Here is a 461,373-nt window from a genome sequence, read left to right on the forward strand (position 1 = left end):
CTTTCCAGCTAAGGGTTAAAAACAAATTACTTACACCTGCAGCCCTTGTGACAGTCCAATACTCCTTATTATCAATCAAATTAATATCAGCAGCTTTATTCTTTAAAGGATATAACACATCAGGATCTGTCATAAAATATTTACCAATAAAAGCATCTGTAGCTGCACCAGGATTAGAAATTCCCGCAGGGCGAAAATTACCCTTGTCACCTATCGGAAACAAAAAGGAATCTTTACCATTTTTATTCACAAACCCCTGAACATAACTTATATCACTAACATTTATATGAGAAGCGTTATCCTCAAACACTACCAAACCTCCGTAGGTATCATCATCTATGATACCATTGGTGAAATCAGATTTCCCGAACATACTTATTTCATTCGACAAATGAAAAGCAGGCTGTGTCGCAGAATTATTCCATTGCGTATTATACCACTTTACCGGCACCGATCCTGAAATATCCTGAAACCCTGCAATCCCGGCCACTCGTGTCATACCTGTTGTTGAACCCGGAGTAAAACCCACTAAGCCATCGTTATTAAAATGACTGTAAACATATAACTCACCATCATTTACAAGATTTGCTGTATCTCTATTATCAAATGCACCAACTGTATTCATTACAGTACCAGGACTGATATATAGATCTCCACTATTTACTGTTTGCGCTGTACAAATGGCCGAAACCATTACCAGCATTCCTAGCAGCAATTTGTCTGCTTTTATTACCTTCATAACTTTCATATTTTAATTAATTACTTCTAGAAAATTCTTTAAGAATTAAATCCCTCCGCTATAGACCATAAACCCCTTTGAGTTGTTTCTAAGATTAAAACAGGTTTTAAACCTAAAGACAAAGATAATTGCTCAACTAAAGATTAATCGGAGGTAATAAGTCATTAAATTATAATAATAGGTTCTAATTTCAGCGCAAAAAAAACCAAGACTACACGAATTACTACAATCTAATATTCAACATATTAAATAAAAAAAACTACGTGAAAAATCTCATCACAAGACCCCAAAGACGAAATAAAAAAAATCATCAATAAATGCCACGAAACAAAAAAATCGGAAAACTTTCTAAAAAAAAAAAAACACTACTAGAGTAGTAGTGGTCGGAAGAAATTCCGGCCACTTATGTTTTAAAGACTTTTGAGGGATCTCCTCCCGAAAGAGTTATCATTATTGCTGTAATAAGCTCTCTTAGCTCCATGATAAACCTTTTTTTAGCTGTTTTGTACCCAATATTATTTGCTTTTTTATAAATTAATATAAGCATTGCTACAATTAGAGTCATGTAAATCATAACTTCTATTCCATTTTTACTCAGTGATACAAGATGGCTAACATTGAGTTCTTGTTTTATAAACCGGAAGAAGACTTCAATATCCCATCTTCTTCTGTAATAATCTGCAACTTCTTTGGCCGTAAGTTCAAAATCATTAGTTATAAACCAAAATTCTTTTTCTGGATTTTGTTTGTTTTTTACAATGACCAATCTGAATTTAGTTTCAACTTTTTCTTCTCTATAATGTGTGTTTCCTCGTTTGTTTTTAATTGGAGTTCCTGTATAGAGATTGATAATACTGTCTTTTATTAAGAGGTTCTCTCCGATATCTAAATCTTGATTTTCCTTGATTAGGGATTCTAGCTCTTCATGTTTACGGTTTTCTCTGGCTCTGATTACAAATTTGACATTCTTTTGGTCAAAATCCTTCATAGTACGGGTGGATTGAATACCTCTGTCAATAATATAAATATTACGATGTTGAGCATCTTTTTCGACCTGCTTTAAAATAGCCTCGGGAAGCGCAATATCCTCAGATGAATAGCTCTGAGTATTAAACACTTCTGCACCTGCCGGAAGAATCCCATCAAAGAAAACACTATATTTTACAAGCTTTTTACCGGTCTTTTGGTCAATACCTTCTTTAAATTTTCCCACAGCTTCTGAAACAATTGTACTGTCAACGCGTATTAAATTGTACTTATCTCTTTCTGCTTGATTATAATTCTCTGAGAAACGATCATACATGTATTCAAAAATTTCTTTGAAATAACCGGCATCAATCTTCGATAATCTCTCAGAAATAGAACTTCTGCTCACTGTTTCAGATTCCTCAAGATTGAAAATAGTTTTAAAACCGGAATAATTAAAAGTGTCTTCTAATGTGCGCTGACCGAGTTTTTCATTGTCAAGGATAGCATACAGAAGTAGGTAAAATACTTTTTTACCATGAAGTACTTTTGAATAATGATCCACTTTTGTACTAGTAGAGAGATGTGATAAGAGCGCTTCAGGAATAAAACCTAATAACTCATTTACCGACACTTTGTGATCTTTAAAATTTGCCATAAATTACTGATTTATGGCAATAAATATACAAACAAGATTAATCCTGTTAAGGATAATTTGTTAAGAACAAGACAAAAAAAAGTCGGAAGAAAAATCTTCCGACCATAACTACTACTAGAGTGGTTTTTTCTAAAAATATGTTTTTATATAAAAAAAACATTACTTAACAGCTCATTTTACATTCTATAATTTCTATATTTCCCTATTTACTGTCTTGTGAATTAGCCCTTGGCCAGACATACATCAATTTGTCCCAAACTTAAAAGGCTTTAAAATTATTCTATCATCAAAATCAACCAAGTACATTGTTGAACTGGCCAATACACAGTAATAAACAACACTTTTAGATTTCCAGCCTTTAAAACCACAACTAAAATCCACACATGTATTATCCTTCCAACAACATTTTAAATTCTATTTTAGATAAAACTATAATTATAAAAAAAACCTATATTTTATTTTCTGGCACATTCTCCAGCCATACATCAATTTGATTTGGGCTAAATGGCTTTAAAAGTATTTTACCCTTAGAATCCAATAAGTACATCGTTGGACTTGCAAAAACGCAGTAATCAACAGCGCTTTTAGATTTCCAGCCTTTAAAATCACAACTCGAAATCCACGGAAAAGAGCTTACAAAAGCATCATACTTGTCTTTTTCCGTATCCAACGAAACAAACACAATCTCAAGCTCATACTTACTCTTCCAATCTGAATAATATTCTTTTAACTTAGGCAATTCCTCCTGACATTTTGGACACCAGCTACTGCCAAAAACAACCAGTTTGTACGCAGCAGCAACCTCAAAAAGTGTCTTATATGATTTTGCTGCGGGAAACAAAATAAGATCCGGCGCATTTTTACCAACAACCATTTTCCGATATTGTTCATATGGCGCAGCCTCACTTATACCTAAAGAACAAGAATTATCATTTAGCATTTTTAAGGCTAAATATTCAGCATATTCAGTCTGATTAAATCTTTCAAATTGTTTAAACATATATTCAGCAACTACTTTTTTCAATGCAATGTTTTTATCCAGACTCTTCAACACAGCATCCGTAGCAGCATTAGCATCATTTACAGCTTTGCCATGATCGCTATAATTTCCAATAACCACATAATAGTTACTTAGCATACGCGGAAGCAAACCCGAGCTTGAAAGTTTTGGATCTGAAAAATCAATAGCCCGAAACTGCCTGCCAACCTCCGGCAGCTGATCTTTATACCTATCGATAGTCAACATCATGTCACCCATAAATTTGCGCATGGACAGGTAATATCCCGAATAAGAATCAACAGGTAGTTTTTTTCTAAAATCTGGCAAAACCCTTTCCTGTTTCTCAATTTCATTCTCCAACCAAACCTGTTGCTCCAGGCACTGGGCATATAAAGGTTTTAGATATTTGAGTCCTGACAACAATGCTTCAGCATTTTGGGTCATCATTACTCCCTTACTGAATACCTCATTTTCTACTGAATTGTTAAATTTTAAAGAAGTATAATCATTAGGATCGTTCCACGATAAAGAAAAGTTTTCATGATTAAGCATCACCACCAGACCTGTAATTTCATTTTTATCCCCACCATCAATATTAATAATGGCTGCTCCTACATAATCTTTAGGATACTTCAAACTAAAACAACCTTCTGAGTCACTGTAAGCTTCACTCAGAATCGTATCTTTTAACACATTAAAACCAACTAGTTTAACTTTTTTATTTACTTCTCTTAAATAATGACCGTTAAGAGTAAAATTATTCTGACCATACCCCTCCACTACAAACAAAGTTATCAAACATATTAAACACCTTCTTAGATTCATGATATTTTCATATAATTATTTTTTTTAACTAAAAATTATCGTTCAAGACGAAATATTTGATTTTATTGAAAGACTAACACTAAAAAAAATGTCAATTAACCTCAAACCTAAAAATCTTTTAAACACAATTCTATTCCGCAATACAGTATACCGGCAAACCACTAGTTAAATTAATAAAACCTACAGTCACCACACCCAAACCCACTTTTATATAATATCCATAAACAGTCTCTCCTTCAACATTTGCACTCCACGCATATCTCCCTTGAGTATCTGACAACACACCTGGATTATTAATATCCCTATACCCACCAACTAGAATATCAAGAGGAGAATTAGTGAATACACCAGGACTCGATGCTTTAACCTCCGCAGCAAGTTCATCAATTTGAGGCACACGAAAACCGGAAGGACACGGATTGTTATCTTGAGGAAACTGGTTCCAACGTCCCGCCCCAGCTGCAGTAGTAAATTTAAACCAATCATCATGATAACCACCTGTTCCCGGAGTAGGTATAATAAAATTTCCATGCCCAGGAACAATAGTCTGACTTACAGTAGTAGTAACAGGAGACAAATAAGTAGGTGTATCCCATCTCGATTTATATACTACCTGATGACCATCGGAGTTGCGCCCCCATTGATATAACCCACCAAATCCCTGAAGATCATCCCAATACTGTGACCGTCTTTGCGCACCCACAGGTCTGTCCAGCCATACTTTTCCAGCATTTCCTAAAACAGTTCCACTTGCTAACGAAGGTTGAACAATTATACTAAAAGCAACACCGGGATTGGTATTAAGGGTAAAATTATATGTGCCAATACTAACCGGTACACCACTAGCTTTCAAGCTTATCTTTTGATTTCCTAACGCAGTAAACGTACCCGATGCTTTATAAGTTATCCCATTTACAGTTGCCGTAAAAAGATCATACGTTCCTAAAGTTTGTACTACTGCATAAATATCTAACCCAACACCCGCAATCGAAGTCTCCTGTCCAACCATTGCCCTTCCTAAAATCCCATCAGCTGAATAATAGTACGACGTAATTACAGCTGTACCACCAGAAGATGTTGGTGAAGTATCAGACCCGCACTGGTTATACCATACTAAACCCGTATAAAATTCATAACAAGATGTCGTTGTATTGTAGATCATTAATCCTATAGCCGGTGTAGCAATTGCATTACGTTCTACAGTTGTCATACGTGGGGCTAAAAGCCCACCTGTGGTAGATTTTACTTCAAAAGCCGAAGAAGGATCCGGTGTCGCCGCCCCTATAACCGTAGGGCTATACGTAAGCTTTTCTCCATTAACAGTCGTTATAACCTTAGATTGTGCTATAGCAAAACTGCCTGAACCAAACAAGAGCAAACAAATTATTTTTTTCATTTTGTTTTTTTTTTAATTTTTAATAACAGCATTAAAAATACAGGTATTCTTAATCCCATTTTTTTATACACTATGCAAAGATAAATACAAGCAAAACCATGAAGCATAGCCAATAAGTCGCTTTATTATAAGATTAGGTTCTTTTTACACTACTTTTCTGCCACTTAAATATGCTTTGATATTTATTTTTTTTACAGGTTCTAAAAGTTTAGCCTTTTTTATTTAAAATAAAACCAATAAACCTTTATTTCCCTGAAGTACCTTATAACGATTCGTATCCCGAGGCTGTAACCATGACCTATAATTGAAATCCGGTAAAAATTCAAGAGGATAAAGAATATAGACTTTTTTCTTTTATGTCTAACGAATATTCAGTATTTATTTTTACTACCTCAGAAGTTTTCCCCTTGATACTCACTGGGAGTAATTTTTCCGTTTATTTTTATTTTCTATAATACATTCTCCCATTGAGATCAAACATATATTATATATAAAGAAAAGCCTCAAAATGCTTTACATTGCATTTCAAGGCTTCTCAAAAAAAAAGTATTATCACAAAAGTTACATCCTAAAAATATTCAGGAAAACTTTATTGAAATAAATTATTTAACGTAGTCAATTACAATTAAATCACCTGCCGCTAAATCATACGAACCATTCTTAGTTTTATCATATGTTAGTGTAGTTCCAGAAACAGCTAGAGCAGAATTAGAGATGCGCACACCATTAATAAAAAGTCGCTCACTTCCCAAAACCGGTATATCTGTCAAGGTAAAAGTAGCTTGCGCAACTGAAGCATCAAATTCTTCCACTTTATAAACAGTTTCTCCTTTTACTGCAATCCATTTGGTTGCATCCTTTGGATCTCTTACATACATAATACCAGTAAGGCTATCAATATAAAACTGTACTATACCATCTACAGCTGGTGTTCCGGAAGCTCCCGGTATTCCATCTCCCGCTGAAATTCCGTCTTTACCATTATTACCATTAATAGGAATCCACTTAGTTGCATCTTTTGGATCTCTTATATAAACAATACCAGTAGCATCATCAACATACATTTGAACTGAGTCATCAATAGCAGGCGTTCCAGCTGCTCCCGGTACCCCCGTTCCTCCATTAGCACCATTTTTACCTCCGACAGTAATCCATTTATTTGGGTCCTGAGGATCTCTTACATAAACAACCCCTGTATTAGTATCTATATAGAATTGAGTAGTACCATCTATACCAGGCGTTCCTACTGCTCCCGGAACTCCGGCACCTCCTGAAATCCCATCTTTTCCATCAACTCCATTCTTTCCTCCAATAGGAATCCACTTTGTAGCATCTTGAGGGTCCCTTACATAAACAACACCCGTAGCAGTATCAATATAAAATTGAGTAGTACTATCAATAGCCGGCGTTCCTGACGCTCCTGGTACTCCTACACCTCCTGAAATTCCATCTTTTCCATCAACCCCATTCTTTCCTCCAATGGGAATCCATTTTGTTGCATCTTTTGGATCTCTTATATAAACAATACCTGTAGCATCATCAACATACATCTGAACTGACCCGTCAATAGCTGGTGTTCCAGCCGCTCCTGGTGCTCCAGTTCCGCCATCTGCTCCATTTTTACCACCAACTGCTATCCATTTACTTGGGTCCTGAGGATCCCTTACATAAACAACCCCTGTATTAGTATCTATATAGAATTGAGTAGTACCATCTACACCAGGCGTTCCTACTGCTCCCGGAACTCCGGCACCTCCTGAAATCCCATCTTTTCCATCAACTCCATTCTTTCCTCCAATTGGAATCCACTTTGTAGCATCTTGAGGGTCCCTTACATAAACAACACCCGTAGCAGTATCAATATAAAATTGAGTAGTACTATCAATAGCCGGCGTTCCTGACGCTCCTGGTACTCCTACACCTCCTAAAATTCCATCTTTTCCATCAACCCCATTCTTTCCTCCAATGGGAATCCACTTTGTTGCATCTTGAGGGTCCCTTACATAGACAACACCCGTGGCAGTATCTACATAAAACTTAATAGTACCATCGATACCAGGCGTTCCTGCTGCTCCCGGAACTCCGGCACCTCCAGAAATTCCATCTTTTCCATCAACCCCGTTCTTTCCTCCAATGGGAATCCATTTTGTTGGATCCTGAGGATCTCTTACATAAACGACTCCTGTATTAGTATCTATATAGAATTGAGTAGTACCATCGATACCAGGAGTTCCTGCCGCTCCCGGAACTCCGGCACCTCCTGAAATTCCATCTTTTCCATCAACTCCATTCTTTCCTCCAATGGGAATCCACTTTGTAGCATCTTGTGGATCTCTTACATAGACAACACCCGTAGCAGTATCTACATAAAACTGAGTAGTACCATCGATACCAGGCGTTCCTGCTGCTCCAGGCGCTCCGGCACCTCCTGAAATTCCATCTTTTCCATCAATCCCGTTCTTTCCTCCAATGGGAATCCACTTTGTAGCATCTTGAGGGTCCCTTACATAGACAACACCCGTTGCAGTATCTACATAAAACTGAGTAGTACCATCGATACCAGGCGTTCCTGCTGCTCCAGGCGCTCCGGCACCTCCTGAAATTCCATCTTTTCCATCAACTCCATTCTTTCCTCCAATGGGAATCCATTTTGTAGCATCTTGTGGATCCCTTACATAGACAACACCCGTAGCAGTATCTACGTAAAACTGAGTAGTACCATCGATACCAGGCGTTCCTGTTGCTCCCGGAACGCCGGCACCTCCTGAAATTCCATCTTTTCCATCAACTCCATTCTTTCCTCCAATCGGAATCCATTTAGTTTTATCTTTTGGATCTCTTACATAGACAACACCCGTTGCATCATCAACATACATCTGAACTGAGCCATCAATAGCCGGTGTTCCAGCCGCTCCTGGCGCTCCAGTTCCCCCATCTGCTCCATTTTTACCACCAACTGTAATCCATTTACTTGGGTCCTGAGGATCTCTTACATAAACAACCCCTGTATTAGTATCTATATAGAATTGAGTAGTACCATCGATACCAGGCGTTCCTGTTGCTCCCGGAACGCCGGCACCTCCTGAAATTCCATCTTTTCCATCAACTCCATTCTTTCCTCCAATCGGAATCCATTTAGTTTTATCTTTTGGATCTCTTATATAAACAACCCCTGTAGCATCATCAACATACATCTGAACTGAGCCATCAATAGCCGGGGTTCCGGCCGCTCCTGGCGCTCCAGTTCCGCCATCTGCTCCATTTTTACCACCAACTGCAATCCATTTACTTGGATCCTGAGGATCTCTTACATAAACGACTCCTGTATTAGTATCTATATAGAATTGAGTAGTACCATCGATACCAGGAGTTCCTGCCGCTCCCGGAACTCCGGCACCTCCTAAAATCCCATCTTTTCCATCAACTCCGTTCTTTCCTCCAATGGGAATCCACTTTGTAGCATCTTGAGGGTCCCTTACATAGACAACACCCGTTGCAGTATCTACATAAAACTGAGTAGTACCATCAATACCAGGCGTTCCTGCTGCTCCAGGCGCTCCGGCACCTCCTGAAATCCCATCTTTTCCATCAACTCCATTTTTTCCTCCAATAGGAATCCACTTTGTAGCATCTTGAGGATCTCTTACATAGATAACACCTGTGGCAGTATCTACATAAAACTGAGTAGTACCATCGATACCAGGCGATCCTACAGCCCCAGGCGCTCCGGTACCCCCAGAAATCCCATCCTTACCGTTATTTCCATTTTTTCCGTTAATCGGAATCCATTTAGTTGGATCTTTTGGATCTCTTATATAAACAATTCCGGTAGCGTCATCAACATACATCTGAACTGATCCATCGATACCTGGTGTACCTGCAGCGCCCGGTACTCCAGTTCCCCCATCTGCTCCATTTTTGCCACCAGCAGGAATCCAATTATTTGAATCTTTAGGATCTCTTACATATATCAATCCTGTTAAAGAATCAACATAAAACTTGACAGAACCATCAATACCAGGTGTTCCAGCCGCTCCCGGAGCCCCAGATCCTACATTTACCCCACCCAATGCACTTAAACTAATTAAATCAACAGAAGTAATTAATCTAACCCATTCGTTTTGACCAGCTAACCAATAGTAATACCCCGGCTCTATCGCTTCAGCACCAGTAACGGTAGCAGTATTATAAACAAAAAGGCTATTTACATTACCAGCAACAATAGTAGTATTATCAAGTTTTCCTTTTAATGCCAATCTTGGAAACAATACACCTTTATCAGTAGCCGTTATTTCTAATTGAGATGAGGCATTCGGAGTTGTATTCCCTATACCAACTTGCGCATTTGCACCAAGCCCCACACCTAATACGGAAGCAAAAAAAAGTAATTTTTTATTCTTATTTTTCATAATTTTAAATTTAATTTCAACACTCAGTATTTTTTCTAAAAACAAAATCATTTTTTTTTAAGCTCCAGGTATAAATAACTTATCGCTTAAAAAACAAAATCTTCACATCAGAAAGCATACTATTAATATTCAGTCAAAAGATCCTCTTATCAAAAAGACAATCTCAATTAATAGATTCATCACATTTTTTTCACATTTTTATTTTTTGCTTTAACACTTATATATATAATCACCAGCAATACCATAAAATTTATTCACAATCTTTTACAACAGAATCCAAACAAACGATTATAAATTGCAAGGATCTTTCTTTTTTAAAACTTTATGGCAAAGATAAACACACAGGTTACTAACACACGGTTGTAATAAGTCGTAAAACTATGAGAATAAGGTCTATTTTATATTTAAGCATTTTTTTTTACAAAAGATATCAACAAAAATCTTACAAATCAAAACCCCTCCAAAATATGCTTTACAAAAAAAAACACATGTACTAAATACAGAATTTCAAAACCAATCCTCGAAATTTATCACCTATAACTTTGGTCTACTATAAATCAAAACCTTATTAATAATAAAAAAACCTATAGCAATATTTTTACGACCTATTAACACCCCTAAAGAATCAAATCTGTATTTAATTTTGCCTATGATTTTAATAAAAAATAAAAACTGTTAATTATTAATTCGAAATTATCTAAAACTTATAATCACTAAATAACAGCAAATCTCCCGAGATAAAAGTTTTAAGATCTCTCAAAATTCATAATTAAAGCATAATCCAACTTAATTTTAAATATCTAAAAGTGTTTTTACTATATTTTTTGAATGCTTTTAAATATCTACTTAATCATTATGAGAAATTATAAAATTATAACTTCGCTCTTATTAATTACAATTCTTTTTAGCTGCAACAAGCAGCCATTATACGATAAGAGCTCAAGAGCAACAGGTTGGCAGATGAGTGGCACAACCAAAGGAGTTATTGGAGCCCAAGAGCTTAAAGGTCAAGATACCGCACCGGGATTAATTTTTGTCGAAGGAGGATCTTTTGTAATGGGAAAAGTTGAAGATGACATAATGCATGATTGGAATAATCAAGCAACACAACAGCATGTACAATCCTTTTATATAGATGAAACAGAAGTCACTAATGCTATGTATTTTGAATACATAAGATGGATAAAAAAAGTTTTTCCACCAACTATTGAACTTTATAAAAACATATACAGTGGCGTTATTCCAGATAGTTTAGTTTGGAGGAACAGACTAGGCAGCAATGAAGCAATGGTTAAAAATTATCTTAGACATCCTGCTTATTCTGACTATCCAGTTGTTGGCGTTAGTTGGATTCAGGCAACGCAATTCTGCAAATGGAGAACAGAACGGGTCAATGAAGCATCACTAGAAAAAAACGGGTATTTAAAACAGGGAGCCAAAATTAATGATGTTACTGCAGAGAGTTCTTTTAACACCGAAACCTATTTAGTGGCGCCTACAAGAACTTACGGAGGCAATTCAGACATTGTTTTAAAAGGAGCCAGTGGCGTGAGAATCATGCAAAAACAACCAGCAAAAAATGCAAATCAAACAAGAGAAGAAATAAATTTGTATGCAGAACGTTCCACAGGAATAATCTTTCCAGAATACCGACTTCCTACTGAAGCAGAATGGGAATATGCAGCCGCTGCCAATGTGGGTCAAAGGGTATATAACAATTACAAAGGAAAACGCAGATATCCCTGGTCGGGAGGAATTACATATTCCAAAGGAGAACAGTTAGCGAATTTCAAACAAGCTACAGGAGACTATAACGGTATAACAGGCTGGCCAACTGACCATGGTGAAATAACCAACGAAGTCAGATCATATCCTCCGAACGATTTTGGATTATACGATATGGGAGGAAATGTAGCCGAATGGGTAGCAGATGTCTACAGACCCACGATAGACGATCAAAATAATGATTTTAATTATTTTAGAGGCAGTGTTTTTACCAAAAACAAAAAAGGAAAGGACGGGAAAATTGAACTAGTTACTAAAGAAACAATAAAATACGATACTTTAAGTAATGGCAAAATAGTAGCCTTGGATTTTCCCGGAGAAATTAAAAAAATCCCCGTCGATGATGATGAAACATTCTTACGTCAAAATTTTGATCGATCCTACGAAATTAACTTTAGTGATGGCGACTCACGATCTACAAATTTCCTAAAATCAAACACTTCAAATTCGAACGTTTCAGATAAAGACAATACATACAAAATGTATAATTCGCCAAAAAATACAATTACATTAGATTCATTAGGAAATATGATTAGGAAATATGACAAGTCAAACAAAAGGACCACTTTAATAGGTGACAACACCAGAGTTTACAAAGGTGGTTCATGGAGAGATCGGGCATACTGGCTTAACCCTACACAAAGAAGGTACATGTCGCAGGATTTTTCTACTGATTTTATTGGATTCAGATGTGCAATGTCAAGAGTTGGAGCAAAAGCAAAAAGAAACAAAACACGTAAAAATTAATTTTCAAAAATATTAATGCAGAATTCTTACCGCATATAATTTTCCCCTAGTGGAGCACACATACTTTAATAAAATAAAAAAAACAGTAGAAAGCATAGCTTTCTACTGTTTTTTTTTTAATCTATCTCTCCCTATCCTCCACACGAACTAAAAAATCAACCATATTCTGTTTGGTAATTACACTCGAAAAACCAAACTATACAAGACAATACCTACATATCTAACTGGTACTGAAAAAACATAAACCAAATTTCAACTAATCAAAAATTCTTCTATAAATAAATTTGCTCCAAAAAATAAAGAAAGACCTTATTGCCATGATTTTAAGTCTTAATACACTCCAAAAAAACCATATGACACTATAATTTTGTCTTTTAAAAACCACTTACCTCCTATATTAATAACAAGCTAACAAACAGCTCATTAATAAATACTTTTAAAACTTCCAAAAGTAAATCTTCAAATAGAACAGTTTTATAATTAAATCAATATCTATGAAAAAAATACAGCTTCATTATGGCGCTGATCTAGACTGGGTCGAACCATTTGTTAAAAAATTTAAAGGAAAAGTAGATGGAAATTTCATAATACTTCCAGAAGAAATTCATACTGGCAGCAGATATTTTTTAGATTGTGGACAAGGTGTCATTGCCTTATATATAGATGTGAAATACAATTGTGATTTACAAATAATTCAAAAAAATTTAAAACATGATTTTGTCGGATTGTACTACCACTTATCTGTAGATCCTACCAGACTTTCTTTCGGCGATATCTCAACTTCAATGGGATCTTGGACATACAATTTATCATTAATTGACAGCTCTTTAGACCATACATTTGAAGTTAAAAAAGATGACGAAATTTTTATCTTTTGCATATTTGTTAAAAAAGAAATTATAAAATCATATGCCCAAAATAATAATTTCTCAAGCAAAACTATTGAAGCAATAATGAATCCATCTAAAAACACCTTTATTAGATGGGATAGAATGTGTCATGAAAGCATACACATATTAGACGACCTGCGCAAATTACAAGTTGGAGAAGTATTGTTTGACCTTAATATGATTGGCAGTGCACATATGCTTATTTCTAATTATCTAACTAAAATATCAGAAAACAATATCATCATACAACAAGTTAATCAAGATGACTTATCAAATATTATATCCGCTCAACAGTTTTTACTGAAAAACTTGAACAATCATTTTCCTGGTATAAAATTAATAGCAGCAAAATTTAATATGTCAGAATCTAAATTTAAAATTTTATTTAAAAAAATTACCGGTAACACTGCAAATGCCTTTTTTCTAGATAACAAACTCATCAAAGCCAAAGAACTTCTGGAAGAAAACCAACTTTCCGTTACTGAAATTTCCAAAACATTCAGTTTTGGAGACACAGCTTACTTTTCTTCAAAATTCAGAAAAAAATTCGGAATACTACCTAAAACATATACTCAACAATTATGATTGAAATAAATCATTTTTATTCACTAGCACCACAATGGCTACATTGGCCAGCTCAACAATTGGGTGCAAAACTAATTAATGAAAAAATAACCATATTCCCAGATGATATAGGATTGGGAGTACATTATTTTACACCTGTAATACCGGGAATATCGGTAATATTTTTGGATGCTACCTTTAGAACTGAAATCGTAATAAAGAGACTTAAATCAGACGACAATCTCTATATTTTACATTTTGACATGAGTAATGAAATTAATGAAATCACAATAAACAATGAAAATTACCCTATAAATGAGCATCAATTCGATTCGGGGCTCTTTGTATTACACACAAGTGTTGAAAATTCATTTAAACCAAAAGTAGGACAAAGAATATTTGCCCTACGTTTACTTATTGATGCAAAATTACTAGAAGATTACATTTCCCGTAAAGATAACAAATTAAAAAATATAAAGAAAAATATCCTATTCTATAAATATATCAATAGCAATATTAAAATACTCATTAATAGCCTAAAAGAAAAACCCATATTTGATCTTGAATTTGATTCTTATTTAAAAGGTATATCTTTAAAAATATTAGCCAATTTTATAACAACCTATACCAATCCCACAAAAAATGATATCACAAAAATTGAAATTGAGGCCATTAGCAAAACAAGAGACTATTTATTAAATAATCTATACGACCAATTCCCTTCAATAGTTTTTCTCTCAAAAACAGCAACAATGTCTATCACCAAATATAAAGTATTATTTAAAAAACATTATAATATTTCTCCGAATCAATTTTTTATACGAGAAAAATTAATACTTGCAAAACAATTACTAATTAGTGGCGAGTTTTCATCACAAATACAAATAATGAGATTACTAAATTATTCAAATAAAAAATATTTCAACAAAATATATCAGAATCATTTCGGAACCAAACCTTCAGCAGATTTTATTAAAAACACAAACAATTTAAATCTTTAGATTCTTTAAAAAATTGATTATTATATTAAGATATTAGCCAAATAACATGAAAAATAAATTTTAAAAAAACTCATATATAATTCTGTATTCTCATAAAAAATTTACAGCAATAAAGCTTACATGACTTAAAATCACAATATATCATCTGTTCACAACTAAAAGATTAAGTAAAAAAATCCATTTCTAAAAATGGATTTTTTGTATTGGAAATAATGACTCTATTAAAAGCTTACACTTTACACCTGCTAAAGAAATATGAATTTGAGAAAAACAAAATACAATACAACCCCACGCATCTTATTTTTTTGATTTATTAAAGACCTGAAAAATTCAAATGTCTTAACTAGAATTTTCACCATATACAACACCTACACCTATCACACGCTAAAAACCAAAATAACTTCTAAAGTAATACTAAATCACATTACTCTTTCTATAATACTTTTTTTAAAACAAAAAACACCAAAATAAAAAATACCTTAACACCTTAAACTCATAATAAATTTTAGAAGAAAATAAAACAATTTTCTTTAAAATACCCGAAGAAATTAAACAAAAACATACTTCTTAGTATGACATTGTCTTTAAATTACATTACAAACCATATTAATTTTCAATTTAGAGCTGAACTCGGAGTTTAATAATAAATTTTTTTTACTCGATCAAATTTTCCATCTTCCATAATTTTTATTTCTACCGGATAGCCATTTCCATTATAAGAATAAATATTTTTACACACACTTGTACCCTTTTCAGAAACACGGCTTACACTCACTATGTTATTCCCCATAGCTTCATAATCCAATAACAGATCAAAACCTAAAACATTTTTAAAAATTGCATACTTATCATCAAATTTAATAATGGAGAACTTTTTGTCTCCCATGAAAGTTTTTTCCTTTTTTATTAAATTTCCGGTTTTAAATGTAAATTTCCCTCTTGAACCTTCATCAAATATTGTACCTGTAAAAACATTAATTCGACATTCTGTATATGATACAGTTCCATCAATATTATATATATATTCCCTCTTATAATGGTATTCATTTCCCAAAATTTTAATCAATGATGAAATTAACATTTTACCACTATAAGTAAATTCCATTGTCAAATCTATTACCCCTCCCGCAACAATTTCTTCTATTTTTGAAATGACATTTCCAGAATAAGTATATTTTGTCATAAAACCATTTTCCTCACATACTTTTCTAATTATTCTATTTCCACTATAAGTAATATTAAAATTTTTTAAATCTTCATCATTGTACTTATCAACAATTTTCTTTGGTAAATTTGACTGCAAAACTTTTCTCGAATTAGAATTAAACACCAATAAACAAACAAAACTATTAAATAGATTAATTAAATTTCTCACGATTTTTATTTTAAATTAATTGATAAATTTAAATTCATATAGCTTTAAAATCAAAAAAACAAGCCATAAAAACATAATCTTACGTTTTTTTTATCGGCTTTAATTACCAGTGTCAGAATAGAGTATCTGCCAATATAGATCTTTTAAAGCCGTGCAATCGATATTTTGTTCACTATCCATTGCTTCCACACCCTCACATATACCCTGGAGGTTATTCAATTTTTCACTTCCTAATACTTCCTTACCTCCTAAAATCCTCCTCTTATAATAAATCTCCAATTTAGTTATTATGTTTCTAAACAATAAATAATTCGACTCCATAAGCAATTTTTATTTGTATAATGAATACGCATTTATATCTAATTAATGACTATCCCAAATCAACACATTGAAAGAACGATCAACATCTTAACTTGCCATTTTAGCTAAATATAAATTTACACTTTAAGTAAATTTATATTTTTTGCAGTACACCAATTAAAATTTAAAATTAAATCAAAAACAATAAAATTTAATATTCAATAAGACATATAAACACTGTAATAGATTTGACCTGCAGTTAAACTTATCTCATAAAAACAAAGAAAAATCTTTCATTTTATTTTTTTAGTAAAAAAATACCCGTATAATAACGGATATTCTTTTTCCAAAAACAAAAATCTAAACAACAGATAATCAACCTACTCTCTTATTTAAATAACTACACAAATTTAAAGCAACTATACTCCATAAAAGGAACCCAAAAGCCTTAAAATTAAAACAATAATACATATTACACAGATAACAAAACTTACTTTGACAAAACACGCCTCTTTGACATAAAATAATTTTTTATTCCAAACCTAAATTTAGTTTTCAATTACTCACAAATTCTAATTCAAAAAAAAATATTAAAATTGAAACAGTTTTATTGTGGAATAAGCATATATTAGAAAATTGCCCTCTTCAAGCATCCATAATCTCTATAATAACTTCATCCGACGCAGTCAAAATTTCAAAAACCCACTTTTAAAAATGTAAATTTCATTTAATTTCCCTTCTTCTTTTTTCCCTTGTGCATTTTACAACATAACTTTTGATATCAAAAAAAACCGCTTGCTTATATTGAAACCTCGAAAATATAAGTGCAGTTTTCTAATTTTAAAAAACTTATTACTAGTAGCAACTTTCATAATCTTGCAGTGTAATATATTTAGTAATTCTAACAAAACATTTTCTGCTATTATTAATTTATTAATAGTACTAACTAACACTAATTCTTTTATCAACAGAATATTAAACATTAAAAAGCAAAACCAGCATTTTAATTCACAAAAGTATTTTCAATTTGAAAATTATCCTCGATTCAATTGTATATTTAATTAGATATCTCACAAATAGCAATTTAATTTCTCCTGATAATATCATACCTAATATTATTTAATAAGAATTGCGAATAAACACTCAAATAAACCAGTAAGACATAAAATCAAGAAAACAGTTACAGGAAAAAATCCCGTAACTGCTTTTAAAAAAATAAATTTAATTTTATTTCTCTCTCTTATCTCAAAAAAAAAAAAAAAAAAAAAAATTACTTCACTCTAAAAGTGACTCTCCTAGCCAATCTTCTTGCTTCTTGTGAATTTTTCTCTATAGATAAATCTGCCCCTTCTGGAACCACATTTAATTGTGAAGATGGAATACCTGCCTTTTCTAAAATGACTTTAACATTTTTAGCCCTTTGATTTGATAATTTATTATTATACACTGAATTACCAATCTGATCAGCAAAACCAATAATATCAAGGGAAGCTGATGGATTTTTTCTTAAATAGTTCAAAACAACATCAATTGCAGCAGTAGAATTTTTGATTGGAGTAGATTTATTAAAATCAAAGTAAACACTATAATATTTTTCATTAATCAATTCTTTGATAATATCTTTATCATTTACAATCGTAGTTGTAGTTGGTTTTTCTACAATTATTTGTTTTTCAGGAATCTTTGATACCAAGGCCTCAAGCTCAGCAATTTTACTCTCTAATGGAGAAAGATCTACCTCTTGTGAGATTACTACCCAATCAGCATGTTTTTTATTTTTACCTAAATAAACATTTAATCCTAAAGTTCCGTTAAACAATACTCCTGAAAAACCTCTACTTTCCGTAAGACCTGCTCCGTCAAAATTGCGATCTTGAAAAGCATTAACAATAGTAGACAAATCACCGGTTATCGCAACACGATCAGATAATCTAACCTGACCTGTAAAACCTGCTATTAAGTTACCCATTCTATCCTTAACATGTAGCTCTTTATTTTCCAACTGCGCAACACCAAAGCCCGCATGACCCAATATCCCAAGAGTCTTAGTCCAGGTTTCGAAATTCATAATTCTTCCTAAATTGGCCACCCCTTGTAAGTCCGCTCTGTAGTATTTAGAATCAAAGTCAATTGATGTATCTCTGCCAGTAAAGCTATTATAACCAAAATCAGCCTTTAAACCAAATTTGTTATTCATCATATATCTAACACCTAAATCAACGGTATATGGACTGATTCTTTCCATAGAATATTTAGCAGTAATTGTTTGCTGTGGCTTATTAAAACCACCAGCTGCCTCTACAGACCACTTATTATAATTATTAATATTATTTTTTTCTTTTTCTATTTGTGCCTGCATTTTAAGTAGTCCCAGAGAAAACATAAGGATTAGTACAATTTTTTTCATAGCAATTTATTAAGATTAAATTTTCTACAAAAAAACAATTTAACAACACAAACTACCGGCTCTTTAAGGTCATAAATACCTAACATTAGGATTTAATTAAAGCCTTTTAAAAATTCAAAAATCCCTTTCCTTATCCGTTTTATTTTTTTACTAAAAATATCATTAATATTAAAGAGTAGATAAATCAAATTTAGAATACTAATTGCAATATTTTACAAAAAAATCTTACAATATTTTTTATTGCTTATTTTAAGAACCAATGAAAGCGCTTATTTAATTTTCGTCAAAACTCTCTTTTTTAATATAAATTGGGTATTCCAGAGCAAACTTTCACCGGAATAATCAATAAATCTCAAAACATAAATTTTACACTTATATACATCAGGGTCTAAAAAAGGAACTTTAATTAAATCTTAACTACATATAAATTTAATTGAAAATAGTTTTCACAATCAGATATACGTACGCTATAAGCCCTTTCTTAATTTTTCAAGGGAAGCGGAAAACCTTATAGAATACGATTGTTACTAAGAGATACAATGGAAATTATTTAAAAAAAAACAGCAACAAAAAAGTTTTTGCCACTGTTTAATATTTAATTTTATGTAATAATCCGTATCGCTTTTTCAGGACCAGACAAAATAGAGAATCAAATTAAAAACCAATCTTTTTTATTTCCACTATTTACATTTTAAGTCTTTTTTTGTTTGATTCATTTTTAGCATACTCCATTATTCTTTTTGTTAATAGCACTTGACAACATTATTTTATAACAATTACTTGTGGTGGTAAATTTTGTCTATCTTTTTTATACGAGTAAATCATTCCATCTTTATTTAAATAAACATATATATAGTCCCAGTAACATGGTCCGGCTATGCTAGACGCCCCCCCCTGTGCGCATTAATGAAAACTTGTTCTCCATAAATAAGTATTTCCCCTTGCTCGCCATGAACAACTGTACGTATTGGTGATCCCCAACACTTAATAATATTACTTTTAGTCTTTCCGATCAATTTATCTCCAATTTTTGCTGAACTTAAGCATGCAGAGCAAAGTAAAATACAAGCTAGTAAAATAATTTTTTTTATTTCTAGTACGTTTCTGAGTAATCTCTTCAATTCCATTTATTAGAGAATGTTTAATATTTTGTTGATAGGACTTGCTTTTATTTCTTTTTCTAATTCAATAATTTCCGCAGTAGTTTTATTTTTTGCAATTAAATCTTTAATTTTATCTGCAATGGATAAATAATCTGAATGAGCACACATACGATATTTAAAATGGGCAGATCTAAAAAAAGCAACCATTGCATAATAATGTGTCTTAGCATTTATCACTTCGTAGTTTTTATACTGATTGTAGAGTTCAATATAACCTAGCTGAGATAGGTGATGACAAAAAGCATTGTTTAAAAAAAGAGTAATTTTAGGATTAATTTTCCTCCATGGATGTTTTTCCTCGTTAGATAATAAATTGTAATCCGGAATATAAAAGTTTTGCAAAACTCTGTACAAAGTATCCCTTATAGGGCTAGGGTAAGAAGCGGCGGTAATAGGAGATGATTCTGTTATGACAGTATTTAACATATCAAGCAGAGGTTCATCAATTATTGGATATTGGCTTGCGTATGTATAGTAATACTCTTTAATTAATATAAATTGTGGATGGATAAAAAGGCTTTTTAAATGAATATCATCCCAAATTAAATCAATTCCTTCATATCCGCAATAAATTGCTGCTGTTATCGATTCTATTGCTTTGTCTAAAAAATTAAGAGCAGTATAAATACAAGCTATATTATGAAAAATAAATGGTTCTACGAAACAAGTTTTTTCTATTTTATCAAATAAGACAATTGCTTTTTCAAAATGAATTGTGTCGTTAGATTTTAAATACAGTTGAAAACAGCAATAGAAATAATCATTAAATCCTCTATGTAAATAAGCAGAATAAATATTTTTTTGATATTCTTTTTCAAAATATTTTTTTAGCCATTGATTCATTCCGGTATAATATTTTTCCACACCATATTCATAAAACTTACCGGGAATATATGTGAGAGAATTTTCTTTGTTTTTTTTTTCAAGATTATTCAAATAATTACTAAGCGAACTTATTCGTTCTACCACTACATTTGGTTTATGTAAATTACGCTCACGAATAATGAGTTCTCCATTTTTATCCTTACAATGCAAAATAAAATGTGAAAGGTCTGATCTGCTATTTGAGACCAGCATCCCTGCTATTTCAGAAATAATACTAAAAGAAGCTTCGTCAATACCGTTTATTACAATTCTTCCTACTCTAATTTGTTTAGCACTATAGAGAACAATGTTTTGATAATAATAGCCACAAGAATTTATTTTATAATCACCAACATCTGTTTTTAAAAATTGTTGTCCTACAAAGTAAATATGCAAGTGATCTTCTGCTACATATTCGCTGTACATTTTAAAACTCGCTCCGTCTGAATTTGGATACGCTTCAAGTGAACTACTATAAACAGTTTCAAGTGAAGCATAATAGCGCATGCTTGCTCTTTGATGTTTTTTGAATTTGGCACCATCTCGGATCATTATGCGCAAATTCCCAATTATAATACTACTGTCATCACGTAAACCATAGTCAGTCTTTCTTAATTCTTGCAAATTTACGTTGACAAATGAAGTTATTTCATTGAGTTCTACTGTATAAAAAGTTATTCCGTTATAAAAATAGTTCGCAAATATTTCGATAGGTTGCTCTAAAGTAGCAGTATGCAAACTGTTTTTTAATGTTTGCGTACGATGTTCTTCTTGTAATTTTTCAACTTTTTTCACAATACTTTTATCAATAATTTGCTTAAAAAGAAAAGCAGTGTAAAAATCAGTTTCCGTTTCCTCAAAAAAATATTTTGCCGCGTCATTCCAAAATTCATTAGTTTCTTTACTTGAAAAACGAGCTGCGCTAATTTTCTTATTTTTTATTTTAGCGGCAAATATTAAGTCTGCCTTTGCACAGTTATAGGCATTTACATTAGCAATAATATAGCCAATGCTTTCCTGATCAAGATATGCCTCAATTTGTTTTAAGTTATGAAGTAAAGAATGGTGCAATAAAAAGTCGGAATTACCATAGTTGAAAAAAAAGAAAGCATAAAACGCATTTTCTTTTTTTACATATTTAAAAACAAAATAATTACTGTCTTCGTTTTTAATACAATCAAATACTGAACTGGCAATATCTTGAGAAACTTTTCGAAGATACTTTTTGTAATTTTCTTCTGATATTTTAATTTTTGCACTAATACTTACAGGTTCAGCCATAATGTTTTTAATAAAAGTTCGATGTTTAGTTTAATGATATCAAAAATTAACAACTTAAGACCTATTGTATAAAAACAAATATTAAATGTTTATTAAGATAAAACTGATCACAAATATAATTAAAGGCAATATGCTTTATACACCTACTTAAGGCTTAAAAACACATAAATAAGTCCATTTACAATAAAAAAAAAGCGTTGAATATCTTTCTTTTATTTGTTTTCACACTGAGTTCTTAAGTACAATAGGGATAAAATACAATTTATTTTAAATAGTTCATTTTCTTATGAGAACAGCGCTACAAACTTTAGATTTTGTAAATTTTTGAAGATTTATAAATGAGATATTTTAATAAATACCATTCATTAAAAAAAGTATTAATTATTTATCCAAAATAAGGGAGCAGATATCTTTTTTCTCACAAATAGTTAAGACGGTATACAATGATTGTAAAAAAATAAAATCTTTTTAATTAAATTTTAATTGAATAATTAACCCATTTTTTTAATACTACAACTTTTCATGTAATGGATTTTGGTTAAAATTACTCTCACTGCTCTGGCAGATTCAGTTTGGCTGGTTAGTTTCCAGTTTTCGAATTTGCAGAAAAAAATTATGTGAAACGATAATGCCACTAAATTACACAATAGGCACATACATGCGTTGAACTAAACTATAGTAACTAAGACTAAAAGGGTAGTTTAACAGCCAGAGGTTTTAATGCATCTTTCAATTATTTTTTTTGTTTTTCCATGAACACTTTTAAAATTAGATGACCAGATGAGATCTTTAGGTACGTCTAGCCATAGTTCCAATTTCTTAACATCATAGAAGGCAGCATTTAAAGTAATAGTTCGATATAGAAAGGGACGCGAATTTTTATAAGCATCCAAATTTTTATCAAATGGGATACAAATGTTTTCTTTCATTTTTTTTAAAACTGGAATCAATTCGGGCTCTGCAACTAAAAAGTCAAGTAAACCTCCTCCCTTAGCTCTGTTAAATTTTTTAAACTCTTGGAAAAACCAATTTATACCCGGCTGATAATTACTGTAAAGATGGTATTCATATATATTTAACGATACTGCTAATTTTTTTCTAAAATCCGGATTATTTTTTCCAAATTCGATTATTTGTTTAACTTCTTCATTTTTCTTTGAAAAGTTAAAAGCCATCGAATATAAGTTAGATAATTCTGGCAAACCAATATAAGAAGACACTTTTTCTCGTATTGATTCCATTTCAAAACACATTAATGTGACTTGGAAATGCTCAGGAAGTTCGGGTAACATGGAACAAATATCGTTTAAAAAGCCACATTTTACTAGTACATAGAGCAAATTAAGAAACTCCCCTCCGGTTCCAGAATTGATTCCTACACCTTTTGAAATCTCTTGAAGTTTTCCATCAAAATAGTAAGTCCTAAAAGCTGATGGATTTACTGGGGGATTAGCTATCAAATGCAGTGTTTCTTGTAAATTAAAATCGTCAAGCCTATTCCAAAAAGCATTTATTAATGGGTGCTTGTAACTTACTTTAAATGCAAAATCAGATAACTGATAATTATTATCTTTGTATTTTCTTAAGTTTTCCATTGCTTCTTTGCAAGAATGAAAACTGCCAATATCAGCAAAAAAAAAATCAGTAGGGATGTCATATGCGCCATTAAAAAATCGGAATTGATACACTTCAATACCCTTTTCCAGCTTTTTTCTTGATATTAAACACTTCTCATTTTTTCTATTAAGAATAGATTTTTCGAACCAGCACAAAGGCGTTTTCTTTATATCAAAACCCCAATACTCAATTATAGGTTTATAAACAGATTTTATATATTCTTGAATGAGCGTATTCTCATGCAACGGTTTTAGTAAAATATAATCTCTATCTTGTTCCTTAGTCCCCCAACTATTACCATTAAACTTCCAAAAATTGCGAAAACCATAGACAAATGCATCTTTTACTAAATTTAAGGCTTCTTGTGGATCATTATTCAAAATGCGAGTTAAAGAAGCATAGATTATGTAGTTACTTGATGTGTAAGAAAGTTCTGTGTGTTTTTTTTAAATTATCAAGTAAGTAACTCGCATCAGTTAATAAATGCCTTTCTAAGAAGTCAGAATACATCTGCCAAGTTGATTCCAAGTTTTGGTCTAAATTCAATATGTTGTCAGGTTCCATATAATAGAGCTGTAAAGTTATTTGCTTATTTTAATATTTTGTGAACTAATCGGCGGCATTGGAGCCGCATAACACTTACTTTTGGGTATGGCGAAGTTTCCAGAATCGCTCACCGGATCACTTCCAGTCCTCTTGGTTAGCGCTTACTGAATTTTACCAAGAAGACGTCCTTACCGCCCCTTCAAATGTTCGGCGAACATCTTTTCAAAGCGGTCGAAGCAGGTAAGAATGCTTTGCCAAATACCGGCCTTGGAGCCACGCTCGAAGAATAATGCGCCAATCACTCCCGGCAGCCCATCGTCCTTATGCAAATACAGCTCGGCGCAATAGCGCTCAAAGTATCTGACCCGGTGTCAGTAATAATTTGTTGTCAGAAGCGGTCAAAATTAGTTTCGTTTTTAAATATTTCTAACGGCATGTATCTAATTTTTTCTCGTGGAGTATTTCATCTTTTGTATTATCTGATTTTAGTTGTTTGTTATACTCCATTTTACAACAGTTTAAAATAAATAAGAGCATTAAAATAAATATTTTGTTCATTGATATATTATTAGACCCATTTTTGCAAAGGCTTTTTTACAAACTTCTTTTAGTTTAAATCTTTCTATCTATAAAATGCCCCTGAGCTAATAAGCGTATCACTGAACCAATCATGGCTAATTTCATGTTGGTTTCTTTTTATTTTCTTCTTCTTACGTATGCGGTCTTTGTCCCATAATTCAAACTCTTTTTTGTTTTTCATTATCATTAAAAACTTTGAAGTTTTCTAATAGTATTGAACCCGAAAAAAACGTCTCCCCAGTAGCGTTCAAAACTAAAAGTCACCTTTTATTAAGTAAAAATTGTCGGGATTTCCGCAAAAACTGATTTTCTAAATTCTTCTTATGTAATTATTTCTTTCCTTATTGCCTTTTCGTTTGGCCGCTCACAATTATATATGCCGGATAAAAACATATCTTTTTATAACTGAATGCAATATTAGACAAAATTCACATTAACAAACCGTCTTAAAAAGCCATAAAAACAGAACTAAAAGTCTAATCATCCATCACTTAAAACAAATCTAAGCTTACAATATCCTATCCATGATATAATGAACTTCGCAAACAATGCAGACATTTTTTTTTACCAATGTTATGCTTGAAACTTTTAGTATTCTCACAATACCTCTTATCCCTAATCCTATAAGCCGCACTAGTGGAGCACTCTACTTTTGTTTTTGTTATAATTTAAACATTTAAATCTCGTCTTCCTGAAGTAAAGCCAAGTTTTATGAGTTTTCCTCCACATACATTACTTACCTTTCTGCCAAACCAAACTTTTGACACTAGCTTCCATTTTATTCATTTTTAAACCCTAAAAATAAAAGGGATAAATATCATGCATCATCCCTTTAAAGTTAACTTTAATTGACAAGTACTAACCATCTATCAATACTACTTAAGTTCGAAAAACAAAAAACACACAATTTACACAATTCCCAAACCACTAATAAAAATACGCTATCCCTCACTTATTATACATATTCAATACTTATATTTAAGAATCTACTAGATAGTTTGCATTCTAAAGAAAAGAGGACTGGATTTACAATTTTCGCGTCTCAGTTAGATTTATCTATGATGACTTGTTTAGAATTTAATTGAATGTAAATTAAACCAGTTTAGGATTATTATAGTGTTTTCTAAATTCAGTATATAACATGTTAAAAGTATAAATGTCGAGTTTTAGAAATATTTTGTTCAAAAAAGATTTTAAGCGATTTTTTTTCTAAACACTAAAAACTAATCAGATATCTTTTTAAATAATAGATTTCTATAATAAAAAAAACTTTTTTTTTCAAAATCTCCTCAAAAAAAAATATATGCGAGAATATTGTTTTTTGTACATACACAAGTTCACGGCAATTTTATAGATGGACTTAATAAAAGGAAACAAAAAATAAATTAATTCACATCAAAACTAAGCACACTTTTCACAAAAATTCATATTACAAAAGACAATTTTGATCACTTTCTGGAATCGAAACCAAAAAAACCTAAATTGAACAATAATTAGACAGAATGATAAACTTCAAAAGTGTTAGACAGAGCCGGTTTACATGAAAAGGATTTATATTATGATCAAAATCAATACAACAAGTCAATAAAAGGACTAGAAAGACAACGAACATAGTTCGACATATTGAAATTATAATATAGAAAAGGAAATAAGGTATTTTGAAATTATTCCACTTTACGAAAATTGCAACGAAATGATACCTGTCTAGCATTTATATACATCTTTAAAAGAGAATGACAACATGCATTTTTACCCCTTTATGAAAAAGACCTGAACTACAACAACGATCGCAAACCAAGTAAGCCCTTGCTAATGCTTACTCTGAAACTAACATGCACGCTGTATTTCAGAGAGAGATTGACACGACCATTGCGGCATACAAATGGAGATTGTTTCGAGAAATTTCACGAACTATTCGAAGAGCAGTGGTGTGGTTTATGACGGCGGAGGATATTAATCCCCAATGACAAGCAATGCAGTTGAAGAAAAAATCTCTCTTCGTTTTCATACGTAAATACATCAACAGCCTGCTTCCCCGTGATTATTTGGAGTGGTGTTTCTATGGAGGAAAAATCGCAAGACATAGCCAGCGATTATTACATAAGCACTTGATCTTTTGGGCTATTTATCGTCCTCTTTGCCTAATGTATTTTTGAAAGCCATGTAGCTGTTAGACACTAATTTTTAATTATGTATATGATCTTACTTGAGAAATGAAAAAATTAGACACCAAAAATTATTAATATCTTCACCAATTAAAAACAAAACTTTAGAGAATCTATTTTATGCCCTTTTAGTTTTCATATTCTGCACGTTAGTATGATTTAGGCAGATCTTACAATAGCTTTAATTCAATATTTTTTTGTCTTTTTTTTACTTAAAATTGTATTTGTTTTTTAGTTATTTGTTTTTAAAATAAAAAGGATATTAAATAAAATAATTAAACATGGAAGAAACTTATGTACATGAATTTGAGTTTGAATTAAACCAAACTGCAACAACAATTTTGAAAGAAACCGCAAAGTGGGCTTATCTTTTATCGATTGCAGGCTATGTCGCGGTTAGTCTTATACTTTTATCTACTGCTTCTCAAGCAGATATCTTTTCCTCGAGAGAGATCACTGATTCTGAAATGAGTTCAACACCAAGTTTTTTGGAAGCAATAGAAGCCTTTATACAAATTTGTGTAACAGCACTTAATTTTTTTCCTGTGTATTATTTAAATAAATTTGCAGTAAATGCTAAAAGAGCTTTTAGAAATAATGATTCACAAGCATTAACCAATTCCTTTGAATATCTAAAATCACATTATAAATCTATTGTTATTATAATGTTGATTACCTTGGTAATATTTGTATCTATAGTATTTGTATCTCTAATTGCTACGTACAGAGATTTTAGATAAAATATAGCTTTAAAAGCCAAAGCTTTATATAACAAAAAGAGGTTGTTTTATGGATAATTTCTTTTTGTATAAATACAATTATTTATGTAAAATGGAAAATTTATTATTGATATTGTATTGCTATTGATTTTCTTTTTTGTGATTACTTGGTGTGATTAGTTTAGATTGAGATATAATTCCCGAACCGAGATTCGTTGAAAACCATGTATGATCCTTGAGAATAGAATAGAAATCAAGACACACAAACTTACACTCCAAGATATCGATCAGCTTCAAATGTATGTAAACTATCGGACAAAGTAAATTAGCCTAACAGGTTTTTAAAACCTGTTAGGCCTCCTGACAAACAACAAAATGCAAATCTAACTCTTGGTTACATTATCTATGAAATGAGCATAACTCTAAATTGGTCGCAACGACTAATGATGATATGCGAATTATATATCCAACAAAAAAAATATTATCTACATATGAAAAAAGCACTTTTATTATTTTTCGCCCTCTATACTATAATCGGGTTTTGTCAAAAAAAAGAATTTTATTTGGAAGGAACTTTGGCAAAAAATAAAATCTATATGAAAATAACAACATTCGATAGCTCGGAACCTGAAGCTACCTATTTCTATCAAAGTTCATTAAAAGACATTCCTTTAGAAGGAACAAGAGAAAATGATGATTTTACTTTTATCCTTAAAAGTGGAGATTCACAAATGGAGAAATTCGTTTTAAAAAAAATAGGAAAAGCTACTTTTAAAGGAACATGGAGTAATACTCAAGGAAAGACATTTGCCGTAAAACTCTCACCTATTGATTTTTCTAATTACAAATCGACTTTGTCAGAAAATTATTTGGATGAAAAATTAAATTTGATAAGATTCAAATTATTTGAATTCAAAAAACAAAAAACGACAGTTTACAAAAACAAAAAAATTGTTTGGTACACCGAAAAACACTGTAATGTTCGCTTTTTTAGATTAGGAGATAATTTTTCAGAGAAAAGCAAAAACGTAGTCAATCCCCTTTTAGAAAAAATGCAAATTGAAAACATCTTAGATCAGTTTAATTGTTCTTTTAATCTGCACAATACTTTACCAGGATACATAGAATATGACACATCTATAACCTTTTTAAGCAACAATTTACTTGGTTTTAAAATATCTTCCGAATGGCATTGCGGAGGACCTTATCCTGACCATGGAACGGAAGGCTATTTAATTGATTTGAATACTGGAAAAAATTATGGTATAGACAATATAATTGCTTTTGACAAAAGTGTTACAACTGAAAAAGAAAGCAATTTTGACCATTTTGTCAAGTACAAGCAGACCTATTTTGCGCCTAAACTATATGCAATTATAAATAGCGAACAGCATTTTAAAAAACCAACTCCTGAATGGTCTTGTGATATGACAAATTTAGATTGGTGGTGGAGTTCTGGAAATTGGGTTTACACCGAAAAAGGCATAGAATTCACCCCCAGTTTCCCACACGCAATGAAAGCTTGTGCGAAGCCTTTTTTAGTTCCCTTTCAAAAATTAAAAAAGTATAAAAACTCTAAATTCCCATATCAATTTTAATTAAACTTTTTTTGCTGATTTATCTCAAAATAAGTCGAAAGTTTAAAAGTCTCAAATATAAAATTCAACGGCAGTAATTCAATTGAAAATTAATACTAAATTTAGTTTTTCTGTTTTGATTGCTTGCAAACCTCAAAGCAATCAAAACAGTAGTGATAAACAAACGAACAACTGGCAACAATGAATAAAACCAAGTTTATAAAACTGATATTTCTTTTTACCGTAACACCTAGTTTATAAACTTCTATATGGTGAAAGAGACGAATTAGTCGTTACCGGTGGCGGTAATTCCGTTTCTTCCTTTAATTCATTATAGAACTGGCGATTTTTGCAGTTTAAAAATAGAAATTGGTGTTCCGTTTTTAGTTGATTTAGAAGCACGAAATCCAGTAGTTTTTGTAACTAAATCAGATGTAAAAATCAATAATATTGATATTTCTAACCATATATCTGAGCTTCCTTTGGCACCTGGACTAAAAAAATATAATGGTAATTGAAAGTATTCCGGCATATAGTGGAAAGAATGAATGCCTTCGAGAAATCACGCTCTTTCCCTAATCGGTCATGCAACTTTCCCTGGTCCATTATTTGCAGGAATACATCATATACAGAAGTATATGCCTGTTCAATTTCGTCAAACAGAACAATAGAATAAGGTTTTTGTCTGATCTTATTTACAAGCAACCCGCCCTCTTCATATCTGACATAGTCTAGGGGCGCACCATAGAAAGGGAGTGCCTTTGTGAGAGCTTTATGAAACATTTAAAAAAATAGATCATCAAATGTATCCCCTTATAAATTGTTTACAGAGAATTAGTTTTAACATTAAAGGGAAACCTTAGTCTTTTGTGGTATTGAGATTAAGTTTTTAGTTGGCCTCGATATATTGCAATAATTTAAACAAAAAGTAGTTTTATTTGGCAAACTAAACTGTTAGTTTTGCTTTATAATTTAATATATAAAATATCATGAAAGATTTATTAGTAAAAATCAACGCTGAAATTGAAACATTTAAAACAGAATCTGAAACTCTTACTCAAAAAAGTGTTAAAGCTGCTGGACCAAGAGCCCGTAAATCAAGTTTAGAACTTGAAAAGCTATTCAAAGAATTTAGAAAAGTCTCTGTAGAGTCAGCAAAAAAATAATTTATGTTGAAAATGATCCTCCTTTAAAATGCTTGAGCGAAGTAGCTGTTTTGATTTTAAAAATCTTATTATGGTATTTTTATAACCTCAAGAACCCATTTTTTCTTTCAATTACTTTTATTTTTACATTTCAATTAAAAAGGATAATTCTAATATTTTAAAGACTGTAAGTTTCTTAATTTAGGTAGTCAAGAAACAATAAATTACATGAAGTAGTCTTAAAAATATTATATATTAAAGATGCTCAGAGATGAGCATCTTTTTTTATATAGAGATATTAAATATCCTAGAGAACCGATGTTATTTGAGTTTATAGAAACTCCTATATAGTTCATTGCATTCGAGTCAATCAGATTTTCTAATTAAAAAGTACAATACTGGGTACTTATTTAGCACCTTTACATTGTAACAACTTAATATACAGTAAGTTAAAATGCCCTCTGAAAAATTAATTAAATAAGAAATAGTATGAAGCTAAATTCAGATTCTTGAGCAAGTTCCGGAAAAGAAAAATTAGATTTTACAAACAGTTTTTTAGAAGGATACTCTGTACTTTTGAAAAATAAGATTGCTTTTGTATTGATGTTAACTGTTCAAAGTTCATATATTTTTTATCTAGCATTTGGGAATATACAATCAGCTTACCGATATAGTATTACAAGTTACTTGAATAAATATTCTGATAAATCTCTCCAATGCAATCATTATATGACTGGTAGTAAGTAACCTAAAATCAGCTTTACATTAAATGACAATAATAACTGCATTGATAACTCAGTCAAGTTAGAAAATACGTTCTAAATCCAATGCTATAACTCAGCAATCAGCTCGATCATATCGAGTTTGATAAGTTCCCAGTGTCTGCCTCTGAGACATAGCGGTTCGAAATCTTCATCAGCATCCGAAAAATCAGTAAACTGATCAATTAGAAGCTTGCGGTCATGCGTGTAGGGATATCTTTGCTCGTGCAGGGCAAACATTTGAGTTATGCTGAAATCTTTCCTGAGCATATCAATATCCCAGAAATCTTTCTTCCTTCCCCCTCTCTGAACAACGTCGAGTTTCATTGCCGCAATCTCTGATCTGCTGGCAAGCCTTATGCTTCCATACTCTTGCACAGTATCAATAAACTCATCGGTATAATACAAATCAAGCTTTACACTTTCCTCAGCACTACGTCCCACATAATAAGACTTCCCCATACCAACAGGCCGTATATCCATACTGTCCACATAAAAATAATGAGCCCGCAGATAATCATCAATAGCCTTAAAATCAAGGCTTCCGTAATCTGCATCACTAAATAGGTCAATATCCGCAGACATCCTGTGCCCATAATACAAACTCAGTGCTGTGCCTCCCACCAGTCTGAAAGAATCAAATTCCTCGGCCTGCATCAAATCCTCAAGGATCGTTCTAAGTAGCGGGGTAACGGTATTAAAATGTAATGGCATTATTTAGATGTTTTTACTTTGTTTATAACATCGCTGCGATAAAATCGGATGATTTCCTGCTTCTCACTCTCATTACCTCTTTCAAAAATCCTTTTTATAACTGCTTTTTTTTGTTTCTGCCAGTCGATTTTCTTAATGTCAGTATCCCAGAAAATAATCTTTCTGATTTTATCAAGATCAGGCTTTAAATTTATTTTATTTCTGCTTAATTTTTTTTTCTGCTCTTCAATATCATAATAAACCTGAAGGGTCATAAAAAACCCTTCCTCCATGCAGAGTGACTTCTCAATTTTCATGGCAAGAGGGATGTTCATTCTTCGCTTTCCTTTGGTTATAGCCGTTAAGGTCTGGGGGAATTCCCCAAGCTCGATGGCAAACTGTCCCTTAGCAAGCATGCGTTTTTTCAGCTCCCGCTCCAGTACAAAGCCCGGATGAATTCCCTTAATGATATCTATAGTCGTTTTCATAATACAAAAATAAACAATTTTGTTTACACAATAATATTAAAGACGCATTTTAACAAACTCTTAGCTAATGAGTCGCAACAAATATTTCCATTCGAAATGGCAGAAAAGGGAGTGGATAACTTTTTTGCACAAAAAAATTAAGGCGATTTTTATAGATATTTTACCAATTAAAGTTTTGTGGCAGATTCACGGTATATGCTATTATAGAAAAGCAGAAATTCAGCAAAAGTAAGCATTAGAGAATTTAGGTTCGAATGTGCAACTGCCATCTAAAAGGGCAATTTTGTGCAAAAATTTAGCAGTAGTCTTTTTTAATTTTAAAGGTCATTTAAAAATTTATTGTCCTTTAATTTCAATCGTATCCCCAGTAATTCATAATTGGATTTAAAATGTATTCCGAAAGGTATTTTTTTTTCTATTTTTCTTCAAACTGCTCTTTAGGCGGTAAATCGGTCCAGTATTCAGCAACTATTATCCCATCTTTGTGCATTTCAAGTAATTCACTAGTTACGACTGCTTTCTGCGCAGAGTATTAATCCAATTGGTGTTTTTTTACCTTCTTTCTTTTCCTACTTGTCCAACCATCACAAACACAATTCCATTTGTCTTTTATGTTTAGCTTGGAATTTCCATAATTTTAATTCAATTGCTACTAGTCTTTTTAATTTACGATGATAAAATAGTAAATCTAAATTAAAATCTTCACCATCTATAATCATTCTTTTTTGGCGTTCCACAAATGTAAATCCCTTCCCTTGCCCAAGAATGAATTTTTCTAACCCATACAATATTGCCTGCTCTAAATCCTTTTCAAAATAGACATTTCCAAAATTTAGAAAATCTAATAAATAAGGATTTTTAAATGAGTATTGTAAATTATATGGAGATGATGTATAGCGATATCACCTTTACTTAAAAAATGTTTTCGAAAAGGCAATTACATTTTAAATAATTTGTTTTATTAGAAAATGTTTTAAGGTTTTATGAGATCGCTTTTACAAATAAAAAACAATCGTTTTCTCTGGGCAATTTTAAGACTAACCTAATAAATATTGATCAAATTAATTCACAAAAAAGACAATTCAACCTATTTTTGAAAAAGCAAAAAATCCAAAGCTAAAGATATACCAACTAATTGATAAAAAAGAACTACTATCGAAAATTAATAATGGAATTATACTAAAAGTGCAACTAGACATACTAAATCTAAGCCTATTTTGATTTCGGACAAAAAAATAAAACTAAGATTTTTTTAAAATATAAATGACAATTTCTTCTTCTAGCTCCTTTGATAAATTTTCTTCTTTTAATATGTGATAGAAAAATTTTTCAATTTTTCTATCACATATATCTGCATTTTGTTTACTTCTACAATACTCATCACAAATCAATTTAAAATGATTATCAATGAAATATAATACCTCCAGAGACTCAAGATATTCGATAAACTTTAGATGATATAATTCTTTAGGGATAGAAATCATTTATTAGCTTTTACTTTAAACTAAGTTATTGATAATTTTCATTTCAAAATTTAAACTATTGTTTCAAATTATAAAATGGAACTGATTTAGTAATATTCGCAAGACCTTTCTTATCGCACAGGATAATTACAAATCAATCCTCAATTATTTTGAGATAGAATATTACTAAAAAAAAGATTAGTTATAAAATTGTTTAATTTTGAATTACAAAAAATAAATTATAAGAATCATTTTAAATAAGTTAAATTTTATAATCTATTTAAAAAAATGATTATTAAAATTTCGTGGTAAAATCGTGGCACACTAGATATGGAAGGGATACCTTTTTTAGCACAGAAAGCTGAGGCAGTTAATCTAAAAAGTATTAAAAACTAAAAATATAAGTAGATGGAGTAGACAAAGACTAACTTCAAAATCCTAGAACTACTTGAACTAAAAAAAACTAATAATTATCAAAAAAGCAGTTATTTTTATCAAAAAAAGAATAACTTTGGTTCGGTGATCAAAATGAACTATAAATTCAACAAAACAAAAATTTAAATAAATGACAATCAATTATTTAAACCGTTACTAAATTCAAAAAATTGACGCTTTTATTTTCGTGGCAACATCGTGGCACAATAGGTTTTAAAAAATAAAAAACGCAGGAAATAAGCGGGTTCACATCTTATGGTTCGAATCCTGCTCTCCCCACGGAAAGGCCGAAAAGTCGAAAAAATGTAAGTTTTCAATCTTTTCAAAAAGCCTTAAAAAATGTCTTAAAGCCAGTAAATCCGATGATTGGACTTGCAACAAAAAGTCGGACAAATTTTCTAAGACCTATGCTACACTTTCTATTTTATAAAATTCTAGTTCCATTTCTTTAGGTGTTTTATATCCCAAAGAAGAATGCAGACGTTTTCTATTATACCATACTTCTATATATTCAAAGACTGCTAATTTAGCTTCTTCAATGGTTGTGAATTTATGCTGATAGATAAGTTCTGCTTTAAGGGTCTTGAAAAAACTTTCAGCTACAGCATTATCCCAACAATTAGCTTTTCTACTCATACTTTGAGTGATTAAAGTATTTTTATTAATCAATTTTCTGAATTCTATCGAAGCATATTGTATTCCTCTATCTGAATGAAAAAGTAAAGATTCTGTTATTTCTCTTTTTGATACTGCCATTTTCCAAGCTGGAATAATCGTTTGATCGGTATACATTCGTGTGCTTAATGACCATCCTATAACCTGCCTGTCATATAAATCAATAATAGTAGTAAGATATAACCAGCCGGCAGCTGTTCTTATATAGGTTATATCAGACACCCAAACCTCATTAAGTGATTTTGGTGTAAAATTTCTATTGAGATGATTACTGCACACTGGATATCGATGATTAGAATCTGTGGTTACTTTAAAGCGTCTTTTAAGTTTACTTCTCCAGCCATTAAGAAGCATCAATTTAGCAACTTTCCTTTTGGATATTTTATATCCTTTTCTTTTTAGCTGTTCCGCTATTCTGGGACTTCCGTAAGTTTGACTGCTTAGATCAAAAACTTCTTTTATTAAATCTGTAAATAGACTATTTTCTATAAATCTATTAGAAGGACCGCCACTGAACCATCTATAATAACTACTTCGGCTTACTTTTAAAACGCTGCACATCTTTTCAATAGGATATAAATGTTTATAGCTGACTATAAATTGGTAGATTTCCCATCGCTCTTGGAAAAGATGTGAACGGCCTTTTTTAATATCTCAAGCTCTAATTCTTTTTCTTTAAGGGCTTTTCGTAATTGTTTTACTTCTAAAGAATCTATCTCTGTCTTTTTAGAAATAATTGGTTGTAGATTAGTAAATGTTTTTTGAGAAGACCTCCATTTATAAATACGCTCTACCTGGACGCCTAGTTCATCTGCTAATTCTTTGATGTTTTCTCGCTCGTAACTTAATCGTACTGCTGATGATTTAAACTCAGCACTGTAAACTCGTTTTTTCATAATTCTAAGATATTTATTTTTATTTAAACAGTCTTAAAATTTATGTCCCAGTAAATGTAGCAACTCCATCCTAATTTTTTTTTTTAATAGGCACACACTTCAGTACTAAACTTTTAAGATTCAATTTTTACCAAAACTATCTCGCCGTCGCTGGTTAGGTTTTTTTATGATGTTACAATTCTTCTCAAACCCGTCTTAAGTCCCTAACTTTTAATTTTTAATTAGTTATGAATCTCAAATATAGCTATTTTATTAAAAAAGAAAATACAAATTTATTAATTGTCTTTAATGAAAACTATACCTGCCACTGATCTTTGTTTATCCCTGCTCAAGCATCACAAAACTTATTAGCCACAGGTTCCTGAAGCTTTTCTAAAATCAGTTTCTTTTAAATAAATGCCCATTCCAAATATCTCACAGGCGCCAAATAGGAAGGGATTACCACGCAGCTTCCCCCGCCGGAACAGTGCGCGGATCTGCTGCAGTTGGAGCACGCGCTGCAGTAGGCGCTTCCGGTGCATCTTCCAGCCTCTTCCTTTTTTGCCTCGCAGCTACTTGCCATCAGTCTGCTGTTCTGGGCATCGGCTGCCAATGCTGTTAAAAGGAAAAAGGTGCAAAAAGCTATTGTCTTAATCATGGATATAAACTTTGGACTTGCCTCCAAAGTGCCACAAAAAGCTAAGGCTATTTTTATAAATTTTTCCCTTTTAATCTTTGTGGTAGAATCATGGCACAATATATTTCGAACAATCAAAAATCTAGTAAAATCAAAACCTAATTAGTCAGGGTTCGAGTATATTAAAGAAGGGTTTAGATAGCTGGAAAAATTTAAATAGCATTATTATAAATATGGGTGCAGAATCGGTGCATCATTTTCAGGAACCAAATTAAAACTCTGTGAAACAAATATTTAAAATCTTAAGTTCGAAACATTACTACACCAGCAACTATGATTTGTCTAAGTTTGACACCAGTTTCTTTGGAATGGGAATGAAATTTACTCCCCTTAATGGATTTTTTGGTCTTAAACACTGGAATACCTTCGAGATACGTTATGGTCATTATACCAGAACTGCCAATATGACTTCGGATATTATTAGCATAAATATTAAATATAAATAGTTCTGAAAATAAAAAATAAACGTGCATAAATCATTCAATTTATGCACGTTTATTTTTTTATAGTCGTTACGAAACTTTTTAAGAACCATTCTTGCCTGATTTGAATAAAAATGCTCTATCTAATTATAAGTTTTTAACTACTGTAATCTGCTGAGAAACTTACAACTTCTGTTCAGCAGTTTATATGTATTGTTTTTGCCGCTAAAATGTCATTGCCATTGCTAAACCATATTGCTTTCCATTGTAAGTGGGCATAATTACTCCGTTTAGGTTTTCTTTTTTTCTGAATACTGATTTCATAATAAGAGGATGAATCCAATATGCTATTTTAGTACTTAAAATTCCAATACCAGCTCCGGCGGCAACATCACTAAACCAATGTCTGTCATTGTACATTCTAAAAAATCCGGTTCCAGCTGCAACCAAATAACCAGAGATCCCACACCAGACAGATACATCTTTATATTCCTGGTACAAAAACTCAGCACCCATGAAAGCCGTTGCCGTATGTCCGGAAGGAAATGAGTTGTTTGAAGTCCTGTCTGGGCGCATCTCGTTTCCTGTGTGTTTTATTATATTGACTGTTGTGCCCATAATCAGATAGGCAGTAGTTAAAATAACTGTGCGGTCCCTAAAATTATTTTTCCCTTTTACCCCAGCTGCATTAAGTGCATATACAGATAGAAAAGTACTGTACTGCGAAAAATCATCAATAGTGAACTTCTCGTCAATGTGCTCATTGAGTTCTGCTTTGGTATCGGTATTGATATCTTTAAGGGTGTGGCTTTCCAGCCCAATAACTCCATAGCTGATTAAAGCGACGGGGATAATCAATGCTTCGTATTTAAATTTGATATTCTTGTTTGCAGTTATACTGTCGTGGTTTTTGTCCTGCCCAAAAATATTCAAGGCCAAGAGACTAAATAAAATCAGCAATTTATTTTTCATTTATTTTTTTATTAAGGTGAACTTATTGATATATAAATATTTTATGATTTATTATATTCAAATTTATTAGAATTTTGTCAAAAAGAACCAGGAGAGGTTTTTATTAAAAATAAATTCCAACAGGAATTTTGAAGGACATGATATTGTTAGTTATTTCGCTTATTTTCTAATTTTTTCAGTATAAATCTCCACCGATGAAGATTGTTTATCATGACCAATATTCTCACTATAATAGAAAATATAATAATGCTGGTTGCAATTATCAAGGTTAAAGACAGAAAAGATTGCATTGATGTTTCTATTAGAAGTACAAATGCAAAATGGAGTTGCTACATTTACTGGGACATAAATTTTAAGACTGTTTAAATAAAAATAAATATCTTAGAATTATGAAAAAACGAGTTTACAGTGCTGAGTTTAAATCATCAGCAGTACGATTAAGTTACGAGCGAGAAAACATCAAAGAATTAGCAGATGAACTAGGCGTCCAGGTAGAGCGTATTTATAAATGGAGGTCTTCTCAAAAAACATTTACTAATCTACAACCAATTATTTCTAAAAAGACAGAGATAGATTCTTTAGAAGTAAAACAATTACGAAAAGCCCTTAAAGAAAAAGAATTAGAGCTTGAGATATTAAAAAAGGCCGTTCACATCTTTTCCAAGAGCGATGGGAAATCTACCAATTTATAGTCAGCTATAAACATTTATATCCTATTGAAAAGATGTGCAGCGTTTTAAAAGTAAGCCGAAGTAGTTATTATAGATGGTTCAGTGGCGGTCCTTCTAATAGATTTATAGAAAATAGTCTATTTACAGATTTAATAAAAGAAGTTTTTGATCTAAGCAGTCAAACTTACGGAAGTCCCAGAATAGCGGAACAGCTAAAAAGAAAAGGATATAAAATATCCAAAAGGAAAGTTGCTAAATTGATGCTTCTTAATGGCTGGAGAAGTAAACTTAAAAGACGCTTTAAAGTAACCACAGATTCTAATCATCGATATCCAGTGTGCAGTAATCATCTCAATAGAAATTTTACACCAAAATCACTTAATGAGGTTTGGGTGTCTGATATAACCTATATAAGAACAGCTGCCGGCTGGTTATATCTTACTACTATTATTGATTTATATGACAGGCAGGTTATAGGATGGTCATTAAGCACACGAATGTATACCGATCAAACGATTATTCCAGCTTGGAAAATGGCAGTATCAAAAAGAGAAATAACAGAATCTTTACTTTTTCATTCAGATAGAGGAATACAATATGCTTCGATAGAATTCAGAAAATTGATTAATAAAAATACTTTAATCACTCAAAGTATGAGTAGAAAAGCTAATTGTTGGGATAATGCTGTAGCTGAAAGTTTTTTCAAGACCCTTAAAGCAGAACTTATCTATCAGCATAAATTCACAACCATTGAAGAAGCTAAATTAGCAGTCTTTGAATATATAGAAGTATGGTATAATAGAAAACGTCTGCATTCTTCTTTGGGATATAAAACACCTAAAGAAATGGAACTAGAATTTTATAAAATAGAAAGTGTAGCATAGGTCTTAGAAAATTTGTCCGACTTTTTGTTGCAAGTCCATTCCAGGTCCATACCGCTGTGGGGACAGGTTCCCTCATAGAGGTGCAGTTTTCCGCTTTTATCCCGGTAGGCCGCAATTTTATCATCTCCCGCAGTAATAATCCTGCCCTCTTCATCTGGCAGGTCCGAAGCTGTTGAAATATCCCAGGCAAGCCATTTTCGGGCCTTATCCAGTGAAGCCCTGCGAATTTCACTAGTATCCTCTTCGGCTTTCCTCAGCGGAGTCCGCGACGGATCATATAATTTTTCACAGCTGTTTCTTTTTCCATTAATAAGATCCTTAATAATAAGGGCACCTAATGCCCCGTCCGAAATTTCGTTTACTGCAGACCCTTTCACAATAAAAATATTCCCGCCGGCTGAACTTCTGCCTATCAAAGGCAGCAGATCGCAAGGCCGCATTATTTCTCCCGACCATTTACAGTCAGCAGCGGTGAAAGAAGGAAAATGCATTTTAGTCCATAAAGCAAGCTTTTCCATTCTCTGCTCCCTTTTTTCTGTTTCAGGCGCATATCTTGCTGATGTATCATATAAAGCTTCTGCAGTTAAAAGATCGTACTGGGAATCCAGTGCTTCCACTACAGCATTATGATTGGGTCCGGAAACCAGCTGGGAATATAAAGGCCGGGTTTCACTCCAGAATCCAAAGGATATTGTACCCTTTGGAATTTTTACTCCGATGCGGTACGTTTTCTGCATATTGAGTCTGGCCGAGAACTGAGGCAGCTTGTTGATCAGCATATCGCAAGCAAGTACAATATGGTCCGATTGTATGAAATAACCGTTAATATCTGCCCCTTGGTCAGAGATTTTTTCAACATTTGAGTGGTCAAAAAATACCCCGCCCTGCTCTATAAATGCCTTAAGAAGCCCATTAAGAAATGAGGCAGCATCAAATTGGGACTGTCTGGAAAGCTGCAGACATTTTTTGTTTTCCGCCGTCTTGCAAGACGGTATAGAATGAAGCATCTTTACCGGCAGCCGCAGGGACCGGGCAGTGGCATATTCTTTGTCCATCCTGCTGTCATCTTCATCCGCACAAGGAAATAAATAACTCTTCACTTCCTTATATCCGCATTGTATTGCTTCCTGCCTTATTACAGAGGCAGTCCATTCTAATGCATTTTTGTAACTCTTGAGAACTTTGGCCGCTTTTTTCACCCCTATCCTGTCTGACATGTCATAATAACTACACGTTATGGGGTTTGCTATATTGGCTGTAATCCTCCCGGACCCGCTCTGGTGAGGCATTGCCGTGCCTGCCAGTATCACCTTCCTGCCGGATTTTCTTAACCAGTAGGCAGCGCTGATACCTGCAGCGCTTGTACCGATAACTAAAATCTCTGTGCTGTGATTGCATTTGATTTCGCTTCGAATATCCTTGGTAGATGAAATACATTTTGTAGACCCGTCCAGTTCTAAACATTTATCTGTATTCATAACTTATCTTATTATAAATTGAAGTCGTTATCAGAATAAAAATATAACTTCTAAAAGTTTTAAATTTAATAAAATTCTTACAACAAAAAAAATAAAATGTCTATAAATTTTAAAGTTCAGGAAATGATAATTTATATGATTATCCAGCAAATCTTCCGCTGGGGTCAGGATGTAGAAGCTTAAAGTCAAAACGGCATTTTTAATCCCCTGTTTCATTATAACACCAATCATTACAACATACATTAAAACGCTGGCAATTTAGCTCTAAAAACTACAAATGAGTTTTTAATAAGCAATTGGTACACAAATAACTGCATTTTTATGGTACGAATTTTTGGTGACTGGTTCCAGTGGAGTTGATATTTTTTTTGCGACTTTCACAGAACTTTAATTTCATATTGCGAAATATTCTGTATTTTTAATATATTTGTGATACAAAAAAAGAATAATACTGTTGTCTGTTAATTAGTTAGTATTTAAATTTTGTGCATGATTTAATATTGAAATAGTAATAATTTGAATTTGGTGCAGAATCGGTGCACAGAGGTTCAAGACATAGATAAAAGTGAGATATACAGTGGTTTCAAGCTAAAAGTTCGAATCCTGCTCTCCCCACAAAAAGGGTAAAAGAAGCGAAAACGAAAGTTTTTCAATCTTTTCAAAAACCCATAAAAAACGTGGTAAAACCTGCAAATCCAAGGATTTGCAGGTTTTTTTGCTTTTAGGACACTTTTCAATTTTTGCAAAAACTTTAAACATCACTGTTTAAAGGCTTTTTCTTTTTTGGCATGCCTTTCAAAATATCCATACTCGTTCGAAAAACAATTATAATTCATGAATCATAATTCTGTCAGGACCAACAATCATCACATCTATCTTATCTTTAAAAGCCAAATGACACTTGTATTTTTCATCGAGAAAAATTTCTTTAACAAAAAAATCATCATTCTCTATTTTAGCATAATTATTCGTTACTTCAAAAGATTTTAAAGGAATTGAAAGTCCTTTTCCATTTGCTTTGATAACTGCTTCTTTTTGTGTCCAGTAATCAAAAAAAGCAATTTTGGAATCTTCATTTAGTGAGAGATTGTCCCATTCTCTGTTGGTCATTTGTGATTCAAATCCTTCGATATTTATATCTTGGATTATTTCAATATCTATTCCAACATCATTTCTATCGGATAGAACACAAACTACAATTTCGCCTGAGTGTGATATATTAAATTTAGTAGTCGTATTATTTAAAAACGGTTTACTGTAAAGCGTATAGCTAAGATCTTCTTCTACGAAATTCTTACTCGTTTGATGAAGACCATGGCGCAAAAGCAATCTTCCTAATAAGGATAACTGACTGTCTTGCCAACGCCTGTAAGCCAATATCTTTTTTTGAAAATCATCTGAAAACCCATCCAGATAATTCGTTAAAAGATAATTATGATTCCTTTCACAGATATAAGAGTATAAAATTTGAGTCATTTTTGTATCCGTATTTTGTCTATAACATTAGTTAGCAATCTCAAACACTATTGCTTCAACGGCTCCAGTCGCGGAATTAATCACACCAACATCCGTTTTCACTTCTGACATTCTTACCCAAACACCTCCATAACTATCACCAAAACCAAATGACCCCCAGATAAGTTTATGCAATGTCCATTCATTTTTAGCACTAGGTGCCAAAAAATCTAATGAATCGCTAAATTCCTGTGCAATAAACGCACTGTTTTTCATTGCCAATTCCAGTGCTTCTTCCCATTCTTTATCAGTTGAAAATTTACCTATAAAAACATCTTTTCCTTGAAATCCTCTTGCAACCTTTATCACAAATTTATCTTTATCCGTTTTTAATAACTCCTGAAGAATATATTCTGAGTCTTTGAAAATGACTTTTTTATTTTCGATAAACGAAGTCCACGGGATATTTTTTAGTATTAATGCATTTTCGTCCGGTGAAAATTTTCCGTTCTGAGCCAATTCCAATAAAATAGATAAGTTTCTTTTATCACCAAGCATTCTGAGTCCAAGATGATCCGGAAGATAAATTCTGTCCATCATAAAAGCTCTAAATACGGCAGGCGTAACATTCATACCCATTGCTAAAACTATCAAACTGTGAATCACTTTATCCTCTAAATATAAATTTCCATCTGTGAGAACCAATGAGTTTATATCTCCTGTATATGCTCCGCCTTTTAACCCAAAATTGGCAAGTTCTTCCTTAAACAGGCTATCAAAAAAATTAAGGCTTTCCTGTTTTTCAGATTCATCTTCGATATCTCCCATTTCCATAAATATGTTAATGGTACTCTGTTTTCCAAGCTGCTTAATTATTTGTTCGATAAGGAATTCCATATAGATCTGTAATGTATTCCTTCCTTTATAATCCAGAATTTTATCTTTATTTACCAATTGGGGATGATTATTCCTTATCAGGGATTCAAAACTTTGTATTTGCCACCCTCCTATCGAAGATCCTATATTGGCTTCTAAAACTTTAAATCCATCCTCGGTAAAAGTCAGATCTAATCTACAGCCTATTTCAAGATCTTTTTTATGACATAACATTGCAAATTCTGTCATCATTTCGTCTCCTTCGAAATAAAACTCCGCTAGTTTTTTAATATCGTCTTTAAAATACAAAGTGGGTATTTGTTTTAATAAACCAGGAATTTTTATAGAAAGTTCTTTTAGCTCTTCCGTCATTTGTTTATTGATAAGCACCGGCCATCCGCTTACAGGATATTTATAACTTTTAAAGACATCAGGAACGGAGTCATGATTAGTATTTATTCTTGCAGGGATATCTTTATTGCCTTCAAATTCTAAAAATTTTTCAGAAAGGATTGTATATTCTGTAGTTGTATTTTTTATCATAAAAAAGTTTTTTTTGTTTAAATATATATTCTTCTAATTGATACAAAACAGGCTATTAGTCCTGCTCATATATTTTATATTATTCCCCAATAAAACAGATAAGTTGCTAACAATATGTTTGAAAAAATCACGGAGAAAACGACACTTCTGGCATCGGTTTTTTTTATGGTTAAGATGTAATACACCAAGGTCAAAATCAGGCACACAAAAAATACCAGCACCAACAGAAATATATAGTTGAAGGTTTCCGGCAAGCCAAATGCTAAAATGAAATAATTTTGCTCTGAGACTTTTATAATTGCCATAACCAAACACCCAAAAAGCACTAATCCAATAATAGAAGTAATCGTTACACCAATCCTTACAATTTTATCCTGAATCGTGGTATATCTCTTTTTTATTAACTTTATAAGGTATGCAAAAACAAATCCCAGCATTAATAATAAGGCAGTTACTAAAGGAAACAGAAAAATAGGATCTTGATCGCCAATACTTTTACCGGTTTTAGAAACTCCTTTGTTAATCGTAATTCCGGTAACAAGCTTAACTTTATCGGCTTTATTAAATATATCAAGATCTAATTTCTGTTTCGGATTATTGATGAAATTTTCTACAACCTGATATCCAATTTTTGTAAAACTAGGAACGTGACCATATGTTTTAGCTTCAATATAATTGGCTTTACCGAATCTTTGCGCCACTTTTTTTCCGTTATCTAATGGCGTAATTGGGTCAAATTCACCTGAAAAAACCAACACGGGATATGTAGCAGCTGAAAGATTAGAAAGGTTAGAATCTTTTTTTGTTACTGTACGATTACTATTCCATGCATCACATACTTTAAAATCAGATTTGTAGAATGAAATTCCTCCATTTAATCCCTTGAATTGTGCTGCATTTTGTTCATATTTTGAAAAATCATTGTTTGGAAGTGTCTCATTACAACTCACACAATAATAAACGCCGTAATCCATCGACAGTAAAGCAGAGAAAGCACTGACCAAGTTTCCTAAAGATTCTCCTTTTCTTTCGTGAAACTGATAAATTAACAACGGAATAACTTCTACCAATTTTTTATTGTATAAGGCTTGTTGAACGGCCACTTTAAAATCTTCTGCATTATAAGTAAATGTACCTGAAGGTATTAATGTTTTATCTACAGCCACTGTAAGCGGATTTTTCTCTAAATCGGCAATTACCTCATAGTATATTTTTTCTAAATTAGGATATTGCTTATCATATATCTTGTCGCTTTTACAGATTTTAAATACTTTCTGTAAGCTATTCATATAATTAGAAGTATTTTCTACATAATAGGTCGAAATATCATAAACTGGCGAATCTAATAGTAATGATTTTACATCGCCCGCAAAATTATTTGCATATACTTGCGCCATATATGTTCCGTATGAAACCCCGTATACATTCCAGTTTTTGTATTTTAAAACTGCCTTTAATGCATGAAGATCATTGGCAACAGCTTCACTATTATAAGCATCAATATTAATTCCTCTATTGATAAGATCTTGCTTGCAGGACATTGCAGCATTTGTTTTTTGCTTTTCATCTTCTTCTTCCGATTGATTCTTTGCCAGAATTTCTAAAAATTTCTTTCCTAGTCCCTGATCTAACCTTGGTTGAGAATATCCTGTTCCGCGAACATCAAACAATACAATATCATTATTTTCGCGAAGAGGATGGTTTGACCACAACCATATATTATCAATACCACTTGCACCCGGGCCACCTTGTATAAAAACTATTGCGTTCGAATCTTTTGAAGCCGAATTCTTTTTTAATACGGTTACTGCAATTTTTATTGTTTTACCATCATTTGCTCCCCATGTTTCAGGAACGGTAAGATATCCCCAAGTAATTTTTTTCGGATCAGCTTTTTCGAATTGAGATATAAAAGCTTTACTTTTTTCAAAAGTCACATTTTGTGCTTGTAAATTCCCGATGAGGATTGCAAATAAAAAAGAAATAGTAGTTATTGTTCTTATTAATTTCATAATGTTTTTGTTATATTTTTTTCTATTTATTCAAGTTAAAAGTTGAAACCTATATCTATTGTTGTCTCTTTTTCAATAGCTAATTTTATGTCTATTGATTCTAAAGATTTGTCTGCATTTTCTACAATTTCCCGAAGTAATTTTTCATATTTCAGTTTAATTATCTCAATTGTGGCTGTTTCATATTTTGTGGCATTATAACTTATTGTACCAGATACATTTCCTTCGTTTACCACAAAGTTGATTAACAGCGGAAGTCTGCTATAAGACGCACTCATAGGCATTATTTGCAATTGTAGATTTTCATTGACAGAAATGTTTGTATAGCTAAAAGAAGGATTTTGCAATACCAACAATACATCTAATCGTAATTTGTTCTGTACGCTTTCAGGAATATCTTGGTGTTCATCTATCACTAATAGATTTTGGTGCGTTTCTTTTAGTATTTCACTAAGACTATTTTCTGATTTTATACGATTCCTTAAAGGCAAAGTTTTCGCAAACATTCCAAGCTGATTGTGCAATTCAGAATGGGTTCTTCCGGAATTTATGGTACCGATACAAAAATCTTCTTCTCCATACATTTTGTGCACGAGCATACTAAATGTACCCACCAAAAGTGTGTGAAGTGAAATGTTTTGCTGTTGTGCAAATTCATTTAATTCCGAAAATTTAATGGAATCAAACACAAAATCATGATCAGCTCCTATATGTTTCTCTTCATAGTCTTCCCTGTCAAAAGGAATATTGTTTTTCCAGGAATATCCATCCAGATATTTGTTCCAGAATTTTAAATTCGCCTCATTAGTGTTTTTCAGCTGCTCTTGATACCACGCGACATAATCCTTGAATTGAAACATCAATTTGTGATCCTGTAAACTTTCCTCGTTCTCGATTTGCTTGTATTTGTTTACAAACTCATTTACTAAAATTTCTAATGACCAGCCATCCATAATGATATGATGCGTGCAAAATACCAAATAAGAATCTCCGTTTTTCTGATGAAATAACGCCACTCTCAGAAGCGTTTCATTTTCTAAATCAAATGCTCTGTTTACATAATCATGTATCGACTTTATCCTTTCTTTTTCTTCATATAAGAATTCATCAATTGATATCTGTACGATCTCAGAAGAAATTTTTTGATGAGGAATACCTTCTATTTCAACAAAATTTGTCCTTAATATTTCATGCTTTTTTTGCAATTCCAAAAACACCTGATCTAAAACCTTTTTTTGAATTTGACCTCGTATTTTGAATACTGCCGACATATTATAGGATATCGATTTTTCTTCTAATTGCGATGCAAGCCAGATGTTATATTGAGAAGAGGTAATTTCATAATACAAACGCTCAGCTACTGGTATAATAGCACTAGATTGTACGGTTTGTTTTTTCTCAAGATACTTCGCTAATTTTTGTACGGTAGGATAGTCAAAAATATCTTTTAAGGTTATTCTGTAATGCAATTTTTCATCTATACTGTTTATTAATTTCACCGCATTTAGAGAGTGACCGCCAAGCTGAAAAAAATTATCCGTAATGCCAATTTCTGTCTTTATTCCTAATACTTCCTGATAAAAGTTACAGATCTTAATTTCGATTTCTGTAGTCGGCTTTTCATAAGAAAGCATTACTTTCTCTGTCGCTATTTTAGTTTGTGAGAGAGCCTTTCTATCTACTTTTTTATTGGGTGTTAACGGAAATTCATCTAAAGAAAATAGTGCATGAGGAATCATATATTCCGGTAATTCTTCTCTCAATGTATTGATAATCGCGAGAGTATTAAACGTACCAGTTTGTACAATTACATAGGCAATTAACACCGCTTCCTGTCCTGCACTTTGTTGAGCAATTACTATAGCTTCTTTAATATTTTCGATTTGGTTTAACTTCGTTTCGATTTCTCCAAGTTCAATGCGATATCCTCTTATTTTCACCTGATTATCGTTGCGTCCCAGAAATTCTATTTCGCCCTTTTCATTCCATTTTCCTAAATCACCTGTATTATACATTCTCTCTTTTTTATTGAATGCATTTTGAATGAATTTTTCGTTGGTTAACGCTTCGTTTTTAAAATATCCCTGCGCTAATCCGTCGCCACCAATATAAATAGTTCCAACACTACCAACAGGCAGCAATTGCATACAATCATCGAGAATATACAATTGAGTGTTGTGAATAGGTTTACCAATATTTGAAGCTTCTTTTGCCTGAGTTATTTTTTTACAGCTGGACCAAATTGTAGTTTCTGTTGGCCCATACATATTCCATAATTCGGCATTGGTTTCTAGTAACATTTCGGCTAATGCTTCACTTAGTAAATCGCCTCCGCATAAAATTTTGAGTGTTTTATTTCCTTTCCATCCTGCATTATAAAGCATTTGGTAAAAACTTGGTGTTGCCTGAATTATACTCGGTTCAAGCTCTTTTAACTTTGTAACAATAGCCAAAGGATCTGATAAAAGTTCCTGACTTGCTATATATAATTTAGCTCCCGAAATTAACGGCGCAAAAAATTCAAGTATAGAAATATCGAAGGATTGTGTTGTTACCGAAAATAAATAATCGCCTGCTTCTATTTTAGGCTGATGCTGTATACTGATTAAAAAATTCAGTAATGATTGATGACTTATTGCGACTCCTTTAGGGTTTCCTGTAGATCCCGATGTATAGATAATATAGGCAGTGGCTAAAGCCGATATTTTTGCCGATTCTGTTTGTTCTAAATTAATTTCTTCCTTTACAATAACTTCAATATCTATAATTCTGTCCTCTAGATTCAGATTGTGTTTTAGACTTTGAGTTGCTATAATTTGTTGTACGCCACTATGTTCAATAATATACTCTAAGCGATCTTTTGGAAAAGAAGGATCTAACGGAATATAAGCGTTGCCTGACTTTAATATCCCTAGTAAGGTAACTACAAGATTAGCCGAACGATTCATTAAAACCGCAATTGGAGCAGAATCTTTCTCTCTATTTCTTTTCTGTAAATAAGCTGCTATTTTATTTGACAGTAAATCTAACTCGCTATAAGTATACGCTCTGTGCTCGTCTACTAATGCAATTCTTTGCGGATTTTTGTTTACATGCTCATTAAAAAGCGTTATAAAAGTAGCCTCACAAGGATAACTGAATTGTGTTTTATTGAAGTTCTCTACTATTTCCTGTCTTTCTGATTCTGTAATATATTGATATTTTGAAAGTAACTCGACTGGGTTACTAATTACAGCAGAAAGTAAGTTTTCAAAATGAGTTACCATTTTGAGACTATCAGATTCACTAAAATAATTTATATTATAATCAAAGTCAATTTTAACATCTTCCGACTCATCAAATTCCCGAATGTAAATGGCTAAAGCAACACGTTCAGATTGATGTGATAATGGTACTACTCTTGTCTCTGAATTGACAAAATGATCCGCATAATTTTGTTTTTCATAAGATAAAGTGATATTAAAAAGCCTGTCTTTTTCCTGAAATAATTCCAGTTCTTTAATCAACTTTCCTAATGGAAATCGCTGATGGCGATAATCTTGTCGCAATTGTTGCTTGATATTTTTTACCAGATCGCCGAAATTATCCTCAAAATCAAATTGAATTCGCAATGGTGAAACGCCCATGAATAATCCCACCGTTTTTTTGAATATCGATTTGCCTCTGTTTAATACCGGAAGCCCTATTGCAAAATCTTTATTTTGATGTTTTCTGCCAAAATAAAGATACAAGGCTCCTAAAATTACATGAAATGTTGTCGCTCCTAAATCTTTACCAACTTGTTCTAATTGATTATAAACAGCGCGCTTGATTATTATTTCTCTTCTTTTACTTTGATTTGGTTTGCTGTTTTGGTCAATTTTTTCAAATAATCTTTCAGGAAGACTTTCAAATTTTTCTTTCCAATATAACTTATCATCTTCATAATCCTCTGAGACGGCATACGCGCTATCGTCTTCAATAAAATCCTTATACGTAAAAGGATATTCCGTTTCTACTTTCCCGAAACTTGAGAGTTCATTATAGTTTTTTACCAATCTTTGAAACATCAATGAAGTTCCCCATCCATCCGTTATAATATGATGATATACAGAGAATAAATAATGAAGTTCCTCATCTACTTTTACAAGAATAAATTTATGCAGTGCTTTTTTTTCATTTAATTGAAAAGGGATTTCAAACGTGTTTTGCATGAATTCATTTGCCTCCGCATCTGCATTTTCTTTTGATGAAAAATCAACAAATTCCAATGCCATAACGTGCTCTTCAATAGTTTGAATTCTTACCTCTTCATCCAGTTGATTGAGAATACTTCTATAAGTATCATGCTGATTTATGAGGGCTATGTAAGCCTTATTTAATACTTCGTAAACTATAGATCCTTCGATGATTATTTTTGCTCCTATATTATAAATAGGATCTTCAGGATACATCAATTGCTCAAAATAAACATCTTGCTGTGGAAGTGTGAGTTTCATTTTTTTATTATTAAAACAATTATTAAGACTAAGATTCTCTATCTTCTTCATTGATTTGAAAACTATAAAAATGCCTTATCCGCTCAGGCATTTAGACAAAAGTGTTAAACCCAAAGATTTTCACTTAGTTCTTCTTTTGTAGTTGTTTTTAAATCTCTGACGATATTTCCGTAATCAAATTTTACAATTCTATCTGCAAGATGAAAATAAGCATCATCGTGTGTCACCGCTATAATTGTTTTTCCTTCGCCTTTAAGTTTTGGCAATAATTGTTCGTAGAAGTATTTTCTAAAATGAGGATCCTGATCTGCAGCCCATTCGTCAAGTACCAAAACCGGTTTATTTTCCAGCAAGGCAAAAATTAGCGACATACGTTTACTTTGACCTTTGGAGAATCTTCTTCTGGCAGATTCTTCTTTGTCATTTTCAACAATGCCATTTAGTTGCATTGTTTTTAACAACTCAACATATTCCGCGTTATTTTCAAGTTTGTACTCATCATAATTATGAGAGAACAGGTGATTGTCTGTAAATACTGCCGAAATTAAACTTTGTGTTATTTCAGTAACATCTACTTTCTCCACTCCATTCATGACCATAGAACCGCCAGTAGGTTTGTATAAACCTGTCAATAAATTTATAAAGGTACTTTTACCGGATCCGTTACCTCCTACTATAAAGATGATTTCTCCTTGTTTTATCTCAAAATTTATTGGACCTGAAGTAAACGAAGCCGTTTCTTCACTTTCATTATGATACGAAAATGTAATGTCCTTAAAAGTTAACGATTGAAAGTCATGATTTTCCCCGGACTTCGAATTATAGGTATCATCGACAATTTCAAAATCTTTAATAAACTTTTTTATTCTTGCATTTGCCACCATAAATCTGGTATACATTTGTTGCAAGTTGATTATGTTATTGATTGGTCCCGATATGAACAATATAATGACTACATAAGAGATAACGTCTGCTCTTGACAATAATCCCATTTCTGGAAGAATAAAAAGAATTACAGCTACAACAAAGTACAATCCATATTGACTTATTAGATTGATGGACAAAAAGATGTAATTAATTTTAAAATCCAAATCCATAGATTGATTTCTATTTGGAATCAGAAAATTATTCATAAGGCTTTCTCTTCGAAAAAAACTTAGTTTTAATTCCTTAAATCCTTTCATTACATCGTCTACATATTTGTAATAATTCTCATTATATCCTCTTAATTGAGCTACTTGTTTTGACATGGAATTCATGACTAAAAAATAACATCCTGCAACCAGAACAATAAGTGCAATCACAATTAAGGCAGAAAGCGTTGAAAGCGTGAACATATAAACCAAACACAACACCAGCATTAATAAGGAATTTACGGTGTGCGTTACGGTATAGGGTAAAAAAGAAAAAGTACGCAAATCTTCTACCGCGGTGAAAAAACGCTGAGAACCCAGTTTTTCAAGTCTTTGTAAGGGTGCTTTTAAAATCTGCGAAAAAATATGTTTTTCATTGTCATAAAGCAGTTTAAAAGAAAATTTGTTCAGTCTTTTTTGAAAAATAACATTCAATAAATAGCTGTACACTATTATGGAAACAAAAACTATTCCCATATAATCTTTCAGGAAACTCTCTTTTCCAGCCAATATATTATTAATAATATAGACTATACCAAAGCTTAAAACTGTATTTGGAATCGCATACAGTAGCAGATAAAATATTTCTTTAGGTTTTAATTTTAACATCTTTAAATTTGTTTTAATCTTAATTATTAAATTGTTAACTGCTCGCTATTCGCACATTTTACTAGTATGCTGGCTATTTCTTCGGGATACTCGTGTATAAAAAAATGATTTCCCGGTAACGTTAAGCTTTTAAAATTGGCTGTAGTATAATTTTTCCAATTATCAATGAGATGAGCTCTTTTTTCGCTCTCGCCCATTATGGCATGTATTGGACAATCTATTTTAATATTTTGCTCTATAAATCCGCCTGTTTCCAGAACTTGAAAATCTGCTCTGATAATTGGGCCAAAGAAATCATACAATTCTTTGTGCTCCAGTACTTCTTCAGGAATACCGCCCAACTCTCTAAGCACATCTTTAAATTCCGAATCCGGTAATGCGTACCTATATTTTTTTATTTCAGAATCATTTTTATCAAATACTTTTAGTCCCGGTCCGGCGTTTCCTGAGACCACTAATTGTAATGGAGCATCATTTTGCTGTTCCATTTCTTTGACAACTGAAAACCCTAATGTGGCTCCCATACTATGCCCGTAAATAATGTAAGGTTCCTTATTTCTTAAATTTTTTATTTGCGCCACGTAATCCTGTATCGCTTCTTTTTTATTTAATACAAGATTTTCATTATGTCTTTTTCCCCTGCCCGGAAGTTCTAAAGCATATATGCTGACCTTTTTATCCTTTATCTTTCTTTTCAAAAAATCATAGGAATAACAATTTCCTCCGGCAAAATGAAGTAAGAATAATTGCATGTGATTGTTTTTTTTAAGCGTTAAATAACTTTTTTTACATTCTTATTACAAGATTTTTTTAGAATGAGAATCTTATGCATTGGCGATTATCATTTAAATCCTGCTCTTTCAATTACCGTATGTATTTCGATAATTATTTAAAGCAAATAACTTTTTTATCTCCCTCTATCATTTTCAGATTCTCCTGTTGATGTATTTTTGTACGTTATTTTTTTAAGTTTTCCAAAGTTGTAAGACAAGGCAACTCTAACATAACTGGTATTGTACTCTCGATTATAATATATCTGAGTTTCACCTACATTATAGTCACCGGAAGCTATGATAGAATGAAATATATCATTGGCAATTAATCGACATCTTAATGACTTATCAAAAAAGCTTTTTTCTAAACCAATAGTTACATTGTATCTGCTTTTATCATAATATAGTCCATAATATTTTTCGCCCAGATACCAGGCCAAAACCTCAATATTAAATAAATTCTTAACATTAATTGTGTTATTGCTATACAAGTAGATTTGTGGTCTTGGAGACATTACTTGAAAATTATACTGATCGTCGATTAAATTAGTATAACGAACACTTACATTGTTTGTAGACGTTAACCATTTGTTGGAAATACTTTTTGAAATGTTTAAAAAGTAATTATGTCTTTCTTTTAAATTAATTCCTTTTAAAACATAGCTGTTAGGATCGCTGCCTCTTAATGCAGCTGCATCGATTGGATTGGTAGTATAGTCGTAACCTATTTTGAAACTATAACTATTATAATTCGTACTCATTTCTAAAGACTGAGATTTTTCAGGAACCAGATCCGGATTACCCTGTATAGAAGTAAATTGATCCTGGTATATGACATTAGGATTAAGTAATCTGTAGGATACTCTATTTATTCTTGACGAGTACGAAGTATTTAAACTGATTTTATCTGATAATTTTATATTTAACGAAGCATTTGGGAACACATCCAAATAGTTGTCTTTTATTACCTGTTGTCCTTGATCAGACGCTACTGTTAATGAAAAATCCGTTAATTCTGCCCTTGCTCCTATTGAATAAGAAAATCTGTCATTAAACTTACCCCTGTAATTCAAATAAGCTGCCGAAATATTTTCTACATATTTGAAGTCACTTGAAAGAGAATCTTCCTTGGTAAATTGCTGCCCATCAGGAGAACTATAAAAATCTAAAACAGATTTGTTATCCACATAACTAATTTTAGCACCTGTTTCCCATATACTTCCGCTACTTAATACTTTTGTATAATCTATTTGAGTACTGGAAATGAATATTTTATGATCTATTAAATTTTTAAGGACCTCTGAAGAAGCATTGTTTCCTTCACTTTTTGCAAATATCAGATCGTTAATATCATATTTATAACCAGAAGATTGCGTACCAATAAAAAGTGAGGATCCTATTGTGTCCAGAACTGAATTATAATTTACTGATAACGAATTGTAATAAGTTGAATTATCCTTTTTAATATCACTCGTATATAACCCTGTACCTGAATCATTTGTAATCTTGTTGACACTTTCCTGGTTCCCTCCTAATTTTTCAAGATAGCCGCTATATTCTGCTGAAATGTAGTTTTTGTCATTGATGTCATATTGCATTCCTACTCCATAATTAGAATAGTTGTCTAAGTTCCTCTTCCAATCTGTTTTTAAATCAGAGTTTAAAAAGTCTGCCTGAGCATCTCTATTTCTGGTCGTCTTTAATATTTCCCGATCCTTGCCCAACTGAAGAGAATAGTTCCCTAAAAGAGAAAGTTTACCTGTTTTATAATTTAAGTTAGAGCTCGTAAAAGTGTTGAATCCGGCAAAGTCTGAATAACTAACATTTTGATTTACAAAGCCTTTATAACCTGCTTCTACATTTCTTTTCGTCCTAATATTTACAACAGCATTTCCCTCCGCATCGTATTTGGCAGATGGGTTGGATATAATTTCTATTTTATCTATTTGAGAAACTGGTATAGCAGCAAACTGCTCACTGGTAATTTTTACGCCATTTAAATAAAGTACGGCCTGTCCTCTGCCAAAAACAGAAATCCCATTTGCATCTACAACCAGACTTGGCGATTTGCTTAATATTTCACTCAGAGAGTTACTGGCAGCAAGCATCGTATTGGCCACTTTAACTTCAAGCGTCCCATCTGCTTTTTGTCGAACTAAAGAAACTTTTGAACTTACCTTGACCTCATTAAGCTCAAGATGATTTTCTTTTACCTTGATGTTTCCCAATTCAACATTTGCTTTATCCTTATATTTCACATTTATAAAAGTATCGGCAAACTCTATTGAAGTTAGTTTAATAATTACATCTTCCCTGTTTATGTCCGTTAGTACTAATTTTCCATCTAAGAAACTACTCCCTTTAATAACAGTAGAATCAGTTACAGAAAGTGCTACTACATTTCCAAAAGCCGGTTCATTTTTTGAATTAACAACTCTACCTGATATAGATCTGATTGATTGCGAATTTGCATTTAGTGATAAGAAAAAAAGTATTGTAATTATTGTTCCTTTAAATAAATTCATTCTAAATTTTATTTTTTATTATTAATGCTATTGAAATGTTTATTTTTTCTACAGAAATTTTATAAAGTTTTGATTTCTGATATCTGATTTTTGTTTTCATTTTTAACGTCACCATTTAGATAGAATTTAACAATATTACCTAGGTAATGAAAACGGTTATAACTATTTACAAAAGAGACATTTAACTTCTTGATAATTTTCATCGTAGCTTCATTTTGAAAACTAAAATTATTCTCCTCTTCCGCATCGTTTTGTCCTATCTTATATAAATTTAAGCCCACGTTCATAGATTTTTTTTTCATTTGCTCTAGCTTTTGAAGAAATTCATGGTGCTCAATTTTCTTCACATCTAAATCATTTTTTAGAAAAGATGATACAATCTCGCCAAAAGAAAAACCTTTCTCTATATTAAGATGATATGTTTTAAGAGAATTGATGTCAGTCAATGCAATCTCTACAATTAAACCTGCTAAATGGTCTACAGGAGTAAAAATAATTCCTGCATACCAGTTCATAATTTCATCTGAATAATAGCCAACTTCATGAAAATATTTTAACTTAAGACTCATTAAATTTTTACTTAAATCAGAAGGGATAAATCCGTCCTCATATCTTCCGCCAACGTTTGGAATACGGAACACCTTTGCATTATTTTTAAAATGATTTTTAAGATACTCTTCTGCCAATAGTTTTGAAGAAGCGTGAATTAAGTTACCTGCCTCCTGACCGACATTTAAATCAGTTTCATAAAAATTTTTAATTTCTTTTGGCATTGTTTGACCTACTATTCCTATCGTTGAGATCAAATTGAAGTTTTGAACACCATTTGAGTTTGCCCAATCGATACAATTTTTGGTTCCTATGTAATTGATATGATCTTTTGGTTTGTATTGACTAACAAAAGATGGTGAACCTGCCACGTGAAAAACAGTATCAACATTTGCGAGTACATCATTTTGTTCAGCCCCAAAATTGACTAAAGACAGATCTCCTTTCACAATTTGAATTCTTGAACTATGTTGAATCTTAAAGTTCTGATTAAATATTGTCCAAAATTTATCATGCTCTGAATTATAATCGTCTCCTCTCACTAAACATACAATTTGAGCGTCTGTATTTTTAAGTAAATACTCTACCAAAAATGAGCCTACTAAACCTGTAGCGCCTGTGACTACTATTTTTTTCGCTATGATTTTGCTGTATTGTTCACTTTCAATATTTTGAATCAGCAGTTCGTAATCATTCTTTCTGATTTCATCATCAGTTACATTAACAACCTCTTTCTTTTCAGTTTCAATCAAATCCTTAGTCTTTAATTGATTAAAAAGAAATTGAGACAATTCTGTGATAGTGGTGTGGCTGTACATTTCTTCATAAGAAATAGTACTTCCCTTAATTTTACTTTCCACTTCACTCATCATATCTAATGCTGTAAGAGAGGTTCCTCCTAAATCAAAAAAATTATCCTCAACTTCTATTTCTGTGATCTCTAAGATTTCACACCAGACTTCTTTGACAATCTTCGTAATTTGCAATAGCTCATATTTTGTTCTATCCGGAATTATACTGGAAATAGCTTTTTCCTGAACAATTTGTTTTGTCTCCGGCCAAAATCTCTTTAAATCATAATAAGGGAGTTCTGAATCATGAAACATCGGATTAATTTTACTTTTCAGAGCGTTAGCTCCAGCTATTATTATTTCGCTGTACAGTTTAAAACGCTGTAAATCTGTTAGTGTTCCATTTATATTTACTAAATCTAACTTTAAATCATTGAATCGGTCAGGATTTTTATTTGAAAAATCCACAAGTATTACTTTATCTGAGGCATTGTTTATTTCTAAATACTTTTTGAATGCTTCTTCATCAAAAAAAATGTCATTAGCAACGCATAGTTCAGGATTATTAATAAGTTGGAGAGGAGTTATTACTTTATTTACTAACTGTTCGATAATACCTTCTCCTTTTTTGGTAATGAATTTTACCTTTTTATTCAGATTAGCAATCAGATATTTATATAAAACAAATTGAAAAAGTACATTAAGAACTTTATCATTATCTATCGAATCTATGGATTGAGGTATGTTTTTATCCCATTGCAGGCTAATCAATTCATTTTCCTCGAGTATCGAAGTAATTATATCCCTGTTATATTCCAATATATCCAAATCAAGAATGTAAAAAACTGCATTTTCAGGAATACTCTTTTCAGCTGCTTTTAAGTCGTTCCTGAGTATATCCAATGAGGAGAAAACATATCCCTGATTCTCATTTTTTAACTGAAACAAACGATTTGTTTTATGGCAAAATTGACTTATTTGTTCTAAGTTTAAATTTTCAACCTTTTTTAAAATTTGTTTTTTTAAATTATCGAATCTTTCTTTAGTGTCCTCACTGATTTGCAGGTAGAAAAATTCTTTAGTATCAAGCTGTTTTATTTCTTCTTTTTGGAAAACAACCAGGTGTACATTGGTCCCAGTCAATCCAAAGCTGCTAACACCACCTATTCGTTCTCCATTTGTGCCTTCCCAAATAGCATTACTATCCTGAATTTTTACGGGACTATTTTCGGTATTCAGATGCTTATTTAATTTTTTGAAGTTTGCCTGTATTGGTAAAACCTTGTTATTTAATGCGGCTATTAAACGAATTAAGCCCGCTAACCCGCTTAAATAATCCAAATGCCCTATCTGTCCTTTAAATGAACTTATGGAGCAAAGTGCGTTGGATTGATTATCTTCTAAAAAAGCAGCTTTAAGTCCCTCAAATTCGATAGGATCCCCCAGAATTGTTCCCGTTCCATGCGCTTCAATAAATTTAATTTGATTGGAAGAAACCTCAGCATTCCCCCATGCTTTTACAATCACATCTTTCTGTGCATCTGAACTTGGGGCTGTTAAACTTGAAATTCTGGCTCCTCCATGATTTATCCCACTTCCTTTAATAATACCATAAATTGGATCTTTATCTCTTTCTGCGTCCTTTAGACGTTTCAGTACAATACAAACTGCTCCCTCTCCATTCATTAATCCATCTGCATCATCATCAAAGGGTTTACAATGTTGTTTTTTGGAAACCACAGTTGATTCATCAGCAGCTGCTTTAGTAATTGCACTAAATTTTACACCTCCAACTAAAGCCTTGTCACATTCCTTAAAATTTAAACTATGGATAGCATTGTTTACAGCAACCAAAGAAGAAGAACAAGTGGTGTCAATAGCTATAACCGGTCCTCGCAGATCCAGAAAGTTCGCCAATCGAGTTCCTTCAATTCCAAATAATGCATCAAATTCATTAAAAGATAATTCTGAAAAATTAGCATAAGCTGATTTAGATGCTGTGTAAAAAATTCCTGTATTGGAGCCTTTTAAATCTTCTTCTACATATCCGGCATCATAAAATGCTCTTACAGCATGCAATAAAAATAATCGGTGCTCTGGAAATATTTTTGTGGCTTCTCGTTCAGTGGTTCCAAAATATTTATTATCAAACTGATCTATATTAGGCAGATACCCTCCTTGGGACATTTCTACATTCCCAAATCTATTGTAAATATCTTCTAAACGAGTAGATGACAAATGATCTATATATGTTTTACTATCTGTAAGAGACGCTGTTAAGTTTTTCCAGGTTTTAATCCCGGGAAATTCAAAAGACACTCCAATTATTGCTACTGATTCTTGCATAATTATTGAATTATAATTTAATACTAGGCGATAAAATCTAAAAACTCATTGTTTTTATAACTTCCTCTTCCTGATCTGTTTTTAGTTCTTTTTGGAGTATGAATGCTTGTTTTTTAATAGTCACATTGTTAAATAATTCAACTATATTAATTAAAGTTTGAAATTCTTTTTGCAAATGATTTTGAAGTTTAACGACCATAATAGAGTTACCACCTATTTCAAAAAAACTATCATTAATTCCTATTTTGTTAACCTGCAGTAAATTTTTCCATATATCAACCAACTTCTTCTCAACATCATTGCCGGGAGCCTCATAATTATCGGCAAACAAATTATCCATATCCGGCAATTTCAATGCGTCCTTATCCAACTTCCCATTAATGGTTAATGGCAAAGTTTCCTTACTGACTATCAAACTTGGCAACATATATTCCGGAAGATGAGCAGATAAATAATCCATTGTACTTTCCTTACTATATCCCTCTAATGGAACAACAAAGGCTACAATTCGTTTATTTTCTTCATCTCCAATTGTTAGTGCAGCTGCATCTTTAACATAGCCTGAATTAAGGATTGCCAGTTCAATCTCTTCCAGTTCTATTCTGAATCCCCTTATTTTGACCTGTGAGTCACCTCTTCCTAAAAATTCGATGCTACCATCTGGTAACCAACGTCCCAAGTCACCGGTTCGATATAATTTGATTTCAGCATTATAGGGATTATCAATGAATTTTCTTGAAGTTAAATCTGCTTCATTTAAATAACCTGACGACACTCCTTCTCCCCCAATACAAATTTCTCCCAGTAAACCAATAGGGGTCAAATTGTCCGATTTTGGAGAAAAAATATAAATCTGACGATTATTGATTGGTTTCCCTATAGAAATAAAAGTATTTAAGTCTTTTATTTCATGGTAGGTAGCGCAAACCGTAGTTTCAGTAGGGCCATACGTATTGTATATTTTAATTTTGTCCCATATCCTGTCAATATATTTTGGTTTTAAAACATCACCACCACTAATCAAAGCCCTGAATTTAAAATTATGATGATCATATACTTCATTGATATACTGGATAATAAAAGGGTTTACACTTAATACGGTGACGTTATGTTTCTCGCATAAATCCAATAGATGATTAAGATCTTTCTTTGATTCATTCATTACCAATAAACCTCCACTTATAAGTATTGGGAAAATCTCCTCAATTGAAGTATCAAATGATGTACTTGACTGCTGAACAATACAATCATCAGCATTAATTTTGAAATAATTTTTAAATGTTAGTACATAATCAACTAATGATCGGTGTAAAATAGGCACTCCCTTAGGTTTTCCTGTTGAACCAGATGTGTAGATAATGTAAGCAGTATCATTTGGATCGACATTCGCCTCAAATTCGTCTTTATAGTTCGCTTTAGAATCTCTAAAATTTTGAAGAATTTGATCCTGAATAACTACTTTACAATTACTATCAGCATAAATCAACTCTTTTCTCGAAGCGGAATAATCAAGATCTATTGGCAAATAAACAGCTCCTGTTTTCAGAATTGCCAGAAAAGATACAATCATTGCCGAATCATTATTTAACTCAACGCCAACTATATCTCCAGTAGAGATTTCAAATTTATCTTTTAAGAAATTTGCAAATTGATTTATCTCTTTATCCAGTTGCCCATAGGTAAAGGTGGTCCTGCTATCTGTAATAGCTTTATTTGATTGATTATTACGAACACTTTCACTGAACAATTCCAATATGGTGCGCTGCGGATATTTTGTAGACGGTTGATTAAAAACAGCTAAAATTTCATGTTCTTCTTCACTGGAAATGAGAGCGGTTTTGCCTACTATATTTTCAGAAGCATCGATATAATTTAGTATAATTCTATCTATAAATTTATGGATTCTTTCTAAGGATAGCTCATTCTTAAATTCTCTTTGCAAGGTATAATTAAACGCAAACCTGGATCCTGAAGTATTTACATCTATGTCAAAATAGGTGTTGGTTGATTCGTGTGATTTAATATTCAAATAATTTTGAACCACCTTTTGCTCTTTTTTATCCACACCATTAGTTTCCAATTCCTCGTAAATGTGAAAATCAACGTAATTAAAAAGTACATTAATTAATTGTGATTGACTTCCAGATTCCGCATTAGCCAGCTTATTAATCTCTAAAAAAGTCAGATCTTCATAACTTTTTAAGCTAAGTAATTTGTCATCAATACCTCTAAAATATTCTTTCCAACTAAGGTTTTCAATATCATTTAGTCTGTTTCTAACCGGAATCGTGTTCAAAAAGCACCCTAATAATTTATCCCCATCTTCAAGAGAGGGACGATTATTACCAACTAAACCAATCATAAAATCGTTTTCTGCTGACAGCAATTTTATAGTGTAAACCAATGCGCCATAAACTAGCGTTTTTAACGTAATCTGATCTTCCTTACATTTTTTCTGCAATTTTTCTTTAATAGCTCTATCGTAACTTATTGAAAATTGCTGGTAAGTACCTTTAGTATTAAAAATGTTAAGATTTTGAACACTTTTAATTTCATTTCCCCAAAAATCGATATTTTTTTGACATTGCTTTTTAAACAACTCTTCAATAACAGCCTCTTTATTAGATGTTTTCAGATAAGTTATTTCATAGGTAAGGTCGTTTGATACTTGTTTATAAATCTGAAACAACTCCGTATAAAGAGAAGCAATACTCCATCCGTCTAAAATAGAATGATGAAATTGAAATAATAGCACTTCATTGAAGGGTGAAATAGTAAATAAATGAATTCGCCAAAGTGGAGCAGTCCTAACATCAAAAGGTACTTTACGTTCTGAAACCATAAAATCATTAATAAATTCTTCCTGCTCTTTTGAACTTACAGTTTGAATATCTGATTGAGTGATTTTAAAATCAATTTCTTTTAGGACAATTTGAATTTCTTCACTATAATTTACCAAATCAAAACAGATTCTCAAAATGGCATGTTTAGCTACTAATTTTGATAGGGCTTGCTCCAATAACTGCAAATCAACTTTTGGAATCTGGAATACAAACTGATCATGATAAATTCCACTCGCTGGATTAATTGACGACAACAAGACCATCCCTTTTTGAATATCATGCATCGGATAGACGTCTTCAATTAAATCACTATCCTCCCTTACATTTAATACCTCGTATTTTAATTTCTCAACTTTCTCAATGATTTGCGCACTTAAAAGATCATCCTGATTCGAAATTCCTTCCGTTTTAGCGATTAAGTTACTTAAAGCTGCTATCGTATTATTTTCATACAAATTTCCGATTGTAATTTTAGTTTTAATCGCTTTATTAATCTTGCTAATCAGTCGTATAGATACAATAGAATCTCCTCCTATACGAAAAAAGTTATCATGAATACTTACTTTATCTAATTTTAAAACTTCTTCCCAAATAGCTGCCAATTCTGATTCCATTTCGTTTCTTGGAGCTTCATAGCTTGAAACATTTATCTCTTCTTTGAGCTCTAATAAGACTTTTTTATTTAGTTTTCCACTGCTCGTCAAAGGAAGATTCTCCATCTCTATCAACAATCCCGGAAGCATATATTCAGGTAATCGGTTTTTTAAATACCCATACAAATCCTCTTGTTTGTAACTTTCTCTTGGTACCAGATAAGCAACCAGATATTTTCTTGAAGATTGGTCTTCTTTTACCAAAACAGCCACATTTTCAACAAAACCTGATTCTAATATTCTGGTTTCTATCTCGCCTAATTCTATTCTGTTTCCACGGATTTTTACCTGATTGTCGATTCTGCCTATATAAGCTATTTCGCCATTTGGTAACCATTTTGCTAAATCTCCTGTGCGATAAATTCTCTGTCCTTCATTAAACGGACTTGCGATAAATTTCTCTGCAGTAAGTTCAGGTCTGTTCAGATATCCTCTGGCAACCTGAACGCCTTCGATTAACAATTCTCCTGGAACACCTACAGGTAGTAAAGACAGGTTTTTATCAACTATATAAATTTTAGTATTCGCTACAGGTTTACCAATTGTAACTCCAGATTCTTCTGTATTTACATCGGTTAAATCAATAGACGTAACATCAATCGCAGCTTCAGTTGGTCCATATAAATTATGAAGACGAACCCCTGGCAATTTGCGCTTAAATTCTTCAACCATAACGGCTGGTAAAGCTTCTCCACTACAAACCACATGTTTTAAACTTGCGCATTTTTCAGGATCTAATTCTTCAAGGAAAATACCCAACATCGAAGGAACAAAGTGCAGAATACTTACTTGTGAATCTGCGATTAAATCCAAAAGATAAGCAGGATCTTTATGTCCGTCTGGTTGTGCAAATACCAATTTACATCCTGTTATAGATGGCATTAAAAGTTCCCAAACGGAAACGTCAAAAGTATAAGGTGTCTTTTGCAAAATGACATCGGCTGAAGTGATTTTAAGATCATCACGCATCCAAAGCAATCTGTTGTAAAGTCCGTTATGATCGTTCAAAACTCCTTTTGGATTTCCAGTTGAACCTGACGTATAAATGGCATAAGCCAAATTGTTTCCTAAAACTTTTGCGCCAATAACTTCTCTGCTGTAATTGTCTTTTTCAACTTCGAAAGCTTTAATAAAAGCCTCATCAATGCAAACTTTATATCCACTATCTGATTTGATATATTCTAATCGCTCCTCAGGATAATTTGTATCTACAGGAACATAAGCTCCGCCTGATTTTAAAATACCCAATATTGCAACTAGCATATTCGCGCTGCGCTCCAATTTTATTCCAACCAAATCATTGTGTTTCACGCCAAAACGATCTACCAGATAATTTGCCAATTGTCCGGTACGAATATCAAGATCTTTGTAACTCAATGTTGTATCCTGATAACTTACAGCAACCTCAGCCGAATGATTTTGAACACTTGAAGCGAATAAATCTAAAATCGTTTTATCTGATTCATAACTAATATCAGTCGCATTAAAATCTTTCAACAAAGCCAATTCTGCTTCTGATACGAAAGTTGTATTGCTTAATTTTGTGTCCGGAGCATCCAGATAAATCGCCAAAATCTGAGTGATATAATTGTGAATTTGAACTAACGAATATCCTTGTTCTAATTCTCTGGTCAGTTTAAAATGAAATTCTAAAGAGCCTTCAAAAGTGTCAATGATATTAGCATCCAGAAAAGTATTCGTTACCTCAAAAGACCTTAGTTTTATATTCTTTTGTTTCATAAGGTACTTCGTTTTCGAAGTCGCCACATTAAGATCCTTATAGACATTATAAAAATCTATATGATTAAATAATATATCAAAAAAAGGATTTCCGTCACCAATTCTTTCTCCTGCAATTTTTGAGATTTCAAACAAAGTTGATCTGTCTTTTGTCTTAAGAATTCTCATTTCTTCCTCGATACTTTTGAAATACTCTAACCATGTTGAATTCTCATATTCGCCTAAGGAAAGTTTCATTGGCAAAGAGTTCAAAAAGCATCCTAAAACCTTATCTCCATCTTCTATTATTGGTCGCGTATTAGAAACAATTCCTACTACAAAATCTTCTTCAAGCGAAAGTGTTTTCAGAACATAAACGAAAGCTCCGTAAACTATATTTTTATAAGATAGTCCATCTTCTGCTGCTTTCTTTTTTAGTTTTTTTGTCACTTCCTGATCAAGGAATTTTCTAAACTCTTCAAAAGTAACTTTAGAAGTAAAAATACGAGGCTTGTTATAATTGCTTAATTTATCTTTCCAAAATTGGATTGTATCCGGATTATTTTTTTCGGCAATTTCCTCAACAACCGCATCTTTTACCGAAGCTTTAAGTGGCTCAGGTTTATAATCTTTATTGTTTTCTAATTCCGAATAAACATTAAAAAGTTGTGTATTAAATGTTGCCATACTCCATCCATCCAATACAGCGTGGTGAAACTGAATCAAATAAACACTATTGTTTTCATCCAAATTAAACATGGCAATTCGCCACAAAGGAGCAATTTTAAAATCATAAGGTCTGTAACGTTCCTCCTGCATGTATCTTTTAATATACTCTTCCTGTTTGTCCTCACTAAGTTCTGTTAAGTCAACGAAATTAAATATTGGATCTACCTTGTCGTAAACGATTTGTAACTGTTCTGTGTAGTTTTCTAAATCAAAGCCTGTTCTCAGAATTGGATGTACTTCCATCATTAATCTTATAGCATGTTCAAAACGCTCGACATTTGTGATTCTTGGAACATAGTACACAAACTGATCGTGATAAATAACATCTCCAGTATTTTTTAAGGTGGTGAATACCATTCCTTTCTGTACATCGTTCATAGGATAAACATCCACTATATTTTCTGTTTTCATTGCTTACTTTTTAATGTTTTTAAACTTGTATTTTTTAGAATCTCTATTTTTAAAACTATTTATTTCCCAGAACTTCGTCCATGTAGCTATTGAATGTCACCCTTATATCGTCTCTGACTTTTTTCGTTTCCTCAAAAGAAATGGTGTTGTTTTTAATCTGGTCACCCAATTCTGCAATCGTGTTGAATTCATATAATTGCGCAATTGTGATCGTTACATTAAACTTTTTATTGATTTTACTAATCAATCGTATAGACATAATGGAATCTCCTCCAATGCGGAAAAAATTATCCTGAATCCCCACTTTATCAAGCCTCAGAACTTCTCCCCATATAAGCGCCAATTCTGTTTCTATTTCATCTCTTGGAGCTTCATATGATTCTGAAAGTAAATTCGTTTCGCTTGGTTCCGGTAACAATTTTCTGTTCAGTTTACCGCTTGACGTTAAAGGGAAACTCTCCATTTTTATCAACAATCCGGGAATCATATATTCCGGTAATCGGTTTTTTAAATAACCAAACAGATCGTCCTGATTGTATCTTTCTCTTGGAATTAAATACGCAACCAGGTATTTTCTTGAAGATTCGTCTTCTTTTACCAAAACAGCGACATTCTCAACATAACCTGATTCTAATATTCTGGTTTCTATCTCGCCCAACTCAATTCTGTTTCCACGGATTTTTACCTGATTGTCGATTCTGCCCAAATAAGCTATTTCGCCATTTGGTAACCATTTTGCCAAATCTCCGGTACGGTAAATTCGTTCTCCTTCGTTAAACGGACTTGCGATAAATTTCTCTGCGGTAAGTTCAGGTCTGTTCAGATATCCTCTGGCAACCTGAATACCTTCGATTAACAATTCTCCGGAAACACCAACTGGTTGTAGAGACAGGTTTTTATCAACTATATAAATTTTAGTATTGGCTACAGGTTTACCAATTGTAACTCCTGATTCTTCTGTATTTACATCTGTTAAATCAATAGACGTAACATCAATCGCAGCTTCAGTTGGACCGTATAAATTATGAAGACGAACCCATGGAAGTTTTTGCTTAAATTCTTCAACCATAACGGCTGGCAAAGCTTCTCCACTACAAACCACATGTTTTAAACTTGTGCATTTTTCAGGATCTAATTCTTCAAGGAAAATCCCCAACATCGAAGGAACAAAGTGCAGAATACTTACTTGTGAATCCAGTATTAAATTCAAAAGATAAGCAGGATCTTTATGTCCGTCTGGTTGTGCAAATACCAATTTACATCCTGTTACAGAAGGCATTAAAAGTTCCCAGACAGAAACATCAAACGTATATGGTGTCTTTTGCAAAATGACATCGGCAGAAGTGATTTTAAGATCATCACGCATCCAAAGCAATCTGTTGTAAAGTCCGTTATGATCGTTCAAAACTCCTTTTGGATTACCCGTTGAACCTGACGTATAAATGGCATAAGCCAAATTGTTTTCTAAAACTTTTGCACCGATAACTTCTCTGCTGTAATTGTCTTTTTCGATTTCGAAAGCTTTTATAAAAGCTTCATCAATACAAACTTTATAACCACTATCTGATTTGATGTATTCTAATCGCTCTTCAGGATAATTTGTATCTACCGGAACATAAGCTCCGCCTGATTTTAAAATACCCAATATTGCAACAAGCATATTTGCGCTGCGTTCCAATTTTATTCCTACCAAATCATTATGTTTAACGCCATAACGATCTACTAAATAATTTGCCAATTGACCAGTACGAATGTCAAGATCTTTGTAACTCAATGTTGCATCCTGATAACTCACAGCAACCTCAGCGGAATGATTTTGAACACTTGAAACGAATAAATCTAAAATCGTTTTATCTGATTCATAACTAATATCGGTCGCATTAAAACCGTTCAACAAAGCCAATTCTGTTTCTGATAAGAAAGTCGTATCGCTTAATTTTGTGTCCGAAGCATCCAGATAAATCGCTAAAATCTGAGTGATATAATCGTGAATTTGAACTAATGAAACATCCGATTTTAAACTTCTCTTAAGCTTATATCCTAAAGTTAATGCGTTTCCTGAAAGGTTAACATTTAAATCAAAAGCTGTATTTGTAGTTTCAAAAGATTCAATATTTAAATCCTGCTGCTGAGCTTGACTATATGTTTCATCTTTTTCAAGTTGCAATTCATTGTAAATATGAAAATCAACATAATTATATAACACATCAAAAAATGGAGCTCCTTCGATTGTTTTCTCGTTAGTTATTTTTGAAATCTCATATAATGTTAATCGTTCTTTACTTTTTAAGCTGTTTAGTTGCTTTTCTGTGTTTTTAAAATAAGTACTCCACGTTAAATCATTTTGTTCTTCCAATCTGTTGCGAACAGGAATTGTATTTAAAAAACAGCCCAGAATTTTATCTCCATCTTCGACTACGGGACGGTTATTGGTAACCATTCCGATCACAAAATCTTCTTCGAAATTTATAATCTTCAAAGCATAAACAAAAGCCGCATACAATACTGTTTTTACCGAAATTCCATCTATTCTGCATTTTTCCTGCAGTTTATGTTTGAAATCGAAATTGTAAACTTTAGTAAGATTTATATTTTCTGCCTGATTTTTAAAGATGTCTAAGCGTTTGTAATCTTCTAATTCTTCTTTCCAGAAGTTAATCATATCAGCATTATTCTTCTCGTAAAGCTCTTCTATAACCGAATCTCTGTAATTTGATTTTAGTTTTTCAAGTTTTATTTCCGAAGTACTTTCCAATTCACGATACATTCTAAACAATTCTGTGTTTAAAGATGCAACGCTCCAACCATCAAGGATTGCATGATGAAACTGAAACAAAAAGATTGTTGAAGTCGAATTGATTTCAAACAAACTGATTCTCCAAAGCAAACCTGATTCCATATTAAACGGATTCTGGCGCTCAGAAATCATAATTTCATTTATCAAAGCATCTTGTTTATCAGCATCCAAATCCTGGATATTCTGATAATCAATGCTAAAATCTACTTCTTTTTCTACGATTTGTATTTCTTCATCATAACTAGTCAGATCAAATCTGGTTCTCAAAGACTGGTGTTTCTCTATTAATTTTGAAAATGTCTTCTTAAATAAAATTAAATCAACCGTTGGTATTTGAAATACAAATTGATCGTGATAAACTCCCGCTTCAGGATTTAAAGTGGAAAGAATAACCATCCCTTTTTGAATATCACTCATTGGGTAGATATCTTCAATCTTTTCAGGATTTGGAATTTCTTCCAATACTCTTTCCTTCAAAACATTGATTTTATCTTCTATTTCGTCCTTAATTTTTCTCTTAATTTCAGAACTATTGATGTTGTTTTTAATCTGGTCACCCAATTCTGCAATCGTATTGAATTCATACAATTGCGCAATTGTGATGGTTACATTAAACTTTTTATTGATTTTACTAATCAATCGTATAGACATAATGGAATCTCCTCCAATACGGAAAAAATTATCCTGAATCCCCACTTTATCAAGTCCCAGAACTTCTCCCCATATAAGAGCCAATTCTGTTTCTGTTTCATCTCTCGGCGCTTCATATGATTCTGAAAATAAATTTGCTTCGTTTGGCTCCGGTAACAATTTTCTGTTCAGTTTACCACTTGAAGTCAAAGGAAAACTATCCATTTCTATCAAAAGTCCGGGAATCATATATTCCGGTAATCGGTTTTTTAAATAACCAAAGAGATCGTCTTGTTTGTAGCTTTCTCTTGGAATTAAATAAGCAACAAGATATTTCCTTGAAGACTGATCTTCTTTTACCAAAACAGCTACATTCTCAACAAAACCTGATTCTGATATTCTGGTTTCTATCTCGCCTAATTCTATTCTGTTTCCACGGATTTTTACCTGATTGTCAATTCTGCCTAAATAAGCTATTTCGCCATTTGGTAACCATTTTGCTAAATCTCCTGTGCGATAAATTCTCTGTCCTTCATTAAACGGACTTGCGATAAATTTCTCTGCGGTAAGTTCAGGTCTGTTCAGATATCCTCTGGCAACCTGAATACCTTCGATTAGCAATTCTCCGGAAACACCAACTGGTTGTAAAGACAGGTTTTTGTCAACTATATAAATTTTAGTGTTTGCTACCGGTTTACCAATTGTAACTCCAGATTCTTCTGTATTTACATCTGTTAAATCAATAGACGTAACATCGATCGCAGCTTCAGTTGGACCGTATAAATTATGAAGACGAACCCATGGAAGTTTTTGCTTAAACTCTTCAACCATAACGGCTGGTAAAGCTTCTCCACTACAAACCACATGTTTTAAACTTGCGCATTTTTCAGGATCTAATTCTTCAAGGAAAATACCCAACATCGAAGGAACAAAGTGTAGAATACTTACTTGTGAATCTGCGATTAAATCCAAAAGATAAGCAGGATCTTTATGTCCGTCTGGTTGTGCAAATACCAATTTACATCCTGTAACAGATGGCATTAAAAGTTCCCAAACGGAAACGTCAAAAGTATAAGGTGTCTTTTGCAAAATGACATCGGCAGAAGTGATTTTAAGATCATCACGCATCCAAAGCAATCTGTTGTAAAGTCCGTTATGATCGTTCAAAACTCCTTTTGGATTCCCTGTTGAACCTGACGTATAAATGGCATAAGCCAAATTGCTTCCCAAAACTTTTGCACCGATAACTTCTCTGCTGTAATTGTCTTTTTCAACTTCAAAAGCTTTTATAAAAGCCTCATCAATACAAACTTTATAATCACTGTCTGATTTAATATATTCTAATCGTTCTTCAGGATAATTTGTATCTACAGGAACATAAGCTCCGCCTGATTTTAAAATTCCCAATATTGCAACGAGCATATTTGAGCTGCGCTCCAATTTTATTCCAACCAAATCATTATGTTTCACGCCAAAACGATCTACTAAATAATTTGCCAATTGACCAGTACGAATATCCAGATCTTTGTAACTTAATGTTGTATCCTGATAACTTACAGCAACCTCAGCCGAATGATTTTGAACACTTGAAGCGAATAAATCTAAAATCGTTTTATCTGATTCGTAACTAATTTCCGTAGCATTAAAATCTTTCAACAAAGCCAATTCTGCTTCTGATAAGAAATCAATTTCTTCCAGTGCTTTTTCTTTATATAGTATAAATTGTTCTGCTACAGTATAAAAATGCACTGCCAGTTTTTCAACCAATACTTCTTCATATATAGTATTGTTGAATTTAAAACAGATCTGCAAAGACTTTTCAGAAGGCGAAACCAGAATATTAAAATCATAATTGGTTTGTTCAAAAACATCCACAGCTTCTATGGCAAATTCCTGAGCATTGTTTACTTCATTTGGATTAGTTTCTTCACTTTCTATAGCATCTTTAACCAAATAATTTTCGAAAACCATAATATGATTGATCAAATCGGCCCCTAAATCACTTTGAGACTGAACTTTTGCCAGATTCACATAATGATGTTTATTACCTGCTATAGCATCTTCTTTGAGATCTTTAAATAAATCCAGAGGAGTTTGAGTTCCTTTATATTTAACTCTTACGGGAATTGTATTGATAAATAATCCCACGATATCCTCAACTCCTGCTAATTCTGCAGGTCTTCCTGATACAACTCCTCCAAAAATAACATCATCGGTATTGTTGTATTTTGATAAGACAAATCCCCAAACAGCCTGAATAAAAGTATTTTGTGTAATTCCTATTTCATTACACATCGCTTGCAGCTTACTCATTATTCCGCCTTCAATTTTAACTGTATTGACGGTTTCTCTGTATTCTTTTACAGTAGTATTGTTTTTAATAAATGGAACAGAAACAACACTATTATAGTTTTCCAACTGCTGTTTCCAATATTCAAGAGAAGTATTAACATTGATTTTATTCAACCAATTAATATAGTTGGAATACGGAATTGGTTTTGAAAAATTAACTTCCTCGTTTTTATTAAGTGCCTGCAAAATCAGGTTAAAATCCTGAATCAGAATACTCATACACCAACCGTCCATCAAAATATGATGATGGCTCCACACAAATTCAAAATACTCATTTCCTAAATCAAGTATTTTTAAACGCATAAGAGAATGATTTGAAAGATCAAAACCTTCCTTTATGTCCGCTTGTTTAAACTCGGTAACATAGTCCGATATGTTTTCTTCCTGAATAAAATCAGGACGTTTTTTATAGACGAAATTAGCTTTAACCTTTTTTCGCACAATTTGCAACGGAACATCGGCTAAGTCGTTTGTAAAACTGGTTCTCAATATGGCATGCCTGTCCACTAAGAGTTGATACGCTTGAGATATTGCTTTTATGTCAGCATTTTTAAGATGAACTCTATACGATATTTGTTCAAAATACAAGGAGCTCGACTGACTTGTTAACCAATGAAAATATATTCCTTGCTGTAAAGGCGAAAGTTCATAAATATCTTCAACGGTATTATCTGAATTTAAAACCTTTAAATCATTTACAGCCAATTTTTTATACGATAAATCCGAAGGTGTTTTGTGTGTACTTTCTTCTTTGGCTAATTCCTGAACGAGCTCAGTAAGGCAAGTCTTGAAAACCTGAGAAAATGCAGCTATTGTTTCTTCTGCATAAACGGCATCTGAATAAGCAACAGAAATCGTCAATATGTCTGAAGTTATAGATCCCGAAACATCTAATAATACTTCTTCTGTATTTTTTGCAGAGATATTTTCTCCTATTGCTTCAGAAGTATATTGAAATATTGATTCTTCTTTTTGGTTTGTTTCAAGACCAAATTCTCCTAAATAATTAAATAATATCGTTGGAGAAAATGACAAATTGCTGCCAGCTTCGTTTAGGTATTTAAGCATTCCAAAACCAATACCTTTGTTGGGTATCTTTCTTAAATTTTCTTTTACCTGAACTAAAGCTTCGGCATTACCATTTGTATTTGCAATGTCTAATACCATCGGATAAATAGACGTAAACCATCCAACGGTTCTGCTAATATCTATATCATCGATAATATCTTCTCTACCGTGACCTTCCATTTTTATCATGCTTTTTTCAATTCCAAAAGCTTTTTTTATTGACATGGCAAGTCCGGTAAGCAGAACATCATTTATTTCGGTATTGTACTTATCGTTAATCTTTGTTTTCAATAAATCGGTAACTTCTCTGTCAAGTGTGAAGTATTGCCTTTTATCTAATTGTTTTTTTTCTGCAAGACTGTAATCTGTTTTTAGAGCCGGGATTTCGGTCGTACAAATCTCTTCCCAATACGGTAACTCAGAAGTTATTTTTTCTTTTAGAGCGCTTTCTTTTTGTAAAGTTGCCCATTTCTGGAAAGAATCAGATTTAAGAGGCAATTTTAAAGTAATTCCCTGTTTTACCTGATTGTATACCGTAAATAAATCTTCTAAAAGAATTCGCCAGGAAACTCCATCGACCACCAAGTGATGGATAATTAAGGCTAAATAATCTCCGCTTGCCGTTTTAAAGTGAGCCACCTTAAATAATGGACCTTCAGAAAGATTAAATTGTGACTGTAATTCGTTCCCTAGCAAATTCATCCTCTCAAAAGGACTTATATCATTAGTTAAATCATACGATTTAAAATCATAACTTTTTGATGACATTGCGGCGTTAAATTGTTTCCAATCCTGCCCTTCTTTTTTGTATGTCATACGCAAAACATCGTGGTGTTTTACGAGAGTCGATAAACATTGCTCTATATGTGTTGTATCAATTAATTCGCTGCTCTTTAAAACCACTGATTGGTTGTAATGATGGTGTTCTAAAATTCCGTCATATTTAAAAAAGTAGTTTTGTACCGGCGTTAAAACAACTTCTCCAGATACGTCTGATTGATCGCTAATTTTATTAAGCTCAGTCATAAAAGAAACTAAGTCTTCTAAAACAGGAGATTCCAAAAGATCTGAAAGTTTTAAAGTATATCCTTCTTTTTTTAGCCTTGATACAACGAGAATTGATTTAATAGAATCTCCTCCAAGATGATAGAAATTAGATTTTACTCCAATACTTTCTCTTTTTAAAACGCCTTCCCATATTTTAACCAATATTTGTTCTTCTTTTGTTCGCGGTGCCACATATTCAATAGCATCAGAAATTCCGGCTCCTTCAAAATCAGGTAAATTTCTTTTGTCTAACTTACCATTAGGCGTCAAGGGTAATTTATCAAGCTGAATAAAATAAGCAGGAATCATATATTCAGGGATTCTTTCTGATAAATAATTTCTCAGACTGCTCACTTCTTCCTTTACATCCGAAATGATATATGCAACCAGTTCTTTTATTTCATCAGCAGTTTCATTTACCAAAACTACTGCCTGATTAATGTTCGCTTTTGTCTCTAATTGATATTCGATTTCTCCAAGCTCGATTCTGTGTCCTTTGATTTTTACCTGATCGTCGCTTCGGCCTATATATTCCATCACGCCGTCTGTTGACCACTTGCCCAAATCTCCTGTTTTGTACATTTTTCCTTTATCATTAAAAGGATTATCTACAAATTTTTGTTTGGTAAGTTCCGGCTGATTTAAATATCCTGAAGACAAACCAGCTCCAGCAATATAGATTTCACCAACTGCGCCAATTGGACAAAGCTGTTTGTATTCGTTTAGAATATATATTTCGGTGTTGGCAATAGGTTTTCCAATGGTAATTTTTTTGTCTTCTCTGGTTATTTCTTTAACAATACAACCAACAGTTGCTTCTGTAGGTCCGTATTCATTATAAATTTTAATACTCTCCTTAATATCCCAAATCGCATTCAATTGTGACAGTGTCAATTGCTCACCGCCACAGATAATCTGATCAATATTTGATTGGTCAACTCCCGAAGCTTTTATTAAAGTAAGATGGGTTGGCGTGAGTTTTAAAGTATCTATTTCAGGATGCGAAAAACTTTCCTGAAGCAGGTCGTTAATATCCTTTTTAGCATCTCCTATCCATAATTTTTTCCCTCTGGTTAAACTGGTAAAAATACTGGTGAAGGTCAAATCGAAAGAAAATGAAGTAATTAATGCCCAATTTCCAGATTCGGATTCGTTAAAATAATAATCATTAGACCATTGTATGTAATTGAACAAATTGCTGTGATTAATTTTACAGCCTTTTGGTTTTCCTGTAGAACCGGAAGTATAAATTACATAAGCAAGTTGCTCCGGTTTTATTCTGATAAGGTTTGAATTACTTGCTTTTTTTGCAAATAACGCTTCCATATCGTCTAATACGATAATTTTTATTTCCTCCTTATTTTCTACCTTAATCTGCTGCGATTTTTCGCTTAGAATAACTTTAGCACCACAATCTTTTAATATGTAATCAATGCGTTCCTGAGGATAAGTAGGATCAACAGGTACAAATGCTGCACCAGATTTCAATACACCCAAAATAGCCACAATCATCCATTGACTTCTTTCTAATTGTATGGCTATTAAATCCTCTGATTGAATTCCCATATCGTGTATTAGATAATGTGCCAATTGATTTGACACTTCGTCTAATTCACGATAAGAATAAATCACCTCTTTATAGGTTAATGCCTTAGCATCAGGATTTTTATAAGCTTGTTCGCCAAATAAATCAAGAATTGTTTTTTCTTTGGAATATTCAGTTACTGTATCATTAAATGTTGACAAAAGCATATTGTGCTCTTCCTGACTTAAATAGTCTATTGCGCCAACTGATTCTTTTGAATCCATGAGCTGATCGCTTAGATTTCTGAAATGCCCAATCAGGCTTTCAATCGTTTGACGATCATAAACATCTGTATTATAATATATATTGAATAGTAAGCTGTCGCCGTTTTCAAAAAAACCAATTTCCAAATCAAATTTTACATTGCTCTTTCCTTTGCTTTTAATGTAATTGACCTGTTCATTTCCTAAATTATTATCTTCTGCACGATCAGCCGCATTTTGACCTACTAATACAATATCAAATAAAATATTCCTGCTGTTATCTCTCTCTATTTGAAGATCTTCAACCAACAAATCAAAAGGATAATTTTGATGTGTAATCGCTTCTAAAGTATTGTTCTTGATTTTCTCATATACTTCTTTGAACGAATCATCCGGATCGATTTTATTTTTTAAAGCCAGTGTATTTACAAAAAAACCAATCTGATTTTCTAAAGCCGAATGATCACGTCCCGCAACCGAAGATCCTACAATAATCTCTTCTTGTTGGGTATATCTGTACAACAATACATTCCAAATACTAAGCAAAGTGATGAACAAACTTCCTTCTTGTTCCTGACTAAATCTTTTTATTTTGGTTGTTAATTCTTTAGATAAATGCGCTTCCAGAATTTCCCCGTTATGGCTTTTAACTCTTGGTCTTACTTTATTAGTTGGTAAATCAATTGTTGGAACAGCATCTTTTAACTGTGCAAACCAATAGTCTTTATCTGATTGATATTTATTATTCTTAAGCTGGTCAATTTGCCAGGCTGTGTAATCTTTATATTGTATTTCAAGTTTAGAAATAGCTGGTGTTTCTTTACGAAGAAAGGCTTCATAAAAACTTATTATATCTTCTGCCAATACGCCCATTGACCAGCCATCGCTGATGATATGGTGCATAACGTAATAAAAACAATATTTTTGATCCGAAATTTTAACCAAAGTAGCTCTGATTAAAGGGCCTTTGCTTAAGTCAAACAATTCGTAACTGTCTTTTTGAACAAATTCGTTAAAGAGTTCCTGACTGTTTTGTTCTTTGCTAAAATCAAAATTTAAAATTTTAAAGCCTAAATCCTCGCGCTCCAAAATCCATTGTCTTACTTCGCCGTTTTCTTCTTCTTTAAAGATTGTTCGTAAACTTTCATGTCGTTCGATAACAGCATTTACTGCTTTTTCGAATATTTCTAAATCTAAATCTCCAGATAAATCAATTATTTTAGGCATCATATACGCTAATGAAGCCTCAGCGTATTGACTTGAAATCCATAGCCTTTTTTGTGCAAATGAAATAGGATAATTTTTTTGTTGTTCAACAGGCTGAATTTCTTCAAAATTATCTTCTGAATTATATTTTTTAAGATATGAAACGATCTCTTTTTTGTTTTCCTTTATCTTATTAATAAGGGATTCCGATATTTCGTCACCTTCAAAATTTATCACTAAATCTTCTTTGTCTAATGACATAGAAATTCCATAATTATTTAATTCTATAAATAACTGATCCATAATCATTATATTTTTAAAGTCTTGGTTTCTTTTTTACTCGTTTGCATTTTGATTAATTTGGCAATTTTGATTTCCTGTGATAACAATGTAACCGTTGGTTTTGCAAAAAAATCTTTAAGTGATATTTGAACATTATGCTGTTTCTGAACTCTTTTTAGCAAAGTCATTGCTTTGAGCGAGTTTCCTCCTAATTCAAAAAAGTTATCTTCCATTCCCAGTTTATCAAAACCAAGAAAAGATTGCCATAATTCGCAAAGTTCTTTTTCTAAACTCGATTCCGGCGCTACATAATTATCACTAATCGCTTCTTGTTGAATACCTGAATCAACAAGATTACTGTCTTTTTCTTCTTTTGATTTTAAATTCTGGACAATTGTATTTACATCTTGAAAAGAGACAATTGCAGAAGCTAATTTTTGGTTTAGAGACAATTCAAATATTTTAGCAATCTCCTCATCATTAAGGACTTCTTTATGTAAATCATCCAGAAATAATGTCGCCCAGTTCAAGGTCTTATCTTGATTTTGCTCTTGCAATAATCTGGCATAAGTATCTGCGTATATATTTTCATTTATGCCGTTTAACAAAGACGACAATTGCAAAGGGAACCATACAAAATCAAGATCTTTGTCTTTAAAGTTTTCGTATAGATTTTGTATTGGCTGAAACTTCTTTGTTTGCAATTCAATTAGATTGTTCAAATCAGATAAGTCTGCCAATCCGTTTTCTTCATTAATAAAAATTACTCCGGAAATTTTGCGGTGTTCTCTTTCGACTTCCTGAATCAATCCTTGAATTTCTTCTGTTTTACTGTGATTAATCTGGTAATAATGTGTCTTTTCATTTGATTTTTTAAGTTGACTTAATTTTTCAAATGCATCATTATCTTTTTCTAAGGCCTGGCTTCCAGTAATCAATATCTTAGCATCATATTGTTTGCATAAATACTGCGAAATAATACTTCCTGTTTTGCCAAAACCATTCATGATTAAATAGTTTTTATCGCTTTTTATAACATCGGAATTTGAAGTTGTATCCACTTTAATTTTTTCGAAAAAAGCGACCCATCTTTGATTATTTCGATAAGCAATTTCAGAAACCGATAAATTATATTCAAGATCATTCAAAATACTGCTGTCGTATACTTCTGATGCTTCATAAGTATCAAAATCCATAAAACAGGAGAAAATATTTGAATTATTTTTTATAATCATTCCCGCTGTTTTTTTGGCTAAAGCCTGAGCATTATTTATGGACTCGTTTCCAAAAACAGTCGAAGCAAGAATTGAGATAAAAGTGATTTTCTTTAAATGTGCTGCTTGATTAATAATTAGATTTCGGCACAAATGCATCACCGGAATTGAATCTTTTAATAGATTTTCTTCTTTTTGAAAACTCCAATTGTAAATTACCTGATCTATTTCTACGCCTTTATCTTCAAGGCTTTTAAATAATTTTTCGTAATGTTCAGATTCAAAAGGATCGATCGTTATTAAAGAAGGTGTCTCACTATATTCGGCACCTTGCTTAACTTCGATTATATTATTTTCTTGCTTAAGTTTATTAGTGATTCGTTGTAACAAAGTGTTTTCGTCTGAAAAAATCAAATAGTTAGAAGAACTCTTATTGCCTGTTACTGCAATTGATTTTTTCCAACTGGTCTGATAAAATGAATCCTGCAAATTACTTTTGCCTGTATCAAATAATAATCCCATATCTACCATTTGCTGGAAAGGATTGACTTTAACTTTCAGACTGGTTTTATCAAAACAATAACCAGGCGCAGAAATCTTTTGCTGATTATCAGATACATTAAAAATATTCCAGTCTATTGCTGCACCATTTTGCCATAATTTACCAAGCGATTGCAGGTAATATTCGTGATCATTTGCTTCTTCTTTAGGATGTCTCAATAGATTGATTCCAAAGCTGTTTTTATTAAAAAGCTTATTTTGTTTTAGGAAAGAAGTTAGAATTCCTCCTGATCCAATTTCTATATAATTGGCATTTCTTTTCTCTAATAAATAGCTGATTCCGCCTAAAAAATTAACTGTATTTCTCAAATGCTTAACCCAGTATTCTGGTGATACAGCTTCTTGAGCGGTTATTTCTTTTCCGCTTAAATTAGAAACAAAAGGAATTTTTGGAGCATGAAACTGAATGTCTTTAATTGCTTTTCTGTAATCATCTAATATTTCGTCGAGCAAAATAGAATGCGCTGCTATTGAAATTTTTAATTCCGTATAGTCGATATCATTTTGTTCTAATACTTTGATAAAATCAATAATATCTTTTTTTGCACCGGAAATCACGCAGGAATTCTCCATGTTTATCGTTGCAATTGATAGTTTTTCAGTGAGATAGGTTTGTACTTTTTCTGCTGAAAGTTCTACTCCAACCATACCTCCTTCAGGTAATCTACTTGTTAGTTCTCCTCTTTTTAGAACCATATCCAAAGCGTCTTCAAAAGAAAATACTCCACTAATACAAGCTGCAACATATTCGCCTAAACTATGTCCAATCATGCAATTAGGCTGAATACCAATACTCATTAATAAACGGGCTAATGCATATTCGACCAAAAAAAGAATAGGTAACATATATTCGATTGAATTAATCAAATCGTTATCTGTATTGTCATCTTCCCAATAGCCAATTATTTTTTCAAACTCTTTTCCGGTTTTACTTTTTAATACCGCAAAACCCTGATCCATAACCTCTTTAAAATAAGGTTCATTAAGATACAATTCCCAAGCCATTTTGTAATATTGACTTCCACCACCGGAAAACATAAAGACCAAATCTTTTGTTCCACCGGAAGTTTTCTCTGAAGGTGTTTTTTGTGCAATATTCTCTAATGCCTCGATTGCTTCTGCGTTATTTTTACAAACCAAAAAATTTCTGTATTCAAAATGTTTCCTTCCTGTTTGTAATGTATAGGCAAGATTGTTCAGGTCAAGTGAGTCTTTTTCTTTAATGAAATCCTTTAGCTTATTCTGATAATTAAGTAATGCTGTTTTAGTTTTTGCAGAAAATACCAATAACTTATTTCCTTCTTTTTTTATACTTACCTCAGCTGCAGGTTCTTCTTCAAGAATAGCGTGTGCATTTGTACCGCCAATTCCAAAACTGCTTACACCGGCTCTTAATAATTCATTGTTTTTTCGATCCCAGTTTTGCAACTTGTCATTCACATAAAATGGACCTGACGAAAAATTTATTTCCGGATTTGGACTGCTGTAATTTATAGAAGGCAGAAGCGTTTTGTTTTTTAACGAAAGTGCCGTTTTAATCACACCAACAATTCCTGCTACGGTATCCAGATGACCAAGGTTTGATTTGATAGAACCAATAGCACAACGGTGATTAATATTGTAATTAAACGCTTTGTTCAGAGCCTCAATTTCTACAGGATCTCCTAATTTCGTTCCTGTTCCGTGTGCTTCTATATAACTGATACTTTCCGGTTCAACTCCGGCAATTCGGTGGGCTAATTTTATACATTCTGCCTGACCAATTATACTTGGAGCAGTATAACCTACTTTTCTTTTTCCGTCGTTATTAACGGCTGTTCCTTTTATAACAGCATAAATATGATCTTTGTCTTGTATTGCATCTTCCCATCTTTTTAGTGCTATTACACCCACTCCTTCTCCAAAAAAGGTACCCGAGGAATCTTTGTCAAAAGCTCTGCAACGACCATCTTCTGAAAAAACCATTCCTTCTTCATACAGATATCCGCTGTCACCATCTTCGGTTGACATTAAACATGCTGCGCCTGCAACTGCTATTGAACATTCTTTAAGCAATAAGTTTCTACAAGCAATATGTATGGAAGATAAAGAGCTCGAACATGCGGTATCAATATAATAACTTGGTCCTTTTAAGTCTAAATTATAGGAAATAAGAGTGCTTATAAATGATTTATTGGCCAATCTTGTCCCCATAAAATCACCAACCTGACTATTAGGATTGATTAAGGCGTGTGATCTCCAGTTCAAATCATCAGACGCAGCCAGGTACAACCCAATTTTTCCGCTGTATTCATGAGGATTACAGCCTGCATCTTCTAATGCTAACCATACTTGCTCATGCATCAGTCTGATTTGTGGATTCATTAACTCCGCTTCATCTTTTGAATAACCAAAGAAAGAATAATCAAAACTTTCCGAGTTTTCGATATGTGATTTCGAAAAAATATATCTCGGATTATCAATCAATGTTTCACTTACTCCCGCTTTTCTAAGTTCTTCAGGCGAAGGTGTATGATTTAATTCTTTTCCTTTAATTAGATTATCCCAAAGAGACTGGATATCATTTGACTGAGAAAATCTCCCGGATAAACCAATAATGGCAATATCCTTTTTTCGTTGGTCGCGCTTTACTTCGTTATTATTGACAAGACTCACTCTTAAAATGATTTAATTAATTATATTTTTTTGGATAATGGCGTGTTCTGTATTCTTTGATGGTTAGTACTTTCTTCCCATACCAACCAAAATTTTTCTTGGTCCTTCAAAAGGTTCTCTACCGTGGGTATAAAGCATATTATCTAAAATCAAAAGATCATTTTTCTCCCATTGAAAAGTAACTTTTGTATCTTCATATACATTTCTTATCAACGCAAGTGTTTCTAAATCAATAGGAGTTCCATCTCCATAATAAGCGTTCCTTGGTAAATTTTCTTCTCCCAAAAGTTCAATAAGACCTTCCTGGATTTCTTCTTCTAAACTGCTTACATGAAACAAATGAGCTTGGTTGAACCAAAGTTTATCATTAGTTACAGGATGGCTAATACTGGCTTGATTGGTTTGTTTTGTTCTCAATCCGTTCTCAGTCCATTCAAAATCGATATTGTTTTTTCTGCAAAAGTTCTCTACCTCTGATTTGTCATTTGTCTGAAAAACTTCTGTCCAGGGCAAATCTATATCCGAATAATTTCGCACATACATAATTCCTTTTCTTTCAAATTCATCACGTATTTCTTTTGGTATTTTTTGATACGCCAAACGACTGTCTGATATTGGTGTGTTTCCTAATTTTTGCGCTACAGTTACACATAAAAATCCTATTCTCATTGGCCACGCATTAGAATATGCATTTTCGTTATGCTGAGGAATAGTTTCAGAAGGATGATATTCAGTCGCCGTATATACCTTGTTTTTTAATTCGGTTCTTGGAGTTGATCTATAAGTATAATCCAATAGTTCTTCGCCAAACAGATTTCCTAAAATTTCACCAAACTCATTTTCATCTACATTTTTAAAACCTCTGATTAGCAATGCTCCTTCTGTAGACAGAAATGATTCAACAAAATCCTTATTGTTTTTTGCCCAATCAACTGGAGAAATATCTTCATCTATTTGAAGTAAAATTTTTAAACCGGCTATTTCTTCAACATTTTTAATTTCCATATTGTTATTATTTAATTAGTAAAATAAAATGAGTCATTATTTCTTTGGGATTTTAATCCTCCATGAGATCTATCAAACTGTCAATTTCATCTGAAAGAGCAAAATCGTCTTCGTCCTCTTCTTCTGAAATTTCAGTAAATGCATATTCTACTAATGCATTTATTGTGGCATATTGAAACAATAAGACAGGTTTTAAATCCATGTCGAATTCTTTGTTTATGGTGTTCAGAATTTTAATTAGTTTAATAGAATTGGCTCCTAAGTCAAAGAAGTTATCATGAATTCCGATCTCTTTATGATCTCTGCCAAGTTCATTTGCGAAAATTTGAATTAGCTTTTCTTCTTTTTCATTTCGTGGAGATTCATAGGCAATTCCGGTCGATAGTTTATGATGTTCCGGACTTGGCAATGATTTTGTATCTACTTTTCCGTTGGATGAAAGTGTTAATTTATCTACCTGAACAAAATAGGAAGGGATTTCATATTCCGGAATTCTGTCCGATAAAAACTTGCGCAAAGCCGATGCATTCTGAACTTCATCAGAAACTATATAAGCAACTAATTCATGTTCTAAATCTTCTTTTTTATAAACGGTTACAACAGCTTCCTTTAAATCCGGTTTTAATAACAATGAGGTTGTTATTGCGCCCAATTCGATTCTGTTACCTCTTATTTTAACCTGATTGTCTTTTCTGCCCAAATATTTTATTGTTCCGTCTTCATTCCATGATGCGATATCTCCCGTTCTGTAAACTCTTTCGCCGGAAATAAATGGATCGTTGATAAATCTTTCTTTTGTTAAATCAGGCAGATTAAGATATCCTTTGGCTACCTGTATTCCAGATATTAATAGTTCTCCCGCAATTCCTGCCGGCTGTAAATTAAGTTCGCTATCAACAATATAAATTCTTGTATTTGCAACAGGTTTTCCAATGGTTACGGTATTTGAAATTTCCAAATCTGTAACGTCTATCGCAGTTACATCTATGGCAGCTTCTGTTGGCCCGTAATAATTATGAATTCTGGTTTGAGGAAATTGTGTTTTGCTCTGACTTACTATTTTAGGAAGTAATTCTTCACCACTACAGATAATATGTTTAAGGGCTGAAACTTCTTTGTAAGTAGCAAATTGCAGAAAAACACTTAACATCGAAGGAACAAAATGAATGATACTTACTTGTTCTTTCTCTATTATTTCTTTTAGATATTCCGGATCTTTGTGTCCGTCCGGTTTTGCAATAATCAAGGTGCTGCCAATACTTACAGGAAGTAAAAATTCCCATACCGAAACATCAAATGTATAAGGCGTTTTCTGTAAAAAAACTTCCTTTTCTTTGACATTCAAATCATCTTTCATCCATACTAATCTGTTGAACAAACCGGCATGTTGATTTAAAACTCCTTTTGGCACTCCTGTTGAACCGGAAGTATAAATGCAATAGGCTAAATCACTTGGAACTGGCTTAAAAGAAAGGTTCTCTGTAGAATAATCATCTTTTACTGAGAAGAATTTTTCCAATTCCCTTTCATTAATCATAACCTTTATTTTGGCATCTTCGATAATGTAACTTACTCGATCCTCCGGATAATCAATTCCAATAGGCACATAAGCTCCGCCTGCTTTTAAGATGGAAATAATAGACAAAGGCATTTTTTCGCTTCTGTCTAATTGTATTCCAACTAAATCATTGGCTGTGATTCCGTAATTTTCTTTTAGATAATTGGCCAATTGATTCGCCAATTGATTTAATTGATGATACGAATATTCTTTTTCTTCAAATTTGACTGCTGTATAATCCGGAGTACTTTTTACCTGTTCTTCAAACAGATCAAGTACAGTTTTATCTGTTTCATATTTTACATCTGTCTGGTTCAAACCAATAATCAGCTCATTTCGTTCCTGATTGCTAATGATATTGGCTTTGCCCACATTTGCGTTCGGAAATTCTATTAATGATTTAAACAGGCGTTCAAAATGATTAGACATTCTTTCTATTGATTCTCTCTTAAAAATGTCTTTGTTGTATTCCCAACTTAAGGATAAACCATTCTCGTCTTCGTTAACTGTAAAAGACAAATCGTACATGGCAAATGGCTTTGATTGTTCGATTTGTTTTAAAGATAATTCCGGTAGTTTCGGTTCTGCTCTTTCATTGTTTTGCAAAACAAACATAATCTGAAAAAGAGAACTGTAATTTGGATTTCGCTTTGGTTGTAATTCTGAAACTAACATATCAAAAGGCATTTGCTGATGCGAAAAAGCATCATACATCATCTCTTTATTTCGATTAATTAGCGTTACAAAACTTTCATTCTGAGACAAATTACTGCGCAACACCAGCATATTAACAAAGAATCCTATCAGATTTTTAACTTCTGATTGTTCTCTGTTTGCAATAGGCGTACCCATTATTATGTCGGTTTCATTACTATATCTTGCCAATAAAATACCGAAAATGGTATGTAATCCGGTAAACAAAGTCGCTCCTTCTTTATCGCATATCTTCTTTAAACTGTTTAAAGTTGTGCTGTCAATTTGAGAGTAAATTGTATTGCCTTCAAAAGTTTGCACTTTAGGTCGTGCATAATCAAGTGGCAAATTATGTACCGGTGGCAAATCAGACAATTGATTTAACCAGTAGCTTTTTAATTCTTCTAATTTTTCGTCTTTTAATATTTCCTGTTGCCAATGTGCATAATCAGAATATTGAATCTCCAGCTCCGTCAAAGGGTTTGATTTACCTTGAGAATAGGCTGTATATAAAGTATTAAATTCATTAATTAAAATTCCTATTGACCAACCGTCTGTAGCAATATGATGCATATTTACTACTGCAATAAATTCATCCTCCTTAATCTGAAGTAATTTAACCCTAAGCATGATATCGCTTTTCAGGTTAAAAACTTTTTTAGATTCTTCTGTTTGAATTTTATTTATAATTGTATCCTGCTCTTCTTTATTGAAACTGCGTAAGTCCTCATTCCCTATTTGAATTGGAACAAACGGTTGAACAATCTGAATCGCATTGCCATTCTTATCCAAATCATATACGGTTCGCAATACTTCATGACGCTCCAGAATGGTATCGAATGCTTTTTGAAAAATAGCTTTATTTAAATTTCCTTTTAATAATAAAGCATTTGAAATATTATAATGTGTACTTCCTTCAATTTGATCTAAAACCCATAAACGCTGTTGCGCAAAAGAAAGCGGTTTATCTAATGCGTTTTTATCCTGTTTTAGGATTGGTGATTTTATAAGTTTATTCTTTTTTGTATTCTGAATAAATTGTTTAACCTCCTCTTTATGTTGTTGTAATTTAGAAAACAGAGCATCGTCAATTCCTTTTTCCGGCAATTGGCATAATAGCTTGTCTTCCTTTACAGAAAGCTTTACCTTATTTTCAATTAACTCTTTTAACAATAATTCTATATTCATAATTCAATATAATTGTCGTTGTTATTATCCATTTCGATAGTCTCTACTAACTCAAGAATTTCCTTTTTTGAGTCGATCAAAACAGCCAGTTCTTTTATCGTCTGACATTCCGACAATTCTCTAAAAGACAATGTGATTTCGAATTTATCAGACAATAGAGAAAGTAATTTTGTAGCCAGTAAAGAGTTTCCTCCTACTTCAAAATAATTGTCTTGTATTCCGGCAGGAGAATAGCCTAAAATTGTGCTCCAATATTCCTGGATGCTTTTTTCGGTTTCTGTTTCCGGTGCTACAAATACGCTGCTGACATTTCTTTTTTTATTGAATTGTATAGCATTTGGAGTTATTTCTTCACTGTCTGACACAACCTCATCATACAATACTTCAATTAGATTACTAATTTTTTCTGTTGTTGAAAAAAGCTTTTTAACTTCATTTAAATACTGAGCATTTAAATCATTTAAGCTGTTTAATATCTCCTCTGAAACTTCCTTATCATCAGCAAGTTCAATCTCTATTGAAGATCTCAGTCTGTCGCTTTTATATTGATTGTTGGTATTATAATAAGATTCCTGTACGTCGTAAAAGCTCTTGTAATTGATCTTGATTTTTGGTTTCCAAAACCTGTCTTTTGAAAAAACGTAACCTGGTATTGGAACTCTTTTTCCTTCGTGAACTTCAGGCAAATTAAAACGTACTCCTTTTGCAAGAAGAATCGCTTTTGCTTCATAAAAATTAGTTACAGCATTGCTTTTATTAGATGGTCTTGGCAATAAACTAACTGTGCTAACCTGATGATTAAAGATCGTATTGGCAAAATAAGACAATCCGTTTCCTGGTCCAATTTCAATAAAAACCGGATTTGAAAAATGAGAAGCTGCCTTTTTAATCGCTTGCGAAAACTTTACAGGATGAATTATTTGATTTAGCCAATACAGTTTAGAACAAAAAACTTCCGGTTCTGTAAGATCACCTGTATAGGTAGAAAATATCACAGATTCAAAACTTTTAAACTCTGCCTGAGACAATATTTCATCATATTCAGCTAAGACATCGTTCATCATTTGTGTATGATAAGCGTGGGATACTTTTAATTTTTTGTATTCGATACTATTTAATTCCAATATGCTGCATTGCTCACTAATATCTTCTATCGATCCTCCAATTACAACACTATTATCAGCATTGAAAGCACAAAAAGAAACTCCGTTTAGCAATAATGGTTTTAGGTCATTTTCTGTAGATTGCACCAGAAGCATGGCTCCTTTTGGCATCATTCCCATTAATCTTCCTCGATGGTAAACGAGTTTTAATGCATCTTCCAATGTAAGAGAACCTACAATACAAGCCGCTGTATATTCTCCCAGACTGTGTCCAATGATTGCATCCGGTTTGATTCCGGCTCTCATTAATTCTTTGGTAAGGCAATATTCAACTATGAATAGGCCTATTTGCGTATTTTCGGTTTTATCTAATAAAACACTGTCATCAGAGAAAATGGTTTCTTTAAAATCAACCTGAGATATTGTTTTCAGGTAATCAAAACAATAATTCATATCCTTTTTAAAGGCTTCATTATTCTCGTATAATGCTAAAGCCATATTCGCATACTGACTTCCTTGTCCCGGAAACATGAACACAGTTTCGGGTATATTTCCATATCCTTCAAAACAATTATCATTTTGAATTCCGTTTAATTGCGCTACCAATTCATCTTTATCATTACAAACCAGACTAAATCTGTACGGCATTACTTTTCTTCCGTAAAGGCTTGAAAATTCTAAATCAGCAAGTGTCAACGTTGGATTTGCCAAGACATATTCTGATAATTGCTTTTTCTGCAATTGCAAATTTTGTTGGTTCAAAGAAGATAATGTGACTACAAAAGGTCTTTTGCTTTCTTCTTCTTCTAAATCGATCATTGGCGGTTCTTCTACAAGCACGTGAACATTACTTCCGCCAACTCCTAACGAACTAACTCCTGCTCTTCTAAGTTCAAAATGTTGTGGCCATACCGATGTTTTTTGACTCACATAAAAAGGAGAAGTACTTAATTGTAAAGAAGGATTTGCTTCTGAAAAATTAATACTCGGTACCAAAATTCCTTTATTAACACATAATGCGGCTTTAATAATCGAAGCTATTCCTGCTGCTGCATCTAAATGTCCAATATTTCCTTTTACAGAACCAATAGCACAATATTGTACCTTATTTGTGTATTCACGAAATGCTTCCGTAAGTGCAGCCACTTCAATTGGATCTCCTATTAAAGTTCCTGTACCGTGCGCTTCGATCATTCCCACAGATTCCAGATCAATATCTGCAACTCCTGAAGCTTCAAGAACGACATCTCTTTGAAAACTTACACTTGGAGTTGTATATCCCTGTTTGTTGGCTCCGTCATTATTTGTTGCAGTTCCTTTAATTAATGCATAAACATAATCCTTGTCTCTAATCGCATCAGTTGCTCTTTTTAAAACAATTGTACCAACGCCGTCTCCGTTAACAGTTCCGCTGGCTGCGCTGTCAAAAGGACGACAAACTCCGTCTTTAGAATAGATGGATCCGGGTGTATGTATATAACCTATATTCTCATTTGAATCGAAAGATACTCCTCCGGCCAAAGCCATATCACATTCGCGATTCAATAAACTCTGACAAGCTAAATGAACGGCAAGTAATGAAGTCGAACACGCTGTTTGCACGCTCATTGCGGGTCCTGTTAGATTAAGCTTATAAGAAATCCACGTTGCCAAAAAATCTTTTTCATTTAAGATTCTGTACAACAAAGGATCTGCATGCTCACTATATGAATTTGTATCTAATACTTTTAATAAATAAGAGTTCGTAGACATTCCACAAAAGTTTCCTACAGCTACATCAAGACGGCTCATATCATAACCAGCATCTTCTATGGCATGCCAGCTCGTTTGCAATAACAATCTAATTTGAGGATCCATATGTGTAGCCTCTATATTTGATAGTCCAAAGAAATCTGCATCAAAGTATTTTGCATCTTCAAGTCTTGAACTTGCATTAACAAAACGCTTATGATTGAGCATACTTTCAGAAAAACCGGATGCAAGAAGTTGTTCCTCATCGACTTTAACGATACTATTGACACCACTAACAAGATTTTGCCAATATTCATCTATGTTTTTTGCGTTAGGGAACCGACCAGCCATCCCTATTATGGCAATATCATTTTCAGAAATTTGTTTCATTTTGTCCAACTTTTGTTAATTAATTTCGATTAGAACGGGCATTTCGTCGAGACGCTCCTTTGTCTACTGCTTTTTTGATTGCAACATCTTCCTGAGTGTCTTTGTTGGCATTTTCTATCAATTTTGCCTGTTGAGGAATTGTAGGGTTTCGGAAAAGTTCTATTAATGAAAACTCGACACCAAACTCTTTTTGAAGCTTTTCATGCAATACAACAATCTCAATTGAATTACCTCCCGCCTCAAAAATACTGACGTGATATGGGATGTTTTCTTTCTTAAGAACCTCACACCAAATGCGATAAATATCTAATTCTGTTTTATTATTAAGTGTAATGACATTATTCGAAATGGATTCCTGAGGTTTAATTTCTTTCAACTTCATCATGTCTACTTTTCCATTTTCCATTAAAGGAATTGACGGCACAAAAGTGATATCCTTAGGACTCATATAATCCGGAAGCATTTTCTTTACAAAATCTCTGATAGAAGTCTCGTTTGTTTGCGATTCGAATTGTTGCAGAATCTGATCTTTTTTCTTCTCGCCAATCTTGTGATTAGTTCCATAAACCATATAAGTATTTTCGTCTCTTGGCAATTCGGCATCACTCATTACCAATTCGTCAACGTTTACCTCATATCCTTTTATGTTAAGCAACTCTAAGATGGTATTCAAATTATTGTCTCCGTCTACTTCAATTGCAACCTGATGGATCATTGGCCAATGTTCTTCGCGAATTCCCTCTAATACAAGACATTCGCTCTTTTCTACGTCTATCTTTAGTAAATCTATTGCCTCTATTTTCAGATCATCAATTACATCAGATATTGTTGTAAGCTGACATTCGACTTCATTAGAATTATACAACGAGGTAAGGTATTCTCTGAATTCGTTCGAAAAATCATTTTCTCCATCTATAGTATCATAGAAAGATTTTACAATGCTGTTTTTTTCTCCGGATTGATACGTTTCATCTGCCATAAGGGCTTTGTCGTACTCAATATATTTTCCGACAGCATCAACTATTGTCTCTTTTTCTGTAAACCTGCCCGACATTCCTGACATCTCCGGATAATAGTGAAAAGTTGCGTTTTCTTTTTTATTGGAAACTCCAAAATTCAGAATACGTCCTTTTATTTGTCGGTGTTCAAAGTTTTTCTTAAGAGCAGAAAAAATTTGCGGAATAGGTTCAAAAGCAATAATTGTTGCGCTAGGCTGACTTTGGTTTACCTCCATACTAAAGGTTCCTATATTGGCTCCTACATCTAATACTAAACCGTTTTCAGGTACTTTTATATGGTGTCTGGAATATATTCCGTCCTGAAATATTTCTTTATACAACATTGCCAATTGGCGATCAGACTGATGATAAACCGTACTGCCATCAGGGAAATAAAAAGGTTTGGCTTGTTCTTCAACAGGAAGTTCTGTGTAGTTTCCATAAACAATATCATCCTTAATTACGTAGGCTGACAAGTAGGTTGTATTGTTTTCTGTAATTGGTAAAACTTTACAATTTTTAACTCCTGGAACTTTAGAAATTGTTTTTTCTATTTCTTCAAGTTCAATACGGTAACCGTTTACTTTAACCTGATTGTCTTTTCGGCCAACATACTCAAACGTTCCATCGCTTGTCAATTTCATTAAATCTCCCGTTTTATAAAATCGGCTGTTGCCAAAATGAGAATTAATGACTTGTTTGAAGCTTTTATTCGTGAGTTCAGCGTTATTATAATATCCTTTTGCAACTCCTGAACCTCCAATATAAAGTTCTCCAACAACTCCAAAAGGTACTTGTTGCTCAAACTCGTTCAGAAGCAATAAATTGGTGTTTATTATAGGTTTACCTATTCTAAAATCTTTGCTGTTAATCTCTCTCCATGTTGACCAAACAGTAGTTTCAGTAGGTCCGTACATATTGTACAACTTAGAATTAGTAATTAAACTAAGGCTGTTAATTAGATTTTGATTTAAAGGTTCTCCGCCAATAAACCAATGCTGAACTGAAGATAATTCTTTGGATTTATCCTGACTATTTAAATCTGCTATCAGTTTAGATTGTGATGGAGTCATTTGAACGTGAGTCACTTTATACGTGTCAATAAGCTCCAATTCGGTTCTTTGATTGTCTATATTTAATAGTTTTGTAAGCTCAGCCTGAGAGTGATATAAGGTTTTGGTTTCTACAATTTTTTCAAGTCTCGACAATACTTTTTCGCTTTCAACTCCAAAATCTACTAAACAAGCTACTTCAGTAACTCCGATATTCTGAATACTAAAAAGCATTTTCTGACACGATTCAGGAGTACCTATCAGTGTATTTTCTTTACTGAATTTTCTGTAAGCAATATCTATGATTTCATCACTTTGCGTATCAATATCTAACCCTAACTCTTTTGCCAGAGGTTCCATTAATTTCATAGAAGATCTCAGATAATCTTTAAACGGCTGCTCACTCGTAGCGGTCGCATCTTCATGTGAAGCATCAATATAAGTATGAAGCATCAAAGAAACTTGTTTGTCTTCTATGCTAAATCCGTTGTCTTTTAAGGCTTGGTGATAAACCGCAATATTTGCTTCCAGTTTTTCTAACGTTTGCCCAAGCATATGTGTTAGAATATTGGCGCCAATTTCTCCGGCATATTTAAAAGTTTCTGGACTTCCGGCAGCAGTTATCCAAAGTGGTAATTTTTGTTGTATTGGTGTTGGTCTTATTTGTATTGTAAAATCTTTATCAACACCATTCTTACGCACAATAGGATTTCCTTCCCAAAGGTTTTTAAGTTCAGTAATTTTTTCACGCATCTCATTATGGCGATCACTATAATTTGAATTTGAAAAAACAAAATCATTCGGATGCCATCCTGATGCAATACTTATTCCTACGCGACCATTGCTTAAATTATCAACTATCGACCATTCTTCTGCGACACGAATTGGATCATGCAAAGGAAGTACAACACTTCCTGATCTGATACTTATATTCTTTGTCATCGTCGATATAGCGCCACTTAAAACTGAAGGACTTGAAAATGCTCCTCCAAATTCACCAAAATGACGTTCCGGTGTCCAAATTGCAGTGAAATTGTTTTGATCTGCATATTTTACAGTATCTAACAATAAATCATACTTCTGATTATTGTTTTTATCAGCTCCAAAAAACATGATGCTGAAATCTATATTTTTTGATGGCGTTATTTTATCATGTGATACTAATTTAAAAGGATTTGATTGCTGTAATACAACCTTATGTCCTCTCGAAATAGTCCAGATAATTTCTAAAACCGAGATGTCGAAATTAACACTCGTTTGCGCAAGCCACGTTTGTTTGGTTTCGCTGCCAAAAGAAATATCTAAGCCTTTTAATAAATTACTTAAATTTTCATGGGTAACTTCAATCCCTTTAGGTTTTCCGGTTGTTCCCGAAGTAAAAATAATATAGGCTACGTTGTTACCGCTGCAATTTGTCGCGATTACCTGATTTTCTTTTTGAGCTTGAACCTTGTCCAAATAAACAAAATCCTCATTCGATGATCCGTTTAAAAAAAGTTCTTTTAATGCGCTTAATGTTACAATACACTTAGGTTGTGCATCATTTATAGTCTGATTTATTCGCTCTGAAGAGTAAACAGGATCAAGAGGAATATAAGCGGCTCCAAGTTTAAAACAAGCAAAAATTGTAGCGACCATTTCGAAATTACGCAATAAACAGATTCCTACTTTGTCTCCGTTTTGTACGCCCTGATCTATTAAAAAACCAGCAATTGCATCGACTTTTTCTCCTAATTGTGCATAGTTATACGAAACATCATTACTAATAATAGCCGTTTGGTTTGGATTGTTCTTCGTTTGATAGTCAAAAAAGTTTATGGCACTTTCGTTCGTACTCACTTCAACTACATCTCCACTTAAGTGTTCGTATATTTGATTTGCTTCTTTTTCACCGATAAGGTTTGCTTTAAAAACATTTTCATCAGGATTAACCAATAAAGAACTTAATAAAGTATTAAAATGTTCTGCCATACGAACAATAGTTGACTCCACGAAGAGATCTGTATTGTATTCCCAGGAAAGGATAAGTCCGTTTGGGGTTTCGGTTACATTTAAACTAAGATCATATTTTGCGCTATTTCCTTCTTTATAATTAAATGGTTCCAAAACAATATCACTCAAAGAAATCTCTTCTTGCGTATTATTCTGAAGGGATAATAAAACCTGAAATAATGGATTGTGTCCCAAATTTCTTGGAACTTTTAATTCTTCTACCAGTTTTTCAAAAGGCATTTGTTGATACTCATAAGAGTCTTCCAACATTTTTTTACTTTGTTTCAGCAATGCTCTGAAACTTGGTTCTTGAGACAAATCACTTCTTAAGACCAAAAGATTCATAAAAAACCCAACCAGATTAGCAATTTCAGCCTTTTCTCTATTAGCAATTGGAGTACCAACAACAATGTCTTTTTCATTGCTATATCGTGCTAACAAAGTACTAAATGCAGCATGAATAGCCATAAATAAAGTAGCGCCTTCTGCCTTAGATAAATTGTATAAAGCGGTTAATGTCTTTTTTTCAACAAATGAATTATAGGTATTTCCACTAAAAGTTTGTGTGAACGGTCTAGGGCTATCTAATGGTAAACTATGAATTACAGGTAAATCTGCCAATTGTTTTTTCCAATAATTTATCTGATTGTCCAAAACTTTTCCTTTCAGCCATTGTCTTTGCCAATAGGCATAATCAGCATATTGTATGTCTAATTCCGGCAGTGTATTAGATTCTCCTCTAAGATAACTGCTGTAAAGAATATTAAATTCGTTAACTAAAATTCCAATAGACCATCCATCTGAAGCAATATGATGCATGGTTACGATCAGAATATGCTCTTCATTATTTATTTTGAGCAATTTGACTCTTAACAACAAATCCTGGGTTAGATCAAATACGTTATTTGATTCTTGCTCAATTAATCCTAAAATATGAGATTCAAATTTTTGAATTGAAGGATCTATTTCTTCAACTGTAACATTAAAATTTGGTACATCCTGAATTTTTTGAACAGGTTCTCCATGACCATCGACAAAAAAGCTGCTGCGCAAACTGCTGTGTCTTTCAAGAATAGTCGCAAAAGTTTGATTTAAAGCTTCGTAATTTATTTTGCCTTTTAATTTAAAAGTAGAAGCAAGATTATAATGTGAACTACCATTATTGATTCGATCCAGAAGCCATAAACTTTGTTGGGAAAAAGAAAGCGGTTTTGGCAGCTCTTTGTCCGTTTTTTTGATCTCGGGAATTTCCTGAGTCTGACTTTCTATCAAAGAAATAATTTCTTCTTTATTGTCTTTTAAAAACTCTTTCTGTGCATTATCTAATGCGCTTAAATTACCTTTTACCAAAAGTTTACCTTGGGAAACTTCAAAACTTATACCTTCCTGAATTAACTGTGTTAACCTCTGCTTTATAATTAGATTTCCCATACTTCTGAATTTTGATTTGTTGTAGTTTCTTCTGTTATACTTACGTTTACGCCTCCTTTAAATAGTATTTCATCGTCAATTGCTTTTGCCAATTCACGTATGCTTTGCAGCGTAAATACATCTTTCATGTTTATTTTAATTTCAAAAATTTCGTTGATTTTATAGATCATACGAACGATGTAAAGTGAGTGTCCTCCTAATTCAAAAAAGTTGTCCTCAATACCTACTTTTTCTATGCCTAACAGCTCTTGCCAAATAGCCACTAACTTTGCTTCTGTTTCATTTGTTGGCGCTACATATTCTCTTGAAATACTGTTTTCCAGCGTAACATCCGGTAAGGCTTTTCTATTTACTTTTCCGTTTGGAGTTAATGGAATATTTTCAAGTTTTACATAAAAATTTGGCACCATATAATCCGGAAGCCTGCTGTTTAGAAAACGTACAATTTCTTTTTTATCCAATTCATTGTTAGACACATAATAAACGACAAGGGCATTTTCGCCGTTTATTTTTTTAGCTTCTACAACAGTGTGTTCAATGCTATTTGAAAACATCTGAATTTGAATTTCTATCTCCTCCGGTTCAATTCTAAAACCTCTTATTTTTACCTGAGTATCATTTCTTCCCAGATAAATGATATTACCGGAATAAGCCATATAAGCCAAATCTCCGGTCTTATACAATTTTTGATTGCTATCTAATGGATTTGAAATAAATCGGGTTTGTGTTAATTCCGGTAGTTTTACATATCCTTTGGCAATGTTTTCTCCGCCAATGTATATTTCGCCAATTACTTTTTCTGGTACTGGCTGAAGATTACTGTCTAATATATATATCGTTGTATTTGCCAACGGTTTACCAATTGGCATATAATGTATAATATCGCTGGTATTTGCTGAGATTGTAAAACTAGTCACCACATGGGTTTCTGAAGGTCCATAATGATTATGAAGCTTTACGTGAGGAAATTCCAGTAAAAATCTTTCTAAAGCTCCACTAATAATTAATTGTTCTCCTGACGATATAATATCTTTAAGCTGATTTTTTTTGAAAAATTCAGTATCTGTATGATCAAAAAAACTGGTCATAGCAGAAAATGGAAAGCATAAAACTTCGATTTTATTCTCTATAATATAATTAGATAAAGTACTAAAATCCAGCTTCATGGATTCTGGAGTTACATATAATACTCCGCCGCTACTAAGCACAAACCAAACATCCTGAAGAGAAACATCAAAACTAAAAGAAGTATATTGTAAATGTCTTAAACCTGACGAAATACCGGAATCATATATATTCCATTGTATTAAATTAGACAACATTCGATGTGTCTGAATAACTCCTTTTGGATTTCCTGTTGACCCTGAAGTGTAGATAATAAAAGAAGAATCATCTAATTCATTAACGATAACAGTGTTTTCTACTAATTCGTCTGAGTATTCAAACTCATCCAAAGAGATTAAATTGATATGTTCTGTTCTTCCACTATATTTTATATTAGAAGTAGTAAGTATGTTTGTTATCTCAGCATCTGCGATGATATATTCTCTTTGACTTTCCTGATATTTACTGTCTATTGGAACGTAACATCCGCCGGATTTAATAACACCCAACATCGCAATAACATTATACTGCGATCTATCTAACAGAACACCAATATTAGTATTTGGTAAAACATTATACTCGTCTCTTAGCATTTTTGCTATTTGATTCGAATAATTATTTAATTGAAGATAGCTTATTTTTACCTCTTCGAAGTGTAACGCAATAGCATCCGGAGTAGCGATTACTTGTTTTTCTAAGAATGCTATTACGGTATCTTTTTTATATTTATTTATATCTAAATCTAAATTTTGAATTCCAGAGTGTCCTTCTAAATAGTTAAATTCGCTTATACTTTCCTGAGGTTTCGTTAAGAGTAATTCTACTATTTTTTTGTAGTGTCCAATAAATTGTCTGATAAATTTTTCTTCGAACAAATCAGTATTGTATTCTACTTTAAGTGATAAAAGTTCATTTTCGGTTTCCTCTACATAGATTAACAAATCAAATTTACTTGTAGTAGATTTTTCAACAGTAATCGTTTCTAAAGACTCTTCACTATCAAATTGTTCTTCGTTTTTTGCTCCGTCTTTTGGTAAAACCACAAGCATGACATCAAAAAGAGGGTTTCTCGAAGGATCTTTTTTAAGTTTTAATTCTTTGACTAATTCTTCAAAAGGGAATTGCTGATTATTGTGCGCTTCTAATATGGATTGTTTTACGGCAGCAAAAAAAGTATCAAATGAATCTGATTTTTCTACTCGGTTTCTAATTGCCAAAGTATTGGTATAAAAACCTATCTGATTATTCAAATCCATATGCTCTCTGGCTGCAAAAGGACTTCCTATAATGCTATCATTATTTCCGGTATATTTTGCCAACATTACATGCAATGTGCTCAACATTACCATATATAAGGAACCTTCTTTACTTTTTTGATAAGCATTTACAGCACTCGAAATGTTCTTATTAAAATAGGTTTTCAGAGTTTGTCCATTATACGTTTTTACCGGCGGACGATTACTTTTAATTGGCAATTCTAAAACCGGTGTTTCACTTGAAAATTTATCTAACCAATAGTTTTTTTGCTTAAAAAAAGATTCTCCTTTCAGGTTATCCAAACTCCATAACGTATAATCTTTATACTGAATTCTTAATTCTGGCAGTTCTGGTAATTTGTTTGCTTTTAGTGCCGTATAAACCGTTAATATTTCGCTTTTTAAAATAGGAATTGACCACGCATCACAGATAATATGATGTAGATTACAATAGTAATAATAGCTATTATTTTCATATTTTAATAAAGCGGCTCTTAGCAAAGGTCCGTTCTCTAAATCAAAAGATATATTTAAATCTTCCTTGATGTATTCGTTTACTTTGCGCAAAGAATGTTCAACTTCTGTAAAATCTTTGTAATCCAGATTAAAGTTTAATTCTTTGGCAGATAGAATATGTTGCTGCAATTCTTTTTCTGAATTCAGGCGAAAAACTGTTCGCAATATTTCATGTCGGTTAATTGCATAACGTATGGCTTCTTCTAAAACATTTTTATCATAATCGCCTTCTAATTTAACTTCAAAAGGAATATGATAAGCAATAGAAGCGGTAGTTGACTGTGATTCAAACCAAATTCTAAATTGTGCATTCGATACAGGATAACTAGCTGATTCTTTAGCTTTTGGTACTTCTTTAAATTTATTAATTGAGATAGACTGCAGATAATTTATAATCTGTTCTTTATTATTTCTTACTATTTCCACAACCTCATCTTCAACATTCTCTTTTAACAGAGATACTTCTAACTGATCTTCGACTAGCTTTACCGCTACCCCTTTTTCTCTTAGTTCTTTAATTAAAAAGATTGTTTCCATGTGTAATTTTATATTAGTATTTTTTTTACAGACCGCTCGCTATCAATTTCTTCCAACCACTTAACATTTTCTATATTCAGGGCTAAATTCTGAATTGTAGGATGCATAAATAATTCCTTAATGTTTATCGATACATCAAATTGTTTCTGAATGACTGATAATAGTTCTGTCGCTTTTAAACTATGACCGCCCAATTCGAAGAAATCATCCGTTATTCCTATTTTTTCCAAGACAAGTATTTCTTGCCATATTTCTACAATTCTCTCTTCTGTTTCTGAGGTTGGAGCTATATAATTTGAAGTTTTAATTTTGAAAACTTCCAGTTTTAAAAGCTCTGTTTTATCTACTTTTCCATTAGATGTTAAGGGTATTTCGTCTAACAATAGATAGTATGTTGGCAACATATAACCCGGTAATTTTTGAGACAGCTTGTTGCGTGTTTTCTGGATATCAATCTTTTCTCCCTTTAAATAAGAAACGATTTGTTTTTCTCCGGCATGCTCTTTAGTAAGAACTACTGCATTTGTTATTGTATCATCTTCTTGTAAAGCATGCTCTATTTCGCCAAGTTCTATACGATATCCGCGAATTTTTATCTGATGATCTTTTCTACCTGCAAAACCTATGTTTTTGTCCGGCATCCAATACCCCAAATCTCCTGTGCGATACAGTTTTGTTTCGGAATCAAATGGATTGCTTACAAATTTCTCTTCGGTTAAATCTGGTTTATTCAAATAACCTGCTGATAATCCTCTTCCGGAAATACAGATCTCGCCAATTAATCCTTCTCCTTGCAATGCTAATTCTTCTGATAAGATGTAAAAATGGGTGTTCGAAATAGGTTTTCCAATTGGAAGCGAGTGTTCATGCTTTTTCTCAATTCTGTAGCAACTACTATACGTTGTATCTTCTGATGGACCGTATAAATTTCTAATCTCTATTGGATATTTAATCAAAGTATTGCTCAAGGCTATCGGAATAGGTTCTCCTGCCATGTTTAGTGCCGAAACATTTTTTAAAGAAACTTCTCTTTCCAGTAAATTATCGACTACGGAAGGAACTGTATTTATTAAGATCTTTTCGTCTTTGTCTATATAATCGGCAATGGATAATCCATTAGCAATAATTCTGATTTTTTTTCCTGTGCTTAGTGGATAAAACATTTCAAACACAGATAAATCAAAACAATGTGATGTTGCTGCATATAGAATATCAAAATCTGTTGCAGCAAATTCTTCTATACTCCAATCTAAAAATGCCACCGCATTATCATGGGTTAACATTACGCCTTTTGGTTTTCCTGTAGAACCGGAAGTGTATATAATATAAGCTAATGAATCCGAAGTTATTTTAATTTCAGGCAACTCTGCTTCTTTTATATTCGCTTGCTCAAAATCATGCAACAGTTTTTCTGTTATTGTAATTTTACAATTACTATCCTGCTCGATATAAGCGATTCGTTCTTCCGGATAATTTAGATCTATAGGAACGTAAGTCGCCCCGATTTTTAATACCGCCAAAATGGCTATAATTAATTTCTCGTCTCTTTTTACTTTTATACCTACAAAATCTCCTGAATTTACAGCGCAATGATCCAATAGATATTGTGCTAACTGATTCGATTTTACAGATAACTCTTTGTACGTAATCGTTTTATTTTCAAAAACAAGCGCAATGGCATCCGGTGTTTTTAGGGTTTGTGATGCTATTAAGTCTACTATTGTTCTGTTTTTTGGATAGTCAACATTTGTTGCATTATAATCGTACAGCAGGCGTTGTTTTTCTTCGTTAGGTACAAAGTCGATTTTAGCAATACTATAGTTTGGTTTTTCTATACCTTCAGAAATAAATCCTTCTAAATATTGTATTAGATTTTGAACAAAAGCCTTGCTATATATATCAGTATTATAGTTCAAGGTCAGATTTAAACTCTCTTTTCCTTCGGCAAAAGAAAAGCTTAAATCGAATTGGCTTGTATTCTTTTGTATTTTTTTATAAGGCGCTATTTCTATTTCTGAGAAAGTTTCTTCCTTAGAAAAAAGATCTTGCTGATTGTGTAAAACTACCATAACATCAAATAGTGCCGACCTTGAAAGATCTCGCTTCAACTGCAATTCTTCTATCAGAATATCAAATGGATAAGACTGATTATCATATCCGTCGAGTAGTATCTTTTTTTGTTTTTTTACTAAACTGCTGTAAGTATCGGTAACTTCAAAACGAGTTCGAATCGCCAATGTATTCAGGTATAATCCTATTTGATCTTCTAAATCAGGATAATCTCTTCCTGCTACCGGAGTTCCGATTATTATATCGGTTTGTCCGCTGTATCTATAAAACAATCCGTTCAATCCTGCCATTAATGCCATAAACAAAGTAGCTTCGTTTTGGTGGCAAAAACTTCTTAGTTTTGAGATGAAATCTACTGAAAAAGCATGCGAAACATTATCACCATTATATGTTTTTACTTTTGGTCGCGTTGCCATAGTCGACAATTCCAATACTGGAATATCACCGGCAAATTGCTCCCGCCAATAGTTTCCTGATTCGGCTAGTTTTTCCTGATTTGGCACACTATTATACCAATAAGCGTAATCTTTATACTGAATAGGCAAATCAGGTAATTCGATTCCTGTAACCTGTTTAAGATGGTTATATTGTGCTACTATTTCTCTGGATAAAATTTCCATAGACCAGCCATCTCCCACAATATGGTGAAGATTGAACAACAGCAAATGATGCGCATCGTTAAGACTTATAATTTCTACTTTTAGCAATGGCGCAACACTCAAATTAAACTCATGGTTTACGTGACTGTTTATTGTTGCAGATATTTCTTCGTCATCTAATCCCTGATACACTTCAATTGGACAAATAACCGATTGTGGAGACAGAACATATTGGTGCAATATTCCTGATTCATCTGCTTTAAAAACGGTACGAAGACTTTCGTGTCGTTCAATGAGTTTATCAACGGATTTTTGAAATAATGACAGGTCTAATTTGCCTTTCAATTCTAACACATTCGCAATGTTATAAGCCGCGCTTCCTCCTTCAAATTGGCTTAAAGTCCATAAACGTCTTTGCGAAGAAGTCACCGGATAATATTCCTGCTCCGGTATTTTGGTAAATTGTGCTCTTGAAGAAACTTGTAGTTTTTCTATGATCCCTATTATTGTCGGGGATTCAAAAACGTCTTTGACTTTTAATTTATAACCTAATTTTTCTAATTTGTTTATTAGTCTGATCACTTTCAGACTGTGTCCTCCCAAATCAAAAAAACTAGTGGTGATTCCGATTTTGGATATTCCTAAAATCTCTTCCCATAGCAAAACCATTTGTGATTCGAGATCGTTTCCAGGAGCAACATATTCGTTGTTTTTCACTCCAAGATCTTCTATCGCCAATAATGATTGTTTGTCTATTTTTCCATTAGATGTTAAAGGAATTGCATCCAGTTCTACATAAAATCCGGGAATCATATATTCCGGTAAACTAGTTCTTAAGGATTTTTTTAAAACTTCGATATCTACATTTTCACCAACTATATAGGCAACAAGAACTTGTTCTCCCGCGCGTTCTTTGGCTAATACTACTGCAGTTGCTACTGTTTTATCTTGTTGTAACGCATGTTCTATTTCACCAAGTTCTACACGATATCCGCGAATTTTTATCTGATGATCTTTTCTGCCTATAAAACCTATATTTCCATCTGGCATCCAATAGCCAAGATCTCCGGTGCGATACATTACAGTATTAGAAATAAAAGGATTGGCTATAAATTTTTCCTTGCTCAATTCAGGCTGATTCAAATAACCAACTGATATTCCTTGTCCGGAAATGCAGAGTTCTCCAACAATTCCAACAGGAGTTAATTGAGTAGAATCAGATTCAATAATATATACTTGTCTGTTTGCGATTGGTTTCCCAATAGGAATAACTGATTCTTTATTTGTTACTTGATAATAGGTTGCACAAACAGTACTTTCTGTTGGACCATAAGTATTAAATACAGAAAGCTTATTCCATAAATTACTAACATGGTCTGCTTGCAAAGTATCGCCGCCACTAATTAATGTTCTAATACTAAGATTATAGTTCTCGTATACATCATTCAGATATTGCAGCGCATACGGATTCGTACTTAAAACAGTAATTTTATGACGTTCACAAAGCCTGAATAATGCTTCAAAATCGCCTTTTTCGTCGTGAAAATATAATGTTCCTCCGCTAATAAGAATCGGAAAAATTTCTTCTATAGAAGTATCAAAAGAAATGCTGGCTTGCTGCACAACACTATCCTGAGCTCTTAATTGAAAATAATTTTTAAAAGTTAATACATAATCAACAAAAGATTCATGTGTAATCTGAACTCCTTTTGGATTTCCGGTCGATCCTGAAGTGTATATCAAATAAGCCAAATCTTTTTGAGATATCGTCTCAATATGCACCTCATCGTACGTCTGTAAATTACTTTTAAACGCTTCTAAGATTTCAGCATTGATAATAAGTTTACATCCACTGTCTTGTTGTATATAATTTTTTCGTGCTTCAGGATATGCTGGATCTATAGGTACGTAGACAGCTCCTGCTTTTAATGCGCCTATGATCGCAATAATCATCCACGAATTTCTTTCCAGCTCAATTCCAATAAAGTCACCTTTTTTTATTTTGAATTGTTGTTCAAGACAATTCGCCAATTTATTGCTGTATTCTTCTAATTGTCCATAGCTGATTTTCTCTCCCTGATGAACAAAGGCTGTTTGATTTTCGTTTTCCTTAGCCTTTGATTGTATAAGACTTACAACGGTCAAAGAAGAATCATAAGGTGTCAAAACCGAATTGAATTCGTTAAGAAGTTTATTTTTTTCTGCCGGAGATACAATTTCAATAGCATTAATTGCTTGTTCGGGCTTTCTCAAACCTGCGCTTACAAATGCTTCGAAGTGATTTAGCAAATTATCTATGAATTTTTCCTCATAGATATCTGTATTGTATTCCACATTTAATGTTAATCCTTGTTCACTTTCTACAAAGACAAAGCTAATATCTAACTGGCTTACGCCTCTTTCTATTTCGGAGTATTCCGTGGCAACAATCCCGTCTATTCCTTTCTGATCATTTAGTTCCAATCCCTGGTGATTTTGCAATAACACCATAATGTCAAACAACGGTGATCTGCTTTGATCTTTAGGAAGTGATAATTGATTTACAAGCGCTGTAAAAGGATACTCTTTGTTTTCATAAGCCTTTATAAGTGTCTGCTTTTGCTTTTGCATCAGGCTCAGGAAACTATCTTCTTTTTCAAATTGTGTCCTAATTGGCAAAGCATTGGAGTATAAACCTATTTGGTTCTCAATATCAGAATGGTCTCTTCCTGCAACTGTAGTTCCAAGCGTTATATCAGTCTGACCTGTATATCTGGAAAACAATCCATTAAGACCTCCAACTATAAGCATAAACAAAGTCATTTGCTGCTCTTTGCCAAAGGCGTTTAATTCTGCTAAAAATTGTTTTGAAAATTTATGATTTCGGATATTCCCATTATAAGTTTTGATAACAGGACGTTTTCTTGGAACTAAATTCAATACTGGAGAATTTGTTTCAAACTGCTGTTTCCAATATTGCAATTTGCCAATATATTCAGAGCTTACAAGCTTTTCATTAAGCCATTCGCTATAATCTTTGTATTGTATGGATAGTTCAGATAATTTTATTTCTTCGTAACTGGCTAAACTATTATAAGCCAACATTACTTCTCTGGTAAGTATTTGTAATGACCAGCCGTCTCCTATGATATGGTGCAGTACAAATAACAGAATGTGTTCTTCTTCATTTCTCTTTAATAAAGTAGCACTTAGCAAAAGATCTTTCTCTAAATCAAAAGCTTTTTGGTATTCTTGTTTTATTTGATTGTGAAGTTGCTCAACAGAAGAATTCTTCAGATCTACGGTTTGAAGCTTAAACTCCGTTTGCTCATTTGTTAGGATATACTGTTGTATTTCGTCACTTTGATTTTTTCTAAAACTGGTTCTGAGTGATTCATGCCGTTCTATAACATATTGAAATGCTTTTTCCAGAAGTGCACTATTAAGTTTTCCACTCAACTTCAATGTCGAAGTAATATTATATGCTTTGTTTCCTCCCAGATATTCGTGTGTAAACCACATAAAATATTGTGTTGGCGTCAGCGGATAACTTTCCATCACCTTAGCCTTAGGAATTGAAACATTAGAAGAAATCAAACTGATTAAGTATGCTTTATGCTCTTTAATTTCTTCTAATAACTCATTTGTCAATACTCCCTTTGGAGCATTTACCTTAAGATTACCGTCAATTATTTTCAACTGAACTCCTAAAGAAAGAAGTTTATTTATAATTTCATTTTTCATAAAAAAACAGTATAAATCTAGTATTGTCTTTTATTCTACTTTCCCGATCATCTTCCTTCCTTTTCATTCATGATAATCTTTAACAAATACTAAAAAATTACTTGATAAGTTTCTTTACGCTAAAATATTAGCAACCTTCCTTTAAAAATTACGGACTTTTGACTTATAATTTACGGACTTTTGAATTCGAAAACATAAATAATTGATAATCAAATACATAAATTTATAGGTTATATCTAAAAAAAATGATTCCCTTAAACCTTATAACAAACATTGAATCTTAGTTTTTGAAGAATCTTTACAAAATAATTTCGTCTTGATCTTGCTCTTCAAATATGGTATCTAATTCACTATTTTGACGTATGGAGAAGTTCAACAATGCCGATAAATCTCGAATGTTTAAAGTCTCGTATAGGTTTGCTATAGAAAATACAGTGTTATATGTTTTGTTTATTTTATTAATCAAAACAACTGCCTGCAGACTATTTCCTCCCAATTCAAAGAAATTATCTTCAGTCCCTACAATCTCAAGATCGAGTTTGAGAACTTCTGCCCAAATAGCAGCCAATTTAGTTTCGATCTCGTTTTGAGGAGCTACATAAGGCACCGTTTTCAAATCTGATATGGTAGGATTTGGCAATGCCTTTCTCTCAATTTTACCAGTTCTTGTCAACGGAAATTCTTCCAGAGTTATATAGATCGTCGGGATCATATATTTGGGTAATATTTTCCCCAAAAGCATTTTTATTTGAGATGCTTCTAAACTTTCATCTACTCTGACATAAGCTGTTATATAAGTATTTTGCTGCAGTTCTTTAAGCAAAACAACCGCCTCTTTTATGGACTCAATCTGCTCTAATTGATATTCTATTTCAGATAATTCAATTCGTAATCCATTGAGTTTTACTTGTGAGTCTTTACGCTGCAAAAATTCAATTTCACCAGTAGGAAGCATCTTCCCTATATCACCGGATTTATAAACTCTGCCTTCTCCTGTAATCGGGTCTGTTATAAAGACGTTCTCTGTTAATTCCTGCCTGTTGAGATAGCCTAATGAAAGGTATTCGCTTTTGAAAGTGATTTCTCCTGTTTGATAAACACCTCTTAGTTGATTATTTTCATCCAGTAAGAAGATGCCCGTTTCCTCTACTGCTTTACCTAATGGCATATTGTTTCTCGTTAATTGAGAGGTGTGTCTTAAGAATTTTTGAGCAACAATAGTAGATTCCGTTGGTCCATAATCGTTTACTAAAAATGCGCCTTCAAGAAAGTATTTTTTAAATAAATCCAAATCCGGCTTGTGACATGATTCTCCGCCTAAATCAATTAATCTTACTGTAGGTAATACTTCGCCTTCTTCGAGTCCTTTTAAAAAATTTCTGTAAATGGTTGGCACCATATGTATAATCGTAATATTTTGAGTGAGCAGCCAGGAAGAAAGTTGGTCGAGTCCGTTTTCAACAATATCATAGATACTCACTGTAGCACCATTTAAAATAGCACCATAAATATCTTTTACAGAAGCATCAAAGGTAAAAGTGGAGAAAACACTTAAATTATCATTGATTGCAATGTGAACATTATTAGTATATACTCGTATAAAATGAAGTACATTTCTTTGATTTTGCACAACACCTTTTGGCATGCCTGTAGAACCTGAAGTGTACAAAACATAAGCTTCCGATGAAGCACTTGCTTTATTTTCAGGATTTGGAATTTCTGAAAGAGTATAATTTTCAGATATCTTTACAATTGATAATTGCGGTAATTCTTGTTGTAATTGTTGGGCTTTTTCTATAGTAGCATCATTACAAACCAACTGGTTACACCCTGAATCTTCAATAATGTACTGAATCCTGCTCAAAGGACTGTTGGCATCTATAGGCACATAGGCATATCCGGCTTTAAGAACGCCCAGCATTCCTATTACACAGGTTTCATTGTGATTTAAAAGCAGCGCTATTCGTTTTGTATCAGGATTGGCTTTCTCATTGATTTGTCTCGCCAAATGATTAGCACAATTATTCAGCATCTTATAGCTAAGTGCGGTCTGATTGGCAAATACTGCTGTATGATTTGGAAATCGATCTACTTGTTTTTCAAATCGTTTTGCTATACTTTGTTGGATTTCGTCTGCCTCAAAAAATTCAAAATCATTAGCAGGTTTTAAATCTTCTTCTTCAGAAATATAATCTTCAAATACTTTTATCGTGTGTAATGTTATTTTGTCATTCTCTATTACCTGATCAATGATTGATAAATAGGCATTCATCCAATATTGAATAGTTTCTTTTTTAAAGAGCTCATGATCATACACACAGTTTATACCATATCCATTTGCATAACTTTTTATATAGCATTCCATATCAAATTTTGGAGTTGCTTCCAAAAGTTTGTGATTTGGACTAAAGTCAGTTATTGTTTCGAGCACTTTTGCATCAAAATCAACCATATTTAAAAATACGGGACTTAACGGAAAACGGTTGTCATTTTGAGGAGCATCAATCAGTTCCAGCAACTGTTCAAAAGGATAGTTTTGATGTACTAAAGCATTTACTAATGTGTCATTAATCTCTTGCAGCCATGTCTGAAAGGATATGTTTTCACTTATTTTATCTCGCAGCATCAACGTATTAATAAAACAACCTACCAAGTCTTTTAATTGATAATGGTTTCGGTTTGCCACGGGAATTCCTATAATAATATCTTCTTCTGACGTAAGTCTAAACAATAGCATTTTAAGCGTTGCAACAAATACTGCAAATACACTAATGCCATTTTTTTTGGATAATTCCTCTATTTTTTTCTTTCTTTCTTCTGTAATATATACTGTGTAGGAAGAAGAAGTATCTGCCTTTTTTAATTTTGCATTATAATCTAATGGTAACTGCAAATAGGATAAAGGTCCTGCAAGTTTTTCTTTCCAATAATTTTCCTGAACAGTAACTTCCGGCGATTGCAGCAGCTTATTTTGCCATTGTGCATAATCTTTATATTGTATTGACAATTCTGGAAGTTCTACAGTTTTGCCCGCTATTATGGCACTATAAATATCCATTAAATCTCTCGATATAATTCCCATAGACCAACCGTCGCCAATACTGTGGTGCATATTGAAATACAATGTATGCGTAGTGTCTTTTTTTAAAATGGCTACTTTAAATAAAGGAGACGATTCAAGATCAAACTCATGTTCAAAAACCTCTTTTTTAATAGCTGATTCCGATTCAAAGAAAGGAATGGACATCAACAAATTTGACAAGATTTTTTGTTTAGGAATACCGGCGTCTTCAACAAATACGCTCCTTAAAATCTCATGACGCTTCAAAAGGATATTAAACGCTTCTTCGAAAGCGACCGCATTTAAATCATCTGGCAATTCAAACGTACTGTAAATATTGAATTCTCTGGATTTCCCATGTATTTTATAAAGTAACCAATATCGAATTTGCGAAGGCGATAAATCATAGTATTCCTGATTGGCTAATTTTTCAATCTCCAGCACCTCTTCTGCTGAATCATTTAAAAGAACAGCATGATTTTTTAGAGTGGTATTTGCATAGAGTGTTTTAAGGTCAATTGATACTTTAAATATTTTCTGATATTCGCTTAGTAGTTTCGTTAGCAGTAAACTATGCCCGCCAAGTTCAAAGAAATCGTCAGTAATACCTATTTTTTGATGCCCTAAAAGTTCTTGCCAGATTACAGCAATCTTTGCTTCAGTATTGTTTCCTGGTGCAACATATTCTTTTTTCAGGATATCTGCTTCTGATATAGTTGGCAGTTTTGAAATGTCTACTTTCCCGTTTGCATTCAACGGTAACGTTTCCAGTGCGATATAATAGCTGGGTACCATATAATCGGCCAACTGTTCTTTTAAGTAATCTCGAAGTAATTTTTTATCTATAGCTGCTCTCGTAGTATAATAGGCAATTATAGCAGGTTCTTTATTTATCTCTTTTACCAATACCAAAGCATTTGTAATTGCAGAATCATATTCTCTAATAACATGTTCAATTTCACTCAATTCAACCCTATTGCCTCGTATTTTTACCTGATTATCTTTTCTGCCTACAAATTCAAGAGTTCCATCGGGCAGCCATCGGGCTAAATCTCCGGTTTTATATAGTTTTCCTTCCCCTTTAAATGGGTTTTGGATAAATTTCTCTGCCGTAAGTTCCGGTTGATGCAAATACCCTTTTGAAAGTCCAATTCCCGAAATACACAACTCTCCTATAACACCAATTGGTTGTAATTTTAAATTTTCAGACAGAATATAAACGCGGGTATTCGCTACAGGTTTACCTATGGATACCTTTTCTTTTACAGCTTTTTTACAATCATAATAAGTCGTTACTACTGTATTTTCAGTTGGGCCGTAGTTATTATATATTTGTAAAGAGGTATTTATAGAATAATTCAAGCTTTCTCCTCCTGTCAGAATGATTGTAGACAATTCTACCCCTTCTTCTGCCATGATATCCTGACATATTTTGGAAGGCAAATAGGCATGCGTTATTTCATTTTTTTGTAAAAAGCTTACTAACGTTGGTATCTGAAGACGTATTTCTTCTTTTTGAATCGGATAAAGTGTCGCTCCCGATATCAGATATGGATAAATTTCCCAAACAGATGCATCAAAGGCAACTCCCGAAAACAAAGTTCCTCTGCTGGTTTCATTAACGCTATAGGCTTCTTTATGCCAAAAACACAGATTCACCAAACTCTGATGCGTAATCATCACTCCTTTTGGTTTTCCTGTAGATCCGGAAGTATAAATTACATAAGCCAGATCTGTGCTTTTAGCTTGTATTTGCGGTTGTACAGCAGACAGTTCTTCCTGGCAATAAAAGTCATCCAGAAAAGTATCGTCTATTACCACCTTGGCGGCAACATCATTTAAGATATCCCTAATCCTGTTTTCAGGATAGTTTGTATCTACAGGCACATAGGCAGCACCTGTTTTTAAGATCCCCAGTAATGATATAAGCAGACGTTCCCCTCTCTCTAGTTTAACAGCTACCAAATCATACTGAGTGGCCTTATAATTTTGAATGAGATAATTCGCTAATCTATTGGATAATTCATCTAATTCCGCATAAGTTAGCGCCCCGCCATTTGCTATTACAGCCTTGTTTTGAGGTGTCTTTGCTACTTGCTCCAAAAACAAATCTATTATCGTTTTTTCAGTATCAAAATCTACATCGGTATTATTAAATGTGTGTAATAGGATTTCTTTTTCATTTTGGGAAACTAAATCTATTTCTTCCAGAAGTATTTCAGGTTTTTGAACTATCTGATAGAATAGATTCTCCAGATGCTTAATTATTCCCTGAATAAAATCGGAGGTATAAAGATCTGAATTATAAAGAATTTCTAAGTGAAGTGCTTCTTTTTCTGTAAAAGTAAATACAATATCAAAAGGAGCTACATTTCTGTCTATTTCAAATTCTTCTATGGCAATATCCGAAGAAAATTTATTTTTAAAGTTTGATACCTGGTTTTGATTCTGCAAAACCACCATGATGTCAAACAAAGGAGATCTTGATGTATCTCTGGAAATTTTTAACTGCTCAATCAAAACATCGAATGGGAAGCTTTGATGTTCATAGGCTTCCAAAAGTTGTTTTCCTTCTCTTTGAAGCAATGCCGAAAATCCTTCTTTCTGGTTTACCGACGTTCGTATTGCAAGTGTATTAATATACAAACCTATCTGGTGTTCTAAATCCGGATGTTCACGTCCGGCTATAGGAGTTCCAATAACAATATCATCCTGAATGCTGTATCTTGACAATAGTGTTTTTACTCCTGCCATCAACACTGCAAATAGTGTCACCTGAGAATCTTTAGAAAGGTTTTGTAGTTTGGTAAGTAATTCTGTAGAGAAAACATGACGCAACTGATTCCCACAATATGTTTTTACCACGGGGCGGTTTGTGTAACCCGGCAATTGAAGCGCTGGAATTGTTTCTTCAAATTGTTTGATCCAAAATTCTTTTGCAAGCTGATATCTTTCTTTTTTCTGCTCTTCGATTTGCCATATTGCATAATCTTTAAATTGAACAGAATGTTCAGACAAAGAGATTGTTTCTCCAATCTGTAAAGCATCATAACATTCTAAAACCTGATTAGTCAACACTTTAAGAGACCAACCGTCACTTATAAGATGGTGAATTGATAAATAAAAGACAAAATTATCATCACTTATTTTTAGTAATGAAGCTCTAAATAAAGGTGCTTCAGTAAGATTATAGGTTAGCTTGTCTTTTTCTGCAATATAATCCTGCACATTATGATATGGTGATTTCTCATGGGAGAAATCTTTGGTTTCTATCGCAAATTCAAATTCGTGATTTGGAACTATAAATTGCTTCACAACTCCTTCTTCATCTTTTTTAAAGAAAGTCCTCAGAATTTCGTGACGTTCAACAATCTGATTGAATGCTTTAGTAAAGTTAACGGCGTCAACATTTCCTTTTAGTATTACTGCGCCTGAGATCTGATAAGCTTCATTCCCACCTTCCAGTTGGCTTAATAACCATAATCGGTTTTGCGAATGTGTCAATGGATACGATTCTGAATAAGGAGCCAAAGGGATTGACAAATATTCCTGATTCTTCAATACTTTTCTTAAATCGCTTAGAGTAGGATTAGTATAAAACACTTTATACGGAACACTCTTATGAAGTTTTTTATAGACGGCATTAATAATTTGCGAAATCATTAGACTATGACCTCCCAATTCAAAGAAATGATCGTTCATACCTATGGGCGAAATTCCCAGAGTTTGTTCCCAAATTTGAACTAATTCTTTTTCTAAGCCATCAACAGGTGCTACATATTCTTTTTTAACAATGCTATTATCTTCTATTTCAGGAAGAGCATTCTTGTTTACTTTTCCGTTATGAGTTAGTGGAACAGTTTCTACTTTTATAAAGTATGAGGGAATCATATAAGCTGGGAGCTGTTTTTCTAAATAGGCTCTCAAATGTGTTTTATCTACAGCGGTGTTTTCTATATAATATCCCACTAAAGCATCTTCGCCTCTATTTTTTTTAACGGCAACAACCGCTTGCAGCATGTTTTGAGAAAACGAAAGCATAACATTTTCTATTTCTCCAAGTTCAATACGATAACCTCTGAGTTTTATTTGATGATCTTTTCTCCCCAGATAGGCAAGATTTCCATCAGGCATCCATTTTGCCAAATCGCCTGTGTCATACATCTTTTCCCCTTCTTCAAAAGGATTTTCTATAAATTTTGCTATCGTTAGTTCTGGCTGATTGAGATAACCTTTGGTAAGTCCATCTCCTGAAAGATATAATTTCCCCATAATACCAGCCGGCACTAATTGCAACTCTTCATCTAAAATATAAGCCTGTGTATTGGTAATAGGTTTACCAATTGGAATGTTCTGATATATTTTTTTTGAAGACAACTGGTAACAAGTACTATAAGTTGTATCTTCTGAAGGACCGTATAAATTTCTAATTTCGGCATTGGTTTGTAGAAGCTTTTTAGCAATATCTACGGGAAAGGGCTCCCCTGCAAGATTAATTACACTAACGTTATCAAGCGAAAAACCTTCTTCTAAAATATTACGGATACTCGAAGGAACTGTATTCAATAAAATCTTATGATCGTTGGCTAATTCTGCCCCAATCTCTAAAGCGTTATTTAATACTTTTATTTTTTTTCCAACAGAAAGCGGATAGAACATTTCATAAACTGAAAGGTCAAAACAATGTGATGTAGCAGCATAAACAATATCAAAACTTTCTACATTGAATTCCTCTTGTGCCCAATAAATCAAAGCTACGGCATTTTGATGCGTAATCATCACACCTTTAGGATTACCTGTAGTACCCGAAGTGTAGATAATATAGGCCAGATCATCTGATTTTCTATTAGATAATGGATTTTCAGTAGCATATTTAACTTGGTTTTTCTGAAAATCACTATATATCGCAACATCAATAACCTGCTTGCACTTACTATCTTTTTCTATATAGGCAATTCTTTCTTCCGGATAGTTAACATCTATTGGAACATAAGTGGCTCCCGCCTTTAAAACAGCCAATAGTGTTATAATAAGTTTTTCGCTTCTTTCTAATTTAACTCCAACAAAATCACCTTCTAAAATGCCATGCTCTTTAATAAGATAATGAGAAAGCTGGTTTGCCTGTTCATTAAGTGATTCATAAGTAAGTGAAGTTTCTCCACAGACAACAGCAATATTTTGAGGTGTTTTATTTGCTTGCCTTTCGACAATTCCAGCTAGTGTTATAGTGTAGTCGTAGTCGCATTTCTCCGTATTCAAAGTATGCAATAGGACTTTTTGCTCCTCTTTTGAAACTAAAGGTATCTTAGATGCCGATACATTAATATTTACTTCTAATTCTTCAAGCCAGCTTTTAAAATTCTTTAAAAAATGCGGGACAATATTATTTTCTATAAATTTCTCAGAATAATGTAATGAAACACGTAAATCTTTATTTTCAAGCTTTTCAATATGAAATGACAATCCTTGATAGGATTCAGAAGGCTCATTATCTACTCCATAATTAAACTGAAAAGGAATATAATCTACATACGAAGTTTGCTCGATAATAGCATCTGCATAATAAGGAGCATACTTATAAACCTCTTGAACTTCTTCTTTAGTTTCTTGTATAAACTCCTTTATCGTTTTTTGACCAATCGATTGAAATTCATAACACAAAAGTGATTTTTGAGACGATAAAAATGACTTCAAAGACAAAACATTAGAATCTTCAAAATATCGTTGAAGCAGCATATTATAAAGTGCAATTAACACCGTAAATTCTGCAACCGTATTTTCCGCTGTCAATTTGTAGAAATAAGAAAGTTCAGAGGCATCAACTATAATAAAATCCATAAAAGAACTTCCTGAAAAACCTTCCTTAGAATGAACAATCCTATTGTTTTTTTTATGCCAATAGTCTTTAGCTATTTTTTCGTTGATGTGATCCATTGTACCGTAATTCTTTTATACCATTAGTTTATTAAATAAGTAGCCAGACCTTACTATGCTTTTTCTATGACAAAATTTAACTATTGTAATGCAACTTGTGCATCGCTTTCACAAGTAATACAATACGTTTTTTAAATATAGTTTGCTGCCTCAATTACAAGAATCTACATCTAAATACTAATTTTCAACAGTAAAAACACAATAGGTTGTATGCTAAAATAGCAGTAACATTTATCTAAAAATTACGGACTTTTGATATAAAAATTACGGACTTTTCCCTACGAAAGCAAAGCAATAATTATTGACTCAAATTAATTTTATGGAAAGAAAGAAATACCGTTTTTTTGATTTTAAGAAGTTCTAAATACAATAGAACATCACATAATTATCTATGTAATTTTATCCCGTTTCCATGAAGAATTGGACCGGGATTTTATAATGAGAATTATTTGTTTTTATTGAAGCTCTGCCTCAAATCGAATGAGAAATTAATTAGAAATACCTATTTAAAGTTATATATATCGAAATAATAATAGAAGTCCAAAATCAGATAAACGCAACTTAACGCTACATTTTTTGAATAATATTGTTAAGTTGGTGTCTGAAAATTAAATGTGACTTCAATTTTTGTCCCTTTCCCTATTTTTGATTCAATTTTTAATTGACCATTTAAAGAATTAGCTCTTTCCTTCATATTATTCAATCCAATACCATTTTTTTTATTATTGATATCAAATCCATCTCCGTCATCAGTAATGCTAACTTTTAAAAGATTTCGTTCCTTCCTTTGAATTTTTATATCACAATTTTCTGCATTCGAATATTTATTAATATTTAAAATCGCCTCCTGAATTATACGATATACATTTATCTTATATATATTTTGAATAGTAGCCCATTCAAATTTTTCATCCTTCAAATACTTAAATTGAGTACTGCTTATATCTTTTTGATTTTCAATTAAACCTGATAACAATACATTAAAATCATTGTCGTCAAAAAAAGAACTTCGGCTTAAATCATGCGATATAGTTCTAATCTCATTCTCAATATTTTGTAATTCAAAAATATATTCTTTCCTTTTTTCAATTATAACTTCATCTACCTTAGAATTAAAAAAGCCTAAATTCATTCGGACACCATAAATTTTGTTCATTATGCCATCATGCAATTCCTTTGCTATTTTAGTTTTCTCATTTTCTTTTGCAATATTTATTTTTTTATGCTGCTCAGTTAACAACAAATATATCTCTTCGCTAGCTTCTTGCTGTTGCTGTAAAAACTGCAATTCTTTATTTTTGTATTTTAAATATCTGAAAACAAAAAACACGACCAATAATAAAATCAGTCCAAATGAAATAATTAAAATATAAAAATTACTCTTGGTCAAAACTTTATTTTCATCTTCAATTCTTGAAGTTTCATATTCAATTCTGGCATACTTATCATGTGTGTTTTTTTGAACTGCATTAATACTGTCACTTACCTTAATGTATTGATTTGTATAAAACAAACTATTCTTTTTGTCAATTGCAGAGAGTAATTTTAATGAAGTCAAAACTTCATTACTGCTTTTAGTTTTAATTGCGAGTTGATTCGCTTGATTTAAACTTTGAATTGATTTTACGGTATCTTTCTGAGTTAAAAAATATTCTCCTATACGAATCTTTTTGTACAAAATATCGGATTCTACTCCAATGCCCTCAACAATTTTTAAGGATTCGAAAAACATGGATTCAACATTTTCATAGTCACCATTTCTCATCTTTGAGTATGCCAAATTGCTTAAAACATTAGCATATAAACGAGGCATCTTTTTTTTCAAATCTTCTGAAAGCAAACTTTGTAACTTTTCTATCGACTTCGAAAATTCTCCTTTTAAATCATATAAATTACAGATATTAATAGTAGACGTTACATTATAGTTGTTTATTTCATCTTTATCATAATCAATTAGTTTCATTTTTTCTAATTCACCCAATGCTAATTTGTGATAAAGTAGTGCCTGATCGTAATTAAGTAATTTCTCTAAACAATTACCCATTAAATTATTACAAGTATAAATCAAACAATGATTTTTAGATCTTTTTAAATACTGTAATGCTTTTGAAACTTCAACCTCACATTCTATATAATTCCCGTCATAAAATAAAACATGGGCTTTATTGAATAACATTCTGCCAACATTATCATAGTCATTAATTTTCGTGTATACTTTTTGAGCTTGCAGATAATAAAAGTAAGCACTGTCTTTTCTTGAGTTTTCATAAGAATCGCCCACAAAATATAATGATTTCGCCATTCTAATGCTATCTTTTGATTGCTCAGATAACTCCAAAGATTTCAAACTAACCTTTAAAGATTTTTCAGAATTATTAATATAATAATATTCAGAAGCTACCTTTAAATATAGATCTCTGATAACGGAATCATTTTTTTTAGATTTCAACAAATCAACTATTGAATCTAAATATTTTTCTTTTTTATCTACAGATAAATTATCTATATGACTTTTGTCAAATAAAACAGTTGTGTGTTTTTTACATGAAAAAAGTAATAACATCAGAAACAAACAAACAATTTTACCAGGACTAATCAAAATGTAATTATTTTTTTATAATTTCAAATATAGTATTTTGAAACAAATGAAGACTAAGTAATTATAAATAATCATTGCCTTTCTTTAAATAATTACGGGAATAAGAAGTTAAGGTCTAGGTGGTTTTGGATTACTTGGGTCTCCCGGAACCATGTTTAACTCAATACCATTCTCTTCTGTAGCATTTCCTTCTCTAGCATTTCCTTCTCTAACGTTTGTTTCTATAGTATTTCTTTCTATAGCATCTCTTTTACTAAAAATTACTGTAGTTGAATCAATTCTTTTTGGTACTAATTCATTTTTTAAATTAACCTCTGGTTTAATTTTAGAATTATTATTTTTACTTTCCGGCATTCCAAACTCATCATCATTTGAACATGAGTACGTCAATAACGAAATAAAAACAAGCCCAGCAATAAATAATTTGTTTTTCATAAAATTTAATTTTAATATAGCAAACAAATAAAAAGCAATCATTTCCTACAATTTTACGGAATAACCGTAAAATTTAATTAATTTTGTGTGAAATTGAAAAAAACAAATATGTATCTTACTATTTTGATAGTCGATGATCACCCTATGACAGTCGATAGTTATATAAATCTTTTATCTTACGATGATTTTCAAAAAAACGAACCAAATTTTATTAAGAGCTACAATTGTGAAGATGCATACAACAAAATAAATTTTCAACAAAAAAAAGATACAAAAATTGATTTTGCTTTACTAGACATCAATCTTCCTCCTTATAAAGAGCACAATATTTTTAATGGTATTGATTTGGCTTTACTTATTAGAGAAAAGTTCCCAAATTGTAAAATAGTTCTTCTTACAATGCATAGTGAACCTCTGACCGTAGACAAAATCATTAAAGGAATAAACCCTGAAGGCTTTATATCAAAAAGCGACATTAACTTTGAATTGTTTCCAATAATTTGCAAAAAAATTCTTGAAGGCGATATATTCCGAAGTAATACTATAATAGAATCTCAAAGAGAATTATTTAAAAGAAATATAAATTGGGATACCCACGATAATCAAATTTTAACCCTAATTTCTCAAGGAGTTAAAACTGTTAATCTTCCTGAATATATTCCTCTCTCTATGAGCGCTATAGAAAAAAGAAAAGCAAACATCAAAGACCAGCTTTTATTGGGAAAAGGAAGCGATAAGGATCTAATTGAGAAAGCTAAAAAATTGGGGTTACTATAAAGACAGTAAATTAAATTATTTCTACAGGTAATTAATCATTTATAAAAGATATGATATAGTGTTTATTAAGTTGTTTTCTGTTTTGCTTAATTTTACTTTTCAAAAACAAACTTATAAGACTCATTTCAAACAAGTTAAGCAAGGTTTCAGACGATTAAGTTCGAATCCTGCTTTCACTACAAAAAGCCCTAATGAAAATTAGGGCTTTTTTTATGGCAAAATTTCATTGCTAAGAATTACAATTCTTTAATTCAAAAAAAAGGATAATCAATATAACCTCGTGCCCCGCCGCCGCCAAATAAAGTATGATTATCTGAAATTTTATTTAAGCTCAAATTTTCTTTCACTCTGGCAGGATAATCCGGATTAGTCAAAAAATTTCTTCCAAAACCAATTAAATCAACCAAATTTTCCTGAAGTAATTTTTCGGCTTCTTCAGGAGTTTTATTGCCGGTAGCGATAATGGTGTTTTTAAAAGTATCTCTAAGTTTAATTCTAAAATCAATTGGAATTTGAGGTGCCTCATCCCAATCAGCTTCGCAAAGATGAATATACGCAACATCAAGTTTGTTCAACTCTTCTGCTGAAAGCATTATCGTTTCCAAAATCTCCGGATCATCCATATCTTTAAAACTAATAAAGGGAGAAAGTCTGACTCCTGTTTTTCCTTTTCCAACTGCATTCGCTACCGCTTTTGAAATTTCAAGCAGTAAACGAATTCTGTTTTCCTTAGTGCCTCCATATTCATCAGTTCTTATATTGCTATTGCTTCTTAAAAACTGATCGATCAGATAACCGTTTGCCCCGTGAATTTCAACACCGTCAAAACCGGCTTCAATAGCATTTTTTGCACCTTCAACAAATTCTTTAATTGCAACCTCAATATCGGTTTTATTCATTTCTCTTGGTTCATCTACAGGTACAAAAGTGGCATCACCATTTGGAGCGCCGTCAAAAATATAAACACTTGTGTTTTGAGCCGTTAGTGACGAAGGTGCGATTGGCTGTAAACCGTTTACTTTAGAACTGCTTACTCTGCCTACATGCCATAACTGCAGAAATATTTTGCTCCCGTTTTGATGTACCGCGTCTGTTATTAATTTCCAGCCTTCTATTTGTTGTTTACTGTAAATTCCGGGTGTTTTGGCATATCCCTTTCCCTGGAGAGAAACCTGAACTGCTTCTGTAATTATAATACCCGCCGTACTGCGCTGGGCATAATATTCTGCCATTAAAGCATTTGGAATATCTCCAGGTTGAGAAGCTCTTGAACGCGTCATTGGAGCCATTAAAAAACGGTTTTCTAAATGATTATCGCTTAAATTATAGTGCTGAAATAGTTTTTGATACTTCATCTTATTATGATTTTTATAGTGATCGTTTTATTCTTTTATGATGCTCTTGTCCTGATAAGCCATTTGAGCAATCTCGTCTTTTCGTTTAAAACTAACTCCTTTATGTTTTTGAATATAACTAATGATTTCTGTCTTTCATGTATTTTGATTTTAAGATATAGCGTATTTCCTCTTCATTGAATACATTTTATTTCAGTACTTTTTCAATAATAAGCGTTTCTTCATAGAGTGAAAATTTGCTAATCAGATTATTTTCTACTGTTAGATGTATCGCAAGTGGCATTTTAAAATGCTTACCGTTTTTTTTCACCGTTCTTTCAACAAAACCAAAAACCGCTACTTCATTTCCTCTTACTAAAAAAGATTGTGCTTCGAGTTTTTCACTTCCATCAATAAAATAACTAAAGAGGGTTTTGAATAATTCTGAAATTTCTTCTCTCTTAGAACGATGTCCTGTCCATGGCATATATTTCGATTCGAAAATATACCAATCTACTTTTTCGGAAACCATAGAAGCTATTTTTTTCGGATCTTTTGCTCCAATATATCCAAAGAACTTCTCTGCAGTTTCTTTTGTTTTGATTTCTTCATCAGTATATACTTGTGCTTGTGCCGAAAAACCAATCAATAGCATTACTGTTATTAATTTTATAGTTTTCATTTTTGATTTAAAGACCGCTTTTTCCATAATGCTATTTTTTAAAATTATTTGATGCAGCTTTTAAGTTAAAAATGAAGCTGCATCGTAATTCCCGTAAAGAATATATTTTTACCTGTTCCGGATGCTTTGATATAATCTTTTGCCTGAAACCAAGTCGCTTCGAGCCTGAAATAAAGATATTGATTAGGCTCCCAAATCATTTCACTTTCCAGCTGGTTTCCTATTTTCTTTGCTGTAGTGGTATCTCCGGGATAAATCAAAGTCGTATTTGGTGCATAAATACCGTCGTTGCTGCTGTATCTCCAAAACATATCATAATCAATTACCCAATCAACGTTTTTGAGAATTTCAAAACTCAATGAAGGATGAAAATCAATCAAATTGGAAGGCCCAATTACGGAAGCTAATCCGAAATAAGCACCTCTTGGAAAAAGCGGATTAAAGGTTTGCAAACTTGTATCGCCTTCCGTTTTATCTCCGCTTATTACTTCGGTTTTAAAACCAATTTCAGGATGAAATTTTACGGCATTAAACCGATATCCTGCATTTATTGAAGCCGTCCAGGCACTAATGTTTTTATCAGCAACATTCCCAAATTGGTAAACAGCTTCTCCGTCATAACGCCAGTTTTCTGTTTTACCCCAAATTCTTGTTCCTACAGATTGTCGGTTTTCTTTACCCGTTGCATCATTAAACGCAGCATGAGCTCTTTCATAACCTAAATAATAAACATCAATATTTTTGATCACCGGTATTTTGTTGAACACCAAATAACTTCCCCATAATTGCCTGTCTTTATTCGACGCATCATCAAAAATACCATCGTGTGCTACAACGTAATGTGAATAAAACAAATCTGTTGTAAAATTTTGTCTGGATATAATTGCTTTAATTCCGTCAAAAGATTGTCTGTTATTAGGTCCGTCCCTAACGGCAACCAAACGCTGTGATCCATAAGTGAGTTCCTGCCTTCCTACTCTTAAAATAAGTCTTTTTGGTCCCTCATTTATAAAATTAAAATCTGCAAATGCCTGATGTACTTCAAGCGGATTTTGTTCTACGGGATTCGGATCAATTCTGCCGTCTGCCATACTGCTTTGTGTCTGAACAAAAGTTCTGAAAAATTTTCCGGCATGAAAATCGGCATGAAATAAATACCTTCCCAAAACATAACCATCATTATCCTGCGGACCATCTCCCCAATTTTCATTTTTAGCATAGAAGTACTGAAATCGTATATCGCCCCCAAAACTGATATACGTTTCTTTGGAAGCAGAAACTGGCAGGATTTTCATTGTTTTGTACCAATCATTGCTTACGGTATCATTTTTTAAAACACTATAATTTTCATCAAATCGCAGTGATTTAAAAGCTGGATATCGTTGTGCAAAACCAGAAAATGAAATCAATAAAATCACCAATAGGATTTTGTTTTTCATAATTCAATTTTAAATTATCAACTTGATGCTTAAAGTTTTTTAGTGTATCCTCCAAAATATTTCACTGGCGACCAATCCGGAATTACCGGAGCAATTTCAGGATCAAGTGCTTTAAATTCTCTCGCACCGTACACTATTTTTCCATTTACAATTGTCAAATCCGATTCAATATTTCGAACTTTATCGGCTGAAATTGTAAAATAATCTTCTGATAAAATCGACATATCGGCATACATTCCTTTTATCAATTTTCCTTTTTCTTTTTCTTCGCCCGAAAACCAGGCGCTTCCTGAAGAATACAATTGAAGCGCAGTAAATTTATCCAAAACCTGCTCTTTTGGCCAGAACTGCATTCCTCCTAACGTTTTTCCTGTAATTAGCCAATGCATCGCCATCCAGGGATTGTAGGTTGAAATACGTGTAGCATCAGTTCCCATTCCTACCGGAATTCCCATTTCGAGCATTTTTTTAATTGGAGGAAGCTGCGTTTTTGGAGCACCGTACATTTTCTCATACAATTCTCCCTGAAAATACATTCTGAACTGGACTGCAATTCCGCCATTAAGCGCTTTTACACGCTCTAATTCCTGAGGCGTAATAGTTTCGGCATGATCAAAAAACCATCGCAAGCCATTAAATGGAATTTCTTTATTTACTTTTTCAAAAACATTCAGCATTCTGTCAATTGATTCACCATAAGTAGCATGCAATCGAAACGGCCATCTGTTTTTAACAAGCAGGCGAATAATGGGTTCAAGATCTTTTTCCATTTCATCAGAAAGTACAATTCTTGGTTCCAGAAAGTTTTCAAAATCGGCGGCAGAAGCTACAATGTTTTCTCCGGCTCCTTCTTCGGTATAACCGTTGGCAACCAAAAGATTATCGTTTTTATTGATAACCGTTTCGGCAACCCATTTTTCATAATCTTGAAGTTCCTTCCCTTTTTGCTGTGCAAACAAATAATAAGAGATTCTAAGGTTTAGTTTTCCTTGTTTTGCCAATTCCATAGAAGTCGCATAATCTGATGGGAAATTTTGAGATCCTCCTGCTGCATCAATTACAGAGGTTAATCCAAAACGATTTAGTTCTCGATTAAACTGAAGAGAACTGTTGATTCTTTCTTCCGGAGTTAGTTTTGTGGTTAATCCCAAAGTAGTATAAATTGCTTTTGGAGTTTCTTTTGCAAACATTAATCCGGTTAGATTTCCGTTTTTATCCTGTTCCAAAACACTTCCTTCATAATGAGTATCTTTGGTATAACCCAAAACTTCAATTCCTTTTTTGTTTAAAAAAGCTTTGCCGTAGAGATACGTTATAAAAACAGGTTTGTCAGGAACTGCAGCATTTATTTCGTCGATTGTTGGCTGTCTTTTTTCTTCAAAACCATATTCATTCCAACCTCCAATAACTTTTATCCAAACGCCCGGCGGAGTTCTTGCAGCTTGTTCCTTAAGCATTTCCATGGCTCTTTTTAGCGTTTTCACACCATCCCAACGCAATTCTGAGTTATAATTTAAGCCTTCACGAATAACATGAATATGGCTGTCATTTAATCCCGGAACAATGGTTTTTCCTTTGGCATCCACAATTTTAGTGGCTGTAGTTTTATACGTTTCTAAAATACTTTTAGAAGTTCCTGTTGCCAGAATAATTCCGTCTTTTATTGCCAGCGCCTGAACAAATTCGCCAGCTTTTTGCATTGTAGCAATTTTTCCGTTGTAAAGAATCAGATCTGCTTTTTCCTGAGACTGAGCCAACAGTCCAAAGAAAAATAATAGTATTAATAATATTCGTTTCATTTTTTTAGATTTTAGTTTTAATTGATTAATAAGTAATTGGTTATTATAAATTTTTATGCTGACAATTTTGCGATCCATTCTTGTATAAAGACTGATTTAAAACAAAGTGATTGCTTTCCGGAAAAACCTTGCAATCTGTGATAAATACATTTTTTGATATTATGCCACGTTATAAACCAAAATGAAGCCAATTTTTCAACTAATTAAAAATCAATTACTTATAGGTGATTAAGATTTTAAAACCAACTATATTTCGCTATTTAACGAAAATGCAACAACTTAATATCGTTTTTTAATGAAATGTCAGAATGTAGCAGGAAGCTTTATTCCACCATATAACATGAGAAATAAATTCTTCCCAGACGCCGTGTTGTTTTATCAGAAGTATTCTTAAAATAATCTTTCAGGACTTAGTTTATTCAAATCCATAAAATAAAAAAATCGGAACAAGAAAATCTTGTTCCGATTTAGTTCATGCATTTATTGACACTTTTCAAAAAAATTCAATCAGTGCCGAATGAGATTTTTATGCTATCGTATATTTTTTTTCTGTAATAGTATTGGTACTTTCAGTTGTTACATTGTCTACAAATCGCCATTCAGCTTCAGAACCAGATGCTGTAAATTTAAGATATGTATATCCTCGTTTATACAAATTTGCATATTCTAAATCATCAATCAGTACTGTAAATGCCTGTGCTAATTCTATTGCTTTTGAAGGGTCTGAGGTAATTCCAAGATAAGCTTCTAATCCTGGTGATGAAACAGAACTGCACGCTATTTCAGTTGCTATATGATTTCCCTGCATATCTGTAAGTTTACCCATCCATGCATTATGAGTATCTCCGGCTAAAACCACAACATTTTTTCCGGAAAGTATCGCATACAATTGTTCTCTTTCTGCAAAATAACCATCCCAGGCATCCAGATTATATGGCAAAGTTGTGGTAACTCTCGCAATTTCCTGAGCAGTCAAAGAAGGATCGTTTTGTTTATATCTCATTTTAATAACAACAAGTTGAGAAATTGTATTAACAAGAGCCTGCATGGTCGCCGGCTGTGCACTTCCTAATTGATCAACTTCTGCTAAAATTTGGTTCAAAAGCATCAGCAATTCTGCAGGAATCAGCATTTTTGTCATCAGGATCTGCTGACCTAATACTTTCCATTTAGCAGTATCCGCATTGATCTGTGATCCCAACCATGTCATTTGTTCGCTTCCAATTAATTTTCTGCTTGGGCTTAAAAGATCTGTTCTAAATTTTGTCTGGTCAAAATTTCCACCATTATCAATATAATCCGAATAACTCATCTGCTTATCTCTTGCAATTACTCTGGTATCCATCATAAAAAGGGAAAGAATAGTACCGAAATTAAAACTTCTGTAAATTCTAAGATCTTTTCCTGTTTTAAGCGGAATATATTCGCTGTAGGCTTGAAAAGCGGCCATTTTTCTCATCTGAAAATCTCCTTCGGAAGGCTGATGATTTTCTGCACCGGATTTATAGGTGTCATTAGCAAACTCATGATCATCCCAGACACAGATAAAAGGTTTTTTCTGATGAAGAAGCTGAAGATTTTTATCTCCTCTATATTGTCTGTATCTTTCTCTGTAATCGCTAAGGCTTGTAATCTCCCTGGCTGGTTTATGTTCTCTGCCCAACGGGTTGGTAAAAGGATTTGTTCCGTACTGTCCCGGCGCATATTCGTAAATATAATCTCCAAGATGAACCACTACATCGGCATCTGAAGAAGCAATCGCTCCATATACATTGAAAAGTCCTGCCGGAAAATTAGAACAGGAAACAACAGCCATTTTTACATCATTTACAACATCTGTTTTAGACGGCAGTGTGCGTGTTTCTCCGGTAACAGTTACTTGTTTGGTTTTGGCATTATAAAATCTATAATAATATTTTGTATTGGATGAAATGTTCTGAACATCTACCGCTATTGTAAAATCATTTGTAGAAGATGCTGCGGCCTGACCTTTTCTTGTTACTTCAGAAAATGCGCTATCCTTACTTAACTCCCAGGTAATTTCAGCATCTGAACCTGGTGAATATCTTGTCCAAATAATCACTCCGGTTTCAGTAGGGTCAAAACTGGCTACTCCTGTCTCAAACCCTTCATTTTTCATTCCGTCCGGTGCACCGCTATTATCAGTTTTATCATCATTACTGCAGCTTTCAATAAGTGGGGCGATGAAAACTCCTCCAGCAACCAATAAAGAATTTCTAAGAAACCTTCTTCTGCCTAAATCATTGTTATTTTCCATAAAAAAATTTTTATATCAAAAAAACAATTTAATATTACAACTCAAGTTATGGCATTTTTAACATTACCTTTCATTAATATTAACAATCCATTTACTATAATAAATTATCATTTTTTTTAAAATATTTTAGAACCTATTTCTCCGTCAAAGGAAAATTAGGGCCTTTTTATGGCAAAATTTCATTACTAAGAATTCAGAAATAAACCTTCAGTAAATTCAAAAAATAGATAAAACTGCGAATCCCTGGATTTGCAGTTTTTTTGTTTTTGAGGCAATTTCAATCTTTATAAAATGCAAAAAGAAGCCCATACTCCTATTTCGGTCTCTTATGCATAAAAATTCGGCACTCATGCCTTTTTTTTAATTTAAACTTCTGCATCGTGGTAATTTTATGAATAAATAATTACTCCAAAAAGCAATCTAAACAAGAACCTACAACATGGAAAATTCAACTAACCTAGAACAACCAACTTGCCCTTATCTGGCGCAACAAGCTGCTACGGCACCAGCAGTAATACCAGACATTACAACTCCAATTGTAACGACGACCAATCAGCCAACAGTTATTGGTACATCCAATCTCGGACTTTTAAATAATTTTATTGGTACGTGGAATAGTCCGATGGGAGCCGAAGCTACGGGTTACAATGTTATGCCACTGCCTCAGGCAGATGTTCCAATTGGCTATATCACTAAAAACTTCCCTTATTTTGAAGAAATTACTTTTTCGGCTATAGCAGGCGGAGCACCAAATCGCGAAGGTCGATACACACAAACAAGTGGTGTACTCTTTTATGAACAAAGAGTTTACATTGCCAACAATGCCGATCCAAGCGGAGCACAACCAATAGAAAACACCTTAATTCATGCCGAAAACGGCACTTGGCTTTACCACGCTATACAACCTCAACTGGAAGGTCCTTATGGTCCAAATAACGTTCCTGACAATACTATAATTCCAACACAAGATCCAACTACTCAATACAACAAGCAAATTTCGGTACCACACGGCGTTTCCATTTTAATGGTGGGAGGACCAGTTGTTACCGGAACAGGCAATCCACTTTTTCCAACCGCCGACAGAACTCAGCCACCCTTTACAGACCAATCTATTATTGATCCGTCAACCTATCTGACACAGCAATTGGATGCCTTAAACGCCAATGGAATTACAGTTACAAACTATTCCAGCATTACGGTAAGTACCACTAATCATGGTGGCGGAGTAAACAATATCAATTTCGAAAATTCTTTTGGGAAAGTAATTTCAATGGAAACCACTTGGTATGTTGAAACTTTAAGTAACGGAACAGTTCAGTTGCAATACATTCAAAATATTGTTTTACAGTTTTTGATTAATGGTGTTCCTACTGAATTTCTACATATTGACGCCAATACTTTACAAAAGGTATAAACATTCGCACAAATCTGAATCTTGAATATAGTGTCAGATTAACCAATAACACTGGTAGTTTACAGGTGCGTATAAAAATTTAAAACAATAAAGATTACAAATAAACCTATTCCAAAAAAAATTAACTACATGGAAACCAAAAAACTTTTTACATTCTCGGATACGGTAACAAAAGAGAATATCAAGGAAGTAATGCAACAGGCAATTGCGCTTGAACTTGCTACTATCCCAACGTATTTATCTACCTATTATTCGATAAACAGAGCACAGGATCAGGACGCATTGTATGCTAAAATCCACGCTCAGCTTTCTCAATCAGGCAAACTTAGTCCTGCAAAAATTGATGAATTGGCACAAGAACTGAAAGTAGACGTATTGGTTTATTCCAATAAAGCCGCAGCTTTAATCATGAGCGTTGTTATCGAAGAAATGCTACACCTTGCTCTCGCATGCAATGTTAAACAAGCGGTTTGTCAAACCGCACCGGATCTTATGGGAATTGGAAAAATATTATCATTTCCAACACAATTAGACGGACATATTCCAGAGTTTCAAATTAATGCTGCAAAATTATCATTAAATCAATTGACTACTTTCTTGCAGATAGAAAGCCCTGAACCATTTGAAGATCCTTACAAAGACAAACAATTATTAAATACAATTGAATATAAGACTATTGGTAAATTGTATGAATTAATTATTGCATGTATAAAAGAAGATTTCCCCGGACCATATGATTACAGACCACAATTGCTTCCTCCGGATGATTCAGGAAATGCGAGACCATTCTATTCTCAAAATTCCATGAATACGGTACATTATGACCGAGACCACAATCCTCAGTTTGCAAATGCTGATGACAGTGGTGGACTTCTTGGAGTATATGATGCTAATTCAGCAATTGAAGCTATAGGACGCATTATTGAACAGGGAGAAGGACAAAGTAATGACAAACCACAACATATCTTAGAATGGGGTGAAAATAAAATGCCTGTTCCATTGGAAATTGTTGATGGAAAGGCAGTTTTTTTGCCAGGTGATTATGATGATTCCGGAAAAGAACTTGCTCATTTTGCCAAATTTCTGGAAGCCTACAGTTTTGGTGGTTACTATCAGGAAAAGTTTAGTAAAATTCACGGCTTAGACGATTTCTTTAGCTATTTTGTATATGATACTGATGCTAGTCCTAAAATAGCCGATTATACTGCTTCAAATAACAAAGCACTGGCATTATGTTCAGAATTGGGTAATGCCGTTTTTGCTTACATTCTTTTAATGATTGAAGCCTGCTATTACAAAGATGAAAGTACCCAATACGATTTATTCATGTACGGTATTCATAAATCGATGATCTGGCTTTTAAGCGGTGTTGGAAACCAAATCAACAAATACACTTATGCCAAAGACAATGCAGCTTACAGAGGGGCTTTGACATTTGAACCTTATTTGTTTGAGCAAAGTTCCCTAAGACCCAAAGCACAAATTATGAATTTAGTTGATCAATTGGCTACAGCAGATTCTAGCTGGAGTTGGGCAACAGATCCTAAATACAACAATTATTTTCCAGCTCTGCCAGATGTAGGACTAGATTATAGCATTGTAGCCGATGTTCCTAAAGTACCAAGTACACCTTATACTCACCATTCTTAAAAAAATATATTATGTCAGATTTAATAAATAGAGAGCTTCATGTATGTATGGGTCTTAATTCATGCAAAAATGAAGGATTTTCAAAAAATAATGATTGTGCAGGAACGGGAGATTGCTCAACAGCAGTTGGTCATCCTTGCCACACTTTAAATGAATGTAAAGGGCAAGGAGGCTGCGGTATTTTTGGAACTACCGAAGAATTTTGTCATCCGGGTCAAAACGAATGTCGCTATCAGGGAAGCTGTGGCGTGCCCATTTTATCTTCTCGTTTTATGGCTCAGGGTCCTAATAAAGGACTTAGCGTTTGGCAATTAGCCAGAATACGTTTCGAAGAACAAAGAAAAGAAAATGGTGAGTCATTTGGAGAAGCTCCTCAACCATTCGGACCAAGTAATGACTACGTAAACACCATTCGCGGTACAGTAAATAATGATTATTCTTCTTGCGGACAAAGTGGTTCAAGATCTTGCTCTTACATCAACAATCCTGCCGAAAGAAAGATTGCTGCCGAGAAAAGAGTTTTGAAGATGGAACAGGAAAGTGCCCAAAAACTACCGGAGAGTCTTTCAAATTGTAAACCAAAAAACAATGGCAACTAGACTCGGATTACCCAATTTAGGATTGGGTTTAGGACTTAGAAGCCAGCATTTTGAGCATATTCTCAAAAAAAATCCTGCCGTAGATTGGTTTGAGGTAATTTCTGAGAACTTTATGGACTCGCATGGACGTCCAAGATACATCTTACATCAAATAGCAGAACGATATCCCGTAGTCATGCACGGGGTATCGTTGTCTATTGGAAGTACCGATCCGCTAAATTTAGATTACCTCAGCAGTTTAAAACAATTGGCAACCGAAGTACAACCAGCCTGGATTAGCGACCATTTGTGCTGGACAGGAGTTTTAACGACCAATTCGCACGATTTACTTCCGCTTCCGCTAAATGACGAATCATTAAGGCACGTTTGTAACCGAATCAATCAGGCACAGGACTATTTAGAACGACCGCTTATTATCGAGAATCCAAGCACTTATGCCGCCTTTAATAATTCTACGCTTCCAGAATGGGAATTTTTACGAATAATGACCGAAGAAACTGGTTGCGGATTACTTCTGGATGTCAACAATGTTTATGTGTCTTCTTTCAATAATGATTTTGATCCTGTAGAATATATCAAAGGAATTCCGCATGATAAGATTGTACAAATGCACTTGGCCGGTCATCAAAATTGTGGCAATTATATTATTGACACACACGATCGAGAGGTAAATTCCCAAGTATGGAAATTGTTTCAACTGGCGTATCAACTGGCAAATGAAGCATCGGTTTTATTAGAATGGGATGGTAATATTCCGTCCTTCGATATCTATCATTCTGAATTACTAAAATCAAAACAATATATGGATGAAACATTTATTGGAGTTGAAAATGAAGCCCGGTTTATGGACAAAGAACAGGTTTCAAACCCATTAAATCTTTTTGAAATGAATAAATTTATATAAGCACAAAAAATGCAGAAAACGGTCAAAATACCATTAAAGAATTTCCAACATTGGATGCAGCAACTTTTACTGGATCCTTACCAGCAAACGGGCGTTAATCCCAGTGATTTAGTTTCGGATCAATTAAATGCTGCTTCAATTGAAGATGTGATTTGCCATTCTGAAAAACTTACTGCAAAGGAACATTTGGGTATTTACCAAAGAAGCTATATCGCCCGTTTACGAAATTGTATGTCTCAGCAATTTAGTGCTTTAGAATATGCCTTAGGCGAGGATCTTTTTTGCGCTTTCGCTGATGATTATCTCGCTTCAAAGCCTTCGCAGAACTATAACTTAGCCTATTTAGGAGCTCATTTTGCAGACTATCTTGAAACTAACAGACCCGATACTCACGAAAACATCAAGGAAGATTGGATTGATTTCATGATCGAACTCGCCCGATATGAATATGCCATTGGCGTTATTTTCGAAATGAAAGCCGAAGAAGATTACCAATTAGCCACGATAGATTCAGATGAAAACAAACTGAAACTTGTACCTATATGTGAATTGTTTAAATTTAAGTTTCCTGTTCGAAAATACTATTCTGATTTTAAAAATGAAAAACAACCCAATTTACCTTCTGAAAGCGAAAGTTATTGTGTAGTCCTTCGGCACAAATTTAAACTAGCTATTTATGATTTGCATAAAGAACAATTTGAGTTTTTGACTTATTTGAAAGAGCAAACCAATATTGCTGAAGCCAAAGAACTCTTTAAAAACCAATACAAAGAAAATACACCTTCATTTGATGAAGTCTGGAACAGTTGGAAAGAATCCTGGGTAGCTGCTAATTTTTTCCAATTTTAAGCTAAAACATTCAAAATCAAATATTCTACAATATAAAAGCAGGTAGAATTACGCTTAAAAATCAAGATCTAAGTGAGTTAATTTATAAATAATTTCATTTCCCAAAAACAATAACCCAATAACTAAACTACCTAATCATGGAAAACTATTTACACGGTTTACTCGACGAAGACAACGACGACATTATTAAAGACTACTTAAAATACATTGACGGGGGAATTCCATGTACGGATAAACCAAAAGACGTATTAATCATTGGTGCCGGAATGGCCGGAATGGTCGCCGCAGCTATGTTAAAAGAGGCCGGACATAATGTTACGATAGTCGAATCAAACACTCGTGTTGGCGGAAGGATTAAGACTTTCAGGAATTCTGAAAACAAAAAATATTTTGAAGACGACAGTGTTTATGGTGAAGCCGGTGCAATGCGTATCCCAACCATACACAAGATGGTGCTCAAATACATTGAAAAACTCGGACTCAAAACCGAGCCTTTTTATTATCTTTCTGTTGATAAGGAACAGGCAATCGCATATCAGGCAGGCTCAACTAAAAAGGAGCCGGATGTTACTAGAAATTCCCTTTTCTATGTTAACCGCAAACGTGTTGTACAGAATGAATATATCAAAAAAGATGTTAATGTAAACGAACTACTGGGCTTTGATCTTGGCGAAAGTGAAAACAAACGTGCCAGCGATTTAATGGACATTCTCATTAAACCGCTTAAGGAGTTTATAAAAGAAGATCCCGAGAAAAACTGGCCTATACTAATCGAGCGCTATGGAGAATATTCGATGCGTCGTTTCTTAAAGGAACATTCGATGTATTCAGAAAATGCTATCGAGATGATTGGAGTTATGCAAAATCTGGAGTCCAGAATGGCCTATGATTTTATCCAGAGTTTTATTGAGCAAAATATCATCAAGGATTCTACCTCTTTTATGGAAATTGTGGGCGGAAGCGACTTACTTCCAAATGCATTCTTTAAAGCTTATAATCTCGAAGAAAACACCTATTTTGATTGCAGAATGACGAAAATGAAGCTCGTTAACAACAAGGTAAAAATAGAAGTTGATATTGAAGTTCAACGTGACTTTCAGTTTTATGAAGACGCAGGATTCAAAGCTTTAAAAACCCCTGTTAGTGATCTGGAATTTGATGAAATAATTGTCACCATACCTTTTTCTGCATTAAGACATGTGTATGTATTACCTCAATTCAAACAGGAAAAACGAAAAGCAATCCGAGAACTGCACTATGATTCTGCTACTAAAATATTATTGGAATTTCGTGAAAAATGGTGGCAGGAAGCACCTTATAATATTGTTGGCGGAGGTACGATTACTGATTTTTCGAACCGTTTTACCTATTATCCAAGTAATGATTTGGGAGCTAAAGGACATGGTGTCGTACTGGCATCTTATTGCTGGTCTGACGAAGCAAGCCGTTGGGATTCTATGGATGACGATGACAGGTATTTTTATGCACTTAAAAATCTGGCGATCATGCACTCCGATGACCCGAAGGAACAGCAGCGTATTATTGACCTTGCCGTAATTACCTCAAGCATCAAAGACTATAAAAAGAAAGGCGGAAAATTAATTGGTGCAGCAACACAAAGCTGGATGCGTGATCCGTATGCTTATGGCGAAGCGGCAATATTTAATCCGGGACAGTTACAATTATTGCAGCAACATATCATCTCAACTGAATGGGAAGGAAAAGCACATTTTGCCGGAGAACATACTTCGCTAAAACATGCGTGGATTGAAGGTGCAATTGAATCCGGAATTCGTACTGCACTCGAAGTCAACGAAAATACTGGTAACCTGAATAACCCAATTTAAGATGTCACAGCAAAAAATCACCGTTGCAAAATACCTGCAAATACGTCTGGAACAATTAGGACTTACCCATTTATTTGGAATTGCAGGCAATTATACCGCGCCGTTTTTGAATACGATTCAAGAAGACAAAAATGCAAAAATTAAAATCGTTAACGACACGAATGAAATAAACGCCGGACATTGCACTGATGCTTACGCGCGTCAAAATGGTTTCGCTGCAGTAGCGGTAACTTATGGCGTGGGAGCATTTACGCTGCTTAATTCGGTTGCGGGTTCTTATGTAGAGCATTGTCCAGTTCTTGTCATTAATGGGGCACCGACCAATAAAGATCAGCAACGAAGCCTAGTTCAGGGAATGCTGGCATCACATATGACTGGTGATATGTACAGTAATATCAATGTTTACCGAAACGTTACTGTTGCGGCAGAACAAGTTACAGGTTCATCAGATGCTCCTTATAAAATTGATTCAGTTTTAAATGCCTGTATTTTATATGGAAGACCGGTTTATCTTGAAGTTTTCGAAGATGTATGGCGAATGGAATGCAATCCGCCTGACGCTCCATTGGTAGAAAGAGAATCCTCTAAATGTCAAACAAGTGCACGCAAAGCTGCTCAAAGAGTAGCTGCATTGGCAAAAGGAAAAGAAATTATTTTCTGGGGCGGCATTGAAATCCAGCGCTACGGTATTCAAAAGGAATTTCTGGATCTTATCGAAACTACCGATACTGAGTTTGTGACTTCTATACTTGGGAAATCAATCGTGTCTGAAAACCATCCTAAATTCAAAGGAGTTTTTAATGGCAAGGCATCGCCAAAAGATGTCGATAAAAAATTCAGAAAAGCCGGGCTGAAAATTGGTCTTGGCGTATGGACCACCGGCAAAAATTTGGGAGGTTTTGATGTCTGGCAAGAAGATACTGTACTTGCCAATCACAGCGGTGTAAGGATTGGCGCTTCTTATGTGGCTAATGTTTCGCTAAGGGATTTTATTATATTTCTGAAAGAAGAACTTACCCAAGTTCCCTTTAGTGCTTACGAAATGTATGATGCAGAAAAGCTGCCTGAATCATTTTTCTTAGCTGATAACAGAATGCTAAAAAAAGCGAAACCGCAGCTTACTTATGATACATTTTTCAAACGAATCAATGATTTTATAGATGAGAGACATATAGTCGTTGCCGATGCAGGTTTTCCTTTATTGGGCGCCCAAGGCATTCGTATTACAGAACCTAACGGATTCGTAGCACAGGCATCATGGCTTTCGATAGGTTATTCTGTTCCTGCGGCAACCGGAATAAAATGTGCCAGACCTGATAAAAGGCCGGTAGTATTTGTTGGAGACGGTGCTTTTCAGGAAACTTGTCAGGCCATATCTACACAGAATAAACTGAAACACGACACGATTGTTTTTGTTTTGGATAATGGTATTTATGGAATTGAACAAATGCTTGTTAATCCAAATCCGTTTCGTGGTGAAAAAAAGGTAGAATATAGCGTTCCCGATTTAAACAGCGTTTATGATTACAACGAAATGCACCGTTGGAAATATGCGAAACTCGTTGATGTATTTGGAGGCAAAGGTTTTGAAGTCAGCACTCTCGACGAACTCGAGGAAGTTCTGACACAACTTGACAACATTAAGGAAAATACCATTATACATGTAAACATACCTAAGACCTCTATTCCTGAAGCAATTGCTTATAAAACAGAAGAGGCTGGAGAAGATGAATTTCTGGATAAAGACTGGAGTTTATGTTAGGTTTAAAATTGGCTAAGTTTTAAACCTAACTCAAAATAAAAAAGCACTGAAAACCAATCATTTTCAGTGCTTTTTTTATTATTTATAATTTACTTATCTTATTTTAAGTGAGTAGTATCTACTCTTGTTGGTGTATCTTTTCCACTAATAATCGAAGAAGAACTTAATGCAATTGATTTGATTATTTGAGTCATATTATCAATATCCAGCGTTTCAAATTCATCATCGACTGTGTGATACGTTGGCTCATTATCCATTTTTGAAGTAGAAATAGTATGAGCAGGAACTCCAAGCTTGGCTAACGTAGCGTTGTCTGAGCGGTAAAATAACTGTTGGTCTGGATAAGGATCTGAATAAAATGTAAAATTTGATCCTGTTAAATTAGTTTGTAAAATCTGTCCCATATTCGACTTTTCGAAGCCTGTAATGTAAGCAGAGTTTTTACCCCATTTAGATTCTGTTCCTATCATTTCAATATTGAACATCGCAATCACTTTTTCCGGATCAAGCTGTTTAGAAAAATATTTGGCTCCATAACCACCTATTTCTTCCGCTACGAATGTGGTAAAAATGATAGTACGCTCGTTGTTATTTTGTTTTTTAAAATATTTCGCAAGCATAATTACTGCTGTTGTTCCCGCGGCATCATCATTAGCACCATTATAAATAGAATCTGTTGCAGTATGAGGAGCACCTTCTTCTGGAGAACCAACTCCTAAATGATCATAATGCCCTGAAAAAATCAAATACTCATTTGGTTTAGTTTTTCCGGGTAATATTCCAACAACATTATTCAATGTTTTTTTGGAGATTGTATTCGTTAATTCAACAGAAAAAGTAGTCGCTTCTGTGGTACCAAAAACAAACATAATCGTATTATTTCCAGGATTAGCACTTATTCGATCAATATGTTGAATATTCTGCAAAACCTTATCAAATGAGGGATCAACTAGTACCAAAAGATTTTTCGAGCTTTTATAATATTCATTAAATTTCTCGCCAATGTTATCCCCTTTACTGATTTTTACAATAGAAATATCACTTTTTTCAGTTAAAGAAACTTGAGGAAGGTATGAGAATGTTACAACTTGATTATTATTTATTTCTTTGCCATCAATACTAATTTTTGAATAAACTGCTTTAGAAGTAGTCATCGAAAATTCTTGTCTGTAATTCTTTGCTTCATTGAAAGTTTTCAAACCAATTTCTTTAAATTCTGATTCTATAAAAGCCGATGCTTTGTCAATACCGGGAGTAAAAGTTCTCCTGCCCTGCATATCATCAGCCGAAAGTATTTTCTCTATACGAGTTACTTCCTTATTCGTAATAATTTTATCAATCGATTGTCCATGAACATTAAAACATTGACTTAGAACAAAGATACTTACAATAATTTTTTTCATATTTTACTTTTATAAATAACATTTTAGCTAAACCAAAAGTACATTAATTATTTGCAAAAAATAGCATATGTAGGTTTCAAACTTAAGGTTCGAATCCTGCTCTCCCAAAGAAAAAGTCCTAATGAAAATTAGGACTTTTTCTTTATGTTCAAAATTCAAACTATACTCCTTATTCTTTTATTCCTCTTCCTTTATGGCTTGAATTTGTGATGTTGATAAAATCTGATTGAATACTTTCAAATCTTTGATTTTTCCGATAAAAGAATTTTCGCCGCCTCCAATTTTATCAAGAGGAAAAAACAGGGTTTTCATTACCCAAATCGAGTCTTTTTGATACCCGGTTGGGATTTTTTCTCTTGTGAGTTTCTTAACCAATTCTCCGTTTAGATATAAAGTTGTTGAATTATTATCCCCAGTAATAGCAATACTTGTCCATTTATTTTGCGGGATAACAAAACCAAAATCATAATCCTTTCCTTCATGAGAAAAACCAAGATTTGACGTATTACCTTGTTTTAACTTTACAGTTGCATGATTCGATTGAAAAAGAACAGCATTCGCAACATTATTTTGAGAAGGATTTATTTTGAAACTAACGGTATAATTATATCCAATTTCGTTGTACGGAAGTTTCGCAGAACTTTTACTATTTTTAAAATTTAATACTTTTCTGTTCCCATCAAGCACATAATTTGCATGTTGTAATTTCTTTATTTCTTTATCATTGCCTTTCATTTTATAATTTAAAACTAAAGAATCCTTAGCGGAAATTTTTCCTCTCAAATTAAGTCCCGGACCTTCGTTTATATCTTTGGCTTTGCCTGAAAACTCATTAAAATCTACTGCAACCTCAGCGCCACTCCACATTTTCTCACTCAATACCTGAATTGCCGGAAATACTCTGTCTGTAACATCCTGAGCGGTGATTCCGTTTTTCGGAACATCATTCCATACGGCAAACATTCCTCCTCTTATAAAAGGATCTCCCATCTTGAAAACGGCATCGCCAATAACAACTGGTTCCCATTTATCATATAAATATTTCAGGTCTAAATAATCATAATAATAACCTGCAGCAGGCACAATATATAGGAAACCATCTGGCGTACTAATTAAAGGATAACCCAATTCTTTCATTTTAAAAGGATCGGCGTAACCGTTGTACCACGCGTTCATAGTTACTCCTTTTGAGGTAACCGGAGTAATTCCTTGTGCGTGAGTCAAAGCGCCCCAAACCCTAACTTCTTTGCCAAAAGTTTGCACGTATTTTATAAAATGATCTGTGAACTTTCTAAAAGGTTCTGCTTCTTTTTTATCATATTCATCAGTTCCGATATGTACTTCTTTAAAACGAAAAACCGGATTTTCTCCCTCTAAATATTCTTTAAATATGTTTTCTACGATTGTATAAGTTTCCGGATTTTTTATGTCTAAATGGTCTTTGCCAAATTCTTTACTTGCAATTTGCGGAAATGCTTTTGAAATCGCCAAAGAATGCGCAGGCACGTCAATCTCAGGAATAATATTTACTGCGTAATTCTCGGCAAGTATTTGCAAATCAACAAACTCTTTCTTGGTATAAAACTCTCCTTTGGTTGGCAATTGCGGATATCTTTCATTTTCTAATCTAAAGCCACTATAAGTATTATCCCAATTATTATCAAACTGTTTTACAAAACCATTATCACTGAGATGCAACTGAAAATCACTCATCTTATAATAAGACATCATCTTTACATAATCCCTCAAAAATTCGATTTTGAAATATTTTCTTCCAACATCCAATAAAAATCCTCTTACTTCATATTTAGGATAATCTCTTGAAATCCCCTTTGGCAAAGAACAATGTTTTATATCTCTTTCTAATAGTTGCAAAATAGTACGTGTTGCCCAAAAAGCTCCTTTATATTGTGCCGCATTAATCGAAACAAAATCTTTTATCGAAAGAGAATATCCTTCCGAACCTAATTCTTCTTTATTGCCATTTAAAGAGATAAAAATATCACCGGCTTTTGGAATACCCGAAACAATAGCTGGCTTTATTTTGTATTGTTCAACCAAATCATTTTGAAAAATTATTGCCGCCTGTTTAAGGACATCTGCATATTTTTCATCCAGCACAATTCTTGATTTAGTGTTCAATACAAAATTACCTTCGTCTCCATGCCATTCTCGTAATGAAGGAATTACAAAGGGTTTCACATTCTTTCCCTGATCTTTGTAAGTTCCTTCTACTTTTAATGAATAAGGAATCTCAATAGAAGAACCATCCTTTATTTTACTTGCTTTAAACAACAAATTAACTGTGGTATTTTGCAACGGAGTAAAAATTGTTCCCGACTTATTTATTACCGAAAGATTATCTGATCCTATTAGTTTCAATTCAAATCCTTCAGGATTTACCGGCATTTTATAAGTTGAAGTCTCTTTCGAAATAAAAGGTTCCACCACTATTTTTTCTGCCAGATAAATCGAATCTGATTTAATCATTTTGGATTGTGCTAATGCCTGCATTGACATTAACAAAGAACATACAACTCCAGTATAAAATTTGTAACTCATATTATTATTGTTATTAATGCGAATCAAAGGTTAAAGTGCCGTTAGGCACTAAATATTGGTAAAAAACAGTAATCGTTATAGATTTAGCGTGCCGTAGGTATGCAATAGTTATCGTTTTGTTGCGTACCTACGGCACGCCAATGAATTTTCGACGTATAATAACTACCAATATTTAGTGCCTAACGACACAAATTAGAGACTTTCAATTCTTGATTGGCATTATTATTTTATCTCTTTATTTTTTAAAACAATCCAACCTTCTTTATCAAATTCCAGTTCTATAAATTCCTCTGAAATCTGTTTTGTTTTTGCAAGATGACTTGATTCAACTTTCCAGTTTTTAAAAGGCAATTTTAATTTGGTCATTCCTCCTTGTTCTGCTACGATTTTAACTTCTGTTATAATTCCATCTTTCTTTGAAGCACTTATTAAAAATGCGCCTTCTGCTCTCAATGTATTAAAAGAAACATCTTTCCACGAAACCGGAACGGCGGGCATGATTTCTATAAAACCGGCATAACTTTGTAATAACATTTCTTGTAAACCCGCTGCAAACGCAAAGTTTCCTTCCAATGTAAATGGACGATACTGAAATTTTGAATAACCTGATTTTGTCTGATCTCCATTTGCATGAAAACTATTTTTAAGACAAAATGCTTTAGCAAAAATTTCTAAATCTTTGGCGGCACCTTCTCCATCTTTTGCTCTTGCTTTAAGATTTGCCATCCACGAATAAGAATATCCACACCAGTAATCTGGTCCAATTTTATCTACCAGACTAATCGTATTTTTAATTGTTGCTTGTGATTTTTCACCATCTTCCCATTTAATCAAACCAAGCGGATGAATTGCCATCAAATGCGAAAAATGCCTGTGAGATTCCGTATAGGACATTGTTGGCGTAACCATCATTTCATTATTTGCTGTACGTGCATAATCAGGAAATTCATTTAATATTTGTTTCCAATGATTTGCTTCTTCTTTCAATCCTAGTTCATTTGCTAATTCTGCAGCAGTTTTAAAAGTGAAAGTCATTAATGCCAAATCATAATTCGAACTTTGACTAAACCAGGCACTAATATCATTATCATTCATTTCAGGGCTGGAACTAATGGGTAATTTTCTAAAGCCTTTTTCGTCTTTTATTGTAATTTGTTCCAAATGTTTGGCAACATCTTTAATCCACGGATATGCTTTCTGTTTCAAAAATTTACGATCCATGCTATAGCGCCACTGCAAATAATAATGCTGACTCAACCAAGCCGATACTGTAGGAGAAAAAGAATACTGAATCCAACCTCCCATTTCAGTACCATCAAGTGTTGTAACTCCCGGAACGGCTAGTCCATCATTGGTGAAATACATTTTGGTATAGCGCTTATAATTTTCTTTATTTTCCTCGAGATGATCGATATATCCCATGGCTTCTTCCATGTGATTGCCACTATAGGAAGGCCAATAACTTAATTGTGTATTTAAATCATGATGATAATCCCCTTTCCACGGCGGCAGACGGCCATTATCTGCGGTCCAAACAGCCTGCAAAGAAATGGGCGGAGCTCCTCTTCTGGCTGCGGAACCAAATTTATATTGCTCTAAATACCATTGTTTTTCTAATAAAGCATCCGGTACCTGAATACTGGATTCATTCCAGAATTTTTTCCACCATAAAATATGACTTGCAAAATCTTTATTATATCCTTCTTCTAATATTTTTTTGACAATATTCTCGGCAACAGGATTTATTTTTTTGTCTGGATATTGAGAAGTAATACTCCAAACGCCTTCAATAGTTGTGTCATTTATTTTTTTCCAGCTCACACTAATTTGATACTTAAATCCTCCCCATCCTTCTTGTTCATATGATATGGTATTGCCTTTTTCAGTTACTTTGCCTTGTTTATATCCCAGACGGGCCAAATCATCGCCACCTACCGGATCACCTGATACTTTTACTTCTCCCTGATATTTAGGAGGCACCAAATGAGGAATAAATCCTTTTTTTAAATTCTCAAAACGAAACCATCCAACGGGTTTTATAGCGTGTACGAATGTTTTTAAAACAGTTCCGTTTTCCCATTTAACTTCGCATACAGCAGTTGCAATAGAAAGATTTACTGCGGAAACTGCTCCCCAATTTTGAATTTCAAATTCTAATGCTCCTCCGGGTATTTTGCTTGGAGCAGGTTCATTATCGTATGGTTCATCAAAATATTTTTGTACAATGCCATAATCATTCTTCTGCACTTGTCCTTGCACCCATTTGTAACTAAACTCTTTACGATGCAAATCTTTCATTGGTCGCATATCCCATAAATCAGCGCGATCTAAGGACATGTGTAGATTATTTCCTTTTTGCCATACTAAGGCACCGATTATTCCATTTCCAAGCGGAATACCTTCATCCCAAGTTGTAGAAAGTTCCTTGAAATTTAGTTCGTGTTTTGCAACAATCTCGTTCTTGTCTGTAATTTTCTGGGCGTTTATATTAGCACAAACTATTGTAAATAAGCTTAATGCCAGATAAGATATTTTCATTTTAATTAATCATAATAGTTAATTTCCCTTCAGATGAAAAAAATAAGATTGTTATTCTTTCCTGTCAATGTTATGTCGTTTTCATATATTTTTTCTCTCGCAGAAATATCAAACACGTTAACAGCTTAATCACTTCTTGATTCACTAAATATTAGCAGATTAACTACTAATATTTAGTGGAAAAACTTTTCAATACTATATGTCTTTTTAATACATTCCTATTTCTCCAAGGGCAGCAAATGGTTCGCCATCCCAAGATGTGCTCGCAACTATTTTGAAGTATCTGAAGGTTTTTGGCGCAGCAAAATCAAAATACTGTGCACCATTTGTGTTGGCAAACACATAAGTTCCGGCAGAAGTGAAATTGACTCCGTCAAGACTGGTAAAGAGTTCCGCATTTTTTATGGCACGTTGTAAGCCTGATCTTTGGGTAATTGTTAAACCATTGGCTATTTTATTGCCGCCCATATCAATTACAAATTGATGAGGATAATTCGCCGCAGTGCCGGACCAATTAGAATGCCAATAGGTAGCAGCATTGCCGTCGATCAAATTTGTAGCCAGTCCGTTTGGAGCAGGTTCACCACTAGTTTCCTCTGAGCTGAAAGAAGTAACACTCCATCCTTGCTTACTGATTTCGTTTCTGGTACTAAAATTCAAAACTGGTTTGCCGTTCAAAAAAGTATAGGAATAAATAGTTTCTATTACATTACCGTTCTCTTGCACAAGCTTCACTTTTAATTCATAAGGTATATTATCCGTTTTAAATTCCAAATCCGAAATCGGCATTTCAATGTAAAAGCTATTGGAATTGACAGGTTTTGATGTCCAGGCAATAGCATTATAATCCCTGTTCACACCTGTTCCTTCATTATTTACATTAGGATCATTAAAAAACAAAACATCTTTAACTGCTAAAGAACTGCTGTATTTTCCTGAAACAATAATTGCTCCTTTACCAGTATCATAGTTGGCATGTATTTCTGAAATAGAAGCAGTACTTGTTCCATAATAGGCATTGTTATCATTATTAAAAATCTGGTTTACATTCAGAACGGCACAATCTGCGGCAGTTAGAAATGTCTTGGAAATACCCCAAGTGCTATTACCTGCCCACATTAATGCCATACCCAATGTTGTTTCAGATGAAAATTTTTGACGATTATGAGGTAAATTTAATCCGTGGCCGAGTTCATGTACCATACCGCCAATCCATTTGGTGGCTATTTCGCCTGATTTTCCGCCAACTCCTAAATATTTTATATCCTGATTGGCATAGTCAAGTGCAAAACAAAACTTACCCAGCCCGTAAAAAGGAACACCTTCGCCCTCAGCATTGCCATTTTGATCCATTGTAACTGGTGTTATCACCAAATAATGATCTGAAGTAAACTCAGTTGCATGTGTTGCTTTATAATTATTGATGTCGGTTATCATAGCATCGGCTCCGCCATTATAAGGATATGCTGATTTTCCCTGACTTCCTCTTACTACAATCAGTTTAATTCTTTTTTTGGCATCATCTTTTAACAGTCCAAAAGTTTTATTTCCATAACCGTTGCGCTGCATTTCTATACTATAAAAAACTTGCAGATTTAAAAGTATTTCACTTATTCGACGATGATAATCAGCAGGCTCGGTTACATCATTTGGAATAAAATAAACAACATTAAGATTGTGTGCCTTTTCACTGGTGTAATTAAAATTTGATTCCTGAGAATTTGGTTTGGAACCAGCCACATCGTCCTTAGAACAAGACTGAAAACCGGTCATAAGAATTAAGGACAATAAACAAATAAAATTTAGTTTCATAATTTGGTTTATTAATAGTTAATCATAATATCATTCGTGTTTAAAAAAACATCTCATTGCTAATCTTTCAAAAACTTGTGAGCATTTACAATTTGATTCGCTTAACAATTTTCCTGGTATTGCCTTTTTAACATTCATACTCTATGAAGCAAGCTGTACATTTTTTCAAATACAAAAGAGATGGTTTGAATCCATCTCTTTTGCTTTTGTTACTTTATTGTGCTTCCAATATCCATTGTTGATTTGGACTTCCTGTCGCGCCATTAATACTATATTGAACAATCTTGGTTCCGCTTGTAGTGCTGCTTCCCGGATTATCCAATACATAATGATTCGACAAATTACTTTGAATTACATATTTACCAGAACCAGCCGAAATCAGATTCCATTGCTGATTTGCACCATTAGAAATTGTATATTGAATAATGTTTCCTCCTAATGTTTGTGTTCCTCCTGATATATCAAGTGCTTTATTACTATTGGCATTAACAATTACATAAGCAGTTCCTTGTGCATTAAATTTCCACTTTTGCCCGTTTCCGGTTGCACTTGTGCTTTCTACAAGAAAAGCGCTGTTGGCAGTACTGTTACTCGCAATAGCCAGATAAAGACCACTCGCTACATTTTTAATTTTATACCAGGTACCTGCTGTTGGACCAGAATTAACTGTAACCGGTACTACTAATGGAGTAGAATTTTGGTTAAAAATATCTGTAACAGTAATTCTTACTGAATAACTTCCGGTACCTAATGTGCTTGTAATCGTTGCTGCTCTTTTTTGAGGCAACACTTCATTTACGGTACTTACTACTGTTCCCGAAGGATCAAGCAATTCTACTTTAGAAGAAAATTGCGGGCTTTTAGTTTGATTGTTTGTCCAATTTACAGTTACTGTATTTCCGCTGCTAATGGCTGTCGCCGATTGAACCTGAGCAATTGTTAAAACTGGAGCAGTTCCTTGATTGGTTTGTGCCGGAAGAGCTAATGTACGCCCCGTACCAAATCCTGCACTAGGCTGAACAGTACCTCCATGTTCCATAAAATAAGCGTCTTCTGTAGCATCATAGCCAGAATTGAAAGCTCTGTCATAAATTCCGTTTCTGCCTTGATCACCGTCATTAGCACTAAAACTTCTGCTGGTGTGTTTTTCCCAAGTATTTGTAGTACTTAAATTCCAACAATCTTTAAAGAAAGCTTTTCTAATAAATCTACCATCATAAGCAGGATCAGATCCTGTCCAGTTTTCTAAAAAAGCATCATTTCCTGAACCTAAGAAAGTAGTTCTGTCAGGAACAGCTAATGTCGAAGTATGAAACCAAATTCCGGTAGTTTGATTTTGGATAAAAGTCCCGATGTATAATTTTCCGTTTAATTTCCACGCTCTCAAAGCTATATTGTACCAAGTATTAAGCGTCCATTGGTACGGATTAATTGTTTTGTATCCATCACCTTCGCCTCCAAATCTGCTAGTTATAGTTGCGGGATCGGCGTAAGCAACTTCAGAAAAAATTCCTCCGGCAGTATTTGGATCCCATAATGACGAAATCAGAATATTAGGTGTTCCAAAAGAATTATCAGGCGTTTGTTGTAAACCTGCATAACCTCCCGAATAATTGTGAACCGAGAAATATTCTGCATTCGCCGATTGGGTGATTTTTATTTTGTGCAATTTAAGAATCGCATCGGATGGAAAAGAAAAATAAAGATGTTCAGATGGTGCTGCATTTTCTCCAGTTGCCGCAGCGGCTTTTGCAGAACTTTTGCCCGAATTTGATGCTTGCGGACTTTCTTTAACGGTATCTTCCTGACAAGACATTACAACAGATAAAAGGAAAAACATAGCCACTAATGGCATAGAAAAAAGGGTATTTGATCTCATAGTTTTAAAGTTGATTAATTGTTAATATTATTTTTATTTGGTACTTACAAAAAATTTAATTCTTTATTCCTCAATAAATTAACTGCTTAAAAATTATTACAACAGGCTGATATCTAATATGTTTTTTTTAATACTTATGCTTTTTAATGTCCCAGCAATAAAATTTTTTCAAAGCTTTACTTTCACACTGGGACATTGTTAAATAAGATTTTATACAATCAAGTCTGCAGATGCCTACTTATCGTACAAATCTATTTCTTGGTTGTAAATGGAATTTTCATTCGAATTTCCCAAGTACCTGAATCATTAATTTTCATTCCCCATCTTATGTAGGCTCTGTTTCGGATTTGACCAGTAGCAGGATCGATATATTTACTCCAGTCCTTTACCCCATTTGCTGCTTCAAAAGCTGCTTTGTCAACTGTAAAAGCATCCGCTGTTGTCAAATAATACATTAAGTAAGCATCATTACCTGTATAATTTCTTGCGTATTGTGGGAATGGCGGCGCCGGTAATCCAAAAGTGGTACTTTCTGAATCTAATACCGTTCCTATAGTATTATCATGATAATTTTGCAAAGGCGCAGATCCGCTATAATTAAAAACTACTTTATTAGGATCAAGAGCTGCTCCGTGACTATCTGCAATAATCATTTTTACTTTTATGGCTAATTTTGGTTCTTCACTTATTTTTACAACTGTGATATAAGGATCGGTTCCGTCTAATACGCCCGGTACTTTTGGATCGCTATCGTTCAATACAGAATACGTAAAACCGGTATCATAAACGCCTGCGCCTTTACCCAATTGTAGTCTTGATCTCATTTCTGTTTTGAATTCTACAGGAACAAAAGGACCCAATTTTATACGTGTGAAATTATCTAACTGACGTTCTCCACGAACATTTTTTGCCTTGACATTTACTATAAAATCATTCTCAACAACCGATTTCGAAGCTTGTGTGAAAACAAATTCTCCACTTACGGGATTCATTATAATTGAAGGTTGCGGGCTAAGTTTTAATTTTTTCATAGCCAATTCCAATGTAGTATCCGTAGTAGGATCAAATGGCGCTGTCCAGGTCAAAATCTCATGTTTATCCTGCAATTCAGTGGTTACTTTACCATTTTTATCCGTAATACTGGTAATTGCCCATTCCATTGGATAGGTTGATCCTTCTACTGCTGGCGGCACAGAAGAAAAAAACACGCCGCGAGGAACGCTGATTGTGTCTTGTAGTGAATGTATATTATCACTGATATAGCCTACTTCTGGTTGCTCACAGGATAATATCAATAGGCTAAAACCTAATAAACAAATTATCTTTTTCATATGTACATATATTATTTTTTTAAAATTTTCTTAGAAATAGCTTTCAAAAATTGATTCTGACTATTTCATTTTTATGCTAAATCTTAATCGACATAATTCGAAAAATGATGAGATCCTTGCAGCACATGAATTACTCCATTTGTAGAAATTAAATTCGAGGTTCTCACAACAGTATGAACATCGTCATTTACGCCTCCTTCGTCTGGATTAGGTCCCCAAAAATCATCTTCTCCTTTGAAAGTATAAAAGACATATTCCGGAAACTGATCTAATTGATCTTTATAATCTTCAACAGGTTCCAGCGAAAGCTTTCTTTCTTCTCCGTTATGAGCAGTATAAATTTTACCTTCTTTTACCAATTTGCTGCGATCCAGACTTTCATCGAAAATATATCCTCCCAATATTTCTTTCAAATCGTCTACAGGAATATCATTAATACCATAATTTGGATTCTCTTCTACATCTTTTTTATAAAAAATATAATTTTTTATAGACAGATTATTTGGAGCAAAAAGAGTTGTTGATTTAGCGTTAACCAAATCAATCATTCCTGCCTTCTGGATCAATAAAGCCAATGTATCCAGTTGTTTATGTGATTTTAGAAAATCATAAGTAGACATTCCAACATTTTGATTGGCAAGACCACCATCAATTAGATAGTCGTCGTTTGAACAGGAATACATACTGAAAAGCACTATTATTATTACTATATATTTCATGTTTATGTTCTTTAAAAATTATTAAATAAATTACAACTTACCTTTCCAAAAGTCGGTTTGAATAATGGCAGAATTAATTGAGATTACAGATGGATCAATTGGCCAAAAACAGCCTTTATGAGCAATTCTGCTTGGGTTCATCCAGCTTACTCCCGCAAAATAATTCATTCTGATTCTGTCAAATCCTGATTGTCCTTCGCCTACCAATTCAATGGCACGTTCGTCAAAAATGGCTTTGGTAAGTGATTCATTATCGGTTGGACCAGTATAATTAGGTACATTGGCTTTAGATCTGATTGTGTTAATATCCGCAACAGCAGCTGAAGTGTTTCCTAATTTCATATTTGCTTCTGCTCTAAGAAGATAGATATCTGCCAATCTGAAAATTAAGATGTTGGATTCTGAAAATCTCGCATAAGGATCAGATGCCTGACCGTCTCGGGTTGCTTGAGAATATTTCATTAAAGAAGATTGTTCATTTGAATCAAAATTGCTAAAAAACAATTCTTTACGTTTGTCATTGTCTCTGTCTGAATCTGAATTCATCATGTCCTTTCCATAAAAATCATCACTAATAATAGGCGCATTTGAATTAGGGCTTAGAAAAAACGGATTCGTTAATGTTAATCCTGTAGGAGTTGTATCTCCTCCATCCACACGATACGATTCGTTCATCGCAGCACTTATATTAATTTCAAAAAGACCCGTTTTAGATTGACCGATACACATATCATTAAATCCATCTACACCTTCGCTTACATAATCAATAAGTGAAGCATGACTGTTTTGAATCACTGAATTTGCAGCCGCCAGAGCCTGAGTAATCATAGCAGTATTACCATGATCTCTACTTGCATACCAAAGCGTGATATGCGCTTTTAGGGCTTCGGCACTTGCTTTATTGGCAGTAATTGCCCATTTAGGAGCGCCTGGAGTAGAATATTCTAATAATCCAATCGCTTTATTGGCTGCAGCCAAAGAAAAATCTAAAACTTTAAGTTCATTCTCTCTTGGTTTTGTAACGATGTTACCGTCCTTAATCAATTGATCTGAAGTCTCTATCACCTCATCTACAATTGGCGCATCTCCCCAGATACGTGCCAAATAGAAATAGGATAATGATCTTACAAAGGCTGCTTCGCCAATAAGTCTGTTTTTTTCGGTTTTTGATCTAAAAGCGCTATCCGGCATTTCGCTTACGTGTTTTTCTATAGAAAGAGCCCAGTTTGCTGCTCTGTAAAAAGCTTTCCAATTGCGTGAATCATCACGATACGCCAGAACATAATTTCCGTTTCCTTCGATATAATCTACAATCCAAAATTGACTATTCATAAAAGTCATTCCGGTAAATTCTCCCCATAACATGAAGTTTGAATCTTTGGTCAAAGCTTCTTTAAGCAAAGCATAATCTCCTGCTAATGCCGATTCAACATTGGCTTGAGAAACCCAAAAATTTTGCGGAGTTGCCAACCCCATTGGCTCTTGATCCAACATATCTGTACAGCCAAAAAGGCTAAACAAACAAAAAGTCAGAATCGTTATTTTATTGTATGTATATTTTTTCATTTTTAATTCATTTAAAATTTAACATCCAATCCAAGTGAAAATGTTTTCGATTGTGGATATCCGTTACCAAGTGTGTATCCCATTTCATCAACTTGAGAAGCATCTGCAACAACCTTAGAACGTTGCCATTGATATGGATTTATAACCGAACCATAAATACGTACGCGAGAAATATGTATTTGTTCTAAAACACGACTTTTTTCAATTGTATATCCAATAGAAGCGTTTGATATTTTCCAATAATCACCACTTTCTTTCCACAAAGACTGACCGCTTCTAAATCTATAATAAGGAGTTGTATTAGGACGAGCGGGATATAAAGCCGGATAATGTGCTCCAGCTGCACCATCGCCTGGGTTCTCCCAAAAATACAATCCGCTTAGATCTTGTAAACCTTTAACAGCCCAATCGTCTCCTCTGTCGTAATTATCTAAATATCTTTGTGTAGACGAATCTATAATATCAGAACCAAATGAGAATTGACTGTAAGCTTGTAAATACCAACCTTTGTATTTTAAATTGATATTCAATAATCCTGTAAAATCAGGTGTTGGTTTAAATGAAGTATCCAATTTATAATCGCCGGCTTCATCTAATAGATAATCACCATTATAATCTTTCCAGATTGGTGTACCTGGTGCAATAGTTCCCCAGGCAGATTTACCATGTAGTATTTCTCCAGTGTATGGATTTATTGGTAACTGATTTAGATTATCTACAATATATTCATACTTGAATTGTACAGGAAGAATCAACGGCATTCCTACCACATATCCATAACTTCTGTCTCTACCTGCATCATATCCATAATAATCCTTGTTTCCGTTAGGAAGTTTAGTTACAAAGTTTTTGTTTTGACTCATTCCCGTGCTTATTTCCAGTTTCCAAGGATTTCCAACTGAAAAGATTTGCCATTTAACCATTGCTTCCCAACCATAATTCATTACGCCCGCAACATTTGATTTTGCCTGATTGAATCCTGAATAAGCAGGAAAAAGCGTTTCGAATAATAGATTTTCTGTTTTCTTGTTATAAGCATCAAAAGTTATATTGATTCGGTTATTAAATAAATCCATATCAAAACCAATATCCCATTGTTTTGAATTTACCCAAGAAAGATTCGGATTCCCGATTGTATTGTAATCTGTTACAACTCCTGTTGTACCTCCGTAAGTAGAAACATTCATCAAATTAGACCATAATGGATTTCCGCCATATCCTAATCTGTAGGATCCGTATCTCAGGAAATTCTCGTCGATTTCATTTCCATTAACACCATAACTGGCTCTTAATTTTGCGTAACTCAAAACATTTCCGGTGATTTTTTTGATGAAAGGCTCATCAGAAATAATCCAACCCAACGCTATCGAAGAGAAATTAGCATATCGAACATCTTCACCAAAACGAGAAGAACCGTCTCTACTAAACGCAACATCAACCATATAACGGTCTTTAAAACGATATCCCAAACGTCCAAAATAAGACAGCAAAGCATTTGATTCTATACTTGTGTATCCATTAATTTGACCCTGAGTATAACGATCGTTGATAACCTTGATCGCATCTACACCAAAACCTTTGGCATACATAAACATATCTTCATATTTATTATAATCTGTTTTTTGTCCTAAGACTGCTGTAACAGTATTATTACCGAATTTCTTGTAGTAATTAATGTAAAGATCTGATGATAAATTTTTTCGATTATATAAGGCATAACTAGCAAAACCATCTCCTTCTTCACGCACTGATGATGGTTCATAATAATTTTTCTTTTCAGAACTATACACGTAATTAAACTGAGCATTAACAGAAAAAGCAGGCGTGAAATCATATTTCAAAAAATCAGAAAGTGTTACTTGTACCGTTTCATCTGTATTCAGTTTATCTGATAATTCTCCTTGTAATGCTTTAATTTTATCATCCGAAACATAAAACAAAGAAGAATTTAAGTTCGAAGGATCCGTAGGCAAAGTATTATTGAATTGAAATCTTCCTCCATCAGGATTTCCCTGACCTGTTTGATTGTCCGTTTGCAATAAATTAACTCGAAATTGGTTTTCAAAATTTTGCCCAACTTTTGAATTAATGTTTCCTGAAAAAGTATAGCGCTTAAAACCAGAGTTTTTAATAACTCCTTGTACATCATCATATCCTAATGATAATCTGTAGTTTGTGGTTTCGCTCCCGCCTCGCATACTTAAATTATACTTGTTAGAAATTCCCGTTCTATAAAATAATCCCTGATAATCTACTTTATTATTAAATGCAGGATTCAAACTATCTGATAAAACCATTGGTACATGCGATGTCTGCACATCATCAGACTTCCACCATTTATAAAGCATTCCCATTTTAGCATTTCTTTCGGCAGATCCGATATTCATTGTCACTAAATTTGGAATAGGAGATATTCCTGTATTTAATGAAAATGTAAATTCGGGTTTATCCAAAGCTCCACCCTTTTTGGTTGTAATAATAATAACTCCATTTGCACCACGTGATCCGTAAATCGCAGCCGCAGAAGCATCTTTTAAGAAATCTATTTTTTCAATATCATTTGGATTTAAAGAAGCCAGGAAATCTGTATTGGAAGTATTATATCCAGCCAAATCTTCTAAAGATGTTTGTACTCCGTCAATTACATAGAGCGGACTACTATATCCAGAACCTGACATACTTGTGTTTCCACGAATAACCAACGATCCTCTTCCTCCAGGCGCGCCCGTTTGAGTAGGCGTTTGTATTCCTGTTGCCAAACTACCAATGATAGAAGAAACACTAATTACCGGAATATCCTGCAAATCTTTACTGCTAATGGTTGATACCGCAGCGTTGACATTTTTTTTATGCACTTTTTGATAACCAATAATAACAACGTCACTTAAATCATTTTGGGCTGATTTAAGTCTAATATTTAATTGTTTCTGGCTTCCAACTGTTACTTCTTTCGTAATAAATCCAACATAAGAAACAATCAAAACATCACCTTCTTTTGCCGCAATAGAAAAGCTTCCATCAACATCTGTAGATTCTACTTTGTTTGTTCCCTTAACTTTAACAGAAGCTCCAAATAGGCTTTCACCCAATTCACCAGTTACTTTTCCGGTAATGGGATTATCATCGACAACTAAATTCAGATTTCTTTCTGCTTTTGTTTTCTCCGTATGTTCCATTATCTCCCCTTTTTCTAAATGAAGTGAAAATTTTACTGTATGACCAAAAGAGGAAATACTACATAAGGTGACAAAAAAGAATATCGAATTCTTCTTGGTCCAGAGAAATATCTTTTTTTGTTTGGTTAATAGCTCGGCATTTACCGGGTTAAATTGGTTTTTCATAAAATTGGTTGTTTATTGGTTAATAAGTATTTTTAATCAACTGGTTAATAACATAATAAAGAGTACAGTTGCCATATCTGGCACGTTGTTGGCGTTTTATATTTTATTTCAAAATCAAAAATCAGAATCAAAATGAAACAGTATTATTTTTAGATAATTTGCTTTTATTTACTTTAAAAAAAGGCATAGAAAGTGCCGTGGCTAAATCGAGTACGACTTAACCTTCTTAAAATCAGACATTAAAAAACAAGCTGTTTTTTTTTGATTTGCAGGAATCAGGGTTATCTAAAAAGTTCTCTGATTTTTTTTCCTTTTAATTTTAATAAACTATATTCATTGGTTATCGGTTTATTGGTTTCTACTTTGGTTAAAGGCAATATTATTTTCGAAAATTTTAAAATCTTATTTATAATCTGAAGCCGTTAGTTGTAATGCATAAAAAAAAATTAAACACATAGAAACATAGATTTTATGTTTATAAAAAAGTAAATCAAAAAGAAACTTGTTTCTCGCACATAGCTATGTTTGTTAATGCAAGTGAAACGCCTTTCTTTAGTTCATCCCCACGCTCCGGGACTATGTTTCTATGTGCTAAAATAATTACTCCCAAGGGTTTATAATATGACTTGTTTTTTTGTTTTTAAATATAGCTGTACATCATCCATAAGCTTTATCTGTGTTTTGGCTCTGACCAGATTTTGATCTTCGTATGTTGTAGTATAATAACTGTCATTATTTAAATAATCTCCCAAAAAACGACAGGCTTGTTCAAAAAGAATCAATGGTAAACTGAGATGAATGTTATCTGCTTCTTCATCAGACATAAAACAAGAAGCTTCAGCAACATAAGCTTTCATAAAAGCCTCATAGATTTCTATGTCAAAACATACTTTTGACAAATCTTTTTCTTCTTCTGTAGCTTTATTGGCTCCCGTTCTTAAGCTATCACCTACATCATGAAAAATACTTCCGGGCATTACCGTATCAAAATCAATAATGCATAAAATATTTTTATTTTCATCAAAAAGCATATTCCCTATTTTAGTGTCGTTATGCACAACTCTCACAGGGATTTTTTGCGTATTTATTGCATTGGCAACGCGCTGTATAGTTTTAATATTAGATTCTAAAAACGCAATTGATTCTTTTGCTTCTGATAACCTTTCCGGTGAAGCATTTTTTACACTTTCTTCAAAATCAGAAAATCTTTTTATGGTGTTATGAAAATCCGGAATTGTGTATTCTAATTCCGAAATTGGAAAACCGAGCAATGCTTTGTGAAACTTCGCCAAATAAGCGCCAACCTGACTTGCAACTGTATTTGAATCAATCCGATCTAAAACAACGGAAGGAATATAAGTTGAAAGCTGCCAAATCGCCTGGCCTTGTTGTGAATAAAAATGTCCTTCCCTATTTGCAATAAATTTTAAAGTAGGAAACCCGTTTGCGTTCAAATACCAAGTGGTTTTTATCTTATTATTCAGTAACGATTTTATATTTGGAAACACAACCTGATTCATTTTTTGCAAAATATAATCTCCATCAGCAGTCTCAATTTTATAAGTACTATTGATCAGACCAAAATGTATGGCAGAATACGTAAGGATTGTTTTATTGGGATAAAAATCTTTAAAGACAGTTTTAATTAATTCTTCCATGCTTGTTTTTTATAATTGCCTTGATGCTGTATTTTTTTAAGTTTTACTTCAACCACTACTAATGTCGACTTCATCTACTTTTGTTTTTTCTATTATTTTATGCTAAAAGCAAAACCTTAACTCGTTCTATTCTAAACTTTAAGGCTGTTGCTTTATGAATAAATATTATTTATTTTATCGTTCTGTTTTTACTTTTTTATCTCTTTAAAAAGCTTTGTTTTAACCCGAAAAAAGCTCTTTTTTATGCTTTTATTTTACAATTTTAAAAAATACTGGAAACCACTATTATTTGTCATTTTTTCAATTCTTAAAAAAAGCTTAAAGTAGGACAGAATAGTAAACAAATAATAGTTTTATGATTATTAACTTAAGAATTAAACACTATTTTTCATAATTACATGACTAAACTATATTTTTTTTTTTACATATAAAACAAAAATTAAAAAAAATGTGCTCGTGCACATTAAAATTATGTGTACGAGCACATTAAAATTGATGTGTCAAGCAGTTTCGGCCGTTTTTTAAAATTATTCTAAAATTTTAAATTGTAAGAAAAGTAATCTGTAATTTTTATCTTGTAAAAAATTTAAATCTGACTATTTGCTCCAACTTTTAACCCAAAAAAAACATCTTGCTTTATCATGATAAAAAGTTGTTACAAGCACTAAAAGTTTTTTGTTATTCAAATTAAAAACTATTTTAAACACGTTATAATTATGCTCTCTCCATAAAAAAAGCCCTAATTTTCATTAGGGCTTTTTTTATAAGTAAATTTCAAAATTGAAAATTCCAAAATCAGGCATTTACTGTATTTCCATTTCAATTATCGTATCTATTTCATCTATTTTATCACCATTCAAATACACAAAAGTACCTTCAGGTTGTTGTTTGAATTTAAGGTCCTTTTTACTGTCCATCAAATAACATTTTTTGATTTTTTGTTTCATCTCGGGAATGAAAATATACTCGGCCTGATTTGGTGTTTTTATGATGTGTGCAAACAAGGTTTTGTCTTTGGCCGTAAATACACCCCATTCTTGCGGTTTTATCACATTGCCCCTTGTTCCGTAAATACTTTTTCCGTTTTTATCCATCCAGATTCCTATTTCTTTCAGAGTTGCCACAAATTCCGGTTGGATTGATCCGTCAGGCATTGGTCCAACATTCAAAAGGAAATTAGCATTCAAACTGGCTGCATTTATCATATAATGCAGTAAATCTTTGGTTGATTTATATTTTCTGTCATTAATATCAAATCCCCAGGAATTGTTCATCGTTTCGCAAGTTTCCAAAGGCAATTGAGAAACAGATTGTCCTCCAAATCCAGAGGTATTTCCGCCAGGTAAATCTTTTTCAAATGCTTGAAAATCTTCTCCTTGAATAGGAGTTAAATGGTGATTGTTTGAAATCAAACAGTTGGGTTGAAGTGTATGAATCAATTTGTAAATTTCATCATAATGCCAGTTTACTTTTGATGCTAATGTTTTATCGGTATCATTATCCAATTGGTCCCAATGTCCGTCAAACCAAATACCACCTATTTCTCCGTAATTGGTCAGCAATTCTGTTAACTGTCCTTTCATAAAACGGATGTAGCTATCCCAATCACTTTTTGCAGTTCTTCCTGTTCCTTTCCCAGTCTTTCCCGTTTCATATTGGTAATCGGTTCTTGTCCAGTCTAAAAGTGAATAATAACAGAACAACTTAATACCTTCTTTATGACATTCTTCAGCCAACTCTTTTAATAAATCTCTTTTAAAATGCGTATTTGTAATTTTCCAATCTGATAATTTGGTGTCAAAATTGCTAAAACCATCGTGATGGCGCGTGGTAAAAGTGATGTATTTCATTCCCGCTGCTTTTGCAATACCAACCCATTTCTTAGCATCAAAATCCTGAGGATTAAAAACGTTAATTAATCTTCCGTATTCGGTTACTCTGATGTTTTCATTGTTCATAACCCATTCGCCATTTCCCAGAACGCTATAGGGACCAAAGTGAATGAACATTCCAAATTTATCGTCTTGAAATTCTTTCCTATTCTTAATATTTCCTTCTGAAGGAGTATAGGTTTGTGCCAGCATTCCCATCCAGCTCATCGAGAAGAACAGTATACAAAGTGTTATTTTTTTCATGGTTATTTATAGTTTTAAGTAGATAGTATTATATTTTATTAACCTGTTGGTGTAATGCGCAAAAAATAATATTTAAACACATAGAAACATAGATTTTATGTTTTTGAAAAAAGTAAATTAAAAAGAAACTCGTTTCTCAAACATAGTCCCAATAACTATTGGAATGTATTAACGCAAGTGAAATGCTTTTTTTAATAGGCTCCAGCTTTAGCTGGAGTTTATATAAAATCAATCCGAATGGCTTTAGCCAAAAATGCATGATTTGGCTAAAGCCTTCTTGTTGCTCCTATTAAGTAACTCCAGCTAAAGCTGGAGTCTATTCAATACATTTAATATTCAAAAATTGTATTAGATTTAATTCTCTCTAAAATAGTTAGCTCCCCAAATCGTATATCGCTTTTTCATCGTTTCAATTTTTGTTTGAAATTCAGTCCAGTTTTTACTTTCTTTTGAAGACCATAATACTTCGCTTAAAGCACTTAAACGGGGAAATATCATATATTCTACTTTGGCAGGATTTGCCATATATTCTGTCCAGACATTTGCTTGAGCACCCAAAACGTATTTTGCTTGTTGCTCATTCAGCTCTTTCGGAATTGGCTCATAACCATAAACGGTTTCCAAAGGTAAAAACCCTCCAATAGTAACTTGTTTTTCATTCTTGGTTTGAGAATGATCTAAATAAACATGGCTTCCCGGAGTCATAATTACCTGATGATTTTCTTTTGCAGCAGCAATTCCGCCTTCTTCTCCTCTCCAGCTCATTACGATAGCATTTGGCGCAAGACCGCCTTCTAAAATTTCATCCCAGCCAATTAAGGTTCTTCCTTTTTTATTAATGTATTTTTCCATGCGTTGGACGAAATAACTTTGAAGACCATGCTCATCCTTCAAGTTTTTGTCTTTTATCATTTGCTGACAAAACGCACTTCTTTTCCAGGCATCTTTAGGAGATTCATCTCCACCCACATGAATGTATTTTGATGGAAATAAAGCGATCACTTCATCAAGAACATTCTCCAGAAATTTAAACGTATTTTCTGTTGGAACAAACACATCTGAATGAACTCCCCAGGTTTCCTGAACAATTTTATTTCTTCCGTTTGCCATTTCCTGCTTGCTCTTATCAGAAATCATATTGTCTGGAAGATTAGTTTTCTCGTCTGGAAAACAACTCAACTCCGGATAAGCGGCAATAGCAGCGCTACTGTGTCCCGGCATTTCAATTTCCGGAATTACCGTTATAAAACGATCTGAAGCATATTTTACGATATCTTTTACCTGTTCCTGAGTATAAAAACCTCCTTCTTGTGTATTATCACTTCCTTTTCCCGGATAGCTTCCAATAATACTTCCATTTCTTTTAGAACCTATTTCAGTAAGTTTTGGGTATTTTTTTATTTCAATTCTCCAACCTTGATCTTCGGTTAAATGCCAATGAAAATAATTCATTTTATGTAAGGCTAAATAATCAATATATTTTTTTACAAATTCAACTGAAAAAAAATGACGTCCAACATCAAGCATAGCTCCTCTGTAAGCAAAACGTGGTTGATCTTTAACTTCTACTGCTGCAATTGCCAGAGTATTGCTTTTTTCTACAGGCAGTAATTGAATAAGGGTTTGCATTCCATAGAAAGTTCCCATTGGAGAATTACCGTTAATTTCGACACCATTTTGATCTGATTTTAACTTATAGCCTTCACTTTTAAGTCCCTCAATATTCTTTTGACTTATTAATTTAATGGAATTTTTATTTGACTTTTTTACAACAGGCAACTTAAAACCATAATAATTAAACAAATAATCATTCAAAAAAGCAGCCGTAGCATTATCCTCTTTATTGATAACAACCAAGCTGGTTTGCGAACTAATCACAAAATTTCCGCTATTTCTAACAACTTCCACTGGCTGAGGAATGATATTTACTTCTTGTGCAAACGACAATGTACTGCATAAAAGAAGTGAAAAGAAAAATGATTTCATCATGTTTACTATTTAATTAATTATTGTTAAAACTAAAAAAAATGCCTTGTGTACGATAACACTTTAATTATAAAAAAAAAACATACTCCATGTTCAAAATTGGTCAACCCATTTTTGTCATTTCGACGGAGGAGACCCGAGCGATAGCGAACAGACGAAGTAAATCTTCGTAAGTAACTCCGCAGCGCGAATCCAATCTTTGTCGAGCTTCTCGTGGAGATTTCTCCTTCGTCGAAATGACAATATTGTGTTTAATACTTTGTTCCCGTCCCGTCCCGAAATTTCGGGATCGGGATCAGGCTTCAGGACTATATTTTATAATTAACGAATTACGTTATTCTATTTTGTGTAAGCCACAGCATGTTGTTTACTGCTTCCTAAACCGTCCATTCCTAATTCGATTACATCTCCTGTTTTGATGTAAATAGGATCTGGTTTAATACCTAAACCAACACCCGGAGGAGTTCCTGTACTAATGATATCACCAGGAAGCAACGTCATAAACTGGCTTAAATAATGTACTAAAAATGGAATTTTAAATACCAGATTAGAGGTATTACTATTTTGGAATTTCTTTCCGTTAACTGTTAACCACATTGGTATATTATTCACGTCTGCGATTTCATCCTGAGTTGCCAAAAAGGGTCCAAGTGGTGCAAATGTATCGCAGCCTTTTCCTTTTGCCCATTGTCCTCCACGTTCAATTTGAAAAGCTCTTTCGCTATAATCATTAAGTAAAGCATAACCGGCAACATAATCTAAAGCATCGGCTTCTTCTACATAACTTGCTTTTTTACCCACAATAAAAGCCAACTCAATTTCCCAATCTGTTTTTTCACTGTTCTTTGGGATTATCAAATCATCATTTGGTCCGCATAAAGATGTAGTTGATTTAAAAAAGATAATTGGCTCTGCCGGAATTGGCGCATTGGTTTCTAAACAATGGTCTACATAATTTAAACCAATACATATTATTTTTGAAGGTCTCGCCACCGGAGAACCTAAACGTACATTTGCGTCAACTTCCGGTAATGCCGGATTATTTTCTAATGCTTTTTTTAATTTTTCTAATCCGTTTTCTTCAAAAAACGTTTCGTTATAATCCGTTACTATTGAAGAGACATCAAATCTTTTTTCTCCTATTAAAATACCTGGTTTTTCTTTACCGGCTTCTCCAAATCGTATTAGTTTCATTTTTATTACTTTTAAATATATTATACTTCTTTTATTTATTCAGACAACATTATCCTTGTCGTTATTCAATTACATAAATCACGGCACTTCTTGCACCATGTGCTCCTATTACCAATGATTGTTCTATATCGGCGGTTTTAGAAGGTCCGGCTATAAATGCACCAAATCCTTCTTTTGATACCTCTATTTTTTCGTATGCCTGATGTAAAGTGTTTACAATGTTTTTTTTCTCGATTACCAAAATCAAATGCTGACATATAAACGGAATAAGTCTGTTTATCATTTGACTTTCATAAACCCAGACAGCGCCATTTTCTGCCACTCCAATTGTACCTTTTATATATGCTTTTTCAACTTTTTCTAATTCAATTGCCGACAAAAAAGCTACTTGTTCGTCAACATCTCCAAGTGCTGTTATAGTATTTACAATAAAACTTCCACTTGTCTTATCTGCAATTAACTGATCTTTAAGCACTGCTATATCCGAAATCAATTCTACTTTACCACCAATGCTCTCCAATACAATTTTAAATTGTGCAAAGGCATCTTCATAATGAATAACAGAATTGATATCAATAACAGGAAGTTCAACCAATTCAGGCTGATTCATCGCTATGGCATTCAATATATTTTCTCTTGCACTCATATTCTCTTTCTCTGCTATTTTATTTTTGGCTTTTGCCGTTTTTCAAATACCAATCCCGGAATGATTCCTTTGGAGCTACTGGCATTTCTCGTTGTTTAGACCAAATATTTAATTTATTATTTACCATAAAAGGGAATAAATGCATTACGCCTCTTCCCATTTTTCCCATGAAACGATACACTTTAGGATTCGAGAATACAAAACTCATTCCTTTCATTCCCAGTTTTTTACTTGTGGCTACATATCCTTCGGTAACAATTACTTGTCTCCATTTCCATAACTGTTCATGTATATTGATTTTAACGGGACATACATTGGTACAACTACCACATAAAGTTGATGCAAAAGGCAAATCGGCATTGGCTTTCATATCCAAATTTGGATTTAATATAGAACCAATTGGACCCGCAACAGCTGTATGATAACTATGTCCGCCACTTCTTCGATATACCGGACAAGTGTTAAAACAGGCTGCGCAACGAATACATTTTAATGAATTTCTAAAATCTTCTCTTCCCAGTTGTTTACTGCGGCCATTATCTACAATCACAATATGCATTTCCTGATTTGGTCTTGGTTTATGAAAATGACTTGAATAAGTTGTAATAGGCTGACCTGTGGCGCTTCTGGCTAATAATCTCAAAAACACAGAAAGGTGTTCTGCTTTTGGAATTAATTTTTCAAAACCCATACACGCAATGTGTACAGGCGCTGTATGAGCTCCCATATCAGCATTTCCTTCATTGGTACAAACTACAAAACCTCCTGTTTCTGCAATGGCAAAATTGACTCCTGTAATCGCTAATTCCGATTCTACAAACTTATTACGCAAGTGCTGTCTCGCAGCTTCGGTTAAATATTGTGGATCGTTATTTCCTTTTTCAGTTTGCAAATGCTCATGAAAAGTAGCACTTACATCTTCTTTTTTTAAGTGAATTGCAGGCAAAACAATATGACTTGGAGGTTCTTTTCTAAATTGAACTATACGTTCTCCCAGATCAGTATCGACCACTTCAATTCCGTTATGCTGCAAATATTCATTCAAATGACATTCTTCGGTTAACATACTCTTGCTCTTGACAATTTTCTGAATACCGTGTTTTTTGATAATTTTATGAATTATCTCATTGTGTTCTTTGGCATCTGAAGCCCAGTGTACTTTTATGCCATTAGCCGTAGCTTTTTCTTCAAATTCTTTTAAATAATTGGAAAGGTTTGAAAGTGTGTTGTTCTTAATCTGCGAACCCCATTCTCTTAATTGCTCCCATTCCGGTAAACCATGAGCAGCCTTATCGCGCTTTTCACGAACGAACCACAAAGTTTCGTCGTGCCAGTCGGTTCTAGGCTCGTCAGCTATAAACTTTTCCGCTAATGCAGCGTGTTTTACCGTCATACTTTTATATTTATTCTGTCTATTACTTGTCGCTCAGGTGTTATTTGAATTGCCTCCAGTTTTAACTGAAGGCGAAAAATTGATAATCGATTCAGGCTTTAGCCAAACTTATGCATTTTGGCTAAAGCCGTCAATCTAACTTTTATCATTTACATCCAGCTAAAGCAGGACGCTATTCACTCTTTACTAATTCACAAAAACCATTCAATATTTCAGCAATATGAATCGTTTTTGTCTTACTTCCTTGTCGCTTTAATATTCCTTCCAGATGCATTAAACAACTAGTGTCTCCTCCGGTAATATAATCGACCTCATTATCTTCGTGTTCTTTTATTCTGTCCTTACCCATTTTTACGCTTACTGCTTCTTCAAACACGCAAAAAGTACCTCCAAAACCGCAACATTCATCATTTCGTTTTGGTTTACTCAGGGTAATGCCTTTGACCATATTTAATAATTGTTCCGGTTTTGAAAATTCCGGCAACATTCTTTCTGTCATTGATGAAAGGTTTAATCCTCTCTGTCCGTGGCAACTGTTGTGCATTCCAACTTTATAAGGAAAACTGGCACTAATACTTTCTACTTTTAAGATATTAGTTAAAAACTCGGTGAATTCATAAATAGTATTACGAATATGTAATGCTTCTTGCGGATGTTTGTCATCTTGCAAATGTTCTTTTACATGCAAAACGCAACTTCCCGAAGGAGCAACTATATAATCAAATCCTGTGAAATTTTCAACAAAATTGATATCGCAACCCTTACTCAAACTTGCAAAACCACTATTAGCCATAGGCTGACCACAGCAAGTTTGCTGTAACGGAAAAGTGACATCGCAACCTAGTTTTTCTAATACCTGCAAAGTAGCAATACCCACTTTAGGATAAAACTGGTCTATATAACAGGGTATGAATAAGGCAACCTTCATTATAAATTAGTTATTTAATTTAATAAAACCTCCATCAATAGGATAATCGCAACCCGTAACAAAACCGGATTCATCGCTGCATAAAAACAAAGCTAAAGCTGCAACTTCATCCGGTTTTGCCATGCGTCCGATAGGTTGAGATTTTGATAATTTTTCGAACATTTCAGCTTCCTGACCCGGATAATTCTTTGCAATAAATCCATCTACAAAAGGTGTATGCACGCGCGCCGGAGAAACAGAATTACAACGGATATTTTCACTCATATAATCTCTGGCTATCGACAAAGTCATTGCCATTACAGCTCCTTTGGCGGTAGAATAAGCAAATCGATCCGGAATACCCACCCAAGCAGCAATCGAAGCCATATTTAAAATAACGCCTCCGCCTGTATTTCGAAAATGTGGTATCGAAGCATGTAAACAATTGTAAACTCCTTTTACATTCACATTCATAATTCGGTCAAAATCTGCTTCAGGAGTTGTTTCTACTTTTCCAACATGAGCAATTCCTGCATTATTTACGAGAATATTAATGTTTCCAATTTTTTCGAATGTTGCTAATACTTCTTCCTGATTGGCTACATTACAAGCATGTGAAAATACTTTTCCTCCATTTGCTTTTATTTCTTCAACAGCTGTTTTAGCACTTTCTTCTGTTAATTCAATAATGTGTATCTCAGCTCCTTGCTTTGCAAATAAGACTGAAATAGCTTTCCCAATTCCGCTGCCACCACCAGTAACAACCGCTTTTTTGTTTTGTAATGAAAACATATATTTAGATTTTTAGATCTTTAGATTATTAGACTTTTAGGTCTTGAGAGTTTATAATTTACATCTCATAATTACTACAATGATACTCCACGTTTCCACGGAATAAAATCATCCTGGTTTAACAAAACCGCTTTTGGAATAATTTCTCCACTAGCCGCTTTTATGCAATATTCCAAAATATCTTCGCCCATTTCTTCAATGGTTTTTTCGCCACTAATTATCGGACCGCAATCAATATCAATAATATCGCTCATTCTTTGAGCCAAAATAGAATTTGTAGCCACCTTAATAACAGGACAAACCGGATTACCTGTTGGAGTTCCTAATCCTGTTGTAAACAATATTAATGTTGCTCCCGATGCTGCTTTTCCTGTTGTTGCTTCAACATCATTTCCTGGTGTACAAACCAAACTCAAACCTGCTTTTGTCGCTGGTTCCGTATAATCTAATACATCAACGACTGGCGCTGTCCCTCCTTTTTTAGCTGCTCCAGCACTTTTTATAGCATCTGTTATTAATCCGTCTTTGATGTTTCCCGGCGATGGATTCATGTGAAATCCTGAACCTACTTTATGTGCCAAAGCATCATAAGACTGCATTAAATCAATGAATTTTTTAGCTACTGGCTCTGAAATACAACGGTCAATCAGATTCTGTTCTACTCCACATAATTCGGGAAATTCTGCTAACAAAACTTTACCGCCCAAAGCCACCAGTAAATCTGAAGCATAACCCACAGCCGGATTAGCAGAAACTCCGCTAAAACCATCACTTCCACCACATTTAACTCCCAAACATAATTCGCTCAATGGCGCTGAAACTCTTTCGTGTTTGTTTATTTCGATTAAACCTTCGAATGTTTTTTTAATGGCATCGGCAACTAATTGTTCTTCACTTTTAGATTGTTGCTGCTCAAAAATAAATAATGGTTTATCAAAAGATGCATTTTGTTTTTTAACATCATTTGTAAAATCCTGTACTTGCAAATGCTGGCATCCCAAACTCAATACAGTTATACCTGCTACGTTTGGATGATTTGCATAAGAAGCCAGTAAGGCGCTCAAGGTAGCCGAATCCTGACGTGTACCTCCGCAACCTCCCTGATGGTTTAGAAATTTAATACCATCTACGTTTTTAAACACGCGGTTCGTATTTATATCCGGAGCCAATTGAACATTTATGGTGTCCAGACTTTCTCCTTTTTTAAATGCCTCCAATAAACTATGCGTATATTGTGTGTATTTATCGCTTACTGAATATCCTAACTCATTATGCAAAGCTTCACGGATTACGTCAAGATTTCTATTTTCGCAAAATACTGTTGGTACAAACAACCAATAATTGGCAGTTCCTACACGACCGTCATTTCTTTTATATCCTTTAAAAGTTCTGTCTTTATATTTTGAAACATCTGGTGCTTTCCATTCAAAATTAACATCACGATATTGATAAGGTTCTGCGGCATGTTTAAGATTATCTGTTGTCATTAGGCTTCCCTTAGCAACATCATTTTGCACTTTTCCAACCAAAACGCCATACATCGTTATTTCAGCTCCCGCTTTTAAATCTGCTGTATAAAATTTATGTTTTGCCTTAATAGTATCTTGAAGGATATAAGTCTGATTATCAAAAATCACATTTTCTCCTTTTACCAAATCTGTTAAAGCTACAAGCACATTATCTTCCGGGTGCATTTTCACCACCAATCTTTTAACTTCGTTTTCTAACATATTATATAAATAGAATTTATGCTTTATTTGTTTTATGTCCGTTAAATGCGAACAATAGTATTACTGAAAAACAGGTCAACGGAACAACATATCCATTTTGAATACTTCCTGTAACATCTGAAATAAATCCTAAAACCGGAGGAAGTAAAGCTCCTCCAACTATTGACATTACGATCAATGAAGATCCAATTTTTGTATTATGTCCGAGTCCGTCAATACCCATTGAAAAAATAGTAGGAAACATGATACTCATAAAAAATGCAATCGCTATTAAAGTATAGACTACTATCATTCCTGTTCCCACTATTGCCAATATTGATAAGAGAATATTAATGATTGCATAAATGATTAATAGTTTTCTTGGCTTTATATATTGCATGAAAAATGTTCCGGCAAAACGTCCTATCATAAATGCCAAACCATAAAATCCTAAATATTTGGCTGCAGTACCTTCTTCCAAACCTGCCGAAGTAGTTGCCATTTTAATAAAAAAACTTCCAACACAAACCTGCGCTCCTACATAAAAAAACTGAGCTAAAATTCCCCATCTTAAACGCATAGATTTCAAGGCTCCGGCAAAACTTGCTCCGTCTGCTCCTTCTTTATCTTCATCTTTTACATCAGGCATATTGGTGAAGTAAAATACTAACGCTACTGCCAAAATAATCAGTCCCAAAATTAGATAAGGCATTTTTACACTTGCTGCTTCTTCCAAAACATAAGCATGCAATTCTGCCGGTGCCATCGCATCCATTTGAGGCTGAGTTAAATTTTTTCCGGATAAAATCATTGGACCAATATATGCAGGCGCTATAAAAGCAGCCAGTCCGTTAAATGACTGTGAAAAATTTAGTCTTTTGGTCGCTGTTTCAGACGGACCTAATATTGTCACATAAGGGTTTGCAGCTGTTTCTAAGAAAGTTAATCCGCAAGCTATAACAAATAAAGCTCCTAAAAAGTAAATATATTGCAGTGAATTGGCAGCCGGTACGAACAAAATCGAACCAATACCAAACAAAACCAATCCTATCATAATACCGGATTTATAACCGTATTTTCTCATGATATAACCGGCTGGCAAAGCCATAACAAAATAGGCAATAAAGACAGAGGAATCAATCAAAGAAGATTCTAAATCTGTAAGATTAAATGCTTTTCTTAAATGAGGAATAAGTATTGGATCTAGATTATGTACAAATCCCCAGAAAAAAAACAAACTGGTTACCAGTATAAAAGGAAACAACCATTTTTTATTTTCTTTAGAACTAACATCTTTTTGAACATCTATTTGAGTTGTCAATGCCATATGTTTTTTATTAAATTTATTCTATTTTAGAACTATAAAATTATAATGATTGCAGTATACTTATTAATTCAATATTACCATTATTTAATTAGTAATTGTCTTTTTTTAAAATTATGAAGTTTTATTTTTTAAATACTCAAAAAGAATGGGGGAAATATTGATTTTTAACAGAACCGTCTTCAAATAAATCTATAATGGCATAACCCGGAGGCGTTTGCTTATAATAGCTTTTTCCAGCGGAGTCTTTATCTCCCGGTTCCCACCAAAAACCACTCAAAGCACCATTGCAGTAATAATGTACATTATTATAAACGGCCTCGTCCAGCAAATGAATATGTCCGCTAAGGCAAGTGATTTTTTTGTCTTTGTGTTTATAAAAAAGATCGCTGATGTATTTAGAATCGGTGTGGTTTCCTCCGTCAACATGAGTACAAACGGCAAGAATAGGATAATGACTCATGCAAACCACTGGCGTATTCGCAGGAATTGCCTGCAAATCTTTTTCTAACCACAAACGCTGTTCATCGTCTAATGAACCTTCGCCATTATTACTGTCTAAAATTATAAAATGCCATCCTTTTTTATCAAAACTATAATAACGATTTGGAATTCCTAATTGCTTTACTACATAGTCCTTTCCATACATCGAATCCTGTTTGTCCGGAGCAGCCCACCACATATCATGATTTCCAAGGCAACTATGCATTTCAAAATCACTTATTCCTTTGGTCGTTTCGTACCAAACTTTCCATAATTCATTTACTCTGTCTCGTGTAATATTGCCATAATCAGCAGCAAAAATGGTATCTCCTCCATTTAGGAAAAAATCTATTTTATGTTTCTTTATTTCTTCCAAACATTTTACAAAACGATCGGGCGCATTTTCTTCCGGTCGGATGTGCACATCAGTGATATGCGCAATACGCAATACTCTTTTAGATTTATAACTTTTTTCTGCAGCAGAAACAATAGATGCCGAACCAGTCAATGCAACTGTACCGGCAGTTAAACCAATATATTTTAGTAATTCTCTTCTTTTCATTTTCTAGTTTGATATATTTAGACCTAACAAGTTTTATCCCGAGGCTTCGGGACTGTTTGGTCTTTATTGAAATCAAAAAAAACTTTGTGCCGTTAGGTACTAAATATTGGTAATCGTAACGGTACAAAATTCGCTGGCGTGCCGTAGGTACGCAACAAAATGATAACTATTGCGTACCTACGGCACGCTAAACTTATTCTAATTCATATTTTCTACCAATCTTTAGTGCCTAACGGCACATTTCAATTCTTGATTAGGATTACTAGTTTAACTATTCAGCTTTCACAGAATAAGGTCTGTCTTTAGCAGAAACTCCCCAAGTTTTAGACGGTTTATCTCCCATTGTAAAAATCAATTCACCGCCTTTCATAATGTCCGAATGAAGGATATAACTTTTGGTATAAGCTTTTCCGTTTAAAGTTGCTTTTTGAATGTAGATATTCTTTGAATTGTTGTTTAATGCTTTCACAGTAAAGCTTTTTCCATCAACCAAATTCAATACTGATTCATCCATAGTTGGACTTCCAAAAACATAAACCCCGTTGAATGGATTTACAGAATACATTCCCATGGCGCTCCAAACGTACCAAGCCGACATTTGTCCTACGTCTTCGTTTCCACACAATCCGTCATGTTTATCACTATATAAATTGTCTATGATGTAACGTATTTTCTCTGCAGTTTTCCAAGGTTGTCCCACGAAATTATACAGATACGTAATGTGATGACTTGGCTCGTTTCCGTGAGCATATTGCCCAATCAAACCTGTAATATCACTTGAAGCCTCAGCTCCCATATCTCCTTTAATCGTAAATAAAGTATCCAGCTTTTTCGTAAATGTTTTTTCTCCTCCCAACATTGCAATCAACCCTTCTACATCATGAGGCACTAACCAAGTGTATTGCCATGCATTTCCTTCGGCAAAATCATCTTTCATGTGTGCCGATTTAAACGGATCAAAAGGTGTTCTCCATTCTGTATCGCTGACTTTTCCTCGTACAAAAGTGGTCGAAGCATCGTAATATTTCCTGTATGCTTTTGAGCGGTTATAGAAATAATTATAATCTTCTGTTTTGCCCATTTTTTTAGCCATCATAGCAATTGCTCCGTCCGAAATTGCATATTCCATCCCAATTGCTACCGATTCTCTCAAACTATCTGCCGGAATGTAGCCTATTTTTTTCACGAAATTTAATCCACGATCATCTTGCATTACCGTTGCTTTTACTGCTTCGAAAGCCAATTCTCCGTCAATTCCTTTGATTCCTTTTAAATACGCATCGGCAACAATCTGAATGGCACTGTTTCCAGGCATACAATAGGTTTCATTGCCCATTAAATGCCAAACCGGAAGATGTCCTGTTTCTTGATAAATCGCCAACATCGAATTGATTATATCCGAAACTTTTTCGGTTTGAGTTAAGGTAAACAAAGGATTCGCACCTCTATAAGTATCCCATAATGAGAAAGTTGTCAAATTTGTAAATCCGGCTGCTTTATGAACTTGTTTGTCTGAACCATAATAATCACCATTGCTGTCATTATAAGTTGAAGGTGCAATCATTGTGTGATATAAAGCAGTATAGAAAGTTTTCATTTTGGCGATATCATTCGATTTTACTGCAATTTTATTCAGCTCTTTATTCCATTTTTCATCAGCCTCAGTTGCTGTTTTTTCGAAGTTCCAACCTGAAATTTCTTTTTTGATATTCATTAAAGCATTCTCAGTGCTAACAGCTGAAATTCCAACTTTAATTTTAATTACCTCATCTTTTAAAGTCGAAAATTGAATCACCGCTTTTGCACTATCACCCAAAACCACTTTATTTATCATCTCTTTTGTATTGTTGTACAATTGGATTTTTTTAGCGGGTTTTGATAAAATTGCTGCGAAATAAATTCTTTGATCAGGAGCCCAGCCTTTTGAGAAACGATAACCTTCAATTAAAGTATCATTTTTAACTCTGATATAAGTATCTACCGCTTTATCCCAACCAATTCCTTCAACCAGATCTAAAATAATATGTGATTTATCTGAAGCCGGGAAAGTGTATTTTTGAAAACCAACTCTTTCAGAAGCAGTCATTTCGGCTTTGATTCCGTTTTTCTTCAAAATAACAGAATAATATCCTGGTTTTGCAACCTCATCTTTATGATCAAAACCTGAAATATATCCGTTTTCCATTTCTTTGGCAGTTCCTTTTTTCAAGTTAATTTTACCAACGGCTGGCATAAAAAGCAAATCTCCAAGATCACCAATTCCGGTTCCGCTTAAATGTGTGTGCGAAAATCCGATAATAGTAGGATCAGAATAATGATAACCCGAACACCAATCCCAACCTTGTGATATGTTTACAGGTCCCAACTGAACCGCTCCAAAAGGCACATTTGCTCCCATGAAAACGTGTCCGTGAAATCCTGTCCCAATAAAAGGATCTACATATTGTGTCAAATTTTGTTTAGTACTCTGACTTTGCATTTGCAGATAGCAAAGCGCTAAAATTGCAAAAAATGCCGATTTTAAATTTTTATTCATGTTTGTTTTTCATTTATATCAAGAACATTACTCCCTAAAGTCTTTATTCTATAATCTTGCTTCTATAATCTTTCCTCTATAATCTTGCTTCTTTATTCCTCTCTCTACTTCACAATTTCGAAACTCGCTTCTAACATTGCATCTCTAGAATTGGAACCAATTTTTACATTATATTTTCCTTCGTAGATTTTGAATTGTTTTTTAGCATCATCCCATTTTTGAAGTTCTTCCAACGGAATTTCTAACGCGATTGTTTTAGAATCTCCTTTAGAAATTGACACTCGTTTGAAAGCCTTCAATTCTTTCAAAGGCATTCTGTCTACATTTGGATATTCGATATATACCTGAGCTACTTCATCTGCATCATATTGCCCTGTGTTTTCAATTTTAATTTGCATCGAAATTTTATCAGAAGTAGTTTTGATATTCTCCGGTTTTTGAACCCAATTGTATCCAAAAGTCGTGTAGCTTAATCCAAATCCGAAAGGATATTGTACTTCTTTATCAAAATAACGATAGGTTCTGCCTTTCATCGCATAACTACTATAATCCGGTAAATCGCTGAAAGATTTATAAAAACTAATTGGTAAATGTCCTGACGGAGATACTTTTCCAAAAAGCAGATTAGCCAAAGCCGTTCCGCCTTGTTCACCCGGATACCACGCAAAAACAATTGCATCAACATAAGGTTCAATCGCCGAAATATCGACAGCGCTTCCACCTGTTACTACAGCCACAAGAGGCGTTTTAGTTCCTTTTCGAAGTGCTTTTATGTATGCAATATGCGAAGCCGGTAAATCCATATTTTTTCTGTCGCCTTTACCATCAGCCAAAAAAGCATCGCCTTCTTCGCCTTCATAAACTGGTGTAAAACCAATTACTGCAATCGTCAAATCGGCCATTGAAGCAGCCCAAACTCCGCCAAAATTAGTCGTATCGTTAAAATCGCAACCCATATCATATTCTATACGAGTATCAGGATCTACAGCTCCGGCAATTCCTTCTACAAAATTTACGGCTTTATCGGTGATTCCATGGTAATTTCCTAGTAAAGCATCTAACGAAGCTGCATTTGGACCAACAACCATCAACGATTTATAATCTTCTTTTTTCAAAGGAAGCAGTTTTGTTTTTTTCTCACCTACTTCTCCATTTTTCAACAAAACCATACTTTGCTCTGCCATTTTTCGGCTAAGATTTCTGTGGTACGTATTGGCAATACTGTCTATTCCATATTTTCTATACGGATTATCCTCTGCTTTGTCATAAAATCCTAATTTGAATTGTGTACGCAAAGTTGGAGCTAATGCATTATCGATATCTTTTAGGGAAATCAACTTCTGATTCAATGCATTGATTGCATCTTTTTGCAACAATCCGCTGCAATCCATATTTACTCCGGCTTTAATTGCTGCCGCTGCGACAGTTACACTATTTGGCAAGGTTTTATGACTATCATAAATATCCTGTAATGCCCAACAATCAGTCACAACGTGTCCGCCAAATTTCCATTCATTGCGTAAAATATCTTTTAATAAGGTTTTCCCGGTACAACAAGGTTCTGAATTTACTCGATTGTAAGCGCACATAACAGTTTCTACATGGGCATCAACCAATTTTTTGAAAGCGTATAAATAAGTTTCTCTCAAATCTTTTTCATCCACAATAACATCAATAGAATGTCTTGTTTTTTCAGGTCCGCTGTGCACGGCAAAATGTTTGGCACAAGCCGCTGTTTTCATGTATTTTGAATCTGTTCCTTGTAATCCTTTGACATAAGATGTTCCCATTTTTCCGGTAAGAAAAGGATCTTCTCCATAGGTTTCCTGCCCTCTTCCCCAACGCGGATCTCTGAAAATATTGATATTTGGTGACCAAAAATTCAATCCCATATATTGCAAACGGCGGTCTTTGGCAACAGCCATATTATTCTTAGCTCTTGCCTCTGTTGAAATAGCATTTGCCACTTCATTTAATAAATTATCATTAAAGGAAGCCGCCATTCCGATCGCTTGTGGAAAAACGGTCGCTTTTCCGGCTCTGGCTAATCCGTGTAAAGATTCATTCCACCAATTATATTGCGGAATATCCAATCTCTTTACTGCTTTGCTTTCAAATCCTAACAAAGAAATTTTCTCTTCGGTAGTCAATTGTTTCAATAAATCGTCTACTCTTTTATCAATCGATAAATTCTGATTTTTATACGGAAATGCTTTTTGTTGTGCATTTATAATCCCAATGCAAAAACAAAAAAACATTATAAATCTGTAGCTTTTTAAACAATTCATTATTGATCTATTTTAATTATACAAACACTTATTATTTATTATAAAACCAGAAAATAGTTCCTCTTAAAAATAACTTCTTTTTCTCCCGGACAAAAAGTCATTCTCATAGATTTTCTATTAAATTCCTGTTCTTTTAGAAACTGAAAGATATAATTACTTCCGTTTATATAATAATTCGATATTATCTTTATTTAATTATTAATTGCCTTCTCCTTTTTCCGGTTCCATTTATCATATTGTTAATTCATATAAAATATAAAGAGCAAAACTTGTTTATTATTCAATTCTTTGTTCTTTCAAATACAGATATTTATCTATATTTGTTTTTTACAAAATCGATTTAGTAAATTAATCCGAAAGTAATAAAAAAAACCTGTAGCGTTATAATTAAAGATGATTTAACTACAAAGTTCGCTAAGATTTTTTTAAAGGTATCGTTTTATAAAAACATAAAATTCGCAAAGTTTTGTATCAATCTGGCTTTGCAAACTTTGTGTTTTCTGTGTGTAAAGCAAAATTAAATCTTAACGCACTTTGCGTTTAAAATAACTAGAAAAACCAACAAACCAAACAAAACCACAACATGAAAAAAACTTTATTTACATTCTTTGCCTTTTTCATAATCTCTTTGTCATTTGCTCAAAAAACAATTAAAGTTAGTTATCAAAGAAGTTACAACGGAAAACTGATCGAGAATCAGGATCCATTGTTTTTATATACTTCAAAAGACTTGAGTTTGATAACGACGGATAAAATCATGCAAAAAAAAGCAGATTTTCCATTCGAGCAGACTTTTGTAGATTTTAATACCAAAACGATTTTCCAATTGGCGCAATTAACCGTAAACAAATCAATTTTAGGTCAGGACGCCGAAGCTTTAGGAAAGCAAAAATTTGAATTCAGTACTGAAACCAAAAAAATTCTGGGCTACGTTTGCAAAAAAGCTGTTACTTCTGTTAACTCCAATAGAATTGAAATTTGGTATACGAATGAATTAGGATTAAAAGGAGGACCTGGTGTATTGGGGCAAGATTTAGGTTTGGTTTTAGAAACAAATCGCAATGGAAATTCTATAGTTACGGCTTCAAAAATCGAAACTTTAAAAACAATTCCATTATTTTTAAAAATCCCTGCGGTTCAAACCGTTGATCAATTGACTTATAAAGATCTATTATGGAAAAGCCGTTTTGTAAATATCGCTGTTTTCAATAAAGAACAAATTCATTTTGCAGGCGATGCAAAATCAAATGACAGCATTTTTAGATTTGCAAGCGGAACTATAATTGTCCGAAAAGTAAAATTTCCTGAAATAAAAAAAGGAAGTGCCATTTTTGCCGATGTAACTCAACAATCAAATGGTGATGCTTACGACAGAACTGGTTCGGTTTTTATGATTCCAACTGATAAAAAAACTTCTTTTCTGGACGGATTAAAAAATGGTGTCCAGACATTACCCGTTTATGAAAACGGAAACGGTAAAAAATATCAAGGTGTTGTGGGAACTAACGACTATACTCCTTTATTGGAAATGATGCGCTTTTTTACTCCTTTTGGTGTGAAGCATTTCAATTATTTACAACTAAAAAACAAGGTTTGGCAGGATAGTGTTTTCTATCGTCAGGACATTTCATTATTACAGCCTAAATTAAGCAATCAGGAAGTATATATAGGGATGTTTATTGGTAATTATGATGCTGGCGGACATAAAGCGAGTTTGAATATTTCGATTCACCAAGGTGAAGATAACAATGAGAAGGGCGATTTTATTTTGCCGCTTTTCAATACTTTGAATGTAATGGAAATGGCAGGACAAGATTACGCTACAATGTTTGACAACGAAAAAGGACTCGAAATGACTTTTGAAGTACCAGAAGGATACAAAAATTTTAAACTGAGTTATACTACAACTGGTCATGGAGGCTGGGAAAATGGCGATGAGTTTTTACAAAAAAAGAATACCATTTTTATTGACAACAAAGAAGTTTTTGGATTTACTCCGTGGCGCACCGATTGCGGTTCATACAGATTAAGTAATCCCGCTTCTGGGAATTTTGGTAATGGATTATCATCATCAGATTTAAGCCGTTCTAACTGGTGTCCGGGAACAACTACCAATCCTAATTTGATTGATTTAGGAAATCTTTCGGCAGGAAAACATACGATTCACGTTTCGATTCCGATGGGAAAACCTGAAGGAACCAGCAGCAGCGCCTGGAATGTATCCGGATTTTTGATTGGAGAAAAATAAACTACTCTGTACCAAAATTGCAGAGGTTTATTTTATGAAGAACTAAAGGTTCTTCTATTTTAAAACCGGGTTAACGATTTAAAAAAATATATAGATTAATTACATTGAATATCATGTTTAAAAAAATTATTTTCCTCTCTATTGTCGCTTTTATAGCAACTGAAAAAGGAACCGCACAATCAACATTTTCAGCAAAAAGATTCCTTCAACACGATACTTATTTGGCGTCAGATAAGTTAGAAGGTCGTCTTGCCGGAACAAAGGGCAACAATGAAGCGGCAGCTTACATCAAAAAATATTTTAAAAAATTTGGATTGAAAAAATTCAACAACAATTATTATCAGCCGTTCAAAATATTCATAAAACCCGATATCAACAAAATGAAATCGGATAGCGTATCGACTCAAAATGTGGTAGGTTATATAGAAGGTTCTGATGAAAATCTAAAAAAAGAATTCATCGTGATTGGGGCACATTATGACCATTGGGGATGGGGCGGAAAAGGTTCCGGCAGCAAGAAAAAAGATACGATAGCAATTCATAATGGAGCTGATGATAATGCTTCTGGTGTTTCGGCCCTTTTATCAATTTTGGAAGAACTTCATCATAATAAAATTGCTCCAAAAAGAAGTATCATCTTTATTTCTTTTAGCGGTGAAGAAGAAGGTTTATTGGGTTCTAAGTATTTTGTTAATCACCTTCCGGTAGATAAAAGTGCTGTAAAAGTAATGATCAACATGGATATGGTAGGGAGATTGAACGATAAAAAAGAATTGTATATGGGCGGCGCTGGTACTTTTCCAGATGGTGTCGAATTAATGAAAAAACTAGGCGAAGGCAGCGGACTTAATCCAATTGTTTTTGCAGGAGATGTAGGTGGTTCTGATCATGTTACGTTCTACAAAAATAATATTTCTGCTATTGGATTACATACTGGCGGACATCCACAATATCACACTCCGGAAGATGATACAGCTTTGATTAACAGCGAAGGAGCAGTTTTGGTTTGTCAATACATTTACAATGCCTTGACTTCTATTGCAAATTATGGGCAATCTTTAAGTTTTATTAAGCAAGACTAGAATACTTCAGCATTCTCTCTAATATTAACTTAGAGCAATTATTGAAAGAAAGTAAAAGCATATTTTTAAATAAAAATCGGCGAACTGCGCTAAAATTAACAGCAAGTTCGCCGATTTTTTTGTGCTATAACAAATAATACTAATCAAGAGTTGAAAGTCAATAATTTGCACCATTAGGCACGAGATATCGGTAGTCATAACGGTTCGGAATTCGTTGGCATACGCAACAAAATGATAAATATTGCGTACCTACGGCACGCTAAACTTAACTTATTCCAATTCTTATTTTCTACCAATATTTAGTGCCTAACGGCACATTTCAACTCTTTATAAGCATAAAACAAAGTGGTACATATATTTATAAAGAAAACCCCATCGTCAATTATAAATCGACTTTGGGGTTTTCTCATTACTAACCAAAATTTAAACTTAAAAATGAAATTATTTTACGTCCCAGAAAATTTTAGTATTTAAATCGTCTTTGTCTTTAACTTTATTATAATTATCTGTATTATAAACTCTTTCAGAATTTGGATATGTCCAACGCGTTGGTGGAGTTTTTCTAATTGAACTTGTCTCATCATCCATGAAATAAAATGCCGGAAGTTTCAATCTTCTTTGTTCCGCCCAAGATTCATCAGCTTGCATTACATTGTAGTGAATGTACTTTTGAAAAGCAATCAACTTCAATTGATCAGCAGCTGTTGTAGCTCCGTCAAAGTTAATTTTAGCAATATAAGCATCAACCTCAGCCACTGTTGGTTCAGTAGTTGGTTTCCAGGTAAGAACATCAGCTTTGTCTCCTAATCTTACATAATATTCGATAGATTGTCTGATCGCTTTCTCGAAATGTACTTTTGCTGTAGCAGCATTTCCGTTTCTTGAATAGTACTCTGCAAGAATCAGGTTTACTTCGGCAGCATTTACAACTGTTCCTGGTAACCATTTATTTTTGCTGATTACAGATCTATTGTAGATTGCGATTTGAGTATCAGCAACTAACTGCTCCTGAACTCCGGATGTAAGCGTTGGATCAAGTCCTACATAAGCTGTTGCGCTTGCTCCTTTTTCAAACAACCAAGGTTCACGCGGATCATTATTGGCATTCATGTGATCAATCATTGGTTTTGGGGCAATGTTGTTTCCTCCTGATTCTAAAGCATCAAAGAAACCTGCGGTATCTAAATCAGTATCCTGAGTATAAACTTTGAAAGCAATATTCTCTGAGGTTTCGTCTACAAGTTTTCCTTCTGCAATGATCTCAGCCATTTCTGTACTAGCTCTGGCTGATAAAGTAGGAACTGCAGAAACTCTGTTTAACATTTTCAAACGTAAAGAATTACAGTAGTTTTTCCAGCTTACCAAGTTTCCTTTATTAATCAGGTCTTGATTTTTAAATACTGTTTCTACTCCGGTAGCCAAAGTAATTGTATTTAATTCAGTAGAAAAAGCTTTCAAATCGTCTAACATCTTAACATAAAGCTCCGTTTGACCATCATACTTAGCAGCTGCTTTACTATAATCACCACCTGTCATACTAATTTTACCAGCTTCAGAGAAAGGAATATCTCCAAAATTATCAATCATTTTTGACGTATGATCATACAAATAAATGGTTGCCGTAATCATGTAGATTCTATTCGCTGCCTGATCAGCAGGAGATAAAGAACCCATCACTTTTTCTAACTCTCTATATTGAGCAATGAATTTGTAATACCTGTTCCATCTGTCTTTTCCAGCTTCTCCTACAACATAACGACCTGTTGAATTAACAAATCCATGAGCCTGAGTATAGCTTAAAGAAGTCGTTCTTATTACTGTAAAATAATTCCAATACGATGGGATTACATCCTCAAAGTTAATTTTCATGAAACCGGCAAACTGTTTAGGCACAGTTGTCGTTGTTACTGTTTCCGGATCTCTATACGCATCTGCAAAATCACTCTCTGAACAAGAGCCTAGAAAAATTGCTGCTGTCGCAAATGATATATATAATAATTTTCTCATGTTGTCTATTTTTTAATTATAATTTATCCAATTAGAAAGATGCTCTTAACATTACTCCATAACTTCTTGTAGAAGGAGTTAATCCTGCATTGTTTACGTTTTGAGTCCATTTTGTTCCTGCTGTAGTTGCTTCAGCATCCATATCCTTAATTGTTCTGTAGATATAAAACAAGTTACGACCGAAGAAAGACAAACTCAATTTTGTAGCGCCAAATTTACTTGCATAAGCCGCTGGCACATTAAACGCAAGAGATACCTCTCTTAATTTAACATAATCATTCTTTTGAATATACAATTCATAACGTGAGCTGCTGTATTGAGGACCTCCCCAGTTGTAAGTCATGTTATAATAACCTGCCTGAGAAATTACGTTTGTATTTGGAGAACCATCTGCAGTTACACCGTTCATTAACATACCATCGCGGTATAATACCTGACCTCCTGGTCCTGCAGTTGCGCTATTAGGAACCTGAACTCCTTTACCATTTTCCATATAATACGTTAAACCACCACGCTCATTTGTACTGTATTTCAATGATTCTTCTGTCAATCCTCTTGCAGTCATCCAGTTAATACCTGTTGGCATCAAAGAACCTCCATAAGAATAATCTATATTTACATCTAATGTGAAACTTTTATAAGTAAATGAGTTTAATAATCCTCCTACACCTTTAGGCATAGCACTTCCGTATTTTACCCATTTATCTCCATCAATCATTAAGAATCCATCAGAGTCAACCATATCTTTACCACTAGCATCAGTTTTAACAGGGTGTGCATAAATACCTCCCATTGGATCACCTACTACAGATTTCAATTGAGCCGCAGACCCATCATAATCAGCATGTAATAATTCTGTTGCACCGTTAGCCAATTTTACAACTTTGTTGATATTTTTTGCCCAGTTTAAAGTTACATCCCAAGAAAAATTCGCTGTTCTGAAAGGAGAACCTGTCAAAGCAACTTCAAATCCTTTATTACTCAACTCTCCTACGTTAGCCAGGATACTACTAGCTCCAGTCGTTGGTGCCAAAGTCAAATCAAGAATCTGATCCTTTATCTTTGCATTATAATAAGAAAAATCTAATCCTAATCTTCTGTCGAAGAATTTAGTTTCAAAACCAAGCTCGTATTCATTTTTCATTTCAGGTTTGATTCCCTCATTTCCATACTTGTCTTGAGAATTTGTAGTCAACACTGGATTTGGAGTTCCCTGAGTTCCTAATGTATTTTGTATGAATGCCACATTTGCTCCATAACGACCCGGATAGCTACCCACAATACCCCAAGAACCACGCATTTTTGCATAACTGATAAAGTCTGGCAATTTTACCGCATCTGATAATACAAAACTTGAATTTACAGAAGGATAAGTAAAGGCATTATTATTTGGGTTCATTGTAGAAGTACGGTCTCTTCTGATAGTTCCTTCAACAAACAAATAATTTCTGAAGCTTCCGCTTAAAGTTCCAAAAACAGCATCTTTTAAAGTCTCTTCTCTTTTTGAATCACTAGTAGCGATACCTATAGAAGATTTTAGATCATACCATCCTTCAACACTTAAACCACCTTTAGTAGAACGAGATAATGTTCTGTAAGTTTCTCTTGTAGCAGAATAACCAACAACAGCATTTATACCAAAATCTTCATTGATTTTTTTGTTGTAAGTCGCTAATAAATCGCCATAAAGAATATTATAATCCTGACCTTCCATCATAAAAGAACCTGAACGATCTCCCTCGTTTCCAAATTCATAAACCAAAGGTACTTCTACTGGATTTTTATTCTCAATATTTATTGCAGTTAAATCAGTCGAAACACGACCACGTAATGCTAAATCTTTGGTAACAGAAAGCGTTTCAGTAACACTTGCGATTAAACGGTTTGTAATCTCATCTTGCTGTTTAGCACCTGTATTCCAAAAATAATCAGCAATATCTCCTCTGAAACCATTACGGTAAATATTTTCAATTGGAGTTAAGCTTTGAGTATCTTTACCTATTACGTATTTGTACCCTAAACTAGTTTTGTATTTAGCTTTGTACCAATCACCATTATCAAATGGGCTAAGCATACCAGTAAAGTTATTAACCAAACGATCCATAGCAAAAGTACGGTTCTGTAAATTTTGATTCATATAACTCACAATAACATCCGTTTTTAATTTACCTGTTTTGAATGACGCATTTAGGTTAAAATTATTCTTTTTGTTATTGTTCCCCATACTTAATGCTTCTGATTCAATACGTGTGTAAGAAAAACGAATACTACTGTTTTCAGTATTATTTGAAAGCGCAAAGTTTGTTGTCGAATCCCATGAATTTTGGAACATATTTTTGTATCCATCTCTTTGAGCTGAGTAAGGACGAATTACTCCATCCCAAGTCATAACAGGCTTACCGTCAAACCAAGGACCAAAGTTATTACCACTATTTGAAACTCCTCTCGTTTCAAAAGTACCATTACCATCTACATCATAATGAGCAAATCCGTCTGGAGCTAAATATCCTGTAGAATAATTCGCATTTGTCCAACCTGGTCCTCTTTCGTATTGAAATCTAGGCAAGTATGCAATTTCATTACCAGAGTAACTAGTACTAAAGTCAATACCTAATCCTTTTTTTCCTTTACCAGATTTAGAAGTAATCAATACAACTCCGTTTACAGCTTCAGAACCATATAATGCAGCAGCAGAAGCTCCTTTAAGAATCGAAATATTCTCAATATCTTCAGGATTAATATCGGCTAAACCATTATTTTTTACACGTTGTTGGTTCCAATAATCATTGTTGTTAACCTCTCCATCACGAATAGGCACACCATCCAAAATAATAAGTGGCTGATTTCTACCGGTTATTGAGTTTATACCACGAATCTGAATATTGATTGCTCCGGCTCCACCTGGAGTAGAACTAATACGCACACCTGGTGCCTTACCGTACAAACCATTAGCAATGGTAGGCGAAGCTGTTTTTACTAATGCATCTGCTTTAATAACACTTGTAGCATACCCAATTGATTTGTTCTTTTTAGTTTGTCCTAAAGCAGTAACTGTAACGCCATCAAGTTCGTTAGTCGCAGTTGCTAATTTAATTTTCATTCCATCAACAGCTTTTAGTTCTGTTGTTTTAAAGCCAATAAGGCTTACGATGATAGTAGCTCCTTCTTTTACTGAAATTGTAAATGCTCCATTTTCATCAGCTGACGCTTCTACTTTCGTTCCTTTTTCTTTAACAGTAACAAATGGAATAGGCATATTTGCACTATCTGTAATTACTCCGGAGATTGTTTTGTTTTGTGCGCTCACTCCTTGAGAGCACAATACCATTAGAAAAACTAACAGTGATTCATATAACAGTTTTCTCATAATTAAATTGGTTTGGTTTGGTTTGTAATTTTTTTAATTAAAAGGTTTGATTTCTTAAAAAATATGAAACTAAAACCTTTAATTTTCTATTACCTAATTTCCCTGATCAAGGATTTGGTAACAATTAAGTTTCGTTTAACATTTCTCTTTTTCTTTTACCTCATAAGCGTTTTTTTGTTTAATAATTTGATTAGTCATTCTGAGTTTCTTCTATATACTACTATATCGTTTTAGTAATTTGTTTTAAAAAAAAGGGCGCAATTATTAAACCGATTCCCTTATAGTTAGACTGCCTTTTTTCTTTTCTTTCTCAATCTTATAATTAGTTCCCTCATTCATTTGCTTCATCAATAACATTACAGTTTTTTTTCCCATCTCTTCGATTGGCTGAGATAAAACAGTTATAGAAGGAGAATGCAGTCTAAAACTGTCGTGATCATCAAAACTAATTACTGCTTTATCAGTAGGGATTTTTAGCCCTAATCTTCTAAATGACTGCAAACCGGCAAGCAACAAATAATTTGCGCTAAACAAAACAGCGTCAACTTCTGTATTATTACTCAAAAATTCAGAGATCTTTTCTATTCGCTCCTCTTCAGTGATGTGATACTCCAAATCCAAAACTCTGGAATTATCATATAAACCAACTCCTTTTAAAGCATTCACATATCCTTGCTTTCTTAAATTCATCTGAATCAACTCCGAGGAATTAGTAACAAATGCAATTTTTTCGAATCCTTTTTTCAAAAAATAATGAATAGCAGTTTGGGCTCCTTCAAAATTATCCAGAACGACATGACTTACATCCTGCTCTTCAAAATACCTGTCAAGCAAAACAACCGGACATTGAAGTTCTAACAATCGATCGATAGTTTTTTTCATATTCTCTGTAGGAGTTATAATAAAACCATCAACATTAGCCTGCAATAAACTATTAACTAACTCGACCGCACGCTCATCATTTCCGCCAGTACTACAATAAAAAACTCTGTAATTTAAATCTATTGCCTCCCTCTCGATTACTCTTGCCAAATCAGAAAAAAATTGATTTGAAATATCTTCCACAATAAGCCCAATAGATCTTGTTTTTCCCGTTCTCAAACTACTTGCGATCATATTGAGTTTGAACTTCATTTCTTCAGTAACTTTAAGAACTTTCTTAATCACTTCTTTACTGATCCCCATCTTCTCCCCTTTATCATTCAGAACAAATGAAACCGTAGTAACCGATACATTTGCAGCTTTCGCGATATCTTTAATAGTGATCTTTTTTTTCATCAAAAGTTAATATTATCTTAAAGTTAAGTTAATTTGTTATTGACAAATATATAGTTATAAAACGATTTACAAAAACGATTTAGTATTTTTTTTACACATAATTACAACTTTTAACATTTAAAAATAACAGAACGAAATTATTCTCTAAATACCCTGAAAACAAAACAAATACACCCAATTAAGCGAGTACTATTTTTCTCTCAAACAACAATAATTGTTTTAAATTTAAGAAAAATTAAAATCGCAAAAAAGAGTACCTTAAAGTCAATAAAACCATTAAAAAATTAACATAAATATATGTTAACTAAAATTTATACAATAATTCATCCTTGTCGTTCATTTCATGATTTTCATCAAAAAACATTTCTGATTTTTTCTTCATTTTCAAATTCATTAACCAAATTATTTTTTCTCTCATTACGCATTTTTTTAGCCATTTTTAAAAATGTAGTTTTTTCTTTATAATTATTTTTTTTCAGCATAAAAAAAACATCAAAATGGGTTGTTTTTTTCTCTAATTCTTCCTTTAAATCGCTAGTTAACAATGCTTATTTCTCCATTAGTCATTAAAAAAACATTCTACTTTTTGCTAAATCGATTAAATAGATTAGATAAAAAATGTCATCTACAAATGAAGATGACATTTTAAATTCTTTTAGTTCGTCAGAAAACCACCCTGACCTCTGTATAATTTAACTGGTGCGTCTAATGTAACTTTAATGCAAGTCACATATTTATCGGCAACATTTTCCGGCAAATCAATATAAACTAATCCAGGAACAGCACTCCAGGAAATTTTTCCTACTACTTTATGAGTCAGCTTTACATTTGATCCCAAAACAGTTATATCCTGAATTTTATTATCGAGTCCTTTCAACATCAACTGGCCTGAAGTTTTTCCGTGAACAAATAAATAAAGCGTTTTCGAATCTTTAGAAAGTGTTGTAGGTCCATAAAAATGCCCTAACGGAATTCCGGGAATAGTTCCAAAAATTCCCTCACCGTTTCTTCTGTTCCAATCACCAAGTTCTTTCAGCGTAGAAACAACAGTTTCAGGATAAGTACCGTCAGGTTTTGGTCCGATATCTAATAATAAATTTCCTCCGTTTGAAACTGCATCCACAAAAATTGTGATAATTTCATAAGGTGTTTTCCAATTGTTATCACTCACACGATATCCCCAGTTTTCATTCATAGTCATACATAATTCCCACCATTTGAAGGCAGGACGCACCACCGGAAAATTTTGTTCAGGAGTATCATAATCACCATATCCCTGTAGACGTCCGTTTATGATCGTATTTGGATTTCTCTCTAACATCATCTTACGTGTTTTTTCAGCTTGCCATTCCTCTGCACTATGTTCCCAATCACCATCAAACCACCATAAATCCGGATTGTACCAATCAGAGATTTCTTTAATTTGTCCTTGGTAGAACTTTTGGAAACGTTCCCAACGAGCTGGCTCTTTTTTAATATCATAACGTGATTTATCTTTCAGGAACCCCGGATAATCATTGTGCGTCCAGTCGATTAATGAAAAATAAGCACCACATTTAATATCTCTTTTGCGTAATTCTTCAAAGAAAGGTTTCACCATATCTTTCTTAGCAGGACAGGTTTTTACTGAACTTAATTTTCCTAATTTGGTATCATACATCGCCACACCATCATGATGTTTTGTTGTAATTACTGCATATTTTGCACCTGAATCTTTAATCATATCAGCCCAAGCAGCAGGATCATAGTTACTCAAAGTGTAGCTTTTTTGTTGTTTCATATAATCTTCAACAGAAATTTTTCCGTTGTGAAAACTCCAGGATTCAGAAACATCGGCAACGGAGTAAATTCCGGCATGAATGAAGATTCCTAATTTAGCATCTTCAAACCATTTCATTTTTTCAGCGATATCTTTTGCGGCAATTTTGTTTTGCGCAATACCTGTGATAGTAGTTCCAACGACTAAAGCTGTTAAAATTATTTTCTTAATCATTTTCTTTTATTATTATTTATTACTTGATTCTGATTGTTGTTGCTGCCGATTGTAATCCTTCACTTTCTGCTTTTACCGTAAATTGTCCTTTTTCTCCTTTTTTCGCTTTAACTATTACTAAAACTTTTCCGTTATAAGCAGGTCTTTCAGTACTTTGAAAAGGCACAAAACTAGTTGCATCACCATTATCAGTTGCAACGATTTCTCCATTACCTTCAATCGAAAACTTAACTAATGGATTTGTGCGAGGAACCATCAAACCTTCTTTATCAGTAACATCGACGGTTACGAAAATCAAATCAACATCGTCCGCAAGTACTTCTGATCTATCCGCTGAAATTTTTAATTTTGTTGCTGTTCCGGTAGTTTTAACAATATCTGTCGCCCAATTTTTACCATTTTTATAACAAACAACTTTTAGTTCGCCAGGAACATAAACCACATCATCCCAAGTCAAACGGAAATCTTTTCCTGCTTCCATTTTCTTTCTTCCAAGACTTTTTCCGTTAAGGAACAACTCTCCTTCATCCCCCGAAGTGTAAACATGTACAGGAACTACTTGCCCAACACGTTCGCTCCAATTCCAATGCGGAAGAATGTGAGCCGTTGGAACATCTGGTCTCCAATGTGATTTGTAAATATAATAGCGGTCTTTTGGGAAACCGGCTAAATCGATAATTCCGAAATAACTACTTCTTGATGGCGGATTAGTTTTTTGTAATTCTGCCAATTTCGCTTCCAATTCTCCTTGTTTTGAAGGATCACTTCTAAAATTCAGCAAGTTCGTTTCATCTGAATTATAAGGTGTTGGTTCTCCCAAATAATCAAAACCTGTCCAAACATATTCTCCTAATAAATGCGGATACTTTGCATTGATACGAAATTGTCCATCAGGCGAATAACCCCATCCCGGAAATGCATCGTCATAAGACGAAATTTGCCAAGACGTTTTATTGTATTTATCGTCAAAGAAATATTCTCCACGAGAACTTACCGTTGATGCTGTTTCGCTTCCAAGTGTTGGTTTATTCGCATATCTTGGATCAACATCCCATTTTGGTTGTTGGTCAAAAAAATAATTTATTCCCATAACATCGATTGCAACAGCCGCTCCGGATCCTCTTCCTCCATCAGGATCATTATATCCATTTGAAACCGGACGTGTTGGATCTTCTCTACGCATGATATCTGCCAATTCTTTGGTCATTTTTACATTTAGCTGATCTGGAATTTCATTTCCAATTGACCAAATAAATACCGAAGGATTATTTCTGTCTCTGCGTACTAATGCCACTAAATCTTTTTCGTGCCATTCATCAAAAATCACATTATAATCTAATTTTTTCTTGCCCGTTTTCCACGCATCAAAAGCTTCATCCCAAACCAGGAATCCCATTTTATCTGCCAATTCTAACAATTCAGGAGCAGGAGGATTATGAGAAGTACGCAAAGAATTACAGCCCATTTCTTTCAACATTATCAATTGTCTTTTTAATGCCGAAGTATTGATCGCAGCTCCCAAAGCACCTAAATCGTGGTGATTACAAGTTCCGAAGATTTCGACTCTTTTTCCGTTCAGAAGAAATCCGTTTCTTGGTGTAAATTCTATAGTTCGAATACCAAAAGGCGTATTATAAGTGTCCACAACTTTTCCGTCAATACTAACTTTAGTTTGCGCCACATAACGATTTGGCGTTTTTAAATCCCATAATTTAGGATTGTTTAAAACCGAATGTGTTTCTGCTTCTTCAGTTCCGTTAGCTTTGATTTCAAGAGTTGAAGGAATTAACGAACCTACTTTTGCTTTAAGCTTATCATTGATATCTATCTCGTATAAGTCAGTTGTAACAACTGCTTTTACGGTTTTATTTGTGGCATTGTCAACGTTTACCAATACTCTGACATCAGCAGCTTCTTTAGTAACATTTGGAGTTGTAACGTAAGTTCCCCAATGCCCAACATGTACCGGATTGGTTTTTACCAACCACACGTGGCGATAAATTCCTGCGCCGGGATACCAGCGAGAATCCCAGTTTTCAGTATCTAAACGAACTGCTAAGATATTTTCCTGTCCAAATTTTAAAAATGGAGTCAAATTCATTCGGAAAGAATTGTAACCATAAGGCCAGGTTCCTACATAATTTCCGTTCAGATAAATTTTGGCATTAGCCATAGCACCATCAAAATCAACAAAAATCTGTTTCCCTGAATCTGAAGCCGGAACAGTAAAATGTTTGCGATACCAACCAATTCCTTTCCACGGCAATTTTCCTGTTTCTCCTCTTAACTCAATTCTAAAAGGTCCTTTAATCGCCCAATCATGTGGCAAGTTTAATTTTTCCCAGTTGGTTTCATTCGTAGAAACAGCTTCTAAGTTCTTTGGTTCTTCTTTAACTAATCCATCCGCCTGAGATCCGTATCGTGAAAAAAGCCAATTATCATCAAATGACTGCGTATCGGTCGAACCCATTCTCTTTATTGGCATGTTCTGTGAAAATACAGAAAAACTGATCATCGAACAGATCAGCAAAACAAGGTAATTGTTCAGCGAAAATATCTTTTTGGTTATCTTCATTTTGGTTGGTTATTTTGGTTTTGTTCGCAAAAACGAACGCAATTAGTCAACTATAAACTACAGAGAACGGTCTAAATGTGTATATCCTCCATCGACATAAATCAACTGACCTGTTGTGTGACTTGATTTATCAGATAATAAGAAAACAGTCATATTGGCGATTTCCTCTGCGGTTGTCATTCTGTTTTCGAACGGAATTTTGGCTGTAATTTCTTTTAACTTTTGCTCCGGATTTTCAAGTGTATTAATCCATGCATCGTATAAAGGCGTATAACATTCAGCCACAATAACCGAATTAACACGTATTCCGTATTTCAATAATTCGACAGCCCATTCGCGGGTTAAAGCATTACGCCCACCATTTGAAGCCGCATAAGCTGACGTATTTCCTTGTCCAGTATCCGCAACTTTTGAACCTATATTTACAATTGCACCTTTTGTTTTTTTCAACTCAGGCAAAGCGTATTGTGCCATCAGATAATAATGAACTACGTTTTTATGAATCGATGCCATAAAACTTTCGTAATCCCCACTTTCCAGACCAACGCCATCATTGACACCTGCATTATTGATTAACCCATCAATGCGACCGCAAAGCTGAATTACCTGTTCTACGGCATTTTTACAAGCTTCGGGATTAGTCAATTCGGCAACGACTGATAATGCTTTTCCTCCTTCAGCTTCGATTTCTTTAACAGCAATTTGATTGTCAGCATCTGCTCTTCCTATTATTACAGGAATAGCTCCTTCAGCAGCCAAAACTTTACAAATCCCAAATCCTATTCCTTTTGCTCCACCGGTTACGATAATTATTTTGTCTGTGAGATTAAGGTTCATTTTGTTCTCTATTTAAGTTGAATAGTTATTTCTTTTAGTTGTGTATAAAACACATATCCGTTTATTAATCTTTTAAATCGTAAAAATTAATTGCGTTCTTGCTCCAGAATTTATCCTGATCTGCTTTCGAAAATTTCGAAAAATAATCTTCTACAATATCACATGATTCTGCATAAGATGCTGCCAGTAAACTCACCGGCCAATCACTGCCAAACATCAATCGATCAATTCCAAACACCTCTGTAACAACATTTAAACAATAAGTAAAGTCCACAGCGGTCCAATTATTCCAGTCGGCTTCAGTCACTAAACCCGAAACCTTACACATCACATTTGGAAATTGTGCTATAGCTCTGATACCTTTTTCCCACTCTCTGAAATCCTTATTTTTGAAATCCGGTTTCGCCAAATGATCGATAACAAACTTTTGTTCCGGAAATTTTGCCACCAGTTTTGCTGCATTTTCCAAATGTTTTGGAAAAATCAAAATGTCATAAGTGAAATTATGTTTTACCAATTTCGAAATTCCATTTTGAAATCTTTCCGACAACATAAAATCAATATCTGCTTCGGCCTGAACGATGTGTCTGAATCCCTTTAGTTTTTCATATTTGGTATAATATTCCAAACGTTCTTCAATATTTTCAGCACATAAATCTACCCAACCCACAACACCTTTGATGAAATTATTGTCTTTTGCCAAATCCAAAAGAAAGCGAGTTTCATCTTCACTCTGATCTGCCTGAACAGCCACACAACCGTCAATCTGATTTTCTAACAATAAAGGTTTTAAATCCGAAGGCAAAAAGTCCCGTTTGATCACTTTCATTTCTTCATTGATCCAGGCGTCTTTTACAGCGTCGTATTTCCAAAAATGTTGGTGGCTATCTATTTTCATGCAAATCAAATATTTTATCCATTATCATCCATTTTTCGCCTTCCTTCGCCCAAGGCAATGCTTTTTGATATTTCCACATCAGTTCTTCCCATTTCTGAACTATCGGATTATTGGCATCCATTTGCCCTTTTCTTTCAAAAGTAAAAGTTTCATTGGCCTCAATAATCATAAACATTCTGTTACCAACGCAATAAATATCAAGATTTTCAATCCCCGAATTGGTGATGCTTTCTGTGATTTCCGGCCAAATCTTTTCATGATATTTCTTGTATTCGGCCATTAGTGTTGGATCTTCATTCAAATCTAATGCAAGACAATATTTTTGGGTTACCATATTATTTTATTTAAAATCTCAGATTAAAAACCTAAAACCATTTGATTATCAATTAAAAACAAAGATTAATAGTTATCTTTTCGATTTCTGTTTTTATATTTTTTATAACGAATTCCTTATAACACGAGCGCAATGCCTATTATCCTTAACAATAAGAAACGAATCTACTAAATCGTTTTATGTTTTCGAACACAATATTTTGCTTCAATCTTAAAAAAATAAAATTATTAGATTATTAAGTTTTATTTTAACTCAAAATTATCATTAATTAAGCATTTATTATCTTTTTAATTAATTTCACAAAAAACAACTAAATAAGTAGCTATTTTAATATTAATTTGCTCAATTAAAAAAAATAAGATCAATTTACAGAATAAAGAATCAAAAAACTTATCCGTAATTTCAGAAAAAAATAAAATAGATTTAATAAAAAAAGTATTAGATCATAGCTTATATAAATCAAAAATTGAAAGTTTAAAATTTGTGCCTTTAGGCACTAAAGATTGGTAGAAAACGGGGAATATGAAAATAAATTTAGCGTGCGGTAGGTACGCAATAGTTATCATTTTGTTGCGTACCTACGGCACGCCAATGAATTTCGAATCTATTAGAACTACCAATATTTAGTGCCTAACGACACATTTCAATTCCTGATTCATACAATACATCAACAATTAAAAAATATTAGTTTACAAAAAAGGCATATAAAATTACGCCACAGCATTTTTTCTGTATTCCTTAGGAGTTGTTCCTATTAATTTTTTGAACAGCTTATTGAAGTTTGAAGCTGTTTTATACCCACATTCATAGGCAATTTCCGAAATACCTAAATCAGTTTCAATTAGATACTTACAAGCATTTGATACTCTGATTTCATTCAGATATTCTACAAAAGGTTTTTTTGTTTTAGCTTTAAACATTCTGCAAAAAGATGTAGGTGTCAGATTCGCAATTTTAGAGATTTCATCAAGCGATATTTCCTCTTTATAATTTGACTTCACATATTGAAAAACGGCTGCAAGTCGGTCATTTTTATTATCCTCATCAACTGATATATACGAATCATCATTGATAAATCTCAGATCTTTACTTTTTGACAAAAGAAACAAAATTTCAATCAGTCCCATGATAACTTCAAAACCTTTCTTTTTGAGCAATTTTTCCATTTTTTTAGAAACTACTGCATTTGTCTGTCCGGTAATCGACACACCTTTTACGGCCTGAGATAGAAACTTTTTAACTTCCTGGGCTTCCGGTAATTCATAAAAAGAATTTCCAAAAAGGTCTTTGCTAAAATAAATCACCATCGCTTTAGCCTTTAAACTATTAATTCCTTTATAAAAAATTTCATCATTAAGCCAAACATGCGGAATATCATCTCCAAGAAAAATCATATCTCCGGCTTCGAACGATTCTACAGAATTTCCTATAATTCGTTTTCCATGGCTTTCTAAAATATAAACCAGCTCAAATTCCGGATGCGAATGAAAAGGCGACTGAAAAAAAGATTCTTCACGAGAAAATACAGAAAGTGATGTATTCGTGTAGGAAGCGATATTTGTCTTTACAATTTTCATTTTAAGAATAGCAATGATAATTAATAATTAAATAATGATAAAATTGGATTAATTACTAAATTGATTTAGATATAATTTTAGAATTCCCAAAAAAACAAAAATAACAAAAAATGTTTATGAGCCAACTAAATCGTTTTATTAACGTCAAAATATACAAAAACAATTCAAAAATAAGTAGTTAATACAGTAATTATTGACAAATTTTTTTGGTTTTATTTTATCACTTTAATTAGATTAATTGGCTAAGTCAAAAGTGATTGAAATCAAAATCAAAGTGTTCCTATAAAAAAACAATGGATATTATTGAGACTGAAAGCCATATCCTAAAAAATAAAATAAAAAAAATGAAAAAAGGATTCCTAATTTTCTTAATTGCCCTGGGTGCAAATTCGATCGCACAAACAAAAGCCACTGGAAATGTCGTTGAATATTTTGGAAAAGAAAAAATCACAACAACTGCCGAAGGAAATGTTCTGTATAATTTCATTACTGGTTATACGCTTGCTTCCGACAAAAGAACCGGTACACTTTTTAACGGACAAGATCCCGTTGCCTGGCAATACGCCGTTGGAAAATTTGTAAATCCAAATAAACAAAAAGGAGATTGGCAGCCTATCGAAGTCGATTCTGTTGGAGTTTTTAGTCGGAAGGAAATGAAATCAGCTTTTCTTTTTACGGAATATAATTCGCCAAAAGAGCAAATCGCACTTCTGGAAACTACAGGAGGAACCCGTACTTATATAAATGGTTTACCGCACGAAGGTGATCATTATGATTTTGGATATACTTTGATTCCATTTAAACTTCGAAAAGGTGTAAACGAATTTATTTATACAAAAGGTCGTTTTGGTCGTGTTAAATCCAAAATTATTATACCCTCAAAAAGTATTCAGTTTACCAAACGTGATTTGACGCTTCCGGATGTTATTAATGGCGAAAAAGACGAAAAATGGGCTTCTATTCGTATCATAAATGCGACTGAAAGAGAGCTGAAAAACCTTGTTATTACTACAAAATTGTCAAGTGGAGAAACGGCTAAATATGCAACTGATGCCATTATGCCTTTGTTTGTCAGAAAAGTAAAATTTAAAGTTCCAGCGGCAAAAGAGAATTTTACTGGCGAATTAAAAATGGAAATAACACTTACAGACAAAAACGGAAAAGTAATTGACAAAACTGAAATTACAATTCAACAACGTTCTGCAACGGTTCATCATGAACGTACTTTTTTGAGTAAGGTCGATAATAGTGTACAATATTACAGTGTTGCTCCCGCGCTGGAAAGCGGACCAAAAGCGTTAATACTTTCGGTTCACGGCGCTTCTGTTGAAGCACGAAATCAGGCACGAGCTTACAAACAAAAAGATTGGGCTACTATTGTTGCTGCCACAAATCGTCGTCCATTTGGTTTTAATTGGGAAGATTGGGGAAGAATCGATGCCTTGGAAGTTTTGGCTGAAGCTAAAAAAGTATTCAATACAATTCCTGCTCAAACCTACTTAACAGGTCACTCAATGGGTGGTCACGGAACCTGGTTTTTGGGAACGACATATCCTGATAAATTTGCCGCAATTGCTCCTTGTGCCTCTTATCCTGATATTTCGACTTACGGATCTGATAAAGGCGACGAAATGCACGATATGTTTAAAGCCTTTGATCCAATCAAACGTTCGGCTAATTCAGGTCGTATCAAAAGTATTATACAAAACCTGAAACAATCAGGCGTTTATATTCTGCATGGCGATGCTGATTCGACTGTACCAATTTCGCAAGTGAGAGAAATGCGTCAGATTTTAGGAACTTTTCATCCTAACTTTTGTTACTACGAATATCCCGGAGGCGAACACTGGTATGGCGATCATTCTGTAGATTGGTTTCCGATTTTTGAATTCTTCAAACGTCAAACAATTCCAACAAACAAAGAAGTTAAAGCAATTGATTTCCATACCGCTACTCCTGCGGTCTCTTCAACGGATTATTGGTTAAAGTTACAGCAGCAAATATACCCATTTGAGTTTTCTAACATTGATGCCAAAATTGTTAAAGGACAAATTACTATCAAAACAGAAAATGTTGCGATTATGGAACTTGATTTGGTTTCATTGGATTTAAAAGGTGAAATCACAATCAATATCAACGATCAAACCTTAAAAACAGCAGCAGATAAAAAAGCGATTTTGGCTTTAAAAGACAAAAAATGGGATTTTATAAATGAAATCAATACTGCCGAAAAATATGCAGAACGTCAAGGCGGATTCAAGTTTGCTTTCAATAATAATGTCGTTTTTGTTTATGCTACAGGCGGATCTGCTTCTGAACGTGAATGGTACCTCAACAGAGCGCGTTTTGACGCTGAAACTTTTTATTACAGAGGAAACGGAAGTATTGATGTGATTTCGGACAAAGAATTTTCATTAGAAAAATACAAAGATCGAAATGTGATAATTTATGGAAATGCTTCGAACAATAGCGCATGGAAGTTGTTGTTGAAAAATTCTCCAATTCAAATTGACAATCAACAAGTCAAGATAGACAGCAAAGTCTTGAAAGGAGATGATTTGGCAGCTTATTTTGTAGTGCCAAGAAACGATAGCAAAACGGCGATGATTGGTGTTGTAGCAGGAACTTCTGAAAAAGGAATGAAAGCAACTTGGGCAAACAATTATATTTCCGGAATTACAGGTTTTCCCGATGTCATGATTTTCAAAGCTGATTTACTTTTGAACGGTTTACCAAATATGAAAGTAAGCGGTTTCTTTGATAATGAATGGTCTGCCAAAACATTAGAATTTTATAATTAAAACTTTTTATATTCGACAAAATGACTGACATTAAATTACTAATACGATTTAGCATTTAAATAAAAACATATATTTTTAGCAGCTCTATTACTTGTAATCATAATTGAGGTACAACATAAAAAACAACAAAAAATAAAAGAACAAAAGTCAAAAGATGGAAAAAAGATTTGCAATAGCCATGGATGTTGGAGGTTCACATATTACGACCGCAATTGTTGATCTAAATGAGATGAAAGTCTTTGAAAACTCCTTTTTTAAGGTTTCTTTCGATTCTAATTTACCCAGCAAAGAGGTAATGGATTATTGGGAAAATGCTATTCGTGCTTTATGGGTGAAATCTCAGGTGAAAAAATTATCCGGAATCGCCATGGCATTTCCCGGACCATTTGATTATCACGATGGAACTTGTTGGATTAAAGATCAGGATAAATACAATAATTTCTATGGACTGAATATAAAAGATCTATTAAGAGAACGTTTCGATTTTGATCTGGACTTTCCTATTGTTTTTGAAAATGATGCTAAAAGTTTTGGGAAAGGCGAAGTTTACAAAAACATGAAAAATCTCCCTAAAAATGTAATGGCAATTACTTTAGGAACAGGGCTTGGTGCTTGCTTTATAGAAAATGGAAAAATTATAAACACTGGAAATAATGTTCCTGAAAATGGCGAAATCTGGAATCTTCCCTACAAAAATGGCATTGCCGAAGATTCTGTGTCATTAAGAGGTTTGCTTTCTAATTATCAGAATTTAAGCGGTATTCAATTAAATAATGGGCTTGAATTATACCTTTTGGCAATTGAAGGAGATAAAAAAGCAATAGAAGCCTTTCATAAATTTGGAGATGATCTGGCCGAAATTGTACTTCCGTGGCTAAAAAGCTTTAATGCCAATATGTTTGTTATTGGAGGAAAAATAGCAAACGCCGGAGACTTATTTCTGAATATTTTCAAAGAAAAAGTAAAAAACGCAGGAATCGAAATGGAACTGGTGATCTCAACAGACAATGAAACTACCGCTTTATTAGGAGCTGCCAGCTTACTTTATGAAGCTTAAGAATAAAAATACTTTCTGATTTTCAACAATCAGATTTAAAATAAAATGATATGACAAATCGTAGAAATTTTCTAAAAACAACTGCAATGGCCTCGGCTGCGGTAGCATTAAGTTCTTTCACAGGAAAATCGGAAGAAATAAAAGAGCAAAACGAACTTCCTGATGGAAAAATAAGAAAACCTATTGTACTTTCTACATGGAATTTTGGTTTGAAAGCCAATGAAGCGGCCTGGGAAGTGTTGAAAAACGGAGGTCGCGCGCTGGATGCTGTAGAAGCCGGAGTAAAAGTTCCTGAAGCAGATCCAAAAGAAAGAAGTGTTGGTTATGGCGGAAGACCTGACAGAGACGGGCGAGTAACGCTAGACGCTTGCATCATGGATGAAATGTCGAACATTGGTTCTGTAGGCTGTCTTGAATTTATTAAACACCCTATTTCTGTAGCTCGTGCCGTAATGGAAAAAACGCCTCACGTTATGTTGGTCGGTGATGGAGCACTTCAATTTGCATTATCGCAAGGTTTTCCAAAAGAAAATCTATTGGTTCCTGATTCCGAAAAAGAATGGAAAGAATGGTTAAAAACTTCTGAATATAAACCAATTGCTAATATTGAAAATCATGATACTATTGGAATGATTGCTTTGGATGCTTCCGGTAATCTCTCCGGAGCCTGTACTACAAGCGGAATGGCATTTAAAATGCACGGACGTTTAGGCGATTCTCCAATAATTGGTGCTGGTTTGTATGTCGATAACGAAATTGGTGCCGCAACCGCAACTGGTCACGGTGAAGAAGTGATTCGGATTTCAGGAAGCCACTTGGTTGTTGAGTTAATGCGTCAGGGAAAATCTCCACAAAAAGCCTGTGAGGAAGCCGTTTTGAGAGTGGTAAAACTGATGAAGAACAGAAATAAAAATTTAAAAGATATTCAAGTTGGCTTTATTGCTTTAAACAAAAAAGGCGATTACGGTTCTTATTGCGTTCAGAGTGGTTTTAATTATGCTGTTTATGATGAAACCGGAAACCGATTGATTGATCCTGAGTTTTATATGAAATAGTTCCTGACCAAAACTAAAAAACGACTAAACAAAAAACCAAAAATGAAAAATAAATTCAAGTTAATATTTACGGCATTCGTCTGGTTCAGTGCATTTTCTGTTCAGGCGCAAGGTGATTTCAGCATGGAAGCCAACAAATCTGAAGAAGCAGGTTATATTGCACCAAAAGATCCATTGGTAAAAGCAAATCTTGAAAAATGGCAAGGCTACAAATTTGGGGTATTAATCCATATGGGACTTTATACTCAATTGGGAACGGTAGAATCTTGGGGATTAGCACCTGAAGATTGGGTAACCAGAGATGGTTACGACGATTATTACAAATACGCTACTGACTACAGAAATACGAAATATAAATTGAATCCCACGAATCTGAATTCTGAGAAATGGGCGAAAATGTTCAAAAATGCAGGTGCAAAATATATGATTTTCACCTCTAAACATCATGATGGATTTTGTATGTATGATTCAAAATTTACTGATTTCAAAATTACAAATCCAGCTTTACCTTATGCAAAAAATCCAAAAGCTGATGTATTAAAAGATGTATTGGATGCTTCAAGAAAAGAAGGATTGGCAGTAGGAGTTTATTACTCAAAACCCGACTGGACTACTGAAAACTTTTGGTGGTCGTATTATCCTCCAAAAGACAGAAATCCTACTTATGACATCAAAAAATTCCCGGAGAGATGGCAAAGTTATGTACAATACACCCAAAATCAGTTGAACGAGTTGACTACAAATTATGGAAAAGTTGATATTCTTTGGCTTGACGGATGTTGGGTTCGACCACTTTCTACCATTAACAAAAAGGTAGAAGAGTTCTGTAAATATCCTTACGATATGGATATCAACATGAAATTAATCTCAGAAACTGCCCGCAAAAAACAACCCGGAATGTTGGTTGTAGATCGTTGGGTTCCCAGTGAATATGAAAATTATTTAACACCGGAACAAAAAACACCTGAAAAACCTTTGACTGTGCCTTGGGAAAGTTGCATTACCCTTGGCGGGGCTTGGGGATGGGTACCAAATGATCATTATAAATCATCTAAGGAAGTTATACAATTAATGACTAATATTGTGGTCAAAGGAGGAAATCTTTTACTGGGTGTAGGTCCGGATGCTAAAGGTGAATTTGATCCAAAAATCGAAACAACTTTAGCTAACGTGGGAAAATGGTTAACGGTAAACGGTGAAGCTATTTACGACACTAAACCTGTTGCACCTTATTTAGACGGAAAAGTTGGTTATACTCAAAAAGGAAAAGCAATTTACGGAATTTATATGCCTGCAAAAGACGAAAAACAATTGCCTGCAGAGATTACTATTAAAACTAATATAAAAGGCAATTTGAAAGTTTCTTTATTAGCTAATAAACAAAAACTGAAAAGTAAATTAATAGACGGCGGAATTATAGTCACTATTCCGGAAGAACTAAGAACTTCTTTAGCAAATCAGGAAGCTGTTGTGATTAAAGTGATTCAATAATTCTAAGAAAGAAGATATTAAAACAAGAAAAATGAAAAAGCAATTATTAACAATTTTGGGATGTTTTGCCTTCTTGTCCGTGACGGCGCAGAGAATTGGTCCACCAGATCCTTATGGAGCATTGCCAACCGAATCGCAATTGCGTTGGCAGGAATTGGAACAATATGTTTTGGTACATTTTACGCCAACAACTTTTCAAAATAAAGAATGGGGATATGGTGATGCCGATCCTAAAATCTTTAATCCTGCAAAATTTGATGCAAGTCAAATTGTGAATGCTGCCAAAGACGGCGGTTTTAAGGGTGTAATTTTTGTTGCCAAACACCACGATGGATTTTGTTTGTGGCCAACCAAAACAACTTCTTATAACATTAGCAAAAGTCCTTTTCGAGATGGAAACGGTGATATGGTAAAAGAATTTGAAATTGCAGCGCGCAAAGCAGGAATGAAATTTGGACTTTATTGTTCGCCTTGGGATCGAAATAATGAAGATTATGGAAAACCTGAATATGTAGAGAAATATAGAAATCAGTTAAGGGAATTATACTCTAATTATGGGGATTTATTCATTACCTGGTTTGATGGTGCAAATGGTGGCGATGGCTATTATGGTGGTAAAAATGAGAAAAGAAACATCGACAGATCTACTTATTATGGATGGGATAAAACCTGGGGAATATCTCGTGAACTGCAACCCGGAGCCGTTATTTTTGCTGATAATGGAGATGTACGCTGGGTAGGAAATGAAAGAGGTTTTGCAAATGAAACTTCTTGGGAAACTTTTACACCGGAACCAATCGCAGGAAAAACAGTAGCAGTTCCCGGAGAAACCGACTCGGATAAAGCTCAGGGCGGAACACGAAACGGTAAATTCTGGAAACCTGCAGAATGCGATGTACCGCTTAGAAATGGCTGGTTTTATCATGCTAATGAAGACAATAACGTAAAATCAGTTTCAGAGTTATTCGAAATTTACTGTAAATCTGTTGGAAGAGGCGCTGCGATGGATATCGGAATTTCACCAAATACAGACGGTTTATTACATCAAAATGATGTTAAGGCTTTGAAAGATTTTGGCGATTTCCTAAAGAAATTATTTGCTGATAATCTTGCACAATCGGCTGTAATTACTGCTTCGGAGATTCGTGGTGAAAATCAAATATTTTTCGGAACAAAGAATCTGACTGATAACGATCGTTATTCTTACTGGGCAACAAATGATGATGTAAAAAAAGCGTGGCTACTTTTAGAATGGAAAAAAGAACAAACATTTAATATCATTCGTCTAAGAGAAAATATCAAGTTAGGGCAACGCATTGAAAAAATAGAAATTGATGCTTTTAACAATGGAATTTGGAAAAAAATAGGCGAAGCTACAAGTATTGGCGCTAACAGATTGGTACGTTTACCAAATTACGTTACAACTTCAAAATTGAGAATTCTAATTAAAGAATCTCCGGTTTCTATTGCTTTAAGCGATATTGGTGTTTTTAGAGAGTCGGAACAATTACCAATTCCAAAAATTAAAAGAGACAAAGACGGAAACATTTCTATCACAACTGAAACAACGGTAAATCAAATTCATTATACAATCGACGGAACGGAACCAACCGAGAAATCTCCAATTTATGAAGGTATATTTTCATTTTTGTCTTCAGGTAATATCAAAGCCAAATCTTTTGGGACCGATATGAAATCCGGCGAAACTTCAATTCAATCCTTTAATATTTGCAAAAAAGACTGGAAAATAGTTAGCACTTCTTTTGAAAATCCGGAGAAAGAAGAATCATCGAATGTTATTGATGAAAATACCGAAACTTTCTGGAGTACCACTGATAACACTTCATTAACGCCTTTACCTCAATTTATAGTTATTGATATGGGGCAAGAAATAGAAATCACGTCTTTATCATATTTGCCTCGTCAAATGGGAACTGGTGGAATTGTAAAAAATTACCAATGGGAAGTAAGTACCGATGAGATAAACTGGACAACAGTTGCTGCAGGTGAATTTGCAAATATCAAAAGTAATCCGGTGGAGCAAAATATCACATTAAAAGCATCAACGAAAGCCAGATATATTAAATTTATTGGAAAAACCAGTGTAGATGGAAAGTATATTTCGATAGCAGAATTAGGTGTAAAAACTTTAAAATAAGCCTGTTTTCTTTCCTATAAGACTTAAAATAAAAAAGAGGACATCCTATCGAATGTCCTCTTTTTTATGTTTAAATTCTAACCTGATATTTCCGAAACTTACGGACTGAACATAAAGCTTAAACACAATCTTGTCATTTCGACCAAAGGGAGAAATCACACGTGTAACTCTACAAAGATTGGCGATTATGCTGGCGGAGTTTCTAGTGTGATTTCTCCTCCGTCGAAATGACAAAAATCTTTGCGATTTAACTTAATGACATTGTCCAGCGAATTTTAATTGTAATTGTGCTCTTTATTCCTGAATCACTTTTAATGTTGTTCCGTTTACAAAATCATCATGCGAGATAAAGAAACTATTCAAAGCTTTTCCATTTACCTGAATTTCTTTAATTTTTCCATCTGTATTGATTTCTCGTTCAATTATAATGTTTTCTTTTTTATAATATCTTGAATCTAATTGAATCGTTATTTTATCAAACATTGGCGTTGTTATAGTATAAATTGGATCTCCGGGCGATATTGGATAGAATCCCATCATCGAATACACCAGCCATGCCGACATTGTTCCTGTGTCATCATTTCCGGGTAATCCTTTTGGTTCATTTTTGAAATATTCTTTTACTAATTTCTTTACCATTTCCTGACTCTTCCACTCCTCTCCTTTTACGTAATTGAATAAATATGGATAGGCAATATCCGGCTCGTTTGCCATATCAAATTGTTTGATGTCAAAAACTTTTTGCAATTGATCTGAAAACGGTTTATCACCACCCATTAATTTTATCAATCCCCTGATATCATGTGGCACCATAAAAGCATATTGCCACGCATTGCCTTCGATAAATCCAACATTTGCCTGAAAATTAGCGCCTGCTATCGGATCAAAAGGTTCATACCAATTGTCTATAGCAGTTCTTGGTCGAAGTAATTTCAAATCTTTATCATATAATTTTCGGTATGATAAAGAACGTTTAGTAAAACGTTTATAGTCTTCTTTTTCACCTAAAGCTTTCGCTAAAAGTGAAATCGCATAATCAGAAGTATTATATTCCAACGTTGTAGAAACAGGTCCCGGGTAATTGGTTGATAAATATCCTTTGTCGAGATATTCTTTAAGTCCCGGACGTAACGGATTATCTTCAATTTGGTCTGCACCTTTTAACATTGCATGGTAAGCTTTGTAAATATCAAAATCCTGAATTCCCTTTAAGCAGGCGTCTACTATAACGATACTTGCCGGATCTCCAACCATTGTAAATGTTTCTGTTGAATTTAATTCCCATTTTGGCAACCAGCCGTTTTCATCATACATTTCCAACATACTTTTTATCATATCCGATTGTTGCTTAGGATAAACTAAAGACGTTAACGGATGCATGTTTCGATACGTATCCCACAAAGAAAACACGGTATAACGCGTGTCTGTGGTTTTTCCAATTTTACTTCTTTTTATTCTGGGATATTCACCATTTACATCATTTAAAGTATTAGGATGAATTAAAGTATGATACAATGCAGTATAAAAAATAGTCTTATCCTCTTTTGTACCTCCTTCGACCAAAATTTTAGAAAGTTCCTTATTCCATTCGTCATAAGTTTCTTTATAAACAGCTTCAAATGATTTATCTCCGGTTTCTTTTTCTAAATTCTCACGGGCATTTTCAATACTCACATAAGAAACTCCAATTTTAACTTCGACTGTTTCTTTTTTATTAAACTGATACGTAAAATAAGTTCCAATACTATCTCCAACGACTGTCTTAACGGTGCTTTTCATCATTCGGGTTTTACCGTTGTAACCCATCCATTGTGCTTCTACACCTTCGTATTTTGATGTTTTTTTCCAAACTCCGTAATGATCTGCCGGTTTAGAAAATTTTGCCACAAAATAAACCGGATAAGCATCTTCAGGACTATTATAACAAAATGAACCTACAGAACGCATACCTTCTATTTCTGTTGAGGAAACTACTTTTACCATAGCTCCTTCTTCGTTTGTTAATCCTAAACCAAGATTCAGTAAAATATTAGATTGCCCTTTTGGGAAAGTAAATTTGCTAACTCCTACTCTTTTCGAAGCTGTAAATTCTCCCTTAACCTTATATTTATCAATATCTACACTATAATAAGCTGTTTTAGCAACTTCATTAGAATAAGTTGAACCGTATTTTAAATGATTGGTTTCAACCGCTCCCGTCGTTGGCATTAGCAAAATAACACCTAAATCAGGGCAGCCAACACCGCTTAAATTCACCTGACTAAATCCGGTTAAAAATGTATTTTCATTTACATAAGGATTAGACAACCACTGACTGTCTTTTTCTAAAGGCCGATTTTGAGGTCCTGCAACATTAAACGGACTAATACTTGCCATTCCTCTTGGTGCAATTGGCCCCGGAAAAGTAGCTCCATAATTGGAAGTCCCAATAAATGGATTCACAAAATCTGCGGGCTGCTGCCCAAAAGCCGTTATACTAAAAAACAGCATGCAAAAAATACATGCTGTTTGTAATGTTATTCTCATATTAAAAATCATAATTAATTTCCTATCTTATAATGGCGTCAATTTTTAAAGTCCAGGCTTCTTTACATGGCAAATTATTCCTTAAACTTTCCGGAATTATCACTTTAAATCCTTCCGCAAATTTAGTCCATTTCAATTGTATTTTGGAACCTAACATCGTAATTTTTGTTCCTTTTTTAGGAGTAATAGATTTTATAATAATCTCTGATGCAATTTTATCTTCTCCCTGTTTAGCTAAATAAAACAAAAATACATTTCCTTCTCTGTTTTGAGTCATGCAGATATTATTCTCTTTAAAAGGAGCAATTGGTTTTGTATTATAAATTGCTGTGCTGTTTACTTTCATCCAATCTCCGTAAGCTGCCAACAAATCATAAGCGCCTTGCTGCCAATCTCCTTCCGGACTGGGCGCAACATTCAGTAGTAGATTTCCGCCTTTTGCAACTACATCAATAAGCATGTGAATACCTTCTCTTCCTGTTAAATATTTAGCATCAGGAGTATAAGACCATCCACCGCCCGAAGTAATACAAGACTCCCACGGATAAGGCAATGTTTTTTCAGGAACACGATTTTCAGGAGTCAAATAGTTCTGGTTTTTTCCGTGAACTGCTCTGTCGACAACAATTAATCCCGGTTGTTTTTGGCGTGCTTTTACAACCAGCTCATCCATTTTTACATCCTGATCTACAACTCTGTGTTTTATAAATCCGTTTTTAGAAGTATTTTCTGCAAACTTCTCTTTATAATTTTCATCGATATTTTGTTGATCTCTCTTTTTCACCCATCCACCATCTAACCATAAAATATCTATTTTACCGTAATCAGTCAATAATTCTAAAATCTGATTGTGTGTAAAGTCAACATATTTCTGCCACTTTTCAGGATATAATGACGGGTCATAATTTACATTTCTGTCAAAAGGAGGAAAATAAGGATCCCAATAATTTTCGTTATGCCAATCTGGTTTAGAAAAATAAGCTCCAACAGATAAATTTTCTTTTCTAAAAGCATTAAAAACTTCTTTTGCAATATTTGCTTTCGGATTATTACTGAAAGCACATTCTTTATCTGTTACTTTATAATTGGTATATTTTGAATCGAACATAGAAAATCCATCATGGTGTTTTGTGGTAAAAACCATGTATTTCATTCCAGCCGCTTTTGCTGCTTTTGCCCATTTTTCAGGATCAAATTTCACTGGATTGAATGTTTTTTTCAAGCCTTCGTATTCCTTTACATATTGAGTATAGTTTCCGGGATTACTTCCTTTTTTACGTTCGCACCATCCATAATCCTCTGGACAAATTGACCACGATTCTACAATTCCCCATTGGCTGTAGGTTCCCCAATGCATTAGTAAACCAAACTTTTTACCTTGCCATTCTTCCAGATTTTTCAGCACTAACGGATCCGTTTCCGGTACATAGCGCTCATCTTCATAAATGGCCTGAGAAAATATTTGAACTGAAAATAAAATTGCGATTATAAATATTCCTCTTTTCATATTTACTCTTGTTTTTTGGTTTTGGTTTATTTTTTTTTTTAACACTTAGAGAAATAGTTCTCATAGCTTAGAAAAAAAGTCGTTTCACTTACATTAACACACATAGCTATGTAATGTTATTATTCTCATTTTTGTCGTTCCTCGGGATGACAAGATTGTGGTTACTTTGCGAATGATGTATTAAAATCCATCTCTACAATATATTTTGTTCCTCCGGAACTCCTCAAAAAAGTCCGAGGAATTATTTACGAATTTTAATCCGTTAAAATGAACAAGAATTAGTTTTTATCATAAAAATCAGAATGACAAGATTACAATTATTTTTATTTTAAGCTTTGTCAAAGTTTCCTCAACGAGTTTAATTCACTAAAATCTCATCCACAAACAACCAGGAACTATCGCCTCTTGGGCTCTTTTTCAAGTTAGTTGCAATTACTTTTACAAATCTTACATCTCGTTTTTCAAAATTGATTTTAAATTCTTTCAACTCCGAATTCACATTAACAGCAAACGGACGCATTATCTTTCCAACTTCTTTATAATTAATACTATCGTTTGATACTAAAACTTTTATTTGTGTTGGAAAATAAATCCCGGCGCCTTGGCTTTCTAAAGTTCCAATTGTTACTTTTTCTATACTTTGTACTTTTTCAAGATCTACAATAATTTCCATATCATTGACCAACCACGCCTGCCATTGACCATCATGAAAATTTTTAGAACCTCTAATTGTATTTACCATTCCAAAAGGACCATCTCCCTTATAACTCTCACTATATGGCGTTAAATAATTTACTTTATGGCCAAATCCTTTATGAAATACGATCGTATCTGTGAATGTTTTTCCAATTGGTTTATCATTTTGAAACAAAGAAGCTTTGAGAACTGTTGTTTCTTTAAACGGAATAGGATTCACATATTTTATTGCTTGATGATCTATGCTTTTATCTCCTAAAACGTAACGAATGTCAGGATTTTGAAATTCATTTTTAAGCGTAACATTAATCACTTTTTTGTCTAAATCAGCAACTGCTGAAGCCGTAACCAAATAAGCACTTTTTGCATAATTGATTCCTAAATAATCATATCGTTTCAATAAAGAAGGCAATCTTGATGTAAAATTATTCCAATTTCGATTTTCTTTTGAACTCCATAAAACTTCAGATAAAGCGGCCAATCTTGGAAAAATCATATACTCTGAAGCTTTTGGATTTGTAATATGTTCTGCCCATAAATTTGCCTGTCCGCCTAAAACGTGACCGGCTTCCTGTGGCGTCATTGTGTCTACAACAGGATCAAATTCATAAACTTTATTTAACGGATTATAAGCATCAAAAGCCAAAGGTTCTTCGTTTTGAGGTCCTTGATAAAAATTAAAATAGCACGGAGATTCCGGCGACATAATTACATCGTGACCTTGCTTTGCTGCTTCAGTACCTCCTTTTGTTCCTCTCCAACTCATTACAGTAGCTTCGGGAGCTAAACCGCCTTCGAGTATTTCGTCCCAGCCAATTATTTTTTTGCCTTTAGAATTGATGTATTTCTCCATTCTTTTTACGAAATAGCTTTGCAATTCATGAGCGTCTTTCAAGCCATTATCTTTCATTCTTTTTTGGCAATTCGGACATTTATCCCAATTGGTTTTGGTTGCTTCGTCGCCACCAATATGAATGTATTTTGATGGAAAAATTGTAATGACTTCATCTATTACATTCTGCAAAAACTCAAAAGTAGTTTCTTTTCCGGCGCAATAAATATCCGTAATTGGCCATAATCCGCCTGACGGAACTCCGATTCTCTGATTAAAACAAGCCAATTCAGGATAAGCAGCAATTGCAGAACTCACGTGTGCCGGCATTTCTATTTCGGGAATGATTTCTATATTTTTTGCTGCTGCGTATTTTACAATTTCCTTTAATTCTTCCTGAGTCAAAAAGCCTCCGTAGGTTCCTTTTTCATCCGGATTTGTAACTAATCTTGCATTCCAGGCTGCATTTTCCTGATCGACTCTCCAAGCACCAACTTCTGTTAATTTTGGGTATTTTTTAATCTCAATTCTCCAGCCTTGATCGTCAACCAAATGCAAATGCAAAACATTCATTTTAAGCATTGCCAAACGATCAATGGTTTCGATTACATAGTTTTTATCAAAAAAATGACGCGACAAATCCAGCATTAATCCTCTCCACTGAAAACGAGGTTCATCTGTAATCGTAAGATTTGGAATCTCCCATTTTGCACTCGTTATAATACTTTTACTTTCGATAGCTTCCGGAAGTAATTGTCGAATACTTTCTAATCCGTAAATAAAACCTGCGTTTCCTTTTGCCGTAATTGTGATGTTTTTTTCATTTACATCTAATAGGTAAGCTTCTTTATTTAAAGTTGCATCTACTTTAAATTGGATAAAATTCTTTTTCGGAATCTTACTTGAAATTTCAGGGCGAAATCCTGCAGCAGTTTCAAACTTGTGTATTAAAACCGATGCAATTTCTTTTTGAGAATCACCATTTACAACAAATTTAGTTTCATTAGAAAACTGAAATTTTCCTTGTCTAATAACTAATTGCTTTGGTTTTGGAATTAGTTGAATATCCTTTTCGGTATTTATTTTTTGACTGTAAGCATTGCTTAAAACGGTCATAAAAAACACGATAAAGATCGGTTTTAGTATTCTCATTCTTTATTATTTTAAAAATGGTATAATTTTAAATTGATAATGATAGCTTTTTTCTCTTAGTAAATCAAATTGAAAAAAACTGTAATAAAATATAACGTATGCCTATCAAGAGTTTTAGATCTGTAATTTGTGCCGTTAGGCACTAAATATTGGTAGTCATATCGTTCAAAATTCGCTAGCGTGCCGTAGGTACGCAACAAAATGATAACTATTGCGTACCTACGGCACGCTAAATTTATTCCAATTTATATTTTCTACCAATATTTAGTGCCTAACGGCACATTTCAACTCTTAATTAGTATAGCTTACCTAAAACAAACAGAAACATAATATTATTACGATTCATATTCTAAGTCCCTAAAGTTACTTTTTTCTCAATCCGAATTAATTATCTGTAATAAACAATACCATGGATATTTGAATATTACTAGAGATATTTACTTTATTTCAAGCTGGCTTTTGTTTCTCTGATTGTTTTAAAATTACTTTCAGACAATGCATTTCCGTCAAAAAAAGAAACTCCAACAGCTCCATTTTCTTTTGCCAATAAAATAGCTTCTTTCAATTCTTTATCTGATTTTAATCCCGGAACATAAATACCCGTATTGATTTTTGTTTTTCTATCTTCTAAATCAGTAACACCTTGTTTTGTAGCGTACCCAACCCAGTCAATTTCTTCATCATAAAAACTGTGATAAATCATTGGATATACCTCATCAATATTCCATTTATCCCAACGCTGACGCACCATATGATCTGCCATTTCAGGATAAGGAAATACTGCTGCTGTTAGTTGCTTATTGTGTTTGTGTACAATTTTGTAAGCATCATCAACAACTGCTTTTATTGCATTTAATCTAAAGTTTTTCCACTCCATATCGATAGAAGTATTGTGGCTTGTTTTTGGATTTTTATGATGGATTTTCTCGAACGCTTTTACACATTCATCACAATAACAAAAGTCGAATTGAGGCAATTCTACGTCCTGAACTAAATTGTATTTTGGCAATAGACTTATTGGTAAAAAGATGTCCGGAAAACGAATATAATCTAAATGAACACTTTCGATTCCTTCTACTTTTGACAATTCTTCAACTAAACCTAAAACGTGATTTCTGGACTCTTTTCTTGTTGGGCACAACCATTGGTAATAATCTACATAAGGCCGATTATCAAAACAAGATTTTCCTTCTTTACTCACCTGATACCAATCCGGATGCTGTAAAGCAATTGAATCTCCGGGTCTGTTCATGGCCATAATCCAGGCGTGCACTTTTAGACCTTCGTTTGTTGCTAAAGGCACTAATCTTTTTAAAAGCTTTGGATCTGTTCCTGTATTTATTAATACTTCATCAATTCCTCCGTCTTTGTATTTTTTGAATTCTTTTGTATAATCTGCATCTGATTTTTTAGCGTCGGCTGTTGTCCAGACTCCAAATTTAAAAGTGGTTTGTTCTTCTTTTTTGGCACATGAAAAAATACTAAATGCCCATAAAAGAAGTAATAGTTTTGGTAGTTTCATAGTGGTTTATTTTGAGGTTATTTTGCCGTCCTGCCTTATAATAAATGTTTGATTAGAGAAAGGACTTTTTACTAAAATATTATATCCTGCTGCATGATTTTCTACTATTGGTTTTAAAATTTTACCATCGACAATAATTGACTTATTTGTAAGATCTGCAAGAGATTTTGCCCACGTTTTATGTGTTGCAAAATATTTTTTCTGAGCTCGGTATAACGAATACAATTCCCATTTTACTTTTTCATCCTGTGGAATTGTAAAACTGTCTTTTCCTTCTTTTGAAGAAAAATAAACATAACCCCATTTTTCAGGCTCATGCATATCGATTACGCCCATTGGCGACCAAACCCAATTGTACTCGGGCAAAAACTTTCCTTCGGCATCTTTTTTACGTTCGTAACTTCCATTTTTGATATCGTGCTGCCAGTTTACTCTTGAAAAATTGACTCTCCAGAATTTATCTACGGGAACATTCTGGTCGAAATAAGAAGTTTTATAAGATGCCCACGGAATTGCCATTTCTAATACCCAACCTTCATCAGTATCATTTGGATTATTAAGCGTTCCGTTGATTTTTACAGCCGATTTTAAACCTGGAATATTCCAATCATTTAAAACAACTTTGTCTTCTTCTCTATACGGTTTTGACAAAAATAAATCCCAGGCAGTATTTAAGGAATTTATTTCTAATTCATAATAGTTAAAAGTATCGCTATCCGGATCTACAAAAACCTCAAAATCATTATTATAAAAAATAATGGTATCACGTTGTTTCAAATTTGCCCAAACGTGTGATTCTTCCAGTTTTGCCAATATATAGAAATTGGTATCATCCCAAAGCATTTTCACTTTGGTTGCGTATTTCGGTTTCACACCATTTTCAATGTCTTCAAAAAGATCGGTCCAATCTGCTTTATTCCAGGCAGCATCAGATTGATCTCCGTCAATTACGACTGGAGTTACAGTTTTTGACGCCACATAAGTTTTAGGTACAATCGTATTTTTCGATTGCGAATATCCTATTATCGAAAGTAATCCAAAAGCAACTGTTAATCCTTTAAATTTTAAACTCATCTTTTCTATAAACTATTATCTTTTGTAAACTGAACTACTTCACTTAATTTTCCAAATGCTATAGCCACAACTGTATCTGCAGCACCATAATAAACGGCTAATTTATCTTCTTCAATACTATGCAAAGCAGCACACGGAAAAACTACGTTTGGCACATCTCCAACCATTTCATAAAGTTCAGCCGGCCCTAATAAATAAGGTTGTGTTCTGTATTTTACTTTGTCTGGTGAATCTACTTCTAAAAGCGCTGAACCCATTGCGTAACGAAACCCGTTGCAAGTATTAATAACGCCGTGATAAATCATCAACCATCCTTCGTCTGTTAGAATTGGAATTGGCCCTGCTCCAACTTTGGTACATTGCCACGCACTGTCTTCAAAAGGAGTTGGTTTCATCACTAGACGATGTTCTCCCCAATATTTCATATCCGGGCTATAACTGATCCAAATATCTCCAAAAGGCGTATGACCATTATCACTTGGACGGCTTAACATTGCGTATTTTCCGTTTATTTTCTGTGGAAACAAAACTCCATTTCTATTGAATGGTAAAAAGGCATTTTCGCATTGAAAAAATTCCTTAAAATCAAAAGTATAACCAATACCAATTGTTGGCCCATTATAACCATTACACCATGTAATCCAGTAACGATCTTCGATAAAAACTACACGAGGATCATATTTATAAGCTGATTCGATCATATCAGTATTACCAGATTGCATTACAATTGGCTCATGATTAATGTCCCAATCGATACCGTTTTTACTAAAACCGGCAAAAATATTCATTTGAACCGCTTTGTTATCACATCTAAAAACACCTGCAAATCCATCTCCAAAAGGAACAACTGCGCTGTTAAAAATACTATTTGATGACGGTATAGCATATCTTTCAATAATTGGATTTTCAGAATATCTCCACATTACATCGTTACTGTTTTCTGGTCTGTCTTGCCAAGGAATTGTAGTCATTTTTATATTTTTTGTTTATTATTTTTTTCTGTTGTTTGTTATTACTGCGCCATTATTATAAACACATAGAAACATAGTTTTTAAAATTTAAAAAAGCGGTTTTAGTCAGTCCAAAAGATATAATTATGTGTGGAACATTTCTTTTGTAATTTTTCTTTTCTAAACATAAAAATCTATGTTTCTATGTGTTTACTATTTTTCTTAATCTGCTATTCTTCTAACTTTATCCAACCAGGTGAATTTCAATATTGTTGTTGTCACTAAAAAGACAATTAAAGCAGTAATTGCTTTTGGGTAATCTCTGATTACAAAGAATATAGGAAGTAAAATCATACTTGATTGCCATACAATCCCAATCACACAGTTTAGCATATCTTTCCAGAAATCATTATTTTTTTCGAAAGTCTGATCTTCTGCTTTTAATAATTTACAAACTGGTTTCCACCAACCCCAAGGTCTTACGTTTGCATAAAAAGATTTTAAAACTTCTATATCTGTTGGTTTACTTAAGAAAGTTCCTAAAAGACATCCTAAAATCGAGAAACCAAATATTACCGGAAACAGATAAATTGCCTGCACTTGCGATAACTCATATAAAAATGATCCCTCAGTTAAATTACCTTTATTTTGTCCTAAAATAAATTGTAATGAAGCGACAATTAATCCGGCAAACATTCCCCAGAAATAACCCCAACCGTTAAATCTCCACCAAATCCATTTTAGAAAATTGGCTGCCACATAACCTCCGTACAAAGCGCTTGTAATCCATAAGGTTAAGGAATTAATTGAGTCTGCAAAGAATCCCATAAAAACACCTAAACCAACAACTACGAAAGATGAAATCTGACTCACTTTTATATAATGTGCATTTGTTGCAACCGGTTTGAAGTATTTTTTATAAATATCATTTACGATATAAGCCGGACCTGCATTTACAAAAGCGGAGAATCCGGACATAAATGCCGCCAATAAACCCGCAAGCAAAAGCCCTTTTATTCCAACAGGAAGATATAAATTAACCACTTTTGGCATTAGTAATTCCAAATCGGCTCCGGTTAAACCTGTGTTTGCATTAAGCTCCGGTGCTATATTCACCAAAGCAATTACAACAATTCCTGTAATTAATAAATATCTGGGAATGAACAAAATCAAGTTGGTAAAACCACTCATATATGCGGCTTCTTTTACTGATTTTGTAGAAAGAATTCTTTGCAAATCATAACTTGGCGTTGGGCCTGCAACACTAGCAAAGAAACCTTTGAACAATGTCATTCCGATAAAAGCGCCAAACATTTTGTAACCTTCGGAATCAATTAAATTATTAAATGTTTGAAACTTTTCACTCCATTGTGTTTCAAACTGCCATCCGAAGAAAACATTTTTCCATTCTTCGGTAATTACAGAATTGATCTGAATATCGGTATAATTTATAAATGCATAACCAGCAATCAGAACACTGGCAATAATCATGATTAAATATTGTACAACTTCTGTAGCAACAACAGAAAACATACCTCCTTTAGCCGTATAGATTGTTGTTAAAAATATGATTATCAAAGCATAAGATCGCTCTGATGTCAATAAAATTAAATCTCCGTAATGAAGAGTTAAATCCCAAGGAAGAATGATGGTTATAAATTTCCCGATTCCTTCAAAAAAATAGGCAATAAAACCAATTGTAGAAATAATGGCGAAAATTGCTACTATAATATGTGATGCTTTTCCGGCTCTGTCGTTTCCAAAACGAGTCAAAATCCATTCAGAACCAGTCATTACTTTTGATCTTCTTATCCAGACAGCCAGGAACATCATTACAAAAATCTGATTCCAAATAGGCCAAAGCCACATAAACATGAAACTTTTTACTCCATACAAAAACAGCACTCCAATCATCCAGGAAGTTCCTGAAACATCAAACATTCCTGATCCGTTACTCAAACCTAAAAAATACCATTTGATTGTTTTTCCACCAAGGAAATAATCATCTAATCCTTTTGATGCTTTTCTTGAAATCCAAATTCCTATTCCTACTGAAAGCAGAATATAAGCTACGATGATCGATACGTCAATGATATCCATTAATTTTAATATTTGTTTTGGGTTAGTTAAATTGTAATTTCTGTTTTCGGTACTTTGTTTTGGTTAATAACAAAGTCAAAATCGATAAAAACGAAATGCTTTTCATATTTTTTGCAAGTGCATATTCATGAAAAGCTTTTGGTTTATGATGAGTAAATTCTATATTGATTTTAGAATTCTCAAGAAAAACTTATTTATAATCTGATATTGTTTTTTTGTTAGCATAACTTAATTTGTTTGAAAATTAATTTCAAGAATTGTTTTTGGTCTTAAAAAATCTTGTCGACTATTATTTTCATACCTTTTTATTTTACAACTTGCAATCAGAATTGGCAGTGAAATAAAAAAGCTGAAATTCTCCCCATAAAACAATCTTAATTTAGCTTTAAACATAAACAAATTTGATTTTTATTAAAACTAATTTAGACAGACGACATATAAACTAAGATAAACACCAAAAAAAGTCACAAAAAATACTATTATTATGAATTTCAATTCTGGCAAACTTTATCGCGTTCCATTACATTATCATATCTTTTTTTGGCTTACATACTTTTTATTCAACACACTTCGCTGGGGAATTTATTTTAATAATTATGGCTATTCATTGAAAACTAATTTATTGGGTTTTCCGATTCATATGACATTATGTTATTTGAATATTTTAGTGTTTATGCCTTATCTGGTTTATCGCAAAAAATACCTTCTATATATACTTGCCGTTTTGTCCTCGATTTTTATAATGGTGATCGTTAAATTTAACCTAACTTACTTATTGATAAGTCATGATGTTTGGCCTGAAGGACCTAAAACCATCGATAAACTAACACTAAACTACACCATAGATATGATGATTGGTGAGCTTTATGTTATCACTTTTGTTACTGCAATTAAAATAACTTTAGATTTTCTGAAAGAGCAAAAACGAGTAGCCGATCTCGAAAAATCTCAATTAGAAACTGAATTACTATTCTTAAAATCTCAAATTTCTCCTCATTTTCTCTTTAATACGCTTAATAATATTTACTCTTTATCTGTAGAAAAATCAAACAAAACCCCAAAAGTTGTACTAAAACTATCGGAACTAATACGTTACATGCTTTATGAAACAAAAAACAAAAAGCAAACTTTAGAAAACGAAATACTCTGCATTGAGAATTATCTTGATCTGGAGAGAATCAGAAATGATGATCGACTAGAAGTAAACATGTCTATTTCAGGAGATATTCATGATAAAGAAATTTCTCCTATAATATTACTCACGTTTATTGAAAATGCATTTAAACATGGCGTAAACAAAAACACCGGAAAAGTAATTGTTAATATTAACTTTAAAGTAAAAGATAATTTTCTTCATTTTACGGTTTCAAACCCAACACCGGAAATTACTCACCATAAAGACAATTTTAACAAGTCAAGTGGCATAGGTATAGAAAATGTAAAGAAAAGACTTGAGTTAGATTATAATAAAAATGACTACAATCTTTCTTTTAAGAATAAAAAGAATATTTTTGTGGTTAAGCTTGTGATTAAAGTCTCTTAATATGACTTATCTTTTTTTAATTTACTACAGAATTATTTCGCTCAAAAAATAATAATTACAAAATGAAAATAAATTGTTTGATTATCGATGACGAGCCACTGGCAATCAATGTTATTAAAAATTATTTAGAGTCAATTGAAAATTTTGAGGTAATAAACACTTTTACGAATCCAATAGAAGGCTTAAATTTTTTAAAAAACAACAAGGTCGATGTCGTTTTTCTGGACATTAACATGCCTGTTCTTGACGGCATTAATTTTATAAAAAGTCTCGAAAATCCGCCGTTATTTATTATTACCAGCGCAAACAGCGAATTTGCAATAGAAACTTACGAATTAGATGTTTTAGATTATCTGGTAAAACCTATTGAATTTCCGAGACTGATGAAGGCGCTGAATAAAGCAAGTAAAAGGCTTGAAAATAAAACCAATACACCTCAGGAAAGCAATACAGAAAATCCTTTTATTTTTATAAAAATTGACAAGAAAAGAATGAAGAAGATTTTCTTAAATGAAATTCTGGTCATAGAAAGTCTAAAAGATTACTTAAAAATAAGCACTTTAACCGGCAAATACATTATATACAGCACATTATCAGACTTTACGGATTTACTACCCGAAAGAAATTTTTTAAGAATCCATAGATCATATACCGTAGCCATTGATAAGATTGACGCTATTGAAGGAAATAGCATTGAAATTGAAGGCCTTAGATACGTAATTGGCAGATCGTATATGGAGCATGTAAAACAACGAATTTTAAATTCTTCAAATTAAAAAAGATCTTTTTAAATTTCATTATTTGGAATCTTTATCATCTGATAAATAAATACATCTATAGAAGTATTATTTTTTCAATGAAAATTCATCCTCAATGAATCGAAATTTTTCTCTATCGAGTGGTTTGTTAAGAAATCGAAATACAAAAGGATTATTATCCGCACGCAAAAAATCATCCGGATGTATAGATGTCGTAATCATTAAAATGATACATTTTGTTCTTACAATCTCTGAAAGTTTTTTGTATTCTTCAAGGAATTCATATCCATTCATTCCAGGCATATTGATATCTAAAAAAATAAACTGCGGAAGTAAATTGGGTGTATCTTCTAATGATCTAATATATTCGAGAGCTTCAATAGCAGATTCCTGCAGAATTATTTCTTCGGCAAAATGATATTTTTCAGCCATTCGTTTTGCAATATAACGATCTGTAGGATTATCGTCTATCACCAGAATTTTTTTAAAAGTTGGTTGTATATTTTCCTGATCCATGATTAATTTGGGATTTTAATTAAAAAGGTAGTACCTGTACCTTTTTCAGATTGAACTTTTATTTCTCCATTGAGTTTATTAACGGCTTCTTTTACAATATATAAACCCAGTCCTGAACCAACAGATTCGTGCGATACACGATAAAACATATTAAATATTTTCGTCTGCGATTCTTTATCGATTCCTATACCATTGTCCTGAATCTCAATATTAATTTCAGTTTGAGATGTATCTACTTTAATACTGACAAAAGGGTTTGGAATCTTGGGATTTTGATATCGAATAGCATTTGAAATAAGATTGCTAAAAATGGTAATAAGACGATTTTTATCTGAGGAAATCGAAGTTTCACCAGTTATTTCAATTTTAAATTCAACTGTTCTGTTGTTGTTACCTATGAATTTTAAATTCTGTGTCACATCTTTCAAAAGTTCAGCAAAATTAATCTGTTCCATTTGGACTTCCATGCGAGAATTTCTCGAGTAATCAAGAATATCACAAATAAAACTATCGAGTTTTTTTGCGCTCGTATTTAGCATTTTAAGATGCTCAAGTGTCAATTCTTCGTTAGTATCATCTTTGGCAATTTCGATAAGACCAAGCATTGAATTCAATGGCGCACGTAAATCATGAGATGTACTATAAACAAAACGATCCAATTCATAATTGGCAGTTCTTAATTCCTTATTTTCAGTTTCGCGTTTATTAAAAATGAGTTCTATATGTGCCTCGCTATATTTTTTAAATTGATAAGCCCATAATCCGCAAATAGAAAAAATAACACCTGCAAGTATCATATGAATTATAAATGTCTGCAGAGACATATAATCTAACTGAGAAAAATAAATATTATCAAAACCAATGTATTGAAAATAACCAAACAATGCATGATGAATTGTAACAACCAGCATAAGTGGTATTTGCAATTTCCAGTTTTGATAAGTAATAAGTATTGCACTTGCAATGAATGCCATAAAATGCATCTCGAACATCCCATGCATCTGATAAATAAATTGTGCCATGAAAATCCCCAATACAACACTAAGTACATATTGGTACAAATTTGATTTAGGCAGGCTCAATTTTGTGGAGTAATATGCAATCAGTAATAAACCTCCAACGCCTATTCCGATTTGCCATGTATCATAATAAAAAGCAAGAAGCAAACCAACAATAAAAAAACTGATCAGGAAATAGTTAATTAAGTGATCCGATTTTTGTTTAATTATAAAAAGAAAATCCTGAATATGCTTAGATTGCTCGTATTCTTCAATTTCTGGGCTCATTTTTTTTCAATTTGGGATTGTTATTTTATTTTTCTTTTAATTGTAGGTCATAAGAAACATAGCCTCATATTGGTAATTGAGGAATTGCAAAAACTTTGGCTTTAAGTTTAATGAAAATTTAGGTTATAAGAAAAATCACTAACAAAGTCTTTACCAAATTATGTAAAAAATAACATAATGACAAATTTTTATTAAGATAATCCACATAAATAAATTATAAGATTTTCCAGATGCTAGTTTTTAAAATTTAAGTTTAAAACATAGTCTATAGCCGATAATGGACTTTGCATAACTGGAGTTACTATATTTTTTATTACAAAAGCTAAGACATATTTTTGTTTGCATATCCAAAATTTTATATCTAACTTCCTGAAATGGAAACAAATCCGGATGTAATAGTTATTGGTGGAGGACTTGCCGGATTGGCAGCAGCTATACATCTATCTCAAAACGGATTAAAAGTAATTCTAATCGAGAAATCACACTATCCAAAGCATAAAGTCTGTGGAGAGTATATTTCTAACGAGATTCTCCCCTATTTGCAATGGCTTGGCGCAGATGTTTCGGAGCTGAATCCTACTCATATCTCTAAGTTCGAGTTTACATCAAGCAATGGAAAAGCTGCAGTTGCAAAACTTCCGTTAGGAGGCTTTGGCATTAGCCGATATACACTTGACAATTTTTTATACCAAAAGGCACTGGCAAACAATTGTACTATTATTAAAGAGAATGTTACTGATGTTTCTTTTAGCAATGATGTCTTTACCATTACAACGCCAAGCCAAATTTTATCGGCTAAAATAGTATTGGGTGCTTTTGGCAAACGATCCAATATTGATCAGGTTTTAGCCCGGGATTTTATCCATAAAAAATCACCTTGGCTGGCTGTTAAGGCGCATTATTCTGGTGATATAGATAATGATCTAGTTGCTTTGCATAACTTTAAAGGAGGTTATTGTGGTGTTTCTAAAGTAGAGAACAACATTATAAACATTTGTTATCTTGCCGATTATGCTACTTTTAAACAATATAAAAACATAGAAGATTATCAACAGAATATCCTCTATAAAAACAAACATTTAAAATCTGTTTTTGAAAACAGTAAACTTCTTTTTGATAAACCAATCACCATAAGCCAAATCTCTTTTGATAAAAAACAACCAGTAGAAAACCATTTGTTAATGATTGGTGATACTGCCGGACTTATTCATCCGCTTTGTGGCAACGGAATGGCTATGGCAATTCACAGTGCAAAAATAGCATCAGAATTAATAATCGATTATTATTCAGGCAAACTAATGTCACGCGAATTATTAGAAAGAACTTATAGAAATCAATGGAATAAACATTTTGGTAAAAGATTATTTATGGGCAGAATCCTCGCAAAAATCTTAACCAATAAAACCATTACTAATGTACTCTTTGCAATCGTGGCATCTTTTCCGGGATTAATGCCCGCAATAATTAAACAGACTCACGGCAAACCTATAGCAATCAATTAAATGGGAATAAGCACTAAATTCAGAACAGAAGAAACTGAGATAATGGATGATTTTTCCCTTCATGGGAAAGAGCTCAAAAATGCATTAGACAAAATCGCCACTATTAATCAATTATTAGGAGGCAACAAACTTACACTTCATGGCATAAAAACATTATTAAAGAAATCTGATACTCATAAAACAATAGTAATTGCAGATATAGGTTGTGGCAATGGAGATATGCTGCGTATGTTGGCGAAATACGGTCAAAAAAACAATCTTCATTTTAAACTTATAGGTATAGATGCAAATGCCTTTACGATAAATTATGCTAAAACACTCTCCGTTAAATATCCAAATATCGAATATATATGTGTGGATATTTTTAGCGATGCGTTTACATCTCTAAAATATGATATTGTTTTATGCACTCTTACCCTACACCATTTTACCAATGAACAAATATTAAATATAATCACTATCTTTAATAACAATGCCGAAGTTGGCATTATTGTTAACGATTTGCATCGAAGTAAATTAGCCTATCGACTTTTTAAAATGATTGGTATTATTTTTAATCTAAACAGAATGTCGCGCCAAGATGGACTTGTATCTATTTTGAGAGGGTTTAAGAAAAACGAATTAGAAAGCTTTTCAAATAAAGTAAATTTTAAAAACTATACCATAAACTGGAAATGGGCTTTTCGTTATCAATGGATAATCGCTAAAACATGAGTGTAAAAATTATAACTGTTGCCAAGCAACTACCAAAATATTCGCGTACAACGGCAGACATAATTCCAATGTTGGAAGGATGGCTGCACGGACAAGACGAACGCTTTATCAAAAAAGTAAAAAAAATATTCGAAGGCGCTGCTGTAGACAAACGGTATTCTATCATGGATCCTGCCGAAGTTTTTACTGCAACTTCATTTGAAGACAAAAACGATATTTATAGTCGGGAAGTAATCATTCTGGGCGAACAAGTCTTAGAGAAAGCATTAACTAAAGCAAACTGGGATCCGCAAACTCTTGATTATATTATCACGGTAAGTTGTACAGGGATTATGATACCATCATTAGACGCTTATCTTATCAATAAAATGAAATTAAGACAAGATATCGTACGCCTTCCTGTGACCGAAATGGGTTGTGCTGCTGGAATATCGGGCATAATATATGCTAAAAACTTTCTTAAAGCTAATCCCGGAAAACGTGCTGCAGTAATAGCAATTGAATCGCCTACAGCAACATTTCAGTTGAATGATTTTTCGATGCCAAACATTGTAAGCGCAGCTATTTTTGGCGATGGTGCTGCCTGTTGTCTTTTATCATCGTACGAAGAAGATAATGGCCCCGAAATACTGGACGAACAAATGTATCATTTTTATGATGCTGAACATATGATGGGATTTAAACTCACCAATACCGGTTTACAAATGGTATTGGATATTGAAGTTCCGGAAACTATTGCATCGCATTTTGAAGATATTATTCATCCTTTTTTACAAAAAAACAATTTAGGGATTAATAATATAGATCATATGATTTTTCATCCTGGTGGAAAAAAAATAGTTACAACCGTAGAATCACTTTTCGCAGGATTAGGAAAAAATATTGACGACACTAAGGAAGTTCTCAAACAATATGGCAATATGTCGAGTGCTACAGTTTTGTATGTTTTAGAAAGAATTATGGACGGAAACCCAAAGTCGGGAGAAAAAGGATTAATGCTAAGTTTTGGTCCGGGATTTTCGGCGCAAAGAGTTTTATTACAGTGGTAAGTAAGTCGATAATTCTATTGAATTTGATTATTGTATCTAAAATTAGACGCAGATTTTACTGATTCGCAAAAGCGAAAACGCTGATAAAAACAGATTTTTTTCTTAATTAAAATAAATTTTCAATGGTTTGAAATTATTTAAAATCCGTTTTTATCCGCGTCTTTACGAAGTAAATCCGTTTTATCCGCGTTCGATTAGACATCAACTTATTAAACGAAACAAATTATGACTTTAAAAAATATTATAGCAAAGCTACCTTATACAAAGCCTTTTTTGTTTGTAGACGAATTATTGCATGTAGATGAAAATAGTGTTACCGGAACCTATACTTTTAAGGAAGATCTTGATTTTTATAAAGGTCATTTTAAAGATAATCCTGTAACTCCGGGTGTAATTTTAACCGAAACCATGGCTCAGATTGGTATGGTTTGCCTGGGCATCTATTTACTCGGAGATGATTTTAATAAAGAGACTGTAATCGCATTTACCTCAGCGGATATGCAATTTTTAAAGCCCGTATATCCAAACGAAAAAGTAACAGTAACTTCTCAGAAATCATTTTTTAGATTTGGAAAATTGAAATGCGATGTAATTATGAAAAACGAAGCTGGACAGGAAGTCTGTAAAGGTATTTTGGCTGGTATGATTACTAAGAAACTATGAACAAAAGAGTTGTAATAACAGGATTAGGCGTAGTGGCTCCCAATGGAGTCGGAATTACTGCATTTACTCATTCTATAAAAAACGGAATCTCCGGTATTCGTCATGATGCGCAATTGCAGGAATTACAATTTTCATGTCAGATCGCTGGTCAGCCACAAATATCAGACGAACTTAAATTGGAATATTTTACAGAACTTGAACTAAGAGGTTTTAGTAGTACTGGTATTTTATATGGCGTTATCGCGGGCATAGAAGCCTGGAAAAATGCAGGATTGTCGATAGAAAACAATGAAGATCCTGATTGGGACAGTGGAACTATTTTTGGATCTGGCACATCAGGAATCGATAAATTTCGTGAAAGCATTTATAAAATCGACGAATTACAAGTCCGAAGACTTGGCAGCACTGTCGTTGCACAAACAATGAACAGTGGTGTAAGCGCTTATCTTGGTGGAAAATTAGGACTCGGGAATCAGGTTACCACAAATTCATCAGCCTGTGCAACTGGTACAGAAGCAATTTTAATGGCTTATGATCGCATACAATCCGGGCAAGTAAAACGAGTACTGGCTGGAAGCACTGGCGATAGCGGCCCTTATATTTGGGGCGGATTTGATGCTTTGCGTGTTTGCAGTTCTAACTATAATGATAGTCCTGAACGAGGATCCCGCCCAATGAGTGCCTCTGCTGCAGGATTTGTACCCGGCAGTGGTGCCGGAGCATTGGTGATAGAAGATTTAGAAACTGCTCTGGAAAGAGGTGCTACCATTTATGCCGAAATATTAGGCGGAAATGTAAACTCCGGCGGACAACGCGGAAACGGAAGTATGACGGCACCAAATAGTATTGCTGTACAAAAATGTATTACCAGTGCTATTCATAATTCCGGTATTTCAGCAAATGATATTGATGCCATAAACGGTCATCTTACTGCGACTACAAAAGATAGTCTTGAAATTGAAAACTGGACGAAAGCATTAGGAAGGAACGGCACTAATTTTCCATATATCAACTCTTTAAAAAGCATGACGGGACATTGCCTTAGTGCTGCCGGAAGTGTAGAAAGTATTGCTGCAGTTCTACAACTTCATGAAGGTTTTGTATTTGGAAATATCAATTGCGAAGATCTTCATCCGGAAATTAATGCACTTATTGATTCATCAAAAGTTCCTTTAAAAACAATAAACATTAACCCTACTATAATTGCCAAAGCAAGTTTTGGATTTGGTGATGTAAATGCCTGTATTATCTTTAAAAAATTTCAAAAATAATCCTATGAACAAAGAAGAACTTATAGCTCAATTAAAAGTAATTATAAAGCCGTACACAACAAATACCGAAGCTTACGATAACCTTACAGAAAATACCGATTTCATTAATGATCTTAGTATTAATTCGGCTAATCTGGTAGATATTGTACTTGATATCGAAGAAACTTTTAATATCATAATTGACAATACAGACATGGAACGTATGCTTGACGTTAAAACCGCTGTAGAAATTATAGCAGCTAAACTAGCAGAAAAATGATTGGTAATGATGTCATAGATATCATACAATCACGTCGTGAAAGCAATTGGCAGCGCAAAGGTTTCATACAAAAACTCTTTACTGTTAACGAGCAATTAATGATTTCAAATGCAACAGATCCTGAAATCATGGTCTGGTTATTTTGGAGCATGAAAGAGGCAGCTTATAAAATTTATAATCGGCAAACAAAACAAAGAGAATATATTCCTAAAAAGCTAGATTGTTCTCTAATATCACAAGAGAGCAATTGCATTATTGGAAAAGTGAATTGTGCCCAAAATGTCTATTATACAAAAACAATTCTCTCACACGAAAGTATCCATACTTTAGCAGTTAACTCATTATACAACTTAGAAAATGTAATTGAAATCGAAAACAAGGGCATTATTAAAGACAATAATGGTATTCCGTACTTATATAGTTTTTTATCTAATACATTTCAGGATGTATCTATTAGTCATCACGGCAGGTTTGAAAAAGTGGTAACATTAGATTTCAAAAAATTTGTGGCTGAATCATAGCGCAGCTGGTATCATTGAAATCTTTTTATAAATTCCATCATGTCGCCAATTGTTTGTATTTCTTCTTTTTGGGTATTCCCAAGAGCTTTCATTTTTTCGATGTGCAACAAACTGGTTAACATAGCCTTCTGTAACCCGTTTAAGGGATCACCACTTGTGTCGGGTTCAGGAAGTAATTCCTTTAAGCTCATTTCTGATGGAATATCAGGCCAATCTGTTCTTTTCTGATTGGAAAAAACTTCCGTAAATGGCAAAACAGCAGGATCTTCATCTCTCTCGGTTAGCGGGTCTAATCCCCATTTTTGGCAAACCGTTTTTACGAATGAAGTTTGCTCAAACTGCCCGTTGATTATCGTCCGTGGCTGAATATAAGAAGATACCATTATCATAGGAACGCGAACTCCCAGGCGATCAAAGGTAAAATCACATTGACCTTTCATCCCGGCAACTGGCGGAACCGTTTTTGGCGGAGGAACATGATCATAACAGCCTCCATGTTCATCATGAGTGATAATAAAAAGTATTTTGTCTCTTTTTGGGCTGTTTTTTATGGCATTATACACTTCTCGGATTAGTTCATCTCCTAATTTTACTGTACCAGTAGCTAATTTATGATGCACTGCCGATGGATGCTGATCGTTATGCTTATGAAGAAACTGAGGTTCTACAAACGAATATTTTGGCAACGTTCCGAATTCTAAATCGAAGAAAAAATCAAGATGTCCATGCGTATTGTCTTCTCCTTCTCCGGTCCCGTTGACAATATAAGTGAGACTCAGAGGTGCAATAGGCGAATAGACTTTCCAGGAAACATTATTATCGTTCATTCGATCAAAAATAGTTGGCAGTGACCAAACTTCTTTTATCCAGGAATCCATACCACTCAAATCACCATCAATGCCGGAAAAACCCGTTCCATCTTCACCAAGCGGATTAATCACTTTGCCTCCCGAACTTGCGGCATGCCAGAACGCCCGATTGCAATAAGTCTGACTTGGCACTGAACAATACCAATGATCAAAAACTGCAAATTCTTTTGCTAAAGTTGCCATTGCTGGAATCTGATCTGGCTCAAAACACTGCATGATTACCTCATACTGTTCGTATGTTGGTTGAACAATATTGTAGGTTGACCTTAGATTACTTTCATAATCGTTGACAAAACCATTCATAACAGGCGTACCTGCAGAAGGAGACAAATTATAAGGTTTTATCATTCTATAATCAGACTCACCAATATTGTAGTCTGGGATTATAGTATTAAAAAGCTGTGTATTAACATGCGGATATTCTTCACCGGGATCTGGATACGGCACCGAATAATTAACTGCACGCGAAGGAGAGATACTCGTTTTACCGGGATCTTTGCTAGCTCTTTTAGGAATAGGATTTGCATAATCAACATTCGGATTATAAAGTCCATCGAAAGACTTTTCAGGCGTTATCTCATCGTTCTTATAGAGATAACCTAATAAATTATCGAAAGAACGGTTTTCAAGCATAAGAACTACGATATGATCGAAAGTTTCCAGACCGTCAAATTGGTTTTGATTTTCCATTTTCAACTATTTTTGCGTTACAATATATAAGTAAATTAATACAATTATAATCAAAGTTGTACACGTAGTTCTACGTGTTTTACAAAAAACACTTTAAATACTGGTAACAAAATGTTATTTATTGATAAATTAATGATTATCGTTATCTAAAATATTACTGAATAAAAGAACCCTAAAACAAGTTTTTTTAACAGGATAGAAACCAAAATATTCAGCAGAAATCAATCTGTTTTATTGATAGCAAAGGTGCCATATGCATCATTTGTCATACATAATGCTTCAAATGTTCTACTATCATTACTACTCTAAAACTACATTTACAATCCTAAAATTCTGCAAAATGGTAATGCTTTAAAAATCCGACTTTAATAACTTCTATAATAAACCTAAAAACCACAATGATGAAAAAACAAATTAAAAAGTATGCCTTTTTACTGCTAATCGTTTTTGGAAACGGATATGCTCAAACAAAAAAGTATATGGATCCCAAAAAACCAATTGAAGATCGAATTTCACTTTTAATGAAAGAAATGACATTAGAGGAAAAAGTTGGACAAATGAATCAATACAATGGTTTTTGGGATGTAACTGGACCAGCTCCAAAAGGCGGAAGCGCTGAATTAAAATACGAACATTTACGAAAAGGTCTTGTTGGATCAATGCTTACTGTTCGAGGTGTAAAAGAAGTTCGCGCCGTACAGAAAATTGCTGTAGAAGAAACTCGTTTGGGAATTCCGTTGATAATTGGTTTTGACGTTATTCATGGTTATAAAACTTTGAGCCCGATTCCGTTGGCAGAAGCTTCAAGTTGGGATTTGGAAGCTATTAAAAAATCGGCGGCAATTGCGGCAGATGAAGCTTCGGCATCCGGAATTAACTGGACTTTTGCGCCTAATGTAGATGTTTCTAATGATGCACGTTGGGGACGCGTGATGGAAGGTGCCGGCGAAGATCCTTATTTAGGAAGTAAAATAGGCTACGCAAGAGTAAAAGGTTTTCAGGGAGAAACTGTTGCAGATTTGGCTAAAGTAAATACGATTGCAGCTTGTGCAAAACACTTTGCAGGATATGGTTTTGTTGAAGCAGGATTAGAATATAATAGTGTAGATATCAGTAATTCTAAATTATATAATTCGGTTTTACCACCTTTTGAAGCTACTATACAAGCGGGAATTCGCACGTTTATGAATTCATTTAATACACTAAATGGCGTTCCGGCAACGGGAAATGCATTTTTGCAAAGAGATATTCTAAAAGGAAAATGGAAGTTTGATGGTTTTGTAGTTTCGGATTATGCTTCTATTCGCGAAATGATCGCACACGGTTATGCAAAAGATGAAGATGATGCAACAGCAAAAGCAGTAATTGCAGGTTCTGATATGGATATGGAATCGTATTTGTATGTGGCAAAATTAGTTGCGCTGGTAAAAGAAGGAAAAGTAAAAGAATCATTGGTTGATGATGCGGTTCGTAGAATCTTACGTGTAAAATTTGAATTGGGTTTATTTGATGATCCTTATAGATATTGCGATGAAAAGCGTGAAAAAGAAGTTGTTGGAAGCAAGGCCAATAACGACGGAGTTCTTGACATGGCAAAAAAATCAATCGTATTATTGAAAAATGAGAAGAATTTGCTTCCGCTGAAGAAATCCGGACAAAAAATTGCTTTGATTGGAGCTTTGGCAAATGATAAAAATAGTCCGCTTGGAAGCTGGAGAATTGCAGCCGATGATAATACTGCAGTTTCAGTTTTAGAAGGAATGCAACAATACAAAGACAATCAACTGACTTTTGAAAAAGGTGCTGATTTGCTTTCGCAGAAAGCTACTTTCTTAACCGAAACAGTTTTCAACACAACAGATAAAAGTGGTTTTGAAGCAGCAAAAACAGCTGCAAAAAATGCTGACGTTGTGGTGATGGTTTTAGGTGAATATGGTTTTCAAAGTGGAGAAGCAAGAAGCAGAACTGATTTAAATTTGCCTGGAGTTCAACAGGAATTATTAGAAGAAATCTACAAGGTAAATCCTAATATCGTTTTGGTTTTAAATAATGGTCGTCCTTTGAGTATTCCGTGGGCTGCTCAAAATGTTCCGGCAATTGTAGAAGCTTGGCATTTAGGAACTCAGACTGGAAATGCAGTGGCTCAGGTTTTATATGGAGATTATAATCCAAGTGGTAAATTGACAATGTCTTTCCCGAGAAATGTAGGTCAAGTTCCTATTTATTACAACAAATACAGTACAGGAAGACCAATTGATAGTGACAAAAATGTGTTTTGGTCTCATTATATGGATGTAGAAAAAACTCCTCTATTTCCGTTTGGTTTTGGATTGAGTTATACAACTTTCGATTATAAAAATCTTAAACTAAATAAAACTGCTTTTGCAAAAGGAGAAAAAATCCAAGTGAGTGTTGACGTTACAAACACAGGAAATTATGACGGAAAAGAAGTCGTTCAATTGTACATCAATGATCCTGTTGCAAGTATTGTAAAACCTCTTAAAGAATTAAAAGGTTTTGAACTTGTTGCCTTAAAAAAGGGAGAAACTAAAACAATTCAATTTACGTTATCAGAAAAGGAACTTGGTTTTTATGATAACGAAGGCAAATATTTAGTAGAACCTGGATTATTCAATATCATGGTTGGCTGGAATTCTAATGAAGGTCTTACCAGCAAATTTGAACTAAAATAATTAGAAAAATCCGTTTTTATCAGCGTCTTTACGAAGTAAATCTGTTTTATCCGCGTCAAAATTATACGCTGATTTTACTGATTCGCTAAAGCGAAAACGCGGATAAAAACGGATTTTATTTTAAAAGCTTAACTCAATGACATTTTCCGAAGCGTCGGGATTTATTCTTAAGTAAACAACCTAATAACCTGAGTACGATTAATTAATTATCGGGCTCAGGTTTTTGGCAATATGATAAAATTTACACTTAAAAAGTTTATTTCCTATTTAGTTTTATTAATATTGTTATTATTACACTTAAAATAAAAGGAAATTTTCAGGAGGAATTGATCAATAATACTATTAAATGAAAAATATTAAATATATTCTTGTATGCTACTTTATAGTTCTGAATTGCCTGTTTTCTCAAGATAAATTTGATAATTACCAATTTAGAAGTATACAGGAAACTACTTCAAAAAGGGCGATTTCTTCGATTATTCAGGATAAAAATGGTTTTATTTGGATAGGTACAAACGGCACGGGTTTGTATCGATATGATGGTGTAAATTATTTTGGATATGATCACAATAAAAAGCGCGGTTCAATAAACAGTAACTTTATTTATGCAACTTTTATTGACTCTGATAATAACTTATGGGTTGGCACGGATGACGGTTTATGTTTGTACAACAGGGATTTAGATAATTTTACCAAAATCAATATTGAAGATGTAATCAGAAAAGGTTATGACGAACCTATTACCGTAAAAACAATTATTCAGGATAACAACGGCAATTTAATCTTAGGAACGTATGGTTTTGGATTGTTCAAACTGAATATTAAGACTTTAAAAGCTTCTCTGATTCCGTCAAAGGTTTTGGATAAATTTAATTTTCTAATAAAATCTTCGGTAAAAAATAAACACGGAATTATTTATTTAGGAACGAGTTATGGTCTTTTAGAACTTGATTTAAACGGAAAACTAAAGCAGGTTTATAAAGATAAATTTAAAAGAGAACCTTTATTAGACGATATCGAAAATCTTGTTATTGATAAATTTGGATACATATGGCTGGGAACGACTGAAAGCGGTCTGATAAAAATTAAACCTGAAACTGATAATTACCAATTTGAAAATTATTCTATTACCAAAAACAAAATCTTATCGATTATAGAAAGCAGTCACGATTATATCATTTGTGGTACTGAAAATGACGGATTATTGGTTGTAAATTATAAAGGGCAAGTACTTCAAAAATATTTGCACAGTAAATACAATGATTTTAGTTTAAAATCGAATTCTGTCTGGTCACTATTTGAAGATAAAGAAAAGCGTCTTTGGCTTGGGTATTTTAATAAAGGACTTGGTGTATTTGATAAGCCCAATAACAAATTTAATTCGCTTGAATCACAAGTAAATAACGATAATTCACTACAAACCAGCTATGTAACTTCAGTTATAAAAGATAAAAAAGGAAATCTGTTAATCAGTAATGAAGGCGGAGGACTTGATATTTATAATCTAAGTAATAAAAGTTACATTCATGTAAACAAGAACAATCAAAGCTATTATTCCGGTTTGGATGCTGCTGATATTCAGACGATATTTATAGACAGCAAACAAAATATCTGGATAGGAAGCTGGGATCGCGGAATCTACTTTTTGAAAAATGGCACTACCCGATTCATAAACTATAATACAGCAAATACTTCGGGACTAAAATCGAATAGGATTTTTACTTTTTCGGAAGATTCAAAAGGTCGAATCTGGATTGGAACTTTCATAAAAGGATTGCATTATTTTGATAATAAGACCAATACTTTTGTTCATTGTGAATCGAAATCATTTACAGACAATGCTTTGGACAATGCTTTTATTCGTAAAGTTTTTGTGGATTCTGATAATGTTTTGTGGGTAGGAACCATCTTAGGTTTATATCAGGTCAGTTTAAAAGGCGATTCTGATTTTAAAGTGACCAAAATGCGCGATGCGATGTTCAAGGATAAAACGAAGTATAATAGTATTCAGACTATTTTATCGATTTATGAATCTAATGACAAAACAATTTGGATAGGAACTGATGGCGAAGGATTATTTAACTACAATAAAAAAGATAAGACATTTTCGAACTTTAATAATTTTCCAGGTTTTAAAGAAAAATCTGTTCGTGCGATAATTGCTGACAACAATGGTTCTTTATGGATAAGCGGCGGATCTGGATTAACAAAACTTGATTTTAAAAATAAAAAAAGCACCAATTTTACTAAAGATGATGGTCTTGTTGATAATGATTTCAACAATAATGCTGTCTTTAAAGATGGAAATGGAGAGTTGTATTTTGGCAGTTATGAAGGCGTAAATTATTTTAATCCTAACGAGATCAAAAAAACAGAGAAAGCCCCAAAATTATATTTCAGCGATTTTAAATTATTCAATAAATCTGTAAAACCCAATGAAGATGCTTCGCCCTTAACCAAAGTAATTGCTGAGACTAAAGAAATTATTCTCAACTACACGCAATCTGTTTTTACGATTGAATATGTGGGAATCAACTATAATTATTCTAAGAAAAACCAATATGCTTATTATCTTCAAGGTTTTGAAAAAGATTGGAATTATGTGGGAAATAACAGAACGGCAACTTATACCAATCTGGCGCCGGGTGATTATGTTTTTAAAGTAAAATCGGCAAATGCAGATGGTTCCTGGAGCAATAATCCATTAGAATTAAAAATAAAAATTCTGCCTCCGTGGTGGAAAACTTTTTGGGCTTATTTATTATATACTTCTATTTTAGTATTCCTAATTATATACCTTAATAAAATTTATCAAAATCGTTTTAAAGCCAAACAAGCTATAATTTTAGAAAAAGAAAAAAATATCCAGTCGGAGAAATTGAACAATAAGAAATTGCAATTCTTTACTAATATTTCGCATGAATTCAGAACTCCGTTGACACTGATTATAAATCCCTTGGAAGATATTTTAAGAAGTAAAAATCTATCTCCTGAAATTCATAATAAATTAAAAATTGTACACAAAAGTTCGGATAGACTTTCGCGACTTATCAATGAGCTTATGGATTTTAATAAATTAGAGTTTAATAAAATTTCGCTTCAGGCCAAAAAAATTGAAGTCGTAGCATTTACACAAGGAATTATAGGTTATTTTGACGAAGAAGCTTCTGCCCGAAATATTACTATTAATTTTGAATCTGAATTTGACGATCTTGAAGATTGGCTGGATCCTAAAATGTTGGAAAAAATACTCTTTAATATTATTTCAAATGCCTTTAAATTTACGCCGGATAATGGTTCTATTACCATTTCTATAGCTAAATCAGATACTGATAATTCATTGTTAATTAATGGTGATCGAGTTCCATCTTTTTCAATAACAATTACTGATACTGGTTCCGGAATTCACAAAAAAGATCTCAAAAGAATATTTGACAGGTTTTATCAGGTCAATAATGTCAATAAGGATTATTATGGAAGTACGGGAATTGGTTTAGAGGTTGTAAAAGAATTTGTTGAGCTTCATAAGGGAAGAATTGATGTTGAAAGTCAGGTTGGAGAAGGCACAAAATTTACGGTAACTTTTCCTTTAGGTAAATCTTTGTATAAGAAAAGTGAGATAATCGACGAGGTTTTTAAAACTGAAAAAGCTAAAAACAAATTTCTGTCTGAAACGGTTAATCATTCTTCTGACGATGATGATGAAACGGATCAAACTGTTGAAATTGATGTTGTTGAAACTGCAAAACCATATACTGTTTTAATTGTTGAAGATAATCCTGAATTAAGAAATTATCTTAAACACGAATTAAGCAAATTATATAAAGTTATTGCCGCCGAAAATGGTCAGAAAGGTTATGAACTTGCGGTTCAGAAATTACCGGATTTAATAATCACAGACGTTATTATGCCCGTTATGGACGGTTTACAATTGTGTAAAAACATAAAAGGTGATTTAAAAACAAGCCACATTCCTTTATTAATGCTTTCGGCAAAAGCAATGGTAAAAGACCGATTAGAAGGTATCGATTCTGGCGCTGATATGTATTTGAGTAAACCATTTGAATTAGATATTTTAAAATCAAGTCTAGCGCAGCTTATTACAAGCAGACAAATCATGTTTAAGAAGTTTTACAGCGGAATCACTAAAGATGGCAAAGAAAAAACAACTTCGCTTGATAATGATTTCATACAAAAGATTCTGCATTTTATAAACGAAAACATTAGCGAACCTGAATTGACTGTAGAACTTTTGTCTTCTAAAATTTTCCTTAGCAGAAGTCAGTTGTATCGAAAGATAAAAACTTTAACAGGCGTTTCGGTTAATGAATTTATCAGAAACGTACGTTTAGAAAAAGCAAAACAACTGATCGAAAAAGGAAATAATAATATCAACGAAATAAGCTATAAAGTAGGTTTTACTTCTCCCTCCTATTTCACTAAATGTTATAAAATTAAATATGGATATTTGCCTACACAAGAAAAAGAACAAGGGAATAAACGTTAAAAAATACCTCATTAAATACACAATTAAATTAAAAAAAGAGCTTCGGTACTAAAATCGGAGCTCTTTTTTTTGTAAGTCAATTTTTTCAAAAAGTATCCTTACTAATTTGAAACAAAAATTGATATTTCTAAAATATTATTTCCTTTTTTTATACAAACAATACTTTTTAAGCATTTTTTCTAGCAATACTTCAGTATCTGTTTTTCTGTCTCAATTGTCTCTTTTTAGTAATAATAACGTTTTCGCACCTTTTTTTGCATCATTTGTTGCACAATATGCTTCATCTGTTCTACAATAGGACTCCTCTAGATTTTACTTTCGTTAAGAAATATTTAAGAAAATTTTCTCTTCTCATCATTCCAATTTTAGATGTGCAAAAAGAGTCTTCTATTGAATATTTTACAATAAAAACTAAACTAACTTAATCGACCAATTTTTATGCAGAAAAGAACATTAAAAAAACTATTGTGTTTAGCAGTGTTAATGTGGGGAAATTTTTTCTTTGCTCAAACTGTTAAAGGAAAAGTAACATCAGGAGGACTCGGCTTACCCGGTGTTGGTGTAATAGTACAAGGAACAAAAAATGCAACAACCACCGATTTTGACGGAGGTTTTATCTTAAACAATGTAGATCCAAAAAGTACATTGATCTTTAGTTATATCGGTTACAAAAATGTGATATTGCCAGCTGACACAAAATCAGTGATGAAAGTCAATATGGTTAATGACCTTGAAAAATTAAATGAAGTTGTCGTGATTGGTTACGGAACTTCTAAACGAAAAGATGTAAATGGCGCAATTTCTTCTATCAAAGCTTCTGAAATTCAGGACAAACCCTTTACTTCTATCGATCAGGCTCTTGTGGGTAAAGCTGCAGGGGTAAATGTGACTCAAAATTCAGGTACGCCGGGAGGAGGAATTTCGGTTCAAATTCGAGGAATTACTTCTATTAACGGAAATGAACCTTTGTATGTAATTGACGGAACTCCGGTTTTTGCGGATAAAAACAACGATTCATTTTCATTTAGCGCTTTAGGCGGAGGAAACGGACAAACTAAGAACTCGGCTTTGTCGGGATTGAATATTTCAGATATAGAAACTATTGATATTCTAAAAGATGCTTCATCAACCGCAATATATGGTGCAAATGGTGCAAATGGTGTTGTTTTGATTACAACTAAAAAAGGAAAAAAAGGAAAATCGACTTTCTCCTATGAAACTTATATGGGAACTCAACAGGTGACAAATTCAGTTGATGTTTTGAACTTGCCACAATATGCTGCATATCAGGCTAAAATTTTCAAAATGAATGGTGAACCAATTCCGTATCAATATCAAAAACCTGATTTATTAGGAAATGGAACAAACTGGCAGGACGAACTTTTTAGAACTGCTACTATGTACAACCACCAAATATCATTTTCAGGTGAAAAAGAAGGAACAAGATATTATACGTCTTTGAATTATTTTGATCAGGAAGGTATTGTTTTAAATTCAGATTTCAACAGAATGTCGATGCGATTAAACATCGATTCAACTGTAAAATCATGGTTGAAAATTGGTAACAATATGTCGATCAGTAAATCATCTCAACAAGTAGTAAGAAACGATGACAGAGGTGGTTTAGTAATGAATACGTTAAGACAATCTCCAGAATTACCTGTAAGATATGCTGATGGTTCTTTTGCAGGTCCAACAAGTGGTTTAGGTTCTTCGGCAAATGAGGCGACGAATCCAATTGCTTTATCAGAATATAATAACGCAAAAACGGACCGATATAAAATCAACGGAAATGTATTTGCTGATTTCACTCTTATCAAAGGTTTGGTTTTTAGAACGGAATTAGGATATGATTTAAATTTTGCAAAAAGCAGCTCTTTTGCGCCTAAATATACTTTAGGAAATGTGTCTGAGCTTTTAAATAAATCATTCAAACAACAAGATCAAAGCTTTTATTGGAGTTTAAAAAATTATTTGACTTATAATAAAACTTTCAATGAGAAACACAATTTTACCTTTTTACTTGGTCAGGAAGCGCAAGAAAGTCAATACGAATATTTGAGCGGTTACAGATCGGGTGAATTCTTAAGCAGAGATTTTACTAACCTAAACATTGGTGATATTGATACTGCAGTTAACGGAAATGGTTCTGGAAGATGGTCTATGACTTCTTATATTTCGAGATTAAATTATAGCTTTTCTGATCGTTATTCTTTTTCGGCGTCTTTAAGAGCAGATGCCTCTTCAAACTTTGGACCTAATAATAAATGGGGTTATTTCCCTTCATTTGCTGTGGGTTGGACTGTTAGTAACGAAAAGTTTTTTGAGCCTTTATCTTCTACAGTAAATTATTTGAAATTTAGAGCTGGTTACGGTTCGGTTGGAAATCAAAATATTCCGGCAAACAGATACCAAACGATTCTTTCCTTGACGGCTTCTCCATTTGGTGGCGTATCTCCAACAATTGACAACTTGGGTAATCCAAATATTAAATGGGAATCTCTTAAGTCTTTTGATGTTGGTTTTGAATTAGGAATGCTTAATAACAGAGTAAAATTAGACTTTGATTATTATATTAAAAATTCTTCTAATTTCCTTACGAAACAAATCAATGATGAGTCGAATCAAAGTGCACTTAATTATTATTTGAATACGGGTGAAATTGAAACTAAAGGAATCGAACTTACTTTGAATACCAGAAATATTGTAACAGAAAATTTTACATGGGACAGTACAATTATCTTTTCAAAATACGATAATGAACTAACCAGTTTTCAAGGTGCAGGTAAATCTTTATTAGGAAAAGTACAATTTGACTTGTATAACGTTACCAGAACTACAGAAGGTCAACCAGTTGGACAATTTTACGGATATGTTACGGACGGATTATTTAAAAATGCTGCAGAATTAGCCGCAGGACCAATTCAGGAAACAGGAACAGGAATTGGAGATATTCGTTTTAAAGATCTTAATGGCGACGGAAAAATTGATGCTAAAGATCAAAAAGCTATAGGAAGCGCAATTCCGGATTTTACCTATTCATTTACGAATAACTTTAAGTATAAAAACCTTAGTTTATCTGTTGTTTTAACCGGAAGTGAAGGCAACGAAATCTACAACTTTACGCGTCATTATACTGATGGAATTTATCCTGGATTTGGAGATCGATTTGCAAATGTGAGTACAAGGGCTATAAATGCTTTTGAACCGGGCGTAAACGAAAACACAAATGAACCAAGAATTACGCTGAATGATCCAAATGGAAATGGTCGAATCTCGAATAGATTTGTTGAAGATGGTTCTTATTTAAGAATTCAGAATGTGTCTTTGAGCTACGATTTACCAAGCCAAATATTCAAAAATTCTATTATATCTAAAGTTAGATTGTATGTTAATGTCCAAAACTTATATACATGGACAAAATACTCTGGTTTTGATCCTGCTTTAGGAAATTTAGATCAAAATATAACACTTAGCGGTATTGATCTGGGACGTTATCCAGTGCCAAGAACTACTTCTATGGGTTTAAATTTAGAATTCTAAAATTGATAAAAAACACAATTAACTTAATGATTCATAGTCATTAAAATAAAAAATAATAGTCATGAAAAAACTTTTTAAACTTTTTATGATGGGAATGTTAATACCATTGCTGTCTTTGTTTTCCTGTTCTGATGATTTTTTGGATGCACCATCTGAAAATCAATTAACACCGGGCGATTTACCGGAAGGAGTTACCGCTTTTGACGGAATCGCTGAGAGTTTGTATTTTAAGCCTTGGTTTACTTTTAATGATAAATTCCTGATTGCTGTTGGCGATATGTATGCCGGCAACGCTTTTACATTTGATGGTGCTTATGCGCAATTTAAAGATGCTCAGGTAACGTCACAAAACCCAATACTTACAGAAGGATATACCTCTTTGTTTTCGGTTATCGATCAATCTAATAATTTAATGAGTTTAGTCGAAGCAAGAAAGAGCGAATTGCCTGAAGCGTCTTATAAAAATGCCATAGCGATTTCAAGATTTATGAGAGCCAATGCCTATTTTTATTTGGTAAGAACTTTTGGAGCTGTGCCTATTATTAACAAAGCGGGAACGGCAGCACAACCTAAAAGAAATCTTGTTGCTGATGTTTACAAATTTATAAAACAAGATTTGGAATATGCCATCGAAAATTTGCCTGCAACTTCTGTAAAAAAAGGATATGTGACCAAATTTGCAGCAATGGGAATTCTTGCAAAAGTGCATCTAACGTTAAACGAATATGGAGAATGTGCTGCTTTGACTCAGAAAATCATCGGAAATCAATATATTTTGATTCAGGATTATGGAAACTTATTTAGCAGTCCGGAGAATAACAATAGTGCCGAAAGTATGTTTGCCCTGCAATGGAAAGCAATTGCTACAGAATGGGGAACTCAAAATACAAATCAGGCTTATATTGTTCCGGGAGGTACAGGAATAACTGGCGGTGGAGACGGTTGGGGAGTTTACCTGCCTTCTATTTCATTGCAAAGTGGCTTTGAGCCGAATGATACCAGAAAAAAGAGCACAATCATGACAGATGGTGACTTTTATCCTGAATTATTAAAAAATCAAGGTGGTTTTAGATACAAAAAAATATACTCTTCGACTGCTGCTAATTTCAGAAAGTATATTGTAGGTTCTGCTGCCGAAAGAAACGATGTGTTTTTTATGAGAACGTCACAAAACACAATTATACTTAGATATTCTGATGTTTTACTTATGAATTCTGAAGCAATTTTAGCTGGAGCGGGTTCTACAACTTCTGCAGCAGCTTTAAGTTCTTTCAATGAAGTAAGAGCCAGAGCGGGATTACCAGCCAAAACTGTACTTACAAGAAATGATTTATTTAACGAAAGAAGGATCGAATTTGCACTTGAAGGACAATATTTCTTCGATTTAAAACGTCGCGGTCTGGCTGAAGCAACGGCAATTATTTCGCAACAGGAAGTAGGTTTTTATTCTGATGATGCCAGAACCGAATTGGTTTCTGTTAAGATCACTCCGGGAAGCAACTATTTTGAATTGCCGTTACCGCAAACTGCTATTGATACTAATCCATCATTATTAGAGCCGCCGGTTCCTTTTAACTTTAACTAACTTTTACTATGATTAAGAAAATAACATATAGAATTATAATTCTTTTGGCATTTGTTTCCTTTACAGCTTGTCAAAATGATGATGCGCCTAGTACAAATATAGATGCAATGGTTGCTGAACCCGGCGATCTATTGAATCAGGCTTTTCCATTAAATAAAGTCAGAGTTGAAGGTGAAGGTTTAAAAGGATTAAAGAAAATTACGCTGGATAACAAAATTGATATCAGTTTCAATCCAAATTACAATTCAGATAAAGCGTTTATTTTTACTATTCCTTTTGATGAAAAACTAGGAAGCAGATTTGGTGTACAGCCAATTACGTTTATAACAGCTTCAGGATCTGTAACTAAAAATATCGAAATTTTACAACCTGTTCCAACTATTACGAAGACAATTCCTGCTGTTGCAACTCCGGGATTTCCGTTAGAGATTGAAGGAACTTGGTTTTATAATATTTCTTCTATCACTCTAGGAGGAAAAACGCTGAGTTATACCCTAAAATCGTCTACTTCGATTATCATCGGTTTACCTTCAGATGCCGTTTCAGGATCTGAACTTGTGGTTACTACTCCGGGAGGTTCTGCAAAGAAAACGATCAATTTTGCAACTGTTGTTCTTGTGTCTGATTTTGACGGAAACGGTAGCAGACGTGATTGGACTGCTTATGGCGATATCGATAGTTTTAACGCAAGTACTACAGGCGGACCATCGGGCAGTTATGCAACATTAGTATGGGCAGGTTCTACTGCAAATGGTTACAACGGAAGCAGCGCCGGCGGTGGAGCCAGTTTCTTAAACGCGTCTAATAATGATGCTTCAAAAACATTTATAGATATTGATGTAAGTGCAAATGTTGTGGGTGCACAATTTGCTATTCAATTAAATACTATTGATGGTGTGAACTACGGTTATAATTTTAAAGTAACCGATGTAAACTGGACTACAAAGACAATATTATTAAGTGATTTCAAAGATAATTACGGTTTTGGTTCAAATACAGCTGCAACATTAGATCCTTCTAAAATTAATGAAATCAAGGTCGGAGTTGCTCAGGGAGATTCCCCAAATCCGAGTGCAATAAAATACGATAATATTAAAATTCGCTACCAATAATTAACGGTTTTGTGTTTTAATCTTTAAACTTTAAAAAGAGGTTGTAATCAAAAAGCAACCTCTTTTATAACTAAAAAAACAGAATCTATAAATAAGAATATTCACAATTACAAAAGGATATTCTATAATAAAAAACAGTATGAAAATTAAATTTTTACTAATGCTGACTGGTATTTTCTTTTTTTTGAATTCTTGTTCAAAAGAAGATAATATAGCGGCTAATACTTTAGAAGTGCCTGTTGCAAACGCACCAAAAGACGTAAACGATGCAGGTTTTAGAGCAAAATGGATGTACGTTTCCCACGCAAAAAGCTATCTTCTGGATGTTTCGACCAACGAGAATTTCTCCACTTTTGTCCCAAATTACAATGCAAAAGAAGTTACTGATTTAAACGAAGTTGTCGTAGGTTTAACTGGAGGTACACAATATTATTACCGAGTTAGAGCAAAAAATGAGACAGAAACTTCGGGTTATTCAAATGTTATTAGCATTGTCACTACAGGTTCGAGCAACATTCCTGAAGATCCTACATTCTTAAAAGTAAAAGCAAATAAATTGGCACATCCGTTCTTTGTAGGTATGGCAATAAAAGCTTCACAATTAACTACCGGAAGTCCTTATGATGTTATTTTGAAAAATGAATTTAGTAGTATTTCTGCTGAATACGAAATGAAAATGGATCAAATTTCTACCGCAAGTGGTGTTTACAACTGGACTGTGGCTGATAAAATTGTCGCTTACGGAAATACTAACGGAATCAATGTTCACGGTCATGCTTTGGTATGGCACAATTCAGTGCCACAATGGTTAAAAGATTTTTCTGGAACTGATGCTGAATTTGCTGCAGAAGTAAAAAAATACATTACAGATGTGGTTACGCATTATGCAGGAAAAGTAAAATCATGGGATGTAGTTAACGAAGCTGTAGATGATAATGGCACTTCTATGAGAAATACTATTTTTCTGCAGCGAATGGGCACTAACTACGTAAAAGATTGTTTTCAATGGGCACGAAATGCAGCAATTGCAGCTAGCGACAACTCTTTGTTATTATTTTATAATGATTATGCAACGTCAACAAATATTGCAAAACAAGACAAAGTTTTTAGCATTGTAGATGATTTAAAAGCAAGTAATCTTATCGATGGTATTGGTTTTCAAATGCACAATAATTATTTAAATCCAACAAAAGCTCAAATCGAAACTGACCTTAACAAAGCTGTAGCAAAAGGTCTTAAAATTCATGTTTCGGAATTGGATATACAAGTAAATCAGTCAAATGATATTTCAACTTTTACAAATGAAAGAAGACTGGCTCAAAAAGAAAAATACAAAGAAATTGTAAAACTCTATAATGGACTTCCAGCCGCAAATAAGTATGCCTTAACCGTTTGGGGAATGAAAGATAACGAATCCTGGATTCCGTTTAGTACGGAACTTAACCACCCAGGAAATGACTGGCCTTTATTGTACGATTCAAATTTTGCAATTAAAACCTCTCATACTGGCTTTCTTGAAGGTTTAGATTAATTTTTTAAAACTATAATACTTTACTTCAACTATTAATAAACCAAAAAATTAAATTATGAAAAAATTAAATTTGCTAGCATTAACAGTGACATGTGTATTAAGTTTAGGATTTGCATCCTGTGCAGAAGACGTAAGTCCAACTGCAAAAGACCAATCAGCAAGTGCGAGTACAAAAACCAGTACAAGCAAAGTAGCCGGCGCGCCATGGGTCAAACAATTTGAAGATACATTTGATGTAGGTTCAAGTCTGTCACAATGGACAAAGGAACAACGTGCAGATTATAATTCCTGGTATTGTGACTATGCCAGTTCAGTGCCAACAACACAATGGAGAGACGGAAAACAATGTTTGGAAATTAAGACTACCAAATTGAGCACGTACAAATACCAATCCGGGTTCATTTCTTCTAATTATCAATATAAGCCTGAAAACAATACAGAGTATATGCTTTCTGCCAATATTAAATTAGTAGCGATGGATGGCGGAACTTATAAGTCTTTCAAGGATACTTATGGTGCGTGGCCTGCTTTCTGGTCTGTGCAGCAAAATGGCTGGCCAACCAAAGGAGAAATTGATATCATGGAAGGTTATTCTTTTGCCCCAAATGCAAGTCGTTTTACTTCAAATCTTTTTTATGGAACTTCTAACGGAGCAAACCAATTAGGAAATTCTGCTGAAAGAAACTATCCGGGCAATTTTGATGTCAACGGAAATAGTGGATGGCATTTATATGAGTCTTATTGGAAAATGAAAAACAATGTAGTAACACTTACTATAATGGTTGATAATGTAACAGTTGCAACATATACTAATGGTAGTGTAGGCAATCTTAACTTAAATAATTTTGGACCACACTCGATTATATTCAATCTGAATGTTGGATCAAAAGATTCTAATTTCATTGACCCTAATAAGATTAATTTGTTTTCAACAGTAATGATGTGGGTAGATGACGTAACAGTCTACAAAAGACCAATCTAATTTATACTGTAGTCAATTTTACTTAAAAAAATATACTATTCATTTCAAACAAGTTAAACCAATAATGAAGTTTTTTTATTTCATAACAAAGCTATAGTACAAAGCTTTATAAAACCTGCAAATCTTTTGATCTGCAGGTTTTTTTCATTTAAATAACATTTCAACTAGAACCTCACGCTAAGTTTATATATCTCCAATTATTTTCAAACAAATTACCAGTCTCTAAATATTGATAATTATCGAAATAAAAAATAATTTTAGGTATGCATAGCGGATAATTAAACAAATTTAGATCTATAATTTTACTATGAAGAAAAAAAGGATTTATAAAAATTTTAAATTAAACTAAGAATTATGTCTGATTTTTTAAAACAATTCGGAGAGGATCTCAAAAAAAATGTAGATGGTTTTATTGCGGTTGCAGTAACAGAAATTAAAAGTGGAATGTCATATTATTCACAATCTACTGTAGCTGGATTTGATCCTGAATTAGCTTCTGCATATAATCTTGAGGTTGTAAAAGCAAAAATGAACGCAATAAGAGCCTTGCATCTAAAAGATCAGGTTATTGACAGTATCATGATTACCCTTACTTCTCAAATTCATATTATTGACGTTTCTGATAATGGAGAATATTTCATTTACTTAGCTGTTGATTCTACTAAAGCAAATCTTGGTTTGACAAAATCTATACTTAATAAATACAAAAAAGAAATAGTGAATAAGCTATAATTGTTGTTGTTAAATTAAAAGAGAATATTTACTTAAATATTCTCTTTTTAATTTATGATGTTTTTTTAGATATAGGTTTCTTATATTTAATCCATAAAACAAATATTTTAATAATGGAATTACAGGGATATTTCGAAAAATATCATAATGAAGAAACCTGCATAGAGGATTTTAAAAATAAACGTTTAAAAAACGGTTTGATATGCAAGAAATGCTCACATAATATACATTCATTTAGAAAAGTTGATTTAAAATTTCAATGTAATAAATGTGGAAAAAGAATCAGTCTTCGATCCGGTACGGTTATGGAAAATTCAAATTTACCAATTAAATACTGGATGATTTGTATAGAATTAATGACGTTGTCCAAGAGAAGATTCTCAATACTGCAAATACAATACCTACTAGGCCATAAACGCTACGAGCCAATTTGGCTAATGGTTCAAAAAATTCGTTTTGTAATGCAACAAAGAGATGAAAAATATCTGTTACGAGCCTATTCTGAATTTGATCCTGAATTTCTTAAACAAATGGAAAAATCTACAAATTCTAAAATAAAATTTGGACTCAATAAAATAAACATTCAAAATCAACAGAAACCAATATCTTCTTGAATTGACTCGTAAATTAAGCCCTTTTTCTACAAAACTAATAGTCGTTCTAAAGTAAAATAATACGATCTACAAAGCTTTTTTCTGGCTTGATAACCATATTTATACATTCGAAAGTTTTTATTCCTATTTTCATCCAAAATACCCCTTGTTCATTTTTACTACAACTTTAATACAAATTCTATTTATGGCGTTCCCCTCCGGGTCGGGCTGTCCACTAAATCTTTTGTAATAGCGGTTTTTGTAGAAAACAAGAAGTTTAAGTTATCACAAAAGGATATCGCTCCCATCCCTAACGCACTCTGAGATAAAAAGAAGTTCATTTTTCAACAGAAAAAAGAGAAAACTATTATAAAACAAAAAACCCTATCTATTGGATAGGGTTTTCTAAAGAAAGGCGACGACATACTCTCCCACATAACTGCAGTACCATCTGCGCAGGCGGGCTTAACTACTCTGTTCGGGATGGGAAGAGGTGAGCCCCGCCGCAATAACCACCTTAAGGTCGTTAGTTGCTTTAGGCAACTTTTTAATTGTTAATTGTCAATTATAAATTGTTAATTATCAATTAAAGAATATCTTAACATACTGAGATAAAGAAACATAAAAGTATTTAGAAAGTTTCTCCCCGCACCTTGCAGTGCGGGAAAAGGGTGTACATAAGCTTACGGATTATTAGTACTACTCGACTATGACATTACTGCCTTTACATCTATAGCCTATCAACGTGGTCATCTTCCACGATCCTTAAAAGAAATCTCATCTTGTGGTGGGTTTCGCGCTTATATGCTTTCAGCGCTTATCCCTTCCAAACGTAGCTACTCTGCGGTGCCCCTGGCGGGACAACAGATACACTAGAGGTTTGTCCAATTCGGTCCTCTCGTACTAGAATCAGATCCACTCAAATTTCTAACGCCCACAGTAGATAGAGACCGAACTGTCTCACGACGTTCTGAACCCAGCTCGCGTGCCACTTTAATGGGCGAACAGCCCAACCCTTGGGACCTTCTCCAGCCCCAGGATGTGACGAGCCGACATCGAGGTGCCAAACCCCCCCGTCGATATGAGCTCTTGGGGAGATCAGCCTGTTATCCCCGGCGTACCTTTTATCCTTTGAGCGATGGCCCTTCCATGCGGAACCACCGGATCACTATGCTCTACTTTCGTACCTGATCGACCTGTATGTCTCTCAGTCAAGCTCCCTTATGCCATTGCACTCTACGCACGGTTACCAAGCGTACTGAGGGAACCTTTAGAAGCCTCCGTTACTCTTTTGGAGGCGACCACCCCAGTCAAACTACCCACCAAGCAATGTCCCCCACAATATGGGGTTAGGCCTCAGATAAACAAAGGGTTGTATTTCAACAATGACTCCACAACGCCTGGCGACGCCACTTCACAGTCTCCAACCTATCCTACACATCATTTATCCAAGGTCAATACTAAGCTATAGTAAAGGTGCACAGGGTCTTTTCGTCCCACTGCGGGTAAACGGCATCTTCACCGTTACTACAATTTCACCGAGCTCATGGCTGAGACAGTGTCCAGATCGTTACACCATTCGTGCAGGTCGGAACTTACCCGACAAGGAATTTCGCTACCTTAGGACCGTTATAGTTACGGCCGCCGTTTACTGGGGCTTCAATTCAATGCTTCTCCGAAGATAACATCTCCTCTTAACCTTCCAGCACCGGGCAGGTGTCAGGCCCTATACTTCATCTTACGATTTTGCAGAGCCCTGTGTTTTTGATAAACAGTCGCCTGGACCTCTTCACTGCGGCCAGCTTGCGCTGGCGACCTTTCTCCCGAAGTTACAGGTCTATTTTGCCTAATTCCTTAGCCATGAATCTCTCGAGCACCTTAGGATTCTCTCCTCAACTACCTGTGTCGGTTTACGGTACTGGTACTAATTACCTGAAGTTTAGAGGTTTTTCTTGGAAGCCCTTAGGCGCACTATCTCTTTGTCCGAAGACTCCGAGTACTATCGTATTTCCCCAAGATCTGTGGATTTGCCTGCAGATCTTATAGGTAGGTACTTCAACGAACTATTCCGTCAGTTCGCGGCGCTTTCATCACTCCGTCACCCCATCACAGTAATTAGTAGTACGGGAATATTAACCCGTTAGCCATCGACTGTCCCTTTCGGGTTCGCCTTAGGACCAGACTAACCCACAGCTGATTAGCATAGCTGTGGAAACCTTAGTTTTTCGGTGTGCGGGTTTCTCGCCCGCATTATCGTTACTTATGCCTACATTTTCTTTTCTAACCAGTCCAGCATACCTTACGATACACCTTCAACCCTGTTAGAATGCTCCCCTACCACTTACAGTAAACTGTAAATCCATAGCTTCGGTAATACGCTTATGCCCGATTATTATCCATGCTCGTCCGCTCGACTAGTGAGCTGTTACGCACTCTTTAAATGAATGGCTGCTTCCAAGCCAACATCCTAGCTGTCTGGGCAGACAAACCTCGTTCTTTCAACTTAGCGTATATTTGGGGACCTTAGCTGATGGTCTGGGTTCTTTCCCTCTCGGACTTGGACCTTAGCACCCAAGCCCTCACTGTTATGAAACATTATATAGCATTCGGAGTTTGTCAGGAATTGGTAGGCGGTGAAGCCCCCGCATCCAATCAGTAGCTCTACCTCTATATAACTTTATGCATAACGCTGCACCTAAATGCATTTCGGGGAGTACGAGCTATTTCCGAGTTTGATTGGCCTTTCACCCCTACCCACAGGTCATCCGAAGACTTTTCAACGTCAACCGGTTCGGTCCTCCACTGTGTGTTACCACAGCTTCAACCTGCCCATGGGTAGATCACACGGTTTCGCGTCTAACACTACTGACTAAAGCGCCCTATTCAGACTCGCTTTCGCTACGGATCCGTGGCTTAACCACTTAACCTTGCCAGCAACGTTAACTCGTAGGCTCATTATGCAAAAGGCACGCCGTCACCCCACGAAAGGGCTCCGACCGCTTGTAAGCGTATGGTTTCAGGATCTATTTCACTCCGTTATTCACGGTTCTTTTCACCTTTCCCTCACGGTACTGGTTCACTATCGGTCTCTCAGGAGTATTTAGCCTTAGCGGATGGTCCCGCCAAATTCAGACAGGGTTTCACGTGCCCCGCCCTACTCAGGATCCCACTATCTATTATACTTGTTACCCATACGGGACTATCACCCTCTATGGTGTCACTTTCCAGTAACTTCCGGTTCCTTGTACATAAAATGTCGTGGTCCTACAACCCCAACAATGCCGTAACATCATTGGTTTGGGCTAATCCGCGTTCGCTCGCCACTACTTACGGAATCACTTTTGTTTTCTTCTCCTCCGCCTACTTAGATGTTTCAGTTCAGCGGGTTTGCCCACCTATCGGTGTACTATGTCTTCAACATAGTGGGTTGCCCCATTCAGGTATCTACGGATCAATCGGTGTGTGCCCGTCCCCGTAGCTTTTCGCAGCTTATCACGCCTTTCATCGCCTCTGAGAGCCTAGGCATCCCCCATACGCCCTTATTTTGCTTATTGTACCAATCATAAAATTAATTATGACCGTTTTTTTTTGCTTTTTACAATAAATTGTAAAAAACGCTTTCTACTTTTTATTATTTTCTTATCTCAATATGTCAATGAACTTTTATTTACTATCTTCACAGTAAATCAGTGGAGAATAACGGAGTCGAACCGTTGACCTCCTGCGTGCAAGGCAGGCGCTCTAGCCAGCTGAGCTAATCCCCCTTTTTAATTAAAAATTAAAAATCGTGAATTAAAAATTATGAACTTTTGATCCTAAATCTTTCAACTTCTAAAATTTCCTTTTTCTAAGCATACAGTCTTTTTAATTTATTTGCTTCTTATAATTTACAATTCATAATTTATAATTAACAATTTAAAAAGTAGTCCCGGGCAGACTCGAACTGCCGACCCCTACATTATCAGTGTAGTACTCTAACCAGCTGAGCTACGAGACTCTGTTTTACTTAAAATTTATTATTTGAACTAACAGCAAGAGTAATTGAATCTGGTGATTCAGAACCTTCTAAATAAACATCTTTTTTCCTCAACGTGTGTTTCCACTAACATTTGAGGCTCTAGAAAGGAGGTGTTCCAGCCGCACCTTCCGGTACGGCTACCTTGTTACGACTTAGCCCTAGTTACCAGTTTTACCCTAGGCAGCTCCTTGCGGTCACCGACTTCAGGCACCCCCAGCTTCCATGGCTTGACGGGCGGTGTGTACAAGGCCCGGGAACGTATTCACCGGATCATGGCTGATATCCGATTACTAGCGATTCCAGCTTCACGGAGTCGAGTTGCAGACTCCGATCCGAACTGTGACCGGTTTTATAGATTCGCTCCTGGTCGCCCAGTGGCTGCTCTCTGTACCGGCCATTGTAGCACGTGTGTAGCCCAAGGCGTAAGGGCCGTGATGATTTGACGTCATCCCCACCTTCCTCACAGTTTGCACTGGCAGTCTTGTTAGAGTTCCCGACATGACTCGCTGGCAACTAACAACAGGGGTTGCGCTCGTTATAGGACTTAACCTGACACCTCACGGCACGAGCTGACGACAACCATGCAGCACCTTGTAATTTGTCTTGCGAAAGATCTGTTTCCAAACCGGTCAAACTACATTTAAGCCTTGGTAAGGTTCCTCGCGTATCATCGAATTAAACCACATGCTCCACCGCTTGTGCGGGCCCCCGTCAATTCCTTTGAGTTTCATTCTTGCGAACGTACTCCCCAGGTGGGATACTTATCACTTTCGCTTAGCCACTGAAATTGCTTCCAACAGCTAGTATCCATCGTTTACGGCGTGGACTACCAGGGTATCTAATCCTGTTCGCTACCCACGCTTTCGTCCATCAGCGTCAATCCATTAGTAGTAACCTGCCTTCGCAATTGGTATTCCATGTAATCTCTAAGCATTTCACCGCTACACTACATATTCTAGTTACTTCCTAATAATTCAAGTTTAACAGTATCAATGGCCGTTCCACCGTTGAGCGATGGGCTTTCACCACTGACTTATTAAACCGCCTACGGACCCTTTAAACCCAATGATTCCGGATAACGCTTGGATCCTCCGTATTACCGCGGCTGCTGGCACGGAGTTAGCCGATCCTTATTCTTACGATACCGTCAAGCTGCTTCACGAAGCAGTGTTTCTTCTCGTATAAAAGCAGTTTACAATCCATAGGACCGTCATCCTGCACGCGGCATGGCTGGATCAGGCTTGCGCCCATTGTCCAATATTCCTCACTGCTGCCTCCCGTAGGAGTCTGGTCCGTGTCTCAGTACCAGTGTGGGGGATCTCCCTCTCAGGACCCCTACCCATCGTAGCCTTGGTAAGCCGTTACCTTACCAACTAGCTAATGGGACGCATGCTCATCTTTTACCGTTGTGACTTTAATTATAAAATGATGCCATTTCATAATACTATGAGGTATTAATCCAAATTTCTCTGGGCTATCCCTCTGTAAAAGGTAGATTGCATACGCGTTACGCACCCGTGCGCCGGTCTCTAATTCCGAAGAAATATACCCCTCGACTTGCATGTGTTAAGCCTGCCGCTAGCGTTCATCCTGAGCCAGGATCAAACTCTTCATCGTATATTTTAATATTATATTGCGATGATATCTATCGGTTCTTTTCAAATCTCTCGATTCTATTACTCTTATTCTTTTGTTTTAACATCTCTGTTAAAACGGCTGTCAATTCAATATGTCTACGAACGTGTATTTCTTTTTCTTTTCGCTTGTCTCTCAAAGCGGGTGCAAAAGTAGAAAACTTATTTCTAACTGGCAAATGTTTTTTGAAGTTTTTTTTAAGAAAATTTTCGTCTCTTTTAACTTCTTTATTTACCAATCTTTCAATGAACTTTCCGTGTTTTGCGGGGTGCAAATGTAATATCCCTTTTCGAATCCCACAAGCTTTTTTTAATCTTTTTTTGAAAATAAATTTTCGTTTTAATCTTAATCGCTTGTCAGTATTTCTGTGAACGTCTATCGCTGTTGCGGGTGCAAAAGTACACTCTTTATTCGCTTCTGCAAGCTTTTATTTTACTTATTTTTGATATATTTTCTAAGTGACTGGTTTGGCGTTTTTTACAAGGCAATCTTTTTTTTCGATTTTACCGTTTTTGAGCAATTGGGGCCATTTTACCGCAAAGAGGCTAAGTTTTTCTTCTCTGGTTTTGTTTGCCAAAGATCGCAAAGCTGGATTTTTCCTTGGTTTTATTAATCGCGCAAAGACGCAAAGGCGCAAAGTTTTCTCTTTTATCTCGTATTTTTCTGTTTTACGCCTCGTCTTTCCTTTGAAAACCTCTGCCCTAGCCCCGATAGTCCCGAAGTGTCGGGAGAAAATCCTTTTGCTTTTTCCTTTAAAAAGCAAAAGATTGGAACGTCCCGAGACTTCGGGAGCGGGAAATAGCTTCAAATTCCAATAATGCTTCTTGTAAACCTTCGGTTCATTCAGAGGAATGAAACTTACTCTTATATATTGGAGTATATTTTTCTCCTTATATATAGGTACCAAAAATAAACCCGACAGGTTTTAGAAACCTGTCGGGTTGGGGGATTATATTCTTCCTTATATATAAGGAACGTGATTTTCCACTTAATATGTATACCTCTATAAAATCTTAATTGTTGTTAAGCCAATTATTAATGATGACTTGCAAAGCTTTAAAACGAATTAAAATACAAAAAAAGATTCAAAAAACAAGTATAAACACCTGATAACAAATCAAGTAATTGTGCTAAATTTAACTGTATTTCAAAAAAGACAAAACTAAGCGGCATTCCATTATATATAAGGTGCATTCTTAAGTTCTATTAAGTGATAATAATTAAACCCCAAAGATTATGAAAATTGGAATTATAGGAATCAGTAGTCTTACGATGGAATTAGCCGTGAGATCTGCGCGCGCGGGATATGAAGTTATAATGTACAATCCTAAAGGCAATAGTCTTGTGCGGGATGTTGTTGAAAGAATGGGATCAGATATTCAACTGGGTTCTCTTCAGGAAGCTGTTAGTACAGAAATAATAGTATTGTTTATCCCAAAAGATGATTTGGAGAAGCTAAAGCAGAATTTACCTGATATGACAGGAAAATTAATCGTTCATACCAGCGGTTTGATATTTGATCCTCAGCTGCTTTTATCAGGCATTACTAATGCTATGACTTATAAAACTACAGCTGCTTTATTTCCTGAGGCTCATGTTGTAAAGCTATTTAATCCGGTTAATTTAAAACCAAACAATACATGCATCCAACAAAGAGATAGGGATGAGATATTTTTTATTGCAGATCATAAGGATTCCAGAGCCTCTATAAAGGAGTTTTTAAGAAAATTAAAATTCTCATCAATTGATCTTTCTGGTAGGGTACATCTTCAAAATATAGAAGTAAATAAAAACAAAGAGCAGTTTATATAACTGCTCTTTAAATAATTATCATTTTTTAGAAATATAAAATCTAACTGCAAATCAGTTTTTACTTTAATTCCCCATCAAACTCTCAATTCTAGAAGGTGAAATTTCCGGATTTGCTCCTGGTGCTTCAGCGACTAAGGCTCCGATCGCGCATGCAAAATCAATTGACTCTTGTGGTGCTTTATTAGTAAGCAAAGATGTGATTAAAGCTGCCAAAAATGAATCGCCTGCTCCAACTGTATCAACTACTTTAACGGGATAACCGCCATTATTATAAAGTTTTCCCTGCCACATTAGCAATGCTCCATGTTTTCCTTTGGTGACACACATATCATTTACTTTGGTTTTCTCTGCAATGAAGTGCATATTTTCTTCCAGGCTTTCAAATGGTGATTGCATTGCTTTTGCAATTTCTAACAACTCCTCATCATTGAACTTAATAAAATCTGCTGAATTCATTAATTCCTCCAGAATTTCATATGTATAATGAGGTTTTCTTAAATTGACATCAAAAACTTTATAGGCTTTTGTCTTCAACAACTCTTTTAAAGTGTCTCTCGAAACTTTATCGCGACAAACCAAACTGCCATAAATTAGCAGATCTGCTTCTTGTACTGATTTTTTAGCCAAATCGTTCAACACAATTTTATCCCATGCTGATGGATAATTGATTTCATAACTTGCCGATCCGCGATCGTTTAAAGTAACATTCACCAGACCTGTAGCGAAATCTTCTGAAGTTACAATTGTATCTGTTACAAGTCCCAAACTTTTTACCTGTTCCTTAATTGCTTTACCATCTTCATCATTTCCTACGCAGCTGATCATGGTTGTATCGCAGCCAAATGTTTTCATTCGCAGCGCTACATTTAAAGGTGCTCCGCCAATTTTTTTTTCGCCAGCAAAAACATCCCAAAGTACTTCTCCATAAGCCACCGCCTTAAGATTCTTTCCGTTATTCATTCTAAAATTATTTTATATTATTGTTATTCAGGCTGTGTAACCTCAAGATTTGTAAATACTGCGTTTTGTCCTTCTGACACTAATCCCCATTTATTTTTGTCTCTGCCATAAATGCGATTTGTCAATGCCGTTTGTCCATTTATATATAGTACTGTCACACTTCCTTCGGTAATGATTTCAACATTGTATTTGACATTCGTCTGAAGCTGAAAAGGCAAACTCGTCATTTCCTGCCCAGCCGAATTATATCCAATAACACGGCTTTGAGCTAAATCAAACACAATTTTATAATAACTTCCTGTATCATTAGTATGAAAAACAAATCCTGCGGTTCCATTTGCATCTGATAATAAAACCTCAGCTTTAATTTTTGCCTTTTTACCAATTGGTTTAAATGTTACTAATGCTTTTTGTGCTGCACCTGATAAGGTATAAGTTCCATTATTAGCCACTGCATTTCCTGAAACTGCATCGACTTCAACAGTCTTTTTCTTCTTAGAAAATAGATCTTTGACTGTTTGTATTGCCTGTGTTCCTAAAGTTCCATCAGATTTTTGAATCAGCTCATGAATAACCATATTGCCTGCCCAATCTTTATTTCCTAAATCATTCTCTGGTGTTTTTCTAGCGTTCCATCCAAAAACATATCTTTTATTTCCGTCTGAAGCTGTTTTTCCGGCGTAAAAATATTCGCCGTCAATCCTGTCATTTTGTGGTTTTGTCCATGGTCCATTAATAGATGCAGATATTCTATAATGTGTTCCTTTATTACCACTCCAATTTTCAGAAAAAATCAAATACCAATAATTTCCCATTTTAAAAATATCGGCACATTCCATCATTAAATAATTATCCTCGGGAGTAGTTGTATAAATTGGTGTCTGAACTTCCCATTTTCCCAAAGCCGGATTATCACTTGTATAATGTAACAAAACTGCTTTTCTTCCCGGTTCTGTTTGTGTACTTACCAACATTGAATATTTTTTTAACTCGTCATTATAAAACACATGCGGATCTCTAAAATCATAGTTATAATATCCTGTTGGAGCTGTGATTTTGAAATCAGAAATTTTAGTCCAGTTTTTCAAATCACTGCTTGTAGCGCACAAAACACTTTCTCTTGCATTGGACTGAACAAAAGCAGGTGTTTCATTATGTCCTGTATAATAAAAGTAATAAAGATTACCGACTTTTACTACTGATCCTGTACCAATGGCAAAATCAGGATCTGTAGTTTTTCCGTATGGGATCATCTGCCCTTCGTAGGTAAAATGAGCCAGATCTGTACTTAAATATTCATGTATATCATGAAAACCTTTTCCTGCTGGCTTGTTTTGTGCATCGTGCAGAAAATAAATATGAAATTTTCCATTATCGAAAAAAGGCATAATATCTCCTGTATAACCAGCGCTATAATACGGGTCAGATTCTCCCATCCATTGTGAAGGCGGAACCGGAAAAACACTGGTTATTTCAGAATTACCTCCTGAAATCGATCCTCCAATATAGTTTTCTTCCTGACTACAGGAAACAAACGAAAAGAAAATGGAGGCCATCGTTATTATATTTTTATATTTCATTTTATTGATTTCAAAAGTGATTAATTTTTAGCCAAATAATTGATACTATTTTGCGTCAAAAGCTTAATGTTATTAATAAACTCATTAGCCTGACTTGGTACACCACTACTATTGGTTTCGTTATACCAATCATATGCGCCCATAGAAATCACGATTACATTTTTATTAGTTCCTGTGTTTGGGAATTCTGCAATGGTAACTCTTCCGTCAAGATTATTATCCCAAGCTTCACTTGCTAAATTGATTCCTCCGGTTTGATTTCTCCAGCCTTCTCCGTTAACATATCCGCCCCACTCTGGTACAAACCACCAAGCAGTATGATTTAATCTGAAAGTTCCACTTTGTAATAAATTGGCTTTTCCGCTTTCATAAGTTGTCAATCCTTCAAAAATTGGATGATTCTCATGCCCTACAAATGACATTCCCCACGAGTTTCCATCTACAAATCCGTTTGGAGGAAAGTCTCCAAAAACATTATTTGGTCCTTTTCCTGAAGGAACAATTCCTAAAGCATCAACATATTGAGAAGCAAAAGATGTTAAAAGTAAATTTCCTCCGTTTGCTCTAAAATTCTTTAAAGCGGTTGTAACGGCAGGTTTGTAAGCAATTGCAGGTAAATTTGCTGCTGAATCAAAATGCCACCAGATTACATCAACATCACTTAAATCAGCTCCGTTTTGAATACTGTCAAATGAAATATATTTAGCTCCGCTAAAAGTCGAAAAGAACCAATCAGCGGCTGTAATTTCATCCATGTTTGTGATTTCGGCTCTTGTTGCAGCGGTTCCTAAAAATGCTACTACTAATCCTGTTACCGGAACTCCAATATTGGCGGTATAATTCATGCTTTTTCCGTTAGCTGTTAATACAAAAGTTACTGCATTACTAAAATCAATCGTTGCGTCTGAAGCCGGTGAAATAGAAACTCCTTCTGTCAACTCTATAACTGGTTTTAATGCTGTTAGATTTGTACCTTCAGGTAAAGTCATTGTAATAGTTTTACTTATATCATTGACTGTTGCTGCAACTCCATTAATGGTAAAACTTTTTATTGGACTCAAAACTACTGTTGTTACGGTATAGTCTTTATATAAATTACCGTTTACTACTCTGAATTTTACAGGACTTGTAAAGTTGATTGGTTTTGTCAGATCAAGATTTGATGTTGCTCCGGCTTGCAAAACAATTTCAGGTGTTACTGCTGTAATATCTGAGCCATAAGGCATTGTGATATTAATTGCTCCGGTTTTTTGATCGATTTGTCCTGAAACTCCTTTTATTTTAAAAGAAGTAACATTTGAAGGTGAATTGACCTCAAAACCTCCATTTTCAAAACTATTCTCGCAGGCCGTAATTATAAAAATCATTGCCAATACTACAGACATTTTTGTCCAATATTTATTTATATGGTTTCTCATATTAATGATTTTTAAAGATTAATAACCTGGATTTTGCTTGTATAATCCCTGACTGAAATTAATTTGTTTCAACGGAATCGGACAATACTCTTCTTTATTTTTATCAAAAAAGGCATCTTGATAATAGGTACGTTTCGTTTTTTCTTCGGTATAAAACTGATTCATCACTTCGTCTGTAACTCCCCAACGAACAAGGTCAAAAAAGCGGCTTCCTTCCATAGCCAATTCCAAACGACGTTCCCAACGCAAAGCTTTACGGGCAAAATCCTGTGTCCAGTTGCAATTGCTTCCATCTACATAAGTATTAATTTTGAAATTGTTTACATACGGAAGTCTCCCTGTACTTTGAGCGGCTCTTTCCCTGATTTGATTGATTAATGGCAATGCTTCGGCTTGTCTTCCTAATTCAATTAAGGCTTCGGCACGCATTAGAATCACATCAGCATAACGAATTTGAATTCTGTTTTTTGAGTTTCCATAAAATGGATCAATATTAACTACGCAACTACAAGTAGGCGCAACGTTTTCTTTTAATGAAGCAAAATAGCCATAAGTTCCAGGAGATCTTACCCAAGCTTCTACGTACAAAAATTCAGGATCATATTTATACGGAAGTCCCGGCATTGCAACAGTATGGTATAATCTAGGATCAACTGTGTTTGCATCTATGTTTTTATAATCAAAATCCTGATCGTTATACGTATCAAATTCAGGTAAACCGTTGGTTCCGGTTTTAAAAGCATTTACTAAGTTTTGACTTGGTTTATGAAAATCACAACATCCTAAACCTTGAGGCGTAGATAACACATCTGAGAAATTCAATCTTCCGTATAAAGTTCCATCATTGTCTGAAAACTGAATTGAAAAAATAGATTCCGGACCATTCTCATAATTTCCAGGTAAAAAGTTATTTGCAAAATCAGGTTCCAAAGTTGCTTTTCCAATTACTTTATCTGTCGCTGCAATTACTTGTTGCAAATGTTGCTGATTGATTCCTGTAACGGTAAATGTTTCATCTTGCGTATAAGCCTGATACAAACGAGTTTTTGCCAGATATGCATAAGCTGCTTTTTGAGTTGCGCGTCCTACTTGCGGTTGTATTTCTGGTAAATTATCGGCTGCAGCCTGAAAATCTTCTGCTATTTTATCCCAAAGCTGTTCGTTTGATAATGCTTTGTTCGAAATGGTTTTATAATCCTCAACCGGAATATCCTCGGTGATATAAGGAACATTTCTAAACATAATTTTCAGCATAAAATAAAAATGTCCTCTTAAAAAGCGCATTTCGGCTATACGAGTTTTTTTCAACGGATAGTCTGCTTCTGAAATTTTTTCTAATGCTTTCAAAGCTTTATTGGCTCTTGAAACTCCAACATAACTGATGTACCAAAAAGAATCTAATTCTCCAAAATCAGGTCTGATATTATTCGAAACTTCAAAAAAGTGAAAATCCTGAATATCATTAGTTCCGCTTCCGCCTTTGTACGCATCATCAGAACGTACATTTCCAAATGGCCATAAACTGTATGGCGAATCATAATGATCATTGCCTAATTGTGCGTAGGCAGCATTCATAAATCCTTCTATTGATTGTGGTGTTACAATATCTTCTTCAGATAAAACGCCGCGAGGATTATTTTCCAGAAAATCAGAACAGGAAACAACAGTTCCAAGTACTAAAAAGGCTGTTATATATAGTATCTTTTTCATATGTAGATAATATTTGTTTTTTATTGGAATATGGAATCGCCATTCTTCATTATAATTTACAATTGCGAATCATGGCGATTTCATGTCTTTAGATTTAAACTTTTATTATAATGTAAAATTAAGTCCAGCCGTAAAAGTGGTTGGCTGTGGATATCCAAATCCTGCATTTTCAGGATCTACACCAGTAAAACTTTTAGCATCTATGATCAATAAATTTTGTCCGCTGATGTAAAATCTAAAGCTGTCGAAATTTATTCTTTTCAATAAATCTTTTGGTAAACTGTATCCAAATTGCAAAACTCTAAGTTTTAAATAACTTCCGTTTTCTACATAATAAGTTGAAAATCTAGACTCTGCATTTCTATCTACTGTGGTTAGAGCCGGAATAGTTAAATTTGGATTGTCTAAAGACCACGCATTAAGCAAACGTGTTCCTTTGTTAGAACCAACATCGTCAACACTCCAGAAATCAGTTTGGTATTTGGTATTATTTATGACATCAACATTACTTGCTCCTTCCCAGAAAGTTGTAAAATCCCAGTTTTTATACCCTAATCCTAAATTAATTCCATAAAGTAAACCCGGATTTGGATTTCCTATCCAAGTACGATCTTTATCTGTAATGCTTCCGTCTCCATTTAAATCTTTGTAACGAATTCTTCCAAGGCCTTTCCCTTCCTGAATAGCCGAGTTGTCTACTTCGTTCTGACTTTTAAATAATCCATCTGTAACATAACCATACATGGAATTAATTGGACGACCTAAAATATTATCGTTTAATCCGTCTCCACCATAATTATTCTTTACTTCATCCGGCAATTTTGTAATCTTATTTTTGTTTGATGAAACATTAGCAGAAATATCATATTTTAATCCAAAAGAAGTTTCGTCATGATAACCCAAAGTAAATTCCCATCCTTCATTTTGCATTGAAGCACCGTTTACCCAACGATTTCCTCCTTCGCCAATTACGCCTAAATAAGGAGGCAATACCAAAATATCATCTGTTTTTTTGATGTAATAATCTACAGAACCGCTTAATTTTTGTTTGAACAATCCAAAATCCAAACCAATATTAGTTTGTGTGGTAGTTTCCCATTTTAAATCATCGTTTCCAGATTGCGTTGCGATGAAACCAGACGGAAGTAAACCGTTTCCGTTTCCTGCAATATCATATGCGGTCCCATAAGAAGTTGCCCAAGTTGGGCTTCCGCCTGCATAACTTGCCAGGTACAAACTATAAACGGCAGTATTGCTGATTTCCTGATTTCCGGTTTGTCCCCATCCTGCTCTTAATTTTAAATCAGAGAAAACAGGCGCATTATTTTTAATGAAATTTTCATTGCTAATTCTCCATCCTGCCGAAACCGCCGGAAAAGTTCCGAATTGATTGTTTTTACCAAAACGAGAAGATCCATCACGACGAATTGTAGCCGAAAGTAAATATCGATTGCCAAACTCATAATCAGCTTTTCCAAAATAAGAAAGTAATGAATATGTTGTTGAAGTTCCGCTTGTAAACGATTCTCCGGTTCCTGCATCCGGATACATATAATCCGGTGTTTCGATCAAAAAGTCATTTTTACGCAAAGTTGTCGTGTCATAAATATCTTTGTACATCTCTGTTCCAGCCATCAAATTCAAATTACTTTTCCCGAAATTCAAACTATAAATAGCTGTATTTGTCCACGTCCATTTATCACTTACAGATTGATCAATGGTAACAGATGTCTGATCGTTTTGCAAATAACCTGACTTATAACTTCTTTGTAATGTTCGTTTTTTATAAAACCCATAATCAATACCAAAACTACTTTTGATATGAAGGTTTTTGATGACTTCCCAATCGGCATACATATTTCCAAAAAGACGTAAATAATCGTATTTATTGTCTTTATTGTATTCTAAAAGACGAACAGGATTTTGTCTGTCATTCATTCCGCCAACAGGTCCGCCCCAGCCTTTTCCGTCAACAGTATGCACCGGAATTATTGGCAAAGCACGAAGCGCCGGATCTAAAACACCCGGATCTGTAATTTCATTAGTACGGTTGAAACTAAAGTTTTCACCAATAACCAATTTTCCGTCAAAGTATTTATAAGAACCATTCATACGAGCCGAAATTCTTTCAAAATCAGTCGTTTTTACAACACCTTCATTTCCATAATAGCCCAAAGAAAAAACATAACTTCCTTTGTCTGATGCATTAGAAAGCGATAAATCATAAGAATTTGCTACTCCTGTTTGCGAAATTGCATCGTACCAATCAGTATTTGAAGCTTTCAATGTTTGATTAGCATCTAAATATTCAGGAACCAAAACTTTATTTAATTGTGGTTTATTATTATTTACTGACCAATCAAATTGATAGCGCAGATTATTATTGTTTGGATTTAATCCGTCATTAATATTTGCCTGCCATAAAGCCTGACCAAATTGATTGGCATTTAGCACTTCTTGTTTTCTTGAATAATCTGATATTGAGGTATAAGTGCTAAAATTAATTCTCATTTTACCTTCTTTTCCTTTTTTGGTCGTAATGATAATTACACCATTTGAGGCGCGCGAACCATAAATACTAGCCGAAGAAGCATCTTTTAAAACCTGAATTGTTTCAATATCATTTGGGTTTAATTCGTGCATTCCTGATTTAGTTGGCATTCCGTCAATAACATAAAGAGGATCTGTGTTGTTTAAAGTTCCTACTCCGCGAATCACAACTTTTGTGTTTCCTCCGCTGGGAGATCCGTCAGACGAAATTTTCACTCCGGCAACTCTTCCCTGAAGCGCTTTAATAGGATTTGGTTCCGGTTGTTTCATGACTTCCTTCATGTTTACTACCGCAACTGCTCCCGTGATATCCGTTTTCTTTTGTTTTGAATATCCTGTTACAACAACTTCATTTAGCTGATTATTATCTACTTTTAAAGTTACACTTAATGTTTTTTGTCCTTTAACTGAAATGGATTGTGATGCATATCCAATAAAAGAAACAACAATTACCGCGTCTGAATTTACGTTCTGGAAAGAAAAATTTCCATCAAAATCTGTTACCGTACTGGTATTCGTTCCGGAAATAAGCACTGTTGCTCCCGGAAGCGGCATTCCGTCGTCTGACGAAATTACCGTTCCTTTTATTCCGCTTTCCTGCGCTGTCATAATCAGCATTGGAAAGAAGAAAAAAAGAAAATAAATAATCTTACTTTTCATAGTTAGTGGTTTTGGTTGTTAGTCTAGTTTATATTTAATTGGTTAATTACGAGATTACTCAATTCTATTCCTTGGTTTGAAGAAACGGAAAGAGATGTAAAGGGCTGGCTTGAGAAAAAGATTTCTGTTATAACTTTTTCGCCATTATTGTAAAATATTTCAATAGATGTTTTGTCTAAAATGATTTTAAAAACACCTTCTTTTTGATTTCCATCTAAAGACGCTTCGGTGATTGTGGAAGCAAATTTTTCAGAGAAATCATTTTTTCCGGATTTCGAACGATCCACAAATAAATAATGTTCTGAATTATTTATTCCAAAAGCCAAAGACTCACCTTTATCATTTGAAAGTGTAAAAGTGTAAGTATCCTGTTTTAAGTTTTTCAGATTAAAATCAATAATCGCCTGAGTCAAATCAATTTTTCCAGCTTCCGCAATCGATAGTTTACCTTTTCTTTTTAAGTTTTTAGCTTTGATTGCTTTAGAAACATATTTATTGATTTCTTTTACCGGATTACTAACTAAACTATAGTCATTTCCTTTTTTGATTAACTGAATTTCGCGAGCAATTGTCGTAGCACTTCTCCATGCATTTGTTGGTACATCTTGTGCATAATCCCAATTAGACATCCAGCCAATAAACAATCGTCGTCCATCAGCATTTGGAACATTATTCCAGGTTACACCAGCATAATTGTCTTTTCCATAATCTATCCAAACAGCTTTTTCTTTCCCAACTCTGTTGGCAAAATTTGAGTCTAAGGTGAATTTCGTTCCATCAAAATCTCCAATAAAATACTGTGTTCCTGAACCTCCATTTGCTCCACCCGGATTTAAACTCTGAATTAAAACCCATTTGGTCTCATTGCTTCCCTGAACTTTTATCTCAAAGAAATCAGGACATTCCCAAACACCTCCGTGAGCTCCAATATTTTTTCCAAAATCAGATAAATACTCCCAGTTTTTAAGATCTTTAGATTTATAAAAATGAGAACGATCTTGTGCAGCCAAAACCATTATCCATTGGTTATGCGTTTGATCCCAAGTAACTTTTGGATCGCGAAAATCACGAATTCCAGGGTTTTTCACGACAGGATTTCCTTCCTCAAATTTCTGCCATGTAATACCATTATCATTCGAATACGCAATATCCTGCTGCTCAACGTCAATTTTGTTTTCTTTTTCTTTTATCATATCATGCAGCGTATAAATCGCTACAATTGGAGCTTTTCCTCCAATACCTAAACCAGATGTATTGTTTAGATCTACAACAGCGCTTCCTGAGAAAATATATTTATCCTTATCCGGATAAATCGCAATTGGCAACTCTTCCCATTTAATTAAATCTTTGCTTACTGCATGTCCCCAATGCATTGGTCCCCATTTATTTCCATTAGGATAATGCTGATAGAATAAATGATATTTTCCGTCTGCATAAAACATCCCGTTCGGGTCATTCATCCAGCCTTTTTTTGGTGTAAAGTGAAAATTAGGACGATACATTTGTTCTTCAGCAGCAACCGATGATGAAACCACAGTTGTTTGTGCAACAGCCGAATATGGTTTACAACCTCCGATTGATATAATTAAAGCACTATAAAATGCCAGCGGTAGATGTTTCTTTGATTTCATTTTTTTTGATATTTTTTTTGGTTAGATTTTCACTCAATACTTCTAAAGAAATTCCTTTAGTTTCCGGCATCATAAAAGCTACAAACAGCAATTGCAATACCATCATCAATGTAAAAATTAAGAATACGACATCTGGTCCAATTTCTGAGAATAACATTGGAATTAAAGATGGAATTATGGCTGCCAAAACCCAATGTACTGAACTTCCAAAGGCTTGTCCGGAAGCACGAATATGATTTGGGAAAATCTCTGAGATGAAAACCCAAATAACTGCTCCCTGACCAATCGCATGTGAAGCGATAAATAAGAAAAGGAAAACAGGAACCGATAATCCTCCCCAATTGTAATAAAAAGAAGCAGAAACTAATCCCAGAGAAATAATATATCCGACTGAACCAATGTACATTAACAACTTTCTTCCTAATTTGTCAATTAATGCCACTCCGATTAAAGTAAATATAAGATTTGTAATTCCGATTCCGATACTGCTCAATAAAGCTGTATTTTGTCCTAAGCCAGCTTCTTCAAAAATTCTTGGTGCGTAATATAAAAAGGCATTGATTCCTGAAAACTGATTGAAAAATGCAATTAAAAATGCCAGAATTAAAGGGAAACGATATTTTTTCATGAAGATATTTTCATGTTTAGTAACACCATTTTCTCTGGAATCATCCATAATATCTTTAAGATCTGCAGTTGGATCTATCTTGAACAATACTTTACGCGCTTCTTCATCACGATTCTTAGACAATAACCATCTTGGGCTTTCAGGAATTGTCAATATAAACAGAATATAAATAAACGATGGAATTGCCTGTACTCCTACCATCCAGCGCCACGCATTTTCGCCAATATCTTTTAAAAAGTAATTCGATATAAAAGCAATTAAAATTCCCAATACAATATTAAACTGGTACAAAGCTACAAGTCGGCCACGTTTGTCTGCAGGAGCAATTTCTGAAACATAAGCGGGAGCAGCGATTGTTGAAGCTCCAACACCTAAACCACCAATAAATCTAAAAGCAGCAAAAATATAAGGGTCATTTGCAAAAGCGGCACCAATAGCTGAAATGAAATATAAAATTCCAATCCAGAATAAAGTCTTTTTACGACCTATTTTATTGGTTGGGATTCCTCCAAAAATAGCACCTACAACAGTTCCCCAAAGTGCCATTGCCATAACAACGGATCCATGAAAAGCATCAGAAGAATGCCAAAGAAGCTGCAATTGTTTATCAGCTCCAGAAATAACTACGGTATCAAAACCGAATAGAAAACCTGCCAGTGCAGCAGTAACAGACCAAATCAATATCTTATTCATTGTAGATGTATTAAAAACTTGTTGCTAAGATATCCGCAAAAAAAACAACTTATTTTTAATGATGTTACAATTTAATTCTATAATTATTGATAGTTTGATACCTAAACAACAAATACTTAATTTACAAGGCTTTACAAGATTTAAAACTTATTTACGAAAACCTTGTAGTTTCGATTTTGTTACATGAAGTATAAAATTGATACTTAATTTGCATCAATTTTATACCAATTCTAATTTGATGATTTGTATTCCTTTGGTGAAATTCCAAATTTATTCTTAAAAGCTGTAGAAAAATAATTTGGAGAAGAGAATCCAAGTGAGTAAGCAATTTCAGAAATATTCATCTCATTTGACTTCAAAAGCTCTGCTGCTTTCTCTAATTTTACATTATTGATGTGATCGCTAATGTTAATTCCAATGATTGCTTTTACCTTTCGATACAACTGAACTCTTGAAACGCCTAATTTATCGGCTAGATCTTCAACAGAAAACTTAGGGTTTTCGACATTTTTCTTAATAATCTCATTCATTTTGGTAATAAATGATTGTTCCTGGTTGCCAAATTTAGATTCCGGTTCGACACGATAAATATTATTGGTATAATAATAACGAAGCTTTTCTCTGTTGAAAAGTAAACTAGAAATGGATTGTTTCAAAATAGACAAACTAAAAGGTTTTGTAAGATATTGATCTACTCCGCTTTGCAATCCTTTCAGGACGGATTCTTTATTGCTTTGCGCTGTCAGAATAATAATTGGAATATGCGAAGAGCGTAAGTCTTTTTTCAGTTCTTTACTAATTTCATAACCGTCTTTATCTACCAAATTAATATCGCAAATGATAATATCAGGAATAATCTCCATTGCTTTTTCAATAGCATCGCTTCCGTCAGAAGTATAAACGACATATTCGTTTGATAATTTGTTTTTTAAAAAGGTAACCAAATCTATATTATCTTCTATAACCAAAAGAGTATGTTTTTCAGTATCAGAAATTACATTTACTTCATTTAAATCTGATTCTATATCTAAATTATCCGTGATTAAATTTGCCGCTATATTTAAATTCTCCGCTTTATTAATCATTTCAGAAGGCTGTAAATGACTGTTTCCTTTTAATAAAGTAATCACAAATTCACTTCCTTGTTTCGATTTTAATTCGATTGTCCCCTGATGCAAAAGCACGAATTCTTTAGATAAATGAAGCCCAATTCCCGAACTGTTTTTATTATTGTTTGAAGCTCTGAAAAAAGGATTGAAAACATTTGAAAGTTCATTTTCTGGAATTCCAATTCCGGAATCTTTAAAACTAATTTTAACGGTATTGTCCTGATTTTCGACAATCGAAATGGTAATTTTTCCATTATCAGGCGTAAACTTGAAGGCATTAGAAAGCAAATTAAAATAAACTTTATCCATCAATCCTCTATCAATAAATAATTCCAGGCTTTTATTTTTGCAAATTAGCTGAAAATCAATATTTCTACGGGAAGCTTCACCTTTAAAATTGGTCATTACTTCGTTTGTAAAATCATAGAGTTTAGTATTTGAAGCTCTTAATGTGAATTTTTGTTCTTCAATTTTTCTAAAGTCCAGCAACTGATTTATTAATCGGAGTAATCTGTTCGAGTTTTTATGAATTAATTTTACCTCATCTATAAGCGCAGTTCCTTTAATTTTTTCATTTTCAATTAATGATTCTACATAACTCATAATCAAAGTTATGGGTGTTTTAAATTCGTGCGAAAGTCCGGTAAAGAAATTCAATTTGGCTTCATTACTTCTTTGAGCCATTTTTGCCATTTCCTGAATTTCATTATTCTGATCAATTACCGTTTGATTAATACTTTCGAGCTGTTTTTTCTTTCTTGAAATAGAAATAGTCGAATAAATACTGTAAATAGTCAAACTCAGAATAATCACTAAGAAAAAACTCAATAATCGAACCAGATTATTCTGTGAGGCATATTCTCTTTCCTGCACTTTTATAGCTCCTTGCTGTGACTCAATAACGGTTTGTTGCTGATCGACTTTATCCATTTGATTTTCGATAATCTCAGCATTATTCTTATCTATTACAATGGTATTTAGAATGTTATTTTTAGCAATTGCCTCTTTATTGTACATTTTCAAAGCCAATTTCAAAGCTTCGTTTCCGCCTGTTGGATATAAAATAGTTCCGTCAAGAACGCCACTTTTCACCAATTCAATTCCACCATTCACGGTATTTAAGCCATCAACTCCAATAAATTTAATTTTCTTTTCTAATCCCAGAGTTTTAGCCGTTTCCCAGGCACTTAAAGCCATTCGGTCGTTATGAGCAAAAATGTATTCAGCATCAGGATTTTGCAAAAGGATTGCTTTCAAAGGTTCTTTTACAGATTCTCCTTCCCAATTGCCATGAATAATATTCTCGACTTTGAAACGCTTATTTTCATTGATAATCTGTTCAAAACCAAGACTTCGCTCATATGCAGGAGATGAACCATTTGCTCCGGTAATTTCAATAATTTTACCGGAACCTTTACTATGTGAAACGATATATCTGCCAGCAATTCTTCCAATTTCAATATTATCTGCTCCCAGATAAGCAGTATATTTTTCTCCTTCAATTTTTCTATCTACTACCAAAACCGGAATTCCGGCTCTAATAGATTTCTCTACAACGGCAGTTAAAGGTTTAGATTGAATTGGAGATACAATAATAACATCTACTTTATTAGAAATGAACCTTTCTATATCCTCGATTTGTTTCTCTACATTATTATTGGCATCGCTAATCTTTAGATCTACTTCCGGACGCAATGAAGCTTCAATTTTTATGGAGCTGTTCATCTGTTTGCGCCAATCATCAGTAGTCATAGCTTGAGAAAATCCAACTTTAATTTTATTTCCCTGTTTTTGTTTACAGGAAATTAAACTTAATGATACTAACAAAAGCATCAAAGTATATTTTACAAATTGATACATGAAATTATGTGTTTATGTAAATGAAAATGAGTTTTCAAAAAAAAATACCTTCTTAGACTTACAACCTGTCAAAATAATTAGGAAGGATTATTTTGTAACGACAAGCGAGAAGGCAATATATAAAAAGTAAAATTAAACTTTTATTTTATCTAAACAAGTTATAATCACTATATCCATTATTAAATATAAAGAAACTTATACGGTTAAATACTCAAGCGACAAACTTCTCTTGTCTATAGTTCCAGATCGTTTTTGATCGATATTTTACATTTAAAAACAAATCTGATTGCAATTCAACTAAAAAGCAATGAAATTAATATTTTTTTTGTTTCTATTTTTAACAGTATTTTTTTACATAAACAATATAAAAAAACAAATATACTTGAAGTATCTGCATATATTTTAATATAAACACATAAATATTTACAATTCAGCAATTTACCCCGATAAAAAACATCATTTTTTGCGAAAAATTAAAAATCTTTTCTAATTTTGCACTCTCGTTCATAACTGATAATCAAACATTTAAATAATGACAAAATTTAGCAAAACAGTCTTAATTGGTGACTTACTACTATCATCAATTTATACTTATGCTGATGAAGGCCCACGTGATTACATTCTGACAATAGCAACCGGAAACGGGAAAGTAACAGACTTTAATCTAGCTAGTGCCGAAAATTCATCTTTTAATATTTTTGATCAAAATTACAATTTAGTTTACGCAAGAGAATCTGAAATAACCATATTAGAAATATCATCAACAATTAGTTTAGAAGGCTATTCCTCTGGAATTTATTTCCTGGAGATAATAGAAAATGGCAAAGCTACAATTCACAGAATCAATGTTGAAGCTAAAAAAGTCAAAGCCAAAACTGTAAAACAGATTCCTTCTTTACACCGTTAATTTTTTGCCCCCACAATTAAGAACAGCTCATTTTTGAGTTGACTAAGAACAGCTCTCAATTGGGCTGTTTTTTTTATCTTCTTTATTTTATAATTATTATCCTATTATGCCGGTTGTTTACAAGATTCAAAAAACTCGTAAGCTCTTTTCTCTACATAAGAATATGTCGAATCTCGTAACGGAAAAGCGCAATGTCCTCCGTATTTTGGAGTTTCCAGATAAACATAAGAACTGTCTTGTGCTATCGCTCTTGGATAACATCTTTCGCCTAAAAAAGGATCATCAAGCGAATTAATAATTAAAACCGGAGTGGTAATATTTTTAAGAGAAAATTCAGGAGAGACACGATGATAATAGTCATCCCGATTTGCAAAGCCATGCAACGGCGCTGTAAAATACTGATCTACCTCATCAAATGAAGTAATTTTATCAATCTGATCGCTATTTATGAAATCAGGAAATTGTGCTGCTTTGTATTTCAGCTTTTTTTTAATATCAATTGTAAAATTCTTTAAATAAACTCTGTTAAAGCCTTGTTTGAGTACTTCTGCACTTGTTGCAATATGTGTTGGCACTGAAATCGAAACTGCTGCTTTTACACGCTTATCAATTTTGGTCCAGCCTAAATAATTCAAAAGCTGAACTCCTCCCATTGAATATCCAATTAAATAAACATCTTCAAACTTTTTTTGTAAAACAAACTGAACTACTTCATCAAGATCGTCAACTGCTCCGTGATGATAAAGTCTGGGAAGTCGGTTCATTTCTCCGCCACAAGTACGATTATTCCAAGCGAAAACAGAAAAACCTTTCTGCTGAAAATAAGCAGCACAACTATTATTGTAGGTTCTGCGTGAATCGCCTTCTAAACCGTGGCATAGAATAACTGCTTTTTTAGAATCATTTATCACAAAATCAATATTGATAAAATCTCCGTCACTTAACTCATGTTTTTCTCTAGTATATTCCGGAACTTCAAACTTTTTGAATAAAGCGGCATAAATAGTAGAAATATGCCTGTTACGATGAATAATAGAAGGAAAATTATATTCTGATTGTTCAATTAGTGGCATGACAAAAAAGTTTTTATGGTATTTACTACAAATCTATGAAATCAATCAACATCAAGTTTAATACGGTCTTTTTATTTCACTTTTTAAAATCATTAATCAAAGAAAATTAAAAAAGACACTCATAAACTTACTAATGCATAATATATGCGGGTTAACCTTATATCAAATTTGGCTTTCTCATAAAAAAACCTCTAAATCAGATTTAGAGGTTTTAATATATCATTCTTAAATAAAATTTAACCGATTAAATTAATTCGCCGGTTTTTCTTTTTCTTCAATGTTAGTTACAGGATTATCTCCAATATTAAAAGATAACGAGAATCTTAGCATATTATCTAATGGTGTTTTCTGTTTTGCAGCAGAACTTAGGTATGAGAAATCAAATTTGGCTTTCTTGTATTTAAATCCAGCTCCAAGTGTAAAAAATTTACGATCTCCTTTTTCACTGCTTTCATGAAAATATCCTGTTCTTAAAGCAAAAGCTTTTTGGTATAAATATTCAAGTCCAACAGCCCAGGTAACTTCTTTTAATTCTTCGCTAAAACCACCCGGTGCATCAGAAAAAGAATTAAATGCTCCTTTTACAAATCCAGCATCCTGATATTGAGCATTGGTTTGGTTATTTTGCGGCGATGGAACCAATAATTTATTAAATTCTATAGAAGTTGCCAATGTATTGTCCTGATCAAAAATAAAATCAAAACCTCCACCTACTTTCAAATTAGCCGGTAGAAAACTGTCAGATCCTGAATCTCCATTATATTTTAATTTAGGACCAAGATTTGAAACATTAAATCCACCTCGCCAAATACCATTAAAGTTTTTGAAAGCAGTTTCCGGTGTTTGATAATATCCTGCAATATCTACAGCAAATGAACCTGCTGCATGACCACCTGCATTAGCTTGCTGAATTTCTAAATTAGAACGAATGTATCTTCCCGTTACAGACATTGCAAACTTTTCGCTTAGTTTTAAGGAATAAGATCCATCCAAAGCAAATTCATTTGGTTTCACTATTTGTCCTGCATCATCTTCATTTTGTTTGAATACAGTTTCTCCTATTCCAAAATATCTTAGACTGAATGCAAATGCACTTCTTTCATTGATCTTGTTAAAGAAATTTAAGTTCAATAAACCTGTATCATTTGACAATGAAGACATATATGGCGTATAACTCAATCCTATACCTAATTTATTTTCGGCAAAAGGATATTTCGCCGCGTTCCATTGTTGCGAATAAACATCTACCGAAGTCGCAACTCCCAAATCTCCCATTCCCGAAGCTCTGGCATCTGCCGAAACTTGCAAAAAAGGAACTGCGGTGACAATTGGCCTATTTTGTGCTTGTGCGAGTAAATTTCCAACTCCAAAGAGTAATGAAAATAAAAAATATATTTTTTTCATGTGTATCTATTAATTGTTTTTGATTGAAATTTCAATGCGTTTTGCGATACAATATTTAGTGCCAAATGTAATTTTGCTATAACATTAAACTTGTACCGCAACGCACTTCATCATTTCATTTCATTATTTACTCCCCTGATCTTTTGATAAATTTGAATACTGACGACGTTCCTTCTTTTCCACTAACATGTAAAAAATAAGCTCCGGTTGGTAAAGTGCTCAAATCAAGCTGGCTGTAAGTTTTAAGTTGTACATCATCAATGTCAAACTTGCGTACAATTGCACCATTTAGCGCTACAACCTCAGCAACAACATCTCCAGCCCAACGGCTTGTCCATTTAATATTGATTGTATTCACAACAGGATTAGGGAATATATTCAGTTCCATAACTTCTGATTGGTTTACGATAACCGTTACACGCTGTTCTGCAGTTGCGCCGTAAATATCTGTTGCTTTCAAGATCAATTCAGTTTCTCCGTTAGAAAGGCTTTCAATTGTAAAACCAGTTGCCGATGGCGCGATTGATGCAATCTTTCCATCTACTACAGTAGCTTCAAAAGTCAATTGATCACCATCTGGATCGCTGAAATATTTATCATAACTAAAGGTTTCCTGAACAGACAATTTATTAAACAAAATTGCTTGTGCACCAAGTGCCAAAGGAGCTTTATTGTTTACAACCGTTACTTTTATTTGTTGTACAGTACTTAAACCAAAAGCATCTGTTGCAGTCAAGGTTAAGATTGTTTCGCCTGCAGTATGTGTTTCGACTACAAATTGTCCCAATTCCTGACCAACGGTTGTGGTTGCAATATTTTCATTTGCTACCGTTGCATTAAATGTCATTTTATCTCCATCAGGATCTGTAAAATAATCTCCAAATTGACGCACATCAAAAAAGTTCAGTTTAGAATAAACCAATTCATCTGACTTAATAACTTCAGGCGCACGATTCGTTTTTAATACTTTAACTTCAAATGATGCTTCTGAAGATGCACCAAGATCATCCACTGCAGTGTAATTCAATGTATATGTTCCTGCAGTTTCATAACCCGGAGCAAGTTTTACTGAAAGTTCTCCATTAAGCAATTCAAATGTTGCCCATGTCGGTGCATTAGCAGATTGAACTGTAATTACATTAGCTTCTTTATCGGTCAAGCCGATTTTAACCACTACTTCTGAAGCTTCATTAACAATCGTAGTTTCTACAGGTACATTAGAGAAAACAGGCGCTTCATTAATATGTAATTTAACCGGAATCTTTCCTATACTCTTAACAGGATCGTTTGTTCTTACATTTAAAACGGCATGTTGATCTCCACGAACTCCATTTGCAGCAGTAAAGTCTAATTGAACTTGTTTTTTTCCGCCAGGAGCAATAGTTCCGTCTGAAAGTCCGTTTATAGAAACCCATGCATTTGAAGTAAAATTCTCCTCGCCTGCTCTAACCATCCATCCATTACCAGGATACAAATCTGAAGCTTGCAAATCGTACCATTTCTCGCCATCACTTAATGTATATCTACCCGGAGTATCTACAATTCCTGACATAGAACCTTGTGCATAAGCCATTTCATAAGGATATGTAATCACAACGTAGAAATCTTCATTTGGATAAAGTCCTTTAGGCTCTTTAATTGGCAATGTAACCCATGATCCGGTTTTACCACCTTCGTAAACATAATCGACAGAACCTTGGTCTATTATTGTTGCATCGGCTACAGAAGTTCCTCCTGCACGTATTTCGTAAACAATAGTTCCAGTTGGTTTATCAAGACCAAACATAAAAGTTTGAAAATGTGACAATGTAAAACCGTCTTTCCCAGCATTAAATCTGGTTGCAGTTGTAAAAGGTTCTCCTCCATCGTAACCAAAGTGAGAATCTGCAGCCATTTTATCTTCGTACTTTAATACTCTGTTAAAAGTAGGTTCAGCATATACACTAACTCCACCTTTAGGCGCAGGATTTGATTTTACTATAGAATCAGCTTTGGCATTTTTTGCCTTTTTTGCCATCGATCCTGAGCGTAAATTAGTTCCTTTTGCCGCTTTTCTCAAATAATCGATACTCAATTCATATTTTAAAGCTCCATTACCTTTACTATTATCAAAAACAGCATATTGTGTATCTGTATCTGTTATATAATTTACGATACTATTTACTTCAGTAGTTTGTAATGCCAGAGTTGGCGGTAATGTAACTTCCGCTTTTATCGGAATCAATAGTTTTGCTACTGTAGCATTGCTTTCGATAACTAAATTATCAGTAACAGAACCTGCAGCTGTTGGAGTGTATGTAATTCTGAATTTAGAATTTTCACCCGGTAATATCGCTGTGTAGCTTCCCGCTAAATCATTAATATTTGTCCAACTCCAATAACCTCCGCCAAACCAACTTGTGAAATAAGCATAAGCTTCGATAGTATAAGCCGAAGAACCACTTTCTACAGAAATATTTGAAATTTGAAGTTTTTCAGCGCCAGTATTTTGAACTAAAAATTCTTGTGTATAGCTTACTTCAGGGTTTACCATTATTTCACCATAATTTATTTCTTCTAAGTTTGAAGTAATAATTGGCGCTCCGGTTACTGTTAATTTAATTGGTTTTTCAAGCCATTCCTGATTTGGAACATTAGTACGTAATTTTAATTTACTATTATATTCTCCCGCAAATATATTACGTGCATCGATATCTATTTGAGCACTCAAAGTAGCTCCAGCCGGAATTATATGTTTTTTCGCCGGGCTAATTAAATACGCTAAACCTTGCCCGTGATTTACATTTGCATGATTAGAGATAAGAACAAAATCTGACTGATCACCATTTTGAAGTGCTATGCTTGCCAAATTTGTGGTTTGATCTAAAGATCCGCTTCCGTTAACTTTATATTGAAACTTCATAGTTCCGTTTTTGTAAATGATAATCTGAGCAGAAGTTGGATCTCCCATTCCACCAAAGAAATTCACAAAATATTCCCATGAGATAATCACTTTATCATTATCGCTGTAATAGAAAACACCTACTTCATCTTTTGGATAAGTTGTAGTGTCAAAAGCACCAAATACCCAATATGGAGCAATAACAGTTTTCAATTGATCTGTAGGCATGTTTCCTATTATTGAAGGAGCTTCTGTTGGTTGATCAAAAGTTAATAATCCAGTTGTACCAATGTGGATATCTGTATAATCCTTTCCATAATAATTAAATGACCATGGAAGTGTTTTTGTTTTCCAATATTGATCAACATCATTTAAATCACCATCTACTAATATTTGAGTTCCTGTTTTACGAATATCAATCCATTGATAGTTTGTTCCGTCATTAGAAGTTTCATAATTATAAGTGAAATTTGGAATAGCTTCTAAACCACCTACCGGTACAGACATCGTCAACCAGTTTGTACCAGTCGCAACCACTTCAAGATCAGCTTTACCAGTATTTTCGATCAATAAAGGATATTTAGACGTTTGTCCGTGTGCTAAAGTCTCTGTTAACAAATTTAAATCAGTAACTTTTATTCCCGGAGCATCTAATACTTTTCCGGCAAGAGCGATAGTATAATCACCTCCTTTATCATCTTTAATATGTAGTGCATCTGTAAAATCAGCCACTACATCTGTAGGCAAAATAACGTCGTAAACTTTAATAAGTCCTGGTGCTATAGTTGCACTTGTTTCGCCAGTTACTTGAAATTTATTATTGTCTAAAGTAAAACCTGTAAGTGTTACAGCAGTAGTTCCAGTATTTTTAATACTAAATTTTCTAGAAGCAACAGCGCCTTGAAATACATTTCCAAAATCAATATTTGTTTCAGAAACAACAAGTTCTGCTTTACCGCCACTTGTAATATTAACTTGGATTAAAGGATTAACCTGCGCATTTACAGGATCTGTAGATACGATATTTACATATCTGTTGATTTTACCTTCATGCAAAGCTGCAGTTTCCATAACAACATCCATCTTAGCAGATTCACCTGGTAATAAAATTCCTCCTGCATTACTGATAGAAGTAATCATATCCGGACCAGGATAATCAAAACCTAAAGCCAATCCAGAATAAACTTTTGTTAGGTTACTATAATTGCTTATTAAAATTCCGTCTACCTGATCATAATCTTCCATAAGAATGTTAAGATATCCTAAGGCATCATCCTGAAAAGTAATATCATTATAGTAAAAACGAATATTTCCGTCTGCAAACAATACCATTTGTGCGCTAAGATTTCCTGAATATCCATCAGTAAGATTAGAATATTGCACGATAACTCTGTCTGCTTCTACTTTATAATATATAGAACCACCTTTGCTCAACTCAACATAAGTTCCTAATGGAGAAATATATCCTTTTGGCGAATAAGGTGCTCCGTCTAAAGCTGGCTCGTTAACCGGATTTGTTGTATCATCAAAAGTTGTAAAACCTTTATAACTGATAAACAGTTTTTGCATTTTCTGAGCATAATAAGGAAAATCAAATCCCATTTCTACCGGATAATATCTATTTGCTTCAGCTTTAAAATAATTAGTAATATCCGTTCCTGTACCAGAAATATCTTGATAATCATACGCTATCGGAGTTGTTTCTGATGCTAAACTTGTACGGTATTTATATCCGTATTTATGATATCCGCCTTCCCAAGTATCGCTAGTTCCTGATTGATCATACTTTGGAACAAAATATTTCAATGCAGCTTTACCTTCATTTTTTACAGTAATTGATGCCGTAACTTTATCTCCCAATGCTACATTATCGATCAATTGAGTCATTGGATCAACTACGATTTTTGCAGGTTCAGAACTTACTCCAAATAAAATAACTCTTAATGTTTTAGGACTGCTTGTAGATGTAAGTGTCAAAAATCCATTATCGTTTCCTGTTGCATTTGGCGTATATTTTACTTTAAGCGTTACTTCGCTATCTGCCGAAAGTTTATTTGGATAACCACCAATAAGTTCAAAATTTGGATTAGAAATATTAGCCGTAATATCATTAAAATTACCTAATCCTGTATTTTGTACTACGAACTCTAATTCTTTAGAACTTCCTTGAAAAACACTTGAAAAATCCAATTTTTCAGCTGACTTAAGAACCGGTTGCTGCCCTGATACATTTACGGTAACGGGAACTTTTAATTCTCTATTTGTTGCATCATTAGATTTTAAAATAGCATTTGCGTGATAAGTACCATTTATCAATTTAGAAGCATCAGCAGAAAGAATTGTTTTTTGATTTGCATTTCCGTTTACTTCGCCACTTGTAGGATCTAAAGTCAAATATTCCCCCAAATATTTATTTTGACTTCCTGCAATATTGAACCATGCAAAATCATTACTTTCAAGAGCCGCACTTAATGGTCCCCAAGTTTGTCCTACGTCAAAAGAAATAAAACAATTATCTGATCCTTCAGCCGTATTTTCATAACCAATTCCTAAAGGGTAAAGACTTCCAGCCGGAATGTGTAGAACTACCCAAAAAGTTTCTCCTTGCTGGAAATATAATTGTTCATCCAGATTTATAGAAGCATAACCTTCGGCTGCACTAAAAGGAGTATATTCCTGTGCATAGATTAAATTATCTTTGTTTAATGAAGTTCCTTTATAAATCTCGATTACAACAGGACCAAATTTAGGATCAACTCTTAGATACGACGTAATTTGCGTTAAGTTGAAACCATCAGCTTCATCAACAACATATTTTGTCGCCGCCGAATTTGGAATACTGGTATCTTCGTCTCCAATAATGTTGGTTGGATTATTACAATAACTTTTATCTTGTGGCGTAAATCCAAGTGTCTCAATTGCTGCGCTTTTTGATGAAGCTGCAATTTTAGATTTCTTTCTACCCACTTTTACTGCAGAAGTAACTTTTCCTGCTTTCACAGAAGGATATTTAATATTCTTTGCAGAAAAAGCTGAAAGAGCAGTTTCTTTATGACGGGCTAAAAATTCCCATCTCAAAACACCTTCACCATTATTTAAGACCGTAATATCATGCGTTCCCTTAAAAGAAGTGCTTGCATCAACATCAATTACAATATCTTTACTATTGTCATCAACCGTAATTTTTGGTCCCGCATTCGTTGTACCCTCAACAATATTAGATAATTCAGACAAATTGTTCCATCTGTCTCCAGAAATTACCGTAAAGTAATATTTAGTAAGACCTAAAAGTCCGTTGATAGAATGTGTTACCGTTGTTCCGGCTTCACCTGAATTTTTAATAATATCATATTTTGCCGAAGCCAAATTACTTTTCGTTATTGGCGAAGTGCTGTAGTAAATACGAAAATCAACAGGTTTTGCATCATCAGTATCTGCTGGAACTGTCCATGATAAATTTGCAAATTCCTGTGCAATTCCTGTCAAAGCCAAATCTGTGATGGCATCTGGTGCAACACCTGCATTATTTTGGATCGCCAAAAATGCGTCTATATGTCCTGAACCTAATTTTCCAACATAATCCGGATTATGAGAATCAATATCAACAACACCAGTTACAAGTTTAGTTCTTAAAACTTCAGGCGTTAATTGACTTTTTCTATTTGCCAAAGCAAGTGCAGCAATACCAGAAACGTGTGGACAAGCCATTGAAGTTCCCTGATAGAAACCATATTGGTTCTTTGGCAATGTACTTAAAACACCGTTTTTTGACCCAAGTTCAGTTTCTCCACCTGGAGCTGCAACATCTACCCAAGTTCCATAGTTAGAATAACTTGCTCTTTCCCAATTTGGTCCAATAGAACTTACACATAACGTGTTTTCATAATGCCCCGGAAACCAATCTCCATCAGAATTACTATTTCCTGCAGCAAAAATCACGATTCCACCTTTCATTGGACTATTCGGAAAATCTCCCGCTTCAGCAATAAAATAATCTATCGCATCTTTTATCGATTCGTCAAAATTTCCAGGCTCTGTATATCCCCAACTATTTTGAGAAATCACAGAACCATTATTTGCCGCATAAATATAACTTTCTTCAAAACTTCCGCCTCCTAAAGTCTGAACGGACATGATTTTTGTACCATCATTATTACCGCTTCCTCCGGCAACTCCACAAACACCAATTCCGTTGTTGTTTACCGCAGATATTGTACCCGCAACGTGAGTCCCGTGAGGTTGTCCTTCGATCGCTCCACTATTCTTGTCGAAATTCCAACCATGAATATCATCTATATAACCATTTTTGTCATCATCGACTCCGGCAACTCCGTTAAGCTCAGCTTGGTTTGTCCAAATATTTGCTTTTAAATCCGGATGCTCAATATCAACTCCCTGATCATGAATCGAAACTATAATTTCAGGATTCCCTTTTACAATATCCCAAGCTTTAAATAAATTAATATCAGAACCATTTGGATATCCCGTTTGTCCCGTATTATTATAATGCCATTGTTCAGGCAATTTAGGATCATTAAAATAAGACGCTGTTGTAGAAGATTTTTTATCAGCAATTTTAACCGCCTTAAAATTGTAATCAGACAACACTTTTTGTTTCTCTGTTTCTGCTGTTTCTACTTCAGCAATTGCCTTGTATTTAAGTACTGCATCTTTTGCGCTCTGGTTCGCGTCAATGTCTACAACATACCATAAATCAAGTTTGTGTTTTCGCAATTTAGCTTCTAATCTAGGATTAGGATTTTCCGGAAATAGCCTGTGCATATTCCGCGCTCCAACTTTGCTCGAAACCTGATCAAAAGCCAGGATTCCCGTGGTAAGCTTTTTTCCCGTGCTCACATTCATTTTCTTTAAAGTCGATGACATCTGTCCTGAAAATTTAATTTTTACAGAACCTTGTTTGACACCTTGCTTAAAAGTCGCTTGCTGACCAAAAGAAAAAACTGACCAAAGCGAAAAAATAAAAAACCATAATAATCGATTTCCTTTTTTGTAATAATTTGTCATTAAAGTTGTTTTTTGGTTAGTTAATAATTTAATGCAATTGCAAAAACAGTCTCTTAAACCTAAGTACTACTCTTAAAAAATTACGAATAGTTTGCTGTTTTAACAACACATTAAATGTTTCGGGGCAAGAATATGGAAAAATCAAATAGTCAGGCTTCAAACGATAGTTACATCTTATATATAGAGAATAAATGATCATTACATTTGTATAACAACGAAACGTAAACGCCTCATTAAAAACAATTTAAAAGCTATAAATTATTCAATTCTAAAGATTAGGATTTAACCGCAAAGTGCGCGAAGATTTGATATTTTATTACGTTCTAAAAGTGTAAAGTTCGCAAAGCTGTGTGGCGCAGCTTTGCGAACTTTGTGTTTTTACAAGAACTTATTAGCAAAAAAAACTTTGCATGCTTTGCGGTTAATTTTGTCATAACAGGCACAAACCTTTGCGTGCTTTGCGGTTAAATCTCATCTATTTATTTTTTGAGTAAATCGCATTAATATCTTCAAAACATCAAAAATTATTCATAGTTTAGCGTCCAAATCTTTTAAATTGAAGCGTTTTTATACTTATATAGTTTTTTTTATCTTTATCTGTGAAGCAATGTTTTCACAAAATATTGATCGCCTAAAATTGCAGTATCAAAAAACTACCGATCCTGATAAAAAAGCACATTTACTTCTTAAAACCGGGCGTATATTAGAAAAACAAAGTCTGGATTCTGCTTTATTTTATTATAAAAAGATTCTCCCTTATGAAAAAACGGTTACTGATACTCTTTTAGCCAAAGTATATTCTAGTATAGGAAATGCCTATTTATTGAAAGGTAATATTGATGTTTGCCTTGAATATCAGTTAAAAGCATTGAAATTGTTTGAGCGTTATCCGCCACAACAAGATATCGTAGGAGTTTATAACAGTATCGCTCTCGTTTATTTTTACCAAACTGATTTTGACAAAGCTCTTGTAAAATACAATCAGCTTAGGGCTTTATTGAATAAAAACATTGTGAAAGATCCCAAAAAAGCACATTATATTCAAGGAAAGCTTCTCAATAATATTGGTATTATTTACGACAATAAACATCAGGAAGACCTTGCTCTTGAATATTTTATGCAAGCTTCAACGCATAGCAAAAAGGCAAAAGACAATGAAAATCTGTCTTCGGTTTATTCTAATATGGGGATTATCTACCTTAAAAGTAAACGCTACGATCTTGCCGAAGCTATTTTTATAGAAGCACTTAATTTGCGAAAAAAAGAGAACGACATTTTTGGATTATGTAAATCTAATTATCATTTAGGAAGGCTTTATAAAGAAAAAAAGCAATTTGATAAAGCAAAAGAATATCTTCTTATCGGTCTTAAATATGCTAAGCAAGCCAATTCGTCTTCTACAAGAGCATCTATTATTGAAGAACTTAGTCTTGTAATGGCAGGAAAAGGAGATTATAGAAATGCCTATGATTATCATGTTGCATATAAATCTTTGAGCGACAGCCTTTTTAATAAAGAAAACCAGCAAAAAATTACTCAGGCCGAAATGCAGTATAAATTTGATAAGGAAAATCAAGCTGCAAAAATTGCCCAAGATCAAAAAGAACTTGTTTACACTATTATTGCAGTTGGGCTGATTCTGGTAATCATTATTGTAGTTATTATGTATCGCCTTCAGCAAACTAAAGCTAAAATTCAGCAATTGGCGAAAGAAAGCGCACAATTGAGTAATAAAGAACTTTCTTCAAGAGAAGATATTTTGAAAAGGGAATTAGAATTTAAAAATAAAGAGCTTACAACAAATATTATGTATCTCTTAAAGAAGAACGAATTCAATACCGAAATTTCGAATCGCTTAATGGAGTTGAAAAAACAAATGAAAAAAAGCGATCAGGATGTTATTCAAAAAATCATTCTTGACATTAAAAATGCTCAGGATGACGATATCTGGAAAGAATTTGAAGTCAGGTTTAGTCAGGTTTATAATGATTTTTATGAGCGTTTAAACATTAAATATCCTGATTTAACGCTCAACGAAAAAAGGATTTGTGCCTTTTTAAGATTAAACATGACGACCAAAGAAATTTGTGCACTTACACGTCAATCTTATAATAGTCTGAATGTAGCGCGAGCAAGATTAAGAAAGAAACTAAATATCCAGAATGAGGAAATTAATCTGGTAACTTTTTTAGAAAATATATAATTCAAATAATAGAATAAAAAAAATCCCAAATTCCAATTATTAAGTTGGAATTTGGGATTTTATATATTGTGAATTTATCGAGACTTTAGTCTAAAATAAAACTAACACTTACGTTTGCAGTAACTTCGATTTCACCAATTGCTAAAGTTTCATTTGAAGCTCCAGCAGAATCCGCCGCCATAGATTTCATAGAAGCATACATTGGTTGTGGGTGATAAACCTGTGTATTATCAGAAATTGTATAAGCTTTACCAACTTTTTGACCTAAAACCGAAACATAATCTTCTGCTTTTGATTTAGCATCTTTTATTGCCAATTTTCTAGCTTCTGTTTCAAGTTGAACTAATTTAGAAGTTTCAAAAGAAACTCTGTCTATACGATTGATTCCTTGTTGAACCAAACCTTCCATTAATTCGTCGTATTTAGACAAATCTTTCAAAACAATTTCTACAGTTTGAGTAGCATTATAACTTGTTTTCTTTTTCTCATAATCATATTGAGGATTAAGAGCTACTTGTTTTGTTTTGAAATCTGCTGTAGGAACATTCATTTTTTTAATGAATTTCAAAACAGCGTCCATTTTCTCGTCGTTTTGCTTTTTGACATCTTTAGCATTATTCCCTTTTGTTTCAACAGTTGCTGAAATACAAACCTGATCAGGTGCTACTTTTACTTTTCCTTCTCCATTTACATTTATCTGAGGAATTTGTTTGGTTTCTTGAGCGTAAGACATAGTCATAAACATGATTGTTAAAAATAATACTACTTTCTTCATTTTTGTTATATTTAAGTTATTTGATAATGACTTTTCAAAAGTTGTGCCATTAATTATAGTTTTCCCAATTTTGCCATTACGAAAAGTATAAAAATAGGGATTGCCAAGAGAACAACCATTAAAGTATGATCAGCAAATAATGAAGGTTCTTTTATCAAAGTTATCAAATAACCTCCTATGGCACCTCCAAAGTGTGCTGTATGTCCAATGTTATCATTTTTGGCACGCATTCCATATATAGAATACAATAAATATAAAATTCCGAATAAATATGCCGGTATTGGTATGACAAAGAAAATTCCTAACATCATATCCGGCTGAAGCAATATCGCAGAATACAAAACTCCCGTAACTGCTCCCGAAGCTCCAACGGCACGATAACTATAATCATTTTTATGAAAAAGCATCGTTAACAAACTTCCGAAGATTAAACTTCCAAAATAAACTAAAACAAAAGAAATAGTTCCCAACCATTGTATTACAACCGGCGCAAAGAACCAAAGTGTTAGCATGTTAAAAATTAAATGCATCATATCAACATGCAAAAATCCCGACGAAAGCATTCTGATTTGTTCTCCGGAACGAATACTTCCAACATGAAACTCGTATTTTCTAAAAAAAGAAAGATCATTAAAACCTTTGTAACTAATCAAAGCATTAGCTACTATAATTCCAACTAAAATGGTATTCATAAAAAACATTTAATGTGAATTGTAAATATAGTCATTCTTAAACATATGTTAGCGTCAAAGCAAAATATCAATGGTTATTCATTTTTAATTTATATTTGTAAAAAAAAATACATGCAATTTCTCGTTTATATATTAGCCTATCCTTTTCTTTGGCTAATCTCAATTCTTCCTTTTCGAATATTTTATTGTTTTTCTGATGTAGTCTATTTCATTATTTACAGAATCGTAGGTTACCGCAAGAAAGTTGTTCGTGCGAACCTAGCATTGGCTTTGCCACACCTAAATGATGCAGAAAGAAAAGAGATCGAAAAGAAATTCTACCAGCATATGTGCGATATGTTTCTTGAAATGATCAAAACCATGAGTATTTCGGCAGAAGAAATGGACAGAAGATTTAAAGTAACGAATATTGATCTTGTAAACGAATATGCAAAAAAAGGCAAAAGCGTTATTCTTGTAGCTTCCCACTACGCAAGCTATGAATGGCTTTTGACGATTAATCCTAAAATTGATTTTCGCGGAATTGCCGTTTACAAAAAAGTAGCAAATCCATACTTTGATAAATTGGTTCGAAAAATTCGTTCCAGATTTGACACAGAATTGATTGAAACCAGAAAAGCAATTCCAACAATGGCTCAAAATCAGCGTGACGGAATTTTAAGTATGTACGGTTTAGCAAGTGATCAATCGCCAAAACTTGACAGGATTTTTCATTCTATGAAGTTTATGGGAGTTGAAGTTCCTGTACATACAGGCGCCGAAATGCTGGCAAAAAAATACGATTTAAGCGTTGTTTTTGTAAAAGTAAAAAAAGTACGCCGTGGTTATTATGAAGCTACAATTATTCCAATTGCAGATAATCCAAAAGATTATGAAAATTTCGAAATCACCGAAAAATATCTAAGAGAAGTTGAAAAACAAATTTATGAAGCTCCCGAATTTTATTTATGGACGCACAAAAGATGGAAACATCGTGTTGAATAATCTTTCATAATAACAAAAAGGTCAAAAAAAGTAACATTCTTTTTTTGACCTTTTTCTTTTCGAAAAACAACAAAACAATTAAACATACTATTTGATCTGCTGAAAACTGATTTTGATGTGTTTTTGTAATATTTTTTCCTTAGTCAGGAAAAATCAAAAATTACACAAACAACATAAATTTGGAGTTAGAAAATTTATTACTCCAAACCCAAATCAAACCTAGTAATCATGATTAAAAACCTACTTTTTACATTTATCATAATTTCGATTTCCAATGCTTCTTTTGCTCAAAGTCCAAAACGCGGAATTGCTTATGGCAATAACTCAACATCTGATTTATTAGCCTTAAAACCCGGAGTTTCATGGTGGTACAATTGGGGATCTTTACCTGAAAATGATACCAACACAAATTATGAATCTATTGGTGTAGAATATGTTCCAATGACTTGGAATGCCGTCAGTGATGCTGACGTACAAGCTTTTATAAATAAAATAAAACCAGGCGCGAAATATTTACTTGCTTTTAATGAACCTAATTTTAATGATGGCGCAAGATTAACGCCTCAGGAAGCTGTAAACGCTTGGGCAAATGTAGAAAAAATCGCTGCCGCCAAAAATCTTGAAATTGTAAGTGCTTCACCTGCTTACAATGGTCCTGATAATTATGGTGGTTTTTCGGATCCAGTTGCGTGGCACGATCAGTTTTTTGCTATCTGTCCAAAATGCAAAGTCGATTATATTGCTTTTCACACTTATGATAGTTCAGCTGGAGCAGTTATTGGCGTTACGGGACTTCTTAAAAAATACCGTAAACCTGTTTGGGTAACTGAATTTGCGAACAGAGTTATTCAGACTTCTGCCGAAAAAATTGCGTTTATGAAAGAAATTCTAACCAGTTTTGAAAACGATCCTGATATTTACAGATATTCATGGTTTACAGGAAGAGTTCCTGCAACCTGGACAGATATGCTTGAAGGACAACTTCTTGCTCCGGAAAGAGGGGTTTTGAAACCAATTGGCACAGAATATATAAATGCTTCTTATACCGATAAAAAGATAAATGTTCCGGGAAGAATTATTGCCAACAAACATTATCGCAGAAGTGGTACCGGCTTGCAAAACACAACAGACTCAGGAACTGGTCAAAATGTATGTTTTATAAATGAAGGCGACTGGAACGAATTCCAACTAAATGTTGCCAATGCCGGAACTTATAATCTGACTTTTAGAGTTGCTTCGCCAACAATTACAGGAAAATTTGATATTATCGTAAATGATATTGTCGTAAAAACTGGTGAAACTTTTCCAATAACTGGCGGATATCAAACCTTTGCAGATAAAATAGTAAGTGGGATTACATTGCCTAAAGGACAAGTTTATTTGAAGATTAAATTCAAATCAAATGATATGAATTTTAATTACATTGATGTTGCTCAGGCAAATTTAGGTGTAAACGATCCAACTTTCGAAAAAGATACTTTTACCATTTATCCTAATCCTGTTAAAAATCAATCTATACTTCATATAAAATCTGTAGATACAGAACCGTTGTCAATAAAAATTGTCGACATGAAAGGAACACTTTGTTTCTCTTCAAACTCTTATTACACAAATGAAGATATTAAAATTGGAGATAAACTTTCAACAGGAATTTATATTTTAACAGTAAGTTATGGTTCCGTAAAAAAATCCTTGAAAATCATCAAAGACTAAGATTGAAGTTTTACCGCAAAGTGCGCAAAGTTTTTAGTTTTACTTTGCGCATAGCAAACACAAAGTTCGCAAAGCTTTATATTGATTTAGCTTTGCGTACTTTGCGAAAAACCTTTGCACACTTTGCGGTTAAATTTTTAAATACGTTTTACAAAAAAACACCTCTTTCATTAATTTGAAAGAGGTGTTTTTTTTATAATGAATTGCCGTAAATTAAATCCCTGCAATTGCTTTTATCTCATCAATAATTCGAAGAGCCAAAACATCAGCTTTTTCCTGAGAAGGAGCTTCAGTATAGATTCTGATAATTGGTTCTGTATTTGATTTTCTTAAATGTACCCATTCTGTAGCAAAATCAATTTTTACACCATCAATTGTCGTGATATCTTCGTTTTTATATTTTTCAGTCATAGCAACCAAAATCGCATCAACATCAATTTGTGGAGTTAATTCAATTTTGTTTTTGCTCATATAATATTCAGGATATGAAGCTCTCAATGCCGAAACTGACATTTTTTTATTCGCTAAATGCGTTAAAAATAAAGCTACTCCAACCAAACTATCACGTCCGTAATGAGATTCAGGATAGATAATTCCACCGTTACCTTCACCACCAATAATAGCGTTATTCTTTTTCATTAATTCCACAACATTCACCTCTCCTACTGCACTGGCTTCATATTTTCCACCGTGAGCAACTGTTACATCACGCAAAGCGCGAGACGATGACATATTCGAAACTGTATTTCCAGGAGTTTTACTCAAAACATAATCGGCGCAAGCCACCAAAGTATACTCTTCTCCAAACATTTCTCCATCTTCGCTGATAAAAGCCAAACGATCAACATCAGGATCTACAACAACTCCAAGATGCGCTTTTTCTTTAACTACCAATTCAGAAATATCAGTTAAATGCTCTTTTAAAGGCTCTGGATTATGAGGAAAATGTCCGTTTGGTTCGCAATATAATTTTACAACTTCAACGCCCATTAATTCTAATAATCTTGGAATAATAATTCCACCTGAAGAATTTACACCATCAACAACCACTTTAAATTTTGCAGCTTTTACAGCTTCAACATCTACTAATGGCAAGTTTAAAACTTCGTCAATGTGGATATCCATATATGCATCATTGATTGTAATTTCGCCTAAATTATCAACATCCGAGAAATCGAAAGCCTCAGCTTCTGCAATTTCTAAAATTTTAGCTCCTTCTGCACCGCTTAAAAATTCCCCTTTTTCATTCAGTAATTTCAAAGCATTCCATTGTTTTGGATTGTGAGAAGCTGTCAGGATAATTCCACCATCAGCTTTTTCTAATGGGACAGCAACTTCTACAGTTGGCGTTGTAGAAAGTCCAAGATCAATTACATTAATTCCTAAACCTATTAAAGTATTTACTACAAGATTGTGAATCATCGGTCCAGAAATTCTGGCATCACGACCAATTACAACCGTTAATTTTTCTTTTGAAGTATTGTTTTTCAGAAAAGTACCATATGCCGATGCAAATTTTACAGCATCAACAGGAGTCAGGTTATCTCCAACTTTTCCACCGATTGTTCCTCGTATACCTGAAATTGATTTTATTAAAGTCATTTTTGTGAGTTATGGTTATTTTTAGTACAAATATAAAAAAGTTGCTGAGTTACTTAGATGCTAAGGTGCTAAGATTTTTTAAAAAAGATGCTAAGTGGCTAAGATGCTAAGTTTCTGAGATTTTAAATAAACTAAAATGTTAAGTTTATATTGCATGTTCTTATTATAAAACCGATCTGAAAAAGTTTTCATACTTTTACTAAAACAAACTTAGTCTCTTTGCCTTTAAGTCCCGAAATTTTGGGACAATAACTAAAAAAACTTAGAAACTTAGCACCTCAGAACCTTAGCACCTCACAAAAAATGAATTTCCTAGCCCATATATATCTTTCAGGTGAAAATGATTTAATTAAAATTGGCAATTTTATGGCCGATGGAATTCGCGGAAAACAATTTGAACATTTTCCTGAGGATGTCCAAAAAGGAATTATTTTACATCGTTTTATAGACACTTATACAGATTCTCACGATATTTTCAGGCAAAGTACCAAGCGTTTACACGAAAAATACCATCATTATGCCGGCGTAATCGTAGATATTGTTTACGATCATTTTTTGGCAAAAAACTGGGCAAAATATTCCGATGAAAAACTGGATCTTTTCATTAATCGGTTTTATAAATCATTACATGAAAATTATCCTATTCTAACGGAAAGAACACAGAACTTAATGCCAACCATGATTAGAGAAAACTGGCTTTGGAGTTATCAAACCACGGAAGGAATTCAGCATATTTTAACACAAATGGATCGAAGATCAAAAAATCAATCCAAAATGCAATTTGCGACTCAGGAACTCAAAGATTTTTATGCCGAATTTGAATCCGAATTTGATCTTTTCTTTGAAGATATGCAAGCTCAAGCCAAACAAAAAAGACTTTCCTTATAGAATCTAACCGATTCCAGAAAACATATTACAATACTTTTTATGAAAAAAATCACATTATTATTCAGCTTTATTTCTTTTTATTGTTCTGCTCAGGAAGCTGTAAAACCAACGGGTTTAGTAGCTACAAAGGCAATGGTTGTTTCGGCACGTCAGGAAGCTTCAAAAATTGGAGCGGACATTATGAAAAAAGGCGGAAATGCGTTTGATGCAATGGTTGCCACCGAATTAGCTTTAGCAGTTGCTTTTCCGTATGCAGGAAATATTGGCGGCGGTGGATTTATGGTTTATCGAAAAGCAAATGGCGAAGTTGGATCATTAGATTATCGCGAAAAAGCTCCGCTAGCAGCAACAAAAGATATGTTTTTGGATAAAGACGGAAATGTAATCAAAGGAAAAAGTACCGAAACCGCTTTAGCAATTGGTGTTCCCGGAACAGTTGCAGGAGTTTTTGCTGTTCATAAAAAATTAGGTTCATTACCAATGTCCGAAATTTTAAAACCTGTTATTGCTCTTGCCGAAAGAGGTGTAATTGTTACGCTAAAACAGCAAAAACAATTAGAAGCTTATCATGATGCAATTGTAAAGGCAAATGGTCCAAATACGCTTATGGCAGGGAAATTCAAAGAAAATGATACGATCAAATATCCTGCTTTAGCCAATACTTTGAAACGTATTCTAAAAAACGGAAAAGATGAATTCTATAAAGGTAAAACTGCCAAAATTTTAGTAGAATATCTTCAAAAAAGAGGCGGAATTATTACGCTAAAAGATTTAGCTACTTATGAAGCAAAATGGAGAAAACCATTACAATTTAATTATAAAAATTTAAAAATCACGTCAATGTCGCCTCCAAGCAGCGGCGGAATATGTCTGGCACAAATCATGAAAATGATCGCTCCATATGATTTATCAAAAATGGGACACAATTCTGAAGAATCTATTCAGGTAATTGTTGAAGCTGAAAGAAGAGCTTATGCAGACAGAAGTCAGTTTTTGGGCGATCCTGATTTTGTAAAAATTCCAATTAATGCTTTATTATCTGACACATATTTAAAAGACAGAATGTCAAGTTTTAATACCAACAAAGCCAGTTTATCATCTGATATAAAAGAAGGGAAAGTAACGTATAATGAAAGTACAGAAACTACACATTACTCTATTGTAGACGCTCAGGGAAATGCTGTTGCAGCAACTACGACAATAAATGACGGTTTTGGGTCTAAATATTATTGTGATGAATTAGGTTTCTTTTTAAACAACGAAATGGACGATTTTAGTGCAAAACCAGGATCTCCAAATATGTTTGGTTTAGTAGGAAATGAAGCCAATAGTATCGCTCCGAAAAAAAGAATGTTAAGTTCAATGACGCCAACTATTGTTGAAAAAGACGGAAACTTGTTTATGGTTGTTGGTTCGCCTGGAGGTTCGACGATTATTACAACTGTTTTGCAAGCGATTCTAAATGTTTATGAATATAATTTGAGCATGCAGGAAGCTGTAAATGCACCACGTTTTCATCATCAATGGCTTCCGGATTTAATTACTTTTGAGCCAAATGCTTTTGACACAACAACGATAGATAAACTAAAAGCAAAAGGATATTTAATCAACGAAAAAACAACTCCGGTAATTGGAAAATTGGATTGTATTTTGGTTTTACCAAACAAAAATCTTGAAGGTGGTGCCGATTTCCGTGGAGATGACACAGCAGTTGGATTTTAATTTAGTTTCCAATTTTCATTTATATTACAACATTATGAACTAAATTTGTGGTTTCCCTAACTCTTTACAAACAGAATGCTAAAAAAATATTTTAGAAAACTAGAAAGCATTATCGCTTTAGGACAGTCATTGATGACGCCAAAGCAATTTATTTTTTTATCAAGTGTTTTAATTGGTATTTCTTGTTCTTTGGCCGTAATCGTTTTAAAAACTTTTGCGCATAGTGTTTTCTCTTTTGCGACTTATATCAACGGAATCTTAAAGTTAAGTTTCATCAACAGTATTTTGCCAATTATCGGTATCGTACTAACTGTTTTTGTAATCAAAAGAGTTCTAAACGGATCTATAGAAAAGGGAACTTCGCAAATTTTATACGCTGTTGCTAAAAAAGCAAGTATCATCCCGAAGAAACAAATGTATGCGCAAATTGTTACTTCTTCACTTACAGTAGGTTTGGGAGGTTCTGCGGGTTTAGAAAGCCCGATCGTAATTACAGGAGCAGCTTTTGGATCAAACTTTGCCCAGAATTATAAACTACCTTATAAAGACAGAACATTATTGATTGGTTGCGGTGTTGCAGCAGGAATTTCGGCAGCTTTTAACGCTCCAATTGCAGGAGTTTTGTTTGCAATAGAAGTTTTATTGGTCGATGTAAGTATTTCGGCCTTTACTCCTATTATGATTTCGGCGGCTACAGGTGCTTTGGTTTCTGCAATTGTTCTGGATGAAACGATCTTATTATCTTTCAAAAAACAAGAAGCTTTTAATTATCATAATATTCCATTTTATGTTCTTTTAGGATTATTAACCGGTTTTATGGCCGTTTATTACGCCCGAAATTTTCAAAGAGTAGAGCATTATTTTTCTAAAATGAAAATCGGTGCGTACAGAAAAGCATTAATTGGTTCTTCATTATTGGCATTATTAATTTTCATTTTTCCAACTCTTTTTGGTGAAGGTTACGAAAGTATCAAAACACTTTCAGAATCAGATCCTGGAAAAATATTAGACAATACATTGTTTGGCGATTTTAGAAACAATCAGTGGGTTTTACTGCTTTTTGTAGGTGCTACAATGATGGTAAAAGTATTTGCTTCAGCATTAACACTAGGAAGTGGCGGAAACGGTGGAAACTTTGCTCCATCCCTATTTTTAGGATCATATTTAGGGTATTTTTTCTCTAAATTCTTCACTTTAATTGGTTTAGCTAAATTGCCAATAAGCAACTTTACAATGGTTGGAATGGCAGGTATTTTGAGCGGATTATTTCACGCGCCATTAACCGCTATTTTCTTAATTGCCGAAATTACTGGTGGTTACAGCCTGATGATTCCTCTTATGATTGTTTCATCAATAAGTTTTGCGATTTCTAAACGTTTCGAGAAATATTCTCTTGACGTAAAAGGTCTTGCAAAAAAAGGTCACGCTTTTACCAGTAATAAAGATTCAAACATTTTATCTACTTTAGATATTGACACTATAATTCAATGTGATTATCTGACTGTACATCCCGAAGAAAACTTAAGCAAACTGGTTGATTTAATTTCACATTCAAATCAAGTTGTATTTGCCGTTGTAAACAATGAAAAAGAATTGGTTGGTATCGTTCATTTTAATGATATCCGCGAAATTATCTTCAATACTTATCGCGTAAAATATACCTTGATTAAAGATGTAATGAAAACTCCGGCAGCCACTATTTCGTCTTTTGACAGTATGGAAATAGTAATGAGTAAGTTCGAAAAATCAAAAACAGCCTTTCTTCCGGTTATCCGAAATGATAAATATTATGGATTTATTTCCAAATCTATAGCACTTGAAGCCTATAGAACTAAGCTGCGTTCTATGACAATAGAATAAGCTTAATATCGGATAAGTTAAAAATTTTAGTTATCCGATATTAAGAAGTATATTTGTAGGAATATGTGGAACATTGACCTAACATACAGAGAAGAATTTCAATCGACATTTGACAGATTGTACCAAAAAAGGCTTGATTTGCAAAACAGCAGACCATTGCCCAATATTGCTTTGCACAAAATACGCGAGAGCTTATCACTAGAGTGGACCTATAACTCCAATAGCATCGAAGGAAATACTATGAGTTTGCGAGAAACCCAAATGGTAATTCAGGAAGGTATTACTATAAAAGGAAAATCACTCAGAGAACATTTCGAAACTCACAATCACGATAAAGCAATTGATTATTTATATTCAATTGTCGACGATAATTATAACCTTCGAAGCATCGATATCCTTTCGATACACGGATTGGTTTTACGCTCTATCGAAGATGATTTTGCAGGACGTTTACGAAACGGTGGTGTTCGTATTTCAGGCGCTAATTTCATGCCTCCAAATGCCAATAAAGTTTCAGATTACTTAGATGAATTAATTGATTTTGTCAATACAAATCCTCTGGGTTTAAACGATATTGAACTGGCTACGATTTATCATCATAAACTAGTCTGGATTCATCCTTTCTTTGATGGAAACGGTCGTACAGTTCGTTTGAGTATGAATTTATTATTGATGCGTTGTGGTTTTCCTCCGGCAATTATCCTCAAAAATGATCGAAAAAAATATTACGAAGCACTTAATCAGGCTAATGGCGGTAATTATCAGAAACTAACACTTTTGATGTGTCAGGCGCTGGAACGTACACTTAATATATACTTAAGTTCAATGCCGGGAAGTACTTATGATTATCAACCCATACAAAATATTGTAAGCGAGCCAGAAACTCCTTATGGTCAGGAATACGTCAGTTTACTAGCCAGAACCGGAAAAATAGACGCTTATAAAGAAGGTCGAAACTGGTACACAACCAAAGAGGCCATCGAAGAATATATGGCAACCCGAAAAAGAAAACGCTAACTTAGGTTAGTGTTTTTTGTTACTATTTGTAACATAAACTTTTGCTATCGAGCACAAAAAGAACAAATCAAAGTGGTAACTTTGCGTTTTGCTCAAATTTATGTTAGAAAAAGACAATACTATTGAAGTTCTTGGTGCAAGAGTTCATAATCTGAAAAATATCGATATTTCTATTCCGCGTGAAAAACTGGTTGTAATTACCGGTCTTTCTGGTTCGGGGAAATCATCTTTGGCGTTTGATACCATTTATGCTGAAGGACAGCGTCGTTATGTTGAAACATTCTCGGCTTATGCCAGGCAGTTTCTTGGTGGTTTAGAGCGTCCTGATGTAGATAAAATTGACGGACTTTCGCCTGTAATCGCAATTGAACAAAAAACAACCAGTAAAAGCCCGCGTTCTACCGTTGGAACTATTACTGAAATATATGATTTCCTGAGACTTTTATATGCTCGTGGTGCTGACGCTTATAGTTACAACACAGGCGAGAAAATGGTTTCTTATTCTGATGAACAGATTAAAGATCTGATCATGCAGGATTTTAACGGGAAACGAATCAATATTCTAGCTCCTATTATTAGAGCAAGAAAAGGTCATTATGCCGAATTATTCCAGCAAATTACCAAACAAGGTTTCTTGAAAGTTCGTGTTAATGGTGAAGTTCAGGATTTAGTTTCAGGAATGAAATTAGACCGTTACAAAACCCATGATATTGAAATTGTTGTAGACAGAATGCTGATCGAAAATACGGAAGACAATCAAAAAAGATTGGCTGAAAGTATTAATACGGCAATGCATCATGGCGAAAACGTCTTGATGATTCTTGATCAGGATACAAACGAAGTACGTTATTTCAGTAGAAATTTAATGTGTCCAACAACTGGAATTTCATATCAGAATCCAGAACCAAATTTATTTTCGTTCAACTCTCCAAAAGGAGCTTGTCCGCATTGTAATGGATTGGGAACAGTTCATGAAATCAATGTTAAAAAAATTATTCCGAATCCTAAATTATCTATTAAAGCAGGAGGTTTTGCTCCGCTTGGCGAATATAAATCATCTTGGATTTTCAAACAATTAGAAGTTATTGGAGAAAAATACGGCTTCAAATTAACAGATGCAATTGAGAAGATTCCGGAAGAAGCCATGAATATGATTTTACATGGCGGGAAAGAAAAATTCACTGTAAATTCAAAAGATTTAGGCGTAACACGCGATTATAAAATTGATTTTGAAGGAATTTCACATTTTATCAAAAATCAATATGACGAAAGCGCATCAACCACTATAAAACGTTGGGCAAAAGATTTCATGGACGAAATAAATTGTCCGGTTTGCGAAGGTTCTCGTCTTAAAAAAGAAGCTCAGTTTTTTAGAGTTAATGGAAAAAATATCACTGAATTGTGTGATATGGATATTTCAGATTTAACGGCTTGGTTTCAGGATTTAAATACACATTTAACAGACAAACAACTTTTGATTGCTTCAGAAGTAGTTAAAGAAATAAAAGATCGTTTGAACTTCCTGATGAATGTTGGTTTGAATTATTTGGCTTTAAGCCGAAGTTCAAAATCACTTTCGGGAGGTGAAGCACAACGTATTCGATTAGCGACACAAATTGGTTCTCAATTAGTTGGTGTTTTATATATTCTGGATGAGCCAAGTATCGGTTTACACCAAAGAGACAATGAAAAATTGATTAAATCTTTGGAACAATTACGTGATATTGGAAATTCGGTTATTGTTGTAGAACACGACAAAGACATGATCGAAACCGCTGATTACGTGATTGATATTGGTCCAAAAGCAGGTAAATATGGAGGAGAAATTATTAGCATTGGAACTCCGGCGGAAACTTTAAAATCTAACACAATTACTGCTCAATATTTGAACGGTACAATGAAATTAGAGATTCCGAAAGAGCGAAGAAAAGGAAACGGAAAGTTTTTGAAATTGACCGGAGCAACAGGAAACAACCTAAAAAATGTTTCCATCGAATTGCCTTTAGGACAATTGATTTGCGTAACGGGAGTTTCAGGAAGTGGAAAATCGACTTTGATCAATGAGACGCTCTACCCTATTTTGAACGCTTATTATTTTAATGGTGTAAAAAAACCACAACCTTATAAAAAAATTGAAGGTCTTGAACATATTGATAAAGTAATTGATATTGACCAAAGTCCGATTGGGAGAACTCCACGTTCAAATCCAGCGACTTATACGGAAGTTTTTACCGAAATCAGAAACTTGTTTACGATGACTTCTGAAAGTATGATTCGTGGTTATAAAGCGGGACGTTTTAGTTTTAATGTAAAAGGCGGACGTTGCGAAACCTGCGAAGGTTCTGGTGTTCGTACGATTGAAATGAACTTTTTACCAGATGTTTATGTAGAATGCGAAACGTGTCAGGGAAAACGTTTCAATAGAGAAACTTTAGAAATTAGATATAAAGGAAAATCAATTTCGGATGTATTGAATATGACGGTTGACGAAGCAGTTCCGTTCTTTGAAAACATTCCTAAGATTTACAGAAAAGTAAAAACAATTCAAGATGTTGGTTTAGGATATATTACGCTTGGTCAGCAAAGTACAACGCTTTCTGGTGGTGAAGCGCAACGTATAAAACTTGCCGGAGAATTGTCCAAAAAAGACACCGGAAATACATTTTATATTCTGGATGAACCTACAACCGGATTGCATTTTGAAGATATTCGTGTTTTAATGGATGTAATCAATAAATTGGTCGATAAAGGAAATACAATCCTTGTTATCGAACATAACATGGACGTAATTAAACTTGCCGATTATATTATAGATATTGGCCCTGAAGGCGGAAAAGGCGGCGGACAATTAATCGCAAAAGGAACTCCTGAAGAAGTAGCAAAAAGCAAAAAAAGCTATACGGCGAAGTTTTTGAAAAAGGAATTAGAAGCGTAAATCTTTACAGGAAAATCTTTGCTCGACAATACCTTTGCCAAAGTTTAAAACTTTGACAAAGATTTGAAACGCATAAAAAATGAAGAAATAAAAAACAGTTTTTTTAATGAACGATAAATTAACGTTTCCACTTGTAATTCATGCAAATCCAACAAAATTAGAACGTTTTTTAAGTTTGTTTTTAATTGCTTTTATTTTTCTTCCTTTTTCTTATGGTGTTTTCACCGCACAAGGATTCTATTGTTTAAGTCTACCGTTTGGTTTCTTTGGAATGTTGACATTTAACCATTTTACAGATTATAAATTCACAACCTTAAAAATAATTCAAAAAAACAAATTCATATGTTTTACTGAGAATGAAGTAGAAATTTGGGAAGACGAAGAATCTGTTTTATACAATTGGAATGATTTAGAGAACATAAAAATAAACATAATTGCATTTAACGGTAAATGGAAAGATGAAGATGGTAAATATCACGGAATCGAAAATTATATATCATTTGCTTTTCAAGGCGTAACTCATAAATATCTTTTTTACATCGATACTTCTAAAGAATTCAATTTCTTATGGGATTATTTTGAAAAAATAATTTTACCAAAACTATATCTATCCAAGAGAATTAAAGATGAAAGTATAATTATACCATTATTAGATTATACAGAATTACAAAAATTTAAAGCAAAATATAATATAAATAGATACACTGATTTTATATATTTCAACTAAGAAATAAGAATACTCAAAAAATACAAAGTGACTAATTATTCCGTTCAAAAATAAAACAATTCATTACACACTCCAATCTATTGATAATGAATAAGAACATAAGAATGATCCTATTTTAAATGTTACATTTTAATTAATAAATACGCATTTCTGTAACAATTCTCGAAAAAAGCAGTAATTTAGTACGCCCTTTTTGCCAAAGCTTTTAATTCTGGCAAAGAGTAAGATAAAATCCATGAATCTAAAAGACAAATTAACTGGTGTAGACCGATATTTTTCGCCTAAAATTATTGATGAAGTAAACGATCAATATATTAAAGTGGCTAAAATAAAAGGTCAGGAAGTTCCGTGGCATAATCACGAGAATGAAGACGAATTATTTTACATTATAGAGGGTGAACTTTTAATGGAAATTGAAAACGAAGCTTCTTTCACGATGAAAAAAGGTGATTTATTCGTTGTAAAAAAAGGTGTAAATCACCGGGTTTCATCGGTTGAGGAATGTTCTATAATGCTGATTGAATCGAAAACTACTGAACATACCGGAAAAGTTAAAAGCAACATTACAAAATCAATTGAAGAACAAACCTATTAATTAAAAGAGAATTTTTCTTTTTTATAAAACAATATTTCAATTGAAAACCGATGCCCTAGCCCTGATGGGAATGGCATCTTCCGATTTAGAAAAACAAGGCTTTTTAGCCGTAGTTTTTGTTTATCGGGAATATAGTGGACAGCAGGAAATAGCTCCTTCTCCTTCGACTAAACTTGAGATGACAATTTAAAACGACACAGCTAGAAATAAAAATATAAATAATTAAAATACCTAAAATGAGATTAGAAGATTTTGATAATGATGAGGACAAAGTAATTCAGGACCGTTTGAAACAAAAAACGTGGAATGAAATTAGAACAAATGACAGCTGGGCGATTTTTAAAATCATGGCCGAATTTGTAAACGGTTATGAAAGCATGGGACGTATTGGTCCTTGTGTATCGATTTTTGGATCGGCGCGAACAAAACCAGATGATAAGTATTATTTATTGGCGGAAAAAATTGCATTCAAAATCAGTAAAGCTGGTTACGGTGTGATCACAGGAGGTGGTCCCGGAATCATGGAAGCCGGAAATAAAGGTGCACATTTAGGAGGCGGAACTTCGGTTGGTTTGAATATCGAATTGCCTTTTGAACAGCATTTTAACCCTTATATTGACCACGATAAAAACCTGAATTTCGATTATTTCTTTGTGAGAAAAGTTATGTTCGTTAAATATTCGCAAGGTTTTGTGGTTATGCCAGGTGGTTTTGGAACTCTTGACGAAATGTTTGAAGCGATCACTTTGATTCAGACTAAGAAAATTGGAAAATTCCCAATTATTTTAGTTGGTGTTGAATTTTGGTCTGGATTAATTGACTGGGTAAAAACTGTTTTGGTTGAAAAAATGCATACCGTAAGCCCGGAAGATTTAAACTTATTCAAAATCGTAGATACTGAAGATGAAGTAGTTGACGTATTAGATAAATTCTACAAGAAATATGACTTAAGTCCAAATTTCTAAAAATATTTTAAACATATAAATGATGTAAACTAATTTAAATTCACGTTATGCTATGCTTAAAATAACATGAACTTAGATCACTTATATGTTTAATTACATTAAATCTTACAAAAAAGTAAAGCTGTTTTTTAAAACAGCTTTTTTTATGCTATTTTTACATAAAACCAAAACAACTATACGCTCGTAACTTAAGTTATATTCATCAATATCTGAACTATCCTTGAAATCAATCTATAGAATTATATTATTTGTTTTAGTTTTATTAAGTTCGGTAAAACAGTACGCACAACATCAATCTAAGATGGAGGTGGCGGTTAATCTCGAACTCAAAACTCTAAATGTAAAACAGGATATTACGTATTATAATATTTCAAACGACACATTGAATTCGATTGTTCTGAACGATTGGAACAATGCTTTCTCTGACAAAAACACGCCGCTTGCGAGACGTTTTTCTGATGAATTTTATAGAGGTTTTCATCTTGCCAAACCCGCAGAAAGAGGAAATACTACGATTTTAAATTTATCAGATTCTGATAATATGGCGTTTGAATGGGAAAGAACAGATAAGAATCCGGATTACATTATCGTTAAGCTAAATCGGAAATTATATCCCGGACAAAAAATAGATTTGCATCTAACTTATATTTCTAAAATCCCAAGTGACAAATTTACGCGTTATGGCTTTACTCAGAATGGTGGAATGATTTTGAAAAATTGGTTTTTAAGTCCTGCAAGATTTGAAAATCATAGTTTTACAAAAAACGACAATTTCAATCTGGACGATATTGCTAATGCAAGTACTGATTATGAAATCGAAGTAAAACTTCCAAGCAGCTATTCTATTACAACTGATTTGAATTCGGTTTCAAAAGATATTACGAATCCTTCTTTTAGTACGTATTTATTTTCTGGAAATAACAGAACTGATTTTAACTTTTATATCGAAAAACAGAATACTTTCAAAAGCTATGATAATAGTCTTGTAGAAGTTTTATCGGATTTAAAAACCAAGAAACTGGATGAAATTCAAAAGGCAATTATAATTGATCGAGTTGCTACTTTTGCAAATGATTTTATTGGGAAATATCCACATGAAAAAATATTGATTTCTCAGGCAGATTATGATAGAAATCCTTTTTATGGATTAAATCAGTTACCATCTTTTATAAGTCCGTTTAGTGATGATTTTATTTTTGAGATTACTTTCTTAAAAACGTATCTGAATAATTATTTGAAGAATAGTTTACGTTTGGATCCAAGAAAAGACAATTGGGTTTATGACGGAATTCAGATTTATGCCATGATGAAATACATGGAGCAAAATCACCTGGATCAAAAGATGCTTGGACGACTTTCTGACATGAAATTGTTTAAAAGTTACAACATTACAAATCTGACTTTCAACGAGCAATACAGTTATTATTACATGTTAATGGCGAGAAAAAATCTCGATCAACCACTTGGCGACCCAAAAAATACTTTAATAAAATTCAACGAACAAATTGCCAGCAAATACCGCGCAGGTTTAAGTCTGAGTTATTTAGATGATTATCTAAATAATAATATTGTTCCTGAAAGTGTGCACGAATTTTATAATCTGAACAAAAAAGAACAAACGAATCGCTATGATTTCGAAAAAATACTAACTAAAAACAGTCCAAAAAACATCAAATGGTTTTTTAATACCATCATAGATTCACGTGATATTATTGACTATAAGTTTACAAATGTTTCGAGAACTAAAGACAGCGTTCAGTTTAAAATAAAAAATAAGACCGATAACTTTGTTCCGATTCCAGTTTACGGAATTAAGAAAAATGAAGTAGTATTCAAGAAATGGATTGAACCAAAGAATAATGATTCGATTTATGAATTTGCCCGAAAAAATGCAGACAAACTGGTTCTTAATTACGACAACGAGGTTCCGGAATACAACCAAAGAAACAATTGGAAATCTCTGAAAAGTGTTGTAATAGTAAATCGTCCTATAAAATTTAATTTTGCCAAAGATCTTGAAGATCCGTATTACAATCAGATTTTATATATCCCAACGCTGACTTATAATTTATACGATGGTTTGACACCCGGAATTCGTTTTCACAACAAAACTATTCTTGACAAACCGTTTACTTTTGACATTAATCCTGCTTATTCTATAAATGCAGGGACAATTTCCGGTTCTTCGGCATTTTCATGGAGCGAATATTACAGAAATAGTACCTTATATAATGTGCGATATTCTTTGAGTCAAAATTATTTTCACTACGCTCCAGACGCAGCATATTTCAGATTAAATCCGATGGTTCAGTTTAGAATCCGTGAAGAAAATTTTAGAGACAATAGAAAACAGCTAATACTGTTTCGTCAGGTAATTGTAAATCGTGAGGAGAGCAAATATATAACTGATAATTCAAAACCAAATTATTCGGTTTTCAATGCGCGTTATTCAAATACAAAAACCGAGTTGATTAATCATTTCAGCTACATGAATGATCTTCAAGTTTCGGGAGATTTTGGAAAAATTGCCGGAGAAGTTGAATATAGAAGATTGTTCGAAAACAATCACAAATTAAATTTAAGAATGTACGCCGGAGCTTTTATATACAACTCTACAAATTCAGATTATTTTAGTTTTGGTTTAGATCGTCCAACAGATTATCTTTTTGATTATAATTTTTACGGAAGATCTGAAAGTACGGGATTCTTTAGTCAGCAATTTGTAATGGCAGAAGGTGGTTTTAAATCAAAATTAGAACCAGCATACGCCAATCAATGGATGACAACTTTGAATGCCAGTTATTCGATTTGGAACTGGATTGAAATGTATGGAGATATTGGTTTTATGAAAAGTAAACATCAAAGTGCAGACTTTGTTTATGATAGCGGTATACGGTTAAATTTGGTTCCGGACTATTTTGAACTCTATTTTCCCGTTTATTCGAATAATGGATGGGAGGTTTCTCAAAAAAATTATGACCAAAAAATACGATTTGTTATCACTTTATCACCAAAAACATTAGTCAATCTTTTCACTAGAAAATGGTTCTAATCGAATGAATTTTAAATAAAAACCTGCATTATTATCACAAAAAACAAATTTTACGTAAAAATACCACAAAAAAAGTACGTAGTTTTTTGGTTTTAAATACAAATAATTGAATTATATTTATTTTAAAGAATTATGATTATTGATTGTTTTTAAGTAATTTCGCAGAGTAAACATGACTCTCCAAGATTATGATAAAAGAAAAAAGCAATACTACATTAACATTTGAAGATTTCAAAACTGAGGTATTGAACGACTATAGAATTGCAGTTACCAGCCGCGAATGTAGTCTTTTAGGTCGTAAAGAAGTATTAACTGGTAAAGCCAAATTTGGAATATTTGGAGACGGAAAAGAAGTGCCGCAGCTTGCTATGGCAAAAGCTTTTAAAAACGGAGATTTCCGTTCCGGATACTATCGCGATCAGACTTTTATGATGGCAATTGGCGAGCTGACTCCAAAACAATTTTTCGCAGGTTTATACGGTCATACCGATTTAGATTTTGATCCAATGTCTGCAGGAAGACAAATGGGCGGACACTTTGTAACGCACAGTTTGAACGAAGACGGATCTTGGAAAGACTTAACAAAACAAAAAAATTCAAGCGCAGATATATCTCCAACAGCCGGACAAATGCCAAGATTATTGGGATTAGCTCAAGCTTCAAAAATTTACAGAAATGTTGATGGTATCACTATCAAAGACAAATTCTCTGTGAACGGAAATGAAGTTGCATGGGGAACTATTGGAAATGCAAGTACATCTGAAGGTTTGTTTTTTGAAACCATAAATGCTGCCGGAGTTCTACAAGTACCAATGGTTATGAGTGTTTGGGATGATGAATACGGAATTTCGGTTCACGCAAAACATCAAACCACTAAAGAAAACATCTCTGAAATCTTAAAAGGATACCAACGCGACGAAGATTCTAAAGGTTATGATATTTTTAGAGTAAAAGGTTGGGATTATGCCGAGTTAGTTTCTACTTATGAAAGAGCCGGTGCAATCGCCCGCGAACAACACGTTCCTGTTTTAATTCACGTAAACGAATTAACTCAGCCACAAGGACATTCTACTTCTGGTTCTCACGAACGTTACAAAAATGCAGAAAGACTGGCTTGGGAAAAAGATTTTGACTGTATTCGTCAGATGCGTTTATGGATGATCGCCATCAATATTGCATCTCCTGAGGAATTGGCTGAAATTGATTTTGAATTGAAAAAAGAAGTTCTCGAAGCCAAAAAAGAAGCTTGGAATTCTTTTATAAATCCAATTATCGAAGATCAAAAAAATCTTTTAATATTATTGGAGCAAATTGCTGAGGCAAGCATCAATCATAAAGAAAGAATTAAAAAATACATATCTGAATTAAGCGCTATAAAATCACCTTTAAAAAAGGAAATGCTTGTTATTGCAAGAAAGATTTTACGCTTTATCGAAGTTCCAAATAGTAAAGTTATACTATCAAAATGGATCACAGATTATATTGGAATCACACAAGAAAGATTCAGCAGTAATTTATATTCTGATTCTGAGCAAAATGTATTTTCAGTTAAGAAAGTACTTCCTGAATATGCTGAAAATGCAAAAGCTGACTTAGATGGACGTATGATTTTACGTGACAACTTTGACGCTTTGTTTAGCAAATATCCAGAAACTTTAATCTTTGGTGAAGACGTAGGAAACATTGGTGACGTAAACCAAGGTTTAGAAGGAATGCAGGAAAAATACGGTGAACTTCGTGTTGCCGATGTTGGTATTCGTGAAGCAACTATTCTTGGACAAGGAATTGGAATGGCTTTGAGAGGCTTACGTCCAATTGCTGAGATTCAATATTTAGATTATTTACTGTATGCGATTCAAATCATGAGTGATGATTTGGCTACTTTACAATACAGAACCGTTGGAAAACAAAAAGCACCATTAATTATCAGAACTCGTGGACATCGTCTGGAAGGTATCTGGCATTCTGGTTCTCCAATGGGAATGATTATTAACGCTATTCGCGGAATCCACGTTTTGGTTCCTAGAAATATGACGCAAGCGGCAGGATTTTACAACGCTCTTTTAGAGACTGACGAACCAGCTTTAGTTATCGAATGTTTGAATGGTTACCGTTTAAAAGAAAAAACTCCGTTAAACTTTGGAGAATTCAAAACACCAATTGGTGTAGTTGAAACCCTAAAAGAAGGTTCAGATATCACTTTAGTTTCTTATGGATCAACATTGAGATTGGTAGAACAAGCTGCAGTAGAATTGTTGGATTTAGGAATTGATTGTGAAGTAATCGATATTCAGTCTTTACTTCCGTTTGATGTTAACAAGGATATTGTAAAAAGTATTGCCAAAACAAATCGTCTTTTAGTAATTGACGAAGACGTTCCTGGAGGAGCTTCAGCATTTATTTTACAACAAATTCTGGAAGACCAAGACGCTTATAATTACTTAGACAGTAAACCGCAAACCCTTGCTGCAAAAGAACACAGACCAGCTTATGGAACTGATGGTGACTATTTCTCAAAACCTTCTGCCGAAGATATTTTTGAAAAAGTATACAGTATGATGAATGAAGTTAATCCATCTAAATTCCCTAGTTTATACTAAAAATTTAGTTCGGTTTTGAATATAAAAAAAGCTTGTAGACAATTGTTTACAAGCTTTTTTATTTTTACTCAAACTATGTCATTGCCAGGAACGAAGCAACCACACTATTAAAACATGACGTGATAAAGCAAGTGAGATTGCTTCGTTCCTCGCAATGACAAAAAATCCGCGTCTTCGCAATAGCGAATCCGTGTCATCCGCGTGCCATCACAAAAACTAAGACTTCAAAATAGCCCTAGCCTTCTCTAAATCCTCAGCCGTATCAATCCCAATACCAACATGAGTTGTTTCGACCATTTTAATACGTTTTCCGAATTCTAAATAACGTAGTTGCTCTAACTTCTCAGAAGCTTCCAAAGATTTCATTGGTAAACTATAAAAATCTAACAAAGCTTGCTTTCTAAAAGCATAAATCCCGATGTGTTGAAAATAACGCACACCAACATCTTTATCTCTAGGATATGGAATCACTGAACGTGAAAAATACAATGCAAATTGCAATTGATCAACCACCACTTTTACATTATTTGGATTATTTATATCGTCCTCATTTGTGATTTCACGCATTAACGAAGCCAAATCAATCTTGCGATCGTCATCATTTTTAAAAACAGATAAAACCTGTTCTAATGGTCCGGCTTCTGTAAAAGGTTCATCACCTTGCACGTTTACAACAATATCAACATCTAAATTCGCAACAGCTTCAGCAATTCGATCACTTCCGGATTCGTGCTCTTTGATGCTCATAATGGCTTTTCCGCCGTGATTTACAATTTCATCAAATATCAAATCAGAATCCGTTACTACAAATACATCATCAAACAATTTTGTAGCAACAGTTGCTTCATAAGTTCTTAAAATCACAGTTTTTCCACCTAAATCCTGCATCAATTTAGCAGGAAAACGTGTTGAAGCATATCGTGCCGGAATTACAGCTATTATTTTCATTTTAAATTTATTTTTAAACGTAAACAAATGTAACTATTCGAAATTAAGTTTAAAAGAAATTACTTTATCAATAGATTTCAGCTTTTTCTAAACCGCTTGATTTTTTTATTTTACTATTTGCCCCCTTTTTTCTTCATAACTAACTGAATTACAATTTGATATTCAAAACTTATCTATTTAATTACAAAATGTAAGATTTTTTTTAAGTAGTTTTATATCAGTTTTTTAACACAAAACTTTCGTAATCAATTACTGGTAAGATATTTACAAAACAGAAAATTCTAATTTAAATTTTGGAAACCATGAAGGAAGAAATTAAAATCGCTGAAGTAGACAAAAATGATTTTTTGGAAAATGAATTACAAAATAAAGCAACAAATATTGTAAAGCTAATTGAGCAAATCACAGAACGTTATCCCCCAAAAAATGCAATAATCGACAACTCAAGTAAAACCACATATCAAAATCTTAACGAAAAAGCCAATCAACTAGCTCGATATTTACAAACCAATGGCATTCAATCAAACAGTAAAATAGGCGTTTGTATTCCGCAATCGGCAAATCGGATCATCGCTTTTCTGGCCATTCTAAAAACCGGTGCCTCCTATTTACCAATAGACGCAGATTTGCCACAATCGCGAATACAAATGATGATTACCGATTCTGAAATTGATCTTTTGTTGACAATAGATTCGGTTTTAGATAAAATAGAAAGTGGCAAAACAATCATTAAAGCATTAAACTTATTGACCGAAGAGGAATCCTTTAAAGCATTATCTGATGAAAATCTTCCAAGCCAAATATTACCCGAAAACCCTGCGTACATAATCTATACTTCCGGAAGTACCGGAATACCAAAAGGAGTTATTATTGGTCATAAATCGTTCCTGAATTTTGTACAATTTCAGGCAGATCTTTTAGGTTTATCAAGCGAAAATACGACTCTTCAGTTTGCATCTCCAAGTTTTGACGCTGCAGTAATAGACATTTGGACACCATTAATCAAAGGCGCAACAATTTATTTATATCCAAATAACAAAATTGTTGGAGAACCACTTTTGGATTTTATTGTCCAAAATAATATTGATACCATCCCACTATTACCTCCAATGGTTTTGGCTTCATTACCTCAAAACCGACCAATTGGAAATCTAAAAACAATAGCAATTGGCGGTGAAGCCTGTACTGAAAATACGGTAAAAGCATGGTATAAAAAAATCCGACTAATCAATAGCTACGGACCTACGGAAGCCACAGTTGCAGTTAGCAATTATGAATTCAAAACTGAAATCAATCCCAGAATTATAGGAAAGGCTATGCTATTTGCTAAATTATTGATTTTAGACAAAAACTTAAAACCGTCTGAATCAGGTAGTATTGGAGAACTTTATATTAGCGGTGATCAATTGGCTTTAGGATATCTAAATCGCTCTGAAGACACCAAAAAAGCTTTTATACAAACACCAGAATGGCTTCTGAATCTCAATAATAATAATAATAATAATAATAATAATAATAATAATAATAGACTCTATAAAACGGGCGACATGGTTTTGTTAAGAGAAGATGGAAATTTAGAATTTTACGGCAGAACGGACGATCAGGTTAAAATAAGAGGATATAGAATCGAATTGGCAGAGATTGAGCACAACATTTCTAAATTACCTCAGATTTCTAAAGCCGCATTAAAAGTTCAAAAAAAAGAAAATGGATTACCTACTCTGGTTGCCTTCGTTCAACTGCATGCAACAACAGATCATGAGACAAAATCATTGCAATCAATAAGAGCAAAACTTCAACAAGTAATGCCTGCTTATATGTTGCCGGACAAGTATATCGTAATCGAAAAAATGCCGCTAACTCATGCAGGAAAAATTGATAAATCTATTCTGGAAATCCCTGAGAATCCAACAAAAAGTAATACGACACCAAAATGGAAAGACGATAATCTTACTGAAATTGTAAAACATATCTGGAAAGATTTATTATCACTTAATGTTATAGATCAAGATGATGATTTTTTTGAATTAGGCGGTCATTCTTTATTATTGGCACAACTTCATATCAGTCTTCCGGAACCTATTAGAAATCGCATTACTCTTCCGGAGCTTTATATCTACAAAACCATTTCGTCATTTGTAAAAGAAGTTGAAAAACGAATGCTTGAAACAGAAGTTTCACAAAAAAAGAAAGCAGAAGAAATGATTAAAGAACTTGTAAAAGATGCAGAACTTCATATAGATTTTACCATAACCGATATTCCGAATCCTTCAGTTTTAAAAAATCCGAATTCTATTTTTTTAACCGGAGTTACAGGCTTTGTAGGATCTCATTTATTAGAAGAACTTTTGCAGCATACAACAGCAAATATTTACTGTTTAGTGCGAGCAACAACTAAAGAAGAAGGATTAGAACGAATTAAAGAAACATTTGCCAAATTCAAGCTTCATTGGTTGAATGTTTACGACAACCGAATTATCGCTATGATTGGCGATTTATCCTTACCGCATTTTGGAATGGATCAAGAGAATTATAACTTTATCACCGAAAACATTGAAGTAATTTATCATTCCGGAAGTTCCGTAAGTTATGTACAGCCTTATCCACTAATAAAAAAATCGAATATTGACGGATTACATAATGTTATCGATCTCGCTGTTACAAAAAAAATAAAATATCTGGTATTGCTATCTTCAATGGGCGTCTTTAGTTGGGGAAGACCGTTTACAAAAAAAACATGGATGTATGAAGATGATGCGATAGATCAAAATATGGCAGCAGTTTCTCGTGATTTGGGATATATAAAAACCAAATGGGTAATGGAAAGTATCGCCGAAAAAGCAAGAATAAAAGGACTGCCTATTATCAATTTCAGATTAGGTTTTGCCGTTTGTCACAGTACTTCAGGCGCTACAGTCATGAATCAGTGGTGGGGAGCGTTAATCAGAAGTTGTGTAAAGCTCAAATCATTTCCGTTAGTTATGGGACTCAAAGACGAATTGACTACAGTAGATTATATGTGTAAAGCGATTATGCATATTAGTCAAAAAAAGGAAGCTGTAGGTCTAAATTTCCACCTTTCTCCTCTGGCTGAAAATGACGTTTCACTGACTGATTTTTGTTCAAAAATGAATGAATATTATAGTACAAATCTCGAAGGAATAGAATATCATCAATGGCTTAACCAATGGAAATATGACAGCAATCTGCCAATTTATCCTTTGCTTAGCTTATTTACAGAAGATGTACACGAAGGCAAATCATTAGTAGAAGCTTATGAAAACACCTATTATTATGACCGAAGTAATACCAAGCATTTTTTAGAAGATTCTAATTTAACACCACCGCTTTTTGATAAAAAATTAATGACTCCTTACTTAGAATTCATGGGAGTATTTAAAGCGTAAAATTTCAATTAATGAGGGATAATGCTTTCTGTATTATCCCTTATATTAAGGTTACAAATGCAATATTGCTGCCAAAAACACCTAAACTGGCATCCAAATAATTCCTGTAATTAACAATTTACTTTAAGCGTATTAAACACGTTTTTAAAAATGTAACATATTGAACTTCATTTATTAGAATATCAATTTCTAATATCTTCTTTTTAAAATTATAGTATATTTATCAGAAAAAACATCATGAAAAAACTGTCGATTCTGATTCTGCTTTTATTGAATTTCTTTTTTATTAATTCGGCTTTAAGCAAAAAAAATAATCCTAAAATAATTAATGCATTTTCGAATCCTGTTTTTGACGGAAAAGGATATCAGCCAATTGGTTCTTTAAAATGGAAATTCAAAACTGAAGGCAAAATTTTCGCTTCTCCAATTGCAAAAAATGATATTGTTTATATTGGCAGCGAAGACGGTTTTCTATATGCCATTGAAGAAAAATCAGGAAAAACAAAATGGAAATTCAAAACTGAAGGAGCAATTCACAGTTCTACAAGTATATTTGAAAACACGATTTATTTTGGAAGTTTTGATGGAAATTATTACGCCGTAAATACAGAAGACGGAAAACTAATCTGGAAATTTAAAACTGGCGGCGAACATTGGCTGGGCGAAATTGGAATGTGGGGAATGAAACCGGAAACTCAATATATGGATGATTTATGGGACTTTTATTTATCATCTCCAGTAGTTTATGAAAACGGAAAAACAGCCGTAGTTTTATTCGGAAGTAGCGACGGAAATGTTTATTCTGTAGACGCTAAAACAGGTGACTTAAAATGGAAATTCAAAACTAACGGACCTGTTCACGGAACGCCTGTAATCGATCGTGATAAAATTTATATTGGTGGTTGGGATGCAACTTTATATGCATTGAATATAGAAACCGGAAAGGAAATATGGAGTTTTGCCACGGGAACAAAAACTGGCTTTAAAGGAATTCAATCGTCTGTTGCAGTTTCTGACGGGAAAGTTTATTTTGGCGCCAGAGAACCATTCTTTTTTGCTTTAAATGCCGAAACCGGAAAACTAATCTGGAAATACGATGCGCAAAGTTCCTGGATCTTAAGCTCTGCCGTTATTCAAGATAATACGGTTTATGTAGGAACATCAGATACATATGCATTACTAGCTTTGGATGCTAAAACCGGTGCCGAAAAATATCGTTTCAAAGCCAATGGTTATGTTTATACTTCACCGGCAATTGCAGGAAATACGATTTATTTTGGAGATTTTACTGGTAATTTCTTCTCTTTGGATTTACACTCAAATGGCAAAAAATCTAATGTTGTAAGCACCGAAAATCGGAAACAATTTGCCGCTTCGACGTTAAAAAATGACTTACTTGATTTTGGATATACTGGTCAAAATGAAGATCTTTCACTTTATGATAATAATAAAAAAGTGATGGATCAATTTTACCAATTAGGTTCTATAGTTTCGTCTCCATTTATAAACAATAACACCATTTATTTCGGAAGCGCTGATGGATATTTATATGCTTATTATTTAGAAAAATAGAGTGAATTTAACCGCAAAAGCTTTACCGTTAATCTTGCCTTGTGTATTTTACCGCAAAGTTCGCAAAGTTTTTTTATTTGTAAGGTTTTATAAAAAACGTAAAGTTCGCAAAGCTTTACCGTTAATCTTGCCTTGCGTATTTTACCGCAAAGCGCGCAAAGATTTTTTATTTGGAAGGTTTTATAAAAACGCAAAGTTCGCAAAGCTTTATCAATATAGCTTTGCGAACTTTGCGTTTAATGAGCGTAATCTATAACAAAAATACTTTGCGCGCTTTGCGGTTAAATTCCCACGCACTTCCCACGCAATTACTACATAATTTTGACTGAAGTCATGCTCAAAGAACCCGCCAATAATTTATCATTGAACAAACTCAATTCTTCTGATTTTTCTTTTAAACCTAAAGTATATAATAAAGGCAAATAATGATCCGGAGTTGGAATCGCCAATTGAATCGCTTTATTCATTTTTTCGAAATCAATCAAAGGCTGAAAATTTCCATCCAATAAATAATTATTAACGGTTTCACGCGCTTCAATCGCCCAATCGTAACCATAATTATCTTTATCGAAATTTCTGAAATCAACCAGACGAAGATTATGAACAATGTTTCCACTTCCGATAATCAAAACACCTTTACGACGCAATGATTGCAACTTCTGAGCCAACTCAAAATGATATTGTCCTGATTTTGTATAATCAATACTCAACTGAATTACCGGAACATTTGCCTCTGGATATAAATGTTTTATTACGCTCCAGGCGCCATGATCTAAACCCCAATGTTCATCTAAATCAACTTGAACAGGATCTAAAATTTTCTGAGTTTCCAAAGCTAATTCAGGACTTCCTTTTGCAGGATATTGCACATCAAATAAAGCTTGCGGAAAACCACCAAAATCATGAATCGTTCTTGGCATTTGCATCGAAGTCACTTTGGTTCCGTTCGTAAACCAATGCGCCGAAACACATAGAATCGCATTCGGTTGTGGCAATGTTTTGGCAAGATCACGAAAACCAGCCACAAACTGATTTTCTTCAATTGCATTCATTGGGCTGCCGTGTCCTAAAAATAAAACCGGCATTTTATCTGTATTCGAAAACGTCGATGAAATCGAATGTAAGTCGTTTAATGTTGTCATTGTGAAAATAGATTTTACAACACAAATTGCACTAATTTACACAAATTATAAACCTAAAATAATTCGTAAAAATCTGTGAAATTGGTGTCTTATTCCTCAAAACTCTCGTCTTTAAATCCTATCAAATATAACTTATTTTTAGCACGTGTCATAGCGGTATAAAGCCATCTGATATAATCGCGATCGATTCCGTTTGGTAAATATGGCTGTTCTATAAAAACCGTATTCCACTGCCCTCCTTGCGATTTATGACACGTAATTGCGTACGAGAATTTCACTTGTAATCCGTTAAAATATTCGTTCTCTTTTACTTTCTGAAACTTCTTGTATTTCGTCGTTTCATTTTCATAATCCTTCATCACTTCTTCGTACAAACGATTTGATTCTTCGTACGTTAAAGATGGAGATTCACTTTTGATTGTATCTAATAACAATACCGTTTCAAAAGGTTTCTGCTCCGGATAATCGACCATTCTGATTTTTACTTTCGCAAAAGTAAATCCGTATAATTCTTTGATTCCAAAAAGTTCCAGAACTTCAATAATATCACCATTGGCAATAAATCCAGCTTCATCAGTTTCTTTTAGCCAGAAATAATTATTCTTTACTACCATCAAGAAATCGCCCACAGAAAGTTCACTTTCTTTAAACAAAATCCTCGTTCTGATTTGTTCATTATATTGATTCGCTCTTTTATTCGAACGAACTATAAACGCTGTATCTTCAATACTATAATTACTGTAAGCCGAATTAATTGCATCCTGAATATCGTAACCATCCGTTAATCGGACAATATCTTTGAACTTTTTTACATTGAATTTAAACTCAGTAATAAAGCTTTCTTTTAGTAATTCACGTAATTCTGTCGCATTAAACAAAATCCCTGAACTTTCCTCCTGACGCATTACTTCGTCAAGTTCGATATGTTCGATTTCTTTATTATAATGAGCCGCCAAAGTATGCGTGTCAAGCGCCGGACTTATATCTAAATTTACGGGCGGCAACTGAGCGGTATCTCCAAGAAGAATCATCTTGCAATTGGTTCCTGAATATACATACGAAATCAAATCGTCCAGAAGCGATCCGTTATCATAAAGTTTAGAATCTGAATTGCTATCAGAAATCATCGAAGCCTCATCGACGATAAAAATGGTGTTTTTATGCTTGTTCAATTGCTTGGTAAAAGCAACGCCTCCACCAGCCGACTTTTTAGGAAAATATATTTTTTTATGGATTGTAAAAGCAGGCGTATTCGAATAATTTGCAATTACTTTTGCCGCACGACCAGTTGGCGCCAACAAAACAAACTTTTTATTAATATCGCCAAGATTGTTTACAATTGTCGAAATCACAGTCGTTTTTCCAGTTCCGGCATATCCTTTTAGTACAAAAATCGTATCGTTATGTGTGTCCGTTAAGAAAATAGCGATTTTCTGAAAAAAAATGTCCTGTTTGTATGTTGGAGGAAACGGAAATCTTTTTTGCAAAACGCCGTAAAACAAAGATGAATTCATAAGGTAAAATTGAAATACAAAGTACGGGCTTTTTAATGGCAATGTCAATTTAATCTTTTCCACCATATAAGTAATGTAAGTCCATATTATCATGGAATCAATACAAAAAGCTTTGACATAAGAATCAGCATGGCCCAAGGTTTCAACCTTGGGAGACGTATTATAATATTTGTTTGATTCTATATATTACAACAATATATTGTGTTCCAGTGGTTGAAACCACTGGCTATGTTTCCTATACTTTACCTTTACTGATCATTTACAAGATTCAAACTTTAAATGGCAAGTCACAGATTTTCACATTGAATTCCATTTCCAGCAAAAGCTAAATCTTAAATTACTTACATCACTTATATGGTAAAGAAAATTTAACCTTGCTTTAAAATCTAATTGAAATTGTTTTTTGAAATTGCAATTATAATTCTTCCTTTTTAATTTGTAAGTTTGTACTCGCCTTAAATTCTTTCTTGATTCAAAAACAGGTAACGAATTGTAAATCAAATATGTCATTGCAAAATACTAATATCACTTCAAAAAATTACAAAAAACTTTCTATTCAGGTTTCCTTGAATGGATTTTCATTTTGTTGTTTTGATACTCTAAATAATACTATTACAGCGTTTAACGAAGTTAACTTTGATGCTGCACAAAAAACATCAAAAATTGAAGACTTATATAGTGCTGCTTTTAAAAACTATCCTGAATTAAAAGATTCTTACGACGAGATTTTGGTAATTCACAACAATAATCTTTCAACTTTTGTACCAACGGCTTTGTTCGACGAAAATTACCTGGCAAGCTATTTACAATACACTACAAAAGTTTTTGAAACTGATTTTTTTACTTTCGATCATCTTTCAAAATACGAAATGAATTCGGTTTATATTCCGTATGTCAATATTAATAACTTTTTAATTGATACTGTTGGTTCGTTTGATTACAAACATGTCAACAGTATTTTGGTCGAGAAAATCATTGAAAATTCAAAAAACAATGATGAGAAAAAAATGGTGGTAAATTTCAATCCAAATCATTTTGAAATAATCGTTGTGCAAAATCAAAAGCTGCTATTATTCAATTCTTTTGAATACCAGACTCCCGAAGATTTTCTTTATTATATACTATTTACTGCCGAACAATTGAGCTTAAATCCAGAAAGTTTTCCGCTTGAATTGTTAGGAACAATAGATAGAAACGACCCATTTTATGCCATTGCTTACAAGTATATTCGCCATATTTCTTTTATGGATGTAGAGACTTTACAGCAAAGAAACCGCTTTTCAACTGCACAAAATCAAAAACATTATATCTTATTTCAATCATGAGAATCATTTCAGGAAAATACAAAGGACGCCGAATTTTTCCGCCAAAAAACCTTCCTGTAAGACCTACGACTGACATGAGTAAAGAAGCATTATTTAATGTTTTAAATAATCATTTTAGTTTTGACGGCTTAAAGGTTTTAGACTTATTTTCGGGAACCGGTAATATCAGTTACGAATTCGCTTCACGCGGAAGTGCTCCAATTACCTCAGTTGATGGTGATTTTGGATGTGTAAAATTTGTCAAACAAGTCGCTTCAGAATATGATTTTAATATTGCGGCTACGAAAAGTGACGTTTATAAATTTCTGGAAAATTGCAAAACATCCTATGATATTATTTTTGCAGATCCGCCTTATGGATTAGATCAAAATGCTTTTGAAAAAATTGTTTTAACGGTTTTCGAAAGAGATTTACTTCATGAAGACGGAATGATGATTATCGAGCATTCGAAATATACAAAAATGGAGCATTTAAGTAATTTTTCTTTTCAGAAAAGCTACGGAGGATCTTTCTTTAGTTTCTTTGAATTGAATTCTACAGATGACGACGAAGAACTTCCGGACAATTCCATAAAAATAATAGAAGAAGACGAAGGATAATTTCCTTTTTAAATCATAAAAAAATCCCTTGAAAATTTCAAGGGATTTTTTGTTTTATCGAACTCTGTCTGAATTCTCATTAATACTCTTTTCTTTAAATTCAGTAGTCTTTATTTTTCCAAAAGAATACTTTATCGCAATTGAAACTTCCTGAGCATCGACTACATATCTTGCTTTTGAGCTGACATTATTAATTGTAAATTCTTCTTTTTCTACTACATTTTTAAAAATGTTATTCCAACTGAGTGTACAATTCCATTTTTTAAGAAAGGTTTTTGAAACCGCCATATCAACCAGAAATCTGGCATTTCGTTCAAAAACTCCTTTATATTGTTCCGTTAATCCCCAAAAACTAACGACTACATTATATTCTTTTGGAAGCTTAAATTCGTTACTCGAATAATAATACAAATAAGGTTTTGATGATAATTGTACTGCCGACGGATCTTGTATTTTCTCCAGAATAAAAACGAGCGAATTAGTTGTTGTCCAGAATTTATAAGTAAAAGGTATTTCAAAATCAAGACTAATTCCTTCTTCTTTCTTGAAATTTATATCTTTAAAAGTCATTATATTTTGCTGGTTATCAAACGTAAAAGTATTATAAACCGGATCTGTATTTTGGTAATAACTTAATTTCACTGATTTATCATGATATTGAAAAGTAGACGAAATTTCATTAATAATAGTTGGATCTAAAAAAATGTTTCGAGCATATAAAAAATATGGATTTATATAAGTTGCGCCCTGACTTAAAGACGAATAATTAGGTCTTGAAATACTCTTAGCATAATTTATACTAATATTTTTTGTGCTGTCAATTGCAAATGTAAACTGTGCTTTTGGAAAAAATTTGGTGTAGTTTTTATCTATTAAAGGCGTTAAATCAGTTCTAAATTTCCCGTCTACATTGGTATTCTCTACTCTTACACCAACTGAGAAATCGACCTTTTTAATCTTTCCGGAAAGCTGACTATATCCCGCTAAATTTTGCTCGCTAAAATCATAATGGCTTATTTCATTTACATTAGTTTTATAATATAAAATATCCGAATCTGATTTTGAAGTAGCAGAAGAGTACAATCCTCCAACTTCCAATTTTATTTCATTTTTGAATTTTTTCTCTGCATCAATTCTTCCGGAAAAAACATTTACTTTAAATCTTTGATCTCGATTTTGCGTCAATTCAAATTGTGTATCATTAAAATTATCCTGAACATTACTCAAAGAAGTCTGATCAAAATTTGAATATTGAATTCCGGTAAAAACCTGCGTATCAATTGACTTAATTTTCTTAGAATAATTCAAAAAAGAGTTTACAAAATTCTTTCTTCCGCTATTATTGCTAGCCGTCACAACATGATTTTCAATCTCTTTATTTTTATTATCCGTTATTGTATTGATTGGAAAAGCATCTGTTTGTAATTTACTATTGACACTAAACGAAAAATAATCATCTTCGTTTATTTTATAAAACAAACCTGCGCCAAACACGTATTGTTTTCTTTTAGTATCGGCGGTTACATCATATTTAGAAGCAATATCTGCAGTCGGAATTTGATAATCGATACTATGGTTTTCCCACGGGTTTAGACGATTGTAATTGAAATTTGCTTTCAGTTCGAGTTTGTTTTTTTTGAAATTAGAATTAAATCCTAGGTAATTATTGTAGTTTTTTTTGAAAGAAGCAACCTCAGAAATTTCCGTTCGGAAACTATCTTTTTTGCTAAATTTTCTTGTAATTAAAATCACAGAACGACCTTCGGCTTCATATTTAGAAGATGGATTCTGAATGATTTCGATCGTTTTAATATCGGCTACAGCCAAAGCATTCAAATCGTTCATTCCTACTTTTTGATTGTCGATATAAATCAGCGGACTTCCTTTGCCAATAACCGTAATACTTTCTTTGTCTGAACTCACTTGAACCGTTGGTAATTTCGCCAATAAATCAACTGAATTTGGAATCGAATTGTAAATCGAATTAGCAACATCTACTTTTATATTTCCGTTTGTATTGGTAAAAGTTTTTTTGTTTTGAGTGATCACAACTTCATTTAACTTATTCGAAATACTGTCTTTAGGAGTTTCGGTTTGTGCATTTGCAAGTAGAGAACAACAAAATAAAATTAGAATTAAGAAAAGTTTTAAAGGCAAATAAATGTTCATTTTTTGATTGATTTTAGATTGAAACAATGCAAAAGTGCTTCTAAAAATGAGTTCTGAAGGTTAATTGAAGGTTAATGCGGAGTTAACGTGCTTTTTGTACTATAAAAGCATTATTTTTGAATCGAGAAAATTTGCCCACAGATTTTACGGATTAAACGGATTTACACTGGTTTAAGTAATAAAGTTTGCGTAAAAATAATATCTATACAAATCCGTTTAATCAGCGTCATCCGCGTGCCATTATTTCATAATAACAAATGAAACAAAGAATCAATTTATTAATCGCATTTTCTGTTATAGCTTTGATCGTTTTATCGACGGTTCAATGCTATTTGGTAAAAACGACTTACGATTATAAAGTGGCGCAATTTCATACGGAAATCAAAAATGAAATCGCTCAGATATCTAACAATTATAGTGATATAGATTCTGTAATTGTATCTAGAAAAGAAGCTCTTTATAAAAATTTGTCCGAGAATTATATCAAAGGAAAAAAGAGCAAACTAGATATCAAAAATGGTGTTCTTGGCAATGAATTTAGAGATATATTGACGCAGAAAATCCAACGTAAGTTTGAACGTGATTTACCAAATCTAAAAATTGATTTTGCGATTGTACTCAATAAATTTATACTGTACCAAAACACAAAAAAAGCAGATACAATTTTCTCTGAAAAGCCATTTATACAAAACAAATTATACGGAAATCTAGCTTCTTTAAATCACGCTTTTCTGGTACGGAATTATGTTGGAACCACGAACGGAACTTTCGCTAATCAAGATTACAAATTATTGACAGAAGATTCAATGTACGTTTCTGTAATCGACTGGGAAATGATTATTTTAAGGCGAATGATGTTTGTTTTAATCTTATCATTATTATCGATCTTAACACTTATAACGCTTTTTGTAATCGCAATAAAAGCTTTAATCAAACAGAAAAAAGTAAGCGATGTAAAAACTGATTTCATCAATAATATTACGCACGAACTTAAAACACCTTTAGCAACTTTAAGTATTTCGACCAAAATCCTGGAGAAGAAAAATATTCGTGATGATGATGAAAATTTCCAGGCAATTGTCAATACGATTTCACGCCAGAACAATCGTTTACAAAATCTGATTGATCAGGTTATGGCAAATTCACTGGCTGAAAATGAAATTGAATTACAAAAAGAAAAAATAGAAACCGAAGATTTTCTTACTGCAATTGTGAATGATTTTAAAATTACATTCCCAAAAATCAATCTTCAAACTGATTTTCAAACGCAGAAAACAATTTTAGTTTTAGATAAATTCCATCTGACAACCGCTTTTTTAAATGTTTTAGAAAATGCTGTAAAATACGGTTCAAATACGATTACGATAAAAACAAGAATAGTCCAAAATCAATTTTCTATTAGTATTGAAGATGACGGAATTGGAATTGAAAAGAATAAACAATCGCTCCTTTTTGATAAATTCTATCGCGTAGAACAAGGTAATCTTCATAATACAAAAGGCTTAGGTTTAGGATTGTATTATGTCAATCAAATTATAAAAGCGCATCAGGGCACAATTAACGTTGTGAGTGATTTAGGAAAAGGAACTCAGTTTACTATTTTATTAAAAATTTAATTATCTTATTTTGAAAAAATTACTTTTAGCTGAAGACGATTTTGACTTTGCCGGAATTTTAAAAAAATATTTAGAATTACATCAATTTGAAGTAATCTGGGCAGAAAATGGAGAAATAGCTTTAGACTATTTTAAAAACCAAGAATTTGATATTTGTGTTTTTGACGTTATGATGCCAAAATTAGATGGTTTTTCATTGGCCGAAAAAATAATTACAATCAATCCTGAGATTCCATTTATTTTTCTAACAGCTAGAAAGTTAAAAGAAGACAAAATCACCGGATTAAAACTTGGTGCAGACGATTATATCATAAAACCTTTTGAAGTCGACGAACTGGTTTTGCGTTTGCAGAATATTCTAAAGAGAATCGAACAAAAGAGAACTCTGGACGGAAATAATATAATTGAAATTGGTTCTTATATCTTTGATAATGAAAGATTAACACTAAATAATAGAAATCATGTGCAACAGCTTACAGAAATGGAAGCTTCGCTTATTGAGTATTTATATCTAAACCACAATACGTTATTAAAGAGAGACCAAATTTTAATGTCGGTTTGGAAAAAAGATGATTATTTCTCAGGACGAAGTATGGATGTTTTTATCAGCAGACTTAGAAAATACTTTAATTCAGATCCAAAAATCAGTATTGAAAGTGTTCGTAATATTGGCTTAGAATTTAAAATAGAAAAACCTTGACGAATCAAGGTTTTTCTATTTTAAAAAGATTATTTCCCGATAACCCATCCTAGTGAAAAGTTTGCTACTGCTGCAAATTCACTGTCATATTTATCAATATTAATACCCGCACCTAAGTTTACTTCTAAATTAAATCTTCCTTTATAAGTTCGCTGAAATCCCCAAAGCGGAGCAATTGTTACAGAAGGACAATATTCATTAAACTTACTATTTGCAGAAATTGATTGAAAGTGATAGTAGACCGAGCCAGCGACAAAGTTCCCTGAATTATAGGCTGTTCTTTTTCCTTTAGTTGCTCTTTTTTCCAGATTATAATAATGACGAAATTGTTCCGTAATTGTTGGAACAAAATACCAAGTAGATTCATCATAAAAATCACTATGTCTATACCCTAAGTTCAAACTTAGTTCCGAATAAAGTGTATTTTTAGTATCAAAGCCATGTTCATATACAAACCCCGGAACTAACAAATTAATTTTAAATTGATTTTTTCTGACAGAAGTTACAGCTTCATCTTGTGCATAAACCCCATTAAACAAAAGAACGGCAAAACATAAGAACAGATAATTTTTTTTCATTTTGGTTATTTAAATTGGTTGCGCCAAAAATAGCATTTAAATAATACAAATCGTATTAAAAGATCCTTTTAACACTGAGAAAAATATAAGTTTTAAAGGCAATTGTATAACGGTTCTAAAAGATATCATAATACATTTGTTATGAACCTTTTAAAACTAGAAATCATGAACCTAAAAAGATTTTTTGGAGGTCTACTAACCATTCTTGGTATAGTTGGACTTATTTATACAGCCGTGATATTCTCCGGTACATCCGGAGCAACAAGAGATATTAAATCACTAATTATTTATGGAATTCTTGGTATTGTTTTCTTTATGTCCGGAATCAGTTTAGTGCGTACAACAAAAGACGAATCATAATTTATTGAGGCAACAAAACGTTAGCAATCTTTGTATAAAAAGGAGTTTCTACATTGTATTTAGCGCCTTCTTTAACCACAAACTGAGTTAATGAAATTGCCTCTGTATTTTTGTCTGCCAATAAATCTCTGTGCATAGATGAAGTCGCTTCTTTTGGCGATTTCTCTAATTTTACGATTGTTTGTTGTACAATATCGTTTGGCAGTTTCAGCTCTTTAGCTTTGGCAACCGCTACAATTTCATGTATTAATTGAACATAAAGCTCTTTAGATTCGGGATTGTTTAAAATTTCACCAATATTCTCATTCAAATAAGAAGTTGCAGAAGCTAATGCCGAAATAAAAATGAATTTCTCCCAAACCGTTTCTTCAATATTTTCAACCAGATAACTTTCGATTTTGGCCTTTTGCAAAATGTCTTGCAATTCTTCTAATTTTGATCTTGAAGTCGTTTTAGAGCCAAAAAATAACTTTTCGTAAAAACCCATTTTCCTGATCGTTCCAGGCGAAAAGATCATCGAAATAATATAAACACAACCTTCTAAAACTACATTCTCAGGGAATAATTCCTGAATACGTTCCGGCGCATCAACGCCATTATACAAAGGAAGAATAACGGTTTCAGAAACAATACACTTTTTTAACGAAAGTAAACTTTCCTCAATATCGTAGGTTTTGGTAGCGCAAATTAAATAATCTAATTGCCCAATTTCATCCGGATTATTCGAAACCAATTTTGGACGAACAATAAATTCAGTTTCATCTGTAACGATTTTTAATCCGTCCTGAGCGATTATTCTTTGAGTTTCTCCACGCGCAATAAAGACAATTTCAATTGCATCCGATCCAAAATAAGCTTTCGCCAAAAGTCCACCAAAATAACCTCCAACTCCACCAAGTCCTAAAATTCCGATTCTTGTTTTCATAATTATTATTTTTTAGCCACGAATTACACTAATTAGCTCGAATTAAAAGTAACACAACCATATAGTTTGTCATTTCGAGGAACGAGAAATCTTCACGAGTAACTCCGTAACGAAAGCCCAATCTTTGTCGAGTTTCTCGCGAAGATTTCTCGTTCCTCGAAATGACAAAAATGCGGTTACTGCGAGTAAATAAAAAAAAATCCGTTAAAATCCGCGCCTTCGCAATAGCGAATCCGTAAAATCCGCGTGCCATTCAACACAAAGCCATTTCAACACAAAACCATCAAACACAAAGCTACTCCTCCAAAACAGGATCCAAATTCAACTCCGTAAAATCATGTTCTGTTTTCGAGATTATAATTGTCGCCACGGTATTTCCAATCAAATTTGTTATTGCTCTCGCTTCACTCATAAATTTATCAACTCCCAATAAAAAAGCCAATCCTTCGACCGGAATCTTATGCAAAGCCGTCAAAGTCGACGCCAGAACTATAAATCCGCTTCCGGTTACACCTGCCGCGCCTTTTGAGGTTACCATCAGGATTCCGATAACACTTAGTATTTCGAAAAAACTCAAATGAACATCATACAATTGCGCTAAAAATATCACCGACATCGACAAATAAATCGAAGTTCCGTCAAGGTTAAAAGAATAACCTGTTGGAATCACCAAACCAACAACCGATTTACTACAACCCATTTGTTCCAGTTTTACCATAATACTTGGCAAAGCAGCTTCGGAAGATGAAGTTCCAAGAACCAATAAAAGTTCCTCTTTAATGTATTTTAAAATCGAAAGAATACTGATTTTATAATATCTCAAAATACTTCCTAAAACCAGAAATACAAACAGCGCCATAGTCAGATAAACACATAACATCAATTTCCCAAGCGGAATCAAAGTCTGCAAACCGAACTTACCAATAGTGAAAGCCATTCCGCCAAAAGCACCAATTGGAGCCAAATACATGACATATTTTAATCCTAGGAAAACTAATTTTGAAAAACGTTCTAAAACTAAAATTGTTTGTTCTCTTTTTTTATAAAAATTCAATGCAATACCGCAAACAATCGCCGCCAATAAAACCTGCAAAGTAAAGTTCGAAAAGAAAAACTCTAACCACGAAAAATGTTTGGCTGTACTACTTGTATATTGACTGGCATCGCCAAGAGTCAATCCGGATCTGTCAATTTTTCCGGGCTTAAAAATATTAGCAACAGAAACTCCAATCGCCAAAGCCACTGTCGAAACCACTTCAAAATATCCGAGCGCTTTTATTCCAATTCGGCCTACTTTTTTAAGATTTCCCATTCCCGAAATTCCTAAAACGATCGTTAGAAAAATAATCGGACCAATAAAAAGTTTGATAATATCAATAAACCTTGTGCCTAATATTTCCATTTTCACACCATTTTCAGGCGAAAAATGTCCAAGCAAAATACCTGCAATAATAGCAATCAGAACCCAAAAAGTAAGATTGGTAATGATGATTTTAAAAGTACTTTTCTTTGGTTTATTAGAAGATTTGGGAGAGTTTATATTCATGAGGATAGATTAGAGAGTATCACAAATATATATAAAAAATGCAGACCTATAAGCCGGATTCTGTCTCTGATAAATCAGAGCCTTATCATTTATCTAGATCCAGCATTACTGCTGGACTCAAGCTACCTACCCTTCAACAACGGACGAGAAGCCCTTAAATGCTGATATACTTGGTATTTCACCGCATAGAGTTTACCTGGTTTCACTACAGCATTACCTGTACATACTTTCTGTTGCACTTGTCCTTGCGCTATTTCTAACGCCGACGGGTGTTACCCGCTATGCTTCTCTGTGGTGTCCGGACTTTCCTCCCTCCCGATAAATCAGGACGACGATAAGGCGGTCTGCGCGGCAAAAGTAACGATTTATCAACTAAGAATAATCATTTAAAATTTTAGATTTTAGACTCGTTTTCATAACATTTTAATTTTAAATTAGTTATCTTTAAAATCCATAATTTTAAAATTCAATTATTATGATTAGAATGTATCATTACGCAACTGTTTCAAAAGCTTTAGATCAATTGAATGAAAAAGGATTTACATGTGATTTTAATCTAAACTCGGACCTGATTAAAAAAAATCCTGAAAAATTTGAAATTGTTCATGTGTATCGATACGAAGGGGATTCGGACCCAGGCGATGAGGCAGTTGTATACGGAATTAAGTCGACTTCAGGTAAAAAAGGCGTGTATGTCGCGGGTTTCTCCGCCGACTCAGATCAGGAAACTGCAAAGTTTTTATTCGATCTCAGTATAAAGGGCAGGTGATTTTTAAGGAGCTATTTCCTGCTATACGCTGTATCTTTTCCTTGTTAAAGAAACAAGAAAAAGGATGCCGCTCCTATCAGGGCTAGGACTTTAGGTTTCATAAGAAAATTTATGTTTTTAAACAATCAAAAGTTATTGCGAGAAACGAAGTAATTACGCCTATAAAAACAACGTGATTCAGCAAGTGAGATTGCTTCGTTCCTCGCAATGACATAAAATCCGCATCAATCCGTGTTTTCGCGATAGCGAATCCGTTTCATCCGCGTACCATCTCAATCCAATAAACCACAAAAAAAAGTCCATCATAAAATGACAGACTTTTAAAAACAGTACATAAAATAAATTATGCTGTTGGTATTTTTATTTTCCAACCCGCTTGAATCAAGTCAGGGTTTTTAATAAGATCTCTATTCGCTTCAAAAATTGCTTCCCAAGAAACGCCGTGTGCTCTTCCTATTTTCGATAGCGAATCACCACTTACAACAGTATATTCCGTTGTTGTTCCTTCGGCAACTGCAATATTCAACACTACATCTGCTGATCTAAATTCAGGATCAATCTTTCCGTAAGCATCCCAAACCTTATCTTTATCCGCAGCCGATTTTGCTGTTCCGTCAATATATAGCACATTATCCTGCTCTCTTACTTGCAAATTAGCGATACCTAAATTGGTCGCTAAATCTGTTAACTCTTTGTATTTATCCAATAAACTCATAGCTCCTTTTATTTAATAGTTAACTTATTTTCAACTTTTTTAGGTTTCAATTCCTGTACACTTTTAATCAAGTTTGGCAATTGCTCTTTTTTGATAGTTCCTGTAAGAGTTACTACACCATCCTTAATCGCAGCACTTACACCGCTATATGTTTTTACAACCTCATTTACCGAAGTAGTTAAAACCGCATCTGGGTTTATTTCAACAGGAGCTGGCGCTGCTACAGGTTCCGGAGCCGCAATCTCACAATTATTCACTACAGATTTTACACCTTTTATACCTTTAACAATGCTCTCCGCATTTTGCTTAAGAGCTTCATCTTTACAAATACCCGAGATTGTTGCAACTCCATCTTTTACAGTCACGTCAACACCTGGCAAAGCACTTATTTTTGCAGCAATTTCTTTTTGAATATCTGCATCTTTAGGGCCACAAGCTACTAATGAAAAAGCAAGGCACAGTCCTAATAAAATTGATTTAACTTTCATAATGATATCTTTTAAATTAATTAATCACCTAAGTTAACGAATAAATCAATTAAATATTACATAATAATCTTACAATTTTAAAACTTATTAATTTCTTAAAATTAATGCATAAAAAAAGTCCTGAATTTTAATATTCAGGACTTCTGCATTATTTACTAAAATCTCTATCATTAAAAAAAAACAGATTTTACTCTATATCAAATAATTAGTTTTTTTTCTCTTTTTAAACTATCGAGATGTTTCAATGAATCAAAATTCTCAAATTGTCCACTATTAATTCCCTCTTGAATTGCATTCTTCAAAAAGAGTACTTGGTTTTCTTCTTCCGAAAGTTTTTGCTTGGTAAAATTTTCAAAACGATTATTTATTACAGTATTTTTTTTCATAGTTACTTTTCAAATTAATCCAAAAAATTCTCAGGATAAAGTGTTTGTCCATACTTTTTAAAAATGGCATTTATTTTATCCTTTTTCTCAAGATCATTGCTAGATGAAGCCGTTTCCATATAGTTTGACATTTCTTCAAACAAATCATCTAATCCAGCCGGAGTCACCGTACATAAAAGTTTAGCAGGTTTATCGCTTAAGTTTTTAAAACCATGAACAATTCCGCCTTTCGGAATATTGATAAAAGAGTTTTTCTTCGCCACATAACTTCCTAATTCAGATTTGAATGAAACTTCACCTTCCAAAACAAAAAAAGTCTCCGCAAAATCAGGATGTGCATGCGGATTTGGCCCGGCTCCAACAGGAACCGACATTTCGATTACGGCATATTCTCCGTTAGTTTGTTTTCCCGAAATTATAATTCGGTAATTTCCTCCGGCTATATTTAATTTCTGACCTTCGGATTCGTCGACAGTTATTATTGTGTTTGGAGTTTTCATTTTTAAATTGTTTTATTACCCGATAATCTATTAAGATTTAATGTTGCCAAAACATGAATTTCATAATCATGCCAATGAGAACCACCAGCATGATTGCTATTTTCTACAATTGACAAAAAATCTAATATTTTTTCAATTCCAACACTATTATCTTCCTCATTTTCAATTATACTATTTATAACTTTTGAAGTTTCATATTCTATCACATACAAATCATCATATTTTGATTTTTCTTCGAAATATCTGCACATCATTTGCATATTTTCAAAATGCTGAATTGAATGTATCTTCATTATAGATTTTAATTTGATTACGTTCATGCGCAGGATATTTTTCCTACTTATACTTATTCCTTTAAAAATTAAAACTAAATATATTCAAAAAATAGAACATGATTAATCCTAAAAAAAGCGCGAAAATCCCAATAAGAATTGCACTTGTAATCAATATTTTTTTCATATTTAATTTTATTTCTTTACAAAACTATTCATGTTATCTAACATTTTAGTTTTCAAATTATTTCAATCAATTCGGCGAATAATCAACCTTTGTCAAAACCCGATCTTCAACATTTCCAATTACATCGCCATATTTTTCGGTGTATTGTTTTTTAATTTCTATCCATTCTTTATCGGCTTTAAAACCGTCCCAAGCTTTTTTCATTGTATTTTGATCCGGCCATTCTAAAAAATAAACAAACTCAGTTTTCTTATCTGACTTTGATTCGTAAATCGACATGATTTTAAAATTATACTTCTTCATAATACGCATTGCATGATCTCGAAATCGCTCATGAAAAATATCTTTATTCTTTTCGAAAATTTCATAAATACGCAATTGATAAACAGGACTTGTCTGTGTTACACTTTGCGCTTTTACAACCGAAGTTGCGATTAATAGTAAAGTCAATAAAAACAGTTTCATATTTGATAATTTATATAGGATTAAAGTCTTGAAAAAATAGTCTTTTTAAAAATTACAATATTGATAATAAAGTTTTTGCACGTAATCAAAAGTATAAATTTTAAATAACATTTATTAGAATTAAATCTTACAACAACAATTCGTTTTCGTGCTTAGTGAGATTGCTTCGTTCCTCGCAAGGACTTTGATTGCCGACTATGATGGCGACTCTTCACCTTCATTAAGAAAATAAGCATACAGAAAAAATCCGCATAAATCCGCGTTTTCGCTTTAGCGAATCCGTTTTATCAGTGTTCAATTTGCCCATTCCAAAATTTAAAAATGTTAATTTAAATCGCTTACTTCCTCACATTCAAAACCCTCAAAATTCCCTTAAATATTTATCAATTTCAGATTTGTGATTTGGTAATTTTCAGCCTATATTTGCTATCGAATAAAACAGAATATGGAACAATTTGTAGTATCGGCTCGTAAATATCGCCCACAGACCTTTAAGGATGTTGTAGGTCAGAAAGCCATTACCAACACTTTGTTGAATGCTATTGACAGCAATCACCTTGCTTCTGCCCTATTATTCACAGGACCTCGTGGAGTTGGAAAAACAACTTGCGCGCGTATTCTGGCTCGTAAAATAAACCAGCCTGGATATGATGATCCTAATGAAGATTTTGCTTTTAACGTTTTTGAGTTAGATGCTGCTTCAAACAACTCGGTTGATGATATTCGTAATCTGATTGATCAGGTTCGAATCCCGCCACAAACCGGACAATACAAAGTTTATATCATTGACGAGGTTCATATGTTGTCTTCGGCCGCTTTTAATGCTTTCCTTAAAACATTAGAAGAGCCGCCAAAACATGCTATTTTTATTTTAGCAACAACAGAGAAACACAAGATTATTCCAACGATTTTATCTCGTTGTCAGATATTTGATTTCAAAAGAATTACTGTAAAAGACGCTAAAGAACATTTGGCAGAAGTTGCGACAAGTCAGGGAATCAATTTTGAAGACGATGCTTTGCACATTATTGCTCAAAAAGCTGATGGTGCAATGCGTGACGCTTTATCTATTTTTGACCGCGTTGTTTCGTATTGCGGAACTAATTTAACGCGTCAGGCTGTAACCGAAAACCTAAACGTTTTAGATTACGAAACTTATATCAGTATTACAGATTTACTTTTAGAGAATAAAATTCCGGATCTTTTATTGGCTTACAATGATATTCTTGCAAAAGGTTTTGACGGACATCATTTTATTGCTGGTTTAGCTTCGCATTTCAGAGATTTATTAGTGAGCAAAACTCCTGCTACTATTGCTTTACTTGAAGTTGGAGAACAAGCACAACAAATGTACGGTGTTCAGGCTCAGAAATGTTCTCAGGATTTTTTACTAAAAGGAATTGACATTGCAAATGACTGTGATTTAAAGTATAAATTAAGTCAAAACCAACGCCTTTTGGTCGAATTATGTTTGATGCAATTGGCCTCTATCAATTTTGATGGAGAAAAAAAAAAGTTGAGCAATTCATAATTCCGCCTACTTATTATAAAAACGGAAGCTACTCTATAATTGAAGTCCAAAGTCCAAAGTCAAAAGTTGAAAGTGCTGAAACTGTAAATCCAACTTCAAAAGTTGAAAATGCAGTAAGCCCAACAGAAACTCAAGCTCCGCCAAAACAAGAAACTCCTGTTGCTCCAAAACCGGAAACTAGCAACGAACCAAAAATTTCGGCTTTTTCATTATCTAGTATTCGAAAGAAAAAAGAGTTGGAAGCAGCTAGTATGACTTACGTAAAACCAACTTCTGTAATGCCTACAGAAGAATTTACGGAGACTGAAATGTTGGTACAATGGAATAAATATGCACAACGTTTAGGAGATAAAGGCCACAAAATCATGGAATCGTTATTATTAATTAACGATCCAACTTTAAACGGAACAGTCATTACTTTTGAATTACCAAATGAAGGTTCTAAATTAGATTTTGAGTCACAAATTCATGGTCTTTTAGGGCATTTAAAAGGACATTTACACAATCATGATATTACGATTGAAGTTAATGTAAATGAGACTATCGAAATTAAACGAAGTTTGAATGATCAGGATCGATACAATCGTTTAATGGAAATCAATCCAAATCTTGATCTTTTACGTTCTACATTTGGATTGGATTTAACTTCTTAAGATTTTTTTTCAAGAATATTCTTTGCCGCGAATTTCACGAATTTTAACGAATTTTAACGAATTTGCGTTGTTTATTGCGCATTAAGAATTAGTGAGAATTCGTGAAATTCGCGGCAAACTTTTTACTTATTTCGAAGTCCGAAATCATAGACTTTCTGTAACCATTTTTCTTTTTGAAAATCATCAGAAGTTTTTATGATTCCGATGTAGCTTACTTTTACGGGTTTTACGCCACAGAATTCTAAAGTAGTTTTCTTTAATTGATTGACACTTGGATTTCCATAAATCATTTTATAATACCAACTTGGCTGATCTAATGTTGTGATAATATGAGCTGTTTTTCCTTTGAGTAATTTATCCCACCAAACAGAGTTTTCTCGGTGCTCAAACGCCATTCCAGGTAAAAATAATCGGTCGATAAATCCTTTTGTTATTGCCGGAAGTCCGCCCCACCAGATTGGGTGAATCCAAACTAAATGATCTGCTTTTTTAATCTTTTGCCAGGATTCCACTAAATCAGGCTCTAATTCTGTTCGCTTTTGATAGCCAAACTGCAAATTGGGATTAAATTTTAAATCGGCAATTGTTATTGTGTCTACTTCTGATCCGGAAGCAATTGCGCCTTTTAAGTAAGATTCGGCAATTCCAAAATTAAAACTTGATGGATTTGGATGACCATTAATGATCAGTATTTTTTTCATATGATTTCTTTTTTAGCAAAAATACTATTGCAATGAAAATTATTACTGGACAAATGTCCTATAAAACCGCTTTTCTAATTCGGCTTAAATGCCTTGGCGTAACGCCTAAATAAGATGCTAAATATTGAAGCGGAATCAACTGAAGATATTTTTGGTGATTCTGATAAAGCTCTTCGTAACGTTGTGTTCCTGATAATTTCTGAAAAGAAATCATTCGTTTCTGAAGCGTTACATATTCCATTTCAGTCAATTTACGTCCAATTTCCTGCCAATGAATTCCTAAGTTATAAAGCTTTTCTAAACTTTCACGACTTAAAACCTGTAATTCTGTTTCGGCTAAAGCCTGAATATTTTCTTCGGCAACATTTTGAGTTATAAAACTGGAGAAGGAAGCCATAAATTCATTTTCGAAGGCAAAACAATTCGTGATTTCGTCTCCTTGATGATTGAAAAAATAAGATCTCAAAATCCCTTTTTTAATAAAATAGATTTCATTACAAACCTGATTTTCTTTCAACAGAAGTTCTCCTTTTTTAAGCGTACGAAAAGTAATTAAATCTTCTAATTGCTCTAATTCTTTCTGAGGTAAAATCTGAATCGATTGAAAAACGGTTTTCATTTGAAAAAATTCAGAATAAATTAATCTTTTGATGCAAAAACCCTTTCGATTCTTTTATCCGGCACAAGCCATATTAAAGCTACGACAACATAACAAGCACCTGAAATCCACACATTATAAAATGAAGAAACGATTCCAACAATATTAAGACCTGTAGAGATTTTACCTTTTAAATCTTCACCAATAGCTTTTCTTATAAGTGAATCTTTCCCTTCTGCCTCCAAAACCATTTTCTGCAGAATAATATAAGCCACTGCACATCCCAATAAAATAATTCCATAAAGCGCTAAAGGTGCTTTTTCGAAATTATGTTCTCCCATCCAACCGGTTGCGACAGGAATCAGAGAAAGCCAAAAAAGTAAATGTAGATTTGCCCAAAGAATTTTTCCGTTGATTTTGGTAAGACCATGAAGTAAATAATGGTGATTGTTCCAGTAAATTCCAACGTAAATAAAACTTAAAACATAACTTAGAAACTTAGGAATTAGTGGTTTTAGATCTGCAAACTCAATTCCATGAGGCACTTTTATTTCTAAAATCATTATGGTGATTATAATAGCCAAAACACCATCACTAAAGGCTTCAAGTCTAGTTTTATTCATTTATTAAATTATGCTGGTTATATATTTTTTTTGCCACAGATTAAAAGATTTGAATAGATTTCTTTTTTATTTTAATCTGTAAAAATCTTTTAATCTGTGGCATTATTTTTTTTTAAATTTTACCGTAATACATTGCTTTTACGATTCCGTCAGAAAGACCAATTTTAGGAACAAAAATTTGACGTGCTCCACTCCATTTCATCGCATTCAGATAAATTCTGGTCGCGTGAATAATTACGTCGGCACGATCTGAATTTAAACCTAATTCGGCAATTCTTTGTTCGTACGTTAACGAATTCAGGAATGCATATTGCGAATTAATATAAATGTATGAAAGCGGTTTTTCTTGTTGTTTTCCGGACATTTTAAACAATTTATTAATGTTTCCTCCGGAACCAATCAAGGTTACTTCTTCATAATCAGCTGTATTGGTTTTAATCCATTTTTCGATTTCATCCCAAACTGAATCGTGAACCATATTATTTAATAAACGAACTGTTCCGGCTTTGAAAGATCTTGAATTGATCATTTTTCCATCAGAGAACAATGTAAATTCAGTGCTTCCACCACCAACATCTACAAATAGATAGGTTTCGTCAGTTTTTAATAAATGATGTAAATCTGTTGAAGCGATAATTGCTGCTTCTTTTTTACCATCTATAATTTCAATTTTAATGTCGGCTTTTTTCTTAATCAAAGCGACAACTTCTTTGGCATTATAAGCTTCACGCATTGCCGAAGTTGCAAATGCCATATAACGCTCAACTTTATGTACTTTCATCAAAAGATTGAATGCTTTCATTGCATCAACCATTCGATCTATATTTTCTTCTGAAATTTCCCCTACTGTGAAGGCATCTTGTCCCAAACGAATTGGCACACGAACAAGCGAACTTTTATTAAATTGTGGTTCTTTGCCATCTTGCTCTACAACATTCGATATTAGTAACCTCATGGCATTTGAACCAATATCTATTGCTGCATATTTCCTTATATTAATCATGCTCACTTTATGATTTGAAATTTTATTATTTTAATTTGTTCGCTGCACTACCTCTGCGATTACATCAATTTTATTCTGATAATACTTGTAGGTTTCAAGCTGCGCTCTAAATGGGGCATGATGATTACGTGGCTTATACTTATTATCTAATTTATAGGAATGATATCTCACTTTTACATTCCCTTTCCATGCTATATTGAAATTATCTATTAATTCTTTTTTAATTTCAAGGTCATAAATCGGGCATGTTACCTCAACTCTTCCGTCTAGATTTCTGGTCATGAAATCGGCTGAAGAAATGTAAACTTCGGTTAAACCGGCATTTCCAAAAATGTACACTCTTGAATGTTCCAGATAGTTATCTACGATACTTATGGCTTCAATGTTTTCGCTCATTCCCGGGATTCCAGGTATTAAAGAACAAATCCCTCTTACCTGAAGCTGGATTTTTACTCCGGCATTACTGGCTTCGTATAATTTATCGATCATTTTAAAATCTGATAAACTATTCATTTTTAATTTAATATGCGTTTTTCTACCTGCTAATGCGTGCAGAATTTCACGGTCTATTAATTTAACAAATTTTGTTCTTGTATAATGTGGCGATACTATTAAATGCTTGTATCTGTGTACTCTATAGTTGATATCGAAAAATTCGAATATTTTAGAAATGTCTTTCAAAATTCCCTGATGACAGGTAAAAAGCGTAACATCTGTATAAATCTTAGCTGTTGATTCGTTAAAATTTCCTGTCGATATAAATCCGTAACGACGTGTTTTTCCTTCTTCAACTCTTTCGATTACACATATTTTACTGTGTACTTTTAAGCCTTTTATTCCAAAGATAAGATCGATTCCTTCGGTTTGCATTTGCTCTGCATACGAGATATTTGTAGCTTCATCAAAACGCGCCTGAAGTTCGATTTGTACGGTTACTTTTTTACCATTTTTAGCTGCATTAATCAAAGAACTAATGATTTGCGAATTTTTTGCCAAACGATATAAAGTGATTTTTATACTTGTAACTTTTGGATCTAAAGCGGCTTCACGCAAAAACTTTGTCAAATATGAAAATGACTGATATGGAGCGTGTAATAAATAATCTTTTTTATTTATTTTTTCTAAAATACTTCCGCCCAAACTTAACCCCGGAATTGGTAATGGTTCATTTGGTTTATAAAGTAAATCGTATCTTCCTAAATTTGGAAAACTCATATAATCACGACGATTGTGATATCTTCCGCCAGGAATTATACTATCTGTTTCTACAATTTTCATTTTATCAAGGAAAAAATGTAGCGTATCTTCTTCTATTAAATTGTCGTAAATAAAACGAACGGGTTCTCCTATTCTTCTATCTTTTACGGATGTTGCAATTTTCTCCAACATACTTTTACTCAAATCACTATCAATATCTAACTGCGCATCTCGCGTGATTTTGATCATGTGTGCGGAAACACTTTTATAATCGAAAATATTGAAAATATTCCCCAGATTATAACGTATTACATCGTCTATAAGGATAACATATTGTTTTTCATCGTTTGATGGCAGGACAACAAACCTGTTTATTGTTTTAGGAATTTCGATAATGGCGTATCGAATTTCATCATTCAAATTCATTTCCAGACGAACTGCCAAATAACCTAATGTATCTTTAAGAACAGGAAATTCAGCTAAATCATTCAAGATAATGGTTACTAATTCGGGACTTAATTTTTGAACAAAAAAGTCTTTTAGGTAGTTTTCCTGATATGTTGTAATCTGATCTTCGTTTATAACAAAGATATTTTCGGCTTCAAGTTCTGTTTCAATATTTCCTAAAATTCGTAAACTTTCTGATTGTTGCTGAATTACAATTTCGGTAATATCTTTAATTAATTGATGGGCAGAAACTCCGCCTAAATATTTTTCGCCAGAAATTCCGGAGAGACTCAACCGTCGAATTGCAGCATAACGAACTCTAAAAAATTCATCTAAATTATTGGAAAAAATTCCAACAAAACGCAACCTGTCTAAAAGCGGAACTGTATTATCTGCAGCTTCCTGAAGAACTCTTGCATTAAACGCTAACCAACTTTTTTCTCTATCGATATATTTCTGTTCGTACACTGGTATTTATTTTAAATCTTTGGGGAAAATGGTTTTATGGGTTTTGCCTTTATTAATAGTGTCCCAACTTTCTGAATCAAATCGTAATGATACGAAACCGGACGTAGGAACATTTTCGATAAAAACATCCCCAAATTTATTAACAAAATTTGTAATAGCCTCGTTATGTCCAAAAAGAATAACGCTATCGAAACTATTATCACATGATTTGATAACTTTCTCGAGTTGTCTCTCATCAAAGGTATAAAGGTCGTCTTTATAAACGATACTTTCAATAGGGTATGAAATATTTTGAGCAAAAATAAGAGCTGTTTCCGTGGCACGAGCGGCAGTACTACTCCATATAATATATGTCTTTGGCAGAAATTTTGAAATATTTGCTGATACATCATGTGCATCTAAAATACCTTTTTTCATTAAAGGTCTGTCAAAATCTTTTAAAGGAGCTTCCCAGCTGGATTTTGCGTGCCGTATTAAAATTAAATTTTTCATAAGCCGAAGGTTTAGAGATCTCCATTAAAGAGGTAAATCTTTATTTAAGTTCTAATTTACAAAAGAAATTCTAATACTCCTCCTTTTTTTATATCTGTTAACATTATATACAAATTTTAACAAGAATATGAAATTCTCAAAATTTTAACAATCCAAAATTTCTACTTACAAATTTTAACAAAAAGTGTACTTCATCTGTTAAAACAAACACTTCGTCGATATTATGCATATTACCAAAAAATTAACTAAATAATTGATTATTAGCGTTTTAAAACATTTCAAAAAACCACTTTTTCATGAAAAATTGAAAAAAAGCCACTAATTTTTTTTCAAAAAAATGACACAAAAATTACTTTTTGGAGGTATAATTTAACAAAAAAAGAACATTTCAACGAGTTTTTAGGTTAGTTACAGACAAAAAAAATCAAAATTAAACAGACTATATAACTTTGATTCTGTTAATTTTTCGCAAATACAACAAAACTAAATCTTAAGTTATGAGAACTAAATCTACTCTTGAAAAGGCAGTAAAATTTGTAACCAATTGTAAGTTTATTTTTTCGTTCAAAAAAAATATCTTTCAAAAAAACATTTTTTCTATACTGTTTTGTTTACTAACAACTCTTTCGTTTGCCCAATCTGGTTCGTGTAACGCAACTCTGGGTGTCGAGAAAAACCGAAACTACAGCAACGCTGGTGATGATGGCGCTTATTTTACGCTGGTGATAACCAATGAGGGAAATTCTACTGATGTTTATAATCTGAGCGCTTTGAATATAAATGGTAATTGCGTAAACAATGATCAGACGAGTACTTCTCAAAATGTTAACTTAATTGGCAGTTTTCTGGACAATAGTTCTGTACCGATCACTTCGATCACTGTTTCATCTCATCAAACAGCTACTTTCTCAATTCATTTAACGGTCCCTCGAGGAACTGCATACAACAAATGGAATTGTACCCAAATAAATGCGACATCTACAAATTGTAGTAATTACACAGCGAGCACTATTGTTCATACAATCGTAAACAATCCTTCTGAAAATTAAATAGTTCGTTTCGAAATATTTAGTTGTTTTTCAATTTAAATTCATATAAAATGAAAAAAACATTACACTTTATCCATTTTATGAAACAAGTTAACAAAACATTCTATTTGTTACTTTTTTTAATTTCTTCTACGATAGGTTTTGCACAAACAATTACACCAACAAAAACTGTTACTGTAGCACCTGGAGTCTGTGGAGCATTAGATGTGGAATTAAAAATTCAAGGTTCAAACCCTGTTGCCAGACCTTTAGAAGTTGTTTTAGTTATTGACGTATCCGGAAGTATGGGCGACGGAAATAATCCGAAGCCATTATCTTATGCTCAGGATGCTGCCAATGATTTTATTGACAAAATGTTTCTTGCTGCGAATAACCCAACCGGGAATAATAAAGTGGCAATCGTAACTTTTAGTAATAGTGGTTTAATAAGACAAGGGTTTACTGGTTCTGCCGGTAAAGCCGGACTAAAAACCATCATTAACGGACTTGTTGCAAATGGTGGTACCAATATCGAAGATGGTATTCTTAAAGCCAATCAGGTTTTAGCGACAGCAACTTATAATTGTTCGACCGCAAGAAGTATGGTTTTATTGACTGATGGGGTTGCTAATGCATCTGCTTCTCATGGTACTGGCTGCTCTAGTGGTCAACAAGGTACTTGTATACAGGATGCTATTGCTGCTGCTAATGCTGGAAAAACTGTTGTTGTATCGGGAGTTACCTATAATAATCAAATTTTTACTGTTGGATTATTTGGCGCTATTAACGGAACCGAACAAACTGATGCACAATATACTCTAAATCAAATCCAGTCAGGAGGTTCTTTCTTTACTGAAAATGCTGCTGATTTAACTGGAATTTATTCTCAAATTTTCACTCAATTATCATGGGTTGCAAAACAAATAGTGGGAACTCCTTTTGAAAAAGAAACTGTTGATCCTAATTTTATAATTGGAACTGTAACTTCTACTAAGGGAACTACTACTGTTACCGGACAACAAATTGCCTGGAATATTGACTTTTTGAATGTTGAAACTATCACGTTAAAATATCGATTAACTCCAAAACCAAACACATGCGGTAATCAGATGGTTAGTACATCGAGATTAGATTTCCAAAATGCGCTTTGTGTCACAACATTCCAAGACATAACTTCTCCAACTACAAATGTTCCCTGCCCAATTGTAACGGTAGCGAATCAAACAAATGTTACTTGTTTTGGAGGTAATAATGGAGCTATTACACTTAATACTCCAACTGGCGGTCAAGGTCCATATACTTATAAATGGACTAAAAACGATGTAAATTTCGCAACTACAAAAGACATATCTGTTCTAACTGTTGGAACTTACAAAGTGATCGCAACTGACAATAATAACTGCGCAACGGCTATATTAACGATTAATATAACACAACCTGCAGCAGCTTTAGCTCTTGCGGCTTCTTCTAAAACAGATGCTACTTGTAACGGTGCAAGTTCTGGAAGTGTAACTGCAGGAGTAGTAACAAACTCCGTAGGAACTGTAACTTATTCCTGGAAAAATAGTTCGAATGTGGTTGTAGGAACTACAGCTTCTGTAACTGGACTTCCAACCGGAACATATACATTGACGGTAACAGATTCTTGTTCTAGTCAATCTAATTCGGTTACTGTCGGACAACCGGCTTCACCTTTAGCATTAGCGGCTTCTTCTAAAACAGATGCTTCTTGTAATGGTGCAAGTACCGGAAGTGTAACTGCTGGAGCGGTAACAAATTTCGTAGGAACTGTAACTTATTCCTGGAAAAACAGCTCTAATGTGGTTGTGGGAACTACAGCTTCTGTAACTGGACTTCCTGCCGGAACTTATACATTAACAGTAACGGATTCCTGTTCGAATAAATCTAATTCGGTAACCATTGGACAACCGGCTTTCCCTCTTACATTAGCAGCTTCTTCTAAAACAGATGCTTCTTGTTACGGCGCAAGTTCTGGATCAGTAACTGCTGGAGCGGTAACAAATTCTATAGGAACTGTAACTTATTCCTGGAAAAACAGCTCTAACGTGGTTGTGGGAACGACAGCTTCTGTAACTGGACTTCCTACCGGAACTTATACTTTGACTGTAACAGATTCTTGTTCTAGTCAATCTAATTCAGTAACTATTGGACAACCAAGTTTACCTTTAGCATTAGCGGCTTCTTCTAAAACAGATGCTTCTTGCTACGGTGCAAGTTCTGGAAGTGTAACTGCTGGAGCGGTAACAAATTTCGTAGGAACTGTAACTTATTCCTGGAAAAATAGTTCGAATGTGGTTGTTGGAACTACAGCTTCTGTAACAGGACTTCCAACCGGAACTTATACATTGACCGTAACAGATTCTTGTTCTAGTCAATCTAATTCGGTTACTGTTGGACAACCTTCTTCACCTTTAGCATTAGCGGCTTCTTCTAAAACAGACGCTTCTTGTAATGGTGCAAGTACCGGAAGTGTAACCGCTGGAGCAGTAACAAATTTCGTAGGAACTGTAACTTATTCCTGGAAAAATAGCTCTAATGTGGTTGTGGGAACTACAGCGTCTGTAACTGGGCTTCCAACTGGAACTTATACATTGACTGTAACAGATTCTTGTTCTAGTCAATCAAATTCAGTGACTATTGGGCAACCGGCTTTACCTTTAGCATTAGCAGCTTCTTCTAAAACAGACGCTTCTTGTTACGGTGCAAGTTCTGGAAGTGTAACTGCTGGAGCGGTAACAAATTTCGTAGGAACTGTAACTTATTCCTGGAAAAATAGCTCTAATGTGGTTGTGGGAACTACAGCGTCTGTAACTGGGCTTCCAACTGGAACTTATACTTTGACTGTAACCGATTCTTGTTCTAGCCAATCTAATTCAGTAACTATTGGGCAACCAGCTTTACCTTTAGCATTAGCGGCTTCTTCTAAAACAGACGCTTCTTGTTACGGTGCAAGTTCTGGAAGTGTAACTGCCGGAGCGGTAACAAATTTCGTAGGAACTGTAACTTATTCCTGGAAAAATAGCTCAAATATAGTAGTTGGAACTACAGCTTCTGTGACTGGACTTCCAACCGGAACTTATACATTGACTGTAACAGATTCTTGTTCTAGCCAATCTAATTCAGTAACTATTGGGCAACCGGCTTTACCTTTAGCTTTAGCAGCTTCTTCTAAAACAGATGCTTCTTGCTACGGTGCAAGTTCTGGATCAGTAACTGCAGGAACAGTAACAAATTTCGTAGGAACTGTAACTTATTCTTGGGTAAACAGCTCTAATACTATAGTTGGAACTACAGCTTCTGTAACAGGTCTTCCAACCGGAACATATACTTTGACTGTAACAGATTCTTGTTCTAGTCAATCTAATTCAGTGACTATTGGACAACCGGCTTTACCTTTGGCTTTAGCGGCTTCTTCTAAAACAGATGCTTCTTGTTATGGTGCAAGTTCTGGAAGTGTAACTGCAGGAGCGGTAACAAATTTCGTAGGAACTGTAACTTATTCTTGGGTAAACAGCTCAAATACTATAGTTGGAACTACAGCTTCTGTAACAGGGCTTCCAACCGGAACTTATACTTTGACTGTAACAGATTCTTGTTCTAGTCAATCCAATTCAGTAAATATTGGGCAACCAGCACTTCCTTTAGCTTTAGCAGCTTCTTCTAAAACAGATGCTTCTTGTTATGGTGACAGTACTGGATCAGTAACTGCGGGAACTGTAACAAACACCGTAGGAACTGTGTCTTACTCTTGGGTAAACAGCTCAAATACAGTAGTAGGAACTACAGCTTCTGTTAATGGGCTTCCAACCGGAACTTATACTTTGACTGTAACAGATTCTTGTTCTAGCCAATCAAATTCGGTAACTATTGGGCAACCTTCTGATCCTTTGTCTTGTTCAATTACACAAAACAAAGCAGTAACTTCAAATGGATTGAGCGATGGTGAAGCAACTGTTTCTCCTCTTGGCGGAAATGGTAATTATACCTACTTATGGGATAATAATGAGACTACACAAAAAGCAATTGCTTTAAATGCCGGATTACATTCTGTAACGGTAACAGATTCTAAAGGTTGTACAACAACTTGTACAATTACTATTTCGCAACCAAATGTTTTGTCTTGTAGTGTCGTTCAAGATGCTCCTGCAAAATGTTACGGTGATAATAATGGTATTGCAACCGTTACAGCTATTGGAGGAAACGGAGACTATACTTATCTATGGGATAACAACGAAACAACAATTCAGGCAACAGCTTTAACTGCCGGTTTACATACCGTAACTATTACTGACAAGTTAGGATACAAAACAACTTGCGATGTTACAATCGGACAACCACAAGCGGCCTTAACTGCAGCCATAAATAATAAAACTGATGTAAACTGTAAAGGTGATGCAACTGGTTCTGCAACAGCATCTGCAACTGGAGGAAACGGAACTTATTCTTATTCTTGGAATACTAATCCAATTCAAACTTCTGCTACAGCTACAAACTTAATCGCAGGAACTTACATTGTAACTGTGACTGACGAAAAAGGTTGTACTGATACTGAACAAATAACAATTACAGAACCTGAACTTGCACTTACAGCAGCAATCACAACTGATACTAATGTAAATTGTAAAGGTGATGCAACTGGTTCTGCAACAGCTTCTGCAACCGGAGGAACCGGAACTTATTCTTATTCTTGGAATACAAATCCGGTACAAACTACAGCTACAGCTACGAACTTAATTGCAGGAACTTACATTGTAACGGTAACTGACGAAAAAGGTTGTACTGATACAGAACAAATAACAATTACTGAACCTCAACTTGCATTAACAGCGACAATCAATACTGATATTAATGTAAACTGTAAAGGTGATGCAACTGGTTCTGCAACAGCTTCTGCAACTGGAGGAACTGGAACTTATTCTTATTCTTGGAATACGAATCCAATTCAAACTTCGGCTACAGCCAATAATTTAATCGCAGGAACTTACATTGTAACGGTAACTGACGAAAAAGGCTGTACTGATACGGAACAAATAACAATTACCGAACCTGAACTTTCACTTACAGCAGCAATCAATACTGATACTAATGTAAATTGTAAAGGTGATGCAACTGGTTCTGCAACAGCATCTGCAACCGGAGGAACTGGAAGTTATTCTTATTCTTGGAATACAAATCCAATTCAAACTACAGCTACAGCTACAAACTTGATTGCAGGAACTTACATCGTAACGGTAACTGACGAAAAAGGTTGTACTGATACGGAACAAATAACAATTACTGAACCTGAACTTGCACTTACAGCAGCAATCACAACTGATACTAATGTAAATTGTAAAGGTGACGCAACTGGTTCTGCAACAGCTTCTGCAACCGGAGGAACAGGAAGTTATTCTTATTCTTGGAATACAAATCCGGTACAAACTTCGGCTACAGCTACAAACTTAATCGCAGGAACTTACATCGTAACGGTAACTGACGAAAAAGGATGTACTGATACTGAACAAATAACAATTACTGAACCTGAACTTTCACTTACAGCAGCAATCTCAACTGATACTAATGTAAATTGTAAAGGTGACGCAACTGGTTCTGCAACAGCTTCTGCAACCGGAGGAACTGGAACTTATTCTTATTCTTGGAATACGAATCCAATTCAAACTTCGGCTACAGCTACAAACTTAATCGCAGGAACTTACATCGTAACTGTGACTGACGAAAAAGGTTGTACTGACACAGAACAAATAACAATTACTGAACCTGAACTTGCATTAACTGCAGCAATCAATACCGATACTAATGTAAATTGTAAAGGTGACGCAACTGGTTCTGCAACAGCATCTGCAACCGGAGGAACAGGAAGTTATTCTTATTCTTGGAATACAAATCCAATTCAAACTTCGGCTACAGCTACAAACTTAACCGCAGGAACTTATATTGTAACTGTGACTGACGAAAAAGGTTGTACTGACACAGAACAAATAACAATTACTGAACCTGAACTTGCATTAACAGCAGCAATCACAACTGATACTAATGTAAATTGTAAAGGTGACGCAACTGGTTCTGCAACAGCTTCTGCAACCGGAGGAACTGGAACTTATTCTTATTCTTGGAATACAAATCCGGTACAAACTTCGGCTACAGCTACAAACTTAATTGCGGGAACTTATATCGTAACTGTGACTGACGAAAAAGGTTGTACTGATACTGAACAAATAACAATTACAGAACCTGAACTTGCACTTACAGCAGCGATCACAACTGACACTAATGTAAATTGTAAAGGTGATGCAACTGGTTCTGCAACAGCGTCTACAACCGGAGGAACTGGAACTTATTCTTATTCTTGGAATACAAATCCAATTCAAACTTCGGCTACAGCTACAAACTTAATCGCAGGAACTTACATCGTAACTGTAACTGACGAAAAAGGTTGTACTGATACGGAACAAATAACAATTACTGAACCTGAACTTGCACTTACAGCAGCAATCTCAACTGATACTAATGTAAATTGTAAAGGTGATGCAACTGGTTCTGCAACAGCATCTGCAACCGGAGGAACTGGAACTTATTCTTACTCTTGGAATACAAATCCAATTCAGACTTCGGCTACAGCTACAAACTTAATCGCAGGAACTTACATCGTAACTGTAACTGACGAAAAAGGTTGTACTGATACGGAACAAATAACAATTACAGAACCTGAACTTGCACTTACAGCTACAAAATCTCAAGTAAACGCGAGTTGTGGTGGAGCCGAAAGTGGATCTGCAACTGTAGTAGCTTCTGGAGGAACTGGTCCTTACACTTATTCTTGGAATACAAATCCGGTGCAAACTTCGGCTACAGCCACAAATCTTTTAGCTGGAAGTTATAGTGTAGTAATTACTGATTCTAAAGGTTGTACACATACGGTTTCATTTGAAATTCTTGATGGTGATTCGGTTAAACCAATAATTGATCCGCTACCGGAAACCTCAACTATTAATTGTCCGGCAGAACCTGTATTTGCTCAGGCAACTGCAACAGACGACAATGGTACAATTGCTTCATTAACTTATGAAGATACTGTAACTCCTGGCAATTGTGCTGGTTCTTATACAAAAACAAGAACCTGGACAGCTAAAGATGCTTGTGGAAATGTTTCTCTTCCTGTAAGTCAAACAATTATTGTACAAGACATTACAGCGCCAACTTGGTCAACTGAAATTGCTTCTTTAAATAAAACTATCGAGTGTAGTGATGCTGAAGCTTTGAGATCGGCGCAAGCCCTATCTCCTGTTGCAACAGACGCTTGTGATACTGATGTTACAAATATCGTAAAAGTATCTGGTCAGTTTGTAGCTAACGAAGGTTGTGCAAACTCAGGAACTTACACTAATACGTGGACTGTAAAAGACGATTGTGGAAATACTTCTGATACTTTCACCCAAGTAATTACTATTCAAGATACTACAGCGCCAACTTGGTCTACTGAAGTTGCTTCACTAAATAAAACTATCGAATGTAGTAATGCTGAAGCTTTATCATCTGCGCAAGCTTTATTCCCTACAGCGACAGACGCTTGTGATACTGATGTTTCGAATATCGTAAAAGTATCTGGTCAGTTTGTAGCTAACGAAGGTTGTGCAAACTCAGGAACTTATACTAATACCTGGACTGTAAAAGACGATTGTGGAAATACTTCGGATACTTTCACGCAAGTGATTACTATTCAAGATACTACAGAGCCAACTTGGTCTACTGAAGTTGCTTCGCTAAATAAAACTATCGAATGTAGTAATGCTGAAGCTTTAGCGTCTGCGCAAGTTTTATTCCCAACTGCAACTGACGCTTGTGATACTGATGTTACGAATATCGTAAAAGTATCTGGTCAGTTTGTAGCTAACGAAGGTTGTGCAAATTCAGGAACTTATACTAATACCTGGACTGTAAAAGACGATTGTGGAAATACTTCTGATACTTTCACACAAGTAATTACGATTCAAGATACTACAGCGCCAACTTGGTCTACTGAAGTTGCTTCACTAAATAAAACTATCGAATGTAGTAATGCTGAAGCTTTATCATCTGCGCAAGCTTTATTCCCAACTGCGACAGACGCTTGTGATACTGATGTTTCGAATATCGTAAAAGTTTCCGGTCAGTTTGTAGCTTCAGAAACTTGTTCAAATGCGGGAACTTACACCAATACCTGGACTGTAAAAGACGATTGTGGAAATACTTCGGATACTTTCACGCAAGTGATTACGATTCAAGATACTACAGCGCCAATATTTGCTGGAGAACTTCCTGGTGATATTACAGTTTCTTGTGATGCTGTACCTGCTGCGGCAAACGTTGAAGCTTCTGATAATTGTAATGGTAATTTACCAATCGTTTTCAGCGAAGTTAAAAGTGGTATTGTAAACGAATGTCCAACAAATTATACTTTGACTCGTAAATGGACCACTAGCGATTGTGGCGGAAACATTGCTTCTTACACTCAAATTATTACAGTAAGAGACACAACTCCTCCTACAGGAACTGCTCCTTCAAATGTTGCGAACTTACAAAGTATTGCAGATATTCCTGCCGGAAGTCCTGGAGATATAACTGATGCTGCTGATAATTGCAGTCCTACCATAAACATTACTGTTAGCGACTCTCATAATGAAGCCAGCGGATGTGATGGAAATGCTTATATCTTAACAAGAACATATACTTTGACAGATTGTGCGGGTAATAAAACAGAACTTGTTCGAACTTTTACTGTCGACAACAAAGTTTCTATAAACGCTACAGTTTCAAATGTTACTTGTCTTGGAGCACATGACGGTTCGATTACAGTTACTAATAGTCCTGGTTCAACTGTAATTATCAGAAATGCAAATAACGAAATTGTTGGTAATACAAATTTACCAGCAGGAACTTATACGCTAACTGCAACATCTGCAGTAAATACTGAAAATCAAACGTGTACAGCTACAACTACAGTTGTGATAACTGAGCCTAATTACACGATTAAAATATCCGGACAAATTATTAATGTAGACACTAATACTCCAATTGCAAATGTACCGGTTACATTGATTCCACAAGGTACTACAACAGGTCCTATCCTATTGCGTATCACCGGAGCAGATGGTCGTTATACCTTTACAGGAATGCCTGCCGGAAGTTACTTAGTTCAGGTTCAGGATGCGAATTTAAATAGTGCATACCAATTATATCCTGTAGATTCAAGCTTGTTCTTTACTACTCTTGAAGATTGTAAATTCCAGGAACATAATTTTGAATATGGAAAATCAAACCTTCCGGTATTAGGAGATTATGTTTGGTATGATACTAATGGAAATGGCGTTCAGGACGAATGGTACGATGCAAATAATGATGGCGTTGTAACTAAAAATGTTCCAGATGCAAATGGCGCTATAGACTTTAGTCTATGGGAATGGATCGATCTTAATGGAGATGGAAGTTATGCAGGTCCTCAAAATGTAGGTGAATTAAATGCCGGTGGTTTTGGAAATGCAGCAAGTCCAAACGTTATTATCGATGGTCCTAACGGATATCATAAAGAAGTAATTGTAGGTATTGCAGGATTCTGGAGAGACAGACCTGGAACTCCAAACCCTTACGGAGATTATAATATAAAATTGGTAAGAGATGCAAACTTAGACGCTGTTGCAACGGCTTTAGGAGTTACAGGTTTAGTAAAAGTTATTCCATCTGGTGGAACAAACAAAAACAAAACTTCTAAACCAGCCAAAATAGCAATGCACACCGTTTGTCAAACTACAAGCACTGCCGGATATATTGTTACAGTAACTGCCGAAGACTTAGTTCACTTAGATGCTGACTTTGGTGTAAACTGTAAAGAATACCGCGATATTGTAGCCAATGATGATAGCGCAGGACCATTCCCTGGAGTGAATCATACTCAGCCAAATGTTCTGAATGTATTACCAAATGATACTATCGAAGGTGTAGTTGTAACGGCTTCTGATGTTATTATAACTACAGTAACACCAAATGAGTTTTTACAATTGAATCCTGACGGCTCTATAGATATTTTGCCAAATGCTCCAGCAGGAACTTTGACAATGGTATACCAAATTTGTGAAGCTGATCAAACTTCAAACTGCGATACTGCAACAGTTACAATAACTATTGAAGCACCAACGATGACAGTTACAGCAACAGCAATTTGTGTAAACGACGTTCCGTACCTTGATTACGTAGTAACTCCAGGAAACTTTACTCCGGTAAATGGTGTAACAATTGCCTGGGCAGATGCTGCTAACAATGTAGTAACTACAATGACGGACTTACCACTAAACGGACGTGTATTATGGCCTGGTGCTATAGTTGATCAAGCCGGACATGGTATTGACTGGCCAGGATGGGTATTCCAAAATAATAAATGGATACAAGCGCCTGACGGATTTGAAGGTCTTCGTCCAAAAGCTAACGTGACATTATCTGTTAATCCAAGCCAAACAATTACTGTAGATTATCCGCCAGCAGATCCTTTCTGTACTGCAAGACCAACGTTTGCAATTGTAGCAAATGATGATAGTGCAGGTCCCTTGCCAGCAGCAATTGGAGGAACAAACGTATTGAATGTTTATACTAACGATACCTTAAACGGTGATCCAGTAAATCCTGCAGATGTTACGCTTACATTAGTAACACCAGATCCTACCGGAGCATTAACACTAAACCCTGATGGTTCTGTAGATGTAAAAGTGGGTACTCTTGGAGGAACTTATACTTTAACGTATCAAATTTGTGAAAATGCTGATAACGGAAATTGTGATACCGCAATCGTAACCGTTACAGTTCTTGACCCAGCGCCACCAACTCCGGTTGATGCTGTAGACGATACTTATACTGTGGGTTGTAACACTTTTGGATTAGTTGGAAACGTTTTAGCCAATGACTTAAAAGGAAATATTCCGGCGACATTAGAGTTGGTAAACTTTACCTTATTAGACCAAACCGGAAATGATCCAAATATAACTGTTGACGCATCCGGAAATGTAACAGTTTCAAGTTTAACTCCGGCTGGTACTTATACTTATTCTTATAGAATTTGTGATAAACTAAGCGCTGAGAATTGTGATACAGCAACAATTACGATCACAGTTTCTCCAAATGGTGTAACAAATATTGCCAGCAAAGCTTGTAATGACGATAGAACTCCTATTGATTTACATGCCTTATTGCCAGAAAACACACCACAAACCGGAACCTGGATTGATACTGATGGCAGCAATGCACTGCAAGGAAATGTACTTAACGCATTTGGACTCGCAATTGGCAATTATAAATTTGAATATAAAATAGCCGATGAAAATTGTCCAAGAAGTGTACTTCTTAACATGGAAGTAAATGCTGATTGTGTAGTATTAGCGTGCGAAAATATTGTAATACACAATGCCTTCTCGCCTAATGGAGATGGAAAAAATGATGTTTTCGTAATTGATAATATCGATGAGACAACATGTTATCCTGAAAACACTGTAGAAATCTATAATCGTTGGGGAATATTAGTATTTGAAACTAGTAATTACAATAACACAACCAACAATTTTGACGGAACCTCAAGAGGTAGAACGACTGTAAAACAATCAGACGGATTACCAACAGGAACTTATTTCTACATCGTTACCTACAAATCTCTTGACGGAAATAATGTAGTTCAAAATCATAAACTAGATGGATACTTATATCTGTCTAAATAGAACATAGCAGAAGAAATGCTCTATAACAGACATTCTATTATAGAGCATTATCCGATAATTAATAAAAATAAATCCTTATTCCCTGAATAAGCGAATGCATTGAATTTTTTGATTTCCCTGATACAAAAAAATCAATAGTAATAATTAAAATAATAAATATCTACTATGAGAACAAAATTATTTTTCTTCGTCATTATGTTTGTTACAATTGCAGGATATGCGCAGCAAGATGCACAATATACGCAGTATATGTACAACACAATAAATATAAATCCTGCTTATGCAGGTTCTCGTGGCGCTTTAAGTATTTTTGCTTTGCACCGCGATCAATGGGTAGGACTTGATGGAGCTCCGAAAACTAATACTGTTTCCGTAAATACTCCAATCAATAATAGCAATATAGGAATCGGGCTTTCGCTGGTAAATGACAAAATTGGTCCAACAAACGAAAACCAAATCTCTGCAGATATATCCTATACAATACATACTTCTGAGGACTGGAAACTCTCATTTGGTATTAAAGCTACAGCTGATATTTTTAATATTGATATTGATAAATTAAATCCTGAGACTGCTGGAGATCCACAATTTCAAAACTTCACTACCGATTTTTCTCCTAATATTGGAGCCGGAGTTTACTGGCACTCTGACAAAGCATACATTGGATTATCAGTTCCTAATTTTATAGAAACCAATCGTTATGATGATAATGATGTAGCAATTTATAAAGATAAAATAAACTATTATTTAATGGCTGGGTATGTTTTTGATCTCTCTTATGATTTAAAATTTAAACCCGCCGTGCTAACAAAAATGGTCGAAGGTGCTCCTCTTCAAGTAGATGTATCAGCAAACTTTATGTTCTTTGAGAAATTTACTGTTGGAGTAGCCTATAGATGGAGTGCTGCCCTAAGTGCTATGGTAGGATTTCAAATTACAGATGGTCTATATGTTGGATATGGATATGACAACGAAACTACCAATTTAAAGAACTACAATTCAGGTTCGCATGAAATCTTCCTGCGCTATGAAATCTTCAAAAACAACGGTAAAATCACAACTCCTCGTTTCTTTTAAAAATGATTATTATGAAAAATTATATACTCCTTTGCTTAACAATCATAAGTGCTTTTTCATTTAAAAGTTATTCTCAGCAAGCGAAAGTAAACTCTGGTGATAAAAAGTACAATAACTATGCTTATGTTGATGCGATAAAGACGTACGAAAAAGTAGCCTCAAAAGGATATAAATCTGAGGAAATGTTCAAAAAGCTTGGTAATTCCTATTACTTCAACTCTGAGTTTGACGGCGCAGCAAAATGGTATGGAGAATTATTTGCAATGAATACCAATGTTGAACCGGAATATTATTACAGATATGCACAATCTCTAAAATCAACCGGACAACTTGATAAAGCAAACAAAATTCTTGACGAATTTAATATCAAATACAAAGGCGATAACAGAGGTAGACTTTATAAAGAAGATGTAAATTATCTGGACCAAATCAAAGCAAATTCAGGACGTTATAAAATTGAAGATGCTGGCGTAAACAGCAAATATTCTGATTATGGTACTACTGTTTACAACAACAAACTGTATTTTGCTTCAGCAAGAGATACCGGTAATTTTTCGCAACGCAAACATAAATGGACAGGAGAATACTTTACCAATTTATATAACGCAGATATTGATGCCACGAATAATAGTGCTTCTAAAGTACATAAATTCAAAAGTGCCATAAATACTAAATTTCACGAAGCAACACCTGTTTTTACAAAAGATGGCAAAACAGTCTATTTTACAAGAAATAACTATGTAAATGGTAAAAAAGGAAAAGATGAAAATAAAATTACTTTAGTAAAAATATACAAAGCAACGCTGGAGAATGATGGCAAATGGGGAAATATCACAGAACTGCCATTTGATAGCGACAATTATAGTACGGCACATCCTGCACTTAGCCCAGACGAAAAAACACTTTATTTTGCATCAGATATGCCAGGAACAGTAGGACAATCTGATATATATAAAGCAAGTATAGATCCAAGTGGAGGCTACGGAACGCCAGAAAATTTAGGAAAACCTATTAATACCGAAGGAAAAGAAACTTTTCCGTTTGTTACCAATGAAAAGGAAATTTATTTTGCATCTGACGGACATCCCGGACTTGGTGGTCTTGACGTATTTGTGGGACAAATTGAAGAAGATGGCACTATTACAGGAATTGAAAACCTTGGAGCCGACATTAATTCTCCTAAAGATGATTTTGCCTACATCATAGATCCGGTAACACGACTAGGTTATTTTAGTTCTAATAAAGATGGCGGAATGGGTTCTGATGATATCTATAAATTCCTGGAAACAAAAAGACTAAGATGTATTCAGGAGTTAAACGGAACCATTACAAACTCTGAAACCGGAGCAATTTTACCAGGAGCAACAGTCACGTTATATGATATGGGATCAACCACACCAAAGAAAACAGTTACTGCTGATGAAAACGGAAATTATACTTTTGCCGTCGAATGTGGAAAAAGCTATAATGTAAGAGCCGAAAAAGTTGAATTTTCTACCAAAGAAGTTAACATAACAATTGGAAAACTAACCGGAAAAACAAATCTTCCAATTGCTTTAGATCCCGAAACTTGCAAAGTAACTGTTGGAGATGATTTAGGAAAATGCTTCAAAATAAAAATGATTTATTTTGACTTAGACAAATCAAATATTCGAACAGAAGCCGCATTAGACTTAGAAAAAATATTGGTTGTATTAAATGACAATCCAACAATGAAATTAGATATTCGCTCACACACAGACAGTCGTGCATCATTCAAATATAATGAAGCCTTATCTGATCGAAGAGCAAAATCGACAATACAATGGCTTGTTAAAAATGGTGTAGCGCCAAACAGATTAACTGGAAAAGGTTATGGCGAAACCCAGCTTGTAAACAAATGCGCCGACGATGTTCCTTGTACAGAAGCCGAACATCAGGAAAACAGACGTAGTGAATTCATAATCACTGCACTATAGTTGAAGTTTAGTTAAGATTATTACACTTTTGCCAAAGCTGTCTTTTTTTTAAGGCAGCTTTTTTTTTGGATCAACACAAAAACCTGTGGAGAAATTTAAAATATTTTGTATTGACTAATTATTTTAACCGCAATCCCGATAGCTATCGGGAGCAAAGTTTTTTAATACATATGGGATTTTATAAAAATACAGAGTTCGCAAAGCTTTACCGTTAATCTTGTCTTGCGTATTTTACCGCAAAGCACGCAAAGGTTTTATATTTGCAAGGTTTTATAAAAATACAAAGTTCGCAAAGCTATATTGATAAAGCTTTGCGAACTTTGCGTTTAATATGCGTAATTCTCGACAAAAAATCTTTGCGTGCTTTGCGGTTAAATTCATCCCTTAATTTTTATAGCTCTACAGGTTTCTGTATTGATCCTTTTTTTTGCATAAAAAAAGTCGTTGCAATTCTACGAATTACAACGACAAATAAAAACCAACCAGTCCAATATTTTTCTATATTCTCGCGAATATATTTGTGTAGTATTTGTTTCCAGTTCTGGGATCAATTGTTACTGATATGCCAAAATGGGTATAGTTTCCTTCGATATTTTTTTTGTGACCAGGGCTTGCAAGCCATGATTGCAGTACAGCATCAGCCGTTTTGTAGTTGTAAGCAACGTTTTCTCCAACGTTTTTAGCACCAAGCAACTTCATAATATTTTCAGAACGCGCAACAAAATCACTATGATCTACAACAGCTTTTTCGATCATATATTCATTATGCTCCTCGCATTTAGAAGAAATGTGGTTGATTTTTTGCAATGCATTCAAACCAATACTTACTCGGTAATTGTTTATAGCTTGCATTGTCTCCAGCTCAGAATCATTGTAAGTGTAATTCATCACTACTTTTTCCGTCGAGCTGCTATTTTCAGTTCCCTCGGCCGTGTCAGCAGAACATGAGTTCATTGTAACTGAGATTACAATGAACAGCATGGTGCAGATAATCTTCTTCATAGTCAATAGCATGTTAAAATTTTAAAGTAAATGTTGGGGCAAATTCTTTAAACTTATATTTGGATAAATCTTCTTGTTTCTTAAGCCAAACGTATTCAATTTATCGTTAAACTACAAAAATAATCGACGAACTACATTATTATTTTATTATTAAATGTAAAATTCTTACAACTACGAAGATAATCGTTCAATCTTCCATGAAAAATCAGATTGACTTGTATATCGAATTCTGTCATGCAATCTATTAGGTCTTCCTTGCCAAAATTCTACCTCTAAAGGAGTTACTAAAAATCCTCCCCAGTTTTCAGGTCTCGGAATTGGTTTTCCTTCAAATTCAGCCTCTAGTTTTATTAAATTTTCTTCTAAAAATGCTCTCGACGGAATCACTTCACTTTGATGAGAAACAATCGCACCAAGTTTACTTCCGTCAGGACGAGAATCAAAATAATTATCCGAAATATTTTCAGAAGTTCTTTCGGCAATTCCTTTAATGATTACCTGACGTTCCATTTCCTGCCAGAAAAAAGACAAACAAACATGCGGATTTGCAGCAATCGCTTTTCCTTTTTCCGAATCGTAATTTGTATAAAAAATAAATCCTTCCTCAGAAAATTTCTTCAACAGAACAACTCTCGATTTTGGAAAACCATCCAAACCAATTGTCGAAACCGTCATTGCGTTTACTTCTCCGCTTGCACCAAAATCTTCCACTTCATGAAACCATCGGTTAAAAAGATTAATTGGATCTTCCGGAATATTACTTTCTAATAATTCACTTTTCTCGTAAGACTTTCTATAATTACTTAAATCGTTCATGACTTTAGATTTTAGATTGTTGATTTTAGATTTTAGAATTTTTGTTTCAGGTTTCAGGTTTCAAGTTTCAGGTTTCAGGTTTGTCAGGCTGAGCGAAGTCGAAGCCCTTCTTGTTATAAAAGCCCTTCTCCCGACGCCTCGGGATCGCTCAGGGTGACATCTGTAGATTCACATTCCAAAGCTTAAAAACTTAGCATCTCAGAACCTCAGTACCTTAGAGCCTTATTAAACAAACTCAAAAGAAACCCCATCATTCCCTAATAAAACATTTGGGAAAACAGTTTCAGCTTCTTCTTTAAAACGTTCGATTCCGTCATATCTTGTAGAATAATGTCCTAAAACCAAATGTTTTGCGTTTGCTTTCAACGCGATCTTTGCCGCTTCTATTGCAGTAGAATGTAAAGTTTTTGACGCCAATGCAGCTTCAGATTCCAGAAAAGTAGATTCGTGATACAAAACATCAACATCTTTTATAATCGGGATAATGTCTTCCTTATAAGCCGTATCTGAGCAAAACGCATAACTCAATGCAGGAATCGGGTCAAAAGATAATTTCTCATTCTCGATAACCGTTCCGTCATCAAGCGTTACATTTCCACCGCCTTTTATTTTCTGATAGTATGCCGTATGAATATTGTAATGCTGAACTGCTTCTACATTTAGTTTTCTGTCTCCCGGTTTTTCCTGAAACAAAAATCCATTTGTATAAACGCGATGTTTCAACGGAATCGTTCTTACAATTACTTTCTGATCTTCAAAAATAACTTCGCTTTCCTTAGATTCCAATTCATGAAAAAACAAATTATAAGTTGTCCAGGATTCCGTTAGTTTCAACTGAAGAAGAATAAGTTCTTTGATTCCTTTTGGTCCGTAAATATGTAAATCAGTTGTTCTTCCTAAAAGAGAAAAAGTCGAAATAGTCCCAATTAATCCGTAAAGATGATCTCCATGCAAATGCGAAATAAAAACGTGATTTATCTTTGAGAATTTAATCTTGTTTTTACGTAATTGTACCTGAGTTCCTTCGCCACAATCAATTAAAAACATTTTGTTCTTAATTTCTAAAACCTGCGAAGTTGGGTTGGTAAGTGTTCTGGGAGTTGCGGCATAACAGCCGAGTATGGTAAGCTTCAATTTTTTTGTTTATTTGATTATTTGTTAAATCGTTTAATCGTAGAAAACTAAAATCTTAAGTAAAATCGATTAAACATTTAAACAAATTTAGCTTATAATAGTTACATCGTAAAATATTATAAGTCGAGTAAATCAATTAAACATCATATAAAATCGATTAAACAGCTAAACAAATAAAAAATTAAACCAATTTTAAAAACCTAAGTCTCTTTCGATTTCTTCCATTTCGATAATATCGTGTGCTTCCAAAAGTGAAGGAACTACAACCAATTTATCAGAAATAGCATTAAAGTCAAGATCAGAAACTACAATTACAAACGATTTTTTGGCTTTCTTTTGTTGCTTCGAAAGCGGTAAAAAAAGTTTCAAATCACCTTCTGCCAATTGAGCATTTGATGATAAATCGATTATAATATTTTGTTTTTCAAAGGTTTTAAACTGCTGCGTCACTTTCTCCAAAAAAGAATTAAAATCTCCCTGGGTATCTTTAATCGTAACGGTATGTCCTTTTTGATCTACTTTCATTTTATTATATATAGGCTCTGTTTTCGAGAGCTAAGGTACGTTTTTTTTGTTTCAGGTTTCAAGTTTCAGGTTTCAAGTTTGTCAAGCTTAACGTCCCACAACGTGAAACCTGAAACTTGAAACAATTTAAACTTTACTGAATCTTAGAAGCCAATAAATAAATCACTGCCATTCTGATCGCAACACCATTCTCAACCTGATTTAAAATCACCGAATGATCAGAATCTGCCACTTCAGATGTAATCTCTACTCCTCTATTGATTGGTCCCGGGTGCATGATTACGATTTCTTTTCCAAGAGAATCCAGCAAAGGTTTATCTACACCATATTGTTGTGCGTATTCACGTGTTGAAGGGAAAAAGTTGACATCCATACGTTCGTTCTGAACACGAAGCATATTGGCAACATCACACCATTCTAATGCTTTTCTTAAATTTGGTTCAACCGTAACACCAAGCGATTCTATATATCTTGGAATCAATGTTTTTGGTCCGCAAACTTTAACCTCAGCGCCTTGCATTTGCAAAGCATATATATTTGATAAGGCAACTCTCGAATGCAGAATATCACCCACAATTACCACTTTTTTTCCGGCTACATCACCCAGTTTTTCTCTAATCGAATAACTGTCTAATAAAGCCTGAGTTGGATGTTCGTGTGCTCCGTCTCCGGCATTTACAATACTTGCTTTGACATTTTTAGATAAAAAATAAGCCGCTCCGGGATTAGAGTGGCGCATTACAACCATATCAACTTTCATTGATAGAATATTGTTTACAGTATCAATCAGGGTTTCTCCTTTTTTAACAGAAGACTGAGCTGCCGAAAAACTAATAACATCGGCAGATAAACGTTTCTGTGCTAATTCGAAAGAAAGTTTAGTTCTCGTACTGTTTTCAAAAAATATATTGGCAATCGTAATATCTCGTAATGAAGGAACTTTTTTAATAGGTCGGTTAATGACTTCTTTAAAATGATCGGCAGTTTCAAAAATCAGGTTAATATCATTCTCGTTGATATATTTAATTCCTAATAAGTGATTTACGCTTAATTCTTTCATTTTTTATTGTTTAATTGTTTTGTTGTTTAATCGTTTATTTGTTAAAATATTTAATCGGGGGTTTTTCCGATTAAACAATTAACCGGTTAACCGATTAAACTAATTCGTCACTAAGTGAACAACATCTTCACCATCATTTTCTTTCCAGCTCACTTTTACTTTTTCGCCATTAATAGCATCGACCTGACGACCGCGATAATCGGGCTGAATAGGTAAATTACGGCTAAAACGTCTGTCGATTAGAACCAGTAATTCAATTTCTGAAGGTCTTCCAAAAGATTGAATTGCAGTTAAAGCTGAACGAATGCTTCGTCCGGTAAACAAAACGTCATCAATAAAAATGACTTTTTTGTTTTCGACTATAAAGTTGATTTGGGTTTTATTTGCTTCAAGCGGTTTATCAGTTCTACGGAAATCATCTCTAAAAAAAGTAATATCCAGATAACCCAAAGAGATTTCGGGTGTTTTGTATTCGCTTTCTAAAATTTGTTTTAAACGCTCCGCCAAAAAAACACCTCTCGGCTGAATCCCAATTAAAATTGTATCGGAGAAATCAAGATGTTTTTCGATTAACTGACAAGCCAAACGATGGAGTATGATAGTAACTTCTTTTGAATTAAGTAATACTTTTTGGCTCATAATTAGTTGTAATGTTTGGTTGGGCAAATATACAAAATCAGAATTTATTTGTTGGGGTGTTGGGAAGGGAAATATTTTTTTTTGATTTGGGTGAGAGATTTAGTATTGAGAAGCAAGTTGCTTTTAAAGATAGGTCTTGCACTAATAAAATATTTTTAAATTACGGTTTTCCGTATAAATTTTCTATTTTAGATTTCTATTTTTGAAAAAACTGAATAAACATCTAACAATCTACAACGACATGTTATAATTTAGTATAATTTAAAACGAAAACAGCATGCTAAAAACTAGAATTACTAGATTTAAAATTTTTAAATTATTTGGATATCAAGACGTCGATATTGACTTCAGTGATAGATACAAGATTTTAATTGGTGAAAATGGATTAGGAAAAACTACCATTCTTAATGCTCTATATTTTTTATTAGATAAAAAGTTTAAAAAATTAAATAATTTAAAATTTGAATCGATTGAATTAACATTTGGTAATAAAAGTAAAATATCATTTACCAAAAGTGACTTAAACTTTTTTATTGAAGGTAGAAGTAGAAATCAAGAGAGTCATTTCTTTCAACTTTTAAGAGATAAAATAACGAAAGACAATATTAATACATTCAAAAAAATAATTTTAGATAAAAATATCAATGAATTAGCCAAACGAATAAGTGTTAGTGAGCAACTTAACAAGATAGACATTAAAATAAATGCTCCTACAAAATTCATATATGATAACATTACAAAGTTCATCGAAGAATTTGAAGCAATAAATTTTCAAGGAGTTATTGATATTTTAGATTTAAATATTTCATCAAAAATTCTATATTTTCCAACATATAGAAGAATAGAATCTCATATCGAAACACTTAAAATCAAGCGTAATTCACACCAAAGTGTTCAAATATGGGAGGAAGAAGATTTTTCTACTTCAAATTTAGATGATAATTTAAAATTTGGAATGGAAGATGTGAAGGAACGTATAGAATATTTAACTGAAGAAATCAGAGAAATGTCTCTATTGGGATTTTCTGAAATTACTGGAGATCTATTAAGTCAATTATCTAATGAATTTAAAAACTATACTTTAAAAAATAAAGTTGATAACAAAAATTTACAAATTATACTAGATAGAGTTGGTAATTCAATTAGCGAGGTTGATAAAGAAAATATAAAAAATTACATAAAATCTGGTGACAAAAATAACAAGGGATTATTATATTTAATTGATAAATTAATTGATTTATACAATGACCAATAAATTCTAGATGTCTCAATTAAAAATTTTGCAGATACTTGTAATAATTATTTAAATTTAAAACAATTTGTATATGATGAAAGTTCAGTATCTCTAAAAATCTTCAGATCTAATTCTACTGATGAAATTGAACTTGAACAATTATCATCAGGTGAAAAACAAATAGTTTCACTTTTCTCTAAGATTTATTTAGAGCTTGATAAGTCCTTTATTATATTATTTGACGAACCAGAACTTTCTCTTTCTATTTATTGGCAACAAAGATTGTTAACCGATATTTTAGACTCAAAAAAATGCAATTTTTTACTTACTGTTACTCATTCCCCTTTTATTTATGACAATCAATTGGAAAATTACGCCTTTGGTTTAACTGATTATATTAAATTTAACTAAATGCAACCACAAGATTTACTAAACAAAGCCAAGTCACCTAAAACAGCATTTCATAAATTTGTTCTCTTACATAGACAGGAACATATTAAAGATTTATTTTGTTTTTTTGAAGGTTCTGATTCTCAATATTATTTTCCCAGAATAAACATTTACAATGAAAATCATCATCCCATAATTTGTGGAAACAAAAAAGCAGTCTTTGAAGTCTACGACTTTATAAAGATTAAGTATCCAAAATATAAAACTTCATTTTTCGTTGATTCTGATTTCGACGAAAATACTGAAAAAGTTGACCTATATACAACATGTGGTTATTCTATTGAGAATTTTTATTGTACCGAAAATGTAATAAATAGAATTCTAAAAAATGAATTCTTCCTTAAAGTTACAGATTCTGAATACATAAAATTAATGGATTTGTTCAATAAAAGACAAAAAGAATTCCATCAAGCAACTAGTTTATTTAATTTATGGTATTTCTCAGCAAAAGAAAAAGCAAAAATGCTAAACCAATCAACTAATGTTAGCTTGGATGAAAAATTCCCTAAAGATTTTATTAGTTTTTCTTTTAATTCCATTACCTCCAACTATTCACTTAATGATATCAAGGAAAAATATCCTAATGCAATTGATGTCACAGAAGAAGATTTAGACAAAAACAAAGAATTCTTTTTTTCTAAAGAACCTACTTTCCGTTTTAGAGGAAAATATGAAATTGAATTTATAATAAAATATATAAATTTTATTATAAATGATGCTAATAGTAATAAAGTCATATTAAAGAAGAAGACTAAATTTAAAATAGATTCCGCTTTAGTTTTAACTCAACTTTCGCAATATGCTGAAACTACTAGTAATTTGATTAGTTTTCTAAAGAGTTGCGCATAATAATAGTTTGACTGTAATAGATATAATAACAGTATAAAATGAAAGCAAAAGTTATAGGAATCCCAGTTCAAGACCAAGAAATAGCATTACAATTTTACACTACAAAATTGGGTTTTATAAAAAAGCATGATGTTCCTTTAGGCGAAGGAAACAGATGGTTAACTGTAGTTTCCAAAGATGAACCAGATGGCGTTGAAATTTTATTAGAACCTTCACCAAATCATTTTGAACCGGCTAAAACGTATCAAAAAGCACTTTTTGAAGCTGGAATTCCATACACGCAATTTAATGTTGATAATCTTCAGGAAGAGTACGAGAGATTGATAAATCTTGGCGTTGAATTTATCATGAAACCAACTGAAATGGGAAATGTAAAAATTGCTATCCTAGATGATACTTGTGGGAATAAAATTCAATTAATTGAAATGTTGTAACGATTCGACTGGATTAAAATCCAGCTCTACAATATGGGCCGAACCTTTGGTTCTCTTTTTGGTTTGAATTATCCTTTAATCAAAATCATAAAACTTTTCAACCAAATTATGTAACACATTTTTTTACTGACTGAAGTAATTTTATTGTAAGCAAATTAGAATACTCAATTCTTTTTAAAACAATTAAAACAGCAAAATCATGCAAAAAAATATTACACGTTTGTTAATGGTATTCGTAATACTATTTTCATTTACAAGTTGCGAAGTTATTGGAGATATTTTTAAAGCCGGAATGGGATTCGGAATCTTTATCGTCATCTTTATTGTTGCGATAATCATTTTCATTTTTGCAAAACTCTTCGGTGGCAATAAGTAATCATAAAAAAATCCCGATTGCCAAAGCGATCGGGATTTCTTCTTATTATAAATTGAAATATTACAAATTGTACATTTTCTTTCTTAATTCCTGAATTTTTTCATCATCTAGGTATTCGTCAAATGTCATGTAACGGTCTATAGCTCCATTTGGCGTTAACTCCACTACTCTATTACCTACAGTTTGTGCAAACTCGTGGTCATGTGTTGTGAAAATTACTGAACCTTTGAAGTTTTTTAATGAATTGTTGAATGCTGTAATCGACTCCAAATCTAAGTGATTTGTTGGTTCGTCAAGCATTAAGATATTTGCACGCTCCATCATCATTCTTGAAAGCATACAACGTACTTTTTCTCCTCCTGACAATACACGGCTTGTTTTTAAAGCTTCTTCTCCAGAGAAAATCATTTTTCCTAAGAATCCTCTAATAAATACTTCGTCGCGCTCTTCTTCTGTTTTTGCGTATTGACGTAACCAATCTACCAATGTTAAATCGTTTTCGAAAAACGAGTGATTTTCTGCCGGTAAATAAGCTTGATTTGTTGTGATTCCCCAATCAAAAGTTCCTGCGTCTGCTTTTTGATTGTTATTTAAAATTTCGTAGAAAGCTGTTGTAGCACGTGAATCTTTAGAGAAAAGAACGATTTTATCGCCTTTTGCCATATTCAAATCTACGTCTTTAAACAAAAGATCTCCTTCTACAGAAGCTGCTAATCCTTCTACATTCAAAATCTGATCTCCAGCTTCACGATCCTGATCAAAAATAATTGCAGGATAACGACGGCTTGAAGGTTTGATTTCAGAAATATTCAATTTAGAAATCATTTTTTTACGAGAAGTTGCTTGTTTAGATTTTGCAACGTTCGCGCTAAAACGACGAATAAATTCTTCTAATTCTTGTTTCTTTTCCTCTGCTTTTTTGTTTTGCTGAGCACGTTGTTTTGCTGCCAATTGGCTAGACTCGTACCAGAAAGTATAGTTTCCTGAGTAGTGATTTATTTTTCCAAAATCAATATCAGAAATATGCGTACAAACCGCATCTAAAAAGTGACGGTCGTGAGATACTACAATTACAGTGTTTTCGTAGTTTGCCAAGAAATTTTCTAACCAAGCGATTGTCTCGAAATCCAAATCGTTGGTAGGCTCATCCATAATAAGCAAATCAGGATTTCCAAAAAGCGCTTGCGCCAAAAGCACACGTACTTTAATTTTTCCCTCAAGATCGCCCATTAAAGTATAATGATGTTCTTCGTTGATTCCTAAGTTAGACAACATCGCTGCGGCATCAGAATCTGCATTCCAACCGTTCATTTCTTCAAACTGAACCTGAAGTTCTCCAATTCTGTCTGCGTTTTTGTCGTTGTAGTCTAAATAAAGTTCATCCATTTCTTTTTTAACAGCATAAAGAACTTTATTTCCCATCAAAACGGTTTCCAAAACAGTATGCTCGTCGAACATGTTGTGATTTTGGTTTAAAACCGACATACGTTTTCCCGGTTCTAAATGAATGTGTCCAGAAGTTGGGTCGATGTCGCCCGAAATGATTTTTAGAAAAGTAGATTTTCCAGCACCATTGGCTCCAATAACTCCATAAATATTTCCGTGTGTGAATGTGGTATTTACTTCGTCAAACAAAATTCGTTTGCCAAATTGAACTGATAAATTATTGACTGTTAACATGAATGTCTTTTTAATTAATTTGGTGCAAAAGTAGGGAAAAAGGTTCAGAGTTGCAAAGATGCAAAGGAGCAAAGTTTTTTATCTAAACAATCATTTCTCGCGCAAAGACGCAGAGGCGCAGAGAAAACATATTTTGTCTTAGAATTTTCACCATATAAGTTATATAAGTTCATTTAAACTAGACTTATCAACTTAAAAAATACCAACAAAAAAACTTGGCGACTTGGCATCTTTGCTAGATTAAATCGTCACAGCTTGACTTTTAAATTAAACTTATAATATCTTATATAACTTATATGGTTTAAAATTGTAATTTGTTTACCTTCACTTTTATTTTTATTTAAAATTATGCAGGCTCCCATTTTATTATATCAAACCGCTCAAAGCAATATCGAAGTCGAAGTAACGTATCTTGATGAGAGTTTTTGGCTTTCGCAAAAGGCAATGGCACAGCTATTTGGAATTGAATCACACACAATAACATATCATTTAAAAGAAATATATAAAAGCTTAGAATTGGACCCTATTTCAACTACTCGAAAAATTCGAGCAGTTCAAATTGAAGGAAAACGAGAAGTAAACAGAGAAATTGATTTTTACAATCTCGATGCAATAATTGCAGTTGGCTACAGAGTAAATTCAAATCAAGCAACTCAATTTAGAATTTGGGCAACAAAAACGCTTAAGGAATTCATCATCAAAGGATTTGTTTTAAATGATGAAATGCTAAAAAACGGAAAATCTTTTGGCAAAGATTATTTTGAAGAATTACTGGAACGAATTCGTGAAATACGTTCTTCTGAAAGACGATTTTATCAAAAAATAACCGACATCTATTCTCTTTCTGCAAATTATGAAAAAGATAGTATTGAGACTAAAGCTTTTTTTGCAACAGTTCAAAATAAACTACATTGGGCAATAACTGGAAAAACCGCTGCAGAAATAATTTATACAGAAGCTGATGCTACCAAGATTTATATGGGATTGTCGACATGGAAAGATGCGCCTGACGGAAAAATTCTAAAAAGCGATGTCAGTGTTGCTAAAAACTATTTGAATGATGCACATCTTCAAGAGCTTAATAGAATTGTTTCAGCTTATTTAGATCTGGCTGAAAATTACGCCAAAAGACAAATTATCATGCAAATGGAAGACTGGACTGTCTTTCTAAACAATTTTCTACAACTTTCAAATTATCCAATTCTGAATGATAAAGGGAAAATTTCTCATTTGGAAGCAAAAATTAAAGCTGAAATGGAGTTTGATAAATTCCGCATTATTCAAGACAGAGAATATTTATCTGATTTTGATAAGGAAATAATGAAATTAAATAAAAACAATTAAGTAGATTTTCAAAAAAGTTTTACCATATAAGTTATATAAGTTCATTTAAACTAAACTTATCAACTTAAAAAATACCAACAAAAAAACTTGGCGACTTGGCGTCTTTGCGAGATTAAATCGTCACAGCTTGGCTTTTAAATTAAACTTATAATATCTTATATAACTTATATGGTTTAAAAACTACAATTTACTTTCTTTTTCTAAAGCTACTTCCAGGCTTCTGAAATTAGGTAAAACTTTGGCAATTAAACCTTCTTTGTTCAGGATAAAATGAGTTGGGAAAGCATTCAGTTGCAAAGTTTCATTCATGTAAATTTTCATGTTTGGAATAACTGAATATGAAAGTGGCTTTCTGGCTAAAAATACTTTTAATTGCTCTGGATTGTCTTCGGCAAGGCTTACAAAAAGAATATCTTTTCGGTCTTTGTATTTTTCTGTTAGTTTATTGACTTCCGGAAATTCTTTGATACAAGCGGCACAATGAATATACCAACATTTGATTACAATAATTTTCCCTTTCATGGATTCGTTGGAAACTACATTTCCGTTTAAATCTTTAAAAGAGAATTTAGGGAAAGGCTTCCCTTCCATTTCGAAATTCTTTAACGCGTCAAAAGCTTCCTGATTTATGGTTGCTTTTATACTTGTATCTGAATTAGGCTGGATTTTAAAGAGTTTATAATAGTAGATTGAATCTTCTGATTTTAATCTAATTGGGATATAGTTTCCGTTTGTCAATTCGTTTAGAAAGGTTTCTTTTGAAATTTCTTTAGAATCTGTATCAAGCGCTACATAATCTCTGGAAAGCATGATGTTTTTGCTTTGATAAATCCACCAATCACTGTATTTATTCTGAATTTGGATTGGATCAACTTCCGGATTTCCGAATTTGTTTTGGCCGAAAATTGTTGTCGAAATTAGAAATAGGATTATAAAAACGATTGACTTCTTCATGAATTTTTTATGCAATAATTGGAAATCAAAAGTAGTTATTTTTTAAAGACTTTAATTACTACATTTGAATACTCTCAATATCTAAAGACGTTTTTTAATGAAAAAAATATTCCTGTTTCTTTTAATTCTAAATCAATTCTCAGTTCTCTCTCAAACAGAGAAACTCTATTATTTTATTGAAAAGGATAGTCTTTTGGGCGTGAAAAATCAAAATGGGAAAATTATTATTCCTGCTGCAAATACTATGGACTCATTTAATTATGATGGAATTTTAAAAGATGAGATCAAAGAAAACCTAATCTTTTTTTGGATAGTCGGAAAAGGTCAAAAAGTGTACGACAGAAAAGGTAATTTTCTTTTTGTCCCTTATATGCTTGATGCCGGTTTTGATGATTTTAATGAAGGCTATATGAGATTTGTAGAAAACGAAAAACTTGGTTTTGCTAATCGAAACGGAGTTAAGGTTATTCCGGCGCAATATAATTGGGTTTCTACTATGAATTTTGGTTTTGCCGGATATTGCAATGGCTGTTATTTTGATTACTCTAAAGATGACGAACATCCGTCACTTGTTGGTGGAATCTGGAGTTATATTGATAAAAACGGTGTCGAAATAAAACCAGCTGAAAAACGAAATCATCCTAAGGATTTTGAAACCGAAAACCATAAATTTATTCCGTATCAGTTTGTGTATAATAAGAAGGAAAAACAGATTCTGGATTTCTTTGAAAAACGAAAAAATCAGATTATTAAAATCTACAAGATCGATTGTTTAAAGAAGGATTTGTATTTTGAAATCGTAGAAAAACCTTCTGATCTTGAACCTTTTTATAAAATTAAAACTTTTGAAATCTGTGATCAATATTTTCAAGGTGCTAGCGAAACTTATGATGAATGTAAAATTTTTAAAGTTTCTGCAGATGGAAAAAACTTCTTTGTGACTTATATGGATTTAGTTGACCACGAGAAATATTCTGAATATGTTGAACGAAAGATTCCTGTTGATGAATGGATTAAGAAAAATTGAATTGCTTTGCGGTGAGATGGCACGCGGATTTGACGGATTCGCTATTGCGAAAGCGCGGATTGATGCGGATTTTATGTCATTGCGAGGAACGAAGCAATCTCACTTGCCATGTCGTCTATAGTATTGTGGTTGCTTCGTTCCTCGCAATGACGCGCTTTGTGGTTACTTTGTGTTGAGATGGCACTCGGATTTTACGGATTCGCTATTGCGAAGGCGCGGATTGATGCGGATTTTATGTCTTTGCGAGGAACGAAGCAATCTCACTTGCCATGTCGTCTATAGTATTGTGGTTGCTCCGTTCCTCGCAATGACGCGCTTTGTGATTACTTTGTGTTGAGATGGCACGCGGATGGCGCAAATTTTAACTGATTTAGATTGATATTGCTTAGAATATGATTAAAAACTGGAAAAAAACGAATGAAAACGGTATTCAAATTCCAATTGATATACTTGCTCCTCACTTATCTTATTTTGATAAAATTGATAAAAATTTAAAGAATGAGTTTTTAAAAGGAAAAAGATTTGGTATTACTTGGGAATATAACGGAACGGAAGTTTCTGTTTTTGATAATGAAGGCAGCGTAGAAGGATTTCCGACGGCTAATTTGCAATATGTTATAGCAATTTTCCGCAATAGTAATTTATATCCAAATCCAAATAATGCTGTAATTTTTAATCTGGATGGGAGTTTAAATAAGGTTTTACAATTTCCGGAATTTAAATCTGAAATCATCTTAGCAGAAATAGAAAGGAACAATCAGGCAAATCCTCCTTTAGGTGATAATCGATCGTCTTTTAATAAATATAGCAGACATACAAATGATCAAGGTATTGAACTTGATGTTTTGGAAATTAATTACGATTTAGAATATAGTGAATCGCAAATTTTAGATTCTGATAGTTTAGAATTAACTCATTTATTCAAGAGTCGTTTCGATCGCTACAATTTTTAAAATGCTTTGCGTTGAGATGGCACGCGGATTTGACGGATTCGCTATCGCGAAGACGCGGATTTATGCGGATTTTATGTCATTGCGAGGAACGAAGCAATCTCACTTGATACTTTGCGCTAAGATGGCATGCGGATTAAACGGATTCCAGCGGATTTACACTGATTTTTTATTCTTTCTTCCTTTATTTTAATGTTCTAAATCTTTGTCAAAGTTTCAAACTTTGACAAAGATAACACACGTCAAACCCGACAGATTTTTAAAACCGGTCGGGTTTACTATGCGTCGATATGGTTTGTCGATTAGGCTAGTGTGGTTGCTTCGTTCCTCGCAATGACGTATTTTGTGGTTACTTTGAGATTAGTTCATCTTGATTGTTTCTGATAAAACCGAAAGCCCTAGCCCTGATAGAAGCGGTATCCTTTTTCTTGCTTCTTTAGCAAGGAAAAGATACAAGTGGATAGCAGGAAATAGCTCCTAAAAAACATTATTCCCTTGATTATCTTATTGAATATTATTACGCTTTAAAACAAAAAAAACCTGGCAATAAAATTGCCAGGCTTAGAATGCTCTCCTTCAGGTGAAAACCAAATAACAAATCACCTGAGTTCGATGCATTTATTCGAAATAAAAATCAGATTAAAAAATAAATAACCAAACTCAATTTTAACCGTTCCAATGTTTTATTTCAGTGTTTTTATTCATTGCAATGAACTTTAGTTTAGGAAGTTCAATACTTTGAATGATTGTCTTTTTCCTGCTTTGTCTGTTACAACAACTAAGAACAATTGTTTTGTTGAAAAACTTTGGTCTTGAAGCAGAATTTCTTTATTATTTTGAACGTTTTTATGACTTACTAATGTTTGTCCAAGGATGTTGAATACATCAACCTGAGCAATATCTTCGTTGTCATTTGAAACTGATAATGCATTGTTTTTGAAATACGCTACCGTTTTACTGCTTTTTGAAGGAACATTTTCAACCGCTAATGTTTTTGCCGATGACTGTGAAGCAAAATAAGTAGCATATGCTTTAGATAATTCAGATGAATTACCGCAAGATGATGCATCCCAGTTTACAGACCAAGTCATTAATCCTCTTAAAGAAGGATATGGTCCGCCTGGCTGCATAGTGTATGTTCTTCCTGTAAAAGCTGTTCCAGTTCTTAAGTAATGCATAGCACTAATTCCTTCTGCCGGTGTTAAATAACCGCTACCTGCTGCACTTGGACAAGCTGGTAATGCAATAAGAACTTTTGAGGCTGGTAAACCATCAAAATGCATTCCTGTTGTAGCAATGTTGTATCCTTTTATAATCATATCAGTTAGGGCTGTTACCATGTTTGCTTTTTTAGCTGAACCATAGTATTGACCATCTAATCCGTTTTCTCCTCCTGTATTATACAATTGTACGGCTAACAAATCTAAATCGTTACGTAAGTTTTGAATGATTGGAAGGAACGAACCAAAAGTATCTGTATAAGTAGAATATCCTCCTTGTACGTATTGTGTTTCCGGAGCTGCAGTTAATAAGAATCCAGGACCATAGTAAGCTTTTAATTCTTTGAAAGCATCTACTACGTTTTTTAATCTTGGATAAGCAGAAATACCCGCATACGAAATATCTCTTAAACCTCCTGCGCTAAAATTCATCGATCCGCCTTCAAAATCAATATCAACTCCATCAAACTGATACTCGTCAATAATTGCTTTCAGACCATTAACAAAAATATTTTTTTGAGTTACATTGTCTAAAACAACATGTCCATTTTGACCTCCAATAGAAACAATAACCGGAACACCGCTATCTCTTAAGGATTTGATATCGTTTTTCAACAATTGCTTATTGAAAACTCCATTGGTCAAATATCTATTGTCATTTGTAGTTAATACTGGCGTATAACCATCACGATTAACTGTTTCTACGAAAGAATAGTCAACTACGTTAAATTTACTTCCTACCATTTGAGAAAAATATAAAAATGGAGCACCTGCATTTTCCCAAGAATGTGCGTATCCTAAAATAATTTTGGATGGAAGCGGAATGAATCTATTTGTGCTCACCGGAGCAATTTTGATTGTATTGTTTAATGTAGTTACACCAGATTGATTATCGGTTGCTTTGATTACAACTGGATAATCCTGATATGCAGATGGTGTAAAATTATACGTATAAGTATTATTTGTACCTGCTGTCATATTAAATGTACCTCCATTTATTGTAATAGTAACACCTGAAACTGATCCGTTACTATCAACAGCTGTAACCGAAATTGGCACAACCTGGAAAGTACTTTGGTTTACTGTAGTATTCGATGGCGAATTCCAAGTAATTACAGGCAATGAATTTGGACAGTTTGCACCTGAACAACTTAATGTAAAACTATATGTTTTTGCATCTGTTGTTCCGTTTGATGCAGTAGCTGTAACAGTTAAGGTATGAGAAGCCGAAAACTGATTTGCTGCTGGTGTCCAAACCGATGTATAAGTTCCTGAAGAATTTGTAGCACTTATGGTTTGTCCGTCTAAACTAAATACAACTGATGAGATTGTAGTAGCATCTGCAGCACTTAATCCAACACTTGCAACAAAATTAATTGATGATCCTAAATTTATAGCTATCGCCGAAGCTGTTGGCGCTGTAATAGTAACCACTGGTTTAGTTGCAACTACCGCTTGTCTATTAAAATTATAAACTGTCGCTGTTGTTGGAACTGCGAAGTTGGCTAGGTTATTTGGATAATAAGTCACGTCGCCATTTTCCCATGCATTTAATTTCAAACTTAAAATTTGTGTATAACCTGCTACAACTGAATTATCGAAAGTATAATTTCCTGATGCATCTGTTGTTGCCAAAACACTTTTCCAGTTATGAGTACTATCTGTCCAAGGTAAAACTATTTCTACTTTTGCTCCAGCTACTGCAACTGTTCCGTTTTTAACGGTTCCGCTAATTAAATTTGCGGCAGCTAATGCTGTTTTTGCTGTAGAACTTGTATTGAAATTGTAAACTGTTGGGTTTGCAGGAACTGGAAAATTTGCCAGATTATTTGGTAAATAAACTACTTCTCCGTTTTCCCAAGTATTTAATTTTAAACTTGTAACTGTTGTATAACCTGCTACAACTGAATTGTCAAAGCTGTATTTTCCTTGTGCATCTGTTACAGCAATTACGCTTTTCCAGTTGTGTGTACTATCTGTCCAAGGTAAAACTATTTCTACTTTTGCACCCGCTACTGCTACTGTACCATTTTTAACTGTTCCGCTAATTTTATTTGTTGGAACTACAACAGCATCTTGTGTTAAGTTTAATGTTTTATTAGCTATTAAATTGGTATAAACTGTTGAAGCCGGAGTAAATGTTTGTCCTGCTAAAGCTGCAGTTACAGTATAAGTTCCGCCTGACGGTAAATTAGCAATCGAATAAGCTCCAGTTGAATTTGTAGTTGCTGTAAAAGTTCCTCCTGACGAAGTTGCTGTAACTGTTACTCCTGAAACTCCAGTAGTTCCGTTTAGAACTGTACCGCTAACTGTATAATATACAATTGGAGCGCCTTGAGCAAAATTCAACGTTTGATTTGCACTTATAGCATTATAAACTGTTGAAGTTGGCGTATAAGAGAATCCGGTTTTTGCAGCTGTAACTGTAAAGTTAAGTCCTGCTGTTAGACCTGCAACGCTGTAAACTCCGCTTGCATTAGAAGTCGCAGTTAAAACTGTAGATCCTGATGTAGCTGTAACTGTAACGCCTGAAACTCCTGTAGATCCGTTAAGAACTGTTCCGCTAACGGTGTATAACGGTTGTGATCCGTTGATAACAACTCCTGTTTGGTTAACGGTTACGTTTGTTAAAGTTACCGGCGTAAAAGTATACGAAGCTTTTGCAGCTGTAAGTATATAATTTTGTCCTGAAGTTAAGTTGCTGAATGTAAAATTACCTCCTGTAGAAACTACTGTTTGCAATACTACATTGCTTGCATTTCTAAGTTCAACTGTTACATTTGGAACTAAAGCTGTTCCGTTTTTTACAGAACCTGCAATACTTACTGTTCCGGGAACAACGCTTCCAAATGATGTATCTACCTGAGTTAATAATGCATTTGGAATAGAACCTCTTGTGTCCTGAGATAATTCCCAAACCATACCTCCGGCAAGATTTTTTGATTTAATATATTGTACTTTTAAATCCATTGATTGTTTATCTTCATAAGAGATAAACTGTTTTAAAGTAGCATTATACAGGTAAGGAACTTTTGTTGTATTATCAAAATATCTTACCCATCCTGCTGCTGCTGCAGATGATGTTACCTGCATTGTATTTGGATCTAAATAAGCGTGTGAATTCGTAACTGGATTTCCTACCAAATCGCAAATTTCGATACTTCCTGATTTTTCACAAGCTGCCGGACCATCCCAAGTTCCTGTTGGATTTTGTGGATTTGTACATCCTGCAACAACATCTCTTGGAGCTGAAACGAATAATCCATTTGTTGAATTTGTCGCTACATGATCAAATTTCTTTCCGTAGAAAGGTAATCCCATGATTAATTTATTTGCAGGAAAACCAACAACGTTCAAATATTGATTTGTTAATTCGTCAAGGGATTCTGATTGTGTTGCGCCATAAAGTGGATCATTTGGGTTTCCACTTGCATATAAAGGTGCATTGTAGCATGTTTTATCATACCAGTTTCCACCAAAATCATATCCAAAATAGGTAATGTAATCACAATAAGTCGAAATATCTTCTGTCATTCCGTATTGTGCTCTGTTTGATGGTCCTAAATATTGCGATGCAACTTTACGAACATTGTTTCCGGCAGCAATCGAGATTAATTTATTTGGCATTGCCTGACGCATTGCTTTCAATAAATAAACTAAGTTTTTGTTGTCGTCCGGGCTGTACTTTTGTGGAGGAATTGGTGCTCCATTAATTACTTCGGTACCATCTGTTCCACCAGAAAGAGGATATTCCCAATCGATGTCAAATCCATCGATAAATGGATATTTGGTAATAAAGTTTGCCATATCTGCAGCCAGAGCGGCTCTTGCTACAGGACTTGCAGCAATTGGAGAAAGATCCTGACCTTTTGTCCATCCTCCAACAGAGATTAAGATTTTTAAGTGCGGATACTTTTCCTTAAGTTTCATTAAGTCATAAAAGTTTCCTTTTACAGGAGCATCCCACGGAATTCCACCTTCCATATGCTCAAAATCGGCATAGGAATCTAAACATAACAACTTTGTATTCTCCGGATGTGCCGGATCGAAAGTTGTACCATAAAACGAATAATTCAAATGCGTTAATTTACTTCCGTCTATCTTAGGAACATTGAAATCCCTGGCATAAATAGACCATTGCGCATAATACCCTACTACCTTTTTACCGTGAGCTGGTTGGGCTAACGCGAGTAAGGGAAACAGTAACAAAAAAAGCAATCTGTAATAATGTTTCATAATTAAATTAATATTGGTTAATAAAAAAAAATATTCCAATCGTAATAAGTTACATACCGCAACTCTGTATATAAAATGCAACAACTGGGATTCAACCAATTGCAAAAAAAAAGATTGCAACCAATTGGAAATTAATTCATATAACTTCTAAAAATAAATATTACTATTACTGATTTTATCCATAATCATTGGTGAATAGTAGTGATTGATATTTATTTAATTTTTAAAAAATTAGTTTAAATACAAAAGATAAATTTGGGGTTCATCGATTTTAATACTTTAATTGTTTGTCATGTTTTCTTTTAATCTATTCTGTTTATTTGGTTTTAAATGTTACTATTTGGTTTCTATAATTCTTATACTTATATTCTTTTTAACAGGTTTTTATAGCGCTTTTTTCGGTTTTTACCATAATTATCTCTACTAGAAATCTCTAGTAGAGATAATGAATTACTAAATAATCATGGTAACTTAAACTTACTAAACACTAATTCAAACCAAACTTTCTCTTTATATCAATTTCTTAAGACTCGCATAAACTGATAACTCAACATCTGCGTGATCTTTTGTGTTACATTGTTCGATAAGGCTTTTTAAATCCTCAGCTTTCAATGTTGATTTATTATCTAAAACAAGTAATAATTCTTGTGATGCATCATTTAATTTTTTCGACAAAGGCAAAATTGGCTGTACTAAAGGTGCGTTTGCACTCAACTCAATTAATCCTTTATTTAAAGCAATCCATTTAGTGAAAAATGCGGTAACTTTTGCTTTATTTTCAGGTGTCTTATTTGCTAAATACTGATTTACAGCGTCATCAAAAGCTAAAGATCCTTTAGCGTCCGGTCCGCATGCATCTGCAAAAAGTGTAAACGGTGAATACATTTGATATTCTGTTCCTCCTTTATTACGCGTGTATCCTTTTAAAGGTTCGCATACATTTGAAAATTCTTCAAGCAATTCTATGTTTTGATTGTTTGAGACGTTTCTCAAAATAACCCCTTTGTTACGAATGTGTGTTAATCCTAATTCTTCTAATCTAAAAGATATTACATCAAGACGTTTGCGCATACTTGCTAAATCTGTAATATCTTCTGCTGACCAAAGTCTTTCTGCAATTGCTGCTGTTCTTGGCCAAATTCTTGAATCTAAAGTTGTTGGTGTTGTAAGTTCTGTCCACATTGTAGCTTCTCCACCTAAAATTCTTGCTTTTTCTTCGGCAGTTAAATCTGCTCCTTTTGGCATTGGATCATTCAAATAATGACTTGCAACAGGATACATTAGATCGATATAATAGCCATTTGATAAAACTGTTTTATATCCTTTTTTTACTGCATCTGTTAAAGATTGTCCTGCAACCATTCCTTCATTTGGACCTCTCCAAGAATGAATAATAGCATCTTTTGACATGTTTTTAGTCAAAATTTCTTCCCATCCCATTAATTGTTTTCCATGTTTTTTAAGCATTGGAACTAATTGCATGGTAAAATAAGTTTGCAATTCATGATTGTTGGCTAACTTATTTTTCTTCATGAACTCTTGAATTTTCGGGTTTGCGTCCCAGTCTTTCCCTTCATTTTCGTCTCCCCCGATATGAAAATAAGCGCCGGGAAATAAGGGACAAACCTCATCAAAAATTTCACTTAATAATTGATATGTTTTAGGATTTGAAGGATCTAATGTTGGCGAAAAAATACCCGCATTTCTTTCAATTCCATAGGTAGCAATTGCTGTACCTTGAATATTTTTTTCAGAAGTTCCTCCTGTCAGTGTAATCACCTTGCTTCCAATTTCTGGATAAGCCGTTAAAATTGCAGATCCATGACCAGGAACATCTATTTCAGGAACTACTAAAATACCGCGCTCATCAGCATATTTTACGATATTTCTAATTTCCTCTTGTGTGTAATACATTCCATCCGAAGCTACATCTATAAGCTTCTTATGTTTTTTCATTTCGATTCTCCAACCTTGATCATCAACCAAATGCCAGTGAAAAACATTCATTTTCATTGCTGCCAATCCATCGATATTTCTTTTGATTACATCAACTGGCTGAAAATGTCTTGAAACATCAATCATTACACCTCTCCATGTAAATCTTGGAAAATCTGAAATTTGTGAGATCGGAAAATAAAACGAATTGTTATTATTCTGCAACATTTGCAATAACGTTTCAAGGCCATGAAGTGCTCCTAAATCGCTGGTTGCATTTATTGTAATTTGATTTTTCTTGATGTCTAAATGATAACTTTCATCTTCATATAAACCAATTTTTCCACTTTTAGTACAGTTAATCTGAAGCTCAGCTGTTGGAACTTCGTTTAATTTTGTAATAAAACCTTGTTGAAAAAAGATACCAGTTCTACCATCTAAGCGGCGTAAAAAACGAGTCACTCCACCAAAAATTCGGGGACTAGGATTTCCGGTAATGTTTACTTTAAAGTTTTTATCTAAAGCAAAATTCCCGTCGTTTAAAACAACACTTTGAGGCCACGGCATAAGATTTAGCTGCTCTTTTTGAATTTGAGCACTAGAAGTTACACCTGCTAATAGTAGGACTAATAAATATTTCATTTTTACTGTTTTTGAAAAGATGTTATCTCAAGACAACATTAATAATAGATAATAGAAACAAAACTCAGAATGATCTCTCTATTGAACCTCACAAATCGCTATGAAATCAATCTGAATTTTGAATTTGATTCGCTCCAAACCGAATCTTAAAAAACAACTCTAGTAATCAAAACGCTTAAAAGCTTCAATTGCTTCGTATTCAGCCAATCCTAATTCATCGTATAGAATTGCTGTATTTTTATTACGGTCTTCGGCTCTTACCCAGAATTCTCTTGAGTCATTTCCTTGGAACATTACTCTGTCTTTTTGAGATTGGTGGTACAAAATCGCATGACGTTTTAGTAATACTTCTGATGGAGAAAGCGGAACTGCCATGTCAATTTCGTGAATATCCCATTCGTGCCAAGCACCTCTGTACAACCACAACCAGCAATCGTCCATGTATTTTTGTGGTTTTAATTCTTTTAAAGCCGCAAAAATTGCATTAAGACAAACTTCGTGTGTTCCGTGTGGATCTGCCAAATCTCCTGCAGCAAATACCTGATGTGGTTTTATTTGTGCGATAATATCTTTTACAATCGCAATATCTTCAGGTCCTAACGGATTTTTCTTAACCTGTCCTGTTTCGTAAAACGGAAGATCTAAAAAGTGTGTATTCTCATCTTTCAGCCCAATGTATCTTGTCGCTGCATAAGATTCTCTACGTCTGATTAATCCTTTTAATTTTCGAACTTCAAGAGAATCGATTTGATTTTCTGATTTGTTATTCAAAAATTCAATTACAGATTTAAAGTTGATTCCTGCGCCTGCTTCACCAATAAAATCTTTGGCAACCTCAGCAAATTTCAAAGCTTCGTCGTCTGTAACGGCAATATTTCCGGAGGTTTGATATACAACATGTACATCATGACCTTGTTTTATCAATTTTGAAAAAGTTCCTCCCATAGAAATCACATCATCATCAGGATGCGGACTAAAAAGAATCACTCGTTTTTTTGCCGGATTGGCTCTTTCCGGACGATGAGAATCGTCTGTATTTGGTTTTCCACCTGGCCATCCTGTAATGGTATGCTGCAAAACGTTGAACATATTGATGTTCAAATCATAAGCAGAACCTTCTTGCGCCAAAAGATCAGACATTCCGTTGTTGTTGTAATCTCTGTCGGTTAATTTTAATATTGATTGTTTTGTTTTTTGGCACAACCAAACAATCGCTTTGCTTTTTAATTCCTGATTCCAGATGCATTCTCCAACCAACCAAGGCGTTTTGAAACGCGTTAATTCTGATGCTGCAGACTGGTCTAATACGAAAGTCGCATTAGGGTGATTTTGTAAAAATGTCGCAGGAACTTCTGAACTGATATCCCCCTGAATAGTTCTCTTGATGATATCGGCTTTGTTTTGTCCCCAAGCCATTAGTACAATTCTTTTTGATCTAAGAATTGTAGAAACTCCCATGGTAATCGCTCTTTTAGGAACGTTGTCAATGCCATTAAAATCTGATGAAGCATCTACTCTTGTAATATGATCCAGAGTAATAATTCTGGTTCCTGAGTTAATGTGTGATCCCGGTTCATTGAAACCTACGTGACCTGTACGACCAATTCCTAACAATTGAAAATCAAGTCCTCCAGCATTTTTAATATTCATTTCGTAATCGATACAATATTGATTTAATTCATCAATATGTACGGTTCCGTCAGGAATATTAACATTTTCAGGTCTAATATCTATGTGATTAAAAAGATGCTGATGCATGAAATAATGATAGCTCTGATTGTTCTCTTTTGTCATTGGATAATATTCATCCAAATTGAAAGTGATTACATTGCTAAAACTCAAGCCTTCTTCTCTGTGCATTCTCACTAATTCCTCATATACTTTTATAGGAGAAGAACCTGTTGCTAAACCTAATACGCAAGATTTACCTTTGTCTTGTTTAGATCTAATTAATTGCGCAATTTCCTGCGCTACAATTACTGAAGCTTCTACAGAACTTTTGAAGATTTCGTTATGAATTTTTTCAAATCGAGTTTCTTCAAATTTTCCTGCGCTTTTATAGCTGATATCAGGTTTTATTTCTAAAGCACTTTTCATTTCTTTTTCTTTTTTTGCTATTTACAATTTTGGTTTTTGAAATGGTATAAGCAATTTGCATTGCTTATACCATTTACTAACCAAACTTAAATTCTTTTAATCTTTATCTTTTATTAGAATTTGTTCACTCCAGTATCCCACCAAAGTCTTGTTGCTCCAGTATCAACACCTCCTAAAAGGCTAACACCTTGTGCATATCCAGTTGGATTAGAAGTTTTCTCATTTACATAGAAATTCAATCTTCTTACGAATGTACCATTCGGAATTTTTCCTCCTGAAAAGTTATTTACAGGTAAAAATAATTTTGGATAACCTGTTCTTCTTGTTTCAGCCCAAGCTTCTTGTCCGTCAGGGAAGATAGCAATCCATTTTTGAGTAATAATTTTTTGCAATTTAACTTCGTTAGAAGCTGCATCAGACCATTTTACTGTTACTAAGTTTTGTGCAGCAATATTATTTGTAGCATTCAACGGGTCTGTAAAAGCAGCTGGCAATGCAACGTCATCATTAGTATAAGCAGATGCGCTTCCTGCACCCAATTGTGCGAATGAAGTTGCAATTCCTGACTCATAAAATGATTGAGCAGATCCACCAACATTCCATCCTTTTAATGCCGCTTCAGCTTTCAAGAAGTGAGATTCAGCTGCACTAAACCATGGGATTAAGTTGTTTTCTACAATTGGTCCAACTTTAGAGAATAAATCTGCTTGAGCTGTTCTATACTCAGCATCAACTATAGAACCCATTCTAATACCTTGATAAACTCCGCCCTTAGCTTTATGGAAGAAAACATCTCTTCTTGGGTCATTATAACCATTCATGATAGAAGTAATTGCTCCACCAGCATTAATATCTGCCCATGGACCTGTATAAGTTTTAACAGGGTGTTCAGCCATATAAGCCATGTTATCAGCATTAGAAGTGATTACACCTAAACCGGTTAATGCTGCTTCACCTTCTGCTTTTGCTTTTACAGGATCGATATTAGAAATACGGATCGCTAAACGTAATCTTAATGAGTTAGCAAATTTTACCCATTTTTGTATACTTCCACCAGCTGTAGTTCCATCTGTAGCATCTCCTGAAGGGAAAAATGAAGCAGTAGCATCTGTTGCTTTTGGAGTTAAGATATCAATAGCAGTTTTTAACTCTGCAAAAAATTGATCATAAACTGCTTTTTGAGAATCGTAAGGAGTTGTTCCGTCTGCGTTACCAAAACCTGAATAAACGATTGGTCCGTAATAATCAGTTGTTTTGTGCATTGCATATACTTTCAAGATCAAAGACCAAGCATAAAATTGAGGGTATTTAGTTTTTGTTAATTTCTCAAGATTATATGCATTAACCATCTCTCTTTGATATTTCTGAACCCATTCAGCACCATTCCAACCATCTAATAAAGCATAAGTTGAATTGTTTGCATTACCTTCAAAATCATGGGGAGTTCCCATATATCCTGAAAAGATATCTGCATTTAAGTTAAACTGAATATCTCCTTGCCAGTCATCTGCAACCAGAATATACATTCCTCTTTGCATTGTCTTAAGAGGTGCTTTTACCTGATTAAAGTCTTGTTCTAATTGACCGTTATTAAAGCCAGCTTCATTGGTATTTATGTCCTCAAAGTTACTTGTACAGCTGGCTAATGAAAGGGCTAAAGCTGAACCAAATATTAATAATTTATTTTTCATCTGTGAATTTTTATCGTTAATTAAAATCATTTTTATTGATTTATAAGCCAACCCATTTAAGGGTTTAATGTTTGTTGTTTTTACACTTTTCTACATTCAATCAACAAACAAGATATCTCTTACAACAACCAAAAGGTTTTGTCCTTTTATTATATTATTTAGAAAGTTAAATTTAAATTAACACCAATACTTCTTGTTGATGGAGCACCAAAAATATCAACACCTTGCAATCCTTCTCCAGAACTTAATGTTACGTTTGGATCAAACGGAGCATCTTTGTAGAAGAAAAATAAGTTTTTACCAACAAGCGCAAGATTCACTGTTTTGAAAACTGTTTCTTTACTGAAATCAAAAGTATATCCTAAAGAAAGCTCTCCTAATTTAACGTTTGTTGCTTTGTACATGTACTCTCCAGTAGCACCAGCTCTATCTCCAACTGAACTATAGTAATTTTTTGCAGACATTACAGTTACTGGATTTCCGTTACCATCTATTGCATTTACTTTAACGCCTCCAGCATCTCTTGCATCACCAGTAGCTTTAGATACTCCATAAGAATCAAGCATTGCTTCTGTCAAACTCATTACATTACCACCAAATCTTCCATCAATAAGCACATTTAAAGTTAATTTTTTGTACTTGAAAGAGTTTGAAAAACCTAACATAAAATCAGGGTTTGAACTTCCCATGTCTACCCAGTCCGTTTTTTGAGCCAGAGCATCAGCTCCAACACCAGCAAGCAACATTTGACCTTGTGCATTTCTCAAAATATTCTTCCCTTGAATTGTCCCGAATGGTTGTCCTTCTTTCATAACATATCTATAGCTATTTGGATCACCATTAGTCAAGATAACTGTATTGACTTCTCCATTTGCACCTTTACCTAAATCAAGTACTGTATTTTTATTTGAAGCATAATTCAATCCAAGATCCCAAGAAAAGTTATCTGTTTGAATTGCTTTACCAGTTACTGTAATTTCAAAACCTTTATTTTCAATACTTCCTGCATTAAATGCGTAGTTAGTATATCCTGTAGTATTTGGAATTGGAGCCGGAGATGTAATTAATTGATTTTTAGTTTCGTTTCTGTAATAAGTAAAATCAAATCCAATTCTATTATTCAAGAATCTCCATTCAGTACCAAACTCATAAGAATTCTGCATCTCTGGTTTCAATGAAGAACCTGGCTTTGGTCCAACTATTGGAGGTGTAACAACACCACCAACTAAAGTATTTACCGGTGAAGTTAAAAATGCAGAAACGTCATTACCTACCTCAGCATAAGAAGCTCTTACTTTAGCATAGCTTATTGCTTCCGGTAATGTTACCATTTGGCTTAAGATAGCAGATAAACCTACAGAAGGATAAAAGAAACTTAAATTATCTGTATTTACTAATGTAGATGACCAGTCATTTCTTCCTGTTACATCAAGATAAAGCATGTCTTTGTAACCAAAAGTTGCGCTTGCAAAAACTGATTGAACTTCTTTTTTACCACCAATAGTGTGTGCATTTCTTTCAGCAGATACAAAGTTACCAGTATTAAACCAGTTTGCATTCACTAAACCATTCTTTTGACCTGAATCGCTTACATAAGCATCATTAATTGTAGACTTTGTTAAACTCGTACCAAGATTAGCACTGAATGAAAAATCATCGTTGAATTTTGTATTGATAGTAGCAATTAAATCACCATATAATTGATAACTTTCACTATCTGAGTAGATATATCTACCTGTAGATGGAGCCAATGTTTCGTTTGTTCCTGCATACATTCTTTTATCGAAAGTATTGTACAATCTGTTATAACCTCCACGAGCTTTAATACTTAACCAGTTGTTTGCTTTGTATGTAATTGCAGCAGAACTAATTAATGATTGATTTTTATCGATAGATGCATTTCTGTTTAAAATCCAACCTGGGTTTTGAATAATATCAGATGTTTGTGATGGCCATCTTTGAGTCATTAAGTTTCTAGCAGGATTAAATACTTCATAATTTTTGTAGTAATCAGCAAAATCATTTCCTCTTGGAAACAAATAAACTCCTGTTAATGGATTGAAATATAATCCGTTTGTTGGCTTATTATCGATTGTTTGTTCAGCATAAGATAATGCAGCATCAACAGTTATCTGATCATCAAACAATTTAACACTTTGACGAAGTGCAATGTTATTTTTCTTAAACTCATTTGTTGGTATTACTCCATCAACTTTAGTATTTGCATAAGTAAGACTAGTTGTAGATTTATCTGTACCACTATTTACTGAGATAGAGTTAATCATCGTTACACCAGTATTGTAAAAATCTTTAACATGATCAGGAGATTTTTTTGCAGCACCCCAAGTTTTATCAGATGATGGATCTGCTCCATAATTAGTTTGAAAATCAGGTAAAGAAACTACATTATCTACAAATACACTTGCATTATAGGTTGCTGTTACTTTTCCTTCTTTACCTTTTTTAGTTGTAATTAAGATAACACCATTTGCACCTTGAGAACCATACAAAGCAGCAGCAGAAGCTCCTTTAAGAACTGTCATCGATTCGATATCATCAGGGTTCATCATTGAGATTGCATCTCCACCATCTCTGTTACCTCCGGCTGTATCACCAAAAACCTGGTTTGACATAGCAGAAGTAGAGTTCAATAACGGGATTCCGTCAACAACATATAATGGCTGATTGTTTGTAGCAGATGAGTTACCACGAATAGTTACTTTTACAGCACCACCAGCTCCTGCAGAACTTTTACCAACAATTAAACCTGCAACTTTACCAGATAAACTGTTCATTAAGTTAGCATCTTTAACTCTCGTAACCTCTTCACCTTTTACTTCTTGTGCAGCATAAGTAAGAGTCTTTTTTGATCTTTTAATACCTAATGAAGTTACAACAACTTCGTTAAGTGCATTTGAAGATGCTTGTTTCATTTTTACATTAATTGTAGAAACATCACCTACAACTATGCTTTGTGTTTCAAGACCAACATAGCTAAAAACTAAAGTCTGTCCTTTTTGTACTTCAATTGTGTACAAACCATCAAAATCGGTAGAAGAACCTTTTTGACCTCCTTGTACAGCAACAGATGCCCCTGGCAATGGCATCCCCTCAGCATCCGTAATCACACCCTTGACACTTTTTACTTGTGCAAGCGAAACTTGCGCCGTAAAAACAATCATAAAGATTAAGAAAATTTTTTTCATGTTTATTTATTTTGTTAGTTATGGTGTAAATTTATTCTTAAGGGATTGTTAAAAAAAATAATTTATACAAACAGCAATAAATTTTAAACAAACGACATAAAACATTCAATAATACGCTTTGCGAAAACGTTTTCATGTTGATATATTCTAACGTTTTTCACTTATATATACTTTTTAATTAAAAAAATAAGGAATTTAGCTAACAAATGTTGAATCATCAATAAAGGGGTAATTATCTGATATTTAGCTTTAAAATCAATATTTTCAATAATAAATATTTAATTTTAACAAAATATTATAATTATAAAGAACTACGATTATAGAAACAAAAACCTGAGATTTCTAAAGTTTCTAATTCCCACACAATCCGGTTGTTTGAGTTTTTAAAGAAGTATATTTTTTATGAATAACATCCAGCAAAGAATATTCACCAAAAGAATCTTGCGCTAATTCCCAAATCATAATTCCTCCTGTGTTTTGAGAAGCAAATTCTACTTTTTGCGAAATGGTTGGTCTGCCGTTATAATAAATTTTTCCTATTTCGTCCTGATCTGCAAATTGAGTTCCTGCTTCTACAATCTGAGCAAAAGTAGAACTGGTAGCTTCCGGATAAGTAAAATTATATCCATAAAAAGGAACACCGAGAGTCAATTTATCGCTGGATACATTTTGAAGTTTGTGCCAAAAATTAATTCCGTCTTTGGCGAAAGCCATCGAACTATGTTGCCCGGGATTATTAGGTGTCCACGGACCGGTACTATCATACGCCATAATATTCAGAAAATCGAAAGCATTCAAAGCTTCTGAATTTATATTTTCGAATCTGGTATTATTGGGTAAAGCAGCAGTTAAAAGTTTTTTATGTTCTGTAAGACTCTTTTTTAATTCAATAACAAAACCGCTATATCCCGAAGTTACCGCATCCCATTCAAGATCTACATCTACTCCATCTAAATGGTGCAATTCAACAAAATTTATTATGTTTTGAATTAAAGCTGGTCTATTTTCGGGTTTATCAATTAAATAAGACCAATTTGCAGCTTGCTCCGGAGAAATTACTCCACCCGCAAGAGAAATACTTATTACAATATTAGGATTAACCGATTTAGCATATTTAATAAGTGCATCAATATCTCCTGAAAAAATTAAATTACCATTTTTATCCGGATTTGCAAATGCTATATTAAGGTGTGTTAATTTGCAAAACTGAATTGAATTCATTTTGCTAATATTATCCGTTGATAAATATCCAACAACTCTGGCTGTTTTAGTTTTTATATTTATCGGATTTGTTTCTTTATCATTCGAACAACTATAAGCAGACAAAAGCGAGCTTATAAAAAAAAGGATGCCTAATAAGGCTTTATTTTTTATCATAATTTTTAATTTAAACTTGAGTTTTTAATTTTAATTAGAATGAAAATAACACCTTATTAGGCATAACTTTATGTTTTTGGACTATTTTTTAGTTTGCATCCCACCAAACTTTACCTAACCAATCATTCTTACCTCCAAGTCTTGCTACAGCTTCCTGATAGTTTTTTTCATTTTTCTGCATCTCATCATTTGGATAATACAAACGTGTTGGTACAACTCCTCCAGTTCCGGAATCTGAATTTGTTATTGGTACTAAATGAGGAAATCCTGTTCTTCTCCAGTTTGAATAAGCTTCCATACTATTAAACAAATAAGTAACCCAAAGTTGTGTTGCAATTTGTTCTTTTTCTGTTCCGGCCACTAAAGGTTTTGCAGAAAGATAAGTATTTATACTAGCCTGACTTGCCGCAGGTGCACCATAAACTTCTAACTGTTTCACGCCTGCTTCAACTCCTTTTTTATAAAAGTCTGCTGCTGAACCTGAAACCCATCCTCTGTATGCAGCTTCTGCTAATAACAATTGTGACTCTGAATAACTCACATGTAAAAACGGAGTCGTTAATTGTTGGTAGTAAGGCTGAATATCTGATACCGCTTCTGAACCTCCAGGAACTTCCCAGATAAAAGATCCCGGAACAACTCCTTCATATAAATTTTCTCCTGGTTTAGGTCCTCCACCACCTGTTGAGCTTGCTGTTTTTGGAGTTGCCAACATCGTTAATCTAGGATCTCCATTATCTCTTAAATAATTAATTAGCAAAGAACTAAAGTGATCTCCTCCTTGGTCTCCAATAAAACCGTAAGACAGTCCGTTTCCTCTAAAATCAAGTTTTGAAGGATCATCGTTAAAAGGAAAACCTAAATGTTTCATAATACAGTTATCCGCATTACTTTCAAAAACTCCATTCTGAAAAGCTGCTTTTGCTTGCTTTTCTGCTTCTGCAGGTTTTACTTCTGAGATTCTCATAGCCAAACGTAAACGTATTGTATTGGCTAATTTTTTCCACTTTGAAATATCTCCACTATAAAACAAGTCTCCTTTTACCGAACCTCCACCTGGATTTAACTGAGCAGAAGCTTCTTCTAATTCTTTGAAAAAGGAATTATATATATCCTCTTGTTTATCGTATTTAGGTGTTACAATTCCTTTAGAGAAACCTAAACCAGCTTCTGAATAAGGAACATCTCCATAAAAATCAGTTAAACGCTGTGCAATCATTACTTTCATAATTTTACCAACAGCATTCATATTTACCGCCGTAGGATCTCCATTAGTCTTATCAATGATATCTACAACATTTTTCATTTCATTAGAATATACACTTCTCCATAATGCCGTTGCATAATCATCGACTGGCTTAAATTTTCCGCCATATTCTGTTACTGCCCATGAACCGGAATAATGTTGAATAAAACCTCCTGAATATATTAAATTGGTTCTATGTTGATAATATCCATTACCGGACATACATAACTGAATAAATGTAAGCTGACCTGCCGGATTTGGACTTAACGCAACCGGATCTTTTATCAGCTCGTCAAAATTGTCTGTACAGCCTACTACCGTAAATGCTGAAAGTAGGACTATTATTATATGCTTAATTTTCATAATTTACTTTTTTAGAATGTAACTTTAATATTAAAACCATACGATTGTCTTGATGGCAATGAACCATACTCAAAACCTTGTCCGTTTCCAGAAGTATACATAGACTCCGGATCAATGTTTGGTAAATCTTTATTGAATGTCAATAAGTTTCTTGCAAATAGAGAAACATAAATCGAGTTGATTTTTGCTCCTTCAAAAACACTTTTAGGTATAGTGTACCCCAAACTTACCTCTCTTAGTTTAACGTAAGAAGCATCATAAATAAACGGTGCCGGAGTAGCATCTGTAACACTTCTCCAATATTCCTGTGGATCTACTGGTTTTGTATTTTTAACATAAACCGGATTATCGGCAGTTCCTGTATTCACAACCCCATTTGCCACATAACCAGCTGTAGGAACCCAGTCTTTAAAAACAAAATTAGGATCGTTTGCTGCAGCTTGTGTTCTTGCGGCAATAAATTCATCTCTTCCTTCTGTAGTAACATCCAAAAGTCCTTTTGCAGCAGCAAGTGAATTTGTCATAGAATATACATCCATACCAAATTTCATATCCAATAAAAATTGAAGTGTAATTCCTTTATAAGAAAATCTGTTTGTTAAACCAGCAGCCCAATCCGGAACCCCTTTTCCTAAAACGACTTTATTCTCTGTATATGTAGGAAGTCCGTTTGCACCAACAATCATTTCTCCTTGTGGTGTTCTTTGAAAATCTCTACCAATAATACTTCCGTATTGTCCGCCAACTTGTGCAACAATTGCAGCATTTGCCCAACGAGCCTCAGAAATTGTATAAGTATTAATATCCGGATGAAGAGAAAGAATTGAGTTTTTATTCTTAGAGAAGTTCAAGTCAATTCCCCATTCAAAATCCTTAGTTTTTATTGGCGTACCAGATAAAAATATCTCAATACCTTCGTTACGCAATTCTCCGGCATTTACAGAAAGAAATTCATATCCTGATGTTGCAGAAGATGCCAAATCAAGTGTTTGATCTGAAGTATCTTCACGATAAACTGTAATATCTGCTCTTAATCTGTTTTTGAAAAATGCTGTTTCCAAACCAAACTCGATTCCTTTTTTTGTTTGATACGTTAAATTAGCATTTGGAGCCGATGTATTCTTAACATTCACAACACTTTGTCCGTCATAAGAAGAATAAGTAGTATAGTTTAATGAATTTTTGTAAGCTCCCGGTGCATTAGAAACTTTTGCCCAAGAAGCTCTGAATTTTCCATAAGAAAAAGTATCGCTCTTAATATTAAATGCATCCGAAAATATAAAACCTAATGAAGCTCCAGGATAAAAAGCATCTTTATTAATAACGCTAAACCAGTCATTTCTTCCTGTAAATTCAGCATATAAATATCCTTTGTAGTCAAGCTTCGCAGAACCGTAAACAGAGTTTGTTCTTGTTTTAGTTACTGATGGTGCATTTATGGTTTGATTAGCAAAATTACTTATATATTCTGTCCCCGGTTCAATAATATTTGTTCCAAAGCTAGAATTTTCCTGTCTTCTGAAATCTCTTCTGTTTGCTCCTAAAATTCCTGAGAATGTAAGATCTGTAGCTAATTTAATTTCACTAAAATTAGCAATAACATCAGTATTCATTTCAGAAACTGTAATATCATTCAATCCAAGATATCCAGTTTCTCTTGCTGGCCAAGTACCTCCAGGTGACATAAAATCTTTTGAAGTAAAAAGATAAGTATCTAAACCACTTCTAAAAGTCAATCCAACCCATTTTGCAAATTGATACGTTCCGGCAACATTCCCCATAAAACGGTTTTTCTTAGAAGAGTTGTGATTTGCATCTACTGTGAAATAAGGATTTAACTGGTAAATATTATTATTCCATTTATAAATTTCTCCTGTATCTTCATTTTTATAATGTTGAAGCCATGCCTGATCAATATTTGGTGCCAAACTACTTAAAGAATATCCAACGTTGTTTGGCGAATCTCCTAAACCTGGTCTGTTAGCCGTAGTTTCGATCATATAATTCACATTAGCATCTAAAGTAAATTTATCTGATTTTAAAGTTGCGTTTAAACTGGCATCATTTCTTTCTAAACCTGAATTAGGAATAACGTCATCATTTTTTAGATTGTTATATCCAAAACGAACATACGCAGTTTCGCTACCTCCAGAAAGTGCAATTCCGTTTGTTGTTGTAAATCCTGTTCTAAAAAAGTCCTGAATATTATTATCAACTTTAGCATAAGGTTTCATAGAACCATCAAATATTTTAACCTGTTGTCCTATTGAATTTGAAAATTTAGGTCCCCAAGCACTTGTAGTATATCCGTATAATTCTTCTGGCGCTTTTGTAGGATCTGGTAAAACACCATGACTTCCTGAACCATAATCACCCTGAAAATCTTTATATTTAGCATTTACTCTGTCAAAGCTAACACCACTTGTTAATTCGACTTGTAATTTACCTTTGCTTCCTTTTTTAGTTGTAATTAAAATTACACCATTTAACGCTCTTGAACCATATAATGCCGATGCAGCAGCTCCTTTTAGAACCGTCAAACTCTCAATATTATTTGGATTTAGACTCGAAATTCCGTCTCCGTTATCTCTTCCATCAAACCATTTACTTGCAGCAGCGCTATCATTATTCAAACCTGAGTTATCAATAGGAACTCCATCTACAATATAAAGTGGCTGATTACTTTCGCCTATACTCGAAATACCTCTAATAATAACCCTTGAACTACCTCCAATTCCGGTTGCAGGCAACGAAACATCAACTCCGGCAATTCTTCCAGAAAGTCCCGAAGCAACATTGGTTGTTATTACTTTACTTAATTGGTCGCCTTTTACATCCTGAACTGCATAACCCAGTTCTTTCTTTTGTCTCTTAATACCTAATGCAGTAACAACAACTTCATTTAAGTTTTGAGCATCTTCCGTAAGTACAACATTTATTGTAGCAGAACCGGCCACAGTTACAGCTTTAGTTTTAATACCTATATACGAAAAAACAAGTACATCCCCTGTCGATGCTTGTATCGTATATTTTCCGTCATAATCAGATTGGGTTGCAGTTTTTGTGCCCTGAATTACAACAGTTACTCCTGGCAACGGCAATCCGTTTTGATCGCTTACTAAACCTTTGATTGTCTTTACCTGTGCAAGCGAGACCTGCGCCGTAAATACAATCATAAAGATTAACATAATTTGTTTCATTTTATCATGGTTTTGTTGGTTAAGTCGTAAATTTATTGTTAACACACTGTTAAAAAAAAATTATTATACAAACGACTCAAAATTTTAAACCAACGACACAAAACAATCAATAATGCGTTATCCGAAAACGTTTTCAATGCATTATTTTTCATTTTTTTTGCAAAAACACAATGATTTATTGCAACAAAACTCCCAAATAACAAAGAATTACTCAATAATACCTAATGTTTTAAGCTTTTCAAGCCAATAATTGAAAATATTTTGCAAAAACAAAGTAGTATAAATCACCCAAAATTCAAATCACTGATAATCAATATCATATTTAAAAACTTCAAAATATTATATCTAATTCAATATCGTTAACCTTCACAAAGACCTATAAAATAAAGATGCCTAACTAGATTTTAAACTCTTAAAATAATCTTAAATTATCAAAAAAGTCCAAAACTTAATCAGGCATCATTTTATGCTTGATATTTTTTTAATTCTAAAATAAAATCTTATTCAACCAGAACCTGATGGCTTTCAGAAACACCGTTGATATTTACTATTAGAACATAAACTCCTTTTTGAAGCTGACTTACATTTATAGTTGCTGTATTATTAACAACGGCAACATTGCTTTTTTCCTGCCCATTTAAATCATATAATATTGCATTAATTTGAGCACTAAAATCTGGCGCTCTATCTTCATTAATTAAAGATATATTGATTATGCTACTTGCAGGATTTGGATATATTTTATAAAAAGAGCTATCTCCAACTTTACTTGATGCCTGAGTAGACACACTTGATTTTGTATTACATCCGGAATACATTTTGCGATAAGCCACAAGACCACATGACGTATTTGCTTCGACTTTAAGGATTCCTCCGCCACAACCAAATGGCACTACAAATGTACCTGGCGAATTACTTGTATATATTAAAGTTGTCTCGCCTCTATAAACATTATAAGGCGGTGCTCCACCTTGTACAAAAACATCAACTTGTCCATAAGGCCCTACTCCATCATGCAAAGTAGCTACAAAATTACTTCCGATAGTAATAGTTTTATTAATAGTTCTATAACCACAAGATGCACTACCGTAATATAAACTAAGTGTAATTTGTCCCGTACCTGTTTGTGATGTTTTTGTTAATGTTACCGAGCTTGTTCCATTTCCTGAAAGAGTAACTAAACTACTACTTTGAGTAACAGACCAATTATAAGTAGTTCCGCCTGTTGGAGCCGAATATGAAGCACTAGAACAAATAGAAGCTGCTCCGGATATTTGAGAAGTTGTCCCCGTACACTGTGCTGCCAAAACTGCCGCGTAAGCATCTACTAAACCATAACCTGTTTGCGTATTCCATGTTCCGTTTGTTTTATCAGTAACAAGTCCATAAGAATAGCTTCCTACTTTTTGAGAAGTTTGTTCTATAATATCACGAACCTGTTGACCTGTAAGAGATGGATTTGCAGAAAGTATTAATGCACTGATACCTGCAACGTGTGGACTTGCCATAGATGTACCATTAGCATCCAAAAGTGTATTTCCAGGAGCTGTTGATTTAATTCCCACTCCCGGAGCGACAACATCCAATTTTATTCCATATCCGGAATCAAATGCACGAGTACCACCAGAATCTATCGATCCTACTGTTAAAATATTATCATTAAAATAAGCTGGATAATCCATAACTGCGCCTTGATCACCATAATTGCCCGAAGCAAAAACAACTACACAACCTTTACCACCTCGGCCCAAAGTCATTGCTTTGATAATTGCATCTTCGAGTATTGCAGTATGAATACTACTATAATAAGCTCCTCCATGATCTCCCCAGGAATTATTAATTACATCGGCATTATTTTGATATGCCCAACTAATTCCGCTCGCCACCTCTGCAGACATTGTTGGTGTTACTAATAAAGGATGACTAACAGCCATAATTTTAGAAAGTGGAGCAACACCCACAACCTGCAAATTATTATCTTTTATTGCCCCAATAGTACCAGCCACATGTGTTCCGTGCCAATTACCATTTGTAAAAACACTAGGAGAAGTCCCTGACAGAGCATCGTAACTTAAACTGGAAAAATTTGCCGCTAAATCATTATGAGCCATATCAATTCCCTGATCAACAACAGCAATTTTAATTCCGCTTCCTTGCGAAATAGTCCAGGCTTGGCAAGCATTAATATCTATATTAGTATTTGCAGCATTATACAATCCCCATAAGCTTCCAAAATTAGTATCATTTGTACAGCTACTTTTAAAATCGAACATAAAAGCCGGATCGACATCTTCAAAAAATCCGGTTTCAAAAAAATAATTCGCAAGATCTACTGAACTCTCTGCGTTATTTTTTTTCGCAGAAAGGATATACCATTGAGGCATATTAGGAACTTGTTTTACAATTTCAACCTCTTTTTTAGAAGCAACTTTTTGCAGTCGTGCCAAATCATTCTCTTTCTTAAGTTTTACATAAAAAAACGCCGAAGTACCAATAGGTTTAGCATTTTCTCTTTTATAATATAAAGAGACATTTTTTACGGCTGGATTTTCTTTTAAGGATTTAATTTTCTTCTGAAATTCTTCATCGGTTGGAACATTTTTAAATTCTAATCTGGCTGACTTTTGTCCTTTAGCATTTTTATCTGTTGCCAAATCAAAGTCTTTCACGTCTAATGCCGTAATACTTGATTTTTGAACATTTTCTTCCGTACTAATATTTACGGTAGATTTATCTACTGTCAAATAAACTTTTTCTCCCTTATAGTAATAATAAGGATTATTTTGTCCGTACATCCCGGAAATACTAAACAAAACAATAAAAATGGTTAAGAGTAATTCTTTTTTCATATATATTTTTTTAGTAAACTCCACGATAGTCCATTTTCATAAAAATATTATTTCAAGAAATAAACTATCAATATCGTTAGTTAATATGTTAAAAATATTGTTAAAATTCTTATATAAGAAATTTTTTATATAAACTACACAAAACGTTAAACAAACGACATAAAACAATCAATAATATGTTTTACGAAAACGTTACATCAAATAAAAAACACACTAATTCCATTTTTTTTCAAAATAATATTCAAAAGAATTGCGATTAAGCAACTAATTGTTTAAAGTTGCACAATATTTATGGACACAAACCAGAAAAATCAATAATTAAAACGATAAGTTGAGCGAAATTCGAAAATTGAAATTTGACATTAAACTTCAAAATCACATTTGGTTTTGGAGTACTTACTTCACTCTTAACTTCTTAAGATGGGGAGCCTACTTCAATGATTACCCTTATTCGTTCAAATCAAACTTAATTGAGTTCTCGTTACACATTCCTTTAGTCTATTTTAATCTATTTGTTTTAGTACCCAGATACGTATTAAAACAGAAATATATTACATATACATTTTCATTACTAGCGAGTCTTTTTGCCATCTATTTATTAAAAACAGCTCTTACCTATTATATTATATCCGAAAATATCTGGCCGGAAGCCAATCGTGAATACCATCCTTTTGAGATTAATCATATTGTAGCAGTTTGTATTGGCGAATTATATGTTCTGGCAATGGCTTCATCTGTTTACCTGACTTTGACCTGGTTGCGAGAAAGAGAAAGAAACAGATCGTTGAGAGAGAATCAATTTAAAATCAAGTTAAAATATCTTGAGAATCAAATTCAGCCACATTTTTTCTTCAATACATTAAATAATTTATATGCATTGTCATTAGAATCTTCAAATAAAGTTCCTGATGTGATTATAAAACTATCAAATTTGATGGAATATGTGTTATATGATGTAAAAGGAACCAAATTTGTTCCCTTAATAAAAGAGATCGATTATATTCAGAATTATATCGAAATTGAGAAGTTACGCTTTGAAAATGTAGAAGTTACGATAAACCTGGAATCTGATATAGAGGATATTGTTGTGCCTCCGTTGATTTTTATCTCTTTGGTCGAAAACGCCTTTAAACACGGGAGTTTAAACAATCCTAACTTAAAAATAAAGATCAATTGTAAAGTTACTAACAATAAAATGTTAGATTTTGAAATCTTAAATAATTTTGTAATTTCACAAAATCTTAATCAAAAAGGTGGAATTGGATTAGTCAATACCAAAAAACGATTAAAATTGATTTACAAGAATGATTTCAGTCTTAAGTACGCCACTAAATTTAATTACTATATAATCCGTTTGCAAATACCAATTAATGATGAAGATTAAATGCGTGTTGATCGATGATGAGCCACTGGCTATCAAAGTCCTCCAGAATTACTTTACCAATTTTACAGATTTTGAAGTAATTGGTACATTTAATAATTCTCTGGAAGCGCTGGATTTTATAAACAGCACTTCTGTAGATGCTGTTTTTCTGGACATTAATATGCCTATGATGACAGGATTTGAATTGATTAGCTTAATCGAAAACAAAACCAAAGTTATCATTACAACGGCATTTAGAGAATTTGCTGCCGAAAGTTACGATCTTGATGTTCTTGATTATTTAGTAAAACCAATTCCGTTACCAAGATTCATAAAATGTATCAATAAAATCACAACCGAGTTCAATGTCAAAAACAATATTAAGGTAGAAACTACCAAAGGAGATTCTCATATTTTTATCAAAGTCGATAAAAAAATGATGAAAATTAATATTGAAGAAATTTTATTTGTCGAAGGAATGAAGGAATACATAAAAGTCGTGACGCCCGATAAAACCTACATTACACACAAATCTTTAACCTCATTATCTGAAGAATTACCTGCAGATCGCTTCTTAAGAATTCATAAATCTTATGTAATTGCCTTAAATAAAGTAAAATCTATAGAAGGAAATCGAATCCAAATTCAGTCTTATACCATTCCTATTGGCAGAAACTATAGTAAAGAGGTAAAAAACAAAATTCTCGAGTAAATATTTAACATTTATAACTCTATAAAAACTAACACTTTGTTGAATAAATACTGTTGTTGGTTTAAATTTAACATTATTTTTTATTAATTATTTTTTTTTGATATACTTAACAAATATATTTACGGTCTTCAAAAAACATATTAAATAAAAATTAACCTCTTAAATTATGAGTTCAGAAAATGTTCAAACCAAATGGGGACAGTTTATCTCTTTGATAATTGTTTTCTTCTTTTGGGGTTTTGTTGGTTCAGCCAATGATATCCTAATCCCAGTATTCAAAAAAGTATTTACCTTATCTCAAGTACAATCACAATTAGTAGCTTGGGCTTTTTATGTCTCTTACTTCGTAGGATCAATAATTTTCTTTTTAGTTTCCCTAAAAATGGATATTTTACAAAGATTCGGATATAAAAAAACACTTTCTGCTGGATTAGTTCTGTCAGCTTTTGGATCATTTTTATTTATTCCTGCAGCAACAATGGAAAGTTTTCCATTTTTCTTAACCGCTTTATTTACTGTAGGTTTAGGTTTTTCAATTCAACAAATCGTAGCAAATCCTTTAGCTATTAAAATGGGAAGTCCACAAACCGGAGCTCACCGTTTAACATTGGCAGGAGGAATCAACTCTTTCGGAACAACAATTGGAGCAATCTTATTAGGAATCGCTTTGTTTGGAATGGGAGACGACAAAAAAACTTCACTTTCATTAGAAGATATTAAATTACCATTCATCATTCTTGGTCTTGCATTTATTGCTGTAGCCATTTTCATGAACTTCTCAAAAATCGAAGATCCTGCAAAAGAAGAGGAAGAAGTAGTAAAAGTAGCTCACGAAAAATTCAACATACTAGATTACCCACAACTATATTTAGGGATGTTAGGAATCTTTATTTACGTTGGAACTGAGGTAACTATCATCAGTAATTTACCGGCTTTACTTCATACATCAGAATTCGGAAATGTATTAGAAGATGCTATCGCTCCGTTTATTTCTCTTTACTGGGGAAGTTTAATGATTGGTCGTTGGAATGGTGGTGTAAACGTTTTCAATACATCTAACTTAGTAAATACAGCACTTAAATTCATTGTTCCTGCTATTGCATTTGGAGTAATTATTGGAGCTAACATTTTTGCTGCACACGACGTTTCTTCATTCTATATCTACCCAATCTGGATCTTGTTATTTATCGCTGTAAGTTTTGTAGGTGGTAAAAACGCTGGAAAAACATTAATGCTTTTCGGAATTTCAGGAGTAATCATGATGATTGCCGGATTAGTTTATCCAGATCCTCAAATTGCTAAATTTTTCTTTATCTCTGGAGGTTTGTTCCTTTCTATCATGTGGCCGTCTATCTTCGATTTAGCGATTGCAGGTTTAGGAAAAAATACAGGAAAAGCATCATCTTTCTTAATTATGATGATTCTTGGAGGAGGAGTTATTCCTTTAGTACAAGGAAGTATCTGTGATATCGATCTTACAAGCCCAGGCGGAATCTTCGGAATCACATGGACACATTTCTCTTATATCGTACCACTTATTGGTTTTGCATACTTAGGATTCTACGGTTTTTATTGCCCTAAAATCTTAAAAAGCCAAGGAATTGATCATAACATTCAAAGCGAAGGTGGAGGTCACTAAACCTTTATAAAAATTTCAAATTTTAAAATCCAAATTTCAATTATCAATAATTGGAATTTGGATTTTTTTTTATTGCTATAATTAATTAGTCTACTCAATTTTGTCATTTCGACGAAGGAGAAATCTCCGCGAGAAGCTCGACAAAGATTGGATTCTCGTTGCGGAGTTACTTGTGGAGATTTCTCCTTCGTCGAAATGACAATGATTGTGGTTATTTTGGGTAAAACTAAAATCCCTTACACCTCTGAACCTTTGCAACTATGTTCCTTTGAACCTCTCCTAAACTATTTAGCCGTAATAATCGCATTCAGATTCTTTTTAAAAAGAGCCTTATTTTCTGCAGATAAAGCATAAACAACATCTTTATCAGCATGAACTATAACTTTATCAATATTAGCCTCTAATAATGCTTTAGGATCTTTAATTTTCAAAGTACAAGCGCCGTCAAAAAAACCATCATCCTCAATAATTTTTTTAGCCTCAATAACAGTTCCATCAGTCAATACTGCCGAAATCGTCATCGAATTATTTAAAGTCTTCGAATAAAAACCATCCATAACAAGCAATAATCGGTACGAGTTTTTCAATTCAGGACCTTTAAACTCGTGACGTGTAATATTATAACGCAAACCTTTGGCGAGAGTCTGAAATTTAACCGAACAATCGAGTTCATACGTCGCCACATCTCCGGCATCATTTACACTTGTCAAAACTTTTGCCTGTGCATTTACATTTAAACCCGCAGCTAAAAACACCAACATTACAATTACTTTTTTCATATGTAGTTCTTTTTGAGACATATAAAAATAAAAAAAAATCGCCAGCTTCTTCAGAAACTGGCGATTTTAATTATATGTAACTTATTTAATTACTTATTTCCTTTTTCAAAATCAGCAACAAACTGAGCAAGTCCAATATCAGTTAATGGGTGTTTCAACAATCCGTAAATTGCAGAAAGAGGTCCAGTCATAACATCAGCACCAATTTTAGCACAGTTTACAATATGCATTGTATGACGCACAGAAGCAGCTAAAATTTGAGTTTCGTAACCGTAGTTATCAAAAATTAATCTAATTTCTTCAATCAAGTTTAAACCATCAGTAGAAACATCATCCAAACGACCAATAAATGGCGAAACATAAGTTGCTCCGGCTTTTGCAGCTAATAAAGCTTGTCCAGCAGAAAATACAAGTGTTACGTTAGTTTTAATTCCTTTATCCGAAAAATATTTTGCAGCCATTACACCTTCTTTAGTCATAGGCAATTTTACAACGATTTGATCGTGTAATTCAGCTAATTCTTCACCTTCTTTGATCATTCCATCATAATCCAGCGCATTAACTTCAGCACTTACATCTCCATCAACAAGATTACAGATATCAACATAATGCTTTAAGATGTTGTTTTTTCCAGTGATTCCTTCTTTTGCCATCAAAGACGGGTTAGTTGTTACACCATCCAAAACACCTAAAGCTTGTGCTTCTTTAATTTGAGCTAAATTAGCCGTGTCAATAAAAAATTTCATAATTATATCTATTTAATTGTGTTCTTATTTTGGGCGTGTCCCTCCGGGTCAGGCTTTCGGCTTTATCTTTTATTCCGTTTCACTTCATAAAAGGATACCGCCTCAATCCTTCACGCAAATCCGGTGCAAAATTACAACTTATAATGATTCATCAGCATTTTTTCGTACACTTTATCCGGAAGAGCACGTTTTAAAACGATTGAGAATTTCTGCATAAAAGCACCAACTTTATAATGAACATTCGGTTTTTTCTCCTGCATAATTTTATAAACAAACTCAGCCATTTCGTTTGGATTACTTCCTGCATCAACATGCTCATTCATTGCAGCAAGCGTGTCTTGGTAAACCTTTTCGTAAGCCGAACCTGTAATAACAGGCGCATGATAACGCCCTGATGCAATATTGGTTGCGAAATCGCCAGGAGCAACATTTGTAATTTCAATTCCAAAAGACTTAACTTCCATACGCAAAGCTTCCGTAATTAATTCTAAAGCCCCTTTTGAAGCCGAATAAACACTACGATATGGCAATCCCATATAAGCTGCAATTGACGTAATATTAATAATCAAACCCGATTTTTGCTCTCTCATTTGAGGCAAAACAGCTTTCATTACCTCAATTGGACCAAAAAGATTAGTTTCAAAATTGTTTTTAATTTCCTCCATCGGAATTTCTTCTAACGGACCAGTAATCCCAACACCGGCATTATTAATCACAACATCCAATCTTCCTGAAGTTGCAATAACTTTAGCCACAGCAGTCTTTATAGATTCAACATTTCGAACATCCAGAGCCACAAGTGGAAAAATAGAATTCAATACTTTTTCAGGATTTCTGCTGGTTCCATAAACTACGAAACCTTTTTTATGTAAAAATTCTCCAATTGATTTTCCAATCCCTGAGGATCCTCCGGTAATTAAAACGACTTTGCTCATTTGTAGGTTAGATGTTAAATGTTATAAGTTAATGGAATCACTACTAATTATACCGGATAATAATTTTAACGCAAAGAACGCTAAGCTTTTTATCTTAAAGTATCTTTAGAAAACACAAAGTTCGCAAAGCTAAATCAACACAAAGCTTTGCGAACTTTACGTTTTTTTTTATAAAAACTTAAGAGTAAAAAGCTTAGCGTTCTTTGCGGTAATTTTTTTCTCTTCACGTATTTTAGAGCTGACAGCACTTTCCTCAGGTCCAAAAATAAAAAAATCCTCCCGAAGGAAGACTACTTTTGAATTAATTCTAAAAAAAAATCTGAACATAACATTCAGATTAAAAAAAAATGGCAAGCGACCTACATCGCACCGCTCAACCACGTACCCTTGCTATGTTCCCATCCTGGGGGAGTCTGCAGGAGCTGGTCGTGTAGGACTTGCCGGTGCAAATATACAATCTTTTTATATTTTTGCAAGACCTTTGTTGCTATAAAAATATCGTCGTATATTGGCTTATTCAAATTTTTAACTATGAAAAAATATAACTTCCTAACTGTCATTTTATTAGGAATCACATTAATTGGATGTGGAGATACAAAAAAAAGTGAAAATTCTTTGTTTAACATCGATGATTCTGCTTTTCCTGCTCATTTTTTACCACAAGAATCGATTTCGATCGGAATTTTGAACCCAAATTCTAAAGAAATTGACAGCGTTGCCTACTTTGTAAACGACAAAAAAGTGGGAAGTTCTAAAGGTTCCGAAAAATTCAAATTTGAATTGAAAGATCAAAAATTAGGATATCAATACTTAAAAGCTACTGTTTATTTTGGTTCTGATTCTTCAGACGCTACTAAACGTGTTGAAGTGGTTTCAAACGTAGAACCTAAATTATTAAAGTATAAAATTGTTAATACTTATCCGCACGATACAAAAGCTTTTACTGAAGGTTTAGAATTTCATGATGGTGTTTTATTCGAAAGTACAGGTCAAAAAGGAGATTCTTATTTTAGATCTGTTGATTATAAAACCGGAAAAGTTATCAAACAAGTTGATCTTCCTAAAGAATATTTTGGAGAAGGAATTACTTTTATCAACGGAAAATTATTTCAATTAAGCTGGCAGGAAAACACTGGTTTTATCTATGATGCTAAAACATTAAAACTAGAGAAAACTTTTAAATATGACAAACCAATTGAAGGTTGGGGAATGACAAATGACGGAAAATATATTTATCGTTCTGACGGAACTGAAAAAATCTGGAAAATGGATCCTGAAACGCAAAAATTGATAGATTATATTAATGTTTATTCAGGAACTTCAAAAATTAAAGTTCTTAATGAATTGGAATATATTAACGGTAAATTGTATGCAAATGTTTGGCAAAAAGATGCAATTGCGGTTGTTAATCCAACAAGTGGTGCAGTTGAAGGAATCTTAAACATGTCAGACTTACGTAAGTTTATCAAATATCCGCAAGCAGAGGTTTTAAACGGAATTGCATATAATCCACAAACCAAAACTATTTTTATTACTGGTAAATATTGGGAGAAAATGTTTGAAATAACAGTTTCAGAATAAAAAATAAAAAAAATAAAAACACGAATTTCACAGATTTCACGGATTAGTTCGTGATAATTTGTGAAATTTGTGTTTTATAACATTCCTAAAATATAAAATCATAATATGATCACTTTAATAACAAACATAAAAGAATTGCTACAGGTTCGTGAAACTTCAATTTCTAAAGTTTCAGGTGCCGAAATGGCTATTCTTCCAACCATAAAAAATGCCTTTTTAATTTTAAAAGATAATCTGATTCACGATTTTGGATCTATGGAGAATCTGCCAGAAATTAAAGTGGACAAAATTATCGATGCAACCGGTCAAATCGTTCTGCCTTCATGGTGCGACAGTCACACGCATATTGTTTATGCCGGTAATCGTGAGCAAGAATTTGTGGATAGAATTAACGGATTTTCATATGAAGAAATCGCCAATCGTGGCGGCGGAATTTTAAACTCCGCTAAAAAGCTTAACGAAACTTCAGAAGAAGAAATTTATGAGCAATCAAAACTTCGTTTAGAAGAAGTGATGCATTTAGGAACCGGAGCTGTCGAAATTAAATCGGGATACGGATTAACAATCGAAGGCGAAATAAAAATGCTTCGTGTTATTAAAAAACTGGCTGAAAATTATCCAATTACAATAAAAGCTACTTTTCTTGGCGCACATGCTTTTCCGTTGCATTACAAAGAAAACAAAGCAGGTTATATTGAGGAGATTATCACAAAGATGTTACCCGAAATCGCTGAAAATAAATTAGCCGAATATATTGATGTGTTTTGCGAAACAGGTTATTTTTCTGTTGAAGAAACAGAACAAATTATGCAAGCCGGAATCAAATTTGGTCTAAAACCAAAAATCCACGTAAATCAATTCAATTCTATTGGAGGAATACAATCCGGAGTTAAATTTAAAGCCCTTTCTGTCGATCATCTTGAAATTATGAATCCTGAAGATATTGAAGCTTTAAAAGATTCAGAAACGATGCCTGTAGCTTTACCATCGTGCTCTTACTTTTTAAGTATTCCATACACGCCAGCACGCAAAATGATCAAAGCCGGACTTCCTTTAGCATTAGCTACAGATTTTAACCCTGGTTCTACTCCATCCGGAAATATGAACTTTGTAGTTGCAACGGCTTGTATTAAGATGAAAATGACGCCCGAAGAAGCGATAAATGCCGCAACTATTAATGGCGCTTATGCAATGGGAATTTCTGAAACTCACGGAAGTATTACAAAAGGCAAAAAAGCCAATTTAATCCTTACAAAACCTATTTCATCTTATTACCAGATTCCATACGCATTTGGAAGTAATTTAATCGAAAGTGTTTTTGTAGAAGGAAAAATTATTTAATGTAAAAAGCATAAATTATTAACACATTGGGTATAATTAATTTTAACACATAGAAACATAGTCCCGAAGCGAAATGTCATTAAGTTAAAGGAAATATTTTTAATACTGTGTTGAATAAATCTCACGCAAAGGCGCAAAATCGCAAAGGGTTTGTCATTTCGACGCAGGAGAAATCTTCGTAAGTAACTCCGCAACGCGAATCCAATCTTTGTCGAGCTTCTCACGAAGATTTCTCCTGCGTCGAAATGACAATATTGTGCTTAAACTTTGCGCCTTAGCGCCTTTGCGAGATTAATTTTATTTTTTTTGAATTACACCCAACGGGCTAATCTATTAATTTTCTCCAATCGTTAAAATAAGCATAAAAATCTTACATAAATTAGTTTCTTCTGAAATAAGGGACTATGTTTACAAATCAGATTTTTAGATATGAAAAATTTAGTTCTAACAGTAAACACAGATAAATTTGGTTTGAAACAAAACGTTTCAAATACCAATGTATACGTGTATAACTGTAAGAAAATCTTAACATTGTCTTCTTTATTAAAATTAAAAATCTTCCCGAATTATTAAGCATCGCGAGTATGCTTAATAAAATCCTATAAAACTTTTTTACCATGCAATTTCAATTCAGATTGAACATTGTGACTCGCTATAAAGTTTTTATTTATTACAAAATAAATTATAGGATCAGGATTAAACTTTTTTTTAATAATTAAAACAAAAATATCATGGCTAAGAAAGCTTCAACAACAGATTTAAAAGCAAAAAAACAAGAGAAAATTCAAAAAAAACTAGAAGCACAACAAACTAAAAAAAGAAAATAGATACCCAATTAATGTGATTTTTAATTGAATAAAAAAAGGTCTGTGAAAAACTTCACAGACCTTTAATATTTTAGTGGTATTCTACTTTTAGACAGTTTCTTATCTCAAGTTAAAACTTGTTTTAGAAACTAATTCGTCGTTATCATAAACATTGATAAAGTAAGTTCCTTTAGCAAAATCTTTACCTGGTAAGTCTTCACTAACATTTACAGTTTTGTTTTCGTACTTAACAGTAGTTTTAAAACTATAAGTTAAAGAATTATCACCAAAGTTTTCTGTTTTCTTTTCGCCCAAAACATTGTTTTTAGCATCGATAACTTGTACATAATACGTTTTATCTCCAGATTTAGCGATTTGATTTTCAGCAATAGTAAAACTAATTTTTAAGATATCAGCACGACTAGCTTTATCTGTTTCGATTTGTTTTCCTGAGCTTCTCAATTTGTATGCAGCAGTTTTTGTGTTTAAAACTGATAATTTAGCGCCTTTTTCAACTGTCTTAGCCAACTCTTCGTTTTGACCAACTAATACTTCATTATATTTTTTAGATTCACCTAAAACTGTAATCGTACTATCTCTTTGAACTGTCAAAACACCATTTTGTTTTTTCAATTCATCGTTTTCAGCAACAAGAGTTTTCATTTTTCCTTGCATAGCCTGAACTTGTGATCTGTATTTAGACACATCACCTTTCGATTTATTCAAATCATCCATCAAAGCTACTACTTTATCTCTTTCCTGAATTAACTCGTCAGACATAGAAGTATTTTCAGCAATTGCAGCATCATAAGTTGCTTTTAATTCCTGCAAATCTTTCATAACAGATTCTTTCTCTGTCATGGTTGTTGTAAGTTCAGTCTTAACTACATCTGTATCAGAAGACAGTTTAAAAATATACACTAAGCTACCAATTAGTAGGACTGCTAAAACTGCGATTATCGCCTTTAGACTTGAGTTGTTGTTCTTTGGGTTTTCCATATTTAATAATTTTCTTTAAAACAAATTTAAGAATTAATATATCTTAATAACGTAAGTTGATACAATTATATTATTTTTGGAAAATATTTTTTTTTAATGGAGAAACTAATTCCTTTTACTGTAAATGATTTAGCAAAAGTCACAAATCACAGAAGTGGCGAAATAAAATTTGGAGAGAAAATGATTGTTATTCCCAAAGGAGTAGACAAACTCAGTTTCTTGAAGGAAAGTGAAGCTAAATATGTGCTTTTGGGAATACCCGAAGACATTGGCGTACGCGCAAACTTCGGCAGACCCGGAGCGGCTTCTGCATGGGAAAGTGCCATTAAAAGCATTGCTAATATTCAGCACAATCGTTTTTCAAAAGGCAGTCAGATTATTGTTTTAGGACAAATTAATGTTCTGGAAGAAATGCGTGATGTCGAAAATCTTGATTTCAATGATATCGACGACCGATCTAAATTAAGTCAGTTAGTAGAAAAAATAGACAAAGAAGTTTCCCATATTATTTTTACCATTGTAAAAGCTGGAAAAACTCCAATTATCATCGGCGGAGGCCATAATAACGCCTACGGAAATATTAAAGGTTCGGCTTTAGCCAAAGGAAAACCAATAAATGCGATTAATTTTGATGCTCATTCTGATTTTAGAATTTTAGAAGGACGTCATAGCGGAAATGGTTTTTCATACGCTTACGAGGAAGGTTTCTTAAAAAAATACTTCATCTTCGGTTTACACGAAAATTATACTTCAAAAAGTGTTTTAGATATCATCAAAAAACTGGAAGATCGTGTTCGCTACAATACTTATGACAGTGTAAATATTCGTAAAGAAAAAGATTTTGACAGAGAAATGGCTTTGGCTTTGGAATTTATCAGAACAGATTCTTTTGGAATTGAAATTGATTTGGACGCAATTCCAAATATTGCAAGTAGTGCCATGACAATTAGCGGATTTTCTGTAGAAGAATTAAGACAGTTTATTTCCTTTTTCGGATCACATAGAAATGCTACTTATTTGCATATTTGCGAAGGCGCACCAGATTTAGCCGATTCTCCAAATAACAATTTAATTGGCAAATTGATTGGGTATTTAGTAACGGATTTCATTAAAGCCAATAATGAAAAAGAATAAAAAGGGAGAATATTATCCCCTAAAAATCAGATCATTTACCAAATAAACTAAGTTTCAAATCAAGGTTTGATTGAATAAACCTATCTTTGCACAGAATTTTAGTACTTAAAACTAAATTCTTAATACCTAAGATATGTTATTCGAAGATTTATCACTTTCAAAAAGTATACAAAAAGCCGTATTTGAAGAAGGCTACCTAAATCCTACTCCTATCCAGGAACAATCTATTCCGATTGTTTTAGCAGGAAGAGATTTAATTGGTTGCGCACAAACAGGTACAGGAAAAACGGCCGCTTTTGCCATTCCAATCATACATCAATTACATAGAATTGTTGGCTCTTCTAAAAAAGCCAAAGTAATTCGTGCTCTTATAGTAACTCCCACACGTGAATTAGCGGTGCAAATTGGTCAAAGTTTTGACACTTATGCAAAATATACCAATTTAACACAACTGACCATTTTTGGTGGAGTTTCGCAAAATCCACAAGTAGATACCTTAAAACAAGGTGTTGACATTCTGGTTGCAACTCCGGGAAGATTACTTGATTTACAGAAACAAGGTTTTCTTGATCTGGATCATTTACATACTTTGGTTCTGGACGAAGCAGATCAAATGCTGGATATGGGTTTTATAAACGATGTAAAAAAGATCGTAAAACTAACTCCCAAAAACCGTCAAACGCTATTGTTTTCGGCTACAATGCCAATTGCAATACGTGAATTGGCGGAAATGTTCCTGAAAGATCCTGCTAAAGTCGAAGTTTCTCCTGTTTCATCTACTGCCGAAAATGTTGAACAACGTGTTTACTTTGTTGAAAAAACGGAGAAAAGAAATTTATTATATCATTTAATAAAAAACGAAGATTTATCGAATGTTTTGGTTTTTTCAAGAACTAAACATGGTGCAGATAATGTTGTAAAAGCACTTCGTAAAAAAGATATTCCGGCCGAAGCAATTCACGGAGATAAATCTCAAAATGCAAGACAACGTGTTTTAGATGCGTTCAAAAACAAAGAAGTTGGCGTTCTTGTAGCAACTGATATCGCAGCAAGAGGAATCGACATTGACCAATTGCCATTTGTAATTAACTTTGATTTACCTAATATTCCTGAAACTTATGTTCATAGAATTGGACGTACAGGACGTGCCGGAAACGGAGGAATTGCAATCTCTTTTTGTAGTAAAGACGAACAGCCTTACTGGAAAGACATTCAAAAATTGATAAAAGTTGATGTAAAAACAATTACAGATCATCCTTATCCATGGCATTCCGGAAGCCCTGAAGCATCGGCTGAAAAACCTAAAAATTCAAACCGAAGCGGTGGTGCTCATAAATCAAGAAAATCAAACGCTTCTAAACAAAATAAAAAACGCTGGTATTAAACTGAGCGTTTGAATATAAATCAATACAAAACACGAATTTCACTAATTTGCACAAATTTTAATAGGTCAGCCTAGTTTGTGCAAATTAGTGAAATTCGTGTTTTATACTTCTTCTCATCTTAACAACCGTTTTTTGCTTCGTTTATTAAGTAATTTATAATTTTAAACAACTTAACCGGTTCAAACGGTTTTATAATAATATCGTTTATTCCTGACGAAATCGCTTCTTCTGCAATTTCATCTTTATCAAAAGCAGTAAGCGCTACAACTGGCGTTTTTATACCCAGCAAACGAATTCTTTTAGTTGTTTCGAATCCATTCATTAAAGGCATATTTATATCCATTAAAATCAGATCAAATGTTTCATTTTCTAAGATTTTAAGCGCCGAAAAACCATCGTCTACCACTTTACAGATATAATTATTCTTCTCAATGATTTTCTTAGTAACCAACTGATTAATGAGATTATCTTCGACAATTAATATCTTATAAATTTCGTTTGAAGTTAAATCAACTTCAATTTCTTCAATAATAGTTTTTGTTTTTTGAGGATCATATTCAAAGGGAATAGTAAATGAAAATGAAGTTCCTTCGCCAATATCACTTTCCAGTGTTATTGTACTACCAAAAAGCCCTAACAATCGTTTTACAATACTTAATCCTAATCCGGTTCCTTGATAATCTTCATCTTTTCTTCCGACCTGAACAAACTTTTCAAAAATTTTCCCTTGATCAATCGCCGCAATTCCAACGCCATTATCCCTAATTAGAAAATCCAGAAAATACATTTTACCTTCTATTCCATCAAGCTTTACAATGATTTCAACTTCTCCGTCTTTAGTAAATTTCAATCCATTACTTACTAAATTCATGATAATCTGAGCCAATCGCAACTTGTCTCCAATCAAATATTCAGGAATATTGGGATCGATTGAAACATTAATTTTGTTATTATTTTTTTGAGATAAAAAGGAAAGTGAGTTTTTTATCATTGTAATTTCGTCCGAAATATTAAATGTCAAACTCTCCAGAACAACTTTATTCTCTTCTATTTTATTGATTTGAAGAATATCATTTACTAAAGACAATAAATATCTGGCCGAAAATTTCAAAGCACTTAAATGCTGGCTTTGTGATAATTCTTTATGTTCTTCCAGAAGCATATTAGTTATTCCCACTACTCCATACAACGGAGTACGCAATTCGTGGCTTATAGTCGAAATAAATTGCGTTTTAAGCATCGAAGCTTCTTCCGCAATTTCTTTTGCCTTTAGAAGCTCTAAATTATGCCTTTTCTTAAATCTGATGTTTTTTATTAAAGTAACAATTAATAAAAGTAGAATAAAAGAGATAACGATAAACAGAATAACAATAATTCTGGATTTTTTTAAACTTTGATATTGTGTTATTTTTTCGTTTTCGATTTTATCAATTTGCCTTTTGTACTCGTCCAATTCAAGATTAAAACCTGCTATAGAAGCTTTCTTAACCTTCTCATCATTATAGATTTGTTCCGTTATTTTATTATAGGCGGATAAATTGGCATAGGCTTCCTTAAATTCTTCATTTTTAGTCAAAAATTTTGAATACTCTAAATGCGCATATGACAAATCTAATTTTTCTACATGTTCATTCCCCAACTTTATAGCTTTTTCAAAATAAACACGAGCTTTAGAACCCTCATCTTTGTAGCTGCAATACATACCGTTTAACATATTAGTAATTATAACGGTATCATCATCTCCAACTTCCTTCTGATGTTTATTTACAAAACTTAAGTAGGGATATCCTTTTTCGAAATTACCAATATCAAAATAAGCCCAGGCGATATTAACATTCGTAAAATATATCTGGCTCAGATCTTTAGTTTTACTACTTAATTCTATCGATTTTTTATAAAAAATGATTCCTTGTTTGTATTGTTTCTTTTCAAAGCAATATATATTACCCAGATTGTTATATAGCATATTCTTAAAGCCATCATTCTTTGCTTTGTCAGCATAAAAAAGGCTTTTTTTATAAAAAAAAATTGCTTTATCGTATTCTACTAAATCATTATAATTGGCGCCGATTATATTGTAAGAACGGGCAATAAAATAATCATTTTTGGTAATTGTTGATTGATTAAGCGCAACTCTGGAAATAATTAATGATTTTTCATAATTTGACTCTCTATAGTTCGAAAGTGCTTCTAATATAAGTTTATCGATTTTTTCTGTTGACAAATTATTCTGTGCCCATAAATTAAATGAAAATAAATTCATTAATATGAAACACGATAAAAAGATTCGAAATCGAAACATAATTTGGGGAATATTTATTCAAATATACATTATTAAGACAAAAAAAAACAGCTTGATTTTTACAAACTTCTTTTTTGTTTAATCATTTACTCAGAATGTTTTACAAAAAAAGAACTTGTACTTTCCTCTTAAAAATGAAACTCCGCCAAAAGGCCAAAAGACATGGGATAAATCAAGATTTAAAGCGAAATTCCTCGTAAAACATAAAAATAGCAAAAAGGCAAATAAACCTTGAAAACGCATAAATTTTAACACTATAAATAAAAATTAATTTTATCTTTAACAAAATTTACAAACACAAGCCCCAAGTGTTTTATAAGATTGGAGCATTAAAACCAAAAATTATGTTAGAAAACTTTTTAAAATTTACTGAAGTAGAAAAATTAACTAAGGCACAACAAAAAACAATTCAGGGTGGTGATATCCCAGAAGACGAAGGAAGAAAAGGAAAAGTAGCAGCATAATTACTGCATAAGTTTGTAGTTTGAAATATTCTCTAAACTGCAAACTATTATTAAAAACAAAACCGTAACAAACTAAAGTCTGTTACGGTTTTTTTATTATTTATAAGGGAAGTAAATTAATTCTCTTCCTCTAATTCTAAGTTTCCTTCTTTACCATCTTCCCATTGTCCAACAACAGATGTTGCCAAAGCATTTCCTAAAACGTTTGTAGCGCTTCTAAACATATCACAGAAGTGATCAATTGGTAAGATTAACGCAATTCCTTCTACAGGAATTTTAAACATTCCGCAAGTCGCCGCAACGATTACTAAACTCGCTCTTGGTACACCTGCAATACCTTTACTGGTTAACATTAAAACCAAAAGCATAGCCATTTGCGTTCCTAAATCTAAATGAACGCCATAAAACTGAGCGATAAAAATACTGGCAAAAGTCATGTACATCATACTTCCGTCAAGGTTAAACGAATATCCAAGCGGCAACATGAATGCTACAATTTTGTTTTTAACACCAAAATCTTCTAATTCTTCTGTTAATTTAGGGAAAACAGCTTCACTACTTGTTGTTCCAAAAGCAATTGCCAATGGTCCAACGATTCGTCTTAATAATTCTGTCATTCTTCCTTTCAAGAAAATATAACCTACAGCAATCAAGACAACCCATAATGTACTGATTCCGACTAAAAATGATCCGAAGAATTTAAAGTATGTAATTAATAATTCTTCTGCATCTCTAATCGCAAATACTCCTGCAATGGCACCAAAAACTCCAATTGGAGCAAAGTTCATTACATAATTTACCATTTTTAAAACGATATGCGATGCTTTATCAAAAGCATTTATAATTGGTTTTACAGTGTTTCCTAATGAAGCCGCTGCTAATCCAAAAAAGATAGAAAAGATTACGATTTGCAAAATTTCATTGGTTGCCATTGCCTCAAAAATACTTTTAGGAACAATATGCTCTACGAAATTCTCAACAGACAATACTTTTGTTTTAGCCGTAACTTCTGTAGCTGCCGCCATATCAACGTGATCCAATTTCAAACCTACTCCGGGCTCTAAAAGATTCACATAAAACAATCCAATTAATAAGGATATAAAAGAAGCTGTAAAAAACCAACCAAGTGCTTTTCCACCAATTCTTCCAACGGTTTTGATATCACCCAATTTCGCAATTCCTACTACTAATGTGGTAAAAACTAAAGGAGCAATAATCATTTGCACCAATCGGATAAAAATGGTCGCAAGCATTTTTATTTTATTACTAAATGATACTGCTGCTTCTTGCGAAATTGAATTATGAATAATAATTCCTAAAGCCGCTCCAAGTATCATTGCAATTATAATTTGCCCTGTTAATCCTGAAAAAAATGATTTCTTTTTGGTTTCTGTAACTTGCATTAATTTATTTATTTAGAATTAAAACATTAAGACCCTCACTGTCTTAATTTTTATTAATATGTTTTGTTGATTAAATAAAAATCAGCCAAAACAATCGCAGCCATTGCTTCTACAATTGGCACTGCACGAGGTACAACACACGGATCATGACGGCCTTTACCAGTCATTGGTGTAATATTTCCTTTATTATCTAATGAATCCTGAGTTTGCATGATAGTCGCAACAGGTTTGAAAGCTACTCTAAAATAGATATCCATTCCGTTGCTTATTCCACCTTGAATTCCTCCTGAAAGATTTGTTTTTGTAGTTCCGTCAGAATTGTATAAATCGTTGTGTTCGCTTCCTTTCATTTCAGAACCAGAAAATCCGCTTCCGTATTCAAAACCTTTTACAGCATTAATCGAAAGCATTGCTTTTCCTAATTCAGCATGTAATTTATCAAAAACAGGCTCGCCTAAACCAACCGGAACATTTTGAATTACGCAAGAAACAATTCCGCCAACAGTATCACCTTGTTTACGGATATCACGAATATATTCTTCCATAATCGCAGCCGATTTTTCATCAGGACAACGAACAGGATTACTTTCTATTTTAGAAAAATCTAAGTCTTGGTATGGAGTATCCAAATGAATTGGACCAACTGAAGAAACGTAAGCATTAATCTTAATCTCCGGCAACATTTGTTTTGCAATTGCACCAGCTACTACTCTACTTGCTGTTTCTCTTGCAGAACTTCTTCCGCCACCGCGATAATCACGAAAACCATATTTTTGGTCGTATACATAATCAGCGTGACTTGGTCTGTAATTATCTTTTATATGGGAGTAATCATCTGATTTTTGATTGGTATTCGGAATAATAAAACCAATTGGAGTCCCAGTAGTTTTACCTTCAAAAATACCTGATAAAAACTGAACTGCATCCGGTTCTTTACGTTGTGTTACAATTGCTGATTGTCCTGGTTTTCTTCTGGACATTTCAACTTCAATTGCTTCCAGATCAAGTTCGATTCCTGATGGACATCCATCAATAATTCCTCCTAAAGCTTCACCATGAGATTCACCAAATGTAGTAACTTTATATAGGGTGCCGTAGCTATTTCCTGCCATTGTATTTAGTTTTGAGCAAATGTAAGTTTTATGAATTAAATTAAAAAATTTAAACTTAGTATTATTATATAAAGGCGAACGAGATTAAAAATCACAATTTATTAAAATTGTAGCCAAATTGGTAACCTTTTCATAAAATAAATCCGACTAGAGTTTCTTTTATTTGCTAAACTTCAAAAAACGAAAAATTGAAAAAACGAAATGTTGAATTGGTCATCCTGTCAGATGTCCATTTGGGAACTTACGGAAGTCACGCTAAAGAACTAAATAACTATCTATCAAGCATTAAACCAAAAACATTAGTCTTAAACGGCGACATAATTGATGCTTGGCAATTTAGAAAATCATATTTCCCAAAAGCACATTTAAGAGTCATTCAACGCATAATTGGGATGGCATCTAAGGGAACAAAAGTGTATTATATTACTGGAAACCACGACGAAATTCTTCGAAAATTCAGTGATATGAATATGGGAAATTTTGCTTTGGTCGATAAATTAGTTTTAGAACTTGACGATAAAAAAGCGTGGATTTTTCACGGAGACGTTTTTGACGCTTCAGTTCAGCACTCTAAATGGATTGCAAAACTTGGCGGTTTAGGTTACGATTATTTGATTCTTACCAATCGTTTTGCAAATTGGTGTTTGGCAAAACTTGGAAGAGAACCTTACTCGTTTTCTAAAAAAATTAAAGCCAGTGTAAAGAAAGCTGTAAAATTCATATCAGATTTCGAAACTACTGCAACAGATCTTGCTATCGAAAAAAACTATGATTATGTAATTTGCGGACACATTCACGAACCAAAAATCATTACCAAAGAAAACAAACACGGTTCTACTTTATATCTAAATTCAGGTGATTGGGTTGAAAATCTAACGGCTTTAGAATACCACAAAAAGAGATGGAAATTGTATTCTTATGCTGAAAGTAATTTCACAGAAGAAGAGAATCTTTTTGAGATGGAAGACATTTTGAGCTCTCAGTTAATTTCGTCTATTATTCTAAACAAATAGCCTTTTTAGATGCGAATCACTTTATTTAAAAGAGTTAACAACACTTTCAATTTAATTTGATTGTGATTGAAAATGTGAATTATGTAACAATTTCCAATAATTTTATACGTTTGAAAATGGTATGACACATTAAATTTGAAAAATAATTAATAACCATTTTCATGAAAAAAATAATTTTATCGGCCATTATGCTATTAGGATTAGCATTTACGGCTCAATCACAAGAAATTTCGAAACACGCTTTAGGAATCCGTTTAGGAGACAATAACGGTTTTGGCGGTGAAGTATCCTATCAATTAGGTTTAAGTCAAAAAAACAGACTTGAATTTGATTTAGGCTGGAGAAACAGTAGCGACGTAGATGCTATCAAAGGAGTTGCACTTTATCAATGGGTTTGGAATATTGATGGTGGCTTTAACTGGTATGCTGGTGTTGGTGGTGGATTAGCAGCTTGGGATCACGATTACTACAACAATAATTACAAATATAACGACAGCGGAACATATGTATTCGCAGCTGGAGACATCGGTATAGAATACAGATTTAGCGAAGCGCCAATCACACTTTCATTAGATGCAAGACCTGAAATTGGTTCTGGATATTATGATGATGACAATTTTGGATTTGACGTTGGTTTAGGAGTTAAATTTAGATTCTAAAATTTAGAATAAAAGTAAAAAATAATTGTAAAAGAAAACCTGTCGTTTTACTGCGACAGGTTTTTTTTGCTTTTGTCAGACTGAGCGAAGTCGAAGTCCTCATATGCAGCTGATTTAACCGCAAAGCGCGCTAAGATTTTATCGTGTAAGGCTTTGCAAAAACACAAAGTTCGCAAAGCTTTGTGTTGATTTAGCTTTGCGAACTTTGTGTTTATTAGCGTGATCCAGAACAAAAAAACTTTGCGCGCTTTGCGGTTAAATCCACTGTTCAATCAGACAAAAACTTCTACTGAAGTCAAGGAACACAAACCCTCAAAGGTTTTAGTAAAAACACAAAGTTCGCAAAGCTTTGTATTGATTTAGCTTTGCGAACTTTGTGTTTATTAAGCGCGATCCAGAACAAAAAACTTCGCGCACTTTGGGGTTAAATTCAATATCCAGTCAGACATTTCACATTTAACATTTCACACCTAAATTACTTTATAATAATATCTTTTTTGGAATGAATTTTCACAACCGTATAAGGATATGTAATCACTTGCATCACCATTGCGTCTGCAGCAGGATTATTTTCTTTTACTGTAATGATAATATTCTTATCAGTTTCTTCAACTTTTTCGACACCAATAGAATATCCACCAGTATTTTTTTCTCCCATATTCAGGATTACATAATTTGAATTACTAATATCAGTCTGTTTCATTTTATCAGCCAAAAGCGGATCGTTTTCTAACATTTTGATTTCGTTAGGTTCTGTCAAAATTTCAAAAAATTTGATATTTCCCCCGCCATCAGATTGTTCCGTTAGAACTTCGTATAAAACTTTTGAATCTGTTGTCTTTTTTACTCCACAAGAAATCATAGCAAAAACTGCCAAAACCGAAATTACTTTTTTCATTTACGTTTATTTTTAAGATTGCTGCTTTTCACTTTTATAATCGTCAATTGCTCTTTGATATAAAGCCTCATATTTAGGCAGGATATTTTTAATATCAAATTTCTTTGCAACTTCAAGAGCATTTGCTTTAAACTGATTCAAAACTTCGTCATCTTTCAGTATCTTAATTGCATTTGCAGCCATTTCTTCAACATCTCCAACATTGCTCAAATATCCTGAGATTCCATCGAAATTAACCTCTGGCAAACCTCCTGAATTACTCGAAATTACCGGAACTCCACAAGCCATAGCTTCTAAAGCTGCCAAACCAAAACTTTCTGTTTCTGATGGAAGTAAAAACAAATCCGTCATACACAAAATCTTGTCGATTTCATTACTGTTTCCAAAGAAAATCACCTTATCGTAAATCCCTAATTCCATGCACAAAACCTCTGCTTTTTCTTTTTCAGGACCATCACCAACCATCATTAATTTAGCCGGCATTACTTTCTGAATATTATAGAAAATCTTAATAATATCCGGAATACGTTTTACCTTTCTAAAGTTACTGATATGCGTAATGATGCGTTCATTTTCCTTTGCCATCACATAACGGTGACAAGGCGCTCCAGGCTCTTTAATGACTTTATCCAATTCAATAAAATTCGGAATTACCTTAATTTTATTCTTGATTTTAAACAACTTCAAAGTATCATCTTTCAAACTTTGTGAAACCGAAGTCACATAATCTGATTTATTGATACTAAAAGTCACCGCAGGTTTATAAAACGGGTGATTCCCTACCAAAGTAATATCCGTTCCGTGAAGCGTTGTAATCATCGGAAGATTAATCCCTTCATTTTTCAGCATTTGCTTCGCCATATAACCCGCATATGCGTGAGGAATAGCGTAATGCACATGAAGAACTTCAATTTTATATAGTTTAACCATATCGACCAATTTGCTTGACAAAGCCAATTCATAAGGCTGATAATGGAAAAGAGGATATTCAGGAACGTTTACTTCGTGATAATGAACATTAGGATTCAAAAGTGCCAACCTAACCGGCTGACTATAAGTAATAAAATGGATTTCGTGTCCGCGTCTGGCTAATTCAAGACCCAATTCTGTAGCAACTACGCCACTACCGCCAAATGTCGGATAACAAACTATAGCTATTTTCATGTATTAAATTTAATACTACGAAAGTACTCAAAAATAGCGTTTAATTTAAGTTTTAGATTGTTAGATTTTTGTGAATATTAGTTTCCAGATAATTAGATTGTTAGACTTTAAAACCAATATACTTTGACTCTTTATGTCTTTCTGAGCGAAGTCGAGAATTTTTACACACAAACTAAAACTCAAAATTTACAATTCATAATTATAATCAGGAGCAGAAAAGACTTTTTCATAAGAACTACTTGTCCCGCTGTCCACTATATCTTTTCCCGGCTAAAGAAGCCAGAAAAAGGATATCGTTTCCATCGGGGCTAAATTAGAAGTTTTTATTTTTACAAGAACTTTATTCTAAACCCGGCAGGTTTTAAAAACCTGTCGGGTTTGTCGTAATCTATCTTTGTCAAAGTTTAAAACCAAAAGTACAAGGAACATTTATAAAAGTTCAATTTTAAAGTTGGTCTGAGCATTTTTTGTCATTTCGACGGAGGAGAAATCTCCACGAGAAGCTCGACAAAGATTGTCGATTATCATTGTCGATTATGATTGCAGAGTTACTTGCGAAGATTTCTCCTCCGTCGAAATGACAATGGTTGTGGTTATTTGGTGTAAAACTAAAACTCCTTACACTTTTGATTTAAAACTTTAACAAAGATTCCCACGATCTTTTCATTTCGAAGAATAATACACAATACTAAACATGAAACCTAAACTTGAAACAAACCATTTTAAAAACAAAAAAGGCGTAAAATCTAAATTTTACACCTTTTCATTTATTATAAATTCTTCTTAGAAGAATCTGCTATGCCAACTATCAGCAGCAGGAACTTCCCAAGATTCATTAAATTCTTCGATATTGTTTACCAAATTATTAAACACAATCGTATTCTCAGATACAGATTTGTCTTTAACCATTTTCTTGAAATCAATTAAAGGTTTATGCGCGATATGCTCTCCAAGTTTAAAAGTAACGTTCATTTTATCTAATAAATCAACATTATACTTTTTCTCTAAACTCTGAATAAATTCCACAGAACTATCGATAGAACAACCAGTTGCTGCTTGCACATCCTGATTTACAGCCAAAATAATGAATCGGTTGTATTTCAATAAATATGAAGCTTCAAGACTTGTTCCGTGTGCTGCCCAACCTTCAACAAAAGCTTTCAGGTCAGTTTCTATTTCAGAAAATTCTTCCTCAGAAAATTTTCTGTTCGATTGATAAATCCAGATTCTGGATTCACCGGGTAAATCTTCAAAAGGTATATACATTTTAATTTTTTCTTTAAGTTTGTTTTGTTTCAGGTTTCAAGTTTCAGGTTTCAAAAACTTAGAATCTTAGCATCTTAGCCACTCAGACCCTTAACTAAAGATCCTGTGCATTAGCAATCAATTCCGCAATATCCATTACTTTAACTTGTCCTTCTTTTTCCTGATGTTTAATACCATCCGTTAACATTGTATTACAAAACGGACAACCAGCAGCAATAATATCCGGCTTTACTTCTAAGGCATCTTCAGTACGCAATACGTTTACTTCTTTGTTTCCCGGCTCAGCATCTTTAAACATTTGCGCTCCACCTGCTCCACAACATAAACCATTTGCTTTAGAACGTTTCATTTCAACTAATTCAACGTCTAATTTCTGAATCAAATCTCTTGGTGCTTCGTATACTTTATTTGCTCTTCCTAAATAACAAGGATCGTGAAAAGTGATTTTCTTTCCTTTAAATTGTCCTCCTTCAACTGTTAATCTTCCGTCATCAATTAATGACTTTAAAAACTCTGTATGATGAATTACTTCATATTGACCTCCTAATTCAGGATATTCGTTTTTTAAAGTATTAAAACAATGCGGACAAGCGGTTACGATTTTTTTAGCTTCATAGGCATTCAAAACCTCGATATTCATCATGGCTTGCATTTGAAACAAAAACTCATTTCCGGCACGTTTTGCAGGATCTCCGGTACAACTCTCTTCTGTACCTAAAACTGCAAATGAAACATTGGTACGATTTAAAATTCGCACAAATGCTTTTGTAATTTTCTTTGCTCTATCATCAAAACTCCCTGCACAACCAACCCAAAATAAAACTTCCGGTTGTGTTCCTTGGGCTAGCATTTCAGCCATTGTTGGCACTACTAAACTTTCTGACATCTTCTTTTTTTGTTAATTCGGTTAATCGTAAATTTGGTTAATCGCTCTTCTGAATAACCAATCCAAAACCTAAATTTATTTTATATAATCGATTAAACGGTTAAACAATTAACCATTTAAACTTTTTGACTTTAATTTTCGTTTTTCCAGTTCAATCTATCTTGTTGACTGTATTGCCATGGCGCTCCATTGTTCTCAATGTTTGTCATCATTGCATTCAATGACATTGGAGCAGCACTTTGTTCCATAACAAGATAACGACGCATATCCATAATAATAGACAACGGACTGATATTTACAGGACATTCTTCTACGCAAGCATTACATGAAGTACATGCCCATAACTCTTCAGGAGTTATATAATCGTTTAATAATGTTTTATTATCCGGAACAAAAACACCTTTGTTTGCATCAATATTTTTTCCTACTTCCTGCAAACGATCTCTTGTATCCATCATAATTTTACGAGGAGACAATTTTTTACCAGTTTGATTAGCAGGACATGATGATGTACAACGACCACATTCTGTACAAGTGTAAGCGTTTAATAGTTGTACCCAGTTTAAATCCTGAACATCACTTGCTCCAAATTTACTTGGAGCTGCATTTTCATCCACCGGAGCAGCAGCAAACGGATCAGCATTTGGATCCATCATTAACTTAACTTCTTTAGTTACTGACTCTAAATTATCAAACTGTCCTTCAGGATTTAAGTTTGCAAAATAAGTATTCGGGAATGCCAAAAGAATATGTAAGTGTTTTGAGAAGTACAAATAATTCATAAAAACTAAGATACCTGCGATATGCAACCACCAAAATACTTCAAACAACAATGCAACTAATTCGTTTGACATTCCGTTGAAAATTGGCGCAATAAACTGACTTATCGGAAAACTTCCTGCTCTGTGAAAATGAGAAAATCCTCCGGGAACATTTTGCAAATGCAAATCAGAAGCATCCATAAACAAAAACAGAAGCATTAAAACAGTTTCAAAATACAAGATGTAATTGGCGTCACTTTTAGGGAAACCATTTAAATCAGGATTAATAAAACGTTTTAATCTTATCACATTTCTTCTAATCCAGAAGGTAATAACGGCAACGAGAACTAAAAATGCTAAAATCTCGAAAGAAGCAATTAAAACATCATAAACCACTCCTAAATAAGGAGCAAAAATTCTATGAGTTCCAAATAATCCATCGATTATAATTTCGACTAATTCGATATTAATAATTATAAAACCTACATATACAAAAATATGAAGTATTCCAGCTACAGGGCGTCTCACCATTTTTGATTGCCCAAGAGCAATCAATGCCATGTTTTTCCAACGTGCTTTAGAATTATCTTTTCGATTTACATCTACTCCTAAATTGATGTTACGGATGATTTTTTTTACGCTCGATGCAAAAAAACCGAAACCTACAATTAAAAGTATAGCGAACAAAATATTATCTAAATAACTCATTCTAATTAATTTTTAGTAGTTGTGTTAGCGTCTTCTGTTGGTGCTACATATGGTTTGTTTTTCTTTCCAAAAAGAGAAACATTCACATAACGAGTTGGGTAAAGACGAACGTCTTGCAATAATAACTCTAATTCTTTTGAAGTTTTAGAAAGATTATTATACAAAGCATCGTCACTTAACAACTTACCTGCAGTACCTTTTCCTGAGTTTAAGTTGCTCATAAGATTATCAACTTTAGCCAAAGTCTGGTTTAGGTTTCTAACTGTTTTTCCTAAATCGGCTTTGTTCAAAGAATCTGATATTTTATTGAAGTTACTTGACATTTTATTAAAGTTGGTTACAACTCCGTTAATTTGTCCTTTATTAGTATCTAAAATAGAATTAAGACTTCCTGAAGCTTTATGAAATTGCTCCATTGTCTGGCTTAATTCTGCCAATGATTTCTTTAAATTTTCTTGCCCTTGTTTGTCTAAAACATTATTTAATCCAGAAACCAATGTATTAATATTAGCTAGCATTAAATCTAATTTTTGCTGAATTGGCTCGATTTTACCTCCTAAAGACTCTGTTAATCCCAACTCAACTGTTGATGCTAACGTTTGTCCATCTTCAACTGGTTCTTTGTCTGCAAGATTAGGAATAATCTTGATTTGTTTTCCTCCAATTAAACTTGGAGAATACAAAGCTGCCTGGCTTGATTTTGAGATTGGAAAATCTGTTTTTAATTGAAGTTCAACTAATAATTTACCTGTTACTTCATTAATTGTAATCTTATTTACTTTACCTATTGTAAGTCCGTTTATGGTAACTGGCGCTGATGCTGATAAATCCTCCACATTATTATATTCTACATATAATGTTTTGTAATTCGTAAAAAGGTCTCTGCCTTTTAAAAAACTATAGCCCCAAATAAATAATAAGATTGACGCGATGACTAAAATAGCCGTTTTAATTTCTCTTGTTAGTTTCAAAATTCTAAGTGTTTCTACAAAATTAATATAAATATTCGAACAAAAGCCTATTATTTAATAGCGTTCTGAATATTGATTTTTTCTCCGTCTTTAGTTGCAATTAAAAAAGCTGCGCCATATCCTTTGTCTTTAGCCTCTTGCAAATATTTTTTTGCTGCTTCGTAGTCTGCAGTTTCCTGATAGAAATATTTGTAAATATTATTTTCGTATAACATTGTCACATTTTTCAATCCTTTAAAGTTTTTAGGCTCTGTTGGAGTTTTTTTAATACTTGCTATAAGTTGTACTTTAAAGAAGATTCCTTTTGGAGCATTTTTCACCGCCGTAGTTTCAGTAGCTTTAGGCTTTGCAGGAGTTGTATCTCTCGCTGGTCTTGCTTCAACAATTTCTGGAGCGCCAGAACCAAAAAACTCTCTTTTATAACTCAAGATAGCTTCGGCAATAGCTTTTGCAATATCGTTCTGACCTTCTTCTGAATTTAAAATATTTCCTTCATCTGGATTCGAAACAAATCCTGTTTCTACTAATACTCTTGGCATATAAGCTTTATGAAGTACCATAAATGGCGCCTGCTTAACTCCGCCTTGTCTTATTTTTTTACCAAGTTTCTCGAAATTATCTTCAATTTTACTTGCTAACGAAATACTGTTCTCTAAATATTCTTCCTGCATTAGTGTCATACTAATCATAGATTCAGGCGAATTTGGATCGAAACCTTCGTATTTACGTTTATAATCTTTTTCTAAAGTAATTACCGAGTTCTCTTTTTTCGCCGCTTCAAGATTCGAAGCCGTTTTACTCAAACCCATTACATAAGTTTCAGTTCCATCTGCTGCAGTATTTTTGTTTGCATTACAATGTATTGAAACAAAAATATTAGAATTTGCGCGGTTTGCAATGTTCGCTCTTTCTACTAAATCGATAAAAACATCTGTTTTACGAGTGTAAATTACATCAACATTTGGGTTAAGTTCTAAAATTTTTCCAACTTTTAGTACAATAGCCAAAGCAATATTTTTTTCAATTCGTCCGCTATAAACTGCTCCAAAATCGTGATCACCATGTCCAGCATCAAGAGTTACCTTAAATACATTTGACTGACTATAAGCACAAAATGACATTATCGTTAGAAAAAAAGTAAATATTACCTTAATTTTGTTAAATCTATTCATAAATCTAAAAGTTAATTTTAATAAAACGCAACAGCTATAATTTTTACAATTGATTATTTTTGACAAAAAATTATATGTAAGTTTGACATGTCAAAAAACAAGCCATAATTTTACAAAAATAGCATTTAAACCTTTGCATACAAACTTATTTAATATCGTTTTATTATCATTTTTCCTAACACTAGGAACTGGTAAATTATATTCGCAAGAGATAAAAAACAAAAAAAAGCCGTTAGCAACTGTAAAACAAACAGATAAACCTACAACTGCTGTTACAGATACCATAAAACTTGATACTGTTAGACCTAAAAAGACTTTTCTTGACGGAAAAGTTAAGTACAGAGCTAAAGATTATGCAAAAATCGATCAGAAAAGAAAACTGATCACTTTATATAATGAAGCTGAGTTATACTATAAAGATGTAGAATTAAAATCTGGTATAATTGTTTTAAACTATGAAAAAGATGAAGTTTATGCCGGAAGAATAAAAGATTCTGCCGGAGTTTTGTCACAATATCCAAATTTTAAACAAGGTTCAAGCGAAGTTCAGCCTGATTCTATCCGTTTTAATTTTAAAACAAAGAAAGCCTTAATCTTCAATTCAAGAACCGAACAAGGTGAATTTAAAATAAAAGCTGCTGTTACTAAAAAAGAAAATGATTCTGTTTACTTCTTAAAAGGTGCCCGTTTTACAACAGCTACAGATGTTGACAATCCTGAATACTACTTTCAGACTAATAAGGTAAAATTTATCCCTGGTAAAAAAGTTATCACAGGTTTAACCAATATGGTTATTGCAGATGTACCAACTCCGCTTGCGTTGCCGTTTGCTTATTTCCCGATGAGTCAGGAAAAAAGTGTTTCCGGTATTATTATTCCAAGTTACAATGACTCAAATACGAGAGGTTTTTCGCTTCAAAATATGGGTTATTACTTTGCATTGAGTGATAATTATGATTTAACGGTTTTGGGAGATTATTATACTAATGGAAGTTACGCCATGCGATTTGAATCGGCGTATGCCAAAAGATATAAGTACCGCGGAAATGTCAATATTCGTTTTGAGAATTTAATTAGCAGTGAACGTGGTTATCCGGATTATAGCAAACAAAATATTTACAACATTCAGTGGTCGCATTCAAGAGACTCCAAAGCAAGTCCTAATTCGACATTTTCTGCTTCCGTAAACATGGGTAGTAGTAAATATTTTAAGCAATCTATCAATCAGGCCAATATTGGTTCGAACTTAAACAATACTTTGAGTTCTTCTATATCGTATAGCAAGACTTTTAATACGATTCCGCAAGCTCGTTTTTCATTATCAGCAACACATTCACAAAATACACAAACAGAAGTTATTACAATGACACTTCCTACTTTACAGGCGAGTATCGACCGTGTTTATCCTTTTGTTGGAAAAGATGGTGTAAAGAAAGGACTTATAAAAAACATCAACTTACAATATAACTTAAGCGGTAAAAACAATATTACAACAACGGATTCATTGTTTTTTAAGCCACAAATGTTTAGAGATGCTCAAATAGGAATGCAACATACGATTCCGTTGAGTACTAACTTTAAGTTATTCAAATATTTTAGTGCACAGGCAGCTACAAACTATCAGGAAACATGGGTTACCAAAACTATTAACAAAGATTATGATCCTGATCAGAGCAAAGTTGTAAATACGGTTGTAAATGGTTTTGATTCTTTTAGAACGTATAATTTTACTTCTAGTTTAGGAACAACTATCTACGGTACCTTTAATTTTGGAAGTGATAAAAGAATCCAATCGATTCGTCACGTAATGCGTCCTACGATTTCTTATTCATATACTCCTAGTTTTGAAAAATACTATGACAACTATTCTGTAGATGCTTCAGGAAAACTTAATCAATACACACGTTTTGAAGGTGGTGTTTATGGTGCTCCGTCGAGAGACAACTCAAATATTGTAGCTTTTGCTTTAAGCAACACTTTTGAGGCAAAAGTAAGAGATCGTGACAGCACAAAAACAGAACCTAAAAAGGTGATGTTGCTTAACAACTTAAATCTTAGCACAAATTATAACTTTAATGCTAATGGTAAAGATGTTTTAGCGTGGCAACCCTTACTTATTAGTGGAGGAACACAACTTTTCCAAAATAAGATGAATGTCAATTTTGGAGCTACTTTAGATCCATATGCTTTAAATAACAATAACGACAGAATCAGTACCTATAATATTGATAATGGAGGAAGTTTATTCAGAATGACAAATGCCAATATTACCTTAAACTATTCGTTCTCGAATAAAGGCACTGGCAAAGACGAAAAGAATGCTCAAAGTCAGCGAAATGGTGGTCGAAATGATGACTTGTTTGGTACTAATACAGATTTAACAGACCCTCGAAACAGTCAGTTTGCAAATGAAAAAGATGACGACAAAGATGTAATTAGTGAATTCTTCAAGTCGAAAATTCCTTGGGACATGACACTTGCTTACTCAATGACATACAGCAACATAAGAAGAGAAAACAAAATTTCAGGAAACTCAATCATGGTATCTGTCAATATGGATATTACTCCAAAATGGAAAGGTGGAGTTTCTACCGGTTATGACTTTGTACAAAAGGGAGTTACATTTACTCAATTCCGTTTTGAAAGAGATTTAATGAGTTGGAGAATGGCCTTTAACTGGTCTCCATTGGGAACAAACTCAAACTGGAACTTCTTTATCGGAATCAAATCTGGAATGCTTAGTGACATCAAATGGAATAAACGAAGCACTTTGAACCGATAATTTCTCAAAACCAAATTGATCGAATAAAAATAATTTATTATGAAAAAAATCATCTTTACTGAAAAAGCTCCAGCACCAATTGGACCTTATAATCAAGCTGTATTATCAGGAAATACACTTTATGCTTCTGGTCAAATTGCTATTAATCCAGCTTCTGGAGAACTTGTTACTGACAATATCAATGATGAAACTAAACAAGTAATGGAAAACATTGCTGCAATTTTGGAAGCTGCAAATATGACTTTTGAAAACGTAGTAAAAGCAACTATATTTATTATGGATATGAATAATTTTGCTGCTATAAATACCGTTTACGGATCTTATTTTAATGAAAAAACTGCTCCTGCACGTGAAACTGTTCAGGTAGCTTGTTTACCAAAAAATGTAAACGTAGAAATATCTATAATTGCTGTACAATAGCATTTAAAAATAATTGTGCCGTTGCTTCATTTGTTGCCAGCGGCACATTATGAACATCACATATCCTGACTAGCATCTTAATATCGACTTCGTGAGCATTAGTCACTAAAGGATCGGTAAACATAAAAACGATATTAATTTTACCTCCTGCTACTTTAGATGCAATTTGAGCGTCACCTCCCATTGAACACGGAAGCATCTTTTTTACTTTGAACCCAGATTTTTCAGCATTTCTCCCTAATATTCCTGTTGCAATAAGTTTAACTTTATCATGCTGTAGCGTAATTCCGTTTTTAATTAAAAACTGAATCATATCTGCTTTTTTATTATCATGAGCAATTAGCGCAATTAAAGTATGTTTTTTCATGATTTAACAATAATTCTACTAATCAAATTTAAGTTAAAAAAGCAAACAGATTAAAACATAAGATAATAAATATCAAACAATTAGTAAAATAGCAATAAAAGACTACAAATAGATTATTATCATAAATTTATAGGCAATAAAAAAACCGTTTCAACAAATGAAACGGTTTTTAGTATAATTTAAATGAATTGAAACTTTATAGTTGTAATGCAACAGCATTTAATAACAATTGAGCCGAAGCTTCATTTGTTGCTAAAGGCACATTATGTACATCACAAACACGAATAAGCATATTAATATCGACTTCATGAGCGTGGCTTGCAAGTGGATCTTTAAAAAAGAAAACCATCTGTGTTTTACCTTCGGCTACACGCGCAGCAATTTGTGCGTCACCTCCCATTGGTCCAGAAAGCATTCTTTTTACCTTAAAACCGGCATTTACAGCCTTACTTCCGGTAGTTCCTGTAGCAATCAATTTAATATTTTCTTTAAGAAGAAGTGTTTTGTTTTTATTTAAAAACTGAACCATATCTGCCTTCTTGCCGTCGTGAGCTATAATAGCAATTTCTATCATTTACGTTTATTTATTGATTAGCAACATGGTAAGCAATTAATCCATCAATAGGTCTTCTTAAAACATTCCCTAATTGAAGTTCGTATTTGTTAAATGTTTCTTGTAATTCATCTTTTAGATAAAAAGCAATAGAACCAACAAAATGAACTGGAATCTCTTTGCAATTATCATATTGCTTAATGTAATTTTTCACGAAAGATTTCATCCCTTTGAAGATGATTTTTCTACAAAATTCAGTGTCTTTATGTTTGATTAAGAACTTCGCAAAAGTAGCTAAATAAGCATTTGGATTTGGCTCTTTATATAATTTATTCTTGATGAAATCAGGATCTAAATCATATTCTTTTTCAAATTCAACTGCCAATTCCTTAGGCATTTTATTGAAATAATATTTTCTGATTAATTCTTTTCCAAAAACATTTCCACTACAATCATCCATAGCGATATACCCTAATGATTGAACTTTTTGATGCAATACTTTTCCATCAAAATAACTGCAGTTAGATCCTGTTCCTAATATACTAACTATTGCTTCTTCTCCTTTTGGAGTTGTTGCATAAACAGCAGCATAAGTATCCTCATGAACTTCTACAATTGCATTAGAAAAATATTCCTGAAAGATTTGTGACAAAGCCAGCTTCATTCTGTCAGTTCCACAACCTGCTCCGTAAAAGAACAAATGTGAAGCATTTTTTTTGTTTTGCAAAATGTCAAAACGGTCATTTAATCTTTCTATAATTTCAGGACCATCAAGAATTTCAGGATTTAGTCCCAGAGTTTGTGTGGTAAATAATACTTTTCCATTATCATCAATTGCAATCCAATCGGCTTTGGTAGATCCACTATCAACTATTAATTTCATTTTATTCAGTTTTTGGATTAGTTCTTCTTTAATAAGTGTGTTTTACACATTAATTAAGGAAGTAACAAAATAAGAAAATCCCGTTACTATAGAATAACGGGATTTTGCAAAATTATAAATTATTATTTTAAACCAGCGATATGCACAGACAAATCGATTAATTTACTTGAGTATCCATACTCATTATCATACCAAGATACGAATTTGAAGAATGTTGAATTTAAACCAATTCCAGCAGTTGCATCAACGATTGAAGTTCTTTTGTCAGAAATAAAATCTTGAGAAACAACAGCATCTTCAGTATATCCTAAAATACCTTTCAAATCAGTTTCAGAAGCTTTTTTCAATACCGCTAAGATTTCCTCGTAAGTAGTTTCTTTAGCAACTTTTACAGTTAAATCTACTACAGAAACGTCAGCAGTAGGAACACGGAAAGACATTCCAGTTAATTTTCCATTCAAAGAAGGAATTACTTTTCCAACAGCTTTTGCAGCTCCTGTAGAAGAAGGAATGATATTGATTGCAGCAGCACGTCCACCTCTCCAGTCTTTTCTAGAAGGTCCGTCAGCAGTCATTTGAGTTGAAGTTGTTGCGTGAACAGTTGTCATTAAACCTTCAACAATTTCGAAATTATCGTGAATAACTTTAGCTAAAGGAGCTAAACAGTTTGTAGTACAAGAAGCATTAGAAACTACTGTATCTGTTGCTTTTGCAGTTTCGTGGTTTACACCCATTACAAACATTGGAGCATCTGCAGATGGAGCAGAAATAATTACTTTTTTAGCACCACCTTTAATGTGCTCATTTGCAGTTTCGATAGTTGTGAAGATACCAGTACATTCTGCAACTACATCAACATCAACTTCGTTCCATTTTAAGTCAGCTGGATTTCTTTCTGCAGTGATACGGATATTTCTTCCGTTTACATAAAGTTTTCCTTCTTTAACTTCTACAGTTCCGTTGAAACGACCGTGAACTGAATCATATTTTAATAAGTAAGCCAAGTGATCTACATCTAATAAATCGTTTATCGCTACTACTTCTACATTATCTCTATTGAAAGATTCTCTAAAAACGATTCTTCCGATACGTCCAAATCCGTTTATTCCTAATTTTACTTTTGACATTTTACTTAATTTTTGCTTTTGTTTTTATTACACTAATTTAAAGTCTAATTTCCTCACAATAAACTTCATTCCTTTTTTTAAACTTTGTATGTATATATTATGTCGACATAATGTCTGACACTCTCAACAATTCTCTATCAATTTCAGATTTACCTTTAATTGCTTGCTCAAGTGGAGTCAAAGCCACTTTGTCTTCGCGTAAACCAACCATATAGTTTGATTTACCTTCAATTAAAGATTCCACTGCTTTTACGCCTAAACGGCTTGCAAGAACACGGTCAAAACAAGATGGTGATCCACCACGCTGCATGTGTCCTAAAACAGAAACTCTTACATCATACTCAGGCAAGTTAGCTTCAACGTAATCTTTTAATTCGAATACGTTTTTACCAATTTTATCGCCCTCAGCAATAACTACTATACTTGATGATTTTCCTGAAGCTTTACTTTTTTGAAGAGAGTCTAATAATCTGTCAAGACCTAAATCTTCTTCAGGAATAAGAATTTCCTCGGCACCAGCACCAATTCCGGCATTAAGAGCAATGTGTCCGGCATCTCTACCCATAACCTCTACAAAAAACAGACGGTTGTGAGAACTTGCTGTGTCTCTGATTTTATCAATACAGTCTACAACAGTATTCAAGGCAGTATCATATCCTAAAGTATGAGTTGTACCAAAAATATCATTATCGATTGTACCTGGGATTCCCATTACTGGGAAATTATATTCTGAATTAAAAATCAAACCTCCGGTAAAACTACCGTCTCCACCAATGACAACAAGAGCATCAACTCCAGCTTTCAAAAGATTCTCATGAGCTTTTTTTCTACCTTCAGGGGTTCTAAACTCAACTGAACGAGCTGATTTTAAGATCGTTCCACCTTTGTTTACAATATTATTTACACTACGAGGTCCCATTTCTTTGAAATCACCTTCGATCATTCCTTGGTATCCTCTATAAATTCCAATGCATTCTATATTATGGTAAGCGCACGTTCGAACAACTGCTCGTATTGCGGCATTCATTCCAGGTGAGTCTCCTCCCGATGTTAGAACACCAACTTTTTTTATTGTTTTTGGCATTATTTAAGTATTAAAGTGTAAAATTAGCAAACATTCACCACTTTATAGGTGATGTTTATCATTAATTAATAAAATGTGTTAAATTCAAACGTTTTCGTTAATAAGTTTTTTGATAGCAAAAAATTCATTTAAAATAATAAAAGGCTCTTATTTTAATTAAATGTTTAAAATTAACAATACATTAATGAAGTGTTACAAAAATCCGAGCTTTTAGAAATCCGAAAATAAATTTTTGAATCTCTAAATTTAGCACAAAAAAACCATTCGCAGTCACGAATGGTTTTATATCATCATATTTTTAACAAAGTTGCCTGAATTAAAAGTCATTATCAGGAATTAAACCCTCATTATTGTTTTGAGGCGGCGGATTTTTCGGTTCTTGTTTCTTCTCCGCATCTTTCTTGTCTTTCCCTTTTTTATTCTTCTCGGCGTCCTTTTTATTAGAGAATTTTACAAAATCAGGATTTAAATAAGAATCCTGCAAATCATCATTTGAACCTTTAATCGCTCTTTCGAGTTTATGATCTTTAAATATTTTATTTACCAATTCGCTAAAAGTATCAAAATCTACTTCATACGAAATACCAACACCTTGAGTATAACCAATTCCCTGCCCTACGTAATTGATATCATTTTCTTTATTAAACAAACGAAGATTCATAGATCCGTCTTCGTTAACTCTATATAGAATTTCGATATCACCAACAATTGCAGATTCGTTTACACCTCCAACCGGAACTCCTAATTTACCGTTGATAGTAATTCTTTCGTTTACCTGAGATGAAATATTAGCCACAAACTGACCATCGGCTTCTTGTCCTAATCTTTTATCTGCCGAAATATAATTCAAGTCGATATTAACTTTATCATTATCCGATTTTATAATGCCGCCTAATAAACTAGAGGCAGTTTCTGTCAATGTTCCGGATAAATCGCCTTGACTAAATCCATCTGTACTCATGAATGAACCAGTAGACAACAAATACAAGGCTTGTGTCTGACGAATATCTTTATCATCTAACTTATATTGTATCTCAGATTTAAGAACATTACTTACAGATGGAAACTGAATATCAAAATTAGGCTCTGGGCTCGTTAAATCTCCTCTTAATCCAATAACAACTTCTACCGGCACTTTCTTATTGAATGAAGAAGTATTATCTAATAAAACAGCCGGATTTGCCGATGTTTTATAAACTGCTTCCAGATTAAGTTGCGCTTTCATTGGGTTTCCTTCCCAAGTGATAGATCCTCCTTTTTTAACCGAGAATTTTTTATCGATTAAACCACCGTATTTAAAGTTGTAAGTTCCTTCGTATGCCTGGAAATCTCCCCACATATTAAACTTACCAAGCGTATTAATTTTAAATAATAACGATCCATAACCTTTTCCTTTCATACCGTGTCCGGAATTTCTGTCCAGGATTACTTCGACTTCGGCATCTGGCGTAATATCAAAATCAAACTCCAATTCAAGTCCGTTATAGTTTTTCGTTTTCTCAACGATACCATTTGCCAGATTGTATTTTTCTTTTGGTGTCACAAAATGAATCCAACTGCTTTCTCCAACACTTTGCGCATTATTAATAGGAATCTTAACTTCGGTACCTTTCTCAGATTTAGCGTCTACTTTAATAAACAAACCATCTGTTGGACCTTTTATACTTGCAGTTCCGTTAATAAATGCAGTTCCAAAATAAGCCGCATCTTCACTATCTTTTGTATCAAGAGCCAATAATCGTTTAGAAGTAATGGTAAGATCTAATTTCCAATCGCCAAAATTATGATGTTCAATAGTTCCGTTCAACAATCCTTTAGTTCCGTATTTAGTATCTGTCAATTGGTTATTTCTAAATAAAAACTTTTCATCCGTTAAATCAATTACGGTTCGATCACTCAACTCATAATCTGTATTAAGATACGGAATTGTCATTCCTGCCTTTTCAACATACAAACGACCATTGATTTCCGGTTTTTTAAGATTCCCGACAACAGCAGCATTTCCGGAAACACTTCCCCTCACATTTGACAAAACATCGCCTCCAACAGAACCTAAAGTCGCCAGATTAAATCCTTCGAGTTTTAAATTCAAATCTAAAAGAGTTTCTTTATTTTCGATTGCAAAAGTTCCATTTGCTCTAAATGATTCTGTAAATCCGTTTTGTATCGAAGAATTTACCGTAAACTTTCTAAAGCTTTCATCTCCTGCAATATCAAAATTCAGCGTTCCTAATTCTGTTTTATTCAAATTAAGATGATCAATAACAATAGATGCCGTGGGCTGATAAACATTCTTATTCTGCTTATAATTTACCTTACCATTTAAATTACCATTAAATACAAACTTCGAATTAAACGGCGTAATCTTATTAATATCGACATCTTCAAAATTCAGAACGACATCTTTATAATCTGTACCTTTTATTATACCATTTAAATCAATCTTCTGATTTTCATGTGAAAGGACAATATTATCTATCGTGAAATTCTTGAAAAACTGATCAAAAACAATCTGATTATCTTTTTCTTCGTCTTCATTTAAATACCATAAATAGTCTTTAAACTTCATCTCAGATTTCTTGATTCCAACAATGTTATTTTTGTTTTTATCTATTGTATGAAATAAATTCAGATTGTAATAATCCTCTCCTTTATCTCCACCTTTAAATTCTGAACGAACAAAAAGCGTGTCTTTTGCAGTAACATTAATCAAACTAAAGTCTCTTACCTTATAATAAGGAGTTTTGATACTATCTAATTCGACGTAAGCATTATAAAGCGTGTTTTTATTATCAATATTAATTCGGATATTATCGAAAGTATTTTTTGCGGCAGTAATTTTCTGAGATCTAAATTTAAACTTAAACTCCTGAAGATCTGAATCAATTTTTCCTCGCACGACAGTCGACGAATCTATATTAACTTCCGGATAAAGCATTTCAACCACTTTATCATAAACATGGAAATTGAAATTCAAAAACTGACCTTTTTTAACCTTATAAGGTTTATAATTGGTATACAAACTTCCTACCGAATTCATAACCAGCTTATCTAATTGTCCAAACTGAAATTTACCAACAATTTTTCCGTTTACAACATCGTTCGAACTAATTGTAATCGTTCTCAATCGATCTGCATCAAAATTAGAACTGATTGTTACTTCATCAAAAGCATAAGTAGATTTTGGATTTTGATAAACTGCATCCTTAATATATACATTTCCCTGAAGATTCTCGATCGAATTTCCGGTTACTTCGACAACAGCGTCTCCTGTAAAATTAGAAATAGAATCGTCAACAAATCTCAGCTTTCGCAAATCGGCATTTTCAACATTGATATGAAAATCATATTTACTTTCTCTTTTGCTTAAATCAACCAAACCGTCAAATGTCAAATTCAGATTTGGATCACTTATCGAAACTTGTCCTTTATAATAAGGCAATTTAAAATTCCCGTTTACTACAATATTATTATAGGTGTATTTATTATAATCTAATTTTGCAATATCACCTTTAATGATTGTATTCAGATATTTTTCGGTAAAACCAACGCCTTCAACATCAAGATTTAGTGTTGTTTTTCCAATATCTTTCCGAGCTAATAAAGCTCCAATATTAAAATTATCCAAAATAATATTCCCAGAATAAGACGCTCTGTCAATAAAGTCCATATTATTCATATGCAAATTGGCCTGACCATTTCCTAAATCAGTTATCATCTTAAAGTCTGTCTCTAAATCTGTTGTCGAGACTTTTGCTTTACCAACAATATTAAATTTGCCGATTCTTTGCAGTTCTTTCGGAAGCTTTTTCCCTAAAACACCAGGTAATAAAACAACCAGATTATCATAACTGGAAATCAGTTTATCAAACTTTCCCTGCATCGAAAACTTCTGAGTTTTGTCTCCCAAAAGATTTCTGAAATTAATAGTTCCCGCAATCTTAGAACCGTTTGTATCACTAAGTTTAAGATGTCTTAAATTAAGATTATTCAGCGTTCCTCTAATCTTAGTTCTGATTCTAAAATGCTGATTTTTACCCAATCCGTCATAGAAATAACGAATATCATTTGAAGCAATCGAAGCCGAATCCATCGCGACATTAAACTTTACTTTGTCTGTAAAATCTAAGAAATCTTCAATTTTATAATTCAAAATAGCTTTACCATAAATCCATGATCTTTTGGTTTTTATAGCTAAGCTTTCTACTTTAATTTGCTTTTTGGTATAACTGAATTTCCCTGCAAAATTAGACACATACAAACCACGATGATCTAAAAAAGAAAACCTGTGAATCATAGTATTTACATCCGGACCATACAATTTAAAATCACTGATGTAAGCGTTTAATTTTTTAAAATCAAGAAACTTTGGTGTGTTTTTATTCTCATCAACAACAGAAAAAGCTCCTCTGTCGATATAACCATTCTTGGCTGTTAATAAAAAATGCTTGCTTGATTTAGGAGATTTTGGACCTTTTTCGAATGCCTGAATAAAAACATTAAGATTGTTTTCATGTTCATTCTTATACGTTTTTAGGTTAAAAATTAAACCCGTCAAGCGAATATCTCCAAAAATAAGATCTCCATCTACCAATCTTTTTAACCCTAAAATATCAGTTGCAATAATATCTGCGTAGATCATTGTCTTTTTATGATGATCTAAAATCAATACTTTTTTCAACTTTACGCCTCCAAAAATGTTTATTGAAGTTTTTTCGACGCTAATATTTACATTAAAATCTTTGTTTAATGTCTCTGTAATATAATCTGCGATTTTTGTCTGAACCACAGGTAAAGACAAGATGATAGCGAGTGCTAACAAAAGTAAGATTAACCCAATTAGGGTTCTGGATATTATTTTCTTTACTTTTTTGATAGCTGCTTTTATTTTAGTTTTCTATTTAAATTTACTTTGAACAGACAAAGAACGACTGTTTTTGATAAAAATTCTTTAATTTTGGCTTCTCCTTACAAGTCAAAGAAAATTAAAAATTTGATTTGTCAAATATAATTCAAAATTCGTGCCTTTATATGCAAAATTCAGAGGTTTTTATTCTTGCCATCGAAAGTTCATGCGATGATACTGCTGCCGCGGTTTTACATAACGATAAAGTACTTTCAAATGTTGTGGCCAATCAGCTAATTCACAATCAATATGGTGGTGTAGTTCCTGAATTAGCTTCAAGAGCACATCAGCAAAATATTGTTCCGGTAATTGATGCTGCACTTCGTAAAGCAAATGTACAAAAAGAACAATTAACTGCCATTGCCTTTACACAAGGTCCGGGTCTAATGGGATCTTTATTAGTGGGAAGTTCTTTTAGCAAATCGCTTTCATTAGCGCTAAAAATTCCGTTAATCGCTGTCAATCACATGCATGCCCATATTTTGGCTCATTTTATAGACGAAGAAGGTTTTGATAAACCTGAGTTTCCATTTTTGGCCTTAACCATTAGCGGAGGTCATACTCAAATCGTGAAAGTAAAAGGTTTTTTTGACATGGAAATTATCGGAGAAACCACTGATGACGCGGTTGGAGAAGCTTTTGATAAAAGTGCCAAAATCCTTGGACTTCCTTATCCAGGCGGACCTTTGATCGACAAATATGCCAAAGAAGGAAACCCGAAAGCGTTTGCTTTTACAAAACCTAAAGTTCCAGGATTAGATTTTAGTTTCTCCGGATTAAAAACCGCAATTTTATACTTTATTCAGAAGGAAAAATTAAAGAATCCGAATTTCATCGAAGAAAATCTGAATGATATTTGTGCTTCTATTCAATATACGATCATCGAAATTTTGATGGATAAATTGAAATTAGCAGTAAAAGAAACCGGAATCACACAAATTGCAATTGGTGGCGGAGTTTCGGCAAATTCAGGAATTAGAACCCGATTGAAAGAAAGTGAAGCTAAATATGGCTGGAAAACTTTTGTTCCAAAATTCGAATACACAACAGATAATGCCGCAATGATTGGAATTGTAGGATATCAAAAATATTTATCAAGTCGTTTTGAAACTTCTGCTGTAGTTTCTAAAGCGCGAATTCAATTTTAATTATGCAATTATTTTACAATCCTGATATTGACGAAACGACTGAAACTTTTTCTTTTGATAAAGAAGAAAGCCGCCATATTATAAAGGTTTTACGAAAAAAAGATTCAGATATTCTACACGTTACAAATGGTTTGGGATTATTATTTGAAACCGAAATTACGCTTGCTTCTGATAACAAATGTATTGTTGAAGTACTTTCGATAAAAAAATCTCCTGAACCAAAATACCGTTTACATCTTGCAGTTGCGCCAACCAAAATGAATGATCGTTTTGAATGGTTTCTGGAAAAAGCGACCGAAATTGGAATTCAGGAAATTACACCAATAATTTGCGATCGTTCTGAACGTAAAGTGATTAATATTGAGCGTTTTGAAAAGATTATTCTTTCGGCAATGAAACAATCTAACGAAACTTATTTACCAAAATTAAATGAGGCAATTTCGTTTAAAGAATTCGTAAAACAACAAAATGAAGGTTTACAATTAATTGCACATTGCGAAGAAACCGATAAAAAATCATTGAAAGATGTTTTGAAACCAAATGAAAACGTAACGCTTTTAATTGGTCCTGAAGGAGATTTTTCGGAAAAGGAAATTGTATTGGCTTTAGAAAATAATTTTCAGCCGGTTACTTTAGGAAATACTCGTTTACGAACTGAAACTGCTGCTGTTGTGGCTTGTCATAGTGTGGTGTTTTTTAATGAAACGCCTAATTAATAAACGCTGTTTTTATCAGCAATAACGCTAGCTTTGTCATTGCGAGGAACGAAGCAATCACACTTGCAGATTAAATTACAGAGCTTTGTCAAAGTTTAAAACTTTGACAAAGCTTTAGAAGCCGAATTACTAGTGAGGTTGCTTCGTTCCTCGCAATGACAAACCGATAATTTAAAATTACATGAAAAAAATATTGTTTCTTTTTTTATTGATTTCTGTTTCTTCATTTTCGCAAGAAATTGCTTTGCTTAAATATAGCGGTGGCGGCGATTGGTATGCAAATCCAACTTCTTTGCCTAACTTGATTAAGTTTTGTAATGCAAATATTAATACCCGAATAAAACCAAAACCTTCTACGGTTGAACCAAGTAATCCGGATTTGCTTTCGTATCCTTTTGTTCATATGACGGGACACGGAAATGTCGTTTTTAGCGATTCTGATGTTGCTAATCTTCGAAATTATCTAAATGGCGGAGGATTTCTTCATATTGATGATAATTACGGAATGGATCAATATATTCGAAAAGAAATAAAAAAAATATTCCCTAATAATAATTTAGTCGAAATTCCGGCAAATCATCCAATTTTTCAAAAACCGTTTCCATTTCCGAATGGTTTACCAAAAATTCACGAACATGATGGAACTCGTGCTCAGGCTTTTGGAATTTTTGTAGACAATAAACTCGTTTTATTATATACTTATGAATGTGATTTAGGTGACGGCTGGGAAGATACAGAAGTGCATAATGATCCATTGGCCGTTCGAGAAAAAGCTCTGAAAATGGGTGCTAATATTATCAATTATATCTTTACCAATTAAATTTAAAAAAGTGCAGCTTACTCACGAAGAAAATCAATTTCAAAGAAAAACATTTCCGATAACACTGGTTTGTGATCACATCTATTTTCAACAGAATATTGGTTCTCTCTTTAGAATTGCTGAAGCTTTTGGCGTTGAAAATATTATCTTTTTAGGAAAAGATATTCCGCTGACGCCCCGTAAAATCAACAAAACTTCAAGAAGCACACATCTTCACGTGCCTCATTCTGTAATCGAAGAAACTAGTGTTCTTAAAGATTACTTACTTCAAAATAACTTTGAAATTATTGCTTTGGAAATCGCAAGCAATAGTAAACCTCTTAAAGAAGTTGTTATTCCTGACAATCAAAAAATTGCACTTTTACTGGGAAGTGAAATTGACGGAATCTCAGAGGAGCTTTTAAAAATTTCGAATCAAATTGTGCACATAAATATGTTTGGCAAAAATTCCAGCATGAATGTGGTGCAAGCTGCAAGTATAGCTTTGTACGAGATTACTGCTTTGTGAGTTTTTGTTAAAATATTAGAGAATAATTAACAAAAATGAGAACCGATTCTGGATCGTATTTAACAGGAATATTTAAAACCCTCGATTAAAGACAAATAACATCGTTAAAGTGCGTCAAAAAACAATAAGTAGGAAAAAACATCTTAAAAATAACTTTAACTTTTTTGTAGGAACTAGATTATACAAGGGATTGTAAAATTCTCACAAATATTTTATTGTAAAAGTTTTGCTACATTATGTTTTTGTTATAAAATTGTCACATAATTAACCAAATGTAATTTTTTATAACAAAAATCCAAATTATTATGAAAAAAGTTCTTATTACCGCATTCACAGCGTTAGTGCTGTTTTCTTGTCAAAATGACCAATCTGAAGCTGCAGGCTCAGAAGCAAGTGCAACAGCTCGTCGTGGATGCGCCACACAAGAAGTATTAGAAGCACAGTTAAAAGCTGATCCGATGTTAGCGATCAGAATGAATGAAATTGAAGCATACACAAACAAAGCAATGCTTTCTGGAAAACTTGTAAATGGCAAAGTTCAAATTCCGGTTGTAGTAAATGTTTTGTACAAAACAGCTGCTCAGAACATCTCTGATGCACAAATTCAATCTCAAATTGATGTTCTTAACAAGGATTTCAATGCATTAAACTCAGATTACAATAGCGTACCTGCTCTTTTTGCTGGTGTAAAAGCTAATGTTGGAATTTCTTTTGTTCTTGACCAAATCATCAGAAAATCGACTACAAAAACTTCATGGGGAACTAATGACGCTATGAAAAAAACGGCTCAGGGAGGTCTTGCACCAACTTCGCCAACTACAAAACTTAACATATGGTCTTGCGCTATTGGTGGCGGAATATTAGGTTATGCACAATTTCCTGGAGGAGCATCTGCTACTGACGGAGTTGTAATTGATTCTAAATATTTTGGTTTATCTGGTTCTGCTGCAGCGCCTTATAATTTAGGAAGAACTGCTACTCACGAAGTTGGTCACTGGATGAACCTACGTCACATCTGGGGAGATGCAACTTGCGGAAGCGATTTAGTATCTGATACTCCAACTCACAATGATGCAAATTATGGTGTTCCTGCTTACCCTCACTACAGTACTTGTTCTGGTACTCCTGTAGAAATGACAATGAACTACATGGATTATGTTGACGATAACGCAATGTACATGTTTTCTAATGGGCAAAAAAGCAGAATGGCTGCAATATTCCTTTCTGGAGGTCCAAGAGCTGCTTTTGGAATCTAAGAAAAGAAATCAAGATAGCAAACTTAAAAGCGAGATGTATTCATCTCGCTTTTTTTTGTTTCCATGAAAATTTTAAAAGCTTTTTCCTATATTTATCCTCTAAAACCTAAACATGATAACATCTAAAACTATTTCAAACGGAATCCTAAGAGCTCTCGTAACAATCTTAATTATTGCCGCCATTTTATTCTTTTTGTACGAAATACAAACCGTAATTGTTTATTTATGTGTTTCCTTGTTATTGTGTTTGCTTGCCAATCCGTTGGTACAGTTTTTAAGAAAAAGATTGAAATTCAGTAATTCACTTGCCGCAACAACTGCGCTGATTATTTTTATACTTGCAATTGTTGGTTTTATCCTATTATTTGTTCCACTGATTATTTCGCAAGCCAATAATTTATCTTTATTAGATACTAATCAATTGCAACATCAATTTATTGAAAGCGAGAAAAGTATCGAAACTTATTTCAATATTCAGCATGTTGATTTTGACAAAGTTTTAAAGAACCCAAAAGTAACTTCATTATTGGATTTTAGTTATTTCACAGCATTTCTAAACTCTATTTTTGGCTTTATGGCCGATATGGGAATGGGATTGGTTTCTGTATTTTTTATTACTTTCTTCTTTATCAAAGATCAGGACGCTTTTAAAGTAAGCGCAAGAAAAATTCTTCCTGATACAAATGAAGATAAAATTCTAAACTCGATTACAAAAATAAATCACTTTTTAACCCGCTATTTTATTGGTTTATTGCTTCAATTAACGGTTGTGTTTATTCTCTATTTTATTGTTTTAATGATTTTTGGAAATAAAAATGCTTTTGTAATTGCCTTTTTATGTGCCATCTTAAACATTATTCCTTACATCGGACCCATTATTGGAACTATATTAGCTGGACTTTTAACGATGATTAGTTTAATTGGAAGTGATTTCAGATCTGAAATTCTACCTACAACTATATATGTAATCATTGGCTTTTTGCTGGTTCAGGCGATTGATAATAATATTAGTCAACCTATAATTTCGTCAAAAAGTGTAAATTCGCATCCGCTGGAAATATTCTTAGTTACTTTAATCAGCGGAATTACTTTTGGAATCGTCGGAATGATTATCGCAATTCCTGTTTTTACAATGCTGAAAGTAATTTTGAAAGAGTTTTTTCCTAACAACAAAATTGTATCCGTATTAACCGAAAGAATTTAAACATTGAATACTTCTATTTTAAGCCAAAATATTCAGGATTTTATAACTCAAAATAGTGGTGCCCCAATTACAAAATTAGCGCTTCAGAAAAATCCATTTCCTGAAGTAGACTGGATTTTGATTTTAACTCAGATTGAAGCTAAATCCAAAGCAAAAGATAAATTACCAACCTGGTTTGCAACCGATAATATTATTTATCCAAGTAAAATATCTGTAGAACAAACCTCATCCGAAAAAACAGCGGCTTATAAAGCTTCTTTGATTTCGGGAGAATCTTTGATTGATCTTACGGGAGGTTTTGGGGTTGATGATTATTACTTTTCTAAAAGATTTAAAAACATTGCGCATTGCGAAATAAACGAAGATTTATCTGCAATTGTAAAACATAATTTTGAACAGCTTAAAGTTGATAATTGTGTTTGTTATGCCGATGATTCTGCCAATGTTCTAAAAGAATCAAATCAAAAATGGGATTGGATTTATATTGATCCTTCCCGCAGAAATGATGCGAAAGGCAAAGTTTTTATGCTGAAAGATTGTTTGCCAAATGTTCCCGAATCTTTAGATTTTTACTTCGAAAAAACAGATTCTATTTTAATTAAAACAGCTCCTTTACTCGATATTTCTGCAGGTTTATCTGAACTTAAATTCGTAAAAAACATTCATATTATTGCTCTTGAAAATGAAGTAAAAGAATTGCTTTTTGAAATTCACAATAATTATTCAGGAGAAATCACGATTAAAACTGCCAATATTCTAAAACTGAAAACAGAAACTTTTGAGTTTGTTTTAGGTGATGATTCGGTCTTTGCTTTTTATCATTTACCTCAAAAATATGTTTACGAACCCAATTCGGCCATTATGAAATCTGGTGGTTTTGATGAAGTAAGTGTTATTTTCGATATTAATAAATTGCACAAACATTCTCATTTATATACTTCAGATGAACTAATTGACTTTCCGGGAAGAACTTTCGAAATCGAAAAAGTGATTCCGTATAGTAAAAATGAAATGAAATCTGAACTTGCAAATCAACAGGCAAATCTTACTACACGAAACTTTCCGGACACGGTAGAAAACATTCGAAAAAAATGGAAAATAAAAAATGGTGGAAATTTGTATTGTTTTTTTACAACAGATAAAAATGATAACAAAATAGTTTTAATTTGCAGAAAAATAACTTAAAAATGAAACAACTAATTACACTAACTTTTTTTCTATTAACCTTTACTGCATTTGCCCAAAAACCATGTGAATACAGTGCTAATGTATCAGACTCAATTGGTACTTATAAAATAACTAACGAATACTTAGTCAGTGAGAAAAACTTTGGAGGAACATCCAGTTATGTTTTCTTATCATTGGCTCAAACTGATGGTTTACCAACCTTAAACCTGCAAGTGATTCAAAAAAGTAAAGACTTTATAAAAGCGAATTGTTTTGACAAAAACTCAAAAGTATTTTTACAATTAGAAAACGGTAAAATCATTACTTTAATTCACGTTAATCAGGAAAATTGCGGAACTCTTATTCGCGATGATAAAGGTTTTGATAATCGCGTAAACACCGGATATTTTATGTTTCTGAAAGATAATTTTGAAGAATTAAAAAAATCGCCGGTTTCTATTATGAGAATAAAATACTTAACAGATGTTGAAGATTATATTGTTAGACCTGATTTAACATCTGAATTGAATGGAAAAGTTTACCATCCAAATACTTATTTTATTGACAACATAAGATGTGTTGAATAATTAATTGCAATCCCATTTTTGATTGGAAACTTTATCATTTAAACCTGTTTTTAGATTATAATGCCACCATTCTGAATCAAATGAATTAAAGCCATTTTGAATCATTACCATTTTCAGATACTTTCTGTTTGCTCGTACTGATGTTGGAAATTTTTTATAATTATGGCTTGCTTCTATTCCAAAAAAATCAAAAGTAGTTCCCATTTCGAGTTCTTCTCCCTGGGCATTTACTAAAGTAATATCAACGGCTCCTCCTCTATTATGGATGGAGCCTTTTTTTGGATCCGCCACATATTCCGGATTCGAAACGATTTCCCACATTTTTTTCTGAATAGATAAAGGTCGGTAGCAATCGAAAAGTTTTATTTTGCAGCCTTGCTTCATAAATTCTTTGTTGGCGGCAATTAAAGCTTTTACGGTTTTATAACGCAACATACACTCAGCACAATCATAAACTTTGGCTTTCAGAAAATTATCTTCTGTCGCATACTTCATATCATAAACAAAATCCTGACTGTAATCTTTTAAATTCACAAAAGTAGTATCCTCAACCTGATGTTGTGCAGGAGTTGTATATACTTCATGCTGCGCATTTGAGAAAGTCACCCAAAAAAGAAATCCTGCACAAAAAATAGCTTTCATTAATTGTTTCATGAGTCATATAATTTGAGAAATGAAATTACGTAAAAAAAATCAATCTCCTGTTTAATATTTTTAAGTACTAATTATGTCTTTTCAAGTACTAAATTTATCGTTAATCAAAAACAAAACCCACTCAAAATGAGTGGGTTTTGTTTTCTATATTTTTTAAAATGCTTATTTACATTTATACTTTTCGAAAATTGCTTTCAATTGATTCAAAACATCTCCGTTTTTGAAATTTTCTTTAGCGATTGCATCTATTAATTTAGGACAATCAGCAAAAGCTTCTTTAGACATTTTTCTGATTAATGAATCTGTTCCTATCGCAAAACCCATTGATGCTGTGGTTGCATTACCAAAAACCAATTCTTCACTGTTTTTTTTACCAAAATAATATGCTGTATTTGCAAAAGTAACTATGGTACTTGTTCCACCTGCATTTGGTCTTCTGCTGCCTTCGGCACTAATACCGCCAATTTTTACATCTTTGTCATAAATAATATAAAACCACAACTTTTTTCTGGACCTCGAAAATTTCCCTGTCAAAAGATTGGCTGTTGTTGCATATAACCTTTCAGCTATATACTTAGTATCATCAGAGGATATATATTCGATTTTTTTAATATCTGTACTTGCGATTTTTTCTTTTTTTGCTTCTTCATCAGTTTTGAAATTCACTTTAGAATCTTCACTTTCTACCATTTCAGCAAGACCTTTTTTGATTGATCCGTCTTCCATATACAAAACTGCTTTATTGTATTTGGCGTGTCCTACAGTTGCAAATAAAAAGGCTATTGCAACTAAAATTATTTTTTTCATTGTTTATTATATTAACAGTAAATATAGTATAAATCTATACATATTCTCTTAAAGTAGTTTTTCTGCTTCGGCAATTTTGCTGTGCGCGTTAGTGTATTAGAAACTGTATCTTTTGTTAAATCGTAAATTACACGCTTGGTAGCAGAATTTAAAACATATCTCTTTCATATTTTTCTATTGGAATCAAATCATAAAGAGTATAATTTTCTAAATCAACAAATAAATCATCAATATGAAGATATTTCTTTGTTTTATGGGTGGACCAATTTTTATCAGCTGGTACAAAATCAACTTCAAACTCATATGCTGCAAAAAAACAAATTGTAACGAAGAAATCTAATCCAGACATATCTATTCTAACAACATAATCATCTGTTTTTTGGTTATTTACAATCTTTAATGAAAATTTCTTCCATAAAGTCTGAATCGTTTTTTTTGATTTACATTCAAAATAAAAAAATTGCTCTAATTGTTTATATTTTATTAGATTTTGTAAATATTCAATATACTCTAAAGCATCTTCTACAATATCAAACTGCTTTAAAGTAGTATCATGATTTAAATATTGTTTCACACCATAAACAGAGTGATTTAAGACTTCCTCTTCTGTATAATAAACATATATCTTCTGATCAAATCCTAAATAAATGCCATTACTAAAATTGAACCTGCTTATGTTTTTTGAAAGATCAACTTCATAATCTAAATATTTAAGTTCATCTTTCGACTTTAAAATATTAAATACTTTTACATTAAAACTTTCCAAATTACTATTTATCATTATTCAACAAGTTTATTTACCACCACTTTTCCTTCTCTATATATCTGAAAACCGCCATTTTCTAATATCCTAGTGTAATTTCCTTTTCCTTCCTGCATTATTATCCTTTCTCCAGTTCTTTCAATCACATTTGTTTCACCAACTAAGATATTTTAAAACTTTATTTATATTAGAATAAGACAATCCGAAACACATAAAAAAAACCTCGCTTCTCAGTAAGGTTTTTATTTTTATTTGTTCTTTGTCCATTCTTTGCATTCATAAGCAAGATGCTAGCGCCAGAATGAGAGTACAGAAAATATCCAAGCAATCAACTCTTCTATTCCTGTTCTCTTCGAGAGATTTTTTTTAAAATAATTTTTAATCCAATAATTATAAGAATATTTATTAAAATCGAAAAAATAAAAATCTATCTGTTTCAATTGGAATCTTATGACCGCTTCCGTGGTACATAAACCACAAAATAACGACTAATCCAAGCAATATATAAAATACTACTAATAAAATGTAAATTGATATTCTCATTACTATCTATTATTTATCATTGATATATCAAAAAAAAATCACATTTTATATTTGTAATCATTAAAATTTACTCCTTTACTTTTAAGTTTCTCAATAAGTTTTTGCGTCTTTTTATAGCCCTCAGTTCCTTTTTCATAAGAAAAAAAAATATTTATATAATCTTGTACATAAAGCTCTGTCAATTCATTTGAAGGTTGTCTATTAACAATACTTAATGGCTCTTTTAAATCAACATTTAAACTATCAATATAGTAATTTGTTATCTCGAATTTATTCTTAAATCCTTTTAAAGCACTTGAAAAAGGAGAGCTTTGATTTTGTTCCAATTTTTTATAAGGATTCGCTCCTCCCTTTATTAAGATTTTAACCATTGTCAGATCTAATGCACTAGCTTCATGAATTGCAGAAGTTGCCATGTGATAATTTCCTTCTTTATCTGTAAAATCATTTTCTACAATGTAATTTGGATTAGCTCCTTTCTCTAACAATAATCTAATATATCTTAAATCAATAGTATAAGGTTCTGGTTTATTGTAAAAAGTACAAGCATCTATTAAAACACTTCGTTTAGTAATAGGATTAATAAAATTTGGATTAGCTCCTAACTCCAATAATTTCTTAAAAGATTCAAAATTTTCAAGTGTCAATGCTAAACTTAAAACATTAGAACCTGAAATAGGATCAATTACTTCCAGTAGTTTTGCATCGCTTTTAACTAAATTTTCAACTTCATCTAAATCTTCTTTTTCAACAGCTTTAGCTAAATCATAAGCTTTTGTATCTTTAAAAAATACAACATTTATATTCTCTTTTTTACAACTTACTATTAACATACAAATAGCAAAAATGACAAGTTTAAAATAAATCTTCATAATTCTTTTGTATTTTTTAATTCATTTAAATTTATATCATAATACAAACAAAAAAAACTTTTTAAAACTTTATTTATATTAAAATAAGACAATTCTAAACCAACAAAAAAACCTCGCTTTAACAGCGAAGTTTTTTACGTATTTCATTTTTTATCGATATCTTTTAAAGGTTCAAAGCGACAGACACTTGTGCAGCTAGGAAACACTTAATATGTTTCCTTATTAATATTTTTTATAATCATAATTTTTAAAATCAACTCCTAACTCTTCAAGTTTTAAAATAAATTTCCATCTTTCATAATTATTCTCTTCGATATCTTTATTCTCTTTTTTCAGCTTATCTACTTCCTGCGTATCACCTTTTATTTTTGCTAATAAAAACTTATTTACAACCTCATCTTGAATATAAAATTTAACCTCTTCATTAGATGGCATCTGTATATTAATTGATATTGGTTCATTAATATCAACCTTAAGGCTATCAATAAAATAATTTGCAATCTCAAAACCATTTTTTGAAGTTTGCAAAGAATTTGAAAAAGGAGAACTTTGATTCTTGTCTAATTTTTTATAAGGATCTGCTCCTGCTTTTATTAAAAGTTTTACCATATTTAAATCTATTGAACTGGCTTCATATAATGCAGAAGTTGCCATGTGATAATTTCCTTCTTTATCTGTAAAATCATTTTCTACAATGTAATTTGGATTAGCCCCTTTCTCTAACAATAATCTAATATATCTTAAATCAATAGTATAAGGTTCTGGTTTATTGTAAAAAGTACAAGCATCTATTAAAACACTTCGTTTTGTAATAGGATTAATAAAATTTGGATTAGCTCCTAATTCCAATAATTTCTTAAAAGATTCAAAATCTTCGAGTGTCAATGCTAAACTTAAAACATTAGAACCTGAAATAGGATCAATTACTTCCATTAGTTTTGCATCGCTTTTGACTAAGTTTTCAACTTTATCTAAATCTTCTTTTTCAACAGCTTTTGCTAAATCATAAGCTTTTGTATCTTTAAAAAACGCAACATTTCTATTTTCTTGTTTACAGCTTAATAATAACATAGAAATTACAAAAATTACAAGTTTAAAATAACTTTTCATAGTTTTTATCTTTTTGATTCCTTAAATTTTTCCATTACAGGCCCCATTAAGTGATTACTAATACGCTGGGCTGTTCTTATTTGATCATCAGTTTTGAGATATGGTATTTGCATTATATATGTGGCTGGTAATGTAACTATTTTACCTTCCGCCCTTAATCCTATTTTACCTTGTAAATGACTTACTATCTCCCCTTGTACAACATAAGCAGTTATCTTCGCAACATTTCCTGTGAGATTATTATTAGACTTAGTCATACTAGATAATCCTGCGGCATTAAATGTTACAGCTTTTCCTTCAACCGCTAAAGCATTTGCACTTGCTAAACCACCACCTAGAGAGTGACCAGTAAAGGAAATTCCCTTATAAAAATAAGCCAGATCCTTCGCTATAGCAATTGATTGCTTATACTGTGGTGAATTACCCGTTACTGCCTGTTGAATGTTATTTTCCCAATCATCTCCTGAGCCAGGATTAGTCCCTTGAGTAGCATAAATATATTGTTTTTCATTTGTTTCATTAAACCCCTGATAAAGCACACCTTTATATCCAGTCTTTTTATTTTCGTCAACGCGAATTGCCTGCCATCCGTTTGGAGAAATATCACCTCTCTTTGCTTCATAGACGTGATTTGCTAATTCTAAATAAATTTCATCTTCACATTTAGGACATCTACCATCTGGATCAGTATATTTAATAGGATTACCCCAAAATGCACTATAAGCAGATTTATCTATCTGATTAGGATGATCTGCCATTGGATCAACATTCAACCATAAACTGGTTTTCGCATCATAGTACCTAGCACCAAAATACGATAAATTCGTCTCTCTGTCCAATTCCTTTCCATTAAACAAATAAGGCGAAGAAAATGAACTAGAATGCTCTTCAAACAAAACCTCTCCAAAGGCAATATACTCGACATGTTGCGAAATAGAGCCGTTTCGAGTGGTAATATACGAAGTACTTCCTAAATGATCGGGATGAAAATAGAAAATATCATTTTCCGGCATACCAATTCCTGTGAAGCCTTCTCCCGCTTTTACCGTTGTAGGTTCTATTGGTGGTCCAAATTGTACCGGTGGTCCCGGAACATCTCCCGGAGCATTAAAAATTGGGTTACGTGGCCAGCCTTCCGGTGGTTCCTGATTTTCTTCAACTGGTTTTAATACTCCGCTTGGGTAAGGATTACCTGTAAACTCTGGTGTACCATAAATACCTTGTTGTGTTGGCGGTCCCGGAGGCAAACCTAAACTTTTTACATAAGCATCTAAAGCTTTTTGTTGCTCAGCGGTAAGTTTGGTATAATTTACTCCTCCGGCTGTGATGCCTAATGGCTGAGCAAAAGTTCCGTTACCTAACTTACTTACAATACGTCCTGCACCTTCAAAATAATGCTTGGTAAACTTTCCTTTGCTTATTACAAAATACGGAGAAACATAGCCTGTATAATCATCTGTATGAACCATAGTGGCCGCAGTTTCGCCATTAATAGCTACATTTTGAGAATCTCCGGAACTTTTAATCACTCTTTCTCCACTTGCATCATAGTTATATTGGTGAATTCTACCGTTGTCATTGATTCCCATTAAACGGTTTTCTTCGTCCCATGTCATTTTTCTGAAACTTTGGTATTCCGTATAACTAGTTGGATTTCCGTTGCCATCGTAGGCATATTGTCGCGGTTCTTGTTTTCCGGTTTCTATAATTTTATTTGGTGCGTTAGGATGCAATTCATTATCATAATTATAATCCAAAACATATCCTTTTTGCACATTGTTTACAGTATGTACCAAGTTTTTATTGGTAATATTATGCATTTTATTATAGCTCATATTCAGCTCGTAACTTGCTTTGGTAAACTCGCCCTGATACGTTGCTTTTGCAGATTTTAACCTGTAAAAATCATCATATTGGTATTCGTGACTGGAAGTTCCGCCTAAAGTATTGTTTACGATTGGAGCCGTATTTTTGATTCCTAAAACATTTCCAACCAAATCATAACTATAACTGTTATTCATGACTTGTCTTGCACCGCTTTTCACCTGCAATTGCTGCAATCTGCGCAATATAGCATCATAAGTATAATTGGTTTCGGTTCCGTTACCGTATTTTAAATACTTGCGTTGTTCGAATTCGTCATAACTCAATTGTTTGATATAATCATACGTATGGCTTTCTTTCTTCCCTTGCATACTTTGCAAATTTCCTGCGCGGTTATAGGTATAATCCACCACTTCGCCATCAGGATAAATCATTTTCTGGATTCTGTTCCAGGTATCATATTCGAATTGAGAAATATAAGTCTGAACATCTGTTGGTGTGATACGAAGCGTACGAATTTCTTTTTCGACTTCACCCAGTTTTCCATAGAAAAATTCCTGTCCTCCACTCGCATCCTGTACAAACCAAAGCCTGCCTCTTCGTGATGCAGTTCCATCGGCTTTGCCATAATTGTATTGTACGTTATTTTGCGGGTTTTTAGGGTATTTTATAGACTCTAGTCTATTAAAATTATATTCGTATTGTATTGCTCCGCCATTTGGCACCGTATTTTTGATGTCTTGTGTAATGCGTGAAGTCAAATTACCTGCTAAATCATATTGTAAGGTCGTTATTCCTGCATCAGGATGTGTAAACTCAATACGTTGCCCCAACCAATCATAACTGCTTTTAGTAATATGATCCATAGCATCTGTCACTTTTATGGTTTCACCCAATGCATTGGTTTCAAACTTTGTAAGCAAATCATTTTGTTTACTTGCCATATTCTGACCCGTCACATCAGTATAAGTTTCATTTGTTTTATTTAAAGCATCGGTTTGTGTGGTATGCAAAACCGGAACTCCATCATAATTATCTAAAGAAAAAATAATCTTATTGATACTTCCATCAGGTAAGGTTACATTTACAGCACGACCAACCTCATCATACTCGGTTTTGGTAGGTGTAATGGTCGACAAAGCTGTACTAAAATTGTTATCTACAGTTGTTGTCGTAGTTGGATAATAACTAGTTGTTGGTCGTCCTAATCCGTCATAAATAATTTTTCCGGAAATAATTTGAGCTTCCTGATCAGGGCTTCCAGACTGTGTAAATAAGCTTGCTGTTTTTTTCACCTGCAAAGCTCTTCCTAATCCATCAGTATAAATATAGGTTTCAATATCCTTGTCTAATTCCGGATCGTAATTTTTAGTTTTTGCATACGGAACTTTAGCTTCCGGAAAATATTCATACGCTATCGTATACGGTTTTCCCGAAGCAATTTCATAAGGTGCTTTTATAGTTGCCAGACGTCCCTTAGCATCCAGTGTGATGATATTACTTTGATCATTGCGATCTGTAGTTTTTAATACAACTCCAAAACGATAATCGTATTCCATTTTACTCTGATACCCAAATGCATCTTTTATTACCGTCATATACTGATGATTATCTGCATCATAAGTATATTCTAATGTCATTCGCTGCGCTTTGTAATTGGCTGGTCCTGTTATTTTTTGCAGGTTTCCGTACGTATCATATTCAATATCCGTAAGTGCAATTTTATCGGCTGCACTATAATTTTTTATTTGAGTAACTTCTGCTGTTGTTGTATTTATAGAAGTCGCTCTTTTACGGCGTAAACCATCAGTTGTGAACACTTCTAATTGTTTCGGAATTCCGCCATAATAAGGCGTTGTACTTTCGTAATAGCTAATTTTTGCTGTTACTTTATCATCGGCAGTTCCGTTTCCTAAATCTTCATATTGTGTGATGTTTCCATTCGCATCATAGGTATTAAAAGTATTGGTTTCCAGATAATCGCTTCCACCTTCATATACTTTTTGATTAACATGAATCAATCCCACAAAAATACGTTTGGCATCACATATTGGTAAATTTAAGTCAGATACCGGAACGCTTGCCTGCGTTGCAACATCAATAAGACTGTATTCGTTTTCTGACTCCTGACGCATTTTGTCATTTTTATCTTTTGTATAACTGTGTTTCAAAAGATTTTTACGGAAATAATCCTGATTGTAAAACTCCTGAACAGTTGTCATAAAAACTGAATTATCGGCAGCGTCAATTTGTTCCTGAATTACTTTTCCAAAACCATAAAATTCTCTTTCACGACGATCATGATAACCGTCTTCATATCTGAATTTTGCAATCGTATGATCGATTCCATCACCTACGTGTCCATCAAAAATATCTACAGATTGTAAAACCCATTTTGCAGAAGGATTTTCATAACTTGGTTTTAATAATTCATAATCGACCACATAACTATTTCCTGCGGCATTGGTAACGCTTTTTAATTTATTGGTTCTTCTAATGTTCGAAAGCTGCGCTGTAAGATGTCCATCATCTTTAGAAATAATATAATCAAGGTTTCCGTCGCCATCAATATCCGTAAAAGTCCCCTCAGAACGGTTGGTACTCCATCCTTTACTTCCTCCAATAGTTGGTGTAATACGCAACAACCAGATACTAATATCGATCGATACATTGGCATTAAAACCATAACTAACTCCTTTGTTCTGATTCATTTCTGCGAATCTCGGATAGTCAATTGGTGTATCAAAAGAGCCTCCTAAATTCAGGGAAACCAACATGCTATTTCCCTCATATCTTATTTTATCTGCCAATCCATCGCCGTTAATATCCATGAAAGATTCGTCACTATCAGACTGAGATCTGGCATAATTGGCACCTCCGGAAATTGAACCTTGTTTAATACTATATCCCAAACCGGCACTCCAATCTGTAGAATTTCCACTGTTTATACTATCAAAATTCCATTTTTCGACTGGTAGAAAACCATATCCTGTATTCAAAAATACATCTCCTGATTCTGATATTTTATCCGGCAATCCGTCTCCATTAATATCGCTGTGTATCATTGTCGAGCGGTCTTCACCTTTTCCTTTAGAAGCACTTACAGAAATACTGTTTCCTCCTTTTTCGGCTTCATCTGAAGCGGTGCCTTTTGCAGAATCTTTTTTGACACTTGCTTTTCCAATTGTAACACTCAGGGAATTTGAAGGTGATCCGTGGCTATAACTTCCTCCAAAATTAGGTCCTTCAGAACTTGTTTTAGAATGACTGAAATTATCGCCAATATTAACCACCTCGTCTGATATAGATCCAACAGGAGCAGTTAACTGTACATTTTCTCCACGAATATAATCCGGAAATCTATCGCCATTAAAATCGCTCATCGTTTGAGTTACATACGAATCTCCATCGATCGATTTGCTGTAACCTATGTTTGCCTGACCCGCAGAAACTCCGGCAGAAATACTTTTACTCTTGCTTTCGTTAATCATATCAAGTGCCGAAGTACTTCCTCCAGCCAATGTTGGCATAGAAAAATCAGTATAATCGGCAATATCATCTTCTCCTAATCTCGAAGTTCCTATTGTTTGCCCTTTTATATAAATTCCTTCTTCCAGACCTTCCCATTTAGATCTTGCATAAGATGGATTCAGCGAAACAAAATAACTATTGGCAACTTCATATCCTTTTCCATTATAATTTTCGGGATCTGTATTGTTCAAATCAGGTTCTGTATTATAAGCATCTGATTGTTTTAGCAGCGTTTGATCGATAGTATCCGAAGCCAGATTTCCGTTAATAACAAATCCGCCCCAATTGTGCTGATACAATCCAAGCGTTCTTTCATCTGTATTTAAAAGGCTGTAAATCGCAAAATCATTGGTCGTATTATTTGATATAACATCATCTGTAAGATCTGCTATATCTTTTAAATCGGTTACCTGAACCTGAATATTTAGCGCATTTAATTTTGGATAATTTCTAAGAATAGCAACAGATTGCGGATTAGAAACCGTTACTTCCAACTGAATTGGAATCCCAGCAACAGCCAATGGATAATCAACCGCATTATCAAAAGCATTGTTAACTTCTACCAAAGTTCCGGTTGTCAATTTATATCTTTTACGGGCCAACAAAACATTATTTTGCTTCGCCGATAAAATAACATCACCATTATAATTATTTACCGTTCCGGCAGGAAAAGGCGGTGCCAGAACCAAATCTGCAGGTAAAATGTTTAGTTTTACTTTTCCGTTTACAGTCGTAGTTACTCCCGGAATAGCATAATTTCCTTCTCTTTTATTGTATAATAAATGAGAAACTTCCATAGGAACTTCTTCTAATGTTCCTCCTGAAATTACCGGTACAGTAACTGTTGGCGCAAAAGAAATGCTTTGCCAATTGATATTTGTTTCCGTTTCTAATGCTACGGTTATTTGTGTTTCAGCTTCGAATGCCGACAAACTTACAGTTGACAAATCGAAATTTACTACATCATTTGCCAGGAAAATTTTCTCGAATAAAACCACTGAAGGATTTGCACCATCCAGATAGTTTTTGGAAATCTTTAATTTGATATGATCTGAAGTAACAGGTTTATTCAATATTCCTTTCAATAAAACATTTCCGACAACAGGAACTACTTTTCCGGCAGGAGAACTGCTAAAAAAATCTGTACTTGCCTTGTAGGTCGCTAATGAATAAGTGTTCACATCTTTTAAAGTGGAAGCAACCGTAAAATCACTGTTGACTAAATTTCCGTTAATATCTCTGTCATATTGTTTTACCTGCGAATACGTAATAACCGGATCCCAAATCACGGTATCAAAATTTCCGTCTTTTACAGAACTGACTCTGAAATACAATCGTTCTCCTTTTTCTACAGAAATCGCTGTATTTTGTTTGGTTTTCACCGAATAATCAGTTGCGCCAATTGCTTCATTCCAAACTAATTGATTTCCTTTTTGAAAATACAAACGAACGCCATCTGCTTTATCGGTTCCTGCATTATTCACATATTCGGAACGAGCTTTTATTCGTTCAGGTGTAGATTCTGCTAAAAGTTGGTATTGATGCGAAACAGAAACAATTCCTTTTGCAGGAGCTTCCCACATACGAACAACATCATGCAGCGGATTTTGTTTTTCTATTTCTTCTGCCGAGATTGTTGTAAATCCGGGAATCGTTACATTTCCTCCTCCAAAAACGGGAGACGGAGTTCCTGTACTGCTATTTCTAAAAGTCGGAATTCCGCTTTCCAATCGGTTATAATATACTTGTCCGTTGCGAACAAAATCCGTTAGTCCGTCACCATTAAAGTCCATAAAATAAACTTTGGTTTTATTGGTCGAACGCTGTTCTTCGTATCCGATGTTTCCGTATTTTAAATTCAAATCTACTCCCCAATTAAACGAAGTTGATTTAGAGTATCCAACATCACTAATATTAAGACTTTGCAGATCTCCAAAAGAATTTTGTCCTGACGCTGATAAGTTTTTTCGATAATAAACACCATCTTTGGTTTTAAACACTTTATCCGGCAATCCGTCTCCGTCAAGATCTTCTAATACCACGGCAACATCAGAGGAACCCCAATTATTTCCTCCGTGACCACCAACTGTAAAACCTTTCAAACTTCCGCTATTAAGCGCTAATCCAACCCCAATACGGTAACTTACTCCTGCAGTAGAACCTTCAGAACTACTTACCAAAGAGTGTTTTCCTGAAAATAAAATATCACTAAACGAAGGAATTGAACTGTTTTTAAGATTATCATTTGGAACACTCCACGTTTGTTCCGGTCCAAACGGATTGTATTTTCCGGAAGCATCACGAATATCATCAAAATAATCTAAGGTATTCGTATAAAACAATTTGGACTCCGAATCATATTCTGAAACTGATTTAAGCAATGTTTTCTTAAAAGCTCCCAAAGTATAATTTAGTTCATAACTGCGAATCATATCGTTTTTATAACGTACTTCAATTTTTCGCAACAATTCATTATTCAATTGTCTGAATCCTAATCTTGCCGAAATTTGTACGTCTGGTCGGTTTGCTTCTCCTAAATCTCCACTTTTTACAAAAGTGACACTGTAGTTTCCTTTATCAGATCCAAAACCGGTGTAATATACTTTTTTAAGAAAGAGTTGACCGTCCTTTTTATCGTACTCATAAGTAACCGTATTTCCTTTTAAATCGACTTGCAGACAAAGTCCCCAATGCCCAACATTTCCATTGGCATCCTGCAAAACTCCATTTGACGAAAGTCCGGAATCCGTTCCTCCGTAATAACTCGTAACTCCGCTTTTATCTTTTACAACCCAATAATAATTTTTAGGAGAAGATCCTTTACGGATAATCTGCTGAAAAGCACCTTCGCGTCTTGGATAAAATTGTTTGTCTGTAGTACGTCCAATCCAATCTACTCTATGTGAATTAGGAATTAATTGTTCTCCGCCAATCGAATACGTTTCCGTTTCTTTTGAAGCATCATATCGTGGTGCTCCCCAACGGGTTTCGATACTTACTGTTGGTGCCGAAATATCCCAGCCCATTCCTGCCCAACTATGACCGCCGTCACTATCATATTGCAAATTCAGCGATGGCTGCATTCCTCCTCTTCCGTTTGGTATTGCAATAGAAAAACCTGTACTTGCCGTTCCTCTTCCGTTTGCCGATGGTGGAGCAATGGATTGAATTCCAACTAACGGACTTGCTGCTTTTAGATCTTTAATACTCGTTGGTGTATAACCAGAAGTTTCCGGAGATTCCGGCATTTTGATAATTCCGGCAATAAAATCCGTAAAATGAGTCGTTTTAGCCTTGATAATTCCCTGCTTAATATCTAAGGAATCTTTGGTTACTTCCTGCCACAATCTCTTATTTTCATCAAAATAAAATACATTAATATCTTTTTCTGTATAACCTTCGGGAATTGCTTTTTTATCAAATGGAAGTGATAATGTTACTGCTTTTTCAAAAATGGTTCCGTGTGGCAATAATCTAAAACCTGCATTTGTTCCTGTAACGTTTACCATTGCAGCGTTTAATGGCGCAACGTCAATTTTTCGCAATCCACTTACAGAAACTGATACATTATTTTTTAAAGCTCCAACCGGAAAAACAGCCAGAAAGTCTTTGTATGCTAATTTATTTTCTGTCTGAAAATCAACAATTTTTGAAATACGTTCTTTTGCATTTTCAATGGATCTGAAACGTTCTACTTTTAGAAATTGATTGGTTTCTAATCGCTCATTTACAATAATTCCAGTTGAAGTTTCTTTGGTAACTAAAATAGATTTACCAGCAGTTTCAGCATCAAATACCAATTCAAATTCAGGCTGATTTACATCAATAGCAATTCCGCCAATACTCATTTTTCTAATCTCAGAAGGAAAATTGGTTCCTTTGATGTATAATTTATTTTCTGATTTTAGTAACGTATAATGAAAGGAAGGTTTTGCCGATTTGTAGACAATTCGAACATTTTTAACTTTATATCCATTCAAAATTCCTTCGGGAGCGGTAAACAACAAAACGTTATCGCCTTCTCGCAATGACTTTTCTGAAAGCAACTCAGATTGTTTGGTCCAGTTTTTATTTTGAGATAAAAATTGCCCTCCAATACTTGGCTGATTGTTTAAACTTCTTGAAATCGAAGCTGCCTGATCATAACCATACAATTCATATTCCAGATAAGCATGTTCTTCATTTGATGGCAAAACATCAACTTTAAGATGAAAAACGTTATCATAAGCATCGTCAATATCCTCTTCGTCTTTTGTACCAATAATTCCCTCGGCAATATCTGCGGGAAATGATTTTATGTTTTTGTTTTCGCTGCTAAAGATTCCAATAGAATCTGTCTTTGAAATAACGGTTTCCTTTTCTAAAATAGTTTCAGTAAATAAAGAAGCTATTTTGTAAGGTCCAAAATTGGCTGCAAACAAAAAAGAACCTATTAAAAATACCAGTATTATTATTTTATTTTTCATAAAGTATGATAATCGATTATGGGGCAATCGATTTATTTTTAATTATTTCAATATTCTAATCTGTGTAATCTATTCTGAAAACAGCTTTAAAATTATTTCACAATAACTTTAAAAGTTTTAGTACCAAAATCAGAATTTACAGTAACCAAATACATTCCTGCGGCGCTTTTAATACTTTCATCATACAAATAAGTTTCTATTTGCGGTAACTGTTTTTGTTTTACCAGCGAACCGGTTGGACTATAAATAGAAATTGTTGCATTTGTTTTTTTGGGAAACTGCATTGCGATCGAAAAATGCCCTTCTATTGTAGGATTTGGATATAAAATCAAGACACTCGAATCTGTAATTTCTTTTCCGTCTGTTGCCACTACAATCTTTGTAGATGTTTTACATTCCTGACCGTTCAGTAATCTTAATTCATAATTACCTGGCTGATCAATTAGTATTTTTGGGTTATTATCGATAAAATCCCCTTCATAAAACCATTGATATTGATAATTGCCATTTGGTAAACCTTCACTTGCATCAAAGGTTAAAGCATTGCCATCTGTCAACAAATAATTTGGTTTAAGATTAGGAAATGTTCCCTGTTTATCAGCAACAAAAACGGTTTCTGAATATAAATTTCCTTTTCCGTCTCGTACGATATAATCATAAGTTCCTGACGAAAGTTGTAATCCTGAAGTACTTTTTGCCGCTTGATTCCATTGTTTTACCACGGCTTCACTTCCTTCTTTTTTAACGGTAACGGTAAATGGCGCCTGACCTCCTTCAATCGTATAATTTAATTCTCCAGATCCAATAACTCCGCAATTAGCTTCAGTAATCCAGACTCTGCTGAACATTTCCGGCGCAACTTTTAGTGTAAATTTTGCTTTACCGGTTTTTTGTTTGTCCCAATTAAAATCATTCAGTGTTAGTTTTTCTTTATTAGAAGTGCTTGCTAAACGAATGTATTCAGAATCTTTTTCGTCATAAGTTCCTTTGCCTGAATAATCAACCAATAACCAGTAATAAGTATCTTTTGGTAATGTTCCCTTTATAAAATTTGGATTAAAACTCCAATCCAAACTTAAATCAGCGGGATTAGAAAAATCCAATTGCCATTCTCTTGAAATCCCAACTGGTTCTCCTTGTTCTTGCTTTTTAACCAAAAGATTTTTACCATTATCACTCCAAAAAGCAAAATAATTATCCGGAATTTTATCTGATTTACTTTTAAGTTCAATTGTCAAAAGTCCTTCATCAATCATATTATTACTCTTGGTCTGTAATAATCCGCTGGCATCATCGCGCCCAATTCCTGTAATGGAAGATTCAAATCCTTTGTGTTTTTCGATATCCCAAATCGTTTCACCTTTACTATTCAGGTAATTTTTGATATCAAATTGTGAAAGCGAAATACCATATTTAATGGCTAAATAACTGGCTACTTTTTGAGTTTCAAGCCCGGACAAAACTCTGTTATAAACCAGAATTTCGCTTATATTTCCTTTAAATTCTTCTGGCGGAAGCTTTTCAAATTTTGACTTTTGTCCAATAATCAAAGACGATAACTTTGCAACACTATCTGTTACATTTTGCTGAAAAAAATGAATATTCGCTTTATGTGGTTTAATTTTTTCCTGATAGGTTTGATAAGAGAATTTCTTTAAATCGACTAATCGTTTATTGGTCGCAACCGAAAGTGTTTTTTTAGGATCGTTTATGGTCCATAAAAATTGTTCTTTCAAACTATCTTTCACTTTGTAAACCATAAACAAAGTCTGTTTTCTTTTACTATCTGATCCTAAGGGCAAAATCAAAGAATCTTGTGTTGTATCAAAAACAATACTTGGATTAAAATTAAAAACAGCTCCAGTATGTTTTCTTCCTGATATTTTGGCTTCTTTTTTTGTCAAGCTTTCCCAATAATAAGCGTCTCCGCTATTTCGGGATTTTATCCAATATTGCGGTTCTTCTACTAATCCCGGTAAAACTTTCTTTTGAGAAAAAACAGTATTACCTCCCAATAAAATTCCAAAAAAAGCTATTAAAAAAATCTTTTTACACATAATTCCTATGTTTTTAAAGGATGGGAAACGATTAGAAATTGGCTAAATCATCAAAGTCAAATGAGTAACCTATAATCAATGAAATACTATTTATCTTATTATTGTTTTCGCTATAGCGATGACCATTTTCTTCGGTGGCTAAAGCATCTGTAAACCCTAAAGTATATCGCGCTCCAATAGAAAGATTCGAACTAAATTCATATCCGGCAGATAACATTCCGTAGAAATAATTTTTACCGGTCAAAGATTCTTTTAGCACTTTCTGAACATTGGCATCCGGCTCAAAATAAGCTCCTGAACCGCCAAAAACTTCCTGAGCATTTGAGCTATATTTTATATTATCACTTGCAATATTGAATCCCACATATGGACCTGCACCAATATAAAACCCTTCGACAGGATAATATTTAAATTGTGCCCCAACATTGATATAACTGTAGCCAAATGTCATTTTATATTTCAGTCCTTTGATATCTTCATAATTCAAATCTGTACTTTGTCCGGAATATGAAAGTTCTGTTTGAATACTAACTTTTGCATAAGGATATTTCCAATTGATCATAAGACCTGCTGTGCCTCCAAACTTTCCATCTTCTGTAAAAGTATAGCCCTCGTAAATTCCTTTTGGAACAATTACATCTGGAAGATTAGACATTTTAGAATAGATTCCGCCTGCAAAAAGACCGTAAGTAATCTCTCTGTCACCTTGTGCAAATAGCGATTTTGTACTTACTAATAGTAGAAGTATAATAAATTTTTTCATGTTTTTTATTGAAATTACCATTGATGAAAACTGTAGCCTAACGAGAAGCAAATCACACTGCTTTTGTTTTGATTTTCGATAAACTGAAAGGAAGAAGAATTACTTTTAACAACATCTTTTACACCCAGATAGTAGCGTAAATCAAAATGAATACTTTGATGTAATTCATATCCTAATGCAAAACACAACGAGAAATCATCCGTTCCGTCCAAACCATCTTTATAGAATTGTCTGGTCGCAACATCATACATTCCGTCTGCTTCATTGGATTTATAAGTAACGTTATTTGCCGATAAACTGATTCCGTAAAAAGCACCAAATCCTAAATTCAGACCTTCATATGGATACACTTTATACAAAGCTCCAATTTGCAAATAAGAGTAATGTAAGCCTAACTCAAATTCTTTGCCTGTAGCATCATGATAACTAACTGTTTCGCCCGCTTGTCTGAATAAAATCTCGGGCTGAATAGCAACTCTTGTATCATGAAGTTTGCAGTTCATAAAAAAACCGCCTTCTAATCCATACGCACCTTTGCTTTCCATAACACTATTATCAAAAGTATTATCGCGTCCTTTAATACTTTCCGGCAAATTACTGATTTTAGAAAACAGCCCGCCAAGCTTTAAACCATAGGTAATATTAGTCTCATTTTGCCCATAAAGAGCACCACTAAAAAAGCAACTAAATATTAATAAGTGTAATATTACTTTCATTCACAAAAATTTTTGCGAATATATGTATTAATCTTTAATTAACATGGTTTTAGAAATCGACGAAATGCAATATAAATCGACGAATTACATATAATTCAACGTTTAAAAAGAAAAATAGCATAATTAACAAAATAGTGATTCAGATATCGTTAAGCTGATTTATTTTTTAGAATTGTTTAATGTTTATAAGAATTCCTTTAAAAAATCGAATAAGAGTAAACTGCATAAAAAAACCGTTCTCTATGGAACGGTTTTTATCTTGTGTTTTATAGTGATTTTTAAATCTCGCCTGTCATCATAATGTTTTCTTTTACTCCTTTATTTTTTAGCATTCTGAAATGCGAACGTACAGCATGATAAAATGGATAAGAAGTATACGGAAGATTATATTCCTGCGCATAACGCCTGATAATTGGTGTGATATAAGGATAATAAGTATGTCCAACTCCGGGAAAAAGATGATGCGCAACATGATGTGTAAAACCGCCGTATAAAAAATTAGCCAATTTACTTTCTGTACTAAAATCCTTAGTAACAATCATTTGATGCATTGCCCATGTTGCCGAAAGATTTCCGTAATCGTCCGTTACCGGAAAATGAGCATCTTCATCAACATGAGTCGACACGAGCGCGACAACTCCAAGTGTACTTCCGCATAAATGCATCGCAAACCAACCTCCTAAAACTATATACCACGGTTGATGAAGCAACATCATTGGAATAAAAAGCAAATAAAAAAGATTAATCACTTTTGCTGCAATCATTTTATAGATTTCACTTCTCGGAATCTTATCGACAACTTTTTTTACGTAGTTATCTTTCTTCCCAAAAAAGTCTTTAAAATCACGGATATAAATCCAGTTTAAACTATAAAACGGATAAATCATCCACATATAAATATGCTGGTATTTATGATAATCAAACAACGGACTATTGGGGAAAATTCTAATAATATCGCTTTGCTTTATGTCGATATCCCAATCAGGAACGTTTGGATAAGCATGATGAAGGTTAATATGCCGGCGTGTCCAAAGCCAGTGGTTGCCACCAAAGAGTTCGAGAACATACATAAACCATTCGTTATGTTTTGATTTCCTGAACAATGCTCCATGCGCCGCATCGTGAAAGGCATTTATAAAAAGTAAGATCATTGTGATACCGCACAAAATATAAAAGAGAAATAATAAAGGCGTATGGTCTCCAAACAACAAAATACAGGAATAAAATAAAAAGAAAAAAAATACAAGTGCCAGAGACTTAATAATATTGAATTGGTACAAGGATGAATTTTGTAAAATAGTTTCGTTCACTTCTGTGCGCATCTTTTTAAAAAAATCATCAGTACCGGCTTTTAAATAAACCGGGCGTTTTAATTTTTCCATAACAGGTATTGCTAGAAATTGTCATACCAAAATTAATAAAAAAAAGTTAAAACACACAAAAACAAACCATTACACTTAAACTAGAAAAAGAAATTATACCAACAAAAAATCCAAATCTCATCGCTAAGATTTGGCTTTTGACATTGTTTAAAAACAAACAATATATTTTAAAACATAATTTTATAAAGCTTTAAACCAATCCTGAAATCTTCCAAATTGTTCTGCAAAAAAGGATTCGTTTTCTTCTTTCTCTTCTTTTGTATTGGCTAAAACGTGTTCATAATAAACCTACCGATATGATGTACTTAACGGCACATTTCAATCTTTGGCTATTACGTTGATGTTTTCCTATCAATATTTTGCATCTAAAGGCACATCAAATACACATCATTACTTTTTTAATTTATATCCTAAAAAGCCAATTCTACTTGGTATTAATAGATGTATTTCCCGTTAATGCTCTCTGAATTTTACACTTACCAAAAGAAACCGAAAAATAAAAGGAACATAAAATTTTACTTTTTTGTAATTTGCTTCTCAGAAAAAATCTAAATCATTCTTATCGAAAAAATTATACTATGCTAAAATTCTGTAGACAATCGGCATTCCTAGTAATGTTTCTGTTTCTTTCTTTTGCGGTTTATAGCAAACCCGTTATTTATGTAAATCAGATTGGTTTTGATACCAAAGGTTCGAAAATTGCTGTTATTGGCGCTGATCATAATCTTGATGCAAAAGCGACTTTCAGCATTATTGATATCGCTTCCGGTAAAACTGTATTTACTTCATCGGTTGGAAAAGCACAAAATGTTACTGAATGGAATCTTGGTCAAAATTACTATCGTGCCGATTTTTCTTCCTTCCAAAAAACAGGAAATTACAAAGTATCTGTAAATATTAACGGAACAATATACGATTCTCCCAATTTTGCAATTGAAGAAAATATATTAGCAAAACGTACTATTTCGTCAATTGTGCATTATTATAATAAACAAAGAGCTAATACGCCCGACGAACTCAATGCCGATAAAAACATGTTGCTTTATGGCAGTACAAAAAGGGTCGATGTTCACGGCGGATGGTGCGATGCATCTGGCGATGTGAGTAAATATTTTTCGCATTTGGCTTATGCCAATTTTGTATCGCCACAACAAACTCCGCTTGTAACGTGGTCGCTAATTAATACTTCAGAAACTCTTTCGAAGCAACTCAAAGATTGGAAAATCAAAGATTCATTAGATAATGAAGCACTTTGGGGCGCTGATTATTTAATGCGTTGTCTATCTGACGAAGATTATTTCTACATGATTGTTTTTAGTTATTTCGATAAAGATCCCGCGGCAAGAAGAATCGTTGGATTGAAAGCAAATAGTGTTACTACAAATGAATATCAATGTGCTTTTAGAGAAGGTGGCGGAATGGCAATTGCAGCTCTTGCCCGAATTTCACAATGGAATAAAAATGGTGATTTTACTTCTAAACAATATCTTGACGGCGCAAAACGAGCCTACGCACATCTATTACTAAATAACACAAAATATGATGATGACGGAAAAGAAAACATCATCGATGATTATTGCGCTTTAATGGCGGCAACAGAATTATGGATTGCAACTAATGATACTTTTTATGCAGACGAAGCCAGAAAATGGGCGCATAATCTAGAAAACCGAATGACAGATAAAGGATGGTTTAGAAGTAATGACGGAAATCGTCCGTTTTGGCATGCCGCAGATGCGGGTTTACCAATAGTTGCATTAACCCGATATTTGAAAAAAGAAACGAATTCTGCTGAAAAAACACTGGCTGAAAATGTGATAAAAAAAGCATTAGATTATAATATTGCGGTTACCAATAATGTAGAAAATCCTTTTGGTTATGCCAGACAAAGTTTTTTATATAAAGATCAAGTCCAGGATGGCTTTTTTATTCCGCATGATAATGAAACCGGTTGGTGGTGGCAAGGCGAAAACGCGAGATTAGCTTCTCTTGCAACAGCAGCTATCGAAGGTGGAAAAATCGCTTATTCTCAAAAAAATAATCCTACCAAAAAAACACTTAATTCTTATGCAGAACAACAAGTTTCGTGGATATTAGGCTGTAATCCTTATTCTGTATGTTTTATGTATGAATTTGGACAAAAAAATGTGCCTTATATGCATTCTAATTATGGTCATGGTTCTGAGAAAGGCGGAATCTCAAACGGAATTACCGGCAAAGAAGGAAATGGCGACGGATCCGGAATCGACTTTAATATGGATGTTGAAGGAAATGACGAATGGCGCTGGACAGAACAATGGATTCCGCATTCGGCTTGGTTTTTACAGGCAATTACGGCTATGGTAGAAAATAAATAATCAATTGAGATTCATGAAAAACTTTCGAATAATAATCCTTTTAGCGATAATAAGTTGCTTTTTTCAACCGGAATGTTTGGCTCAGAAAACCAAAAAATCAAGATTCAGAGCTTTGGTTTTATATGAAAATGGCGGGCATCATTTACCTTTTTCAAAAGCCGCTAAACCCTGGCTAAACAAACTGGCAATCGACAGCAGTTTTACAATTGATTATATCGAAAACACAAAAACCATTAATGACGCGTTTTTAAAAAAATATCAGGTTTTTATACAATTAGATTATCCGCCATATACCTGGAGCGAAGAATCTATGAAGGCTTTTGAAAAATATATGAATAATGGCAAAGGCGGATGGATTGGCTTACATCACGCTACTTTATTGGGCGAATTTGATGGTTATCCAATGTGGCAATGGTTTTCTGATTTTATGGGCGGAATTCGGTTTGTAGATTATATTCCAACTTTTGCAAAAGCTCAGGTAAATCTCGAAGACAAATCACATCCTGTAATGAAAGGCGTTCCTTCGAGCTTTTTTATAGAAAAAGAAGAATGGTATATTTATGATAAAAGTCCTCGAGAAAATGTGCACGTTTTAGCTTCTGTAGATGAATCTACTTACGATCCCATTTCAAAAATAAAAATGGGCGATCATCCCGTAATTTGGACAAATGATCATTTTAAATCTCGTAATGTTTACATTTTTATGGGACATTCTCCTGATTTATTCGAAAATGAAGCTTACACTACTCTTCTTAAAAATTCTATTTTTTGGGCTGCTAATAGAAAATGAGTTTTTATAAATTGATAAAAAGGACGCAAAGCTTAAACACAATCTTGTCATTGCGAGGAACGAAGCAACCTCACTAACAAAAATCACTACTTAAATTCTGCAAATGAGATTGCTTCGTTCCTCGCAAAGACCAATCTTTGTCGAGTTTCTAGTGTGATTTCTCCTCCGTCGAAATGACAAAAACTTTGCTACTTTGCGCGAAAAAAATTCAGCCATAATTGTCTAAAAAAAAACTTAAAATATTCCCATACTTTCGGGTTTGATTGTAAACCCTAAACGTATCATACTTTTGTGTTCCTGATAATCAATCAAACTTTCGGTATAACCCACAAACCATTGTAGCGTCAGATAATAATTCTCTTTTTTGTACGGTCTCCAATTTACTTGAGTTTGCAAAGAACCGTAATTAATAAGACCGCTTCCTTTTCTGAAAAGAATATCTGCGCTCCATCTTCCGGGTTGTATTTGATACGTTGCACTTGCTTCTCCATAACCTACATATTTGGTTAATCCGGGATTATCTTCTTTATCAACAAGCGGAATCCATCCTCTCAATCCAACAACCCAACGTGGAGAAATCTGTGATTTTAAGGAGAACGCAAGCATATTCCAGGTTCTGGAATAAATAGAATCTCTTCCGTTTGATTCGTGCTCGAGCGAAATTGTTCCGTAAGTTAGTCTTCCGCCTTTTAAATAAAACGGACGAACGATGGCTACGCCGGGATTAAAATTAATTTCAGAAAATGGTTTTGAGCTTGCATAAATATCCCAAAAGGCTTTTTGAGTATACATTAGATAAGGGAAAAAACCGCCCCATAATGGCTTCGATTTTAATCGTAATTTAAAACTTACCTGATATTTTACATCGGCAGTATTTCTTGTAATGGGTTCATTTATTGGAACTCCTGTTAAGAAATAATTGTCTTTGTGAACCGAGAAACTTGGTTCTTTTAACAGCGAATCGGCTGCGCGAAAATTTTTCTTATCTTCTAAAAGTTGTGAATGTGATTGGATCGAAAATAAAACAAAAAAGACCAATAGATATTTGAAATGCATTTATAAAAGTTTAATTAAAATAACTTTTATAAAAATCTATTATTCTAGGGAATCCTATTGACGCAATAAAAACAAGGGTTAACTCAAAAAATCTGAATTTATTCTTTTTCGAAATAAAGATATTTCGTGCTATTACTTACATCGCGCAATCTTATTTGGGAATTATTAAACTCAAACAATTTCCAGCTGTTATTGTTTAATTTACTAAGCAAATCTGAACTAAAAGTTAGCTTTAAATCTCGAACTCCATATTGCAAAGAAGTTTCCCATTGACCCGTTTCTGAAGTTCCGCCTTTGGTAGCAACCACAGATTTATCACTTTTAAACACAAATGAATATCCGGCGTAAGAAGAAGTTTTCTCAGAATCAGCAAAGAAATAAGGTATTGACCACGAACCGTTTGTAATTGTTGCAGCAAAATCAAGTGCTACAGTATTATTTTCCGGACAATAATCAATCGCGTATTTAATAGCATTTTCGAAATCTAAATTGCTCGTAAGCGATTTTGTCTGATTGTTGTAATCTACTATCGAAATTGGATATTTTAGCGAAATATACTGACTGCTACTTAAATTTTGTATGAAGCTAAAAAACGCTTCATCACTCACAATCGATACAGAACTTCCTACTTGATTGGCGCTATTATAGATATTAATTGTAATAGGATAATTGATATTTAGACCATTTATTTTGGATAAAAGATCAGGAAGATGATTCCAATAATCAATTAAAGAATTAAAATCAGCTTCGTTTGGAATCAGTTTTTGAATATAATTATAGTAAACCATTGTTACAGGAAAACTTATTTTTACAATATCATCATCATAATTATTTGCATTGATATTGTCTATTACTTTTTGATAATCTGCGGTAGTATTTATGGCAATTGTTTCGTTGTTAACCGTAACAGTATAAGGTAGTTTTATGGTACAATAACTAGATCTGTCGATTACATTATCCTGCACCGTTTTTACCATTGCAACCCTTTGCAAATAGGTCGTAAGCGGCGAAACATTAGTAACTGTTCCCTGCGGATTATAGCGCTGTTCTTCCATATCGCTTTGGCAAGACAATAAGAACAAGAAAGCTACTATTGATAAATATTTTTTTAAAGGGAACATAATTATGTTTTTACAAAGATAATAAAATTAAGAGAAATTGTTTTTTTAATAAATTCGGCATCAAGGATTTCGATCGCTGCATCTGTACTAAATTGTCAAAAGCCAATACCATTTTATTCTACTATAAAACAATCATCTTTACTTTTACCCTACTTAAACTAAAAACAAATACTTTTGTTGGGTACAAATTGAAAATCCAAATGCCAAATAAACCCGAATCAAACACTTGCGATGAAATAGTCTTTTCGTCTTTTTTCAAAAGTCACGTAAAAGCACTTCGAAATTTTCTTTTATACAAATTTGGCAACAGCGATCAGGCAGAAGATGTTGCTCAGGAAGCATTTGTAAAACTATGGCAAAACTGCGCTTCTGTACCAATCGAAAAAGCAAAATCATACATTTATACAATTGCCAATAATAGCAGTCTAAACGAAATTGCGCATCAGAAAGTTGTTTTGAGATATGAAAAAAACTTCACCGGTTTAGACAAAACAAATGAAAATCCCGAATACCTTTTAGAAGAAAAACAATTTCAATCCAAACTATTAAAAGCTATTGAAAACCTCAATGAAAAACAACGTATCGCTTTTTTGATGCATCGAATTGACGGAAAGAAATACAGCGAAATTGCTTTGGAGTTAGAAATCAGCGTAAAAGCAGTAGAAAAGCGCATTCATCTGGCTTTGTTAAGTCTGCGTAAAGAAATTGATTTATAAAAGTAGGGTAAAATTAGTTCCAATTGTTTTAATATATAATACTAGTACAATGAAAGAAAATCGATTATTAGCAAAATGGCTCAACAATGATTTGTCGGAAGACGAATTGGCCGAATTTAAAGCAAGTCCCGATTTTGAAAAATACCAAAAAATAAAGAATTATACAGAACATTTGGCAGTAGATGATTTTGACGAAAATGCCATGTTATCGAACATTCTTAAACAGAAAAAAGTGACTCCAAAAGTGGTTCCTTTATATAAAAAATGGATGTTTCGAGCGGCTGCAATATTTGTTTTGGCACTTGGAATTACGTTTGCAATGAAAGTGTATGTGCCTCATACAGAAAAAGCAGATTTTGGAGAAAAAACGACTTTTTCATTACCTGATAATTCTGAAGTAGTGCTGAATTCAGGTTCTGAAATAAATTATAAAAAATGGAATTGGGATAATAACAGAAGACTTGAATTAAAAGGAGAAGCTTATTTCAGAGTTTCAAAAGGGAGACGATTTGAAGTACAAACCAATCTTGGAAAAGTATCGGTTTTAGGAACTCAGTTTAACGTAAAAGCCCGAAAAAACAGGTTTGATGTGGTATGTTATGAAGGATGCGTAAAAGTAAATTATGGAAACACCGAAATTTTATTAACGCACGGACAAGGCGTGAGTTTTGAAAACGGAAAACAAATAAAAATGACCATAACTTCATTGAAACCAGAATGGACAGAAAATCAAATATCTTTCTATAAAGAAAATATAAGAACCTTGCTGGATGAAGTTGAAAGGCAATATAACATTAAAATCGAATTGAAAACTAAAGACACAATCTCCTTATTTACAGGAAAATTACCAGCCAAAAACCTGGATATTGCTTTGCATATTATTGGTACAACTTATCATTTAGAGGCTAAAAAAGTCTCAGAAAATAAAATAATTTTTGACGAAAAATAAATGTTGGTCCCCAAACAATTTCATTTTTTGTTTTTTACATTTTTCCTTGTCCTGAATCTTTTTGCTCAGGACAAAGGAAAACTTGTGCCTTTTAAAAAAATCATAATTGACATTGAACAACAACATCAGGTAACATTTAATTATACCGAAGACTTAATTGCTAATCTTCAAATAAACCCTCCTAAAAAATCACTTTCGCTAGATCAAAAACTGCAATATCTGGCAAAAAACACCAATTTATCTTTCGAAAATATTGGAAACAAATTCATCAATATTTATAAAAAAGACATTGAATCTAAATTAATTTGTGGCTACGTTTTTTCAAGTACAGATAAAAAACCTATTGAAAACGCTAATATTAGTTTGGCTAATAAAAATCAGGTTTCTACCAATTCCAGCGGTTATTTTGAATTTGAAGAACAGGATAAAAACAGCTTTTTAGTTAGTCACGTTGGGTTTGTTACCAAAAGATTTATTGGAGATAATCCAGATCCTAAAAATTGTTTCCAAATAGTATTAGAACCTGAAATCACACAACTTGAAGAAATTAAGGCGAATGCAATTTTAGCTTCGGGAATTTCAAAGAATAATAATGGATCATTTGAAATTAAACCGAAGAAATTTGGTATTCTTCCCGGACTTATCGAACCTGACGCTTTGCAAACTATGCAGCAAATTCCGGGCGTAAACAGTTTAGACGAAAGCGTATCAAGTATTAATGTTCGCGGCGGAACTCACGATCAGAATTTATTTTTATGGAACGGAATCCGAATGTTTCAAACGGGACATTTTTTTGGTTTAATATCTGTTTTCAATCCAAATTTGGCGCATACTATTTCTATTTATAAAAACGGAAGTTCGGCCTTTTATGGCGAAAGCGTTTCTAGTGTTGTCGCTATTTCTTCGACTCCGGAAACTACAGAAAAGAATTCTTTTAGCGCCGGAATAAATATGATTAATGCGGATGTTTACGGGAAATATAATCTTTCCAAAAAGAGTTATATAGAAATTTCAGCACGTAAATCTATTACTGATTTTGTAGAAACACCTACGTATAAAGAATATTTCAATAAAGTATTTCAAAACACTACAATTACTGATTTTTCGGAAAAACAAAATGTTGATTATCGAAGTGACAAGAAATTTGGTTTCTATGATGCGACGCTTAAATATGCTCAAAAAATTGGAAATAAAGATCAGCTAATCTTAGATTTGATTACGATTAAAGATAATCTGGAGGTTTTTCAAAGTGCGACAGTTTATGACATGAACAAATCTGAAAACAATGTTTTACGTCAACAAAATTATGGCGGAAATTTGTCGTGGAAAAGAAACTGGAACAACTTTAATACGACTAAAATTAATGTTTATAATTCTTCGTATGAACTTTTGGCTAACCAAAAAACTACGATTGGAGATCAAATCGTAATTCAGGAAAATACGGTAAATAATAACGGAATTAATCTGGAAAACAATCATATTATTAATTCTAAAATTACTTTTAATGATGGATATCAATTTAACGAATTAGGAATTACTAACTTGGAAGAAGTTACAAATCCTGATTTCTATCGTAAAGTAAAAGACGTTTTGAGAACTCACGCTTTAATCTTGGAAGGAAAATATAACGACACACTTTCAAGAACTTATTTTAAAGTTGGAACCCGAATTAATTACATCGAAAAATTTAAAAAATTCATTGTAGAACCGCGAGTTCAGTTTAGTTATGGCATTAATAAAAATCTAAATCTGGAATTACTTGGCGAAATGAAAAGTCAAAATTCGCAACAAATCATTGATTTGCAAAAGGATTATTTTGGTATTGAAAAAAGGCGTTGGATTATCTCAAACAACAACACAATTCCTATTCAAAGAAGTAAACAATTGTCTATAAACTTATTCTACAAAAAGAATGACTGGCTTCTTGATATAGAGAATTTTTATAAAAAAGTAACCGGAATTACCACTTCAAGTCAGGGTTTTCAGAATCAGTTAGAGTTTGTTAAAATGACTGGCGATTATGAAATTTGGGGCGCAGAAATGCTTGTTCAAAAAAGAATGAATCACTTTCTGACGTGGTTAAGTTATACGTACAATCATAATAATTATCATTTTTCTACTTACGAATTTCCCATTTTCCCCAACAACTTTGAGTTAATGCACAGCGTTTCATGGGCAGGAATTTATGAGAAAAATAATTTTAAAATCGCTTTGGGAACAAAATGGACTTCTGGTCGTCCAAAAACTTCTCCGGATATCGCTCAAATTGACCAGACGAATCCTGTATTAATTTACAACAAACCAAACAATACGAATTTGCATATTTTTTCGCAGGTTAATATTTCTTCGACTTATAAGTGGGAAACTACGAATGGAATTCAATACAAATTAGGAATCTCCATCTTGAATATCCTTAACAGAAAAAATGAAATCAGCGAATATTACAGAATAACTTCTTTGACAAATTCCATAGAAGAAGTTGAAACTTTTGCATTGCAAAGAACTCCAAATGTGAGCTTTAGAGTTTCTCTGTAATACTATTTCTACAAGGTTTTCACAAATTCTTACATCTTTTTTACTTTTTTTTCAGAAAATATCATTTTTTTGGTAGGGTAATCTACTACAAGCCTGTTTTATTATTGAATCCCATCAAAACAATAAAAAATGGCTCTCTTAAAAAAATTGATACTTTCTTCTTATGACAGTTCGTAACCTAATTAGGAGAACGAAATCCTCATTAAAATAGATACAACTTTTGATATCTAATCAAACAATAAAAGACTTTACGAATTCTGTAAAGTATATTTTTCCCTTTCTATTAAAATTAATCTAATCAAAAAGACAATGAAATTAAATCAAATTAAACTCGTTTTGGCTGCTCTTGTAGCAACTACATTTTTCGCTGGTTGCAGTAGTGATAACAGCAATGACAATGATACTCCTACTCCACCGGTCTTAAAAACAGAAGTTAATCTTTCTACGAGTGCGACTTTGGGTTCTTACCTAACGGATAAAAGCGGAAGGTCTTTATATTTCTTCGGAACTGATGCAAACGGACAAGTTTCGTGTACTGGAGGTTGTGAAGCTTTATGGCCTGCTTTTGTAGTAGATAATTTAACTGCAGATAAATTAGGTGCAGGATTAACATTGGCAGATTTTGGTACTGTAACTAATGCTTCCGGCAAAAAACAAGTAACTTACAAAGGTTGGCCGTTGTATTATTATGCACCAGTTTCTGGAGACGATGGATATGGAAATGCTGGTAAAAATATGCCTGAAGCTGCCGGAAAAACAACTGGAGACGGAGTTGGCGGTATTTGGTTTATTGCAAAACCAGATTATTCGATTATGCTTGTAAGAAGCCAGCTTAAAGGTCATGACGGTAAAAACTACAAATCAGATTATACGGTTGGAGATGGCGTAACTACTTATTTTACTGATGCTAAAGGTTTGACTTTGTATACTTTCAAAAATGATAATTTCAAGAAAAACAATTTTACAAAAGCAGACTTTTCAAACAATGGAGTTTGGCCAATATATGAAACTGATAAAATTGTTGTTCCTTCTGTTCTTGACAAAGTCAAATTTAGTATTATCACCGTATTTGGTAAATCTCAAATAACTTACAATGGCTGGCCTTTGTACTATTTTGGACAAGATGCAAGCGTAAGAGGTTCAAATAAAGGAATCAGTTTTCCTGCTCCGGCTGTTTGGCCTGTACCGGTAAAAGATTCACCACTTGCGATATAAAGTTATTTGATCTCTTACCCGCTGGGCGTAATTAATTTTAACACATAGAGACATAGGATTCCCGCTTCTCAAAAAAGGCGTTTCACTTAGCATTAATGTACATAGCTATGTGTGAAGAAACGAGTTTCTTTTTTATTATCTTTTTTACAGAAACAAAATCTATGTTTCTATGTGTTGAATTGAACTTTTATTAATTATTCCTATGGGTTGATCTCTTTATAAAATTCTAAAGCAAATTTCAGATTAGTTCAATGCTTTATTGGACTAATTTGAAATTTCAATAATCTTAGAATTCTATTCTGACAGGATTTTGAGGAATCTTGTTTTCCCCTTTTAGTTTATTACAAATAACAATTCTTTGGTAGCTCAATTTCTACCAAGGCTGTTAGACTATTGTCTATTACCAAATGAAAAAATATGAAAAGAAAAAAAATAGCATTTGTAATTGCGGCCTTATTGATATTGGCTTCGGCGGGTATTTATTTTTATTACGGTTTTCTCTTTAAAGAAGCCCGAAATATAGAATCAGAAATGCCGGATTTCAGCATATCGGCAAAAAAACTACTTGAAGATTATGATGCTGATCCCAAAAAAGCAGACGCATTATACCTGAACAAAACTATTGAAATAACAGGCCAAGTAACCAAACAAACGGATTCTGAAATCATACTTGAAATGAATGTTTTTTGTCTGTTTACTCAAAAAGTTAAACCAGCACTTTTAAATAATAAAGTAACGGTAAAAGGCAAATGTATTGGTTACGACGAACTGTTTCAAGAGGTTAAAATAGACCAATGCACCATTAATAAACAAACCAATTAATCAATTTATGAAAAATTTTCTAGTTACAATCTGCCTTTTTTTAGTCACGATGTCCTATTCGCAAGATGATTTATTAAAAAGTCTTGATTCTACTCAAGTAGTAGACACATATTCTACCGCAACTTTCAAAGCTTTACAGCTAGTAACCTTACAGACCACAAAAATGGCTGGAAAAAAAGAGTTTTACTTTGTGGTTTCTCACCGTTTTGGAAGTGTTAAAGATGGCTTTGACAGTTTTTTTGGTCTTGATAATGCAACTACAAAACTGGGCGGTATTTATGGCGTTACAGATTGGTTGTCTGTTAGTTTATCCAGACATACATTAAACAAGATGTATGAAACCGGATTAAAATACCGAATGGCAAGACAAAGCGATAATTTCCCGGTTGATATTGTTGGATACAGCGTTGCAGATATTAATACGTTTTTAGAAAAAGAACAATATCCACGTTTGGAATTTAAAGATCGTATGACTTATGTACAACAATTACTGATCTCCAGAAAAATAGGTCAAAAACTATCTTTAGAATTAGTGCCTTCATTTATACATAAAAACCTTTACAATCCAGATATCGAAAAAGACAATCAGTTTTCTTTTGGAGGAGGCGGACGTTATAAAATCACCAAAAGATTATCTGTGAATTTAGAATACATGCACAATTTTGACAAACCAGAGTTTTACAAAAATCCACTTTCTGTTGGTCTTGATGTCGAAACCGGCGGGCACGTATTTCAGCTAATCTTTACCAACTCGCAATCCATGAGCGAGAGCGGATACCTTACCAATGCTTCCGGAGATTGGGGCAAAGGAGATTTCTTTTTCGGTTTTAACCTCTACCGAGTATTTTAATAACTACATATAAATAAAAAATCATGAAAAAAACATTAGCACTTACAATTTTACTGGCCGCATTTGCAAGCTGTAGTGATTCTGATACTTACCAGGATATTGAAAAACCAATAGATACAGGAACGCCACCAACAAATCCAACAGATCCGACAACTCCCACGGCTCTTACTTATAATAAAAATGTAAAATCTATTATTGATGCAAGTTGCGCCGGTTGTCACTCTAGCAGCGGATCTGCTTCTTTCAGGCCTTTAACAACTTATGCAGAAGTTAAAACGGCGGTTCAAAACGCTGGTTTATTAACTCGAATTCAGTTGCAAAATGGTCAACAAGGACTTATGCCTCAAGGCGGAAGAATGTCTCAGACCAATATTGACTTAATTGTAAAATGGAATACTGACGGATTAAAAGAAAATTAATTATTATGAAAAAATCATTTCTAAATTTATTTGCACTACTGTTTATTATTGTTGTGAATACAGATGGATTTGCTCAAAAACTGATCACAAAAACAGGGAGTATAAAATTTCAGGCTTCAACGCCAAATAATGAAGAAGTTGCTGCCGAAAACAAAAGTGTATCTGCAGTTTTAGACCAATCAACAGGAGATTTTGCTGCATTGGTTCTTATAAAAGGTTTTCGTTTTAAGGTTGCTTTAATGGAAGAACATTTCAATGAAAATTATATGGAATCTGAGAAGTTCTCAAAAGCAACTTTAAAAGGTAAAATAGACGATTTTGATATTTCGAAAATTACAAACACGGCTAAAAATTTTACTTTAAAAGGAGATCTTACGATTCACGGAAAAACAAAACCTATTACCGTAATCGTAAAAATTTCAAAGGCTGCCAACGGAATAATTGCCGTTGGTTCATTTGAAGTAAAACCGGAAGATTATGATATCGAAATACCAAATCTTGTCAGAAAAAAAATTGCTGATAAGATAAAAATCAGTTACAACTTTCTACTAACCAATTGATCGCCTTTAATAAAATAAAATGTTTAGATAATAGATGTCACCCACTGCATATTAGCTGAATACTTTATTTTGATTTTGGAAGATCAGCAAACATGACTAATGTTATGAGGTCAGTTTCATACTTAGCTGACCTCTTTTTTTTAATCTTAACTACACTTAAAATGATCTGCAAAAATTATGTTGTTTCCGGCGAAGATGTAAATGATTTTATGGTTATGGAAGATGCTGCGTACATTTCTTATACACTTCG

At 33.5% G+C, this 461,373-nt stretch carries 274 protein-coding genes, 2 tRNA genes, 3 rRNA genes, 2 other RNA genes and 3 pseudogenes (2 of these 284 cut by a window edge); 110 read left to right on the plus strand and 174 right to left on the minus strand.

Annotated features, from left to right (window positions below; all coding sequences use genetic code 11):
- The 5 genes from CLU81_RS02800 to CLU81_RS27280 form a co-directional block, all read right to left on the minus strand.
- Nucleotides 1–739 carry the 5' portion of a gliding motility-associated C-terminal domain-containing protein gene (locus tag CLU81_RS02800; RefSeq protein ID WP_158235306.1) on the minus strand. Its footprint begins 497 nt before the window's first position, so only the first 739 of its 1,236 coding nucleotides appear in the window; it begins with the start codon at nucleotides 737–739; its stop codon lies beyond the left edge, outside the window.
- Between the two features lie 403 nt (nucleotides 740–1,142).
- Nucleotides 1,143–2,363 (minus strand): IS4 family transposase, encoded by a 1,221-nt coding sequence (locus CLU81_RS02805; RefSeq protein WP_099708438.1) that lies wholly within the window; start codon nucleotides 2,361–2,363, stop codon nucleotides 1,143–1,145.
- Between the two features lie 448 nt (nucleotides 2,364–2,811).
- Nucleotides 2,812–4,143 (minus strand): thioredoxin family protein, encoded by a 1,332-nt coding sequence (locus CLU81_RS02810; protein WP_233209778.1) that lies wholly within the window; start codon nucleotides 4,141–4,143, stop codon nucleotides 2,812–2,814.
- A 175-nt stretch (nucleotides 4,144–4,318) separates the two neighbouring features.
- Complete coding sequence (locus tag CLU81_RS02815) at nucleotides 4,319–5,584, minus strand: hypothetical protein (RefSeq protein WP_099708440.1); 1,266 nt, start codon at nucleotides 5,582–5,584, stop codon at nucleotides 4,319–4,321.
- Between the two features lie 602 nt (nucleotides 5,585–6,186).
- The gene (locus CLU81_RS27280; protein ID WP_144444462.1) at nucleotides 6,187–9,993 is read right to left on the minus strand and encodes a hypothetical protein; all 3,807 of its coding nucleotides are present in this window, start codon (nucleotides 9,991–9,993) and stop codon (nucleotides 6,187–6,189) included.
- A gap of 855 nt (nucleotides 9,994–10,848) precedes the next feature.
- On the opposite strand from CLU81_RS27280, the gene gldJ reads away from it, so the two are divergent.
- The 3 genes from gldJ (at nucleotide 10,849) to CLU81_RS02835 (ending at nucleotide 14,980) form a co-directional block, all read left to right on the plus strand.
- On the plus strand, nucleotides 10,849–12,525 hold the full coding sequence (gene gldJ, locus CLU81_RS02825) for a gliding motility lipoprotein GldJ (RefSeq protein WP_099708442.1): 1,677 nt from the start codon (nucleotides 10,849–10,851) through the stop codon (nucleotides 12,523–12,525).
- Nucleotides 12,526–13,019: 494 nt separating this feature from the next.
- Entirely contained in the window at nucleotides 13,020–14,000 is a 981-nt protein-coding gene (locus tag CLU81_RS02830; protein WP_099708443.1) for a helix-turn-helix transcriptional regulator, read from the plus strand.
- A complete protein-coding gene (locus CLU81_RS02835; protein ID WP_099708444.1) occupies nucleotides 13,997–14,980 on the plus strand; it encodes a helix-turn-helix domain-containing protein in 984 nt (327 codons plus the stop codon). The genes CLU81_RS02830 and CLU81_RS02835 overlap by 4 nt, the downstream gene beginning before the upstream one ends.
- Nucleotides 14,981–15,617: 637 nt before the next feature.
- On the opposite strand, the gene CLU81_RS02840 is transcribed toward CLU81_RS02835, so the two are convergent.
- The 4 genes from CLU81_RS02840 to CLU81_RS02870 form a co-directional block, all read right to left on the minus strand.
- Entirely contained in the window at nucleotides 15,618–16,355 is a 738-nt protein-coding gene (locus tag CLU81_RS02840) for a hypothetical protein (RefSeq protein ID WP_144444463.1), read from the minus strand.
- Between the two features lie 1,570 nt (nucleotides 16,356–17,925).
- Nucleotides 17,926–19,062 (minus strand): OmpA family protein, encoded by a 1,137-nt coding sequence (locus CLU81_RS02855; protein WP_099708448.1) that lies wholly within the window; start codon nucleotides 19,060–19,062, stop codon nucleotides 17,926–17,928.
- Between the two features lie 1,130 nt (nucleotides 19,063–20,192).
- The gene (locus tag CLU81_RS02865) at nucleotides 20,193–22,370 is read right to left on the minus strand and encodes a hypothetical protein (protein ID WP_099708450.1); all 2,178 of its coding nucleotides are present in this window, start codon (nucleotides 22,368–22,370) and stop codon (nucleotides 20,193–20,195) included.
- Nucleotides 22,371–23,071: 701 nt separating this feature from the next.
- Nucleotides 23,072–24,367 (minus strand): hypothetical protein, encoded by a 1,296-nt coding sequence (locus CLU81_RS02870; protein ID WP_099708451.1) that lies wholly within the window; start codon nucleotides 24,365–24,367, stop codon nucleotides 23,072–23,074.
- A 3,191-nt stretch (nucleotides 24,368–27,558) separates the two neighbouring features.
- Between CLU81_RS02870 and CLU81_RS02875 the strand changes: the two genes are divergently transcribed.
- Nucleotides 27,559–28,017, plus strand: coding sequence for a hypothetical protein (locus CLU81_RS02875; RefSeq protein WP_099708452.1), 459 nt, complete (start codon nucleotides 27,559–27,561; stop codon nucleotides 28,015–28,017).
- A gap of 575 nt (nucleotides 28,018–28,592) precedes the next feature.
- Entirely contained in the window at nucleotides 28,593–29,594 is a 1,002-nt protein-coding gene (locus CLU81_RS02880; protein ID WP_233209642.1) for a hypothetical protein, read from the plus strand.
- Between the two features lie 310 nt (nucleotides 29,595–29,904).
- On the opposite strand, the gene CLU81_RS26940 is transcribed toward CLU81_RS02880, so the two are convergent.
- On the minus strand, nucleotides 29,905–30,105 hold the full coding sequence (locus CLU81_RS26940; protein WP_199174615.1) for a hypothetical protein: 201 nt from the start codon (nucleotides 30,103–30,105) through the stop codon (nucleotides 29,905–29,907).
- A gap of 2 nt (nucleotides 30,106–30,107) precedes the next feature.
- Nucleotides 30,108–30,320 (minus strand): annotated as a pseudogene (locus tag CLU81_RS02885) (AAA family ATPase); the annotation flags it as partial.
- A 242-nt stretch (nucleotides 30,321–30,562) separates the two neighbouring features.
- Between CLU81_RS02885 and CLU81_RS02890 the strand changes: the two are divergent.
- Entirely contained in the window at nucleotides 30,563–30,739 is a 177-nt protein-coding gene (locus CLU81_RS02890; RefSeq protein ID WP_099708454.1) for a histone H1, read from the plus strand.
- 809 nt (nucleotides 30,740–31,548) lie between these two features.
- Here the strand turns inward: CLU81_RS02890 and CLU81_RS02895 are convergent.
- The 6 genes and pseudogenes from CLU81_RS02895 to CLU81_RS02920 form a co-directional block, all read right to left on the minus strand.
- On the minus strand, nucleotides 31,549–32,193 hold the full coding sequence (locus tag CLU81_RS02895; protein ID WP_099708455.1) for a nucleotidyl transferase AbiEii/AbiGii toxin family protein: 645 nt from the start codon (nucleotides 32,191–32,193) through the stop codon (nucleotides 31,549–31,551).
- Nucleotides 32,193–32,660: a plasmid maintenance system antidote protein gene (locus CLU81_RS02900; RefSeq protein WP_099708456.1), complete on the minus strand. Its 468-nt coding sequence runs from the start codon at nucleotides 32,658–32,660 to the stop codon at nucleotides 32,193–32,195. The genes CLU81_RS02895 and CLU81_RS02900 overlap by 1 nt, the downstream gene beginning before the upstream one ends.
- Nucleotides 32,661–33,244: 584 nt before the next feature.
- A pseudogene (locus CLU81_RS27070) lies at nucleotides 33,245–33,466 on the minus strand (PDDEXK nuclease domain-containing protein); the annotation flags it as partial.
- A gap of 435 nt (nucleotides 33,467–33,901) precedes the next feature.
- Nucleotides 33,902–34,144, minus strand: coding sequence for a hypothetical protein (locus CLU81_RS02910; protein WP_099708457.1), 243 nt, complete (start codon nucleotides 34,142–34,144; stop codon nucleotides 33,902–33,904).
- 819 nt (nucleotides 34,145–34,963) lie between these two features.
- Nucleotides 34,964–35,884 carry an IS3 family transposase gene (locus tag CLU81_RS02915; RefSeq protein WP_144444448.1) on the minus strand — a complete coding sequence of 307 codons (921 nt, stop codon included), beginning with the start codon at nucleotides 35,882–35,884 and terminating at the stop codon, nucleotides 34,964–34,966.
- The gene (locus CLU81_RS02920) at nucleotides 35,827–36,129 is read right to left on the minus strand and encodes a transposase (protein WP_099707978.1); all 303 of its coding nucleotides are present in this window, start codon (nucleotides 36,127–36,129) and stop codon (nucleotides 35,827–35,829) included. Before CLU81_RS02920 ends, CLU81_RS02915 begins: the two co-directional genes overlap by 58 nt.
- 897 nt (nucleotides 36,130–37,026) lie before the next feature.
- On the opposite strand from CLU81_RS02920, the gene CLU81_RS02930 reads away from it, so the two are divergent.
- Nucleotides 37,027–37,251: a hypothetical protein gene (locus tag CLU81_RS02930; RefSeq protein WP_199174544.1), complete on the plus strand. Its 225-nt coding sequence runs from the start codon at nucleotides 37,027–37,029 to the stop codon at nucleotides 37,249–37,251.
- A gap of 201 nt (nucleotides 37,252–37,452) precedes the next feature.
- Here CLU81_RS02930 and CLU81_RS02935 read toward each other — a convergent pair whose 3' ends face one another.
- Nucleotides 37,453–38,085 (minus strand): phosphatase PAP2 family protein, encoded by a 633-nt coding sequence (locus CLU81_RS02935; RefSeq protein WP_369804777.1) that lies wholly within the window; start codon nucleotides 38,083–38,085, stop codon nucleotides 37,453–37,455.
- A 503-nt stretch (nucleotides 38,086–38,588) separates the two neighbouring features.
- Here CLU81_RS02935 and CLU81_RS02940 point away from each other — a divergent pair.
- Entirely contained in the window at nucleotides 38,589–38,891 is a 303-nt protein-coding gene (locus tag CLU81_RS02940) for a transposase (protein WP_099707978.1), read from the plus strand.
- Nucleotides 38,888–39,754: an IS3 family transposase gene (locus tag CLU81_RS02945; protein ID WP_233209776.1), complete on the plus strand. Its 867-nt coding sequence runs from the start codon at nucleotides 38,888–38,890 to the stop codon at nucleotides 39,752–39,754. The genes CLU81_RS02940 and CLU81_RS02945 overlap by 4 nt, the downstream gene beginning before the upstream one ends.
- On the opposite strand, the gene CLU81_RS02950 is transcribed toward CLU81_RS02945, so the two are convergent.
- The 21 genes from CLU81_RS02950 to CLU81_RS03055 form a co-directional block, all read right to left on the minus strand.
- A complete protein-coding gene (locus tag CLU81_RS02950; RefSeq protein WP_099708459.1) occupies nucleotides 39,730–41,232 on the minus strand; it encodes an FAD-dependent oxidoreductase in 1,503 nt (500 codons plus the stop codon). The two genes, CLU81_RS02945 and CLU81_RS02950, sit on opposite strands and share 25 nt — an antisense overlap.
- A gap of 825 nt (nucleotides 41,233–42,057) precedes the next feature.
- Nucleotides 42,058–42,708, minus strand: coding sequence for a 4'-phosphopantetheinyl transferase superfamily protein (locus tag CLU81_RS02960; RefSeq protein WP_099708461.1), 651 nt, complete (start codon nucleotides 42,706–42,708; stop codon nucleotides 42,058–42,060).
- Between the two features lie 27 nt (nucleotides 42,709–42,735).
- The gene (locus tag CLU81_RS02965) at nucleotides 42,736–44,106 is read right to left on the minus strand and encodes a hypothetical protein (protein WP_099708462.1); all 1,371 of its coding nucleotides are present in this window, start codon (nucleotides 44,104–44,106) and stop codon (nucleotides 42,736–42,738) included.
- Between the two features lie 74 nt (nucleotides 44,107–44,180).
- Nucleotides 44,181–46,118, minus strand: a complete 1,938-nt coding sequence (locus tag CLU81_RS02970; protein ID WP_099708463.1) for an alpha/beta fold hydrolase — start codon at nucleotides 46,116–46,118, stop codon at nucleotides 44,181–44,183.
- Between the two features lie 35 nt (nucleotides 46,119–46,153).
- The gene (locus tag CLU81_RS02975; RefSeq protein WP_099708464.1) at nucleotides 46,154–50,596 is read right to left on the minus strand and encodes a non-ribosomal peptide synthetase; all 4,443 of its coding nucleotides are present in this window, start codon (nucleotides 50,594–50,596) and stop codon (nucleotides 46,154–46,156) included.
- Nucleotides 50,597–50,700: 104 nt separating this feature from the next.
- Nucleotides 50,701–52,338 (minus strand): cyclic peptide export ABC transporter, encoded by a 1,638-nt coding sequence (locus CLU81_RS02980; RefSeq protein ID WP_099708465.1) that lies wholly within the window; start codon nucleotides 52,336–52,338, stop codon nucleotides 50,701–50,703.
- 26 nt (nucleotides 52,339–52,364) lie between these two features.
- Nucleotides 52,365–53,090, minus strand: coding sequence for a thioesterase II family protein (locus CLU81_RS02985; RefSeq protein WP_099708466.1), 726 nt, complete (start codon nucleotides 53,088–53,090; stop codon nucleotides 52,365–52,367).
- Nucleotides 53,091–53,245: 155 nt separating this feature from the next.
- A complete protein-coding gene (locus tag CLU81_RS02990; RefSeq protein WP_099708467.1) occupies nucleotides 53,246–55,636 on the minus strand; it encodes an outer membrane beta-barrel protein in 2,391 nt (796 codons plus the stop codon).
- Between the two features lie 59 nt (nucleotides 55,637–55,695).
- A complete protein-coding gene (locus CLU81_RS02995) occupies nucleotides 55,696–59,322 on the minus strand; it encodes a beta-ketoacyl synthase N-terminal-like domain-containing protein (RefSeq protein WP_099708468.1) in 3,627 nt (1,208 codons plus the stop codon).
- A gap of 37 nt (nucleotides 59,323–59,359) precedes the next feature.
- Nucleotides 59,360–65,677 (minus strand): non-ribosomal peptide synthetase, encoded by a 6,318-nt coding sequence (locus tag CLU81_RS03000; RefSeq protein WP_099708469.1) that lies wholly within the window; start codon nucleotides 65,675–65,677, stop codon nucleotides 59,360–59,362.
- A gap of 55 nt (nucleotides 65,678–65,732) precedes the next feature.
- The gene (locus CLU81_RS03005; protein ID WP_158235308.1) at nucleotides 65,733–76,868 is read right to left on the minus strand and encodes a non-ribosomal peptide synthetase; all 11,136 of its coding nucleotides are present in this window, start codon (nucleotides 76,866–76,868) and stop codon (nucleotides 65,733–65,735) included.
- A 5-nt stretch (nucleotides 76,869–76,873) separates the two neighbouring features.
- On the minus strand, nucleotides 76,874–81,277 hold the full coding sequence (locus tag CLU81_RS03010; RefSeq protein ID WP_099708471.1) for a type I polyketide synthase: 4,404 nt from the start codon (nucleotides 81,275–81,277) through the stop codon (nucleotides 76,874–76,876).
- Between the two features lie 63 nt (nucleotides 81,278–81,340).
- Nucleotides 81,341–82,282 carry a TauD/TfdA family dioxygenase gene (locus CLU81_RS03015; RefSeq protein ID WP_099708472.1) on the minus strand — a complete coding sequence of 314 codons (942 nt, stop codon included), beginning with the start codon at nucleotides 82,280–82,282 and terminating at the stop codon, nucleotides 81,341–81,343.
- A gap of 52 nt (nucleotides 82,283–82,334) precedes the next feature.
- Complete coding sequence (locus tag CLU81_RS03020) at nucleotides 82,335–85,721, minus strand: non-ribosomal peptide synthetase (RefSeq protein WP_099708473.1); 3,387 nt, start codon at nucleotides 85,719–85,721, stop codon at nucleotides 82,335–82,337.
- Nucleotides 85,718–88,945, minus strand: a complete 3,228-nt coding sequence (locus CLU81_RS03025) for a type I polyketide synthase (protein WP_099708474.1) — start codon at nucleotides 88,943–88,945, stop codon at nucleotides 85,718–85,720. Before CLU81_RS03025 ends, CLU81_RS03020 begins: the two co-directional genes overlap by 4 nt.
- A gap of 19 nt (nucleotides 88,946–88,964) precedes the next feature.
- Nucleotides 88,965–94,418, minus strand: a complete 5,454-nt coding sequence (locus CLU81_RS03030) for a MupA/Atu3671 family FMN-dependent luciferase-like monooxygenase (protein ID WP_099708475.1) — start codon at nucleotides 94,416–94,418, stop codon at nucleotides 88,965–88,967.
- Nucleotides 94,406–97,831 carry a non-ribosomal peptide synthetase gene (locus CLU81_RS03035; RefSeq protein WP_099708476.1) on the minus strand — a complete coding sequence of 1,142 codons (3,426 nt, stop codon included), beginning with the start codon at nucleotides 97,829–97,831 and terminating at the stop codon, nucleotides 94,406–94,408. The genes CLU81_RS03030 and CLU81_RS03035 overlap by 13 nt, the downstream gene beginning before the upstream one ends.
- A gap of 8 nt (nucleotides 97,832–97,839) precedes the next feature.
- Nucleotides 97,840–104,223, minus strand: coding sequence for a non-ribosomal peptide synthetase (locus tag CLU81_RS03040; protein WP_099708477.1), 6,384 nt, complete (start codon nucleotides 104,221–104,223; stop codon nucleotides 97,840–97,842).
- Nucleotides 104,224–104,521: 298 nt separating this feature from the next.
- Nucleotides 104,522–113,218 (minus strand): non-ribosomal peptide synthetase, encoded by an 8,697-nt coding sequence (locus CLU81_RS03045; protein WP_099708478.1) that lies wholly within the window; start codon nucleotides 113,216–113,218, stop codon nucleotides 104,522–104,524.
- 589 nt (nucleotides 113,219–113,807) lie between these two features.
- Nucleotides 113,808–115,817, minus strand: coding sequence for a tetratricopeptide repeat-containing sensor histidine kinase (locus tag CLU81_RS03050; RefSeq protein ID WP_233209643.1), 2,010 nt, complete (start codon nucleotides 115,815–115,817; stop codon nucleotides 113,808–113,810).
- Nucleotides 115,818–115,925: 108 nt separating this feature from the next.
- Nucleotides 115,926–116,252, minus strand: a complete 327-nt coding sequence (locus CLU81_RS03055) for a hypothetical protein (protein WP_144444464.1) — start codon at nucleotides 116,250–116,252, stop codon at nucleotides 115,926–115,928.
- A 93-nt stretch (nucleotides 116,253–116,345) separates the two neighbouring features.
- Between CLU81_RS03055 and CLU81_RS03060 the strand changes: the two genes are divergently transcribed.
- Entirely contained in the window at nucleotides 116,346–117,029 is a 684-nt protein-coding gene (locus tag CLU81_RS03060) for a response regulator (protein ID WP_233209644.1), read from the plus strand.
- A 251-nt stretch (nucleotides 117,030–117,280) separates the two neighbouring features.
- On the opposite strand, the gene CLU81_RS03065 is transcribed toward CLU81_RS03060, so the two are convergent.
- The 5 genes from CLU81_RS03065 to CLU81_RS03090 all read right to left on the minus strand — a co-directional run bounded on the left by CLU81_RS03065 (nucleotide 117,281) and on the right by CLU81_RS03090 (nucleotide 124,561).
- Nucleotides 117,281–118,384 carry an alkene reductase gene (locus CLU81_RS03065; protein WP_099708482.1) on the minus strand — a complete coding sequence of 368 codons (1,104 nt, stop codon included), beginning with the start codon at nucleotides 118,382–118,384 and terminating at the stop codon, nucleotides 117,281–117,283.
- Between the two features lie 187 nt (nucleotides 118,385–118,571).
- On the minus strand, nucleotides 118,572–119,045 hold the full coding sequence (locus CLU81_RS03075) for a nuclear transport factor 2 family protein (protein ID WP_158235309.1): 474 nt from the start codon (nucleotides 119,043–119,045) through the stop codon (nucleotides 118,572–118,574).
- A gap of 65 nt (nucleotides 119,046–119,110) precedes the next feature.
- Nucleotides 119,111–120,484, minus strand: coding sequence for an alginate export family protein (locus CLU81_RS03080; RefSeq protein ID WP_099708484.1), 1,374 nt, complete (start codon nucleotides 120,482–120,484; stop codon nucleotides 119,111–119,113).
- A gap of 29 nt (nucleotides 120,485–120,513) precedes the next feature.
- Nucleotides 120,514–122,283 (minus strand): amidohydrolase, encoded by a 1,770-nt coding sequence (locus CLU81_RS03085; protein ID WP_099712648.1) that lies wholly within the window; start codon nucleotides 122,281–122,283, stop codon nucleotides 120,514–120,516.
- A 526-nt stretch (nucleotides 122,284–122,809) separates the two neighbouring features.
- Complete coding sequence (locus CLU81_RS03090; protein WP_099708485.1) at nucleotides 122,810–124,561, minus strand: alkaline phosphatase; 1,752 nt, start codon at nucleotides 124,559–124,561, stop codon at nucleotides 122,810–122,812.
- A 439-nt stretch (nucleotides 124,562–125,000) separates the two neighbouring features.
- On the opposite strand from CLU81_RS03090, the gene CLU81_RS03095 reads away from it, so the two are divergent.
- The 7 genes from CLU81_RS03095 (at nucleotide 125,001) to CLU81_RS03125 (ending at nucleotide 133,586) form a co-directional block, all read left to right on the plus strand.
- Complete coding sequence (locus CLU81_RS03095; RefSeq protein ID WP_099708486.1) at nucleotides 125,001–125,975, plus strand: heme-binding protein; 975 nt, start codon at nucleotides 125,001–125,003, stop codon at nucleotides 125,973–125,975.
- Between the two features lie 129 nt (nucleotides 125,976–126,104).
- On the plus strand, nucleotides 126,105–127,625 hold the full coding sequence (locus CLU81_RS03100) for a ferritin-like domain-containing protein (protein ID WP_099708487.1): 1,521 nt from the start codon (nucleotides 126,105–126,107) through the stop codon (nucleotides 127,623–127,625).
- Between the two features lie 11 nt (nucleotides 127,626–127,636).
- Complete coding sequence (locus tag CLU81_RS03105) at nucleotides 127,637–128,224, plus strand: hypothetical protein (RefSeq protein WP_144444465.1); 588 nt, start codon at nucleotides 127,637–127,639, stop codon at nucleotides 128,222–128,224.
- The gene (locus CLU81_RS03110) at nucleotides 128,214–129,128 is read left to right on the plus strand and encodes a DUF692 domain-containing protein (protein ID WP_099708489.1); all 915 of its coding nucleotides are present in this window, start codon (nucleotides 128,214–128,216) and stop codon (nucleotides 129,126–129,128) included. The genes CLU81_RS03105 and CLU81_RS03110 overlap by 11 nt, the downstream gene beginning before the upstream one ends.
- A 9-nt stretch (nucleotides 129,129–129,137) precedes the next feature.
- Entirely contained in the window at nucleotides 129,138–129,977 is an 840-nt protein-coding gene (locus CLU81_RS03115) for a DNA-binding domain-containing protein (RefSeq protein ID WP_099708490.1), read from the plus strand.
- 137 nt (nucleotides 129,978–130,114) lie between these two features.
- Nucleotides 130,115–131,824 carry an FAD-dependent oxidoreductase gene (locus tag CLU81_RS03120; RefSeq protein WP_099708491.1) on the plus strand — a complete coding sequence of 570 codons (1,710 nt, stop codon included), beginning with the start codon at nucleotides 130,115–130,117 and terminating at the stop codon, nucleotides 131,822–131,824.
- A 1-nt stretch (nucleotide 131,825) separates the two neighbouring features.
- Nucleotides 131,826–133,586, plus strand: coding sequence for an alpha-keto acid decarboxylase family protein (locus CLU81_RS03125; protein ID WP_099708492.1), 1,761 nt, complete (start codon nucleotides 131,826–131,828; stop codon nucleotides 133,584–133,586).
- 98 nt (nucleotides 133,587–133,684) lie between these two features.
- Here CLU81_RS03125 and CLU81_RS03130 read toward each other — a convergent pair whose 3' ends face one another.
- The 22 genes from CLU81_RS03130 to CLU81_RS03235 form a co-directional block, all read right to left on the minus strand.
- Entirely contained in the window at nucleotides 133,685–134,989 is a 1,305-nt protein-coding gene (locus CLU81_RS03130; protein WP_099708493.1) for a M20/M25/M40 family metallo-hydrolase, read from the minus strand.
- Between the two features lie 177 nt (nucleotides 134,990–135,166).
- Entirely contained in the window at nucleotides 135,167–137,551 is a 2,385-nt protein-coding gene (locus tag CLU81_RS03135) for a family 20 glycosylhydrolase (RefSeq protein WP_099708494.1), read from the minus strand.
- A 222-nt stretch (nucleotides 137,552–137,773) separates the two neighbouring features.
- Entirely contained in the window at nucleotides 137,774–140,089 is a 2,316-nt protein-coding gene (locus CLU81_RS03140; protein ID WP_099708495.1) for a glycoside hydrolase family 95-like protein, read from the minus strand.
- Nucleotides 140,090–140,296: 207 nt separating this feature from the next.
- Nucleotides 140,297–141,901, minus strand: coding sequence for a discoidin domain-containing protein (locus CLU81_RS03145; protein ID WP_099708496.1), 1,605 nt, complete (start codon nucleotides 141,899–141,901; stop codon nucleotides 140,297–140,299).
- Between the two features lie 214 nt (nucleotides 141,902–142,115).
- Complete coding sequence (locus CLU81_RS03150; RefSeq protein WP_099708497.1) at nucleotides 142,116–143,780, minus strand: RICIN domain-containing protein; 1,665 nt, start codon at nucleotides 143,778–143,780, stop codon at nucleotides 142,116–142,118.
- A 251-nt stretch (nucleotides 143,781–144,031) separates the two neighbouring features.
- Nucleotides 144,032–145,111, minus strand: a complete 1,080-nt coding sequence (locus CLU81_RS03155) for a DUF5007 domain-containing protein (RefSeq protein WP_099708498.1) — start codon at nucleotides 145,109–145,111, stop codon at nucleotides 144,032–144,034.
- A gap of 83 nt (nucleotides 145,112–145,194) precedes the next feature.
- Complete coding sequence (locus CLU81_RS03160; RefSeq protein WP_099708499.1) at nucleotides 145,195–145,830, minus strand: fasciclin domain-containing protein; 636 nt, start codon at nucleotides 145,828–145,830, stop codon at nucleotides 145,195–145,197.
- 30 nt (nucleotides 145,831–145,860) lie between these two features.
- Entirely contained in the window at nucleotides 145,861–147,396 is a 1,536-nt protein-coding gene (locus CLU81_RS03165; RefSeq protein ID WP_099708500.1) for a RagB/SusD family nutrient uptake outer membrane protein, read from the minus strand.
- Between the two features lie 11 nt (nucleotides 147,397–147,407).
- A complete protein-coding gene (locus CLU81_RS03170) occupies nucleotides 147,408–150,737 on the minus strand; it encodes a SusC/RagA family TonB-linked outer membrane protein (protein WP_099708501.1) in 3,330 nt (1,109 codons plus the stop codon).
- 614 nt (nucleotides 150,738–151,351) lie between these two features.
- Nucleotides 151,352–152,395 (minus strand): phosphotransferase enzyme family protein, encoded by a 1,044-nt coding sequence (locus CLU81_RS03175; RefSeq protein WP_099708502.1) that lies wholly within the window; start codon nucleotides 152,393–152,395, stop codon nucleotides 151,352–151,354.
- An 803-nt stretch (nucleotides 152,396–153,198) separates the two neighbouring features.
- Complete coding sequence (locus CLU81_RS03180) at nucleotides 153,199–154,530, minus strand: alpha-L-fucosidase (protein WP_099708503.1); 1,332 nt, start codon at nucleotides 154,528–154,530, stop codon at nucleotides 153,199–153,201.
- 354 nt (nucleotides 154,531–154,884) lie between these two features.
- The gene (locus CLU81_RS03185) at nucleotides 154,885–156,519 is read right to left on the minus strand and encodes a beta-N-acetylhexosaminidase (protein ID WP_199174545.1); all 1,635 of its coding nucleotides are present in this window, start codon (nucleotides 156,517–156,519) and stop codon (nucleotides 154,885–154,887) included.
- Between the two features lie 336 nt (nucleotides 156,520–156,855).
- Nucleotides 156,856–157,710, minus strand: a complete 855-nt coding sequence (locus CLU81_RS03190; protein ID WP_099708505.1) for a fumarylacetoacetate hydrolase family protein — start codon at nucleotides 157,708–157,710, stop codon at nucleotides 156,856–156,858.
- 61 nt (nucleotides 157,711–157,771) lie between these two features.
- Complete coding sequence (locus CLU81_RS03195; protein WP_099708506.1) at nucleotides 157,772–158,356, minus strand: LUD domain-containing protein; 585 nt, start codon at nucleotides 158,354–158,356, stop codon at nucleotides 157,772–157,774.
- 19 nt (nucleotides 158,357–158,375) lie between these two features.
- Entirely contained in the window at nucleotides 158,376–159,749 is a 1,374-nt protein-coding gene (locus tag CLU81_RS03200) for a lactate utilization protein B (RefSeq protein ID WP_099708507.1), read from the minus strand.
- Between the two features lie 172 nt (nucleotides 159,750–159,921).
- The gene (locus CLU81_RS03205; protein ID WP_099708508.1) at nucleotides 159,922–160,677 is read right to left on the minus strand and encodes a (Fe-S)-binding protein; all 756 of its coding nucleotides are present in this window, start codon (nucleotides 160,675–160,677) and stop codon (nucleotides 159,922–159,924) included.
- 6 nt (nucleotides 160,678–160,683) lie between these two features.
- Nucleotides 160,684–161,448: an SDR family NAD(P)-dependent oxidoreductase gene (locus CLU81_RS03210; protein ID WP_099708509.1), complete on the minus strand. Its 765-nt coding sequence runs from the start codon at nucleotides 161,446–161,448 to the stop codon at nucleotides 160,684–160,686.
- A 74-nt stretch (nucleotides 161,449–161,522) separates the two neighbouring features.
- On the minus strand, nucleotides 161,523–163,178 hold the full coding sequence (locus CLU81_RS03215) for a UxaA family hydrolase (protein WP_099708510.1): 1,656 nt from the start codon (nucleotides 163,176–163,178) through the stop codon (nucleotides 161,523–161,525).
- Between the two features lie 16 nt (nucleotides 163,179–163,194).
- Nucleotides 163,195–164,484: an L-fucose:H+ symporter permease gene (gene fucP / locus CLU81_RS03220; protein ID WP_099708511.1), complete on the minus strand. Its 1,290-nt coding sequence runs from the start codon at nucleotides 164,482–164,484 to the stop codon at nucleotides 163,195–163,197.
- Between the two features lie 136 nt (nucleotides 164,485–164,620).
- A complete protein-coding gene (locus CLU81_RS03225) occupies nucleotides 164,621–165,526 on the minus strand; it encodes a metallophosphoesterase (protein WP_099708512.1) in 906 nt (301 codons plus the stop codon).
- A gap of 271 nt (nucleotides 165,527–165,797) precedes the next feature.
- On the minus strand, nucleotides 165,798–168,062 hold the full coding sequence (locus tag CLU81_RS03230) for a GH92 family glycosyl hydrolase (protein ID WP_099708513.1): 2,265 nt from the start codon (nucleotides 168,060–168,062) through the stop codon (nucleotides 165,798–165,800).
- Nucleotides 168,063–168,166: 104 nt separating this feature from the next.
- A complete protein-coding gene (locus CLU81_RS03235) occupies nucleotides 168,167–170,350 on the minus strand; it encodes a glycoside hydrolase family 3 N-terminal domain-containing protein (RefSeq protein WP_199174546.1) in 2,184 nt (727 codons plus the stop codon).
- A gap of 583 nt (nucleotides 170,351–170,933) precedes the next feature.
- Here CLU81_RS03235 and CLU81_RS03240 point away from each other — a divergent pair.
- A complete protein-coding gene (locus CLU81_RS03240) occupies nucleotides 170,934–172,598 on the plus strand; it encodes a GLPGLI family protein (protein WP_099708514.1) in 1,665 nt (554 codons plus the stop codon).
- Between the two features lie 113 nt (nucleotides 172,599–172,711).
- On the plus strand, nucleotides 172,712–173,680 hold the full coding sequence (locus CLU81_RS03245; RefSeq protein ID WP_099708515.1) for a M20/M25/M40 family metallo-hydrolase: 969 nt from the start codon (nucleotides 172,712–172,714) through the stop codon (nucleotides 173,678–173,680).
- Between the two features lie 441 nt (nucleotides 173,681–174,121).
- On the opposite strand, the gene CLU81_RS03250 is transcribed toward CLU81_RS03245, so the two are convergent.
- The 9 genes from CLU81_RS03250 to CLU81_RS03295 all read right to left on the minus strand — a co-directional run bounded on the left by CLU81_RS03250 (nucleotide 174,122) and on the right by CLU81_RS03295 (nucleotide 188,546).
- Nucleotides 174,122–175,687, minus strand: a complete 1,566-nt coding sequence (locus CLU81_RS03250; RefSeq protein ID WP_099708516.1) for a SusD/RagB family nutrient-binding outer membrane lipoprotein — start codon at nucleotides 175,685–175,687, stop codon at nucleotides 174,122–174,124.
- A 31-nt stretch (nucleotides 175,688–175,718) separates the two neighbouring features.
- Entirely contained in the window at nucleotides 175,719–179,054 is a 3,336-nt protein-coding gene (locus CLU81_RS03255; RefSeq protein ID WP_099708517.1) for a SusC/RagA family TonB-linked outer membrane protein, read from the minus strand.
- 264 nt (nucleotides 179,055–179,318) lie between these two features.
- Nucleotides 179,319–180,332 carry a LacI family DNA-binding transcriptional regulator gene (locus CLU81_RS03260; protein WP_099708518.1) on the minus strand — a complete coding sequence of 338 codons (1,014 nt, stop codon included), beginning with the start codon at nucleotides 180,330–180,332 and terminating at the stop codon, nucleotides 179,319–179,321.
- Between the two features lie 655 nt (nucleotides 180,333–180,987).
- Nucleotides 180,988–182,325, minus strand: coding sequence for an alpha-L-fucosidase (locus tag CLU81_RS03270; protein WP_099708520.1), 1,338 nt, complete (start codon nucleotides 182,323–182,325; stop codon nucleotides 180,988–180,990).
- Nucleotides 182,326–182,344: 19 nt separating this feature from the next.
- Complete coding sequence (gene galB, locus CLU81_RS03275; protein WP_099708521.1) at nucleotides 182,345–184,900, minus strand: beta-galactosidase GalB; 2,556 nt, start codon at nucleotides 184,898–184,900, stop codon at nucleotides 182,345–182,347.
- 57 nt (nucleotides 184,901–184,957) lie between these two features.
- On the minus strand, nucleotides 184,958–185,737 hold the full coding sequence (locus tag CLU81_RS03280) for an SDR family oxidoreductase (RefSeq protein ID WP_099708522.1): 780 nt from the start codon (nucleotides 185,735–185,737) through the stop codon (nucleotides 184,958–184,960).
- 64 nt (nucleotides 185,738–185,801) lie between these two features.
- Complete coding sequence (locus CLU81_RS03285) at nucleotides 185,802–186,635, minus strand: amidohydrolase (protein WP_099708523.1); 834 nt, start codon at nucleotides 186,633–186,635, stop codon at nucleotides 185,802–185,804.
- A complete protein-coding gene (locus tag CLU81_RS03290; protein ID WP_099708524.1) occupies nucleotides 186,622–186,969 on the minus strand; it encodes an L-rhamnose mutarotase in 348 nt (115 codons plus the stop codon). Before CLU81_RS03290 ends, CLU81_RS03285 begins: the two co-directional genes overlap by 14 nt.
- A 710-nt stretch (nucleotides 186,970–187,679) precedes the next feature.
- Nucleotides 187,680–188,546: an AraC family transcriptional regulator gene (locus CLU81_RS03295; protein ID WP_099708525.1), complete on the minus strand. Its 867-nt coding sequence runs from the start codon at nucleotides 188,544–188,546 to the stop codon at nucleotides 187,680–187,682.
- A gap of 344 nt (nucleotides 188,547–188,890) precedes the next feature.
- Between CLU81_RS03295 and CLU81_RS03300 the strand changes: the two genes are divergently transcribed.
- From CLU81_RS03300 to CLU81_RS03320, 5 genes are all read left to right on the plus strand, one after another.
- On the plus strand, nucleotides 188,891–191,347 hold the full coding sequence (locus tag CLU81_RS03300; protein ID WP_099712650.1) for a prolyl oligopeptidase family serine peptidase: 2,457 nt from the start codon (nucleotides 188,891–188,893) through the stop codon (nucleotides 191,345–191,347).
- Between the two features lie 154 nt (nucleotides 191,348–191,501).
- The gene (locus CLU81_RS03305; RefSeq protein WP_099708526.1) at nucleotides 191,502–192,404 is read left to right on the plus strand and encodes an ROK family protein; all 903 of its coding nucleotides are present in this window, start codon (nucleotides 191,502–191,504) and stop codon (nucleotides 192,402–192,404) included.
- 50 nt (nucleotides 192,405–192,454) lie between these two features.
- Nucleotides 192,455–193,459 carry an isoaspartyl peptidase/L-asparaginase gene (locus CLU81_RS03310; protein WP_099708527.1) on the plus strand — a complete coding sequence of 335 codons (1,005 nt, stop codon included), beginning with the start codon at nucleotides 192,455–192,457 and terminating at the stop codon, nucleotides 193,457–193,459.
- A gap of 42 nt (nucleotides 193,460–193,501) precedes the next feature.
- Nucleotides 193,502–194,950, plus strand: coding sequence for an alpha-L-fucosidase (locus CLU81_RS03315; protein WP_099708528.1), 1,449 nt, complete (start codon nucleotides 193,502–193,504; stop codon nucleotides 194,948–194,950).
- Nucleotides 194,951–194,981: 31 nt separating this feature from the next.
- A complete protein-coding gene (locus CLU81_RS03320; RefSeq protein WP_099708529.1) occupies nucleotides 194,982–197,108 on the plus strand; it encodes an alpha-L-fucosidase in 2,127 nt (708 codons plus the stop codon).
- A 294-nt stretch (nucleotides 197,109–197,402) separates the two neighbouring features.
- On the opposite strand, the gene CLU81_RS03325 is transcribed toward CLU81_RS03320, so the two are convergent.
- The 7 genes from CLU81_RS03325 to CLU81_RS03355 all read right to left on the minus strand — a co-directional run bounded on the left by CLU81_RS03325 (nucleotide 197,403) and on the right by CLU81_RS03355 (nucleotide 209,467).
- Entirely contained in the window at nucleotides 197,403–199,634 is a 2,232-nt protein-coding gene (locus CLU81_RS03325) for a GH92 family glycosyl hydrolase (protein ID WP_233209645.1), read from the minus strand.
- A 22-nt stretch (nucleotides 199,635–199,656) separates the two neighbouring features.
- Complete coding sequence (locus CLU81_RS03330; RefSeq protein ID WP_099712651.1) at nucleotides 199,657–201,141, minus strand: alpha-L-fucosidase; 1,485 nt, start codon at nucleotides 201,139–201,141, stop codon at nucleotides 199,657–199,659.
- 358 nt (nucleotides 201,142–201,499) lie between these two features.
- Nucleotides 201,500–203,821 (minus strand): family 20 glycosylhydrolase, encoded by a 2,322-nt coding sequence (locus CLU81_RS03335; protein WP_099708531.1) that lies wholly within the window; start codon nucleotides 203,819–203,821, stop codon nucleotides 201,500–201,502.
- Between the two features lie 442 nt (nucleotides 203,822–204,263).
- A complete protein-coding gene (locus CLU81_RS03340; RefSeq protein ID WP_099708532.1) occupies nucleotides 204,264–205,343 on the minus strand; it encodes a putative glycoside hydrolase in 1,080 nt (359 codons plus the stop codon).
- Between the two features lie 6 nt (nucleotides 205,344–205,349).
- A complete protein-coding gene (locus CLU81_RS03345) occupies nucleotides 205,350–206,417 on the minus strand; it encodes a carbohydrate-binding family 9-like protein (protein ID WP_099708533.1) in 1,068 nt (355 codons plus the stop codon).
- 5 nt (nucleotides 206,418–206,422) lie between these two features.
- Nucleotides 206,423–207,388, minus strand: a complete 966-nt coding sequence (locus CLU81_RS03350; protein WP_099708534.1) for a glycoside hydrolase family 130 protein — start codon at nucleotides 207,386–207,388, stop codon at nucleotides 206,423–206,425.
- 201 nt (nucleotides 207,389–207,589) lie between these two features.
- A complete protein-coding gene (locus tag CLU81_RS03355; RefSeq protein ID WP_099708535.1) occupies nucleotides 207,590–209,467 on the minus strand; it encodes a sodium:solute symporter family protein in 1,878 nt (625 codons plus the stop codon).
- A gap of 484 nt (nucleotides 209,468–209,951) precedes the next feature.
- Here CLU81_RS03355 and CLU81_RS03360 point away from each other — a divergent pair, with 484 nt between their 5' ends.
- Together CLU81_RS03360 and CLU81_RS03365 are read left to right on the plus strand one after the other, a co-directional pair.
- The gene (locus CLU81_RS03360) at nucleotides 209,952–211,010 is read left to right on the plus strand and encodes a sensor histidine kinase (protein ID WP_099708536.1); all 1,059 of its coding nucleotides are present in this window, start codon (nucleotides 209,952–209,954) and stop codon (nucleotides 211,008–211,010) included.
- Between the two features lie 62 nt (nucleotides 211,011–211,072).
- The gene (locus CLU81_RS03365) at nucleotides 211,073–211,786 is read left to right on the plus strand and encodes a LytTR family DNA-binding domain-containing protein (protein ID WP_099708537.1); all 714 of its coding nucleotides are present in this window, start codon (nucleotides 211,073–211,075) and stop codon (nucleotides 211,784–211,786) included.
- A gap of 69 nt (nucleotides 211,787–211,855) precedes the next feature.
- Here the strand turns inward: CLU81_RS03365 and CLU81_RS03370 are convergent, their stop codons facing one another.
- On the minus strand, nucleotides 211,856–212,284 hold the full coding sequence (locus CLU81_RS03370; RefSeq protein ID WP_099708538.1) for a response regulator: 429 nt from the start codon (nucleotides 212,282–212,284) through the stop codon (nucleotides 211,856–211,858).
- A 2-nt stretch (nucleotides 212,285–212,286) separates the two neighbouring features.
- Nucleotides 212,287–213,570 carry a HAMP domain-containing sensor histidine kinase gene (locus CLU81_RS03375; RefSeq protein WP_099708539.1) on the minus strand — a complete coding sequence of 428 codons (1,284 nt, stop codon included), beginning with the start codon at nucleotides 213,568–213,570 and terminating at the stop codon, nucleotides 212,287–212,289.
- Between the two features lie 374 nt (nucleotides 213,571–213,944).
- Between CLU81_RS03375 and CLU81_RS03380 the strand changes: the two genes are divergently transcribed.
- The 7 genes from CLU81_RS03380 to CLU81_RS03410 all read left to right on the plus strand — a co-directional run bounded on the left by CLU81_RS03380 (nucleotide 213,945) and on the right by CLU81_RS03410 (nucleotide 219,549).
- Nucleotides 213,945–215,072, plus strand: coding sequence for an NAD(P)/FAD-dependent oxidoreductase (locus CLU81_RS03380; RefSeq protein ID WP_099708540.1), 1,128 nt, complete (start codon nucleotides 213,945–213,947; stop codon nucleotides 215,070–215,072).
- Nucleotides 215,073–215,786 (plus strand): methyltransferase domain-containing protein, encoded by a 714-nt coding sequence (locus tag CLU81_RS03385; RefSeq protein ID WP_099708541.1) that lies wholly within the window; start codon nucleotides 215,073–215,075, stop codon nucleotides 215,784–215,786.
- Nucleotides 215,783–216,835 carry a type III polyketide synthase gene (locus tag CLU81_RS03390; protein ID WP_099708542.1) on the plus strand — a complete coding sequence of 351 codons (1,053 nt, stop codon included), beginning with the start codon at nucleotides 215,783–215,785 and terminating at the stop codon, nucleotides 216,833–216,835. The genes CLU81_RS03385 and CLU81_RS03390 overlap by 4 nt, the downstream gene beginning before the upstream one ends.
- A gap of 225 nt (nucleotides 216,836–217,060) precedes the next feature.
- A complete protein-coding gene (locus tag CLU81_RS03395) occupies nucleotides 217,061–217,498 on the plus strand; it encodes a 3-hydroxyacyl-ACP dehydratase FabZ family protein (RefSeq protein ID WP_099708543.1) in 438 nt (145 codons plus the stop codon).
- Nucleotides 217,495–218,769, plus strand: a complete 1,275-nt coding sequence (locus CLU81_RS03400; RefSeq protein WP_099708544.1) for a beta-ketoacyl synthase — start codon at nucleotides 217,495–217,497, stop codon at nucleotides 218,767–218,769. Before CLU81_RS03395 ends, CLU81_RS03400 begins: the two co-directional genes overlap by 4 nt.
- A 4-nt stretch (nucleotides 218,770–218,773) precedes the next feature.
- Entirely contained in the window at nucleotides 218,774–219,028 is a 255-nt protein-coding gene (locus CLU81_RS03405) for an acyl carrier protein (protein ID WP_099712652.1), read from the plus strand.
- A complete protein-coding gene (locus tag CLU81_RS03410) occupies nucleotides 219,025–219,549 on the plus strand; it encodes a 4'-phosphopantetheinyl transferase superfamily protein (protein ID WP_099708545.1) in 525 nt (174 codons plus the stop codon). The genes CLU81_RS03405 and CLU81_RS03410 overlap by 4 nt, the downstream gene beginning before the upstream one ends.
- Nucleotides 219,550–219,560: 11 nt before the next feature.
- On the opposite strand, the gene CLU81_RS03415 is transcribed toward CLU81_RS03410, so the two are convergent.
- Nucleotides 219,561–221,108 carry an alkaline phosphatase family protein gene (locus CLU81_RS03415; RefSeq protein ID WP_099708546.1) on the minus strand — a complete coding sequence of 516 codons (1,548 nt, stop codon included), beginning with the start codon at nucleotides 221,106–221,108 and terminating at the stop codon, nucleotides 219,561–219,563.
- A 401-nt stretch (nucleotides 221,109–221,509) separates the two neighbouring features.
- Between CLU81_RS03415 and bglX the strand changes: the two genes are divergently transcribed.
- The 9 genes and pseudogenes from bglX to CLU81_RS03460 all read left to right on the plus strand — a co-directional run.
- Nucleotides 221,510–223,801: a beta-glucosidase BglX gene (gene bglX / locus CLU81_RS03420; RefSeq protein ID WP_099708547.1), complete on the plus strand. Its 2,292-nt coding sequence runs from the start codon at nucleotides 221,510–221,512 to the stop codon at nucleotides 223,799–223,801.
- Nucleotides 223,802–224,147: 346 nt separating this feature from the next.
- On the plus strand, nucleotides 224,148–228,308 hold the full coding sequence (locus CLU81_RS03425) for a two-component regulator propeller domain-containing protein (RefSeq protein WP_099708548.1): 4,161 nt from the start codon (nucleotides 224,148–224,150) through the stop codon (nucleotides 228,306–228,308).
- Nucleotides 228,309–228,746: 438 nt separating this feature from the next.
- The gene (locus CLU81_RS03430; RefSeq protein WP_099708549.1) at nucleotides 228,747–231,851 is read left to right on the plus strand and encodes a TonB-dependent receptor; all 3,105 of its coding nucleotides are present in this window, start codon (nucleotides 228,747–228,749) and stop codon (nucleotides 231,849–231,851) included.
- 61 nt (nucleotides 231,852–231,912) lie between these two features.
- Nucleotides 231,913–233,436, plus strand: a complete 1,524-nt coding sequence (locus CLU81_RS03435; RefSeq protein ID WP_099708550.1) for a RagB/SusD family nutrient uptake outer membrane protein — start codon at nucleotides 231,913–231,915, stop codon at nucleotides 233,434–233,436.
- Between the two features lie 8 nt (nucleotides 233,437–233,444).
- Nucleotides 233,445–234,548, plus strand: coding sequence for a hypothetical protein (locus tag CLU81_RS03440; protein WP_099708551.1), 1,104 nt, complete (start codon nucleotides 233,445–233,447; stop codon nucleotides 234,546–234,548).
- Nucleotides 234,549–234,687: 139 nt separating this feature from the next.
- Nucleotides 234,688–236,079 (plus strand): endo-1,4-beta-xylanase, encoded by a 1,392-nt coding sequence (locus CLU81_RS03445; protein ID WP_099708552.1) that lies wholly within the window; start codon nucleotides 234,688–234,690, stop codon nucleotides 236,077–236,079.
- 55 nt (nucleotides 236,080–236,134) lie between these two features.
- Entirely contained in the window at nucleotides 236,135–237,061 is a 927-nt protein-coding gene (locus tag CLU81_RS03450; protein ID WP_099708553.1) for a family 16 glycosylhydrolase, read from the plus strand.
- Between the two features lie 354 nt (nucleotides 237,062–237,415).
- Nucleotides 237,416–237,793 carry a hypothetical protein gene (locus CLU81_RS03455; protein WP_099708554.1) on the plus strand — a complete coding sequence of 126 codons (378 nt, stop codon included), beginning with the start codon at nucleotides 237,416–237,418 and terminating at the stop codon, nucleotides 237,791–237,793.
- Between the two features lie 104 nt (nucleotides 237,794–237,897).
- Nucleotides 237,898–238,353: pseudogene (locus tag CLU81_RS03460) on the plus strand (IS1595 family transposase); the annotation flags it as partial.
- Nucleotides 238,354–238,796: 443 nt separating this feature from the next.
- On the opposite strand, the gene rrf reads toward CLU81_RS03460, so the two are convergent.
- From rrf to CLU81_RS03485, 5 genes are all read right to left on the minus strand, one after another.
- Nucleotides 238,797–238,906, minus strand: a 5S ribosomal RNA gene (gene rrf / locus CLU81_RS03465).
- A 153-nt stretch (nucleotides 238,907–239,059) separates the two neighbouring features.
- Nucleotides 239,060–241,940: ribosomal RNA gene (locus tag CLU81_RS03470) — 23S ribosomal RNA — on the minus strand.
- Between the two features lie 136 nt (nucleotides 241,941–242,076).
- Nucleotides 242,077–242,150, minus strand: a tRNA-Ala gene (locus CLU81_RS03475).
- 159 nt (nucleotides 242,151–242,309) lie between these two features.
- Nucleotides 242,310–242,383: transfer RNA gene (locus CLU81_RS03480), tRNA-Ile, on the minus strand.
- A 124-nt stretch (nucleotides 242,384–242,507) separates the two neighbouring features.
- Nucleotides 242,508–244,021, minus strand: a 16S ribosomal RNA gene (locus CLU81_RS03485).
- Together the 16S, 23S and 5S rRNA genes with 2 tRNA genes alongside form the textbook arrangement of a ribosomal RNA operon.
- A gap of 1,254 nt (nucleotides 244,022–245,275) precedes the next feature.
- Between CLU81_RS03485 and CLU81_RS03500 the strand changes: the two genes are divergently transcribed.
- Nucleotides 245,276–245,851 (plus strand): NAD(P)-binding domain-containing protein, encoded by a 576-nt coding sequence (locus CLU81_RS03500; protein WP_099708557.1) that lies wholly within the window; start codon nucleotides 245,276–245,278, stop codon nucleotides 245,849–245,851.
- 63 nt (nucleotides 245,852–245,914) lie between these two features.
- Here the strand turns inward: CLU81_RS03500 and CLU81_RS03505 are convergent, their stop codons facing one another.
- The 8 genes from CLU81_RS03505 to CLU81_RS03540 all read right to left on the minus strand — a co-directional run bounded on the left by CLU81_RS03505 (nucleotide 245,915) and on the right by CLU81_RS03540 (nucleotide 260,650).
- Nucleotides 245,915–246,811 (minus strand): carbohydrate kinase family protein, encoded by an 897-nt coding sequence (locus CLU81_RS03505; protein WP_099708558.1) that lies wholly within the window; start codon nucleotides 246,809–246,811, stop codon nucleotides 245,915–245,917.
- 23 nt (nucleotides 246,812–246,834) lie between these two features.
- Entirely contained in the window at nucleotides 246,835–248,391 is a 1,557-nt protein-coding gene (locus CLU81_RS03510; RefSeq protein ID WP_099708559.1) for a glycoside hydrolase family 32 protein, read from the minus strand.
- Nucleotides 248,392–248,411: 20 nt separating this feature from the next.
- Nucleotides 248,412–249,809 (minus strand): DUF4960 domain-containing protein, encoded by a 1,398-nt coding sequence (locus tag CLU81_RS03515; protein WP_099708560.1) that lies wholly within the window; start codon nucleotides 249,807–249,809, stop codon nucleotides 248,412–248,414.
- Between the two features lie 18 nt (nucleotides 249,810–249,827).
- Nucleotides 249,828–251,519: a RagB/SusD family nutrient uptake outer membrane protein gene (locus CLU81_RS03520; protein WP_099708561.1), complete on the minus strand. Its 1,692-nt coding sequence runs from the start codon at nucleotides 251,517–251,519 to the stop codon at nucleotides 249,828–249,830.
- A 105-nt stretch (nucleotides 251,520–251,624) separates the two neighbouring features.
- Nucleotides 251,625–254,729 carry a TonB-dependent receptor gene (locus CLU81_RS03525; RefSeq protein ID WP_099708562.1) on the minus strand — a complete coding sequence of 1,035 codons (3,105 nt, stop codon included), beginning with the start codon at nucleotides 254,727–254,729 and terminating at the stop codon, nucleotides 251,625–251,627.
- A gap of 23 nt (nucleotides 254,730–254,752) precedes the next feature.
- The gene (locus tag CLU81_RS03530) at nucleotides 254,753–256,360 is read right to left on the minus strand and encodes a glycoside hydrolase family 32 protein (protein WP_233209646.1); all 1,608 of its coding nucleotides are present in this window, start codon (nucleotides 256,358–256,360) and stop codon (nucleotides 254,753–254,755) included.
- On the minus strand, nucleotides 256,323–257,681 hold the full coding sequence (locus CLU81_RS03535; RefSeq protein WP_099708563.1) for a sugar porter family MFS transporter: 1,359 nt from the start codon (nucleotides 257,679–257,681) through the stop codon (nucleotides 256,323–256,325). Before CLU81_RS03535 ends, CLU81_RS03530 begins: the two co-directional genes overlap by 38 nt.
- A gap of 230 nt (nucleotides 257,682–257,911) precedes the next feature.
- A complete protein-coding gene (locus tag CLU81_RS03540; RefSeq protein WP_099708564.1) occupies nucleotides 257,912–260,650 on the minus strand; it encodes a substrate-binding domain-containing protein in 2,739 nt (912 codons plus the stop codon).
- A 532-nt stretch (nucleotides 260,651–261,182) separates the two neighbouring features.
- Here CLU81_RS03540 and CLU81_RS03545 point away from each other — a divergent pair.
- Nucleotides 261,183–261,557 (plus strand): T9SS type A sorting domain-containing protein, encoded by a 375-nt coding sequence (locus CLU81_RS03545; RefSeq protein WP_099708565.1) that lies wholly within the window; start codon nucleotides 261,183–261,185, stop codon nucleotides 261,555–261,557.
- Nucleotides 261,558–261,661: 104 nt separating this feature from the next.
- Here CLU81_RS03545 and CLU81_RS03550 read toward each other — a convergent pair whose 3' ends face one another.
- The 3 genes from CLU81_RS03550 to CLU81_RS03560 all read right to left on the minus strand — a co-directional run bounded on the left by CLU81_RS03550 (nucleotide 261,662) and on the right by CLU81_RS03560 (nucleotide 271,940).
- On the minus strand, nucleotides 261,662–262,630 hold the full coding sequence (locus CLU81_RS03550; protein WP_099708566.1) for a YheT family hydrolase: 969 nt from the start codon (nucleotides 262,628–262,630) through the stop codon (nucleotides 261,662–261,664).
- A gap of 249 nt (nucleotides 262,631–262,879) precedes the next feature.
- Nucleotides 262,880–264,034: a type IX secretion system outer membrane channel protein PorV gene (gene porV, locus CLU81_RS03555; RefSeq protein WP_099708567.1), complete on the minus strand. Its 1,155-nt coding sequence runs from the start codon at nucleotides 264,032–264,034 to the stop codon at nucleotides 262,880–262,882.
- A 127-nt stretch (nucleotides 264,035–264,161) separates the two neighbouring features.
- A complete protein-coding gene (locus CLU81_RS03560; RefSeq protein ID WP_099708568.1) occupies nucleotides 264,162–271,940 on the minus strand; it encodes a S8 family serine peptidase in 7,779 nt (2,592 codons plus the stop codon).
- Nucleotides 271,941–272,547: 607 nt separating this feature from the next.
- Between CLU81_RS03560 and CLU81_RS03565 the strand changes: the two genes are divergently transcribed.
- Nucleotides 272,548–274,143, plus strand: a complete 1,596-nt coding sequence (locus CLU81_RS03565) for a tetratricopeptide repeat protein (protein ID WP_099708569.1) — start codon at nucleotides 272,548–272,550, stop codon at nucleotides 274,141–274,143.
- Between the two features lie 85 nt (nucleotides 274,144–274,228).
- Here CLU81_RS03565 and CLU81_RS03570 read toward each other — a convergent pair whose 3' ends face one another.
- Both CLU81_RS03570 and CLU81_RS03575 read right to left on the minus strand, forming a co-directional pair.
- Entirely contained in the window at nucleotides 274,229–274,918 is a 690-nt protein-coding gene (locus tag CLU81_RS03570) for an SIMPL domain-containing protein (protein WP_099708570.1), read from the minus strand.
- Nucleotides 274,919–274,971: 53 nt separating this feature from the next.
- The gene (locus CLU81_RS03575; protein ID WP_099708571.1) at nucleotides 274,972–275,610 is read right to left on the minus strand and encodes a rhomboid family intramembrane serine protease; all 639 of its coding nucleotides are present in this window, start codon (nucleotides 275,608–275,610) and stop codon (nucleotides 274,972–274,974) included.
- Nucleotides 275,611–275,721: 111 nt separating this feature from the next.
- Between CLU81_RS03575 and CLU81_RS03580 the strand changes: the two genes are divergently transcribed.
- Both CLU81_RS03580 and CLU81_RS03585 read left to right on the plus strand, forming a co-directional pair.
- Nucleotides 275,722–276,594 (plus strand): lysophospholipid acyltransferase family protein, encoded by an 873-nt coding sequence (locus tag CLU81_RS03580; protein ID WP_099712655.1) that lies wholly within the window; start codon nucleotides 275,722–275,724, stop codon nucleotides 276,592–276,594.
- A gap of 228 nt (nucleotides 276,595–276,822) precedes the next feature.
- A complete protein-coding gene (locus CLU81_RS03585; protein WP_099708572.1) occupies nucleotides 276,823–278,307 on the plus strand; it encodes a glycosyl hydrolase in 1,485 nt (494 codons plus the stop codon).
- Between the two features lie 213 nt (nucleotides 278,308–278,520).
- On the opposite strand, the gene glmM is transcribed toward CLU81_RS03585, so the two are convergent.
- A complete protein-coding gene (glmM, locus tag CLU81_RS03590; RefSeq protein WP_099708573.1) occupies nucleotides 278,521–279,909 on the minus strand; it encodes a phosphoglucosamine mutase in 1,389 nt (462 codons plus the stop codon).
- A 303-nt stretch (nucleotides 279,910–280,212) separates the two neighbouring features.
- Between glmM and CLU81_RS03595 the strand changes: the two genes are divergently transcribed.
- The 11 genes from CLU81_RS03595 (at nucleotide 280,213) to CLU81_RS03640 (ending at nucleotide 296,270) form a co-directional block, all read left to right on the plus strand.
- Nucleotides 280,213–280,797: an ACP phosphodiesterase gene (locus CLU81_RS03595; protein ID WP_099708574.1), complete on the plus strand. Its 585-nt coding sequence runs from the start codon at nucleotides 280,213–280,215 to the stop codon at nucleotides 280,795–280,797.
- A 39-nt stretch (nucleotides 280,798–280,836) separates the two neighbouring features.
- Complete coding sequence (gene ggt / locus CLU81_RS03600; protein WP_099708575.1) at nucleotides 280,837–282,519, plus strand: gamma-glutamyltransferase; 1,683 nt, start codon at nucleotides 280,837–280,839, stop codon at nucleotides 282,517–282,519.
- A gap of 75 nt (nucleotides 282,520–282,594) precedes the next feature.
- Entirely contained in the window at nucleotides 282,595–284,379 is a 1,785-nt protein-coding gene (locus CLU81_RS03605) for a chloride channel protein (protein ID WP_099708576.1), read from the plus strand.
- A gap of 63 nt (nucleotides 284,380–284,442) precedes the next feature.
- On the plus strand, nucleotides 284,443–285,396 hold the full coding sequence (locus tag CLU81_RS03610) for a Fic family protein (RefSeq protein WP_099708577.1): 954 nt from the start codon (nucleotides 284,443–284,445) through the stop codon (nucleotides 285,394–285,396).
- Nucleotides 285,397–285,496: 100 nt separating this feature from the next.
- Nucleotides 285,497–288,331, plus strand: a complete 2,835-nt coding sequence (uvrA, locus tag CLU81_RS03615; protein ID WP_099708578.1) for an excinuclease ABC subunit UvrA — start codon at nucleotides 285,497–285,499, stop codon at nucleotides 288,329–288,331.
- A gap of 106 nt (nucleotides 288,332–288,437) precedes the next feature.
- The gene (locus CLU81_RS03620) at nucleotides 288,438–289,058 is read left to right on the plus strand and encodes a hypothetical protein (RefSeq protein ID WP_099708579.1); all 621 of its coding nucleotides are present in this window, start codon (nucleotides 288,438–288,440) and stop codon (nucleotides 289,056–289,058) included.
- 235 nt (nucleotides 289,059–289,293) lie between these two features.
- Nucleotides 289,294–289,653, plus strand: coding sequence for a cupin domain-containing protein (locus CLU81_RS03625; RefSeq protein WP_099708580.1), 360 nt, complete (start codon nucleotides 289,294–289,296; stop codon nucleotides 289,651–289,653).
- Nucleotides 289,654–289,693: 40 nt separating this feature from the next.
- Nucleotides 289,694–289,843: a hypothetical protein gene (locus CLU81_RS26740; RefSeq protein WP_158235310.1), complete on the plus strand. Its 150-nt coding sequence runs from the start codon at nucleotides 289,694–289,696 to the stop codon at nucleotides 289,841–289,843.
- Nucleotides 289,844–289,889: 46 nt separating this feature from the next.
- Complete coding sequence (locus CLU81_RS03630) at nucleotides 289,890–290,618, plus strand: TIGR00730 family Rossman fold protein (RefSeq protein ID WP_099708581.1); 729 nt, start codon at nucleotides 289,890–289,892, stop codon at nucleotides 290,616–290,618.
- 301 nt (nucleotides 290,619–290,919) lie between these two features.
- A complete protein-coding gene (locus CLU81_RS03635) occupies nucleotides 290,920–293,670 on the plus strand; it encodes an aminopeptidase (RefSeq protein ID WP_099708582.1) in 2,751 nt (916 codons plus the stop codon).
- Nucleotides 293,671–293,858: 188 nt separating this feature from the next.
- Complete coding sequence (locus tag CLU81_RS03640; RefSeq protein ID WP_099708583.1) at nucleotides 293,859–296,270, plus strand: thiamine pyrophosphate-dependent enzyme; 2,412 nt, start codon at nucleotides 293,859–293,861, stop codon at nucleotides 296,268–296,270.
- A gap of 216 nt (nucleotides 296,271–296,486) precedes the next feature.
- Here the strand turns inward: CLU81_RS03640 and kdsB are convergent, their stop codons facing one another.
- Nucleotides 296,487–297,218, minus strand: coding sequence for a 3-deoxy-manno-octulosonate cytidylyltransferase (kdsB, locus tag CLU81_RS03645; protein ID WP_099708584.1), 732 nt, complete (start codon nucleotides 297,216–297,218; stop codon nucleotides 296,487–296,489).
- A 302-nt stretch (nucleotides 297,219–297,520) separates the two neighbouring features.
- Here kdsB and CLU81_RS03650 point away from each other — a divergent pair, with 302 nt between their 5' ends.
- Complete coding sequence (locus CLU81_RS03650; RefSeq protein ID WP_099708585.1) at nucleotides 297,521–300,625, plus strand: non-ribosomal peptide synthetase; 3,105 nt, start codon at nucleotides 297,521–297,523, stop codon at nucleotides 300,623–300,625.
- A gap of 237 nt (nucleotides 300,626–300,862) precedes the next feature.
- Nucleotides 300,863–302,197, plus strand: coding sequence for a PQQ-binding-like beta-propeller repeat protein (locus CLU81_RS03655; protein ID WP_099708586.1), 1,335 nt, complete (start codon nucleotides 300,863–300,865; stop codon nucleotides 302,195–302,197).
- Nucleotides 302,198–302,508: 311 nt separating this feature from the next.
- On the opposite strand, the gene ygiD is transcribed toward CLU81_RS03655, so the two are convergent.
- Entirely contained in the window at nucleotides 302,509–303,339 is an 831-nt protein-coding gene (ygiD, locus tag CLU81_RS03665; RefSeq protein ID WP_099708588.1) for a 4,5-DOPA dioxygenase extradiol, read from the minus strand.
- An 89-nt stretch (nucleotides 303,340–303,428) separates the two neighbouring features.
- Complete coding sequence (locus CLU81_RS03670) at nucleotides 303,429–304,853, minus strand: ATP-dependent RecD-like DNA helicase (RefSeq protein WP_099708589.1); 1,425 nt, start codon at nucleotides 304,851–304,853, stop codon at nucleotides 303,429–303,431.
- A gap of 503 nt (nucleotides 304,854–305,356) precedes the next feature.
- On the opposite strand from CLU81_RS03670, the gene CLU81_RS03675 reads away from it, so the two are divergent.
- The gene (locus tag CLU81_RS03675; RefSeq protein ID WP_099712656.1) at nucleotides 305,357–306,178 is read left to right on the plus strand and encodes a DUF3822 family protein; all 822 of its coding nucleotides are present in this window, start codon (nucleotides 305,357–305,359) and stop codon (nucleotides 306,176–306,178) included.
- On the plus strand, nucleotides 306,175–306,777 hold the full coding sequence (locus CLU81_RS03680) for an RsmD family RNA methyltransferase (RefSeq protein ID WP_099708590.1): 603 nt from the start codon (nucleotides 306,175–306,177) through the stop codon (nucleotides 306,775–306,777). The genes CLU81_RS03675 and CLU81_RS03680 overlap by 4 nt, the downstream gene beginning before the upstream one ends.
- A gap of 54 nt (nucleotides 306,778–306,831) precedes the next feature.
- On the opposite strand, the gene CLU81_RS03685 is transcribed toward CLU81_RS03680, so the two are convergent.
- Nucleotides 306,832–308,946 (minus strand): outer membrane beta-barrel family protein, encoded by a 2,115-nt coding sequence (locus CLU81_RS03685; RefSeq protein WP_099708591.1) that lies wholly within the window; start codon nucleotides 308,944–308,946, stop codon nucleotides 306,832–306,834.
- Nucleotides 308,947–309,203: 257 nt separating this feature from the next.
- On the opposite strand from CLU81_RS03685, the gene CLU81_RS03690 reads away from it, so the two are divergent.
- A complete protein-coding gene (locus CLU81_RS03690) occupies nucleotides 309,204–310,562 on the plus strand; it encodes a sensor histidine kinase KdpD (RefSeq protein ID WP_099708592.1) in 1,359 nt (452 codons plus the stop codon).
- Between the two features lie 10 nt (nucleotides 310,563–310,572).
- Complete coding sequence (locus tag CLU81_RS03695; protein ID WP_099708593.1) at nucleotides 310,573–311,262, plus strand: response regulator transcription factor; 690 nt, start codon at nucleotides 310,573–310,575, stop codon at nucleotides 311,260–311,262.
- 29 nt (nucleotides 311,263–311,291) lie between these two features.
- Here CLU81_RS03695 and CLU81_RS03700 read toward each other — a convergent pair whose 3' ends face one another.
- On the minus strand, nucleotides 311,292–311,840 hold the full coding sequence (locus CLU81_RS03700; RefSeq protein WP_099708594.1) for a hypothetical protein: 549 nt from the start codon (nucleotides 311,838–311,840) through the stop codon (nucleotides 311,292–311,294).
- A gap of 165 nt (nucleotides 311,841–312,005) precedes the next feature.
- Between CLU81_RS03700 and CLU81_RS03705 the strand changes: the two genes are divergently transcribed.
- Nucleotides 312,006–312,200 carry a hypothetical protein gene (locus CLU81_RS03705; protein ID WP_099708595.1) on the plus strand — a complete coding sequence of 65 codons (195 nt, stop codon included), beginning with the start codon at nucleotides 312,006–312,008 and terminating at the stop codon, nucleotides 312,198–312,200.
- Nucleotide 312,201: 1 nt separating this feature from the next.
- Here the strand turns inward: CLU81_RS03705 and CLU81_RS03710 are convergent, their stop codons facing one another.
- The 3 genes from CLU81_RS03710 to rnpB form a co-directional block, all read right to left on the minus strand.
- Nucleotides 312,202–313,125 carry a ketopantoate reductase family protein gene (locus CLU81_RS03710; protein WP_099708596.1) on the minus strand — a complete coding sequence of 308 codons (924 nt, stop codon included), beginning with the start codon at nucleotides 313,123–313,125 and terminating at the stop codon, nucleotides 312,202–312,204.
- 295 nt (nucleotides 313,126–313,420) lie between these two features.
- Entirely contained in the window at nucleotides 313,421–314,671 is a 1,251-nt protein-coding gene (locus CLU81_RS03720; RefSeq protein ID WP_099708598.1) for a cation:dicarboxylate symporter family transporter, read from the minus strand.
- 33 nt (nucleotides 314,672–314,704) lie between these two features.
- An RNA gene (rnpB, locus tag CLU81_RS03725) (RNase P RNA component class A) lies at nucleotides 314,705–315,022 on the minus strand.
- Between the two features lie 124 nt (nucleotides 315,023–315,146).
- Here rnpB and CLU81_RS03730 point away from each other — a divergent pair.
- Nucleotides 315,147–315,440: a hypothetical protein gene (locus tag CLU81_RS03730; RefSeq protein WP_099708599.1), complete on the plus strand. Its 294-nt coding sequence runs from the start codon at nucleotides 315,147–315,149 to the stop codon at nucleotides 315,438–315,440.
- A gap of 343 nt (nucleotides 315,441–315,783) precedes the next feature.
- Here CLU81_RS03730 and CLU81_RS03735 read toward each other — a convergent pair whose 3' ends face one another.
- The 6 genes from CLU81_RS03735 to CLU81_RS03760 form a co-directional block, all read right to left on the minus strand.
- Nucleotides 315,784–316,155 carry a LysM peptidoglycan-binding domain-containing protein gene (locus CLU81_RS03735; protein WP_099708600.1) on the minus strand — a complete coding sequence of 124 codons (372 nt, stop codon included), beginning with the start codon at nucleotides 316,153–316,155 and terminating at the stop codon, nucleotides 315,784–315,786.
- Between the two features lie 8 nt (nucleotides 316,156–316,163).
- On the minus strand, nucleotides 316,164–316,643 hold the full coding sequence (locus tag CLU81_RS03740) for a BON domain-containing protein (protein ID WP_099708601.1): 480 nt from the start codon (nucleotides 316,641–316,643) through the stop codon (nucleotides 316,164–316,166).
- A 197-nt stretch (nucleotides 316,644–316,840) separates the two neighbouring features.
- A complete protein-coding gene (locus tag CLU81_RS03745; protein WP_099708602.1) occupies nucleotides 316,841–317,029 on the minus strand; it encodes a type II toxin-antitoxin system ParD family antitoxin in 189 nt (62 codons plus the stop codon).
- 14 nt (nucleotides 317,030–317,043) lie between these two features.
- Nucleotides 317,044–317,529, minus strand: a complete 486-nt coding sequence (locus CLU81_RS03750) for a cupin domain-containing protein (RefSeq protein ID WP_099708603.1) — start codon at nucleotides 317,527–317,529, stop codon at nucleotides 317,044–317,046.
- A gap of 2 nt (nucleotides 317,530–317,531) precedes the next feature.
- Entirely contained in the window at nucleotides 317,532–317,822 is a 291-nt protein-coding gene (locus tag CLU81_RS03755; protein ID WP_144444466.1) for a hypothetical protein, read from the minus strand.
- Between the two features lie 232 nt (nucleotides 317,823–318,054).
- Nucleotides 318,055–318,453 (minus strand): NIPSNAP family protein, encoded by a 399-nt coding sequence (locus CLU81_RS03760; RefSeq protein ID WP_099708605.1) that lies wholly within the window; start codon nucleotides 318,451–318,453, stop codon nucleotides 318,055–318,057.
- Nucleotides 318,454–318,898: 445 nt separating this feature from the next.
- Between CLU81_RS03760 and dnaX the strand changes: the two genes are divergently transcribed.
- Both dnaX and CLU81_RS03770 read left to right on the plus strand, forming a co-directional pair.
- Entirely contained in the window at nucleotides 318,899–319,984 is a 1,086-nt protein-coding gene (dnaX, locus tag CLU81_RS03765; protein WP_089350285.1) for a DNA polymerase III subunit gamma/tau, read from the plus strand.
- Between the two features lie 251 nt (nucleotides 319,985–320,235).
- Nucleotides 320,236–320,637, plus strand: coding sequence for a hypothetical protein (locus CLU81_RS03770; RefSeq protein ID WP_233209647.1), 402 nt, complete (start codon nucleotides 320,236–320,238; stop codon nucleotides 320,635–320,637).
- A 122-nt stretch (nucleotides 320,638–320,759) separates the two neighbouring features.
- Here the strand turns inward: CLU81_RS03770 and CLU81_RS03775 are convergent, their stop codons facing one another.
- From CLU81_RS03775 to CLU81_RS03800, 6 genes are all read right to left on the minus strand, one after another.
- Nucleotides 320,760–321,338, minus strand: coding sequence for an NAD(P)H-dependent oxidoreductase (locus CLU81_RS03775; RefSeq protein ID WP_099708606.1), 579 nt, complete (start codon nucleotides 321,336–321,338; stop codon nucleotides 320,760–320,762).
- A gap of 58 nt (nucleotides 321,339–321,396) precedes the next feature.
- Nucleotides 321,397–321,957, minus strand: coding sequence for a Crp/Fnr family transcriptional regulator (locus CLU81_RS03780; protein ID WP_099708607.1), 561 nt, complete (start codon nucleotides 321,955–321,957; stop codon nucleotides 321,397–321,399).
- Between the two features lie 20 nt (nucleotides 321,958–321,977).
- Nucleotides 321,978–322,559, minus strand: coding sequence for a TMEM175 family protein (locus tag CLU81_RS03785; RefSeq protein ID WP_099708608.1), 582 nt, complete (start codon nucleotides 322,557–322,559; stop codon nucleotides 321,978–321,980).
- A 112-nt stretch (nucleotides 322,560–322,671) separates the two neighbouring features.
- Nucleotides 322,672–323,562: a Ppx/GppA phosphatase family protein gene (locus tag CLU81_RS03790; RefSeq protein WP_099708609.1), complete on the minus strand. Its 891-nt coding sequence runs from the start codon at nucleotides 323,560–323,562 to the stop codon at nucleotides 322,672–322,674.
- A gap of 30 nt (nucleotides 323,563–323,592) precedes the next feature.
- Nucleotides 323,593–325,674, minus strand: a complete 2,082-nt coding sequence (gene ppk1, locus CLU81_RS03795) for a polyphosphate kinase 1 (RefSeq protein WP_199174547.1) — start codon at nucleotides 325,672–325,674, stop codon at nucleotides 323,593–323,595.
- 6 nt (nucleotides 325,675–325,680) lie between these two features.
- Complete coding sequence (locus CLU81_RS03800; protein WP_099708611.1) at nucleotides 325,681–326,166, minus strand: histidine phosphatase family protein; 486 nt, start codon at nucleotides 326,164–326,166, stop codon at nucleotides 325,681–325,683.
- A gap of 497 nt (nucleotides 326,167–326,663) precedes the next feature.
- On the opposite strand from CLU81_RS03800, the gene CLU81_RS03805 reads away from it, so the two are divergent.
- The 4 genes from CLU81_RS03805 (at nucleotide 326,664) to CLU81_RS03820 (ending at nucleotide 341,982) form a co-directional block, all read left to right on the plus strand.
- The gene (locus tag CLU81_RS03805) at nucleotides 326,664–327,215 is read left to right on the plus strand and encodes a hypothetical protein (RefSeq protein WP_099708612.1); all 552 of its coding nucleotides are present in this window, start codon (nucleotides 326,664–326,666) and stop codon (nucleotides 327,213–327,215) included.
- Nucleotides 327,216–327,265: 50 nt separating this feature from the next.
- Nucleotides 327,266–338,947 (plus strand): gliding motility-associated C-terminal domain-containing protein, encoded by an 11,682-nt coding sequence (locus tag CLU81_RS03810; protein ID WP_099708613.1) that lies wholly within the window; start codon nucleotides 327,266–327,268, stop codon nucleotides 338,945–338,947.
- A gap of 165 nt (nucleotides 338,948–339,112) precedes the next feature.
- On the plus strand, nucleotides 339,113–340,024 hold the full coding sequence (locus tag CLU81_RS03815) for a type IX secretion system membrane protein PorP/SprF (RefSeq protein WP_099708614.1): 912 nt from the start codon (nucleotides 339,113–339,115) through the stop codon (nucleotides 340,022–340,024).
- A gap of 11 nt (nucleotides 340,025–340,035) precedes the next feature.
- Nucleotides 340,036–341,982, plus strand: a complete 1,947-nt coding sequence (locus CLU81_RS03820; protein ID WP_099712658.1) for an OmpA family protein — start codon at nucleotides 340,036–340,038, stop codon at nucleotides 341,980–341,982.
- A gap of 498 nt (nucleotides 341,983–342,480) precedes the next feature.
- Here the strand turns inward: CLU81_RS03820 and CLU81_RS03825 are convergent, their stop codons facing one another.
- From CLU81_RS03825 to pyrR, 6 genes are all read right to left on the minus strand, one after another.
- A complete protein-coding gene (locus tag CLU81_RS03825; protein ID WP_233209648.1) occupies nucleotides 342,481–342,936 on the minus strand; it encodes a CAP domain-containing protein in 456 nt (151 codons plus the stop codon).
- 219 nt (nucleotides 342,937–343,155) lie between these two features.
- Nucleotides 343,156–343,800, minus strand: a complete 645-nt coding sequence (pdxH, locus tag CLU81_RS03830; protein ID WP_099708615.1) for a pyridoxamine 5'-phosphate oxidase — start codon at nucleotides 343,798–343,800, stop codon at nucleotides 343,156–343,158.
- A gap of 225 nt (nucleotides 343,801–344,025) precedes the next feature.
- Complete coding sequence (locus CLU81_RS03835) at nucleotides 344,026–344,934, minus strand: ribonuclease Z (RefSeq protein WP_099708616.1); 909 nt, start codon at nucleotides 344,932–344,934, stop codon at nucleotides 344,026–344,028.
- A 192-nt stretch (nucleotides 344,935–345,126) separates the two neighbouring features.
- Entirely contained in the window at nucleotides 345,127–345,459 is a 333-nt protein-coding gene (locus CLU81_RS03840) for a ribonuclease Z (RefSeq protein WP_099708617.1), read from the minus strand.
- Nucleotides 345,460–345,592: 133 nt separating this feature from the next.
- Nucleotides 345,593–346,519 (minus strand): aspartate carbamoyltransferase catalytic subunit, encoded by a 927-nt coding sequence (locus CLU81_RS03845; RefSeq protein WP_029273654.1) that lies wholly within the window; start codon nucleotides 346,517–346,519, stop codon nucleotides 345,593–345,595.
- A 99-nt stretch (nucleotides 346,520–346,618) separates the two neighbouring features.
- On the minus strand, nucleotides 346,619–347,158 hold the full coding sequence (gene pyrR, locus CLU81_RS03850) for a bifunctional pyr operon transcriptional regulator/uracil phosphoribosyltransferase PyrR (RefSeq protein ID WP_099708618.1): 540 nt from the start codon (nucleotides 347,156–347,158) through the stop codon (nucleotides 346,619–346,621).
- A gap of 277 nt (nucleotides 347,159–347,435) precedes the next feature.
- Between pyrR and CLU81_RS03860 the strand changes: the two genes are divergently transcribed.
- The 5 genes from CLU81_RS03860 to CLU81_RS26945 all read left to right on the plus strand — a co-directional run bounded on the left by CLU81_RS03860 (nucleotide 347,436) and on the right by CLU81_RS26945 (nucleotide 350,501).
- Entirely contained in the window at nucleotides 347,436–348,413 is a 978-nt protein-coding gene (locus tag CLU81_RS03860) for an AAA family ATPase (RefSeq protein WP_099708620.1), read from the plus strand.
- A 15-nt stretch (nucleotides 348,414–348,428) separates the two neighbouring features.
- On the plus strand, nucleotides 348,429–348,803 hold the full coding sequence (locus CLU81_RS27305) for an AAA family ATPase (protein WP_369804814.1): 375 nt from the start codon (nucleotides 348,429–348,431) through the stop codon (nucleotides 348,801–348,803).
- On the plus strand, nucleotides 348,804–349,691 hold the full coding sequence (locus CLU81_RS03870) for a DUF4435 domain-containing protein (RefSeq protein WP_099708622.1): 888 nt from the start codon (nucleotides 348,804–348,806) through the stop codon (nucleotides 349,689–349,691). It begins immediately after the preceding gene.
- 38 nt (nucleotides 349,692–349,729) lie between these two features.
- Complete coding sequence (locus CLU81_RS03875; protein WP_099708623.1) at nucleotides 349,730–350,125, plus strand: VOC family protein; 396 nt, start codon at nucleotides 349,730–349,732, stop codon at nucleotides 350,123–350,125.
- A 199-nt stretch (nucleotides 350,126–350,324) separates the two neighbouring features.
- On the plus strand, nucleotides 350,325–350,501 hold the full coding sequence (locus tag CLU81_RS26945; RefSeq protein ID WP_199174548.1) for a hypothetical protein: 177 nt from the start codon (nucleotides 350,325–350,327) through the stop codon (nucleotides 350,499–350,501).
- Nucleotides 350,502–350,561: 60 nt separating this feature from the next.
- Here the strand turns inward: CLU81_RS26945 and CLU81_RS03880 are convergent, their stop codons facing one another.
- Nucleotides 350,562–352,181, minus strand: a complete 1,620-nt coding sequence (locus CLU81_RS03880; protein WP_099708624.1) for an ABC-F family ATP-binding cassette domain-containing protein — start codon at nucleotides 352,179–352,181, stop codon at nucleotides 350,562–350,564.
- A gap of 348 nt (nucleotides 352,182–352,529) precedes the next feature.
- On the opposite strand from CLU81_RS03880, the gene CLU81_RS03885 reads away from it, so the two are divergent.
- Nucleotides 352,530–353,525 carry a virulence RhuM family protein gene (locus tag CLU81_RS03885; RefSeq protein ID WP_099708625.1) on the plus strand — a complete coding sequence of 332 codons (996 nt, stop codon included), beginning with the start codon at nucleotides 352,530–352,532 and terminating at the stop codon, nucleotides 353,523–353,525.
- A 180-nt stretch (nucleotides 353,526–353,705) separates the two neighbouring features.
- Here CLU81_RS03885 and CLU81_RS03890 read toward each other — a convergent pair whose 3' ends face one another.
- Nucleotides 353,706–354,479 carry a TlpA disulfide reductase family protein gene (locus CLU81_RS03890; protein WP_099708626.1) on the minus strand — a complete coding sequence of 258 codons (774 nt, stop codon included), beginning with the start codon at nucleotides 354,477–354,479 and terminating at the stop codon, nucleotides 353,706–353,708.
- Between the two features lie 97 nt (nucleotides 354,480–354,576).
- Between CLU81_RS03890 and CLU81_RS03895 the strand changes: the two genes are divergently transcribed.
- Nucleotides 354,577–355,506 carry a WG repeat-containing protein gene (locus tag CLU81_RS03895; RefSeq protein WP_099708627.1) on the plus strand — a complete coding sequence of 310 codons (930 nt, stop codon included), beginning with the start codon at nucleotides 354,577–354,579 and terminating at the stop codon, nucleotides 355,504–355,506.
- A 392-nt stretch (nucleotides 355,507–355,898) separates the two neighbouring features.
- Nucleotides 355,899–356,459, plus strand: a complete 561-nt coding sequence (locus tag CLU81_RS03900; RefSeq protein WP_099708628.1) for a hypothetical protein — start codon at nucleotides 355,899–355,901, stop codon at nucleotides 356,457–356,459.
- A 713-nt stretch (nucleotides 356,460–357,172) separates the two neighbouring features.
- Here the strand turns inward: CLU81_RS03900 and chiA are convergent.
- From chiA to CLU81_RS03945, 9 genes are all read right to left on the minus strand, one after another.
- Nucleotides 357,173–361,912: a T9SS-translocated chitinase ChiA gene (chiA, locus tag CLU81_RS03905; RefSeq protein WP_099708629.1), complete on the minus strand. Its 4,740-nt coding sequence runs from the start codon at nucleotides 361,910–361,912 to the stop codon at nucleotides 357,173–357,175.
- A gap of 510 nt (nucleotides 361,913–362,422) precedes the next feature.
- Nucleotides 362,423–364,489 carry a beta-N-acetylhexosaminidase gene (locus CLU81_RS03910; protein WP_099708630.1) on the minus strand — a complete coding sequence of 689 codons (2,067 nt, stop codon included), beginning with the start codon at nucleotides 364,487–364,489 and terminating at the stop codon, nucleotides 362,423–362,425.
- A 159-nt stretch (nucleotides 364,490–364,648) separates the two neighbouring features.
- Nucleotides 364,649–366,586, minus strand: coding sequence for a glucosamine-6-phosphate deaminase (gene nagB, locus CLU81_RS03915; protein ID WP_099708631.1), 1,938 nt, complete (start codon nucleotides 366,584–366,586; stop codon nucleotides 364,649–364,651).
- Nucleotides 366,587–366,699: 113 nt separating this feature from the next.
- Nucleotides 366,700–368,277: a RagB/SusD family nutrient uptake outer membrane protein gene (locus tag CLU81_RS03920; RefSeq protein ID WP_158235311.1), complete on the minus strand. Its 1,578-nt coding sequence runs from the start codon at nucleotides 368,275–368,277 to the stop codon at nucleotides 366,700–366,702.
- Nucleotides 368,278–368,435: 158 nt separating this feature from the next.
- Nucleotides 368,436–371,483, minus strand: coding sequence for a SusC/RagA family TonB-linked outer membrane protein (locus CLU81_RS03925; protein ID WP_099708633.1), 3,048 nt, complete (start codon nucleotides 371,481–371,483; stop codon nucleotides 368,436–368,438).
- Between the two features lie 351 nt (nucleotides 371,484–371,834).
- Nucleotides 371,835–372,860 (minus strand): glycosyl hydrolase family 18 protein, encoded by a 1,026-nt coding sequence (locus CLU81_RS03930; protein WP_099708634.1) that lies wholly within the window; start codon nucleotides 372,858–372,860, stop codon nucleotides 371,835–371,837.
- An 88-nt stretch (nucleotides 372,861–372,948) separates the two neighbouring features.
- Nucleotides 372,949–374,469: a SusD/RagB family nutrient-binding outer membrane lipoprotein gene (locus CLU81_RS03935; protein WP_099708635.1), complete on the minus strand. Its 1,521-nt coding sequence runs from the start codon at nucleotides 374,467–374,469 to the stop codon at nucleotides 372,949–372,951.
- 11 nt (nucleotides 374,470–374,480) lie between these two features.
- Nucleotides 374,481–377,669, minus strand: coding sequence for a SusC/RagA family TonB-linked outer membrane protein (locus tag CLU81_RS03940; protein ID WP_099708636.1), 3,189 nt, complete (start codon nucleotides 377,667–377,669; stop codon nucleotides 374,481–374,483).
- Between the two features lie 500 nt (nucleotides 377,670–378,169).
- Nucleotides 378,170–380,518, minus strand: a complete 2,349-nt coding sequence (locus tag CLU81_RS03945) for a S8 family serine peptidase (RefSeq protein WP_099708637.1) — start codon at nucleotides 380,516–380,518, stop codon at nucleotides 378,170–378,172.
- Between the two features lie 331 nt (nucleotides 380,519–380,849).
- On the opposite strand from CLU81_RS03945, the gene CLU81_RS03950 reads away from it, so the two are divergent.
- The 3 genes from CLU81_RS03950 to CLU81_RS03960 all read left to right on the plus strand — a co-directional run bounded on the left by CLU81_RS03950 (nucleotide 380,850) and on the right by CLU81_RS03960 (nucleotide 384,232).
- Entirely contained in the window at nucleotides 380,850–381,902 is a 1,053-nt protein-coding gene (locus CLU81_RS03950; RefSeq protein ID WP_099708638.1) for a sensor histidine kinase, read from the plus strand.
- On the plus strand, nucleotides 381,892–382,593 hold the full coding sequence (locus tag CLU81_RS03955; RefSeq protein WP_099712660.1) for a LytTR family DNA-binding domain-containing protein: 702 nt from the start codon (nucleotides 381,892–381,894) through the stop codon (nucleotides 382,591–382,593). Before CLU81_RS03950 ends, CLU81_RS03955 begins: the two co-directional genes overlap by 11 nt.
- 166 nt (nucleotides 382,594–382,759) lie before the next feature.
- Nucleotides 382,760–384,232 (plus strand): MFS transporter, encoded by a 1,473-nt coding sequence (locus tag CLU81_RS03960; protein WP_099708639.1) that lies wholly within the window; start codon nucleotides 382,760–382,762, stop codon nucleotides 384,230–384,232.
- A 284-nt stretch (nucleotides 384,233–384,516) separates the two neighbouring features.
- Here the strand turns inward: CLU81_RS03960 and CLU81_RS03965 are convergent, their stop codons facing one another.
- The 4 genes from CLU81_RS03965 to ffs form a co-directional block, all read right to left on the minus strand.
- Nucleotides 384,517–385,011 carry a hypothetical protein gene (locus tag CLU81_RS03965; RefSeq protein WP_099708640.1) on the minus strand — a complete coding sequence of 165 codons (495 nt, stop codon included), beginning with the start codon at nucleotides 385,009–385,011 and terminating at the stop codon, nucleotides 384,517–384,519.
- Between the two features lie 89 nt (nucleotides 385,012–385,100).
- Nucleotides 385,101–385,757, minus strand: a complete 657-nt coding sequence (gene fsa, locus CLU81_RS03970; protein ID WP_099708641.1) for a fructose-6-phosphate aldolase — start codon at nucleotides 385,755–385,757, stop codon at nucleotides 385,101–385,103.
- Between the two features lie 131 nt (nucleotides 385,758–385,888).
- A complete protein-coding gene (locus CLU81_RS03975) occupies nucleotides 385,889–386,692 on the minus strand; it encodes an SDR family oxidoreductase (RefSeq protein ID WP_099708642.1) in 804 nt (267 codons plus the stop codon).
- A gap of 345 nt (nucleotides 386,693–387,037) precedes the next feature.
- An RNA gene (gene ffs, locus CLU81_RS03980) (signal recognition particle sRNA small type) lies at nucleotides 387,038–387,135 on the minus strand.
- 88 nt (nucleotides 387,136–387,223) lie between these two features.
- Here ffs and CLU81_RS03985 point away from each other — a divergent pair.
- Both CLU81_RS03985 and hutI read left to right on the plus strand, forming a co-directional pair.
- Nucleotides 387,224–388,273, plus strand: a complete 1,050-nt coding sequence (locus tag CLU81_RS03985; protein ID WP_099708643.1) for a glutaminyl-peptide cyclotransferase — start codon at nucleotides 387,224–387,226, stop codon at nucleotides 388,271–388,273.
- A 105-nt stretch (nucleotides 388,274–388,378) separates the two neighbouring features.
- Nucleotides 388,379–389,614, plus strand: a complete 1,236-nt coding sequence (gene hutI / locus CLU81_RS03990) for an imidazolonepropionase (protein ID WP_099708644.1) — start codon at nucleotides 388,379–388,381, stop codon at nucleotides 389,612–389,614.
- Between the two features lie 926 nt (nucleotides 389,615–390,540).
- Here the strand turns inward: hutI and CLU81_RS03995 are convergent.
- A complete protein-coding gene (locus CLU81_RS03995) occupies nucleotides 390,541–391,419 on the minus strand; it encodes a hypothetical protein (protein ID WP_099708645.1) in 879 nt (292 codons plus the stop codon).
- A gap of 96 nt (nucleotides 391,420–391,515) precedes the next feature.
- On the opposite strand from CLU81_RS03995, the gene CLU81_RS04000 reads away from it, so the two are divergent.
- Nucleotides 391,516–392,553: a formimidoylglutamase gene (locus tag CLU81_RS04000; protein ID WP_099708646.1), complete on the plus strand. Its 1,038-nt coding sequence runs from the start codon at nucleotides 391,516–391,518 to the stop codon at nucleotides 392,551–392,553.
- A gap of 133 nt (nucleotides 392,554–392,686) precedes the next feature.
- Nucleotides 392,687–393,937, plus strand: a complete 1,251-nt coding sequence (locus CLU81_RS04005) for a DEAD/DEAH box helicase (RefSeq protein ID WP_099708647.1) — start codon at nucleotides 392,687–392,689, stop codon at nucleotides 393,935–393,937.
- A 119-nt stretch (nucleotides 393,938–394,056) separates the two neighbouring features.
- On the opposite strand, the gene CLU81_RS04010 is transcribed toward CLU81_RS04005, so the two are convergent.
- The 3 genes from CLU81_RS04010 to aroC form a co-directional block, all read right to left on the minus strand.
- Nucleotides 394,057–396,201 carry a response regulator gene (locus CLU81_RS04010; RefSeq protein WP_233209649.1) on the minus strand — a complete coding sequence of 715 codons (2,145 nt, stop codon included), beginning with the start codon at nucleotides 396,199–396,201 and terminating at the stop codon, nucleotides 394,057–394,059.
- Nucleotides 396,202–396,820: 619 nt separating this feature from the next.
- Entirely contained in the window at nucleotides 396,821–398,107 is a 1,287-nt protein-coding gene (locus CLU81_RS04015) for a dicarboxylate/amino acid:cation symporter (RefSeq protein ID WP_099708649.1), read from the minus strand.
- A gap of 53 nt (nucleotides 398,108–398,160) precedes the next feature.
- Entirely contained in the window at nucleotides 398,161–399,219 is a 1,059-nt protein-coding gene (gene aroC, locus CLU81_RS04020; RefSeq protein ID WP_074658441.1) for a chorismate synthase, read from the minus strand.
- A 188-nt stretch (nucleotides 399,220–399,407) separates the two neighbouring features.
- Between aroC and CLU81_RS04025 the strand changes: the two genes are divergently transcribed.
- Both CLU81_RS04025 and CLU81_RS04030 read left to right on the plus strand, forming a co-directional pair.
- Nucleotides 399,408–400,232, plus strand: coding sequence for a UDP-2,3-diacylglucosamine diphosphatase (locus tag CLU81_RS04025; RefSeq protein WP_099708650.1), 825 nt, complete (start codon nucleotides 399,408–399,410; stop codon nucleotides 400,230–400,232).
- Between the two features lie 161 nt (nucleotides 400,233–400,393).
- A complete protein-coding gene (locus CLU81_RS04030; protein ID WP_099708651.1) occupies nucleotides 400,394–400,891 on the plus strand; it encodes a hypothetical protein in 498 nt (165 codons plus the stop codon).
- Nucleotides 400,892–401,366: 475 nt separating this feature from the next.
- Here the strand turns inward: CLU81_RS04030 and CLU81_RS04035 are convergent, their stop codons facing one another.
- The 7 genes from CLU81_RS04035 to CLU81_RS04065 form a co-directional block, all read right to left on the minus strand.
- On the minus strand, nucleotides 401,367–401,789 hold the full coding sequence (locus CLU81_RS04035; protein WP_099708652.1) for a protease complex subunit PrcB family protein: 423 nt from the start codon (nucleotides 401,787–401,789) through the stop codon (nucleotides 401,367–401,369).
- A gap of 12 nt (nucleotides 401,790–401,801) precedes the next feature.
- Nucleotides 401,802–402,953: an N-acetyl-alpha-D-glucosaminyl L-malate synthase BshA gene (gene bshA / locus CLU81_RS04040; RefSeq protein ID WP_099708653.1), complete on the minus strand. Its 1,152-nt coding sequence runs from the start codon at nucleotides 402,951–402,953 to the stop codon at nucleotides 401,802–401,804.
- Nucleotides 402,954–403,736: 783 nt separating this feature from the next.
- The gene (locus tag CLU81_RS04045) at nucleotides 403,737–404,219 is read right to left on the minus strand and encodes an ABC transporter ATPase (RefSeq protein ID WP_099708654.1); all 483 of its coding nucleotides are present in this window, start codon (nucleotides 404,217–404,219) and stop codon (nucleotides 403,737–403,739) included.
- Nucleotides 404,220–404,313: 94 nt separating this feature from the next.
- The gene (locus CLU81_RS04050; protein WP_089353936.1) at nucleotides 404,314–405,105 is read right to left on the minus strand and encodes a (Fe-S)-binding protein; all 792 of its coding nucleotides are present in this window, start codon (nucleotides 405,103–405,105) and stop codon (nucleotides 404,314–404,316) included.
- Between the two features lie 131 nt (nucleotides 405,106–405,236).
- Nucleotides 405,237–406,574, minus strand: a complete 1,338-nt coding sequence (locus CLU81_RS04055; RefSeq protein ID WP_099708655.1) for a (Fe-S)-binding protein — start codon at nucleotides 406,572–406,574, stop codon at nucleotides 405,237–405,239.
- Nucleotides 406,575–406,579: 5 nt separating this feature from the next.
- Entirely contained in the window at nucleotides 406,580–407,545 is a 966-nt protein-coding gene (locus CLU81_RS04060) for an MlaD family protein (protein ID WP_099708656.1), read from the minus strand.
- Nucleotides 407,546–407,595: 50 nt separating this feature from the next.
- Entirely contained in the window at nucleotides 407,596–408,717 is a 1,122-nt protein-coding gene (locus tag CLU81_RS04065) for an N-acetylmuramoyl-L-alanine amidase (protein ID WP_099712661.1), read from the minus strand.
- Nucleotides 408,718–408,799: 82 nt separating this feature from the next.
- Here CLU81_RS04065 and CLU81_RS04070 point away from each other — a divergent pair, with 82 nt between their 5' ends.
- Complete coding sequence (locus CLU81_RS04070) at nucleotides 408,800–411,499, plus strand: putative LPS assembly protein LptD (protein ID WP_199174549.1); 2,700 nt, start codon at nucleotides 408,800–408,802, stop codon at nucleotides 411,497–411,499.
- Nucleotides 411,500–411,538: 39 nt separating this feature from the next.
- A complete protein-coding gene (locus CLU81_RS04075) occupies nucleotides 411,539–411,919 on the plus strand; it encodes a RidA family protein (RefSeq protein WP_099708658.1) in 381 nt (126 codons plus the stop codon).
- Here CLU81_RS04075 and CLU81_RS04080 read toward each other — a convergent pair.
- From CLU81_RS04080 to CLU81_RS04105, 6 genes are all read right to left on the minus strand, one after another.
- Nucleotides 411,900–412,286 carry a methylglyoxal synthase gene (locus tag CLU81_RS04080; protein WP_099708659.1) on the minus strand — a complete coding sequence of 129 codons (387 nt, stop codon included), beginning with the start codon at nucleotides 412,284–412,286 and terminating at the stop codon, nucleotides 411,900–411,902. The genes CLU81_RS04075 and CLU81_RS04080 overlap by 20 nt on opposite strands.
- 196 nt (nucleotides 412,287–412,482) lie before the next feature.
- Nucleotides 412,483–412,857, minus strand: a complete 375-nt coding sequence (locus CLU81_RS04085; protein ID WP_041518369.1) for a methylglyoxal synthase — start codon at nucleotides 412,855–412,857, stop codon at nucleotides 412,483–412,485.
- Between the two features lie 13 nt (nucleotides 412,858–412,870).
- Nucleotides 412,871–413,722 (minus strand): N-acetylglucosamine kinase, encoded by an 852-nt coding sequence (locus CLU81_RS04090; protein ID WP_099708660.1) that lies wholly within the window; start codon nucleotides 413,720–413,722, stop codon nucleotides 412,871–412,873.
- 122 nt (nucleotides 413,723–413,844) lie between these two features.
- The gene (gap, locus tag CLU81_RS04095) at nucleotides 413,845–414,849 is read right to left on the minus strand and encodes a type I glyceraldehyde-3-phosphate dehydrogenase (RefSeq protein ID WP_099708661.1); all 1,005 of its coding nucleotides are present in this window, start codon (nucleotides 414,847–414,849) and stop codon (nucleotides 413,845–413,847) included.
- Between the two features lie 97 nt (nucleotides 414,850–414,946).
- Nucleotides 414,947–415,933 carry a 6-phosphofructokinase gene (gene pfkA, locus CLU81_RS04100; RefSeq protein ID WP_099708662.1) on the minus strand — a complete coding sequence of 329 codons (987 nt, stop codon included), beginning with the start codon at nucleotides 415,931–415,933 and terminating at the stop codon, nucleotides 414,947–414,949.
- A gap of 316 nt (nucleotides 415,934–416,249) precedes the next feature.
- Entirely contained in the window at nucleotides 416,250–420,755 is a 4,506-nt protein-coding gene (locus tag CLU81_RS04105) for a translocation/assembly module TamB domain-containing protein (RefSeq protein WP_233209650.1), read from the minus strand.
- 209 nt (nucleotides 420,756–420,964) lie between these two features.
- Between CLU81_RS04105 and tsaD the strand changes: the two genes are divergently transcribed.
- From tsaD to CLU81_RS04145, 8 genes are all read left to right on the plus strand, one after another.
- Complete coding sequence (gene tsaD, locus CLU81_RS04110) at nucleotides 420,965–421,987, plus strand: tRNA (adenosine(37)-N6)-threonylcarbamoyltransferase complex transferase subunit TsaD (protein WP_099708664.1); 1,023 nt, start codon at nucleotides 420,965–420,967, stop codon at nucleotides 421,985–421,987.
- Between the two features lie 2 nt (nucleotides 421,988–421,989).
- On the plus strand, nucleotides 421,990–422,703 hold the full coding sequence (locus CLU81_RS04115) for a 16S rRNA (uracil(1498)-N(3))-methyltransferase (protein WP_099708665.1): 714 nt from the start codon (nucleotides 421,990–421,992) through the stop codon (nucleotides 422,701–422,703).
- A 181-nt stretch (nucleotides 422,704–422,884) separates the two neighbouring features.
- Complete coding sequence (locus tag CLU81_RS04120) at nucleotides 422,885–423,523, plus strand: DUF4159 domain-containing protein (protein WP_099708666.1); 639 nt, start codon at nucleotides 422,885–422,887, stop codon at nucleotides 423,521–423,523.
- A 10-nt stretch (nucleotides 423,524–423,533) separates the two neighbouring features.
- Entirely contained in the window at nucleotides 423,534–424,031 is a 498-nt protein-coding gene (locus CLU81_RS04125) for a TrmH family RNA methyltransferase (RefSeq protein WP_099712662.1), read from the plus strand.
- Nucleotides 424,032–424,336: 305 nt separating this feature from the next.
- Nucleotides 424,337–425,287 carry a zinc metalloprotease gene (locus CLU81_RS04130; protein WP_099708667.1) on the plus strand — a complete coding sequence of 317 codons (951 nt, stop codon included), beginning with the start codon at nucleotides 424,337–424,339 and terminating at the stop codon, nucleotides 425,285–425,287.
- A gap of 112 nt (nucleotides 425,288–425,399) precedes the next feature.
- Nucleotides 425,400–426,491 carry an AI-2E family transporter gene (locus CLU81_RS04135; protein ID WP_099708668.1) on the plus strand — a complete coding sequence of 364 codons (1,092 nt, stop codon included), beginning with the start codon at nucleotides 425,400–425,402 and terminating at the stop codon, nucleotides 426,489–426,491.
- 3 nt (nucleotides 426,492–426,494) lie between these two features.
- Nucleotides 426,495–427,676 (plus strand): SAM-dependent methyltransferase, encoded by a 1,182-nt coding sequence (locus tag CLU81_RS04140; protein WP_099708669.1) that lies wholly within the window; start codon nucleotides 426,495–426,497, stop codon nucleotides 427,674–427,676.
- 2 nt (nucleotides 427,677–427,678) lie between these two features.
- Nucleotides 427,679–428,245, plus strand: coding sequence for a hypothetical protein (locus CLU81_RS04145; RefSeq protein WP_099708670.1), 567 nt, complete (start codon nucleotides 427,679–427,681; stop codon nucleotides 428,243–428,245).
- Here the strand turns inward: CLU81_RS04145 and CLU81_RS04150 are convergent, their stop codons facing one another.
- From CLU81_RS04150 to CLU81_RS04195, 10 genes are all read right to left on the minus strand, one after another.
- On the minus strand, nucleotides 428,246–428,899 hold the full coding sequence (locus CLU81_RS04150) for a M15 family metallopeptidase (protein WP_233209651.1): 654 nt from the start codon (nucleotides 428,897–428,899) through the stop codon (nucleotides 428,246–428,248).
- Between the two features lie 162 nt (nucleotides 428,900–429,061).
- On the minus strand, nucleotides 429,062–429,706 hold the full coding sequence (locus CLU81_RS04155; RefSeq protein WP_099708671.1) for a hypothetical protein: 645 nt from the start codon (nucleotides 429,704–429,706) through the stop codon (nucleotides 429,062–429,064).
- Nucleotides 429,707–429,854: 148 nt separating this feature from the next.
- Nucleotides 429,855–430,487: a hypothetical protein gene (locus tag CLU81_RS04160; protein ID WP_099708672.1), complete on the minus strand. Its 633-nt coding sequence runs from the start codon at nucleotides 430,485–430,487 to the stop codon at nucleotides 429,855–429,857.
- Between the two features lie 563 nt (nucleotides 430,488–431,050).
- Nucleotides 431,051–431,884, minus strand: a complete 834-nt coding sequence (locus tag CLU81_RS04165) for a hypothetical protein (protein WP_144444467.1) — start codon at nucleotides 431,882–431,884, stop codon at nucleotides 431,051–431,053.
- Between the two features lie 222 nt (nucleotides 431,885–432,106).
- Nucleotides 432,107–432,994, minus strand: coding sequence for an ankyrin repeat domain-containing protein (locus CLU81_RS04170; protein WP_099708674.1), 888 nt, complete (start codon nucleotides 432,992–432,994; stop codon nucleotides 432,107–432,109).
- A 5-nt stretch (nucleotides 432,995–432,999) separates the two neighbouring features.
- On the minus strand, nucleotides 433,000–442,815 hold the full coding sequence (locus CLU81_RS04175) for a SpvB/TcaC N-terminal domain-containing protein (RefSeq protein ID WP_099708675.1): 9,816 nt from the start codon (nucleotides 442,813–442,815) through the stop codon (nucleotides 433,000–433,002).
- Between the two features lie 92 nt (nucleotides 442,816–442,907).
- A complete protein-coding gene (locus CLU81_RS04180) occupies nucleotides 442,908–444,872 on the minus strand; it encodes a T9SS type A sorting domain-containing protein (RefSeq protein WP_099708676.1) in 1,965 nt (654 codons plus the stop codon).
- 31 nt (nucleotides 444,873–444,903) lie between these two features.
- Nucleotides 444,904–445,635, minus strand: coding sequence for an outer membrane beta-barrel protein (locus CLU81_RS04185; RefSeq protein ID WP_099712664.1), 732 nt, complete (start codon nucleotides 445,633–445,635; stop codon nucleotides 444,904–444,906).
- Between the two features lie 14 nt (nucleotides 445,636–445,649).
- On the minus strand, nucleotides 445,650–446,351 hold the full coding sequence (locus tag CLU81_RS04190; RefSeq protein ID WP_099708677.1) for an outer membrane beta-barrel protein: 702 nt from the start codon (nucleotides 446,349–446,351) through the stop codon (nucleotides 445,650–445,652).
- A gap of 278 nt (nucleotides 446,352–446,629) precedes the next feature.
- Entirely contained in the window at nucleotides 446,630–447,733 is a 1,104-nt protein-coding gene (locus CLU81_RS04195) for a fatty acid desaturase (protein WP_099708678.1), read from the minus strand.
- A gap of 578 nt (nucleotides 447,734–448,311) precedes the next feature.
- Between CLU81_RS04195 and CLU81_RS04200 the strand changes: the two genes are divergently transcribed.
- Both CLU81_RS04200 and CLU81_RS04205 read left to right on the plus strand, forming a co-directional pair.
- Nucleotides 448,312–450,090 carry a glycoside hydrolase family 9 protein gene (locus CLU81_RS04200; RefSeq protein WP_099712665.1) on the plus strand — a complete coding sequence of 593 codons (1,779 nt, stop codon included), beginning with the start codon at nucleotides 448,312–448,314 and terminating at the stop codon, nucleotides 450,088–450,090.
- A 13-nt stretch (nucleotides 450,091–450,103) separates the two neighbouring features.
- Entirely contained in the window at nucleotides 450,104–450,880 is a 777-nt protein-coding gene (locus tag CLU81_RS04205) for a ThuA domain-containing protein (protein ID WP_099708679.1), read from the plus strand.
- A gap of 234 nt (nucleotides 450,881–451,114) precedes the next feature.
- Here the strand turns inward: CLU81_RS04205 and CLU81_RS04210 are convergent, their stop codons facing one another.
- On the minus strand, nucleotides 451,115–451,936 hold the full coding sequence (locus CLU81_RS04210; protein ID WP_099708680.1) for a phospholipase A: 822 nt from the start codon (nucleotides 451,934–451,936) through the stop codon (nucleotides 451,115–451,117).
- A gap of 98 nt (nucleotides 451,937–452,034) precedes the next feature.
- The gene (locus tag CLU81_RS04215) at nucleotides 452,035–453,057 is read right to left on the minus strand and encodes a hypothetical protein (protein WP_099708681.1); all 1,023 of its coding nucleotides are present in this window, start codon (nucleotides 453,055–453,057) and stop codon (nucleotides 452,035–452,037) included.
- Nucleotides 453,058–453,257: 200 nt separating this feature from the next.
- Between CLU81_RS04215 and CLU81_RS04220 the strand changes: the two genes are divergently transcribed.
- The 9 genes from CLU81_RS04220 to CLU81_RS04260 form a co-directional block, all read left to right on the plus strand.
- Nucleotides 453,258–453,773: an RNA polymerase sigma factor gene (locus CLU81_RS04220; RefSeq protein ID WP_099708682.1), complete on the plus strand. Its 516-nt coding sequence runs from the start codon at nucleotides 453,258–453,260 to the stop codon at nucleotides 453,771–453,773.
- 49 nt (nucleotides 453,774–453,822) lie between these two features.
- Entirely contained in the window at nucleotides 453,823–454,722 is a 900-nt protein-coding gene (locus tag CLU81_RS04225; protein WP_099712666.1) for a FecR family protein, read from the plus strand.
- A 27-nt stretch (nucleotides 454,723–454,749) separates the two neighbouring features.
- On the plus strand, nucleotides 454,750–457,257 hold the full coding sequence (locus CLU81_RS04230; RefSeq protein WP_233209652.1) for a TonB-dependent receptor: 2,508 nt from the start codon (nucleotides 454,750–454,752) through the stop codon (nucleotides 457,255–457,257).
- A gap of 309 nt (nucleotides 457,258–457,566) precedes the next feature.
- Nucleotides 457,567–458,472, plus strand: a complete 906-nt coding sequence (locus CLU81_RS04235; protein WP_099708684.1) for a hypothetical protein — start codon at nucleotides 457,567–457,569, stop codon at nucleotides 458,470–458,472.
- A gap of 417 nt (nucleotides 458,473–458,889) precedes the next feature.
- Nucleotides 458,890–459,294, plus strand: coding sequence for a hypothetical protein (locus CLU81_RS04240; protein WP_099708685.1), 405 nt, complete (start codon nucleotides 458,890–458,892; stop codon nucleotides 459,292–459,294).
- Between the two features lie 7 nt (nucleotides 459,295–459,301).
- The gene (locus CLU81_RS04245) at nucleotides 459,302–460,144 is read left to right on the plus strand and encodes a DUF5777 family beta-barrel protein (protein WP_099708686.1); all 843 of its coding nucleotides are present in this window, start codon (nucleotides 459,302–459,304) and stop codon (nucleotides 460,142–460,144) included.
- A 23-nt stretch (nucleotides 460,145–460,167) separates the two neighbouring features.
- Entirely contained in the window at nucleotides 460,168–460,563 is a 396-nt protein-coding gene (locus tag CLU81_RS04250; RefSeq protein ID WP_099708687.1) for a hypothetical protein, read from the plus strand.
- A 5-nt stretch (nucleotides 460,564–460,568) separates the two neighbouring features.
- Nucleotides 460,569–461,123, plus strand: a complete 555-nt coding sequence (locus tag CLU81_RS04255) for a YceI family protein (RefSeq protein ID WP_099708688.1) — start codon at nucleotides 460,569–460,571, stop codon at nucleotides 461,121–461,123.
- A 161-nt stretch (nucleotides 461,124–461,284) separates the two neighbouring features.
- On the plus strand, nucleotides 461,285–461,373 hold the 5' end (the start) of the coding sequence (locus CLU81_RS04260) for a hypothetical protein (RefSeq protein WP_099708689.1). The gene runs 319 nt beyond the window's last position; only the first 89 of its 408 coding nucleotides appear in the window; its start codon is at nucleotides 461,285–461,287; its stop codon lies off the right edge, out of view.

Origin of the sequence: Flavobacterium sp. 9, from assembly GCF_002754195.1 — a bacterium.
Taxonomy (GTDB): domain Bacteria; phylum Bacteroidota; class Bacteroidia; order Flavobacteriales; family Flavobacteriaceae; genus Flavobacterium.

What these genes read in the sequence shown, in the direction of transcription:
- galB (WP_099708521.1), bottom strand. Translation starts at nt 184,900, where the DNA reads ATGAAGATAACCAAAAAGATATTTTCGCTGAACAATTACCTTGTTTTG.
- CLU81_RS03755 (WP_144444466.1), bottom strand. Translation starts at nt 317,822, where the DNA reads ATGAAGATACATTCAATTCAGCATTTTGAAAATATGCAAATGATGTGC.
- CLU81_RS27280 (WP_144444462.1), bottom strand. Translation starts at nt 9,993, where the DNA reads ATGAAAAATAAGAATAAAAAATTACTTTTTTTTGCTTCCGTATTAGGT.
- CLU81_RS03455 (WP_099708554.1), top strand. Translation starts at nt 237,416, where the DNA reads ATGTCTGATTTTTTAAAACAATTCGGAGAGGATCTCAAAAAAAATGTA.
- kdsB (WP_099708584.1), bottom strand. Translation starts at nt 297,218, where the DNA reads ATGAAAATAATAGCTGTAATTCCGGCACGATATGCTTCAACACGTTTT.
- CLU81_RS02920 (WP_099707978.1), bottom strand. Translation starts at nt 36,129, where the DNA reads ATGAAAAAACGAGTTTACAGTGCTGAGTTTAAATCATCAGCAGTACGA.
- CLU81_RS03720 (WP_099708598.1), bottom strand. Translation starts at nt 314,671, where the DNA reads ATGAATATAAACTCTCCCAAATCTTCTAATAAACCAAAGAAAAGTACT.
- CLU81_RS03045 (WP_099708478.1), bottom strand. Translation starts at nt 113,218, where the DNA reads ATGGATCACATCAACGAAAAAATAGCTAAAGACTATTGGCATAAAAAA.
- CLU81_RS03365 (WP_099708537.1), top strand. Translation starts at nt 211,073, where the DNA reads ATGAAAATAAATTGTTTGATTATCGATGACGAGCCACTGGCAATCAAT.
- CLU81_RS03030 (WP_099708475.1), bottom strand. Translation starts at nt 94,418, where the DNA reads ATGGGAAATCTAATTATAAAGCAGAGGTTAACACAGTTAATTCAGGAA.
- pdxH (WP_099708615.1), bottom strand. Translation starts at nt 343,800, where the DNA reads ATGAACGATTTAAGTAATTATAGAAAGTCTTACGAGAAAAGTGAATTA.
- CLU81_RS04215 (WP_099708681.1), bottom strand. Translation starts at nt 453,057, where the DNA reads ATGTTCCCTTTAAAAAAATATTTATCAATAGTAGCTTTCTTGTTCTTA.
- CLU81_RS04135 (WP_099708668.1), top strand. Translation starts at nt 425,400, where the DNA reads ATGATAACATCTAAAACTATTTCAAACGGAATCCTAAGAGCTCTCGTA.
- CLU81_RS03540 (WP_099708564.1), bottom strand. Translation starts at nt 260,650, where the DNA reads ATGTATCAATTTGTAAAATATACTTTGATGCTTTTGTTAGTATCATTA.
- CLU81_RS03215 (WP_099708510.1), bottom strand. Translation starts at nt 163,178, where the DNA reads ATGTTAGAAAACGAAGTTAAAAGATTGGTGGTGAAAATGCACCCGGAA.
- CLU81_RS03295 (WP_099708525.1), bottom strand. Translation starts at nt 188,546, where the DNA reads ATGAAAATTGTAAAGACAAATATCGCTTCCTACACGAATACATCACTT.
- CLU81_RS03775 (WP_099708606.1), bottom strand. Translation starts at nt 321,338, where the DNA reads ATGAAAAAAATACTGATCATTAATGGTCATCCAAATCCATCAAGTTTT.
- CLU81_RS03955 (WP_099712660.1), top strand. Translation starts at nt 381,892, where the DNA reads ATGAAGATTAAATGCGTGTTGATCGATGATGAGCCACTGGCTATCAAA.
- CLU81_RS03935 (WP_099708635.1), bottom strand. Translation starts at nt 374,469, where the DNA reads ATGAAAATTAAGCATATAATAATAGTCCTACTTTCAGCATTTACGGTA.
- CLU81_RS03225 (WP_099708512.1), bottom strand. Translation starts at nt 165,526, where the DNA reads ATGAAAAGAAGAGAATTACTAAAATATATTGGTTTAACTGCCGGTACA.
- CLU81_RS02805 (WP_099708438.1), bottom strand. Translation starts at nt 2,363, where the DNA reads ATGGCAAATTTTAAAGATCACAAAGTGTCGGTAAATGAGTTATTAGGT.
- CLU81_RS03530 (WP_233209646.1), bottom strand. Translation starts at nt 256,360, where the DNA reads ATGAAATCAAAGAAACATCTACCGCTGGCATTTTATAGTGCTTTAATT.
- CLU81_RS26945 (WP_199174548.1), top strand. Translation starts at nt 350,325, where the DNA reads ATGCAAAAAAATATTACACGTTTGTTAATGGTATTCGTAATACTATTT.
- CLU81_RS02865 (WP_099708450.1), bottom strand. Translation starts at nt 22,370, where the DNA reads ATGGCTGAACCTGTAAGTATTAGTGCAAAAATTAAAATATCAGAAGAA.
- CLU81_RS03335 (WP_099708531.1), bottom strand. Translation starts at nt 203,821, where the DNA reads ATGAGAATACTAAAACCGATCTTTATCGTGTTTTTTATGACCGTTTTA.
- dnaX (WP_089350285.1), top strand. Translation starts at nt 318,899, where the DNA reads ATGGAACAATTTGTAGTATCGGCTCGTAAATATCGCCCACAGACCTTT.
- CLU81_RS03080 (WP_099708484.1), bottom strand. Translation starts at nt 120,484, where the DNA reads ATGAAAAACAAAATCCTATTGGTGATTTTATTGATTTCATTTTCTGGT.
- CLU81_RS03860 (WP_099708620.1), top strand. Translation starts at nt 347,436, where the DNA reads ATGCTAAAAACTAGAATTACTAGATTTAAAATTTTTAAATTATTTGGA.
- CLU81_RS03810 (WP_099708613.1), top strand. Translation starts at nt 327,266, where the DNA reads ATGAAAAAAACATTACACTTTATCCATTTTATGAAACAAGTTAACAAA.
- CLU81_RS03100 (WP_099708487.1), top strand. Translation starts at nt 126,105, where the DNA reads ATGGAAACCAAAAAACTTTTTACATTCTCGGATACGGTAACAAAAGAG.
- CLU81_RS04120 (WP_099708666.1), top strand. Translation starts at nt 422,885, where the DNA reads ATGAAAAAAATATTGTTTCTTTTTTTATTGATTTCTGTTTCTTCATTT.
- CLU81_RS03875 (WP_099708623.1), top strand. Translation starts at nt 349,730, where the DNA reads ATGAAAGCAAAAGTTATAGGAATCCCAGTTCAAGACCAAGAAATAGCA.
- CLU81_RS03640 (WP_099708583.1), top strand. Translation starts at nt 293,859, where the DNA reads ATGATAAAAGAAAAAAGCAATACTACATTAACATTTGAAGATTTCAAA.
- CLU81_RS03400 (WP_099708544.1), top strand. Translation starts at nt 217,495, where the DNA reads ATGAACAAAAGAGTTGTAATAACAGGATTAGGCGTAGTGGCTCCCAAT.
- CLU81_RS02830 (WP_099708443.1), top strand. Translation starts at nt 13,020, where the DNA reads ATGAAAAAAATACAGCTTCATTATGGCGCTGATCTAGACTGGGTCGAA.
- CLU81_RS03065 (WP_099708482.1), bottom strand. Translation starts at nt 118,384, where the DNA reads ATGAAGTATCAAAAACTATTTCAGCACTATAATTTAAGCGATAATCAT.
- CLU81_RS03090 (WP_099708485.1), bottom strand. Translation starts at nt 124,561, where the DNA reads ATGGAAAATAACAATGATTTAGGCAGAAGAAGGTTTCTTAGAAATTCT.
- CLU81_RS04200 (WP_099712665.1), top strand. Translation starts at nt 448,312, where the DNA reads ATGCTAAAATTCTGTAGACAATCGGCATTCCTAGTAATGTTTCTGTTT.
- CLU81_RS02960 (WP_099708461.1), bottom strand. Translation starts at nt 42,708, where the DNA reads ATGACTCAAATTTTATACTCTTATATCTGTGAAAGGAATCATAATTAT.
- CLU81_RS04225 (WP_099712666.1), top strand. Translation starts at nt 453,823, where the DNA reads ATGAAAGAAAATCGATTATTAGCAAAATGGCTCAACAATGATTTGTCG.
- CLU81_RS02985 (WP_099708466.1), bottom strand. Translation starts at nt 53,090, where the DNA reads ATGCAATTATTCTTACTTCATTTTGCCGGAGGAAATTGTTATTCCTAT.
- CLU81_RS04205 (WP_099708679.1), top strand. Translation starts at nt 450,104, where the DNA reads ATGAAAAACTTTCGAATAATAATCCTTTTAGCGATAATAAGTTGCTTT.
- CLU81_RS03025 (WP_099708474.1), bottom strand. Translation starts at nt 88,945, where the DNA reads ATGAAACAAATTTCTGAAAATGATATTGCCATAATAGGGATGGCTGGT.
- CLU81_RS03085 (WP_099712648.1), bottom strand. Translation starts at nt 122,283, where the DNA reads ATGAAACGAATATTATTAATACTATTATTTTTCTTTGGACTGTTGGCT.
- fsa (WP_099708641.1), bottom strand. Translation starts at nt 385,757, where the DNA reads ATGAAATTTTTTATTGACACGGCTAATTTAGCTCAAATTAAAGAAGCA.
- CLU81_RS03290 (WP_099708524.1), bottom strand. Translation starts at nt 186,969, where the DNA reads ATGGTAACCCAAAAATATTGTCTTGCATTAGATTTGAATGAAGATCCA.
- CLU81_RS03095 (WP_099708486.1), top strand. Translation starts at nt 125,001, where the DNA reads ATGGAAAATTCAACTAACCTAGAACAACCAACTTGCCCTTATCTGGCG.
- CLU81_RS03395 (WP_099708543.1), top strand. Translation starts at nt 217,061, where the DNA reads ATGACTTTAAAAAATATTATAGCAAAGCTACCTTATACAAAGCCTTTT.
- CLU81_RS03690 (WP_099708592.1), top strand. Translation starts at nt 309,204, where the DNA reads ATGAAACAAAGAATCAATTTATTAATCGCATTTTCTGTTATAGCTTTG.
- CLU81_RS03520 (WP_099708561.1), bottom strand. Translation starts at nt 251,519, where the DNA reads ATGAAAAAGATACTATATATAACAGCCTTTTTAGTACTTGGAACTGTT.
- CLU81_RS03405 (WP_099712652.1), top strand. Translation starts at nt 218,774, where the DNA reads ATGAACAAAGAAGAACTTATAGCTCAATTAAAAGTAATTATAAAGCCG.
- CLU81_RS03285 (WP_099708523.1), bottom strand. Translation starts at nt 186,635, where the DNA reads ATGAAAATAGATAGCCACCAACATTTTTGGAAATACGACGCTGTAAAA.
- CLU81_RS03015 (WP_099708472.1), bottom strand. Translation starts at nt 82,282, where the DNA reads ATGGAAATTAAAAATGTTGAAGAAATAGCCGGTTTAAAAATTTTACTT.
- CLU81_RS03345 (WP_099708533.1), bottom strand. Translation starts at nt 206,417, where the DNA reads ATGAGTTTAAAATTTAAAGGATTAACAGTTGCTTTTGGATTACTTTCG.
- CLU81_RS02980 (WP_099708465.1), bottom strand. Translation starts at nt 52,338, where the DNA reads ATGTTAAAATTAAAACCTAAAGAAATATTTTATCTGCTACTGTATGCG.
- CLU81_RS03115 (WP_099708490.1), top strand. Translation starts at nt 129,138, where the DNA reads ATGCAGAAAACGGTCAAAATACCATTAAAGAATTTCCAACATTGGATG.
- CLU81_RS03005 (WP_158235308.1), bottom strand. Translation starts at nt 76,868, where the DNA reads ATGGATCAGTTATTTATAGAATTAAATAATTATGGAATTTCTATGTCA.
- CLU81_RS04165 (WP_144444467.1), bottom strand. Translation starts at nt 431,884, where the DNA reads ATGAAGATTTATTTTAAACTTGTCATTTTTGCTATTTGTATGTTAATA.
- CLU81_RS03700 (WP_099708594.1), bottom strand. Translation starts at nt 311,840, where the DNA reads ATGAAAAAAAATTATCTGTTCTTATGTTTTGCCGTTCTTTTGTTTAAT.
- CLU81_RS03245 (WP_099708515.1), top strand. Translation starts at nt 172,712, where the DNA reads ATGTTTAAAAAAATTATTTTCCTCTCTATTGTCGCTTTTATAGCAACT.
- CLU81_RS04160 (WP_099708672.1), bottom strand. Translation starts at nt 430,487, where the DNA reads ATGATAAATAGTAATTTGGAAAGTTTTAATGTAAAAGTATTTAATATT.
- CLU81_RS02910 (WP_099708457.1), bottom strand. Translation starts at nt 34,144, where the DNA reads ATGATTTCTATCCCTAAAGAATTATATCATCTAAAGTTTATCGAATAT.
- CLU81_RS03160 (WP_099708499.1), bottom strand. Translation starts at nt 145,830, where the DNA reads ATGAAATATATAGTAATAATAATAGTGCTTTTCAGTATGTATTCCTGT.
- CLU81_RS03165 (WP_099708500.1), bottom strand. Translation starts at nt 147,396, where the DNA reads ATGAAAAAATATACATACAATAAAATAACGATTCTGACTTTTTGTTTG.
- CLU81_RS03000 (WP_099708469.1), bottom strand. Translation starts at nt 65,677, where the DNA reads ATGAAAACAGAAAATATAGTGGATGTTTATCCTATGAACGATGTACAG.
- CLU81_RS03255 (WP_099708517.1), bottom strand. Translation starts at nt 179,054, where the DNA reads ATGAGAAAACTGTTATATGAATCACTGTTAGTTTTTCTAATGGTATTG.
- CLU81_RS03785 (WP_099708608.1), bottom strand. Translation starts at nt 322,559, where the DNA reads ATGAATAAAACTAGACTTGAAGCCTTTAGTGATGGTGTTTTGGCTATT.
- CLU81_RS03270 (WP_099708520.1), bottom strand. Translation starts at nt 182,325, where the DNA reads ATGATTAAGAAAATAATTTTAACAGCTTTAGTCGTTGGAACTACTATC.
- CLU81_RS03750 (WP_099708603.1), bottom strand. Translation starts at nt 317,529, where the DNA reads ATGAAAACTCCAAACACAATAATAACTGTCGACGAATCCGAAGGTCAG.
- CLU81_RS03820 (WP_099712658.1), top strand. Translation starts at nt 340,036, where the DNA reads ATGAAAAATTATATACTCCTTTGCTTAACAATCATAAGTGCTTTTTCA.
- CLU81_RS04210 (WP_099708680.1), bottom strand. Translation starts at nt 451,936, where the DNA reads ATGCATTTCAAATATCTATTGGTCTTTTTTGTTTTATTTTCGATCCAA.
- CLU81_RS03780 (WP_099708607.1), bottom strand. Translation starts at nt 321,957, where the DNA reads ATGAAAACCGTTTTTCAATCGATTCAGATTTTACCTCAGAAAGAATTA.
- pyrR (WP_099708618.1), bottom strand. Translation starts at nt 347,158, where the DNA reads ATGAGCCAAAAAGTATTACTTAATTCAAAAGAAGTTACTATCATACTC.
- CLU81_RS03185 (WP_199174545.1), bottom strand. Translation starts at nt 156,519, where the DNA reads ATGATGAAATCATTTTTCTTTTCACTTCTTTTATGCAGTACATTGTCG.
- porV (WP_099708567.1), bottom strand. Translation starts at nt 264,034, where the DNA reads ATGAAAAAAATATATTTTTTATTTTCATTACTCTTTGGAGTTGGAAAT.
- glmM (WP_099708573.1), bottom strand. Translation starts at nt 279,909, where the DNA reads ATGACTTTAATAAAATCAATTTCAGGTATACGAGGAACAATCGGTGGA.
- CLU81_RS03250 (WP_099708516.1), bottom strand. Translation starts at nt 175,687, where the DNA reads ATGAGAAAATTATTATATATATCATTTGCGACAGCAGCAATTTTTCTA.
- CLU81_RS04090 (WP_099708660.1), bottom strand. Translation starts at nt 413,722, where the DNA reads ATGAAATTAATAGTTGATAGTGGATCTACCAAAGCCGATTGGATTGCA.
- CLU81_RS03685 (WP_099708591.1), bottom strand. Translation starts at nt 308,946, where the DNA reads ATGAACATTTATTTGCCTTTAAAACTTTTCTTAATTCTAATTTTATTT.
- CLU81_RS03585 (WP_099708572.1), top strand. Translation starts at nt 276,823, where the DNA reads ATGATTAAAAACCTACTTTTTACATTTATCATAATTTCGATTTCCAAT.
- CLU81_RS03180 (WP_099708503.1), bottom strand. Translation starts at nt 154,530, where the DNA reads ATGAAAAAAATAACACTTTGTATACTGTTCTTCTCGATGAGCTGGATG.
- CLU81_RS04150 (WP_233209651.1), bottom strand. Translation starts at nt 428,899, where the DNA reads ATGAAACAATTAATGAAAGCTATTTTTTGTGCAGGATTTCTTTTTTGG.
- CLU81_RS03135 (WP_099708494.1), bottom strand. Translation starts at nt 137,551, where the DNA reads ATGAGTTACAAATTTTATACTGGAGTTGTATGTTCTTTGTTAATGTCA.
- CLU81_RS03565 (WP_099708569.1), top strand. Translation starts at nt 272,548, where the DNA reads ATGTTTTCACAAAATATTGATCGCCTAAAATTGCAGTATCAAAAAACT.
- CLU81_RS03630 (WP_099708581.1), top strand. Translation starts at nt 289,890, where the DNA reads ATGAGATTAGAAGATTTTGATAATGATGAGGACAAAGTAATTCAGGAC.
- CLU81_RS03740 (WP_099708601.1), bottom strand. Translation starts at nt 316,643, where the DNA reads ATGAAAGTTAAATCAATTTTATTAGGACTGTGCCTTGCTTTTTCATTA.
- CLU81_RS03745 (WP_099708602.1), bottom strand. Translation starts at nt 317,029, where the DNA reads ATGAAAAAAAATACTGTAATAAATAATCGTTTTGAAAATTTTACCAAG.
- CLU81_RS04170 (WP_099708674.1), bottom strand. Translation starts at nt 432,994, where the DNA reads ATGAAAAGTTATTTTAAACTTGTAATTTTTGTAATTTCTATGTTATTA.
- CLU81_RS03130 (WP_099708493.1), bottom strand. Translation starts at nt 134,989, where the DNA reads ATGAAAAAAATTATTGTAAGTATCTTTGTTCTAAGTCAATGTTTTAAT.
- CLU81_RS03845 (WP_029273654.1), bottom strand. Translation starts at nt 346,519, where the DNA reads ATGAAAGAATTAAGCGTAAATCACTTATTAGGAATTAAATATATCAAC.
- CLU81_RS03985 (WP_099708643.1), top strand. Translation starts at nt 387,224, where the DNA reads ATGAAAAAATATAACTTCCTAACTGTCATTTTATTAGGAATCACATTA.
- CLU81_RS02900 (WP_099708456.1), bottom strand. Translation starts at nt 32,660, where the DNA reads ATGAAAACGACTATAGATATCATTAAGGGAATTCATCCGGGCTTTGTA.
- CLU81_RS03805 (WP_099708612.1), top strand. Translation starts at nt 326,664, where the DNA reads ATGAGAACTAAATCTACTCTTGAAAAGGCAGTAAAATTTGTAACCAAT.
- CLU81_RS02965 (WP_099708462.1), bottom strand. Translation starts at nt 44,106, where the DNA reads ATGATAAAAAATACAACTACAGAATATACAATCCTTTCTGAAAAATTT.
- CLU81_RS03310 (WP_099708527.1), top strand. Translation starts at nt 192,455, where the DNA reads ATGACAAATCGTAGAAATTTTCTAAAAACAACTGCAATGGCCTCGGCT.
- CLU81_RS03230 (WP_099708513.1), bottom strand. Translation starts at nt 168,062, where the DNA reads ATGAATAAAAATTTAAAATCGGCATTTTTTGCAATTTTAGCGCTTTGC.
- CLU81_RS02880 (WP_233209642.1), top strand. Translation starts at nt 28,593, where the DNA reads ATGAAAATAACAACATTCGATAGCTCGGAACCTGAAGCTACCTATTTC.
- CLU81_RS04000 (WP_099708646.1), top strand. Translation starts at nt 391,516, where the DNA reads ATGGAGAAACTAATTCCTTTTACTGTAAATGATTTAGCAAAAGTCACA.
- bglX (WP_099708547.1), top strand. Translation starts at nt 221,510, where the DNA reads ATGAAAAAACAAATTAAAAAGTATGCCTTTTTACTGCTAATCGTTTTT.
- CLU81_RS03965 (WP_099708640.1), bottom strand. Translation starts at nt 385,011, where the DNA reads ATGAAAAAAGTAATTGTAATGTTGGTGTTTTTAGCTGCGGGTTTAAAT.
- CLU81_RS03175 (WP_099708502.1), bottom strand. Translation starts at nt 152,395, where the DNA reads ATGGAAGAATTAATTAAAACTGTCTTTAAAGATTTTTATCCCAATAAA.
- CLU81_RS04145 (WP_099708670.1), top strand. Translation starts at nt 427,679, where the DNA reads ATGAAACAACTAATTACACTAACTTTTTTTCTATTAACCTTTACTGCA.
- CLU81_RS03605 (WP_099708576.1), top strand. Translation starts at nt 282,595, where the DNA reads ATGCTAAAAAAATATTTTAGAAAACTAGAAAGCATTATCGCTTTAGGA.
- CLU81_RS03895 (WP_099708627.1), top strand. Translation starts at nt 354,577, where the DNA reads ATGAAAAAAATATTCCTGTTTCTTTTAATTCTAAATCAATTCTCAGTT.
- CLU81_RS04185 (WP_099712664.1), bottom strand. Translation starts at nt 445,635, where the DNA reads ATGAAAAAATTTATTATACTTCTACTATTAGTAAGTACAAAATCGCTA.
- CLU81_RS03545 (WP_099708565.1), top strand. Translation starts at nt 261,183, where the DNA reads ATGACAAAATTTAGCAAAACAGTCTTAATTGGTGACTTACTACTATCA.
- CLU81_RS02890 (WP_099708454.1), top strand. Translation starts at nt 30,563, where the DNA reads ATGAAAGATTTATTAGTAAAAATCAACGCTGAAATTGAAACATTTAAA.
- CLU81_RS03580 (WP_099712655.1), top strand. Translation starts at nt 275,722, where the DNA reads ATGCAATTTCTCGTTTATATATTAGCCTATCCTTTTCTTTGGCTAATC.
- CLU81_RS03550 (WP_099708566.1), bottom strand. Translation starts at nt 262,630, where the DNA reads ATGCCACTAATTGAACAATCAGAATATAATTTTCCTTCTATTATTCAT.
- ygiD (WP_099708588.1), bottom strand. Translation starts at nt 303,339, where the DNA reads ATGACAACATTAAACGACTTACATTCGATTTCATCGACGTTTTCGAAT.
- CLU81_RS04130 (WP_099708667.1), top strand. Translation starts at nt 424,337, where the DNA reads ATGAAAAAAGTTCTTATTACCGCATTCACAGCGTTAGTGCTGTTTTCT.
- CLU81_RS03350 (WP_099708534.1), bottom strand. Translation starts at nt 207,388, where the DNA reads ATGACTACAATTCCTTGGCAAGACAGACCAGAAAACAGTAACGATGTA.
- CLU81_RS03635 (WP_099708582.1), top strand. Translation starts at nt 290,920, where the DNA reads ATGGAGGTGGCGGTTAATCTCGAACTCAAAACTCTAAATGTAAAACAG.
- CLU81_RS03995 (WP_099708645.1), bottom strand. Translation starts at nt 391,419, where the DNA reads ATGGAAAACCCAAAGAACAACAACTCAAGTCTAAAGGCGATAATCGCA.
- CLU81_RS02990 (WP_099708467.1), bottom strand. Translation starts at nt 55,636, where the DNA reads ATGAATTTATTTAAAGGAACAATAATTACAATACTTTTTTTCTTATCA.
- CLU81_RS03340 (WP_099708532.1), bottom strand. Translation starts at nt 205,343, where the DNA reads ATGAAACTACCAAAACTATTACTTCTTTTATGGGCATTTAGTATTTTT.
- CLU81_RS04075 (WP_099708658.1), top strand. Translation starts at nt 411,539, where the DNA reads ATGAAAAAAATCATCTTTACTGAAAAAGCTCCAGCACCAATTGGACCT.
- CLU81_RS04050 (WP_089353936.1), bottom strand. Translation starts at nt 405,105, where the DNA reads ATGTCAGAAAGTTTAGTAGTGCCAACAATGGCTGAAATGCTAGCCCAA.
- CLU81_RS03650 (WP_099708585.1), top strand. Translation starts at nt 297,521, where the DNA reads ATGAAGGAAGAAATTAAAATCGCTGAAGTAGACAAAAATGATTTTTTG.
- CLU81_RS03390 (WP_099708542.1), top strand. Translation starts at nt 215,783, where the DNA reads ATGAGTGTAAAAATTATAACTGTTGCCAAGCAACTACCAAAATATTCG.
- CLU81_RS03110 (WP_099708489.1), top strand. Translation starts at nt 128,214, where the DNA reads ATGGCAACTAGACTCGGATTACCCAATTTAGGATTGGGTTTAGGACTT.
- CLU81_RS03385 (WP_099708541.1), top strand. Translation starts at nt 215,073, where the DNA reads ATGGGAATAAGCACTAAATTCAGAACAGAAGAAACTGAGATAATGGAT.
- CLU81_RS03075 (WP_158235309.1), bottom strand. Translation starts at nt 119,045, where the DNA reads ATGAAAACTATAAAATTAATAACAGTAATGCTATTGATTGGTTTTTCG.
- CLU81_RS03800 (WP_099708611.1), bottom strand. Translation starts at nt 326,166, where the DNA reads ATGAAAAATTTAATTTTAATACGGCACGCAAAATCCAGCTGGGAAGCT.
- CLU81_RS04255 (WP_099708688.1), top strand. Translation starts at nt 460,569, where the DNA reads ATGAAAAAATCATTTCTAAATTTATTTGCACTACTGTTTATTATTGTT.
- CLU81_RS03595 (WP_099708574.1), top strand. Translation starts at nt 280,213, where the DNA reads ATGAATTTCCTAGCCCATATATATCTTTCAGGTGAAAATGATTTAATT.
- CLU81_RS03680 (WP_099708590.1), top strand. Translation starts at nt 306,175, where the DNA reads ATGAGAATCATTTCAGGAAAATACAAAGGACGCCGAATTTTTCCGCCA.
- CLU81_RS03815 (WP_099708614.1), top strand. Translation starts at nt 339,113, where the DNA reads ATGAGAACAAAATTATTTTTCTTCGTCATTATGTTTGTTACAATTGCA.
- CLU81_RS03505 (WP_099708558.1), bottom strand. Translation starts at nt 246,811, where the DNA reads ATGAATAACGGAAAGAATCTTAAGGCGGTGGCTTATGGAGAAGTACTT.
- CLU81_RS03945 (WP_099708637.1), bottom strand. Translation starts at nt 380,518, where the DNA reads ATGAAAAAAGAATTACTCTTAACCATTTTTATTGTTTTGTTTAGTATT.
- CLU81_RS03880 (WP_099708624.1), bottom strand. Translation starts at nt 352,181, where the DNA reads ATGTTAACAGTCAATAATTTATCAGTTCAATTTGGCAAACGAATTTTG.
- CLU81_RS03240 (WP_099708514.1), top strand. Translation starts at nt 170,934, where the DNA reads ATGAAAAAAACTTTATTTACATTCTTTGCCTTTTTCATAATCTCTTTG.
- CLU81_RS03200 (WP_099708507.1), bottom strand. Translation starts at nt 159,749, where the DNA reads ATGACGGTAAAACACGCTGCATTAGCGGAAAAGTTTATAGCTGACGAG.
- CLU81_RS03170 (WP_099708501.1), bottom strand. Translation starts at nt 150,737, where the DNA reads ATGAAAAACCAATTTAACCCGGTAAATGCCGAGCTATTAACCAAACAA.
- CLU81_RS03315 (WP_099708528.1), top strand. Translation starts at nt 193,502, where the DNA reads ATGAAAAATAAATTCAAGTTAATATTTACGGCATTCGTCTGGTTCAGT.
- CLU81_RS03430 (WP_099708549.1), top strand. Translation starts at nt 228,747, where the DNA reads ATGCAGAAAAGAACATTAAAAAAACTATTGTGTTTAGCAGTGTTAATG.
- chiA (WP_099708629.1), bottom strand. Translation starts at nt 361,912, where the DNA reads ATGAAACATTATTACAGATTGCTTTTTTTGTTACTGTTTCCCTTACTC.
- CLU81_RS03885 (WP_099708625.1), top strand. Translation starts at nt 352,530, where the DNA reads ATGCAGGCTCCCATTTTATTATATCAAACCGCTCAAAGCAATATCGAA.
- CLU81_RS03325 (WP_233209645.1), bottom strand. Translation starts at nt 199,634, where the DNA reads ATGAGAATAACATTACAAACAGCATGTATTTTTTGCATGCTGTTTTTT.
- CLU81_RS02875 (WP_099708452.1), top strand. Translation starts at nt 27,559, where the DNA reads ATGGAAGAAACTTATGTACATGAATTTGAGTTTGAATTAAACCAAACT.
- CLU81_RS03415 (WP_099708546.1), bottom strand. Translation starts at nt 221,108, where the DNA reads ATGGAAAATCAAAACCAATTTGACGGTCTGGAAACTTTCGATCATATC.
- CLU81_RS03305 (WP_099708526.1), top strand. Translation starts at nt 191,502, where the DNA reads ATGGAAAAAAGATTTGCAATAGCCATGGATGTTGGAGGTTCACATATT.
- CLU81_RS03355 (WP_099708535.1), bottom strand. Translation starts at nt 209,467, where the DNA reads ATGGATATCATTGACGTATCGATCATCGTAGCTTATATTCTGCTTTCA.
- CLU81_RS02815 (WP_099708440.1), bottom strand. Translation starts at nt 5,584, where the DNA reads ATGAAAAAAATAATTTGTTTGCTCTTGTTTGGTTCAGGCAGTTTTGCT.
- CLU81_RS03500 (WP_099708557.1), top strand. Translation starts at nt 245,276, where the DNA reads ATGAAAATTGGAATTATAGGAATCAGTAGTCTTACGATGGAATTAGCC.
- CLU81_RS02950 (WP_099708459.1), bottom strand. Translation starts at nt 41,232, where the DNA reads ATGAATACAGATAAATGTTTAGAACTGGACGGGTCTACAAAATGTATT.
- ggt (WP_099708575.1), top strand. Translation starts at nt 280,837, where the DNA reads ATGAAAAAAATCACATTATTATTCAGCTTTATTTCTTTTTATTGTTCT.
- tsaD (WP_099708664.1), top strand. Translation starts at nt 420,965, where the DNA reads ATGCAAAATTCAGAGGTTTTTATTCTTGCCATCGAAAGTTCATGCGAT.
- CLU81_RS03140 (WP_099708495.1), bottom strand. Translation starts at nt 140,089, where the DNA reads ATGAAAATATCTTATCTGGCATTAAGCTTATTTACAATAGTTTGTGCT.
- CLU81_RS03840 (WP_099708617.1), bottom strand. Translation starts at nt 345,459, where the DNA reads ATGAAAGTAGATCAAAAAGGACATACCGTTACGATTAAAGATACCCAG.
- CLU81_RS03670 (WP_099708589.1), bottom strand. Translation starts at nt 304,853, where the DNA reads ATGAATTCATCTTTGTTTTACGGCGTTTTGCAAAAAAGATTTCCGTTT.
- gldJ (WP_099708442.1), top strand. Translation starts at nt 10,849, where the DNA reads ATGAGAAATTATAAAATTATAACTTCGCTCTTATTAATTACAATTCTT.
- CLU81_RS03910 (WP_099708630.1), bottom strand. Translation starts at nt 364,489, where the DNA reads ATGAAATATTTATTAGTCCTACTATTAGCAGGTGTAACTTCTAGTGCT.
- CLU81_RS03435 (WP_099708550.1), top strand. Translation starts at nt 231,913, where the DNA reads ATGAAAAAACTTTTTAAACTTTTTATGATGGGAATGTTAATACCATTG.
- CLU81_RS03570 (WP_099708570.1), bottom strand. Translation starts at nt 274,918, where the DNA reads ATGAAGAAAGTAGTATTATTTTTAACAATCATGTTTATGACTATGTCT.
- CLU81_RS04015 (WP_099708649.1), bottom strand. Translation starts at nt 398,107, where the DNA reads ATGCAAGTTACAGAAACCAAAAAGAAATCATTTTTTTCAGGATTAACA.
- CLU81_RS04250 (WP_099708687.1), top strand. Translation starts at nt 460,168, where the DNA reads ATGAAAAAAACATTAGCACTTACAATTTTACTGGCCGCATTTGCAAGC.
- CLU81_RS03515 (WP_099708560.1), bottom strand. Translation starts at nt 249,809, where the DNA reads ATGAGAAACCATATAAATAAATATTGGACAAAAATGTCTGTAGTATTG.
- CLU81_RS03925 (WP_099708633.1), bottom strand. Translation starts at nt 371,483, where the DNA reads ATGAAAAAAATTTTCTTAATCTTTATGATTGTTTTTACGGCGCAAGTT.
- pfkA (WP_099708662.1), bottom strand. Translation starts at nt 415,933, where the DNA reads ATGCCAAAAACAATAAAAAAAGTTGGTGTTCTAACATCGGGAGGAGAC.
- CLU81_RS03730 (WP_099708599.1), top strand. Translation starts at nt 315,147, where the DNA reads ATGATTAGAATGTATCATTACGCAACTGTTTCAAAAGCTTTAGATCAA.
- CLU81_RS03825 (WP_233209648.1), bottom strand. Translation starts at nt 342,936, where the DNA reads ATGAACTCATGTTCTGCTGACACGGCCGAGGGAACTGAAAATAGCAGC.
- CLU81_RS03370 (WP_099708538.1), bottom strand. Translation starts at nt 212,284, where the DNA reads ATGGATCAGGAAAATATACAACCAACTTTTAAAAAAATTCTGGTGATA.
- hutI (WP_099708644.1), top strand. Translation starts at nt 388,379, where the DNA reads ATGATCACTTTAATAACAAACATAAAAGAATTGCTACAGGTTCGTGAA.
- CLU81_RS03710 (WP_099708596.1), bottom strand. Translation starts at nt 313,125, where the DNA reads ATGAAAACAAGAATCGGAATTTTAGGACTTGGTGGAGTTGGAGGTTAT.
- CLU81_RS03020 (WP_099708473.1), bottom strand. Translation starts at nt 85,721, where the DNA reads ATGAATATAGAATTATTGTTAAAAGAGTTAATTGAAAATAAGGTAAAG.
- CLU81_RS03610 (WP_099708577.1), top strand. Translation starts at nt 284,443, where the DNA reads ATGTGGAACATTGACCTAACATACAGAGAAGAATTTCAATCGACATTT.
- CLU81_RS04030 (WP_099708651.1), top strand. Translation starts at nt 400,394, where the DNA reads ATGAAAAAAATAATTTTATCGGCCATTATGCTATTAGGATTAGCATTT.
- CLU81_RS03145 (WP_099708496.1), bottom strand. Translation starts at nt 141,901, where the DNA reads ATGAAACTAAATTTTATTTGTTTATTGTCCTTAATTCTTATGACCGGT.
- CLU81_RS03195 (WP_099708506.1), bottom strand. Translation starts at nt 158,356, where the DNA reads ATGAGTGCAAGAGAAAATATATTGAATGCCATAGCGATGAATCAGCCT.
- CLU81_RS04045 (WP_099708654.1), bottom strand. Translation starts at nt 404,219, where the DNA reads ATGTATATACCTTTTGAAGATTTACCCGGTGAATCCAGAATCTGGATT.
- CLU81_RS03705 (WP_099708595.1), top strand. Translation starts at nt 312,006, where the DNA reads ATGAACCTAAAAAGATTTTTTGGAGGTCTACTAACCATTCTTGGTATA.
- fucP (WP_099708511.1), bottom strand. Translation starts at nt 164,484, where the DNA reads ATGGCATTGACAACTCAAATAGATGTTCAAAAAGATGTTAGTTCTAAA.
- CLU81_RS04080 (WP_099708659.1), bottom strand. Translation starts at nt 412,286, where the DNA reads ATGAAAAAACATACTTTAATTGCGCTAATTGCTCATGATAATAAAAAA.
- CLU81_RS03380 (WP_099708540.1), top strand. Translation starts at nt 213,945, where the DNA reads ATGGAAACAAATCCGGATGTAATAGTTATTGGTGGAGGACTTGCCGGA.
- CLU81_RS03575 (WP_099708571.1), bottom strand. Translation starts at nt 275,610, where the DNA reads ATGAATACCATTTTAGTTGGAATTATAGTAGCTAATGCTTTGATTAGT.
- CLU81_RS02895 (WP_099708455.1), bottom strand. Translation starts at nt 32,193, where the DNA reads ATGCCATTACATTTTAATACCGTTACCCCGCTACTTAGAACGATCCTT.
- CLU81_RS03235 (WP_199174546.1), bottom strand. Translation starts at nt 170,350, where the DNA reads ATGAATTGTTTAAAAAGCTACAGATTTATAATGTTTTTTTGTTTTTGC.
- CLU81_RS03155 (WP_099708498.1), bottom strand. Translation starts at nt 145,111, where the DNA reads ATGAAAAAGATAATTTGTTTATTAGGTTTTAGCCTATTGATATTATCC.
- CLU81_RS04065 (WP_099712661.1), bottom strand. Translation starts at nt 408,717, where the DNA reads ATGAATAGATTTAACAAAATTAAGGTAATATTTACTTTTTTTCTAACG.
- CLU81_RS03410 (WP_099708545.1), top strand. Translation starts at nt 219,025, where the DNA reads ATGATTGGTAATGATGTCATAGATATCATACAATCACGTCGTGAAAGC.
- CLU81_RS03320 (WP_099708529.1), top strand. Translation starts at nt 194,982, where the DNA reads ATGAAAAAGCAATTATTAACAATTTTGGGATGTTTTGCCTTCTTGTCC.
- CLU81_RS02995 (WP_099708468.1), bottom strand. Translation starts at nt 59,322, where the DNA reads ATGCAAGAATCAGTAGCAATAATTGGAGTGTCTTTTGAATTTCCCGGG.
- CLU81_RS03205 (WP_099708508.1), bottom strand. Translation starts at nt 160,677, where the DNA reads ATGAAGGTTGCCTTATTCATACCCTGTTATATAGACCAGTTTTATCCT.
- CLU81_RS03035 (WP_099708476.1), bottom strand. Translation starts at nt 97,831, where the DNA reads ATGGAAACAATCTTTTTAATTAAAGAACTAAGAGAAAAAGGGGTAGCG.
- CLU81_RS04220 (WP_099708682.1), top strand. Translation starts at nt 453,258, where the DNA reads ATGCCAAATAAACCCGAATCAAACACTTGCGATGAAATAGTCTTTTCG.
- CLU81_RS03760 (WP_099708605.1), bottom strand. Translation starts at nt 318,453, where the DNA reads ATGAAACTGTTTTTATTGACTTTACTATTAATCGCAACTTCGGTTGTA.
- CLU81_RS04005 (WP_099708647.1), top strand. Translation starts at nt 392,687, where the DNA reads ATGTTATTCGAAGATTTATCACTTTCAAAAAGTATACAAAAAGCCGTA.
- CLU81_RS03450 (WP_099708553.1), top strand. Translation starts at nt 236,135, where the DNA reads ATGAAAAAATTAAATTTGCTAGCATTAACAGTGACATGTGTATTAAGT.
- CLU81_RS03525 (WP_099708562.1), bottom strand. Translation starts at nt 254,729, where the DNA reads ATGAAAAGTAAGATTATTTATTTTCTTTTTTTCTTCTTTCCAATGCTG.
- CLU81_RS04190 (WP_099708677.1), bottom strand. Translation starts at nt 446,351, where the DNA reads ATGAAAGTAATATTACACTTATTAATATTTAGTTGCTTTTTTAGTGGT.
- CLU81_RS03655 (WP_099708586.1), top strand. Translation starts at nt 300,863, where the DNA reads ATGAAAAAACTGTCGATTCTGATTCTGCTTTTATTGAATTTCTTTTTT.
- CLU81_RS04155 (WP_099708671.1), bottom strand. Translation starts at nt 429,706, where the DNA reads ATGAAAAAAATAATTTTAGTTGCAATAGCCTTTTTATTTGCAACTGTA.
- CLU81_RS03330 (WP_099712651.1), bottom strand. Translation starts at nt 201,141, where the DNA reads ATGAAAAGAGGAATATTTATAATCGCAATTTTATTTTCAGTTCAAATA.
- CLU81_RS04235 (WP_099708684.1), top strand. Translation starts at nt 457,567, where the DNA reads ATGAAATTAAATCAAATTAAACTCGTTTTGGCTGCTCTTGTAGCAACT.
- CLU81_RS03870 (WP_099708622.1), top strand. Translation starts at nt 348,804, where the DNA reads ATGCAACCACAAGATTTACTAAACAAAGCCAAGTCACCTAAAACAGCA.
- aroC (WP_074658441.1), bottom strand. Translation starts at nt 399,219, where the DNA reads ATGGCAGGAAATAGCTACGGCACCCTATATAAAGTTACTACATTTGGT.
- CLU81_RS03625 (WP_099708580.1), top strand. Translation starts at nt 289,294, where the DNA reads ATGAATCTAAAAGACAAATTAACTGGTGTAGACCGATATTTTTCGCCT.
- CLU81_RS02975 (WP_099708464.1), bottom strand. Translation starts at nt 50,596, where the DNA reads ATGAAACTCACACTTCCACAGCAAGATGTTTATTTTGAGCAATTGATG.
- CLU81_RS26940 (WP_199174615.1), bottom strand. Translation starts at nt 30,105, where the DNA reads ATGCCGGAATACTTTCAATTACCATTATATTTTTTTAGTCCAGGTGCC.
- CLU81_RS03260 (WP_099708518.1), bottom strand. Translation starts at nt 180,332, where the DNA reads ATGAAAAAAAAGATCACTATTAAAGATATCGCGAAAGCTGCAAATGTA.
- nagB (WP_099708631.1), bottom strand. Translation starts at nt 366,586, where the DNA reads ATGAAAAGTGCTTTAGAAATAAAACCTGATATCAGCTATAAAAGCGCA.
- CLU81_RS04010 (WP_233209649.1), bottom strand. Translation starts at nt 396,201, where the DNA reads ATGAATTTATTTTCATTTAATTTATGGGCACAGAATAATTTGTCAACA.
- CLU81_RS03105 (WP_144444465.1), top strand. Translation starts at nt 127,637, where the DNA reads ATGTCAGATTTAATAAATAGAGAGCTTCATGTATGTATGGGTCTTAAT.
- CLU81_RS04035 (WP_099708652.1), bottom strand. Translation starts at nt 401,789, where the DNA reads ATGAAAAAAGTAATTTCGGTTTTGGCAGTTTTTGCTATGATTTCTTGT.
- CLU81_RS03510 (WP_099708559.1), bottom strand. Translation starts at nt 248,391, where the DNA reads ATGAAATATAAAAATATAATAACGATGGCCTCCATTTTCTTTTCGTTT.
- CLU81_RS03425 (WP_099708548.1), top strand. Translation starts at nt 224,148, where the DNA reads ATGAAAAATATTAAATATATTCTTGTATGCTACTTTATAGTTCTGAAT.
- CLU81_RS03445 (WP_099708552.1), top strand. Translation starts at nt 234,688, where the DNA reads ATGAAAATTAAATTTTTACTAATGCTGACTGGTATTTTCTTTTTTTTG.
- CLU81_RS03620 (WP_099708579.1), top strand. Translation starts at nt 288,438, where the DNA reads ATGAACGATAAATTAACGTTTCCACTTGTAATTCATGCAAATCCAACA.
- CLU81_RS03960 (WP_099708639.1), top strand. Translation starts at nt 382,760, where the DNA reads ATGAGTTCAGAAAATGTTCAAACCAAATGGGGACAGTTTATCTCTTTG.
- CLU81_RS03560 (WP_099708568.1), bottom strand. Translation starts at nt 271,940, where the DNA reads ATGACAAATTATTACAAAAAAGGAAATCGATTATTATGGTTTTTTATT.
- CLU81_RS03675 (WP_099712656.1), top strand. Translation starts at nt 305,357, where the DNA reads ATGTCATTGCAAAATACTAATATCACTTCAAAAAATTACAAAAAACTT.
- CLU81_RS03440 (WP_099708551.1), top strand. Translation starts at nt 233,445, where the DNA reads ATGATTAAGAAAATAACATATAGAATTATAATTCTTTTGGCATTTGTT.
- CLU81_RS03920 (WP_158235311.1), bottom strand. Translation starts at nt 368,277, where the DNA reads ATGAAAAATAAATTATTAATATTTGGTTCAGCTTTAGCCCTTTCATTA.
- CLU81_RS04180 (WP_099708676.1), bottom strand. Translation starts at nt 444,872, where the DNA reads ATGTGTAAAAAGATTTTTTTAATAGCTTTTTTTGGAATTTTATTGGGA.
- CLU81_RS03890 (WP_099708626.1), bottom strand. Translation starts at nt 354,479, where the DNA reads ATGAAGAAGTCAATCGTTTTTATAATCCTATTTCTAATTTCGACAACA.
- CLU81_RS03535 (WP_099708563.1), bottom strand. Translation starts at nt 257,681, where the DNA reads ATGAATAAGATATTGATTTGGTCTGTTACTGCTGCACTGGCAGGTTTT.
- CLU81_RS03770 (WP_233209647.1), top strand. Translation starts at nt 320,236, where the DNA reads ATGACTTACGTAAAACCAACTTCTGTAATGCCTACAGAAGAATTTACG.
- CLU81_RS03940 (WP_099708636.1), bottom strand. Translation starts at nt 377,669, where the DNA reads ATGAAACAAATTATGTTAATCTTTATGATTGTATTTACGGCGCAGGTC.
- CLU81_RS03210 (WP_099708509.1), bottom strand. Translation starts at nt 161,448, where the DNA reads ATGTTTTCATTACAAAACAAAAAAGCGGTTGTTACTGGTGGTGGCAGC.
- CLU81_RS03125 (WP_099708492.1), top strand. Translation starts at nt 131,826, where the DNA reads ATGTCACAGCAAAAAATCACCGTTGCAAAATACCTGCAAATACGTCTG.
- CLU81_RS04245 (WP_099708686.1), top strand. Translation starts at nt 459,302, where the DNA reads ATGAAAAATTTTCTAGTTACAATCTGCCTTTTTTTAGTCACGATGTCC.
- CLU81_RS04055 (WP_099708655.1), bottom strand. Translation starts at nt 406,574, where the DNA reads ATGAGTTATTTAGATAATATTTTGTTCGCTATACTTTTAATTGTAGGT.
- CLU81_RS03975 (WP_099708642.1), bottom strand. Translation starts at nt 386,692, where the DNA reads ATGAGCAAAGTCGTTTTAATTACCGGAGGATCCTCAGGGATTGGAAAA.
- CLU81_RS03790 (WP_099708609.1), bottom strand. Translation starts at nt 323,562, where the DNA reads ATGATTAATATAAGGAAATATGCAGCAATAGATATTGGTTCAAATGCC.
- CLU81_RS03040 (WP_099708477.1), bottom strand. Translation starts at nt 104,223, where the DNA reads ATGAAAAATGAAATTATAAATAAACTTCTTTCTTTAGGAGTTCAGTTG.
- gap (WP_099708661.1), bottom strand. Translation starts at nt 414,849, where the DNA reads ATGTCAAAAGTAAAATTAGGAATAAACGGATTTGGACGTATCGGAAGA.
- CLU81_RS03280 (WP_099708522.1), bottom strand. Translation starts at nt 185,737, where the DNA reads ATGAACCTTAATCTCACAGACAAAATAATTATCGTAACCGGTGGAGCA.
- bshA (WP_099708653.1), bottom strand. Translation starts at nt 402,953, where the DNA reads ATGAAAATAGCTATAGTTTGTTATCCGACATTTGGCGGTAGTGGCGTA.
- CLU81_RS02970 (WP_099708463.1), bottom strand. Translation starts at nt 46,118, where the DNA reads ATGAAATTAATAAGAACAATAACTACTATTTCTTTTTTATTTGCAATC.
- CLU81_RS04195 (WP_099708678.1), bottom strand. Translation starts at nt 447,733, where the DNA reads ATGGAAAAATTAAAACGCCCGGTTTATTTAAAAGCCGGTACTGATGAT.
- CLU81_RS02835 (WP_099708444.1), top strand. Translation starts at nt 13,997, where the DNA reads ATGATTGAAATAAATCATTTTTATTCACTAGCACCACAATGGCTACAT.
- uvrA (WP_099708578.1), top strand. Translation starts at nt 285,497, where the DNA reads ATGTTAGAAAAAGACAATACTATTGAAGTTCTTGGTGCAAGAGTTCAT.
- CLU81_RS04115 (WP_099708665.1), top strand. Translation starts at nt 421,990, where the DNA reads ATGCAATTATTTTACAATCCTGATATTGACGAAACGACTGAAACTTTT.
- CLU81_RS02855 (WP_099708448.1), bottom strand. Translation starts at nt 19,062, where the DNA reads ATGAAAAAAATTGTACTAATCCTTATGTTTTCTCTGGGACTACTTAAA.
- CLU81_RS03150 (WP_099708497.1), bottom strand. Translation starts at nt 143,780, where the DNA reads ATGAGATCAAATACCCTTTTTTCTATGCCATTAGTGGCTATGTTTTTC.
- CLU81_RS03930 (WP_099708634.1), bottom strand. Translation starts at nt 372,860, where the DNA reads ATGATAAAAAATAAAGCCTTATTAGGCATCCTTTTTTTTATAAGCTCG.
- CLU81_RS03120 (WP_099708491.1), top strand. Translation starts at nt 130,115, where the DNA reads ATGGAAAACTATTTACACGGTTTACTCGACGAAGACAACGACGACATT.
- CLU81_RS03055 (WP_144444464.1), bottom strand. Translation starts at nt 116,252, where the DNA reads ATGAAAAACAAATTATTTATTGCTGGGCTTGTTTTTATTTCGTTATTG.
- CLU81_RS03375 (WP_099708539.1), bottom strand. Translation starts at nt 213,570, where the DNA reads ATGAGCCCAGAAATTGAAGAATACGAGCAATCTAAGCATATTCAGGAT.
- CLU81_RS03190 (WP_099708505.1), bottom strand. Translation starts at nt 157,710, where the DNA reads ATGAAACTAATACGATTTGGAGAAGCCGGTAAAGAAAAACCAGGTATT.
- CLU81_RS04240 (WP_099708685.1), top strand. Translation starts at nt 458,890, where the DNA reads ATGAAAAGAAAAAAAATAGCATTTGTAATTGCGGCCTTATTGATATTG.
- CLU81_RS04175 (WP_099708675.1), bottom strand. Translation starts at nt 442,815, where the DNA reads ATGAAAAATAAAATAATAATACTGGTATTTTTAATAGGTTCTTTTTTG.
- CLU81_RS02940 (WP_099707978.1), top strand. Translation starts at nt 38,589, where the DNA reads ATGAAAAAACGAGTTTACAGTGCTGAGTTTAAATCATCAGCAGTACGA.
- CLU81_RS03735 (WP_099708600.1), bottom strand. Translation starts at nt 316,155, where the DNA reads ATGAGTTTATTGGATAAATACAAAGAGTTAACAGATTTAGCGACCAAT.
- CLU81_RS03300 (WP_099712650.1), top strand. Translation starts at nt 188,891, where the DNA reads ATGAAAAAAGGATTCCTAATTTTCTTAATTGCCCTGGGTGCAAATTCG.
- CLU81_RS03900 (WP_099708628.1), top strand. Translation starts at nt 355,899, where the DNA reads ATGATTAAAAACTGGAAAAAAACGAATGAAAACGGTATTCAAATTCCA.
- CLU81_RS03360 (WP_099708536.1), top strand. Translation starts at nt 209,952, where the DNA reads ATGAATTTCAATTCTGGCAAACTTTATCGCGTTCCATTACATTATCAT.